Below are 446,763 nucleotides of genomic sequence, written 5' to 3' on the forward strand. Positions count from 1 at the left end.
CCCCGGGCCTGGCCCGCTTTGCATCAAGCAGTACCTGGTCGGAAAGCGCGACAGCTTCGTTGTCGTCGCCCAGCTGTCGCCAGAGTTCACTGCCGCGCTGGTGGACCGCTGGCAGCAGCTGGAGGCCCATGTCGCGAAGCCGATGCCCGCCGACCTGAGCAAGCTGGAAATCCTCCAGATGGCCCTTGAGTCGGAAAAGGCCCGCGTTCTGCTCACCGTCCAGGTCGAGGCCCAGGCCAAGAAGATCGACCACCTGGAGAACCTGTTCAAGGAGGGCATGAGCCACGTCCAATTCTGCAAGGGCCTCAATGGGGTAAACGTGATGCAGGTCGGGCACTTCCTCGAAGGCCGCAACTGGCTCTACAACGAGAGCAAGTCCGGCACCCGCTACCGCGTCGCCGCCTACGCTCGCGACAAGTACATGACCGAGCACCAGCAGGAGATCAGCCCGCACGGCCGGGAGCCCTTCATCAGCTACACGCCGATCCTCCTGCGCAAGGGCGCCGCACGCCTGTACGAGCTCTACTTGGCCGGCGATCTGCCCATGAAAAAGAACTGGGACGGCCTGCACACCCACGACAAGGCCGTGCGGGGTGCAGCATGAGTCCAGCATTCCACACCGAAGCGCACCGCGTTGCGCGCAAGCGTCACACATGCACCGAATGCCGTGGCCACATCGAGCCAGGCGACCGCTACGAGTTCGTCTCTGGTCTCTGGGAGGGCGACGTGTCGACCTACAAGACCTGCGCGGACTGCGAGACGGCGCGTGACTTCTACGTCAACGAGCTCAATTCGACCGAGTTCCGCGATGTCGAGTACGGCGCCTACTGCTACAGCGAAGTCCGCTGCGACCTGGAAGAAGCCGCGACCGAGATCCCCTCTGGCACCGGCCTGAAGTTCCGGGCGTACCGGCACGTCGTAGGCATGCGCCGCCGCGGCAACGCCGCGCGCGAGGAGCGGAATGCGGCGCTCATGCTGGTCTGCCAACAGCGGGATGCTGCCTCCTTGGAGCGTGCCCAGTGAGCGTTCAATCCATGTCCTGGGCCTTGGAGCAGCGCGACATCGTAGACGCTACTGCGCGCTACGTGCTGCTGGTCCTGGCCAACTATGCCGACAAGAACGGCCGAGGGGCTTTTCCGTCCTCCTCCAGCATCAGTGATGACACCGGCCTGTCCATCCGTACGGTGAAGTACAAGCTCGACCACCTGCTGGAAATCGGTGTGATTCGCCTTGGGAATCAGGCCATTGCCGGTGCCTATATCGACCGCCACGACCGCCGCCCGACCGTGTACGACCTGTGCATCGAACGGGGTGCACCAGCTGCACCCGGTTCCGAACGGGGTGCAAATGACGACACAACGGGGTGCAGTTCACGACACAACGGGGTGCAAACCACGACAGAACGGGGTGCAGGAGCTGCACCCAATCCATCAATAAACCATCAAGGAACCATCAAAGAACCGAAGCAGCCAGTCGCTGACGCTCCTGCGGCACCGAAGAAGGATCCTAAGTTCGACCCGATGACTGCCAAGCCGGCAAACGTCAGCGCCTCCGTATGGGCTGACTGGTGCCAGCACCGCCGCGAGATCGGCAAGCGCCTGACAAAGACGTCCTGCGAGCGCCAGGCCGCCCAGCTGGCCAAGCACCACGAACCCGACGCCGTGATCAACCAGTCGATCAGCAACGGCTGGACCGGCCTGTTCCCGGAGAAGGTGCTGCCTGGTGCGCAGCAGGGCCAGCGCCGCAACGGTCCTGACTTCAACGACACCAGCTGGGCTGATGACCTGGGGGGCTTATGAGCGCGCAACCGAAACTACGCAGCGTGACGCAGATCATGGCCACGGCCCGCAACCTGCCTGGCGAGGTCCAGACCCCGGCCAAGCAGCTTGACCCAGGCACCACCAAAGTGGTCAACGCCCTGTTCAAAGAGCTGCAGGCCATCTTCCCGGCGTGGAAGCAGGCCTGGCCCGATGACGACGCGCTGAAGGCTGCCAAGCGCAGCTGGATCAAGTCCTTCGTCGCCGCGGGCATCAACACGCTCGAGCAGATCCGCTTCGGCATCCAGAAGTGCCGGGTGCTAGGAACCGACTTCGCCCCTAGCAGTGGCAAGTTCATCAAGTTGTGCCAGCCGACCCCGGAAGAGATGGGCATTCCGCCGCTTGCGAGGGCCTTGGCAGAGGCGCTGGAGAATTTCCACCCCAGCCGGGCAGGGTCACGCGTTTGGACGCACGCAGCGGTTCGCCACGCGGCCCTGCAATGCGAAGCGCAGAACCTGGGGTCGATGGAGGTTGAGCGGGCCGAGAAGGTGTTCGCCCGGGCCTACGACATCACGATCCGCATGCTGGTCGCCGGCGAGCCGCTGGGCGACATCGCCACCGGCATTGGCCACGACAGCCAGAAGAGCGCCGCTCAGCTGGCCGACGAGTACGCCAGTCAGCGCCAGGTCCGCCTGCTGGAGATCCAGCAGATCCCAACCAGCGCCGCCGACTGCCGTGCACACCTGCTGGCCAAGTTGAACATCAAGCGCGCCGGGCAGCCGGCCGGGGAGGGGGTGTGATGAACAGAATCCACATGTGGCACCGCATGGCGTACATGGGCTTCATCATCGTGAAGTGCGGCCGGAAGGTTCGGGCCACTCAGTTCACCGACCAGCCTGAAAAGGTCACCTGCAAAGCCTGCCTCAATCGCATGGGGGTGCAGCCATGAAGACTCACTACGATCCACATCCTCATGGCGAGGAATCGGAAGAACAGGCCGTTTGCGGAACCTGGCTCGGCGACGAGAGCAACTTGTCTGGCGATTGGTCCCGCGTGGACTGCCGGCGATGCCTCAATGGCAAGGGGAAGATCACGGCATCCATCGCTGACGAAGAGCGCTTCATCGTCGAGCAGATGGGCCACATGGCAGCGCACATGCGGGAGAAGCACTGATGGACACCAACAAGATGCGCGAGCAGTTCGAGGCGTGGGAGTGTGATGCGCCGCAGGGTCCACAGACTGACCCAATGTGGCTCATGTACGACGCGGAATCGAACGCCTACGGGCTCGAAAAAATCCAGGACCGGTGGGAGGTGTGGCAGGCCTCACGCGAGGCCGTGGTGGTGGAACTGCCCAAGGTGGTTGGCTTCGAGGGCGCGTATGACTCGCACCGCGATCATGAATTCGTCCCGAGCATGAGCGACGTTGAGGATGCAGACGAGATATTCGGCCTGTGCCGCAGGGTTGAAGCCAAGGAAGTGATCGAGGCCCAGGGCCTGAAGGTGGCGCCATGATCGCTGCCTACTTCCTGATCGTTCTATTCACCGCCGGCAAGGATTCGGCTATGACCTCCGTCCCGATGGAGTCAGCCGAGGCGTGCCAGCAGGCTGCTGTGCAGGCCAAGGCTGACCTTGAGGGTGCTTTCAGCATCGTTCGCACCAGCTGCGTGAGGGGCAAGCCATGACTGAGAAGATCAGCGTCAACAGCCAGGCCAAGCTGTCCGAGGCGATCACCATGCTGACCCGCCTGTTCCGCGACAAGAAGTTCGTCGTGATCAGCATGCGCCCAGGCAAGGACCGAACCCTGGACCAGAACGCCCTGTGGTTCGCGTTCTACAAACGCATCGCGGAGATGACCCAGATCGGTGACGCGTCGGAGGCCCGCAAGTACTGCAAGCTGCACCACGGCGTGCAGATCCTGATCAACGAGGATGAGGACTACCGCGCCGCCTGGCACCGGACCACCAAACACCTCAACTACGAGGAGAAGCTCGATCTCATGGGCGACTGCAAGCTTCTGGGGCCCGACGGTTTCCCGGTGACCAGCCTGTTCAATCGCGCCCAGGGCATCGCCTACACCGAGCGCGTGGTGGCGGACTTCACCGCCCGCGGCGTGGTGTTCAGCGACCTGCTTGGGGAGGAGGCGGCATGAAGAGCCAGGAAGCAAACCTCAAGCGGAACAAAGACCAAGGCGTTTTCGCAGCGCCTGGTTGGAGAGGCATATACGGCCAGGGCCTGACCCGGCGCGGAGTGCAGTGCGTTGTTCTCGCTGCAACAGGGAAGAGTGGCAAGCAGATCGCTCGCGAGCTCGGCATTTCGCCGGGCACGGTATCCAGCAGGATGGCTGATGCCCGCCTGCACTTGAAGGCCTCCAACCGCACGGAGCTGGTCGCTAAGGCAGTTGCGGCAGGAATCATCTACGCCTCGGAGGCCGAGCCATGCGCGTAGCCCAGATCAAGCCGAAGAAGTGCAAGGCACCAGGTTGCGGCAAGCCCTTCAAACCGTCCATGTCCACGCAGAAGGTGTGCAGCATCGCCTGCGCCAAGGCCATGGCCAAAGATCCGAAGCTGCAGAAGGTCGCGGCCAAGGCCATCACCAAGCAGGCCCGCCAGGACCTCCAGGAGCGCCGGGAGAAGCTGAAGACCCGCCGCGAACACATGGCCGAGGCGCAGACCGCGTTCAATGCCTACATTCGCGAGCGTGACGCCGGCCTGCCATGCATCAGCTGCGACTCGAACCCGAGAGACCATGACCTGATCACCGGAAGCCGCTGGGACGCCGGCCATTACCGATCAGTGGGCGCTTGCCCGGAGCTTCGGTTCGAGCCGCTGAACGTCCACCGCCAGTGCGTGAAGTGCAACCGGAACCTGTCGGGCAACGCGGTCGAGTACCGCATCCGATTGGTGAAGCGCATCGGCGCCGACCAGGTTGATTGGCTCGAAGGGCCTCATAAGCCCCAGCGCCTGACCATCGAAGACCTGCAGGCCATCAAGGCCCTGTACCGCCAGAAACTCCGCGACCTCAAGAGGACAGCAGCATGACCTGGACCATCGAACAAACTGTCTGCCTGCTCCTGCTGGCCATGTTCATCAGCTCCACCTGGTGCGTCACGCGCGCCCAGCTCATCGCGAATCGCCGGAAGAAGGAGCAAGGACGATGATTTATCAAAACGTGGTATCGGCGGTGGTGCGGGCTCTGGCAGCAGAGACGATCAACAGCGCTGGCGGGTGCAGTGTCGAACCGCGAGTGCAGGCGGGCAAGCTGAAGGGGGAGATCTCCGGGAAGGACGCAGCCTTACTGGCCGACTCGATCGTGCACCGACTGCTCCATGCCCAGCTCTCCCCGCGGCACTGGAACGCCCTGGTGGCAAAGTACAGCACGCACAAGGGGCGCAAGGTCGATTCCATTGGCCGGCTGATTGCCGTCGTCCAAACCCCGGCGCCGAAGCGGTTCACTCAGCAGGCTGTGCTGGTCTGGGCGGTTCCACAGCAAACGAAGGGAATTCAGCGCAAGATCCCGCAGGTCAAGGCGCCCGATCCGCGCGAGAACGAACGGGAGGGGCAGTGGGACTGGCGCAACAGGGCGGCTGCCGCTGCGGCTGACCGCGCCAACAAGAATGCCCGGGCCTTGGCCGAGGTGAAGCCGGGGGAGATGATCGTCCTGGCTGAGTCGAACTACGACATGACCAACTGGGATTCTCAAGGCCTGACCGAGCGCACCTACCAGCGCTGGAACCGGGCCATCAAGGGCGCTCTGGAGGCGATGGTGAACGAGGCGCTGGTCGAGGCTCAGCACATGCTTGAGGCGATTGGAGTGCTATTCGACGAGGCTGCATGAAAAGGCCCTCAAAAGGGCTTGCAATATCATGTCGCCATGTCGTAAATTTGCTCCATCCTGTCATTCCTGCGCGTGTTGAGGAGTGACGCACAAAGCCCGGCCATCGTGTCGGGCTTTTTGTTGCCCGTAGGAAAGCGCATGAAGCCATCAACCGCATGGAGCCTCCTGGCGTTCGCTCTGGCCCTGGCCAGCTACACCCTGCACCGCGACATCAGCGCCAATGTCTTCCTTGGCTGCGTATTCATCATTCAGGGCCTCAAAAGGCCCGACGGTTCGGCCCAAGAGCGCCGGGCCACATTCCTGGCTGCCGCACTGAGCGCTGGCATCCTCCTTTTCGCGCTATGGGTGCTCGCCACCGGCCTCGACATCCGTGGCCCGGCACCATTCCGCTACAAACACTAAGGGACTGAACATGGCCGATGCCGCTACCCCAGCAGCTTGCACGGTTGTAGGGTTGGGCGGCATTGCCCTCGCAAGCTGCCTCCCCACGATCGACCTCAACGCTGTTGTCTGCGCCTTCGGTGGCGCGCTGCTCTTCATCCTCTGGGCGAAGGACATCAACCTGTGGCAACGCCTCGGGTACTTGCTCGTCGGCTGGATCGGCGGTTACTACGGCTCGGCCGAGATCCTGGCCCAGGCCTGGACGAAGACCAGCGGCATCGCCGCCTTCGCCTGCGGGCTGGCCACGGTCCTGGTGAGCATCAGCGTTCTGGAGTCGTTCAACACCGGCAAACTGCCGAAGTGGGTAACCGAGCTGCCAGCAGCAATTGGCAGCCTGTTCCCCAAGCGAGGGGGCCAATGACCCTAGACCAAACCATCACCCTGGCCCATGCCGGGTTCTGCGGCGGGATCTGCTTCGTCATCGCGTTCATGTACCGGCGGGGCGGATCGAGCTACAAGTTCCTGCCCAGCCTGTGCGCCTTCTGCCTGGCCTCCCTGTTCGGTCAGGAGTGGTTGAGCATCATCGGCGCGATCCTGCTGTACGGTCAGTGGCCGGTCACCTCGGTGCCCAGCACGCTGATCTTCGGGATCCTGTTCATCCTGGCGCTGCGCTCGCGCGGCAACGTGGCCCGGTTGTTCGATCAGTCCAGGCAAAGGCCGCGCGCCACAAAATAGACGTGCGCCATTTCGTGGCGCGACCACCACTCAGCCTGTGCGCAGGCCGGAGATATCCCATGAAGACCGAATACCAAGTTCGCCCGGTTACCCGATACATCGTCACGCGCTGCCAGGTCGATGAAGCGTCTGGAGCCTCCACCGCCTCGTCTGCAGTTGGCGAGTATCCGAACGGAGAGATGGCCGACACCGTCGCTGACGCAATGGTGGCAAATGATCGCCAGCGCGGCATCGACTCTTCGCGATCCCGTTACGGCCTGAGCCTGGGCGAGGTTATTTCTGGTCAGCGCATGGAGCCCGGTGAATGACGACCATCGCCTACAAGGATGGCGTAATCGCCTATGACTCCCGCCAAACCCGCAGCGGCTCCATCGTTTCCGATGACTGCCAAAAGCTAACCGTCGTGGATGGCGTCAGCTTCTTCCTGTCCGGTGCCGTGTGCGACGAGAAGGCCCTGATTGCGGCCTACTTCGGCACGCCATCGCCGGTACCTGTCGAGTGCTCGGGCTATGTGGTGGATGGCGGCAGGCTGCAGATGGTCGGCCATGACGACAAGACTGGCGTATGGCGGCAGGACCTCGACCCGGCCAACCCTGACGCGATCGGCAGCGGCTCGGCCTATGCCCTGGCAGCAATGGACATGGGCGCAAGCGCCGAAGAAGCGGTGCGCGCCGCCATGAAGCGGGATATCTACACCGGCGGGAAGGTCCGGACTATGAGGATTGACCAGCATGGAAAGGCCAGTTCCTCCAGCTGATCTCCTTGAGCTGACTGAGCTGTCGATGCTCGGCACCAGGCTCCAGCCGGCGCCCGAGGTTGGCGAGTGGGTGCAAGCCGCGATCCTCAGCGAGGCGGGAGAGCTACACAACCCTGACCATGCTCACCTGGCCGACGCACCGCTGCGCTTCCTGTGGGCGTCTGCCTGCTTTGAGAAGCAAGGTCGAACCGTGGTAGGCCAGGCCGAAGCGGTGATGTTCCGTGCAGGCGGGTGGCAGAAGGCTCGGCAAGAGCAGCAGATGATCGACTGGTTCGGCGAGGTGCCGGGCTTTGTCATCACCCTGGCTGCGGATTACTGCTCCCAGTGCTCCGACACCGAGTTCTGCGCTCTCATCGAGCACGAGCTTTACCACATAGCCCAGAAGCTAGATCAGTATGGCGCTCCCAAGTTCACCCAGGACGGCCTGCCCAGCCTTACGTTGCGTGGCCACGATGTGGAGGAGTTCGTCGGCGTGGTCCGCCGCTACGGTGCCAGCCATGACGTACAGCAGCTGATCGACGCTGCAAGCCGGCCGCCTGAGGTGGCCAAGATCAACATTTCGAGGGCCTGCGGAACCTGTCTGCTCAAGTCGGCGTGATTCTGGACAGGCTCTGGACGGATGACAGCCTATGGCAGCCCTCAGCAATGACGTGAAGGCCTTTATCGTTCAGGCCCTGGCTTGCTTCGACACGCCTTCACAGGTGGTAGAGGCAGTCCAGAAAGAATTCAGCATCGCAGTGACCCGCCAGCAGGTGGAGACGCACGATCCCACCAAGTACTCCGGCAAAGGCCTGGCGAAGCGTTGGGTGACTCTATTCGAGGACACTCGCAAGCGGTTCCGGGAGGAGACGGCGGACATTCCCATCGCCAATCGGGCGTTTCGCCTGCGCGGCCTTGGGCGAATGGCTGAGAAGGCCGAGAACATGCGCAACCTCGCTTTGACTGCCCAGCTTTACGAGCAGGCTGCCAAGGAATGCGGTGACATGTACGTCAACCGCAAAATCGAACCCGGCAAGCCCCTGGGCTCCCAGGCGGACCAGCAGCACGCTGTTGCTGAGTACAAGCTGGAGCCAGACGAGAATGTCCCCGCTACCCCGTACCTTTGAGGCGCCGGTCAAGCTGACGCCGAAGCAAGCGAACATCTACGTGTGGGGCTTTCAGCGTAATGCCCGCTTCCGCGATGCGGTCTGCGGTCGTCGATTCGGCAAGACCTTCCTCGGAAAGGCGGAGATGCGCCGTGCGGCCAGGTTGGCTGCCGAGTGGGGCGTCAGTGTCGAGGACGAGATCTGGTACGCGGCCCCGACGCAGAAGCAGGCCCGCCGGGTGTTCTGGCGCCGGCTGAAGCAGGCCATCCCCCGAGAGTGGCGTGAGTGCAAGCCGAACGAGTCGGACATGCTGATCACGCTCAAGAGCGGCCACCTGATCCGATGTGTAGGCCTGGAGAACTACGACGACCTACGTGGTTCCGGCCTGTTCTTCGTGCTGGTGGACGAATGGGCGGATTGCAAGTGGGCGGCCTGGGAGGAAGTGCTGCGACCAATGCTGTCGACGTGTGAGTACGTCATACCCGGTGTCGGAATGCTCAAGGGTGGTCACGCGCTACGCATCGGCACCCCTAAGGGCTTCAACCACTGTTTCGACACCTACCGCGACGGCCAGGCCGATGGCGAGCCGGACCACAAGAGCTGGCTCTACACCTCGTTGCAGGGCGGCAACGTCCCGGCCGAGGAGCTGGACGCGGCGCGCCGCAAGATGGACCCGCGGACGTTCCGCCAGGAGTACGAGGCCAGCTTCGAGAACTATGCCGGCGTCGTCTACTACACCTTCAGTCGCAGCGAGAGCCGTACCAGCGAGCGCATCAAGCCAGGCGAGGCCCTGCACATCGGCATGGACTTCAACGTCATGAAGATGGCCGCGGTGGTCTACGTGGTTCGCGATGGCTTGCCGCTGGCGCTGGATGAATTTCACTCGGTGCGCGACACGCCGGAAATGATCGAGAAGATCCAGGCGCGCTTTCCCGGTCACGGCATCGCAGTCTATCCCGACGCCAGCGGCCATAACACGAGCAGCAAGAACGCCAGCGAATCCGACCTGTCCCTGCTGCGCAAAGCTGGCTTCGCGGTGATCGTGGACAGCCAGAACCCAGGCGTTAAAGACCGGGTGAACTCGGTCAACGCCATGCTTATGAACGCCTACGGCGAGCGCCGGCTGAAGGTCAACATCGACCAATGCCCGCAACTTACCCTGTGCCTCGAGCGGCAGACCTATGACAAGCATGGCGAACCCGACAAGGACCCGAAGAAGGGTCATGACCACATGAACGACGCCGCCGGCTACTTCATCGCCAAGCGATACCCGATCAACGTGGCAACGGCCACAAGTCAATCCCTGAGAATGTGACCATGAGCGATAACCCGAGCATCACGCTGCCCGCTGTCGACGCGATGCGCGCCTACTGGGCCGTGATCTCGCCGCTCATGGGCGGAACCATGGCGATGCGGGCGGCGGGGAAGGTCCTGCTGCCGCAGTATCCCGCCGAAGATGACGAATCCTACCGGGAGCGTCTGCGCCTCTCGACGCTGCTGCCGGCCTATTCCGAGACGGTAGGCAACATGACCTCGCGGGTGTTCGCCGAGCCGCTTCAGGTGGGTGACGATGTGCCAGAGACCATTGTTGAGATGGCCAAGGACATCGATCACGCCGGCAACGACCTCAACTCCTGGGCGGTCGGTTTCTTCACCGAGGGGCTGAGCCACGGCCTGTGCCATGCCTTCGTCGATCACCCGCCAGCGGGAGAGTTGAAGACCCAGGCTGACGAGCAGGCCGCCGGTGTGCGTCCCTACGTCGTGCTGGTAAAGCCTGAGCAGGTGTTGGGCTGGCGCTCCAAGGGCGGCGTGCTGACCATGGTCCGCTATATCGAGTTGGTCGAGGAGGAGGATGGGGACTTTGGCGCCAAGTGCGTCGAGCAGATTCGCGTGCTGGAGCCTGGCTCTTGGCGAACCTATCGCAGGTCGGCCAAGGCCGCACGGGGCAAGCAGGCCTCAGTTGGCGGCACCTGGGAGCCGCACAAAGAGGGCACCAACAGCCTGACCGCGATCCCTTGGGTTACCTTCTACACCGGCCGCACCGGCTTCATGACGGCCAAGCCGCCGCTGATCGAGCTGGCGCACCTGAACGTGAAGCACTGGCAGAGTCAGAGCGACCAGGACAACATCCTGCATGTCATTCGCGTGCCGATCCTGGTGCGCATCGGCATCCAGACCCAGTACGACAACCAAGGGAAGATCGTCCCGCCAGAGTTCAAGGTTGGCACCGGCCAGCTGACCGACCTGCCCAAGGATGGCGACCTCAAGTACGTCGAGCACACCGGACAGGCCGTTGAGTCCGGTCGAACCGCGCTGCAAGACCTGATCGGTGAGATGCGCATGGCCGGGGCCAAGCTGCTGACCCCGGACAAAACGGCTACCAAGACCGCCACACAGGCGGAGGAGGAGGCTGCTCAGGAGTTGTCCCCGCTGGCGCGCATGGCGCACCACTTCGCTGACTGCCTGGCTCAGTTGCTCCAGTTCATGGCCGACTACCGCGACCTGGGCGAGGGCGGCACGGTCGAGATGCGCGGCAACTTCGACGTCGACTACATGCCAGAAGTGTCGCTGCCGACGCTGGTATCCATGGCAAATGCCGGGATGATCAGCAAGGAGACGCTGTTCACCGAGATGCAGCGTCGCGGCGTGATCAGCGACGAATACGACTGGGAAGAGGAACTGGCGAAGATTGAGGCCCAGGGCCCGGCCCTCGGTACGCTGTGATGAAGACGGCCAACGAGAAGCTTCTGAACGAGCTGATCGGGCATGAGGTCGACCTATCCAGGCTGAGCAACAGCCAGGTTGTGACGATCATCAAGATCTTGAACAGCAAGGACGCCGACCTGCGCGCTGCGCTGATCGAGGCTATCGACAACCTCGGCACCGACCTATCAGCCGCAGCTGTCGATATCGCCCTATCAGCGGTTCTGCGGATCAACCAGCAGACCTTCATCGAGATTCGCCTGGCCATGGACCAGGTGACCGACGGACTGATCAGCTACGAGCTGGCGTTCCAGCAGAGCGCGTTGCGGGCCGTTCTCCCAGCCCTGGTGCAGGAGGTATACCCGGTCGTCTCCCCGGCGTTCAGCGCTGTGAGGGCGATCGTCCAGGCTCGACCATTCCAGGGGCGCCTGCTGAGGGAGTGGATGGCCGGCATCGAGTCCAGCCGTGCTGCCGCAGTGCGCGATGCCGTGCGCTCTGGCGTTGTCGAGGGGCGCACCACTTCGGAGATCGTCCGCACGGTCATGGGCAGCCGGGTGCAGCAATACGCCGACGGGGCCCTTCAGAAGTCCAGGCGCGAAGTTGAGGCGGTGGTGCGGTCTGCGGTATCCCATACGGCCGAAACAGCTAGCGACGCAGCGTACGAGGCGAACAGCGACATCATCAACCATGTCGAGTGGCTCAGTACGCTGGACAACCACACGTCATCCGACTGCCGGATCCGCGACCGGCTGCCCTACACCCTGGGCACCTACAAGCCCATCGGCCACACGATCCCGTGGCTGGCCGGGCCTGGGCGTATCCACTTCTGCTGTCGATCCTCCAAGGTTCCGGTGCTCAAGAGCGCCAAGGCCCTGGGCTTCAGCGACGGCGCGACACGGGCGAGCATGGATGGCCAGGTGCCAGAGTCGACCACCTACGCCGAATGGCTCGGCAAGCAGTCGGCAGCGCGCCAGGACGAGATCCTTGGCCCGGAGCGTGGTCGGCTGATGCGTGAGGGTGGGCTGAAGCTCAGCACGTTCTACAACGACAAGGGAAAGCTCCTCACGCTTGCGGAGCTGCAGGAGCGGCTCACGTAATACCGCGCCACGAATCCATCACCTGTGATTTCGTGGCGCGCAACTCCAAAGCCTCGCCCAGTGCGGGGCATTTTCATGCCTGCGGTTCGGATGGACGGGGCGACCTGGGGCCGGATGGCTCACCAACAGGCCGGATGGCCCAGAGAGACGAAATGAAACTCAAGACTGTTGAAGTGGATGGCAAGCAGTACGCAGTTATCGAAGATGGTAAGCCCGTCTACACCGATGACGACGGCAAGGACGTCGCCTTCGATGCGGTCGGCACTCGCAACACCATCACCCGGCTGAATGCCGAGGCGAAGTCGCACCGCGAGCGCGCGGACAGCTTCGAGAAAACTGCGAAGGCGTTCGAAGGCATCGAAGATGCTGCGGCCGCCAAGAAAGCCCTGGAGATCGTTGCCAACCTCGACGCCAAGAAGCTGGTGGATGCCGGCGAGATCGAGAAGGTGAAGGGCGAAATCAGCAAGGCCTTCCAAACCCAGCTGGATGAAGCCAACGGCAAGGCGCAGACCTTCGAGCAGCAGCTGTATGCCGAGAAGATCGGTGGCAGCTTCGCGCGCTCCCAGTTCATCGCCGAGAAGATGGCTGTTCCCGCTGACATGGTCCAGGCCGCCTTCGGCAGCAACTTCAAGATCGAGGAAGGCAAGGTCGTCGCGTACGACGCCCAAGGCCAGAAGATCTTCAGCCGCGCTCGCCCGGGTGAGCTGGCCGACTTCAACGAAGCGCTCGAAACCCTCGTCTCGCAGTACCCCCATCGCGACCACATCCTGAAGAGCTCCGGCGCCAATGGCGGCGGCGCGCCGAACGGCGGTGGCCAGCACAAAACCACGAAGGGCAACTTCGGTGGCACCAAGGCTGAACGCCTGGAAGCCATCAAGGGCCTGACCGCAAGCGAATAAGGAGGCCCAATGGCCCTTTCGAACATGAAGGTGTTCAACGAATACCTCAAGCGCACCACCATCGAGACCCTGGCCCAGGACGTCGAGAAGTTCAACGCATCATCGGCCGGCGCCATCCGCCTGACTACCCAGGGCATCGACGGCGACTTCCTCCAGGAATCGTTCTGGGCCGGTCTGCACGGCGCTCAGCGTCGCGTCGACCGCTACGCCGCCAACGGCGCCCAGGCGTCCACCCCGCTGGCCCAGAAGCAGTACGACTCGGTGAAGATCGCCGGCGGCTTCGGCCCGATCCTGTGGGAGCCTTCCCAGCTCTCCTGGATCCAGAAGAACCCGGAAGAAGCGCTGGAAGTGATCAGCCGCAACCTGTCCGAAGCCATCATGGCGGACCAGCTGAACACCGCCATCTCGGCCCTGGCCGGCGCCATCGGCAACCAGGCGAGTGCCACCAACGACGTTTCGGCCACTGCTGGCGTGACCTACGTCGCGATCAACAACGCTCACGCGCTGTTCGGAGACGCTTCCCAGCGTCTGGTGGCCCAGGTCATGACCGGTGCCATGTACCACAAGCTGGTCGGCCAGAACCTGGCCAACGCCGAGCGCCTGTTCCAGTTCTCCGGCGTGCAGGTGGTCGACATCCTCGGCAAGGCCGTAATCATCACCGACGCCCCTGCGCTGTACGAGGCCGGCACCCCGAACAAGCAGAAGGTGCTCAGCCTGGCCGACGGCGCCGCGGTGGTGATGGATGGCTCCGACCTGATCACCAACATCGAGACCTCCAACGGCAAGGAGCGTATCGAGACCACCATGCAGGCCGACTACACCTTTGGCCTGGGCCTCAAGGGCTACACCTGGGACACCGCCAACGGCGGCAAGTCGCCGACCAACGCCGAGCTGTCCACCGGCACCAACTGGGACCTGGTGGCGAACAGCATCAAGGCCTCGGCCGGCGTGTTGACCATCGGTGACGCCACCAAGTAACCGGTACCGCGCCCTTCGGGGCGCCTTCCCCAGGAGATCGCCATGAGCGAGAAAGTGATTTACGAGAAGCACCCGGTCAGCCCGGAGCGTAAAGCCGAGCTGCGGCAGAAGGGCTACAAGATCATCGATGCGCGTTTCGCGCCTGAGGGCTACGAGCATCCGGAGCCGATCAAGGAGGCCAAAGGCTCGAAGGCTGGCAAGTCCGCTGCCGAGAAGAAGGCAGCCGAAGAAGCCGAGCTGAAGGCAAAACTGCAGGCTGCCTTGAGCGAAAAGGGCGTGCAGTTCAGCCCTGACGCGAGCGTTGAGGACCTGCAGAAGCTGCTGGGCGAGGCCGCGTAATGACCATCTACATCACCGTCGAGCAGGTTGACGCCCTGCTTGGGCCGGCCTGGGCGCCCGACGACCAGAAGGCCCGTGCGGTGCTGATGGCCAACACCTGGCTCACCAATCTCGGCCTGCCTGAGTTCGACCAGGTACCGGATGACGTCATCCAGGCTGGCGCCGAGATTGCCCGAGAGGCTGCGGCAGGGAACATCTACGGCAGCAAGGAGACCGGCGTGCTGAGCAAGTCCGTGGATGCTGACGGTGTGTCGAGCTCCAAGACCTACTCAGCAACGTCCAAGGCCATCAGCGCGGGTGAGTCCTTCGCCTTGGCCCTGCTGGCGCGGTATCTGGGCACCGGCCAGGTCAAGATCGTCAGGGGGTGACATGGGGCTTCGACGCGAGTTACAGGCCGAGCTGGCCCAGGCCTTCGATACGGATCTAGCCGACGCAGTGGCGGCGGTCGATGGCAGCCGGCCTGTGCCTGGCACCTACGACCCTGAGAAGGGCGGTAGTACGCCGGCGACAACGCTGCACTACGCCGGTCGCGGTGTCTTCGGCCAGTACAAGGTCCGGGAGATCGACGGTACGCGCATCCTGGCGTCAGACGTACGCCTCAAAGCGCTGCAGAACGAGCTGTTCGTGAAGGATGGCGACGCGGTCACGGAAGTCCCTGCCATCCCCGCCATCGGTGACCGCATCAGCGGCTACCGAGTCATGGACGTAGGGCAAGACGCGGCCAAGGTCACCTGGACCATCCAGTTGAGGAAGTAAACATGGCCCGCGGCTCACACATGACCAGCCGCTACGGCGGCCTGGACGGCAGCTTTGCCGCGCAGCTGGAGCAGTTCGCAGAGGCCGCCAAGGAGGCGATGGACCTAACCTTCCGTGAGGTCGTGATCATGGTCGGCCGGAGGCTGGTGACCATGTCGCCGGTCGGCAACCCGGATCTCTGGAAGGTGAACGTTGAGGCCCAGGGCAGCGCGGCTGAGCAGATCGCGGCTTACAACGCCAGGGCGGCGGCCATCAATGCCGGCATCACTGCCGACCAGGCCAACTACACCAAAAGCGGCAACCTGAAAGGCGGCCTGCGACTGCGCAAGCCGCTGACCAAGCGCGAGCAGCGCGAGAACTTCGGGCTCGGCGTTCGGAGGGCTGGCCAGGGCTACGTGGGCGGCCGCTTCCGCAGTAACTGGCAGCTCACCACCGGCGCTCCAGCCGCAGGCGAGATCGAGGACATCGAGAGCGCCGGCGAGACGCTGGACAGACTCCTCGTAGCCGCAGGCGATCTCTCCGCCGGCGAGGTCGCCTACATCGTCAACAACCTGCCGTATGCCATCCCTCTGGAGTACGGCCACAGCTCACAGGCGCCTGGCGGTATGGTGCGAGTCACTGTTGCCGACTTCCAGCGCATCGTTGAAGAAGCCATCAGGACCCACCGAGCATGAGCCACGCAAGAGCACGACAGGCCATCGAGATCAAGCTGATGACTTGGGCCGCGGCGCGCCCGATCCGGGTCGCGAACTTCGAGCAGGCTTTCGAGCCAGGCCCAGACGAAACCTATCTGCGCGCCTTCCTGCTCCCGGCCAGCACCACCTGCCGCTACTTGAGCGGTGAGGCCTACGAGTACACCGGCATCTACCAGGTCAGCATCACCTGCCCGGCAGGCCAAGCGCTGGCGACTGCTGAGGCCGTGATTGATGAGCTCACCAGTGTCTTCCGTGTCGACAGCGAGCTGAGCCGCAACGGCTTCGAAGGCTTGGTCGTCGAGCCGGTAGAGCAGGGCCCCACCATCCCCGAGCCGGCGACTTACACAGTCCCGGCCAGCTTCACCTACCGCGGCATCGCGGACCAACCGCCCGCTGGGGCATAACCAAGAGGCTGTGCAATGTCTGAACAAGCAACGCGTGACAAGCAGGACGCAATCGATGCTGTGGTAGGAGGTGATCTTTCCGGGCTGGAAGCGGCGCTAAAGCGGCTGTCAGGTAGTGATCCTGCTGATTTCGCGAGAATCACCCGCGACTTACTGAGCACCGACCAGCGCGAGCAGTACGCCATTGTAGGCTTTGGCTTCATGCCTGATGTGTTTCACGCCGATGGCAAGGTGTACGGAGCTGTCTACACGAATGGCGATTTCCTCTGCAAGCGGGCCCATCAGTCCGGTGCTGGGCTTCCATTTGCCGAGGTTCGCTCAGTCGTGGATTCGGTGCGCCAGGCGTTCGACCAGTCGGTGCTCGATCGCGTGGTTGCGCTCAAGGAGCATATCGAGCAGATCGAGGGAGTGCTGACAGGTCACTCTTTCTCGGATAGCAGATTGGCCAGTCTGGCCTTCACCGACTTGACAAAAGGTCAGGCGTTGATGATCGCGGCGATCACGAAGTAGCGAGATTCCACTTTCCCGAAGGCCCGCTGCGTGCGGGCTTCTTTGTTTCTACTCAAGAGGAAAACACCATGGCCGCACGCATCCCGCTGCCCAACGGTTCTGTGCTGGAGATCGCCAGCACCCTGGGCACCGCCGTGCCTTTCACTGCTCTGACCAATGCCAAGCCGCCAGTGGCGAGCGCGGCGGGTCACAGCATCGATGCCGACGATATTCTGCTGATCAGCTCTGGCTGGGCCCTCATCAACGACCGCACCGCCAAGGCGGCCAACGTCACGACCGATGCGTTCTCACTGGCTGGCCTGGACACCACCAACACCGACCGGTACACCGCCGGTGCCGGCGTTGGCTCGGTTGTCCCGGTGTCGGGCTGGACGCAGATCTCGAAAGTGACCGGCTTCACCGTATCCGGCGGCGAGCAGCAGTTCCTCACTGTCGGCTACCTCGAGAACGACGACGATTTGCAGTTCCCGACCAACCGCAACCCGATCAGCGTGTCGGTGACGGTTGAGGACCAGCCGACCGCGCTGTATGTGCCGGTGGTCGAGGGCTACGACGACTCCAAGGAGCTGACGGTGATCCGCCTCAAGCTTCCCGGCGGCGGTCAGATCCTGATGCCTGGCTACGTCAGCATCACCAGCACCCCGACCATGGAGCGTAACCAGTTGATGACCCGAACCATCTCCGTAGGCCTGTCCGGCCGACCGACCCGTTACAGCGCCTAAGGAGCCCTCATGGCGAAGATCAAGATCGCGCAGAACCCGACGTTCACTGCGGTTGTGCAGGTTCCGCGCATCGGCGGCGAGCCGGTGCCGGTTGAGTTCCAGTTCCGATACATGGACCGGGTGGTGCTGGCAAGTATGTTCGACCGCTGGAACAAAGCCCGCGACGCCTGGGCAGATGAGGCCCAGGCGGATGGCGCGAGCTGGGAGGAGGTCACCGCCGGTGAAATCGCCCTGCAGGCCGAGCAGCTGGGCGAAATCATCACCGGCTGGGATCTGGAGGACGAATTCAGCCAGGATGCGATTGTCGAACTCGTGCGCACCTGCACTGGCGCGCCGAAAGCAGTGACCGACGCCTACCAGGCTGCCTACAACCCGGCACGCCTGGGAAACTGAGGGCGGCGGCGCGGGCACTGTACGAGCGCGGCCCGTCCGCCGAGCAGCTTGCGGCCATTGGCCTGACCTTGACTGACATCCCCGAGGAAGAGGCGGAGGTTTGGCCAGATGCTTGGCTGTCCGTTCGAGTTTTCGAGGCATTGGGCACACAGTGGCGCCTGGGGCAGGGCGGACCTTCGGGTTTGGACTACACAGCCATCCCCGCGGTCGCGTCGATGCTCGGAATCAAGCGCCGCGAACTCACCGAAATTTTCCCCGATCTCCGCATCATGGAGCACGAAGCTCTGGCCGCGATGACTGAGGCAGCGGAGTAGGGCGTAGTTACAAATCGGGTTAAAAAGCACTATCCGAAAGTTATCTCGATAGAGGACTTTGCTAGTCCAAGGATATCATTTCCAAGTTCGCCAGAGATCTTCCACTCTTTTATGGTTGTCAGTTTTTGGATTGTGCTCCATACCGCTTTCCAGAGCGCCGATATCCATGGCTTAAGAGTATTGGTAAACCAGTTCTTGGCATTGGTTAAGAGTGGTCCATTTGCGCCGGCTCCTTGGGCTGTATCTAATTCGACTCTAAGGAGTTCGGTTGCAGATTCAGCGCTCGCCATGGCTGAATATAGTTCGGAGGCCGATTGTTTTGTGGCTGGAATGTTGCCGTTGTTTAAAGCAGAACTTGTGTTGGCCAGCTCTCTCAGCTCATGGATGATCTGATCTATGTAGATTTTCTGAATCTCGCCAGCGTTGACCAAGTTCCAGAGATCAGGGTTGGCGTCAAGCTGACCCCAGATCCTCGCAGCTGTGGGAGTTATTATGTCCATTATGGCTATCCCTAATGAGTAGTGGAAATCAATAGATTAGTTGAGCGCTGCGAAATGGATGCATCAATTCATACCATTCATCGCAATTCGATACTTAAATTGACGCGGCCTCGCCGCAGGAGAGGGGCATGCAACAGCGCACAGAGGAAAGCCATGAACCGTTTGTGATAGTTTCGGATCATGGCTTACGAATCGACATGCGGAAAGGAACGATCACGTTCCCCGGGCTCACTGACCCCGGAAGAAAGTTCGCGCCTCCTGCTGATCATTCAGAAGGAATCGAAGCGGAGCCGAAAACGCCGTCTCTGTGATCTCGTTATCAGGTAGGCCAGAAAGAGGCCAGCCATGCTTTAAGGTATGAGTGAGCATCTGCTCCATGACCTTCGGCTTATAGCCAGGAATCTCACGCAAAGCAGCGGAGATGGCTGCCAGAGCCGCCGCGTTACCAGCCTTCAACGCCTGGAACTCATCCTTTAGGCTGCTCAGCGCTGCGGTGAGCTGAGCGATCTGCTCGTTTGGGTCTGACATTTGAACTCCTATCCATGGGCTTTCCGGCAACGGGTTGGGTCTGAAATTTAGGCTTCGTGAGGAGTGGTTTAGAGCTTGGGCGCAAGCATCGCGGTGACTTGTTTATGGATCAAATCTTGGGTCTTCGAATCGCCCCAACCACGCACGTTGGCCAGCGCCGCTGCCCTGGCCTTGGTTAAGGATTCTGGGTCTTCTTGAATGACGCTCACGAGCCCTGTAACGACAGCTTTTAACGCCTCCAAGTCGAGGCCGATTTGATTTAGCTGGTCCATCGAAGTCTCCACGCAGATTTGAAGGCACAACGCTACTACGCCCCGGCCCAGCCCGCGTACTGGCTTTCCGTCCAGGGTGGATGGGTGGACAGCGGTGAGTAATTGATGTTTTCGCTTGCAACCATCGGTCTGATATAAAACTTCTCTGGTCGTTGTCGGAGCACACTCGATGTAGCTCAGAACTTCTGAGCATTGAGAGGTGCGTATGACCAGAGACAGGGATAACGGACAGGGTGGCAAGCCAGCCGGTAATGACAGTTGGCCAACCGGTCGAGACGAGGATGCCAAGAGGGCCCGCTCAGAGGATCGCGACGATTATGTCGAGAACCCACCCTTTCGAAGCAGGCAGAGGCAGGGCCCGCCGGACCCATCGAGGACAACCGATGCAGAGCGCTATAGCTATCACAAGCGCCCACTGGAATAATTGCCAAGTCTAAAGGCTCACTGATTCAAGGCGAGCACTACTGACAGAAGCCCAGCCCCGCGCTGGGCTTTTAATTTGGGCCGTTGTTTTTTTCACGTACCACTCTGACTGCGCCGGTTAATTCTGTCTCGGCATCAGCCGTAGATTCGTCAGCTACCCATCCCCAGTTTGGACTAAGTGACAGACCTGCAATTGCCTTCAGGCGCATATCGTCCGCTGAGATCCCGTATTGTTCAGACGCTGACAGCGCGGCATACAACGCTTGTTCTAAGGCGGCGATACGCTTGGACTCGGCGCTCATGCTTCGTACTCCTTCCTTTTACGAAGCACGTTACTGCGCCCCATATAACTGGGGACTATACGCCCTGCAGGTGGTGCGGAAGGGAAAACAAATGCCCGACGGCTGGCGCTTGGCTTCGGTCCGTGTTTGTGGTCACCCCTGGCCCCGGCGCTTCCACGCATAGTGCTCCCATAGCGCGCTGGTGTGGAAAGCCCGCATCAGGTGCATGCTCCGTAGCTCTTCGACCTGGGTAATGGCCTCGGCCCGATCCCGGGCGCGGATCGCATCCACAGCCTCCGCCCAGTGCTCCAGCGCCTCGGCAAATCTCCGCTTCTCATCGTCGGGCATCTTCGCACCCCTCATGTGGGTGGTGATGGCATTATTTTCTGTGCAATCAATTGCACCGGTCATCGCTATCTCAGATGTGCAGCGTGAACCGGTGGCGTCTGCGACCGTCTCACCTATAGTCTTTGTGTGAGCTCCACGGAATCGTAGCTGATGATTTCGTGGCGCGGATTTCAGTTGACACGGATGACAACGCGGCGATAATCGCCATCCGGTGACGTTTCACTGGGTACGTAGAGGGATTTTATGATGAATTCGGGCAATCACTTCCACCTCGCTGACGCGCTTTCGGCTGCGGAGCTTGTTGGTGTGGGTGCTGTTCGATCCCTGGACCTACTGCGGAACATCGATGGCACCATTGATGCAATCAGTCACCATTGCCGACTTTTCAGCGGCGCTCAGGCTGCATTTGAGGCAGTGGCTAAAGATATCTGGTCTGGAGCGGCCGCGAAGGTAATTTCTGAGGTTGATATCATTCCGGTCTTGGAGCAGCTCCAAGATAGCCTTGCAAAAGGCTACGCTGATGCGAATGAAAAAATGCACTGCGCCATGCGTGACCCCCGCCTGAGAGATGATGACGGCGTCGTGGATTCATATCGATCTTTGCTGGAATCAATTGAGGCGCTGAACTCCACAACTGAGAGCCTTCGCTGGAGCATTCTGGAAAGTAACGCGGATCAGGAGGTCGGTCATGACCCCGTCGTGTTGAGCAGACCAGACGAAATCAACAAATTTCTTGATGATTTGTGAGGCTCAACATAACGACCGTGGATCTCGGTCGCCAGTCATTCAAGAATTCCTATAAGGCTCTCAGCCCAGAGATTCAGGCGGAGCTGAAGGAAGCGATATCGCTTCTGCTGAACGATCCGCAGCCTAAGAAGCTTAGGCTAGAAAAACTCTCTGGCAGCAAGAAGCCAGGAATCTATACGATTCATATCACCGCAAACCACAGTCACAAGCTTAGCTTTGAGCTTGTAGGCACTACTGCTGAGTTCAGGCGGGTTGGAACTCACAAAGAGATTGATAGAAAACCGTAGATCCCGCTTTGGCGGGATTTTTGTTGTCGCGTGAATGGTTGGCAGCGGTAGTGGTAGACCAGTTGGGCGCGGGGCGGATGGCGCTTGTCGGTGAGCGCCGGCGGCGGGCGGGCTGTGGTAGATTGCCCTCATCAACAAGGAGGGCGCGCATGAAGCGTTTGGCGGTGGTGGCCTTGGCCGGGATGGCCATGGTTGGCGGTGGCCAGGTTGTGGCGGTGACGATAAATGACTCGATCGATAGGTTCTCAGGAGTGAGGACAATTTCTTGGGCGCCTATTCCTTCTGGCCCCAATAAGTTCGTACTGACGAGCGCTCTTTACGGCGATAAGGACATGGCAGTATCTAGGCTCAGCATTGAGATCCTAACGTATGCCGACACGCAGCAATATCGATCTTGCAACCACGTTTACTGGTTGGCTGATGGTAAACCGGTGGATGGTATGACCACCGATTACTCTGCAGAAATCACAAACGGCACAGTTATCGAGCGGTTCAAGCTCAGGCCAGCGGAAGGAGCGCTGGAGAATCTTGCATCGGCTCAAAAAGTAGAGTTCAAAGTATGCAACACAGAAGTCGTGGTCAGCGAAAATGACCTGAACGGCTTCAAAGCGGTTTTCGCCAAAACCAGAAAATGACACTCATCAAATACAAACCGGCCTAGGCCGGTTTTTTTGTGCCCGGAGAAAGTATGAGCCAGGGTGATATCGCCGTTCTCGGCATCAAGGTTGAATCAGGCGAGGCGGCAGCTGCTGCCGATGACCTCGATAAACTGACGAAGGCCGGCGAGCGCGCAGAAGCTGCTACAGGTAGCGTTGGCGCGCAAGCCAAAAGCTCTGGAGTGTCGATCAAGGACTTGGCGGCAAGCACTCAGTCTGCCGAACAGGCAATGGACCGGTACACGCGCCAGGCACAGGCTGCGGGCATGTCGACCAAGGCTTACACCGCAGCTCTGCGCGGCGTGCCAGCTCAGTTCACCGATATCGTGGTGTCCCTGCAGGGTGGCCAGGCCCCGCTCCAAGTGTTGCTACAGCAAGGCGGTCAGCTCAAGGACATGTTTGGAGGGATCGGGCCGGCAGCCAAGGCGCTTGGCGGATATGTCGCGGGGTTGGTCAATCCGTTCACTATTGCCGGCGCGGCAGTTGCTGGGCTGGGTGTGGCGTACTACAAAGGGTCGGAGGAAGCGCAAGACTTTCGGAAAGCGCTCATCCTCACAGGAAACGCAGCTGGGACAAACGCCGGCGCGATGTCCGATTTGGCCCGACAGATCAGCACTACCGTTGGCACAACTGGGGCGGCTGCTGAGGTGCTCGCCCAACTGGCAAGCAACGGAAAAATCGCCGGTGACAGCATTGGCACCGTTGCGACTGCTGCTCTGCAGATGAAAGATGCTACGGGGCGCGCGGTAGAGGAGACGGTTGCCGAGTTTGTGAAGATCGGGAAGGACCCGGTTGCGGCAGCCAAGGAGCTGAACGAGCAGTACAACTTCCTCACTGCGAGCACCTATGCCCAGATCGTAGCCCTCAAGGAGCAGGGTGATACGGTGGGGGCGGCCAAGCTCCTAACTGATACCTACGCCCAAACGATCGATACCAGATCAAAAGAGATCGTCGAGAACCTCGGCTGGATCGAGAAAGCGTGGCGCGGTGTTTGGGGTATGACCAAAAGCGCTGGTGATGCTGCGCTGAGCTTCGGTAGAAGCCAGGGCCTTAGCGACCAGCTTGCCGAGGCCAAAGACGAACTGGCAAGGCTGGAAAAAAGCGCATCTGGGAACTCCATTGTAGCCAGCGGAGCTCAGGCAAAGTCGGATCTTGAAGTGGCAAAAAGCCGGGTAAACGCGCTACAGAGCCAACTGGAAGCGCAACAGGCAATCGACCAAGCCCAAGAGAACTACCGGCAGCGGCAGCGAGATTCCATTCTCGCTCAGGAAACTTTGAACGGGCAGCTGCGCACTACCGATGACAATCAGAAGAAGCTGGCTGCGCGCCTCAAAGAAATCAACGAGCTCGCCAAGAAATCTGCCGGCGGTGATGGCGGCCGGGTCTACACCGAAACCGAGCTGAATCAGCTGCGCGATGCCGCCCGTGAGCAGTTCAAAGACAAACCAGGGCCGAAAGGTCCTACCTACCGCGAGGACGCCGGCACCAAGGCCCTCGACCAGGCCCGCCAGCAGTATTCGGTGCTCCAGCAGCAGAACGGCCTGATCGGTGCCCAGCGCGGCGAGATGCAGAAGCTCGGCGAGGCTGGCCAGACGCTGGTGAAGTGGGAGCAGCAGCTGGCCGACATCAAGGACAAGAAGGTCCTGACCGCCGACCAGAAGTCGCTGCTGGCCAACCAGCAACAGATCACCGACCAGCTCCAGAAGAATGCCGGGCTGGAGAAGGAGATGCAGCTGCGCAAGGTGGCCACGGAGGAGGCGCAGAAACTTGCAGCCTTCCAGGGCAACTTGAACAGCCAGCTGCAGCGCGCATCGCTCGGTCTCGACAGCAATCTGGCCAGCATGGGGCTGGGTGATGTTGCCCGGCAGCGCATGCAGGAGCGGCTGAGCATCGAACAGCAGTACCAGCAGCAGCTGGACAACCTCGAGCAGCAGCACAACGAGGGGCGGATCAGTAAGGGTCTGTACGAGAAGGAGTCCGACGCCTTGCGCAAGGCTCTGGACGATCGCCTGGCCATGCAGACCAAGTATTACGAGGACGTCGACGCTGCCCAGGCCGATTGGTCTCTGGGCGCGCGTTCGGCGTTCGCGTCGTACCTGGAGCAGGCCCGAGATGTCGCCGGCCAAACCCGCACGCTGTTCAGCAACGCTTTCTCCAGCATGGAGGACGCGGTGGCGAACTTCGCCATCACCGGAAAGCTGTCGTTTTCCGACTTCGCCAAGTCGGTGCTGGCGGACATGGCCAGGATTGCGACGAGGCAGGCGATCACCGGCATCGCCGGTAGCCTGTTTGGGTCGGCCATCGGCGGTTTCTTCGGCGGCGGGGCTTCGGCGGTGGGTGAGGGGACCATGACTGGGTTCAGCGAGGGCTCCTTTGTGCCCAACGCCAAGGGTGGGGTGTACGACTCGCCGAGCCTTTCGCACTTCAGCAACCAGGTGCACAGCACGCCTCAGTTCTTCGCATTCGCGAAGGGGGCAGGCGTGTTTGGTGAGGCTGGACCGGAGGCGATCATGCCGCTGACCCGGGCGCCTGATGGAAACCTGGGGGTTCGCGCTGTAGGCGGATCTGGCGCCGGTGGCTCCACCTCCATCTCAGTCAATGCGCCCGTGAATATCAGCGTCCCCGATAGGAGTGGCGAGGGGATGGAGCTGGACCAGGGCCTGCTACAGCAGAACATGCAGAAGCAGATGGAAATCGCTGCCCAGAAGGCCGTCGCAGAGTCTTGGCGACCAGGCGGCATCAGCCACCGAAACGCAACGCGGAGAACCTGATGGCCATTGAAACCTTCCGCTGGGCTACTGAGCGCGGCGAGACCCCCGACATCCAATACCGGGTGCGGGAGTCTCGCTTCGGCGGTGGATACCGCCAGGTCGTTGGCGACGGCCCGAACAACAAGGAAGACAGCTACCCGGTGACCATCACCGGTAGGAAGTCGCGGGTGCTGGAGGTCATGGCCTTCTTCGACCGGCACGCCGGCGCGAAGGCGTTCCTCTGGAGCACCCCGCTCGGCGAGCTGGGCCTGTTCACCTGCGTCGACCCGAAGCCCACCCCCATGGGCGGCGAACAGTTCAAGGTCACCGCCACCTTCCAGCGGGCCTTCCACCCGTAAGGAATCACCATGACCCTGATCAAAGACATCCAGCTGCTCCAGCCTGGCAGCGAGGCGCTGCTGTTCGAGCTCGACGGCTCGGACTGGGGCGCCGACATCCTGCGTTTCCATGGGCACGCGATCCCTCACTCGCCCGCGGAATTGGCGGCGGCCGGCGCGGATGCCGACCAGCTGCCGGCCAAGTCCATCTGGTGGCAGGGCAACGAGTACGACGCCTGGCCGATGCAGATCGAGGGTCTCGAGGCGAACTCGGACGGTACCGCAGTGCGGCCGACGATCTCGGTCGGCAACGTCAACGGCCGGATCACCGGCTTGTGCCTGGCATTCGACAACCTGCTCGAGTTCAAGCTGACGATTCGACAGACCCTTAAACGGTACCTGGACCCGGTGAACTTCCCCGCTGGCAACCCGGAGGCTGACCCGACCCAGGAGAGCACGGAGGTCTGGTACATCGACCAGAAGGTGTCGGAGAACGGCGCGACGGTGTCGTGGGAGCTGGCCAGCCCGGGCGACGTCGGCGGCGAGAGCATCGGCCGCCAGATGACCCAGCTGTGCCACTGGGCCATGACAAACGGATACCGGGGGCCGAACTGCGGATACACCGGACCTTACTTCGACTTCGACGGCAACCCCACGGACGACCCAGCCAAGGACCAGTGCAATGGCTGCCTTGATACTGGCTGTGTCGTCCGGCAGGGCCAGGGCAACCAGCTCACCTTCGGCGGATTCCCCGCTGTCTCCCTGATCGCCAGGAGCTGATCATGCTGAAACACATCCTCGCCGCCGTGCAACAGCACGCCGCGGTTGAGCACCCGCGAGAGTGTTGCGGGCTGATCCTGGCCGTGGGCCGAAAGCAGGTGTACTTCCCCTGCGTCAACGTGGCCACCGAGCCGACCGAGGAGTTCCGCATCGCGCCGGAGCAGTACGCCGAGGCGGAAGACCAGGGCCAGGTGATCGGCATCGTGCACTCGCACCCGGACGCAACCAGTAGGCCTTCGCCCCGGGATCTGGCGATGTGCGAGGCCACTGGCCTGCCGTGGCACATCCTGTCCTGGCCGGAGGGCGACCTGCGGACGATCACGCCAACCGGCGAATCGCCGCTGCTGGGAAGGCCCTTCGTGCACGGTGCCTGGGACTGCTGGCAGGTCTGCGCCGACTGGTACCAGCGCGAGTGGGGCCTGGACTTTCCGGCATACGTCCGCGAGGACGGCTGGTGGGAGCAGGCCGCCGGCCCGAGCTTGTACGAGCAGGCCTACGAGGCTGCGGGCTTCTACCAGGTAGACCGACCCGAGCGTGGCGACATGATCGTCATGGCCGTGGGCCGAACGGTGCACCCGAACCATGCGGGGATCTACCTGGGCGGTGATCCCAAACTGCCCGGCGAGCAAGCCGAGCTATACGGCCCCGGCCCGTTCCTGCTGCACCACCTGTATGGCAGGCCGTCCGAGGTCATCATCTACGGTGGTCCGTGGCACGACCGGGCCCGCCTGATCCTGCGCCACAAGGAGGCCCGATGAGCGCAATCGCCTACAAGCAAATGACGACCATCAAGCTGTCCGGCTCGCTGGCCCAGAAGTTCGGCCGCACCCACCGCCGGCAGCTCGACAGCGGCGACACCTGGGAGGCTTTCAAGGCTCTGAAGGCAACCCTGGCCGGTTTCGAAGATGAGATTCGGCGGCTGGACGGCATGGGCCTGCGCTTCGCGGTCTTCCGGAACCGGCAGAACGTCGGCCTCGAGGACTTCGAGCGCGGCGGTGTCCGCGAGCTGCGGATCGTGCCGGTGATCGGTGGAAGCAAGCGCGGAGGGCTGCTGCAGACCATTGTCGGCGTGGTCATGGTGGTTGCCGGCGCTGTCACCGGTCAGGCGTGGGCGATGCAGATCGGTGCGGCCATGGCGCTTGGTGGCGTCATCCAGATGCTCAGCCCGCAAGCCAAGGGGCTGTCGCAGAGCGCAGCACCGGAGAACAGGCCGTCCTATGCCTTCGGCAGTGCGAACAACACCACCGCCAGCGGCAATCCGGTGCCGATCTGCATCGGCGAGCGCCGTTGGGGCGGAGCAATCATCTCTGCATCCGTATATGCCGAGGACAAGGCGTAGCTAGCGATGGGCGTATAGCGCTGATAGCATAAGGCTTCTATCGCACTCAAAAGGATGCCACAGTGTACGTTTACAAAATGGTCCAAGTTCCTCCAAATGTTGAAGTTCAAGCAAAACAGCATAAGGGGAATGAGGCTGCCGCATATTTGCAGTCCGTGGTCAATGCAAACGCCGAAGACGGGTGGGAATTTTATCGCGTGGACACTATCGGAGTTGCTGTAAAGCCAGGTTGCTTTGCCGCCTTGTTTGGAAAGCAAACTGAAATGTCTAATTATTACGTGATCTCTTTCCGTCGTCCGGCATGATCTCAAGGCTTTCAATCCTATTGATCAAACTTTATCAGCGGTGTGCTCCTGACAAGATCAGATCAGCTTGCCGCTACACTCCTTCGTGTTCGAGCTATGCATTGCTAGCTATTGAAAGGTACGGTGCTCTCCGAGGTTGGAAGCTAGCCGTGGCGCGAATCTATCGCTGCAAGCCTCCGAATGGAGGAGAAGATTACCCATAACTAAACCCGCTGCGGCGGGTTTTTTCTTGCCCGGAGGAAAGCATGGGCGCAGCACTTCAACCTGCCGTCACCGGCGCAAAGGGCGGCGAGAAGAAGCCCAAGGCGCCCTACGAGGCCCCGGATAGCCTTCGCTCCACGAACATCGCCAAGATCCTGCTGGCCGTGGGCGAGGGCGAGTTCGACGGCGCCCCGACTGACCGCGACATCTACCTCGACAACACCCCGATCATGGACGTCAGCGGCAACGTGAACTTCCCGGGTGTGAAGTGGGAGTGGCGTCGCGGCACCGTGGAGCAGGACTATATCCAGGGCATCCCTGCGATCGAGAGCGAGACGTCGGTCGGCGTGGAACTGCGTAGTGATCAGCCGTGGACCCGCGCGCTGAGCAACACTCAGTTGTCGGCCGTGCGCCTGCGCTTCTCGTGGCCGCGCCTGCTCCAGCAGGACCCGAACACTGGGGACACCAACGGCTACACCATCGAGTACGCCATCGACATCGCCACCGACGGCGGTGCTTTCGTCGAGGCGCACCGCAACGCCGTCAGCGGCAAGACCAGCAGCGGCTATCAGCGCTCTGTGCGTGTCGACCTGCCGGCGGCCACCTCGGGCTGGGTGATCCGCGCCCGGCGCCTCACGCCGAACGCCAACACCGGCACCATCGCTGACACGATGACCATCGCGGCCTACACCGAGATCATCGACCAGAAGCTGCGCTACCCCAACACCGCGCTGCTCTACATCGAGTTCGACGCCGAGCAGTTCCAGAACATCCCGTCGGTGACCGTGAAGTGCAAGGCCCGGCGCTGGCCGGTGCCGACCAACTACGACCCGATCGCCCGCACCTACACCGGCACCTGGGACGGCACCTTCAAGCAGGCATGGACCAACAACCCGGCTTTCGTGACATATGGCCTGTGCGTCGAGGACCGGTTCGGCCTGGGCAAGCGCATCAAGTCGTGGATGGTCGACAAGTGGGAGATGTACCGCATCGCCCAGTACTGCGACCAGCTGGTGCCGGACGGGGTAGGGGGCCAGGAACCGCGCTTCCTGTGCGACATGAACCTGCAGGGCAAGGCCGAGGCCTGGACGCTGCTGCGCGACCTGTCGGCGATCTACCGGGGCATGGTGTATTGGGCGCAGGGCGCGCTGTTCATGCAAGCCGACATGCCCCGGGCGCAGGACTTCGACTACGTGTTCACCCGGGCGAACGTCATCGACGGCGAGTTCACGTATGGCGGCGCCGAGCGCAGCACGCACTACAGTCGCGCCCTGGTCAGCTACGACAACCCGGGGAACAACTACGACACCGACGTGATCCCGGTCACAGACCTTGCGCTGCAGCGGCGGTACCAGGACCGGCCTATCGAGATCTCGGCCATCGGTTGCACCAGGGCTAGCGAGGCCCAGCGCCGCGGGAAGTGGGCGCTGCTGAGCAACAACCAGGACCGGACTGTCACGTTCAAGACGGGCATGGAGGGCCGCATTCCGCTGCCTGGCCACGTCATCCCGGTTGCCGACGAGTTGCTTTCGGGGAGGCCAAACGGTGGCCGCATCGCTGCTGCGGCCGGCAAGGTCGTGACCCTGGACCGTGACACGCAGATCAAGGCCGGCGACCGGCTGATCATCAACCTGCCCAACGGCAGCGCCCAAGGCCGCACCGTGCAGTCGGTTGCCGGTCGCGCTGTGACCGTGACGACGGCCTACTCGGTCCAGCCGGAGCCCGAACTGCAGTGGGCGATCGACGCCGACGACCTGGCCATCCAGTTGTTCCGGGTGCTGAAGACCTCGCGCACCGCCGAAGGCGAGTACGAGATCACCGCGCTCGAGTTCAACCCGAGCAAGTTCGCCGCGATCGACACCGGGGCAAAGCTCGAGGAACGGCCGATTAGCGTCATCCCGGTGACGACCGTGCCGCCACCAGCGAGCGTGACCCTGACGTCCGACTACGCGATTGCCCAGGGCCTGGCCGTCAGCACGATGAACATCGCCTGGCCGGCTGTGGAAGGGGCCGTGGCCTACGACGTGGAGTGGCGCAAGGACAGCGGCAACTGGATCAGGCTGCAGCGCACCGGTACCGCGTCGGTCGATGTTGTTGGGATCTACGCCGGCCAGTACCTGGCGCGTGTGCGTGCGGTCAGCGCGTTCGATATCACGTCGACCTGGCGCAGCTCTGTGCTCACCGACCTGAAAGGGAAGGAGGGTACGCCGCCGGCGGTGACGTTCCTCACGGCCACCAGCGAGATCTTCGCGATCCGGCTGAAGTGGGGGCTGCCGCCCGGAGCCGAGGACACCCAGCGCACGGAGATCTGGAGCAACCCGATCAACGACCTGACCAGCGCCACCAAGCTGGCGGACCTGGCCTATCCACAGTCGGAGCACGTGATGTCCGGCCTGGCTGCCGGTGCGTCGTTCTTCTTCTGGGCGCGCCTGGTCGACCGGACCGGCAACATAGGCCCGTTCTTCCCGGTTCCGCCGACGGCGGTGCAGGGCATTGCTCAGACCGACCCAGGCCCAATCCTTGACATGATCTCCGGCGAGATTGATGAGTCGATGCTCGGCGAGGAGCTGAAGAACAAGATCGACGGGCTGCAGGACCAGATCGACGCCCTGGACGGGCTGAAGGCCTACGACAAGGACACGCCCTACGAGGAAGGCCAGATGGTCGTGGTCGACGGCAGGATCTACCAGGCCGTTCACGATGTGCCAGCAGACCCGAGTGGTGCCAACGCTCCGCCGAATCCGGCCTTGTGGGTCGACATCGGCCAGTCCATCGAGACGGCAAACGGCCTGGCCCAGCAAGTCGAGACCAACACCACAAAGATCGAGGAGGTGGACGGCAAGGTCGAATCCACGGCTGAAAGCGTGCAGGTTCTACGTGCGTCGGCGCGTGACGATGACGCCGAGGGAGAGCTCGCTGGAGCCCTGAAGCTGTGGGATTCAACAGCTGCGATCGCTCGGGAAGCGCTCGTCAGGACAACGGAAACCGACGCTCTTGCGCGAACTTCTGAGACGCTCGAGGCGAAGATCGGAGATACCGATGCAGTCGTTCAGACGGTTAGCCAAGCTCAGGCTAGCCTGGACGGCAAAGCCAGCGCGATGTGGTCCGTGAAGATGCAGGTCAACTCCCAGGGACAGTACGTCGCAGCGGGCATTGGCCTCGGCATAGAGAACGGGCCGGCCGGCCTGCAGAGCACCTTCCTGGTTTCCGCCGACCGGTTCGCAGTGGTCAACGGCATCAACGGCACGCTGTCATCGCCGTTTGTTGTGCAGGGCGGCCAGGTCTTCATGAACACAGCCCTCATCAACACTGCGTTCATTCAGCAGATCGTTCTTGGCATGACGCTGAGGTCGCAAGCTGTCGACTCCCAAGGCCGGCCGCTGATCGAGCTGAACATGGTTACCGGTGCATTCACGGTGCGCGGCCAGGATTCGACAGGCTCCACCCTGATCACCAACGGCCAGGTCAACACCTACTATGCCAGCGGTAACCCAGCAACGAAGATGGGCATTGGCATATGAGTACTGGATTTCTTGCATTCGCGGAGGACGGATCGGTCATTTCAGATATGACGGTGTTAATCAGCCAGACGCAAGGTGGGATAGTGACTAATGGAACAGCAGGAAGCACTACGCTACCCGCTGTTCCAGCAGGCAGGAATCGCTTCTACATGATTGTCGCCTTGGTTGATCTGAACCGCGAAAAGGGGAAAAAGCCTGGTGTCACCATTTCTGGAAACACAATGTCATGGGCGTACTCATACAGCACAAATGGCTGGGGGTACTTTTCAGCTAACTGCAGAATCGATTACGGTTATTACTGATGGCTGGGAAATTCGTTGCGTACAGGCAGCCTGATCAAGAGCTGCTATTTGATACTGAGCTTATATCTTACGGATTGCGTAAAAGCGGATACTTAGCATTCGTTGCTAACTGGCCTCAGAAGTACCTCAGAAGCGTGGGTCTAGATCCAAATTTTGGCGGGAACTGGAATGATGATGCCGTCGCTAGAGAGCCAATCTACGGTATAACATTGTCCTCTTGGAGTGCACCTATAGCATTTCTTGTAGGTGATGGTAGCCCTTGCGGTGAAATCGTTTCTGGATCTTCGAAAACCCTGCTTTTTACGGGCGCATCGGCTTCAACGAAGTGTTATGTGTTTGATCTGATGTCTGACTTGGGACCCATCACCGGGCTCAAATGCTTCAGGGATTCCGACCAAAAGTTGACGTTCAATTCGGCACAGCCTCCGTTAAACGTTGTTGCCGCTGTTCAAGCTCCACAGCCTGGGCAGCCGGTGACACCTGGATCAGACATCAGGTACACAGCATATGCAGGCGGATACAACTCATTCCCAGGCGATGAAGGTGGTGCAAGATACCCGCAGATCAAGTCGTATGTTGATGTTGTAGTTGGTTCTGGAGAGTTCGCGGCATCAATAAATTTTACGCGATCAGCCGCGTGCAGCGCCCCTCAGGCATACCTTTCGGCCGGATTGTACAGCTGTCAAGAAGGGTGCTCAGGTATAACTGGAGGGGTTAGATTTATGTTTACTGTTGCTGCATGTACAACAAGAGAGTTTCCTGGTGGAGCGCCGTACAACTACTGGAGGCAAATTCCTATCGATCGATTCCCGGTTGCTCTGGTTATAAGCACCAACAGACTTCCATTTCCATTTAATTGAGGATTTCGGCTTATGCCATGGTATAGAACGGGCACGGTGTCTGTGACAGCCGGACAGACGACTGTAACCGGAACGTCTACTGACTTCGCCTTGAACGCTCGAGTAGGTGATGCATTCCAGGGGCCAGACGGACGATGGTACGAGGTTGCGAACATCGCCAGTTCGTCGGTGCTGAGCATTCTGCCAGCCTACCAGGGGCCGACAGTGACGGCAGGCTCCTATGGCCTGGCGCCGATGCAGGGATACGTGAAGGAATCCGCAGACCGCCTGCGTCAGCTCGTCGAGCAGTATGGAACCATCCTCGCGCTGATCAACGCTGGCGGCGCTCCGGGCACCTACTTCGCATGGAACAAAACCTGGGCCGACCTCGGCTCCGGGGTTCGTGACTCTTTGCTCACAGGCCTAAGTCTTCTGTATACGGATCCTGTAGCTGCAACTGACAGCGTGCTCGGCGCCCTCGGCAAGCTCCAGGCCCAGGCGTCGAACCCTATCAATACAAACCTGCTGATCAACAGTGATTTCGCGGTGAATCAGCGGGGCTTCGCCGGCGGCTTTCTGTCCCCTGGCACTTACGGCCATGACCGCTGGGGAGCGCATACGGCCGGCGTGAACTACTCGGTGAACGCGTCGACCCGAGTCGTGACACTCGGAGGCGGAACGCTGTGCCAGCCTGTTGAAGTTGCGAACTTCGCCGGCCGATATGTGACCATCTCTGTCGACAGTCCAACTGCGGCCATCACTGTCACCGTTGGCGATGGAGCAGGTGCTGGCTCAAACTCAGGTACGATCACAGCAGGCAGCGGTCGGCGCTCAGTCACACTGCAGATCCCGGGTATCACCGGCGCTCTTCAAGTACGTTTCTCCGGAAACGCGTCGTTCTCGCGCCCCAAATGCGAGGCTGGTTTGCGCGCTACGCCGTGGCAAGAGCCTCTTGTCGGTGACACGCTCGCTGCATGCCTGCGCTACTACTTCCGCATGCTGAACGATACCGGGAGCCCGCGCTCATTTGGGCAAGGTGTATCCGCCGGCACGGGAGCTACGGCCGCACGCGTTAATCGCGGCTGGCCAGTACCGATGCGGGCTACACCATCAGTCCTCGTCGGCTCGTCGATCGTCTATGACGGGGCTGCATCCGTAGCAGTGAACGCGGTTGCAACGACGTACCACACCCGGTTCGGCTTCGAGGCTGATCTGACGCTCGCATCTGCGCCTGGCGCATACAAGCCGCTTATCTACTTACTCAATGCCGGGGCCTTCGTCTCGGCCGACGCGGAGCTGCCGTGCAATGTATAAGCTGACAGAAAACCCTGATGCAGTGATCCGTCTTGATGATGGCTCGTCAATCCCTCGCGGCCACCGCTGGTGGGACGATTACGAGGCCTGGCTCGCAGGCGGGAACACGCCAGAGCCGGCGTTCACGGACGAAGAACTGGCGGCAAAAGCAGCAGCTGAGGCGGCAGCAATTGAATCGGCCTGGCGGGATGGCGAAATGCAGGTCGCGCAACAAAACGTGACAGCAATCGACTTCGGCGACGAATCTGTGCCCGGCACCGCTGCTGAATGGAAAGCCTACTGGCTGGAGCTGCGCGCGTGGAAAGAAGGTGCCGAAGGCTGGCCCGACAGCGCCCACCGGGCCGCGCGACCCGCGTAACCGACCCGAAACAGAACCCGACCGCCACCTGGCGGTATTTTTTTGCCTGGAGAAAACCCATGACCCAATCCACCCCACGTGGTGTGCGCAACAACAACCCCGGCAACATCGACTACAACCCCCGCAACGCCTGGCAGGGTCAGCAGGGCGTCGAGGTGGGCGTGGCCAAGCCGCGCTTCGCCCGTTTCGACACGCCTGAGAACGGCATTCGCGCCCTGGGCAAGCTGCTGATCAACTACCGGGGCAAGGATGGCATGCCTGGTGTCGGCGGGAAGGGGATCGACACGGTGCTGGAAACCATCAACCGTTGGGCGCCGAGCAACGAGAACGACACCCGGGCCTATGCCGCCGCTGTGGCCAAGCGCCTGGGCGTGGGCACCACCGACCCGATCGACATCAAGGACCGCCACACGCTGTGGCTGCTCGTGGAGAGCATCATCATCCACGAGAACGGCGGAAACCCGTACAAGGGCGCGGTCATTGATGAGGGCGTGCGGAGGGCGCTGGCGTGAAAGGATGGGGCGTGCGCGTTATAGCGCTGCTGGCCGTGGTCGGGTCGTACTGGCTCGTCTACCAGCACGGTCGGTCGGTGGAGCGTGCCGAGGCAGCCACAGCATCTGCGCAACGGGACAGCGGGGATCGCCTTGCCGAGGTGCTGGGCGAGCGCGGAGAACGCCAGGAAGAACATCGCCGCGCAGCGGCACACGAGGAGGTGAGGGCGCATGCTCAGGAGCAACGAACGACTGCCGACAGCGCTGCTGCTGGGGCTGATGCTGCTGGCCAGCGGCTGCACGACGAAGCCGGCAAGCTCGCTGCCACCGTCGGTTGCCCCGGCCAGGACCCCGCCGTTGCCGCTCGAAGCCAGGCAGCCACCCGCGCCGCAATGGTGCTCTCCGACCTGCTCGCACGGGCTGATGCTCGAGCGGGAGAGCTGGCGGCAGCGTATGACCGCGCCCGAGTAGCCGGACTGGCGTGCGAGGCGTCCTATGATGCGCTGCTTATTGGTGAGATCAGGTCCGGCCCCTGATTTCGCACATTACCGACAGCGGTGCCAACCCGGTACCACTCGAAAGCCTCGGCCGGCTCACCCATGTTCAGCACCATCTGCTCGGCATGCTCGCCGGGCATGCCTGCCGCGATCCACTCGACCGCCAGCTCTGGCGACAGCACGACAGGCCGTCGGTCGTGCACGTCGACCATGCCACCCTGGGCATCGGCGGTGATGATCACGAACCCGTCGTGCTCATTGCCGACGAACTGACCGATTGAGGTGCACAGGGCAGGGCGCCCATCCCGCCGGCGGATGTAGTAGGGCCGCTTCTTCGGACCGCCTTCGTCCACCCACTCATACCAGCCATCCACCGGCGTGATCGCTCGATGCGGCCAGATCGCCCTGAAGAAGGGGCCGTGCGCCACCTTCTCGACACGGGCGTTGATAGGCGCGGCGCGGTCGGTCGCCCAATGCGGCCGCCACCCCCATCTCACCAGGTCCGCCCTCGGGCCTGCGTCATCTACCCGAAGCACGGCGACCTGCGTGGTTGGCGCGACGTTGTACCGCCCCAGGTCCTGGTCACCGACGTTGTTCCGCCAGGCTTCTGGCATGCTCAGCGTCTCAACGAAGTCATGGATCCCGCGGTACTGACTCAACCTTCCGCACATGTCCGGCCCTCCTGCTTGAGCCAGAAGCATAGCCCGCCGGGCGGTACTGGCCTGGTCATCCGTTTGAATGGTCAAATACTGTATCGATATACAGTATTGGTGCCGTATGTACTTCCTCCTTGTTCGCCGCCGAGAGCGCGGCGTCGCCATCCCCAACGAAAAGCTCGGCAAGATCAAGCCGCTGCGCGCAGACGTGCATATCGAGTACGGGCACAGCAAGGTGCTCGGGCGCCCGTGCATTGAGGCGTGGGTGTTCAACCCCACACCGAGCGGCGACATCATCCCGCGCCTGCATGACGCCTGCGTCAACGGGATGGCCCAGCAGGGCATGAACATCACTGGCTTCGAAGAGGTCGACGGCGTGCTGTACTCGCAGTCCTGGTGGTGCCGTGTTGAGTAGCTTGGCAGGTATCCCGCGGCCATGGCTGGACGAGCTCTACGACAGTCCGGCCATGGTCACGGACCCGGACGGGCGCGCCGCGGTTATCAATGAAATGGCCTATGCGGCCAGCCGCCGACGAGAGGTAGATGCCGGCGTGCTTTCCGACATGCTGGAGCTTGCCGAGGCAGCCAGGACCTGGGCACTACTCGAGCATGAGGAGGCCTGGGCCATGGGAATTTTTGCCGAATACGAGCCAGATCGCCCGACTGGCGGGCAGATTCTCCCCGAATTGAGGCGCTAGACAGAAGGTAGAACCATATCGGCCCAGGCCTGCATCATGTCGCGGCGCTGCTCCAAATAGGTGGCGTGGTTATACACGTCACGAATAGCGCTGCTGTCGGCGTGGGCCAGCTGCCGCTCAATCCAGTCTTTGTTATACCCGCGACTGTTCATCTCCGTGGAAAACAGGTGCCGGAATCCGTGCGGTGACTGGCGACCGGTGTATCCGCAGCGGTCCAGCAGGTTCACCGCATAATTGATGCCGATCGGCCGGACTGCGTCAGTTCGGTTCGGGAACACGTATTTCAGGTTTCCGGATATCGGAAGCATCGAGCGCAGGATTTCGACCGCCTGGCGCGACAGCGGCAAGATGTGATCGCGGCGCATCTTCATCTTGGCGGCCGGGATGGACCAGGTCGCGGTATCCAAGTCGATCTCAGACCACTCAGCCTTGCGAACCTCCGCCGGGCGGCACGCTGTGAGGATAAGCAGCTTGGTTGCGCACTGCAGCTGCAAGCCTGACTCACTTCCTTCAATGGCCTTGATGATGGCCGGCATTTCGTCGAAGGCCAGGAACGGCCTGTTCTTGTGCGGCGCCATCTTCTCGGTCACAGCGTGCATTTCCGCCGTGGGGTTTATCTCAATCATTCCGATCGCCATTGCATAGCGGAAGACTTGGCCGGTCCATTGCCTGGTTTTTACGGCTGTAGTGATTGAGCCGCGCCGCTCTATGCGACGGATCAGCGTGATCACGTCGGCGCGCTTGATGCTGTCGATCTGGCGCTGACCAAAGGCCGGCAGCACATCCAGCTCCATCGCGTTGGAAATCACCTTGACCGTCGAATCGGTTAGGCCTCCCTTCCTGAATTCCAGCCACTCTTCATAGACGCGGCAGAATGTCCTCTCTTGGGCGCCAAGGCGCTCGACCTTCTTTTCCCTCCTCAATTCGCGAGGGTCCTTGCCCTGCGCAACCTCTTCGCGGGCCTCATCCCTTCGCGCACGCGCCTCCTTCAAGCCGATCTCTGGGTAAGTCCCAAGCGAAATTCTGGCCTGCTTGCCGAGCCATGTGAACCTGAAATGCCAGCTCTTCACGCCGGTTTCGGCGATGTACAGCGTGAGCCCTAGCGAGTCTGCAAGGGTGTAGCCCTTTTCCCGGGGCTTGGCCTGCCTGGCTGCGGTGTCCGTGAGCGCCACTAGTACATTGCCTCTTTCTGGTCGTTAGATGTACTGGATGATGTACTACGTTTTTGGGATTGGGAAGGTACAGAATGGTACGCGGCGATACGCCAATGACGCCGGATTCAGGGCGTCATGGCTGCTTGTGGTATCGCTCGGTTTTTGGCGGGAGCCCATTGTGGAATCCTTAAAGATTTCCACGCTGGCATAACTCTGTGTGAATCAACGATGCGCGCAGTCTACCAGCATGCCCGCTACAAGGCTTGCAACCGATCCTGCAACCGCCCGGTGGCGATCAGCTCCAGCAGTTCGTCGCCCAGGCGCCGACTTTCGGCAATGGCCTTGTACCAGTAACGCTTACGGCTCGACGCATCGCCCATGAAACGCTTGAAGTCGTTGCGATCCGGCAGCTTGCCGTAGGGCAGGGTGGCCAGGTACTGCGGCGACGGGGTCATCAGCAGCACGTTCTGCAGGCGCGTGGCATCGCCCTTGCGCCAGGGCAGGGCCTTGTCGAACCAGCCGGGCACCACCTTGTCGGTGAAGTGCGGGTAGAGCACCAGGTCGTCGCCGCGGTAGGGCAGGTCCAGATGGTAGTCGAGCAAGCCGCCGTCGCGGTAGGTGCCGGCACCCGCGCCGGGGATGTCGCGTACACCCTCCATGACCATCGGGATCGAACCCGAGGCGAGCAGGGCGTGGCGCAGGTTGGCCAGGTCCAGCGGCAGGCTGCGCGAAGGGAAGTCGGTGAGCGCCTCCAGCGGTGGCGTGGCACGTTCATCGTGCAGGATCACCCGCTCGAAGTGCCGGGCCAGGCGCGAGCGGCCCAGCAGGTTGCTGGCGATCACCGAGCCCAGCCCCACGCCCAGGCGGCCACGGTGGTCGTGGGCGAGCTGGCCGTGGCTCTTCACCACCAGGATGTTCAGGCGATAGTGCGGGTTGGCGAGGATCTGCCCATCGCGGCCCTGCAGCAGGTCGTCGAGCATGCGTTGGCAGCTCTGGCTGATTTCCCTGGGGGTCACGCCCTTGGCGAAATCCTGCTCGGTATACAGCTCGCCCAGGCGGCGGATACCGGCCACCGGGTCGTCGAGGCAGGCACTGGCGAAACGCCAGGAGCCGATCGAGGCGCCGATCAATGCCCGTTGCCGTGGTGCCGTCGGCAGCCATTCACCGAACAGCGCCAGGTCCAGGCCCTGGATTCCCAAGGGCTTGGGGCCACCGGCGGCGCCCGGCAGCACGCCGACATCGGCGGCCAGCAGGCCGCGCTCGCGGATCTGCCGCAAGGCGCGCTGGCCGGCCTTGAAGGTCAGGGCGGGGTACTTGATGTGGATGGCGCTCATGGCGGGGTCTCGGGCAGGGCAGGCGGGCAGTATAGGGCTTTATTGCGAGGCGGCGATGCCATCACCGCCCCACGTGGCCGCGACAAGGCCGCAAGCTGCGCTATCATGCGGCCAGCTGTTTTCAGGTTGAGTTAAGGACCGGTGGTTAATCTTAACCCCGTAGACAAATTGCACATCTCGCTGGAGAGAACCTCATGAAAACTTTGACTGCCCTGTTCACCGCCGCCGCCCTCGCTTTCGGTGCCAATGCCGCCTTCGCCAAGGATGTGCAGCCCGATGAAGTGGTCAAGCTGGTGAACGCCAAGACCATCAAGTCGCTGGATGAACTGAAGGCCGCCGCCGTGGCCAAGCATCCCGGCGCCACCGTGACCGACTCGGAGCTCGAGGACGAGTACGGCCGCTACATCTACAAGGTCGATCTGCGTGATGCCCAGAACGTCGAATGGGACGTGGCCCTGGATGCCAAGACCGGTGAAGTCCTGAAGGACGAGCGAGACAACTGATGCCTGCACTACCGCGAACGGCACGCTACCTGGCCTTGGCCCTGTTGACCGTCTGTTCGCTGGCCGCCGCGCGCGACCTGGACCAGGATGAAGCCCTGGAGCTTCGGCAAAAGGGCATCATCCTGCCGCTGGAGCAATTGCTCGAAGCCGCCCTGGGGCGTTACCCCGGGGCACGGCTGCTGGAGGCGGAACTGGAAGAGAAGCACGAGCGCTACGAGTACGAGGTCGAGCTGCTGACCCCGGCGGGGGTGGTGCGCGAGATCAAGCTCGACGCCCGCACCGGCGCGCTGCTCAAAGACGAGGAAGACGACTGAATGCGCCTGCTGCTTGTCGAGGACAATGTCCCCCTGGCCGATGAACTGATCGCCACCCTGCAGCGCCAGGGTTATGCCGTGGACTGGCTGGCCGATGGCCGCGATGCGGTGTACCAGGGCCAGAGCGAACCCTACGACCTGATCATCCTCGACCTGGGCCTGCCCGGGCTGCCGGGGCTCGAAGTGCTGGGGCAATGGCGCGCGAGCGGCCTGGCCACCCCGGTGCTGATCCTCACCGCCCGCGGCTCCTGGGCCGAGCGTATCGAGGGCCTCAAGGCCGGGGCCGACGACTATCTAAGCAAGCCCTTCCACCCCGAGGAGCTGCAACTGCGCATCCAGGCCCTGTTGCGCCGGGCCAAGGGACTGGCCAACCAGCCAAGACTGGAAGCGGCCGGCCTGCACCTGGACGAGTCGCGCCAGTGCGTGAGCCGTGAGGGTGTCGATGTCCAGCTCACCGCCGCCGAGTTCCGCCTGTTGCGCTATTTCATGCTGCATCCGGGGCAGGTGCTGTCCAAGAGCCACCTGGCCGAGCACCTATACGACGGGGAAACCGAGCGTGATTCCAATGTGCTGGAAGTGCACGTCAACCACCTGCGGCGCAAACTGGGGCGCAGCGTGATCGAGACCCGCCGCGGCCAGGGCTACGTGTATGCCGGGAGCGCCGCGTGAAGTCGATCCAGGCGCGCCTGAGCCTGGGCCTGGTGGCGGTACTGGTAGTGGTTGGCCTGGCCCTGGCGCAGTTGACCCTGTGGCTGTTCGAGGCGGGCCTGCAGCGTTACCTGGAAGCTGGCCTGCGCAAGGAAAGCGAAAACCTGCTGGTGGCGCTGGTGCGTGGCCCGTCCGGCCTGCAGTTGGACGAGCGACGGCTGTCGGCAGCCTACCAGCAGCCGTTCTCGGGCTACTACTTCCGCATTGATTTCGACCAGGGTACCTGGCGCTCCCGTTCGTTATGGGACATGGACATGCCCAAGCCCGGTAAACCGGGGCTGGACGATGGTCACGAACTGGGCCCCGAGGGCCAGCAATTGCTGGCCTATCGCGGCGATTACCGGCGCCTGGGCCAGGACATCTCGATCAGCGTGGCCCAGGACTACTCGCCGGTGCGCGAGGGCTTCCGGCGCATGCAGCAGATCGGCCTGGGCCTGGGGCTGGTGGCGTTGATATTGGTCCTGGTGCTGCAGCGCCTCACCGTGACCCGCTCGTTGCGCCCGCTGGAGCGGGCGCGCCAGCAGATCGCCCAGTTGCAGCAGGGCCAGCGCTCGCAACTGGACGCCGAGGTCCCAAGCGAACTGCAACCGCTGGTGGACCAGATCAACCACCTGCTGACCCATACCGAAGACAGCCTGCGCCGTTCGCGCAATGCCCTGGGCAACCTCGGTCATGCCTTGAAGACGCCGCTGGCGGTGCTTGTCAGCCTGGCTGCCAGCGAACGCCTGCAGGCGTTGCCCGAGGTGCGCGCGCAGATGCGCGAGCAATTGGAGCAGATCCAGCAACGCCTGGCCCGCGAACTCAACCGCGCGCGCCTGGCCGGCGATGCCTTGCCCGGCGCGCAGTTCGATTGCGATAGCGAACTGCCCGGGCTGCTGGCGACGCTGGGGATGATTCACGGCGAAGGCCTGCTGCTGGAGCGCGACGTGCCTGCGGGCTTGTTGCTGCCCTGGGACCGCGAGGATTTGCTGGAGCTGCTCGGCAACCTGCTGGACAACGCCTGCAAATGGGCCGACAGCGAGGTGCGCCTGGGCATCGCGCCAACCACCGAGGGTTACCAGCTGTGGGTCGATGACGATGGCCCGGGCATCCCTGAGGCGCAACGCCTGCAAGTGCTCGAACGCGGCTCGCGGCTGGACGAACAGGTCGATGGCCATGGCCTGGGGCTGGGCATTGTGCGCGATATCGTCGAGGCATGGGGTGGACGCATCGCACTGCTGGAAAGCCCGCTGGGCGGGTTGCGAGTGAGTATCGAGCTGCCGCGCAAGGGGCGTTGATCGGCGCCGGCCCAATCGCGGGGCGGATCAACCGTGCAAAAAAATTGCAGTACAGCCGCAGTTTTTTGAATTGGCCCAGCGCCACCTGCGCCCGGCACAATGCCGGCCACGAAACCTTGCGGTTTCCATCTCTCCAAGGACGGAGCCCCCTTGCGCCACTGCATTGCGCAACACAGGGCCCAGGCCGGTCGCGCTGGGCTTTCTTTTTACAATCAGAAGAACACGATCAAGTCACCTCGATGTCTGCCTCGCGTCCCGAATCCCGCTTGCAGCGCTTGCTCCCGGCGCCGCTGAACATCCCTCCCCGAGAATGGTTGCGTGCAGGTCTTGGCGCGCTGCTCGGCCTGTTTCTCGCCGGCTATCTTTGTAGCCTGGCCTATGGGCCATCGATCGCCCTGCATCTGCTGGGCCCGCTGGCAGCCTCGGCGGTGCTGGTGTTCGCCGTGCACTCCGGTCCGTTGGCCCAACCCTGGCCCGTGCTGGGCAGCTACGCGCTGGCGGCTGTCGTAGGCCTGGCCATGCGCCACGCCTTCGGCGATGGGCTGTGGGTCGCGGCGGCGGCGTTGGGCATCGCCATCCTGGCAATGTGCCTGCTGCGCTGCCTGCACCCGCCCGGTGGCGGCGTGGCGGCCAGCGCGGTGCTGGCCGATCCGGGGTTGGTGGCCATGGGTGACCACCTGCTCGAGCCGGTATTGCTCAATGCGCTGATCCTGGTCGGTGTGGCTGTGCTCTACAACCGTCTGACCGGCGTGCGCTACCCCAAGGGCGCGACCCCGCGCCGCGACTTGCACCACACCCACGACCCGCTGCCGGGCGAGCGGGTCGGCATCAGCGCCGGGGACCTGGACCAGGCCCTGGAGGAGATCGGTGAGTTCGTCGATGTCACCCGTGACGAGCTGGAGCGGATCATCCTGGCCACCGAGCAGCACGCCCTGCACCGCAGCCTGGGCGGCATCACCGCCAGCTCGGTGATGTCCCGCGACGTGCAGTGGGCAACGCCGCGCACCACCCTCGAACAGGCCTGGAAGCTGTTGTCTGGCCATCACCTCAAGACCCTGCCGGTACTGGAAGAGGGACGCCTGGTGGGGATCGTCAGCCTCAGCGACCTGGTCGGCCCGGCCATGGCCCGTGGGCGTTTCAGCTGGCGCGGCCTGTTCCGGCGCAAGGTGGTACGCCTGGAGCAGGTGATGAGCCGCCGGGTGGTCAGTGTCGGCAGCCAGCATCCGCTGGAGCGCCTGTTGCCGTTGCTCAGTGAACAGGGACTGCACTGCCTGCCGGTGCTCGACGACGAAAAGCTGGTGGGGGTGATCACCCAGACCGACCTGATCGCCGGCCTCAAGCGGCACCTGCTCACTGCCGCGGCGCAGGGCTCAGATCACCGGGTCCCAGCGCTGTGACCAGTCGCTTTCGCCAGCGGCCACCAGTCGGCGCAACACGCTAAAGGCCTGCTGCAACGCCTCGCTGTCGCGTTCGCGGGCATGCACCAGGAAGGTCGGGTAGGTGAACTCCGGCGCCTGGGGCACGCGCTCGAACACCCCGCTTTGCAGGTAGGCCTGGACCACCCGGGTGCGGAAATAGCCGCTGCCGCCGTGCTCGAGAATGAACTGCAGGGCCAGGGGGCCGAGGTTGAAGCTCAGGGCCGGGCGCGACAGGTCGGGCAGGGCGGCGTCATGCTGGCGGCGGAACGCTTCGCCCCAGTCGATGTAGATGTACGGATCGGGCGCATCGACCCGGCGCACGCGGATCAGCTTCTCTTCCATCAGCTGTTCGACCTGCAGGCCGGGGCCATAGGTCGGTTGGTAGACCAGCGCGGCGTCGAGTAAGCCCATCTCCACCTTGCGCAGCAGCGCCTCGCCATCGCTGACCTCGCTGCGGATGGCATGGCTGGGCAGTTCCTGGTGCAGGGCGCTGACCCAATCGAGCAGCATCGGGTTGCCCAGGCTCACCTCGGCGCCCACATGCAGCACCTGCTGGCAGCCTTGGGGCAGCGGCAGGTCACGGCGCGCCGCTTCCCAGGTCTGCACCAGCTGGTTAGCATAGCTGACGAACGCCTCGCCATCGGCGGTCAGGCTGGCGCCGTTGCGGCTGCGCACGAACAGCTGGCAGCCCAGTTGCTGCTCCAGGCGCTGCACACGGGCGCTGATCGCCGTCTGCGAGACGAACAGGCGTTCGGCGGCGGCGACCAGGCTGCCGCAGCGGACGATTTCCAGGAAGGTGCGGGCCTGATCGATGTCCATGGTGCTGCTTCTGTGACGGGGAGGCAGCCTATTCTAGAGGCATTGCACCTGTTTGGGGCGCTGGTTCAGCCACGTGCCTGTTCAGCCACGCGCTAGCTCAGCCAAGTGTGTCGTGGCCTCTTCGCTCTTGAGCACCAGCACATCGCCTTCCAGTGCATCCAGGACCACTTCCGCCGTGTTGCCGATCAACGCCCCGGAGATACCGGTGCGGGCCACGGTGCCGACGATGGTCACCACCGCGTCGAGTTTCTTCTCCGTATACGGAATCAGCACGTCGGCCGGCCCTTCGGCGATATGCAGCCTGTCATCGGTAATATCGAATTCCGCCTGGAACGCCGTGCACGCCTCGCGATAGCGTTTCTCGATCGTCTCCGTGAGCTGGTAGACCGGGTCGGAAGCCGACAGCATCGGCGATGGATGGGCGCTGATCACGTGCAGCTGGCCTTTGGCCAGGCTGGCGATGTCATAGCCGTGATCGATGATGCTGGCATGCAACAGGCGATGGGCCTCGTCCTGGTTGCCCACATCCACCGCCGCCAGGATCACGCCGCCGGTCCAGGGGCGTTCGCTCTTGACCATCAGCACCGCGCAGGGGCACTCGCGCAGCAGCTTCCAGTCACTGGGGGTCAGCAGTGCCTTGCGCAAGGGATTGTCCGGGCGGTGCTCCTTGATCACCAGTTCACAGCCTTCCGCTTGCTGCACATGGATGATCGACTGGTGCAGGCTGTCCTTCCACTTCTGTTCATGGGTGACATTGTCGTAGCCATCGTCATGCAACTGGCTGCTTAGCAGGCTCAGCAGCGCGCTGTGGTCCTGCTTCTTGTCGCACATCAGCAGGTGCAGGCGCGCACCGGTCACCCCGGCAATCAGTTTGGCCCGGGTCAGGGCCCGGCTATGGGCGTGCTCGGGGTCGAGGACGACGAGGATGCTGCGCACGGCTTGCATGGGCGTGAACTCCTTTCGCGGATGGCGACCAATGCCTGACTATAGACGGCGCGGCGGCTGCCGCCGGTTGACCTGCATCAAGCATAGTCACTGGCGCTCGCCAGCGCCGCCGGTATAATCGCCGGTCCCGCCGATGTTCCCTGCGATTGTGAGTACCATGTCCCTGATTCCTGAAATCGATGCCTTCCTGGGTTGCCGCACCCCTGACGCCTGGATCGAGGCGGCACTGGCCGACCAGGAAACCCTGCTGATCGATCACAAGAATTGCGAGTTCAAGGCCGCCAGCACGGCGCTGAGCCTGATCGCCAAGTACAACACCCACCTCGACCTGATCAACATGATGTCGCGCCTGGCCCGCGAGGAGCTGGTGCACCACGAGCAGGTGCTGCGCCTGATGAAGCGTCGCGGCGTGCCGCTACGGCCGGTTTCGGCCGGGCGCTATGCCTCGGGCCTGCGGCGGTTGGTGCGGGCGCATGAGCCGGTGAAACTGGTGGACACCCTGGTGGTGGGGGCCTTTATCGAGGCGCGCAGCTGCGAGCGTTTCGCCGCCCTGGTGCCGCATCTGGACGAAGAGCTGGGCACCTTCTACCACGGCCTGCTCAAGAGCGAGGCGCGGCACTATCAAGGCTATTTGAAACTGGCCCACCAGTACGGCGATGAAGCGGACATTGCCCGGGTGGTGGAGCAGGTGCGCGAAGCGGAGGTCGGGCTGATCACCTCGCCCGACCAGGAACTGCGCTTCCACAGCGGTATTCCGCAGGCGCAAGCCGCCTGAGCTATTGCCGGCGACCGAGCAGCAGCCCGACCACCAGGCCGAAGCCTGCAGAGACCGCCACGGTCTGCCAGGGGTGGCCACCGATGTATTCCTGGGTCGCCTCGACCACCGGCTGCGCCTTCTGGCCCAGGCGGCTGGTGGCATCGCGCGCCTGGCGCAACTTGAGCCCCAACTGCGCGCGCATGCCTTCGGCTTCCTCGCCGACCAGCGACGCGCTGTCGCTGAGCAGCTTCTCGGATTCCTCGATCAATGCCTGCAGTTCGCTGAACACCTGATCCTTGATCTGGTCGTTGTTGCCTTGCGCAGCGGTTTTCTTGGCCATGTACACATCCTCGTGAAGGGTTGGGCGTTGAACAATGGATGCCACGCTGCCGGGAAAGTTGCAGCGGCGTACCGGTGGCGCGTCGACGCAGTGTAAGATAGCGCCCATTTTCCAGCGGCAGGTAATACCCGATGAGTTTCAATCTGGCCAACATGAGCTTCCAGGAACGGGCGCAGATCGAGGCAGAAAAGGCCCGCTTGTTCGACTACTGGCAGAACAACCTGGGCAAGGCCAAGGGCGAGGCGGCGCGCCTGATCGCAGAAAAGCCACGGCGCAAGGGCAAGTGGGCCGAGTGGGTGCGTGCCGAACTCGACGGCATGTCGCCGCCGGAGTTCAACCAGCTGGTGCGCAGCGAAGTGAACAAGATGATGGCCGCCGCCAGCGCCAACCGCTGAGCCAGGCGAACACCCCGAACGCCTGCGCTGGAGAATCCAACAGACCTTCCTGACTGGAGTTCCCTCGATGCCCAAGTCCATCGTCGCCGCCCTGCAGATCGGTTCGCTGCCTGGCGGCAAGGCCGCCACCCTGGCGCAGATCCTCGACTACGAGCAGGCCATCCGCGACGCCGGTGCCAACCTGGTGGTGATGCCCGAGGCCTTGCTCGGTGGCTATCCGAAAGGCGAAGGGTTCGGCACCCAGCTCGGCTATCGCCTGCCTGAGGGGCGTGAAGCCTTCGCCCGCTATTTCGCCAATGCCATTGATGTACCGGGGCCCGAGACCGATACCTTGGCCGGCTTGTCGGCGCGCACCGGAGCGAGCCTGGTGATCGGCGTGATCGAGCGCAGCGGCAATACCCTGTATTGCACGGTGCTGTTCTTCGAGCCGCACGCCGGCCTGGTGGCCAAGCACCGCAAGCTGATGCCCACCGGCACCGAACGGCTGATCTGGGGCAAGGGCGACGGCTCCACACTGCCGGTAATCGAAAGCCGTGCCGGACGCATCGGCGCGGCAGTGTGCTGGGAGAACTACATGCCGCTGCTGCGCACCGCGATGTACGCCAAGGGTGTGCAACTGTGGTGCGCGCCGACAGTGGACGAGCGCGAGCTGTGGCAGGTGAGCATGCGCCACATCGCCGCCGAGGGGCGCTGCTTTGTCATCAGCGCCTGCCAGGTGCAGGACTCGCCCGCCGCACTGGGCCTGGAGGTGGCCAACTGGCCGGCCGAGCGGCCTTTGATCAATGGCGGCAGCGTGATCGTCGGCCCACTTGGGGAGGTGCTGGCCGGGCCGCTGGTGGGCAAGCGTGGCCTGCTCTGCGCCGAGGTCGATACCGATGAGCTGGTGCGTGCGCGCTACGACTTCGATGTGGTCGGCCACTATGCGCGGCCGGATGTGTTCGAGCTCAGCGTGGACGAGCGTCCGCGGCCCGGAGTCCGTTTCGTCGGTTCATCCAGCGCAGGCGAGTGATCTGCCAGCCTGCCGGTAAAGCTGATTACCAGGCGGGGCCTGCGGCCGTTGGCAGGTCGAGCTTGCCTTTGTCGGTAAAACGCACGGTGCCCAGCGGCCCTCCCGCCAGCTTGCCGCGCAACACATAGGGCAGGCCCTGCAGCGAGTCCACCCGGCTCAGGCCGTAGGCCTGGCGCAGGAAGGCGAAGGCGGTGACGCTCACCGGCACCACCAGCACCGCTTCGTCGTAGCGGCCGATATGCCCGCGCTGGTCGCTCACCCCGGCCGCCAGGGGCTGGTCGTTGACTTCCAGGTTGAGGGCGATGCCATTGAAATCCACCGGGGTTTCGTTGGGGTTCTGCACGCGGATCTTCACCACCATGCGCAGCTCCAGATCCTGGCCAGGCAACGGATCGATGCCGATCACGCTGATGTTCAGCGGATCGCGCCCCTGGAACAGGGCGCAGGCGTTCAGGCCAAGGGTCAGCAGCAGGATCAGGCAGATGCGGGCATACATGGGGATCTGGCCTTGTGGCACGGGCGAGTCGGCAGTGTCGCAAATGCGTGGCGGCGATGAAAGCGGGGGGCCTGCCGACGTTGCGGGCCTAACGCGAGCCGAATGTCATGCGCAGGTCTTCCATGAAGGCTTGCTGCGCCTCACCGGGTGTTTGCCCGCGATGCCTGGCCAGGGTGAACGGCACCACGAAATCCAGCGCGGTATCCAGCGCCCGCAACAGGCCCTGGGCTTCCCAGGGCGCGGCGCAGTGACACGGCAGAAAGCCGATGTGTCGTCCTGACAGGATGAACGTCAGCGCGCTGTCGATCTGCTCTGCCACCGCCATGCTGTGGCGGCTCTGGAACGGCTCGCCCTGTTTGAGAAAACGATAGGGGTGGCTTACCTGGTCGGCCTCGAGCAACTGCTCGCGGGTTACCTGGGCCTGGCTGAACAACACGTGGCCCTTGCCGCAGTAAAGCCTCTGGCGCTCCTCGAACAGCGGCAGGTAGTCGAACGCCGCCTGGTTGCCGGAGAAGTAGCTGATGGCGCAGTCCAGGCGCTGCTCCAGCAGCAAGCGTTCGAGTTCGGCCGGTGGCGCGCTGGTCAGTTCCAGGCGCACGCTCTCGTCACGCTGGCGAAACCGCGCGATGGCCTGGGCCAGGCGCAGGCTGATATCACGGTCCTGGTTCTCGGCCAGGCCGATGCGCACGCTGCCCAGCAAACGCCCGGAAACACCGTTGGCCTGCTGGCGGAACTGCTCGATCTGCAGCAGCAGGCCGCGAGTCGCTTGCAGCAGCAACTCGCCTTTCTCGGTCAGCCGGAAGCCGCCCTTGCCCCGGCTGCACAGGCGATAACCCAGGCGGGTCTCCAGTTTCGCCATCTGCTGGCTGATGCTGGGCTGGCTGAGCCCGAGCACACCTTGGGCGGCGCTGAAGCCGCCGGCCTCGACTACAGTGACGAACAGCCGCAGCAGGTGCAGGTCCGGGTCGTGCAATTGTCCGAGCATCACATTGCTCCTGGTGAATGTCAGCTTCGCAAAGTTGCCATTTTTGCAATGTAACCCGACAGGCATGCTGGCGGCATCCACCCCTATGCCGAGGTGTCCGTCATGCGTTCGACGTTGTGCCTGCTTTCATTGCTGATCGCCCTGCCGCTGCAGGCCGAAGAGAAGGTCGTCAACCTGTACAGCTGGGCCGACTATGTCGCCCCGCAGACCTTGGAGCGTTTCGAGAAGGAGACCGGCTACAAGGTCCGCTACGACACCTTCGACACCACCGAGGTGCTGGAGACCAAACTGCTCACCGGTGGCAGCGGCTACGACGTGGTGGTGCCGTCGGCCACGGTGCTGGCCCGAGCCCTCAAGGCCGGCGCCCTGCAGCCGCTCGATGCGCAGGCGATGCCCGGCTATGCCAACCTTGACCCGGACCTGTTGGCCAAGCTGGCCGAGGCCGACCCCGGCAACCGCCATGCCGTGCCTTACACCTGGGGCACGCTGGGGCTGGGGGTGAACGTCGAGGCCGTACGCCAGCGCCTGGGCGATGTGCCCCTGGACAGCCTCGACCTGCTGTTCAAGCCTGAGTACGCCAGCCGCCTGAAGGACTGCGGCATCGCCATGCCGGACTCACCCCAGGAGGTGATCGGCGTGACCCTCAACTACCTGGGCAAGGACCCGTACAGCCAGGACAAGGCCGACCTGGACGCGGCGCAGGCGCTGTTGCAGCAACTGCAACCGTCGATCAGCTACGTGGCCAATGGCCGTCAGATCAACGACCTGGCCAACGGCAGCGTGTGCCTGGCGCTCACCTACAACGGCGATGCCGCCATGGCCGCCGATCAGGCGCGCCGCGCCGGCAAGCCCTTCGAGCTGATCTACCGCATCCCCCGCGAGGGCACGCTGGTGTGGCAGGACAACCTGGTGATCCCCAAGGACGCACCACATCCGCAAGCCGCCCGCGCCTTCATCGCTTTCATGCTGCGCCCCGACTCGGTGGCGGCACTGACCAACACGCTGTTCTTCGCCAACGCCAACCAGGCCGCCACCCCGCTGGTGGACGCGGCGATCCGCAACGATCCGGACATCTACCCGTCGGCCGAGGTGCGCCAGCGCCTGTTCGCCGACCGCAGCATGGCGCTGGCCGACCTGCGCCAGCGCAACCGCCTGTGGACCGCCTTCCGCAGCCGCCAGTGAACGACAACGACAGGAGACACACCGTGGACCTCGCCCAGGACAACGACCAGGCCATCACCCGTGACAGCCTCTATGGCACCGCTGCCGAAAGTACCTACGCCGGTATCACCAGCTTTTCACGGCGCCGCTACAGCCGCGACCTGCGGGGTGTCGACGTGGTGGTCAGCGGCGTGCCGTTCGACACCGCCACCAGCAATCGCCCCGGCGCGCGCTTCGGTCCGCGGGCGATCCGCGCCGCCTCGGTGCAACAGGCCTGGGCCCGGCACTGGCCCTGGGCGTTCGATCCGTTCGACCACCTGGCGGTGATCGACTACGGCGACTGTGCGTTCGATAGCGGTACGCCGCAGTCGGTGCCGCAGAGCATCGAGGCGCATGCCGAGCACATTCTCGAGGCCGGCTGCGCCATGCTCACCTTGGGCGGGGACCATTTCATCAGCTATCCGCTGCTCAAGGCCCATGCCCGTCGTCATGGCCCGCTGGCGCTGGTGCACTTCGACGCCCACAGTGACACCTGGCCGGACGAGGAGGGCCAGCGCATCGACCATGGCACGATGTTCTGGCACGCGGCGCGGGAAGGGCTGGTGGACCCGGCGCGCTCGGTGCAGATCGGCCTGCGCACCACCAACGACGACAGCCAGGGATTCGCCATTCTCGACGCCCGCCAGGTGCATCGCCAGGGCACCGAGGCGATCGTCGCTGCCATCCGCCAGCGGGTGGGCGACCGGCCGGTGTACCTGACCTTCGATATCGACTGCCTGGACCCAGCCTTCGCCCCCGGCACCGGCACGCCGGTATGCGGCGGCCTGAGCACGGTGCAGGCGCTGGAGATCCTTGGCGGGTTGCGCGGGATCAACCTGGTGGGCATGGACCTGGTGGAGGTAGCGCCGGCCTATGACCATGCCGATATCACCGCGCTGGCCGGCGCGACCCTGGCGATGGAGATGCTGTGCCTGTATGCGGCGCGGCACAAGGTAGACAGCGCCGGGTGACGCCAGGGCTGCATGGCAGCCCCTGGGGGCGCATACTGAAACATCAGGACCCAAATTCATCCTTTTGCGTCGAACCCTGCGCGCCGTAGGCTATCCAACCTTCGAGCGCGCCTTTTCGTACCGGAGGTGAAGCATGAATCCCACACTGCCAATCCTGGGCCTCGGCCTGGTGCTGGCGTTGCCACTGCAGGCCGCGCCCTTGGCGCCGCCACTGCTTGCCGCCAACGACAGCAACAACCCCTACAACAGCCCGATCATGCGCGCCAACCCCAACAGCCGGCAGGGCAGCGTGCCGGCAATGCCGCCCGTGCGCGGCCCGTCCACGCAACCCAACCCGCGTCCCCCCACCCTCGACAACCGCGGTATCGGCAACGGTGAAAACCTGCGCCGCGAGCAGCAGACCCCGAACCTGGAACCCACCCGGCCACCACGCGACTCCCTACGTGTGCCGTGAGCCCTTGCAAAGGAAGCGAGCATGACCCCACGCACCTGGTTGACCACTCTGGCCGCGGCCAGCCTGTTGCCCTTGCTCGCGCAGGCCGCCGCTGAGCAGCAGTACCCCAGCGAGGAGGGCCGGCTGACCGTCAGCACTGTTGCCGACGGCCTGCGCAATCCCTGGGCGCTGGCCTTCCTGCCCGGCGGCAAGGACATGCTGGTCACCGAACGCCCCGGCAACCTGCGCATCGTCAATGCCGAGGGCAAGGTCGGGCCGCCGCTCTCCGGCGTGCCCAAGGTCTGGGCCGAAGGGCAGGGTGGCCTGCTCGACGTGGTGCTCTCGCCTGAGTTCGCCAAGGACCGAACCGTATACCTGTCCTATGCCGAAGAGGGTAGCGATGGCAAGGCGGGTACCGCCGTCGGTCGTGGCCAGCTGACCCAGGACCAGTCGCGCCTGGAGAACTTCACGGTGATCTTCCGCCAGCAGCCCAAGTTGTCCGAAGGCAACCACTTCGGCTCGCGGCTGGTGTTCGACCGTGACGGCTACCTGTTCATCGCCCTGGGCGAGAACAACCAGCGTGCCACGTCGCAGGACCTGGACAAGCTGCAGGGCAAGATCGTGCGCATCCTGCCCGACGGCGAGGTACCCAAGGACAACCCCTTCGTCGGCCGCAAAAGCGTACGCCCGGAGATCTGGTCGTTCGGCCACCGCAACCAGCAGGGCGCGGCGCTGAACCCCTGGACCGGCAAGCTGTGGACCCACGAGCACGGCCCGCGTGGCGGCGACGAGATCAACATCCCCAAGGCGGGCAAGAACTATGGCTGGCCGATCGCCACCCACGGCATCAACTACTCGTTACTGCCGATTCCAGAGGCCAAGGGCAAGCACGTCGATGGCATGGTCGACCCCCATCATGTGTGGGAAAAGTCGCCGGGCATCAGCGGCATGGCGTTCTACGACAGCCCCACGTTCAAGGCCTGGGACCACAACCTGTTCATCGGTGCGCTGGCGACACAGGAGTTGATCCGGCTGAAGCTCGATGGCGACAAGGTCGTACATGAAGAACGGCTGTTGGGTGACCTGAAAGCCAGGATTCGTGACGTGCGGGTAGGGCCGGATGGCTATCTGTACGTGTTGACCGATGCCAAGGATGGCGCCTTGCTGAAGGTGGGGCTGACAGAGGGATGATCGTCCCGGCGTAAGCCCTGGGGCAAGCTACTGCAGTTGCCCTGGGGCAATGTTGTGGGAGCGGGCTTGCCCCGCGATGGCGTACCATGCGCGGCATGACTCCCGAATCCCTTTATCACAAGGCGCTGGCCGAGCGCGGCTACGTTCCCGATCCCGCCCAAGCAGCCGCTGTGGCGGCCTTGCAGGCCTGCTTCGACGCCCTGCTTCAGGGCCAGCCGACGCAAGGCCTGTATCTCTGGGGCCCGGTCGGTCGGGGCAAGACCTGGTTGATGGACCTGTTCCATCGCAGCCTGCAACTGCCGGCCCGGCGCCAGCATTTCCATCACTTCATGGCCTGGGTGCATCAGCGCCTGTTCCAGCTCAATGGCACCGCCGACCCGCTCGCGGCCCTGGCCCGGGCGCTGGCCGAAGAGATACGGGTGTTGTGTTTCGACGAGTTGTTCGTCAGCGATATCGGTGATGCGATCATCCTCGGCCGTTTGTTCCAGGTGTTGTTCGATCACGGAGTGGTGATCGTCGCCACCTCCAACCAGCCGCCCGACCAGCTGTACCGCGATGGCTTCAACCGAGAGCGGTTCCTGCCGGCCATCGCCGCCATCGAGCAGCACATGCGCGTGCTGGCGGTGGCGGGGGAGCAGGACCACCGCCTGCATCCCGGCCTGCAACAGCAACGCTACTGGGTCAGCGAGGCAGGGCAACCGAGCGCGCTCGCCGAGGTGTTTTGCCAGTTGAGCCCGGCCGATCCAGGCAGTGAGCAGCCGCTGCAGCTCGGCTCCCGGCGTATCGGCGTACTGCGCCGCAGCACGCAGGCCCTCTGGTGCCACTTCAGCGCTTTGTGCGAGGAGCCCCTGGCCGCCATGGACTTCATGGCCTTGTGCGACCGCTTTCCGGCAATTCTGGTCAGCGGCATTCCGGCCCTGGGTGGCGTCCAGCAGGCCGGGCGCATTGCCCGCGGTACCGAGGACGGGGCCGCCCGCGTCGAGGCCGGGGATCGCCAGTTGCCGACGCTGGCGCCTAAGGATGACAGCGTGCGGCGCTTCATTGCCCTGGTGGACGAATGCTACGACCGTCGGGTGTTGTTGTACCTGGAAGCCGAGGTGCCGCTGGAAGCGCTCTACACTCAAGGGTATCTGGCGTTCCCGTACCAACGGACCCTGAGCCGGCTACGGGAGATGCAACTGCAACGCTTCGCCTGAAGGAGCCGACCATGGAGCCGCTGTCGCATCATCTGCTGACCCAGGCCTACAACAATGGCTGGGCCAACCACCGCCTGTACAAGGCCTGCCTGCAACTGACCCAGGACGAGTTCGTCGCCCCCCGCTGCAGTTTCTTCCCGTCGATCAAGGCCACCCTCAACCACCTGTTGACGGTGGACTGGTTCTACCTGGATGCACTGGAGTGCGAGCAGCGCGGCGAAACGCCGGATCCGGACGGCGAGCGCTTCTTCCAACCCGAGCAGCCTTTCGCCACCTGCACCGACCTGCAGGCCCAGCAGGCCCAGGCCGACCAGCGCCTGATCGCCTATTGCCGGCAATTGCGCGACGACCAGTTGCGGCGCTACGTGAGCATCGTGCGACCGGACCGGGTGCAACAGGAGCAACGGTTGCGCTTGCTGTCACACCTGTTCGAGCACCAGATCCACCATCGTGGCCAGGTGCACGCGATGCTCAGCGACACGGCGATCAGGCCACCGCAGTTGGACGAATTCTTCTGCGAAGAGGAGGCCTCACTGCGATCCGCGGATTTTGCCGCGCTGGGTTGGAGTGAGGCGCAGGTCTGGGGGCAGCGCTGAGCGGCGTTCAGGCGGTTTCGTCACCTGCCAGATCGTGGGCGACCTGCACCAGTTGCTCGAGCTGGTGATGCACCATGGCGCGGTCCAGCTGCACCAGGGGCTGGCGATTCCACAGTATTTGCATGCCGGTGAGCGGGTCGACACCGATCACAGGCTTGCAGGTGTCCTGGCAGAACAGGTTCTGTTCGCCCCAGCGTATGTCGTCGATTGCGGGGAGTTCGATGAACATCAGCAAGTGGTCCGCCGGGTGCTCGGTGACGTTGCACACAAAAGACCCCACGCGCAGGCTGATCACCGGCTCGAAGGTCAAGGGGGGCTCCAGCTTCAGGGCAGCGTACAGTTGGGTCAATGCATAGTCATAGTTCGTGCCTGACATGGCGAGCTCTCGATCAAAGGGCTTGCCACGGTAGTCAGTGCATACCCTGCAAGATAGCGGGTGTGGTCGCCATTTTTTAGCTGCCGGGCTTGCTGCTGTTCGGCACAGGCGTGCTTCGCATTGCCTTACAGAGCTGATGAATTTCCTACAAGTGATGGCGAATAGCCTCCCTCTCGATGAGGACAATCCCTGCGTTCATTCGTGGGAAGGCGCCGTAGTCTGTGCCCCTGTCTGCATCGCGGAGGCAAGGGCTGCACGGTCATTCGAATCTTGCACGATCTGCTGCCCGACGATGCGTAAAGGGTCCTACGGGAAGCAGGGCCTCGCGTGATAGGGATTTCTCCAGTTGAGGGCTGGTGTGTGCAAGGTCGGCAGTTGGATGTTGTCGGGGCGGGGTTTGCGTCCCAGGGGCACGAAGGCTTCTACGCAGTGGTGGCGGGTGAGCTGGTGCTGCGCGAAAAGGACGACATCATTCACCTAAAGGCAGGCGAGCTGCTGTTCGTCAAGCGTGGCACCTACCTGGTGGCGACCCAGTGGCAGGCATGCGAAGTGCTGTGGCTGCCGCTGGACGTGAATTTCGTGCAGGCGTTCGTTCAGCGTCATGGCAAAGACCTTGCGCACCTCGAACGCCGTGACGAGGAAGGTTTGAATACCCTCCGGCTTCGACCCTGCGCGATGGCACAGGAGTGCGTGACTCGCCTGTCGGCGCTCGGTGGCGAAGGCACTTCGTCGATGCTGGCGATGCTGCGCCTGGAGGAGCTGTTGCTGCTGCTCATCTTCGGACCGCAGGGGCGCAGCTTGCTGGCGGCATTGCGGCAACAGGGCAATCGCCATGTCGATCGCCTGCACGTATTCATGGAACAGCACTATCTGCGCGAATGGCGCCTGGACCAGTACGCCCAGGCCTTCGGCTTGGGCCTGACGGCGTTCAAGAGTTTGTTCAACACCCTCTACAACTGCTCGCCACGGGCCTGGATCACCGAGCGCAGGATCGTCCACGCGCACCATCTGCTGCTTAACACGCGCATGAGCATTGTCGACATCGCCATGGAGAGCGGCTTTTCCAGCCAGTCGTATTTCAGCCAGAGCTACCGCCGACGGTTCGGCCGTACCCCCAGCGATGCCCGCCGTGGTTGACAACCTTTCTGCCCCTCTAGCTGCATGGACGATGCCCGTATGAACACGCTTTTGAACCGATTGGCCCGACAACTGGGTATGTCGCCCTGGCTGGCCAATGGGCGCGGTGACTATCACGTGTGCATCGAGGGGCACAGCCTGTACCTCGAGCCGAAAGGCACACAACTGTTGATTCGCAGTTCGCTGTCGTCGCTGGCCGGTCAAGGCGACAACCTCGACCTGCATGTCTTGCGCCGCTTGATGGGCATGCTGACGGGGTGGGCCCAGCATTGTCCGCAGAGGCTGGTGCTGACACCTGCGAGAGAGCCGCTGCTTGAGGCACAGGTAGACCTGCCCCAGGCCAATCTTGACATCCTGGATCACGTGCTGGGTGCTCAGGTCGGCCTGCTCGCCCTCCTGTGCGAGCAACAGGCTGATCCAGTGCCTGTGACCCACGGAGGAGCTCGCGTATGGCTGCCTTGAGGTCGCTTGCCGCCGGCTTGACGGCGCTGTTGGCCAGCCTTGCGGCCCAGGGCGAGCCACTGGATTGGCCCCAGGAGCCGTTCCACTACGTTGCCCAGGGCGAGAGCCTGCGTGACGTGCTGGGCAACTTCGCCGCCAACTACCAGGGGGCGGTGGTGGTCAGCGACAAGGTCAGGGACCAGGTGAGTGCCACGTTCGAGCAGCCGGACCCCGAGGCGTTTCTCGAACAGGTCGCCGTGCTGTTCAACCTGGCTTGGTACTACGACGGCGCGGTGCTTCATGTCGACAAGTCCAGCGAACTGCAGACCCGGCTTGTCCACCTGGACAAAGTGCGCGAGCCGCAATTGCGCGCCGCCCTGCAGGAGGGTGGCGGTTGGACTTCGCGCTTCGCCTGGCGCGCCGCGGCGGGTGGGCGGCTGGTGTATGCCTCGGGTCCGCCGCGTTATCTCGACCGCGTCGAGCAGACCGCCAAGGCCCTGGAGCAGCAGGCTGTGTTGCAGGACGAGCGCGGTGGCAGCCTGAGCGTCGAGGTGATCGCGCTCAGGCATGCGGTCGCCGAGGACCGCGAAATCGACTACCGCGACCAGAAGGTGGCGGTACCTGGTGTGGCCACGCTGCTCTCTCGGGTGCTGACGAACGCCGATGTGCGGGCGGTGGAAGGCCAGGCTGTGGCGCAGGGGGCGCCAGTACGCTCCGGTCAAGCCGTTGTCCAGGCCGAAGCGTCGCTCAATGCCATCATCGTGCGTGACCACGCCGAGCGCATGCCCATGTACCGGCGCCTGGTGGCGGCGCTGGACCGGCCGGCGGCACGCATCGAGGTTGGGCTGACGATCCTGGACATCAACGCCGAGCATCTGGCTGAGCTGGGGGTGGAGTGGCAGGTCGGCATTGGCACTGGCAAGCACCAGCTGATCGACATCCGCACCAGCGCAGGCCAGGCGCAAGGGACGCTGGCCGGCAGCCTGGTCGACAGCCGGGGTGTGGACCGGCTGCTGGCCAAGGTGATGCTCATGCAGGGAGAAGGGCGCGCCCAGGTGGTGTCGCGGCCGACCTTGCTGACCCAGGAAAATACCCTGGCGGTGCTGGACCACAGCGAAACCTATTATGTCCGGGTGCTGGGCGAACGCGTCGCCGAGCTCAAGGCGATCACCTACGGCACCCTGTTGAAGATGACCCCGCGCCTGATCCGCAGTGCGGAGCGGCCGGAAATCAGCCTGAGCCTGCATATCGAGGACGGCAGCCAGAAGCCAAACAGCACGGGCCCCGATGGCATACCCACGATCAGTCGCACGGTCATCGACACGCTGGCCCGGGTCGACCTGGGGCAGAGCTTGATGATTGGGGGCATCCACCGCGACGAGACAAGTGAAAGCCTGCGCAAGGTCCCGTTGCTGGGGGACATCCCGTTCCTGGGGGCGTTGTTTCGCTATCAGTCCAGCAGCACACGCCGATCGGTTCGGCTGTTCCTGATCGAGCCGAAGCTGATCGATTCTGGGCTGGCAAGTGTCGGCAATGGTTTGAAGGCAGGCCCTGCCCGTGATGAGCGCTCTTGAGATGAGTTTCAAGCTGCGGGTCTACAGTGGCCTGAATGCGGGGGCCGAAGTGTCCCTGGCGCCCGGCCGGGTAGTCATCGGCGCCGACCCGGCGCAAGCCGACCTGGTGCTGGTGGACGCGGGGATCGCCGCCATTCACCTGGTGCTGATGGTAGAGCCTGGCGGAGTACGCCTGTTGGAGTGGGGAGCCACCGAGCCACCTACACAGGCCGGGGTGACGGTAGTGGCGGATGTCGAGTTGCAGGCACTGGCCATCCAGCGTTGTGGCCCGTTGTGCTGGGCATTCTGCACAGAGGGCGGGGTATTTGCCGAGCGGCTTCCCGAGTCGGTCCCCCGGCCCGGATTGCGGGCTGGCTGGTTCATGATCCCGGGCGGCGGTGTGCTGCTGTTGCTGGCGCTGCTCTGGCGACTGCTGATTCCAGAGGCTGAAGCCCAGGGCAAAGCGGACACAGCCGCTCCCCAGGTCGTGCCACACAGCCTGCCCGCTCCACAGGCCCGGACGCGCCTGGCCCAACTGCTGCGCGAATGGCGCCTGGAGGATGCCCTGACCCTGGAGGACCGCGGTGACACCCTGGTGCTGCGTGGGGCACTGCATGACCGCCAGCATCAGGACTTTCTCAACCTGCAACGCCAGTTCCGCCAGGTATTCGCCGAGCATCCGCTGTTGAAGCTGGTCGATGAGGGCAGGGCCGCTGTGCCCGGGAAACTCGATCTTCCGGTACGAGCGGTGTCACTGGGGCGAGTGCCCTACGTGACGCTGACGGACAACCGCCGTTATCCGGTAGGCGCGCTGATGCCTTCCGGTATCCGCATCCTGGCGATCGATGGTCAGGCGATCACTTTGCGCAAGGGTGGGCAGGACTACTCGATCACTCTCAAGGAGCGCCTCATCAATGATGGATGAGCTATTGCAGGAAACACGTGACCCACAAACCCGCGCCCGGATGCACAGGGCGCTGGAACATGCGCGGCAGGCCCGCGCCGAGCAGATGTCGCGCCCCTTGCCGCCCACGGCATTCCAGGCGTTGCACGACGAGCGAACGGCCCTTGAAGCGGCCTTGAACATCCTGGAAAAACTGAAGGAACATTGAAATGACAGGTATCAGCAGCGGATTCCACGACGGCACCAGCAACACCATGGACATGGTCCACGAAGGCATGGTCAAGCAGGCGCGAGAGGCCAACAAGGCCGTCCTCGAGTCGCTCAGCAAACTCAACGAGAAAAGCGACGACCCCGCGTTGCTGGCCGACATGCGCCACCGTTCGAACATCTGGTCCAACGTGTTCCAGGTCGATGCGACCTTGGGCCAGACCTTCAAGAACACCATCAGCAGCATCCTGCAGAAGTTCTGAGCATGGAGTACTCGCTGAACAATCTGATGGCGCGCCTGGGCTTGCTGGGTGTCGAGCACCATCACCATGACGAAGCGATGGCGATTGCGCGTTGGCTTGCCCGGCAGCCGCAAACCATGGAAGCCGCCTGTGCGATACGTATCGCCGGCCTGATGGGAGCGGGACGTTGCGAGGAGGCCCTGGCAGAAGGCAACCAGGCGCCCTGGCCATCCCTCGGCCCATGGCTGGCGCTGTGCGAACGCCAGCTTGGCTACATGGCGGCGCTGGAACGGCGGCTTGAGTGCATGGTGCAGAGTGAGGATTGCGATCTGATCCGGTTTGCCGAGGGTATGCGTGCCCAGGTGGTGGCATGAACGGGTTGACCCTGTCGCTGTTGACGAGTGCGCAAACAGCTTCGATCCCGCAGCCCGTTGCTGCGGATCGGGACGCTGCTGCATTTCAGGCATGCCTGATCGAGCAGGCGCCAGGCGCCCCGGAGCAGAGGCGGGGCCCGGCATTGGCAGAGCAACAGCGTCTGCAAGTGCTCGCCATGGCGATGGACCTGCTCAACGATTCCTTCACAGTGGAGAGCGACACATGAGTGGCATTGCCGAGGTGACCCGTGTGGTCACCGACCTGCAGTCCCTGGCGGCACCGGACGTCGACCCCCGCCAGGTGGCCGAGTTCGAGCAGGCGCTATCCAGTAGTGCCGGCAGCTCTGAAGAGGGGGTGTTGCACAAAGTCGCACAGCTCAGTCAGCAACATGCCGAAGCCAGGCAGGGCGCGTATGTCAGCCTGCTCTCGGGCGTGGGTGATCCGGTGGCATTGATGGATGCCTGTTGGACACTGACACGCACCAAGCTGCAGGTCGAGCTGATGGCCCAGTGTTCGGGAAGTATCACGAAGAACCTCGACACCCTCATGAAAGCCCAGTAGGTGCCCTGTGAAGAATCCATGGCAGTGCTTGCTGCTTGTGACGGTACTGCTGCTGGGCGGGTGCAAGGTCGAGCTGTACCTGGGCCTCGGCCAGCGCGAAGCCAACGAAATGCTCGCGGTGCTGGGGGCCGAGGGCATCGATGCGGTGAAGGCGCAGGACAAGGACGGCAAGGTGAAGATCCTGATCGGCGAGGCCGACATCGGCCACGCGGTAGCCGCGCTCAAGCGCCAGGGCTACCCCCGGGAGATGTTCTCCACGGTCAGTGATGTGTTCCCCCGGGACAGCCTGATCTCGTCGCCGCTGGAGGAGCACGCGCGGTTGGCCTATGTGAAGTCCCAGGAGTTGTCACGCACCCTGTCGGAAATCGATGGCGTGCTGGTGGCGCGGGTGCATGTGGTGTTGCCGGAGCCCCGCGACAGCCTGCGCGCAACGGCTCGTGCAGCTTCGGCTTCGATCTTCATCAAGCATGCGGCGGACGCGGCGCTGGACCTGTACATCGGGCAGATGAAACAGCTGTTGAGCAACAGCATCGAAGGCCTGGACTACGAACGCATCAGTGTGGTGCTGGTGCCTTCAACGCAGGCTCGCCAGCTGTGGCCAGGGGAGCGTCATGCGACGCTGTTGTCGATCCACGTGATGGAGGGGTCGCGCCTGCGTCTTCTTGCGCTGATTGGGACATTGCTGGGGGTGCTGGTACTGAGCAATCTCGCGCAGTACCTGTGGTGGCGCCAGCGGGCATGAGCATAACCCCGTTTCAGCTTCGCTACTGCCCGGCGCGGTACCTGCACCAGGCGCATTGCCCTGAACCGTTGCGGCAGGTGGCCCAGGCCTTGCCACACTGGCGTCGGGACAGCTCGATCAATGGTTGGTTGCTGTCGGCGCTGGACCTGGCCGAACCCTTTGAAATACCGGAGCGGCTGGGTGGGCTGGCCCTTTATCCGCAGCCAGCATTCGAACGTGTCCTGGCCACTGTTGGCGGCTTGTTGCATGGCCAGGCCATTGTGCGACTGCTCGACCGAGCCGACCAGGCGCGTTTGCGCCACGCGCTCGGCGATCAGGGCCTGCGCTATTGCCTGGAGAAATGGCGGTTGCTCATCGGTCCATGGCCGCTAGGCTGGCAGCAGGCGCTGCCAAGCGGCGCGCTGGAGGTGGAGCTGCCCGTGCAGGGCCTGGCGTTCTGGCTACAGGCCTGCGGTTGTACCGATCCCGGTTTTGCCCGGCGCCTGGCCCTGCGACTGCCTGGCACCGGGGCATTGCCGACCTGGCCGATGAGCGACGATCAGCGCGCCCTGGCGCGCATCCTTTGTCTGAAAGTGGCCCGAGACAGGAGCCCGGAATGTTGCCATTTATTGAACTGAATGATTGCCGGCCGATGCTCGAGCCAGGCTGTACTGTGTTGTGCGGTGCCGACTACCAGCGCTTTCTCGAGGCCGGCGCATTGACCGAAAGCGCTCGCCAGCGTGCCAGCGACATCGATGCCCAGGCCGATGCGGTGCTCGAGGCGCAGCATCGGCTTGGGCGGGAGGTCGGGCTGGAAATGGCCGCGGTCGAGCAGGCGGCGCTGGTGCACACTGTGCGGTTGCGCTGTGACGAGTTCTATCGCCGAGCCGACCGGCAGATAAGCGAGGTGGTGTACCAGGCGGTGGCCAAGGTGCTGGGGGCATACCCGGACATCGAGCTGACGCTCGCGGCCACACGTCAGGCGTTGGCGCAGGTTCGCCCACGGGAGGAGCTGATCCTGCACGTGCACCGTGACCAGGTGCTCGAGGTTCGTCTGCGTATCGATGCAATTCTCGAGCAGTTTCCCGACACGGGCCCCCTGAAAATTTGCGGTGATGCTCGGCTTGCGCGCGGCGGTTGCCGACTGGAAACCGAAGGCTGCGTCATCGACGCCAGCATCGAGGGGCAGTTGAGCGCTTTGCAGCGGGCGTTGTTGCAAGGAGTTCCCGATAATGAGCCTGGATCCGCATGAGCCCGCTCGAACATGGCCATGAAGCGGTGCTGGCCGCCGCTGCGCGGGCTATCCGCGATGACCAGGAGCGCGATGCGCAGCTCCTGGTCTTCTGGGCGCAGCTTCGTCAGCCTGCTCGACCATCTGTGCGGGAGGACATTTTGCCCGTGCGCCGGCCATTGCCGCAGCGTGGGATCTTGGTATAGCACCTGGCCCCAAGTCCTGCAGAAACGGTCAAAACCTGTTCAGACCGGCGGCGTCTTCTCTTGCGCCTGCAACCAGCGGATCACCTCGGCGACCGGCTGGATCAGCTCGCCGGGGATGTATTGCTCCTCCAGGCTGTCGGCGAACAGCGCCCGTGCCAGGGGGATGCGTTCCAGCACCGGCACGCCTTCTTCCTCGGCGATCCGGCGCACCCGCAGGGCCTGTTCGTCGGTGTACTTCAGGGTGACCAGCGGCAACGGGGTTTCCCCGGCCTCGTAGCGCAGGCCCACGGCGATGTGGGTCGGGTTGGTGACGATGACCGACGAACGCCTGACGTCCGCCCGCAACGTCCCTTGTTGCAGCTCACGGTGGCGTTTACGGCGCTCGCGCTTGAGCTCCGGCGCGCCTTCCTGCTCCTTGTGCTCACGCTTGACCTCATCCTTGCTCATGCGCAACTGCCGGTGATGCTGCCTGCGCTCCAGGCCGTAGTCGGCGGCTGAAATCGCCATGAAACCAACGGCACAGACGCCGATCAGCTGGCCCAGCAGGCTGCCCAGCACAGGCAGTATGCAGCCGATGCCGCACAGTGGGACTCGCAGCAACGCGTGCAGGTTGTCGCTGAGCAGGCCGAGCACCAGTGCGCCGAGCAACAGCACCTTGAGCAAGGATTTGAAAAAGTCGAGCAGGTTCCTGACCGAGAAGATTCGCTTCATCCCCTCTACCGGGCTGATCTTCTTCAGGTCGGGTGAGAGCGATTGCGTGCTGAACACCACGCCGGTCTGCAGCAGGTTGCCCGCGCTGGCGGCAATCAACGTGGTCAGCAGGAACGGCAGGGTGAGCCACAGCAGTTCGTGCAGCAACTGCTGCAGCATCAGCTCCAGTGCCTGGCGAAACGGCAGGTGGAGCAGGGGCTCGGGTAGCAGCATCAGCGCTCGCAGGTGCCCGAGGAAGTAGTCGGGAAAGCCCAGGGGCAATACGGCCAGGCTCAGGATCAGCACGCTGGATACCAGTTCCTTGCTCTTGACCACCTGGCCGTTACGTCGTGCATCGCGCAATTTGGCCCGAGTGGGATGCTCGGTCTTCTCCGTGCTCATGGCTGCTCCAGCAAGGGGCCGAGCAGGCGCACCGCGTGCAGCGCGCTGAATACCTGATCCTGGGCCTGCGCCATCAGCAGGTACAGGTAGGGCACCAGCAACGCGCTGCAGACCAGGCTCTTGATCGGCATGGACAGGATGAACACGTTCAGCGTCGGGGCGAAACGGCTGATGAGTGCCAGGCCGAACTCGGCGAGGAACATGGCAATCAGCAGGGGGGCGGCGAACAGTATGCACAGGGTCATCAGGTAGTCGAACTGGGCCAGGAAGAACGCGCTCCAATGGTCGCTGATCTGTGGGTAATAGCTCGCCACCGGCCAGCTGGCGTAGCTGCCCAGCAATGCACCGAGCAGTCCCAGGAAGGCGCCACCGGTAAAGAACAGGGTGACCAGGGTCTGCAGCAGCAGCGCTCCGGTGGGGCTGGTCTGGCTGCCCAGCAACGGGTTGAGGGTGGACGCCAGGGTCGCGCCGCGTTGGTTGTCGATGAGAAAGCCGCAGGCCTCCAGCGCCCAGAACGGGATGCACACGATGAACCCGAGCAGCAAGCCGAGCAGCACTTCCTTGCCAATGAGCAGCCCCAGTTGCAGACCATCCAGGCCTGGCGGCAGCGTGCCCGCCACGCTGGGGTAGAGGAACAGCGCCAGTGAGCATGCCACGCCATTGCGTACCAATGCGCCGCCCAGTACCTGCTTGCCGAGGATCGGCAGCACGATGAAGCAGCTGAACAGCCTGGGCAGGATCAGGCTGAAGTTCAGCAGGGCCTGTTCCAGTGCATGGACAGTCATCGCACCCACAGGACTCGCTCGAGCACCAGGTCGGTGTAGCGGTAGAGCTCGCTGCCCATCCAGTCGGCCGTGACGAACAGGGTAACGACCACTGCGACCAGCTTGGCGACGAAGCCCAAGGTCTGTTCCTGCACCTGGGTCAGGGCCTGGACCAGCGACACCAGGGTGCCCACCAGCGCGGCCATCAGCACCGTCGGCAGTGACAGGATCAATATCAGCCACAACGCCTGGCTGGCAAAGTGCAGGACTTCGGTACTGCTCATCTCAGCCCCCGTAGCTCAGCACCAGGCCGTGGGAGAGGCGCCCCCAGCCATCGAGCAGGACGAACAGCAGCAGCTTGAACGGTAGCGAGATGGTCACTGGCGACACCATCATCATCCCCATGGCCAGCAGGATGTTGGAAATGATCAGGTCGATGGCGATGAACGGCAGGTAGATCAGGAAACCGATCTCGAAGGCCCGGGTCAGTTCGCTGATGGTGAACGCGGGCAGCAGGACGAGCAGGCTGTCGCCTTCGACCTGTTCAGCGTAGTGGTTGGGCCACAGCTGACGAGTGCTGTCGAGAAAGAACGCGCGCTCGCGTTCGTTGACATGTTTGTCGAGGAACGTGCGAAACGGCCCCAGGCCCTCGTCGAGAAAACGTTCGATCGAGTGGGCATCACCGAGGGCCGTCTCATGGGCATTCAGGTAGTCGTAGGTGGCCATGCCCACCGGCGCCATGACGTAGATACTGAGGATGATCGCCAGGCCATACAGGGCCATGTTGGGTGGGATCTGCTGCACACCCAGGGCGTTGCGCAGTAGCGAGAAGACCACGGTCATCTTCAGGAACGAGGTGGCCATGACCGCGATGAAGGGGACCAGCGACAGCAGCGCCAGGCCGAGGATCAGGCTCAGTTCGTCCGGCAACTGGATCATGTCGGGTCGTTTTCCAGCAGCCGGGTCACGCGCACCCCGAGGCGGCCGTCGATGCGCACCAGCAGGCCGCTGCCGATACAGCGCTGGTTGGCGAGAATGCGCACCTCGGCTGCCAGCGGGCTGTGCAGCTCGATCAGGGCGCCAGGCTGCAGGGTCGACAGCGTGTGCAGGTCGAGGGTCTGGCGACCGACCTCGAAACTGACCGCAATCGGCAATTGCTCCAGTTCCCCCAGTGCGGTATCGGGCAGCGGTAACGAATCGTGCATGCGGACTAGCTCCAGATGTGTGTCGTCGAGCAGCAGTTCTGCCCAAGGGTGGCCGTCGAGCACGCCGAGCAACCGGGGTGGCATTGGCGCGGCGACGGGCAGCAGCAGGATGTCGCCCATGCCGAGGCCACGCAGCTCGTGCAGCGACAGTTCGAGGGGGGGCCATTGCAGCGAGAGGTTCAGCGCGATGTTCAGGCGTTCGCGCAACGGGCGCCGCGGCAATGTGGCCAGCAGGCGCTCGTAATCGCCTATCACCCAACAGGTCAGGGCGCTTGCGGCATGCTTCAGCGATACTTGCAGGCAGGGCCTGCTCTGATAGCCGCCTGCCGGTTCGATGCCCAGGCATTGCAGGCCAGGAAGCCAAGGGCTGTCCCGTTGCAGCAACGCCAGTTGCAATGGCGCCGGCAGGCTGGCGAAGTCGGCGTCCTGCAATTGCGGCGCCAGCCATTGCGCCAGTTGCTGCCGACGGCACAGCAGGCGCGCCGACACGCCTTGCCAATCGACCAGCACGGCCAGATCGGGATCGTCCTCGCAAGAGGCGATGCCTAGCAAGGCTTGGCGCTCGGCGTCGACATAGCTGCGCTGGCGATGACTCAGCAGCCGCTGCAGGTGCAGCTCCTGTTGGGAAGCTGATGGGAAACTCGCTGGGTTCATGGTTCGGGCCACCACTCGTCGAGCACGTGGCGCCGGTTGCGTGAACCTTGCTCGCCGCCGCCGTTGGCGGCAAAACCGAGGCTGACCTGCTGCGCAGGATCAAGCCGTTGCAGACGATCGAGCAGGTCCGCGCAAGCCACCTGCAACTGCCGCAGACTTGCTGGTGCGGCCTGGATCTCCACCTGCAAGCCTGCGCCGCCATGGCGCATGTGCACCTCGACAGGTCCCAGCTGCGGCAACCGAGCACGCAGCAGGGTCAGTTCACGGTTGTCGGCCTTGCAACCGAGCACTTGCAGTTGCAGGCGATCCACCAGTGTCTGCAGGTCTTCGGTGAGTGTGATACCTGGGGAGGACAATACCCTGTCTACCACTGCACGTTCACAGGTCACGGCATGAACCGGGGCCGGTACGGCGCTTTCATGTGGTTGCAGGCGACTTGGCAGGTTGTCGGCGTGCTCGCGAATGTCTCGAGGCATGGCCTCGGGTACGCTCTGGACCGTCGGCCCGGGCGCCTCGATTTCTTCGGGCACCGTCGAGGTGAACGGATGACTGGCAACATCCTCGGTTAGCGCGGGTGGTTCAGGCGCAGGTGGATAGTGGTCCGTCCGGGGCATGGCAGGCAGCAACGGGTAGCCAAGGCCTAGATGGCCAGATTCCCTAGGCATGCCCTGCCTTTCTGGTGGTAGCAGCAGCTGTTCGAACAACAGCCGCTGGCTGTTCCGAGGAGGCGAGCGAGGCGTGTCAGTCGAGGGGGTCAATAATGCAGGTAGAGGCAGCGTCTTCATGGTTGCAAGCCACCGTGTAAACAGTGCTCCTCCAACTCGAGCTCCTGCCTGCATTCCGCCAGTCGAGTGGCGCGTTGATGTGCCTCGTCCCGCAGTTGGACGAAGCTGTCCCTTTTTTGCCGAGTCTGGGCGAGCTGCGCTTGTGCTTGCTGGTGTGCCGTGTACCGGCGCGCCAGAGCTTCCGTGCAGGCAACGACTTGCCCATGCAGGCTCGCTTCGCGCTCACCGAGCAGGCTGACCTGCCGACGCCAGTGCTCCAAGGCACGACAGTCGATCAACTGGCCGACATGCGCGGCGAACAGGCGCTGTTGTTCTTCGCGGGACCCGCGTTGAAACGCCAGGTGCGCGTCGACGGCCTTTGCCTCGGCTTGCTCTGCCGCCTGTAGCAGGGCCAATTGGTTTCGCGCTTCACGCTCGGCCCGCTGGAGTCTGCGTTGCTTGATTTGCGCAAGGGCGGTCAGGGGCATCGGGTGATCTCCAGCAGTTGGTCGAGGCTCTGTCGCAGCGAGACGTTCTCGTCGCAAGGCTGGCACAGCCAGGTGCGGATGGCTTCGCGTTTGCCGATGGCCTGGTCCGCGAGCGGATCCTGGCCCTGCGTGTATTCACCGATCCTGAGCAGCAGTTCGACTTCCTCATACCGGGCCATCCATTCGCGCAGTTGCCCGGCGGCGGTACGGTGTTCCGGGCTGACCACCTGGTTCATGACCCGGCTGACCGAGCGCAGCACGTCGATGGCCGGGTGGTGGTTGGCGGCTGCCAGGGCCTGGGACAGGACGATATGGCCATCGAGGATCGAACGGGTTTCCTCGGCGATCGGCTCGTTCAGGTCGTCGCCTTCCACCAGCACTGTGTAAAGCGCGGTGATCGAACCCTTGGCCGATTGCCCGGCGCGCTCCAGCAGGCGCGGCAGCTGGGCGAACACCGAAGGCGGGAAGCCGCGCCGGGTCGGTGGTTCGCCCGCGGCCAGGCCGATCTCCCGCTGGGCCCGGGCAAAGCGGGTCAGGGAGTCCATCAGCAGCAGGACCTTGTTGCCCTGGTCGCGGAAGTATTCGGCGACGCTGGTGGCGACGAAGGCCGCCCGGGCGCGTTCCATGGCCGGGCGGTCAGAGGTCGCGACCACCAGCACCGCACGGCGCAGGCCGTGTTCGCCGAGTTCGTGGTCAATGAGTTCACGTACCTCGCGGCCGCGCTCGCCGATCAGGGCGAGCACGATCACGTCCGCCTCGGCGTTGCGCAGCAGCGTGGCCAGCAGGGTGCTCTTGCCGCCACCGGCGGGGGCGAAGATGCCTGTGCGCTGCCCTTCGGCGCAGGTGAGCAAACCATCGATACAGCGGACACCCAGGCTCAAGGGGGTATCGACCAGTTTGCGGCTCAGTGGCGATGGCGCGTCCCGATGCACGGGGTACCAGGCTTCTGGTGTAGCCGGCGTGCTGCTGTCGAGTGGGTTGCCCAGGCCATCCAGCACCGTCCCCAGCAAATGCTCGCCTACCCCAATGCGGTGCATGCCGCCGGTGGGGCAGACCTCGGTGCGCGTGCACAGCCCCTGCATGTCGCCCAGCGGGGCGAGCAACGCTTGGTCCTGCTGCAGGCCGATGACTTCGGCCAGCAGTTCAGGCTGCCCGCCCGGCCTGCGCAGCCGGCACAGCTCGCCGACCTGCACGCCGGGTGCCAAGGCGCGGATCAGGGTGCCGGTGACCTGGGTGACCTTGCCGTTGACCTGCACCAAGGTGGCGTTGTTCACGGCGGCCAGCAGGGCCTGGGGAGTCTGGAGCAGCGATGGCGGCATGGGCAAGGTTGCAGCGCGAATGATGGGCGCCATTCTAGGTAGCCTGCTGCGCAGCGGATTTCACTGTGAGGCGCATGTTTTTAGTTCTCGGTCGGCCACTGTTGCGCCCGGCGACAGGCTAAAAAGAAGCGGCCAGCGACAACAGTGGGGCGCTGAGCTTGCCTCTAGCATGGCGCTCATTCTTTGATGCGACGACGAGGTGGGGATGAGCGAAGGCGTCGGCTTTTTACGCAATGAGCCGGTACTGGCCATGCTGCCCGGTTGGGAGGCGCAGGGTCAGCCGACCCTGCAAGCGCGACAGGTGACACCGATGGCGCAGCAGGCCAGCATGGCGGAGGAGGTGTCCATGGCGTTCTCGTCACTGGCCAACGCGCGGCTCAGTACCCGCAGTCGCGTGACCGATGCGCGCCAGCTGGGATTGCGCGCCGGCCAGGGAGCCGAGGCCATGCTGGCCAAGGTGCCGGATGTGCAGCGTCGGTCATTGGATGAACTGGTGGCCTGGTTGCGCCAGCACCCTCAGCTGACCCCGGGTGAGCTACAGGCCCGCCTGGATGGGTTTTCCGCTGAAGCCTGTCATCGCTACCTGGCGCTGGCCTATGCCCGCGATGCGCTGGGCACGTCGGCCGATGCGCATGGTTTGGTCGACAAACTGGACCAGGCCATGGCAAGCATGACGCAGCGCCAAGGCCAGGCGATCGAGCTGGGCATCGAGATCGGTCCTTTGGCCCAGGCGACGCAGGCGCAGGGGGTGGCCGAAGTGGCGGCGCTGCGTGGCGTGTACTGCGATTTCCTGTGCGACTATCGCGGGCTCAGGCATGCCCGGGATGAGCTGCGGGCGCGCTTTGGCGATGCCGCCATCGGTGATATCGCGCAGTTCATGCTCAACGGCCTGGCCAGCCATATCAATGGGCCGTCCTCGAGCCTGGACAGCAACCGGCTGCAACAGGTCATCAGCGACATGAAGCTGGTGCAGGCGCTCAAGAAACTGGAAGGCGACACTGTCGCGCTGTTCCGCCAGCTTGCCGGAGAGCCCAGTGGCGTACGGACCTTCTGACCTGGTCGGCGACCTGCTGGCGTTGATCGACAAACGCTGGGCGACGGTGCAGGACATCCAGTGCCTGCTCGCGGCGTTGCCGCTTGGCCCGCAGGTGCAGCGTATCCAGTGCCTGCGGGAGTTGCAGCGGATCTTCCGTCTGCTGCCCGTGCAAGTCTTCAGCGACGAGGCGCAACGCGAGCATCTGTTGGCGATCTGGCAGTTGGCCATGGACCAGGCCGTCGACGATGAGGAGGCGTTGCTGTGCGGCGCGCGGGAGGCATGAGCATGGACTTTTGCACGGCAGCCGTTGCCCGGTTCTGTCGCGATCTGGGTGTGGCGCCCGCACACCCGCAGGAACCGTTGCTGCGCCTGGAGCTGCCAGATGCCGACGTTCTGCAGCTCGAGCGGCTAGCGGGGCAGTTGACATTGTGGCTGGAATTTTCCGTGCACGGGGCGATGTTCGAGCGCGCCATGCAGTGTGCGCTCAGGCAGGTGTACGAACACCAGGCCTGCGGTTGCCTGCTGCGCTGTGGGCTGCTTGCCGACGATCGTCTGGTGCTGCTGGCAGGCCTCGACGAACAGGGGGTGACCGAGCAGGCCTTGCATCGGGCGTATCGCTTGCTGACTCGGGTACGCACCGAGGTGTTGGCGGCATGAGCGTCATCGAGCCGGCCGGGCAGGTGCATGATTTCTGGCTGCCGTGGGCGCCAGCCGACGCGGCGCTTGCCCCGCCGGGGTGCGAGGCTTTGCCTGGGCCGGGGCAGGCGCACTTGCGTGAGCTGTACCCGCAGCATCAGGCGGCACGCCTGCGGCTGGCCTACGCCAGGCCCGAGCATGAATTGCGCAGCCTGTACGACCCGCAAAGCTTCACCCGTGCGCTGGGCTCGTTGGTGGAGCAGCTGCTTGCGTCGCAGACTCCCGGGGACCCAGAGGCGGCGGCACTGGTGCAAGCGCTGCTGGCCGACCGGCGCACGCTGGAGTGCTGCGTTAACTTCCTGCTCAAGGTGTGAACACATGAAATTGTCGAACGAACAGCAGGATGTCTTGCAGCTGTTGGCCTGGTTGCATCTGCAATGCGCTAAGCCCGAGCGGGCGCGGGTGTTGCTGGAGGTGCTGTTGCGCGCCGATCCCCTGCATCGCGGCGGGTGTCGGGCCGCCGTGGTGGTGGCGCTGGAGCTGGGCGATTGGGCGGGGGCCGAACGGCAGTGCCTGGCGCTGCGTGAGGCGGGCGAGTCGCGGCCGGCCTTGTGGCTGTGCCTGAGCCAGGCGCAGCAAATGGCCGGCCGACTGGAGCAGGCCCAGGCCTCCTATGCCGAGTACCAGCGTCGCAAGGCACGCCCATGAAGCAGCTGACCCGGATACTCGGCCAGATCGGCGCGCGCAAGGACCTGATGCTGGCCGTGATGTTGCTGGCGGTGGTGTTCATGATGATCCTGCCGCTGCCGCCCCTGCTGCTGGACCTGCTGATCGCCCTGAACATCACCATCGCCGTGGTGCTGCTGATGATGTCGGTGTACGTGGTCTCGCCGCTGCATTTCTCGGTGTTCCCCTCGGTGCTGCTGGTCACCACGCTGTTTCGCCTGGCGCTGTCGATCAGTACCACGCGGATGATCCTGCTGGAGGCCGATGCCGGGCAGATCGTGCAGACCTTCGGCGACTTCGTGGTGGGCGGCAACCTGGTGGTGGGCTGCATCCTGTTCCTGATCATCACCATCGTGCAGTTCCTGGTCATCACCAAGGGCGCCGAGCGGGTGGCGGAAGTCAGCGCGCGGTTTTCCCTCGACGCCATGCCGGGCAAGCAGATGAGCATCGACGGCGACCTGCGCGCCGGGGTGATCGACGTCAACGAGGCCCGTGAGCGCCGTGGCGAGGTGGAGAAGGCCAGCCAGATGTTCGGTGCCATGGATGGCGCGATGAAGTTCGTCAAGGGTGATGCCATCGCCGGGTTGGTGATCATCATCGTCAACCTGCTGGCAGGGCTGGCCATTGGTGTGATGCAGAAGGGCATGAGCGCGGGTGATGCGCTGCAGCTTTACGCGGTACTCACCGTCGGCGATGGCATGGTCAGCCAGGTGCCGGCGTTGTTGATCGCCATCACCGCAGGAATCATCGTCACCCGCGACGGTCAAGGCGCCCATGACCTGGGGGCGAATATCGGCAGCCAAGTCATGGCGCAGCCCAAGGCGCTGCTGATCGGTGGTGCCTTGCTGGGGTTGTTCGGGCTGATCCCGGGCTTCCCGACAGTCACGTTCTTCATTCTCGCGTTGCTGGTCGGCGGCGGAGGCTGGTGGGCGATCCGCCAGCGGCGCGTCGAAGAGGCAGGCCAGCAGCACAGCGGCGGTCTGCCGGCGTTGCTGGCCAATGGTGCCGGCGCGCCCGCGCTGAAGCCGGCTGGCAAGGCGAAGGCGGGCGGCGATTCGCAGGCCTTTGCCCTGACGGTGCCCTTGCTCATCGATGTGGACAGCGGGTTGCAAGCCGCCCTGGAGGGAGCCTCGTTGAACGATGAACTGGCGCGGGTCCGCCAGGCGCTCTACCTGGACCATGGCGTGCCGTTCCCTGGTATCCGCCTGCGTTTCAACAGCGCGCTCGGCCCCGGGGAGTACCGCATCCTGTTGCAGGAAGTGCCGGTGGCGCGAGGCAAGCTGATGCCTGGGTGTCTTCTGGTTCAGGAGAAGACCAGTCAGCTGGAGCTTGTCGGCGTGCCCTACGTAGAGGGCGAAGCGCTCTTGCCTGGGCGTACGAGCCTTTGGGCGGAGCAGACCCAGCGTGACCGCCTGGAGCGTGCCGGCTGTGCCTTCCTGGCGGTCGACCAGGTGCTCGCCTGGCACCTGTCCCATGTCTTGTGCGAATACGCCGGGGATTTCGTCGGCATCCAGGAGACCCGCTACCTGCTGGAGCAGATGGAGCAGGGCTATGCCGAGCTGGTCAAGGAGGTACAGCGGATCCTGCCGTTGCAGCGAATCACCGAGGTCTTTCAGCGGCTGGTGAGCGAGGGCATCTCGATCCGCAACATGCGCTCGATCCTCGAGGCCCTGGTCGAATGGGGGCAGAAGGAAAAGGACGTGGTGCAGCTGGCCGAATATGTGCGCAGCAGCCTCAAACGCTACATCTGCTACAAGTACGCCAGTGGCCACAACCTGCTGCCTGCTTACCTCTTGGACCCGGCGGTCGAGGAGATGATCCGCAACGGCATCCGCCAGACCAGCGCCGGCAGCTACCTGGCCCTGGAACCTGCGCAGAGCGATGCCTTTCTTGCCCAGGTCAAGGCTGCGCTGGGCAACCTGCATGAAGCCCAGGCAAGGCCGGTGCTGGTAGTGTCCATGGACATTCGGCGCTATGTGCGCAAGCTGGTCGAAGGCGTTTATTCCGACCTGCCGGTGCTGTCCTTCCAGGAGCTCACCACGCAGATCAACATCCAGCCACTGGGACGCATTGGCTGACGCGATTCTGGCGTCAGAAACCGTACCCCTGAACTACAAAATCGCGGCCGGGCCTGACGGAACGGCCGTCACCTTCTCCATAGACTTCATCTGTCGGTACCTCAGCCTGGTCATGGCCAGCCTCGCCTCGAGACGGGGTACCCAGCCAACCGGAAACAGATGATGAGCAGCTCTATCGACGTGTTGAATCGCCCAGCTCCTTTGCCTCCTGTTGATCGCGTGGAGCCCCCGCAGATCGGGGTAGACATTCACAGGGTGGAGCGGTTTCTCGACCAGAAAGCGATCACGGCCGCGGATGGTCGAGGCCTGCCTTTGAGCCGCGAGCACAGGTGGCAGGTCATCGAGACCTTGCTGGGCCCTGAGGGGCAGGCGCGATTGGCGCAGAGCCGGCCCTACTTCGACAGCCTGCTACCGCATCCGCTGTCCGACCAGCCTGTCGATGCACTGATCCAGTTGCTGGAAGCCTATGCGGCGTGGTTGCCGGGCGCACCCTTGCAGTTGGTGAACCTGGGCGAACGGCTACGCATGGACGAGTTGGTGATGGCGGCGATGGGTTTGCGCATGCGCAAGCAGAAAACCGAGCGTACCGAACTCAGCGAGCAGCTGAAGAGCCTCACCGCGGAGCTGAAGATCTTCAGCGTGATCCAGTCCAAGGTCAACGTGGTCATGGCAGACAAGGGCACATTCGATCTTCAGGACCTGGGCTTCGACCTCTTCGACCGGAAGTTGTACGAACTGGATGAGGCTGCCTGGAAAACCAGCCCTGAACGCCGATTGCTTGCTTCGTACGGCGATACGACCGTGACTGTTCGGCAGTTCCTGGAAGGCACGCCCTCTGACGTTTCGTCCAATGACGGTGATCGCCGTTTGCACAAGGTCAGCGGACCGATGACCGACCTGAAAGCCAAGTACGCCTGGGACAAGGACAACAACCCGCTTGCCAACTTCTCCCAGGCCTTGAGCGATCGCACTCGTATCGTCAATGACAAGGTGACCGAGCAGACCACCCTGCTCAATGACGTGGGGGCGCGGTACACCACCTCCACCGAGGTGATGATGAAGTTCGTCGAGACGTGGTTCTCGATGCTGTCGAAGATTATGCAGAACTGAGGTGATTGATGACTGCAGCACTACAGACAGGCGCCGATGCCATCAAGGTCGAGGCGATTGAAAGCTTCTTCGCCGAGGGCGGCACGTTCGCCATGTTGCGCGGGGTTGGCGCGGCACAGCTTGAAACGCTCTATGCCCAGGCATTCGGCTTCTACCAGGCGGGGCGGTTGGAGGATGCCTTGACGATGTTCAAGGGGCTGGCGGCGCTCGACCACTACGACGCCCGGGCATTTCTCGGGGCGGCAGCCAGCTACCAGGGGTTGGAGCGTTATCAGGAGGCGTTGCCAGCCTACGCCTACGGCGCAATGCTCGCGCCGCAGGACCCGCGCTTTTGCTTGCATGCCGCTGAATGCCAACAGCACCTGGGCGACTTGGTATCGGCCCGCAGCGGCTACGAACACGCGCAGGCTTTGGCTGAGAACGGTGAACAAGGCGGATTGGCGAAAAGGGCACAGGCGCTGCTTGAAGCGTTGCCACAGAAGGAGTCTGCAAGCCATGCGCACTGAACATCTTATCGCTGAACCGCAGGCGATCCCCCCTGCAAGCGAGATGGAAACGCCATTGACGGGAGCCGCCATCCGTTTGCCAGGTGATACCGGGATGGCCTCGATGGTCACGCCATCCCGGCCTGAGCGCAGTGTCGAATTGGACCCTCCGCTGATTCAGGGCTCCTTGGCAACAGGGCGTGACCTTGAGGGCCTGCTCGATGCAAGCATCGATCCTGGGCGACTCATGCAACCGGTACTGGCCACGGTGCCCGATGTCGGGGCATTGATACTCGGGCAGCTCGCCGGAGAGATCTCCGATGCCGAACTGGATATCCGCCTCACTGAACTGCTGAGCCGGTTGGGCACCCGCCAGACCGAACTCAACCTGCAGCAGGTTCGGCAGATGACCGAACAGAACCGCCAGCAGATGGCGCTCAACGCGCAGAAAATGGCAGAGGTGACCCAGCGCCACCAGGACGCCGGCACGGCGAGCGTGTTTGCCAAGGTCTTCGGCTGGGCAGCGGCCATCGTGTCCATCGTGGTCGGCACGGTGATGGTTGCGACGGGTCTGGGCGCCGTGGTGGGCGCCCTGATGATCGCCGGTGGCGTCATGGGGGTAGTGTCCATGTCGTTGAACCAGGCGGCCGAGGACGGGCATATCTCAAAAGAAGTGATGAAGTACCTCGGGCCTGCGCTGATGGTGGTGGAAGTCGCCCTGGCTGTTGCCTCGGTGGTGCTGACCTGTGGCGGCAGCCTTGCAGTGGTCGCGGCCAAACTGGCCGGCAAGGTGAGTGGCAAGGCTGCACAGGTTGCCCTTTCGCTGGGCCAGAAGATCCAGAGCGTGGCCTCCAGCGGGAGCTCTTCGGTTGCCAGCGCGGGCACCCAGGCCAAGCTGCAGATGACCTTGACCGGTGCCAGCATGGCGACCGCCACGCTGTCGGGCGCGGGTGAGGCGGCCAGTTCGGTCATGCAAGGGCTGGCGCTGCGCAGCGAGGCGCAACTGGCCGAAATGCGCCTGGTGCTGGAGCAGGGCCACGGCTATCTCGAGCAACTGGCCAAGGAACTTGAACAATTACTCGCAAAGAAGCAGCAACGCTTCGAGCAACTGTTGGAAATGCTGAGCGCACGCCACAAAGCCTGCGCGGATATCGCCTGTCGAAACGTCATCGCTTGATCAAGGAGCAATCATGAGCCTGTCTATTACCAACATCGATCATTTGCCCGCCCTGGACTCCCCGTCATCGCTCATCGAGGGACAGAATGCCGTGAAGCCCTTGTGGGCGATGCTGGCCATGCCCAGTCCGGCAGCGCAAGCGATGACCGGCGAGCGGGCAGGGCAGGTCGGCCTGGATGCGCCACAGGCGACGCCCTGCAGTCAGGATCTTCAGAGCCTGCTGGCCATTCTCCGCGCTGCCATGCAGGTGCGCGACGGTAACGCGCAAGGGCGCAGAACCCAGGCTGAGGTCAGCGTGCAGGCCAGCAGGGAGCAGATCGGCTGGATGAGAACCGCCAGTAACGCGCTGTTCGCCTCGGCAGCCGTCAGTGGAGCGTTGGGCATGTTCACATTGGCCAGTGGCACCACTGGCATGCTCCGGAGCCTGGGGGACGCGCGCACGATCAAGGGCCTGGAACAAGCCAGTCATGCCGCCACGTATGGTCAGCCTGGCGATCTGACTGTGGCGGCGCAGAAGCAGATCGACTTGAATCGTATCGAGATCACGCACCTGCAGACCGGCATCAATACCCGTAACAGTACCCTGCAAACGCTCAATGGTGTGGCGCAAAGCGGGGCTGCGTTCGGTACTGGCATCGCCCATGCCATCAAGTCGCTGCAGGACGTGTGGGCCAAGGAACAGGAGCTTGAAGCAACAGTTGCCGGCAACCAAAAGGAACTGTTCCAGCGCTACACCGATGACCTGGCAAAAGTGATCGACCAGGTGCGTCAGCTCATCCAGGAGATCCTGCGTAACGACAACCAGGGGTTCAGGGCTGCAGGTGTCATGGCTTGAGCGCGATGAGAAGCATGCATATCGACTGAGGACGCGGTCCTTTTTACCAGTATTTTGATAGAGGTTTGCAGAGTGATTGAATCGGCTTCCACAGTTTCCACAGGTTGGGTATTTGCTGCCGACCTGAATCCACTCAACGAGTGCAGTGACTGCACACAGGTCAAGACCACGGAGTCCGCGCAGCGCCTCGCCCGTCACGAGGAGCCGCAGAAACATGGCATCCTGATGCGCTTGTTCATCGCGATCGGCGAGTTCTTCGGCTTTCGTTTTGGTGCCGCAACCGGAGGTACGCAGGCTGCGGCTTCGCCGTCGGACGCGCTACTCACGTTGAACGAGCAGATGGCCAAGGGGCTGCCAGATGTCATGCGGTCGCAGGCCAACGGAATACTGGCAAAGCGGGAACCTATGTCTACCGAGCAGTTCATGGCCAGCTATGCGGAACAGCTCACGGGTAGCAACATCATGCGTAACGCCAACTGCCTGTTGTCGAATGTCGTCAAGTTGGGCGAGCTTGTACCTGCGCTCAAGGTCGATACGACGATAAACGAGGTTGATATTGTCGGTGGTTTTTCTTTGAAGACAGCCCAGTATCCAGAGCATATCGCACTGATGCAGAACGACACGGCGGCTGCCACCAAGTTGCTCGATGCAGTGATCTTCCTGGCAACGAAATTTGCCGAGTTTCCGGATCCCGGGCAGGTGGGGCCTGACGCGGTAGTGGCGTATGTAAAGGATATCGACGCTGAGTTCGTCGCGTTGTTTGCCCTGAAGTCCGACGCCGTGATGGCACATGACGTGTCCGACGCAAGCTTCGAAGTGCCTTCGGTGATTACTGATACGTTGGGCGGAACAGGCGCCGAGGAGGCCGTGCTACCTGAAGCGAATTTCGATACGACGGCCATTGACCAGCCTGATCCGGTCACGTTGTTGAAGGCAGTGAAGGTCGAATTTACCAAGATCGACGATGAGGTCGCTTTGCCGACACGCAATGACTTCTATGCGACGATGAACTCGTTGCAGAGACCGGAGAGCCCACTCGCGCAGGCGTTCCAGCAACTGGAGCAGCTTGCCGATCATGGCAGCACCGTCGAGAAGTCAATCGCCTCGATGGTGCTCGACCACACGGCAGTAGGACAGACCCGCAGCTACGGTGACCTCTTCGGGGAACGCAAGGAGGAAGCCAATCTGTTGCAGGCTCACTCCGCACTCTCGTTCGTGGACACGTTGCAGAAGAAATTGGATCTGGCAGGACGTCTGCTTGGCATGCAGGCCGCCCACGCGGCTTGAGCGTGATGCTGGTCGGGGTTTCGAGCCCCGGCCAGTTCTTCGAATTCTTCAGTTCACCCGGTGTGAAACCATCTCAGGGTGATCATCGCCACCACGATGTAGCGCCCACCCTTGGCCAAGGTGACCAGCAGCACGAAGCGCCAGAAGGGTTCGCGCATGATCCCGGCGATCAGGGTCAGCGGGTCACCGACTACCGGCATCCAGCTCAGCAGCAACGACCATTGCCCCCAGCGCTGGTAGCGCTGCTGGGCGCGCTCCAGCTGGCGGGCGCTGAACGGGAACCAGCGCTTGTCGCGCAGGTGCTCGATGGCCCGGCCCAGCAGCCAGTTGACGATGGACCCCAGCACATTGCCGAGCGTGGCGATCAGCAGCAGGGTGGCCCAGGCTTGCGGGTCGCGCAGCAGCAGCCCGACCAGCACCGCCTCCGATTGCAGTGGCAGCAGGGTCGCGGCGCCGAAGGCGCTGAGGAACAGCGCCCAGAGGCTGAGCATCAGTAGTTGGCGACCACGGTGTCCCGGTCGTCCTGGGTCACGCCGATGACCTGATAGGCGTCCTTGTGGTCACCCATTTCCATGCCCGGCGAGCCCATGGGCATGCCGGGCACGGCCAGGCCCTTGAGGTCGGCGCGGTTGGCCAGCAGGCGTACCTGCTCGGCTGGCACATGGCCTTCGACGAACTTGCCGTTGATTACCCCGGTGTGGCACGAGGCCAGGCGTGGCGCCACGCCCAGGCGCTGCTTGACCGCGCTCATGTTCGGCTCGACGTGATCGTTGACGGTGAAGCCGTTGTCGCTCAGGTGCTTGATCCATTCCTTGCAGCAACCGCAGTTGGGGTCGCGGTAGACGTCGATGGTCTCGGCGGCCTGGGCCAGGCCGGTGATGGCCAGCAGGCCGAGAGTGAGCAGGTGTTTGCGCAGCATGGTGGAGCTCCTGTGAAACTAAACATATCTGGTTGATCAGCGCCGACTCTGTAGGAGCGGCTTTAGCCGCGATCACCCGCAAAGCGGGTGCCACACACCGCGGTGCCTCCATCGCGGCTAAAGCCGCTCCTACAGGTACTCTGGCAGCTCATAAAGGACCGGCGTCAAACTTTAGAAACGCAGGCGGACCCCGGCCACCAACCGGGTCTGGCCGCTGTCCTCGTCATTCTCTCGGGCCTGCTCGGCGCGGTTGCCGTGCAGGCGGTTGAAGCTGACCCCGACATAGGGCGCGAACGCCCGGGTGATCTCGTAGCGCAGGCGCAGGCCAACCTCGCTTTCTGCAAGCCCCGCGCCTTGTTCGCGCCCGGCGTCGTTACGCCCGAAGAAGTTGGCTTCGACGGTCGGCTCGAGGATCCATCGATTGGTCAGCAGCATAGCGTAACCGGCCTCCAGGCGCAGCGCGGTCTGCTGCCGCTCGCCGGCGTAGGCGGTGGCTTCCAGCTCCAGGCCGTAGAGCGGCGTGCCCTGGATGCCGAAGGCGGCCCAGGCCTGGCCGCTGGCGGGCTGGAAGTCCTGGCGCACACCGCCGACCAGCTCCCACCAGGGGCTGATGGCATGGCCCCAGAGGGCCTGCAGCTCGGCCTTGTGGGTCTTGCCCTGTTCGCGTTCACCCTCGGTGCGCAGCCACAGGCGGTCGATATCGCCGCCGACCCAGGCGGTCGCGTTCCAGTTCAGGGCGCTACTGTTTTCGAAGTTCTGGTACTCCAGCTGGTCGACGATCACTGCCCAGTTGGTTGCCCGGTCATGCACCTGATGCCCCGGCAGCGGCGGGAAGGCGGCGCGGCGATCGGCGTCGGTGACTACCGGCAGGGGGGGGCGTGGTTGGTCGGGGGGCGTCGCCGCGTGGTTCATCAGGCTGTGGTCCATGGGCATGCTGCCATGGTTCATCTGGCCGTGATCCATTGGCATGGCGCCATGGTTCATGTGGTCCATGCCCGCGGCCAGGGCCCGTTCACTGGCCAGCAAGGCCAGCAGCGCGACACTGGTGACGATGCTGCGGTTGCGGTTCTCATTCATCGACCCGTACCTCGCGGAACATGCCGGTCTCCATGTGGTAGAGCAGGTGGCAGTGGTAGGCCCAGCGGCCCAGGGCGTCGGCGGTCACACGGTAGCTGCGCCGGCTGCCGGGAGGGATGTCGAGGGTGTGCTTGCGTACCAGAAAGCGCCCTTGTTCATCTTCCAGGTCGCTCCACATGCCATGCAGGTGGATGGGGTGGGTCATCATGGTGTCGTTGACCAGGGTGATGCGCACCCGCTCGCCATACTTCAGACGCAGCGGCTCGGCATCGCTGAACTTGATGCCGTCGAACGACCAGGCGAAGCGTTCCATGTGCCCGGTCAGGTGCAGCTCGATGTCCCGCGATGGCTCGCGCCCGTCCGGGTCGGGGTAGGGGCTGCGCAGGTCGGCGTAGGTCAGCACCCGGCGGCCATTGTCGCGCAGGCCGATACCGGGATCGGCGAGGTTGGCGCGGGGGGCCATGGTCTGCATGTCCACCAGCGGGTTGTCGGTTTCGCTGGCTGGATGGCGTTGCATCATGGCCATGGCCGAGTGGTCCATGCCCGCCATGCCGCCGTGGTCCATCGCCGGCATGTTCGAATGGTCCATCTCGCCCATGCCGCCATGCCCCATGTCGTCCATGCTCAGCACCGGGCGTGGATCCGGCTCGGGTACTGGCGCTTGCAATCCAGCGGTGCGGGCCAGGGTGCCACGGGCGAAGCCGGTGCGGTCCATGCTCTGGGCGAACAGGGTGTAGGCGGGCAGGTCGCCCACGGTGACCAGCACGTCATAGGTTTCGGCCACGGCGATGCGTAGTTCGTCCACGGTCACCGGGGTTACCGGCAGGCCGTCGGCGGCGATCACCGTGAGTTTCAGGCCGGGAATGCGGAAGTCGAAATAGGTCATCGCCGAGGCGTTGATCAGGCGCAGGCGCACGGTCTCGCCGGGCTGGAACAGGCAGGTGAAGTTGCCGTCCGGTGGCTGGCCATTGAGCAGGTAGGTGTAGCCGGCGGCGCTGATGTCGGCGAGGTCGGTGGGGCTCATGCGCATCTTCGCCCAGGCCCAGCGGTTGTCGAGGGTGTTGCGCCAGCCGCTTTCGGCGACATCGTCGATGAAGTCACCCACCGTGCGCTTGTGGTAGTTGAAGGCGTCGGACTGCTTCTTCAGCGTGGCCATCAGCGATTCCGGCGCCTGGTCCGACCAGTCACTGAATAGCAGCACATGGTCGCGCTGGTAGTTATGCGGTTCAGGTTCACGGGGTTCGATGACGATGGCGCCGTACACACCGGCCTGCTCCTGCAAGCCGGAGTGGCTGTGGTACCAGTAGGTGCCGCTCTGGCGCAGGGTGAACTGGTAGAGGTAGTCGCCCCCCGGTTCGATGCCGGCGAAGCTAAGGCCCGGCACGCCGTCCATGTTGGCCGGCAGGATGATGCCGTGCCAGTGGATCGAGGTGGGCTGGTCCAGGCGGTTGCGCACGCGCAGGGTCACCGTGTCGCCCTCGCGCCAGCGCAGCTGCGGGCCGGGCAGGCTGGCGTTGATGGTCTGCGCGGTGCGCGGGCGGCCGGTGATGTTGACCGGGGTCTGGCCGATGAACAGCTCGAACTGCTGGCCACTCAGGTCGTGCAGCGGCAAGCGCCCCTCTGCTGCCTGGGCCAGCGGGCGCCACAGACCAAGGCCGGCCAGGGCGGTGGCGGCGCCCAGGCCCTTGACGAAGGTGCGGCGGGTTGGAGTCGGTGGCATGGCGTGCTCTCGCTACGAAATTGCCACCATCCTTGCCGCCAGCGCCTGTCAGCCACCTGAGGCGCGGATTACAGATTTGTCAGGCAGCGGCCTCGGCGCCTTCCAGGTCGCGCATCAGCAGGCCGAACTCCAGGGACACCTGCTCGGGGATAGGCAGGTAGACCACATGGCCATCGCCCGGCGCCACCTCGATGGCCTGCTGCTGACGGTCGCACAGGCGGTGCAGGTCGAAGTGGTAGTTGCCGCGCGGAGTCATCAGTTCCAGATGGTCGCCCACGGCGAAACGGTTCTTCACCTTCACTTCGGCCAGGCCGTCCACGCGCACCCCGGTCAGCTCGCCGACGAATTGCTGGCGCTCGGACACCGAGTTGCCGCGGTGGTAGTTCTGGTACTCGTCGTGCACGTGGCGGCGCAGGAAACCTTCGGTGTAGCCGCGCTGGGCGAGTGATTCGAGGTTGACCATCAAACCGCGGTCGAATGGCCGCCCGGCCGCCGCGTCGTCGATGGCCTGGCGGTAGGACTGCACGGCGCGGGCGCAGTAGAAGTGCGATTTGGTACGGCCTTCGATCTTCAGCGAATGCACGCCCATATGTGCCAGGCGCTCGACGTGCTGGATGGCGCGCAGGTCCTTGGCGTTCATGATGTAGGTGCCGTGCTCGTCCTCGAATGCCGGCATTTCTTCGCCCGGGCGGTTGGACTCCTGCAACAGGAACACCTGGTCGGTGGGCGTGCCGATGCCCAGCGTGGGTTCGAATTCGCGGACGATGTCGCCGGTGGCGTTCTCGGTGGCCGGAGTCGCCTCATATTTCCAGCGGCAGGCATTGGTGCAGGTGCCCTGGTTGGCATCGCGCTTGTTCAGGTAGCCCGACAGCAGGCAGCGACCTGAGTAAGCCATGCACAGTGCGCCATGCACGAACACCTCCAGCTCCATCTCCGGCACTTGCTGGCGGATCTCCTCGATCTCTTCCAGCGATAGCTCCCGCGACAGGATCACCCGGGTCAGGCCCATGCCCTGCCAGAACTTCACGCTGGCCCAGTTGACCGTGTTGGCCTGTACCGAGAGGTGGATGGGCATCTGTGGGAAGTGCTGGCGAACCAGCATGATCAGCCCAGGGTCGGACATGATCAGCGCATCCGGGCCCATCTCGATCACCGGCGCCAGGTCCTTGAGGAAGGTCTTGAGCTTGGCGTTGTGCGGGGCGATGTTGACCACTACGTAGAAGCGCTTGCCCTGGGCCTGGGCTTCCTGGATGCCGAGGGCCAGGTTGGCGTGATCGAACTCGTTGTTGCGCACCCGCAGGCTGTAGCGCGGCTGGCCGGCATAGACCGCGTCGGCGCCATAGGCGAAGGCGTAGCGCATGGTCTTGAGGGTGCCGGCGGGGGCGAGCAGTTCGGGCGTGGCGAGAGAGGTCATGGTGCGCACCGGGCAAAAGGCGCGGATGCTAAGGCGGCGGCGCCGTGCAGGTATTGATCTGGATCAACGGCACTTTTACCGATGCGCAGTGCACTAAATGGTTGAGCCCTCGAGGAACGCCGATGAACGAAACCGTACTGCAGAACAAAGCCCTGACCGTGTTGTTGGCCCTGGTGACCATCGCCTTCATCTGGATCATGTTGCCGTATTCCGGCGCGATCTTCTGGGCGGTGATCCTCGGCATCCTCTTCGCACCGCTGCAACGCCACCTGTTGCTGCGCTGTGGCGGGCGCCGCAACCTGGCCACGGCGGCGGCCCTGGCCACCTGCCTGCTGGTGGCGGTGCTGCCGGTGATCATCATCAGCGCCCTGCTGGTGCAGGAGGGGGCAGCGTTGTACCAGCGCATCGAGAGTGGCCAGCTGGATATCGCCGGCTATATCGAACGGGGCAAGGACATGTTGCCGGCCTATGCCCAGCATTTCCTCGACCGCATGGGCATGGGCAACCTCGATGGCCTGCGCGACAAGATCACCAAGTGGGCGACCCAAGGCAGCCAGTTCCTCGCCGGCCAGGCGTTCAGCTTCGGTCAGGGCACCTTCGAGTTCCTGGTGAGCTTCGGCATCATGCTGTACCTGCTGTTCTTCTTCCTGCGCGAGGGGGCGGAGCTGGCGCGCAAGGTGCGCCAGGCGGTGCCACTGCCCGAGCAGCAGAAACGCCGCCTGCAGCTGAAGTTCAAGCGAGTGGTGCGGGCCACGGTCAAGGGCAACCTGCTGGTGGCGATCACCCAGGGCGCGCTGGGTGGCTTGATCTTCTGGATACTGGATATCCCCAGTGCGCTGGTGTGGGCGGTGCTGATGGCGTTCCTGTCGTTGCTGCCGGCGGTGGGCGCGGGGATCGTCTGGGCGCCGGTAGCGGTGTACTTCCTGCTGGTCGGGGCGCTGTGGAAGGGGATCGTGCTGACGGCGTTCGGGGTGCTGGTGATCGGCCTGGTGGACAACCTGTTGCGGCCGATCCTGGTGGGCAAGGACACGCGCATGCCAGATTACCTGGTATTGGTTTCGACCCTGGGCGGGTTGGCGGTGTTCGGGCTCAACGGGTTTGTGATCGGGCCGTTGATCGCGGCGCTGTTCATTTCCAGCTGGGCGATCTTTGCCTCGACCAAGCCGCAGGTGCAGTTGCCGTCTTGAATGGGGCGCAAGGCGCCCCCCGGGGTCACCGGAAACTGTACGAAACCCCGGTATAAACCCCGAACCCTTCCCCCGGCGTCGAGCGGGCGATGTCCTGCCCGGCATCGTTGTACCCCGGCGTCACGGTCGCCGCATAACGTTTGTTGGTCAGGTTGCGCAGGTCCAGCCAGGTCTGCCAGTCGCGCTTGGGCGAATCCCAGCCCAGGCGTGCGCCGAGCAGTGCGTAGGCGTCGGCATGGTAGCTGTTGGCGTAGTCCACCTGCACCTTGGACGCCATCTGCGTGTTGACTCCGGCGTAGAAACCACTCGGCCAGTCGTAGCGCAGTTCTGCCTGGTAGTAGTGCATGGGGATGCCGGGCAGGCGGTTGTCGCCGAACTTGTCGTCGTCGCGGTAGTGAAAGTCGCTGAAGGTGTAGGCCTGGCGCAGGCTCAGCTTGCCGGTGCCGGGTTGTTCCCAGAGGAGGCTGTCCAGGCCGGCTTCGATGCCTTGGTGCACGGTGGGGCTGGCGTTGAACTCTTTGAACGGCAAGCCTTGCACGACTTCCACGTTCAGCAGTTCATGACGTACCTGGGCGTAGTACCAGGCCAGGTCCCAGCGCCCCAGCGCGGAATCACCGCGGGCGCCCAGTTCCAGGGTGGTGGCGGTCTGGTTCTGCATCTTCATCGGCTGGTTGTTTACCGGTGCACTCCAGACCAGCGACCACGGGTGCGGCGGCTCCACCGAGCGGCTGAGGTTGCCGTAGACCTGCAGGTCCGGGCGGATGTCGTAGCGCAGGCCCAGGCGTGGCGCATAATCCCAGTCATGTTGGCTGACTTTGCCGCCACTGCTTGGATAGGTGACGTCGCTTTCACGGCGGGTGTAGATCATCGCCAGGCCCGTGGTCAGCCACAGGTTCGGAATCAGCTCCAGATCGTTGCCTGCATGCAACACAGTGTCCGAGCCCTGGTAGCTGAAGTCGCGGGTGCGGGCCCCGAAATTGTCGCCGCCGGGGCGGGCGAACTGCGAGGCGCCGCTGTTGGGCAGGTGCTTGGTGGTGCGCCAGCCCAGGGTGGTCTTGCTCTCATGGCCGAACAGGGTGTCACGCCGCAGGTAGTTCAGCGTGCCGCTGACATCGGTGTAGGCGACCTTCAGGCGCATCGGGCCTTCGCGCAGGTCCATGGGATAGTCGTGATAGACCAGCCCCGCCTCCAGGCGCGAGTCGTCATCCAGGAAGAAGGTGGTCTTGTTGCCGACCCAGGTGCTGCCCGGTTGCGGGCGGCTGTCATCGCGGGCCAGGTAGGCCGGGTTTGCCGCGCGTGGATCGTGCTTGATCTGGTCCTTGGTCAGGCGCCCGGCCAGGTCGTTCTCGGTCTCGCGGTAGCGCAGGTAGAAGCGCGTCTCCAGGTTCGGATTGAAGCGGTAGCCGACGTTGGCGGCGATGCCCTTGGCGCTGCCGCTGCTGTGCCGCTGGAAGCCGTCGTACTCGGCGTCGGTAAGCGCTACGTAATAGTCGAGGTTGCCCAGCACCTGCCCGGAGCTGATGTGCCGGCGCTGGTAGCCACGGCTGCCGACTTCGTAGCGCACCTGCAAGGGCGCGGCATCGTAGCCGGTGTGGGTCACGTAGTTGATCGCGCCGCCCAGCGCCAGCGAGCCTTGGTCGAAGCCGTTGGCACCGCGCAGCACTTCGGCGCGGCTCAGCCACAGCGGTTCGAACAGCTCATAGGGCGTGCCGCCGGGACCTGTCAGCGGCAGGCCGTCGAACATCGTGTAGACGCCCGAGCCGTGGGCACCCGGCGCGCGGTTGATGCCCGAACCACGGATCGACAGCTTGATGCCGTCGTTGCCCGCCGACTGGGCGAACACCCCCGGCTGGTAGGCCAGCACATCCTGATTGGTCGCCACCCGGCCCTGGCCAACCTTGTCCATGTCCACCAGGTTGCTGGCGCCGGGGATTTCACGCAGGTGATCGGCGGCGGCTTCCAGTTCGGACTGTTGATGGTCCTGGATCAGCACCTGGTCGAGTTCGACGCGGTTGGCGGCCTGGGCGGTGCCGGCGACGAACAGGGCCAGCAGGGAGTAGGGCAGGGTGGGGCGCATGGGGACGGGGTTCCAGATCGGGTGCGGGAGTCTGACGCTGCAAAGGGCAGACGAAGCACAGTGGTCGATCTGTAATAGCCATGGGGCTGCGTAGCAGCCCTTTCGCCGGCAAGCCGGCTCCCACAGGGATCGCTGTTGTTCTGTGGGAGCCGGCTTGCCGGCGAAAGGGCCGCAAAGCAACCCCAAAAAAGAACACCCCGCCGAGGCGGGGTGTCTTGTGTTGCTGGCAGCCGATCAGCCGATCAGTTGCAATCCAGCCTGCTGCACCATCTCCAGCAACGGCTGCGGGTACACGCCCAGCACGAAGGCAAGGATCGCGATGGCCAGCAGCATCACGCCGCCGGTGCGCTGTTCCCACTTCAGCGGGGCGTCGTGGCGACGCAGGTTCGGCTCGACCAGGTACAGGGTGACCATGACACGCAGGTAGTAGTACACGCCGATGGCGCTGCCGATCACCAGGGCGCCGACCAGCCACCACAGGTGCGACTCGACGCCGGTGGCGATGATGTAGAACTTGCCGATGAAGCCTGCGGTCAGCGGGATACCGGCCAGCGACAGCATCATCACGGTCAGTACCGCGGTCAGGTACGGACGGCGCCAGAACAGGCCGCGGTACTCGTACAGGGCGTCGGCGTCACGGCCGGCGTATGGCGAGGACATCAGGGTGATCACGCCGAAGGCGCCGAGGCTGGTGATCACGTAGGTGACCAGGTACACGCCCATGGCTTCCAGGGCCAGGCCCTTGCTGGCGACCAGGGCAATGACCAGGTAGCCGAAGTGGGCGATGGACGAGTAACCCAGCAGGCGCTTGAGGTTGCTCTGGGTCAGCGCCAGCAGGTTGCCGATGATGATCGACGCCACGGCGATGACTGCCAGCACGGTGCTCAGCACGCCGCTGCTGGCGGCAGGGGAGAGCATGAACAACCGCACGACCACGGCGAATACCGCGACCTTGCTGGCGGTGGCCAGGAACGCGGCCACCGGTGCCGGGGCGCCTTCGTACACGTCCGGGGTCCACAGGTGGAACGGTACCAGCGACAGCTTGAAGGCCAGGCCCACCAGCATCATGCCCAGGCCCAGCTGCGCCAGCAGGCTCGGCATGCTGGTGGCGGCCAGAGCCTTGCCCAGCTGGTCGAAGGTCAGGGCGCCGGCGTCGGCATACAGCAGCGCCATGCCGAACAGCAGGAAGGCGGAACCGGCGGCCGACAGCACCATGTACTTGATGCCGGCTTCCAGCGAGCGCTTGTTGAAGAACGCATACGCCACCAGGCCGTAGACCGGCACCGACAGCAGCTCCAGGCCGATGAACAGGCCGGCCAGGTGGTTGGCGCTGACCAGCACCAGGCCACCCAGTGCCGACATCAGCAGCAGCAGGTACAGCTCTTCACGGTTGCCCGGGAAGCCTTTGGAGCCTTCGCCGAGGTAGGCGTGGGCGAGGGTGACGCAGGCCAGGGTGGCCACCAGGATGATCGCCATGTACAGGCAGGCGAACTTGTCGATGGTCACCAGCGTAGTGACCGCCAGCGGTGCAACCTTGAGTGCCGGCAGGATCGACAGCAGGGCCAGGTTCAGGCCCACGGTGGACAGCAGGAAAGTCTGCGAGTGATTGCGCTTCCAGGCGATCGCCAGCATCACCACCACCGTGGTGATGGTGGTGATCAGCATCGGCGCCAATGCGATGAAGTGTTGAGTGGTGAATTCCATAGCGCTCTTACCGGGCCGAAGCGAGTTGAGTGAAAGCGGAACCGAGCCACTGCTGCACACCGCTCATGGTGGCGGCAGAGGTGTCGAGGAACGGCTGCGGATACACGCCCAGCAGGATCAAGAGGCCAGCCAGGCCCAGCACCATGATCAGCTCGCGACTGTCCATGCCGGCCAGCACGGTGTCGGCCTTGGCCGGGCCGAAGTAGGCGCGGTGGATCATGATCAGCGAGTACACCGAGCCGAACACCAGGCCGGTAGTGGCGATCACGGTGATCCATGGGACGTGGGCGAAGCTGCCGATCAGGATCAGGAACTCGCCGACGAAGTTGCCGGTGCCTGGCAGGCCCAGCGAGGCGGCGGCGAAGAACAGGCTGATGGCCGGCAGATACGCGATGCGGTGCCACAGGCCACCCATCTGGCGCATGTCACGGGTGTGCAGGCGCTCGTACAGCTGGCCGGACAGGATGAACAGCGCGGCGGCCGACAGGCCGTGGGCCAGCATCTGGATCACCGCGCCTTGCAGGGCTTGCTGGCTGCCGGAGTAGATGCCGATCAGCACGAAGCCCATGTGCGAGACGCTGGAGAAGGCGATCAGGCGCTTGATGTCGGTTTGCGCGAAGGCCAGGAAGGCACCGTAGAAGATACCGATCAGGCCCAGGGTCATGGCGATCGGCGCGAACTCGGCCGAGGCGTTCGGGAACAGCGGCAGGGCGAAGCGCAGCAGGCCGTAGGCCGCGGTCTTCAGCAGGATACCGGCCAGGTCCACGGAACCGGCGGTCGGCGCCTGGGCGTGGGCGTCAGGCAGCCAGGAGTGGAACGGCACCACCGGCAGCTTCACCGCGAAGGCGATGAAGAAGCCCAGCATCAGGATGTACTCGATGCCAGCCGGCAGCTCGGCCTTGAGCAGGTCGCTGTAGTTGAAGGTGATCACGCCGGTGCTGTTGTAGTTGACCAGCACCAGGCCGAGGATCGCCACCAGCATGATCAGTCCGCTGGCCTGGGTGAAGATGAAGAACTTGGTCGCCGCGTAGATCCGCGTCTTCTTGCCATCGGCCGAGCTGTGACCCCAGAGCGCGATGAGGAAGTACATCGGCACCAGCATCATTTCCCAGAAGAAGAAGAACAGGAACAGGTCGAGCGCCAGGAACACACCGACCACGCCGCCGAGGATCCACATCAGGTTGAGGTGGAAGAAGCCGACGTGGCGCTGGATCTCTTTCCACGAGCACAGCACCGACAGCACGCCGAGCAGGCCGGTAAGCAGGATCATCAGCAGCGACAGGCCGTCGAGGGCCAGGTGGATGCTGATGCCGAAGCGCTTGATCCACTCGACCTTGTATTCGAGGGCCCAGGCCGGTTCGGCGCCTGGCGCCGGGGCCAGGGTGTAGTTGCCGTTCGCCCACAGCCACAGGCCGATGCCGAGCAGCAGGGACATGGTCAGCAGCGCGATCCAGCGCGGCAGGGTGGAGCCGAAGCGCTCACCCAGCCAGCACAGGAAGCCGCCGATGAAGGGGATCAGGATCAGCCAAGGCAAAATCATGACGGGTTGGTTTCCTTTGGCAAAGTCGCAAGATTCATGGTCATACCGCGGCCACTACCACGGCACCGAGTACCAGTACGGCACCGACGGCGATCGAAGCGGTGTACCAGCGCAGCTGGCCGGTCTCGGTCTTGCTCATGGCGACGTGACCGCCGCGAGCCAGGCGAGGAATGAGGCCGATGCTGCGGTCAACCGGATCCTTGCGCAGGATGTGGCTGATCAGCAGGTAAGGTTTGACGAAGAGCTTGTCGTAGATCCAGTCGAAGCCCCAGGCGGCGAACCACCAGGCCGACAGGACGCGACCGATACCACTGTTGGCGATCGCGGTGACCAGGCGACGCTTGCCCAGGAACAGCAGGGCCGACAGCAGGATACCGGCGATGGCGATGGCGCCCGAGGCGATTTCCAGCGAGTGCTTGGCTTCGCCACCGGCGTGGCCGGCGCTTTCAGGCAACACGCCTGCCAGTGGCGGGTGGATCCAGGCGCCGACGAAGGTCGACAGCACGATCAGCACGCCCAGCGGCAGCCAGTGGCTGATGCCGTGGCCGGCGTGGGCTTCGGTCTTGGCTTCGCCGTGGAAGGCGATGAAGATCAGGCGGAAGGTGTACAGCGAGGTCATGAACGCGCCGACCAGGCCGGCGTACAGCAGGCCGCTGTTGCCGCTGGCGAAGGCTTCCCAGAGGATCTCGTCCTTGGAGTAGAAGCCCACGGTCAGGATCGGCAGGGCGGCCAGGGCGGCGCCACCGACCACGAAGCTGGCATAGGCCAGCGGCAGCTTCTTCCACAGGCCGCCCATCTTGAAGATGTTCTGCTCATGGTGGCAGGCAACGATCACCGCACCCGAGGCAAGGAACAGCAGGGCCTTGAAGAAGGCGTGGGTCATCAGGTGGAAGATCGCCGCGTCCCAGGCGCCGACGCCCAGGGCCAGGAACATGTAGCCGATCTGGCTCATGGTCGAGTAGGCGAGGATACGCTTGATGTCGGTCTGCACCAGGGCGGCGAAGCCGGCCAGGACCAGGGTCACGCCGCCCACGACGCCGACCAGGTGCAGCACGTCCGGCGCCAGCAGGAACAGGCCGTTGGTACGGGCGATCAGGTACACGCCCGCGGTCACCATGGTGGCGGCGTGGATCAGTGCCGAAACCGGGGTCGGGCCTGCCATCGCGTCGGCCAGCCAGGTCTGCAGCGGCAGCTGGGCCGATTTACCGACCGCGCCACCCAGCAGCATCAGGGTGGCCAGGACCATCCAGGTGTCACCGGCCTGGAACTTCTGCGGTGCCAGCACCAGCAGCTCCTGCACGTTCAGGGTACCCAGCTGGACGAACAGGATGAACAGGCCGATGGCCATGAACACGTCGCCGATACGGGTGACGATGAACGCCTTGAGTGCCGCGTTACCGTTGTTGCGGTTGCTGTAGTAGAAACCGATCAACAGGTACGAGCACAGGCCCACGCCTTCCCAGCCGAAGTAGATGAACAGCAGGTTGTCGCCCAGCACCAGGAACAGCATGCTGGCGATGAACAGGTTGGTGTACGAGAAGAAGCGCGAATAGCCGGCTTCGCCACGCATGTACCAGGAAGCGAACAGGTGGATCAGGAAGCCCACGCCGGTGACCACGCCCAGCATGGTGACCGACAGGCCATCCACGTACAGGGTGAAGTTCGGCGCGAAGCCGTCCACCGACATCCACTGCCACAGCAGCTGGCTGTACGCGCCGCCCTCAGGCGGGGCGACGTTGAACTGCCAGATCACGTAGGCAGCGGTGGCCGCCGACAGACCGACCGAGCCGACGCCGATCAGCGCGGACAGGTTCTCCGAGAACCGGCCACGCGAGAACGACAGCAGCAGGAAGCCGATCAGGGGGAATACGAACGTCAGGAAGATAAGGTTCATCCGCGCATCTCACTGGCAGCATCGATGTCGAGAGTGTGGAAGCGGCGATACAGCTGCAGCAGGATCGCCAGGCCAATGCTGGCCTCGGCGGCTGCCAGGCTGATCACCAGAATGAACATCACCTGGCCGTCGGGCTGGACCCAACGGGCACCGGCGACGATGAACGCCAGGGCAGCGGCGTTCATCATGACTTCCAGGCTCATGAGCACGAAGAGAATGTTGCGGCGGACCATCAGGCCAACCAGACCTAAGCAGAACAGGATGCCGGCGACCGCCAGACCATGCTCGAGAGGGATAGCACCCATGATTTACTCCTTCGCCTCGTTGCGGCCCAGGTGGAAGGCGGTGACGGCTGCCGCGAGCAGCAGCATCGAGGCCAGTTCGACCACCAGCAGGTAAGGGCCGAACAGGCTGATGCCGACCTCTTTGGCGCTGACGGTGGTACCGCTGATGGCAGCACCCGACGGGGTGACGAACAGCACGTAGAGCAGCTCCAGCAGCAGCAGGGCGGCGAGGATCACCGGCCCCGCCCAGATGCCCGGCTTGAGCCAGCCACGCTCCTGGGCGACCGAGGCCGGCCCGAGGTTGAGCATCATCACCACGAAGACGAACAGCACCATGATGGCGCCGGCGTAGGCGATCACTTCCAGGGCACCGGCGAAGGGCGCACCGAGGGAGAAGAAGATCATCGCCACGGAGATCAGCGAAATGATCAGGTAGAGCAGGGCGTGCACCGGGTTGGTGCCGGTCACCACGCGCAGCGTGGAGACAACGGCGACACCGGATGCGAAGTAGAAAGCGAATTCCATCTTTCTGTCCTTATGGGAGCAAGCTCTTCACGTTGATCGGCTCGGCTTCGTTCTGTGCAGAGCCCTTCGGCTTGCCAGCGATCGCCATACCCGCAACACGGTAGAAGTTGTAGTCAGGGTTCTTGCCGGGGCCGGAGATCAGCAGATCTTCTTTCTCGTACACCAGGTCCTGACGCTTGAACTCGGCCATTTCGAAATCCGGAGTCAGCTGGATCGCGGTGGTCGGGCACGCCTCTTCGCACAGGCCACAGAAGATGCAGCGCGAGAAGTTGATGCGGAAGAACTCGGGGTACCAACGGCCGTCCTCGGTCTCGGCCTTCTGCAGCGAGATGCAGCCGACCGGGCAGGCCACCGCGCAGAGGTTGCACGCCACGCAGCGCTCCTCGCCGTCGGGGTCGCGGGTGAGGACGATGCGGCCACGGTAGCGCGGCGGCAGGTACACGGGTTCTTCGGGGTACTGCAGGGTGTCGCGCTTGCGGAACCCGTGGGAGAACACCATTGCCAGGCTGCGCAGCTGGGTGCCGGTGCCCTTAACGATGTCGCCGATATACTTGAACATGGGTCAAATCCTCACTGGGCCGCGACGGCTGGCGTGTTGTAGAGCACGATCGCAGCGGTCACCAGCAAATTGATCAGGGTCAGCGGCAGGCAGAACTTCCAGCTGAAGTCCATCACCTGGTCATAGCGTGGGCGCGGGATCGAGGCGCGCAGCAGGATGAACAGCATGATGAAGAACGCGGTCTTCAGGGCGAACCACAGGAACGGTACCTGCGGCAGCAGGCCGAACGGGCCGTGCCAGCCACCGAAGAACAGGGTCACCAGCAGCGCCGAGATGAGGATGATGCCGATGTACTCACCGACGAAGAACATGCCCCATTTCATGCCGGCATATTCGATGTGGTAGCCGTCGGCCAGTTCCTGTTCCGCTTCCGGCTGGTCGAACGGGTGACGGTGGGTCACGGCGACGCCAGCGATGAAGAAGGTGCAGAAGCCGAAGAACTGCGGAATGATGAACCACAGGTTCTGGGCCTGATAGTCAACGATGTCGCGCATGTTGAACGAACCCACCTGCACCACCACGCCCATCAGCGCCAGGCCCAGGAACACTTCGTACGACACGGTCTGCGCCGAAGCGCGCAGGCTGCCGAGCAGGGCGTACTTGTTGTTCGACGACCAGCCGGCGAACAGCACGGCGTAGACCGACAGGCCGGCCATGGCGAAGAAGAACAGCAGGCCGATGTTCAGGTCGGCCACGCCCCAGCCCGGGGTGATCGGGATGATCGAGAAGGCGATCAGCAGCGCACTCATGGCCACCACAGGCGCCAGGGTGAAGATCATCTTGTCGACGAAGGGCGGGTTCCAGTCTTCTTTGAAGAACATCTTCAGCATGTCGGCGGCGATCTGGAACATGCCGAACGGGCCGACGCGGTTCGGGCCATAGCGGTCCTGCCACCAGCCCAGCAGGCGACGCTCGACGAAGCTGAGCAGGGCGCCGCAGACCACCACGGCCAGCAGCACCACGATGGCCTTGACGACCTGAATGATCACGTCGATCACTTCGGGGGTGAACCAGCTCATTGTGCTGCCTCCTGCAGGCCTTCGACGGCTGCACCGAAGATGGCGGGCGGAATGCCGGCCAGGCCTTTGGGCAACGCAACCAGGCCAGCGCCCAGTTCTTCATTGATACGCAGCGGCAGGCGCAGCGACACGCCGGCCACGTTCAGGCTCAGCATCGCGCCGTCGTTGACGCCCAGGCGGTCGGCTTCGGACTTGGCCAGGCCGACGTAGGCGGCCGGGATGCGCTCCTGCACCGGGGCGGCGCGGGAGGAGGACTCTTCGCTGCCGAACAGGTGGAAGAACGGTACCGCGGTCCAGGTGCCGCGAGCCGGGTTGAACGCGCCCGGGATGGCGCTGAACCAGCTCAGGCGGTCGCCTTGCGACTCGATCAGGCGTACGCCCGGGTCACCGGCACGCAGGTGGCCACCGACTTCGTCCTGGAACTTGTTCCAGGCTTGCGGCGAGTTCCAGCCCGGCGACCAGGCGAACGGCACCTGCTGACGCGGTTCGGCCGAACCCGAGTAGCCTTCCATGGAGAAGGCGAACGCGGTGTCCTTGTCCTGCGGGGTGCGCGGCTCGTGCACGCTGATGTTGGCGCGCATGGCGGTACGGCCGGAGTAGCGCAGCGGCTCACGGGCCAGCTTCATGCCCTTGATGCGGAATGCGGCGCTTGGCGCGGCGTTGACGATGCCGGCCAGTTGCGGGGCGGCTTCGGCGCAGGCGCTGGTGACGTGGTCCAGCTGGGTCCAGTCCACCGGCTTGTTGAGCAGGGTCGCACGCAGGGCGTGCATCCAGCGCCAGCCTTCGTGGATCTGGATGCTGCTGTCCAGGTATTGTGGGTCGAACACCTGGAAGAAGCGCTGGGCACGGCCTTCCTGGCTGACCAGGGTGCCGTCGCCTTCGGCGAACGAGGCGGCCGGCAGCACCAGGTGGGCGCGGTCGACAGTCGGGGTTTTCGAGTGGTCGGCAACGATTACCACCTTGGCCGCGGCCAGGGCTGCATCGACCTTGGCGGCCGGTACGCGGGCGTACAGGTCATTTTCCAGCACGACGATGGCGTCGGCCTTGCCGCTGATCACGGCGTCCAGCGCCGCGTCGACGGACTCACCGCCCATCATCGCCATGCCCAGGCTGTTGGCCTCAGGCACGACCAGGCTCAGCGAACCGTTCTTCTCGCGCAGCTTGAGGGCCTTGGCGATGTTGGCGGCGGCTTCGATCAGCGCAGGATCCGCCAGCGAGGTACCGGCGACGACCAGGGGGCGCTGGGCAGCGACCAGGGCGTCGGCGATGCGCTGGGCCAGGGCCTTGGCTTCGTCGTCCAGGCCGGCAACGGCAGGCGCGCTCGGGTCGATGGCGTGGGCCACGGCGAAACCGATGCGGGCGAGGTCGGCGGGAGCGGCGTGTACACACTCTTCGGCAACGTCATCCAGCTTGGTTTCAGCCAGCGAAGCGATGAACAGCGGGTACAGCGCGTGCTGGCCGATGTTCTTCACCGCGGCGTCCAGCCAAGGCTGCACGCGCATGGCGTCGGCCATGGCTTCGGCCTTGCCCTTGGTGGCCTGGCGCACGGCCAGGGCGACACGGGCAGCGGTCTGGGTGAGGTCTTCGCCGAGCACGAACACGGCGTCGTGGTCTTCGATGTCGCGCAGGGTCGGAACCGGCAGCGGGCTGTTGTTCAGCACGTCCAGGGCCAGGCGTACGCGGGCCAGCTCACCGGCCTCCATGCCCGAGTAGAAGTACTCGGCACCGACCAGCTCGCGCAGGCCGTAGTTGCTCTCGAGGCTGGCGCGTGGCGAGCCGATACCGACGATGGTGCGGCCGCGCAGCAGGTCGGCGGCCTTGTCCAGGGCGGCGTCGAGGGACAGCTTGGTGCCATCGGCCAGGTGTGGCTGGCGCGGACGATCCTTGCGGTTGACGTAGCCATAGCCGAAGCGGCCACGGTCGCACAGGAAGTACTGGTTCACCGAGCCGTTGAAGCGGTTCTCGATGCGGCGCAGTTCGCCGTAGCGCTCGCCGGGGCTGATGTTGCAACCGCTGGAGCAGCCATGGCAGATGCTCGGGGCGAACTGCATGTCCCACTTGCGGTTGTAGCGCTCGGAGTGGGTCTTGTCGGTGAACACACCGGTTGGGCAGACCTCGGTGAGGTTGCCGGAGAACTCGCTTTCCAGCACGCCGTCTTCGACGCGACCGAAGTACACGTTGTCGTGGGCGCCGTATACGCCCAGGTCGGTGCCGCCGGCGTAGTCCTTGTAGTAGCGCACGCAACGGTAGCAGGCGATGCAGCGGTTCATCTCATGGGCGATGAACGGGCCGAGGTCCTGATTCTGGTGGGTACGCTTGGTGAAACGGTAGCGGCGCTCGTTGTGGCCGGTCATTACCGTCATGTCCTGCAGGTGGCAGTGACCGCCTTCCTCGCACACCGGGCAGTCGTGCGGGTGGTTGGTCATCAGCCATTCGACGACGCTGGCGCGGAACGCCTTGGACTCTTCGTCTTCGATGGAGATCCAGGTGCCGTCGGAGGCAGGGGTCATGCAGGACATGACGATACGACCACGGGTGTCGTTCTCGTCGGTGTACTGCTTGACCGCGCACTGCCGGCAGGCGCCGACGCTACCGAGCGCCGGGTGCCAGCAGAAATAGGGGATGTCGAGGCCGAGTGACAGACATGCCTGTAACAGGTTGTCCGCACCGTTGACTTCGAGCGCTTTGCCGTCTACGTGGATAGTGGCCATTGTTCAAAGTTCTTCGTTGGCCCGCGTGAGCGGGCGTGGCTAATGGAAATCGGTGAGCTTGCGGCCGGCCTCGATTCGTTCGGGCCGGCCAGCAGGCTGGCGGATGGCACGGACCATCCGCTGTTTCATCTTGTTATGCGCCGACCACGATCGGCTTGGCCAGGTTCGGGCGCAGGGTGTCGGCCGCGCTAGCGGGTGCGACACCGGCCTCGAATTCGGACCGGAAGTATTTGATGGCACTGCCCAACGGCTCGACGGCACCTGGTGCGTGAGCACAGAAGGTACGGCCTGGGCCGAGGAAGTTGACCAGCCCCAACAGGGTCTCGATGTCTTCGGCGCGGCCCTGGCCGTTTTCCAGTGCGCGCAGCATCTTCACGCTCCACGGCAGGCCGTCACGGCAAGGGGTGCACCAGCCGCACGACTCGCGGGCGAAGAACTCTTCCATGTTGCGCAGCAGCGACACCATGTTGACGCTGTCGTCCACCGCCATGGCCAGGCCGGTACCCATACGGGTGCCGACCTTGGCGATGCCACCGGCATACATCTGCGCATCGAGGTGCTCGGGCAGCAGGAAGCCGGTACCGGCGCCGCCAGGCTGCCAGCACTTGAGCTTGAAGCCGTCGCGCATGCCACCGGCGTAGTCTTCGAACAGCTCGCGGGCGGTGACGCCGAACGGCAGCTCCCACAGGCCCGGGTTCTTCACCTTGCCGGAGAAGCCCATCAGCTTGGTGCCGTGGTCTTCGCTGCCTTCGCGGGCCAGCGACTTGTACCAGTCGTTGCCGTTGGCGACGATGGCCGGCACGTTGCACAGGGTCTCGACGTTGTTCACGCAGGTCGGCTTGCCCCACACGCCGACGGCGGCAGGGAAGGGCGGCTTGGAGCGCGGGTTGGCGCGACGGCCTTCGAGGGAGTTGATCAACGCGGTTTCTTCACCGCAGATGTAACGCCCGGCACCAGTGTGCACGAACAGCTCGAAGTCGAAACCGGAACCGAGGATGTTCTTGCCCAGCAGGCCGGCGGCCTTGGCTTCATCGATGGCGCGGTTGAGGTTCTTCGCCGCGGTGGTGTATTCGCCACGCAGGAAGATGTAGCCACGGTAGGCCTTCAGGGCGCGGGCGCTGATCAGCATGCCCTCGACCAGCAGATGGGGCTGTTGCTCCATCAGCATGCGGTCTTTCCAGGTGTTCGGCTCCATTTCATCCGCGTTGCACAGCAGGTAGCGGATGTTCATGGATTCGTCTTTGGGCATCAGGCCCCACTTCACGCCAGTGGGGAAGCCCGCGCCGCCACGGCCCTTGAGGCCGGAGTCCTTGACGCTCTGCACGATGTCGTCGGCGGACATGTCGGCCAGCGCCTTGCGCGCGGCGGCATAGCCGTTCTTGGACTCGTACTCGGTCAGCCAGACCGGCTCGCCGTCGTCGCGCAGGCGCCAGGTCAGCGGGTGGGTTTCGGCGCTGCGCGCAATGCGGTTGGCCGGGCCGAAGGAAGTGATGGTCATACGTAACCCTCCAGCAGCTTGCTGACGCCGGCAGGTTGCACGTCGCCAAAGGTGTCGTCGTCGATCATCAGCGCCGGGGCCTTGTCGCAGTTGCCCAGGCAGCACACCGGCAGCAGGGTGAAGCGCCCGTCCGCGGTGGTCTGGCCGAGGCCGATGCCCAGCTCGCTCTGGATCTGGCTGACCACCGATTCATGGCCGCCGATGTAGCAGACCATGCTGTCGCATACGCGGATGATGTGGCGGCCGACCGGCTGGCGGAAGATCTGGCTATAGAAGGTGGCCACGCCCTCGACGTCGCTGGCGGGGATGCCCAGCACTTCGCCGATGGCGTAGATGGCGCCGTCCGGCACCCAGCCGCGCTCTTTCTGCACGATCTTCAGGGCTTCGATGGACGCCGCGCGCGGGTCCTCGTAGTGGTGCATCTCGTGCTCGATGGCCGAGCGCTCGGTTTCGCTCAGGGCGAAACGGTCGGTTTGGATAAGCGTGCTGTTCATGCTTAGCGGTCCACGTCAGCCATAACGAAGTCGATACTGCCCAGATACGCGATCAGGTCCGCGACCATGCTGCCTTTGATCACCGAAGGGATCTGCTGCAGGTGCGGGTAGCTCGGGGTACGGATCCGGGTGCGGTAGCTCATGGTGCCGCCATCGCTCGTCAGGTAGTAACTGTTGATGCCCTTGGTCGCCTCGATCATCTGGAACGACTCGTTGGCCGGCATGACCGGGCCCCACGAGACTTGCAGGAAGTGGGTGATCAAGGTCTCGATGTGCTGCAGGGTGCGCTCTTTCGGCGGCGGCGTGGTCAGCGGGTGGTCCGCCTTGTACGGGCCTTCCGGCATGTTGCGCAGGCACTGGTCGATGATGCGGATACTCTGGCGCATCTCCTCGACACGGACCATGCAGCGATCGTAGGCATCGCCGTTGTGGGCCAGCGGTACTTCGAATTCGAAGTTCTCGTAGCCGGAGTAAGGGCGGGCTTTACGCAGGTCGAAGTCGCAGCCGGTGGAACGCAGGCCGGCACCGGTGGTGCCCCATTCCAGGGCCTCTTTGGTGTTGTACGCGGCAACGCCGATGGTACGGCCCTTGAGGATGCTGTTCTGCAGGGCGGCCTTGGTGTATTCGTCGAGGCGCTTGGGCAGCCATTCGACGAAGTCCTTGACCAGCTTGTCCCAGCCGCGCGGCAGGTCGTGGGCGACGCCACCGATGCGGTACCAGGCCGGGTGCAGGCGGAAACCGGTGATCGCCTCGATCACGGTGTAGGCGCGCTGGCGGTCGGTGAAGGTGAAGAACACCGGGGTCATGGCGCCGACGTCCTGGATATAGGTACCCAGGAACAGCAGGTGGCTGGTGATGCGGAAAAATTCGGCGAGCATGATGCGAATCACGTCGACCTTCTGCGGCACCTGGATGCCGGCCAGCTTCTCTACCGCCAGTACATACGGCAGGTTGTTCATCACCCCGCCGAGGTAGTCGATACGGTCGGTGTAGGGGATGAAGCTGTGCCACGACTGACGCTCGGCCATCTTCTCGGCGCCACGGTGGTGGTAGCCGATATCCGGGACGCAGTCGACGATCTCTTCGCCGTCCAGCTGCAGGACGATACGGAAGGCGCCGTGGGCCGAAGGGTGGTTGGGGCCAAGGTTGAGGAACATGTAGTCCTCGTTGGCGCCCGAACGCTTCATGCCCCAGGCTTCCGGGTTGAAACGTGCCGATTCCTCTTCAAGCTGCTGCTTGGCCAGGGTCAGGCTGTAGGGGTCGAATTCGGTGGCGCGGGCCGGGTAGTCCTTGCGCAGCGGGTGACCTTCCCAGGTCGGCGGCATCATGATGCGGCTCAGGTGCGGGTGGCCGGCGAAGTCGATGCCGAACATGTCCCAGACTTCACGCTCGTACCAGTTGGCGTTGGGCCAGATACCGGTGACGGTCGGCAGGTTGAGGTCGCCTTCGCTCAGCGACACCTTGATCATCACATCGCTGTTACGCTCGACCGACAGCAGGTGGTAGAACACGCTGAAGTCGGCGGCTGGAAGGCCGCGGCGCTGGGTGCGCAGGCGCTCGTCGACGCCGTGCAGGTCGTACAGCATGCTGTACGGCTTGGCGACGTTGCGCAGGAAGGAAAGTACTTCTTTGAGCTGGGCACGCTTTACCCACAGTACCGGCATGCCGGTGCGGGTTTCCTGGGCGACGAAAGCGTCGGCGCCGAATCGGTTGTGCAGTTCGACGACCACATCCTGGTCGTCAGCCTTGTAAGGCGGAATATAAATAGCGTTGTCCGCTGTCATGGTCTCGGTCGCTTTGGGTCAACGTTAAGAATGAAGCCAGGCCGCCGGCTCCTGGGGGAGCGGGCGGCAGGTCGCTGGATCAGACTTCGTCGGGGCTGCGCAGGTTGGTTACCGCGATACGCTGTTCGCGACGCAGGTCTTTCTGGGCGGGCATCTCGGCACGGTAGATGCCTTGATCGCCAACAACCCAGGAAAGCGGGCGTCGCTCCTGGCCGATCGACTCCTGCAGCAGCATCAAGCCTTGCAGGAACGCCTCGGGGCGCGGCGGGCAGCCAGGCACGTACACGTCCACGGGGAGGAACTTGTCGACCCCCTGAACGACCGAGTAGATGTCGTACATGCCGCCGGAGTTGGCGCACGAACCCATGGAGATGACCCACTTGGGCTCGAGCATCTGCTCGTACAGGCGCTGGATGATCGGCGCCATCTTCACGAAGCAGGTACCGGCGATGACCATGAAGTCGGCCTGACGCGGCGAGGCCCGGATGACTTCGGCGCCGAAGCGGGCGATGTCGTGGGGTGCCGTGAAGGCCGTGGTCATTTCCACGTAGCAGCAGGACAGGCCGAAGTTGTACGGCCAGAGGGAGTTCTTGCGACCCCAGTTGACCGCGCCACGCAGCACATCCTCGAGTTTCCCCATGTAGATGTTCTTGTGGACCTGGTCTTCCAGCAGTTGATCGGTGACGGTTTCCCGCTCACCGACCGGATACTGCTCGTTAGGTGCGTCCGGATCGATTCTGGTGAGATTGTATTGCATGCCAAAGCCTCATTGTTTCAGCTTCGCTTGCCGCTTGCGGCGACCTTCGGGAGCCCAATCGAGCGCCCCGACGCGCCATAGGTAGACAAGACCTGCCAACAGAATTGCTATGAAAACGAGTGCTTCGACGAATCCGGTCCAGCCGCTTTCGCGGACGGACACAGACCATGCATACAGGAAGAGGGCTTCGATATCGAAGATCACGAACAGCATCGCGACCAGATAGAATTTGGCGGACAGGCGCAGGCGGGCGCTGCCGACGGGCAACATGCCGGATTCGAAGGGTTCGTTCTTGGCGCGACCCCAGGCCTTGCTACCGAGCAGGCTGGACAGGCCGAGCATGAAGGCACACAGGCCGACGACACCCAGGAGGAAGATGGCAAAGCCCCAGTTGTGGGCGATGAGTCCTGCCGAATCGGACATGCTAGAAATCCTTATACAGAGACCCAGCTCTGCAGTCTGAAATAAGTAGAGCGGCGACGTGGTGTCGCAGACGCAGTGACCAAATGTCGCAGCTGAATCAATCGCGCTGATTTTATGGGTAAACCCAGTGCAAGTAAAATTTCCGTTGCAAATTTATTCGTAGTTTTAAGAACAAAAATCTTTCGTAACTGGCTGAAAGCCTTGAGTTTCGGGCATTGCACGCGGATTTGTTAATTATGTTTCTTACCCCGCGTAATGACTGGCTAGTTGCGTAATGATAATTAATATCATTTGACCTGAGCTGTATTGTTTTAGCTGTTCTGGGCCTTGCAAAGTTCATCTGCCGATCTGCCCACTTGCAAATGCGAAAAACTCTCGTTCTAGCAGCTTCCGGCGCTGCGCGTACCGCTCTGGATCAATACTTTGTGGTTTGCGCTGCGGCTGACCGACGCGGCAATGAGCCACTGGCCCAGCCAGTAGGACAGGATGATCAGGTACTCGGCAGCGGCGAACGGGCTGACGAAGCGGTCGATGCCGATCAGGCTGTCGGAGAAGACGAAGGCGCAGGCCCCCAGTGCGGCGACACCGCCACAGGCCAGGGCGCGCCAGAGCATGCAGCCGATCGCCAGGGCATACAGCGCCACCGGGACCAGCAGTGGGCCCAGGCCGTGGCTGGCGAGCAGGCCGAACAGCGAGGCGCCCACCAGCAGTGCGAGGGCCAGTGAGGGGTAGGCCGGGCGTTGGGTCAGGCTGTAGTAACCGCGAAGGTATGCCAGGTGGGCGCAAAGGAACGCGGCCAGCCCGAACACGAACAGATCGCGGGGGATGGCCAGGAGGATATCGCCGAGTACCGAGAAGGCCAGGCCGATCATGATCCAGCGACGGTAGGGCGTGGTGGGTGTACTGCCCAGCCAGGCGATCAGGGCCAGTACCGGAATGGGTTTGACCAGCAGGCCAAGCAGGGCGTTGTCGCTCGCCAGCGCATATAGATAGCAGGTGGCGGCTGCGACGGCGATGGTGAGCAGGTGGCCAGGGCGGGGCATGGGCAGTCCTTGCTATGGGGTAGCCACAAGCTTAGACCTGATCTGCAACTTTGCTGATGCGACGTGATTGCTGTAGGAGCGGCTTGAGCCGCGATCACCCGCGAAGCGGGTGCCAGACACCGCGTTGCCTGCATCGCGGCTAAAGCCGCTCCTACAAAAAGAGGAAAGCCCAGGAGCCTTGCGGAACCTGGGCGTCCTGTTCAGTTCACCAGACTCAGTGGAACTGCTCTTCCTCGGTCGAACCAGTCAGTGCGGTAACCGACGAAGCGCCACCCTGGATCACGGTGGTCATGTCGTCGAAGTAGCCGGTGCCCACTTCCTGCTGGTGCGCCACGAAGGTGTAGCCTTTGCTGGCGTCGGCGAATTCCTGCTCTTGCAGCTTCACGTAGGCGGTCATGTCGTTGCGGGCGTAGTCGTGCGCCAGGTTGAACATGCCGTGCCACATGTTGTGGATGCCGGCCAGGGTGATGAACTGGTGCTTGTAGCCCATGGCCGACAGTTCGCGCTGGAACTTGGCGATGGTGGCGTCGTCCAGGTTCTTCTTCCAGTTGAAGGAAGGCGAGCAGTTGTACGACAGCAGTTGGTCCGGGTATTCCTTCTTGATCGCTTCGGCGAAGCGACGGGCTTCGTCCAGGTCCGGCTTGGCGGTTTCGCACCAGATCAGGTCGGCATACGGCGCGTAGGCCAGGCCGCGGGAGATCGCCTGGTCGAGGCCGGCGCGGACTTTGTAGAAGCCTTCACGGGTACGGTCGCCGATCACGAACGGCTGGTCGTACGGGTCGCAGTCGCTGGTCAGCAGGTCGGCGGCGTTGGCGTCGGTACGGGCCAGGATGATGGTCGGTACACCGGCAACGTCGGCGGCCAGGCGGGCAGCCACCAGCTTCTGTACGGCTTCCTGGGTCGGTACCAGTACCTTGCCGCCCATGTGGCCGCATTTTTTCACCGAGGCCAGTTGGTCTTCGAAGTGCACGCCGGCGGCGCCCGCTTCGATCATGTTCTTCATCAGCTCGTAGGCATTCAGCACGCCGCCGAAACCGGCTTCGGCGTCAGCCACGATCGGGGCGAAGTAGTCGATGTAGCCATCGTCACCCGGGTTCTTGCCGGCTTTCCACTGGATCTGGTCGGCGCGGCGGAACGAGTTGTTGATGCGCTTGACCACGGTCGGCACCGAGTCGACCGGGTACAGCGACTGGTCGGGGTACATCGACTCGGCCGAGTTGTTGTCGGCGGCAACCTGCCAGCCGGACAGGTAGATGGCCTGGATGCCGGCCTTGACCTGTTGCACTGCCTGGCCGCCGGTCAGGGCGCCCATGCAGTTGACGAAATCTTTTTCTGGGCGGAAGGACGGGTGGGCACCTTGGGTGACCAGCTTCCACAGTTTTTCCGCGCCCTGGCGAGCCAGGGTGTGCTCCGGTTGCAGCGAGCCACGCAGGCGAACGACATCGGCGGCGGTGTAGGTACGGGTCACGCCTTTCCAGCGCGGGTTTTCGGCCCAGTCTTTCTCGAGGGCTGCAATTTGCTGTTCGCGTGTCAGTGCCATGGAAATAAACCTCGTCGCATCGATCTTGAGTGTAATTGTGCTGATGCTCGGATACGCGGGTCAGAGGGCCAGGCTGTGCTGTCCGGGGGAGTGCGGCGGCGAACGGGGAAGTGCGAAGGGGAAGGGTGGGCAGGCCAGGCGAAGGTGTGCCCTGCAGGTTGGCTCGTGGATGCCTTGCTGCGGTGCGACGCGATTGCCAGAACTGCGGTGATGCGCTTCCGTCCCTCGGGACAACTTCTTCGTTGCAGTCGCAATCCCGTCGAACCGCCTTGTGGGCCGTATGGACACGAGGTGCCTCCACGGTGGGAGGAGCGCACCTCGAAGACCCTTGCCAGGGCCTCTGATTAGCGGGAGCGAGGCCATCATGCCCTTGGCGAAAAGAGCCTGTCAAACATTTTGTAGTGCTTTTTTCGGCTTACTACATCTTTGGTCTAATGCGACTTGGCGGTCAGTTTCAAGGCCCTTGGTCGAGGCCTTGAATTGCCTGGGGTCAGTCAAGAAGGTCGACTTTGACCCGCAAAGTCATGTTTTCACCGCGCTGGGTGCTGTAACTGAGGCTTGACGCGCTGCGCTCGGACTGGCTCTGCTGGTTGAACCCGGCCAGGGTGATCCACTCGCCGAGCTTGCCGGTGACGGTCGTGTCGGTGCTCTGCACTTTCACTACATCGGCACGTTCCTGGCTCATTCGATCATTATTGGTGCTGATTTGCAGGCGAACCGTGTCGCCACTAAGGCGTGGCGTGACGTAGAAACCCTGGGTCACGTTGCGGTATTCGGTGTTGCTCTGGATGCGCCCGTAGCCGTCGGTGGAGCTACTGGTGACGGGGATGCTCTGGCCCACCTGGATCAGCGCCGGCTGGCCGTCGCTGGCCTGCACCTGCTGCATGCCGCCTTCGCGGTTGGCGGTGCCGTAGTGGATCACGCGGGCGTTGCCGCGGTTGTCCTGGAAGTTGCTGTCGTTGTTGTCGACGCTGATCAGCAGGCGTTTGGGCGCGGTATCGAGCTGTTGCAGCAGGGCGCGCAGGTCGTCGATGCGTTCCTGGCTGGCGTTGACGATCAGCTTGTCCTCGAAGGTGCTGACGCTGCCGTCCTTGCCGAGGAAGGACTGGGCGGCGGGCAGCAGTTCGGCGCTGCTGCGGTGTTGCAGGGGAATGACCTCGGTGGCGGCCTGGGCGGTAAGGCTGGCGGCCAGCAGCAGCGAGGCGAGGAGGGGGCGTAGCGGCATGTCCATGATCTCCGCGGGTGGAATGGACATGATGGCAAATTTGTCGGCATCTTGCTGGTCGTGGATCACAGCGGCATGCACAGGTCGGCTTTTCAGTGGTTGCAGTCAGGCAAATTCCGTAACATCGCGGCCCTCGATTTCAAGCTCATTCCCTCGGCATTACGCTCCCACGCAGCGTAATGCCGGGGCTGCTTACAGGACCTCCATGAAACCCGCACGCCTACGCGCCGACCTGCTCGCCGGCCTGACCACTTCGTTCGCCCTGGTACCGGAGTGCATCGCTTTCGCCCTGGTGGCCCACCTCAACCCGCTGATGGGCCTGTACGGCGCCTTCATCATCTGCACCCTGACCGCGCTGTTCGGCGGCCGCCCGGGGATGATCTCCGGCGCCGCCGGTTCGATGGCTGTGGTCATCGTCGCCCTGGTGGTGCAGCACGGCGTCCAGTACCTGCTGGCCACGGTGCTGCTGGGCGGGGTGGTGATGATCCTGTTCGGCGCGCTGCGCCTGGGCAAGCTGGTGCGCCTGGTGCCGTACCCGGTGATGCTCGGCTTCGTCAACGGCCTGGCTATCGTCATCGCCCTGGCCCAGCTGGAGCACTTCAAGGCAGGCGAGCACTGGCTCAGCGGCGCGCCGCTGTACCTGATGATCGGCCTGGTGGCGCTGACCATGCTGGTGGTCTATGTGCTTCCCAGGCTGACCCGCGCCGTGCCGCCGGCGCTGGTGGCGATCCTCGGCGTCGGCCTGCTGGTCTATCTGCTGGGCCTGCCAACCCGTACCCTCGGCGATATGGCGCACATCGCCGGCGGCCTGCCGACCCTGGCGCTGCCGGACATCCCCTGGAACCTCGAGACCTTGAAGATCATCGCGCCCTACGCGGTGCTGATGGCCATGGTCGGCCTGCTGGAAACCCTGCTGACCCTCAACCTCACCGACGAGGTCACCGAAAGCCGCGGTTACCCGGACCGCGAATGCGTGGCCCTGGGCGCGGCCAATATGGTCTCGGGCCTGTGCGGCGGCATGGGCGGCTGCGCGATGATCGGCCAGACCGTGATCAACCTCAGCTCCAATGGCCGTGGCCGACTGTCGGGCGTGGTGGCCGGGGTGATGATCCTGCTGTTCGTGCTGTTCCTGTCGCCGTTGATCGAGCGTATTCCGCTGGCGGCGCTGGTCGGGGTGATGTTCGTGGTGGCCCAGCAGACCTTCGCCTGGGCGTCGCTGCGGGTGCTGCACAAGGTGCCGGTGAGCGATGTGCTGGCGATCATCGCCGTGACCGTGGTCACGGTGTTCACCGACCTGGCCACGGCGGTGCTGTTCGGTATCGTCATCGCGGCCATCAATTTTGCCTGGCAGCACGCGCGCGAGCTGTATGCCGACAGTCATGAGGACGCCGAGGGGGGTAAGCATTACCAGGTGCACGGCACGCTGTTCTTCGCCTCGATCACACCGTTTCTCAACCAGTTCGACCCGGCCAACGACCCGGCCAAGGTCACTTTGGATTGCCAGCACCTGAGCTTTGTCGATTATTCGGCGGTGGCGGCGCTGAAGACCCTGCGCGAGCGCTATGCCAAGGCGGGCAAGCAGTTGCGGGTGGTGCATCTTTCCGAGCGCTGCAAGAAGCTGTTGAAGCGGGCAGGGGAGCAGCATTGAACGCAATGGTTGCCTGCACCGGCCCTATCGCCGGCAAGCCGGCTCCCACAGGTACTGCACAGTTCTTGAGTGCAGTGACAATCCTGTGGGAGCCGGCTTGCCGGCGATAGGGCCGCTATAGGAGAAAGGCTTACTCGCCGCGATTCTTCTTTACGATGCCATCGGCAATGCTCGCCGGCGCCTCGGCGTAGCGGGTGAACTCCATCGAGAAACTCGCCCGGCCCTGGGTCATCGAGCGCATCGAGGTGGCGTAGCCGAACATCTCGCCCAGCGGCACCTCGGCACGGATCACCTTGCCGGCCGGGGTCTCGTCGCCATCCTGGATCATGCCCCGGCGCCGGCTCAGGTCGCCGAGGATATCGCCCTGGTACTCCTCGGGCGTCACCACCTCGACCTTCATCACCGGCTCCAGCAGCACCGCGCCACCTTTCTGCGAAAGCTGCTTGGTGGCCATGGAGGCGGCAATCTTGTAGGCCATCTCGTTGGAGTCGACGTCGTGGTACGAGCCGTCGAACACCGCCGCCTTGAGGTTGATCAGCGGGTAGCCGGCGAGCACGCCGTTCTTCATCTGCTCCTCGATGCCTTTCTGGATCGCCGGGATGTACTCGCGCGGCACCACGCCGCCGACGATCTCGTTGACGAACTCCAGGCCTTCCTTGCCTTCGTCGCCCGGGGCGAAGCGGATCCAGCAATGGCCATACTGGCCGCGCCCGCCCGATTGGCGCACGAAACGCCCTTCGATCTCGCAGGTGTTGCGGATCTTCTCGCGGTAGGCCACCTGCGGCTTGCCGATATTGGCTTCGACGTTGAACTCGCGGCGCATGCGGTCGACGATGATGTCCAGGTGCAGCTCGCCCATGCCGGAGATGATGGTCTGGCCGGTTTCCTCGTCGGTCTTGACCCGGAACGACGGGTCCTCCTGGGCCAGCTTGCCCAGGGCGATGCCCATTTTCTCCTGGTCGGCCTTGGTCTTCGGCTCCACCGCCACCGAGATCACCGGGTCGGGGAAATCCATGCGCTCAAGGATGATCGGCTTGTCCATGTCGCACAGGGTGTCGCCGGTGGTCACGTCCTTCATGCCGATCAGTGCGGCGATATCGCCGGCGCACACGTCCTTGATCTCGGCGCGCTGGTTGGCGTGCATCTGCACCATGCGGCCGATGCGCTCCTTCTTGCCCTTGACCGAGTTGAGCACCGCATTGCCCGAGCTGAGCACGCCCGAATATACCCGGGCGAAGGTCAGGGTGCCGACGAACGGGTCGGTGGCGATCTTGAAGGCCAGGGCCGAGAAAGGCTCCTTGTCGTCGGCGTGGCGTTCCAGGTGCTTCTCTTCATCGTCCGGGTCGGTGCCCTTGATCGCCGGGATTTCGGACGGGGCGGGCAGGTAGTCGATCACCGCGTCGAGCATCAGCGGCACGCCCTTGTTCTTGAATGACGAGCCGAGGATGGTCGGGACGATTTCGTTGGCGATGGTGCGTTGGCGCAGGGCGGCCTTGATCTCGTCGACGCTCAGCTCTTCACCTTCGAGGAACTTCACGGTCAGTTCGTCATTGGCCTCGGCGGCGGCTTCGATCATGTGCGCGCGCCATTCGTCCGCCAGTGCCTGCAGTTCGGCGGGAATCTCTTCTTCGCGGTAGCTGGTGCCGTTGTCTGCGTCGTTCCAGTAGATGGCCTTCATCTTCACCAGGTCGATCTGGCCGATGAAGTTTTCCTCGCTGCCGATGGCCAGCTGGATCGGTACCGGGTGGTGGCCCAGGCGTTGGTCGATCTGCTTCACAACGCGCAGGAAGTCCGCGCCCTGGCGGTCCATCTTGTTGATATAGGCCAGGCGCGGCACATGGTACTTGTTGGCCTGGCGCCACACCGTCTCGGATTGCGGCTCGACCCCGTCGGCGCCGCTGAACACCACTACTGCGCCGTCGAGCACGCGCAGCGAGCGCTCCACCTCGATGGTGAAGTCGACGTGGCCGGGGGTGTCGATGATATTGAAGCGGTACTTGTGCTCGAACTGCTTGGTCGAGCCCTGCCAGAAGGCCGTGGTGGCCGCCGAGGTGATGGTGATGCCGCGCTCCTGCTCCTGAGCCATCCAGTCCATGGTCGCGGCGCCGTCGTGCACCTCGCCCATCTTGTGGTTGACCCCGGTGTAGAACAGGATCCGTTCGGTGGTGGTGGTCTTGCCGGCATCCACGTGAGCGACAATGCCGATATTGCGGTACAGCTCGATGGGAGTCGTGCGGGCCATGGCGGGTCACCTGCGGGTGAGGATTCTCCCAAGGTAGCAGAGCGGGAGAATCCTGCCGGGGCGACCGTCAGTCGGCGAGCACCTGCAGCTGCCATTGGCCCTCGGCTTCACGCGCCAGGCCGCTGGCCGGCAACAGGGCCAGCAGGCGTTCGTGCAGGGCTGCGTCGGTGAAGGCCTTGAGGGTAGCCATGTCCAGCGCGCCGACGGTGATCAGTTCGGCCTTGGTGTAGGACAGCCAGGCCTTCTTCAGCACCATCAACACGTCGCTGCCGGCGGTGCTGGCAAAGCGTCGGTGCAGGGTGCGGCCTTCCAGTTCGAAGCTGTGGCGGTGGCTGTAGCTGCTCTCGTCGCCATTGCCCTCGACGCATCGGTGGCAGCGGCAGGGGCCGTCGCCGAAGGCGTTGCGCAGGTAGGCGTTGAAGTCCACGACGGGCTTGAGGGTCAGGCGTTTGTCGACCTCGAACAGGTCGGCGATCAGGGGTTGTTCTGCGCTCACTCGGTATCCTCGCGTGGTGGGGCATGCATCGGCGGGCACCCTAACAGATCGGCGCCCGCGAGGCCATGTCAGCCAGGTCGCAGGGCCTCCCGTGGGAGCGGGCCTGCCCCGCGATGAGCCGGTAGAGACAACCCCGAGCGTCTGCCGTACTCTTGTCGCCCAATTCCAGCCCCATACCCCGAGGTAACCCCGCTTGAGCAGCAAATACCCCTACATCGCCACCGTGACCGTCAGCGCCGAAGACCGTGGGGGCGATACCGAGGCTTCGGAGAACAGCAACATGCGCGTGGGCCTCGAGGCGGTAACCGAAGTGCTGAAGAAGGTGCATTTCGTCGGAACGCTCGCGGCACCGGAAAAAGGCGCCACGCACATCTGCGTCACGTTGGAAAATGGCCTTACTTACTACGGCCTGATCGTCAACGGCCATGCCGAACTCGAAGGCGGCTGGATCGCCTTCGAATGCGACATGCCCACCCCCGAAGAGCTGGGCCTGTAAGCCTTACCCCAGTTCAGCCAGGCACTGCTCGAGGATATCCAGCCCTTCCTCGAGCACCTCGGCCTCGATGGTCAGTGGCGCCAACAGGCGGATGATATGCCGCGCCTTGCCACTGGGCATCAGCAGCAACCCCTTGGCACGCGCCGTTTCCAGCACCTTGGCCAGTTGCGCCGGTGCCGGGCTGCCATCGCCGTTGACGAACTCCAGCCCGCGCATGGCGCCGACCCCGGTCAGGCGGCCGAGCGAGCTGCACAATCCTGCAGCTTTCCAGCGTGCATGGCGTGCGACGATGGCCTGTTCCTGGCGTTCGCCCCAGGTGGCGAGGTTGTCGTCGGTCATCTGCGCAAGGCTCGCCAAGGCCGCCGCACAGGCGATCGGATTGCCCGAGTAGGTGCCGCCCAGGCCGCCCTTGGGCAGCGAGTCCATGATCTCCCGGCGGCCGACCACCGCGCCCAGGGGCATGCCACCGGCGATGCTTTTGGCCAGCAGCAGCAGGTCCGGCTCGATACCCAGTCGGGGGAAGGCGAAACGCTGCCCGGTGCGGCCGAAACCGGACTGGATCTCGTCGACGATGATCAGTATCCCGTGGCTGTCGCAGAAGCGGCGCAAGGCCTGGGCAAAGCTTGGATCAAGGGCGAGGAAACCTCCTTCACCCTGCACCGGCTCGAAGATGAACGCCGCCACGTCCTCCACCGCCAACTCCACGCTGAACAAGCGTTCCATGGCCTTGAGCGCCTGTTCGCAGCTCACTCCGGTGTTCGGGCTGGGGTAGGGCAGGTGATAGACCGGGCCTGGCAGTTCCCCCACGCGTTGCTTGTACGGGGCTACCTTGCCATTGAGGTTGAGGGTGGCCAGGGTGCGACCATGGAAGCCGCCGTCGAAGGCGACGACGGCGCGCTTGCCGGTGGCGCCGCGGGCGACCTTAAGCGCGTTTTCCGCCGCTTCCGCGCCGCTGTTGGTGAGCATGCCGGCCAACGGGTAGCTGACCGGGACGAATTCACGCAGGCGCGCCATGAGCTCCAGGTAGGGGCCGTGGGGCGCCGCGTTGAAGGCGTAGTGGGTCAGGCGCGTGGCCTGCTGCTGGATCGCTTCGACTACCGCCGGATTGCAGTGGCCCAGGTTGAGCACGCCGATGCCGCCGACGAAGTCGATGTAGCGCTTGCCGGTGATATCCCAGACTTCGGCATTGCGACCATGGGAAAGCGTGATCGGGTGAACGATGGCAATGGACTGGCTGATGCTTGGCTGATTCATGTGCGCGGCGCCTGTGATTCGATGGCGTGAATATCGAAGCGTGCAGGGGGTATCCGCAAACGATTTATTGGATTGCCGTCATTCCTTTGATTCATGAATTTCTGCGGGGGACGCCTAGCTTCCATTGCGCTCAGGCCTTTCAGGGTGTTCGACGACAGAGTTGCAGCGCTCTTGAAACCGAGCGCCGCCCGCGCGGCGCATCGCGGATGAATCCGCTCCTACATTCGTTGCAACGTACCGAACCTGTCAGGCCATGGTTGCCAGCCTTGGCGCAGGGCGCAAGACAGGTGGGGTGCCGGCAATGCCCACCGAAAAATCGCGTCGAGCGCACAAGGCTTACAACCATGGCCTATCAGGCATGGTCACGTTGCAACAAATGTAGGAGCGGATTCATCCGCGATGCGCCGCGCGGGCGGCGCTCGATCTGATAGGCGCTGCAATATTTGCGGCGGACATCTGGAGGCCCTCATCCCGTCTATAGCCATAACGCCCAAAGACCTTGAAATGGATGACCCGCACGCTGCAATCGCGCCAAAGCAAAAGGCGGCTGTCCCTTAAGGGGCAGCCGCCTTTTGCTGTTTCGCTTCGAGCCTTCGACCGTTGGGATCAGTGGCGACGCTTGTGCTTGCGGTTGTTGTCGCCCATGTGGTTACCGATGGCGCCACCGGCCGCGCCGCCCAGGCCGGCACCGATGGTCGAACCGTTGGAGCCGCCGAGCTTGCCGCCGATCAGCGAACCGCCCGCCGAGCCCAGGCCGCCGCCGATGGCCGCTTCGGTGCGGTTGCCCTTGCGCGCGCCCACCGCGCTGCCGGCCGCGCCACCGAGGCCGGCGCCGATCGCCGCACCGGTGCTGCCGCCGATCTGTTTGCCCACGACGTTGCCGAGGGCGCCACCCAGGCCGCCGCCGATGGCTGCGGTGCCGTCACCGGCGAAAGCGCCCTGGCAAAGCAGCAGGCCGAGGGCGAGGGAAGGCAGAGTCAGACGCATGTTATGAACCTCAGGGGAGTCATCAGGGGTAGATTGCCGCATGCTCGCGGCGAGTCAGGGTTGCAAGGACGCTTCAGCGGTAGTAACGGTCACGGTACTGGCGGTCGTCATCGTCGCGGTCATGGCGATGGTGGTGACGGTGGCCGCGGTCACGGTCGCGCCAGCCATCGTCATCATCGTGGTAATGGTTGCTGTAGCAGCCGCCGAGCAGCAGCAGGGTGGCGACCATGGAAAGGCTTGCAAGGCGTTTCATCACGTTATAGGTCCTTGATCCGCAAGGGTTTACGCGGTACCTCCTGAGACACGAGGCGATCGATTTGGTTCTTTGTCGCGCAAGATTTTATTGCGGCGGCGATGAACGGCGACGGCGATTCACCTGGTGCCTGGGCAATGCTAGAGTCACCTTCTTTTTTTGTCCCGAGGATGGAACATGCGAGCAATTCTGCCGATCACCGTGGCGCTGCTGCTGGCGGGCTGTGCATCGTCGACCATGGAAGCGGCGCGCGGCGGCGCACCCACCGCGCAGCTGGATTCGCACAAGACGCCGGATCTGGTGGCCCAGTGCATCCAGTTCAGCTGGCAGGAAGAGAACACCTTCGGGGTCGACGCCAGCGGTTACCTGGAGGCCCGCAAGCAAGGTGGCTTCACCGTGTACACCCGCGAGGCCGAGTCGTTCGTCGACGTCTATGCCCAGGCCGGCGGCACGCGAGTGGACTACTACGCGCAGAAGAACGACGGCATGGCCCTGCGCCGGCGCGCGGCAGCCGCCACCTGCCTGTAGGCCGTACTCGGCCAGCGGCGCAGGGTCACATCGGCAGCAGCCGGTCCTGAATCACTTCCTTCATCACCAGCGTCGAACTCAGGCGCTTCACATTGGGAATGCTGGTCAGTTGCTCGTCATACAGCTTCTGGAAGGCCGGCAGGTCCCTGGCCACCACGTGCAGCAGGTAGTCGGGGTCGCCGAACAGGCGCTGGGCCTCGACGATCTGCGGGATTTCCGCCAGCGCCGCCTCGAAGTCCGCCACCGGCTGGCGGGTCACCTCGCGCAGGGTCACGAATACCAGCGCGGCGAAATTCAAGCCCAGGGCCGCCGGGGCCAAGCGGGCGTGATAACCGAGAATGGCGCCTGTGTCCTCCAGCGCCTTGAGGCGCCGGTGGCAGGGCGACAGGCTCAAGCCCACGCGCTCGGCCAGTTCGGTCACCGACAGGCGCCCGTCTTTTTGCAGCTCGGCAAGGATCTTGCGATCAGTTCGATCCATGGGGAAGATTCTTCCATTGTTTGGCGTGTTGCGGGGAATATACGAAAGAAAATCCCTGGGCGATATCCGTAGTCTTTCTTTCACCGAAACCTGTGTGAAAGGAAGGCTCGAAATGGCCATGAGTGTACTGACGGCGTTCTGGGCCGTTTCCCTGCTGTTCGTGATTACCCCCGGCGCCGACTGGGCCTACGCCATCTCGGCCGGCATGCGCGGGCGTTGGGTCGTGCCGGCGGTGGCGGGCATGTTGTCCGGGCATCTGCTCGTCACCCTGGTGGTCGCTGCCGGGGTCGGCAGCCTGATCGCCGGTCACCCGCTGGCGTTGACCTTGCTGACCCTGGCAGGGTGCGTGTACCTGCTGTGGCTGGGCGGCAACCTGCTGCTGAGCCCGGCGGTGCCTGAGGCCGGCGCGGGTGGCGGGCAGGACTCGGGTTCGCGTTGGGCATTCAAGGGCCTGTGCGTCAGCGGCCTCAACCCCAAGGTGTTCCTGCTGTTCCTGGCCTTGCTGCCGCAGTTCACCGACCCGCAGTCGAGCTGGCCGTTGCCGCTGCAGATCCTGCTGCTGGGGTTGGTGCACCTGGGCAGTTCGCTGGTGATCTACCTGATGGTCGGCTACGGCGCCAAGGCCGTGCTGCGCACCCGGCCTGCCGCGGCGCAGGCCGTGGGCCGGTTGTCCGGTGGAGTGATGATCCTGATTGCCGTGGGGCTGATTGCCGGGCAGTTGCGTTGAGCCTGTCAAGCACGGCGGGTTGGGCTATGCTGACGGCCCTCACGATTCGGACCGGACCCTCATGAAATACGCCGCCGCACTTCTGCTCAGCCTGCTGGCGCTCGTGGCCCACGCCGCGCAACCTGGCGAAACCCTCGCGCCCTGGACGTTGCTCGACCAGTACGACCAGCCATACAGCCTGGGGGCCGACACCCAGGTCCTGCTGGTCGCCCGCGACATGGACGGTGCCAAGCTGGTCAAGGCGGCCCTGTCCGAGCAGCCCAAAGGCTACCTGGAGGCGCGCCATGCCGTGTTCGTCGCGGATATCCAGCGCATGCCGGCGCTGATCAGTAAGCTGTTCGCCATCCCGGCCATGCGCGACTACAGCTACCGGGTACTGCTCGACCGCGACGGCCGGGTCGCCAGCCGCTATGCCGGGGACGAAGGCAAGGTGCTGTGGCTGGCGCTGGATCACGGCGTGGTGGCAGCGCGCAACAGCTACGCCGATGCCGATGCCCTGAAGGCTGCGTTGGACCAGGCTGGCCGCTGAACCGGCCTGCCCGGTCGCTCAGGCGAAGGCCTGGCGCAGCAGTTGCGGCAGCACCTCACCCGCCTTGCCGGGCAGCATGAACGCCCGCGGATGCTCGCAGGGCACAGGCTGCGGATTGACATGCACCACCGTCGCCCCCGCCGCCAGTGCCATGCGAGGTATCGAGGCCGCCGGCTGTACCAGGCCTGAGGTGCCTACCGACAGCAGTACATCGCACTGCCGCGCGGCGGCGAATGCCTGCTCCAGCGCCGCCTCGGGCAACATCTCGCCAAACCACACCACACCGGGGCGCAGCGGCCCGGCGCAGCAAGCGCAGCGCGGTGGTTCCATGCGACAGCCGTGAGCGGCCTCCTCGGGCAGTGCCACGGGCTCATCCGCCGGGCGCGCGCAGTCCAGGCAGCGAAAGGCATCCAGCCGCCCATGCAGGTGCAGCACGGCACGGCTGCCGGCGCGTTCGTGCAGGTCGTCGACGTTCTGCGTGATCAGGGTCAGCTGCGGCACCTGCGCGGCCAGCGCGGCGATGGCCAGGTGGCCTGCATTGGGCACGGCCTTGGCGATCCCGGCGCGGCGCATCTGGTACCAGCCCCAGACCAGCGCCGGGTCGGCGCGAAAGCCCTCGGCGCTGGCCAACTGCGCTGGGTCGAAGCGCGCCCACAGGCCGGTCAGCTTGTCGCGAAACGTGGCGATGCCACTTTCCGCGGACACTCCGGCGCCGGTGAACACCACCACGTGGCGGGCCTGGGCAAGCAGCGTCGGATCGAATGGCATGAGGGCTCCCATGGTACGGTGCAGGGCGGTCGGTCACTGTGCCAGTGGGCTGCGGGCCGGACAAGATCCGAGTGAACCCTCGGCGCGCGCGACAACCCAAGCCAGTACAGCCAATAGGAGAAGACTCATGGAAATCGGAACAATCTGGTTCGTTGTCGCGCTCGTCGTCATCCTCCTGGAAATCTGGGCCATCTGGCACATCATCGGCAGTGATCGGCGCGCCGAGCGCAAGATGCTGTGGGTGGTTTTCGTCGTCTATGCACCGTTCCCGGGCCTGTTGTTCTGGGCCTGGCGTGGGCCGCGCGCGGTGAAGGGCAGGGCGGTGCTGCAGGAAAAATAGGCGCCGATCAAGGTGTGGCAAGCGGGGCTTGACCTCGACTTAGCCTGAGGTTTGATACTCGGCCGCTCTTTCCATCGATGGAGCGATACCATGACCCAGCCAGCCGCCTTTGCCCTGAGCAACCCCGAAGGCCTCTACGACCCCAGTGGCAATGCCTATTCCCACGTCGCCGAGGTGCGCGCCGGCAGCCGCCTGCTGTATATCGCCGGCCAGGGCGGCGAGGACCTGCAGGGCAAGTTGTCGGCACGTTTCGACGAGCAGGCGCGCCAAGCCCTGGTGAACCTGAAGATCGCCTTGGCTTCCCGTGGGGCAACGCTCGAGCACGTGTGCAAGCTCACCCTGCTGGTGGTTGACCATTCCGAGGCACGGCTGCGCCAGTGGGTGGCCGAGGCCGAGCGTGCCTGGGGCGGCCGGATGACCCCGACCTGCACCTTGATCCCGGTGCCGCGCCTGGCGCTGGACGGCATGCTGGTGGAAGTGGACGCCGTGGCGGCCCTGCCGCAGATGTGACAAAACCCGCATCCATCGTCGTGGCGACGCGCCGCGAGGATGGATGCGCCGCCGCCCCGCTGCAAACGCCTGAGCGCCCAGGTAGACTCGCGCTCCCGTATTCATCGAGCCCGTTCCATGACCCTCCCTGTCGAACTGCTCCAGACCGGCCCCGAGCATGCCGACCTGGTGCGCAACCTCTACCAGTTCTACGCCTACGAGTCCTCTGACTGGGAGCAGGAAGATGTCGAGGCGGATGGGCGCTTCTACCTCCACGAGCCGCACTTCACCCGCTATTGGCAAACCCCAGGCTGGAGCGCCAGCCTGATACTGGTGGACGGTTTCATCGCCGGCTTCCTGCTTATCGAGCGCAGTGAACTGCCCGGCATCGATGCCTGGGAGCTGGCCGACCTGTTCGTGCTCAAGAAATATCGCCGCCAGGGCGTGGGCCTGGCGGTAGCGCGGCGCACGCTGTGCGAGGGTCAAGGTGACTGGTTGGTGCGCTGCTACGGCGAGGATGCCCCGGCCCTGGCGTTCTGTCAGGCGGTACTGGCCGACCTGCCACGGCCGGTGCGGGAGATTGTCCTGGATGACGAGCCGTCGTTGCGCAACTTCCTGGTGACCCAGCGATTGCACTGACGGGGCGAGCACCAGCATGGTTTGCGCCCTCGCTGGCAGCGAAGGGATGTGGGAAAGTGGCCGATCAGCGAACAGAATGTACTGATTGGACCACAATGCTTTGTCCACCCTCTGGCTTCTCTTCTAGAATCCGCCCATGCCCGGGCGCCATGCCGGGGCAATCGCCCGAGAGCCCCATGAGTTCCAGTACACCGTTGTCCGGAGTCAACCAGCCGTTGCGCGGTATCACCCTGGTGGTGGTGGCCACCTTCCTGTTCGCCAGCCACGACGGCTTGTCGAAATTCCTCGGCGGGATCTACCCGGTCATCCTGGTGGTGTGGGTCCGTTACCTGGTGCACACCTTGCTGATGGCCGGGATCTTCCTGCCCAAGGCTGGCCTGGCGGTACTGCGCACCCGCCGGCCATTGCTTCAGACCTTGCGTGCGCTGAGCCTGCTCAGCACCAGCCTGCTGTTCACCGCCGGGCTGCAGTATCTGCCGCTGGCGGAGGCGACCTCGGTCAACTTCCTCGCCCCGGTGCTGGTCACTGCATTGTCGGTGCCGCTGCTCGGAGAGCGGGTAACCCCGGGACAGTGGCTGGCGGTGGTCATGGGTTTCGTCGGGGTGCTGGTGGTGGTGCACCCGGGCGGCGCGATGTTTACCCCGGCAATCCTGTTTCCCTTCGGTTCGGCCCTGTGCTTTTGTTTCTATCAGTTGCTGACGCGCAAGCTGGCGGCCCATGACAGCCCAACTACCAGCAACTTCTACGCGGGCGTGTGCAACACCCTGGTCATGACGGCGCTGGTGCCGTTCTTCTGGCAGACGCCGCAGTGGCCGCATGTACCGCTGATGCTGGCGTTGGGCGGCTGCGGGATGACCGCGCACCTGCTGCTGACCCAGGCGTTCCGCCATGCCGCGCCGGCGTTGCTGGCGCCGTTCAGCTATTGCCAGATCGTGTTCGCCGGGTTGCTGGGGTTGGTGGTGTTCGCACAGGTGCCGGACAGTACCAGCCTGGTCGGTATCGCGGTGATCTGCCTCAGCGGGCTTGGGGCTGCCTGGATGCAACGGCGACGTTGAACGGCCCTTACCCCGCGCGCCCTTCGTGCTGCTTGCGGTATGCCCCCGGCTGCACCCCGACGGCCTTGGCGAAGGCCCGGGTGAACGCCGCCACCGACTGATACCCGGCCTGCGCGCCTACCTGCTCGACGGTATTCCCGGCCTTGAGCAACTGGCAGGCATGGCGCATGCGCAGCGCCAGCAGCACCTGCCCGGGGGATTGCCCGGCCAGTTCGTTGAAGCGCTTGAAGAATGCCGAGCGCGAAAGCCCCGCGCAGGCCGCCATGGCCTCCAGCGTCCAGGCCTGGCCTGGTGCCTCGATCAAGCGCTCCAGCAACCCGGCGAAGGCCGGCTGGCGGGCGAGGGCGACCAGCCCGCCCAGCGCCTGGCCGTCGTGTGCCTGCTGGCGCAGCACATAGAGGAACAACAGGTGGGTCAGGCGTTCGAGCAGCGCCTGGGACGGCTGCGGGCGCCGGCATTCCTCGAGGATCAGCCCGAACAGCGCCCGCGCCGCGCTGCCAGCGGGGTCGCTGGCGCGCAGCAGGATCCAGTCCGCCAGTCCGTCGACGATCAATGATGACAACCCCGACCGGAAGTGGAAGAAACCACATACCAACCCGACGCCGTCCCCGGCTTCCAGGTCCAGCGCCTGCATGCTCCGGCGCGGCTGGGCACAGGCGTCGGCGGCATTCTCGTCGCCGGACAACCGATAGGCCAGGTCACGCAAGAGGAACACCGCATCGCCGCTCTCCAGGCGCAGCGGCTGCGCCTGGCCGTCGATGTGCAGCCAGCAATGGCCCTGCACCACCAGGTGGAAACTGGCCCGGCCCAGGCCCTGGGTGCTGGCGTGCCAGCCGCCGCAGTAGCGGCCCACATGGAACAGGCTGGCATCGAGCTCCAGGCTCTCTAATAACCAATCGACGAGGGGGCTGGAAGAAATCATCTAATGCAAGGACTCTGGAGCAAGGAAAGGCGACTGATGAATATGGATGCTACTTCTTATAACCAACAGACTGTAGCGACCTACATCAAAGGAGACCACTCCATGTCCGCGCGCATTACTCTACACAGCCTGCAGACCGCTCCGGAAGCCGCCCGCCCGTTCCTCGAGAACGCGCAGAAGAACTCCGGCTTCATCCCCAACCTGCTGGGCATCCTGGCCAACGCCCCGGCGGCGCTGGAAACCTACGTCACCGTCTCGGCGCTCAACGGCAAGTCCGAGCTGACCCTGGCCGAGCGCGAAGTGGTGCAGCTGATCGCCGCCACCCAGCACGGCTGCGACTTCTGCGTCGCCGGCCACACCGCCGTGGCGCTGAACAAGGCCAAGCTGCCCCAGGAAGTGGTCGATGCCCTGCGTGCCCGCGGCGAACTGCCCGACGCCCGCTACGAAACCCTGGCCGCGTTCGCCCGTGAAGTGATCGCCACCCGCGGCAATGTCAGCGACGCCACCTACCAGGCCTTCCGTGAAGCCGGTTTCAGCGAAGGCAACGCGCTGGAAGTGATTCTCGGTGTCAGCCTCGCAACCCTGTGCAACTTTGCTAATGTGTTCGCCCAGACGCCGCTCAACGACGAGCTTGGCAAATACCGCTGGCAGCCTTCGGCCTGACCGAGGCCTGATGCCGGCGCGCCCGGCGTTTCACAAGGAGTTAGGGACATGCTTGACCATGCATTTGGACAATGGCTGGATGCCAATGCCGAGGCCATTGACCAGGGCCAGTGCGATCCGCACCTGGTGCTGGCGCAGATCGCCGAGTCGCAGTTGCTGCGCATCGGCGTCGACCCGGCCCTGGGTGGCACGGGCGGCGACGTCAGCGAGGCGGTCGAGGCCATTGCCGCCATCGCCAGCCGTTCGCTGGCCGCGGCTTTCGTCTGCTGGGGCCAGCGCGCTTTCATCGAGTACTTGCTGCAAAGCCCTAACCGGGAGCTGTGCAAACGGTTGATGCCCGACCTGCTCAAGGGCGAACTCGCCGGGGCCACCGGCCTGTCCAATGCCATGAAGTTTCTCTCCGGCATCGAGGCCTTGCAGGTGCGTGGCCGCCTCGCGGCCGATGGCTGGAACCTCGAAGGTCGGCTGCATTGGGTGACCAACCTGCGCAAGCGCGGTTTCGTGGTGGCGGCGGCCATCGAGGATGACGCCGGCGGCGCACCGTTCGTGGTTGCCATTCCCTCCAACGCGCCGGGCCTGGAGCGCTCCGACGATCTGCAACTGATGGGCCTGCAGTCGAGCAACACCGCGGCGCTGGCGTTCCACCAGGTGCCACTGGCCCGCGACTGGCTGCTGCATGACAACGCCCGCGAGTTCCTGCCCAAGGTGCGTCCGGCGTTCCTGGCGCTGCAGTGCGGCATGGCCATCGGTCTCGCCCGGCGAGCGCTGGATGAAGTGCAGGAGCACCTGCAGGGCCGTGGCTCGTTCCTCGAAGAGGCCCGCCAGGTACTCAAGGAACGCCTGGAGAATACCGTCGGCGAACTCAAGCAGGGGTTGCTCGACGGGCGCTTCCAGGGCCAACCGGCCGCGTTGTTCAAACTGCGCATCACCCTCGCCGAATGCGCCGCCGACGCCGTGCAGCTGGAACTTCAGGCCAGCGGTGGCAAGGCCTACCTGACGGCCTATGGCGAAGGCTTCGCCCGGCGTTGGCGCGAGTCGGCGTTCGTGCCGATCGTCACCCCGAGCTTGGTGCAGCTGCGCGCCGAACTGCAACGCCAGGCGGCCAGCGCATGACCGAGGTGCTGCTCGAAGCCCGTGACATCAGCCTGGGCTACCCGCGCGACGGTGGCTGGCAGGCGGTGCTGGAGCAGTTCGACCTGGCGCTGGCGCCGGGCGAGGTGGTGACCATCCTTGGCCCCAGCGGGGTCGGCAAGTCCAGCCTGTTGCGCGTGCTGGCCGGGCTGCAGCAGGCCCGTGGCGGCAGCGTGCAGCTGCGCGGCGAGCCGCTGCAGGGGCCGCACCCGCGCCTGGCGGTGGCGTTCCAGGACCCGAGCCTGCTGCCCTGGCTGAGCCTGGAGAAGAACGTCGCCTTCGGCCTCGACTTCGCCCGCCAGCCCAAGCTGCCGGCGGCCGAGCGGCGCGCGCGTATTGACCACGCCATCGACGCGGTGGGCCTGGCCCACGCCCGTGGCCAGTACCCGGCGCAGTTGTCCGGCGGCATGGCCCAGCGCACCGCGCTGGCCCGCTGCCTGGCGCGCCAGCCCGAGGTGCTGTTGCTGGACGAGCCATTCGGCGCGCTGGACGAGGTGACCCGCGCCGACATGCAGCAACTGCTGCTGCAACTGATTGCCACCCACAATACCGCCGCCGTGCTGATCACCCACGATATCGACGAAGCCCTGCTGCTGTCCGATCGCGTGCTGCTACTGGGCAACCACCCGGCGCGCACCCTCGGCCAGTGGCACATCGACCTGCCGCAGCCCCGCGCGCAGCGGGTCGAGGAGCTGGGCGCGCTGCGTATCGAAATCCTCAAGACCCTTCGGCGGGCAAGCCGCACAGCCGAACCCACCCCATCCCCCTTGCCCTCGGAGGCTGTCCATGTGCATGGATGACTGCTGTTCCACCACGTCCCGTCGCGATTTTCTCAAGCTCAGTGCCATGCTCACCGCCGCCGGCGCCGTGCCGTTGCTGTCGAGCCTGCAAGCCCGCGCGGCCGCCGAGCCGGACGCGCCGGTGCGCATCGGCTACCTGCCGATCACCGATGCCACGCCACTGCTGGTGGCGCACAACAACGGCCTGTTCGAGGCCGAGGGCATCAAGGCCGAGCGCCCGGTGCTGCTGCGCAGTTGGGCCCAGGTGATCGAGGCGTTCATCTCCGGGCAGGTCAACGTCATCCACCTGCTGTCGCCGATGACCGTGTGGGCGCGCTACGGCAGCAAGGTGCCAGCCAAGGTCGTGGCCTGGAACCACGTCGGCGGCTCGGGCCTGACCGTGGCCCCGGACATCACCGACATGAAGCAGCTCGGCGGCAAGACCGTGGCCATTCCGTTCTGGTACTCGATCCACAACGTGGTGCTGCAGCAGATGCTTACCGACAACGGCCTCAAACCGGTGTCCAAGCCCGCCACCGCGCAGTTGGCGGACAACGAAGTCAACCTGCTGGTGCTGCCGCCTTCGGACATGCCGCCGGCCCTGGCCAGCAAGCGCATCGCCGGCTATATCGTCGCCGAACCGTTCAACGCCCTGGCCGAGAACCTCAAGGTCGGCCGCGTGCAGCGCTTCACCGGCGACGTCTGGCGCAACCACGCCTGCTGTGTGGTGTTCATGCACGAGCATGACCTGAACAATCGCCCGGAGTGGTCGCAGAAGGTGGTCAACGCCATCGTCAAGGCCCAGCACTGGACCCGCGAGCACCGTGCCGAGGCCGCGGCGTTGCTGTCCAAGGCCGGCCCCAACAAGTACACCCCGCACGAGCCGGCGGTGCTGACCAAGGTGCTGGCGCCATCGGCCGAGGACCGTGCTGGCTACATCGCCAGCGGCGCGATCCAGCACCAGCAGTGGGACGAGAAGCGCATCGACTTCCAGCCTTACCCGTTCCCCAGCTACACCGAGGAGCTGGTCAAGCGCCTGAAGAACACCCTGATCGTCGGCGAGAGCGATTTCCTTGCCGCCCTCGACCCGGCCCAGACCGCCCGCGACCTGGTGGACGATCGCTTCGTGCGCAACGCCATTGCCGCGGTGGGTGGCCCGGCGGCGTTCGGCATTGCCGAGAACTTCCAGCGTAGCGAGGAGTTCGCGGTCTGATGCGCAGGCATTTCGTGCATGGCGCCCTGGGCCTGGCGGGCCTGGCGGCGCTGCTGTTGCTGTGGTGGGCGGGGGTGCGCCTGTTCGGCGCCGCCGATGGCCTGTCGGCGCGCTTCGCGCCGCAGGCCACGCTGCAAAGCCTGATCGAGCTGCTGGGGCAGGGCGAGGTCTACGGGCATATCTGGGTGAGCCTCGAGCGTATCCTCGTCGGCCTGCTGCTGGCGCTGCTGATCGGCGTGCCGCTGGGCCTGCTGGTGGGCAGCTATCGCCACCTGGAGGCGGCGACCACGCCGGCGTTCCAGTTCCTGCGCATGATCTCGCCGCTGTCGTGGATGCCGGTGGTGGTGATGCTGATGGGCGTGGGCGACCAGCCGATCTACTTCCTGCTGGCCTTCGCCGCGCTGTGGCCGATCCTGCTCAACACTGCCGCCGGGGTGCGCCAGCTCGACCCTCGCTGGCTGCAGTTGAGCCGCAGCCTGAGCGCCACGCGCTGGGAGACGTTGTGCAAGGTGATCATCCCCGGGGTAATCGGCCATGTGCTGACCGGCGTGCGCCTGGCCATCGGCATCCTGTGGATCGTGCTGGTACCGTGCGAAATGCTCGGGGTGAGTGCCGGGCTTGGCTATTTCATCCTCGACACCCGCGACCGGCTGGCCTATTCGGAGCTGATGGCGATGGTGCTGCTGATCGGCGCACTGGGGTTCATGCTCGATGCCTTGGCGCGGGCGCTGCATAGACGCTGGGTGCATGCCTGAAGAAAGAGAGCGCGGGCCTGGATTTGTGGGGGCGGCGTAACGCAGCGCCCACAAAATCCGCGTTCAATTAGGGTATTAGGCGCATCCCTGCGCCTGGGCAGGTCAGAAGCTGTACTTGGCGGTCAGCATCAGGTTGCGCGGATCGCCAAAGGTGTCGCCCCCGTAGTTCACCGAGCTGGAAATCGACGAGTAGTACTTCCTGTCGAACACGTTGTTGGCATTGAGCTGCAGGTCCAGATGCTGGTTGACCGCGTAGCCGGCCATCAGGTCGGTCACCGCATAGGCGCCTTGCTCGAGGCGGTAGCGGCTGCCGTCGGCCACGCTGAAATCGTTGTACATGCGGCTCTGCCAGGTGACGCCGCCACCGACGCGCAGTTTTTCCAGCGGGCCCTGGAAGCGGTAGGTGGTGAACAGCTTGAGCTGGTGCTCGGGGGTGTCGGAGGACAGCGGCTTGTTGACGTTGGCGGGGTTCTTGGCGTCCTTGGTGGTGTGCACGCGGGCGTAGGTGTAGCCGGCACCGATCTGCCATTGTTCGGTCAGCGCGCCCTGCACCTCGAAGTCGATACCCTGGCTGCGCACCTCGCCGGAGGCTTCGTAGCAGGTGAACTGGCCCGCTCGGCAGACGCTCTTGTCGTCCACCTCGACCGCGCGGTTTTCCTGGTCGATGCGGAACACGGCAAGGCTGGCATTGAGCGCGCCATCGAAGTATTCACCCTTGATGCCTACTTCGTAGTTCTTGCCTTCGATCGGCCGCACCGGCGTGCCGCTGCTGTCCTGGCTGTCCTGTGGCTGGAAGATATCGGTATAGCTGGCGTAGACCGAGTGGTGTTCGTCCAGCTCGTAGATCAGGCCGGCATAGCGGGTAACGTTGCGGGTCACCTTGTAGTCGCCATCGTTGCTGCCGCGCTTGTCGTAGTCGTACCAGTCCAGGCGCCCGCCGAGGATCAGCTTGAGCGGGTCGGCCAGGCTCAGGCGGGTGGTGGTGTACACGCCTTCCTGGTTGATCAGGTAGCGGCTGCTGCTGGTGTGCAGGAAGTCGGGCTTGCCGCCGTCGATGGGGTAGTCCATGTCGTAGGGGCTGTAGTTGCGCTCGCTCATGTCGTAGATGCGCTTGCTGGCGCCGACCACCAGCTCGTGGGTGCGCCCGAACGCCTCGAACGGGCCGCTGGCGAAGGTGTCCAGGCCCAGCTGGTTCTCGTCGTGGGCCGACTGGTAGACCGTCCGGCTCAGCGGCTTGGCCAGGTCCCAGCGCGACTGGTAGGAGCCGCGGAACAGCGCGTTCTGCTCGCTGTAGGTGGCGTTGACCTGCAGCTTCCAGTCATTGGCCAGGCGCTGGCGCACCTCGGCGAACAGGGTATTGATCTCCTGGTCCTTGACCTCCCAGTCGGTGGCCGGGTTGTAGGAGCGTGGCAGGTCCAGGTGATGGCCGTCGAGGGCGGTGGGGATCGCGCCCCAGAATACGTTGGTCTTGTCCTTCTGGTGGGAGAGGCCGAGGGTAAGGGTGGTGTCTTCGCTCAGGTCGGCCTCGGTGATCGCGTAGAACAGCCCGTGGTCCTCCTGCTGGCCGTCACGGAAGCCGTTGGCGTCCTGGTACGAGGCCACCACGCGACCGCGCAGGGTGCCGCTGTCGTTGAGCGGGCTGGAGGCGTCCAGTTCGCCGCGGTAGTTGTCCCAGCTGCCGGCGGCGCCGGTGAGAGTGACTTTCTGCTCCGCCAACGGGCGCTTGCGCACCAGGTTGATGGCCGCCGAGGGCGTGCCGGAACCGGTGACCAGGCCGGTGGCGCCGCGCACCACTTCCACCCGGTCGAACATTGCCAGGTTCGGCTGGGCGCCGACCACCCAGCCGGTGTAGGCGCTGGGGATGCCGTCGTACATGATGTTGTCGACGTCGAAGCCACGGGCCTTGTAGGTCTGCCGGCCCGGGCCGTTGGATTGGTTGAGGAACAGGCCCGGGGTGTACCTGGCGACGTCGTTGATGCTGGTCATGCCCTGGTCGTCCATGCGCTGGCGGGTGATCACCGTCACCGCCTGAGGCGTTTCGCGCATGGTCAGCGGCAGCTTGGTGGCGGTGGACATGGCGCCGGTGGTGTACGACTTCGACCCCTCGGTGGTGCTGCCCAGGCTGCTGTCGTCGATGGCCGTGGCGCCCAGCTCGATCACGGCAGGGGCCTGTTCGGCTGCCAGCGCGGGGGTGAGGGTGGCCATGCAGATGGCCATGGCCAGCAGGTTGCGGGTGGGCGCGAAACGGTGGGGCGAGGGGAGCGATGACATGCCGAGCTTTATCCTTATTGCTAGTGCTTATGAGAACGATTAGCAATAAGTATGTAGGGATTGCCCGATCAAGAACAGGGCGTATGAATTGAAAATGATGAAATTTTCACATTTTTCCATTCGAATGGATTGGTTTGCCCACAGCCACACCTATCGATCAGTGCCACCTGCGCCAATCCGTTTACCTTGTTGCCTGCCTATTTCCAGCGCCTGGCCGTCGCGTTGCTTGCCGTGCCGTGCCTGGCCCACCAGCTCGGGGATCAGCGGCCCCTCGGGCAGATGACGCCAGAAGCGTCCGGGCAGATGCTGGCGCAATGCGCCGGGGTTGAGCCGGGCGGGGTTGAAGGTGTGTCGGTAGTAGGCCAGCCACAGTTCGGCCCCGGGGTCGTCGGCGTTGCGCGCCCATTGCCGCCAGTCTTCCGGGCACTGGCGGCGGTAGTCCAGTTGCGCGCCGTCGTAGCGGATGCCGTCGTGGGGCGTGGCGATCAGCCAGCGCTGGCGGCCCAGGCGTTCGGCGAAGTGCGCGCTGGCGCTGTCGAGGATGTCATGCGCGGGTTCGTGGTAGGCCACCAGGTCCAGTTGCAACTGCTCGGCCAGCGCTTCGGGCAGTGGCACGAAGCGCACGAAGGCATGCAGGTGATGAGCCTCGCGGCCGACCTGGCGGATGCGCCGTTGCAGCTCAGTGCCCAGGCGGTCGCCGGCCAGCATCGCGGTGCGATCGCCATGGGCGACGCGCCACAGCACTTCGTACAACAGGTTCCAGCGTTGCTCGCCGCGGTAGCGCCCGGCCTGTTCCAGCTGGGTCAGCAGCGCCGCCGGCACGCGGGCGTGGAACGGGCCGGGGCCTGCGGGCAGGGGCGTGGGCACGGCCAGCAAGTCATCCATCCAGGTCTGGCCCCAGGTCACCGTGGCCGGGTCGATGCCGTGACCGAGCAGTTGGCGGGCCTGGTCGCGCCAGATGGTGAAATCATCGCCGCAATCCAGCGCGATCATCCCCACAGCCCCATCTGCACGGGCGCCTGGGGTTCGCGCAGGCGGGCCCGCAGCAGGCCGCTGCGCAGCTCGGCCTGGGCCGGGCGATAGTCGCTGGTGACGATGAACGGGCGGGCTTTCTCCAGCACGCAGCGCAACTGGATCAGGTCGTCGTAGCGGATGCGCCGCTCCCGGCGCAGGGCGACCAGGCGCTGCACGCTGCGCAGGCCGATACCGGGGATGCGCGCCAGCAACGCCGGCTCGGCGCGGTTGACGTCAAGCGGGAAGACCTCGCGGTTGGCCAGCGCCCAGGCCAGCTTGGGGTCGATGTCCAAAGCCAGGTTGCCGGCCTCGCCCAGCAGTTCACCGGCCTTGTAGCCGTAGCCGCGCAGGAGGAAGTCGGCCTGGTACAGGCGGTGTTCGCGCAGCAGCGGCGGCGCGGCCAGGGGCACGCTGGAGGGGCTGTCGGGGATCGGGCTGAAGGCGGAGTAGTAGACCCGTTTGAGTCCATAGCCCTGGTACAGCGACTCGGCGTTGCGCAGCAAGGTGCTGTCGTCGGTGGCGTCGGCGCCGACGATCACCTGGGTACTCTGCCCGGCAGGGGTGAAGCGTGGTGCCCGCGGCTCGCCGGCGACGGCCTGCTGGCCGTGGTGGATCACACCCATGGCCTGGCGGATGGTGCTGGCGCGCTTTTCCGGGGCCAGGCGCTGGAGGCTGGCGTCGGTGGGCAGTTCGATGTTCACGCTCAGCCGGTCGGCCAGGCGCCCGGCTTCCTCGATCAGCAGCGGGTCGGCGTCGGGAATGGTCTTGAGGTGGATATAGCCACGAAAGGCGTGTTCTTCGCGCAGCAGGCGCGCCACCCGGATCAGCTGCTCCATGGTGTAGTCGGCGGAGCGGATGATGCCTGAGCTGAGGAACAGGCCGCTGATGCAGTTGCGCCGGTAGAAGTCCAGGGTCAGGCGCACCACCTCCTCGGGGCTGAAGCGTGCCCGGGGCACGTTGCTCGAGCGGCGGTTGACGCAGTACTGGCAGTCGTACAGGCAGAAGTTGGTCAGCAGCACCTTGAGCAGCGACACGCAGCGGCCATCGGGGGTGTAGCTGTGGCAGATGCCCATGCCATCGGTGGCGCCGAGGCCGTCGCGGCCGCGCGAGCTGCGCTTGGGCGCGCCGCTGCTGGCGCAGGACGCGTCGTACTTGGCGGCGTCGGCGAGGATGCCGAGTTTGGCGATGAGTTGCATGGGGCGGTCCGCTGAATACTGAGTATTCATACAGTATTTCGGGATTGGTCTGATGGCAAGGGCTTCTGATCGGCCGGGCGCTGCCAAGTCCCCCGTGGAACGCCCGAGCGCTCGATTACAGAATTGTAATCTTCACGCCACCCCCCGGATAACCAAGGCTCCCTAAAGTCCCTCGCCAAAGCATTCCGCCGCTTGTCGACGAGGACTTCCGCCGTGCCCATCCCCCGCAAGATCGCCTTGCTCTGCCTGTTGCTGGCCGGCCCTGCCGGCGCCGAGGGCCTGAGCCTGGACCAGGCGCTCGACGCCGCCTTTGCCCAGAACCCGGACTTCGCCGCCATTGGCCGCGAGATCGGCATCGCCGAAGGCGAGCGCCGCCAGGCCGGGCTGATTCCCAACCCCGAGCTGTCGTGGGAGGTCGAGGACACCCGCCGTGACACCAGTACCACCACCGTGACCCTCAGCCAGGCCCTGGAGCTGGGCGGCAAGCGCGGTGCGCGGATTGAGGTCGCCGAGGCCGGCCAGGCGGTCGCCCGCCTGGAGCTCGAGCGTCAGCGCAACAGCCTGCGCGCCGATGTGATCCAGGCTTTCCATGCCGCCTTGCGGGCGCAGACCGCGCTGGAGTTGGCGCAGCAATCGCAGGCGCTGACCGAACGCGGCCTGCGGGTGGTGGAGGGGCGGGTGCGCGCGGGGCAGTCCTCGCCGGTGGAGGCCACCCGCGCCCAGGTGCAGCTGGCCCAGGCCGAGGCGGCGGTGCGCCGGGCGCGAACCGAACGCACGGTGGCCAATCAAGCCCTGGCGCGGCTGACCGGCAGCGCCGAGGCCCGCTTCGACCGACTCGACGCCAGCTCGCTCTCGCCAGGCCCGGCACCCAAGGCCGAACGCCTGCTGGCCACGGTCGAGCAGACCGCCGAATGGCGCCTGGCCGCGGCGCAGATCGAGCGTGGCGATGCCAGCCTGGGCTCCGAGAAGGCCCAGCGCATCCCCAACCTGACCGTGAGCCTGGGCAGCCAGTACAGCCGTGAGGAGCGTGAGCGGGTCAATGTGGTGGGGTTGTCCATGCCGCTGCCGCTGTTCGACCGCAACCAGGGCAACGTACTGGCCGCCGCGCGCCGCGCCGACCAGGCCCGCGATCTGCGCAACGCCGTCGAACTGCGACTGCGCAGCGAAACCCGCAGTGCCCTGGAGCAGTGGGGCACGGCCATGGGCGAGGTGCAGGCGTATGACCGCACCATCCTGCCCGCCGCCCAGCAGGCAGTGGACACCGCCACCCGAGGTTTCGAGATGGGCAAGTTCGCCTTCCTCGATGTGCTCGATGCCCAGCGCACGCTGATCGAGGCGCGCGGGCTTTACCTTGACGCGCTGGCCCAGGCGACCGATGCCCGGGCGCAGGTGGAGCGGATCTACGGCGAGCTTCCGACAGGACTGTGAACGGGGGCTGCTGCGCAGCCCTATCGCCGGCAAGCCGGCTCCCACAGAAATCCGCGTCAACCCTTGTGGGAGCCGGCTTGCCGGCGATCTGACAGACGACATTTCAAGCAGGAGCAACAATGACCAACCCACGCAAGCTCGCCATCCTCGCCGCCGCCCTGGCCGTTATCGGCCTCGGTGGCGCGGCCTGGACCGGCACCCTCGGCAAGGCCGGCAGCGGCCAGGCACAACACGACGACCACGGTGAAGCCGGCCACGGCCATGACCAAGAGAAGGACGACGGACACGGCCACGGAGAGTCGACAGGCGAGGGGCATGGCGAGGAGGAGGGCCAGTTGCACCTGACTGCCGAGCAGATCCGCGCCGCCGGCGTGCAGCTGGCCACCGCCGGTCCGCGCACCTTGGGCACCGCCATCAGCTTCCCCGGCGAAATCCGTTTCGACGAAGATCGCACCGCTCATGTGGTGCCACGGGTTCCTGGCGTGGTCGAGTCGGTGCAGGCCGAGCTGGGCCAGGCGGTCAAGCGCGGCCAGGTGCTGGCGGTGATCGCCAGCCAGCAGATTTCCGAGCTGCGTAGCGAGCAGCAGGCGGCGCAACGGCGCCTGGAGCTGGCCCGGCTGACCTTCACGCGTGAAAAACAGCTGTGGCAGGAGCGCATCAGTGCCGAGCAGGACTACCTGCTGGCCCGCCAGGCGCTGCAGGAGGCCGAGATCGCCGCCGCCAACGCCGGGCAGAAGGTCGCCGCGGTGGCGCCGGCCGGCAAGGGCAACCGCTACGAGCTGCGCGCACCGTTCGACGCAGTGGTGGTGGAAAAGCACCTGACCGTGGGCGAGGTGGTGGACGAGACCAGCAATGCCTTCACGCTATCTGACCTGAGCCGGGTCTGGGCCACCTTCGCCGTGGCTCCGCGTGACCTGGACAAGGTGGTCAGTGGCCGTGGCGTCAGCGTCAGCGCGCCGGACCTCGGCGCCCAGGTGGAGGGCAAGGTCAACTACGTCGGCAGCCTGCTCGGCGAGCAGAACCGCGCCGCCACCGTGCGCGCCACCCTGGCCAACCCCAATGGCGCCTGGCGCCCCGGGTTGTTCGTCAATATCGCGGTCACCGTCGAGCGCTTCGACGCCGCGGTGGTGGTGCCGGAAAGCGCCCTGCAGACCTGGGAAGAGCAGACCGTGGTGTTCGCCCGCACCGATGAAGGGTTCGCGGCCCGCCCGGTCAAGCCCGGCCGGCGTGATGCCGGCCAGGTGGAGATCCGTGAAGGCCTGGCCGCCGGTACCGAAGTGGCCGCCGCCGGCAGCTTCGTCCTCAAGTCCGAGCTGGGCAAAGGCTCGGCCGAACACAGCCACTGACCGGGGACGCCTTCCATGTTCGAACGCCTGATCCAATTCGCCATCGAGCAGCGCCTGGTAGTGATGCTCGCCGTGGTGCTGATGGCCGCCGTGGGCATCCACAGCTACCAGAAGCTGCCCATCGACGCCGTGCCCGACATTACCAACGTGCAGGTGCAGATCAACACCGCCGCGCCCGGCTATTCGCCCCTGGAGACCGAGCAGCGCATCACCTTCGCCATCGAGACCGCCATGGCCGGGTTGCCCGGCCTCAAGCAGACCCGCTCGCTGTCGCGCTCGGGCTTGTCGCAGGTAACGGTGATCTTCGATGACGGCACCGATATCTTCTTCGCCCGGCAACTGGTCAACGAGCGCCTGCAGGTGGCCCGCGAGCAGTTGCCCGAGGGCATCGAGGCGGCCATGGGGCCGATCTCCACCGGCCTTGGCGAGATCTTCCTGTGGACGGTCGAGGCCACGGACGGCGCGCTGAAGGACGACGGCACGCCCTATACCGCCACCGACCTGCGGGTGATCCAGGACTGGATCATCAAGCCGCAGCTGCGCAATGTGCCTGGCGTGGCCGAGGTCAACAGCATCGGCGGCCACGCCAAGCAGTACCTGATCGCCCCGGAGCCCAAGCGCCTGGCAGCCTACAAGCTGACCCTCAACGACCTGATCGCCGCCCTGGAGCGCAACAACGCCAACGTCGGCGCCGGCTATATCGAACGCAACGGCGAGCAATTGCTGATCCGCGCCCCGGGCCAGGTGGCTTCGGCCGAGGACATCGCCAGCATCGTCATCTCCAGCGTCGACGGCACGCCGATCCGCGTCAGCCACGTGGCCCAGGTCGGCCTGGGCCAGGAGCTGCGCTCCGGCGCCGCCACCGAGAACGGCCGGGAAGTGGTGCTGGGCACGGTGTTCATGCTGATCGGCGAGAACAGCCGCACGGTGTCCCAGGCGGTGGCGGCCAAGCTCGAGGAGATCAATCGCAGCCTGCCCAAGGGCGTGGTGGCGATCACCGTGTACGACCGCACCAACCTGGTGGAAAAGGCCATCGCCACGGTGAAGAAGAACCTCATCGAAGGCGCGATCCTGGTCATCGCGGTGCTGTTCCTGTTCCTGGGCAACATCCGCGCCGCGCTGATCACCGCCATGGTCATCCCGTTGTCGATGCTGTTCACCTTTACCGGCATGTTCAGCAACAAGGTCAGCGCCAACCTGATGAGCCTGGGTGCGCTGGACTTCGGCATCATCGTCGACGGCGCGGTGGTGATCGTCGAGAACGCCATTCGCCGCCTGGCCCATGCCCAGCAGCATCATGGCCGCATGCTGACCCGTTCCGAGCGCTTCCACGAAGTGTTTGCCGCCGCCCGCGAGGCGCGCCGGCCGCTGATCTACGGGCAATTGATCATCATGGTGGTGTACCTGCCGATCTTTGCCCTGACCGGGGTCGAGGGCAAGATGTTCCACCCCATGGCCTTCACCGTGGTGATGGCGCTGCTGGGGGCGATGATCCTCTCGGTGACCTTCGTCCCCGCGGCCCTCGCGCTGTTCGTCACCGGCAAGGTGAAGGAAGAAGAGGGCGTGGTCATGCGCACCGCCCGCCGTCGTTATGCCCCGGTGCTGGAGTGGGTGCTGGGCCGGCGCAACCTGGCCTTTGCCGGCGCCGCCACCCTGGTGCTGCTGTCCGGTGTGCTGGCCAGCCGCATGGGCAGCGAGTTCATTCCCAGCCTCAGCGAGGGTGACTTCGCCCTGCAGGCCCTGCGCGTGCCGGGCACCAGCCTGTCGCAGTCGGTGGACATGCAGCAGCGCCTGGAGAAGACCATCATCGAGCGGGTGCCGGAAGTCGAGCGAGTGTTCGCCCGCACCGGCACCGCCGAGATCGCCTCCGATCCGATGCCGCCGAACATTTCCGATGCCTACGTGATGCTCAAACCGCGCGAGCAGTGGCCAGACCAGGGCAAGTCGCGTGATGCGCTGATCGCCGAGGTGCAGCAGGCGGCAGCCAGCGTGCCGGGCAGCAACTACGAGCTGTCGCAGCCGATCCAGCTGCGCTTCAACGAGCTGATTTCCGGGGTGCGCAGCGATGTGGCGGTGAAGGTGTTCGGTGATGACATGGAGGTGCTCAACCGCACCGCCGCGCAGATCGCCACCAGCTTGCAGCAAGTGACGGGGGCGTCCGAGGTGAAGGTCGAGCAGACCACCGGCCTGCCGGTGCTGACCATCGATATCGACCGCGACAAGGCCGCCCGCCACGGCTTGAACGTGGGCGATGTGCAGGATGCCATCGCCATCGCGGTGGGGGGCCGTACCGCCGGTACCCTGTACGAAGGCGACCGTCGCTTCGACATGGTGGTACGCCTCTCCGAGGCGCTGCGCACCGATGTCGACGGGCTGTCGAGCCTGCTGATTCCGGTGCCGGCCAGTGCCGCCGCGGGCGCTGCGCAGATCGGCTTCATCCCGCTGTCCCAGGTGGCCACGCTGAACCTGCAGCTGGGTCCCAACCAGGTCAGCCGCGAAGACGGCAAACGCGTGGTGGTGGTCAGTGCCAACGTACGCGGGCGTGACTTGGGCTCGTTCGTCGAGGAGGCGTCGCAGACCTTGATCGACCAGGTGCAGATTCCACCGGGCTACTGGACCCGCTGGGGCGGCCAGTTCGAGCAGCTGCAGTCGGCGGCCGAGCGCCTGCGCGTGGTGGTACCGGTGTCGTTGCTGCTGGTCATGGCCTTGCTGCTGATGATGTTCAACAACCTCAAGGACGGTCTGCTGGTGTTCACCGGGATTCCTTTCGCCCTCACCGGTGGCGTGCTGGCGCTGTGGCTGCGCGACATTCCGCTGTCGATCTCGGCGGGCGTGGGCTTTATCGCGCTTTCCGGGGTGGCGGTGCTCAACGGTCTGGTGATGATCGCCTTCATCCGCAACCTGCGCGAGGAAGGGCGCGGCCTGCGTGCCGCAGTCGAGGAGGGCGCCTTGACCCGCTTGCGGCCAGTGCTGATGACCGCGCTGGTGGCATCGCTCGGGTTCATCCCGATGGCCCTGGCCACTGGCACCGGTGCCGAGGTGCAGCGACCGCTGGCGACGGTGGTGATCGGCGGGATCCTGTCGTCGACGGCGCTGACCTTGCTGGTGCTGCCGGCGTTGTACCAGTGGGCGCACCGGCGCGATGAGGCCGAGACTGCGTGAACCCCTATCGCGGGGCAAGCCCGCTCCCACAGTGATGCTTGCGTGGGAGCGGGCTTGCCCCGCGATGCTTCAACGCCGACGCCACAGCCAGTGGTCCAGGCTCAACCTTCCAGAGCCTTTCAACAGCAGTGGCAACAACGCCACCAGGTAGATCAGCGGCAGCTTGAAGTTGCCAAACCCCTGGTCGGTGATCGCATACCCCCGCCCCAGTTCCGCCAGGCTCGACCACTGGCTTGGCCAGTGCACCGCCGCGATCGCCACTACTGTCACCACCATCAGCACCGCCGAGGCCAGGCGGGTGCCGAGCCCGAGCAGCAGGAGCAGCGGGCAGAGCAGCTCGGCCCACATCGACAGTTGCCAGTTCAGGCCAGCCGGCAGCAGGTCGAACGGGAACGGAAAACTGCCTTGCAGGTCGGCGAACCAGTTGGCGCCATTGAACTTCTCCAGGCCCGATTCGAAGAACTCCCAGGCCAGGAACAGGCGCAGCGGCAGGTCGGCGCTCCAGCTACCAGCCCGGTCGAGGGCCATGAACGGGCGAGTCAGGGTGTTTGTCAGCATGGTGATCTCCTTGTGTCAGTGCGACAGGGCAGTGGCGGCCCGGCGTGAGCGTTGGGCCTGCTTGGCGATGAGCTTGAGGGTGATGGCGGCGAACATCAGGGCGAACGCCAGCGGGTACCAACCACCCATGGGGATGCGCTTGTAGAACGACAGGCAGAACACCGCCGCCAGCACCCAGGTGCCGGTGCTGTGCAGGCCTTTCCACAGGCGTGGGCCGAGCAGGCGCATCGGTGCCTTGAACGAGGTCAGGGCCAGCAACAGGATGAACAGGTAGCCCACCGAGCCCGGGATGTTCGCCACGGCGCTGCGCCCGGCCCAGAACAACTCCGGGTAGCGTTGCGCATACAGGTAGATCAGCACGCCATGGACCGTATGCGAGAAGGCGAAGGCCAGGCCCAGGTAGCGCCGTTCACGGAGCAACTGGCGGCTGGCCTGGCCGGGTAGCAGGGTGACCAGCGTCGAGGCCAGGAAGGTCAGCAGGAACAGTGCGAAAGAGCTGCGTGCCGTGGCGCGAATGGCGCTGCGCAGGCCGTCGGCCCCCAGCGGATGGGTGACAAGCACCACAGCGGTCATCAGCAGGGTCAGGGCCGCGAGGGCGTGGAACAGCTTCCAGCCAGAGGGCAGTGGTAACGCTTTCATGGGCAGGGTTTCCGGCGTGCTCGGCGACGGCGGGTTGCCGTCGCGCTGTGCTGGCCGGAAGTCTGTGCTGGCGGGGTATCGACAGTGTGTCGAGGAGGGCGGTGTTATGTATCGCTGTGTAGTGGCGCTCAGCGGGTACTGGTCAGACGCTGCTGCGCTGCCGCGCAACCATTGATCTCCACCGCCTTCTGCAGAAAGGTCTGACGCTGGCGCGGATCGAGTTCACCCAGCAGCCGGTAGATCTCGGCCTGGTAGTCACGCTGACGTCCCCACTGCAGCTGCAGGCCCTGCGGCCGGCTGCGATTGCAGGCCAGGCGGGTGGCCGGCTGCGGATAGTAGGCGGCATACAGGGTGGCCATGCTCGGGACTGCCTCCAGGGCCTCGCGGTAGCCCGGGCTGGCATTGTAGGGCGTGCACCAGTGGGCGATGGCCAGCGCCGGTGGGGCAAAACCTTGCTTGAGGCTGGCCTCGAGCAAGGGGCAGGCGGCCTCGGCGATCTGGTTGGCCGGCAAATAGGTGGTGTAGTACAGCGCCAGGCGATACTGGGCCACCGGGTGGCCAAGGGCGACGGATTTTTTCAGCAGCGCCACGGCCGAGGGCAGTGTATGCGCCATGGCCTGGCCCTGGCGGCTGAGCTCGGGGTCGCCAATGGCGGTGCGCAGCGGGCTGGCGCTGTCGTCCTGGTTGTCGGCCTGTTCCAGCAGGGGCAATGCCTGGCGGTAGAGCAGATCGGCATGGGGGTCGATGTTCACTTCCAGGGCCTGGGCGCCGGCCGCGGCCAACAGCAACGGCATCGCCACGGCCAGGTTGGCGCGATGGCGGCGACCCTGACGGCGGGCCGGGAACGAAGGGACGGCTGGGATGGTCATGGCAGTTACGCGGTTGCCTCGGGCAAATCAGGAGCGACGACAGCGTATTCTATCCATCCGCGCCCCTTCGCCGAAAGCCCGGCGTACGGCCATCAGACCAGCTTGATCGGTGCGACCTTGCGCAGGGCCTGTCTTTCCTGGGCCAGCCCCAGCTTGGCGGTGATCACCTTGGCCAGCGCGTTGTTGCCCAGGTCGTTGAAGTGCAGGCGGTCGACGAACAGGTGTTCGCTGAAGACCGGCGAGCTGCTGAGCATGCTGTTCATGTCATAGCACGGCACCGGCTCGGCCTGGTTCTTGATACGGCGAAAGAAAGCCATGTGCAGTTGGCTGTCGAAGGTGTCGCCGAGCAGGCGATCGAAATTCGACGGCTGGCGCTCGAGCTCGCCGAGCATGGCCTGTTCGGCGCTGGGCACGACCTCGCGGCACCAGGGCAGCAGTGGCTGGAGGATGAAGGTGAGGGTGGTGTGGCCGTCGGCCAGCAGGCGATCCCATTGACGCAGGGTCCGGCCGACGCAATCGGCGGCGCGGATCAGACGCTTGTCGGGGCTGGACAGCGGCTCGATGTCCGGCCAGCGCGGTTGTCGCGCAGGCGCCAGGACCTGGCCCAGGCGCTGCCAGAGCGATTCGCGGCGTGCCTCGCCGGTGGCTTGCACCCCTTCGTTGAAGCGATTGAGAAAATCCTGGTAGGCCTGTGCCCGATGCGGATCCTGCGCGCCGGCCAGTACCTCGGCCAGGGCCTCCTGGGCCAGCGAGTTGAGGCCGCTGAGCACCACCACATGGCCGATCTGGCCGAAGCGGTGCTGGTGGGTGAGGAACATCAGCAGTTCCTGCGTGGCATTGAGCCCGCAACCGGTCAGGTTCAGCCAGATCTCGCCGGTCAACATCGACAGGTACGAGGCCACGGTGTGCTCGTCGGAGCTGGCGCCGATGCCCATGGCGGTGGAGCCGCCCACCAGCAGGTTGACCCGCGCCGCGCCGCCGCGCTCGGCCACCGAGAAGCGCTTGCCGGCGCAATGGCTGTAGCGCATGCCCAGCGCGTCGGTGTTGATGGTGCCGGAACGGTAGCCGCGCTCATGCACGTACAACGTGTGCGGCGCCCGGCGGCTGCCCAGTTGCAGGAAACGCTGGTAATCCTCTGCCAGGGGGTCGGGCGTGCCCATGCTGCCGGGGGTGGCGCTGTCGGTCGGTGTCATGGGCGCTCCTTGGTGTGAGGGCAGGCTCAGGCGGCCAGTTCCCTGATGTTGTAGGCCAGGCCGACCGCGGCGATCAGCAGCAGGGCGACGCCCGAGGCCAGGCTGATCAGGCGGTTGCTGCGCGGCGAGGCAATCTTGCCAATGGCGAAGATGTACAGGCTGAGCACGGCGAAATCGATGGCGATCCACAGCAGCGACAGCACCACCATGCTCTTGCCGAACGACTCGGTGATCTGGATGAACTGCGGGAAGAAGGCGATGAAGAAGATGATGTCCTTGGGGTTGGAGATGCCGACCATGAAGCCCTGCAGCAGGCCGCCACGGCCCGGCTGCACGCCGGTTGCGGCCTGGGTGGCGTCCTCGGCCGGGGCCTGCAGCGCTTCGCGCAGGGTACCCAGGGCGATGTAGCCGATGAACAGGCAGCCCAGCAGGCTCATGCCGCTGAGCCAGGCCTTGTCGATGGCCGCGCTGGTCAGGATGATCCAGGCGGCCGCGCCGATCAGCACCAGTGAGGCCCAGTTGGTGCCGACCGCGGTGAACAGGGCCTTGCGCGAGCCCGAGGCGGCGGCGGTGTTGACGATCAGGGCCACCACCGGGCCGGGCGTGGCGATCAGCAGCAGGACGGTGAGGGCATAGGTGGCGGTCAGTGCGGTATTCACGTTCAGTTCTCGGTAAGGGGTTCAGCTGTTGCGTGGGTATGGAACGGGCAGCGTGCCGGGCTTGGCGAGCCGGGCTCCTGCAACTGGTACTGCTTCCATTCGAAGTTGTCGTCCTGGCCGAAGAAGCCAAGGGTCTGGGGCATGACGCCGTCGTTGTAGTGACGCACCCGCTCGCGAATCCGCGCCCGGATGCGCTGGCCGCTCTCGGTGCCGGCGCTGGCGACCTCGTCGAAGCTCTCCCGCGGGTTGATGACGAAGGCGATGTGCGGGCCCAGGTTGCGGCTTTTCATCAGGCGATGGGCGGGGAAGCTCATGTTGATGAACAGCGGCATGCCGGCGAAGCAGAATGACCAGCGTGTGTCATGCGGGTCCTGCGGGATCTCCTCGGGCCATGGCAGCGTGTCGCGGGCGTGGACCTCGCGCAGCACATCCCAGGCCAGCGCCTGCTGCGCCTCGAGCGAGGAGTCGGCGGCCGTTTCGAGAAACACCAGCAACGGGTTGCCGATACGCTGCTTGAGCGGGATCGGCGTGATGGTGGCGATGTAGTCGGCCAGGCCCCCGGCGATATCCTCGGCCAGCCGTGCGGCGCGGGCGAAGACGATATGGCAGGTGCGCGCCGTGACTGCCTTGCGCCCGAACAGGCAGGGGAAGTCAGGGTTGGCCAGGGTTTCCTTGAAGTGTTCTATGGTCTTGTGTGTCCAGTGGTGGCGGTTCTGGACATGTTCGTCGGCGAGCTCTAGCGCATCCAGGCGGTAGCAGATTCCATAACCCGTAAACATGATTTCCCCAGGTAGATCCGAATGCAGCGTTAATAGAACTTTTTCGTCATATCCGTGCAGGTTGGTTATATATAATTGTTATTTACCGGCATTTTCGGAGATGGGTCCTGCGTTGTAAAACGCCTGGATCTATGACCTACTATTAGCTTCACTCATGCTCTGGAAGGCGCCATGTCGGAACGGATTCAAGCCTTGCACGCCTTGCGCGCCTTCGAAGTGGCCTCGCGCTATGGCTCCTTCACCCGCGCGGCCCAGGAACTGGCCCTTACCCAGGGCGCGGTCAGCCACCACATCAAGACCCTCGAAGCCCTGTTCGGCTGCGACCTGTTCGAGCGCCGCGGCCCCAAGCTGCGCCTGACCGAGCCTGGCCGCCTGCTGGCCCAGGAACTCAAGGTCGGCTTCAAGATCATCGAGAATGCCTGCGCGCTGTTGCGCCAGGATCGCTACGGCGTGCGGCTCAAGGCGCCGTCCACGCTCACCGTGCGCTGGCTGCTGCGGGCCCTGGACGGTTTCAAGAAGGTCGACAACAGCTGTTCGGTGCAATTGTCCAGCGTATGGATGGACATCGATGCGGTGGACTTCTATTCCGAGCCCTATGACTGCGCCATCCTGCTGGGCAACGGGCGCTTCGCGGCGGATGTGGAGAGCCTCAAGCTGTTCGATGAATGGCTGATCCCGGTGTGCCACCCGAGTTACCTCGAGCAGGCGCGGCCGGAACTGTCGGTGCTCTCCGGTTGCGAATTCCTCCACCCCTCGCCGGACCGTCGCGACTGGCGACGCTGGCTGGCGCGCATGGACGCGCTGGACATCAGCATCGACCAGGGCCAGGTGTTCGACACCCTCGACCAGGGTATTTCAGCCGCCCAGCAGGGGCTGGGCATCTCGGTGGTCGACCTGGTGCTGGCCAGCGCCGACCTTGCCGCCGGCAACCTGGCCACGCCGTTCCCCCACGCCGTGGCCACCGGCGACGGTTATTACATGACCTGGCTCAAGTCCAGCCCCAAGGCCCACCAGATGCACAAGCTGCGCGACTACCTGGTGGCGCAGGTGCCGCCGCTGTCGCACAAGGACATCAGCTACCTGTACGGCTGAGGTCGGTGGCCGGCAGCACCCGCTCAAGCATGAAGTCGATGAACACCCGCAGCTTGGGCGGCATCTGCCGCCCGGATGGCCACAGCAGGTAGAAGCTGCCGCGGCGCTCCATGAAGGGGTCGAGCACGCTGACCAGGCTGCCGGCCGCCAGCTCCCGGCGCACGCTGAAGTCCGGCAGGCAGGTGATGCCACGGTGGTTGAGGGCGAAGCAGATGCGCGTCTCGACATGGTTGCAGACCATCGAGATGGGAATGGCGTAGTCCTGCTCGGGGTGTTCCCGGCGCAGCGGCCAGGTTTCCAGCTTGCCGCTGCTGGGGAAACGATAGTGCAGGCAGCTGTGCCCGCCGAGCTCGCGGGGGTGCTGCGGCGTGCCGCGTTCGTGCAGGTACTCGGGGGACGCCACCAGGCGATGCTGGAAATGCCCGAGGAACTTGGCGTTCAGCCTTGAATCCAGCGGCTGGCCGCCGCGCATCACCACGTCGAAACCCTCGCCGACGATATCCACCATGCGGTCGCTGAAGTCCAGGTCCAGTTCGATCTCCGGGTAGCGCGCCATGAACTCGGCCAGCGCCGGCATCACCAGCCCGGTCACCTGCGGCAGGCTCACCCGCAGGCGCCCGCGCGGCGCGCCGCTGGCCTGGGAAAGTGCCTGCTCGGTGGCCTCGATCTCGGCCAGGATGCGCCGGCTGCGCTCGAGGAACAGCGTGCCCTCGGCGGTCAGGGTGATGCTGCGCGTGCTGCGGTGGAACAGGCGCACTCCCAGTTTCTCTTCCAGCCGGGCCACGCGTTTGCCCACGGCTGACGCGCTGATCCCCAGCGATTGGCCGGCGGCGACGAAGCTGCGGGCTTCGGCGACCCGGATGAAGACCATGAAGCCACTGAGGCTGTCCATGCTGTGCTCCGATTGCGGACGCTGGTGTCCTGACTGAGCGGAATTGTACCCGGCTTTTTCCGTAATACCCCAGCGGCGCAAGATGCCTGCCTGTTCGACAAACCGGAGACCATCATGCATTCACCTTCCTCGGCGACCTGCGCCGGCGTATCCCCCGCCAGTGCCACGCGCCTGCCCCTGAGCGGCTTGCTGGCGCTGGCCCTGACCGGCTTCATCGCCATACTCAGCGAGACCCTGCCGGCCGGCCTGCTCGACCAGATCGCCGACGGCATGCAGATCAGCCAGGCCATGGCCGGGCAATGGGTCACCGCCTACGCCTTGGGTTCGTTGCTCACGGCCATCCCGCTGGTGACCCTGACCCAAGGCTGGTGGCGCCGCCGGGCACTGCTGCTGGCCATTGGCGGCTTCATCCTGTTCAACGGGCTGACTGCGGTGTCCTCGGACAACATGCTCACCCTGTTCCTGCGTTTTTGCACCGGTGCCGCCGCCGGCCTGGCCTGGGGCCTGATCGCCGGTCATGCGCGGCGCATGGTGGCACCGGCCCAGCAGGGCAAGGCCATGGCAGTGGCGATGCTGGGGCAGCCCATCGCCTTGTCGCTGGGCTTGCCCATCGGTACCTGGCTGGGGGCATTGATGGGATGGCGGGCCACCTTCGTGATGGTGACCCTGGCCGCATTGCTGTTGGCCGCCTGGGTGGTGCGGGCAGTACCGGACTTTCCCGGCCAGGCTGCGGGCAAGCGCCCCGCGGCCCTGGCGGTGTGGCGCACCCCGGGTGTGGCGCGGGTGCTGCTGGTGATCCTGGCGTGGATACTTGGTCATAACATTCTCTACACCTACATCGTGCCGCTGCTTGCCGCGGCGGGCATGGCCGACGCGGTGGGTCAGGTGCTGATGACCTTCGGCCTGGCCTCGCTGGCCGGCATCGCCCTGGTCGGCCTGGGAGTCGATCGGCATCTGCGCGGGTTGGTGCTGTTGTGCCTGGCCGGCTTCGCCCTGGCGACCCTGGCCTTGGGGCAGGTGCAAGGCGCACCCTGGCTGGTGCATGTCAGCGTGGCGCTGTGGGGGCTGACCTATGGCGGCGCGCCGACGCTGCTGCAAACGGCCTGCGCCGATGCGGCGGGCGAGGGCGGCGATGTGGCGCAGTCGATGCTGGTGACCGTGTGGAACAGCGCCATCGCCCTGGGTGGCATCATCGGTGGGCTGTTGCTGGTGGGCGCCGGGGTCGGGGCGTTTGGCGCGGTGGTGCTGGCACTGGTGGGGTTGGCATGGTTGCTGGTGCTGGGTGGACGCCGAGCCGGGTTCGCCGCCGGCGCCCGCTAGCCCGACGTCCGTATCCGCGAGGCAGCATTTCTGACGACAGGACAGTTACAATCAGCAGGTGCGAACAAAGCAGCGATCCGAGGTCCCCCGCAGTGCAATTGCAACAAGGCTTCGTCCTGACCCGCCACTGGCATGACACGTCCGAAGGCACCTGCGTGGAGTTCTGGCTGGCCACCGACCAGGGGCCCCGGCGCGTGCGCCTGGCCCCGCAGCCCTCGGTGGCTTTCCTGCCCGCCGCCCAGGCCGAACATGCCCGCTTGCTGCTGGCCGATGAACAGGGCGTCGAACTCAAGCCGCTGCAACTGCGCGACTTCGACCTGCGCCCGGTCATGGGCCTGTACTGCCGCCAGCACCGCCAGCTGATCGCCCTGGAAAAACGCTTGCGCGGCGCCGGCATCGAGGTGTTCGAAGCCGATATCCGCCCGCCGGAGCGCTACCTGATGGAGCGCTTCATCACCGCGCCGGTGCGTTTCGATGGCCGCGCCGACGACCAGGGCACCTTGCTTGATGCCCAGCTCAAGCCCGACCCCGACTATCGCCCAACCTTGCGCCTGGTGTCGCTGGATATCGAGACCAGCGAGCGTGGCGAGCTGTACAGCATCGCCCTGGAAGGCTGCGGCCAGCGTCAGGTCTATATGCTCGGGCCGGCCAACGGCGAGGCCGGCGAGCTGGATTTCGACCTGCATTACTGCGCCGACCGCGCCGAACTGATCACCTGCCTCAACCAGTGGCTGGCTTGCCACGACCCCGATGCGATCATCGGCTGGAACCTGGTGCAATTCGACCTGCGCCTGCTGCACGAGCATGCCCAGCGCCTGAAGGTGCCGCTGTGCCTGGGCCGCGACGGCGCGCCGATGCACCTGCGCGAGCATGGCAGCCGCAGCCATTTCTTCGCCGAGGCGCCGGGCCGGTTGTTGATCGACGGTATCGAGGCCCTGCGCTCGGCGACCTGGAGCTTCCCCTCGTTCAGCCTGGAAAGCGTCGCGCAACAGTTGCTCGGCGAGGGCAAGGCCATCGACACACCGTATCAGCGCATGGACGAGATCAACCGCCGGTTCGCCGAGGACAAGCCGGCCCTGGCCCGCTACAACCTCAAGGATTGCGAACTGGTCACGCGGATCTTCGCCCATACCCGGCTGCTGGAGTTCCTGCTCGAACGTTCATCGGTCACCGGCCTTGCCGTGGACCGCAGCGGCGGTTCGGTGGCCGCGTTCTGCCACCTGTATATCCCGCACATGCACCGCCTGGGTTATGTCGCGCCCAACCTGGGCAGTGTCGAGGGCGAGGCCAGCCCAGGCGGCTTCGTCATGGACTCGCGGCCCGGCCTGTACGATTCGGTGCTGGTGCTCGACTACAAGAGCCTGTATCCCTCGATCATCCGCACCTTCCTGATCGACCCGGTGGGCCTGGTCGAGGGCTTGCGCCAGCCGGACGACACACATTCGGTGGAGGGTTTTCGCGGCGGGCGTTTCTCGCGCAGCCAGCATTGCCTGCCGGCGATTGTCGAACGGGTGTGGCAGGGCCGCGAGGCGGCCAAGCGTGACGGCAACGCGCCGCTGTCGCAGGCGCTGAAGATCATCATGAACGCCTTCTACGGCGTGCTTGGCTCCAGCGGCTGCCGCTTCTTCGACCCGCGGCTGGCGTCGTCGATCACCATGCGCGGGCACCAGATCATGCGCCAGACCCGGGCACTGATCGAAGCGCGGGGCTTTGATGTGATCTACGGCGATACCGACTCCACCTTCGTCTGGCTCAAAGGCGCCCACGACGAAGAGGGCGCGGCGCGCATCGGCCGCGAGCTGGTGGCCGAGGTCAACCAGTGGTGGCGCCGCCACCTGGTCGAGACCCTGTGCCTGGACAGCGCCCTGGAGCTGCAATACGAAACCCACTACCGGCGTTTTCTCATGCCGACTATCCGTGGCGCCGACGAAGGCAGCAAGAAACGCTATGCCGGCCTGGTACGACGTGGCGACGGCAGCGAGGAGATGGTCTACAAGGGCCTGGAGTCTGTACGCACCGACTGGTCGCCCCTGGCCCGACAGTTCCAGCAGGAGCTCTATGGCCGGGTATTTCGGGGCCAGCCATATCGCGACTATGTGCGCGGCTATATCAAGCGCACCCTGGCCGGTGAACAGGATGAATTGCTGGTCTATCGCAAGCGTCTGCGCCGGCCGCTGGCCGACTACCAGCGCAACGTGCCGCCGCATGTGCGCGCGGCGCGGCTCGCGGACGAGTACAACGCCCGTCTCGGGCGCCCATTGCAGTACCAGCGCGGCGGCTGGATCAGCTATGTCATCACCACGGCCGGCCCGGAGCCCTTGGAGAACCGCCAGGCGCCCTTGGACTACGACCACTACCTGACCCGCCAGCTACAACCGGTGGCCGATGCCATCCTGCCCTTTGTCGCCGATGACTTCGCGGCGCTGATCGATCGTCAGCTGGCGCTGTTCTGAGTGCGGTGGTAGCCGGCTAGTGCGAGGCGCAAGGCAGCTGTCCCTAAGCTGTGGCCTCCAGCACAAGGAGACCACGCATGCCCACCGACAGCGATTCAGGGGTTGCGCAAAGCGACGACATGCTCAGGCTCGAACAGGCATTCCAGGATGGCCTGATCGCCAAGCGGCTGCCTGAGTGGTTGCACGGGCTTGGCGATGCCCCGCTGGCGGAACTGAGCGCCGCGCTCAAGACCAGCCTTGACTGCCGGCAACGGCTGCAGGCGCGCTGGGGGCGTGTGCAGGGGATCGAAGCGTTTGTCGGTGCGGCCTTGCAGGATGCCTTCGACAAACGATTCGCCACAGGGGTCGATGTCGGCACCCTGTGGTTTCGCCAAGGGTATCCGGTGCCGTTGCGCGGTCAGTACTTCACCACCCGGGTTCCGGTTTCGGGTACTGACTATGCGCAGGTACCGCTGGTGGAAGCCACACTGCGCAATTTCGTCGCCAGCGAGTCCACGCCTACCGGTCAACCGCGTGGCAACGGCCTGTTCGACGGGACCGGGGGGCGTCTTGACCAACCCAGCGCGATCGGGTTTGCCCGGTTATGCCGCGAACTGGATGCTGGCGCACGCTACCAGCGCCACCTGGAAGCAGTCCTTGACCCGCCCGGTGAGCAAAGCATGCGTGAGTTGCTGGCGCGGTTGCTGCATTCCACGTTTGTTGTCGATGCGTACAAGGCCAATGCCGACGGCATCCTCAGTGCCGCCGAGCTCGACCTGCTTCTGCGTGTGTGCCGCAATGGCGAGCCGCAGGCCCTGGATGGGGCGCCGGTGGTTGTCAAGCAACTGCGCGTGCTGGAGTGCGCGCTGGAGCAGATCATCGTGTTTGACATCGTCGATCAGGGCTGGTTGCGCAATACCAGCAAGCGCATCCTCTGCTACATCCCGGGTGACCCACACGGCCCCTGGAGTACCCATCCCGACCTGGAGCACCTTAGCCGCAAGCGGCTGGGTCGCCACTTGCGCGATGGCGCCTACCTGAAGTTCTTCAGCCGTTTTCTGAGGCGCCGCGACAGCCAGCGCTTCTTTTCGACCGTCATCGAGTTGTACCGGGATGTGGCGATCTGGGCTACCCGTGACCTCCAGGTACACATGCGCCCCATGGCACAGCCGCTGTTCGACCAACTGGCGGCGGCGCGCATCGCGCAGATCAAGGATGATGCCGCAATGATTGCGCCCCCCGTTGCGCAGATCGACCGGGAGGTGCAGCGGGCCCATGACCGGCGCCTTGCCGCCGAGGGATGGATGCTTGTCGCTCTGGCGGGGTTCTTCGTCCCTGTGGTTGGGGCCGCGCTGCTTGCGGTCTTTGCCTGGGATCTGCTCACCGAGGTTTTCCATGGTGTGGAGGATTGGCATGAAGGCGACACGTCTGCGGCCCTCGATCATCTGACGCATGTACTGCGGGATATTGCCGTGATGGCGGCGACCGGTGCGGGCGTGTCGATAGTGCGTCAGGCGTGGACGCGTTCGGTGCTGGTCGACAGCCTGGTACCGGCGCAAATGGAAAATGGCGAAACGAAACTGTGGAACCAGGACTTGGCGACTTATCGCAGTGAGGCGCCACTGTTGGCTGCGCGGCAGGGTAGCGATGGCGTCCAGCGGCATGCTGGGCAAGCGTTCATCGAGATGGATGGGCAGCACTATCCGGTGCAGCGGCGCAGCGTGGATGGCGCGTGGCAATTGTGCCCCCGGGCAGGCTTCGGCCCTGTGTTGCGCGGCAACGGCGCCGGAGCTTGGCGGTTGGCCAGTGCGCAGCCGTCGTGCTGGCAGGGCGCGCGCCTGATGTTTCTTCGATTGGGCAGACCGTTCAGCGAGCTGGATGCTGCCAGGGTTGACGCAGTATTGAGTATCCACGGGATTGGCACAGGCAATCTGCGGGTCTTGCATATGGAAAACCAGGTGCCCGATCCCTGGCTCTGTGACAGCGTCGAACGCCTGCTCCTGGAGGCGCGCATAGGTCGGGCGATCATGGATCTGCGTTCTGGTGTGGGCAGCGAGGATCACGAGCTGCTGCGCCATGCCCGGCGCTTGCCGGATATGCCAGGGCTGGAGGGCGCGCGGCTTGCCGAGCAGATTGGAGTGTACCGCCGGCAGTTGCTGCAGGCGCTGTACGACAGTGGACAGGAACCCGATACGGCCGCAATCGCCGCGCTGCGACGAGTCTTTACAGGCTTGCACAGACGGGCGGCGCAGGCCTTGCTGGAAGGTGCCGATGCCGACGACTACCGGCGCCTGGTCGAGACCGGCAGGATACCCATGCGCCTGGCCGAGAGTGCCAGGGCGAGCGTCGCGCGGATCCGTACGGTGCGGGTTCTGGAGGCCCTGCATTACGACATGCCGCAATCTGCGGACCTTGCGCGGGTGGTGATAGGGCTGCTCGACGGGCTGACGAGCGCTTCCCCGCCTATACGTTGGCGCCTGCTGGACCAGCATGTCGGTGGGCCGGTGCTGGCCGCGGGTGGCGAGCCCGCGACGGCAACCGGCCTGTTGCACCTCGATGGCCGGTTTGTGCGCTTGGATCCACAGGGCAACGCCGTGGGAGAGGCGGGTGACCTGTTCGAGGTCATGGCCGCTGCCTACGACGCTGACCAACTCACGGCGCTGGGCCTGGGCGCACCGTTTGCCGCCAGCCTGCGCCTGGCGGTGAGGCGGCGCGCCGTTGCCGACCGGCAGGCCGTGGAGCGCCTGTTGTCACCCGTGCGGCCAGGTGCCATCCGCACGCCATCGCGGCTGCAGGACGGTCGCTTCGGCTATCTGCTGAGCGGTCGCCTGCCCGGCAGAGGGTGGCGCAGGGGCAGGCCGCAGGCCCTGCTCGACAGGGTGCACGGCCTGTTTCCAGCCTTGGAGCAGGCAGAGCTTGATACGTGGATCAGCGCGGTCCAGGCCTCGGGGCGGCGCGTCGAGGAGGTCCTGGCGACGGTTCGTGCGCAATCCGGACTGTTGCGCCAGCAGCTGGAACGCTGGGTCAGAAGCGTTTCGGGTGGCGAGGCCCGTGAACAGCGCCGCTACTTCGGTGACGCGCTCATGCGGTGCTGGCAACGCAGTACGTTCGAAGAGTCCATTCATCGCTTCCCTCCGATCGAGCTCTGGTGGAGCCAGATGGGCGCCAGGCCAGGCGTACTCCCGGAACTGCCGGATCAAATCCGTCTAAGTCGCGTTGCGATCCTGTCACTGCGCGGCATGGAACTGGAAGCGGTTCCCGACAGTTTTCTCCAGACGTTTGCCAATCTCAGAGTACTGGAGCTGCCCGGCAACAGGCTGACTCGTCTGCCGGCGCAATTGCAGCATATGCGCCAGTTGCAGTGCCTGGACCTGTACAACAACCAGATCGCGCTGGATCCTGGTCAAAGCGCAGTGCTCGCCGGTTGCGAAGCGCTCACCTACCTGAATCTTTCCCACAACCCGCTCGGGCGCACGTTCTCGGTGCATGCGATGACGCGGCTCAACGAATTGCGTCTGAACGGCAGCAGGATCGCTGCGCTGCCCCACGGCACGCTGGAGTGCCAGCGGCTGGTTACACTCGATGTGCGCAACAATCTCATTACCGAGCTGCCCGAGGCCTTCTACCAGGCGCGGCCATGGGTCCGTGGGCGGGTCTGGCTGCAGGGCAACCCGTTGAGCATCAGCCAGCAGCAGCGATTGCGTGCCGCCGTGGCCAGCCCCGTACCGTCGGCGGAAGTGGTCGAGGCCGAGGTACTGCCGCGTATGTGCTGGATGGATGCGATCGACGAGGAGAACCGCGATGAGCTGGGATCGGCCTGGGCGTTGGTGGAGGGAAGCGAAAGCGGCGAGGCGTTCTTCCAACTGCTCCAAGGGCTGTCGGCGACAGCGGACTTCGACAGCCCTGCCGGTGCCCGCGATCTTGCCTTCCGGGTACTGGAGATGCTCAGGGCCATGGACGCCGACAGTGGACTGCGTGAGGAGCTCTTCGGCCATGCTCGCAACGTTACCTGTCAGGACAGTGTAACCCTGCGTTTCAGTGATCTGGAGGTGCGTCTGCTGGTATTTCTGACGGAACAGGAGAGCGCAGTGGGTAATAGCGAGCGTGCCCTGCTGGATCTGGGGCGGCGATTGTGGCGGCTGGAGGCGGTCGACCGCATAGCCCTGGAGGATGTACAGGCACGGCGGGCAGCAGGTGAGGGCACTGACGAGATCGAAGTAGCGCTGGCTTATCGACTGGCACTGCGCGATGACCTCGACCTGCCTTTGCGTATCAACGAGATGCTGTTTCGCAATCTGGCCGGTGTCGGCCCTCAGCAGGTCGCCCGGGCCCGTGAACGCGTGCTGGCGGCAGAAAGCAGCGAGGCGCTTGCGATTTCACTGGTCGACAGGGACTTCTGGCACCAGCATCTGCGCCATGCCTACACGGCACGTTTCGAAGGCCTCGACATCCCCTATCATGCCCGTGTGGAGGCATTGATGACCCAGGGCGAACTAACGGAGGCAGAGCGCCTGCGGCAGATCGGCCAGGTACAGCACGCACGTACCCAGGCTGAACGTGCGTTGATGCTCGACCTTACTCGACAGGCATTGGCAATGCTGGTCGAGCGGGAAATCTTCGTTCGCTGAGTTCACTTCGGGCCTTGATGGCTTTGGACTATGCTCAAGGTCGGGAGTGGCGATTCCGTAAAGGGTGTCAGCAAGATCTGCGAGGCTTGCGGAAACTGCTGGTTACCTTTGACCCAAGCACATGGATGAACACTTGGTTTAGGCTCCCGGCCCGGATCTTTCTCCCTGATCTGCAGTCTTTGGTTTATCGAGAGAATAAGGAGATGCGCATGCTCGTTCGGTCACTGACCCTCGCCACCTTGCTCGCCGTAGCCGGCCCTTTGCACGCCGCCGACAGCGATGCCCCGCTGGCCAAGGAACTGGGCAAGGCCAGGCCGTTGGTGGTCATCGCCCCGAGTTCGGCCGACCCGACCCTGCGCGGCCTGGAACAGGCGCTGAACGATCCCGCTACCCAGGCCGGATTCAAGGAGCGTGGCCTGGTGCTGTACAGCGTCGCCAGCATGATGGGCAAGCGCGAGGACAAGAACCTCGAGCAGCAGACCACCATGGCGTTGATCCGTGAGCTCAAGCTGGGCGCCAGCAAGGGCACAAAAGTGATCCTTGTAGGCAAGGACGGCGAACGCCATGTGCTCAAGGACGACGACAGCGGCGAGAAGCTCGACCCGCAGGTGATCTTCAAGGCGGTCGATGCGCTGCCGGCCAGTGAGCAGGCAGTGACAGCGCCGGAGCCGGTAGCCGCTGCGCCAGCCGAACCAAAGGCCAAGGACAGCAAGGCCAAACCGAGCAAACCCGCCAAACCTGCCGCGCCGCCCAAGCCGCTGGAAGACTGACGCCTCTGTCACGGCCTTCTGCGCCAGCAGAAGGCCGTTCTTGTATCCCTGTGTATCTGCGCCTCGCCCCGACCCACTGCCATACAAAACCACGCTCGCTCCGATACATCGACGACACACCGCTGCGGCTCAATGGCTCCACTTTCCAACCACAGTGGAGCGACACCATGAAAACGACCCGTCAAACCCTCGGCCTGCTCGGCGCCACCCTGCTCGGCGGCATGGTCCTTGGCAACAGCGCCTTCGCAGTAGAACCATTGACCCAGGGCTACCAACTGGCCGCTGCCAAGACCCCTGGCGAAGGCAAGTGCGGCGAGGGCAAGTGCGGTGCCGGCGGCAAGGCCACGCAAAGCGAAGGCAAGTGTGGCGAGGGCAAGTGTGGCGCCAGCGCCAAGGCCGGCGCCGAGGGCAAGTGCGGTGAGGGCAAGTGCGGCGACGCCTCGTTCGCCCGCACCGACAGCAACCATGATGGCAAGGTCTCGCGCGAGGAGTTCCTGGCAGTGGCCAAGGACCGGGCGGCCGACTTCGACAAGATCGACCGCAACCACGATGGCTTCATTTCCGAGCAGGAGGCCCACGATCACCTGGCGGCGATCTACAAGGCTAATGGCAAGGCGATGCCCGACGGGCTGTTCAGCCACCTGACCAGGTCCTGAAGCCTGTCGCGGGGCCAGCCCGCTCCCACCGGCATTTGCCCTGTGGGGGCGGGCTGGCCCCGCGATGCCGATCCCTGCCATACGGAACCCTCCGATCATGCCCCAACACACCTTGCACACCGGTCTCGGCCTGCGCCGCGGCCTGCTGCCCGACCTGCTGACCATGGAGGCGGGCGCGGTGGACTTCCTCGAGTGCGCCCCGGAGAACTGGATCGGTGTCGGCGGCGCCTTCGGCCAGGGCCTGGCGCGCCTGGCCGAGCGCTTTGCCATCGCCTGCCACGGCCTGTCGTTGTCATTGGGTGGCACCGCGCCGCTGGACCTCGGCTTCCTCCAGCGCACCCGACAGTTCCTCGACCAGCACCAGGTGCGGATGTACAGCGAGCACCTGAGCTATTGCAGCGACGACGGTCACCTCTATGACCTGATGCCGATTCCGTTCACCGACGAGGCCGTCCACCATGTGGCCGCCCGCATCCGCCAGGCCCAGGACATCCTTGGCCGGCGCATCGCCGTGGAGAACATCAGCTACTACGCCGCGCCGTACCAGGCGATGGCCGAGCTGGATTTCGTCCGCGCCGTGCTCGACGAGGCCGACTGCGATCTGCTGCTGGACGTCAACAACGTCTTCGTCAACGCCTGCAACCACCGTTACGACGCCCGGGCCTTCCTCGCCGGCCTTCCCCGCGAGCGGGTGGTGGGCATGCATGTGGCCGGTCACTATGACGAGGCGCCGGACCTGAAGGTCGACACCCACGGCGCGCCGGTCAAGGAGGATGTCTGGGCCTTGTTCGCCGACGCCTGCCAGCGCTTCGGCGCGCAACCCACCGTGCTCGAGCGTGACTTCAACTACCCGCCGCTGGCCGAGTTGCTGGCCGAGACGGCGCGCATTCGCGATGTGCAACGTGCCCATGGAGCGTAAGACCATGACCGAAACCCTGCGCCACCAGCAGTTCACCCTGGCCCGCCACCTGCGCGACCCGGTCGGCAACCCGCCGCCGCCCGGTATCGAGGCGCGGCGCCTGAAGGTCTACCGCGAACTTTTCTACGGCGCCATCGAAGGGCTGTTGGCCGGCAGTTTTCCGGTGATGCGCCGGACCCTTGGCGATCAGCGCTGGCATGCCCGGGTGCGTGACTTCTACGCCCATTACCGTAGCCAGACGCCGCTGTTCACCGAAGTAGCCGAAGCCTTCATCGACTACCTGCAGGGCGTTGCGCCGGACGCTCCCTGGCAGCTGGAGCTGGCGCACTACGAATGGATCGAAGCGCAGTTGTACCTGAGCGACGCCGAGGATCCGCCGCATGATCCGGACGGCGACCTGTTGGCCGGCGAGCCGCTGCTGTCGTGCGTGGCCCAGGTGCTGGCCTACCGCTGGCCGGTGGAGCGCATCGGCCCCGAGTATCAGCCCGACGAGGCGCCGGAGCAGTCCACCTTGTTGCTGGTGTACCGCGACGCCGACCTGCAGGTGCGTTTCGCCCGGTTGGCGCCTTTGGCCTGGCAGCTGCTGGTGGGCTTGCCCGGCACCGGGCGCGAGCGCTTGCGGGCGCTGGGGAATCAGCACCTGCAGCAGGGGCTGCAGATGCTGAGACAGTTGCGTGAGCAGGGCATCATCGTCGGTACTCGAGATGCCCTGTAGGCGCGCGCAGATGTACCGTCAGGCCACCGGGATCAACGGATCGGCCGCTGCCAGCGCTGCCGCGCGGTCCGCCGCCGGCGGATAGATCCATACCGAATTGATCTGCTGCTTGAGCTGCTTGGCCTCGGCCTTGTCCGTCGGCGGCGAGACGGTGCGCTCCCAGCCTTCGGTGTACACCGCGCCCCAGGCGCCCAGGTCCAGGCAGGTGACGTACTTGGGCTGGCTGTAGGTCATCGGCGCCACGCCGATCAGTTCGGCGGCGGCATTGTTGCCGGCGTAGCGGCCCAGCGGGATGGCATGCTGGCAGGACATCACCGCGTAGTTGCCGGCCTCGTCGCAGGCAGCGTAGGCCACATCGCCCGCGGCGTACACCGCCGGGTTGCCGATGACCTTGAGGTTGCCATCCACATGCAGGCGGCCCTGGCGGTCGCGTTCGCCGCTGATCTGCTCGGTCAGTGGGTTGGCCTTGAAGCCCACGGTCCAGACAACGGTGTTGGCGGCGATGCGTTCACCGTTGTCCAGCAGCACGCCGCCGCCATCCACCGAGGCCACCGTGGCGCCGCAGATCCACTCGATCCCCAGCGCCGCCGATGCCTGTTCGATGGCCGGGCGAATGCCGTCGCCCAGGGCGGCGCCGATCTTCGCGCCGCGGTCGACCACGACGATGCGCGGCTTGACCTTGTCGCCCAGGATCGCCCGCAGCCGGCTGGGCAGCTCGGTGGCGGTCTCGATGCCGGTGAAGCCGCCACCGGCCACCACCACGGTATTGCGTGCCGGGCTGTCGGGGCGGGCGGCCAGGGACTTGAGGTGTTCTTCCAGGCGGGTGGCCGAGTCGATCTTGTCGACATCGAAGGCGTGCTGGTCGAAGCCTTCCAGCGCCGGGCGGTTGAGCAGGCTGCCGCAGGCCATGATCAGGCGGTCGTAACCCAGCTTGGCCTCGATACCACCCGCTTGACGATAGGCCACCTGCTGGCTGGCCTGGTCGATGTGGTAGGCCGTGCCTTTGACGAAGCGCACGTTGACCGCGTCGAACAGCGCCTGCAAGGGAGCGGCCATGGTGTGTACGTCGGGTTCGTAGAAGCGTGGGCGGATGTGCAGCTCCGCCTGGGGCGCGAGCACGGTGATCAGCACGTCGTCGCGTTTGTGCAGGTCGAGCAGGCGAGCGGCGCCGAGGGCGCTCCACAGCCCGGCGAAGCCTGCGCCAATGATCAGGATCTGTTTCATGAGGGGCTCCTGGATGCCGCGATTATCGATGTTGTCGCTGCGGCAGTGGAAAAAGGGTACGCCTAGTGAGTGAGCCTGGATGTCGGCCCGACAGGCGTGCTGCAGATGCTAAGCGCCCCTCAGGTTTGCCCCTAGGCCAAAGAACCCTGGATTTCGGCCAGCGGCACGCTGCGGGCGAAGCGCGCCCGATAGTCCCGCGGGGTCACCGCCAGGTGGCGCTGGAACGCCAGGCGCATGCGCTCCTCGCTGCCGAACCCGCATTGGCGGGCGACCTGCTCGATATGCTGGCCCGAGTTTTCCAGCAAGCGGCGCGCCGCCTCCAGGCGGAACACCTCGATGGCCTTGGCCGGGGTGCGGCCGGTCTTGTGCTTGTACACCCGGGTGAAGTTGCGCAGGCTCATGCGCGCCTGTTCGGCCAGCCGCTCGACCGTCAGCCGCGGGTCGCCCAGGTGCTCGCTGAGCCATAGGTGCAGGGTCTCGAAGGCGTCGCTGTCCTCGCCCTGGGCCTTGAGCAGTTCGCTGAACTGCGCCTGGCCGCCGGGGCGCTTGAGGAACACCACCAATTCGCGGGCCACCTGCATGGCCACCTCGCGGCCGCAGTCGGCCTCGACCAGGGCCAGCGCCAGGTCGATGCCGGCGCTGACGCCGGCCGAAGTCCACACCTGGTCCTGCTGCACGAAGATCGATTCGGCATCCACCTCGATGGCCGGGAAGCGTCGGTGCAGGGCATCGCACATCGCCCAGTGGGTGGCGGCCCGGCGGCCATCGAGCAGGCCGGCGGCGGCCAGCAGGAAGGTGCCGCTGCATACCGAAGCGGTACGTCGGGCGCGTTGGGCGGCCTTGGCCAGCCAGGCGACCAGTTCGGCGTGATCAGGGAGGGTGCGGACGATCTCCGGGGCGCCGGGCACGACCAGCGTGTCGAAGGGCTCGTGCAGCCAGGGCGCCAGTGGCTCGGTGGCGACGGCCAGGCCCTCGGCGGTGGCCACCAGGCCCCCTTCGAGGCTGGCGGTGACCACCCGGTAGCCGGGTAGGCCGCGCGCGGCGCGGGCCTTGGTCGCGGCCCAGAACACCGTCTGCGCGCCGCTGAGGTCGAGCAGGCCCATCTGCGGGTAGGCGAGGAACAGCAAGGTGCGCGGCTGGTCAAGCGCGTGCACGGGCGCTGCGGGAATCTGCGGGATGTCGGTCATGGCGCGCTGCTTGTGGACGGGGCGTAGGCCCTAGTCGAGCAGGTGGCGCGATGATGTTCAAGCACGACGCGATGGCCGTCAGGCCTGGCTCTTGCGGGAGCGGGCTTGCCCCGCGATTGCAGCATCAGCCGCATCGCGGGGCCAGCCCGTTCCGACGCTGTTACCTAGCCGACCTAGAAGCTGTAGTCCACCGTGGCGAAATACGAGCGCGGCGCGCCCAGCAGCCACTGTTCGCCGCTGTAGCTCGACTGGGCGTACTCGCGATCGAACAGGTTGTTCACCTGCAGGCCCAGGCGCACGTCGGGCAGCACCTGCCAGCCGATGTTGGCATCGACCACGGTGTAGCCCGGCACGCGTTGGTCATTGGCGGCGCTGGTATAGCGGGCGTCTACGTAGCGCAGGCCAATACCGGTGTCGACGCTTTGCCCGAAGCCTTTGCTCAGCCACAGGTTGGCGGTACGCCGTGGGACGTCCTGCGGGTGGTTGCCAGACCGGTCGTAGGAAACGCCTCGGCTGAGTTGAGTGAAATCATCGTACTTGGCGCGCACCAAGGCTGCGTTGCCTGACAGTTGCCATTGATTGCCCAGCGCCAGCTCCAGGCTTGCCTCCAGGCCATCGGAGGTCTGTTGGCCTGCCTGCTGGCTGCGCTTGGAGACCACGTCGTACACCGGCAGCTTCTTCTTGACGATGTGGTAGGCCGCCAACGTCCATTCGCCGCGTCCGTCCCAGAACCGTTGCTTGAGGCCGAACTCGGTCTGCTTGGCTTCGGTCAGTTCAAGGCGTTGCTCCGGGCGCAGGGTCAGCAGGTCACCGACACCATCCTCGCTGGTGGAGTACTGGCCGTACACCGACAGATCGTCAGTCAGCGCGTACACCAGGCCGGCGCGCCAGTTGCCGCCACGCAGGCTCTGGTCTTCGCGAGTGTCCTTCACCAGGTCGTTGCGGTCGATGTGGTTCTGGTCGCGGCGTATGCCGGTGACCAGCGACAGGCGCTCGGTCAGTTGCGTGCGGTTTTCGGCGAACAGCGAGAAGGTGCTGGTTTTCGACAGCGTCTGCGGGCGCGTCGGATCGGCACTGTGGAACCCGCCGGGCGCCGGCCGCCAAGGGTCGAGAGGGTCGGTGTAGCCATCATCGTAGGGCGAGTTGCTGTCGATGTTGAAGCGGATCTTGTTGTACTCGGCGCCCACCACGGTCTTGCTGGCCAGGCCGAACAGCGAGTGATCGAAGGTGAAGCTCTGGCGGTCGCCGATCTGCTCCTGGTTGTGCTTGATCTCCAGGAAACTGCCGCGCTGGATCACTCCGGCATCCCAGGCGTATTCCTCGGCATTGCGCCAGTGGCGACGGCTCTTGATGTAGTACAGCTGGTTGCTGGCGCTGATGCTGTCGCTGATGTTCCAGTCGCTGGTCAGCCGTGTCCACTCATCGTGGTAGCGCTGCTGGTCATTGCTGACGTTGTAGTTCTTGTTGCGCACGCTGCTGCGTAGATGGCCGTCGATCAGCGGCGTGCCGTAGTAGTTGGCAGGTTGCGCGTCGCCGCGTTCGTGGGACAAGGTGAAACTCAGGTCGTCACTGGCATCGAAGCGCAGCGCGCCGGAAAACGCCAGGCTGCGCGAATCGGTGCGGTCGACCCAGCCGTTGCCCGCCTGCTGGTTCAGGGTGGCGCGGTAGCTCAGGCGCTCGCTCAGGCTGCCGCCGCTGTCCAGCCCCAGTTGCTGGCGGTCCCAGGAGCCATAGCCCAGGCGCAGGTGGTTGCGGATATCACCGCTGAAGGGCTTTTTCGGAATCACGTTGACCGTTGCCCCGGTGGCGCCTTCGCCATACAGCACCGAGGCAGGCCCACGGATCACATCGATACGCTCGACCATCCAGGGATCGACCGGGTAGGTGAGGGTGCCGGCGCCGGCGTACAGGCGCGACCCGTCGAACAGGGTCATCACCGAACTCTGGCCCGTGAAGCCGCGCGCCGACAAGCCGGTGCCGCCATCGCCAGGGGTACCGATGAAGGTGATGCCCGGCGAGCGGGTCACGGCATCCTGTACCGTGGTGTTGTTGCGCTGCTGGATCTGCGCGGCGGTGATGCTGCTGGTGCTCGCCGGGGTTTCCAGGGCACTGAGGTTCAGACGTGAACCGGCCTGGGTGGGGGTGGCCAGGTCGACGGTCTGCGGGTCGCGGCTGTCGGTGATCGCCGTGGAGGGCAGGGTGAGCGCAGGGCTGGGCTGCTCGTCGGCCAGCGCCGGCAGGGACACGGCCAGGCAGGCCGCCAGGGTGTGAAGCTTGTTGATACGGGACATGTCGTTCCACTGCTGCAGGAAAGAATGGATCCCGGTGGAAAACACGCAACGGCGAAGCGCGCGCAGGCGCGCACGCGAATACCGGCCTGCGCCCGCCCACCGCGGGTTGCCAAGTGAAGCCTCAGGCCGGTCTCCGGGCTTGCGAGGGTCGTGAAGCCTTCACCTTCCCATGCGTGTGCACAGTGGTCTGTCGAAGGGTTCGCTCGCTTACCGTTGCGGGGGCAGCGCCGGACTTGTCGTGGTATCGACTCACCGGCTTCCCGTTTCACCTTGCGCGCGGCGGCGCAGGGCACCTGAAACTGGCGCGCATCTGACCACCGAACGGGCAGGGAGTCAATCGTCTGGATGAGCGGGCTGACTGTGGCTGAATCGCGGTTCAGAGCGGTTGCCGTCAGACCAGCGTTGTCTGCGGACAGGCCGCGTGGATTGGCGCAGGCCGCGCAGGGCGCTACCATCGGTAGCCAGCCTCCTTATCCAACACCAACAAGCCAAGGACGCGTATGACCGAGCAAGCCCTGTCCCTGCAACAACTCGCCGCCCCCGAAGGCATCTGCTACGGCTGCGGCTGTTCCCACCCCAGCGGCCTGCATGTGCAGAGCCACTGGGACGCCGACGGCATCCACCTGTCGTGCCGGCATACCCCCGCCCCGACCTTCACCGGCTGGCCCGGCCTGGTCTACGGTGGCCTGCTGGCCATGCTGGTCGACTGCCATTCCAACTGGACCGCCATGGCCTGTCACTACCGTGCCGAAGGCCGCGAACCTGGCAGCCTGCCGCGTATCGACTGCGTCACCGGCCAGCTTGGCCTGACCTACCTCAAGCCCACGCCCATGGGCGTCGAGCTGCTGCTCAAGGCCCGGGTCGAGGGCGAACTGGGGCGCAAGACCCGGGTGATCTGCGAGGTCTGGGCCGGGGATGTACTGACTGTCACCGCCGATTCGGTGTTCGTGCGGGTCGATACCGAGAAGCTCAAGCGCCAGGCCCATGGCGACGCCTGAACTTGCACCGATGGGGTGCGGCTGGCATTGTCGAACGTGACCCGGCTGCCCGACAGGATGTTGCCATGCCCTACCAGATTCGCCCGGCCCGTGACGAAGATTGCGTGGCCCTTAGCCTCGTCGGCCAAGCGACCTTCGCCCTGGCCAGCCCGCCCGATAGCGCGGTCAGCGCCCAGCAGCACTACATCGCCCACCATCTCCAGCCCGAACATTTCCAGGCGCACCTGGAGCACCCGCACAAGCGATTGCTGGTGGTCGAACGGGATGGCCAGGTGCTGGGCTACAGCATGCTCGACCTGGCGCCCGGCAAGTTGGGTATTGCCGAAGCCGATCAACTGGCGGAAATCTCCCGCTGCTATGTACTACCCTGCGCCCATGGCACCGGCGCCGCGCAATTGTTGCTCGCCACCACCCTGGCCCAGGTCGATGGCCAGGCGCGCCTGACAGTCAATGAGCTGAACGCCCGGGCGATCGGTTTCTATCAGCGCAACGGCTTTCGCAAGGTGGGCGAGGCGATCTTCCCTTGTGGCGACGAGCGGCACCGCGACTGGGTGATGGTCAGGATGGCCGAAGATCATCTAGATTGAACGCTCCCAACGCGAAGGCACCCCCATGACCGAACTTTCCGCATTCCCCATCACCGGCAAATGGCCGGCGCGACACCCCGAGCGTCTGCAACTGTACTCGCTGGCCACGCCCAACGGGGTCAAGGTCTCGATCATGCTCGAGGAAATCGGCCTGCCCTACGAGGTGCACAAGGTCAGCTTCGAAACCGAGGACCAGTTGAGCCCCGCGTTCATCTCCCTGAGCGCCAACAACAAGATCCCGGCGATCCTCGACCCCAATGGGCCGGGGGGCCAACCGTTGCCATTGTTCGAATCGGGGGCGATCCTGCAGTACCTGGCCGAGAAGAGCGGCCAGTTGCTGAGCCAGGACCCGGCCCAGCGCTACCAGACCCTGCAGTGGCTGATGTTCCAGATGGGCGGCATCGGGCCGATGTTCGGCCAGGTGGGGTTCTTCCATTTCTTCGCGGGCAAGGAGTACGAGGACAAGCGTCCGCGAGACCGCTACGTCAATGAGTCCAAGCGCCTGCTGGCGGTGCTCGACCACCACCTGCAAGGGCGGGAGTGGATGGTCGATGCATACAGCATCGCCGATATCGCCATCTTCCCCTGGGTGCGTAACCTGGTGGAGCGCTACAACGCGCGGGAGCTGGTGGAATTCGACACGTTCAAGGAAGTGCAGCGGGTGCTGGCGCGGTTCCTCGAGCGCCCGGCCGTGCAGCGTGGCCTGAAGATTCCCGCTTGATCGCGCCTCACCTCTGTAGGAGCGGCTTTAGCCGCGATGCAGGCAACGCGGAGCCTGGCACCCGCTTTGCGGGTGATCGCGGCTGAAGCCGCTCCTACAGGATCAGAAGAGCTGGTTGAGTAGCCAGTACAGACACCCCGCCAGCACCATCGCCGCCGGCAATGTCAGCACCCAGGCCATCAGCAGGTTGACCAGCGTCTTGCGTTGAATCCCCGAGCCGTTGGCCACCATGGTCCCGGCCACCCCCGAGCTCAGCACATGGGTGGTCGATACCGGCAGGCCGAACATATCCGCCGCGCCGATGGTGCACATCGCCACCACCTCGGCCGAAGCGCCCTGGGCATAGCTCAGGTGGGTCTTGCCGATCTTCTCGCCCACCGTCACCACGATGCGCCGCCAGCCGACCATGGTGCCCAGGCCCAGGGCGATGGCCACCGCCACCTTGACCCACAGTGGGATATAGCGGGTGGCGTCGTCCAGCTGGCGCTTGAACAGTTGCACATGGCGGGCGGTGTCGGCGTCGTAGCGGGCCAGCTGGTGCTTGTCGATCTGGCGGATGGCTTCGCTGGCCAGGTACATGTCGTTGCGCACGTTGGCCATGGCCTCGGCCGGCACGCGTTTGAGCGAGCCGTAGCCCTTGACCTCCTCGCCGATCATGCCAGTCAGCGCGGCCAGCGCCGGCAGCAGCTCGGGGCTGGCCTTCGGGGTGGCGACGAACGCGGTCAGCACCTGGCGCGGATCGGCCGGGGCGGGCGCGGGGGCGGCCCTTACCAGGGCCTGGCGGGTGACCTCGGCGACGGCCGAGAACTGCAGGGCCTGCTCGTTGGGCATGGTCTTGTTCAGGGCATAGGCCATCGGCAGGGTGCCGACCAGGATCAGCATGATCAGGCCCATGCCTTTCTGCCCGTCGTTGGAGCCGTGGGCGAAGGACACGCCGGTGCAGGTGAGGATCAGCACGCCGCGGATCCACCAGGGCGGCGGCGTCTGGCCTTCTGGTGCCTGGTACAGCTCGCGGCGCTTGACCAGCGCGCGCAGGGCGAGCAGCAACAGGGCGGCGCAGGCGAAGCCGATCAACGGCGAGAACAACAGGGCATAGCCGACCTTGCTGGCCTGGGCCCAATCCACGCCGCTGGTGCCGTCACGCCCGTGCATCAATGCATTGGCCACGCCCACGCCGATGATCGAGCCGATCAGGGTATGCGAGGACGAGGCTGGCAGCCCCAGCCACCAGGTGCCGAGGTTCCAGATGATCGCCGCCAGCAGCAGGGCGAAGACCATGGCGAAACCGGCCGACGAGCCGACCTGCAGGATCAGCTCCACCGGCAGCAGGGCGATGATGCCGAAGGCCACCGCGCCGCTGGACAGCAGCACTCCGAGGAAATTGCACAACCCCGACCACACCACCGCCACCGAAGCTGGCAGTGAATGGGTGTAGATCACCGTGGCCACGGCGTTGGCGGTGTCGTGGAAACCATTGACGAACTCGAAGCCCAGGGCGATCAGCAGGGCCAGGCCCAGCAACAGGAAAGGGGTGACGGTGGTGACGACGGTGCCGCTGGCGCTGACGTCCTGCTTGAGGCTCCAGAAGGTGTAGGCCAGGCCCGCCAGCAGCAGGCCGAAGAACAAGGTGAGGGTGGCGCGTCCGGGTTTGTGGGCAAGGGATGGGCCTGGGGGGCGCAGGCTCAGGTCGGGCTGGCTGGCCAGTGACGGGGTTGCCATGAGGGCTCCGGTTGGCGTCGGGCGGTGGTGCCGAAGGTATACAGCATAGAAACAATTCGTTACCGGGCCGTGACCTCGATCAATGAAGGCCCTAGGCTTGTAGGGGAACGATGTCGCAGGAGTACCTGATGATTCGCTGCAAACGCGTCTACGAGAGCGTCGAGGTGCAGGATGGCCAGCGCGTGCTGGTCGATCGCCTGTGGCCCCGTAATAAGCGCAAGGAAGACCTGCATGGGCAGTGGTTGCGCGAAGTCGCGCCCTCCGATGCACTGCGCAAGGCATTTCACTCCGGTGAATTGGACTTTGCAGCCTTTGTCCAGCGCTATCAGCAGGAACTGGCCGCCCACCCCGAGCACTGGTATCCGTTGCTGGACCTGGCCGGCAAAGGCGATTTGACCTTGCTCTACGCTGGCAAGGATACCGAGCACAACAATGCCCAGGTCCTGGCCCGGTGGCTGGAGGATGAGCTGGAGCGCCGTGGCCCGGCCAGTTCACCGGTGTGCTATGCCCCTTGAACTGATCCCCGCCAGCGATGACTACCTGACGTTTGCCCGCGACCTCACCCGCCGCGCCATGCTGCCGTACTACCGCGAGTTCGACCTGCTGTGGATCGAGGAAGCCTTCGACGAGGCCTGGGGCTGGCGCGAACAGTGGTTGGTGGTCGAGGACGAACAAGTACTGGGGTTCTGCAGCCTCAGCCAGGATCGCCAGGCGTTGTTCATTCGCGAGTTGCACCTGTTGCCCGAATATCGAGGCCGCGGCGTGGGCAGCTGGGTGCTGGAGGAACTGGCCGCCTGGGCGGCGCAACGCCGGCTGCCATGGCTGCGGCTGATGGTGTTCGCCAGCAACCCGGCGCGGCGCCTGTACCAGCGCCGGGGCTTCGTTGAAGTGGGCATGGACGAGTGTTTCGTGCGGATGCAGCGCCCGGTCGCCTGAGCTACTACTGACGCAGCCGCACCATCCGCCCCTGGACCAACGTCGCCTCCAGCACTTGTCCCTGCAGCACCAGCAGGTCACCGGCCAGCAGGTTCTGCAGCAGCGCCTTGCCGTCGAAGGTATTGTTCCCCAACTCGACCTCCCGCAGTCCCTCGACCCGCACCACCGCCTTGCCCACCTGTCCCAGGCGATTGCCACTGAGCAGCAGCGGGCCCGGCAGGGGCGTGGCATTGCGCAGGCTGACGGCGTACTCCGGGGTGTTGCCGATGCGATTGCCGACCAGGGCCAGGGCCGCCACCTCGCTGACGTCCACCGCGCTGCCCTGGCTGCTGGCCAGCAGGTTGTCGTCGATCAGCAGCGGCGCCTCGGGCGTGGGCGCCAGGTTGCGCAGCTGGATGCCGTTGCCCTGGCTGTCGCCGATACGGTTGCCCGCCAGCCACACGGCGCCGCGCTGGTCGCTGATTTCGATGGCGGCCTTGGCGGCGCCGAGGATCAGGTTGCCCTCGACCAGCGCCCGGGTCTGGCCGCGCAGGCGCACGCCGCTGTTGTTGTCGATGCCCCGCACCTGATTGTCATGCAGGTGCAACTGGCTGTCGCGGGCGTCGACCGCGTATTGCTGCGAGCCTTCGAAGCGGCTGCCGGTGATGGTCGCCTGGCTGTGTTGCAGCTCCACCGCGCTGGACAATTCGCTGAACTGACTGCTTTCGATCAGCAGCGTGGCGGGGCGCGTACCGGCGGGTTGCTGGGTACTCAGCGCGGTGCTCAGCCCGCGGGACAGGTTGGCGTTGTAGCCCAGGCGCCGGAGTGTCGAGCCGATCACCTGGGTGTGGCTGCCGGCCCAGGCCACCACGAAGGGGCGCCAGGCGCGATCGGTGTTGCCTGGTTTGTCGCCGGCCACGCTCTCCAGTGTCGAACGCTCCAGCCCCAACCAGCCCTGGTTGATCAACGCGGTGCCGGAAAAACTGTACAGGTAGAGATGGGCGCCCTCGAGCAGCAGCCCGGCATCGGCGCCGATCATCAACGGGTAGCTGAGCAGGTAGCCGTCCTTGTAGGGCCTGAGTACCCGCGGATCGCGCAGCGCGTCATGCAGTTGCGCCAGGGTGATGCTGCCACCGCGCAGCACCACGGCCTGCGGGTGGTGCGCCTGGTAGCCGGCGATGGCGCGGAACAGGCCATTGTTGACGAACGGCTCGAACGGCCAGCTGCCGGCCTGGGACGAGAACATCGGTTGCAGGCTCACGCTGGCGCGGCCTGCGGGGGGCGCTCGACGGGCCTGTTCGAAGCTTACGGCCTGGCGGACCTGGCGACGCAGCTGGTCCAGCTGTTGCTGGTGCTGCGCCTGGGGCAGGGTGTCCATCACCGGCGCGGCCTGGGCGGTCGTCGCCAGCAGCAGGGCGGCCAGGCAGGTGAGGGAAAAGCGGCTGAACGGTGCCATGGGAACGTCCTTGATCAAGGCAGGGTGGGGTAGGCCGGCTTGAGCAGGCCACCGATCTGGCTGTAGTTGTCCACCTCGCCGTCCTCGCTGTCGTACAGCTGGCGGGCGAGGGCGTGTCCGGGCCGGCGGGCGAGGAACGGGATCAGCCAGGCCAGCTTGTACGGCGCGACTTCGGCCTGGCGCTGCCCTTTGAGCTCGGGCAGGGTGTCCGGGGCGAGCACGCTGCTTGCGGCGAAACTGGCCAGTTGGTCGAGGATGCGCTGGTCGTCGTCGCTCCAGGGCAGGCCATTGGCGAGCGCCGATTCGCTCAACAGTACCAGCGGCACCAGGGCGTACTGGCTGTAGTTGGCAGCCAGCCTGCTGCGCGCCACCTCCAGCGGCAGGTAGGCCTGGTCGCCCCTGCGCACGGCCTGGGCCAGGCCCCGGCGCAGATTGCCGTCGGCCCAGCGGATGAAATCGTCGCGGCCCACCAGCATGCCGGCGGCGGCCACCGCCCAGGCGGCCCAGTAGTCGTGGTTGTTGAAGTACACGGTGGTGGACTGGCGGCGCGGGTCGTATTCGCGGATCACCTGTTCGCCAAGCTGGCTGAACCAACGGTGTTGCACGGGGGTGAGGCGGACCTTGCCGTCGGCGGCCGCCTGGGTCAGCAGCACCGCGCCGGCCATGGCCGCCAGCGCCCACTTGCGCGCCGCCATGCCGGTGTTGCTGGCATCCGGATCGAGCAGGGCACCGGCTTGCGCCCAATGCTCCAGCCACTGCTCCTGGCAGGCCAGGGCCATGTTTGCTTCCTGGGGCTTCTTCGCCTTCTGGAAGCGCTTGCCGGCCTGGATCACGCCTGCGATGAACTGTTTGACCTGCCGGGCAATGCGCTCGCTGTCGGCGTCGGGCGCGGCGCGCAAGGTCGACTTGCTGGCGTCGCGTTGATCGTACTTGCTCTGCAGGTGCAGGCTGCCGGTATAGGGTGGTGGCGGTTGCTTGCTGCAGGTCAGGCTGTGGTAGTCGGCGATCAGGGCCGACTGCGCGGTGGCGCGGGCGGGCCAGATGGTTTGCGCAGCATGGCCGGGCAGGGGCAGCAGGGCGATTGCAAGCAGCAGGGGCAACCCTGGGGCCGCTTTGCGGCCCATCGCCGGCAAGCCGGCTCCCACAAGTGCCGTGCATTCCCCTGTGGGAGCCGGCTTGCCGGCGATGGGCTGCGCAGCAGCCCCTATTATCGATTTCACAGGCACAGGCGGGTCTCCACATCGGTGGCGGCGGTGCCGGCCTTGGTCGGCTCGAGGAATACCGAGAGCAGGTTGGCGCCGGCAAACTCGGGCGCCCGGCTCAGCTCCAGGTAGAACTGGCCGCCACCGACTGCCGCCTCGCGACGGAACCACACCTTGTCGCGGGCGCCGTTGTCGTAATAGACGATGATGTAGAAATCCTTGACGTTCCTGTCGCTCAGGCGGATGTCGAGAAAGCCCTTGGACACCGCCTGCCGGGCACTGCCGGCATTGCTCAGCAGTTCGATGCGCTCGCCGACCTGCAGTGCCGGCCGCTGCAGTTTCGTGCCCAGTAGCTCCCTGGAAGCCTTGCAGCCACCGTGTATCGCCGGCACCAACTGGCGATACATCAACGGCGAGTCCAGGCGGTAGTTGGCCGGCAGTTCCCAGACGATCAGCTTGGGCGGCGCCTCGGGCTTGTAGTCGGCAGACAGCAGGTATTCCAGGAGCGAGCCGTCCTCGCCCACGCCGGGCAGCGCGTAGTTGAGCACATCCGCCTGCAGGTACTGTTTCAGGTAGCCGTCGAAGTTGAACTGCTTGCTCTCGTCCTCGCGGGCCGCAGCATTGCTGTCGCCGACCAGGATCACCTCGGGGTCGGGCGCTTCGTCGAACAGGGCATCGCTGCTATCGGCCACAGGCACGGTCTGGTAGCCGCGTACGTACTGGAACCCGTAGTTGTTGCCGCAGATATAGCTCAGGGCCAGGTTCAGCGTGCCGTCCTTGGGTACCATCACGCCGGGCTCGGTGCTGTAGCGTTTCTTGCTCAAGCCACTGTAGAACGGCTGGCGGCGGATCTCCTCGGCCATCAACCTGGCCGTGGCCTCGGCGCCGGCCGGGGTCCAGTGGTGGTCGCGGCGGAAGAAGTATTCGCCCTGGGGCGGCTGGCGCACCAGCTGCATCATCGGCGCCACCACCGCGCCGCCCTGGCGCAGTTGCCCCAGGTAGGTGTCGAGGTTGCGGCTGGCGCGCTCGAAGTCGAAACCATGCAACTGGTCGGCGTAGAGCTTGTCGCGGTGCATCAGGCCGCGGGTCGGCTGGACCGCCATGGCCACCTGGATGCCCTGGCGGTGGAACGCGTCCATCAGCCGGGCGAACTCCGGGCGCATGGGCGCGGGAATGCCGAAGTCGTTGGTCAGGTCGACCATCGAGCGGAACAGCCAGCGCTCCTTGCCGGGGACGATCTGGCGCATCAGCTTCATGCGCCCTTCGGCATAGTGCTGCGGTTCGGCCAGGGCCGGGCAGACCATGCACTGCAGGTTCTCGCAGCCGGGTCGGGCGGGCTCGGCGGCCTGGCCGGGCAGGGCCGTCAGCGCCAGGGTGGCCGCCAGGCCAAGAGGGAGGAAGGTGTTCATGGGCCAGTCATCCTTGCGGCGGTGTGTCACTCGGTCGGGTCGATGCTGTTGGCCAGGCTCAGGCTGCGATTGCCTGGCAGCAGCACGTAGCTGTAGGAACGGCCTTTCTTGAGAAACAACTCGTCGAAGCTGGCCACTTCCTGACCGCCGACATAGGCGGCGAAGTCGATCTTGATTTCGTTGACCATGCGCGCGCCGGTCTGGCCCTTGGTCAGGGCCTTGACCACCTCGTGCTTGCCGTCGGCGGTGCGCAGCGTGGCCTGGGCCGGGGTCAGGTTGTAGAAGGCCACCTGGGCCTTCTTCGGCTCATTGACGTACTGGTCGGCGATCACTTGCAGCTGCTTGCCGTCGTACACCACGGTGCTGGCGGCGTTGGCCGCCAGGGTCGGCTCGATGGCCGTGGCACCGATGCCGATCCGGTGTACCCCGGCCGGCACGAAGCGGTAGCCGCTGAGCTGCCCCGGGGCGACCTTCTGCGCATTGAGCTTGCCGCTGAGGGCCACATCGATGCTGCTGTCGGACAGGTTGAGCACGCGCACGAAGGCCGAGTCGGCCGGGGCCACGGCGTCGTACAGGTCGGCATTGCCTTCGGCGGCCAGGGCGGTGTGGCTGGCGGCGGTCAGGGCCAGGGCGGTGAACAGGGGCGAAAGCTTCATCAGGTTCTCCTTGGGACGTCAGAAATGCGCGGGCTGGGCGTCGCGGGCAAGCGCGCCGGGGCGATGGGCAAGCAGGGTGCGCAGGGGGAACTCCCAGATCACGGTGTCGATCTGCGGGTTGTGCAACTGGTCGCTGGCGAGGAACTGGTTCATCGCCTCGAACGGCCCACGGGCCTCTACGGCGACGGACAACAGGTCACGGTTGAGCGCTTCCTTGAGGAAACCGACGAAGTTCCAATCGTCGATCTTGCTGTAGCTGGTGCCCACCAGCAGCAGGCTCTGCGTCTGCTCGGCGAACAGCTCGTCACTGCTCTGGGCGGCCTTGAGGGTTTCGTACAGTTCGATCGGATTGGCGCCGAACTGTGGCGCCAGGCGGGCATGGTCGAACTGCAGGTAGTTCATCAGGTCGCCCTTGACCGTCTTGTCGCCGGCCTTGTGCGAGACATACACCTGGTCACCGAGCAGGCGCGGGCGCTGGCGTGCCAGTTCATAGGCCGACAGCCGCGCGCCGTCCGGGCTCCAGTGGGTGTCGGACTTGAGGAACAGGCGCGGACCTGCCAGGTTGCGCAGGTAGGCGTCACGCAGCGGCACCACATCCAGGCGGCGCAGTTGCAGGTCGGCGACGAAGCGGTCATAGAGGCTGGCCACCCGTGGGTCGAAGGCGCGCTCGGCATGGGCGGCATAGATATCCAGCTTCATCGGCAAGGGCAGCAGCACCAGGTGCTTGCCATGCTCGGCCAGTTGCTGCCCGACCTTGGCGATCTGCGCCAGCTGGCTCGCCAGGTTGGCGTCCAGGTCGTTGGGCACGCGGTACTCCTGGCTAGTGTAGAGCCAGCCGTCCTTGCCCAGCACCACGCCCTGGGTGCCCTCGCCGAACAGCTGGAAGCGTGCGTCGGCCCACAGCTGCACCGAGGGTTCGCGCAGGAACAAGCGCTTGTCGTAGACCTGCTCGAACTTGCGCAACAGCTTGCCGTCGACGAACAGGTTCCAGCTGTCGGTCTGGGCGCGGGCGAAGCTCAGCACTGGCGGCAGCGAGTAGACGAACATCGCCGCCAACGCCAGGGCGAAGATCACACCGTTGGCCTTGCTGGCCGTCTTCATCACCGGGTACACGGCACTCTCCTAGAACTGGAAATACAGGAACGGCGAAAACGAACTGGCCGCCAGGCTGCTCAGCGCCAGCAGGAAGCCGGCCCACAGCAGCAGGCTGTGCAGCACCCCGACATGGCGCATGAAGTAGCCGTCCTGGTTGCCGGCGTAGAAGCGCACGTTGTTGATCCCGGCCAGGATCAGCCAGGCGACTGCCACCAGGGCGAAGGCCATGGCCATCTTCGAGGCGCCGAGCACGTACAGCTCCAGCGAGCCGAAGCCGTTCAGGCCCAGCAGCGCCTGGTAGATGTCGAGGCTGTGGCGCAGGTTCATGGTGAAGAACAGCGGCATGCTCAGGATGATCAGCAGCGCGGTGCGCAGGTTGCGGCCCAGGCGGTACGGTGTACTGACCTTGGTGGCCAGGCCGAACTTGCGCTCCAGCACCATGCCGATGCCGAAGAACAGCCCCCAGCAGATGAAGGCGAAGCTCGCTCCGTGCCACAGGCCCGACAGCAGCATGGTCCACACCAGCGCCGGCAGGGCGCCGGCCACGCGCTTGCGCACCAGGGGCATGTAGACGTAGTCGCGCAGGAAATGCGCCAGGGTCATGTGCCAGCGCGACCAGAACTCGGTGATGCTTTGCGACACATAAGGCTGGTTGAAGTTTTCCGGGAAGCGAAAGCCCATCATCAGCGCCAGGCCCAGGGCCATGTGGCTGTAACCGGCGAAGTCGAAGTACAGCTGCAGGGTCGACACCACCAGGCCGAACCAGGCATCGCTGAACTGCAGGCTGCCTTCGCCGATGAACAGCACGTTGATCGGCGCCAGGCGGTCGGCAATCAGCACCTTCATGATGAAACCGAGCATGAACCGGCACACGCCCAGCGAGAACAGCTCCAGCGAGTGGCTGCGCTGGCGCAACTGCGGGGCCAGCTGGCTGTAGCGCAGGATCGGCCCCGCCACCAGGTGCGGGAACAGTGCGACGAAGGCGGCGAAGTCGATGAAGCTGCGCGTGGGCGTGGCGTCCTTGCGGTAGATGTCGACGATGTAGCTCAGCGCATGGAACACATAGAACGAGATGCCCAGCGGCAGGAAGATGTTCTCCAGCGTCCAGGTGTCGATGCCCAGCGGCGCCAGCAGCAGGGCCAGCATCTCGGCGCCGAAGTTGGCGTACTTGAAGTAGCCCAGCGTCGCCAGGTTGCCGGCCACGCCCAACCACAGCAGGCGCAAGGCCCAAGGTTTGTCCGCGGCGTCCAGGCGTGCCTTGATGCCCAGGCCGAACGCGTAGTTCCAGGCGGTGATGGCGACGAACAGCAGCAGGAAGTCCGGGCGCCACCAGGCGTAGAACACGTAGCTGGCGGCAACGATCACCAGCGAGCGCCACCGCGGCCGGGCCAGGTAGTAGATAGCCAGGAACAGCGGCAGGTAGAGGAACAGGAATACGTTGGAGGCGAAGATCATGCTGGCCCGTCCTTAGTAGCTGATCACCACGCCGACACTCAGCTGGTAGTCGTCACCGCTGTCCAGCGCGCTGCCTGCGTTGAGGTAGCTGGCGCTGACCAGGGTGTTGACGTCCAGGCGCTTGCCGTCGAGGGCTACCGGGAACATCTTCCAGTAGTAGTTGAGGTCGATCATCTGGCCGACGTTGTCGCCCTTGCCGTGCAGCCCGGCGTTCAGTTCGCTCTGGCGTCGGGCGCGGGCATCGGCGGCCATGCGGATCGGCAGCGCGCCGCCCTCGTCGCGCAGGTTGAGTTGGGTCACCCGCAGGTCCAGGGCGCTGCGCGCGGTGGGGCGGGTCTCCAGGGCGAAGCCGTAGTAACTCAGGTTGCGCAGGTCGAGGGCGACGAACGCACTGGTCAGGCGCGTGCTGTACGAGCCCTGGCGGGTGATGCGGTCGGACTGGATCGGGTTGAGCCGGAAGCCGTCGTTGTCGTCGTCCGGCTTGTCGGTCAGGCCGCCGCGCAATGCCAGGCGCGGGGTCCAGGGCAGCGTCTCGAAGCGCTTGCCGACCTCGCCCAGCGCCGCCCAGCCTTTGCTGGCGTGGCCGGTGCTGGTGACGCCGTTGCCGGCGGTGTTGTCCATCTTGCCTTCCAGGGCCGCCAGTTCCAGGTGGTAGTCGGTGGCCAGGGGCAGGTTGTCGCCCTTGAAGAACAGCCCGTAGCGCCAGCCCTTGAAGTCGTAGCGATCGTCGACGTCGTGGTCGCTGCGGTCGTTCTCCTGCATCAGGCGCACGCCAACCTGGTTGTTCGGGCTCCAGCGATAGGCGTATTGGCCCATCAGGTACAGCGTGCGCTCTTCGCTCGCGGCCAGCGAATTGACGTCGGTGTTGTAGTTGTGGAATTTCTGCCCGAGCGCGACGAAAGCGTCGGAAAAGGTGTCCTTATAGTCGAAGCGCACCGACTCCAGGCTGTCGTCCCACCAGATGCCGTAGTCGTCGGCGAAACGTTGGCGGCCGAACGACAGCGAGAAGCGCGGGTCGTCGCCGATCAGGTTGCGCTTGACGTACAGTTCGCGCAGTTCGGCGTACCAGCCCTCGGGTTGTTCGCGGGCATTGCTGTTGGTCGATTCGTTGGCCAGGTTGCTCGACTGGCTGGAGTCGTAGTTCAGCCACAAGCGGCCATAGACCATCCACCTGGCCCAGCGTTTTTCCGGCGAGTACCAGGCGAACGACGGTTCGTATCGCAGGCTGTAGAAACTCTCGCGGTCGCGGCCGACCTGGGAGTCCTGAGGGCCGTAGCCGGTCTGCAGGGTGAGCTTGTTGAAGAACTCCGAGGTGATCACCGGCTCGCTGCCGTCAACGGTCGCGACGCGTACCGGCGCGCTGCTGTCGGCCTCGGGGCCGGTGACTTCCTCGGCTGCCAGCACCGTCAGCGGCGCCAGGGCGAGCAGGGCGCCGAGCAGGGGTGGGTGCGCTTTCACAGGGTGGGCTCCTTCAACAGATCGTTGCGCACGGCCAGGGCGCGCTCGATGTCATCCTTGGACAAGGTCTTGTCCAGCCGTTTGATCAGGCCACGGGCGCGGGTCTCGCCGAGGTCGAGGGCGATGCGGGCGTAGGTATAGGCCTTGACCGGGTCGTGGCAGATGGCCCGGCCGCGCAGGTGCACGGTGGCCATGCGGTACCAGGCGGCGGTAGAGCCTTGCTCGGCCTGTTGCCGCCAGATGGCCAGGGCACGCTCCTGGTCGGGCTGGTCGAGGCCGCCCTTGCTGTACAGGTCACCCAGCAGCAGGCGGGCGTCCGGGTAGTGGGCGGCGATCAGCTCGTCGATCAGTGCATGGGCCTTGTACGGGTCCAGGGTCAGCCAGTTATTGACCATGTAGAACTGGGCATCCAATGCCTTGGCGCGGGTCGGGTCTTTGGCCCTTACCTGGGTGATCAGTGCCTGGGCCTGCTCGGCGTTGTGCTCGGTGGGATTGGAGATCATGAAGTTGGCCTTGGCCACCAGCGCCGGCAGGTAGCCACGGGCGACGGCGTTGTCCAGCCAGCGCTGGGCCTCGGCGATGCCGTCGGCGCGCAGCTGGTCGTCGGCCTTGTCGCGGGCCAGTTGCTCGGCCGTCGGCTCGACCTTGGCGCCCATGGCGCGGCTCTGGCGCTGCTCGCGTTCGGCGTCCAGTTCGGCGCGGGTGGTGCCATGGATGCTGTCCAGCAGCGCACCGATGCGCTGCACGACCTCCACCGGCAGGCTGGCCATCTCCGGCTCCAGGCTGCGGGCGAAGGCGAGGAAGGCCGGGTCCTGGCGCTCGCCGAGGAAGCGGTAGTAGCGCTCGATGCCGCGTGGGTCGATGCGTGCCGCCTGCTGGTACCAGCGCTCGGCTGCGGCGCGGTCGCCCTGGCGCTCGGCGACCACGGCGCGATACAGCTCAGGGCGGCAGTTGAGCAGGCAGCTCTGTTCGTACAGCGCCAGCAGTTCGGCGGCGCGCTCGCCCGGGAACAGCTGCGGATAGACCAGGAACACCTCCAGGCTGGTGCTGGTGCTGCGTGGGTCACGGTCGTTGGGGTAGCGGGCCAGGGCCTGGCGCACCCATGCTTCGTGACTGCGCTGCAGGCGCGGGGTGCGGTCGAGCAGGCGCGCCAGCGAGGCCAGCGCCGGGATCTGGCCGTGGCCGTCGGCGAAGGCCTCCTGGTACAGGCTGACGATGTCCTGGCGCCTGGCACTGTCGCTGTTGGCCAGCACATCGCCGAGCAATTGCTTGGAGGCCAGGTCGCCACGCTCGGCGAGGGCGCGCAGGTCGCTCGTGACGTCGGCGCCCGGGTCCTTGTACAGCGCGTAGCGGATCTGCTCCAGGCTCTGCCCGGCCCAGCCGCTGCCGGCGCAGACCAGGCCGAGGCCGGCCAGCAACAGGCGCGGGGCGTTCTTGGCGTTCATGAGCGGCCCTCAGTTGCCGCTGCCGAACGGCAGGCCCAGGTACAGGTCGACCGCCACGGCTTTCTGGTAGGCCGCCGCCGGCAGCGGGCTGTCCGGCTGGATGGTCAGCGCCAGGTTGTGGTTCAGCTCGTCGGAGCGGGCGTCCACCACCTTGCCGCTGAAGTGCTGGTCGAGACCGAACACTTGCATGTCCACCGAGCGCACGCGGCTGACATCGGTGAGCTTGTCGAACGGCACGTTGGCGCGCACGAACATGGCCTCGCCCTTGGGCAGCAGGTGCATCATCGGCGCGGCCTTGTAGCCGTAGCCGTCCAGCGGTTGCGACGGGTACCAGACCTGGCAGTCGCACGGGCTGTTGATCACCGTCTCGACGCTGGCGCGGCCCAATAATGCCTGCAGGTCGCCCGGGGCAAGGTCGGCCAGGGCCTTCATGTCAGCCGGGCTGGTGAAACTGGTGGCCAGCTGGGTGGAGATGTTCGCCAGTGGTTGGCCGGCGCGCACCTCGGTGGCGTCGGCCGGCAGCAGGTACTTCACGTAGCCGTTGTCCGGCATGCTGATGACCTGGGCGTTGCTCGCCACCGTGGCCTGCAGTGCCGGGATGCGGAAGAACAGCAGGTAGCCCTTGTAGCCGACGAAGCCCAGCGCGGCCAGGCCGGCAGCGGTGTACAGCGCGGTGCCGGCGATGGCCTTGAGGCGCTCGCCCGGCGTGCGCGCGCGGGCTTGCTGGTGCTTGCGCGCCTTGATGTAGTTTTCCCGCTGCATCACGTTGAACAGGCCGTTGATGTCGGCAACTTCGCCCGACAGGTAGGCGCTGATCAGGTAGCGCAGGATGTCGCGCTTCTGCGCGTCGAGGTCGACGAATTGCGCGCCGACCTCCTTGCCGCGCTGGGAGACGATGCGCACCTTGCCTTCGATCGCCAGGTCGACCTGGTTCAGGCGCAGCTGGATCGAGGCGTCGTACAGCGCGCCGATGGTCAACGGCGCTTCGTGCAGCAGGCCGATGCCGCCCAGCGAGATGTCGGCCAGGTCCGCCTCGAGCGGCTCGCGCCCGGCGCCGGCCAGGCGTACCCGGGCGTTCATGCGGGTGCGCACGTACTGACGCTCGTCGATGGCTTCGTGGACGATGTTGGCCGCGGCCGCGGGGGTATTGGAAGTACTCATGTGCAGGCGCCTTTCCTTAACGTTGCGTGAGTTCTAGAAGCACGGTGATGACCCCGAAGAAGATGGCGATCGAGGAGCACAGCATCGCCTTCGAGGACCAGCGGTTGAGGTTGGCGTCGAAGTCGACGCTGCCGGTGGCCAGGGTGGTCTTCTGCCGCGTCCAGCGTTGCTGGTCCATGTGGAACATCGCGTAGACCTTCATCAGCGAGCCGACGATCTGGTTGTAATAGAGAACGAAGGGGTACATCGGGCTGACCGGGTGCCCGGCGAAGATGAACAGCACGGTCACCAGGCTGCGCGAGATCAGCACCCAGAACAGGTACACCAGCAGGTACTGGATGCCGAATAGCAGGCCGGCCACCACCGAAGCGGTCAGGCCCATCAGGCAGGTCCACATCGACACGCGCTGGTCGAGCAGCACGTACAGGGTGAACAGCCCCAGACGCGCGCGGCCGAGCAGGGCGGTGGCGCGGAAGTTCTGCCGCAGCGAGTTGCCATACCAGCGGAACATCAACTGGCGGGTGGCGACCCAGAAGCTGTCGCTGGGTGGGTGCTCTACGGTCAGGGTGTGGCTGTCGGGCACGTAGAAGGTGTCCCAGCCGGCGCGCATCAGGCTCAGCCAGCTGGACTTGTCGTCGCCGGTGAGGAACTGGAAGCGGCCCAGGCGCCAGTGCTCGAGAAAATCCGCCTCGACATCGCGGATGAATGCCGGGTCGGTCATCACCCCGGCGCGGAAGAACGACAGCCGCCCGGTCAGGGTCAGCACCCGATGCGACAGGGCCATCGAGCACATGTTGATGTGCCGCTGGACGAAACGCATCGAGTGCCATTGGCGCATCCAGCGGCTGCCCTCGACCTCACAGAACTCGTTGGTGGTCAGGCCACCAACGTCGGGCAGCACGGCGAACAGCTTGACCGCCCGCTCGACGCAGCCGGGCAGCATCATGGTGTCGCCGTCGACCACGCCGACCACCGCATCTTCCAGCGGCATCTGCCGCGACAGGGCACGGAAGGCGTGGGCCAGGCCATCGCGCTTGCCGGTGCCGCGGGCGCGGACGATGACCAGGCGGATGTCGTCGCGGCCCTGCACCTCGTCGCGCATGATGTCCTTGATGAACTGCTCGTCACCTTTCTCGACGATCGAGGCGATCACCGTGCACGGCACCTTGAGTCGCTGCACCTCCTGGAACACCGACTGGTACACCTTGAAGGTGGTATGGGTGGGGATGCGAAAGCTGGTCACCACCATGAACATGTGCGATGGCAATGCCGCGTCGCCCAGGCGCTCGACCTGGCGGCGCAGGCGCGGGAAGCGCCAGTGCAGGAAGTACATGCCGCGCAGGTAGTGGACGATGGCGTTGCCGTAGCGCCACATGCCCAGGGTGCCAATGATGAAGATGAACTGGTGATGGCCTGGGTCCAGGTACTGCGGCGCGACCATCTGCGCGGCCAGCGCGATGAGCCCGGCGAGCATTGCCCAGGCACAGAAGGTGGCCGCTGCGCGCAGATAGCCCGGGGCCGCGAGAGGCCGCTGTCGTTGTCGTTCCATGGCGCTGTAGCTCCTTGGGTCGGGGCCCGCCGCAGGGGCGGGCATCGGCGTGCCTTACCAGCAGATGCCGTGGTGTTGGGCGTTGCTGCCGCCGGCCATGAAGCCGACCAGGTCGATCACCTGCTTGCCGGCGTCGAGCGCCTGCACGAAGCGTTCGTCGTTGTTGCCCAGCACGATCACCTCGGCTTCATCGATCACCTGCTGCAGGTCGCTGCGCAGCAGGGCGCTGACATGGGGGATCTGTTGCTCGATGTACTGGCGGTTGGCGCCGAACTGTCGTGCATGCTCGACGTTGGCGTCGAAGATGCGCAGCTCGTAACCTTTCCCGATCAGTTGCTCGGCCAGGGTCACCAACGGGCTCTCGCGCAGGTCGTCGCTGTTGGCCTTGAAGGCCAGCCCCAGCAGGGCGATGCGGCGCTTGCCGGCCTGGGTCACCAGGTCGAAGGCAGCCTGCACCTGGCTGCGGTTGCTGGCCATGATCGAGCCGAGCAGCGGGTGCGCCACGTCAAGCTGGCTGGCGCGGTAGGTGAGGGCGCGCACGTCCTTGGGCAGGCACGAACCGCCAAAGGCAAAGCCCGGGCGCAGGTAGTAGCGCGACAGGTTGAGCTTGTAGTCCTGGCACACCACATCCATCACTTCGCGGCCATCGACCCCGGAGGCCTTGGCGATGTTGCCGATCTCGTTGGCGAAGCTGACCTTGGTGGCGTGCCAGACGTTGCAGGTGTACTTGATCAGTTCGGCGACCTCGATCGACTTGCGGATCACCGGCGCGTCCAGGCCCTGGTACAGCGAGGCGAGCAGGTCGCCGGAACGGCTGTCGAGTTCGCCGATCACGGTCATGGCCGGGAAGTCGTAGTCCTGGATAGCCGTGCTCTCGCGCAGGAACTCCGGGTTGACCGCCACGCCGAAGTCGCGCCCGGCCTGCTTGCCCGAGGCCTGCTCGAGCAGCGGGATGACCACGTTCTTCACCGTGCCCGGCAGTACCGTGCTGCGCACCACCACGGTGTGGCGGCTGGCCTTGTCGCGCAGGGCCGCGCCGATCTCGCGGCACACCGCCTCCATGTACACCAGGTCGAGGTCGCCATTGGCCTTGCTCGGCGTGCCGACGCACAGCAGCGACAGCTCGGTGGCGAGGATCGCCGCCTGCACATCGGTGGTGCCGCGCAGGCGCCCCTGACGCACGCCGTCGAGCAGCAGTTGCTCCAGGCCCGGCTCGACGATGGGCGAGCGGCCCTGGTTGATCATGTCGATCTTCGCCTGGGCGACGTCCACCCCCAGCACCTGATGCCCACGCGCCGACAGGCAGCCGGCGCAGACCGCTCCCACATAGCCAAGTCCGAAGATACTGATGTTCATAGATCCCTCTCCCCAGGCGCGACGCAAGGCCGGCCGAGATACTCAGTTCAAGAAGTTATGCAAATGCCAGACGCGCAGGATCAAGCCGCGCTAGATAGGTAGCGGTGCAGGCTGTTTCGTGGTGGTCTTTTTACATCCTAAGGAGTTTTCTGATAGTGCGGCAAGCGTTGTTGGTTAGTTTGTTTGGAATTTTCTTAAAGTTTGTTTTGTTAGTTAAAAACCCCTTTAAAAACAATAAGTTAAAGTTTGATGTAAGTTGGGCGTCAAAAAAATGATTATCTAATTGGTGTCGATATAATGGCGTCAAAACGGTGGTTTTTCGTGATTCTTGCAGTGGCTTGTCCCGCCCGGTTTCTGCTGGCCGATTAATGTCATTCAGGTTTTTTCGTGTTGTCCGCCATCGCCGGCAAACCCCTTGCGCGGGCGATGTAAAGCCTGCAGACGGCAGTGCTGAACCCACTGTGATGGCCCTGTCGTCTGTCCCCCTGATTCAGGGCGTGGCGCAATGATGGCTTGCAACGATTGGATCCAATTGGCATAGTGCCGGACGATTGTGCAGACATTCACTCGGGTGCGGGATGCACCCGTCTTCCATTCATGCAAAGGAGGCAAGCAGATGAACGGATTTGGTCCGCGACTCAGAGAAGAGCGCGAACGCCTGGGGCTGACCCAGCGCATTTTTGGCGATATCGGCGGTGTCGAGCCCAACGCCCAGGGCAAATACGAGAGCGGCGAACGCACGCCGCGCATGGACTACCTCGCGGCGGTCGCGAGCCGCGGCGTGGATGCGCTGTATGTGCTCAGCGGCGTGCACACACCAGCGCCCCTGGACAGCCTGACCTCGGATGAGAACCGCCTGCTAGGCGCCTTTCGCCGCCTGCCGTCGGCCGACCAGGCCGCGGTGTGGCACCTGCTCAACCGCCTCGCGGGTGAAGAAGGTGGCCATGAAGGGCTGCGCATGCGCCGGCCTGACCGGCAGGCATATTTCCATGACGCTTTGCGCTAGGTTCGTTGTGAAAAATTTTGTTAAGGTGGCGGGATCCAATCGCCCCACTGACGAGGTGTCTGCTTGATTAGGGTCCTGGTGGTCGACGATCACGATCTGGTGCGTACCGGCATCACACGCATGCTGGCCGACATCGACGGGCTGCAGGTGGTGGGGGAGGCGGACTCTGGCGAGTCCGCCCTCAAACTGGCCCGCGAGCTCAAGCCGGACGTGGTGCTGATGGACGTGAAGATGCCAGGGATCGGCGGCCTGGAGGCCACGCGCAAACTGTTGCGCAGTCACCCGGACACCAAGGTGGTCGCGGTGACCGTGTGCGAGGAAGATCCGTTTCCCACCCGCCTGTTGCAGGCGGGGGCCGCGGGCTACCTGACCAAGGGCGCCGGGCTCGACGAGATGGTCCAGGCCATCCGCCTGGCCTTCGCCGGCCAGCGCTACATCAGCCCGCAGATCGCCCAGCAGCTGGCGCTCAAGTCGTTCCAGCCCCAGGGGTCGCCGTTCGATGCGCTGTCCGAGCGGGAAATCCAGATTGCGCTGATGATCGTCGGCTGCCAGAAGGTGCAGATCATCTCTGACAAGTTGTGTCTGTCGCCCAAGACCGTCAATACTTACCGTTATCGAATCTTCGAAAAACTCTCGGTCACCAGCGACGTCGAACTGACCTTGCTGGCCGTCCGTCACGGTATGGTCGACGCAAGTCTTTAAGCACACCTCATGTCACAACCTTTTGATGCAAGTGCGTTCCTGGCGACCTGCAGCGGTCGCCCGGGCGTTTACCGGATGTTCGACGGCGAGGCCCGCCTGCTGTACGTGGGCAAGGCCAAGAACCTCAAGAAACGCCTGGCCAGCTATTTTCGCAAGACCGGTCTTGCGCCGAAGACGGCTGCCCTGGTGGGGCGTATCGCCCAGGTCGAGACCACCATCACCGCCAACGAAACCGAGGCGCTGCTGCTCGAGCAGACGCTGATCAAGGAATGGCGCCCGCCCTACAACATCCTGCTGCGTGACGATAAGTCCTACCCATACGTATTCCTGTCTGACGGGGAATTCCCACGCCTGGGTATCCATCGCGGCGCGAAGAAAGCCAAGGGTCGCTACTTCGGCCCGTACCCCAGCGCAGGTGCCATCCGCGAGAGCCTGAGCCTGCTGCAAAAGGCGTTCTCGGTGCGCCAGTGCGAAGACAGCTACTACGCCAACCGCACCCGCCCGTGCCTGCAGTACCAGATCAAACGCTGCAAGGGACCGTGCGTGGGCCTGGTGACGCCCGGGGAATACGCCGAGGACGTGCGTCACTCGGTGATGTTCCTCGAGGGGCGCAGCCAGCAGCTGGGCAACGAGCTCAATGCCGAGATGGAAAAGGCCGCCATGGCCCTGAATTTCGAGAAGGCCGCCGAGCTGCGCGACCAGATCGCCCTGTTGCGGCGGGTCCAGGACCAACAGTACATGGAAGGCGGCTCCGGTGATGTCGACGTGGTGGCGGCTTTCGTCAACCCGGGCGGCGCCTGCGTGCACCTGATCAGCGTGCGTGGCGGCCGGGTGCTGGGCAGCAAGAACTTCTTCCCCCAGGTGGGCATCGAGGAGGAGGTGGCCGAGGTCATGGCCGCGTTCCTTTCCCAGTACTACCTCGGCAACGCCGAACGCGAGCTGCCGGGCGAGCTGATCGTCAACGTGGTGCATGACGACTTCGCCGCCATCAGCGAGGCGGTGCAGACCCTGCGCGGCCGCGAGCTGAGCATCAGCCACCGTGTGCGCGGCACCCGGGCGCGCTGGCAGCAACTGGCGGTGACCAACGCCGAGCAGGCCCTCAACGCTCGCCTGGCCAACCGCCAGCACATGGCCGCCCGCTTCGAGGCGCTGGCCCAGGTGCTGGGCCTGGACGAAGTGCCGCAGCGCCTGGAGTGCTACGACATCAGCCACTCCAGCGGTGAGGCCACCGTGGCCAGCTGCGTGGTGTTCGGCCCGGAAGGCCCGCTCAAATCCGACTACCGCCGCTTCAACATCGAAGGCGTGACCGCCGGCGACGATTACGCCGCCATGCACCAGGCGCTGATGCGCCGTTACGGGCGGATCAAGGACGGCGAGGGCAAGCTGCCCGATGTGCTGCTGGTGGACGGCGGCAAGGGCCAGCTGAACATGGCCCGCGAGGTGATGCAGGAACTCGGCCTTACCGATCTCACCCTGCTCGGCGTGGCCAAGGGCGTGACCCGCAAGGCCGGTTTCGAGACCCTCTACCTGAACGACGTGGCCCACGAGTTCACCCTCAAGGGCGACTCGCCGGCCCTGCACCTGATCCAGCAGATCCGCGACGAAGCCCACCGCTTCGCCATCACCGGCCACCGCGCCCGGCGCGGCAAGGCCCGGCGCACCTCGAGCCTGGAGGACGTCGCCGGGGTCGGGCCCAAGCGCCGCCGCGACTTGCTGAAACATTTCGGCGGCCTGCAGGAGCTCAACCGCGCCAGTGTCGACGAGATCGCCAAGGCTCCCGGCATCAGTAAAAAGCTTGCCGAGTCGATTTATGCCAGCCTGCATAGCGAGTAGAATGCCGGGTTCAACTCGCAGCCAGTCGTACCGATGAATATTCCAAACCTGCTCACCGTTCTACGCGTCCTGCTCATCCCGATCTTCATCCTGCTGTTCTATGTGCCCTATCACTGGAGCTACATGGCCGCCAGCACGGTGTTCGCCATCGCCGCCGCCACTGACTGGCTCGACGGCTACCTGGCGCGTCGGCTGCAGCAGAGCACCCCGTTCGGCGCCTTCCTAGACCCGGTGGCCGACAAATTGATGGTCGCCGTGGCCCTGGTGCTGCTGGTGCAGGTGCATGCCAACTTCTGGCTGACGCTGCCGGCGGCGGTGATCATCGGTCGCGAGATCGTGGTCTCGGCGCTGCGCGAGTGGATGGCCGAACTCGGCGCCCGCGCCCATGTGGCGGTGTCGAACCTGGGCAAGTGGAAGACCGCCGCGCAGATGCTGGCGCTGGTGATCCTGCTGGCCAACCCGCCGTTGCTGACCTTCTGGGTGGTGCTGGGCTACGGCTTGCTGCTGGTGGCGGCGGGGCTGACCCTGGTGTCGATGGTGCACTACCTGGTGGCCGCCTGGCCGCACCTGCGCGAAGGTTCGGAGCAGAAGTAAAAGTTTTTTTGAATCAAGGGGTTGACGCCGTTCTGTAAATCGCTAGAATGGCACCCATCACGACGCGGGAATAGCTCAGTTGGTAGAGCACGACCTTGCCAAGGTCGGGGTCGCGAGTTCGAGTCTCGTTTCCCGCTCCAAATATTGGCTCAAAGAGTTCTATAGAATTCTTTGAGCTCTCGAAAAAAGACGCTTCGGCGTCTTTTTTCGTTCTTGTTGTCAAAGCCATCTGCCGGCTTTGCTGTCAATCAATCAGCCAACCCGGATCACCCTCGACCAAGGTTCCGCCATGGCTGGTGGTGTCTCCCTCCCTTGCCGCCGGTTGGCCCTCGATGATCGTGCTGCCAGCACCGGTTTCGATGATAGCGCCACAACTGATTCGGTCGCCGACGCGTGCTATTGCCCTGCCATCCACGAATGCTGCGCTTGCGCCTGTTTCTACGGTGCCTTCGCCATGGATAGGGCAACTATGGCGATGGCCTACGAGTACGATGGGTTTCATTTGCGCTTTCCTTTTTTTAGTTGAACAGGGGCTTCGTCGAAGGCCTGTGGCGGGGGCGGTGCTGCCCGGACATTGAACAGGCGGCACACGCCGTACCAGAAGAGGGCGAGGCCAAGGTTGTAGGGGAACAACACAGTCCAGAACGGTAGTTGCCAGTTCTTCTTGCCCTGCATTTCTCCGGGCTCGCCGGTTCGCCAGGGAGCGTAGTGGCGCCAGGCTTCTGCCGGGGTGAGGCAGATGGCATGAAGCGGTCGGTACCACCAGTTGGGTTCGCCGGGAGGAGGGAGTTTGGCCGGGCCGTGGTTCATGAAGTGGCGAATGTATTCCCAGACTTCGGCGACGTGTTTGAAGCCCGGTTCGGTGGGCTCGTTGCTGTCGACCCAGAGGCAGTCTTTTTGGTGGAGGCTGCCGTCTTCTCTGTAGGGAGCAAAGGCAAGTGCATAGGAAGTGCTGAAGGATGCGCCACCATATTCAGTTCGCTTGAAAAAGCAACCGCCTGTAGTGTTCCACTCGAAAGTGAACAGCTTTCTTCCTCGCTGGTAGTATATTTTTTTGGTTGCACGGTTGAAGTAAAATCCGGAGAGATTCTTTATAAAATATATTCTATAAAGCAAGAAGGGGAAAAAACGAAGGGTGTAAGTGTCATTATGGCTATGAAGGCAAGGTTGAGGGTGTCGAGGTTTAATATTTTGATTGATAGAAGGCTTGGGTAAATGCCAGTCATTACTCCGATAATTAGTGCGGTATAGATTTTCCCCATAAATACGGAGTCTGTTACCCGAGGATTTCGCAGGCTTAATATATCTCCAGACAGGTTTGCTAACTGTCCAGTAATGGCTGGTTTGTATCCGGAATCCGAGTTTATATTAAGTGCCCAAATGACTGACATTATTAGCGCTCGAGACGAAAAATTGAACTAACCTCATTTCCTTCATTCAAGCCTTGGTTGGAGCTATAGGCTAAATGCAGTGAGGCATGAGTTTGGTTGTTTATGGTGTTCTTGAAATTCAGAATTAAGCCGGCGCCTATAACGTAGCAAATAGCAGCAAGTGGAAAGACGACCATTTCTCCGTCTTCACGAAGGCTGCTCAAGCTAGCTGACCATTCGCTTGTGCCTACGATAAAGCCCGGTAGGAATACTGTGAATTCCACGGTGGGTTGTGTGGTGGTGACTTCGTTGTGGGTGATGGCGGTCCAGTTTGCTGGTGCCCAATAATTATTTTCATGCCAGCCACTGTCGACCCCGGTCATGCCAAAGGATCGCGCTTCTTCTGCGGATATTAGCCTTGGTCCGTAATGCACATCTTGCCAGGCTTTAAGTTCGTCTTGCAGATAAGGGAATGGAGGAAGTTTTTTTTCATGATCCAGTACGATTTCGGGATGCACCTCTCCATCGTTTTTACGATTGCCGAAAATGCTCCGTGCTGCCCAGAGCTCAATAGGGGGCAGGATGGGTACGCGTGGGCTGCAGGAAGGGCCGAAGGTGGCGCTGTTGGCAGAGCCGTCGGTCATTTACGCTGCCTTTTGGTTGAGCGTACTGGGGCTTGCTCGAAGGCCTCTGGTGGAGGCGGTGCAGCCCGGACATTGAAGAGGCGGCATACGCCGTACCAGCAGAGGGCAAGGCCGAGGTTGTAGGGGAACAACACGGCCCAGAACGGCAGTTGCCAGTTCTTCTTGCCCTGCATTTCTCCGGGCTCGCCGGTTCGCCAGGGGGCGTAGTGGCGCCAGGCTTCTGCCGGGGTGAGGCAGATGGCGTGAAGCGGCCGATGCCACCAGTTGGGTTCGCCCGGAGGAGGGAGTTTGGCTGGGCCGTGGTTCATGAAGTGGCGAAGGTATTCCCAGACTTCGGCAACGTGTTTGAAGCCCGGTTCGGTAGGCTCGTTGCTGTCGACCCAGAGGCAGTCTTTTTGGTGGAGGCTGCCGTCTTCTCTGTAGGGGGCAAAGGCAAGTGCATAAGAAGTACTAAAGGATGCGCCACCGTATTCAGTGCGCTTGAAAAAGCCACCGCCTGTAGTGTTCCAGTCGAAAGTGAACAGCTTTTTTCCTCGTTGGTAGTATATTTTTTTGGTTGCGTGGTTGAAGTAAAATCCGGATAAATTCTTTATGAAATAGATTCGATAAAGCAGGAAGGGGAGAAAAACTAAGGGCGCAAGTGTCATTGTGGCTATGAAAATAAGATCGGGGGTGTCGAGGTTTGATGTTCTGATTGATAGTAGGCCTGGGTAGCTGCTGGTCATTACTCCGATTATCATAACGGTATAAAGCTTTCCCATAAATACGGAGTCTGTTACCCAAGGGTTTCGTAGGCATAATGTATCTCCAGATAGGCTTGCTAATTGTCCAGTAATGGCAGCTTTGTATCCAGAATCCGAATTTGTATTTAATGCCCAAATAACTGACATGATTAGCGCTCAAGACGAAAAATTGAATTAACCTCATTTTCTTCACTTAAGCCTTGATTGGGGTGGTAGGCTAAATGCAATGAGGCATGGTTGTGGTTGTTTATCGTGTTCTTGAAGTTCAGGATCAGGCCGGTGCCGACAACGTAACAAACAGCGGCAAGTGGAAAGACGACCATTTCGCCGTTTTCGCGAAGGCTGCTCAAGCTACCTGACCATTCGCTTGTGCCTACGATGAAGCTCGGTAGGAACACTGTGAAATCCACGGTGGGTTGTGTAGTGGTGACTTCGTTATGGGTGATGGCGGTCCAGTTTGCGGGTGCCCAATAATTATTTTCATGCCAACCGCTGTCGACCCCGGTTATCCCAAAGGATCGCGCTTCTTCTGCGGATATTAACTTTGGACCGTAATGCACATCGTGCCAGGCTTTGAGTTCTTCTTGCAGCGAAGGAAATGCGGGGAGTTTTTGTTCATGATCCAGAATGATTTCGGAACGCACCTCTCCATCGTTTTCACGATTGCCGAAAATGCTCCGTGCTGCCCAGAACTCAATAGGGGAGTGCAGGTGCGCATGCGCCTGGGCGTGAAGGTATAAGCCTCCGGAAATAATCGCTATTCCTAGAACTACTAGCCCTGCTGCGGCCCACCCGGCAAAGGGCACTACTGACGTAGGTCCCGCAATTGCGAGTCCCGCCTCAAGGGCGACCACAGAACCAGCGGCTATCGTCAGCCCACCGCCCGCCGTATATCCAGCGGCAGTTGAGCTACCGTTAGCGTACTGGCGCCACGCCTTAAAGGCGTCCGAGGAAAAGCCAAAAATTATTGCAGGGTAACCCGCTAAACGCGCAAAGAGATTACTGCTCAAAAACTTGATCACGCCATTACCAAACGCCATCCCCGGCGCCGTCGAACTCAATCGCAGCATCACGGCCTTCTGCGTTGCCCGTACGCTGACCAATGTCGCCGCGGCCGCACCAATCACCCCGAAAATCGATGCCGCAAACCCCAAGGTGTATTCCGGCGCATTGCTTTTCTGCAGGCTGTTGTAAGCCGTCTTCAGCGAGATCACGTTGAACCACAGCATCCCGGCGTTCAGACCACCGCCTCCGCCTGACGTGAGCAACCCGAGAAAGTTGGGTTTAACCCGCGCAGTGGTGGTCAACTCAACCGCCACCGTCCGATTGCCCGAAATACGCAGCTGCTTCATTTCCTCAACCTGCGCCATGCCGCTCTTCAAATACCGCTCCACCTCCTGGCTGAACGGGTTTTCGCGGATGGCCTGGTCGGTGATCTGGTAACGCGCCGCCAACAGCCCCAGCGCTTTCTCGGCATTGGCCTCACGCGCCGCCAGCAGTACTTGCTGACGCAGGGTATGGCTGGCGTCCCAGCGGGTCTGGCCACGCAGGCGTTTGAGCACCACGGCGTTGACGGACTGGGCCGTGAGATCGGTGATGTCGGCAATGGCCGGAAAACGCCCGGCCAGCCCTTCGATGACATTATCGCCACCACCCAGCACACTGCCGGGCGCATCGGCTTTGTCCTTGAAGGGGTTGAACGGCGCCAGGGCGGTGTAGAGCGGGCTGTCGTGCTGGTCCAGCCACTGTTCCAGGCGTTTGAAGCGCCGGTCTCGGTCTTCGGTACCGGGTGTCGGCTGGCCCATCGGGTAAATCAGCAGGGCCAGGGAGATTTCCAGGCCACGGGCCGAGATGCGTTCGTCGCGGTCATAGCACGCCAGTGCGGCGGCGAGGCTGTAGGGGTCATCGATATGTGCGGCTTCGGCCGTGGCCAGCCACGCGTCGTGATCATGACTGGCTTGCAGGGCAAGGTTGCGCAGGCCTGCAATGCGTTGCTCCAGCTCATCGCGTTCGGCGAGGAACTGCAGGTATTTGTCGGTATCGATGCGCAGCGCCAAACGCGCACCGTTCGGGGAATAGTCCTCGTGAGTGAGGGCCCGATAACGTGCCTCGCCCGGGGAGAGGGGGCGTCCGGTACGGGTGGACTGCAGCCTTATCTCGACCACTTCGGTAGCGGGCATATCCGCCGGGTACATCGTCTCCAGTGTTTTGTTCAGCAACAGGGCGACCAGGTTGCGATGGTGAAAATCGCGACTCTGCTGGCTGAGCCGTTCGGCATCGAGCTGGTAGCACGCCGGTACGCCTGCCTGCTCGGAGCCTTGCGCGGGCTTGGTGTGTTCGAGCTGCTCGGCAGGTATCAGGTCGTGCAGTTGGTGCTGATAAGCCGAGACCGACAGGCTCAGGTCCAGGGCCATGCCTTCAGCATCAGCCAGCGCCACCACCACCGGTATTTTCGGCTGGGTGCTGGGATAGTCCCGGGCAATGGCGTTGAGCCTACCGACGGACAAGGTGGTTGTGGACGCGTGGCTGCTCCAGGTCAGGGACATACGCCGGCTTGCCGGTTTGTAGTCTTCGACCCAGTCTTGCAACGCACTGAGCGGCAGTACATGGGGCTGGGTGGAGGGGGCCTGGTTGCCGGCAATCAGCTCGGCCATGTCCAGCTGGCGCATATGCCGTTTGCGCAGGGCTGCTGATGCGGTGATGCGGGCAGTCGTGGCGTTGGTCCACAGGTGCGGGCTGTAGCCGATCCACACTTCCTTGGCGGTGTCCTGACAGGTATCGGCCCAGACCCAGCCCATGCTCTGACCGGACAGGTAGCGGTCACGTTGGTGATAGCGCTCCAGCCCTTGATAGCGCAGCTCCTGGTAGCGTCCTTCGCCGTCGTACTCATGAATGACCAGCTTTTCGCCCTGGGGGCCTTTCATGAACACGTAGATGTAACCTGGGCGCAGCGTGCGCAGGGTGTAGGACGAATGCTGCAGCGGGGCGAAGCCTTGTTCCAGATTGAAGCCTGCGCCTGCGTAGCGACAGGCAGGGGCATCGCCCGTACGCGGGACGATGGCATAGCGCACCGGCAGGATGGGCACGCGTGGGCTGCAGGCAGGGCCGGAGGTGGCGCTGCCGACGGCGGTGTTAGTCATGGGTGGATTCCTTGATTTGGACCAGTGCGTGCAGCTCGCGAAGACGGGCCTGGGGCGACTCGTTGAGGTTGGTGTAGATCTTCGTAGCCTGGTCACTGCTCATCAGCCACATGTGCCCGGCCATCAGCCGAATGAACTGACCTGCAGTTTCCTCGTCGCGAAAGTTGAGGGACTTCAGCTGCGGCAACAGGGCTTCAATCCATTCCCTGATGGCGGCTAACGTTTGGGTGGCATGGGGTGGCATGGCCAAGACTTCGTGCGCCAGCGTGAGGATGAAGTGCTCGCGTATACCTGCGTGCAGCCGGCCCATTTCATGTACGCGAAGGCGCAGCGGTGCTTGCGATATCAGGCGGGCAGTAGTCGGGGGGCGTTCGAGTGTTTTCCATTCATGGGCCGGCCCCCAGTTGACTCGCCAGGCCAGTGACGACACAGGCCCAAGCCAGGTGGCGCGATGATCGCCGTCCAATGCATCGAGCCAGGCTGCAAGATGATCCGGCTTGAAATAAAAATTGGCTGTTCCCTGATCCGGGAGCGTGACCTGAGTAAGGCTGGTGAAATGGTCCGCTAGCACTGCGAGACAAGCTTCGCTATCCAGTGCTATGGCCCCGCCAACGGGCATCCAGGTGGTGATTGCATGGGCAAGCAGTTCGGGCGCTTCTGAAACGTCGACCAGCAAAGGGCCAAATTCGTGGCAGTCGTCCAGCGCGCTGCGCTTCCATAGCCATGCATGTTGAGTATTTCGGCTGACGTTATGGATGAGGTCGAGTACTGATGGGGCATAGGCCGGCACCAATTCGCCTTCTTGCGGTATGGGCCGGTAGGCCCAGTACTCGAGCTCGCGGGTCATGAGCAGGATGAAGCGATAAGGATGTCCGAGAGGTTCGCCGGCCAGCTGCGAGGGTGTTGTATTCATTGGACTGGCCCTTTGATACAGCGGCAGTCGGGCAACGGGCAGGTGCCATCGGGGCGTCGCCCGCATAGGCGCTCCAGAGGTTTGCCAGTGATGGGTGCGCTGCTGATGGAAAAGTGATTGGTGCTACCGCTTGGAGATTGGAGCAGGACGCCGTTGATGTGTATGGTCGGGCTGTCCAGGGTGATGCCCTTGTCATCAATCCGGATGGAGCCTCCAGGCCCTTGGATGATTACAGCTTCCGCTGTTCGAAGGTCATAGCGTCGGGTGCGCCTGCGGATTTCCAGTCCCGCCTCCAGCTCTGCATGGCCCTCGACCTGCTGCTCAAGATTGCCGCCGACGCTGATGTGGTGATTGGCTGTGATCCGGTCGTGGCGATGATTGCCGACGGCCTCTATACGGTCTTTGGCGATGTTTATTTTCTGATTTCGGCCTATATCGACAAACGTATCCTGGCCAATCCGGACCCGCTCATCATTGCCCACCCTTTGGCTGCGGTCATGCCCGATACTGAGCGTCTCGTCATGATCGACCTGTTCACTGCGGTCATTGCCGACGAAAGTGGTTTCGTTGTGTTTGACGACGTTGTTCTGGTCCTTCTGCGCATGGATAAACACCTCCTGCCGGCCCAGCTCATCCTCGAACCGCAGCTCGTTGAAGCCATCGCCCTTGTGGGTCTGGCTCTTGATGGTCATGCGGGTCTTGTGGTCGGGCAAGTCGTAGGGTGGCAACTGGTTACCGCAATAGGTGCGCCCGGTGATCATCGGTTGGTCGGGGTCACCGTTGACGTACTGAATGATCACGTCCTGGCCGATACGCGGTATGGCCATCGCCCCCCAGCTGCCACCTGCCCATCCCTGGGATACCCGCACCCAGCAGGAGCTGAACTCGTTGTTGTTGCTCTCCCGGTCCCAGGGAAAGCTGACCTTGACCCGGCCCCATTCGTCGCAATAGATCTCCTCACCGGACGGCCCGACCACGGTGGCCATGTGAGGACCGTCGACGCGGGGCTTTGCCAGCGGAGCAGGGCGCCACTCGGTTCTGCCGGGAACAAGCTGAGCGGTTTGCTCATAGCGTGTGCTCTGGTCGAGGCCAGCGGCTTCCTCCTGCAGACTGGTGAACTGGCTGCCCTTGTGAACCACGCTGTTCACACGCCAATGCGCATTCAGATCATCACGTGGGTGGCCTGTGAGCGTGAAGCTGAGCCCAGGCTGCAGCCTTACGTCATCGCCCTGAACTTCCGCAATGCGCACATCATGGCGCAGGGCAGTGATCCGGTTTTCGGTGAACGGTTTGCCCACGGCATCGCGTTTGTAGCGACCGGGATAGTCGAAGCGTTCATACTCGGTGGACTGGTGTTCCAGGAAAGGGCCGGAAGCACGGTGTTCCTGGCGATACGCCGGGTGAGTGAAGGTGTAGTCGCGCTGGACCTGTCGCGAGGTTCGTACCTGCTCGCTATAGCGCAAGCGCCGAAGGCAAGGCCTGGCCTGATCGCCGCCACTGTTGGATTGATACAGGACGGTGTTGGGGTCGAAAACGTCCTCGCTATCGAAGAAGCCTTCGTCATCGTTCTCGGTGTTGAGCGCGCCATGACTGATCTGTCCAAGGGATTGCAGCTGATCCGTGATGATCAACTTGTGCAGTTTTTCGCTGTGCTCAAAGCGATAGACGAAGCCCTCTTCAGCCGCCAAGCGGGCGATGAAGTCGAGGTCGGTCTCGCCCGCTTGCACACAGAACTCGCGCACTTGGTGGTCCAGGCTCGCGCGAAGCTCGTATTGATCAATGCCCTGGCGCTGAAGCATCAGCTCGAGAATCTGCGGGACGGTCTTTTGTTGGAAGGTGCGCCAGTTCGAGCGCAAACCAGCGCGGGCCAAAATGGGTTCGATCAGTGCGTGGTAGTAAGTGCGATAAAAGCCACTTTCGCCTTGGCTAAAACCACTGACCAAGCCATGTACGTACCGTACGGGTCGTTCACCGTCCCAGATCGTGAATAGCACCGGCTTGTCAAGCAGTTGACCGAAGTTGATCTCGGGCTCGAAGCTGATCAACTCCAGTTCGAGGCTGAAGGGTGTGCTGATTGCTTCTTTGAGTTCAAACGACACCACTTCGAATTCGGCCTTGCCAACCAGTGGCTGAAGGCTGTAACGGAGGTTGGATTGACGAGGCATGGGAAGTCCTGTTTCGCTGCCCTAGACTTTGCAGTCCGGGCAGGATTTCCTGCCCGAGCTAGCGTCGTTGAATCAGCCAGCCGCAGCTGCCTCTAGTGGTTTACGCCAATCATCGGAACCTGCCGTGCTGGCGGTGATGTGCTCCCACTCAATACCGCGATAGGCCATCGATACCTTGAAAAACTGAGTAAAGTCTTTGTTTTCCTGGTTCTGAACATGGGGCATCTCCAAGTCGATATCGATGATGACGGCATCGATCAATTTGGTGGTGAAGAAGCGTTCTTGTTTGCCCTCAATCGAAGTGCGATACCAGCTGAGTTCCACATTAGGTAGCAGTTCTCCACTGGACAGTGCGCTGTACAGAAGGGGCACCGCTTTATTGAGAGAACACGTGAATATCAGAGGCCCGTGAACACGCTGCCCAGCAGGCTGACCGCTTTGTGGGTCGGTGGGCACGGTTATGCGGTGATTGATTTGCTGTACCAGAATTTGATCTTCGTGACCTTCGACGTAGATGTTGCCAACCGAGTCGGCAGTGAAGGCATCCTTGGTGATGTTCCCCTGAGTCTTACCTTCGATGGAGATGTAAGCGGGTGTTGGCATGACAGTTTCTCCTGCGTCCATGTGGATAAGCACGCGCATAAGCGGCAGCGTGGCCATCGGAATCGATGGGCTTTTTCAACGCGGCAAACGCCGCGTCAATTCGTTGAATACGGTTGTGCCGACTGCCGGCGGTTTACTGCTGCAAGATGCCGTTGAGTGACTCCAGCACTTCTGTGGTTATCAGGTGCAGGCGGTAGCTGTAGATGCCGTAGGCCGCGGCCATGGCAATGGCGGAAATCACCAGCGGGCTCCACCAGGGCCATTGCCGATTCATGCGGAAGTTGCGCGGGGCAACGTTGGTGTAGGGGTCACAGACCGTTGTCGGCGTGGGCCCTCGTAGTTCACGGATGATTCCGTGGAGTTGGTGAATGAGGGTGTTCAGCGTCTCTGCGCCTTTGGGCGCGAGGGCGTACTTGCCTTTGAGCCCCAGGCACAGGGTGAAGTACATGAACTCCAGCACGTCCTTGTAGCGCTGGGGTTCTTGCATCAGGCGCGAGATAACGGTGAAGATCTTTTCGCCGCCAAACGTTTCGCTGTGGAAAATGCTGAGCAGGGGCTCCTGGCTCCAGAGGCTGGCCTGGCCCCATGGCCGTTCCATCACGGCTTCATCGATGAACAGGCACAAGCCATAGGAATACGCCAGAAGTTGCGTGGTCTCGTAGCCATGCTGACGCATCTCTTGCTGGATGTTTTCAATCTGGTTGCGCACCTGCTGGTGCACTTCCTTGATGTTGGGCAACGCATCGAGCGTGCGTAGGCGAATGACCAGTCCAAGCAACGGTGTGGCTGCGTCCAGCATCAGGTTGTCGTAGCCGCCCCGTAGCTTAAAGTCGGGATCGGCGGGGTAGCCCTTGTAATCAGGGGCGGGCTTTGGTGTGGTTGCCTCGGAGGCCACGGCGCCAGTGGGTAAAGGCTTTGCAAGCATTGATGGCATCTGCTCAGCTTGAGCTGATGCGGTTTCATTGTGTGCGAGGTTGTTCTCTTGCATCTCATTCACTCCTGATCGCCCAGAACTGCAACTCGAGCCCAGGGAACTCCCCCGCGATATGAATCCCGAAACCGTTGGCCGTCTTCATGCAAGCCCAGGCCGGGTCGCGGCGGTCGAGCTCGAAGTAGCTGAAACCCGCATGGAAGGGCAGATCGCGAGGGGCCACAGGCAGCGGATTTAGCGCAATGCCGGGCAACTGCTTATGCACCAGGTCATTCAAGGTCTCCAGGGATGTGACCTTGGCTTTCTGCAGGAACAGCCGGCGCAAATTTGGCGGCGGCAGGTCCGCGCGCACGGCGAGAATGAAGTCCGCGTCATCGATCAGGCGGCGGTCTTCGAGCGTTGTTGTCATCACGCCGTAATCCAGCGCGTCTAGCGGCAGCGAGATGGCTCGCGGTTGCAGGACCGTTCCCAGGGCGCGGCGTAAAATGTCCTGCAGTGGCTTGAATGATGTGCGCGAAGCGGTGTGCTGATAGGCGGGGAATTCTGGAGGCAGCCGGCTTTCGTCGGTGAAGGTCACGAATTCGCCACAGGCCTGGCTCATATGCAGGTACAACTGCTCGGGGTGTGTCTGCCCCTGCCTGGCCAAGTGCTGGAAGCACGGCCACCAGCGGTTCATGGCCTGCAGCAGGTTGAAGTCGCGGATGTCGGCAATACCGGACTGGCCCGATGCGCTTATCCGGCTAGCCAGGTTGCGCGAGCGCTCGCGCAGGGTATTGGTGATCTCCTCAAGGTAACGCTGGAGTGCCGGCACCGCCCGTACCGAGACGCTGGTCGGGTAAAACCCTTCATCCAGTTGCAGGCTGCCATCGGGCCGGCGCTCCAGAATGCGTGCCATGGCAAGGCGGGTGTAAGCGCTGCTGTCATCGGCCTTGCGTTTGAGCTGAAGGTTGGGCACTGCCAGATCGACCTGCGCCAAGTCGCCGTCGGCGCTATGGGTGTCCTTGATTTCCTGAGCCTGTGCGCTGTAGCGGAAGTTGGCGGCATTGTCGGGCCAGCTCACCTCTCGGCCACCCTCGGTGCGCAGTGGCAGGCAGAGGTAGATCTCGCTGTCTTTCGTGCCGTTGTCCTCGATTTCCAGCGGCGGCGGCGGTGGCAGATCTGCCGGGATATCGAACACCGTGCCGTCCGGCATGATGCCGCGTGCGCGGGTGATGGCGATCTTGCCCAGGCTCAAATATTCGTCGTTCAGTTGCAGCTCGCTGAATCCATAAAAGGCTGCGTTCAGGCTGCCAAGGCGTTGATGCAGGGCCGCTTCAGCGGCACGGCCAGCCTGCTGGAAATGCTGCGGTTTGACGAACAGACCTTCAGGCCACAGGACGGGATTACGTGAACTCATGAGCGCTCCATGTCAGCGTGAGTAAGTGAAAAGGGCAGGCTTGCAGCGCCATCAGTCCTCCTCCTTGAGCAGGATCTGCGTGTCGTTGAGCAAGACCGACAAGATGATGTGTTGGCCGCGCGGTGGAATGCGCAGTACCTGGCTCCAGGTCGCGTTTTCCTGGCGGCGGTAGTCGGCGATTACCGCGATGAACCGGGTCTCGGCCTCGATAGCGGCAAACGGAATGAACTTGAATTGCCCGGGGCGTAGCAGGTAATCGTCATCACGAATGTGGGTGCTGCGCAGCACCTTGGCGGGGTCCTTGTCCAACAGCTCATAAATGCTGTTGCGCAGCAGCGAGTCGTCGCGCAGTTGCAGGATCTTGATGGCCATTGGGGTGGCGACCGGCTCGGGGGCCACTGTGGTTGCACGCGGTAAGGTCAGTACCACATTCGAGTCTTCGTAGTTGCCCGGCGTGCTTTCCTCCAAGGGAGAACGAGCCGGCTCATCGGCCTCGTCCTCTGGCAGTTCGACGGGCGAAAAGGCTGGGAATTGCTCGTGAAGAAACTCGAGCAGGGTCCCGACTTTCTCGGCCAGGGCATAGGGGTCGCCCGCGCTCAAGCTGACCGTGTAGGGGCTGGGCTCCAGACTGCTTTCTTGCTCAGTCGCTGCTTGCAGGCTGTTGGGGTTGCTGTTGAGCGTGGGGCTGGCGTTAATGCTGAACGCGATTTCGGTGGGCTGATCCTTGGTCGCGCCGACGGGTATTGAGGGGTCCATCGCGACTTGGCCCATTTTGCTCAGGGCGGTGCAGCCCGAGAACCCGATCAGTGTCGCCAGAAGGCCGGCCATGAGTGAATGACGCGTCATGAGCGTTCTCCTGTGAGCAGGTGATCCAGCGGGTTCTCTTGCACCGGCCGTGTCACTGCTTCCAGGGCAGCCAAGGGATCATTGCCCATGCCCGGATCGAAGACCGAGCAGATCTCAGCGACCACTGGGGCAGCCATGGGCTTGTGCAGCCAATGCTGCACGGGTGTATCCAGGATGAGTCGGTCGAGCACCCGCAAGTCAGTGTTGAACAACTCTTCCAGCGAACGAGCATCAGCTTGTGAAAGCTGAACCAGCAGTCGATAAGCGCCAACACGTAGCCGGTCACCCTCGAGCAAGCGCCTGGCCGATAGCGGCCCCAGGCTATCGAGGTTGTCGTTCAGGTAGGTGCGCTCGCAGCGGTCGATCACGCAGAAGCCGCCTTCGATCCAGCGGATCTCGCAATGGATCGGCGCCACGCCCTGCTCACGATCATTGATCAGCCACGCGGCTCCCGCGCTGCCGACGGTGCCACCTGCACGATCGAATTCGTGCCGGGCGGTGACGTTGTGCTGCAACTGGTCGAGGTTGCTGATGCTCAAGATCAAAGTGCTCATGAGCGCCCCCGGAACCGCACGACGGGGCTGATCTGGCCGTGGCGGTCATCGACGAAGCTGGTCCAGCCCAATTGAGCGCCACGGCTGGAGTGCAGGCAGAAGGGCGACAGCGCGTGCTGCTTCAGCCGCAGCTCCAGGTCGTAGGCCAAGCCGTCGCGCAACAGGAAGTCGATCAGGGCACGCAAGCGGTTGAAGCTGATGCCGCTGGGCAACAGGTCACGCAGCTGTGTCTGGTCGAGCTCGCTGATCACGATGGTGAACTTGCTGCTGCGAGTCCGCGTGCGACTGCCAACCAGGAAGGAAGTGCCCAGTTGACCATTGTTGCGGCCAAGGCTTACCTGTTGCTGGATTGTTGTGGGTACCAAGCGGGTTTCGAACTCGCGAATCTGTACCTGCTTCAGGTCGAAGCAGTGCGCGATGATGCCGGCAACGGTGCCCGGTGCGCGGCTGCGGCTGGCGATGACGCCGGCGAAACTGAGCAGCCGGCTCCAGGGTAACGCCGTGTCGCCGCGCAGCTGTTTGTCATTCAATCCGAGCAGGGCAAAGATGTATTGGGAGAATCCATCGCTGGCACCCGGCTGGAAACGAATGTAGTAGCGGTACTTGCGCCAGGTACGGTGTAGCAGGCTGAGCAGGTAGTGATTGAAGAAGTCGAAGAACGCCGGGCGCACGCCGATACCCTGTGCATGCTCGTATGCCACCTGCTCCAGGTAATAGGAGGGCAAAGGCGAATCAGTGCCGTGCAGGCCCATGAACGTGGTGCACACGCGATAGCGATCTTGTGCCTCGGGCATGCGTTCGGCCTTGCAGATGTCCGAAACGGGAAAGCTCAGGCGCGGGTCGCTGCCAAGCCGCACGCGCAGGCGGGCTTCTTCGCTGGGCCAACGGGGTTCAAGATCGTCTCCGTGAAGCCCGTGAAGGCGCTCGAGCAACTGGTAGAAGTTGTACCGGTGCGCGCCCGCGAGCAACTTGTCGGCTAGATCAGCGGTTGCTTGCCGGTCTGGATGGGCCATGTGTAGTGCTCGTTGTTGGTGATGTTGATCACTTCCAGCTGATGGAAGGAATTGATGCTGGCGTACAAGGCGAAGAAGTGCGCGAGCACACAGCCGAACAGGTACAGGTCGCCTTCGCAGAGGAATGCGGCCTGGTCGAGCTTCAGTTGCGTGCGCAGGCCGCGAATGGGCTGCCCTTTGATCAGCCAATCCAGAGGCGCCGTTTGGATATCCCGAATGCCGTCGAGGCGTTTGCGGGTGGTGCGTGTCTGCTGGATGTCGTGCAAGGCCGCGAAGTCATAAGCGCGAATTACCGCCTTCAATGGCTCGGCTGAGAGCAGCGACAAGTAATTGAGCGACATGTTGGATATCAAGGCCCATTGCAACTGGCCGTCCAGCACCGGCCGATAGGGGCGGGTCGGTGCACAGATATTGGTGTAGGTGGTCAACGGCGGGGTGACTTCGGAGAGCACATTGATGTCGTCGATGCCCAGGGCCAGGGGCAGATCGCGGTTGGTGCAGGTCAGGTCGATGGACGCCGTTTCCAGCTCACCGATATAGGTATTGGCGTCGGCACGCACGAAGGCGATGCGATGCGTGACGCCATCACCACGCAGTGAATCTTCGAGGGTGTAGCGGTAGTACAGCGCCGTGCGCCCTTGAACATGCTCGATCTCATGGGCGAACGATTCGAAGGGGCGGAAGGTTCGCAGGTGTTTACCAGTACTTCCGTCGCTTGTCGTGCGGGTGCTGATCACCTGATCGACACTGAAGATTTCGTAGGCGTGGCGCTCGGCGCCTTTGGGTGTGAGCTCGACCTGGGCGGCCTCGTTGGAGAGGTCAATGGGCTCGGCACTGTGCTTGAAAAGGTTTACCGCAGGGGCGCAGAACAGGTTGAAATCCGCTTTGCCAATGCGCAGCGAGTCCGGTAGCTGACGGGTTAAGTGGAATTCCAGACCCACTTGCTGCGTGGTCTGACCAGGCCAGATCTTCTCCAGGCCCGTCAGGGCGAAGAAGTGAAAGCGCTCAGGAAAAATGAAATATTCCTGCAGAATCCGGTAACCGTCGAAGACGTTCTGCGGATAAGGCAACAACGCGTCGTCCGGGCTGAAACCTGGGAAGACGATACTACTGGCCGGCAGCCGGCGAGCCTGACCATTGATGGTCACGCTGACATGGCTGAGATAGTGAGCGATCCATAGGTACAGTGTCCGCGCTGTTCGGGTGGTACCGCTCAGGTGAAAATCGAGGCTGGTGCATTCGAGCGTGTTCAATGGGCGCTCGACCAAGGTGTGTAGGTCGATGCGAACCACTGAACTGTCGAGCGTTTGGGTTGAGCCCACCGCGTTGATCTCGAACGGGTGAATGTCCACGGCGGTACAGGTGCGGAACTCACAGGGAATTCCGTCGACAGGCTTGGAGAGCAGGCGTGCCCCCCTTGGCACGCGTTGCGATTGGCTAAGCGCCTGTTTGCGCGGTGTGAACTGGATGATCGTGGCGCTTGGCAGCGGACGAAGGTAGTTGGGCCACAGTAGCTGCAACATGGGGTGCGTCAGCTCTGGGAGGTCGTCCTCCAACTTGAGGCGCAGCTTGGCCGTCAGGAAGGCGAAGGCTTCCATCAAGCGCTCTACATCGGGGTCGCTACCACCCTTGCCCAGCAGCCGGGCAAGTTGTGGATTGTCCTGGGCGAAATCGTTCCCCAGTTCATGGAGGTAGCGCAGCTCTTCGCTGAATCGATCCTTGAGCGACATCGATCACCTCACTCGGGTATGGCGGTTATGGCCGTTGACCAGCAGCTCCAGTTGCAACTGCTCCGTGTGATTGTTCACCTGCACTTGGCAGTCCAGCCTGAAATGCAGCTCCTGAGGAGCGTGACAGTCGGGCACGGCTTTAAGTGAACGTACCTGCACGCGAGGCTCGAAACGCTGGATGGTGCGGCGTATGTCAGCGCTCACTTGTTTCAGGAGGTCGCCACTGCTCACGTCATGCCCATTGAAATCGCGCAGGCCCAGCTCAGGGCTGCTCTGTGAGCAACCCTGGCGAGCGTTGAGCAGCGTTTCCAAGTGGCGCTTGATGGCGGCGAACTTGTGGGACGCGTTCTCTTGCCTGGACGGCGCCCGGATCACGGACTGATCGGCAACCAATCGATCGAAAAATCCGCTCATTGGGTGTCGAGCCGGCCTACCAGCGATATCTCGAAGTTCGCGCCCATGTATTTGAAGTGCGGGCGCACGGCGAGCGAAACCTGGTACCAACCCGGATCGCCGACAACGTCTGCAACCTCGACCTTCGCAGCACGTAGGGGACGGCGGCTGCGCACATCGGCAGAGGGATTTTCCTGGTCGGCGACGTACTGCTTGATCCATTTGTTCAGCTCGGACTCAAGGTCGCGGCGCTCCTTCCAGCTGCCGATCTGCTCGCGTTGCAGCACCTTGATGTAATGAGCCAGCCGGTTGACGATGAACAGGTAAGGCAACTGTGTGCCCAGCTTGTAGTTGGTTTGAGCCTGCAATCCTTCTGGGGTCTTGGGGAAGTTCTTCGGTTTCTGTACCGAATTGGCCGAGAAGAACGCGGCGTTATCGCTGTCCTTGCGCATCGTCAGCGCAATGAAGCCTTCTTCGGCGAGCTCGAATTCCTTGCGGTCGGAAATCAGCACCTCGGTTGGGATCTTCGCTTGTAACTGCCCAAGCGCCTCGTAGAGATGAACTGGCAGATCCTCCACGGCGCCACCGGACTGCGGGCCGATGATGTTCGGGCACCAGCGGTAGCGGGCAAAGCTGTCGTTGATGCAGCTGGCCAGCAGGAAGGCGGAATTGCCCCACAGGTAATTGTCGTGTCGCCCGTCGATACTTTCCTCGTAGTTGAAGCTTTTGATCGGCTGTTCCTGGGGGTGGTAGGCCGAGCGAAGCATGAAGCGTGGCCCGGTCAGCGCAGTGTGGCGGGCATCTTCGCTTTCGCGGAAGGCGCGCCATTTGGCATGTCGCGGCCCTGCGAAAATGTCTTTGATTTCCTTCAGGTTGGGCAGCTCTTCAAAGCTGCTCAGATTGAAGAAGTCGGGGGAGGGGGCGGCCAGGAACGGGGCATGCGACATGGCGCCCACGGAGGCCATGTAGCTCAGTAACTTGATGTCTGGCGAAGAGGGACCGAAGTTGTAGTTCCCCAGCATGGCCGCCACCGGCTCACCACCGAACTGCCCGTAGCCTGCGGTGTAAACGTGTTTGTAAATACCGCTGCAGGTGATATCGGCGGCATTGTCGAAATCGTCGAGCAAGTCTTCTTTGCTGACATGCAGGACTTCAAGCTTGATGTTCTCGCGGAAGTCCGTGCGGTCCACCAGAAGTTTGAGGCTGCGCCACGAGGATTCGAGCGCCTGGAATTCCGGTTGATGAAGAATGACATCCATTTGCTTGCTGAGCACTCGATCCAGCTCTGCAATCATCTGGTCGACCCGGTGTTTGTTGATTAGTTGATCTGGGTCATCACTTTTGAGTATTTCTGCAATAAAGGCCGATACGCCTTGACGAGCGACTTGGTAGCCCTCTTGAGCGGGCATCAGTTTTGTTTCCGCCATGATCTGATCGAGCAGAGTGGCATGGCTCAATGTCTGGCCAGATAGTTCTGCGGCGAGGGAGGTGCTGGTTGGCTTTGGCATGGGACGCTCCGTTGTCTCAGTCTTCTTTTGGCGCCTCAAGCACCAGGTCCAATTCTTCGGCGAGTTGTTTGCGGGCCTGCTCGTTGTTCAACAGGTGCTGCAATTGCTTGCGGAAAGCGGGCTCGTTGCCCAGCGGGCCTTTCAGTGCCACCAGCGCCTCACGCAACTCCAGAAGCTTGCTGAGCTCTGGTACTTGGCGGGCGATGCCGTCTGGTCCGAAGTCATTGATCGATCTGAACTGCAGGTTGACCGCCAGCTCTGCGTCGGCGGCCGTGCTGAGCATGGAAGGTACCGACATGGCCAAGCTGACATCGGCGTCGTTCAACACGTTGTTGAAGGTGTGTTTATCGATACGCATGAGCGATCGGTCTTCCAGCGCGCGGGTGTCATCCAGGCCGAAGTCGCCCATTACCAACATCTTGTGCGGCAGCTCTACTTCGGCCTGTTCATCGCCGGTGGCGGGTACGTATTTGATGTTGATGCGTTCTTTGGGTGCAACCGACCCTGTGGATTTGGCCATCGCAGAATCTCTCCGTGTTCTTAAGAATTGTCCGTGTTGGGTTTTTAGTTACAAATTAGTATGTGGGAAGATTCCTATTTATTTGTCTGATGTATGAACAAAGTTCGGGGCTGGTTGTGCGTCGCGTAAAAACATTGCGCTTGGTTTTGTCATGTCGTCGAGTATGAAAATGTTAAAAAATATTTTTTTGTTTGTTGCTGTTCCGATGGGCTAGGCTCTTGCCGTTTGCGGGAATTTTAGTGCCTGAGAGGGCTGTTTCAGATCCGCTAATTTGAATAGGTCATATGCACTGTATGAAAGGTATTTACTTGCGATGCTGGGTAATAAAACTTGTGGCGTAAGTCTTTGGCTGGTGCTCGGGTGCATGCCAATACCCGTGTATTCCGATCAGGATTGCTCGCGGATCGTGTCCAACCTTGAGCGTTTGGCGTGTTTTGATGAAGCCGCCGGAACGCCTGCACACTCGGTGCCCATGCAGTGGTCGCCGCCAGAACAGGACTCACCCACGGTGCGCCGGGTGCTGACTCACGAAGCAGGACGCCATCCCGACGACCTGACGTTTCGACTCACGCCTGAAGACGACGGGCTGACGATCTCTGCACCTGCAATCGCTTCGGCCGCGTCGCATTCCTACCTGGTGATCAGTTGTTTGCAGAACATCTCCAGGCTGCAACTGGTCGCCGCGCAACCCATTGATGCTGGTCGGGTGACGGTGCGATTGCAGGGGGAGCGGAGCACCACCGTCGCAACCCCTTGGCAGGTGACGGAGAACGGTCAGGTACTCGATGCGGGTCGGGGCTTGCCCGGAATCGAGCAGATCAAGCAACTGATTGGGGCCCATCGCATTCAGGTTCAAAGCGACAACCCCTCCATTGATGGATTGGTCTTCGATGCTCAAGGCCTGGACCCGCTGATCGACGAGGCGCGCAAAACATGTCGCTGGTAGCAGAGGTCAACGCACAGGAAATTGCACGGCTGCTCGCACCAATCGATGCGCAGGCACCGGTGGGTCTGTTCGATGTGGAGGACGAAACCTATCAGGCCATTGACCAGGAAATGGTCAAGCTGGGCGGGCTGCAGGCATCCACCATCGACTGGGCCTATATCGAGGAAGCGTCACGACAGTATCTGGCGCAGCAGTGCAAGCACTTGCGTATCGTCGCGCACCTGAGTGCTGCGTGGCTTCGCAGTGGATGTTGGGAGCGATGGGGTTTTACCTTGGCGTTGCTGGCCGGCATGGTCGAGCGCTATTGGGAGGTTGCGCATCCAAAGCCTGGCCCCAAAGGTTTCCTGGGCAAGCGCAAGCTGGTTGGCCTTGTGCTCGACCGCTTGAACGAAGCGCTGCCGCGCCTGGACCGCTACACATTCACCCCTGCTCATGCGGCCGTAGCTCAAGAGGCATTGCAGCGCCTGCAACAGCAGCAAGCCGTTGCTCAGTTGGATGGTGCCTTTCTGAATGATGTAGATCGACTGCTGCGCAAGCAAGCGGAGCAGGCGAGCGGTGCAGGCGAGCCTGCTGCGGCGAAGTCGTCGGCGGCAACCAGGTCTGCACCGCTGGCCGAGGTCATTGCCACCCCAATGCCTCGTGTGTCGTTAGGCAACGAGCGCGAATCACGACGGGCCGTGCTGGCAATGGCCGAGATGATCAATCAACAAGACCCCTACGACCCGACGGGCTACCAGCTACGTCGATTCGGCCTGTGGGCCCATATCCAGGCGGCGCCTCAAATCAAGCAAGGCAATCGCACTGAACTGATGGCGGTGCCGCTGGATATCGCCAGCGACTATGAAGAGGCGATTGCTGGCACCGCGATCGACGCGGCGTTGCTTCAGCGGATCGAAAAGAGCGTAACGGCTTGCCCCTTTTGGGTACGCGGCAGTTTCCTCGCGGCCAGTGCGGCGACACGGCTGGCGATGGGGGAGGTAGCTGAGGCAATCCGCGCAGCGACTGCCCGATTCGTCCAACGCATGCCCGCGCTCCAGCAGTTGTGTTTCAGCGACGGCAGGTCGTTCGTGGACGATCAAAGCATGGCTTGGCTCAGAGGCGCAGCTGGGCAAACGCAAGCCGAATCTGCCCACGAGCTCGCAGGCCTGCGCGAAGAGTTGGCCGGTCAGTTGGACGCAGGTGGGGTAGAGCCGGTTTTGCTCAAGTTGCAGGCCATGCAGGCGGACCTTCGTGCTCCGCGTGAGCGCTGCCATACCACCGTCATTGCGGCCGATTTCTTGGCAGCGCGAGGCGTGTCCTGGCTGGCTCAGGACCTGTGTGCCAGCGTCGCACGGACCATGCAGCACACCACGGCCGCCGTTTGGGAGCCAGAGGTGTTTCAACGACTGCAACATTATGCCTCTGCTCATGTGTTGGCTGATCAGAACAAGGACTAGGCCCCCATGAATCAACTATGGAAGCTATTGAAACGTTGGGGTTTGCCCCTGATGACTCGGATCGGCTTGGCCATGCCGCTGCTGCTTGTGCTGGGTACCGTGCTGATGCTGGTCGCCATCTGGTGGCTCGGGCCGCAGTGGATGTGGCATGAACAGCACCCGCTGGCCAGCATGGCGCATCGCAGCTTGGCCAGCCTGGTGCTCGTGCTGGTGCCGCTGTTGTGCTGGCTAGTGGTGCTGCGCAGGCGATACGTTCGCCTGGAGGCTGAGCGCAAGCAGGCGGTGGCCGCTGAGCTGGACAGCGTATTGCCGCTAGTTCAGGCGCAAGAGAAAGCCTTGGACCAAGGACTTTCGCGATTTCTCGATGGTGCAGGCGGGCGACGTGCGTTGTATCGATTACCTTGGTACTTGGTGATAGGCGACCAGCATGCTGGCAAGACCAGCTTCATCGATCGCACAGAACAAAGCTTTTCCCTGACCCGGATCGACAAGGCACAGGCTCGGGGCAGACAGGCCCAAGCGCTGGCCTTTCCGATAGGTTGGTGGGTCAGCAATGATGCGGTGATCATCGATCCGCCAGGGGCGTTCATCAGGCAGGAGTCGCTGGCAGGCTCGCCGGTCGACGAATCAGCCACACAGCAAGTGCCACCTGCAACCTCGGCCAGGCTGTGGCAGCACCTGCTGGACTGGTTGTTGCGCAGCCGCAGCCAGAGAGCCCTAAATGGCATATTGCTGGTAGTCGACTTACCCGCGTTATTGCATGGCACACCCGAGCAGCGCATTGCCTTGGCGCATGTGTTGCGCACCCGTCTGTACGAGGTCAGTAGTCAATTGGGTTCGCGGCTGCCGCTGTATGTGGTGCTGACCAAGTTCGACCTGTTGGACGGGTTCGACCAGCTCTATGCCGGGCTCTCCGTCTCCATGCGGGAAAAAATGCTCGGTTTCACGTTCAAGCTGGACGCGATCGGCACGTTCGACGCTTGGCTGGAGGAGTATGGCGATCACTATGAACAGTTGATCGGCCAGCTGTTCGAGCAGGTGGTGGATCGGCTCGATGCGCTGGACAGTGCTCCGCAGCGCGCGCGCCTGTTCTCATTGCATGCCCAATTGATCGGCTTGCGCCCAATACTGCTGGAGTTCCTGAAGGAAGCGCTGGCCAGTGATCGCTACACCACGCCAGCCTTGGTACGCGGAGTGTACTGGTCCTCGGTCATCCAGCAAGGTGACATGTTCAATGCGTTCGTGCGCGAGGCCGCGCAACCCTACAAGACGAAGCTCCCTCTGCTCGAGGGCAAGGCGCAAACCAAGGCGCTGCCGTACTTCATCCAGCATGCGTTCGGGCGCGTCATCTATAAGGAAGCCGGACTTGCTGGGGATAACATCAAGGTGGCACGCAGCAAGCGCCAACTCCTATGGGTGGGCTCAGGGATAGGCATGCTGGCTTTTTGTGTCGCCATCGCCGGCTGGCAGCGCTTTTTCGACATCAATGGCGACAAAGCCGCCAACGTGCTTGCCAAAAGCAGGGAATACAGCCATCACGAGGTGGACCAGCGTCTGGATCCTACCGGACGCAATCTACTGGAGCCGCTGGACCAGATTCGTGATGCGGTATCGGTTTTTGGCGACTACCGCGCTGCATGGCCGGGTGTTTCCGATTTTGGCCTGTATCAGGGGCGCGCTATCGGCCCGCGTGTCGATGAGGCATATCTCAGCTTGCTCTCCAAGCGGTTCCTGCCGGCCTTGGCCAGTGGTGTGATCGACGCCATGGATGCGGCGCCGCCAGGCAGTGAGCAGCAAATGGCTGCCCTCAGGGTTTACCGCATGCTGGAAGACCGTCAGAACCGCCGCACCGAATGGGTTGAAGAGTGGATGGCCCGACAATGGCAGCAGAAATTCCCTGGCCAGGGGCAACTGCAGCGCGACCTCATGCGGCACCTTAAGTACGCCTTGGCCTACGCCGATATCGACCTGCCGCAGTACAGCCAACGTGTCGCCGTGGCGCAGGCAGCGCTGCGCAAGGTGCCGCTACCCGAGCGGGTTTACGCCGGCCTGAAACAACAGGCCGGGGAGCAGTTGCACGCCGGGCTGGACTTGCGTCATCAGGTTGGGCCTGCCTTCGACGTGGTGTATCAGCCGTCCATGGGCGCCAGGAAGGGTAATGATGTGCTGTTAGCACCGATGCTCACTGCCAAAGGTTTCAAGGAGTACTTCGAGCCACGCAGTCAGCGCTTCGCCGATTTGGCGATGATTGACCAATGGGCGCTGGGCGAGCGTAGCCAGCTCGATTATTCGGATGCCGACAGGGAGGCGCTGAGCGAACGGCTGCGCAACTTATACAGTGCCGATTACATTGACAGTTGGCGCCGTGCCCTCAACGCTTTCAGCGTGGCTGATTTCCGTGACCTGGACCATGGTGTCGCGATCCTGCAGCAGTTGACGGGGCCTGCTGCGCCGTTGCATCGATTGCTCGATACGGTAAGGGACAACACGTCGCTCTCATCGACTGGCGTTGTTGAGCTGGCAGATGAAGCCAAGACAGTGCCACCGACAAGTATCAAGCCTGAACATCAGCAGGCGTGGACTATTCAAAGGGCCTTTTCCGGGCTGAGCGCGATGCTGCAGGTAACGGCAGAAAAGCCTAGCTACTACGATGAAACCCTGGCTGCTATTGCAGCCGTGCACGACTACGCCAAGGTGGTGCAGGATAGCCCGGACCGAGGTAAGGCTGCACTGCAGGCCGTGCATAAGCGTTTCTCGATGACCGGGCATGATCCCATCGGCACCTTGCAACGGGTATCCACCGGCTTGCCTGAGCCGATCAACCACCAGGTCCGAAAGCTGGCTGATCAAACGGCGCAGGTATTGAACGTTGAAGCTCTGCGCGAGTTGGAACGGCGCTGGGACGTCGAGGTGTACAGCTTCTTCCAGCAGCGTCTGGCAGGCCGATACCCCTTTGTGGCCAGGGCGCCCGACGCGTCCCTGGATGACTTCGAGGCGTTCTTCGGGCCGAAGGGCCAGCTGCAGCAGTTCAATGAGCAGTATCTGAAGGTGTTCCTGAAGGACAACCTCGAAGCCCTGCAAACCGGCCAGCAGGGGCAGTCCCTGATCCGCAGCGATGTGATCGAGCAGTTGGAACTGGCAGACCGCATTCGCGAAACGTTTTTCGATCAGCGCGGCAACTTGAGTGTGCAGTTCAGTATCGAGCCGTTAGGGCTGAGTGCGAACCAGCGCACCAGCCTGCTGGATCTGGACGGTCAGTTGATTTCTTACACCCATGGCACGAGCCAGATCACCGGCATCATCTGGCCCAATACGCTTGGGCAGCATGTGCGTAGCAACCTGACGCTGCTCAGGCAGAACGGCAACAGCAGCAGCCTGGAGTACCGAGGGCCATGGTCCATGTTTCGCCTGCTCAGTCGCGGTTCGCTCAATGGGCGGACGGCGACCAGTGTGGATCTGAGTTTCAGGACTGGTGATGGTGTAATGCGCTACCGGCTCAGCGCAGAGAAGGCCTTCAACCCAATTACTCAACAACCGTTCAAAGGCTTCCGCTTGCCGCGCGGGTTGCTGCAGCAGCCATCCAGGGTGGCTCTGGTCGGGCAGACGGTCGCACCTGGCATGTAAGGAGTGGGCGATACAAAAGGAAGAGCGAGTACAAGCTTTGCATTGCTGTACCCAGGCCATCGAACAACTTGAGGCTGGGATGCGCACCGTGCGCAATCCGATCGTCGCAGGAGGAGAAGTGATGGAAGAAGAGGTACTCGTTGGCCTTGCAACCCAGTGCAGGGACAAAATGGGGCAGAGAGGTCACCGAGTGATCGAAATGCTCAGTCGCGAAGCGACCCTGGTTGCCGAAATCGCTTCAATGCGGGCACAGGTCAAGCTTGCCCGGCAGGAGGCTTATGCTGGGCACAAGGATCTGGATACCCAGTGGCTGAGAAGGATCAACTACGCAATCATCATGACCAAGAAGGAATTGGCTGGCATTCGGGTTGATCGTGGCTTAGCACAGTATCAGCAGAAGGAAGAGAGGCGTAAGTTGAATCTGTTGACCCAGCTATCCGAGCAAGCGTTGTTCATGCGCCATGCTAAGAGTCTCCTTACAAAGAAGGTCTTCGAAGAGATTCGCGCGGCAGTTCGTAGCGAGGTGTCGGTAGTGGTGCCGCAGATGTCTGGGCATGGGTTCGATGACTGCACGTAAGCTTGCGGAGGCGCTTCGCCCTTGACCAGTGCTCCCCCTGACTCGTCGAATCTTTATCTAGCTGTCGGCTGACCACAGTCCGCAAGAAACGGAGAGCATCCCCCCGTACCGCACCCGATAGTACCCGCGCACCCTGCAAATCACCTTCAGGACGAGGTACAGATCATGCAATTGGCAGGCAAAGTGGCAATCATCACCGGTGCCAGCTCCGGCATCGGCCGTGCGGCGGCGAAACTGTTCGCCCGGCACGGCGCCAATCTGGTGCTCACCGCGCGGCGCCAGGCCGAGCTCGAGCAGTTGGCGGCGGACATCACGGCAGACGGACACGGCCGGGTCTTTACGGTGGCCGGTGACATAACCGACGCGGCGCTGGCCAGGGAACTGGTGGACATGGCGGTGTCGCGCTTCGGTGGCCTGGACATCGCCTTCAACAATGCAGGCACCCTCGGTGAGCTGGCTGCTGTTCCCGAGCTGACGCTGGACGCCTGGCAACACACCTTGCATACCAACCTGACCAGCGCTTTCCTCTGCGCACAGGCGCAGATCCCGGCGCTGCTGGCCCGTGGCGGTGGCTCGCTGATCTTCACCTCGACCTTCGTCGGCCACACGGTGGGCATGCCGGGCATGGCTGCTTATGCGGCCAGCAAGGCGGGCCTGGTCGGCCTGGTCCAGGTCATCGCGGCGGAGCAGGGCGCCCGGGGTATACGCGCCAATGCGCTGCTGCCGGGCGGTACCGACACGCCGATGGGCCGCAGTGTGATGAGCAGCCCCGAGGCCCAGGCCCATGTCAAAGGGTTGCACGCCCTCAAGCGCCTGGCCAGGCCGGAGGAAATCGCCGAGGCGGCACTGTTCCTGGCCTCGGACGCATCAAGCTTCATGACCGGGTCGGCGATGGTGGTGGATGGCGGGGTATCGGTGGTGCGCGGTTGAGGTGTGCGGTAGCACGCCATGCCTGGGGCATCACGTCACCGCAGCGATCAGGTCGATTTCCACGGGGGCATTCTTCGGCAGCCTGAGCACGCCGACCGAAGTTCGTGTATGAGCGCCGGCTTCGCCAAACACACTGTACAAGACCTGCGAAGCACCGTTGGCCACCTCGCTCTGCCGGGTGAACGCTTCGGCCGACTGCACGAACACGGTCATGCGCAGGATGGCGCGGATGTTATCCAGCGAGCCAACCTGTTCACGCACCAATGCCAGGCAGCGCAGGGCGCTGACCATGGCTGCGGTGCGTGCATCCTTGAGGCTGACTTCGCTCCCCACCCGGCCGGGGTGGATCACCTCTTCGTCAATGCGCGGGATCTGCCCGCTGACGTACACAACGCCTTCATGGCGCACGGTGGCGGCGTAGTCGCCACCGAGTTTCAACCCTGCTTCGAAGGAATAACCCAGCTGATCAAGTATCGCGGCAAACTGTGCTTCACGGGACATAGGGCGCTTCTCGGTCTCTTCATGGCCTTGGGGCGGTATGCGCTAGGCGCAAGCCGGATGCCGATGCATAGTAGAAAGGCGCTGGCCGCAGGGGCAGGGCAACTTCGGATGGAAACCTCTGAACTTTACTGCCGGGACGACCAGTACAATGCAGCGACAGCGCGCGGTGATCGCCGCCATCGAACTCCAGCCGGGGCAACCGCTGGTGCAGCAGATTGCCGAGGGTTTTACCGAGGCCATCGGGCATGGGGCTTTGGCCCCAGGGGTGCGGTTGCCGCCCATTCGCGAGTTGACCGAGCTGTTGGGGGTGAGCAAGTCCACGGTGGTGGAAGCCCTGGACCGACTGCGCGCCACCGGGCTGGTGGTATCGCGCCAGGGCGCTGGCCACTATGTGGCACGCGATGCCCAGGTCATGGGCACGGAGGCTGTGCGCAATCTGCTGCCCCAGGACCCAGTGAGTGTGCTCCGTCACGCACTGCTGACGGACAACGGCATGTTGCGCCCCGGCTGCGGCTTCCTGCCGTCCTCATGGATGCCCGTGGATACCCTGCTCAAGGCCATGCGCGGGTGCCTGCGGGCCAGCGAGTTGCGCATGGGAGAGTACGGCTCGGCGGCAGGCTACCTGCCGCTGCGTCAATGGCTGCGGCTCAAGCTCGGCACCTTGGGCATCGATGTCCCGGTCGAGCAGATCGTCACCACCGCCAACACCATGCAAGGCGTGGACATGCTGTTGCGCCTGATCCTGCGCAGGGGGGGCAGCGTCCTGGTCGACGATCCGTGCTATTTCAACTTCCGCGCCAACCTGCATTACCACGGCGCCCGCCCGGTTTGTGTGGCGCGATCGATGGAAGGCATCGATTTCGTGGCTTTCGAGCAACTGCTGATTGCCCATCGCCCGCGGGTCTACCTGACCAACAGTGCCTTGCACAATCCAACTGGGCATTCCTTTTCGGCATTGCAGGTCCACCGCCTGCTGGAGCTGTGTCAGCGCTATGGGGTGCACGTCATCGAAGATGATCTGTATTGCGATATCCAGCATAAACGCACGCCCCGCCTGGCAGGGGTGGGTGGCCTGGACAATGTCAGCTATGTCTGCGGCTACTCGAAGACCCTCACTGCCAATTGTCGCGTCAGCTACCTGGCCGTGGGCGCCGAATTGGCGGGGCAACTGACGCTGCTCAAGATGAAGTGCGGCGGCGTGACGTCCGAGCTGACCGAGCAGGTGATTCATCGCCTGCTGACTGAAGGGAGCTATGAGCGGCATACGCGCAGGGTTGTCGACCGGCTGCATGAGGCCAGTGGGCGGGTGGTTGGCTGGTTGCGCGAGGCAGGGTGCGAGGTGGCGTCGTGCCAAGGGGAGGGGCTGTTCTTGTGGACCCGGCTACCCGCCGGTGTCGATGGCGAGGCCATCGCCATGAGCGGCTTGCAGCATGATCTGGTGCTGTCACCCGGCACCTTGCTGAGCGCTCAGGCCGATGCCCGGGCATTCATGCGTTTCAATGTCGGTCACAGTGACAATGTGAAGGTCCGCGACACCTTTCTGCGCCTGCTCGACAGCCACTGAGCTATCGAGCAGGCGCGGGCCGTGGGGCTACTTCAATCGGCCTGCTTGGGCGCAAATCGCAGGATCAGGCAGGCAATGATTGCCGACAGCAACGAGCCCAACAAGATGCCGATCTTGGCTGCATCGATCTTCTCGGCCTGGCCCGGGAAGGCCAGTTCGCCGATGAACAGGCTCATGGTGAAGCCGATACCGCAGAGCATCGCCACGCCGTAGATCTGCAGCCAGCTGGCGCCTTGGGGTTTGCTGGCCAGGCCGGTCTTGACCGCCAGCAGCACGCCACCAAACACGCCGAACTGCTTGCCCAGCAGCAGGCCCAGGGCAATGGCCAGCGGCAGCGGGGCAAAGATGTCGTCAAGGCCCAGGTCGCCGAACGAGACGCCGGCGTTGGCAAAACCGAAAGCCGGCACGATGAGGAAACCGACCCATGGCGCCAGGCCATGCTCCAGCTTGAGCAGCGGGCTGGCCTCGCGGGCCTCGCTGCTGCCTGTGCTGTACGGAATCAACAGGGCGCCGACCACGCCGGCGATGGTGGCGTGCACGCCTGACAGCAGGGTCACGTACCACAGCGCGGCCACGCCGATCAGGTAGGGCCACAGGCTGACCACGCGCAGGCGGTTGCAGGCCAGCAGGATGGCGATGATGCCGGCGGCACCAGCCAGTGCCAGCAGGTTCAGCGACGAGGTGTAGAACACCGCGATGATTGCCACCGCGCCCATGTCGTCGATGATCGCCACCGACACCAGCATCACCTTGAGCGACAGCGGCGCATGCCGCCCGAGCAGGGCCAGGGCGCCGACGGCGAAGGCGATGTCGGTGGCGGCCGGGATCGCCCAGCCGTTGGACAGCCCGGGTTCACCGCCTGCCACCGCCAGGTAGATGAGCGCCGGCACGGCCATGCCCATCATTGCCGGCAGTGCCGGCAGGCGGCGTTGCTCCCAGCTGGCCAGGCGGCCGTCGACCAGCTCGCGCTTGATCTCCAGGCCCACCAGCAGGAAGAAGATCGCCATCAAACCATCGTTGATCCACATGTGCACGGTCATCGGGCCGAGTTTGTCGGTCAGCACCGGGCCGACGGGCAGGTGCAGCAGGTGCTGGTAGGCACCGGCCCAGGGGCTGTTGGCGATGACGATGGCCAGCGCGGCGGTGAACATCAGCAATACGCCGCCGGCCGCTTCGGTGGCCAGCAGGTGACGCAGCATCGAGCGCGGCTTGACGGTTGGAAGGGGTGCAGTCATGTAACGGTCCTCGTTCATGGCATCACCCTCGCAATGGCAGTGGCGCGGCGGGCAACGGACACGGCGAGACGCTGGCTCCGGACTGGACGGGCCACTGCGGCGAAGGGCGAGAAGAAGGATGGGGAATGCGGCGCAGCAACCCACGCCGTGAAGACACGGGGCAGGAAGGGCCATGGGGAATGGGGGCATGCGTGCAACATGGACGGATCTCACGGAAAACAAATGAATGTTCTCCGTATTCGGGAAGGCTCCCGGGCGCACGCAGCACACGCCAGGCGGCCATTCTAGCTATGCGGGCGAAGATATGCGCCAACATTTTGCGTCCAAATGTTGCCAGGTGAAGGTGCGGCACTGCGGCCTTCCGACGCCTGTGCCATCGCGCCTGCGATCAGCATGAGCAGGGTGATGAAGGCAGCGAGCAGTACGGCCATGGGGCGGTTTCCTTGCTGAGGGCCTGCAGTTCCGACTGCTGCGCGGGGCGCTTCGTTAGCCGTCAGGGGTAGGGCCCTGCCTTGAGGCCCACGCCACGGCGCACAGTGCCATACCTGCCACGTTCAGCGAGACCGGGTTGAAGGCGTCCACCAGCATCGACGGCTGCATCACCGCCACATCCACCAGCAGCCCAAGCAGCACGCCCGCGGCGACCAGCAACGGCCAGGCCAGGCTCGGCATCAGCAGCAGTGCGGCGAGCACCAGTTCAGCTACGCCGGCAATTTGTGACAGCCAGGCTGCATGCCCGAGTCCGTGGGCCTGCAACAACAACTGCTCACCGGGGCTGAGGAACAGCAGCTTGGGTACCAGCCCGTGGTAGGCGAAGATGAACGCCAGGCTGGCGCGCGCCAGCCAGTGCACCTGGCGCAGGCGCTTCATGGCTGGCCCTGGAGAAAGCGTCGCTGGTGGTCTGGGCTCGGTAGCAGGCATTGGTCGTGCTTGCCGAACAGGCGATAGCGATTGAGTGCCACGCGATCATACAGCCAGTCCCGTAGCCCCTGCGGGCATATGCGCAGTACCCGCAGCAGCGCCCAGGCGCCGGGCAGTTGCCGGACGATTTCGAAAAACGCCGCGGAGCGTACCCAGCAGTTCTGGTCACGGATCACCGCCATGGTGTCGAACGCCGTTATCGGCAGGCCCGCCCAGGCGAGCAGCGCCTGGCCTTGCGCTGACTGCACCGTGGCCAGGCGGATGCGTTGATGGCGATCATGGCGGATCACGAATTTCGCCCAGCCGTTGCACAGCTTGCATACACCGTCGAACAGCAAGACGGTTTCTCCTGGCGCAAGCAGTGGCGCAGGGGTAGGGCGTTTCAGGGCAGCGGGCATGGCTTGATTCCGTTCAGGCGGTGGGGCGGTATTGTATAGCGTTCAGGTAGGCGAAGGGGCATGCACCCTGTGGACCGAAGCCAGTATGATGCGCCCCCAAAAGTGGAGTGTGCCATGGCCAAAGACATCGACAACCCTTGCGTTTCGCTATGCCAGCTCAACAGCGAGCTGTGCGTCAGCTGTGGCCGGACCCGGGACGAGATCCGCAAATGGCGCGGCATGAAGCGGCCGGAAAAGATGGCGACCGTGCAGCGCGCGGCGGCGCGTATGAAGGCCATCGTCAAGAAGAACGCCAAGCGCCAGGTCATGGCGTCGTGAACGGGTAGTCCGAGGGTTCGAAGCGTTGCTGCGTGTCCATTTGGACGCCACGCAGATGCGCGGTTTCCTCGAACACGGCATACAGCGGGTCGGCGGCATAACCGATCAGCAGCGCGCGGCGCGGTGCACCGCTGGCGTTCAGGCTGCCGGCATGTACCAGGTCGACATCGAACACCAGGGCGTCGCCCGCTCGCCCGGCAAGCTGGACGCTGCGTGATTCGTCACTGAAGTCGAAAGGTGGCGCGTCCGGGGCGGGGCGATGGCTGCCGGGGACGATACGGGTGGCTCCGTTGTCCAGGCCGTAATCGTCCAGGTAGACCATCACTCCCACCGTGTCGCCCGGGCGCTGCGCCGACAGGTCCCGGTGCAGGCGCTGATGGCCACCCCCGGCAACAGGGGCGCGCCCCTCGACCTGGTAGAGGAAGAACCGTTCGCCGATCAACGCGCCAACGGCTGCCAGCACATGCGGCAAGCGGCAAACGGCCTGGACCGCTGCTGCGCCATCCAGTTGCGCATGACGCCAGTCCCTGGCGCGGGGCACCGGCCAGTCCTCCGAGGGTTTCACCCCGGCCTCGAACACCCGACGCAGCTCGTCCAGCCATTGTGCCGGGATCGCCTGGCGGAGCAGGGCATAGCCCGCCTGGTGGAGCTGTTGGTGATGGGGCATGGCACTCCCGTTATCCCTGTCAGTCGTGTGTTGGCCAAGGGTAGTGAGCCTGGTCGGCTTTTGCGAGCGCCATGGGTAGCGTGCACTTGGCCAATCACTTCTAGGGTCTGTACGAAATGTGTCTGCGCGAAGGCCAGACAAGGCGAAACGGGGGGAGGAACGGCCGGGGTCGCGCCCGACTGTACTGGAGTACATGAGCATTCCGAGCCCCGTTTCAACGCAGTATGGGCGAGTGCAGATACATTTCGTACAGAGCCTAGACTTGCGTACATCACCTGTATCCGTAGGAGAGGCCCATGCGCAGACTCTGGCAAAAGTACCTGGCACTGCTCGACGCCGACCTCAGCGCCAAGGTGTTCGACAACTTGAAGAACCTGCTGGTGTGCGCGCTGCTGTTCGCCGCAGGCACCGAGGCGATTCACGGTGACCAGCAGATCCTGCTGGGCTTGTGGGTGTCGAGCTTTACCGGCTGGGGGCTGATTCTGGTGTCGGCGCTGCTGTTGCTGCTGAACGTCAGCGATACCTTGCACCGGCTGGCCAAGCTGCCTTATCACACGGCGCTGCAGGTGATCCTGTGTTTGCTTTACCTGGTGCTGGCTTCGCGGGTGGTCGAGATCGTCTGGAGCTTCCGGGCGGAGTAGCGGCTGGCGAAGCCATGAAAGAGGCCCGCGCGACCCGTTGCGGCTCGTCCGGCGGTATGCCAAGACATTCGCCGGCGAATCCCGGATAATACCCGCCATTTTCCGCCCCGCTTCCTGGTACCCCCTCGCATGGAAATCAAGGTCAATTTTCTCGACAACCTCCGTCTCGAAGCCAAGTTCGACGACTTCACGGTGATCGCCGACCAGCCGATCCGCTACAAGGGCGACGGCTCGGCCCCGGGGCCGTTCGACTACTTCCTGGCCTCGTCGGCCCTGTGCGCGGCGTACTTCGTCAAGCTGTACTGCCAGACCCGCGACATTCCGACCGAGAATATCCGCCTGTCGCAGAACAACATCGTCGACCCCGAGAACCGCTACAACCAGATCTTCAAGATCCAGGTCGAGCTGCCCGAGGACATTTCCGAGAAGGACCGCCAGGGCATCCTGCGCTCCATCGACCGTTGCACTGTGAAGAAAGTGGTGCAGACCGGCCCCGAGTTCATCATCGAGGAGGTCGACAACCTCGACGCCGATGCCCAGGCATTGCTGATGCCGGTGTCGGACACCACCACCTACATCCCCGGCAAGGACCTGCCGCTGGAGCAGACCATCGCCAACATGTCTGCCCTGCTGGCGGAGCTGGGGATGAAGATCGAGATCGCCTCGTGGCGCAACATCGTGCCCAACGTCTGGTCGCTGCACGTGCGCGACGCGCAGTCGCCGATGTGCTTCACCAACGGCAAGGGCGCGACCAAGGAAGCGGCGCTGGCCTCGGCGCTGGGTGAGTTCATCGAGCGCTTGAACTGCAACTTCTTCTACAACGACCAGTTCTGGGGCGAGGACATCGCCAACGCCGCGTTCGTGCACTACCCCAACGAGCAGTGGTTCAAGCCCGGGCCCAAGGACGCGCTGCCGGCCGAGATCCTCGATGATTACTGCCTTGAGATCTTCAACCCCGACGGCGAGCTGCGCGGCTCGCACCTGTACGACACCAACTCGGGCAACAAGGAGCGCGGTATCTGCTCGCTGCCGTTCGTGCGCCAGTCGGACGGCGAGACGGTGTACTTCCCGTCCAACCTGATCGAGAACCTGTACCTGAGCAACGGCATGAGCGCCGGCAACACCCTGGCCGAGGCGCAGGTGCAGTGCCTGTCGGAGATCTTCGAGCGGGCAGTCAAGCGCGAGATCCTCGAAGGCGAGCTGTGCCTGCCGGACGTGCCGCAGGAGGTACTGGCCAAGTACCCGGGCATCGTCGCCGGCATCCAGGGGCTGGAGGAGCAGGGCTTCCCGGTGCTGGTCAAGGACGCGTCGCTGGGCGGTGAGTTCCCGGTGATGTGCGTGACCCTGATGAACCCGCGCACCGGCGGCGTGTTCGCGTCGTTCGGTGCCCATCCGAGCTTCGAGGTGGCGCTGGAACGCAGCCTCACCGAACTGCTTCAGGGCCGCAGCTTTGAGGGCCTGAACGATCTGCCGCAGCCGACCTTCGACAGCCTTGCGTTGACCGAGCCGAACAACTTCGTCGAGCACTTCATCGACTCCAGCGGCGTGGTGTCGTGGCGCTTCTTCAGTGCCAAGGCCGACTTCGAGTTCGTCGAGTGGGACTTCTCGGGCCACGGCGAGGACTCCAACCAGCAGGAGGCGCAGACGCTGTTCGGTATCCTCGAGGACCAGGGCAAGGAGGTGTACATGGCCGTGTACGACGACCTTGGCGCCACCGCCTGCCGCATCCTGGTGCCGGGTTATTCGGAGATCTACCCGGTCGAGGACCTGATCTGGGACAACACCAACCGGGCGCTGGGCTTCCGTGCCGACATCCTCAACCTGCACAAGCTGGACAACCGCTCGCTGAAGCTGCTGCTCAAGCGTCTGGACAATGCCGAGGTGGACGACTACACCACCATCACCACGCTGATCGGCGTCGAGTTCGACGACAACACGGTGTGGGGCCAGCTGACCATCCTCGAGCTGAAACTGCTGATTCACCTGGTGCTGCAGCGCTTCGAGGAGGCCAAGGAGCTGGTCGAGATGTTCCTGCAGTTCAACGACAACACCGTCGAGCGCGGGCTGTTCTACCAGGCGCTGAACGTGGTGCTGGAGGTGGTGCTGGACGATGAGCTGGAGATGGCCGACTACGAGGCCAACTTGCGCCGCATGTTCGGCAACGAGCGGATGGACGCGGTGCTGGGCTCGGTGGACGGTAGCGTGCGATTCCATGGCTTGACCCCGACCAGCATGAAGCTCGAGGGGCTGGACCGCCACCTGCGCCTGGTCGAGAGCTACAAGAAGCTGCACGCCGCACGGGCGAGGGCGGCCGGGTTAAACAGCTGATCACGTCTTGAATGCCAAGGGCCGCGTAAAGCGGCCCTTTTCATTTGCAACGGAGTTCTCTGCAGGCGCGCATTGTCTTTGTCGTTTCCCGTCGCATGATGCGTCGCAATCAGACAAGCACCTGTCTGCGCCAATCTGCTTGCTTGGCTCTTGGATCTGAATAATTGATCCATCGGTCAACCCCGCGCCAAGGGCTGGCTGGCGCAACAGATTCGAGTAAGCAGCCTCGCCTCACAATTCCAACGCTGCGGCGCCCCACAACTACAGCCCTAGAAACCCTTGGCGCACACGCGGCCGGCCACGGCAGCGACGTGCGCGCTTGTGAGACTTGACTGCCATGATCGCTACTTCCGTTTCCGCCGCCGATACATCGGGCGGCCATCGCAATGCATTGCTTGTCGCCCATCTCGCGGCGATCCTGTTCGGCCTGACCGGCATCCTCGGCGCGCTGATCCAGGCCGATGCCAGCCTGATCACCGTTGGCCGCGCCACCTTCGCCTTCATTGCCCTGGGCTTTGTCGCCGGGCTCAAGGGCACCCGCCTGCTCGATGCGCTGAAGCGGCGCAACCTGCCGGTGCTGGTGCTGACCGGCGCATTGCTGGCGGCGCACTGGCTGACCTTCTTCGTGGCCGTCAAGGCCGGGGGTGTGGCGGTGGCCACCCTGGGCTTTGCCAGTTTCCCGGCCTTTATCGCACTGATCGATGTGCTGGTGTTCCGTGAACGCATTGGTGCCGTCGAGACGCTGTTGCTGCTGATGGTCACGGCAGGCCTGGTGCTGGTGGTGCCGTCGTTCGACCTGCTCGACAGTGGTACCCAGGGTTTGCTGTGGGGCCTGGCCTCGGGGCTGGCGTTCGCCTTGCTGGCGGTGGCCAACCGCCGTCGCCCGGCCGGCATGAACGCGATGCAGGTGGCGTTCTGGCAGAACCTGGTGGTGGCACTGCTGGTGGCGCCGCTCGCGTTCAACCACCTGGAAGGAGCCCGCCTGGATGGCGCCGACTGGATCAACCTCGCCTTGCTGGGCGTGTTCTGCACCGGGCTTGCGCAGTTCCTGTTCGTCAAGAGCCTCGACGGCCTGGAGGCACGCACGGCGGGCATGATCCTGGCCCTGGAGCCGGTGTATGCCATCGCCGGTGCCTGGTGGTTGTTCGCTGAACAGCCATCACCACGCATGGCTGCCGGGGCGGCATTGATCGTGCTGGCGACCGTGTGCTGTGCCTGGCGCAAGGCGCCGACGCACTGAGCCGTGGCCCTGGTGCGACGATGAACCACAGTGGCGCAATGAGCGGGGTTGGTCTTAGCTGTTGCGGGCCCGGCGAGCGGTTGTCGCTCGTCGGGGAAGGATCGTCAGGGATAGGCCCAAGGAGGGTTGGATGAACAGGAAAATGCTGGCTGGCGCGATACTGCTGTGGATGTGCTCGATGACGGCGCAGGCCGATTGCGCGGTACTGGGACCCTGGGAGGACCCTTGTGCCGGCCCGGTGCTGGGCCCGACGACCTGCGTGTGCGAGCGCTGACCACAGCGAAGGTGCAGGGAAGCATCAATTATTGACCAGGAGGTTACCCATGAAGAAAGTCATGTTGGCTGTACTGCTGCTGTGGGGCTTTTCCGTGACGGCCCAGGCGTCGTGCCCGGTGTTCGGCCCGGGCAAAGACCCTTGCGCGGGGCCTGTGTTCGGGCCTTCCACTTGCGAGTGCCCTTGATCCCATGGCCGCCTGAGACGGCAGGCGCGAGCTTGCGCGGCGGATAATGGGCGAAACCAGGCCGGGCTGGCTGCGCAACGATCACGGCGTATTCGAGGGGCTTGGAACATCTCGCTGATCGTGCAGCCCGGCCAGCACCTCGGCGGCGGTGGTGACATGACCGAAGTGGTGTTTCCACAGGTCGATGCCCAACTGCCCGGAGCGGTCCAGCGAAGAACCCATGGTCAGGTCGGTGACCAGTGTCGGGGTAAGCCCCGCATCGAACAGGGCGAAGCCTGCGGCCAGCACGCAGGTCTCGGTCTGCAGCCCGCAGACCAGCACACGCTCGACGCCGAGGCTTTTGATGTAGTCGAGTGTCTCGGCGGTCTGGCCGTAGCCATGCTTGACGAACACCTTGTCCGCCTCGACCAGGGCCACGTCCTCGCTGGCCGGGTGCCAACCGAGCTGGCGCTGGAACGGCGTGACCTGCTCGTCGTGCAGTTCGACCGAGGCGATCGTGGGGATGTGCGCGGACAACACGCGGATGCCGTCCACCAGTTTCTCAGAGGGGCTGAAGGTGGATTGCACATCGACGATGAGCAGGACTTGCTGCATGGCGGTTTCCCGGGCGAGGTTCGAAAGCTGGCGAGTATACCGCCGCACGCCGGGTTATTGCGGCAAGGGGCTCGCTATGAACGTTTCGCGCTCACCGGACAATCCGCTTCAGGGCCTCGCCTGCAATTTCGCGGGTCAGTGCCTCTGCACCCATAGGCCTTCCCAGGCGCAATGCCTGCCCGGACCACAGGTTGCTGAAATCACTGTTGCCTTGCGGGTCGGTGATCGCGCGCAGCGGCATCAGCGCGCCGCCGGCCAACGGGAAACGCGGGGCGAGGGCGCTCATCGGGCCCAGTTCACGCATGAGGCGGTTGTTGATGCCGCGGGCCGGGCGGCCGGTGAACAGGTTGGTCAGCGCGGTATCGCTGGCGGGGGCGCTGTCCAGGGCGCGGCGGTGCGCAGGTGACACCTTGGCTTCGGGGCAGAACAGGTAGGCGGTGCCGATCTGCACGGCCGAGGCGCCCAGGGCCAGGGCGGCGAGCAGGCCGCGGTGATCGGCAACGCCGCCTGCCGCGATCACCGGCAGGCTCACCGCGTCGACGATCTGTGGCACCAGGGCGAAGGTGCCGATCTGGCTGGTGATGTCGTTGCTGAGGAACATGCCGCGATGGCCGCCGGCTTCATAACCCATGGCGATGATCGCGTCGCAGCCGTGCTGTTCCAGCCAGGTCGCTTCCTCCACCGTGGTGGCGCTGGACAGCACTTTGGCGCCTGCCGCCTTGACCCGGTGCAGCAACGCCGGCGCTGGCAGGCCGAAGTGGAAGCTGACCACTTCCGGGCGCAGTTCCTCCACCAGCTTGCAGCTTTGTTCGTCAAAGGGCGCGCGGTTGGACACCGGCGTCGGCGCCTCGAAGTCCGCGCCGACTTCATCGTAGAAGGGCTTTAGCGCCTGTTTCCAGCGAGCGTCCTGCTCGGGGTCTGGCGCCGGCGGTTGGTGGCAGAAGAAGTTCAGGTTGAGCGGGCCCTGGCAGGCGGCGCGGAAGGCTTCGATTTCGCCACGCAGCTGTTCGCTGGAGAGCATGGCGCAGGGCAGGGCGCCCAGGCCCCCGGCATTACCGACGGCAATGGCCATGGCTGAGCCAGTGGCGCCGGCCATGGGCGCCTGGAGGATGGGCAGCTCGATGCCAAGCAGATCGAGGATGCGGCGGTCTTGCCAGGTGCTCATGGGCGACTCCTTGAGTGCGGCCAGCGTTGCTACAGGGCCTTGCTGACCTGGATGTCGCTGATCTTGTCGGCGTCGTCGCCATGGATCTTGCGCAGGGCTTCCTGCGCCTGCTCCAGGGAGGCGTCGGGCATCAGGGCGAAATCCCAGCGGCGTTCGCCGTCGAGCTTGTACTTGATCACGTACTTGATGGTCTGGGTCATGCTGGCTTCATCCGAGTTTCGACGACGAGCGACGAATGATCTTGATCTTGTGGGTCAGGGTTGGCTTGCGCGTCACGGAGATCGGGCGGGTGGTCACGGTGTCGATGGTGATGTTCCAGAAACCGGTGCTGGGAACGGTGATCTTCGCCGGGAATTTCTCGAAGTGGCCGCCGTGGTAGGTATGCCGGCCGCCATTCTTGAAGCTGCGGAAGTTGGCGTCGTTCATCAGGCGGATGTTGCAGCGCTGGGAACACTCGATGACGACGATATCGTCCTCGTTCAGGTGTTCGCGCTGGTGTACGAATTTCATGGGGCGCTCCGCAAGGATTGTCTCTGCAAACGCGAAAGATATCACGATGTGAGGTTACACTTGCGCCCGGGCTGACCAAGCCAAGGAGATTTCCGCCAGACGTGGGAGCAAAAACGCCTGGACGTGGTCAGAGGATGACTTTGAAGTTGGAGAGTGTGTGCATGAAATGGGTAGTAGCGGCAGCGGTGCTGGCATTGGGAGGCTGTGTCAGCGTGACGGAACTCGAGCAGTCCCACGCCACCTTGGATGTGATCTCTGGCAAGACGCCACGTGAGTACGCCGACTGCGTGAAGGGCAAGCTGGCTGAAACGCGCGATCCGTTGCAAGAGGAGGTGCGCGGGGAAAACCTGCGCCTGACCGTGCCGCAGAAGCTGACGGCTGGCGTCGGTCCGGCGGCGCTGCTCGATATCGACAAGCGCGGCAGCGGCAGCGCGATCAAGGTCTACGAGCGGTTGAACAACTTCCCGCTGCGCCTGGGCGACGTGCGCACTGCCGCAACCCAATGCATCTCCGGTTCTTGATCCAGCTCAGTTAATCGGTAATTAGCTGGCGTATTGCCATTTTCCTTCCCGGCGGCACGTTGTCGCAGGCCGGGGAATAGGCCTAGTATTTCTGGGCTTATATCGTTTGAGCCTAAGCTTATAACAAGGAAATGGAGCCTCCGTGATGAAACCCCTGAGCCATGTCGTGATCGGCAGCCTGCTGATCTTGGCCTGGCCCTCGGCGCACGCTGCCGACGGCCAGAAAATCTTCAACCAGGGCGGGCAGAATCCCGCCGCCATGGCTTGCCTCGGCTGCCATGCCCCGGACGGCAAAGGCATCGCCGCCGCCGGTTTTCCCCGCCTGGCCGGCTTGCCTGCCGGTTACCTGAGCAAGCAATTGCAGGACTTTCGCAGTGGCAGCCGCAAGCAGGCGGTGATGGAGCCACTGGCCAAGGCCCTGGACGATGCGGAAATCGAAGCGATCAGCGCCTACCTCGCCAAGCTGCCGGCCGATACCGCACCTGACACGCGCCGCCAGCAGATTGCCACCGATCCGGTGGCGCGCCTCGCCATCTATGGCGACTGGAGCCGCAAGATTCCCGGTTGCGTGCAGTGCCATGGCCCGGGTGGCAGCGGTGTCGGCGAGCACTTCCCGCCGTTGGCCGGGCAGCCGGCCGGCTACCTGGTGGCACAGCTCAACGCCTGGCGCGATGGCAGCCGCAGCAACGACCCCAACCAGCTGATGGTGGATGTCGCCAAAGCGATGACCGATGCCGAGGTCAAGGCGGTTGCCGACTACTTCGCACAGCCGGCAAGCCAGGAGGCCAAGCCATGAAAACCCTTATGCCAAGCCTGTTGCTGCTGGTCATGGGCGCTGCCCAGGCCGCCCCTATCGCGATGGAAGACCAGTCCCAGCTCAAGGTGCCGGGCGTACAGGCGGCCCCGCAATTCGTACCCCCCGCGGAAAGCGCCATCCCGGATAACGCCTTCGGCAAGATGGTCCGTGAAGGGCATGCGCTGTTCGTCGATACCCGCAGGCTGATGCCCGAGGCTGTCGGCAATGGCCTGAACTGCAGCAACTGCCACCTCGATCAGGGCCGCCTGTTCCATTCCGCGCCGCTTTGGGGCGCCTATCCGATGTACCCGGCGTACCGCAAGAAAAACGACAAGGTCAACACCTTCGCCGAACGTATCCAGGGCTGTTTCAGCTTCAGCATGAACGGCAAGCCGCCGGCGGCCGACAGCCCGCAGATGACCGCGTTGAGCGTTTATGCCTACTGGCTGTCGACCCAGGCGCCGACGGGGGTGGAGATCGCCGGTCGCGGCTACCCGGAAGTGCCGAAGCCCAAGGATGGCTACGACTTCAAGCGCGGCAAGCAGGTGTATGACGAACAATGCGCGATCTGCCACGGCGGCAACGGCGAAGGGCAGAAGGTGGCCGGGGAGTACGTGATGCCGCCGCTGTGGGGCAAGGACTCATACAACTGGGGGGCCGGCATGCACCGGATCAACACGGCGGCGTCGTTCATCAAGTACAACATGCCATTGGGCAAGCCCGGCAGCCTGAGCGACCAGCAGGCCTGGGACGTGGCAGCCTGGATCAATCGCCATGAGCGGCCGCAGGATCCGCGCCTGGTCGAGGGCTCGATCGAGAAGACCCGGCTGAAGTTCCATGCCAATGACGGGGTCAACCTGTATGGGCGGAAAGTCGATGGCGTTCTGATCGGACAGGGCATCGGTGGCTGAGCTGATCCGATGAAAGGCCAAGCCCGCAGCCATGGTCGTTTCACGGGTGCGGGCCGGCTCTGTGGCAAGCCGTCGGGCGCTTAATATCCATGCCCTTGCGGAACTAACTACACTGGAATGTCTCTATGATGGCATCGGCCGCTGCGGGGGGCATTGTAAGGTGACCGCCGCCTGATTAGACTGCGCCGAATTTCGTACGCAAAGCCCTTGTTAAGGACGTATATGATCAAGAAATGCTTGTTCCCGGCAGCCGGTTACGGCACTCGTTTCCTGCCCGCTACCAAAGCCATGCCCAAGGAAATGCTGCCGGTGGTCAACAAGCCACTGATCCAGTATGGCGTTGAAGAGGCACTGGACGCCGGCCTGAATGAAATTTCCATCGTCACCGGCCGTGGCAAGCGTGCCCTGGAAGACCACTTCGACATCAGCTACGAGCTGGAAAACCAGATCAAGGGCACCGACAAGGAAAAATACCTGGTCGGCATCCGTCGTCTGCTGGACGAGTGCTCGTTCGCCTACACCCGCCAGACCGAAATGAAAGGCCTGGGCCACGCTATCCTCACCGGCCGCCCGCTGATCGGTGACGAGCCGTTCGCCGTGGTACTGGCCGACGACCTGTGCGTGAACCTCGAAGGTGATGGCGTGCTCGCGCAAATGGTCGCGCTGTACAAGAAGTACCGCTGCTCGATCGTTGCCATCCAGGAAGTCGACCCGCAGGAAACCAACAAGTACGGCGTTATCGCCGGTGAAGAGATCAAGGACGGCATCTTCCGCGTGGATTCCATGGTCGAGAAACCGAAGCCGGAAGACGCACCGTCGAACCTGGCCATCATCGGCCGTTACATCCTGACCCCGGATATCTTCGAGAAAATCGAACAGACCGAACCAGGCAAGGGCGGCGAGATCCAGATCACCGACGCGCTGATGAAACAGGCCGCCGAAGGCAACGTGATCGCCTACAAGTTCAAGGGCAAGCGTTTCGACTGCGGTGGCGCCGAAGGCTACATCGAGGCGACCAACTTCTGCTTCGAGAACTTCTACAAGACCGGCAAGGCGTACTGAGTTCGCCCGGCAGGTTCAAGAGCCACCCTTCGGGGTGGCTTTTTTGTCTGTGGCAGGCAACGGCGCTATGCTGGGCGCCTGCCTAGGAGACTGAATGCATGGCCTACGATTTTGATCTGTTCGTGATTGGTGCCGGTTCCGGCGGTGTGCGCGCGGCGCGATTCGCTGCGGGCTTTGGTGCCAAGGTGGCGGTGGCCGAGAGCCGTTACCTGGGGGGCACCTGCGTCAACGTCGGCTGCGTGCCGAAGAAACTGCTGGTGTACGGCGCCCATGTGGCCGACGAGCTGGAACAGGCCGCGGGCTTCGGTTGGACCCTCGAGGAGGGGCATTTCGACTGGGGTACGCTGATCGCCAACAAGAACCGCGAGATCGAGCGCCTCAACGGCATCTATCGCAACTTGCTGGTCAACAGTGGCGTCACCCTGCTGCAGGGGCATGCCCGGATCACCGGCGCCAATGAAGTGGAGGTCGAGGGCCAGCGCTACACGGCGGCCACCATTCTGATCGCCACCGGTGGCTGGCCAAAGGTGCCCGACATCCCCGGCAAGGAACTGGCGATCACCTCCAATGAAGCCTTCTACCTCAAGGCATTGCCACGTCGCGTGCTGGTAGTGGGGGGCGGTTATATCGCCGTGGAGTTCGCCGGCATCTTCCAGGGCCTGGGCGCCGCTACCACGCTGCTGTATCGCGGCGACCTGTTCCTGCGCGGCTTCGACGGCTCGGTGCGCACGCACCTGAAGGAGGAGCTGGAAAAGCGCGGCATGGACCTTCAGTTCAACGCCGATATCCAGCGCATCGACAAACTCGATGACGGCAGCCTCAAGGCCACCCTCAAGGATGGTCGCGAGCTGGTGGCCGATTGCATCTTCTACGCCACCGGTCGGCGGCCGATGCTGGATAACCTAGGCCTGGAAAACACCGGGGTGGAGCTGGATCCGCGTGGTTTCATCCGAGTCGATGAGCAGTTCCAGACCACCGAGCCTTCGATCCTGGCCATCGGCGATGTGATCGGCCGGGTGCAACTGACGCCGGTGGCTCTGGCCGAAGGCATGGCCGTGGCCCGACGTTTGTTCAAGCCTGAGCAGTACCGTCCTGTCGATTACCAGAATATCCCGACAGCGGTGTTCAGCCAGCCGCCGATCGGCACCGTGGGCCTGACCGAGGAGCAGGCGCTGGCCGCCGGGCACAAGGTGCAGATCTTCGAGAGCCGCTTCCGGGCGATGAAGCTGACCCTCACCGACATCCAGGAGAAGACCCTGATGAAGCTGGTGGTCGACGCCGAGACCGACAAGGTCCTGGGTTGCCACATGGTCGGCCCGGATGCCGGCGAAATCATCCAGGGGCTGGGTATCGCCCTGAAGGCCGGGGCGACCAAGCAGCAGTTCGACGAAACCATCGGTGTGCACCCGACCGCCGCCGAAGAATTCGTGACCATGCGTACCGTCACTCGCTGATACGCCTTGTCGCGGGGCAAGCCCGCTCCCACGCCAGTTATCGCCGGGCGTGGGAGCGGGCTTGCCCCGCGATGCTTTTGACCCCGCGCAATCCTTTGCTCAGCCCAATCCCTTCTATTAATAATCCCGCCTTATAGCCAAAACCAATCGCAAGCATGAGCTTTGCCAATGAGCCTTTAACGGGACCAGCGGTTAGGATTCTCTCCGTCAACTGATTTCAACCCATTGAAATTCAATCCATGAAGGAGCGTCTCTCATGCCTATCATCAACAGCCAGGTCAAACCGTTCAACGCCACCGCCTACCACAACGGCGAGTTCGTCCAGGTCAGCGAAGCCGACCTGAAAGGCAAGTGGTCCGTCGTATTCTTCTACCCGGCCGACTTCACCTTCGTCTGCCCGACCGAACTGGGCGACCTGGCCGACAACTACGCCGAGTTCCAGAAACTGGGCGTGGAAATCTACGGCGTGTCCACCGACACCCACTTCACCCACAAAGCCTGGCATGACACTTCGGACACCATCGGCAAGATCAAGTACCCGCTGATCGGTGACCCGACCCACGTCATCTCGCGCAACTTCGACGTGCTGATCGAGGAAGCCGGCCTGGCCGATCGCGGTACCTTCGTGATCAACCCGGAAGGCCAGATCAAGATCGTCGAACTGAACGACAGTGGTGTAGGCCGCGATGCTGCCGAGCTGCTGCGTAAAGTCAAAGCTGCCCAGTACGTTGCCGCTCACCCAGGCGAAGTCTGCCCGGCCAAGTGGAAGGAAGGCGAAGCTACTCTGGCACCGTCGCTGGACCTGGTCGGCAAGATCTAAGTCGATGCACACCCCGCGGGCGGTAGACAGCCGCCAAAGCTGAAACAGTTACCGCCCCGTAAAAACGCCCGGGCGACCTCGCCTGGGCGTTTTTGTATCCGAGTTTTGAAAAAGGAATCGCCCGTATGTTGGACGCCACGCTTAAATCGCAACTGAAAACCTACCTGGAGCGGGTCACCCAGCCGATCGAGATCGTTGCCTCCCTCGACGACGGCGCGAAGTCCCGTGAATTGCACGACCTGCTGGTGGAAATCGCCGGCCTGTCGAACCTGATTACCTTCAGCGCGGACGGCGCCGACACCCGTCGCCCTTCGTTCTCGCTGAACCGCCCGGGGTCTGATATCAGCCTGCGCTTCGCCGGCATCCCCATGGGCCACGAATTCACCTCCCTGGTGCTGGCGCTGCTGCAAGTCGGTGGCCATCCCTCCAAGGCCAGTGCCGAAGTGATCGAGCAGATCCAGGCGCTGGAAGGCGAGTTCACCTTCGAGACCTACTTCTCGCTGTCGTGCCAGAACTGCCCGGACGTGGTCCAGGCGCTGAACCTGATGGCGGTGCTCAACCCCAGTGTGCGCCACGTCGCCATCGACGGCGCGTTGTTCCAGGATGAAGTCGAAGCCCGCAAGGTCATGGCCGTGCCGAGCATCTACCTGAACGGCGAAGTGTTCGGCCAGGGCCGCATGGGTCTGGAAGAGATTCTTGGCAAGATCGACACCAATGCCGGCGCCCGCCAGGCCGAGAAGATCAACGCCAAGGACGCCTTCGACGTGCTGGTGGTCGGCGGTGGCCCGGCCGGTGCCGCCGCAGCGATCTACGCCGCGCGCAAAGGCATCCGTACCGGTGTTGCGGCCGAGCGTTTCGGCGGCCAGGTGCTCGACACCCTGGCCATCGAGAACTTCATCTCGGTGCAGGAAACCGAAGGGCCGAAGCTGGCCACGGCGCTGGAAGAGCACGTCAAGCAGTACGACGTCGACATCATGAACCTGCAGCGCGGCGAAGCGTTGATCCCGGCCAGCGACGGCGGCCTGCACGAAGTACGCCTGGCCGGCGGCGCCTCGCTCAAGGCCAAGACTGTGATCCTGGCCACCGGTGCCCGCTGGCGTGAAATGAACGTGCCGGGCGAGCAGCAGTACCGCGCTCGCGGCGTGGCCTACTGCCCGCACTGCGACGGCCCGCTGTTCAAGGGCAAGCGCGTGGCGGTGATCGGTGGCGGCAACTCCGGCGTGGAAGCGGCCATCGACCTGGCCGGCGTCGTTGCCCAGGTGACCCTGATCGAGTTCGACAGCCAGCTGCGTGCCGACGCCGTGTTGCAGCGCAAGCTGCACAGCCTGCCGAACGTCAAGGTGATCACCAGCGCGCTGACCACCGAAGTGGTCGGCGACGGTGAAAAGGTCACCGGCCTGCGCTACAAGGACCGCAGCACCGAGGCGCTGCATGACCTGGCGCTGGAAGGCATCTTCGTGCAGATCGGCTTGCTGCCCAATACCGATTGGCTCAAGGGCACCGTGGAGCTGTCGCCGCGCGGCGAGATCATCGTCGACGCCAGGGGCCAGACCAGCATCCCGGGTGTGTTCGCCGCCGGTGACGTGACCACGGTGCCGTACAAGCAGATCGTCATCGCCGTGGGCGAGGGCGCCAAGGCTTCGCTGGCCGCCTTCGATCACTTGATCCGCACTTCGGCCCCGGCCTGACCGCCTGCGGCTGCAACGCAAGAACGCCGCCATCCCTCAGGGGTGGCGGCGTTCTTGTTTGTTTCGGCTGTCTCAGGCCGGCTTGCCCAAGGCCTCGTCGGTGGCCTTGCCACGCCCGCCCAGCCACACCAGCAGCAACCCGGCCGCCGCCAGCAGGCCACCGGCCATCGGCACCGCCGCGTAACCCAGGTCCAGGCTGATCACCGCGCCACCCAGGGCCGCGCCCACGGCATTGCCCAGGTTGAACGCGCCGACGTTGATCGACGACGCCAGCCCCGGCGCTTCGGCCGCGGCGATCATCACCCGCATCTGCAGCGGCGGAACCACGGCGAAGGTGAACACCCCCCAGACCAGCAGCGCGAGCGCCGCGCCGACATGGCTGCCCAGTACCAGCGGCATCAGCAGCATGATCGCCGCCAGTGCGCCGAGGAAGATCCTTGCGGCACCGTCCAGCGACCAGTCGGCCAGCTTGCCACCCAGGCTGTTGCCCAAGGTGAAGCCGACGCCAATCAGCACCAGGCCAAGGGTGACGAAACTGGCGGAGGCGCCGGTCAGCTCGGCGAGCACCGGTGCGACATAGGTGTACAGGGTGAACATGGCGCCTGCGCCGAGTACGGTGGTGGCCATGGCCAGCAGCACGTTGGGGCGGGCGATCACTGCCAGTTCCTTGCGCACATGGGGCACGTTGCCGCGCTCGCCCTTGGGCAGCGCATACCACAGTGCGGCGATGGCCAGCAGGCCGAGCACCGCGGTGCCGGCAAAGGCCATGCGCCAGCCGACCTGCTGGCCGAGCCAGGTGGCGGCCGGCACGCCGCCGATGTTGGCGATGGTCAGGCCCATGAACATGGTGGCCACGGCGCTGGCCTGCTTGTCCCGGGGCACCACGCTGGCGGCGACCACCGCGCCCAGGCCGAAGAAGGCGCCATGGTTGAGGCTGGTGATCAGGCGCGAGACAAGCAGGGTGTAGTAGTCCGGCGACAGCGCCGACAGCAGGTTGCCGAGGGTGAAGATGCCCATCAGCATCATCAGCGCGGCACGCTTGCCGAAGCGGCTGAACAGCAAGGTCATGATCGGCGCGCCGACCATGACGCCGATGGCATAGGCGGTGATCAGCATGCCGGCGCTGGGAATGCTGGCGCCGACGCCGTCGGCGATCACCGGCAGCAGGCCCATGGGGGTGAACTCGGTGGTGCCGATGCCGAAGGCGCCGATGGCCAGGGCGAACAGCACCCGTCCGGGGGAAAGCGTGCTCATTGGGAGCTCCGAAAAAGCGGTTGAAATCAGGGAGGTGGGCCTCCATGCCCGAAGGATATCAGTCCCAGGCCGGCGCCAGGCCGTCCGGGCTGACTTCACGGCCGCCGCGCTCCAGGGTGGCGATGCGCGCCATGTCGTCGGCGTCCAGGCGCAGGCTCTGGGCGAGCAGGTTGCTGGCCAGGTTCTCGCGCTTGGTCGATGAAGGGATCACCGCGTAGCCCAGTTGCAATGCCCAGGCCAAGGCCACCTGGGCCACGGTGGCCTTGTGCTTGGCGGCGATTTGCGCCAGCAGCGGATCCTTCAGGACCTTGCCATAGGCCAGGGTCATGTAGGAGGTGGTGGTGATACCTTGTTCCGCGAGGAAGGCGGTGAGCTTGCGGTTTTGCAGATACGGGCTGAGCTCGATCTGGTTGGTGGCGATCTCGCCCTGGCCGACCACGGCGATGGCCTGGCGGGTCAGTTCGATGTTGAAGTTGGAGATGCCGATCTGGCGGGTCAGGCCCTGGCGCTTGGCCTCGGCCAGGGCCTGCATGTATTCGGGCAGCTCGACGCCATTGCCAGGTGCGGGCCAGTGGATCAGCAGCAGGTCGACATGCTCGGTGCGCAGCTTGGCCAGGCTCTCGCGCAAGCTGGGGATCATTTTGTCGGCGGCGTAGTTGTCGACCCAGATCTTGGTGGTGATGAACAATTCGCCGCGCGGCACGCCGCTTTCGGCGATGGCCTGGCCCACCTCGGCTTCGTTCTTGTAGATCTGCGCGGTGTCGATGGCGCGGTAGCCCAGCTCCAGCGCCGACTTGACCGAGTCGATGACGGCCTGGCCGGTGAGGCGGAAGGTACCCAGGCCAAAGGATGGAATGCTCATGGATGTGCTCCTGTCGAGTGAATGCGTGCAGTGTGCGCGGTTCGGCGGGATTGATTAAGGCCTCGGCAAAACAAGGTCCTTTGAGCTGGAGTCATGAATTCGGGGCTGGGTTGTGATCAGAGCGTGACAATAATGGCGTACACGCGTGCGGGAGATACGCTGGATAGCACCGGCTTTGCTGGTGATCGCGGCCAGGCCATGACTACCTGAGAATGTTGTGATTGAGCAAGTGCGGCTAGGCGGGATCATGGCAGGATCGACGAAGCTGTGGCCTGCCGTATTTCCAGGAGCAACCTGATTTGTCAGTCAATGCCCTTTACCAGCAACGGTTCGAGACCGTACTGGCCTATATCGAGGACAACCTCGAAGGTGACCTGTCGGTGGAGACCTTGAGCGCCGTGGCACATTTTTCGGTGTTTCATTTTCACCGTCAGTTCAGTGCCTATGTGGGCGTCCCGGTTGCCCGTTATGTGCAACTGATGCGCCTGCGCCGTGCCGCGCATCGGTTGGTCGGCCAGCCCGAACACTCGGTGCTGGACGCGGCCCTGGCGGCGGGGTTCGAAAGCCCCGAGGCATTCAGCAGGGCGTTCAGGCGGGCCTTTGGGCATGCGCCCAGCGCGTTTCGCCGCCGGCCGGACTGGCAGCTATGGAATACGGTGTTTGCCATTCCTCATTTTTCCAGGAGCATCACCATGCAGGTACGAATCGTCGATTTCGCCGCCGTGCGCCTTGCCGCGCTCGAACATCGGGGGCCGCCGAGCCAGGTCAGCGAATCCGTGCGCCGGTTCATCGACTGGCGCATGAGCAGCGGGCAGTCGCCCGTGGCCAGCAGTCGCAGCTTCGGCATCCCCTACAACAATCCGGACACTACCGCGCCGCAAGACTTCCGCTTTGCCATCTGCGGGGAAATCCATGAGGCCGTGGCACCGAATGCCCAAGGCGTCTACGAGTCGAGCCTGCCCGCTGGGCGCTGTGCAGTGGTGCGCCATGTCGGCTCCCCGGACCACATCGGCGAGACGATCTACCCGATCTACCGTGATTGGCTACCGGGCAGTGGCGAGGAGTTGCGCGATCATCCGCTGTTCTTCCACTACCTGAGCATCTATCCGCAGACGCCGCTGGAACAATGGCAGACGGATATCTACGTGCCGATACGCTGAGCGCCAAGGCCGCGCGCAGATGAGCCCGCTTCTGCAGTCCTTGCAGGGGTGGGCTTGTCTGCGCGGCGGCGCCTCGGTCAGTCGTGGATCTTCGCCGGGTCGGTTTGCAACTGCCACAGCCCGGCATGGGCCGCCAGTTGCGCGTCGAGGTCGTACTGGCTGCCGTTGCGCCGGGCCTTCTCATCGGTCTTGAACAGATCGTCGAGCAGGTTCAGCAGGTTGCGCGAGCGGCTCACCGACTCGGGCGTGCTGACATCGGACTCAAGCTTGCCACCCTCGTAGGTGAGCACGCGCTTGGTGCTGGTGGCCTCCTGGGTGGCCTTGGCTTCCTTGAGCACATTGTCGACGAACGACAGTTCGGTGGTGCTGCTCGCCGTTTCGCTGAGCGTGTGGTAACGGTAGTTCTTCTCGTCGAACGGATCCGCTTCGGTGAGCTTGGCAGCAGACGACAGGCTCGAATGCCAGGCGGCATCCAGCTTGGCCTCCTGGCGTTGCTGACGGGCGATGGTGGTGCCTTGGCCACTGGTCGAGGTCGATTGCGACACCTGGTAGGCGAAGCGGTCTTCCTCGTCCAGGCGCCGTGCGTTCGGGCGGCTGGACGGTTGCACGATCGAGGCCTTGAAGTCGGCCAGGCCGCTGAGCAACGCACGGCTGTAGGTGTTCACCGCGTCGTTATGACCCGCCGGGCGCGGGCTGTTGTCGTCGATGCTGTTCAGTTGGCTGAAGGCATCCTTGAGCAGCGAGGTCAGTTGGGCATCGCCCTTGCCGCGTTTCTGCGCCTCGTCGAACTGGGTCAGGTAGTTGTCCAGGGCGGCCCGGCGCTGGGCCTTGCCGCCCAGCAGCGCGCCGCCCTGGGAATCGAGGTCCAGCTGCACCTGGCCACTCGGGCCATCGAGTTTCAGGCTGCGGGTGGAGCCGTCCAGGCGCAGGTCGAAGGTCTGTTGCCCACCACTGGGCAAGTCCAGCTTGGCATTCATTTGCAGGCCGCTGAACAGGTTCGGATCGAGCTTGACCAGCGAGCCAAGCTGCAGGCTCGGCGGTTGCCGGGTCAAACCATTGATCGCCGACTGGAATCCGTCGGCCAGGGCGGCCAGGCCCTTGAGTTCGTTGGCGTTGAGCTCGCCGCCCTGGACTTCGGCGTCGACCGCCAGGCCCCGCTCACCGTTGTACAAACCCAGTTTCACCGTGGCGCCGGAGGCGGTGGTGAGGCTGAGGGTGACGGTATTGCTGGCAAACTCGCGCAGGCGTGACTGCTGCAGGCTCAGCGGGGTGGTGTCGGTCTCGTTGACCTGCAGGGCTGACTGGGAGACGCGCTGGCCGCCGCTGGCCGCCAGTTGCTCCATCAGGGCGCTGCCCAGGCCCTGGAAGCGGGCGGCGGTGGAGGACGACTTGACCGCGCTGAACATGTACATGCTCAGCTTGTCCAGCCCGTCCTGTTCCCAGGTGTAGCTGGGCTGCGCGTTGTCCAGCGTGCCTCGCGAGGTGTAGGTCTCACTGTCGGGGATGCGGGTGTCCTGGCCCAGGATGACCTGGGTGCCTGGGGCGCTGGCGACGCTCGTGGGCTGGCGAACGATCAGGTTCTGCGCGGGAGCGGGTGGAGTCTGGATCGGCGTGAATCGCAGTGCCGAGGTGATTGGGCTCATCGTCGCTTTCCTTGCGGAGTGAAAAGGATATGCCTTGATATCGGCATGCCATCAGCAAACCTGAGTGAATGTTCGGATATTTCCTCGGCCTGTCCGGAATGGTCGTCTTGCCGGCGCAGAAACGAATCGGCCCGCCATAAGGCGGGCCGGGAGTACTGCAAGCGACGATCAGCGGCGGCGGAACAGCGGCAGCGGTTCGTCTGTGGCGCCTTGGTAAGTCACCGAGAAGTCCTTCAGGCTCTGCAGGGCGTCTTCGGGATCCTTGTCGGCACGGATGGCGAAGGCATCGAAACCGCAGCGGGCCATGTAGAACAGCTGGTCGCGCAGCACGTCGCCAATGGCGCGCAGCTCGCCCTTGAACTTGTAGCGGTCACGCAGCAGGCGCGCATTGGAGTAGCTGCGCCCGTCGGTGAAGGCCGGGAAGTTCAGGGCGATCACCTGGAAGTGCTCGACCTGCTCGCCGATTTCCTCGGCTTCTTCGTCGCTGTCCAGCCAGATGCCCAGGCCGCCGTCGCGGGCCTTGAGCAGGCTCGGATGGTCGCGCCACAGCTGCAGCGGCACGATGTAGTCGTCGCAGTTGGTCAGTTCGTCGATCGAGACGTCCTTGGGCAGCAGGTGCCAGGTTTCGTCGACGATCTGGTTGTTCTTAATGATTCGCTGCATAGACGCGTTCCTTGAAGGGGTCGATGCCGATCCGCTGGTAGGTGTCGATGAAGCGCTCGTCTTCGGTGCGCCGCTCGACGTACACATTGATCAGCTTCTCGATCACGTCGGCCATGTCGTCCTGGGCGAAGGAGGGGCCGAGGATCTTGCCCAGGCTGGCGTCGCGCGCGGCATTGCCGCCCAGCGAGACCTGGTAGAACTCCTCACCCTTCTTGTCCACGCCAAGGATGCCGATGTGGCCGACGTGGTGGTGGCCGCAGGCGTTCATGCAGCCGGAGATGTTCAGGTCGAGCTCGCCGATGTCGAACAGGTAGTCCAGGTCGTCGAAGCGGCGCTGGATGGATTCGGCGATCGGGATCGACTTGGCGTTGGCCAGCGAGCAGAAGTCACCGCCCGGGCAGCAGATGATGTCGGTCAGCAGGCCGATGTTCGGGGTGGCGAAGCCTTGCTCGCGCAGTTCCAGCCACAGCGCGTGCAGCTGTCGCTGCTCGACGTCGGCGAGGATGATGTTCTGCTCGTGGGAGGTGCGCAGGTAGCCGAAGCTGTAGCGTTCGGCCAGGTCGGCGACCGCGTCGAGCTGCTTGTCGGTCAGGTCGCCCGGGGCGACGCCGGTGGGCTTGAGCGACAGGGTCACGGCAACATAGCCCGGCTTCTTGTGCGCGCGGGTGTTGCGCGAGCGCCAGCGGGCGAAGCCCGGGTGCTCGGCGTCCAGCGCGCTGAAGTCGGTGTTGTCCAGGGCCAGGTACTCGGGGTCGACGAAGTGGCGGGCGACGCGCTGTACTTCGGCCTCGGTCAGGGTGGTGTTGCCGCCACGCAGGTGGACCATTTCGGCCTCGACCTTCTCGGCGAACACTTCCGGGGTGAGGGCCTTGACCAGGATCTTGATCCGCGCCTTGTACTTGTTGTCACGACGACCGTAACGGTTGTACACGCGCAGGATGGCGTCCAGGTAGCTGAGCAGGTCCTGCCAGGGCAGGAACTCGTTGATGAACGCGCCGATCACCGGGGTACGGCCCAGGCCGCCACCGACCAATACGCGGAAGCCCAGTTCGCCTGCGGCGTTGCGCACCGGCTCCAGGCCGATGTCGTGCACCTCGATGGCGGCGCGGTCGTCGCTCGAACCGTTGACGGCGATCTTGAACTTGCGCGGCAGGTAGGCGAATTCCGGGTGGAACGTGGTCCACTGGCGGACGATTTCGCACCATGGGCGCGGGTCGACCAGCTCATCGGCGGCGACACCGGCGAACTGGTCGGTGGTGACGTTGCGCAGGCAGTTGCCGCTGGTCTGGATCGCGTGCATCTGCACGGTGGCCAGCTCGGCGAGAATTTCCGGGATGTCTTCGAGCGCCGGCCAGTTGTACTGCACGTTCTGGCGCGTGCTGATGTGCGCATAGCCCTTGTCGTAGTCGCGGGCGATCTTCGCCAGCATGCGGGTCTGACGTGCGTTCAGCTGGCCATAGGGCACGGCGACTCGCAACATCGGCGCGAAACGTTGGATATACAGGCCGTTCTGCAGGCGCAGAGGGCGGAATTCTTCTTCGCTCAGCTCACCGGCCAGGTAGCGGCGGGTCTGATCACGGAACTGCTTGACGCGGTCCTCGATGATCCGCTGATCGTACTCGTCGTATACGTACATATAAGTCCTGTCTCAGGCTGCATGCAGCTAATCGCGCGCACGGCCGCGCACTCCGGGGCGGAGCGGAGGAACGATAGCAGAGTGGGTTTATGCGCTAAAGTGATGTTTTTGCATATGAAAAGAACCATTTGGACTAAGTGAGACTGACTGGCATTTGTCCGCTGCGGTACATCGCAAGGCTATAATCCGGGGTTTGCTTCGCAGGGATGTAACAGCATGCTCAAGGCCTTGTGCCAGAGCCTGTGCCTGAGCCTGCCACTGGCAGCGAGCGCGCAGGCCGCTTCGGTGGTATTTCTCAACCCGGGCTATTCCGATGAAACGTTCTGGGTCGACTATTCACGCTTCATGCAGGCCGCCGCCAGCGACCTGGGCATGACCTTGCGCGTGCAGTACAGCGAGCGTCGCGCCGACCTTGCGCTGAACCAGGCTCGGGAGGCGCTGCAAGGACCGCAGCGTCCAGACTACCTGGTGCTGGTCAACGAACTGTATATCGCCCCCGAGATCATCCGCCTGTCGCGGGGGACCGGGGTCAAGCTGTTCCTGGTCAACAACGGCCTCACCGACAGCCAGGCACACAGTGTCCAGGCGCAGCCGGACAAGTATCCTGAAGTGCTCGGCACGTTGGTCAGCAACGACGAGGAGGCCGGTTACCAGATGCTCAAGGCGCTGGCGGCGCAATTGCCCGCCGCAGCCGGGCCGGTCGACCTGCTGGCCTTCGCCGGGGTCAAGACCACGCCGGCCTCGCAGTTGCGCGTGCAGGGCATGCGCCGGGCACTGGCCGAGTTCCCCCAGGTGCGCCTGCGCCAGGTGGTGTACGGCGGCTGGAGCCGCCAACGCGCCTTCGAACAGGCGCAGATGCTGCTCGAGCGCTACCCCGACACCAGTCTGGTGTGGGCGGCCAACGACCAGATGGCGTTCGGTGCCATGCAGGCGTTCGAGGCGTTGGGCAAGGTGCCGGGGCGCGATGCCCTGTTCAGCGCGGTCAACAGCTCGCCCGAGGCCCTGCGCGCGCGTATCGACGGGCGTTTGAGCGTGCTCATGGGTGGGCATTTCACCTTGGGCGGCTGGGCCATGGTCATGCTGCATGACGATGCCCAAGGGCTGGCGGTGGACCGCGACGGCCAGCGCGAGCACAGCGCGCCCGCGCTGCAACTGATCGACCCGGCCAAGGCCAGGCGCTGGCTCAAGCTGCTGGAGCAGGATGGCCACGGTATCGACTTCCACCGTTTCAGCGCCGAAGGGCGGCCGGCTGATTTCCGCTACCCGTTTCTCACGTCACCCGTCGAGTATTGAAAGACCCTGCTTGAGCGAAGGGCATTGCTGGACTTAACTGCTGCTTGTGAAGTGCATTCCCATAACCACTACAAGAGGCAATGCAATGGGAAACTCTACCAAGGTCCGCAAAGCTGACAGCAGTGTCGATGCCTGGGCGATCCTCTGTCTGATCGTGCTGGTGGTGGTCACCGCAGTGTACTGGGTCAGCCATCAATAGCGGATAACTGCTCAAGACCGTGAGAAACACCTGAACCGCCCGCGGAAGGGATATCCGCGGGCGGATTGCGTTTTGGCAAGCAGTATTGGCGGATTTGCCCTGCGATCAGCGCGCCGTCAGGTGCATCGCCAACTGCACCAGGCCTATCAGCACGAAAATGAAGATCAGCGTGAACACTGTCCCCATCACGATGAAATGGCTGGCCTTGCCATTGGTGAAGTCGCGGGCGCGGTTCTTGCCGCTTTGCACGCCAAACGCCGCGGCAAGGATGCTCTGCAGCATCTGCCAGAAGGTCGGTGGCTTGCCATGTTGGCTGTCGTCCATGAGTGGCTCCTGGGTTCAGAGGCAATCACCGACAGTGTAGGCGACTCAGGCCGATGCGATTGTCGGGCTTGCCTGCTCCTGGTCGTCCTGGGCCACCACCCGCTCGCACAACTCGATGATCTGCTCGCGCATCCAGCGGTTGGCCGGGTCCTGGTCGGTGCTTTCGTGCCAATAGAGGTGGGTCTCCAGCGCCGGTACCTCCACCGGCAGCGGTTGGTGGCGCAACTGGTGGCGGCGGGCGAAACGCTCGGGCACGGTCATCACCATGTCGGTCTGCTGCAGAACCTGAGATGCCATCAGGTAGTGCTGCGAACGCAGGGCGACACGGCGCTGCACGCCCATCTTGCCCAGGGCCAGGTCCACATAGCCCAGGCCGTTGCGACGGCTGGAGATATGGATGTGGGTCATGGCCAGGTAGTTGTCCAGGGTCAGCTTGCTGTCGGCCTGGGGGTGGCCGGGGCGCATGGCGCAGACGTAGCGGTCCTGCATGAGTTTGACGTGACGCACCTGCGGGTCGGTGTTCAGCGGCGCGTCGACGGCGAAGTCCAGGCGCCCGGCGGCCAGTTCCTTGGTGGTCTCGCGGCGCTTGCACAGGAAACTCTCGATCACCAGTGCCGGGGCGAGCCGCCGCAGGCGCTGGAACAGCGGCGGCAGGATCACCGCCTCGGTGAGGTCGGTCATGCTGATGCGGAAGGTCTTGCTCGCCTGCAGCGGGGTGAAGATGCGGCTTTCCTGTACCGAGGTGCGCAGCAGCGACAGCGCGTTGCGTACCGGGCCGATGATGTTCTGGGCCATGGGCGTGGGCACCATGCCCTGGGCGGTGCGCACGAACAGCGGGTCGTTGAACGTCTCGCGCAGCCGTGACAGGGCGTTGGACACCGCCGGCTGGGTGATGCCGACGATCTGCCCGGCGCGGGTCAGGTTGGCTTCGGTGTAGATCGCGTCGAAGACGATGAACAGGTTGAGGTCGACCTTGCTGAGGTTCATGGGCGCCGCTCTTTGTTGGAGTTATGGATCGATCATATATTGGTTATGAATGTTTATACACGAAGAAAATAGACTAGGTGGATGAAGGGTGGCTGTTCTAGGCTCAGGTCCATGTTCTTCATTGACGGAAGGTAGCCCCGATGGATTTCGCCTATTCGCCCAAGGTCCAGGCACTGCGCGAGCGCGTCAGCGCATTCATGGATGCATACGTCTACCCGGCCGAGCCGGTGTTCGAGCGCCAGGTTGCCGAGGGCGACCGCTGGCAGCCTACCGCGATCATGGAGGAGCTCAAGGCCAAGGCCCGCGAGGAAGGGCTGTGGAACCTGTTCCTGCCCGAATCCGAATATGGCGCAGGGCTGAGCAACCTTGAGTACGCGCCGTTGGCCGAGATCATGGGCCGTTCGCTGCTGGGGCCCGAGCCGTTCAACTGCTCGGCGCCGGATACCGGCAACATGGAAGTGCTGGTGCGCTACGGCAGCGAGGCGCAGAAGCGCCAGTGGCTCGAGCCGCTGCTGCGTGGCGAGATCCGTTCGGCGTTCGCCATGACCGAGCCGGACGTGGCCTCTTCGGATGCCACCAACATGGCCGCCACCGCCGTGCGCGACGGTGACGAGTGGGTGATCAACGGCCGCAAGTGGTGGACCTCCGGCGCCTGCGACCCGCGCTGCAAGGTGATGATCTTCATGGGCCTGTCCAACCCCGACGGCCAGCGTCATCAACAGCACTCGATGATCCTGGTGCCCACCGACACAGCCGGCGTGAAGATCGTCCGCCCACTGCCGGTGTTCGGCTACGACGACGCGCCACACGGCCATGCCGAAGTGTTGTTCGAGAACGTGCGAGTGCCTTACGAGAACGTGCTCCTCGGCGAGGGCCGTGGCTTCGAGATCGCCCAGGGCCGCCTCGGGCCTGGGCGCATCCACCATTGCATGCGTTCGATCGGCATGGCCGAACGCGCCCTGGAGCTGATGTGCAAACGCTCGGTCGAGCGCACCGCCTTTGGCCGGCCGCTGGCGCGGCTGGGTGGCAACGTCGACAAGATCGCCGACTCGCGGATGGAGATCGACATGGCCCGGCTGCTGACCCTGAAGGCCGCCTACATGATGGATACCGTCGGCAACAAAGTGGCGCGCAGCGAGATCGCCCAGATCAAGGTGGTGGCGCCGAACGTGGCACTGAAGGTGATCGATCGGGCCATCCAGATCCATGGCGGGGCAGGGGTGAGCGGTGATTTCCCGCTGGCCTACATGTACGCGATGCAGCGCACCCTGCGCCTGGCCGACGGACCGGATGAGGTGCACCGGGCGGCGATCGGCAAGTATGAAATTGGCAAGTATGTGCCGAAGGAAATGTTGCGTAGCGGGCACTGAAGGGCATTGTGACCAGCCCGCTCAGGTTAGGCTGCACGCCTGAACAGGCTGGTTACAGGGTTGGTTTTAAGACTTTTCTCTAGTCAAAGTAGGAAATGTCTCTTTCACTTTTTCTCGGGTAACAGGGCGAACTTCATTTGTTAGGTTCTTGAGCTTTCAGCGCAAAAGGAACCTGCTCATGTATCGCGTTAGTCTTGACGGGAAAGGCCAGGCAGTAGATGGCGATGTCACCACCACGGGTGCAATCTGCATTGCCAGCGGTGAGGGTTACATCTGTGATGGGCGAAAGGTCCTGCGGGTCGGGGACTCGACTACCGAATGTCCGCTCTGCTGCCAACCTGGCGTCGTTGTAGAGGGTTACCTCGGGTGGATTTCCGACGGTCAGCCACTGGCGATGGATGGTTCACTGGTTGCCTGTGGCTGCCCGAACGGCAGTAACAGGGTAGTTGCTCCTTTGGGTGGAATGGCGCCATGCCGTCATCCCATGCATGGCAGGCAGACAAACGCGGCGACGGTCCCCGGCGCCCGCACTCTCCATGCCCAAGCCAACGCACAGATGCCTGGCGCCATCGCGTTTGCGCAAGTCGGGTTGGAACCCGGTTTTCATATCGTTCCCCGTAGCATGTCCGGCCCTCAGGTACTGGCGCAGTTGTTGGCGCAGGACAGCACACTGCCTATTGCACGCATCCAGCGCCTGAACCCTACCTTCGACCAAGGTTTCAAGGCCGGTGAAATCTTCATCCTCGGTGACCCCGACAACCACCACGCCTGCACCCGCGAGGAAGCCGACCTGATGGCTGCGGCGCAGCAGGCGCGGGAGGCACTGGCTGTGCTCGACGAGCAGGAGGCCAACTTCATGATGCAGCACATTGGCGAGATCGCTGGAGTGCTCAATGGTGCGAGTCAATCCATGGGCGTGGGCAAGGACATGCTGTCACGTGGGCTGGGGCAGGTGGGAGATACGCTCAAAGGGCTGGAAAGCCTGCATCAGCGCGAGTTCACCTTGCATGGGCATCTCAATAGCCCGCAATTCTTCGAATCACGTCGAGCGCTCTATCAGCAATTGAATGCGCAGCTACGTAGTGCGTTTCTAGGCAAATATTTGAACCTCGCTGGGCATGAAAGCCTGCGTAAGAGCTTGAGTATCTCTACTAAAAGCCTCGTGCATCACTGGTCGAAGGCTGGCACGCCGGGAGCGATACCGGGGTATGCGACGCATTTGGATGAAGTGGCGAAGATGTCGAAATATTTGAAGTATGGGGGGCATGTGGCAGTGGGCTTGGGGGCGACGTCTTCCTATTTGAAAGTGCAACAGGTTTGCAGGGCAGGGAGCGTCGAGGCCTGCAGGAAAGTTCGTTTTACCGAGGTCGGAAATTTTTCTGGTGGAGTGGTCGGGGGAATTTATGGTGCTAAAGCAGGTAGCTTGGTAGCCACATTTACATGTGGAGCCGTAGGTGCAGCTACAGCCGGTATAGGTGGTGCTGTTTGTGGTGTGGTTCTGGTGGGGGCTGGTTCCTATCTGGGAGCCTCAAACCTTGGCAAGGGAGGCGAGTGGTTGGGAGAGTTCTTATATGAGTGGCGGGCGAAATGAGTAGTTTCTGGTCGTCAGGTTGGGCTTTTATGTTCATGGGGGTGCCATTTATATTCTGTTTAATCGGACTAATTATGAGTATTTTCCTTGCTCGCGGTGAATGTTATCGCCAAGTGATTGGGGCGCTACCTAAAAGCGTGTGGGTTGAACAGCAGAGGCGTTATCTCGATGAGGCGAGTTTCAAATATAGGTGGCATTTGGTGAATACGATAAGTGGGGCGTTTCTCTGTCCGTCTTATGTTGTTAGGAAAGGGCTTTTCGAGGAGGAGGAAATTAGGAGGTTTCCTCATGGTCTTCGGCGACTTATGGTGGTTTCTGCATGGTTGTCTCTTGCCGGTTTTTTGTGGTTGGTGCTTGCAATTTGGCTGTTGACGTTCACACGGGCAGACTGATGGATTTACCATTTTCCGGACACCTTAAAAGTAGGCTTCATGAAGCTTGCCGTGCGGATTAAACTGCGGAGTTGCAGCAGCCGGGGGGCTTCCTTCGGGGGAAGGGGTAGGCGAATTGTTGTGCGAGGCTGCATATGATTGTCTTGAGCCATTGGCCATCTGGGCTGAGGATTGCGATACTATTAGTGCCATTCGTGAGTGTGTTTATCGGTATTGTTCTAATTACGTATATGGCCTCTTCAAGGCAATTCGATGTTATGTGTGCGGCACTTCATCGGAGTCAGTGTCTGCGTGAGGAGCTGAAGAAGGGGGGAGGTTACACTTTGAAATTTCGATCTATGACGGTTAGTGCTATGACGGGTGAACTATTGTGGCCGACTTTGTCAATTAGGAGAGGTAGTCTGAATGCTGAAGACTATCGTGAGTTTCCGGTCTATCTCAAAAGGCGTATGAGGGTTGCGGCTTTTTATATTTTTACTGCCTTGAGTGAATCGGCGCTTATTGTTGCTTTCGTTGATTTTACTCGACCTTGAAACTCTGTGTGTGCGCTTATGATTGATTTGAGCTGGTGGCCTGTGGAGTTGAGGATAGCGTTGCTACTCGCTCCATTCGTTATTGGACTGGCCGGGCTTGCGATTGACTTGCATATTGCAGGCTCGCGCCATTTTAAGGTGATGTGCGACGCGTTGCAGCGCAGTGAAGGTCTTCGCGAAGAGCTGAGAAACGGTGGTGCGCTGACGCTAAAGTTTCGACTGATGACAGTTTGTGCTATGACGGCTGGGATGTTTTGGCCTGCGTTAGGTATTCGTCAGGGGTGGCTGAACCCGGAAGATAGTCGTGATTTTCCGGTCTACCTGAAAAAGCGCATGAAGCTAGGTATGTACTGCATTCTGATCGCTGTTGTCTGGATGGCTTTCGTTGCTCTCCTTGTGCAGTTCAAGCGTGTCTAATGCCTCCTTGTACCGCTGGGTTGTACGAACGTTGCCTATTGCAGATGCTCATGCCGGTCCGACCAGCGCGCCCCGCATTGGAAGAGTTCCAGGTACCAATGCGGGCGTGTTTATTCAGGGCGTCTTGAGGTCCAGGGCGCCGTCGGCGTTGAGGGAGGCCTCGCGTGCATAGGATTCCGCGTCGGCGGTGATCTTGGTGGCCTCGGCGTTGACCTTGGCCTTGTCACGAAGCAACTCGGCGGTTTGCTTGCCGCTCTCGGCCCGACGTTTTCCCGTTCGACGTTGATCAGCGTGAGCTGCTTCTCGGTCTCGGTCTCGGCTTCGGTGGTACGTTCGGTCTGCCGGCGCTTGGCCTCGACGTCTTTGGCGCCGCGGGCGGAGACCAGCTCCTTCTCTTCTTCTTCCCTGAGCCGGTTCTGCCGCGCTACGGCCAGTTCGGCCAGCGCCAGCTTGCCTGGCAAGGGCAAAAGACCCGCCGCAGCGGGTCCTCTTGGCAATTTTCAGCCCGGCGGACTCAGATCCCCGCCGCCAGCTTCGCACTCACCTGCCGACGACGATACGCGCTGTCGCGGCTGGCCAGCCACCAGTACAGCGGCGAGGTGATCGCCAGCCCCACCAGCCACGACAGGTCGGCGCCGTTGATGTGTACGGACACCGGCCCGACATACAGCGGCGTGTTCATGAACGGGATCTGCACCACGATACCCACCGCGTAGGCGATCAGCGCCTGGGGGTTGTAGCGCCCGTAGATGCCGCCGTCGACCTTGAAGATCGAGTCGATGTCGTAGTCGCCCTTGTGGATGACATAGAAGTCGATCAGGTTGATCGCCGTCCACGGCACCAGCACCACCAGCAACACCAGCACCATGTCGACGAAGTGGCCGATGAAGTCCGCCGAGGCGAACACCGCCACCACGCAGCAGGCCGCCAGGACGACCAGGGACAGCACGGCGCGGCTCTTGGCAGTGGGGATCCAGCGGTAGGCGAAGGTCTGCACCAGGGTGATGATCGACAGCACCGCGCCGTACAGGTTGAGGGCGTTGTGGCTGATCACGCTGAGCAGGAACAGCACCAGCATCAGTGGGCCGAGGGTGCCGGTGGCAAGCTTGACCGCGTCCATGGTGTCCATCCCGGCAGGGATCGCCAGCACCGCCACCGCGCCGAAGATGAACGACAGGCTCGAGCCCAGGGCCGAGCCCAGGTAGGTGGTCCAGAAGGTCGAGGAAACCTTCACGTCGGCCGGCAGGTAGCGCGAGTAGTCCGACACGTAGGGCGCGAAGGCGATCTGCCACAGCGCCGCCAGGGACACGGTGGCCAGCCAGCCGGCCAGGTTGAAGCCGCCACGGGTGAGGAAATCGTCGCTCTGCACGTGGCTGAAGATGTAACCGAAGCCGACCACGATACCGATGCCCAGCACCCAGGTACCGATGCGGTTGAGCACGTGGATGAAGCGGTAGCCGATGATACCGATGATGCCCGAGCCCAATGCACCGATGACGATGCCCACGGACACCGGCACCGTCTCGATCACGCCATGCAGCGACTTGCCGGCCAGGACGATGTTGGAGGCGAAGAAGCCGATGTACATGACTCCGGCGATCACCACCACCAGCAGGGCGCCGAGCGAGCCGAACTGGGCGCGGCTCTGGATCATCTGCGGGATGCCCATTTGCGGGCCCTGCGCCGAATGCAGGGCCATGAGCACGCCGCCGAGCAGATGGCCGACCAGGATGGCGACGATGCCCCACACCAGGTTGAGGTGGAACAACTGCACGCCCAGCGCGCCGGTGACGATGGGCAGCGGCGCGATGTTGCCGCCGAACCACAGTGTGAACAGATCCCTTACCTTTCCATGGCGGTCTTGCGGCGGCACGTAGCCGATCGTGTGTTTCTCGATGAGGGGTGCCGAATTGGCTGCACTGGTCATGACTGACTCCAAGGCAAGGTGGGGCATCGGGGGAGGCCCGGGTGCGTGCCGGCAAGGGGCGACGCGTTCTTGTTGGGGCGATGATGCGGGGTGGGCGGGTATCGAGAAATTAGTAAATTTGTGCTCATGAGCCTTAAAAAACCTAAGGCTGGCAAAAGCTTCGGCGGTGTCGGCGCAAGCTCGCCGGCATGACGCGCTGGCGCTGGGTGAACACGCCCGTGGCGCAACGGCTATGCTGTCTAGTGCGCGGGTTGAGTAGGGGGAGCGACTCATGGCGACGCTGGAGCGGGCCATCGCGATGGCCATCAAGGCACACGAAGGGCAGTTCGACAAAGGAGGGGCGGCTTACATCCTTCACCCGCTGCGGGTGATGGGGCGGGTGATCACCCCCGAGCAGCGCATCGTCGCGGTGTTGCACGATGTGCTGGAAGACACGCCGCTGACCCTGGCCGACCTCGCCCGTGAAGGTTTCCCGCTGAAGATCCTCGCCGCGCTGCTGGCGCTGAGCCGGCGCGAGGGCGAGAGCTACGAGGCGTTCGTCATTCGCCTGGGTGTGGACCCCTTGGCGCGCCAGGTGAAGCTGGCGGACCTGGCCGACAACAGCGACCTTTCGCGCATCCCCTGCCCAGGCCCGGCCGATGTGGCCCGGCTGTGCCGGTACCAGCAGGCCAGCGCCTACCTGCAGACGCTGGCCTGAGGGCCTTCAGCCGCAGGCCTTGAGGTTGACCGGGCCGACGAAGGCGTTGCCGCGCCCCATCACACATGCCACCTGCTGGTTGCGCTGCAGCTCCCAGGCCTGCGGCGGGTAGGTCTTGTTCCAGGCCTCGAACAACTGGCGGTCCTGTTTGGACAGGCGCAGGTCGTACTGCTTGCTCATGTAGAAATAGGTGCGCGCGATCATCCCGCGGATCGACGGGCGTGGCATGACCTTCTTGGCCTTGAAGTCGACCTGGGTCAGGCAACTGCCGTACTGGCCATGCTGCTCGGGCAACCAGCCGAAGCTGAAGTTGCTGCGGTCACCGTTGACCTCGCCGATGCTCGGCACCAGGTTGTGCAGGTCGGCCTCGGCCCGCTGGTAGACCTTGTCGTTGCGCGAGCAGTTCTTGCGCCCGCCGTCCTGCCAGCACTGGCGCTGATGGCCGATCTGCCAGGCCGGGACAATGTGTTCCCACTCGATGCGCGAGGCACGGTTGAGGTTCTTGCGCGGCGCATAGCCGCAGGACGCCAGGTCGACCTTGTTGCCCTGGTACTTGCAGCCGCAATAAAACTCGGTGGACTGCGGCGCGTACAGCTTCCAGGCGACCTTCTTGGCCTCCTGGAAGGTGCGCGGGGCGTCGGCGTGGGCGAGGGGGGTGAGCAGCAGCAGGCAGGCAGCGAAAAGCGAAACTCTCATGTGCAATCAGTCTTCCTTCGGCACGGTCCAGAACACCTGCACGCCGCCATCGTCGCGGTGGGCGAGGGTGACGTTGTCGTTCTCGGCGATTTCCTCGAGCAGCGTGGCCCAGTCGTCGGGCGATTCGTGTTCCAGGCGGAAGATCAGGGCGGCGCGGCTGCGCTGGGCGGTGGGGCTGTTGATGATCTTCTGGATGCGCTGACCCAGTAGTTCATAACTGCTTGGCGACGCTGGGGCGGGTTTGGCCACGGGGCTGTTCCTTGTTTTGCTGTATGCACATACAGTATTTCACTGTAAGCCATTTCGCAACAGCAGGTAGGATGAAAGCCGTATAAGACCGTGGTAGAGGGATTGGTTCCATCGAAGACATCGCGGGGCCGGCCCGTTCCCACAAAATCGCCGCAGACTTGTGGGAGCGGGCTGGCCCCGCGAGGGGCCGGTATGTTCAACACACCAGCCCGAGGTACATGCCGATCAGTATTCCCAGAAGATCCGCTGCAGCTCTTTGCTGTCCTGGGTCTTGGTCATTGCGACCATTGCCAGGATCCGCGCCTTCTGCGGGTTCAGGTCATGGGCCACGACCCAGTCGTTCTTGTCGTCAGGCTGTTCGGCGTTGCGCAGCACGAAGCCGCCCTGGTTGACGTGGGACGAACGGATGATCTGCACGCCTTCCTTGCGCAGCTCCTGCAGCGCCGGCACCACGCGCGACGATACCGAGCCATTGCCGGTGCCGGCGTGGATGATCGCCTTGGCGCCACCCTGGGCCAGCGCCTTGTAGGCGGTGTCGGTCACGTTGCCGTAGCCGTAGGCGATATCCACGGCTGGCAGCTTGCTGATGGTCTTGATGTCGAACTCGGAGTTGACGGTGTGGCGCTTGGCCGGCAGGCGGAAGAAGTACGACTTGCCCTCGACCACCATGCCCAGCGGGCCCCACTGGCTCTTGAAGGCTTCGGTCTTGATATTGACCGACTTGCTCACGTCACGGCCGGACTGGATCTCGTCGTTCATGGTTACCAGCACGCCCTTGCCGCGGGCGTCCTTGCTGCTGGCCACGGCCACGGCGTTGTACAGGTTGAGCATGCCGTCGGCGGACATCGCGGTGCCCGGGCGCATCGAGCCGACCACGATGATCGGCTTGTCGGTCTTCTCCACCAGGTTGAGGAAGTAGGCGGTTTCTTCGAGGGTGTCGGTGCCGTGGGTGATGACGATGCCATCGACGTCCTTGCTGTCGGCCAGTTCGGCGACGCGCTTGCCCAGCTTGAGCAGGTCGTCGTTGCCGATGCTTTCCGAGGCGACCTGCATCACCTGCTCGCCGCGCACGTTGGCCAGGTCCTTCAGCTCTGGCACGCCGGCGATCAGCTTGTCGATGCCTACCTTGGCGGCCTGGTAGGTGGCGCTGTTGGCGGCGCTGGCGCCAGCGCCGGCGATGGTGCCGCCGGTGGCGAGGATGACCACGTTGGCGAGTTTCTGTTGTTGCGCGGCTTCCTTGGCGGAAACGCCGGTCGGCAGTACCAACAGCAGCGCCAGGGCGCTCGGTGCGAAGGTCTTGATAGCGGATTTCATCATTACTGCTTCTCTCTTCCTGGGTGAGATGTGCGTTATGTCGCACTGGGGTAAAGGCAGATTTCGTACCAGCAACTACCGTTCGTCGAATTTCATCTGGAAACCCCTGTTGCGACTGGGGGTACTCGAAGCGACCATGGGGTCAAGCCGATCCCGTGGTGTTCGGCTGACCGAACAAGCGAAGGAAATGTGTTCGGTTTTTCGGACAAATTGCGGATAATCCGACCGGCGTAGCCGTGGCTGCCTACGCAATGGATTTGACAAAAGCGGGGCCTGTTTACATAGTTAGTCACCGCAAACGTTTGCGATCCGATAAAAACCACAAGATTCGGAGTCATTTCCATGAAGCTGCCGTTTTCCGGCCGTCCGCTGGCCCTCGCCGTTCTGTCGTCGCTGATGTTCTCCCTGCCTGCCGCCCACGCCGAGGAGGCGCCTAAGGTCGCCCTGGTGATGAAATCCCTGGCCAACGAGTTCTTCCGCACCATGGAAGACGGCGCCAAGGATTATCAGAAAACCCATGCCAGCGAATTCGAGCTGGTCGCCAACGGCATCAAGAACGAGACCGATACCGGCGAGCAGATCCGTATCGTCGAGCAGATGGTCAACTCGGGCGCCAAGGCGCTGGTCATCGCCCCGGCCGACTCCAAGGCGCTGGTATCGGCGGTGAAGAAGGCCATGGACAAGGGCGTGATCGTGATCAACATCGATAATCGCCTCGATCCCGAAACCCTCAAGAGCAAGGGCATCAGCGTGCCGTTCGTAGGCCCGGACAACCGCAAGGGCGCGCGTATGGTCGGCGACTACCTGGCCCAGCAAAAGCTCAAGGCCGGTGACCAGGTCGGCATCATCGAAGGCGTGCCGACCACCACCAATGCCCAGCAGCGCACCGCCGGTTTCAAGGACGCCATGGAAGCCGCGCAGATGAAGATCGTCTCGGTGCAATCCGGCAACTGGGAGATCGACAAGGGCAACGCCGTTGCCGCCTCGATGCTCAACGAATACCCCGATCTGAAGGCGCTGCTGGCCGGCAACGACAGCATGGCCCTTGGCGCCGTCTCGGCCGTGCGCGCAGCCGGCAAGACCGGCCAGGTGCAGGTGGTCGGCTACGACAACATCAAGGCCATCGAGCCGATGCTCAAGGACGGCCGCGTGCTCGCCACCCTCGACCAGGCGGCCAGCGAGCAGGCGGTGTTCGGCATCCAGGCGGCGCTGAAGATGCTCAAGGGCGAGCAGCCCGGCGTGGATGCCGACAATGTCATCCAGACCCCGGTCAAGCTGATTACCAAGTGACAAAGTGGTCTCTGTAGGAGCGGCTTCAGCCGCGATGCAGGCACTGCGGTGCCTGGCACCCGCTTCGCGGGTGATCGCGGCTGAAGCCGCTCCTGCAGGGGGGTATGTCTATCTAGGAGAATGGCCATGTCAGTACCGGCCAATGAAACCGTGCTAGCCGTCAGCGGCCTGGGCAAGACCTACGCCCAGCCCGTGCTCGGTGATGTCACCCTCGAGCTGCGCGGCGGCGAGGTGCTGGCCCTGACCGGCGAGAACGGCGCGGGCAAGTCGACCCTGTCCAAGCTGATCAGCGGCCTGGAGATTCCCACCACCGGGCAGATGCTCTACCGCGGCCAGCCCTACGCCCCCGGCAGCCGCGCCGAGGCCGAGCGTCTCGGCGTGCGCATGGTGATGCAGGAACTCAACCTGCTGCCGACGCTGACCGTGGCCGAGAACCTGTTCCTCGACAACCTGCCCAGCCGCCTCGGCTGGATCAGCCAGAAGCGCCTGCGCCAGCTGGCCACCGCGGCCATGGCCCAGGTCGGCCTGGATGCCATCGACCCGGACACCCCCGTCGGCGAGCTGGGCATCGGCCACCAGCAGATGGTCGAGATCGCCCGCAACCTGATCGGCGACTGCCATGTGCTGATCTTCGACGAACCCACGGCCATGCTCACCGCCCGCGAGGTGGAGCTGCTGTTCACCCAGATCGAGCGCCTGCGCCAGCGCGGCGTGGCCATCGTGTATATCTCCCACCGCCTCGAAGAACTGCATCAGGTGGCCCAGCGCATCGCCGTGCTGCGCGACGGCAAGCTGGTGTGCGCCGAGCCGATCCAGCGCTACAACAGCGAGCAACTGGTCAACCTGATGGTGGGGCGCGAGCTGGGCGAGCATATCGACCTGGGCCAGCGTACGATCGGCGCGCCGTTGCTCAAGGTCGACAGGCTCAGCCGTGGTGACAAGGTCCGCGAGGTGTCGCTCGAGGTCAGGGCAGGGGAGATCTTCGGTATCTCAGGCCTGATCGGTGCCGGGCGCACCGAGCTGCTGCGCCTGATCTACGGCGCCGACCGCGCCGACAGCGGCCAGGTCGCCCTCGGCCAGCCGCCGGTACCGGTGACCATCGATTCGCCCAAGGCGGCGGTCAAGGCTGGCATTGCGCTGATTACCGAGGACCGCAAGGGCGAAGGCCTGCTGCTGAGCCAGTCGATCAGCGCCAATATTGCCCTGGGCAACCTCGGCGCCGTGTCCCGTGCCGGCGTGCTCGACGCGGACGCCGAGCGTGAGCTGGCCGAGCGCCAGATCGGCGCCATGCGCATCCGCAGCGCCAGCCCCGCCCAGGCCGTGGGCGAGCTGTCCGGCGGCAACCAGCAGAAGGTGGTGATCGGCCGCTGGCTGGAGCGCGACTGCCAGGTACTGTTGTTCGACGAGCCCACCCGCGGCATCGACGTCGGTGCCAAGTTCGACATCTACGGCCTGCTCGCCGAGCTCGCCCGCCAGGGCAAGGCCCTGGTGGTGGTGTCCAGCGACCTGCGCGAGCTGATGCTGATCTGCGACCGTATCGCCGTGCTCAGCGCCGGCCGCCTGATCGACACCTTCGAGCGCGACCATTGGACCCAGGACCAACTGCTTGCCGCCGCCTTCGCCGGCTACCAGAAACGTGATGCCCTGCTGCACGACGCAGCCCCCAGGATGGACGCATGAAAACCACAACAAACACCTCGGGCGCCGCGCCAGTGCGCCGCAGCGGCACCTATTTCGGCCTGGGCACCTACCTGGGCCTGGCCGGCGCCTTGCTGGCGATGATCGTGCTGTTCTCGTTGCTGAGCAGCCATTTCCTGTCCTATGCCACCTTCAGCACCCTGGCCAACCAGATCCCCGACCTGATGGTGCTGGCGGTGGGCATGACCTTCGTGCTGATCATCGGCGGCATTGACCTGTCGGTCGGCTCGGTACTGGCCCTGGCGGCCTCGGCCGTCAGCGTGGCGATCCTTGGCTGGGGCTGGGGCGTGCTGCCCGCCGCCTTGCTCGGCATGGCCGTGGCGGCCTTGGCCGGCACCGTCACCGGCAGCATCACCGTGGCCTGGCGCATCCCTTCGTTCATCGTCTCGCTGGGTGTGCTGGAGATGGCCCGTGGCCTGGCGTACCAGTTCACCGATTCGCGTACCGCGTATATCGGCGATGCCTTCGCCTGGTTCTCCAACCCGATCGCCTTCGGTATTTCCCCGGCCTTCATCATCGCCTTGCTGGTGATCGTGCTGGCCCAACTGGTGCTGACCCGTACCGTGTTCGGCCGCTACCTGATCGGTATCGGCACCAACGAAGAGGCCGTGCGCCTGGCCGGTATCGACCCACGCCCCTACAAGATCCTGGTGTTCGCCCTGATGGGCGTGCTCGCCGGTCTTGCCGCGCTGTTCCAGATTTCGCGCCTGGAGGCCGCCGACCCCAATGCCGGCTCGGGCATGGAGCTGCAGGTGATCGCTGCCGTGGTGATCGGCGGCACCAGCCTGATGGGCGGGCGCGGCTCGGTCATCAGCACCTTCTTCGGCGTGCTGATCATTTCGGTGCTGGCCGCCGGCCTGGCCCAGATCGGCGCCTCTGAGCCGACCAAACGCATCATCACCGGGGCGGTCATCGTCATCGCCGTGGTACTCGACACTTATCGCAGCCGGCGTGCGAACCGGCGGAACTGAAACCATGGCAACCATCAAAGACGTCGCGGCACTTGCGGGTATTTCCTACACCACCGTGTCCCATGTACTGAACAAGACTCGCCCGGTCAGCGAGCACGTGCGGCTGAAGGTCGAGGCGGCGATCGCCGAGCTCGACTACGTGCCCAGCGCCGTGGCCCGTTCGCTGAAGGCCCGCAGCACCGCCACCATCGGCCTGCTGGTGCCCAACAGCGTCAACCCGTATTTCGCCGAGCTGGCCCGGGGTATCGAGGACGCCTGCGAGCGCAACGGCTATTGCGTGATCCTGTGCAACTCCGATGACAACCCGCAGAAGCAGCGCAGCTACCTGCGCGTGCTGCTGGAAAAGCGCATTGATGGCCTGATCGTCGCCTCGGTGGGCGAAGACCAGGACCTGCTCGACAGCCTCAGCGGCGTGCGCACGCCGATGGTCATCGTCGACCGGGCCCTGGAAGGCGTCGAGGCCGACCTGGTGCGCATCGACCACGAGCAGGGCGCCTACCTGGCCACCCGCCACCTGCTCGAGCTCGGGCACCGCGAGATCGCCACCATCGGCGGCCCGGTGGACACCGGGGTCAGCCAGCTGCGCCTGGCCGGGTTCCGCCGGGCGATGGCCGAGGGCGGCGTGCGCATTGCCCCGGGCCATGTACTGCACAGCGACTTCACCAGCCTCGGCGGGCATGCCGCCGCGGCGCGCCTGCTCGATGGCGAGCGGCCCACGGCGATCTTCGCCGGCAACGACATGATCGGTTTCGGCGTGCTGCGTGCCGCCGCCGAACGCAATATCGACGTGCCCGGCGAGCTGTCGGTGATCGGTTTCGACGACATCGAACTGAGCCGCTACGTGTACCCGGCGCTGACCACGGTCGGCCAGTCGATCCGCGAGCTGGGCGAGAGCGCCGCCGGGCTGTTGCTGTCGCGCATCGTCACGCCGCGCCGCGACGGCGCCGCCGAACAGCGCATCGTCGCCCCGCGCATCGTGCTGCGCGAATCCACCGGGCCACGCCCGGACCTGTTCAACGATTACCGTTAAGGAATGCCCATGGATGCCAAGGTGGTAGTGGTCGGCAGCCTCAACATGGACCTGGTGGCCCGCGCCCAGCGCCTGCCCCGGGGAGGCGAGACCCTGACCGGCGACAGTTTCTTCACCGCGCCCGGCGGCAAGGGCGCCAACCAGGCGGTGGCCGTGGCCCGACTGGGCGCCAGCGTGGCGATGGTCGGCAACGTCGGCGACGACGCCTACGGTCAGCAACTGCGCCAGGCGCTGCTCACCGAGGGTATCGATTGCCAGGGTGTGAGCGTGTGCCCGGGTGTGTCCAGCGGCGTGGCACTGATCGTGGTGGATGCCGCCAGCCAGAACGCCATTGTCGTGATCCCCGGCGGCAACGGCCTGCTCAGCCCCGAGTCGGTGAGCCGTTTCGATGCACTGCTGCAGCGCGCCGAAGTGATCATCTGCCAGCTGGAGGTCCCGAGTACCACCGTGGCCTGGACCCTGGCCCGCGGCCGCGAGCTGGGCCGCACGGTGATCCTCAACCCGGCGCCGGCCAGCGGGCCGCTGCCAGCGGAGTGGTATGCCTACATCGATTACCTGATCCCCAACGAGAGCGAAGCCGAGGCCCTGGCCGGGGTGCGGGTCAACGACCAGGAAAGTGCCCGTCGCGCGGCCGAGCGGCTACGCCAGCTGGGGGCGGGGAAGGTGATCGTCACCCTTGGCGGCGATGGCGCCTTGCTGGTCGACGCCAGCGGCAGCCGGCACTTCCCGGCCCCACGGGTGCAGCCGGTGGACACCACGGCGGCCGGCGACACCTTTGTCGGCGGCTTTGCCGCTGGCCTGGCGCGGGGCTTGTCGGAAGACGAGGCGATCAGCTTCGGCCAGCGCGCCGCCGCATTGTCGGTGACCCGGGTCGGCGCGCAGCCGTCCATTCCCCTGTTGAAGGAGCTGGCGCCATGAAGAAGACGCCGTTGCTGAACATCGCCCTGTCGCGGACCATTGCCGGGCTCGGCCATGGCGACATCCTGGTGATCGGCGACGCCGGCCTGCCGGTGCCGCCAGGCGTCGAGCTGATCGACCTGGCGCTGACGCCGGGTATCCCGGATTTTGCCAGCGTGTTGCGCGTGGCACTGAGCGAGATGCAGGTCGAACGGCATGTGCTGGCCGATGAAGTGTTCCAGGCCCTGCCGCCAGGGTTGGCCGAGGTCGAGCGTTTGCACGCGGGCGGTGAGCTGGGCCAGCGCCAGGTGTTGAGCCATGCCGACTTCAAGACCCTGTGTCGCCAGGCCCGGGCCGTGGTGCGCACCGGGGAGTGCAAGCCCTACAGCAACATTGCCCTGGTGGCTGGCGTCACTTTCTAGACCGAATGCGAGGGCTTGCGCCCTCGATCGCCGGCAAGCCGGCTCCCACAGGTCGGGCGCAACCTCGGGCTGCATCTGTGGGAGCCGGCTTGCCGGCGAAAGGGCCGCGAAGCGGCCCCTTGTGAATCCATCCCCCTAGCAACAAGGAGTGCTGAATGTCCCTCAAGAACCTGCTCCAAGGAGCCGTCCTCATGTCCGCGCTGGCCGCGACTTCCCTCATGGCCGCGCCCCGCGACCTGATCATCGACACCGACCCCGGCGCCGACGACGTCGTCGCCCTGCTGCTGGCCATGGCCTCGCCCGAGGAACTGAAGATCCGCGCCATCACCACCGTGGCCGGCAACGTGCGCCTGGAGAAAACCTCGCGCAACGCCCGCCTGGCCCGTGAGTGGGCTGGCCGCGAAGAGATCCCGGTGTACGCCGGGGCAGGGCGGCCGATGGTGCGCACGCCGATCTACGCCGCCAACGTGCACGGCGAGGAAGGCCTGACCGGCGTCCAGGTCCACGAGCCGAAAAAACCGCTGGCCCAGGGCAACGCCGTGCAGTACCTGATCGACACCCTGAGCGCCGCCGAGCCTCACAGCATCACCGTCGCCATGCTCGGCCCGCAGACCAACCTGGCCCTGGCATTGATCCAGAAGCCGGAGATCGTCAACGGCATCAAGGAAGTGGTGGTGATGGGCGGCGCACACTTCAACGGCGGCAACATCACGCCGGCGGCGGAATTCAACCTGTTTGCCGACCCGCACGCCGCCGAGGTGGTGCTGGCCAGTGGCGTGAAACTCACCTACCTGCCGCTGGACGTCACCCACAAGGTGCTCACCAGCGACGCGCGCCTCAAGCAGCTCGCCGCGGTCAACAACAATGCCAGCAAGCTGGTGGTGGACATCCTCAACGCCTACATCAAGTTCGACATGGACAACTACGGCATGCCCGGCGGCCCGGTGCACGACGCCAGCGTCATCGCCTACCTGCTCAAGCCCGAGCTGTTCAAGGGCCGCCAGGTGCACATGGTGGTCGACAGCCGCGAAGGCCCGACCTTCGGCCAGACCATTGCCGACTGGTACGGCGTGCTCAAGCAGCCGGCCAATGTGATGTGGATCGAGGAGGGCGACGCCCAGGGCTTCTTCGACCTGCTCAGCGCCCGGCTGGCCCGATTGAAATAGTGTCGTGGTGCGCGTAGCGCTCGAACACCTGGTCGATGAAGCTACGCGCCGCCTCGCTGCCACGATCGCGTACCAGCAGGTCGATGGCGATCAGCAATAGCTCCTCGGGGGTTCCCGGGCTGTAGGCGCTCTGGCCTTCGTCCCACTTGACCTTGATATCGGCGTCGATGCTGTGGCTGCTCATGGGGCGGTTCTCGCTTGGGCCTGGGTGATAGGTCGAATACCGCGTCCTGGCGTTCGAAGGGGAGGTGTTTCATGCTCCACTTCTTGCAGTAAATCATGCCTTTGCGCAACCGGATCTGCGACTTAGGCATAAGCCCTGCGTTTGGCCGAACCTGCGGTTCGGTGCAAAATCCGGTGACGATTGCGTTTCGCATCCCCTGGCCGAGTCAGGCAGAATCTCTGGTTTTGCAACAAAACGTTGGCGAAACTGTCGCATAAGGCAGTTCCCGGATCGATTTAGGAGGATTCATGTTCCGTACCCGCGCTTCCCTGGCGACCCTGCTGGTGGCTACCGTCCTGGCAGGTTGCAGCACTGGTGGCTCTTCGGGCGCCAGCGCCCCTGCCGCCCCGGCCGGCAATGACGGCCGCTGCGAAGCCAGTGGCGCCGATTTCACCGTCGGCAAGCCGGCCAGCGCCGAGCTGTTGGAGCAGGCGCGCAAGGCCAGCGGCTCGCAGATGGCACGCATCCTCAAGCCGCACGATGTGATCACCCTGGAATACCGCTCCGAGCGATTGAACCTGAATGTCGATGACAAGGGTGTGGTGACCCGCGTCAACTGCGGCTGATTGCCTGCACGCTGTCACCTGGCGCGGGCTGGCCCGCGCCTTCCCGCCCTCATTCCACGCTTGCAGGTTCGCGCCGTTCCTCGCGAGTGAACAAACCCTCTCCCAAGGCGCGCGCGGCTCGCAGATGCCGTGCCGGATCCTGTCCTTCGCTGTCGTCCAGCAACGTCGAACTCAACACTTGAGCGCCGCAGTAATCGAAGATGCCGTGCTCGATCTGCACGCGCATGGCCTCGCCGTAGCCGTGGCGCTCGAAGGTGCCGGCATCGGCCCCGGCAACGCCGATCAGGTGCGCGGTCAAACCGTGCAGGCGCTTTGTGGTACTACCGTCCGCGGCCTGGTAGAAGGCCCAGCCATTGCTGAAGACACGTTCGACCCAGCCCTTGAGCAGGGCCGGGAGCGACCACCAGTAGATGGGATAGACCAGCACCACGGTGTCGGCGCGTTCGATACGCGCCTGCTCGGCCAGCACATCGGCCGGCGGCGGCCCAAGGCGGCGGTGCACGGCGTGGTCGGCCAGGCTGAAACGGGGGTCGAAACCTTCACGGGCCAGGTCGGCGAACTCGCTGGTGTGACCGGCCGCGCGCAACTCTTCGGCAACCTGTTGGGCAAGGGCATGGGTAAGGGAGTCGGTGTCGTGGTGACCGATGACGATCAGGGCATGCATGGCGGAATCTCCAGAATCAGGATGCGAGGGCCTCGGGAGCGTTATATACTCCCAGTAAGTTACGTTTAGTAAGTTACTTTTGGTAGGTAATCGATGTCAAGCGAGGAAAAGACCGCGCCGCGCAAACGCCTGTCCCGCGAGGAGCGTCGCCGGCAGCTGCTGGATGTGGCCTGGCAGCTGGTGCGCGAAGAAGGCACCGATGCCCTGAGCCTGGGGCGTCTGGCCGAGCAGGCCGGGGTGACCAAGCCGGTGGTGTATGACCACTTCGAAACCCGCAACGGATTGTTGCTGGCGCTGTACCAGGAGTACGACGCACGCCAGACGGCGATGCTCGACAAGGCCCTGGCCGGTTGTCCGGCGGACCTGCCGGGGCGGGCCTGGGTGATCGCCGAGGCTTATGTGGACTGCGTGGCGACCCAAGGGCGCGAGATCCCCGGTGTCAGTGCGGCATTGGCCGGCTCGCCGGAGCTCGAGGCGCTCAAGCGCGGCTATGAAGGGCCGTTCATGGACAAATGCCGGGAAGCCTTGGCGCCGTTCGCACCGGGTGGCGATATCGGCGTGGCCGGCCTGTGGGTGCTGGTAGGGGCGGCGGAGGCGCTGTCCCTGGCGGCGGCGGCCGGCGAATTGGCCGCCGAGGCCGCCAAGCGCGAATTGCAGGCGACCATCGAGGCGATGGTCCTGCGTCAGTAACTGCCGGCGCGGCGCAGGCCAGCAATCAAGCCGGCAGGCTCTGGTACGTCTGCTCCTCGCCAGGGCTGCGGGCAAACTGGCGCTTGTACTCGCGGCTGAACTGCGAGGTGCTCTGGTAGCCGACCCGATGCGCCACCTGGGCCACGCCCAGGCCTTCGCCGATCAGCATCTGTTGTGCCTTGAGCAGGCGCAGGCGCTTGAGGTACTGCATCGGCGCCAGGTCGGTGCAGCGCTTGAAGTGCTCATGGAAGGTCGACACGCTCATGTTCGCCCGGCCGGCCAGCTCATCCACCCCCAGCGGCTCGGCGTAGTGCTCGCGCAGGTAGGCCAGGGCCGAGGCGATCCGGGCAAAATGTCCCTGTTGTTCGACCAGTGCCCGCAGCACCCCGGCCTGGGGGCCGCGCAGCGCGGTGTAGAGTACCTCGCGCACCCGCGCCGGCCCCAGCACCTTGGCGTCCAGCGGGTCCTGCAGGCACTGCAGCAGGCGTTCGACACTCTCGCGCATGGCCGTATCCAGCGCCGCCGAGGTCATCGACTGCGGGGTCTGTACCTGAACCGCGGCATCCGGCCCCAGGTTCATGCTTTGCACCAGCTCGCCGAGCATGGCGCGATCGATGTCCACCGCCACGCCCAGCAGCGGCGCCTGGGGTGTGGCGAAGGTTTCGCAGAGGAAGGGCACCGACAGCGCCTGCACCAGGTAATGCCCGGCGCCGTACTCCAGGGTGCGCGGGCCCAGGCGCGCCAGCTTGCTGCCCTGGGCGACGATGATCAGGCTGGGTTCGTAGATCTGCGGGCTGCTGGCCACGTAGTGGTCCCAGGTCAGGACCTGGACCTGGGGCAGGGCGGTGGGCACGAACCCGGGGCGCGTGGCGAGGCTGCGGATCAGTGAGCAGAGCGTGGCATTGGCATCCACGTGGCAAGTCAGGTGCATGGCGAAACCGGGCAGAGAATCGGACACTGGCATCTTCGCAGATTAGCTGGCTGGCGCCAGGGGGGAGCGGTCAGGTCCGGAGAATCAGGCATGCATGCCGGAGAATCGGCCGTGGCCGGGGCAGGCCAGGCTGCGCAAAATGCGCCGCCTGAACCGTTTCGCCTGAGAGAGGTCCGCATGTACACCGCCATCGGCTACGCCGCCCAGTCCCCCACCAGCCCCCTGGCTCCCATGAGCTTCCAGCGTCGCAGCCCGCGGGCCGACGATGTCGCCATCGAGATCCTCTACTGTGGCGTGTGTCACTCCGATATCCATCAGGCCCGCAACGAGTGGGGCATCGCCGTCTATCCGCTGATGCCTGGCCATGAGATCGTCGGTCGGGTCACTGCGGTTGGCGCGCAGGTCAGCCGCTACCAGGTGGGCGATCTGGTCGGTGTAGGTTGCATGGTCGATGCCTGCCGTCACTGCGAAGCCTGCCGCCAGGGCGTCGAGCAATACTGCCTGGAAGGCCCGACCATGACTTACGCTACCCCCGACCGGGTCGATGGCAGCAATACCATGGGCGGCTACTCGAGCAGCATCGTGGTCAGCGAGGATTTCGTCCTGCGCATTCCCCAAGGCCTCGACCTGGCCAGCGCGGCGCCGATCCTCTGCGCCGGCATCACCACCTACTCGCCGCTCAAGCACCATGGCGTTGGCCCGGGGCACAAGGTCGGCGTGCTGGGCATGGGCGGGCTGGGGCACATGGGCATCAAGTTCGCCAAGGCGCTGGGGGCGCATGTCACGCTGTTCACCCGTTCCGCGGCCAAGGCCGAGGAGGCCAGACGCCAGGGTGCCGATGAAGTGATCGTGTCCACCGACGCCGAACAGATGCGCGCCGCGGCCGGCCGTTTCGACTTCCTGCTCGACACCATCCCGGTCCAGCACGACCTCAACCCCTACCTCGAGACGTTGAGGTTCGACGGTGTGCATATCCTGGTCGGCTTGATCGAGCCGGTCGATCCGCCGCTGCATGCGGCCAACCTGGTGATGAAGCGCCGGGTCCTGGCAGGCTCGCTGATCGGCGGCATCGCCGAAACCCAGGAGGTGCTCGACTTCTGTGCCGAGCACGGGATCAGCTGCGATATCGAGATGCTCGACATCCGCAACATCAACCAGGCCTACGAGCGGATGATCGCGGGCGATGTGAAATACCGTTTCGTCATCGACATGGCCACGCTGAAGGCCTGAGTCGACAGGGCGCCGCTGACGCGGCGCATCGCTGGCAAGCCAGCTCCCACCTCGCCCGCGCAGTTCTTGAGTCTTGCGCTATCCCTGTGGGAGCTGGCTTGCCAGCGATGAGGTCGTTGAAGGCAGTCTGCCCAAACACCGGCACGGCACATTATCTCAGGGGCGCCGCATATGCCTGGCGCAGGTCGACGCCCCAACCATCGAGCACGGCCTTGACGTTGTCGGCCGTCATCACCTGGCGGTCGTTCTCAAGCGGCACGCCAGTGCCTGCGAGCATCGCTTCGCCCACTACTCGCCCGCTGGTGCCGGCTTCGAACGACAGTTCGGTGGCGATTTCGCTGTCCCGGTCGCGCATCCCTACGGCACTGCTTACTCCAGCCGCGACCAGGGTGATCGGCAGCCACTCGTAGTAGCGCAGGCTTTGTGCGTCGGCGCTGATACGGGTAATGGCTGGCCTGACCACCAGCGTGTTCGGGCCAGGGGTATCCACTACCTTCATCACCTTGCCTATTTCCTTGCGCAGTACCGCGTCGTAGTAGTGGCTGATCGAGGCGAGGGTTGCCTGGGGAATACGCGGGCTCGGTTCGGGTGTCGGGTAGAAGCGGCTGGGCGCCAGGTAGACCTCGATATAGCGCCCCCGTGGCCACTTGGGGTCGGCCCAGCTCAGTACGGTACCGCCAGACGGCGCCTGGTGCGGGGTGAGCAGGCCGTAGTCCTTGAGAAACCCGGCCGGTGCCGGCTTGTTGCTGCTGCATGCCGAGAGGCTCAGGGTACTGGTCAGCATGACCGTCAGCAGATGCCGCCGGCTCATGGGCGGCGCTCCTCTTGCGCAGCGGCCTGCCAGGCCTGGGTCGGGGGCGCGTCCTGCGAGGCCCGGATCTGCAACTTGCCATGCGCCATCAGCCAGTGGATCAGCTCACGAATGGGCACGGTATGGCTGTATTCGACCCATTCGCCACAGCCCGGATCGTAATGCTCGAAGTAGCGCCGCAGGGTGATGTAGCCCAGGTCGTCCGCCAGGCCCAGGCTCTCCTGCTGCACGATCAGTGAGCCCGTCTGGCCGCGGCTGGTGTGGCGCTGGCTGAGGATCAGGGGGGCGGAACCTTCTTGAACATCAGTGTTGTTGCGGCTGTCGGCTATCTTCATGGGGAGCCCTCGGCGAATGGAAGGCCCGCAGGGTGCAGGGTAATGTTTGCCAGGTGATGTCCGAATCGTGTCACTCGTGACGAAATGTTGCCCGATTGAAATAAATGACCCGGGCGGCGCAATGGTTTTAGATACGCCTTTTTTCCGGACCTGTACCGCCGTGAGTAGACTGCTGATCGTCGATGACGATGTGGAAATCCTCGCCCTGCTGAAAAAGTTCTTCGTCCAGCAGGGCTACGAGGTGGACCTGGCCGCAGAAGGCCAGGCAATGTGGGCGGCCATCGAGCGCCAGCGCCCGGACGCGATCATCCTCGACCTGATGCTGCCGGGCGAGGGCGGCCTGAGCCTGTGCCAGAAACTGCGTGCGCAGGTCGGGGTGCCGATCATCATGCTCACCGCCATGGCCGAGCTGAGCGACCGCATCATCGGCCTGGAGCTGGGCGCCGACGACTACCTGACCAAGCCTTTCGACCCGCGCGAACTGCTGGCCCGCCTGCGCGCCGTGCAGCGCCGTGCCGGCGAGCAGGCCCCTCGCGGCGAGGCGGCCAGGCCGGTGATCGGTTTCGCCGGCTGGCACCTGGACGTCACCTGCCGCGAGCTGCGCTCGCCCAAGCAGGTGATGATCCCGCTGTCTGGCGCGGAGTTTGACCTGCTTGTGGTGTTCCTTGAACACCCGCAGCGCATCCTCACCCGTGAACAACTGATCGACCTGACCCGTGGCCATGGTCACGACGCCTACGACCGCAGCATCGATGTGCAGGTCAGCCGGCTGCGGCGCAAGATAGAGCCCGATAGCAAGCGCCCGGAGTTGATCCGCACCGTGCGCAATGGCGGCTACCTGTTCAGCGCCAAGGTGACCCGCTCGTGATCCGTCGTCTGCTGGGCCGCGACACCTTGCGCAAGCGGATTGCCCTGACCATCTTCGTCGCGTTGCTGGCCTCGCTGGCGTTCAACGCCTTGTTCGTCCAGCTTGCCGGCAGCTGGGCGCGTCCGCCCATCGAGCGCACCGGCCTGCTCGATCAGCTCGCCGTGACCGCCCATATGATCGAGACCGCGCCGCCAGCGTTGCGTGGGCAACTGGCCGAGGCGGCGAGCACTCCGACGTTGCGGGTAAGGTGGAGCACACGACGGGCAGACTTCGGCTTGCCCGGTCCGGGCGTGCCGCTAAATTCCGGGCAGGTGCCGGCGATGGCGCAACTGCTGGGCCCTGCACGCCCGATCGAAGTGTACAACCCGGGCGACTGGCCTGCTGGCAGCGCCGATGCGCACTATGTGGCGCTGGTCGGGCTGGATGATGACAGTTGGCTGCTGTTCGTGCCGCCGGAGCGCAGTTGGGGCATGGGCGCTCCGGCGCGGCTGGCGGTGGTCATCGGGCTGGGGCTGGTGGCGACCCTGCTGGTGGCCTGGCTTGCCACCCGGCAGCTGGCCGCGCCGCTGCAACGCTTCGCGAATGCGGCGCGGCGCTTCGGTGGCGATCTGCAGGCGCCGCCCATCGCCATCGAAGGCCCCGAGGAGATCCGCCAGGCGATCATCGCCTTCAACACCATGCAGGCACAGATCCAGCACTTCATTCGCGAGCGTACCCACATGCTGGCGGCCATCTCCCACGACCTGCGCGCCCCGCTGACACGCATGCGCCTGCGCAGCGAGTTCATGGAAGACCTGGACCACAAGCACAAGCTGATTCGCGATGTGGAAGAGATGCAGAGCATGATCAACGAGGCCCTGGCGTTCTTCCGCGAAGGCACGCAGCTGGAGCAGCGCACGGCCTACGACCTGTCGGAGCTGTTGCAGACCCTGGTCGACGACTACCGCGACCAGCAGCTCGCCGTCACCTTCAAGGGCCCGGCGCACCTGGTGCATGACGGCCGTCCGCTGGCGACCAAGCGGGTGATCGTCAACCTGCTGGAAAACGCCATGAAGTATGCCCGTGATCCGCAGGTTACGCTGCGCCGCGCGGCCCACCTGATCGTCATCGAGGTGCGCGACAGTGGTCCGGGCATTCCCGAGGAGGCCCTACAGCAGGTGTTCGAGCCGTTCTACCGATTGGAGGGCTCGCGCAACCGCGACACCGGCGGCGTCGGCCTCGGCCTCTCGGCCGCCCGTGCCAGCGTGCGCGAGCAGGGCGGCGAGCTGACCCTGCGCAATCGCGTGGGCGGCGGGCTGGTGGCCCGGGTCGAACTGCCCGATGGGTGCTGAGCGGGTCAGTACACCCAGACCTCGACGCGGCGATTGCGCAGGCGCCCCTGCTGCAGATCGTTGTCGGCTACCGGCAGTTCGTCGCCCATGCCCGTCACGTCCCTGGCCTGGACCCCGGCCCGGGCCAATTCGCGACGTACCGCCATGGCCCGCAGCCGCGACAGCAGGGCGGCGCGGCCGGGTGTTTCCTTGGGGTCGCCGAAGCCCACCAGCACCACCTTGCCCTGCAGCTTGCCGGCCTGGCGCAGGTAGTCGCCGACCCGTTGCACATCGCGCAGGGCCTTGTTGTCGAGGCTGGCGCTGCCTTCCTGGAAGCGGAAGTTGACGCTCAGGCGTTGCGCTTCGCTGGCCAGTGCCCGGTAGCGCGGCGGCATGTCGGCCTGGGCCGGTACCGGCTGTGGCTTGATCTGCTGGGAGACGAACCCCTGGTCGGCGACGATCGCCTGTCCGGCGGGGCTCTGGGCGAACTCCGCCAGGGCCCTGGCCTGGGGCGTGGCGTGGGCGGGCAGGTAGAAGAACAGGCGCCGCGACAGCGGGTAGTCTTCGCTGGCCACCAAGGCGCGGCTGGGGAGCAGGGCAGGCGCGTCACCCTCGGCCACCGCCAGCACCTTGGCCTGGTGGACCGTGCCCAGGCCGCTGAAGCCGATGGCCTGGCGGTCGGCCATGACCTGGGCGGCCAGCACATTGGCGGATTCGAAGCGCCGTGCCTGGGGGGCCAGCGCCTGGTTGTGCGGGGCAAGCACCAGGGCCTTGAAGGTCTCGAAGGTGCCGGAGCGGTCGTCGCGGGCATACAGGTGGATCGCCCCACCGGGCACGCCCAGCTGTTCCCAGCGCTGCAACTGCCCGGAAAACACCTGCGCCAATTGCGCGGTGGTCAGTTGCGCGAGGGGGTTGTCCGGATGGGTGATCACCGCCACGCCATCCAGGGCAATGACCTGCTCCGAGCCCGCGCCGCGCAGGTTGCCCAGGGCCTGCAACTGTTGCAGCTCGCTGTCACTGATCGGTCGCGAGGCCGCGGCCAGGTCCGCTTCGCCCCGGGCCAACGCGGCGAAGCCGGTGCTGGTGCCGTGGGCGGCGATGTCGATGCGCAAGGGCAGGCCGTTGCGATCGACAGCGTGAAGCGTGGTCTCGTTGGCGGAGGCACCAGGTTGGCGCTCGATGGCGCTCGCGCCCTGCGCTTGCAACAGGCCCCGCACCAAGGCTGGGCCAAGCGCGGCGCCGATGGTGTTGGAGCCCTGGATACGCAGTTGCGCCGGCTCGGCGCAAGCCAGGCTTGCAAGCAGGCACAGCAGTAGGGGAAGCAGGCGAGGCATGCCGGAGACCTGTGGCACAGAGTTGCACCGCAGATTACGACAGTTGTTTGACCGAAAAATGACAATGTTTTTGAGATGTCTGTCGGTAGTATTTTGGCGCCTGTGAGATCGAGCGCCGCCCGCGCGGCGCATCGCGGATGAATCCGCTCCTACGTTTGTTGCAACATGGCCATGTCTGATAGGCCATGGTTGTAAGCCTTGTGCGCTCGACGCGATTTTTCGGCGGGCATTGCCGCCGCCTAACTCGTCTCAAGACATGCACCAAGGCGGGCAACCATGGTCTGACAGGTTCGGTACGTTGCAACAAATGTAGGAGCGGATTCATCCGCGATGCGCCGCGCGGGCGGCGCTCGATTTCACAAATTACGTAGACCTCCCAAGAGCACCCAACCCGGCTCAGCGTGCTTCAGGCACGATGATACTCGCCGGTGCCTCGGCCGCCCGACGGCGCGCCACGCAGTAGTACAGCACGCTGGGTACCACCAAACCGATCAGCCACGACACGTCCACGCCGCCCAGGTGCGCGACCATGGGCCCGGTGTACAGCTTGGTGTCGATGAACGGCATCTGCACCAGCACGCCGAAGGTGTACACGCCGATGCCTGGCCAGTTCCAGCGCCCGTAGCGGCCATCCGGGTCGGCCAGTGCCGGAATGTCATAGCGTTCCTTGGTGATGAAGTAGTAGTCCACCAGGTTCACCGCGCTCCAGGGCACGAAGAAGGTCAGCAGGAACAGGATGAACGACTTGAACGCGCTGAGGAACGAGTGCTGCCCGAGCAGCGCGACCAGGGTCGCCGCGCCGACGATGCCGAGCACGAACACCAGGCGCTGCACGCGACTGATCTGCAGGTGGCCACGGAAGCCGCTGATGATCGTGGCGATGCACATGAAGCTGCCGTAGCTGTTGAGGGTCGAGATGGTCACCTTGCCGAAGGCGATGCAGAAGTACAGCAGCGCCGCCGTGGTGCCGGCACCGCCCAGGCCGACGATATAGGCCACCTCGCGGCCGGAGAACTGGCCACCGGCGATGGCCGCGGCGAACACGCCGAGGATCATCGAGGCCTGGGCGCCGAGCACCGAGCCCAGGCCGGCGGCGAGGAAGGTCTTGAGTGGCGAGGTGTGGCTGGGCAGGTAGCGCGAATAGTCGGCCACGTAAGGGCCGAAGGCGATCTGCCAGGAGGCGGCCAGCGACACCGCCAGCAGGAAGCTGGCCCAGCTGAAGTGGCGGTTGTCGAGCAGCTGGCCGATATCGGCCAGCATCAGGATGCGGCTGAACAGGTAGACGAAGGCGATGATCCCCAGCACGCTGGCCACCCGGCCGATCCAGTGGATCACCCGGTAGCCGGCCAGGGTCGCCAGCACGATCACCCCGGCGAAGATGAGGATGCCGGCGCTGTCGCTGATGCTCAGCAACTGGCCGATGGCCTGGCCGGACAGCACCGTGCCGGTGGCGGTGAAGCCCAGGTACATCAGGCACACCAGGGCCATGGGGATGGCCGCGCCGTAGACGCCGAACTGCACGCGGCTGGAAATCATCTGCGGCAGCCCCAGGCGCGGACCCTGGGCGGCATGCAGGGCCATCACCGCGCCGCCGACCAGTTGCCCGAGCAGAAGGCCGATCAACGACCAGAACACGTCGCCGCCCAGCACCACGGCCAGGGCGCCGGTGACGATCGCGGTAATCTGCAGGTTGGCTCCCAGCCACAGGGTGAATTGGCTGTAGACGCGTCCATGGCGCTCAGACTCGGGGATGTAGTCGATCGAGCGGCGCTCGATCACGGGTTTGCTGGACATCGGGAGGCTCCGCTTCGTTGTTTTTGTGAAAGGCGGCGGCTATCGGCGGGACGCAGGGCGGATGGCCGAAGCCCGATATGATCATGTATATACAAGTCTGGTCAAGTGAAGCATGCGCAGAGTGATCGCGTGCTTTCGCCGGCCATCACAGCCGACTGTTACACAAGGCTGGTACGCAACTGTGCTGGTCCGCGGCGGCGTGATGCCCGTATGCTGTAACCAAATATGTCTATAACAAGCCTGAAGAAGGAATGCCTGCAATGCCACTCAAGGACCTGCTGATCGCCCTGGTGGTGATCATCGCCTGGGGCGTCAACTTCGTGGTTATCAAGGTGGGGCTCGACGGCCTGCCGCCGATGCTGCTTGGGGCGCTGCGTTTCCTGCTGGTGGCCTTCCCGGCGGTGTTCCTGATCAAGCGCCCGAACCTGCCGTGGCGCTGGCTGATCGCCTATGGCGCGACCATTTCCCTGGGCCAGTTCGCCTTCCTCTTCCAGGCCATGGCCAGTGGCATGCCGCCAGGGCTGGCCTCGCTGGTGCTGCAGTCCCAGGCGTTCTTCACCCTGGGCTTCGCCGCCATGTTTCTCGGCGAGCGGCTGCGCCTGGCCAGCGTGCTCGGCCTGCTGGTGGCCGCCAGCGGCCTGGCGGTGATCGGTAGCGAGGACAGCGGCCACGTGCCGCTGGTCGCGCTGCTGCTGACCCTGTGCGGCGGCGCCATGTGGGGCATGGGCAACATCATCACCCGGCGTTTCGGCCAGGTGGACCTGGTCGCCCTGGTGATCTGGGGCGGGCTGATTCCGCCGCTGCCGTTCCTGGCACTGTCGTGGTGGCTGGAAGGCCCCGAGCGCATTGGCCATGCCCTGGCCAACATCGGCTGGAGTTCGGTGCTGGCCCTGGCGTACCTGGCGTTCGTCGCCACCATGGTCGGCTACAGCCTGTGGAGCAAACTGTTGTCGCGCCACCCGGCGGGCAAGGTGGCGCCGTTCTCGCTGCTGGTGCCGGTGGTGGGCCTGAGTTCCGCGGCGCTGCTGCTGGGCGAGCGCCTGAGCGAGGCACAAGGCTGGGGCGCGCTGCTGGTGATGCTGGGCCTGTTGATCAACGTGTTCGGGCCGCGCCTGGGGATGCGCCTGCGTACCGCCAGCGCCGGGCGCACTTGAACGGCGCTCATACCAGCAAGGCCGACCAGGCCGACACCAGCAGCAACCCCGCCAGACCCTGGTTGAACAGGCGCAAGGCCCGCGACGAGCGCAACCAGCGTGCGCTGCCGATGCCCATCAATGCCCAGGCGGTCATGCTGGGCAGGGCGACCAGCAGGAACACCAGGGCCAGCCAGCCCATCGGCAGTGCCGGGGTGGCGAACAGGCCGACCATCGCCACCGCCGTCACCCAAACCTTGGGGTTGATCACCTGCAGGGTCGCCGCGCTCAGAGGGCCAAGGCCACCGTCGCTGCCCGCCAGCAAGGGTGCACTGGCACTGCGCAGCATCTTCCAGGCCAGCCAGCTGAGCCACAGGGCGCCGGCCCAGCTCATGGCCATTTGCGCCAGGGGATAGCGCAGCAGCAACGCGCCGAGCCCCGTTCCCACCAGCCACACCACCGCCGCTGCCGCGCAGCAGGCCGCCATGATCGGTGCCAGGCTGGCGCGCAAGCCGCGCCGGGCACCGTGGGCGAGGATCAACAGGTTGGTCGGCCCGGGGCTGATGCTGGCGGCCAGGGCAAACAGGATGAAGGGCAACAGCGAGTGCGACATGGTCATGGCTCCGTGTGATCGAAGCACCATGGTCGCCGCCAGCGCGGCTTCAGTCTGGAAGGTTTGAGCAGCGCTTGCGGTAGTCCGCCGGGGTCAGCCGGTAGGCGCGGCGGAACCAGCGGCCCAGGTGGCTCTGGTCGGCAAAGCCCAGGGCGGTGGCGACGCTGGCCGGCGTTTCGCCCAGGGCCAGCAGCCGCCGCGCGCGGGCCAGGCGCAGCTGGATCAGGTAGGCATGCGGCGCCAGGCCGAAGGCTGCCTTGAACGCCCGGGTCAGGCGGAAGCGGTCGACGCCGCAGACCTGTGCCAGCTCGGCCAGGCCGATGTCCTGGTCCAGGTGCGCATGCAGATAGTCGCGGGCGACCTGGGCGCACAGCGGCAGGCGTGGATCGGGGTCCAGGCGTTTGCGCCAGTGCAGGTGCCCGGTGAGACAGCTCAGCAGATCGTCCAGGGCGGTCTGGCGGACGATGCGCAGGTCGCTGTAGTGCACCGTCTCGAAGGCCCGGGCGGTGGCGCCGGCCAGGCGCGGATCCTGGTGCAGCAGGGTGCCGAAGCTGGGCAGGGCGCCTGAGGGGGCGGGCTCGAACAGGGCGCGCAGTTCGGTTTCCAGCCAGTTGGTGTCCAGGTACAGGGTCGAATAGGTGAAGCCTTCCACGGTCGGCGCATGGCCGTCATGCAGGTCGCCAGGCTCGAGCACAAACACCTGGCCGGGCGTGCTGCAATGGCGTTCGCGGCGGCAGTTGAACTGCTGCACGCCCTGTTCGGTCACCCCGACCAGGAAGCTGTCGTGCCAGTGCGGGTCGTAGGCGTGGCCGGTGAAATGGGCGCGGACCGACTCGATGCCGGTGTCGGCGTCCTGTCTGAGGTCGATCCAGTTGCTCATGGAGGCGGGCCGTGTGGGTGGTCGATGGATGACCTTAACGCACAAACGGCCCGGGCGTTTAGAACGATTGTGCAGCCTTCAGCGCTGCGCCAGTGCCAGGTTGAGGCCAAGCCCGGCGAATGAGGCGGCGAAGCCGCGGCGCAACCAGGCCTGCACCTTCGGTGAGTCGATCACGGCGCGGCGGAACAGGTGGGCGAGCAGGCCATAGAGGACGAAGACGACGAAGGTCATGGCCATGAACACCGCGCTGAGGCTGAGCATCTGCACGGTCGCGGAGCCGGCCTGCGGGACGATGAACTGCGGCAGGAAGGCGAGGAAGAACAGCGTCAGCTTGGGGTTGAGGATATTCAGCAGGCAGGCTTTGATCACCAGTTGGCTGGCGGCGGCGGGGGTGGCGTGCGCGTCCACGGCGAAGGCCGCACGGTCGCGCCAGGTGGCATAGGCCAGGTACAGCAGGTAGGCGACGCCGGCGAACTTGAGGCCCTGGAAGGCCAGGGCGCTGGTGTGCAGCAGCGCCGAGAGCCCCAGCACCGAGGCCAGCAGGTGCGGGACTATGCCCAGGGTGCAGCCGGTGGCGGTCCACAGGCAGGCGCGTCGCCCGGCCACCAGGGCGCTCGATACGGTGAGGATGACCCCGCTGCCGGGGATCAGCACGATGATCAGCGCGGTGACGAGAAATTCCAGGCTCGGCATGAATGACAGCTCCTTGCGGTCGGGGGTGGATGCACTATACGCCCGGCGACAACGGCTGCAACATGTCGTCCGGGCGCAGCGCGGCGAAACGCTCGCGCAGCCACAGGTGCAACTGGGCCACGGCGGGGGTGAGCTGCTTGCGGTGCGGGCACACCAGGGTCACCGGGGTCAGCTCGCCGGGGTATTCGGGCAGCAGCAGCTCCAGCGCGCCAGCGGCGACATCGGCGCTGACATCCAGCCACGACTTGTAGACGATGCCTTCGCCTTCCAGCGCCCAGCGCCGCACCACGTCGGCATCGTCACTGAACAGCGGCCCGCGCACCTGCACGGTGCGGTTGCCCAGGCGCCATTTGTCGTACACCCGGCTTTGCTGCAGGTACAGCAGGCAGTCGTGTTGCTGCAGGTCCTCGGGGGTCAGCGGGCGGCCATGGCGCGCCAGGTAGTCCGGAGAGGCCGCCAGCACCCGGCGATTCCACGGCGCCAGGGGCAGGGCGATGTAGTTGGCGTCCTCGTTCTGGCCGTAGCGGATGGCGACATCCACCGGATCGCGGTACAGGTCGGCCAACTGGTCGGAGAGGAAGAAGCGCAGGCCCAGCCCCGGGTGCTCGCGGCGAAATGCACTGAGCCAGGGCCGCAGCAGGTTGCGGCCCATGTCCGAAGGCGCCGCCACCTGCAACACGCCGCGCAGGCAGCTGTGGCTGCCATGCAGGTCCTCGCGGCCCTGGCGCAGGGCATCGATCACGCGCTGGGCGGTGGGCAGGTACAGCTCGCCTTCGGCGGTCAGGCGCAGGCTGCGGGTGGTGCGGGCGAACAGGCGCACATCGAGCTCGCGTTCCAGGCGCTTGATCGCCGCGGCCACCTGGCCGGGCAGCAGGTCGGCCTCGTGGGCCGCGGCGGTGAAGCTACCCAGGGCGCTGGCACGGGCGAACAGTTCGAGGTCGTTGATGCGCAGCATTTTCACTCCAGGGATGAAAGTGTTGCTGCATTGTGCTGGTTTTTCTTTGCGGTCGGGAAGATAAGATGCCATTCATTCACGAACCCTTGAGGAATTGCCCTAGATGGACACCGTTGCCCTCGCCAAACGCCGTTACACCACCAAGGCCTACGACGCCAGCCGCAAAATCCCCCAGGCCACCATCGACGCGTTGCTCGAGCAGTTGCGCCACAGCCCGTCCTCGGTCAATTCGCAGCCCTGGCACTTCGTCGTGGCCGACAGCGCCGAAGGCAAGGCGCGCCTGGCCAAGGCCACCGATGCGCGATTCGCCTACAACAGCCCGAAGCTGCGCGATGCCTCCCATGTGATCGTGTTCGCTGCCCGTACCAACATGACCGAAGCCCACTTGCAGGCGGTGCTGGGGCAGGAAGCCGCCGATGGCCGCTTCCGCAACGAGCAGGCCCGCGAAGTCCAGGACCAGACCCGCCGCGGTTATGTCGACCTGCACCGCCATGACTTCAAGGACTTGCAGCACTGGATGGAGAAGCAGGTCTACCTGGCCCTGGGCACCGCGCTGCTGGGCGCCGCCGCCCACGGCCTGGATGCCACGCCGATCGAAGGTTTCGACGCCAAGGCCCTGGACGCCGAACTGGGCCTGCGCGAGCAGGGCTACACCAGCGTGGTGCTGCTCAGCCTGGGCTATCGCAGCGAGGAGGATTTCAACGCCGGGTTGAGCAAGTCGCGGTTGGCGGCGGGGCAGGTATTTACCTTCCTGTGAGTATCGGCAGTGGCGCTTGACCTGGGTCAGCCCTGAATCAGCGGCCCCAGGCGTTCGGCCAGGGCCTGGACCATCGCGCTCACCTTGGGCAGGTGTCCGCGGTTGCGGCGCCAGGCCAGATTGATCGGCAATCCCTCCATCGCATACGCCGGCAGTACCTGCTGCAGCGTCCCTTCATCGAGCTGACGCTGCACCAGCCAGGTCGGCAACTGGGCGATGCCGTGCCCGGCGCTGACGGCAAGTGCTTGCCCTTCGGCATCGCCGATGGCCAGGCGCCCGGGCATGCCGCGCAGCTGCGTCAGGCCCGGGCGGGCGCCGGCAAAGTGCAGGGCCGGCGTGCTGCCGTCTGCGCAGGCATAGAGCACGCAGCCCTGGGCCTGCAGTTGCTGCAGGTCGTGGGGCGTGCCGTGGCGGGCCAGGTAGGCGGGGGCGGCGCAGAACACCAGGCGCTGGCTGCCCAGGTAACGGTGCTCGATGCCTGGCTGCCAGGTTTGTGGTCCACCGATGCGCACGACGATGTCGATGGCGTCCTCGACCAGGTCGACGAAGCGATCGGAGAGGGTGATGTGCGGTTGCAGCCGTGGATGCCGCGCAGCGAAGTCCAGTACCGCGGGGAGCCCGTGCAGACGGCCGAAGGTGGCTGGCAGGTCGATGCGCAGCTTGCCGCAGGGCGTCTGGTGTTCGTCGTTGAGGGCCAGCTCGGCCTCCTCGATGTCCGCCAGCACGCGGGTGCACGCGCGGTAGTAGTCGGCGCCGCTGTCGGTCAGGGCCAGGCGCCGGGTGGTGCGCTCGAACAGGCGCACCTGCAGGCGTTTCTCCAGGCGCGCGACGCCCTTGCTCACGGCGGAACTGGTGAGGTTCATGCGTTCGGCGGCGGCGATGAAGCTGCCAGCGTTGGCCACGCTGACGAAGAAGTCGATGTCCTTGAGGCGTTCTGAGGCAGACATGGCGAGGCCTTTTATTACTGAATTTCATTCACTTGATAAAGGAATAACTACCAGTAATCGGAACGTATTTCCAGATTAAGCTGGCCTGCCATTCAACCAGGATCGCAGCCGATGTCCACTTCCAGCCTGACCCACGCCACCCTCACGCGCCTAGCGCCGCGTACGGGGTTGTCCATCGGCCTGTTCGCCATTGGCGGCTTCGCGGTACTGACCACCGAATTTCTGATTCTCGGCCTGCTGCCGGCGCTGGCCCGCGACCTTGGCCTGTCGGTCGCGGGCGCGGGCCAGTTGGTCACGCTTTTCGCCGTGACCGTGATGTTGTTCGGGCCGCCGCTTACCGCCTGGCTGTCGGCAATGCCGCGCAAGGGGCTGTTCATCGCCATCCTGCTGGTGTTCGCCGCGTCCAACGCGCTGTCGGCGCTGGCGCCGAACATCTGGGTGCTGGCATTGGCACGCTTTATCGCCGCGCTGGCCTTGCCGGTGTATTGGGGCACCGCCAGCGAAAGCGCCGGGCAATTGGCCGGGGCGGGGCGCGAGGGCTGGGCGGTGTCACGGGTGTACCTGGGCATCACCGCGGCATTTGTCTTCGGCATTCCATTGGGCACGCTGGCCGCCGGGCTGGTCGGCTGGCGTGGCAGTTTCGCGCTGCTCGCCGGGCTGTGCCTGCTGGTGGCGCTGTTGATGTGGGCGTGGCTGCCGACTGTGCCGGCGGCACCCGCCCGTGCGCCGGGGGAGCGGCAGACGGTGATCCTCAAGGACCGCCGTTTCATCGCCCATGTGCTGCTCTCGGCGCTGGTATTCACCGCCATGTTCACTGCCTACACCTACCTGGCCGAGACGCTTGAACAGCTGGCCGCCGTGCCGGCCGGCGAAGTGGGCTGGTGGCTGATGGGCTTTGGCGTGGTCGGCATGCTCGGCAATGGCCTGGCCGGGCGCATCATCGATCGCAGCCCGTTGCGGGCGACCCTGCTGCTATTGGCGATGCTGGCGCTGGGCATGGGCGCGGTCACCCCGTTGCTCGGCACTGCATGGCTGCTGGGAGGCGCGCTGGTGCTGTGGGGCATCGCCTACACGGCGCTGTTCCCGGTATGTCAGGTGCGGGTTATGCAGGCCGGCGCCAAGGCCCAGGCTCTGGCCGGGACCTTGAACGTGTCGGCGGCCAATGCCGGTATCGCCGCCGGTGCGGCGTTGGGCGGCGCGGCGATCCAGGTCCTGGGCCTGGGCGCCCTGGGCTACGTGGCGTGTGGGTTCGCCGTGCTGGCGATGATCGCCACCCTGGCCATGCTGGCGAGCGAGTGAGGCCTATACCGCCCGGGTGTTGAGTAGACGCACGCCCAGGCCGATGAACAGCGCGCCGCTGGCGCGCTTGAACCAGGCCGCCAGGGGCGAAGCCTTCAGGCGCAGGCCGAAGCGCCAGGCGGTGAAGCAGTAGAAGGAGTGCACCAGGCAGACGATCAGCGAGCCGCTCAGGTACATGGCCGCGAACTGGCCGAAGATCGGCCGCCCAGGCTCTAGGAACTGCGGCAGGAAGGCGCAGAAAAATACCAGGGTCTTGGGGTTGCTCGCCGAGACCAGGAAGGCTTCCACGGCGATCCGCCATTGCGTCTGGGGCGGCGTCGCGGCCACCTGCGCCGTCGACGTGGTGGTGGCGCCTTTACCCAGCAACTGGCGCAGGCCGAGGTAGATCAGGTAAGCGGCGCCGGCCAGCTTCAGCGCCAGGAACGCCGTGGGCAACGAGATCAGCAGGGCGCCCACGCCCATGGCCACGGCGGTGATCGTCAGCAGTTGCGCGGTGAGGTTGCCGAACAGGGTCATGCCCATGCCGGACGGGCCATAGCGCAAGGCATTGCGCACGGTGAGCAGGACATTCGGGCCGGGGAGCAGCGAGGTGAGCAGGTAGGCGAAGGAGAAGGTCAACCAGAGGTGCAGGGCCATGGAGCGCGTCCTTTGCGCTGGGAAAGGCACACAATGCCAGTAATCGGCGCGGACCGCCATTGGGCTTGCGGACACATGAACTGTCGATCTGCAGGGGACAACGTGGGAGCGGGTTGCCCCGCGAACACCCGCGTAGCGGGTGCCGGGCATTGCGCAACCTTCATCGCGGGGCAAGCCCGCTCCCACGCCTCACTCCACGCCCTGGAGCAGGTGTCAGCGCGCCAGGCGCCCGCTGACGAAGTGGGCGACATCGTTGAAGCCCGGGGTCGAGGCATGGCCGGGCGTCACCAGCGAATCGATGAAGGCCTCGTCCTCCGCCGTGACCTTGACCTCCAGCGCACCGGCATAGGTGTCCCACTGCGCCTCGGTGCGCGGCCCGACGATGGCCGAGCTGACCAGGCGGTTGTTGAGCACCCAGGCGATGGCGAATTCGACGATGCCCACGCCCTTGGCCTCGGTATAGGCATGGATCTTCTGGGCGATGGCCAGCGATTCCTGGCGCCATTCCACTTCCATGATGCGCTTGTCCTGGCGGCCGGCACGGCTGCCTTCGTCGGGGGTGGAGCCTGGCGCGTACTTGCCGCTGAGCACGCCACGGGCCAGCGGGCTGAACGGCACCACGCCCAGGCCATGGTAGGCGGCGGCGGTGAGTTGCTCGGGCTCGGCCTGGCGGTTGACGATGTTGTACAACGGCTGGCTGACCACCGGCTTGGCCACGCCGAGCCTTTGCGCCACGTTGCAGATCTCGGCGATGCGCCAGCCGCGGAAGTTGGACACGCCCCAGTAGCGGATCTTGCCTTGCGCCAGCAGGTCGCCGATGGCGCGCACGGTTTCTTCCAGCGGTACCGAATGGTCCTCGCGGTGCAGGTAGTAGATGTCCAGGTAGTCGGTGCCCATGCGCGTGAGGGTGGCCTCGATGGCATTGAACAGGTGTTTGCGCGACAGGCCGCTGCGGTTCGGCAGGCCATCGACCGGGCCATAGCCGGCCTTGGAGGCGATGATCCACTCGTGACGGTTGCGCGCCACTGCCTCGCCGACGATTTCCTCGGAGCGGCCGGCATTGTAGACATCGGCGGTGTCGACGAAGTTGATGCCCTGGTCCCAGGCCTTGTCGATGATGCGCAGCGAGTCTTCGGTGCTGGTCTGTTCACCGAACATCATGCTGCCGAGCGTCAGGGCCGAGACTTGCAGGCCGGAGTGGCCAAGGGGGCGGTAGATCATTGCAGATAATCCTTTTCTGACATCCTGAGAGGGGTTCCCCTCTTTTACACAGTTCCGCCCTGCTTTGAAAGCGCCGGCCAGGCGCCGTTTCCAGGCGCTGGCGAATGGCTCATCCCTCTGGCCAGGCATCGATCAGCGCACGCGCCTCGCGGCTCGACAGCGGCCGCTTCATGCGCTGCGACAGCACGGCCATGGCCCGTGAACAGCCCTTGGCGATCACCGCCTCGACCTGGTCGTCCAGGCACTGCAGGGCGATGAAGTCGCCCTGTTCCGGCGAGCCGACGTACTCGATACGGTTCCAGCCGCTGGCGTGCCCGAGCACTTCGTAGGTGCGCCCGTGCTGGTAGGTCCAGAAGAACGGCACGTCGTCGTAGCGGCGCCGCTCGCCGAGCATGTTGGCGGCGGCGATCACGCCGTGCTGCTGGGCCAGGCGCCAATGCTCGATGCGCACCGGGCGGCCGGCCAGGGGGAAGGTGGCGATATCGCCGGCCGCCCACAGGCCGTCGGCGGCCTGCAGGTGCGCATCCACCGTGAGCGAATGGTCTTCGGCCAGGGGCAGGCCCTGGACGAAACGGGTGGCCGGGGTGACGCCGGTGCCCAACAGCACCAGCGCGGTCTCCAGGCGCTCGCCATTGGCCAGCAGCACGGCCTCGACGCGCTCGTGGCCGTCGAAGCCGATCACCTCGGTCGGCCCGTGGAACTGCACACCCTTGCGCTCATGCAGCTCGCGCAGGGTCTGGCCGATGCGCTCGCCCAACTGCCGGGCCAGCGGGATGGCGTGGCGAGTGACCACATGCACCTGCAGGCCGTACTTGCGCAGGGCGCTGGCGGCCTCCAGGCCGATGAAACCGTCGCCGACGATCACCACCGGCTGGCCCGGCTCGGCCAGGTCGAGCAACTGCGCGGCATCGGTGCGCGAGCGCAGTACGCAGATACCGGGCAGTTGCACGCCGGGGAGCTGGGGGCGGTTGGGCTTGCCGCCGGTGGCCAGCAGGGCGGCGTCGTACTTCAACTGCTGGCCGTCGGCCAGGCTGATCACGCGCTTGCCGGCATCCAGCGCGCGTACCTTGCCGTGAATGCGCTGCAGCTGGCCTCGGTGCAGGTCGACTGGCGCGAGCAGTGAGGCTACTTCGTCCACCGGCATCTGCCCGGCGATGACGAATTTGCTGAGGGCGGTGCGATCGTAGGCGTTCGGCTGTTCCTGGTCGACCCACAACAGGCGGCCGGCAAAGCCATGGTCGAGCAAGGTGGCGATGGCGGCTGCCCCGGCGGCGCCGGCACCCACCACGACGAAGGTGCGCGCGTCGCTGTGGCGGGGCGCTTCAGCCTCGGGCAGTGGCTGCTCGTCCACCCATACCTGGCCGTCCCTGACCTGCACGGCATACCGACGCAGACCGGCCAGCGCCGGGGGCTCGCACACCGCGCCCTCGTCCACGGCGAAGGCGGCCTTGTGCCAGGGGCAGATCAGCAACCCACCACAGACCGCGCCTTGCTCCAGTGGCGCGCCCTCATGCGGGCAGTTGGCCTGGTAGGCACGCACCCGCTCGCCCTGGCGTACCAGGACGATGTCCTCGGTGCCGGCCTGGACGCGCATGGGCCGGTGTTCATCAAGCTGGTCGAGGCTGGCCACGGCATGGAAGGTCATGGGGATCTCCTCAGCTGGTTGTGTTCATTTGACGCCTGCCATGGGGCCAGGCTGCGCTCAGCCGACGACCGGAAGGGTGATTACAACATTTCAAAAAAAACTTCAAATGAGACTAAATTGACTCAAATCGAATGTGTAAGTACCATTCGCGCCAATTTTAGTTAACGGCTCGGGTGAGTTCATGAGCAATTTGCGTGCAATAGGGATGGTCAGCTGGCTGGCAGTGGCGGTAGCACTGGCCGGCTGCGGAGCGGCTGAAGAACAGCAGGCCGCGACTGAAACGGCATTTCCGGTGGAGACCGTGACGCTGGCCAGCGAACAGCTGGCCCTGGCCTCGACCCTGCCGGGCCGGGTCGAACCGATGCGGGTGGCCGAGGTGCGTGCCCGGGTGGCCGGCATCGTCCTGCACAAACGTTTCGAGGAAGGCGCCGACGTCAAGGCCGGCGATGTGCTGTTCCAGATCGACCCGGCACCGTTCAAGGCCGCCCTGGCGCGTGTCGAGGCCGACCTTGCGCGGGCCCAGGCGGTACAGCAGGAGGCCCAGGCACGGGTCAAGCGCTATGAGCCGCTGGTCAAGATCGAGGCGGTCAGCCAGCAGGACTTCGACACCGCCAGCGCCGAGCTGCGCAGCGCCCAGGCGGCCGTGCGCTCGGCCCAGGCCGACGTGCAGACCGCGCGCCTGAACCTGGGCTATGCCACGGTCACCGCGCCGATCTCCGGCCGCATCGGCCGCGCCCTGGCCACCGAAGGCGCCCTGGTCGGGCAGGGCGACGCCACCTTGATGGCGCGCATCCAGCAGCTCGATCCGATCTACGTCGACTTCACCCAGTCCGCCGCCGAAGCCCTGCGTCTGCGTCAGGCCCTCAAGGACGGCGCGCTCGGCGCTGGCGACGACAAGGCGCTGACCGCCCAGGTGGAAGGCACCGACTACCAGCGCCAGGGCGCGCTGATGTTCACCGACGTGGCGGTCGACCGTGGCACCGGCCAGGTCACCTTGCGCGGTCGTTTCGACAATGCCGACGGCATCCTGCTGCCGGGCATGTACGTGCGCGTGCGCACCCCGCAGGGTACCGACCAGCAGGCCATCCTGGTGCCGCAGCGCGCGGTGCAGCGCGGCAGCGATGGCGCGGCGCGGGTACTGGTGGTCGGCACCGGCAACCTGGCCGAGGCACGCAGCGTGCGCACCGGCGGGATGCACGGCTCGCGCTGGCAGATCACCGAGGGCCTGCGCGCCGGTGACCAGGTCATCGTCGGCGGCCCGGCCGGTCTTGCCCCGGGCATGCCGGTGCAGCCGGCCCAGGCGCAACAGGCCGCGGCACACTAAGGCGAGGGAAGCGAGATGTCCAAGTTCTTCATCAATCGGCCGAACTTCGCCTGGGTCGTGGCGCTGTTCATATCCCTGGCCGGTTTGCTGGTGATCCCGGCGTTGCCGGTGGCCCAGTATCCCAGCGTGGCGCCGCCACAGATTTCCATCAATGCCGTCTACCCGGGCGCGTCCGCCAAGGTGATGGTCGAGTCGGTGACCAGCATCATCGAGGAGTCGCTCAACGGCGCCAAGGGCCTGCTGTACTACGAGTCCACCAACAACTCCAACGGCGTGGCCGAGGTGATGGTGACGTTCCAGCCCGGCACTGACCCGGACATGGCCCAGGTCGACGTGCAGAACCGCCTGAAGAAGGCCGAGGCACGCATGCCCCAGGCGGTGCTGACCCAAGGCCTGAAGGTCGAGCAGGCCAGTTCCGGCTTCCTGCTGATGTACGCCCTGACCAGTGCCACCGGTGGCCGTGACGACGTCACCAGCCTGGCCGACTATGCCGCGCGCAACATCAACAACGAGCTGCTGCGCGTCACCGGCGTGGGCAAGCTGCAGTTCTTCGCCTCCGAGGCGGCGATGCGGGTCTGGGTCGATCCGCAGAAGCTGGTGGGCTACGGCCTGTCCATCGACGACATCGGCAACGCCATCCGCGGCCAGAACGTCCAGGTACCCGCCGGCAGTTTCGGCAGCACGCCTGGCGCCAGCGAGCAGGAACTGACCGCGACCCTGGCCGTGCAGGGCACCCTGGAAACCCCCGAGGCCTTCGCCGGCATCGTCCTGCGCGCCAACCCGGACGGCTCCAGCGTGCGCCTTGGCGATGTCGCGCGCCTGGCCATCGGCAGCGAGAACTACAACCTCTCGGCACGCCTGGACGGCAAGCCCGCCGTGGTCGCCGCGGTGCAGCTGGCACCGGGCGCCAACGCCATCGAAACCGCGACCCTGGTCAAGGAACGCCTGACCGAGCTGTCGCAGTTCTTCCCGGAGGGCGTCGAATACTCGGTACCCTACGACACCTCGCGCTTCGTCGACGTGGCCATCGAGAAGGTGATCCACACCCTGATCGAAGCCATGGTGCTGGTGTTCCTGGTGATGTTCCTGTTCCTGCAGAACGTGCGCTACACCCTGATCCCGTCGATCGTGGTGCCGGTGTGCCTGCTGGGCACGCTGATGGTCATGAAGCTGCTGGGTTTCTCGGTGAACATGATGACCATGTTCGGCATGGTGCTGGCCATCGGTATCCTGGTGGACGACGCCATCGTCGTGGTGGAGAACGTCGAGCGCTTGATGGCCGAGGAAGGGCTGTCGCCGGCGGAAGCGACCATCAAGGCGATGGGGCAGGTTTCCGGGGCGATCATTGGTATCACCATGGTGCTGGCGGCGGTGTTCCTGCCGTTGGCGTTCATGTCCGGTTCGGTGGGGGTGATCTACCAGCAGTTCTCGGTGTCGCTGGCTGTATCGATCCTGTTCTCCGGCTTCCTGGCCCTGACCTTCACCCCGGCGTTGTGTGCCACGCTGCTCAAACCTGTGGCCCATGGGCACCACGAGAAAGGCGGTTTCTTCGGTGCCTTCAACCGCGGCTTCGCCCGTGTGACCGAGCGCTATTCGCTGATGAACAGTGCACTGGTGGCCCGTGCCGGGCGCTGGATGCTCGCCTATGTCGGCATCCTGGTGGTGCTGGGTTATTCCTACCTGCGCGTCCCGGAGGCCTTCGTGCCCGCCGAGGACCTCGGCTACGGCATCGTCGACGTGCAACTGCCGCCTGGCGCCAGCCGGGTGCGCACCGACCATACCGCCGAAGCGCTCGAGCAGTTCCTGATGTCTCGCGAGGCAGTGGCCAATTCGATCGTGGTGACCGGTTTCAGCTTCTCGGGCCAGGGTGAGAATGCCGCGCTGGCCTTCCCGACCTACAAGGACTGGTCGCAACGCGGCAAGGGCCAATCGGCGGCAGACGAAATCGTCGCGACCAACGAGCGCTTCGCGGTCAACGGCGACGGTGCCATCACCGCGGTCATGCCGCCGCCGATCGACGGCCTGGGCAACTCCGGCGGTTTCGCCCTGCGCTTGATGGACCGTGGCGGCCTGGGGCGTGAAGCGTTGCTGGCGGCCCGTGACCAGTTGCTGGCCCGCGCCAACGGTAACCCGGTGTTCCTGTACGCGATGATGGAAGGCCTGGCAGAAGCACCACAGTTGCGCGTCAAGATCGACCGCGACAAGGCCCGCGCCCTGGGGGTGAACTTCGAGTCGATCAACAGCACGCTGGCCACCGCCTTCGGTTCGGCGGTGATCAATGACTTCACCAATGCCGGGCGCCAGCAGCGCGTGGTGGTGCAGGCCGAGCAGGGCGAGCGCATGACCCCGGAAAGCGTGCTGCGCCTGTATGCACCTAACGCCCGCGGCGAGCAAGTGCCGTTCAGTGCCTTCGCCACTACTCAGTGGGAGGAAGGGCCGGTGCAACTGGTGCGCTACAACGGCTACCCGTCGATTCGTATCGCCGGCGACGCCGCACCCGGCTACAGCACTGGCCAGGCGATGGCCGAGATGGAGCGCCTGGTCGGCGAGCTGCAACCCGGCATCGGCTATGCCTGGACCGGCCTGTCCTATCAGGAGAAGGTCTCCAGTGGCCAGGCCGCCGGCCTGTTCGCCCTGGCCATCCTGGTGGTGTTCCTGCTGCTGGTGGCGCTGTACGAGAGCTGGGCGATCCCGCTGACGGTGATGCTGATCGTGCCGATCGGCGCCTTGGGCGCGGTCTGGGCGGTATTGCTCACCGGCATGCCCAACGATGTGTACTTCAAGGTTGGCCTGATCACCATCATTGGCCTGGCGGCGAAGAACGCCATCCTGATCGTCGAGTTCGCCAAGGAACTGTGGGAGAAGGGCTACAGCTTGAGCGACGCCGCCATTGAAGCCGCACGCCTGCGCTTCCGCCCGATCGTGATGACCTCCATGGCCTTCATCCTCGGCGTGGTGCCCCTGGCCATCGCCACTGGCGCCGGCGCGGCCAGCCAGCGCGCCATCGGTACCGGGGTGATTGGCGGCATGCTCAGCGCCACCCTGCTGGGCGTGGTGTTCGTGCCGATCTGTTTCGTCTGGGTGCTGAAGCTGCTCAAGCGCAAGCCGGCCCCTGTGCAACACGCTGTCGAGGTGACGAAGTGATGGTCATGGGTAAATGTGCACTCCCGTTCGCGCTGGCCGTTACCCTGGTCGGCTGCTCCCTGGCACCGACCTACCAGCGCCCGGAGGCGCCGGTGGCGGCTGCCTGGGGCGATGCCGCCGGCCATCATGGCAAGTCGGTGGAGCAGCTGGACTGGCAGGCGTTCATCGTCGATCCGGCCTTGCGTCAACTGGTCACCACGGCACTGGACAACAACCGCTCCCTGCGTCAGACCCTGCTCGACATCGAGCAGGCCCGAGCGCAATACCGTATCCAGCGGGCCGATCGGGTACCAGGCCTGAATGCCGGTGCCTCCGGTAACCGCCAGCACCTGCCGGCGGACCTGTCGAACAGCGGCAGGGAAGGGGTCAGCAGCAGTTACCAGGTGGGGCTGTCGCTGCCAGAGTACGAAGTGGACCTGTTCGGTCGGGTCAAGAGCCTGAGCGATGCGGCGCTGGAGCAGTACCTGGCCACCGAGGAAGTCGGCCGTGCCGCGCGCATCGCGCTGATCGCCGAAGTTAGCCAGGCCTACCTGACCCTGGACGGTGCTGAACGGCGCCTGACGCTGACTCGCCAGACCCTGGCCAGCCGCGAGGACTCGCTGGCCCTGGTCGGCCAGCGACGAGGCGCCGGCACGGCCACGGCGCTGGACCACCAGGAAGCGCTGGGGCTGGTCGAGCAGTCACGGGCCGAGCTGGAAGGCATCGTGCGCGAGCAGCGCCAGGCCTACAACGCCCTGGTGCTGCTGCTGGGCAGCGCCGAGGCGGCCAAGTCGATTCCTGCCGAGCGGGCGCAGGCGCCGATGGTCCTGCAGGACATCGCCCCAGGCGCGCCGTCGTCGCTGATCGAGCGCCGCCCGGACATCCTCGCCGCCGAGCACCGGCTGCGGGCGCGCAATGCCGATATCGGCGCGGCGCGGGCGGCGTTCTTCCCGCGGATCAGCCTGACCGGCAGTTTCGGCACCTCCAGCGCGCAGATGTCCGGGTTGTTCGACAGCGGCTCGCGTAGCTGGACGTTCATGCCGCAACTGTCGCTGCCGCTGTTCGACGCCGGGCGCAACAAGGCCGGCCTGAGCCTGGCCGAGGCACGCAAGGATTCGGCGGTGGCCGCTTACGAAGGCACGATCCAGAGCGCCTTCCGCGAAGTGGCCGACGCCCTGGCCGCCACCGATACCTTGCGCCGCGAGGAAGCCGCGCGGCGTGCCCTGGCCGACACCAGCCGGGCGACCGTGGCGCTGGCCAAGGCGCGCTATGAGGGCGGGGTGGACAACCACCTGCGCTACCTGGACGCGCAGCGCAACGGCTATGTCAACGAAGCAGCGTTCATCCAGGCCAGCACCCAGCGCCAGCTGGCACTGGTCGATCTGTTCCGTGCCTTGGGCGGTGGCTGGCCGGCCCAAGGTTGAAATGCCTCCTTTGGTTGGGAAATCCAACCGCTTGGCCCCAGGTGTCCCTGCCTTGGGGCCTTTTTTTTGCCCCGCGAAAGGGTCCGAACAGGCGAGCGTTAATCGCGCAACAGGTCCGGACTGTTGAAGTTGCTCAACCGCGCATCGTCCTCGGCACATGCCAATCCCTGCACGTTCGCCTGCAGCAAGGCCTTCTGCAAACTCCGCTCACCCGCCTGCCAGGCTTGCTCCAGCAATGGCAACACGCGCCGGGGCAACACACTGAACATCGGCTGCCAATACCCACCCTGGCGCACCATGGCCGCGCTGTCATGCGCCACGGCCAGGCGCAGCAGGTCCTCGACCAGCGCCCGGTCGATGCGCGGCGCATCGCAGGCCAGCACTACCACCCACTCGTGCCGGGCTGCCCTGAGTCCGCTGATCACGCCGGCCAGCGGACCGGGAAAGTCCGCTTCGGCGTCGGTGACGAGCTGGTCGGCGTAGATCGCGTAGGCTGCCTGGTTGCGGTTGCAGGAGATCACCAGGTCATCGCTCAATGCCCGCACGGCGCGTCGCACATGCGCCACCAACGGCTCGCCGCGCCAGGGCACCAGCCCCTTGTCGCGCCCGCCCATGCGCTGGCCACGGCCGCCGGCAAGAATGAGGATGGAGCAGGGGGGAAGAACGTCGGGCATGAAAAAGGGTTCCGGGCAGTCAATGCCGGGAACCCTCCCATTTACCGCAGGGCTTGTCCAGTCAGGCCTGGTGGGTGGCCACCTGCGCCGCCTTGGTCTTGCCGCGCCCGGCCAGGCGCATCACCACGACGAAGAACACCGGCACGAACACCACGGCGAAGGTGGCGCTGAGCATGCCGCCGATCACCCCGGTGCCGATGGCTTGCTGGCTGGCCGAGCTGGCGCCGCTGGCGATGGCCAGCGGCACCACGCCGAGGATGAACGCCAGCGAAGTCATCACGATCGGGCGCAGGCGCAGACGCGCGGCCTGGATCGCCGCGTCCGCCGCATCGGCGCCCTGGTCCACCAGGTCCTTGGCGAACTCGATGATCAGGATGGCGTTCTTCGCCGACAGGCCGATCAGGGTGATCAGGCCGACCTTGAAGAACACGTCGTTGGGCAGGCCGCGCAGGGTCACCGCGAGCACCGCGCCGAGCACGCCCAGTGGCACCACCAGCAGCACCGCGGTGGGGATCGACCAGCTTTCGTACAGCGCGGCCAGGCACAGGAACACCACCAGCAGCGACAGTGCCATCAGCAGTGGCGCCTGGCTGCCGGACAGGCGTTCCTGCAGCGACAGGCCGGTCCACTCCAGGCCGGCACCTGCCGGCAGCTGCGCCACCAGGCGCTCGATCTCGGCCATGGCCTCGCCCGAGCTGTAGCCGGCCGCCGGCTCGCCGGAAATCGACACCGCCGGGTAGCCGTTGTAGCGGGTCAGCTGCACCGGGCCGGACTGCCAGCGGGCACTGACGAAGGCGCCCAGCGGCACCATCTTGCCGCTGCTGTTGCGCACGTGGATCTTCAGCAGGTCCTCGACCTGGCTGCGCCGGTCGCCTTCGGCCTGCACCACCACCCGCTGCATGCGGCCCTGGTTGGGGAAGTCGTTGACGTAGTTCGAGCCCACCGCGGTGTCGAGCACCGCGCCGATATCGGCAAACGACACGCCCAGGGCGTTGGCCTGGCGGCGGTCCACTTCCAGCTCGACCTGAGGGCTCTCCGCCAGCGATGCTTCGCGCACGTTGACCAGCACCTTGCTCTTGCGCGCCGCGTCCAGCAGTTGGTCGCGAGCTTCCATCAGCCCGGTGTGGCCCATGCCGCCGCGGTCCTGCAGGCGGAACTCGAAACCGGTCGACTCGCCCAGGCCGTCCACCGGCGGCGGCAGCACCGCGTAGGCGATGGCGTCCTTGAGCTGGGTGAAGGCCAGGGTGGCGCGCTCGGCGATCGACTGCGCGCTGTCGTCGCCACCGCGCTCGGACCAGTCCTTGAGCGTGGTGAAGGCCAGCGCCGCGTTCTGCCCGCTGCCGGAGAAGCTGAAGCCGAGGATCAGCGTGGTGTTGGCCACGCCGGGCTCTTCGGCGTTGTGCGCCTCGATCTGTTGCCCGACCTCGATGGTGCGTGCCTGGCTGGCGCCCGGCGGCAGCTGGATGTCGGTGATGGTGTAGCCCTGGTCCTCGGTGGGCAGGAAGGCGGTGGGCAGTTGGCTGAAGCCGTACACCAGCACGCCGACCAGCGCGGCGTACACCAGCAGGTAGCGACCGCTGCGGGCCAGGGCGTGGGTCACCCAGCGCTGGTAGCCGTTGCTCATGCCTTCGAAGCGGCGGTTGAACCAGCCGAAGAAGCCCTTGCGCTCATGATGCTCGCCTTTCTCCAGCGGCTTGAGCAGGGTGGCGCACAGGGCCGGGGTCAGGCTCAGGGCGAGGAACGCCGAGAACAGGATCGACACCGCCATCGACACCGAGAACTGCTGGTAGATCACCCCCACCGAACCTTGCATGAAGGCCATCGGCAGGAATACCGCCACCAGCACCAGGGTGATGCCGACGATGGCGCCGCTGATCTGGCCCATGGCCTTGCGCGTGGCTTCCTTGGGCGGCAGGCCTTCCTCGGCCATGATCCGCTCGACGTTTTCCACCACGACGATGGCGTCGTCCACCAGGATACCGATGGCCAGCACCATGCCGAACAGGGTCAGTACGTTGACCGAGAAACCCAGCACGTTCATCACCGCGAAGGTGCCCATCAGCGCCACCGGCACCACCAGGGTCGGAATGAGCGTGTAACGGAAGTTCTGCAGGAACAGGAACATCACCGCGAACACCAGCACCATGGCCTCGAGCAGGGTGTTGATCACCTGCTTGATCGAGACCTTGACGAAGGGCGAGGTGTCGTAGGGGATGTCGTACTTCACCCCGGCCGGGAAGTAGCGTGCCAGCTCGTCGAGCTTCTGCTTGACCAGGGTGGCGGTTTCCATGGCGTTGGCGCCGGGCGACAGCTTGACGCTGAAGGCGCTGGTGGCCTTGCCGTTGAGGCGGGTGCCGTACTGGTATTCCTGGGCTCCGATCTCGACCCGCGCCACGTCACCGACAGTGACCGTGGAGCCATCGGTGTTGGCGCGCAGGACGATGGCGGCGAACTCCTCGGGGGTGCTCAGCTGGCCCTTGACCACCACGTTGGCGGTGATCTCCTGGGTCGGTCGGCTCGGCAGGTCGCCGATGCTGCCGGGGGCGACCTGGGCGTTCTGCGCGGCGATGGCCTCGGCCACGTCGTTGGGCGTGAGGTTGAAGCCGACCAGCTTGGCCGGGTCGATCCAGATGCGCATGGCCCGTTCGGAGCCATACAGCTGCGCCTTGCCGACGCCCTTGAGGCGACGGATCTCGTTCATCACGTTGCGCGCGAGGATGTCCGACAGGGCGATCTCGTCGAGGCTGCCGTCCTCGGAGGTGAGAGTGGCCAGCAACAGGAAACCGGTGGACACCTTCTCTACCTGCAGGCCTTGCTGGGTGACCGGGCGCGGCAGGCGCGACTCGATCACCTTGAGGCGGTTCTGCACGTCCACCTGGGCCATGTCCGGGTTGGTGCCGGGCTGGAAGCTGGCGGTAATGGTGGCGCTGCCCAGGCTGCTCTGGGATTCGAAATAGAGCAGGTTGTCGGCACCGTTGAGCTCCTGCTCGATGATGCTGACCACGCTCTCGTCCATGGTCGCCGCCGAGGCGCCGGGGTAGACGGCGTAGATTTCCACCTGCGGCGGGGCCACGTCGGGATACTGGGCCACCGGCAACTGCGGGATGGCCAGGGCGCCGACCAGGAGGATGAACAAGGCCACCACCCAGGCGAACACCGGGCGGTCGATGAAGAACTGCGGCATGGATCAGGCCCTCATTGGCCGTTGTGTTGGGCGACTGCGGTGGCGCCTGGTTGTTCGTCGACTTGCACCTGGTCGCCGGCCTTGACGTGTTGCAGGCCCTCGACCACCACGCGGTCACCCGGGGCCAGGCCCTCGATGACGATCCAGCGGTCGCCCTGGGCACTGCCCAGGGTCACCTGGCGTTCGCTGATGCGGTCCTGGTGGTCGACCAGCAGCACCTTGGGCACACCGGCGCTGTCGCGCAGGATGGCGCGTTGCGGCACGCTGATGCCCTGGGGCTGCACGGCCTGGTCCAGGCGCACGCGCACATAGCTGCCGGGCAGCAGGTCGAGGTCCGGGTTGGGGAACTCGCTGCGCAGGGTGATCTGGTTGGTGCTTGGGTCGACGCTGATATCGGAGAACAGCAGCTTGCCGGCCAGCGGGTAGGCGCTGCCATCGTCCTGGATCAGCGTGGCCTTGACCTGGTCGCGGCCCACCTGCTGCAGCTCGCCGGCACGCAGCGAGCGGCGCAGGGCGTTGAGTTCGCGGGTCGACTGGGTGACGTCGGCGTGAATTGGGTTCAACTGCTGGATGATGGCCAGCGGCGTGGTCTCGCTCTGGCCGACCAGCGCGCCCTCGGTCACCAGGGCGCGGCCGATGCGCCCGGAGATCGGTGCGGTGACGGTGGCGTAGCCCAGGTTCAGGCGCGCGCGTTCCAGCGCCGCCTTGGCTTCGCCGACCGCGGCGTCGGCCTGGAGGAAGGCGGCGCGGGCGTTGTCGTACTCCTGGCGGCTGACGGCCTTGTCGTCGACCAGTTCGCGGTAGCGTTGCTCCTGCAGGCGCGCCTGGTACAGCGTCGCCTCGGCCTTGGCCAGGGTGGCGCGGGCGCTGTCGAAGTCGGCCTTGAACGGCGCCGGATCGATCAGGAACAGCACATCGCCCTGTTTCACGTCGCTGCCTTCGCGGTACACCCGCTTGAGCACCACCCCGGCCACCCGGGCGCGCACCTCGGCGGTGCGGGGGGCAAGGATGCGGCCGCTGAGTTCGGTGCTGATGGCCAGCGGCTGCACGGCAAGGGTTTCGACCCGGACCTGAGAGGGCGGGGCCTTTTCTTCCTGCTCGGCGGCATCGTTGCAAGCGGCCAGGGAAAGGGTCATCAGCGCCAGCAGCGCCAGAGGGCGCAGGCGCAAAGCACGGAGCGTGGACATACGGATCTTCCAGGTTTGATCCAGCGTATGCTAAAGCAGCCGTTCGGGTGGCGGCTGTTAAGCTGTGTTGGGCGTGTGTGAAAAAGTGTGAACAATCGGCGGTGGCCCGCCCGGGATTCTATATCCTGCCTTACTTCAATCTTTCGTCAAATCCCCTTATGCCGAACATTCTCCTGGTCGAAGACGACAGCGCGTTGTCCGAACTGATCGCCAGCTACCTGCAACGCAACGATTTCCATGTCCGGGTGATTGCCCGCGGCGACCATGTGCTGGACGAATTCCGCCGGCAGAAACCGGACCTGGTGATCCTCGACCTGATGCTGCCGGGCCTGGACGGCCTGCAAGTATGCCGCCTGCTGCGCCAGGAAACGCAGAGCCTGCCGATCCTCATGCTGACCGCCCGCGACGACAGCCACGACCAGGTGCTGGGGCTGGAGATGGGCGCCGACGACTACGTCACCAAGCCGTGCGAGCCCCGCGTGCTGCTGGCCAGGGTGCGCACGTTGCTGCGTCGCAGCAGCGTCAACGAGCCGCGCCTGGATTGCGACCTGATCCAGATCGGCGGCCTGTGCATCGACCTGGCCGAGCGCACGGTCACCTGGCGCGGCGAAGAAGTGGAGCTGTCCAGCGGCGAGTACAACCTGCTGGTGGTGCTGGCGCGCAACGCCGGCGAGGTGATGAGCCGTGACCGCATCCTCCAGCAATTGCGCGGTATCGAATTCAACGGCACCGACCGTTCGGTGGACGTGGCCATCTCCAAGCTGCGCCGACGTTTCGACGACAGCGCAGGTGAAGCGCGCAAGATCAAGACCGTGTGGGGCAAGGGCTACCTGTTCAGCCGCGTCGAGTGGGAGTACTGATACGCCATGCTGAAGATCCTGGTGCGGTTGTACCTGGTGATCATCGTCGCCTATGCCGGGGCTATCGCGCTGATTCCCGACACCATCGTCGGTTTGTTTCACGATCGCTTCATGGCCTACAACCTCGACCAGGCCAAGGGCGTGCAGACCCTGATCGTGCGCCAGTTCCAGCAGTCCCCGCGGGAGCAGTGGCCGACGGTGGAAAAGGAACTGGCCGCGGCGTTCAAGCCGTTGGAGGTGCGCTTGCTGCGCATGGACGACGCCGAGCTGAGCAGCGAGGAAAAGGCCCGGCTCGAACATGGCCTGTATGTGGTGCGCATGGCCGACTGGGGCTATTACGAAACGGCGCTGGCGCCGCTGGACCAGGACTGGCTGGTGCGCCTGCACTCGCCGGACGATCCGCTGGACATCAACGTGTTGTCCTGGGGCGTGACCGTGCTGATCGGCGCGGCCATGCTTGGCTGCCTGCTGCTGTGGGTATGGCCGCACTGGCGCGACCTCGAGCGCCTGAAGGACACCGCCCGGCGCCTGGGGCGCGGCGAGATGTCCGAGCGCACGCATATCTCGCCGCGCTCGAACATCGGCGAGCTGGCCGGGGTGTTCGACACCATGGCCAGCGACCTGGAGCGCCACGTCAACCAGCAGCGTGAACTGCTCAACGCGGTGTCCCACGAGCTGCGCACACCGTTGACACGCCTGGACTTCGGCTTGGTGCTGCTGTTCGACGAGGTGCCGCCGGCCAGCCGCAAACGCCTGCTGGGGCTGGTGGGCCATGTGCGCGAGCTGGACGAGCTGGTGCTTGAGCTACTGTCCTACAGCCGCCTGGAAAGCGCCGACCAGGCCCGCGAGCGGGTCGAGGTGTCGTTGCTCGAGCTGGTGGACAGCGTGCTCGGTGGCTTCGCCGAAGAACTCGATGATCGCGGCATCCAGTGGGAGGTGCAATGCGACGCCGACCTGCCACGCTTCGTCCTCGATCCGCGACTGACTGCCCGCGCGGTACAGAACCTGGTGCGTAACGCCATGCGCTACTGCGACGAAAGCCTGCTGCTGCGCCTGCGCCTGGAAGAGGATGGCGCCTGTCTGGTGACAGTCGAGGACGACGGCATCGGCATCCCGGTCGAGGAACGTGAGCGGATCTTCCAGCCGTTCTACCGCCTGGACCGCAGCCGTGACCGCAACACGGGTGGTTTCGGCTTGGGCTTGGCGATCAGCCGGCGGGCCATCGAAGGGCAGGGCGGCACGCTGACGGTGGCGCAATCGGCGTTGGGTGGGGCGCAGTTCAGGATTCGCTTGCCAGCCGGGTAGTCCACCGGACGAAGCGGTCCTTGCCCGTATGCTTGGCTTCGTACAGTGCCTGGTCCGCCCGGATCAGCGCCGTGCTCAGGGTATCGCCGCTATCGATCCGGGCCAGGCCGATACTGATGGTCACCGGGTGTGCCCCGAGGTCCTCGCGCACGCGCTGGCACAGCCTCGCAACTTGCTGCTCGGCGCCTGTTTCATCCAGCCCCTGGAAGAAGATCGCAAACTCCTCGCCGCCCAACCGGGCGATCTCGTAGCCGATCATCGCTGCCTTTATGTGCGCCGCCACGCGCTTGAGTACTTCGTCGCCGATGTCATGGCCAAAGCGGTCGTTGACCTGCTTGAAATTGTCGATGTCGATCATCGCCAGGTACTGTTCGCCGGCCTGTTGCAGCTGCTTCTCGGCCTTGGCCATGAACGAGCGACGGTTGGGAATGTCGGTCAGCGCATCGATATAGGCCTGCTCCAGCAGTACCTTGGTCAGGTAGAAGTTGTGCAGTTTGGCCTGGCGGATACGCAGGTAGCTGTAGATCACCAGGCCGCTTAGGCATACCGCGTAGCTGATCAGCATCGCGCCTTCGAGCTCCAGGGCTTCGATACGGGTGTGGAAGAAGGGGTTGAGCATGACCCAGGTGATGCCCATGGCGCAGAAGAACGACCAGCGCCGCACCGGCAGCACCGACACGGTGTACAGCACGGTGGAGACCCCGAGCACCAGCCATACCGGGCGCAGGGCGATGGGGATGCCCTCGATCACCAGGCGCATGGCCAGGGTGATCACCGCCACGAACAGCAGGTTGAGCACGTCGAAATGCTGGCTCCTGCGGGTGAAACCCAGGACCACGGTGAGGCTGCACAGCAAGGCGATGAACACCCCGGACAGCCAGGTGAAGCCCTGGCCGCCGAGGTAGCTGACGATCAGGTCGAAGACCAGCCAGATGGCAATGCCGATGCAGAAGATCAGCAGGCAGAAACGGCGCATGGCCTCGAATTCGTGCTGGCGGAACTCGGCACGCAGGGCGGCGGGGGCGACCTGTTGGCGGATGTGGGCTTCGAGGGTCTTGTACATGGTTGCAGGGGCGATCCTTGGGTCTGGCTGGCCATGCTGGGCGCACCCATCGTTGGTGTTTGCACAGGCAAGCGCACGGCGACTCAATCGCTGAGGGTAGTCGTTTTTCACCGACCGACAACGGTTCGACGATTACCTGTCATTTCTATCAGTTGTGAAGAGTCGGTAGCGGACCCATAGTCAGTCAAACCACCAGCACCTTCTACGTACGGCATGATCGAGACGAACGGACTTTCGAACAACGGCAAAGTGAAGTTGCTGGGCGTCGATATTCAAGGCTCAGTGGTGCGTTGCCATACCGCGAGTATGCAGCTCGATTATGCCTATGCTGCGTTCGGGCACGGTTTTGACAGGGTGCGGCGCAACGGCTCAGCGCATGCCTCATTGGCGTTCAATGGTCAGAGGAAAGAGGCAGATGGGCTGTTCCTGCTAGGGAACGGTCATCGGGCCTACAATCCGCAACTGATGGTGTTTCACTCACCCGATCGGTTGAGTCCGTTTGATCGTGGCGGGATCAATGCTTATGCCTACTGTGGTTTGGATCCGGTGAACTGGCAGGACCGTACTGGCCGGACGCGTGGCAAGGTCAGCCGGCCTCCGGGTTTGGCCACTATCTATGAGGAAGGCGCTGCTCCTGTAGCGCAAGTACTGAAGGTGGTCACCGCTGCTCCGATTGAAGCGCTACCTAGTTATTTGAGCACCTTGTATCAGAAGGCAGAAGGGCTTGTTCAAAAAAAAGGCGAGTTGCAGGTGGCTGTCAACAATGACTTGAATCACGCAGCCGAGATGTCGAAGACGCGTGTGTCGCGTACAGCGCCTGGAAGTAACAATAGTTACTGCGATATTGTGGATATGATGTATTCGCTGGAGAATGTCAGCAGAGAAATTTATGCTGTGAGAATCCGTATCACAAGATGGATGAATACGCAGTCTCCGCAGAGTCTGGAACTTATCGAGCAACGTGCTAAAGATATGCAAAAAACATCCGTGTCGAGTATTCAAGGTGTTTGGTCTTTTGCGAGTTCGATCAGGCAGTCCGTTTCGACTGTTATTGGTTTTAATGCTGCAGGTGAAAACTCTTTTAGGTGACTTGATGATGCAGACTAAAAAGCTCCTCGCCGGTGATCATGCCCAGAGTATCATTGTCGCTCAGTCTGGAATGGGCAGAAAGGAAATTCAGTATAGTCCTTATGGCCATAGGAAGGAGTTGGAAAGTGCGCCACGAACAGGGTTCATTGGCCAGTACTGCGAGTCTGATTTCGGTTGGTATTTCCTCGGTAATGGCTACCGTGTTTACAATCCTGTGATCATGCGTTTTCATTCACCGGATGTCGGGTTTAGTCCGTTTGGTCGCGCAGGAATAAATAGCTACGCTTACGTCACCGGGAATCCGATAGGTCGGCATGATCGAAGTGGTCGTTTCGAAGAGTGGGGTGCAACTTTTTATGGCAGTATAATGAGTGACGTACCGTCACTTGAGTCGGTCTTCACGTATCTGGTAAATACTGTTGGTGTATTGGGGCCAGCTGTTGTCTGGAATGTAATGAGTCGACGGGGAGTCAACGTTCCAAGATGGCTGCAAGTTTCTTTGTTAACTTCGCAGGTTGCAGGGGTTTTTGGTAATTTTGCCCAAGGTTTACTGGATGTCGGGGTTGACAATCCAGCTTTGCCACATCTCAGGACGTTCGTGTCGGGGCTAACAGCTATCTCTATAGTAGCAAGTACTGTTCAGGGAGTTAGGGATGTTAACTCTCAACAAGCCCAAAACGCACGGGCGTCATCTCCTGAAAATATTGGCCGGCACATAATTGATAGCGAGCAGCCTGCGTATCAGCCAGACACCCCGCAGGGCCGTGTCAGAAAACGGTCAGCTTCGCCAGGGCAATCCTCCAGCCTCCAGATTGAGTCAGAAATCGGTCCGACGCCAAAGGGACCTCAACGTCACACTAAAGCAGATTTGGGTAACGCGAGTAGATTTCCTCTGTTAACACCTTCGATAAAGAGGAAGTTTTAGGCTTTTACGAAAAGTGCCTGCGCAACGACTATGCTGCGTTGAAAACAGGCTCGGAATGCTCATTTACAACCCGTAAAGTCGAGCGCGACTTTGACTGTTCCTCGTCTGTTTTCGCCTTGCCTGATCTGCGCTCGGCGACTTTCAGTACAAACCCTTTTTAGTGTGAAAGGTGAGTTGATCCATCAGCCATGCTGTTCTCGTCCAAGAGCGCGGATCCTCCGACGGTCAATCATTCCCGCAACAGTATGTTCTTTGCCCAAGGCCGATAGCGCAAGGCGAACACGGCCTCGGCGTGGCAACCTCCGCTAAGCGCCGGCTGCGCCGGTTCCGCGCGGAACGGTTGCCCAGGCTGACTGACCTGGCGAAACGCCTCGCGCACGATACCCACCCGGCAGGGCAGGGCCTGTTCATAACCCTGGCGCACCAGCGGCGCCAGGCGACCGGTGCCGGCGCCGTCCTGCCACCACACGTGCAGGCCAAGGCTCGCCAGCTGATCCAGCCATGCGCCATTGATCCGTGGCGACAACTGACCGGCGCTGAAGGCGCTGATATGCAGGGGCTTGTCCAGTTGCCGGTTGAACGCCTGCAATTGTGCGTAGAGCGCATCGCGCCTGGCCGCATCGCGAAAGTGCAGGTCGTCCAGCTCCAGCGGCAGGTACCAGCCGGACACCGGCAGCGTCCAGTTGGCCTTGAGCTGCTGATACTGGGTGAGGGAACGACCGAGCTGCGCCTTGAAGTAACTGTTCAGGCCTTCGCTATCGAGCTGTTCGAGCCGCTGGTAGTAGGCCGGATCCATGTACAGCCCCAGCACCAGCTCCAACCCCTGGGCCTGAGCCTCGCGCAGACTGCCGGCAAGCCAGCCGTTGGCGCCGCCGAAGTCGCTGTCGCCGTAGGCGCTCCACTGCACGATCAGGGTCTTGCCACCCTCGGCCTTGGTGGCGCGCCACAGTTGTTGCCACTGGGCGGTGGTGATGTTGGCATCACGGTTGAGCGGCTGGTAGAACAGGCGCTGGTCGGCCTGGGCGGGTAGCCACAGGATCAGCAGGCAGAGAGCCAGGAAACTACGCATCAGAAGTTCATCTCCACACCCAGCAGTACGCCGTTGCCGCGTTCGTAGAGGTTGCCGCCCAGTGCCTGCTGGTACTCGGCGCGCACTTTCAGCGAGCCGCGATAGGCGTTGTAGCGGTCGTCGTCGAACCACCACTGCCAGCGCACGCCGACCCCGGCGCGGGCGTCCTGGCGCCAGTCGTTGCTCGGGTCCTGGCTGGAAAACTCGAGGAAGCCGTAGGGCATGATCGTCTGCGGCGACTGGCTGGGCAGTTTCCACGCATGGCCCTGCTGGAAGCGCGACAGCCAGGCATGGTCGCCGGCACGGGTCCACCAGGCGGCGTCGAGGTAGAGGAAGCGCTCGTCCCAGTCGTCCTCGTCGATACGCCAGTCGTTGCGGTACTTGCCCTGATCGAGGAACGAAGCAGTGGCGCGCAGCAGCAGGTCGTTGCTCGATTCGGCGTTGTGACGCAGGTCGCCCCAGTTGCCGCCGACCTTGGCCGGGCTGAGCAGTTCGCCCAGGCTCAGGCCGCTGTAGTGCGTGCTGTCGATCTGGCGCTGGTGATAAAGCTCGGCGTACAGGTTGAGGTTGGCCTGGCCGAGCGGCTTGTAGCGCAGGCCGACGCCGGTGCCCATGCTCTGGGCGTAGTCGGTGCGGCTCTGGCCACCGAACAGCACGCGTCCATACACCGACAGGGTGCTGCCGTTGCGGCTGGGCTCCTCGCCCAGGGCGTGGTCCCACATCGCCAGTTGCACGTTCTGCGATTGCGCCCTGCGTGAGCTGCCGGCGCGCGCGCCGTCGTCGAGGAACTTGTCGTTGGTCGAGGTGCCGGCTGGCGACCAGGTGCTGGCCAGGGTGATGCTGTCGCGGCGCGACAAGGTTTCATGGGCGCGGCGCTGGCGGTACTTGCGCGCCTCCAGGCTGCCGTATTCGTCGTCGCCGTCGACCAGGTTGCGCTCCACGTCCAGTACCCGGCGCAGCTCGCGGCGGGCCGAGGCACTGTCCTCGACCTCGTCGTAGCGCAGGGCCAGGGTTTCGCCCACGCGGTAGTCCTCGGGGAAGTCGCGGCTGGCGCGCTCCAGGTAGGGTATGGACTGGCGGCGTTGCTGCTTGTCCGCCGAGCCCGCCAGACGCATGCCGTAGTCGGCGCGGTAGCGCGGCTGGTCCGGCGCCAGGCGCACGGCCTCGGCCAGCCAGGCGCTGCTCTGGGCGCTGTCGCCGGCCTGCTGGGCGGTGCCGGCGGCAGCGTAGTAGTGATCGGCGCGCGGGGTATGGCGCAGCGCTTCGCGCTGGAAGGCCAGGGCCTGCTGGGCGTCGCCCTGGCGCTGGGCAATGGCGGCGCCCAGCGCCCAGTCGTCGGCACTCTGGTGCGCCGCCGCATCCCAGTGGCGGCGGGCGGCGTCGGCGTCACCGGCGTTCAGCGCGCCACGGGCGGCGGTCAGGCGCGCATTGTCGGTCCAGGCGCTGGCCGGCAGGCTGTTCCAGATCGGCAGCGCCGCCTGGGAGTCGCCGGAGGCTTCCAGGGCGTAGGCCAGGGGCAGGCGACTGGCGCTATCGCCCAGGCGTTCGGCGGCCTGGTAGTAGACCACCGCTTCGCCTGGCTGATCAGGCATGGCGCAGCGCCCCAGGGCGCGATACTGCCCGGCTTCGACCGGGGTGGCCGGGATGGCCTTGCGCACGGCGTCGCACTGGCCGGCTTCGGCCAGGCGGCCCAGTAGCTGGCCACGGGTGACGGCATCGACCCGTGGCACCAGGGCGAGCATGCGTGGACCGTCCAGCGGGCCGTCGTTGCGCGCATAGAGATTGCCCAGGCGTTGCAGCAGCGAGGGCGTCAATCGGCCCTGGCGGCGGTCGTAGGCGTTCTCCAGCAACTGCCGGGCATGCTCGGTCTGGCCACGCTCGAGCAGCATGAACGTGGCTTGCTCCAGCGCCGCGAGGTCGCCGGTCTGGCGGTAGCGTTGTTCCCACTGCGCCGCCGTGCGCGGTTGTGGCGGTTGAGCGGGCTCGCCGTACAGGCGCTGCTTGAGGATGGCGTAGCTGCGCGGATTGTCGTGGGCCTCGCACTGACCGAGCTGCTCGCGTGCCAGCTTCAGGTCCTTGTGCGACAGCCAGTCGACGGTCTCCAGGCACGGACGCTGCAGTTCGTTGCTTAGCTGGCGCACCAGCGCCGCGTCGTCACCTTCGCGGGCCAGCTCCCAGAGTTGCTGGCGTTGTTCGGGATGTTGCAGTTGATCGGCCGGCAGGCTCTGCAACCAACGCTCGGCCTGCTGGTTGTGGCCCATGGCGATGGCGCGGTTGGCCATGGCCAGGCGGGCGTGGGTCGCCGCTTCCTGGGACGGCGCGCTGGCCAGCAGCTTGTTCAGGCCTTTTTCATCGACCTGCTGGATGTAGGCGTTGGCCAGCCGCTGCCAGTCCTGCGGCGGCAGTTCGCCCTTGTCGGCCAGCGGTTGCAACTGGTCGATGGTCTCTCCCCAGTTGCGCAACTGCTCGGCGAAGTTGGCCCGGGTCATGCGCAGCACCATGCCATCGTCGCGTACCGGCAGATGGTTCAGCCACTCCAGGGCCTTGGCCGCGCCGCCGAACTTGGCCAGGCTGACGCTGTAGGCCTGCCACAGGCGCACGCGCTGCTGGCCCTGGCTGTCGGCGAGCCAGGCCTCCACCTGGCTTGCGGCCGGCGGGTCCTGTTCGATCCAGGTCAGGCGCAGTTCCAGCAGGGCATCGGCGTGTTCGGGATTGTCGTCGAGGTCTTCGGCAATGGCCTGGGCTTCCTTGTACCGCCGTTGATGGGCCAGGGCTTCGGCCAGCAGGGCGCGGGCCTCGTTGTTGTTCGGCACGCGCCCCAGCACGTGGCGGGTCAGGCGCTCGACCTCGGCCCAATTGTCCTTCTGCGCCTCCCGGTAGCCACGCTCCATGAACGGGTAGCTGGTGAAGCGCTGGAAGTCGGTCATCGGCTTGGTCGGCGCGGCCAGGGCGGAAGAACACAGCAGCAGGCTGGCGATGGTCAGGGAAAGACGGGGCGTCATGCCACCTCCCGGGTCAGGTCGTAGGCGGCCTGCTGTTCGCTGGCCTGCTCGGCGAGGGCTTGCTGCAGCACCTCCTCGGTGATGATGCCGCGGGCGATCAGGTGTTCGCCCAGGCTCTGCTGCTCAGGGTTGAAGTCGATCAGGGCCTGGTTGAACAGGGTCACCGGCACCATGCCGCGCACTTGCAGCAGCGAACCGAGCATCACCTGGTGGGTACCGACCCTCTCCAGCAGCGCGGCATCGTCCTGGTGGCGTTCGAGTACCTCGAGCATTTCGCGGGTCTCGGGTTTCTGCCAAGGGCTCGGGTAGTGATAGCGCAGGCCCAGGGTCACGCGCCCCTGCGGTGCCAGGCGGGCACGCACCGGGCGCTTGAGCTGGCGGCTGATGACCCCCAGCGAGACCTGGCTGACCGGGCTTTCGCTGGCCAGCACCAGGGTGTCGCCGTCTTCGTCCACCGGCAGCACGCCGTAGTGGGTGGCGAGCTTGCGCGGCAGCTTGGCTATCAGCGCCGGGGCGATCTTGAACGGATTGAGCGGTGCCCAGGGCAGGTCCAGTTGCTCGGCCAGGGTCTCGACCAGCTGTTCGCTGGTGAGCCAGCCGCGCAGCAGCAGCTCGCGGCCGAGACGTCGGCGTACCGGGCTGGTGATGGCCTGCTCCAGCTGTTCTTCGCTGATCAGGCCTTTCTCCACCAGGCGATGGCCCAGCGGGGTGCGTGCCGGCGCGGCGAGGGCAGGAAACTCGTGGGTGGTCTTGTCCCAGGCCACCCGCCGCGAATCGCCCATCTCCATCACCTGGCGCAGGGCGCGCAGGTTGGCGAAGAAGTTGACGAAGTTGCTCCACATCATCCGTGGTGCCGAGAGCAGGCCTTCGAAGACACCGTAGTAGCGGGTGACGAACCAGAACCGCTGGAACAGGCGGTTGAACAGCAGCAAGCCGTTGAGCCACAGCAAGGTGCTGAGCAGCGTGCTGTCGCTGAGGATCGACATGAACCGCCACGACTCCGGCGCGATCACCGTGACCAGCCACATCGCCAGCAGCACCAGCAGCAACAGGTTTACCAGGAAGCTCAACAAGTAGGCGAACAGCCCGCGGCGGTCGCGCCAGAGGAAGTAGTTGAGCGCGCCCTTGCGGCTCCAGCCGAGGTTGCTGGTGCCCTGGAACACGATGCCGACGATCCACCGCGATTTCTGGCGGATGGCGTGCTGCCAGTCACGGGGGAAATGCTCGCGTACGCAGATCACCTGGGCGAACTCGCGGCTCATGCCGGGGCGCCACTGCTGCTTGAGGGCCAGCGCCGGGTCGGTGATGGAATAGCGGGCGAAGATGCACTTCATGCCTTTCTGCTTGAGGCGGAAGCCGATGTCGTAGTCTTCGGTGAGGCTCTGCACATCGAAGGCGATGCCGTCGCCGTCCTCCAGCAGCGCGCTGATCGCCCGGCGGCTGAAGCAGGTGCCGACCCCGGCGCTGGGCACCTGGCCGGTGAGCGCCTCGCGCACGATGACGTCCTTGCCGTGGTTCTCGGCGAACTCGTCGACGTAGTGGCCGGCGGTGAAACCCTTCCATTCCGGGGCGTAGGGGTACACCGGGATCTGGATCATGTCCTTGTTCGGCAGCAGGTAGTTGAACAGGCGCAGTTCCATGGGCGAGATGACGTCCTCGGCGTCATGCAGGATGAAACCGGCGAACTCGATGCGCGCGTCCTGCTGGAAACGCAGGATGGCGTCGATGATGTTGTTCAGGCAGTCGGCCTTGCTGGTGGGGCCGGGACGGGCGCAGACCACCTTGTGCACGTTGGGGTAGTGCAGGCACACGGCGTCGACGTCGGCCTGGGTCTGCGGGTCGTTGGGGTAGGTGCCGACGAATATCTGGTAGTTCTCGTAGTCGATGGTCGAGGCCGCCAGGCGCGCCATCTCGCCGACCACGCCGACCTCGTTCCAGGCCGGCACCATGATCGCCAGGGGCTTTTCCGGCACTTCGAACAGGCGCTTTTCGTCGGCCTTGTCGAACTTGTCGTAGATCCGGAAACGTCGGATCAGCTTGCGGCCCCAGTAGCACAGGTCGATGAACAGATCGTCCAGGCCCAGCAGGAACATCAGTGTCGCCAGGATGATGGCAAGGATCTTCAGGCCGAACAGGACGTAGGTGAGGAAATCGATGAAGGCCAGGCTCATGCGTTGTCCCGTGCGGCGGATTGCTCGGCGAACCAGCGGCTCAGGCGTTCGGCGATGCGCTCGCTGGCGTGGCCGTCGCCGAAGGGGGTGTAGACCTGGGCCATGCGTTCATAGGCGACCGGGTCGTCGAGCAGTTGGCTGGTCTCCTGGACGATGCGCTCGGTGAGGGTGCCGACCAGCTTGACCGTGCCGCCCTTGAGCACCGCGGGGCGCTCGGTGACCTTGCGCAGCACCAGCACCGGCTTGCCCAGCGCGGGAGCCTCTTCCTGCACGCCGCCGGAGTCGGTGAGGATGATGTGGGCGCGATTCATCAGCCAGACGAAGTGCGGGTAGTCCTGGGGCGCGACCAGGTGGATGTTGTCGCGGCCCGAGAGCACGCTGTACACCGCGTGCTGCACCTGCGGGTTGAGGTGCACCGGGTAGAGGAACTGCACGTCCGGGTAACGCAGGGCCAGTTCGGCCAGGGCCAGGCAGATGCGTTCGAAACCGCTGCCGAAGTTCTCCCGGCGGTGGCCGGTGATCAGCACCATGCGCTGGTCGTCGCGCAGCACATTGAGCGGGGAGTCGGCGGCGGGGCGCCAGTTGTCCTTGTTCAGCTTGTCGCGCATCCACAGCAGGGCGTCGATCACCGTGTTGCCGGTGACCTCGATGTGCTCGGGCGGCACCCCCTCGCGGATCAGGTTGGCGTCGGAGTCGCGGGTGGGGGTGAAGTGCAGGTCGGCGAGCACGCCGGTCAAGCGTCGGTTGGCTTCTTCGGGCCAGGGCTGCTGCAGGTTGCCGGTGCGCAGGCCGGCCTCGACATGGCCGATGGGAATGTGGCGGTGGAAGGCGGCCAGCGAGGCGATGAAGCTGGTGGTGGTGTCGCCGTGGACCAGGACGATATCGGGCCTGACCTGTGCATAGGTCTGGTCGAGCTTGTCCAGCAGGTCACGGGCCAGGCCGTTGAGGGTCTGGTTCTGGGTCATCACCTGCAGGTCCTGGTCGACCTCGAGGCCAAAGGCGGTGAGGACCTGTTCGAGCATTTCGCGGTGCTGGCCGGTGGAGCAGATCTGCAGGTCGACCTCGGGCCAGTCGCGCAGGACGCGGGCCAGGGGGGCCATCTTGATCGCTTCGGGGCGGGTACCGAATACCATCATCACGGTGTAAGCCATCGTGTAGTTCCTCGTTCGATTCCCTGGACGAAGTTGTACGACGTGTCGCCGCTTGCAGTCATAGATACAAGCAGCCGATCGCGGGGTTGTCCAATACGCGGCGTGCCCCGGACAGTGCGGTGCAGGCCATTGCTGAAGAGTCACGCAGAGGGGGTCGTAGCGGCGAGAAGGTGCTTGCCGAACGCCAGGGATAGGTGTTGCGGAAACGTTTATGCTAGTTTTTTTTGATTGAACGGTCAGTCAATAAAGTATTTCTGACTTTTTCTTGCGGCTTTCTTCTTGTAGTTTTGCAGGTCTTTTCTTCAGGGAGCTGAACATGCAAGGCAAGGCGCGCAAGGTCGTCCAGGCCATCCTTTACGAGGCCATCGCCGTGGCCTGCGTGGCGCCGGTACTGGAGCTGGCGTTCGGCGCGGGCATGGCGCAGTCGACGGTATTGTCGATCCTCATGTCGGGCATCGCGATGAGCTGGAACATGGCCTACAACTGGGCCTTCGAGCGCTGGGAGGCGCGCCAGCACCAGCGCAGCCGCACCTTGCTGCGGCGCCTGCTGCATGCCTTGGGTTTCGAGGGCGGGCTGGTGCTGATCCTGCTGCCGCTGGTGGCGTACTGGCTGGATATCGGCCTGTGGGCGGCGCTGGTGACCAACCTGGCGTTGTTCGTGTTCTTCTTCGTCTATGCGTTCGTGTTCCAGTGGGGTTTCGACAAGGTTTTCGATGTGCCGGTCTCGGCGCAGGAAGTGGCGAAGGGCTGCTGATTCGGAGTTGTGCAGGGGATTGGCGACTGCCTTGCAGCGCCTGTGAGATCGAGCGCCGCCCGCGCGGCGCATCGCGGATGAATCCGCTCCTACATCTGTTGCAACGTACCGAACCTGGAAGGCCATGGTTGTCAGCCTTGGCGCAAGGCTCAAGACAGGTGAGGCGACGGCAATGCCCACCGAAAAATCGCGCCGAGCGCGCAAGGCTAACAACCATGGCCTATCAGGCATGGCCACGTTGCGACAAATGTAGGAGCGGATTCATCCGCGATGCGCCGCGCGGGCGGCGCTCGATCTCAAGAACGCCGCAACACTTTCGCCGAACACCTCGAAACACTCCCTCATCTGCAAATCCCCAGATTTCCCCTTTACCCCCCGCACCGCCATAATCCTCCATCCACCCTTGCCAGGCTCGCATCAATGCCGCGCCCGATCATCCTGCCGCTCGCCGAGAACTACCGCCATGGCGAGCACATCGCCCCGCACTGCCATGACCGCGCCCAGCTGATCCATGCCATCAGCGGCGTGGTCACGGTCAGCGCCCGCGAGGGCAACTGGGTGGTCCCCCCCGGGCGTGGTGTGTGGGTGCCGGCGGCCGTCGAACACGAACTGCGCATGGCCGGCGTGGTGCGCATGCGCACCCTGTTCGTCGACCCAGGCGCGCGCCCGGACCTGCCGCGCCAATGCCAGGTGATCGAGATCTCGCCGTTGCTGCGCGAGCTGATCATCCGTGCCATGGACATCGCCCCCGATCATCCGGCGCAAGGCCGCGAGGCGCGGATCATGCAACTTATTCTCGACGAGATCCGCGTGCTGCCGGTGTTCGCCCTGCATGTGCCAAGCCCGCATTCGGCGCACCTGCAAAGGTTGTGCGAGGCGCTGCGCCAGGCGCCGTCCGAGGACTGGGGCCTGGCCCGCGCCGCGGCCCACAGCGGCCTGAACCCGCGTACCCTGACCCGCGCCTTCCAGCGCGAGACCGGCCTGAGCCTGGTGCAGTGGCTGCGGCGCATGCGCTTGTTGGCCAGCCTGGATGCCCTGGCGGCCGGGCAGTCGGTGCTGGAGGTGGCGCTGGACCTGGGCTACGACAGCCCCAGCGCGTTCAGCGCGATGTTCCGCCGTACCCTCGGGGTGTCGCCATCGGTCTACTTCGGCAGGACCGCCGAGCGCTGGTAGGCCAGCCCCGGTGCTTCGTCCCAGCCGCCGCCCAGCGCGGTGAACAGGTTGACCTCGGCCAGCAACTGCGCCAGGCGATCACTGATCAGGCCTTGCTGGGCGCTGAACAGCGAGCGCTGCGCATCGAGGAACGTCAGGCTGCTGTCGATGCCGGTGCGGTAGCGGTTCTCGGCCAGGTCGTGGTAGCGCTGGCTGGCCTCGACCAGGTCGCGCTGGGCCTGCAGTTGCTGCTGGTAGGTGGTGCGCGCCGCCAGGCCGTCGGCCACCTCCTGGAAGGCGGTCTGGATCGATTTTTCGTAGCGCGCCACCTGCATGTCCTTTTGCAGCTTGGCGTAGTCGAGGCTGGCGCGCAGGCTGCCGGCATTGAACAGCGGCAGGTTCACTTGCGGCTGGAACAGCCAGCTGCCGGTGCCGGCATCGAACAGGTCGGCCAGCTCGCGGCTGCTGCTGCCGGCGTTGGCGGTCAGGCTGATGCTCGGGAAGAACGCCGCCCGTGCCGCGCCGATGTTGGCGTTGGCGGCCTGCAACTGGTACTCGGCCTGGCGGATATCGGGCCGGCGTTGCAGCAGGTCGGCGGGCAGGCCGGCCGGCACCCGGGCGATCTGCTCGTCGGCCAGGGGCAGGGGCGGCAAGTGCTCATCGACCTGCGCGCCGACCAGGCGCTGCAACTGGTTGAGATCCTGGGCGGCCAGGCGGGTATAGCGCGCCACGGCGGCGCGGGTGCTGTCGACGCGGGTGGTGGCCTGGATCTGGTCGAGCGCCGACAGCGTGCCGGTGCGGCGCTGGCGCTGGGTCAGGCGCAGGCTTTTCTCGTCGGCCTGCAAGGTCTGGCGCGACAGGGCCAGCAACTCCTGGTCGGCGCGCCAGGTCAGGTAGGCGCCAGCAACGCTGCTGATCAGGCTGAGCTCGGCGCCGCGCCGGGCTTCGTCGGTGGCCAGGTAGGTCAGCAGGGCCTGGTCGCTGAGGCTGCGCAGGCGGCCGAACAGGTCCAGCTCGTAGGCGCTGATGCCGACGGTGGCCGATTGCTGGGTGCTGATCACGCCCTCGCCACCGGTACGTCGCCGGGGCAGATACTGGCGGGTGCCCTGGGCATTGGCGGCGATCTTCGGCAGCAGTTCGGCGCGCTGGATGCGGTACTGGGCGCGGTACGCTTCGGTATTGAGCAGGGCCACGCGCAGGTCGCGGTTGTTGGTCAGCGCGGTGTCCAGCAGTTGGCGCAGCACCGGGTCGCGGAACACCCCCTGCCAGTCGCGAGGCAGCGCCGTGGTGGGCGGGCCACCTCTGTAGGCGGGGCCGCTTGGATATTGCTCGGCACTGGGCGAGGGGAGGCGCTGGTAGTCGGGGGCCAGGCTGCAGCCGGACAGTACAAGAGCAAGCAAGGGCAGGGTGATTCGCGGCATGGCAGGGTCTCTGGGTTCAGGTGCCGGCCATCCAGCGGGCCAGGCCGTGGCGTCCGCTGACGCCGAGTTTGGCGGTGGCGCGTTTGAGGTAGGTCTCGATCGAGCTGCTCTTCACGTTCAGGCGTTGGGCCATCTGTGGAACCGTGCCGCCGGTGAGCAGGCCGATGCACACCTCCTGCTCGCGGCTGGACAGGCGGATTGCGTCTTGCTCCAGGCGCTCGGTGAACACCTGGCGCAGCGACCCGGCCTCATCGGGCAGCAGGCCGCCCGGGCGGCGACTGGCCGCCTGCAGGAACAGCTGGGCGTGATGCTCGACCAACGGCAGCAGTGTGTCGGACAGGCGCTTGAGCAGCGACAGCTCGGCCAGCGAGAACATTCCCTCGCTGCGCAGCCGTTGGCAGCAGATGACCCAGCGCCGGTTGCCGCTGCGCGATACCAGGTTGCACTGGTGCACGGGGGCGTTTATCTGGATCAGCAGCGGGTCTTCCATACGCATGATGCTTTGCAGCAGGGGGTGGCGCAGAGGCTCCTGAACCGGTGTTTCCTCGGGGCGGCCGGCACTGCCCAGTACCTTGACCTGGCGGATGCTGGCCTGGTCGCTGTCGAGGGTCCACTCGCTGAGGTCGAGCCGATGGATCGGCACCTGGTCGCCGATCAGCTGGAGCATCTGTTCGGCGAAGGTGTCATCGCCGGTGCTGGCAACCAGTGCCCCCAGTTGCAGGTACAAGTGCGGGTCGTGGCAGTGTTCGAGGCTGTCGATCAGCTTCATGGGCTTGTCTTCCTTGATCCGGTAACGCGGCGGGTCTCGCGGTCGAGTCCTCTCTGTGCTGGGGCTTGGCGCTATTGAATAGCAGGCTCCGAGCCTGCGTCTGTAGCGGAAAGCGGGGACAGGAAATGCCAATTAATCCGACAAGAAAAGTCGGTGTTTTTCCCGTTGCGTGCCTTGCGGCTCGCAAGATTGTCGGACAATTGATGCCAGTAAGCGGCCAGATCGGCGGCGTTTGCCACGCTCGCTCACAGGGGTAGGTCGCTGCCGGTTGCCCGCTAGCGTCAATGTCCTACAAAAAAATCCGCAGGTTCAGGCTGAGCAAAATGGCCCCTGCCATTGTCCGGGTTTGGGGGGCCATACAGGGGCCGGGGTGGGTGCTTGAATCCGCGGACGACCCCCGTTTCAAGGAAGATCCACGCCATGTCCGCCGCCGACACCTTTCCCCTGACCTGCGCCCAGCGCGATATCTGGCTTGACCAGATCAGCCATGGCGATTCGCCGCTTTACAATGTCGGTGGTTATCTCTCGTTCGATGGCGCTGTGGACAGCGGCCTGCTGCGACGCGCGCTGGACCATCTGGTCAGCCTGCATGACGGGTTACGCACGGTGCTGGTGCGTGAGGCCGGGGAGGATGGCGTGGCCCGCCAGCGTTTCGTGCCCCACATGCGGGTGCCGCTGGACGAGCATGATCTGCGCGGGCAGGCTGCGCCGTTCGAGGCTGCGCAGCGCCTGAGCAAGACTTTGCTGCAGCAGCCTTTCGACCTCGAGGCCGGGCCGCTGCTGCGCATGGCATTGCTAAATGTCGACGCCGGGCGCAGCCTGCTGATGTTGCAGGCTCATCATCTGATCCTCGACGGCTGGGGCCTGGAGCAGTTGCTCCACCAGTTGGGGCAGTACTATGGCCTCCTTGAGCAAGGGCAGGCGCTGCCGGACACGGCACCGTCCTACCAGGCGTTTATCGAAGATGACCAGGCCTACCAGAACTCGCCCCGCCAGCAGCGCGATCTGGCTTACTGGCTGGGACGCTACCCTCAACTTCCGGATGCACTGCTGCGTCCCAGGGAGCAGGGCCTGCCACCTGGCGCCACGCCTGGTCGCGCCTTGGAGCGCAGCTTCGACACTGGCCTGCTGGAGCGCATGCAGCACCTGGCCGATTCGCTGCAAGGGTCGGTAGCCCATGTGCTACTGGCGGCCTTGCATGTGTGCTGCGCCAGGGCCTGGCAGCGCGACGACTGGGTGGTCGGCCTGCCAGTGCGCAACCGTGGCAGTGCGCGGGCCAAGGCCACGCTGGGCCTGTTCGTTCAGGTAAACGCCTTGCGCATGGACTTCGGCAGGACCTTGAGCTTCGCCGAGTTGGTACGCGGCATCGGCGATGCGCTCAGGCGCGACCTGCGCCACCAGCGCTTGCCGCTGAGCGAGCTCAACCGTGCGCTGGGCTTGTCCCGCGAGGCGCGTGGGCAGTTGTTCGAGATCACCGTTTCCTACGAGGAAGAGGGCCACGACTTGCGTTACGGCAGCCTCGGCGCGCACAGCGTCAAGGTGTGCAACGACCACGAACCCACGCCGTTGTCGCTCTACCTGCGCAGTAACCCGCACAATGGCAAGGCCTGGCTGCACCTGGTGTACAACCAGGCCTGGCTGGCACCCGAGGACGTCGAGGTGTTCAGCACGCGCCTGCTTCATGTGCTGGCCCAAGGGCTCGAGCAACCCCAGGCGGGCATCGACAGCTACGACCTGTTGCTTGCCGAGGAACACCAGCGCCTGCGCCAGTGGAACGCCACCGCCCAAGACCCCAATGGGCCGGCACTGATTCACCGCCGTATCGAGGCCCAGGCCGCAACACGCGCCGAGGCGACTGCCGCCGTGCATCAGGGGCGCAGCCTGAGCTATGGCGAGCTGAACAGCCGCGCCAACCAGCTGGCCGAGCAACTGCTGGCCATGGGCGTGCTGCCAGAGCAGAGGGTGGCGGTGCTCGCCCGGCGCGGCCTGGACACCCTGGTCGGCTTGCTTGCGGTGCTCAAGGCCGGCGCGGCCTATGTGCCGGTGGACCCGGCGCACCCGAGCGAGCGCCTGCAGTACCTGATCGCTGACTGCGCACCGACGGTGGTGCTGACCCTCTCAAGCCTGCGTGACCGCCTGCCGGTCACCAACGTGCCGGTTATCGAGCTGGACCGCCTGCCATCGGCCACGGCTGGGCTGGCCAACCCCCAGGTAGAGCGGCTGTCCGGCGCCAACCTGGTCTACGTGATCTACACCTCCGGTTCCACCGGCCAACCCAAGGGCGTGATGGTCGAGCACCGCATGCTGGCCAACCTGGTCGACTGGCATTGCGCCGCCTTCGATTTGCGCCCTGGCAGTCATACTTCCAGCCTGGCCGGTTTCGGCTTCGATGCCATGGCCTGGGAAGTCTGGCCAGCCCTGTGCGCCGGCGCGACGCTGCACCTGGCGCCGGTGGGCGAGGGGGGCGAGGATATCGATGCGCTGCTGCGCTGGTGGCGCGCCCAGCCGCTGCAGGTCAGCTTCCTGCCCACGCCCGTGGCCGAACACGCCTTCGCCCAGGGCGAGCCACACCCGACCTTGCAGACCTTGCTGGTCGGCGGCGACCGCCTGCGGCGCCTGGCGCGGGAGCGAGGTTACCGAATCATCAACAACTACGGCCCGACCGAGGCCACGGTGGTCGCCAGCGCTGGCGAGGTGCACCCCGGGCAGGTGCTGCATATCGGCGCGCCGGTGGCCAATGCGCGCCTGTACGTGCTCGACGCCCAGGGCCGGCAACTGCCGGTGGGCGCCGTGGGCGAGCTGTACATTGGTGGCGCGGGGGTCGCCCGTGGCTACCTGAACCGCCCGGAACTTACCGCCGAACGCTTCCTCGACGACCCGTTCACCCAGCAGCCTGGCGCGCGGATGTACCGCACAGGGGACCTGGTGCGCTGGTTGCCCGAGGGCACCCTGGAATACCTCGGCCGCAGCGATGACCAGGTGAAGATCCGCGGTGTGCGGGTGGAGCTGGGCGAGATCGAGAGCGCGCTGGCCAGCCATGCAGCCGTGCGCGAGGCCGTGGTACTGCTGCGCGACGGGCAACTGGTGGCCTGGTATGTCGCCGGGCAGGTACTGACCCCGCTCGACCTGCACGAGCACCTGCGCGACCGCCTGCCCGCGGCATTGCTGCCATCGGCTTATGTGGCGATGACGGCCTGGCCGCTGACCGCCAATGGCAAGCTCGACCGCCGCGCCCTGCCGGCGCCGGGCAGCGAAGCCTCGGTACGGCGCACCCACGAACCGCCGCAGGGCGAGCTCGAGCAGCGCCTGGCCGCGCTATGGGCGGAACTACTGGAGGTGGAGCAGATCGGGCGGCATGATCATTTCTTCGAACTGGGGGGCCATTCGCTGCTGGCGGTACGTCTGATCGAGCGTATGCGCCAGGCAGGGCTGCACGCCGATGCCCAGGTGCTGTTCGGCCAGCCGACCCTGGCCAGCCTCGCCGCGTCGCTGGGCAGCGCCCCCGCGCAAGCGGTACCGGCCAATTGCGTGGCGCCGGGTTGCCAGCGCATCACCCCCGAGATGCTGGCCTTGACCCACCTCGACCAGGCCAGCATCGACCAGATCGTCGGCACGGTTCCGGGCGGCGCGGCCAATGTACAGGAGATCTACCCCCTGGCGCCGTTGCAGGAGGGGCTGCTGTACCACCATCTCACCGACGAGCGCGATCCCTACCTGCAACAGGCGCTGTTCGCCTTCGACAGCAGGGCGGCGCTGGAGGCGTTCAACCAGGCCCTGGCCCGGGTCATCGAACGTCACGACATCCTGCGCACCAGCCTGGCCTGGGAAGGCCTGGCGCAGCCCCAGCAGGTGGTGTGGCGCCAGGCCTGGCTGCCATTGAGCGTGCTCGGGCCCGGCCCGGGCGACGCGGCCACGCGGCTGCGCGAGCAGGGGCTGCGCCTGGACCTGCGCCAGGCGCCGATGATGGCCCTGGCCTGTGTCGAGGACAGCGCCCAGGCGCGTTGGCTGGGCATGTTGCATTTCCACCACCTGGTGAACGACGCGGTGTCGGTGCAGGTGCTGCTTGCCGAGCTGGCGACGCTGATGGCAGGCGAAGGCCATGCACTGCCTGTTCCGGTGGCTTACCGCAACTATGTTGCGCTGAGCCGCGATGAGGGCCGGCAGGCGGGCCATGAACGCTACCTGCGCGAGGCCCTGGCCGGGGTGGAGGCGCCGCCCCGGTTGGCCGGCATGGCTGAGGGGCCGCAAGGAGTGGCACAGGTCGAGACCTGCGCCGTCACCGTGCCCGAGGGTCTGGCCGCCACCCTGCGCCAGCGCGTGCGCCAGCACGACGTTGGCCTGGGCAGCCTGATGCACCTGGCCTGGGCGCAGGTGCTGGGGGCGCTGGGCGGCCGTGACGAGGTGGTCTTCGGCAGCGTACTGCTGGGCCGGGTGATGGCCGGCGAGAGCGCTGACCGAGCACTGGGCATGTTCATCAACAGCCTGCCGCTGCGGGTGTCGCTGGCCGGGCGTGACGTGGCCGAGGCCCTGGCTGGTACTCACAGCCAACTGGCGGCGCTGCTCGGGCACGAGGACGCGCCATTGGTCCTGGCCCAGCGTTGCAGCGGCCTGCCGGCCGGCGTGGCACTGTTCGACAGCCTGCTCAATTATCGGCATGGCACGGCGCAGACCGTAACGTTGCCGGGCGTGACGCTGCTCGAGGCCAGCGAGGTGCACAGCCATGCCCTGGTGCTGACCGTGGACGAGCAGGGCGACACCTTGCGCCTGAGCGTGCGTGCACCCCGTGAGCTGGGTGCCGAGCGCGTGCTCGGGCATGTGTCGTGCGCGCTGCGGGCCTTGGCCGAGGCACTGGCCAGCGAAGCCCCGGTGGCGCTGGAATCGCTGTCGACCTTGCCGGAGGACGAGCGCCGCTACCTGCTGGAGACCGTCAACGCCACCGAGGTGGCGCTGGACCCTGGGTACCCGCATCTGCCTGCCCTGTTCGCCGCCCAGGTGAGGCGCGCGCCGGATGCCGTGGCGCTGCAGACCGAGCAGATGCAACTGACCTACCGCGAGCTCGACGCCCAGGCCAATCGCCTGGCGCACCACTTGATCGGCCTTGGCGTGCGGCCCGACACCCGGGTCGCCGTATGCCTCGAGCGCGGCGTGGCGCTGATCGTCGGCCTGCTGGGCGTGCTCAAGGCCGGTGGCGCCTATGTGCCGCTGGACCCCGACCACCCCGACGAGCGCCTGCACTACCTGCTCGCTGACAGCGCCCCGCTGGCGCTGTTGGTGCAGGGCGCCACCCGCGGCCTGTTCGATGGCCAGCCAACACCGCTGGTGGACCTGGACCAGGGCGCCTGGCAGGCGCACAGCGACCAGGCGCCCGCGCTGGCGGAGCTTGGTGGCGGGCACCTGGCCTATGTCATGTATACCTCGGGCACCACCGGCACGCCGAAGGGCGTGATGGTCGAGCACCGCGGGCTGTGCAACCTGATGCGCTGGGGCAGCGACCTGTGCCCGCCGCAGGCCGATGACGCGTTGCTGCAACGGGCGCCGTTCAGTTTCGACGGTTCGGTGTGGGAGCTGTTCTGGCCGTTGTGCGCTGGGCTGCGTCTGGTGCTGGCGCGCCCCGATGGTCACCGTGACCCGGCCTACCTGGCGCAACTGATCCAGGCCCGCAGGGTGACCACCGTGAAGTTCGTGCCGGCCTTGTTGCATGCATTCCTCGACACCCCGGGCGTGGAGCGCTGCACCAGCCTGCGCGATCTGTTCTGCGGTGGCGGCGAACTGACCCTGGCACTGGCGCAGCGCGTGCGCGAGCGACTGCCCCAGGTGCGCCTGCATAATGTCTATGGCCCCACCGAGGCCACCGTCGACAGCACCGCCTGGACCTTGGAACCGCAGCAACCACTGCCCGTCGTCGCCCCGCCGATCGGGCGGCCAATCGGCAACACCCGCCTGTATGTGCTCGACGCCCATGACCGCCCGGTGCCCATGGGGTGCGCCGGCGAGCTGCACATTGGCGGCATCGGCGTGGCCCGTGGCTACCTGAACCTGCCGACGCTGCAGGCCGAGCGCTTCATCGCCAGCCCGTTCGTGGCCAGTGACCGGCTGTATCGCACCGGCGACCTGGTGCGTTACCGCGCTGATGGCGAGCTGGAGTTCCTTGGCCGCAACGATTTCCAGGTCAAGCTCAATGGCCTGCGTATCGAACCGGGCGAGATCGAGGCCCTGCTGGCGAGCCACCCGGCCCTGGGCCAGGCCGTGGTGCTGGTGCGCGATGATCGCCTGGTGGCCTATGCCAGCTGCCGCGATGGCCACGCCGCGCCCGCGCTGGAAGCGTTGCGTGCCTACCTGCTGGCGCGCCTGCCCGCCTACATGGTGCCGTCGGCCTACGTGCTGCTGGCCGAGCTGCCGCTGAGCGCCAATGGCAAGGTCGATCGCAACGCGTTGCCGGTGCCGGGCGCTGCGGCGGTGATCAGCCGGGCCTACCAGGCACCGCGCGATGAGCTGGAGCAGGCGTTGGCGCAGATCTGGACCGAAGTGCTGAAGATCGAGCAGGTCGGTCGCGACGACAACTTCTTCGAGCTGGGCGGGCATTCGCTGCTGGCGGTCAGCCTGGTGGCGCGCATGCGTCAGGCCGGCTTGCACGCCGATGCACGGTTGCTGTTCAGCCAGCCGACGCTGGCGGAACTGGCGGCCAATACCCGGCGCGATCACGTGCAGGTAGAAATCGCCCAGACCACCGTCCCGGTGCTGAAGGGCAGGCGGCGGATCTGATGGCGTAGTGTGACGAGCACTGCGTGGGGGGGCTACTTCGGCGAGATGCGATAGACGCAGCGCCGGTCCCCCGAGATCAGGTGCTCGCAGCGCTCCACCAGCCCTTGCTCGCCGATTGCCGCCTGGAACACCTGCAGTTCGCTGCGGCAGAACCCCTGGCAACGGGTGGCTGCGATGCAGATCGGGCAGTGGTTCTCGACGATCAGCCAGTTGTCGCCGTCGGCCTGGATCTCGGCCATGTAGCCTGCGCGCTCACGCAGTTGCACAAGGATGCGCACCTTGTCTTCCAGGCTGTCGGCACCTGCGCAGGCTTGCTGGTACTCGCGGCTGTTGCTGTCTTCCATGCGGCTGATCAGGCGGTCGACGCCGTCGCTGCCGAACACCTGCTCGACGCTCTCGATCAGTTGCAGGGTCAGTACGCTGTGGGAGTCGGGGAAGCGGCGCTGGGCGGCTGGGGTCAACGCCCATTTCTGCGAGGGCCGCCCGGCGCCCTTGGCCGGCACGCTGATGCCGCTGATCAGCTCGGCCGCCTGCAGTTTCTGCACCTGCTGGCGGGTGGCTTCGAAGGTGATGGCGAGCAATTGGGCAAGGTCGGCGGTCTTGAGCGGCCCGCGGGTCTTGAGCAGGAACAGGATGCGGTCGGCGGTGCAGTTCGAATCTACGGTGGTCGAGGTCATGGAGCGCTGGAAACCGGGCGTGAATGAGCGGATCGGGCACTCTCCTGGGCCATCCTTTGCGCAGGCAAGTGGGCGAAGGATAGCCCGGATTCGCGGTGATTTGTGCAAGGGGAACGATTATCGATGAGAAAATTTATATGCGATAAAAATATAAAAGGTATTAGTTGTATTTATTTGATCCGCGTCTAGGCTGATCTGCGGAGCCTGTGCTTGCCGGTCCCAGGGAGGGGTGCGTGCAAGTATGTCGACACCTTGCTGGCAAATGCCGGGCATGGGCCCATCAACAACAACTCGACAGGGATGTGAGTGCATGAATGCCCAGAAACCCGTGACCATCTATGAACACGCCGATGAAGTGAGCAGCCTGCAGAGCGTGGTCGACCTGGTGAAGCTCTCCGACCAGTACCGCCAGTCCGCCATCCTGCATTCTGCGCTGGCCCAGCGCGTGTTCGATCACACCCGCCAGCCAGTCGGTGCCGAGGCTTTGAGCGATGCACTGGGTTGGGTGCCGAACAAGGGCCGTATCTTCCTCAACGCGCTGGTCGCCATGGGCCTGCTCAAGCGCACCGCCCAAGGTTTCGAGAACCTGCCGCTGAGCCAGCGTTTCCTGGTCAGCGACAGCGCCGAGTTCATCGGCCCGATCATCGACCACCAGCGCCTGCAGTGGCACAACTGGCCACGCCTGGACGAAGTCCTGCGCAGCCGCGCCTCGCTGGACTTCCAGCAGGAGAACCGCTTCAAGCACGACCTCGCGGCCCGCGATGCCTTCAACGACGCCATGGTCCGTTTCAGTCAGCCCATGGTGGATGTGCTGCGTGACCTGCCGCTGTTCGACAAGGCCCGTCGGGTGATCGACCTCGCCGGCGGCCACGGCACCTACCTGGCCGAGATCGCCAGCCGCCATCCGCAGGTCAAAGGCGAGGTCTGGGACCTGGAGCCCACCCGCGAGGCGGCCGCGGCCACCTTCGCCAAGTACCGGCTCGACGACCGTCTTGGCTTCCATGCCCGCAACCTGCTGGACCTGGCCCAGTACCAGGGCGAGCGCGCCGATGTGGTGATGCTCAACGACTGCCTGCACTATTTCACCCGTGAGCAGGTGCGCACCCTGATCGCCGGTGCCGCCGGCATGGTCGAGGGCGACGGCGCGCTGCTGGTGCTGAGCATGGCCCTGGAAGACGATGAGATTCATCCGGCCCTGTCGGCCGACTTCTCCCTGCACATGATGCTCAACACGGTCAACGGTGAACTGCACCCCAGCCGCTACCTGATCGACAGCATGGCCGCGGCGGGGCTCACGGTGGAGCAGGAGCCGATCGGCCGCTATACCCTGCTGATCGGGCGGAGGGCTGCCTGATGTTGCGTCTATTGGCATTGCACGCCGCGCCGCTTGGTGACGCGGCTGCCCAGGCCCTGGACAGCCTGGGCAGTGCCGCGGCGGCAGCGGGTTTCAGCTTGCAGGTCAGCCAGAAGCCGGCCGGCCAGGGGCCGGTGGACGCGGTCTGCCTGCTGCTCGACAGTGCCACGCCCCCCGCGGCGCTGAACACACTGCTCAGCGAGGCCGCCGGGCTGTGCCGCAATACCGCGCTGGTGCTGGTGCGGGTGCAAGGCACGCTGGCGCAGCTGCCGTCCGCCACGGGGGTGATCGCCCAGTGGCAGCAGGCCAGCCAGGGCTTCCTCTACCCGTACCCGCTGGATATCGCCAGCGGGCAGGTGCCCGGGGTGGTGATCAAGGACTGGCTGGCGGGCTTCGCCAAGTTCGCCGCGGCAACCAAGCTGTGGCGCTCCCTCGACGGCCTGGGGCTGGACGAGGCGGCGCGGGCCAGGCAGCGCCCGGAAATGAACCACGTGAACATCCTGACCCGCGATCTGGAGGCATCCAAGGCCTTCTACAGCGACATACTCGGCGCCAACTACTGCTACAACCTCGGCCCGCGCAAGGCCGTCATGGAGCTTAACGGCTTCGACTTCTTCATCGAGCAGAGCGAGTCGTTCAGCTACCCGACCGGCTACCACATCGGCATACGGGCACTGCCCGAGGATGTAAGGCGCATCGCCGACCAGGTCACCGCCGCCGGCACCATCAAGCTGGTCAAGGGCAACGGCCCGGCACCGGGTTATCACCATGGGCCGGACAACGTGCGCAGCGCCGTGTACTTCGAAGACCCTGATGGGTTGGTGATCGAGGTGTACAGCGCCGAAGTGGAGATGATCGAAAGCAACCCGCGGTTGCTCCTCGACCGTCTCTGATCCCACGTCGTCACACGCCTGCCGCGCCTTTGCGCGTGCAGGCCTGTGCCCAGGCAGGTATTCGCATGAACAGCTACAAACAGTGGCATTGGCCACGGCTGCCCAGCCCGCTGCCCAAGGATGTCAGCGACCGGGCATTGATGGGCTATCCCGAGCAGTACCAGGAGCATCCCCTGCAGGCCAAGGTCGGCGAGGCGTTCGCCGATCTGCTCCAGGCTCCGCTGGATGTCCTGCTCGCCATCCTGGAACAGCCGCGCCAGCCTTTGGCGCGTCGCATCGGCGCCGGCGAGGTGCTGGCGCTGCGCGGTGATCCACGCATCGACACCTTCGCCCCGGACATGATCGACATTCCCGCGGCGCGGGTGCACATCGGCCTGGACCCAGGCGCAGTGACGCAGGTGATGGACCAGTTCGACGGGCTGGGCCTGGACCGCAGCTGGATCGACAAGGAGACCCCGCGCCACGCGGTCGAGCTGGCGGCGTTCCGTATCGCCCGCTTCCCGGTCACGCACCAGGAGTATCGCCAGTTCCTGCTCGACAGCGGTCACACCGGCATCCCCGACGGCTGGGCCTTCGGCCGCTATCCACGGCACCATGCCAACCACCCGGTGTACAGCGTCTCGGCCAGTGATGCCGATGCCTATGCCCGCTGGCTCAGCGAGCGTACCGGCCGGCGCTTTGCCCTGCCCACCGAAGCGCAGTGGGAGTATGCCGCCGCCGGCCCCGAGGGGCGGCAGTTCCCCTGGGGCGACGCCTACCAGGTCGAGCATGCCAACACCGCCGAGCTGGGCTACCTGGACAGCACGCCGGTGGGCGTGTTCATCGACGCCGCCTCGCCGTTCGGGGTGCTGGACATGGCCGGCAACGTCGAGGAGTACGTTGCCGAGGACTACCAGCCTTACCCCGGTGGCCCGCGCATCGAGGACGACCTGGTGCTCGATGTCGGCACCCACCGCGTGGCCCGCGGTGGCAGCTTCACCCGTTTCCGTGACCTGGCGCGCACCGCGCGCCGCCACGGGCGTTACCCGCGACCGATCTACGTCATGGGTTTGCGCCTGGTTGAAAACCACAACTGAGTTTTTCCGTCTTCCGTGCAAGAGGTCTGATTCCATGAACAAGGATGTTTCGCTTCACACCATCGTGCCGATTTCCATCCTCGGCGGCGATGTCGATGCCCATTTCTTCGGCTTCAACGGCTTCGCGCGCGACCAGGAGCATTTCGCCGTGGGCATCGGGCGCGATCAGTGCGACGTGCCACTGGTGCGGGTGCATTCCGAGTGCATCACCGGCGATGTGTTCGGCTCGCAGCGCTGCGATTGCGGCCCGCAGTTGCAGGAGGCCCTGCGCACCCTCAAGGAGGTCGGCGGCTACCTGATCTACCTGCGCCAGGAGGGGCGCGGCATCGGCCTGTATTCCAAGTTCGAGGCCTACCTGCTGCAGGACTCGGGCCTGGACACCTACGAAGCCAACCTGCGTCTCAACCACCTGGCCGACTCGCGCTCCTTCGACCCTGCCGTGCAGATCCTGCGCGCCCTGGGCGTGGACCAGTGCCGCCTGCTGACCAACAACCCGGAGAAGGTCGCCCAACTGCGCGCCGGCGGCATCGATGTGATCGAGCAGGTACCCACCGGGGTGTTCCTGACCAACCACAACCGCAACTACCTGCAGGCGAAGGCCGTCAAGTCCGCCCATTCGATCAAGCTCTGACCTCCAGCGAAAAAGGATCTTTCGATGAAACACATTGGCCCTATCAGCGGTATCGCCGCCCATGCCGCGCATTTCGTCGCCACCGCCGGCTACGACAACCAGGTGATCCTGTGGAACGCCACCACCGGCGAGCCGATCCACCGCGTGCATCATGACCACCTGGCCAACCAGTGCGCCTTCAGCAGCGACGGCAAGCACCTGGTCAGCGCCAGCAGCGACTACACCGCGCGTATCTGGGAAGTTCCGAGCATGCGCCTGAAGGCCGTGCTGCAGGGGCACAACGACGACGTCGAGATGGCGGTGTTCTCGCCCGATAGCCAGCGCGTGGCGACCTGCTCGCGTGACCATGTGCTGCGCATCTTCGACCTCGATGGCGTGCAACTGCAGGCATTCCATGGCCACCAGGCCGACGTGATCTCGGTAGTCTGGTCGCCGGATGGCCAGCGCCTGATTTCCAGCAGCGACGACGGCACCGTGCGCCAGTGGGACACCCGCAGCGGCCAGCAATGCGACGAGGTGGACATCGGCGGCGTGGAAACCGACACCATCGCCATCACCCGTGAAGGCGTGGTGTTCGCCGGCGATGACGAGGGGCGCATCTCGATCATCGCCGACGGCCAGGTGCAGACCGTGCCGGCCCATGCCGCAGGGATCAAGCGCATTGTCTGGAACGATGACAAACGCCTGCTGGTGAGCCTGAGCTATGACCGCTCGGCGATCCTCTGGACGTTTGATGCCGGGCGCAACCTGGTCAAGCGTCGCAGCACCGCGCTGCCGAGCATCGTCTGGCCACGCAGCTGCGCCTTCGTCGGCGACGAGCAGCTGGTGTTCGCTACCTTCGGCTCGCGCTACGCCACCTGGAACTACGAGCAGGACCAGTGGCAGGTGTCGGGTATCGAGCCGGCAGTGAGCATCAATGCCGTGGTGCGCAGCGAAGAGCGCCAGTACAGCATCGGCGACGCGGGCATCCTGCACCGTGACGACCAGCCGGTGACCTGCGTCGGCAGCCTGTGCAACTTCCTCCTGCCGTTCGGTCCGCTGCTGCTGACCGGTGGCCAGATGGGCCAGGTGTTCGATGGCCTGTCCGGGCGCATGCTCTACCAGCACCGTTCGCCGCTCAACTGTGGCGCCACTTTCGTCAAGCAGGGCGAGGACCTGGCGCTGATCGGCACCTACACCGGCGAAGGCCTGGTGTTCGGCCATGACGGCAAGGGCGGCCTGCGCCTGGTGGCGTCGATCCCCATGCATGACAACGCGATCAAGGGCGTGGCCGCCGACGAGCGTCACCTGTTCAGCGTCTGCGCTTCGGCCGACGCCGCGTTGCACAGCATCGCCGACTTCAGTTGCGTGCGGCATATCGAGGCGGCGCATACGCGCATTTCCAACGGCTGCTGCCCGATCACCGGCGGTTTCGCCAGTATCGGCCGCGACCTCAAGTTGCGCCTGTGGCTGGAGACCGGCGACGAGGTGTTCGATTCGCCGCACCAGCACTCGATCAAGTGCATCGCCGCCTCCAGCGATGGCCGGGTGATCGCCACCGCCGCCTACAACGGCACCGTGGCGCTGTTCGACCTGGCCTCGCGGCGCTGGCTGCCGGTGCAGCGACCCACCGCCAGCGGTATTTCCTGCCTGACCCATGACGCGGCCAGCGATGCGTTCCTGGCCAGTTCCTATGATGGGCGCATCTACGGCATCGACGCCCGCCTGGCATCCTGAAGGAGCAGCACGATGAGCAAGCAAGCAAGCGACTTCATGCCCCAGGGCGACTACCGCAAGGCCCTCGACACCTCGTTCGTGCACCGCTACAGCCACGGCGAGGATGAGTGGTCGTGGGATGTCGGCATGATCCAGGCGGCCCAGGCTTTCCTCGAGCGGCTCGACCCGCAGGGTGACCAGCATGTGCTGGATATCGGCGTGGGACGTGGCCGCGATGCCTCAACCTTTATCCTCGCCGGGCACCGCGTTACCGGGCTGGATATCGTCGAGAACTCCAGTTGGCCACTGCTGCGCAAGCGCTGGGGTGATCGCCTCGACCTGGTGAACAAGGCCATGCAGGACTGGCAGCCGGCGCCGGGGACGGTGTTCGACGCGGCCCTGGACAACGGCTGCTTCCACCATCAACACCCGGACGAGTGGGGCCCTTACCTGGCCCATGTGCGCCGCCTGCTGCGCCCCGGCGCGCTGGTCGGGCTGAACGTGTTCGGGGTCGATGATGCCCACCCCGAGGCAGGGTGGCGGGAAATGGACAACCAGCGCCAGGGCTATTTCTTCACCGACGCTGGCATCCGCCAGACACTGGAGGCCCATGGCTTCACCTGGCAGGGCCTGGAGGTGATCGAGCGTCAGCATGGCGAGGCCCGCTATCTGCTGGCGCTGGTCCGTACGTGAGTGCGCTCGACCGCCATTATCTGGACATGGCCCTGGCGCTCGCCAGCCAGGGCCTGTACAGCACCATGCCCAACCCGCGGGTCGGCTGCGTGATCGTCAACGACGGCCAGGTGGTGGGGCGCGGCTGGCACCAGCGCGCCGGCCAAGCCCATGCCGAGGTGCACGCCTTGCAGGAGGCAGGCCCGGCGGCGCGCGGGGCCACCGCCTATGTGACGCTCGAGCCTTGTGGTCACCATGGGCGCACCCCGCCGTGCGCCGATGCGCTGGTGGCCGCCGGGGTGCGCCGGGTGGTCACGGCCAGTGCCGATGCGTCGCAGAGCATCGGTGCGCTTCGGCTGCGCGAAGCGGGCATCGCGGTCGAGGCCATGCCCTGTCCCACGGCGCGAGCACTCAATCGCGGGTTTTTCTCGCGCATCGAGCGCCAGCGCCCCTGGGTGCGGGTATTGCGGCCGGCGGCGCTGGCCATTGGCGCGATGGGTGAGGGCGCGATGCTCAGCCATTGCGACGAGCAGGCGCCGCTGGAGTACTGGCGGGGCAGGGCCTCGGCGTTGTTGACTACCTGTGACTGGGTCAAGGCATGCGACCCGTCGCTGCTGGCGCATGTTCCGGCACAGCGAGTCGAGCCGGTGACTCCGTTGCGGGTGGTGGTTGATCAGGTGCTCGATTGCCCGGCCTCGGCCAAGGTGCTGGATGGCCTTGCACCGACGCTGGTGCTGCATACGGCGCAGGCGACACGTGACGGGCGCTATGCCCGGGCGCGCTGCCAGGTGATCGAGGAGGTCGATGCGCGGCGGGTGTTGCAAGCGTTGTACGCGCTCGACTGCAATGAAGTCCAGGTCGAGGCGCAGCCTGCGTGGTGCGAGGCTCTGGCGCGCCAAGGGCTGGTGGATGAGTGGCTGGTGCAGGTTTGAGGCTATCGGTGGTCTTTCGAGGTGTTCGGCTTTAGCGTTGCTGCGCTCTTGAGATCGAGCGCCGCCCGCGCGGCGCATCGCGGATGAATCCGCTCCTACATTTGTTGCAACGTACCGAACCTGTCAGGCCATGGCTGCCAGCCTTGGCGCAGGTCTTGAGATGAGTGGGGCGGCAGCAATGCCCACCGAAAAACCGCGTCGAGCACACAAGGCTGACAACCATGGCCTATCAGGCATGGGCACGTTGCAACCAATGTAGGAGCGGATTCATCCGCGATGCGCCGCGCGGGCGGCGCTCGATTTCATAGGCGCTGCAAGGTGTAAGACGGGCGCTTTCTGTATCAGCGGCTGCAGATCAACCCGACTTGCAGGCTGTTCTGCTCGAACAGATCCCAGTACCCCGGCGGATGCGCCTTCTTGCGGATGCCGCTGATCAGCGGGGCGATCCAGCGCACATTGCGCAGGCCCACGTCATGGGCGGCCTGCTCGTAGACCGCCTTGTGCCAGCGGTAGTAGGTGAAGTCCGCCGGCGGCGTGCTCATGAACTGTCCCTGGCAGCGGAAGCCGCCTTCGACCGGCTGTTCGTCCAGTACGCGGATGCCGTACTCGGTGAAGTTGCCGCGGGCCAGGTCGAAGGCCGGGTTGGCGGTGTAGGCAATCAATCGACCGGACGGCTTGAGGTTGAGGGCGACGCTTTCGAACATGCGCCGCAGCTCCTCGACGCTGCCGGCGTAGTTGAACAACCATGCCGCAGTGACTTTGTCGAACTGGCCGATCTGGCCCATCTGCGCCACGTCGCGCACTTCGTAGGCGATGCCGTCGTTGGCCTGGCGCGCCTGGTAGATCATGCTCGGCGAGATGTCCACGCCATGCACCCGCGCCGCGCCCCAGTCCTTCAGGCGGCGGCTGAAGAAACCATGGCCGCAGGCCAGGTCGAGGATCTCCTCGCCGATCACCTCGCCGGCCATGTAGCGAAAGGTGTCGACCTCGACCCCGCGCTGGCTGGCGTGGCTGGTGAAGTCCTCGAACTGCTCGCTGATGCGCTCGTAGACTTCCTTGGATTCCTTCATGGGCACTCCTTGCGTTCAGAGGTGAGGCGCAGCGCCAATGGCAGGGCCAGCAGCGGTGCGCAGGCGAATACGGCGAACAGCCACAGCGCCGCGCTGCGTGCGCCTTCCACGCCACCGGGCTCGACCAGCCCGGCGCTGTTGGCCACCAGGCCGGCCAGGGCCGCGGCCAGCGCGGTGGCATACAGTTGCACGGTGGTGATCGAGGCCGAAGCGAGGTTTTCCTCGCCGGGGCGCGCCGCCTGCAGCACGCGGGTAAGCAAGTGTGGCCAGCCCAGGCCGATGCCCAGGCCGACGCCGGCCAGGGCCAGGGCAAACAGGGCCAGGCCCGGCGTGCTGGCGACCCACGCCAAGGCGGGTGTCAGCAGTGCCAGGGCCAGCAGCGCCAGGGCCACCAGCAGCGGGCCGCAGCGAATCTGCCAGGCACCGCCATCGCGATCACGCCCGGCGCTGGCCAGGGCGCCGACCGTCCAGCCGGCGGCCATCACGGCCGTCAGGTAGCCCGCGGCCAGGGGGCCGAAGCCATGGATGCGCTGCAGGAAGTAGGGCACATAGATCTCGGTGGTGATGGCCGCGACCAGCAGGCACATCATGGCGAACAGTGCGCCCATCGGTTGCCTGAGGCTGTAGGCGCCGGTGGGCAGCAGGTGGTGGCGGGCACGGGGATCGAGGCGGGCGATCAGCGCGGCGATGGCCAGGCCGGCGACGATCCCGCCCAGGTTGACCCACAGTGAGTCGGCCAGGCTGGCCGCGCAGATCGCCAGCACCGAGGCCACCAGGCAGGCGATCAGGCCATAGGCCGGGCGGGCGCCATTGTCGTCCAGCGCCTGGCGCGCCGGCAGGCGCAGGCAGACGATCAGCGCCAGGGCGGCGGCCACCGGCAGCAGCGACCAGAATGCCCAGCGCCAGTGCCCGCCCTCGGCGAACACGCCGCCCACGGCCGGGCCGCACAGTGTGGCCACCCCCCACATCGCCGAGACCAGGGCCATGGCGCGGGGCCACAGGCGGCTCTCGAACACCAGGTGGATCAGCGCATAGCTCAGGGCGAACAGGATGCCGCCGCCCAGGCCCTGCACGCTGCGCCCGACCAGCAGCAGCGGCATGCTGGTGGCCATTGCGCACACTGCCGAACCGAGGGTGAACACCAGCAGTGCCAGCAGGTAGGCAACCCGTGGCCCACCGCGGGCCAGCAGGCGGGTAGAAAGGGTGGAGCCGATGATCGAGGCCACCACGAACAAGGTGGTGTTCCAGGCATAGAAGGCCAACCCGCCGATTTCGTCGATCACCGTGGGCAGCAGCGTGGTGACGATATAGACATTGACGGCGTGCAGGGCGACACCGCCGGCCAGGGCGATCGAGCGCAGCGCATTGCCACCGCTGAGCAATTCGCTCCAGCGTGCGGGGGGCTGTTCGGGGATGGCGGTCATGAAGGCTCCTTGCGTGATCCTGCGCTGGGAGTCTAGGAGCCGGAAAATCATTATTCAAGAAGTTGCTTGTGTAATTTGGCCGCAGTGGATTTGTTAGGATCGTGCTCTTTTGTCTTGTTCCAGGAGCTTCACCCATGATCATCAGCACCACCAGCCAGCTCGAAGGCCGTCCCGTTGCCGAATACCTCGGTGTGGTCAGCGCCGAATCGGTGCAGGGGATCAACTTCGTGCGCGATTTCTTCGCACGCTTTCGCGACTTCTTCGGTGGCCGTTCGCAGACCCTGGAGAGCGCGCTGAAGCTGGCCCGCGAGCAGGCCACCGAGGAGCTTGTGGCGCGGGCACGGCAGTTGCAGGCCGATGCAGTGGTGGGCGTGGACTTCGAGATCAGCATGCCGTCGGTGCAGGGCGGCATGGTCGTGGTGTTCGCCACCGGTACGGCGGTGCGCCTGAAGTAAGGCCAGTTGCCACTGGTCGGGCAAGGAGGTTTTGTCCGGCTGGTCTGCAAATGACCGGCTAGTCTCACTTCAACGGGCCGCTGCTTCACTAGGCAGGTGCATTGCCTGCCGGCACGGTCGCCATTGGAGGGAGTCAGGGCATGAGCGAATCTTTTTTTGAAGACCTGAACGATGCGTTTCCGATCAACAGCCAGGTGCGCTGCGGGCAAGCGGCCTTGCGCCTGGGCTTTGCCAACATGACCCTGGACGAATCGGAGCAACTGCAGCCGGCGCACCTGCAACGGGCCAAGAAGGGGCGGTTCACGCCGCGTGTCCCGTCGAAAAAGTGAAACAGCACAATAGCGGGGCAAGCCCGCTCCCACAGACGTTGCTAGAAATCTGTGGGGGCGGGCTTGCCCCGCGATCATGTTTGTCCGAACACTGCAAAACCGCCCAACGGCACGCATTTCCCGTCATTTCTTGATCCCGCTCATGGTATCGGCGCGTCCCCCTCGCCGCCGGCTCGAGGCTGTGCTTTTCTTGCGCGGCATTTCAGACACGGAGTATCGACTTCAATGCGAATCAGGGAAGAGACCTACTGGCAATGGGCCGATGCACAGTTGCACAGCCGCAGCCATGACGAGGAGTTGAGCGACGGCACCAGCTTCGATGTGCAGGTGCGCCTGTCCAGGGTTGGTGCCACGCAGCTGTTTCTCGGGCTGTACGCCCGCGACGGCAAGGCATTGCTGGAGGAGTACTACCCCTCGCGCCCGGGCGAGACCATGACCCGCGCCCTGGTGTGGGGCGTTGACCGCGCCCGCGCCCTGGCCACGGGCGCCTTGCCGCTGCCCGAAGCCATGCCGCGCAGGCGCCAGGCATGAAAAAGCCCGGCCTTTGTCGGGCCGGGCTCAAGAAACGGTGTAAAGCCGCGGGATCAGTTCAACGCGTCGATCACCTTGATTGCCTGCCGCTCACGGGCGGTCGGCCATTCTTGTTGCAGGGTCTCGAGCACACGACCGACGAAAGAGGTGTCGGCGGCGGCCTTCTTGCCGACGTAGCCCTGGCCACGGCGGTAGACCTTGAAACGGGCGCGCATGCTCGGCATGTGCGATTCGAACTCGTCTTCGACCGTGTTCGGCGGCAGGCGATCCAGGCGGACCTCGCCGGACTGGCTGACCCACAGCAGGTGGTCGTCGAGGCTGTCCTTGCGCGCGGCGAACAGCTGGGCCAGTTGGTCGATGGTTGGATTGTTGTTCAAGTTCATCATAAAGCCCCCATTACTCACATTCGTTGGTGAAGTTCGTCTGAAGTTCACATTGGCGCCACACCATGTAGCGCGCTAACCAAGGCTGCTACAGCAGCTTCGCAACAGGGGCTTTCTCACGCTGCCTTCTGGGCAGTTTCCCTCTCCACGGACGGCCTGCGTTACCGCGCAGGCCGTCTGGAACACCCTTGCCACCGCTCCCGATCAGGGAGACGGCCTCATCATGCACAAGACCCGGGAAGGGCGTCAACAGCTTTGTAGTGAAAATTTTCATGCACTACATCTTGTCTGACAATCCACCTCCGGTGTTCATGGCAAGCCGTTGTCGCCGTGCTCGAGGAAGCCCGGGCGCTGTCGCAGGCGTGCATGGTAGGCGGCAAGCGCTGGCAGCGGCGGGTGCTCCAAGGGGGTGCGTAGCCAGCGGTTCAGTGACAGGCCGATGGCCACGTCGGCCAGGCTGAAGGCGTCGCCGGCGACGAAGGCGCCGGTCGCTTCAAGGCGCTGTTCGAGCAGGCGCATCTTCGCCATCCATTGGGCGCTGGTGCTGGCCAGTTGCGCCGGTTCCTGATGGGCCGGGGACTGGCGCACCAGCGACAGGAACGGGTAGCGCCAGGCGTCGTTGAGGTCGGTAGCCTGCCAGTCCAGCCACTGGTCCACCGCGGCGCGAGCCCGGGGAGCGCCAGGGTAGAGGTGGGCGCCGCCATGCTGGTTGGCGAGGTAGCGCAGGATGGTGTTGGACTCCCACAGGACGAAATCGCCATCGACGATCACCGGCACCATGGCATTGGGATTGAGCCTGAGGAACTCGGGCGAGTCGGTGGACTGGAAGCCGCTACCCCAGTCCTCGCGTACGAACGGCAGGTTCAGTTCGACGCAGGTCCACAGTACCTTGCGTACATTGATCGACGAGGCCTTGCCAAGGACTCTGAGCATGTCAGCGCTCCAGGCTGGAGAAGATGCGCTGTGCGGCGCGTACCCGCTCCTCGTTGGGATAGTTGCGGTTGGCCAGCAGCACGATGCCCATCTGTTTCGACGGCACGAACGCCACGTAGGCGCCAAAACCGCTGGTCGCGCCGGTCTTGTTGTACCAGGCGGCGGATTCGGCGGGCAGTGCCGGGGTCAGTGCGCGGGTGGCGTTGGGCTCGCGGACCAGCCTGGCGCCGTTGTAGTCCAGCAGGGTGTCGAGGGCGACTGGATAGGGGTAGCGCTCCCAGCCCAGGCCCTGGGTCATGGCGCCGACCTGGAAGTAACCGGACTGGGTGATGGCGATGGCTTGGCGCAGGGCGGGGTCGAGTGCGGCCGGTTGCAGTTGCAACTGGACATAGCGCAACAGGTCGCTGGCGCTGGTCTTGATGCCGTAGGCCTGCTCGGCGTAAGGGCCCGGGCTGACCCGCACCGGCTTGTCTTTGGCGTCGTACCCCTGGGCATAGAGGCCACGGACGTTGGCTGGTACTTCCAGGTAGGTGTGCTCGAGGCCCAACCGGGGCAGCAGCCCCTGGGTCATCAGCTCGGCGAATGGCCGCTTCTGCGCGCGAGCTGCCAGGTCACCGAACAGGCCCAGGCTGGGGTTCGAGTAGCAGCGCTGGGTGCCGGGTTCGGCGCGGCGTTGCCAGTGCTGGAACCAGGCCAGGGTCTGCTCCTTCGTCTGCACCTCGTCGGGGAACTGCAGCGGCAGGCAGTCGCCGCTGTAGGCGCCCAGCTCAAGCACCGTGGCGCTGCCGATCGGCGCCTTGGCCAGGGCGGGTTGGTAGCGGCTGGCGGGCGCCGCGAGGTCGAGCTTGCCTTCGGCGCTGGCCAGGGCGGCGAGGGTGGCGGTGTAGGTCTTGCTCACCGAGCCGACCTCGAACAGAGTGTCGCGGGTCACGGCCTGGCCGCTGGCCTTGTCGGCCAGGCCATAGTTGAAGTAATGCGCTTGGCCATTGGCATACACTGCCACGGCCATGCCGGCGATGCCGTGCTCGCGCATCAGCGGCTGGATGACGCCATCGACGCTGTGCTGCAGGTCGCCTGCCAACAGTGGTGGCGCGGCCAGCGTCAGGGCGGTGGCCAGCAGCAGGTGTGGGGGACGTTTCATGGTGCAAGGTTCCTTTTCGTGATTCAGCCGCCGGGTTGTCCGTTGGGCGACACTGACGGGGGTTCCGGCGTTAGCGGCATAAAGGCCGAGACCTTATCGTCCAGGCTTGCACAAAGACAAGACGGAACCTGTGATGAGATATCTGCGCATGCTGTTCGACAACTTCACCCTGGCCCTGCTCGGGGTGGTGTTCATCGCCACCGTGCTGCCGTGCGCAGGCGAGGGCGCGGTGCTGTTTGGGTGGCTGACCAACCTGGCCATCGGCCTGCTGTTCTTCCTGCACGGCGCCAAGCTGTCGCGCGAGGCGATCATCGCCGGTGCCGGCCACTGGCGCCTGCACCTGCTGGTGTTCTCCTGCACCTTCGTGCTGTTCCCGCTGCTGGGGCTGGCGTTCAAGCCGCTGTTCGTGCCGCTGGTGGGCAACGAGCTGTACCTGGGCGTGCTCTACCTGTGCGCCTTGCCGGCCACGGTGCAGTCGGCCATCGCCTTTACCTCGCTGGCCCGTGGCAACGTGCCGGCGGCGATCTGCAGCGCGGCGGCCTCGAGCCTGCTGGGGATCTTCCTCACGCCGCTGTTGGTGGTGATGCTGCTGGGCGCCTCGGGCGACACCGGCTCCGGGCTGGACGCGGTGCTGAAGATCACCTTGCAGTTGCTGGTGCCCTTCGTCGCCGGGCAGATCGCCCGCCGCTGGATCGGTGCCTGGGTCAAGCGCAATGCGCGCTGGCTGAAACTGGTGGACCAGGGCTCGATCCTGCTGGTGGTGTACACCGCGTTCAGCGAGGCGGTGGTGACAGGGTTGTGGCATACGGTGTCGCCGCAGCACCTGGCGGGCCTGTTCGCCGTGTGCGGGATCCTGCTGGCGGTGGTGCTGCTCGGCACGCGGCTGCTCGGGCGGCTGCTGGGCTTCAATCTCGAGGACCGCATCACCATCCTTTTCGCGGGTTCCAAGAAGAGCCTGGCGACCGGCGTGCCCATGGCCCAGGTGCTGTTCGTCGGCGGTGGCATCGGCGCGATGATCCTGCCGTTGATGCTGTTCCACCAGATCCAGCTGATGGTCTGCGCGGTGCTGGCACAACGTTATGCGGCGCGGGTCGAGGAGGGCGAGCAGGCGACGACGGCTTCCTGAGACGGATGCCTTGCCGCAGGCCCGCGCCAGCGACCTACCAGGCCAACGGCCGGTCGAAGCCTTTCCAGCACAACCAGCGCCGCACCTCGCCATGCGCCCCCGTGCCGATCTGCCACTGCGGTCGGCCACGGTCCAGGGCGATCTGCGAAATGAACCCGGCATGGCTGGCTACCACCAGGGTGCGGCCGTCGGCGCTGATGTCCATGGCGCTGATGGTCGAACCAAGATAGTGCTGCCAGTGCTCGTGGCCATCCTCGCCGAAGGCGCGCAGGTAGCCATGGGCGTCACCGACGATGTACTCGCCGTCACGGGCCACCCCGGCATAGACCCTTGCGCCGCACTGTAGCAGTGGCGTGCGCGGATCGTTGCTGTAGAAACCGGTATCCAGCCCCGACAGGTCGGCCACCCGCACGCCGACGGTACTGCCCTGATAGAAGTGGCAGGCATTGAGAATCAACTGGTCGCCCCGGCGGTTGAACAGCGCGAAGTGCGGGTATTCGCTGGCCGGGCCGATCTCTGCGATGCGCCTGAACTGCTCGTCGAGCACCAGGTGACGGCCGCATTGTTCGCCCAGGGCAACCAGCCTGCCGTCCGGTGACAGCGCGGCATGTGCCATGGTCAGGCCCAGGGCGATGTCGTCCGGGTCGGTGCCCTGGCGCAGTTCCGCGAGAATGTCGTCCTCGCGTGGCAGCAGGCGCGTGGCGCCGGCGGCGGCAAGCACGAAGATGCCGTCGCTGCTGACCAGCAGCACCCGCTGGCCATCGGGGAAGGGCAGCAGCGCGGTGGGCGTCGGCGGCAAGTCGAAGGGGTCGAACGGGTAGCCCGCCGGCAAACCTTCCAGGCCATGGGGCCAGGCCAGCCGGGCCACCTGCGGGCCGCCCCAGCCATCGGTCACGCGTACCCCCTCGGCGTTGGCCAGGGCGTAGTAGCGCCGCCCTGGGCAACGCCCGAAGTGCTCGACACCGATCACCGGCGTGACGCCCTGGCCATCGAGGCGCAGCACCTGGCCGCGCTCGAACGGCATGCCGATGCGCACCAGCAGGCTGCCGTCGTCGAGCAGCAGCAGGTTGCCGATGCCCTGGGCCTGTTCGTCGAGCAATGGCAGCAGCGGCAGGTGAGCCGGGGGCCAGGCTTCGCGGAACAGCTGGCGTTGCTGCTCGTCGGTGCCCGGGCGGTTGATGGCCAGCAGCGCCGCCTGCCAGGCCTCGAGCAGGTGCTCGGTGGCCGCTGCCTGTGGTTCCTCCAGATTGTCCCAGCCTTGCGCGCGGCCCTGCGCGACATAGCGGTTGATGGCCTCGGCATAGGCGATGACCGCCTCGCGCCATTGCTGCTGGGGGTGCTGCTTGTCCATGGGCGGATCGAACTCCTTGTTCCGCAGGGTAGGTGATGTGCGACAAAAAGGTGCACGCAGGCGCGCATGGTACTCCGTCCGCACCTGCGGTTGTGAGGCCCCGCCTTGATGCGTACCATGCCGGACATCCTTCCAATAAAAAACGTGCGTCACCGGCCTGGCATCTGGGCAGGCGATGCGCGTCCTGTTGCCTTGTCCGCGGAGAAAAGCGTCTTCACATGAATGGTCCCGTCCCCACCTCCATGCCTCCCACCGCCGGCAGCGGCAGTTGGCTGAGCGTCATCGCCCTGGCGCTGGCGGCGTTCATCTTCAATACCACCGAGTTCGTCCCGGTGGCGCTGCTCAGCGATATCGGCCGCAGCTTCGAGATGAGCACCGCGCAGGTCGGCCTGATGCTGACCATCTACGCCTGGGTGGTGGCGCTGGCCTCGCTGCCGATGATGCTGGTGACCCGCAACATCGAGCGCCGCCGCCTGCTGCTGCTGGTGTTCCTGGTATTCATCGTCAGCCACCTGATGTCGTGGCTGTCGCAGAGCTTCGCCATGCTGCTGGTCAGCCGCATCGGCATCGCCCTGGCCCATGCCGTGTTCTGGGCCATCACCGCGTCGCTGGCGGTGCGCGTGGCGCCGCCCGGCCAGCAGGCCAAGGCGCTGGGCCTGCTGGCCACCGGCACCACCCTGGCGATGGTCATGGGCATCCCGCTGGGGCGCGTGGTGGGTGAGGCGCTGGGCTGGCGCATCACCTTCCTGTGTATCGCCGGGGTGGCGCTGGCGACCATGCTCTGCCTGATGAAGTCGCTGCCGCTGCTACCGAGCCAGAACTCCGGCTCGCTGCGCAGCCTGCCGGTGCTGTTCAAGCGTCCGGCGCTGGTGATCACCTACATGTTGGTGACCCTGGTGATCACCGCGCAGTTCACCGCCTACAGCTACATCGAACCCTTCGCCCTGCACGTGGCGCGGATCAGTGGCGAACACACCACGTTGCTGCTGTTGCTGTACGGCGGTGCCGGGGTGTTCGGCTCGGTGCTGTTCAGCCGCTACAGCGAGCGTTTCCCCCATGGATTCCTCGTGGGCGCCATCGGCGCGCTTGCCGCGTGCCTGCTGTTGCTGTTGCCGCTGTCGGGTAATTTCCAGGTGTTCGCCGCCCTGAGCATGGTCTGGGGCGTGGCGATCCTGAGCTTCAGCCTGGCCTTGCAGTCCAAGACCCTCAAGCTTGCCTCGGATGCCACCGACGTGGCCATGGCGTTGTTCTCCGGTATCTACAACATCGGTATCGGCGGCGGTGCGTTGCTTGGCAGCATTGTCAGCAGCCAGGTGGGCGTGGCGCATATCGGCCTGGTAGGGGGCGGCGTGGCGGTTGTCGGCCTGGTGCTGGCGCTGGCCAGTACCCAGCGCTTTCGCGAAGCCCTGACCCGAGTGCCTGGGCAGGCGTGAGCTTGTCTAGCGCTGCGCTGTCACATTACCTGCCCCGGGCAACGCCGGGGCACTGACCCGCATCAACGCTCCCTCGATCATGCGCCCCTGTAATAGGGGCGCTTGTGTATCGGCAAGGCTGCCTCTAATATCCAAGCGTTTTCTTGTGTAATTGCCTGGCGTCCCGCCCAGGCCATCAATACGGACGTTGATATGGATTTGCACACCTCCCTGTGGCTGTTCCAGGCCATCCAGGCCGTGGGCCTGGCGTTGTGGCTGAGCATCGCGGTATTGAACAACCTGCAGGCTTTCGCCAGCTCCGTCGGCGCCATTGGCGCCACCTTGGCCATGGCGCCACTGCGCCAGCCGCCGGCCATTGAATTCCCCTTGTTGCGCAGGGCCTGTCATTCGGCGGGCCTGGCCCGCGCCGCGCTGCTGGTGATCCTGCTGCTGCAGATCGTCGCCAGCCTGGCGGCCTGGGTCGGCACCTATGGGCTTATCGTCGTGCAGGACCCGCTCATGGCCCGCACCTGGTTGAACCTGGCGCTTGGCGCCTTCCTTGCCTTCACCTTCGCCATGCTGCTCGGGGGCCTGTGGTTCGGCTACTGGATACGCCAGGAAGGTCTGCAACTCACCCACCTGGTGCTGGTGCTGTGGGCGACCCTGGCGTTCTTCCTGTTCAACCTGGATTGGGCCTGAGGCGAGGACGCGCAATGAATAGCAAGGCAATACTTGGCAGTGCCCTGGTGCTGGCCCTGGTCACCGCCGGTGGCCTGGCCTGGCGCCACACCGGGCAGGCCCAGGCCACGGCAGCCGCGCCGCGGCACCTGGTCAAGGTGGCCCTGGCCACGGTACAGAAAGCACCGCAGAAACGCGCCTTCGCCGGCGTCGGCGAGTTGGAGGCGGTGCACCAGGTGCTGGTGTCGGCCGAAATCGGCGGGCGGGTGACGGCGATCAACTTCAGCTCCGGCCAGCAGGTGCGCAAGGGTGATGTGCTGGTCACCCTCAACGATGCCCCGGAGCAGGCCGAGCGCCTGCGCCTGAAGGCCCAGCTGGACAATGCGCGGACCAACTACCGGCGGGTCAAGGACCTGCTGCGCGAGAACGCCGCCACCCAGGAACAGCTGGACAACGCCCTGGCGGCCCGCGACATGGCCCAGGGCGAGCTGGCCCGTACCGAGGCGGTGATCGCCCAGAAGGCGGTGCGCGCACCCTTCGACGGGCGCCTGGGCATCCGCCGGGTGAACCAGGGTCAGTACCTCAATGTCGGCGACCCGGTGGTCAGCCTGATCGACACCCGCAGCCTGTACGTAAACTTCTCCCTCGAGGAGCAGCTCAGTGCCCAGCTGCGCACCGGCCAAGCGGTCGAGGTGCGCTTGGACGCCTTCCCCGATACGGCCTTCACCGCGCATATCACCGCCATCGACCCCTTGATCGGCCGTTCGCGCACGGTGCAGGTGCAGGCCACCCTGGCCAAGCCCGATGCGCGCCTGTCGGCCGGCATGTATGCCAGCGTGCAGGTAGCCAGCCCCGATGACGGCCAGGTGCTGACCGTGCCGGAAACCGCCGTGGCCTACACCGCTTACGGCGACACGGTGTTCGTCGCCCGCCACGATGCCGCCGCCGATGCCCTGGTGGTCCAGCGCGTGGCAGTGCGTACCGGTGAACGCCAGGCCGGCCGGGTGGTGATCGAGCAGGGCTTGCGCGAGGACGACCAGGTAGTGGTGTCCGGGCAGTTGCGCCTGAGCGACGGCGCCGCCGTGCAAGCCACCGAAGACACCCTGCAGGCCCCGGCCAGCGGCGCCTGACCCCAGCGAGAAAACGCCATGACATTCACCGACCTGTTCGTGCGCCGGCCTGTGCTGGCGCTGGTGGTCAGCACCTTGATCCTGCTGCTGGGGCTGCTGTCGCTGCTGCAGTTGCCGATCCGCCAGTACCCCTTGCTGGAAAGCTCGACCATCACCGTGACCACCGAGTACCCCGGCGCCCCCGCCGAGCTGATGCAGGGTTTCGTTACCCAGCCGATCGCCCAGGCGGTGTCGTCGGTGGAGGGCATCGACTACCTGTCGTCCTCGTCGGTGCAGGGCCGTAGCCTGGTGACCGTGCGCATGGAGCTGAACCGCGACTCGACCCAGGCCCTCACCGAGGTGATGGCCAAGGTCAACCAGGTGCGCTTCCGCCTGCCGGAGCGGGCCTACGATCCGGTGATCGAGCGCTCGGCCGGCGAGTCCACGGCGGTGGCCTACATCGGCTTCGCCAGCGCGAGCCTGCCGATCCCGGCCATGACCGACTACCTCACCCGGGTGGTCGAGCCGCTGCTCAGCACCATCGAGGGCGTGGCCAAGGTCCAGGTGTTCGGCGGCCAGACCTTGTCCATGCGCCTGTGGATCGACCCGGCGCGCCTGGCCGCCCGGGGCCTGACCGCGGCCGACGTGGCCGAGGCGGTGCGCCGCAACAACTACCAGGCGGCGCCGGGCAAGGTGAAGGGCCAGTACGTGATCGCCAACATCCGCGTTGACACCGACCTGACCTCGGTCGGCGATTTCCGCGAGCTGGTGATCCGTAACGACGGCAACGGCCTGGTGCGCATCCGCGACATCGGCACGGTCGAGCTGGGCGCGGCTTCGGCCGAGACCAGCGCCAGCATGGACGGCGTAGCGGCGGTGCACCTGGGGCTGTTCGCCACCCCGGGCGGTAACCCGCTGGTGATCGTCGACGGCATCCGCCAATTGCTGCCGCAGATTCGCCAGACCCTGCCGCCGGACGTCAAGGCCGAGCTTGCCTTCGAGACGGCGCGCTTCATCCAGGCCTCCATCGACGAGGTCACCAAGACCTTGCTCGAGGCCCTGGCAATCGTCGTGGTGGTGATCTACCTGTGCCTGGGCTCGCTGCGCACGGTGCTGATTCCGGTGGTGACCATCCCGCTGTCGATGCTCGGCGCCGCGGCGTTGATGCTGGCGTTCGGCTTCAGCGTCAACCTGCTCACCCTGCTGGCCATGGTGTTGGCGGTGGGGCTGGTGGTGGACGACGCCATCGTCGTGGTGGAGAACGTCCACCGCCATATCGAGGAAGGGCGCACCCCGGTGGCGGCGGCGTTGATCGGCGCCCGTGAGGTAGCCGGGCCGGTGATCGCCATGACCATCACCCTGGCGGCGGTGTACGCGCCGATCGGCATGATGGGCGGCCTGACCGGCGCGCTGTTCCGCGAGTTCGCCCTGACCCTGGCCGGAGCGGTGGTGGTCTCCGGCGTGGTGGCCCTGACCCTGTCGCCGGTGATGAGCTCGTTCCTGCTCGATGCCCGCCAGTCCGAGGGGCGCATGGCCCATGCGGCCAACCGTTTCTTCGACTGGCTGGCCGAGCGCTACGCCCATGTGCTGGGCTTCTCGCTGAAACACCGCTGGATCAGCGTCGGTTTCGCCTTGCTGGTGCTGGTTAGCCTGCCGCTGCTGTACGCCTTGCCGCAGCGCGAGCTGGCGCCGACCGAGGATCAGGCCGGGCTGCTCACTGCGATCAAGGCGCCACAGCACGCCAACCTGGCCTATGTCGAACGCTTCGCCGACAAGCTCGACGCGGTCTACCGGACCCTGCCAGAGACCGTCAGCACCTGGATTATCAACGGTAGCGACGGCATCGCCTCAGGTATTGGCGGCATCAACCTGCAACCGTGGAACGAGCGCGAACGCAATGCCTCGCAGATCCAGCTCGACCTGCAGGCGGCGGTGAACGATGTCGAGGGCACCAGCATCTTCGCCTTCCAGCTGCCCGCGCTGCCGGGCTCCACCGGCGGCCTGCCGGTGCAGATGGTGCTGCGTAGCTCGCAGGACTACCGAGTGCTGTTCGACACCATGGAGCAGGTCAAGGCCAAGGCGCGGCAGAGCGGCCTGTTCGCCGTGGTCGACAGCGACCTGGACTACAACAACCCGGTGGTGCAGGTGCGCGTCGACCGGGCCAAGGCCAACAGCATGGGTATCCGCATGCAGGACATCGGCGAGTCGCTGGCGGTGCTGGTGGGCGAGAACTACCTCAACCGTTTCGGCCTGGATGGCCGCTCCTATGATGTGATCGCGCAGAGCCCGCGCGACCAGCGCCTGACCCCGCAGGCCCTGACCCGGCAGTACGTGCGCAGCGAGGAGGGCAGGCTGGTGCCGCTGTCCACCGTGGTGCAGGTCAGCGAGCAGGTCGAGCCCAACCGCCTGACCCAGTTCAACCAGCAGAACGCCGCGACCTTCCAGGGTATTCCGGCGGCCGGCGTCACCCTGGGCGACACCGTGGCCTTCCTCGAGCAGGTCGCCGCCGAGTTGCCGGCGGGCTTCAGCATCGACTGGCAGTCCGACGCGCGCCAGTACCAGCAGGAAGGCAATGCCCTGATGCTGGCCTTCCTCGCCGCCGTGGTGGTGATCTACCTGGTGCTGGCGGCGCAGTACGAGAGCCTGGTCGATCCGCTGATCATCCTGATCACCGTGCCGCTGTCGATCAGTGGCGCGCTGCTGCCACTGGCGCTGGGGGTGGCCACGGTGAACATCTACACGCAGATCGGCCTGGTGACGCTGATCGGCCTGATCAGCAAGCACGGCATCCTCATGGTCGAGTTCGCCAACACCTTGCAGGCCGAGCAGCATCTGGACCGGCGCACGGCCATCGGCAAGGCGGCGCAGATCCGCCTGCGGCCGATCCTGATGACCACGGCGGCCATGGTGGTGGGCCTGATCCCGCTGTTGTTCGCCTCCGGAGCCGGCGCCGCCAGCCGCTTCGGGCTCGGCGTGGTGATCGTCACCGGGATGCTGGTCGGCACCTTGTTCACCTTGTTCGTGCTGCCGACCATTTACAGCCTGCTGGCCCGTGACCATGCCAGCACGGCGCGTTCGGCGCGGGCCCGCTCGTTGGCCGAAACCCTGGAGAGCCAGCCATGAAGCCGGTATTCGTCGTATCCCTGATGGCCCTGGCCTTGTCGGCCTGCAGCGTCGGCCCCGACTACCGCAAGCCCGAGGCACCTGTAAGTGGCCTGCACAGTCCGCAGCGCGCCGCCTTCGCCGCCCGTGGCGAGATGCCGGAGCAGTGGTGGCGGTTCTTCGACGATCCGCAACTGGTGCGCCTGGTCGACCAGGCCCTGGCCAACAACCACGATATCCGCCAGGCTCATGCCAACCTGCTGGCGGCGCGGGCGCTGTTCGACGACCGCAGCCTCGACCGCTACCCCTGGGTCACTGCCCGCGCCGGCTACAACCAGAGCCTGGAGCAGCAGCAACCGGCCGATGGCAGCGACCCGCGACGCATGCGCACCGAGCAGTACCGCGCCGGGTTCGACGTGCAGTGGGAGATCGACCTGTTCGGCCGGCTGCAACGCCTGACCGATGCCGCCGAGGCGCGTGCCGACGCGGCGGCGGCGGACCTGCGCCAGGTGCGCCTGAGCATCGCCGCCGAAGTAGCGCGCAACTACTACCTCAAGCTCGGCCTCAAGCGCAGCCTCGTCGTGGCCGAGGACCAGGTCGAGGCCTGGCGCGAGACCCTGCAACTGACCAGCGCCCAGGTGCGCGCCGGCAGTGGCCAGTACGAGGATCAGCAGAACGCCCATGCCAACCTGTTGCTCAGCGAGGCCGCGGTACCGCCATTGCAGGCGGCCATCGAGCAGGCCAGCTATCGCCTCGATGTGTTGACCGGGCAGGTGCCGGGCAGCCTGGAGCAGGGCGCCGCACCGTTCCTGCCGCCGTTGGCGCGCCAGTTGCCGCTGGGCGACGTCGATGCGCTGATTGGCCAGCGACCTGATGTGGTCAGTGCCGAGCGCGAGCTGGCGGCCAGCACCGAGGACGTCGGTGCGGCCACTGCCGAGCTGTACCCGCGCCTGGACCTGGGCGGGTTCATTGGTTTCTTCGCCTTGCGCAGCGGCGACCTGGGCAGCGCGGCCCGCGCTTATGAGCTGGCGCCGATGGTCACCTGGCCGGCCTTGCGCCTGGGCAATGCCCGTGCGCGCCTGCGGGTGCGCGAGGCGCTGGCCGAGGGCAGCCAGGCGCGCTACCAGCAGGCGGTGCTGCTGGCCCGCGAGGAAGTGGAGAACGCCGTCACGCAACTGGTGCGCAACCAGGCGCGGCTGCAAAGCCTGGTAGCCTCGGCCGGGCACGGCAGCGAGGCCATCGATATCGCCAACAAGCGCTATCGGCGCGGCGCCGGCACCTACCTGGCGGTGCTCGAGAACCAGCGCGCGCTGTTCTTGATCAAGCGCGAGGTGGCGGAGGCGGAGACGGCCTCGTACCTGGATGCGATTGCGCTGTACAAGGCCTTGGGATGGGGGAGTGAATCCCAGTAGCACCAGACGATATCCTGTCGTGCAACCAAGCCTGGCAAACGTAGGAGCGGATTCATCCGCGATGCGCCGCGCGGGCGGCGCTCGATCTTGAGCGCGCCGCAATGCTATCGTCGAGCGCCCCTAATTTTCCCCGTGCTCTTTTCGTTTTCATGGAAGCCGCCCTGCGCCCGGCGCGTTCGGCCCTCATCATTCAAGGAGACAGGCAATGACTTCCGTTTTCGACCGCGACGATATCCAGTTCCAGGTAGTGGTCAACCACGAAGAGCAGTATTCCATCTGGCCCGACTACAAGGCGATCCCCAATGGCTGGCGCGCGGTGGGCAAGAGCGGCCTGAAGAAGGACTGCCTGGCCTACATCGACGAAGTCTGGACCGACATGCGCCCGCTGAGCCTGCGCCAGAAGATGGCCGAAGTCGCGGCGCAATAAGGCGGTGTCGACCCTGAACCTGCTGTGCCTGCCGTATTCCGGTGCCAGTGCGATGGTCTACAGCCGCTGGCGGCGCAAGCTGCCGGCCTGGCTGCAGGTGCGCCCGGTGGAGCTGCCCGGGCGCGGTGCGCGCATGGCTGACCCGCTGCATACCGACCTGCGGGCCCTGGCCCGGCAGTTGGCCCATGAGCAGCGCGCCGTCACCCATGCGCCTTACGCCGTGCTCGGGCACAGCCTGGGGGCGCTGGTCGCCTTCGAGCTGGCCCATGAACTGCGTGCACTCGGCTGCCCGCCGCCAGTGGCTTTGTTCGCCTGCGGCACTGCGGCGCCGACCCGGCGCGAGGATTACGCCGGTGGCAAATGGACCGAGCCGCGTGGCGATGCCGAATTGATCGCCGAGCTGCGCAAGCTGGGTGGTACCTCCGAGGAAGTGCTGGCCAACGAAGAGCTCATGAGCCTGACCTTGCCGATCGTGCAGGCGGATTTCCTGCTTTGCGGCCGCTATGCGTACGAGCAGCGCCTGCCGCTGCAATGTCCCTTGCATGTATTCGCCGGCGAGAACGATCGCGCCAATGACGAACAGTTGCAGGCCTGGGGGCGGGAGACGGTTGGCGAGTATTCGCTGGCGAAGTTTCCGGGAGGGCATTTCTTTATTCATGAACATGAAGATCGTGTGCTTGATGTGCTTTGTAGGACATTGGAGCCATTGCGGCTTTGTGCGTGATAGACAGGGCGGTTTTTAGAATTCGTCTTGTAGTTTGATAGTTCTACAGTGGCCTCATGCCTTATTTTCGGCGAGAGGCTGCTGCATATAGAAAACTTCCAATTACCAATCCAAAGCTTTTTTCTTGCTCTTGCTCTTGCTCTTGCTCTTGCTCTTGCTCTTGCTCTTGCTCTGCTTTTGCTTCTAAGTGCGCGATAGTTCAGGCGACACAAATTGCGACTTCAGGAGGCCGAACGGAGGTCTTGCGAAGGGAGGTGACGGGCATGGATGCCCGTCAAGCGCTGCGCCCCAGGATGGGGCGTTCAGCGCGGTCCTCCCGGGAGCAAGGCCGGAGTGAGGGGACCCCGGAGCGAAGCGTAGGGGCCGGATGAATGGAGCTAGGATTTTTTGGTTCCTTTTTGATCCTTCAAAAAGGGACCCGCCGTAAGGGCGGAAAGGTGATTATGCGTCACCATCGCAAATGAATGCGCATATAACTTTCGAGACGCACGCTGTGTAAGTCAAAGTCAAAGTCAAAGTCAAAGTCAAAGTCAAAGTCAAAGTCAAAGTCAAAGTCAAAGTCAAAGTCAATCGGCATCGGTTTTTATAGTTGTAAGCGCATTCATTTACGATGTCGACGCGCATTCACCTTTTCGCCCTTACGGCGAGTCACTTTTTGTCAAACGCGACAAAAAGTAACCAAAAAACGCTGCGCTCCATTCATCCGGCCCTCCGCTTCGCTCCGGGTCCCCTCACTCCGGCCTTGCTCCCGGGAGGACCGCGCTGAACGCCCCATCCTGGGGCGCAGCGCTTGACGGGCATCCATGCCCGTCACCTCCCTCCGCAAGACCTCCGTTCGGCCTCCTGAAGTCGCGAAGTTACGGGCGGCGCCTGGGATGACGCAGCTGTCGCTAGCTGGGTAGGGCGCTAGACTCCTGATCGGCAACGGCAACGGCAACGGCAACGGCAACGGCAACGGCAACGGCAACGGCAACGGCAACAGAACCGCAACGGCAACTTGCCCAGGTGCTGCTTTGATTGACGTCATCCCGCGCCTGGGTAAGGCTAGCCTTTTCCCCAGGCATGAGGCTGACAATGCTGATCGATCCTCGCAAGGCCACGCTGTTGGTAGTCGATATCCAGGAAAAACTCATCGGTGCCATGAGCGATCCCGAGGGCACTGCGGCCCGCGCCCGCTGGCTGCTGGCGGCAACCGCCGAACTCGAACTGCCCACCGTGATCTCCGAGCAATACCCCAAGGGCCTGGGCCACACCCTGTCCGCCCTCAAGGCCGCGGCGCCAGCCGCTGAGGTCGTCGAGAAAATGCACTTCTCCTGTGTCGCCGCCGAATGCCTGCCGCCCAGCCTGCTGGCGCGCGAGCAGGTCATCGTCTGTGGCATGGAGACCCATGTCTGCGTGCTGCAGACCGTGCTCGGCCTGCTGGCCCTGGGCAAGCAGGTGTTCGTGGTCGAGGATGCCTGCGACAGCCGCACCCCGGCCAGCAAGGCGGCGGGCCTGGCGCGCATGCGCGATGCCGGGGCGCAGGTGGTCACCCGCGAGATGGTGCTGTTCGAATTGCTGGGCAGCTCCAGTCATCCGCTGTTCCGCCAGATCAGCAAGACCTACCTGGTGGGGGAGCAACCCTGAACGGGCGTCTGTTGGCCAGCGGGCTGCTGGCGCTGGGCCTGCTGCAGGGCTGCGCCGGGCGCCGCGAAGAGGCGGCGGAGGCCGATCCGGCCAAGGTCCGCGCCCAGCTCATGCGCCTGCTGCCGGCCCAGGTCAAGGACCGTCAGGGCTGGACCGAGGATATCCAGGTGGCGTTCCAGGCCCAGGGCATCAGCCCGAGCAAGAGCAACCTGTGCGCCGTGCTGGCAGTGACCGAGCAGGAGTCCACCTTCAATGCCGACCCTCAAGTGCCAAACCTGGGGCGCATCGCCCGGGAGGAGATCGACCGCCGGGCGGCGCGGCTGCATGTGCCCCAGCTGCTGGTCGATGGCGCCCTGAGCACGCCTTCGGCCAACGGCAAGACCTATCAGCAACGTCTGCTCGCCGTGCGCAGTGAAAAACAACTGAGCGCCCTGTACGACGAGGTGATCGGTGGCCTGCCGCTAGGGCGCTCGCTGCTGGGCGGGCTGAACCCGGTGCGTACCGGCGGGCCGATGCAGGTCAGCGTGGATTTTGCCGAAAAGCACGCCAAGGGCTATCCCTACGACCACCCGGGCAGCATTCGCCAGGAGGTGTTCAGCCGCCGTGGCGGGATGTACTTCGGTATTGCCCACCTGCTGGGTTATCCGACCCATTACCAACGCCAGCTATACCGCTTCGCCGACTTCAACGCCGGCTGGTACGCCAGTCGCAACGCCGCGTTCCAGGCGGCGCTGAGCCGGGCCAGTGGGGTAACGCTGGCGCTCGACGGCGACCTGATTGCCCCCGGCGCGATCATGCCCGGTACCACCGAGCAGGCGGCGCGCAAGCTGGGCGCGAAGTTGGGGCTGCGCAATCCGCAGATCAGGGCGCAGCTGGAGACAGAGAACGACCTGGCGCTGGAGGAGACCGAGCTGTACCGCAAGGTCTTTGCCCTGGCCGAAGCAAAGGCCGGCAAGCCCTTGCCAAGGGCAGTGCTGCCGGGGATCGAGCTGAAAAGTCCGAAGATCACTCGCAAGCTGACCACGGCGTGGTTTGCCGGCAGGGTGGATGAGCGTTATCAGCGTTGCATGAAGCGTTGATGAGGTTCATGCAGGAGCGGCACCGCCGCTCCTGCAAAAGCTTCAACTGTTGCCGAGCGCCTTGACCACCTGCTCGACACTGGCCTTGAGCCCGGCCATGGTATCGTCCGCGTCGCTCTCCACCACCAGCAGCTTCGCCCCGGCGGCGGCGATCACTTCGGCTACCTTGGCATCTGGCTGGCGATGGTGCAGCACCAGCGCCACGTCCTGCGCCTTGAGGTTGTCTGCAAGCGCCTCGAGCGTTGCTTCGTCCCACTTGTCATCGGCCGGCAGCGCCTGCTCGACCACGTCCAGGTTCAGCCCGCTGGCCAGGTAGCCCAGGCGTTCGGACAGGCTGACCACGGTCAGGTTGTCGACCTCGGCCAGGCGCGTCTGGCTGTTGGCGGTCAGCTCCAGCATCTGCCGCTTGATGCCGGCCAGGTTGGCCTGGATCTTCGCTTTGTCCGCTGGCGAGAGGCGCTCCAGGTCATTGGCCACCACGTCGGCCATGCGCCCCAGGTTGGTCGGGTTGAGCCAGGGGTAGGCGGCGAAGGCTTCGTCGCCCTTGACCGCGATACCGGGCAGGGCGCCGTCCACCGGGCGCGCGGCGTCGATCTCGACGATGCGGATGTTGCTGCGCCGGGCCGTGGGGTAGAGCGGGTCGTCGCGCCAGATCGAGCGCACGCCGATCACCGCGTCGGCCTGTTGCGCCACCTTGTGCAGGCTGGCGCCGCCACGGCCGCTGAAATACGAGGGCTGGCGGCTGGCCGGCAGGTTGGCCGGGGCCGCGCGCTTGAGCTGCACCGAGGTGCCGTCGAGCAAGGCGCTGGCCAGGCTGTGGGTCACCGGCAGGGTGGTCAGCACTTCGGTGGCGCCCGCCAGCAGCGGCATGCCGCTCAGGGCCAGGGCCAGGGTGAGTTTCTTCAGGGTCATGCCGGGTTTCCTTGCAGGCGTGGGACGAGGGCGCGGGCCAGGGCGCAGAGGGCGAAGCAGATCCCGGCGACCAGGATGATCGCCGCGCCCGAGGGCACCGGCAGGTCGAAGACGATCGGCAGGAGGATGCCGAGCAACGTGCTGAGGGTGGCGATGATTACCGAGACGAAGAAGAAGCCCTTGAGCGACTGGCTGACCAGCCGCGCCGCCGCCGCCGGGATCACCAGCAGGGCGCCGACCAGGATCGCGCCGATCACCTTGACCGAGGCCACGGTGACCAGGGTCACCAACACCACGAACAGGTAGTCAAGGGTCTTCACCGCCACCCCGCGCACCGCCGCCAGCTGCGGGTTGAAACTGGCCAGCATGATGCGGTTGTACAACGGCAGGGCCAGGGCCAGCACCAGCACCGCGACGATGCCCAGCACCAGCAGGTCGTGGGCGCTGACGGTGAGCACCGAGCCGAACAGCACGTTTTCGAGGATGTGCACGTTGATCTTGCCGGCCAGCATCAGCAACAGGCTCGCGCCCAAGGCCAGCGACACCGAGAGGAACACGCCGATCAGGGTGTCTGGCGACAGGCCGGTGCGGTTGCGCAGGAAGTTGAGCAGGATGCCGAACAGCAGGCAGTAGCCGAACAGGCTGCCGTACGGGCCGGTGTAGGGCTCGCCGAGGAGGATGCCGATGGCCACCCCGGTGAGCGCCGCGTGGCCGACCGCCTCGGAGAAGAAGGCAAAGCGCTTGACCACCACCAGGGTGCCCAGGCCGCCGAGTACCGGGCCGATCATCAGGCCCGCCAGCAGGGCGTTGACCACGAAGCCGTAGGCCAGTGCCTCGGGCAGATAGCCAGCCGTGGCCCAGTCCTGGACCAGCTGGCGCAAGGTTTCGAAACTCATCAGGCAAGGCTCTCGCTGCGCGGGTGAACGGAGAACAGCCCGAGCAGGCGCTCGGGAGTCAAGGCCTGGGCCGGCGGGGCGTCGAACAGCACCTGGCGGCTCAGCCCGGTGACGCGGTCGGCCAGGCGCAGCACCGCTTCGAGGTCGTGCTCGATCCACAGCACGGTGGTGCCGGCCTGGCGCCAGCCGTGCAGCAGTTGCTCGAACACCTGGATACCGGCCTCGTCGAGGGCCGACATCGGCTCGTCCAGCACCAGCAGCTGCGGCTCGGGGATCAGCCCCTGGGCCAGCAGCACGCGCTGGCGCTCGCCGCCGGAGAGGGCGCCCATGCGCCGCTTGCGCTTGTCGAGCATGCCCACCCGTTGCAGCGCCGCGTCGATTTGCGGGCGCACGCGCCGCGACAGGCCGAGGAACGCCGGGCGGCGCTGGCACATGGCGGCCATGAAGTCGTCCACGGTCATCGGCAGGCCGCGGTCGAACTCCAGGGCCTGGGGCACGTAGCCGATCACCTCGCGCTCGCCGGGCCAGTGCAGGGTCAACTGGCCCTGGTGCGGCATCTGCCCGAGCAAGGTCTTGATCAGCGAGCTCTTGCCGCCGCCGTTGGGGCCGACAATGGCGTGCACGCTGCCCGGGGCGACACTGAAACGCACGTTCTCGAGGATGCGCGTGCGGCCGAGGGTGAGGTCGATGCCGTCGAACTCGATGCGCGGCCCGCAGGCGCTGGTGAGGTTGGCGGCGGCGGTCATGTGCGGTTTTCCTGGATGGCCTGGACCACGGTGTCGAGGTTGCGCTTCATCTCCACCTCGTACTTTTCCTTGGTGTAGTCGCCGTAGGAGATGTGGGTGAGCGGGTAGATGCGCACGCCGGACTCGCGGTGGATGGTGTCGACATAGGCCGAAGGGAAGTCCATCTCCGAGAAGATCACCTTCACGTCCAGCGCCTTGAGCTGGTCGATGGTCTTCTTCAACTGCGCCGGGCTCGGCTCGATGCCGTGGGCAGGCTCCACCACGGCGGTGACCTCCAGGCCGAAGTCACGCACCAGGTAGTCGTAGGCGGCGTGGATGGTGGCCACGCGGAAGGTCGCGTCCGGCGCCTGGGTGACCTTGGCCAGGGCCTCGGCACGCAAGCCACGCAGGCGCTTGGCGTAGGCACGGGCGTTCTGCGTATAGAACTTGGCGTTGTCGGGGTCGAGCTTGCCCAGTTCGCGGGCGATGTTGTTGACCTGGGCGATGGTGGCGCTGATCGACAGGAAGGTGTGCGGGTTGACCACCTTGCCGGCGCCTCGGGCGGCGATGCCGGTGGCCGCCAGCAGCGGCACGTTGGCGTTGGACTCGATGGTCCTGATGTCGGGCTTTTCGCTGGCGGCGATCATGCGGTCGGCGAAGTCGTCGTGGCCGACGCCGTTGAGCACGATCACGTCGAGGCTGCCGATGCGCTTGATGTCCTCGGCGCGCGGCTCGTAGGCATGCGGATTGAAACCGGCCGGGATCAGCGGCACCACTTCGGCCTTGTCGCCGACAATGTTGCTCACGTAGCTGTAGTAGGGGTGCAGGGTGATGCCGATGCGCAGGGGCTTGCCGTTGTCGGCGAGGGCCAGGGCGGGCAGGGCGCAGGCCAGGAGCAGCGCCAGGGTGCGGCGGGCGAAGCGGAGCATGGGCAGGTCCTTAGTGACGGTGTTGGCGGGTGACCCCGGCGTCGTAGTGGGTGACGATCTGCTGCCAGCCGGCGGCGATCAGCGCATCGCTGTCCAGCGCGTCCGGGGGCAGGGCGGTGCTGTCGCGGCGCAGCCAGACATCCGGCTGGGCATCGCTGGCGGCGGGCAGGATCACCAGAAAGCTGCCGGCCACCTGGGCGTCCTGGCTGCGTCCCAGGTAGGCACCGTTGACCAGCAACGACCACTGGTGGCTGCCGCGGCTCTGGCTGCTGGCGTCGCTGACGAAGGGTGGCAGCCCCTCGTCGGCCAGGGCCTGGGTATCCGGGGCGACGCCATTGTCCTCGCGCAGTGCACGGATCTCCTCGACGGCCACCCACAGGTCGGTGTGGATGCCCTGTTCGGCGGCATTGAGGTCGCGGCGGGCGTCGAGCTGGTGGGCGGCGATGGCCTGTTCATCCTCGCGCTCGCCGCGCACGGCCACCACGCTTGCGGCCAGCACCACGATCAGCACGGCGGCCAGCAGCACGTAGAGGGTCTCGTGCCCGGCGCCGGCCGGACGCACCACCTGGGCGCGGCTCATGGCGCACCGATGTCGGCGTGGTCGACTTCCACCACGTGGCCGGGGCCGGCGTCGAACAGCACGTAGAACTCGCCGTCGGGGCGCTTGAAGGTCAGGGTCGAGTCGTCGCCGAGCTTGCTCGCCACCAGCACCTGTTCGTCGTAGCCGATCACGTCCAGGGTCACCCCCGGTGCGCCGCTGCCGTCGGAGAAACCGCCCTTGCAGGTGATCTGTTCGCCGTGCTCGGTGCACTCGCACATGGGGTTGTGCGCCAGCGCCGGGGTGGCGGCCAGGGCCAAGAGGGGCAGGACCAGCCTGCGCATCAGCTGTTTCATTTGTTGCCTCCTTGTTTTTCAAGCCAGGCCGCGGTGGCGGGGGATGCCTTGGCCAGCGGTACCGAGGCCTGGTACATCTTGCCGTCCCAGCCTTCGATGGTGATCCAGATGTCGGCGTCGGGACGGGTGCGTGGCGGGATCGGCAGCGAGGTGCCCATGCGCGCCGGCGCGCCGAAGAAGATCGTGCCGGCGGCGCGCAGGCTGCGCGGCTTGCCCACCCGCAGGTAGATGGCCTTGGCGCCGTCGTTGCAGTTGCCGCAGGCGGCGTTGAAGGCCTTGAAGTAGCCGGCCGGGCCTTCGGCGCGCGGGGCTTCGTCGCGCAGCTCGGCCAGGTCCATGGTCCAGCGCCCGACCTGGACGTTCTGGATGATGTTGGCGCCCAGGCCGCTGTCGCCGCGGAACAGGCTGGCGTCGGCGAAGTACTTGGGCATGAAGCCCAGCGGCACGAGGATCAGCAGGATGTTCAGGTGGAAGCGCCATTTCAGCCACAGCTGCTTCAGGCCGCTCGGCGGCAGGGTGTCGGTCTGGCTCAAGAGTGGGCCTCCAGGGTGATTGGGCGCGCCGGGCGTTCGCCGCGCTTGAGGGCGGCGCGGGTGGCCTGGGTGGTGCGTTTGGTCCAGATCAGCAGGCCGCTGAATACCATCAGGGTCAGCACCAGGCCGAAGAAGAACCAGATCAGTTTGATCGCCAGGCCACCGAAGTCACCGGTGTGCAGCGGGCGCATGGATTCGGTGACGAACTCCAGGGCCGAGCGGTCGCCGAGCAGGAACTGGGCGTCGACGTTGCGCGTGTAGGGGTTGACTTCGGCGGTCTGGAACATCAGCGGGTACCAGCCACGGCCGCCCATGCTGTAGTGGCTGTAGGCGGTGGCGGGCAGCGAGATGAAGCTGACGTCCAGGCCCGGGACCGCCTGGGTGGCGATGCGCGCCGCCTCGTCCAGGTCGATGCGTGGCGCCGGGCTGCCGTCGGGGGTTTGCGGGACCTGCTGGCGGGCGATCACCGGAGTGACGGGCTCGCTGGAAATGGTCACGTGGTTGTCGCCGAGGATCGCCTGGATCAGGAACCAGGTGCCGGTGATGGAGATCACCGCAATGAACCAGATCGACCACACGCCGGCCAGGCGGTGCAGGTCGCCCCAGAAGATCCGCCGGCCATGGCCGGTGCGCACGGGCTTGAAGAAGCCGCGCCAGAATTTCTTGTACACCACCAGCCCGGTGACCAGCGAGGCGAGCATTGGCAGTCCGAGCAGCGACACCAGGTACCAGCCCCAGCTGTAGCCGTTGGTGAAGGGCACCAGCCACCAGCCGTGCAGGGCGCGGGTGAACGCTTCGAAGTCGAAGTCCGGGCGCTGGCCCTGGATGGCCCCGCTGTACGGGTTGACGTAGAGCAGCGCGTTGGTGCCGTCGGCGCGGGTCACCGAGGCCTGCAGGGCGAAGTGCGAACCGTCCGGCTGACTGAAGAAACGCACCGCCAGGTCCGGTTCGGCCTTGTGCATGGCGTCGAGCACCTGCTGGTAGCTCAGGCGCTGACTGTCGTCGTCGGGCTTGCTGGCGCGCACGTCGGCATTGGCCAGCCAGACGATTTCCTGGCTGACCACCGCGAGCATGCCGGTGAAGCAGACGATCAGGACGAAGAACCAGATCGGCAGGGCAAGCCAGCTGTGCACCAGAAACCACAGCTTGGAATTGGATTTCTTTCTCGATTGTCGGGCCATCGGTCGGTCTTCTGCATAAAAAAATACGGTCGAGTCTGTGCTCAACCTGGAGGGCTGCATAAGTAAGGACGAATGAGAATCAGAAAGCTGCCAAAGCAAATGAAAGAAAATGTTTCAAGAACTGGACGTGACCTCCGTTGCAACCGGCTGCTTGGCCGTGCGCGCCTGCTTTTGGCTGCGCTTGAGCGCGTTGGCGGTGGCCAGGGCGGTACGTTTGCTCCAGATCAGCAGGCCGCTGAGCACCATCATGCTCAGCAGCAGGCCGAAGAAGAACCAGATCAGCTTGGTGGTCAGGCCGGCGAACTCGCCGGTGTGCAACGGGCGCATGGACTCGGTGACGATTTCAACCGCCTTGCGATCGCCCAGCAGGCGGCTGGCTTCCATCTTGCCGGTATAGGGGTTGATCTCGGCTTTCTGGTACACCAGTGGATACCAGCTCATGCCGCCGATGCTCAGATGGGCATAGGCGTTGCTGGGGAAGCCGACGTAGTCGACGTTGAAGCCCGGAATTTCGCGCTGGGTGATCCTGACGGCCTCGTCCGGGCTGATCATCGGCGTCGGACTGCCGTCGGCGGTCAGTGGCACCGTCTCCCTTGCCACCACCGGCACGATGGGTTGGCTGGAGATGGCGATATGGTTGTCGGCGAGCAGGGCCTTGACCAGGAACCAGGTGCCGGTGATGGAAATCACCGCGATGAACCAGATCGACCAGATGCCGCTCAGGCGGTGGAAATCGCCCCAGAAGATCCGCGCGCCCTGGTTGAAGCGCAGGGTCGGCTTGAAGAAACCTTTCCAGAAGCGTTTGTAGATCACCAGGCCGGTGATCAGCGAAGCCAGCATCGGCAGCCCGAGCAGTGAAACCAGGTACCAGCCCCAGCTGTAGCCATTGGTGTGCGGCACCAGCCACCAGCCGTGCAGGGCGCGGGTGAATTCCTCGAAGTTGAACTGCGGGGGAACGCCCTGGATGTGCCCGGTGTAGGGGTTGACGTAGACCCTCAGCGTGCGGCCGTCAGGGTAGGTGACATCCGACAGCATGGCGAAGTGCGACTCGCTCAGGGTCATCAGGCTGGCCACGGCGATGCCGGGCTCGTCGCGCTGCATGGCCACCAGCAGCTCGTCATAGGACAACCGCCGGGCGTCATCCGAAGGCGGATTGGCGCGGGTTTCCGGGTTGGCCAGCCAGACGATCTCCTTGCTGATCACCGCCAGAGTGCCGGTGACGCAGACGATGAGCACGAAGAACCAGATGGGCAGCGCCAGCCAGCTGTGCACGAGGAACCAGATTTTCGAGCGTGACTTTTTCGACATGGGTACACAGTGTCAATGGCGAATTAAGGGGCGGATTGCCCGGCCGTATCAGAAAGAGACGCATGAGCAGGGCAAAACCTGATGGGGTAATTGCAAGCAAGTGTTTCCAGGTTGCCCTGCCTGTTGCTGCGGGTTCCTGCGAAGGGACTAATTTGCCTGCTTCCCGAAACGTCCCCCTATCACCGGATGCGCGCGTGCCCCTGGGCCGTCGCTCCCTTTTCCTTAGGTGTGTACAGGAGGCCCGTCATGGGTGTTGCTGTGGGATTTACAGTGCGTCCGCTATTGCCGGAGCAGGGACGTTTGCCATTGCTGGTGGAGGCCGGTGACGACGACACCAGCCTGCTGGACGTGTTCGAGGAGCTCAAGGCGCTGGTGGACGAACACCTGTTGCGCGATGGCGGCATCCTGTTCCGCGGTTTCCGCCTGGAGGGCGCCGAACAGTTCCGTCAGTTCGCCGCCAGTTTCGGCCATCCGCTGCTCAACTACGAGTTCGGCTCCACGCCGCGCACCAACGTCACCCAGGGGGTCTACACCTCCACCGAGTATCCGGCGCACCAGCACATTCCGTTGCACAACGAGCAGGCCTACTCCCGCGACTGGCCGATGAAGATCTGGTTCTACAGCATGATCGCCGCGAAATCCGGTGGGCAGACGCCGATTGCCGACAGTCGCGAGGTTTACCGCAAGGTGCCCGCGCACATTCGCGAGCGTTTCGTCAGCAAGGGCCTGATGTACGTGCGCAACTTCGGCAACGGCCTGGATGTGTCGTGGGAGGATGTGTTCAATACCGAGGATCCGCAGGAGGTCGAAGCCTACTGCAAGGCCCACGGCATCACCTGTGAATGGAAGGACGACGGTGAGCTGCGCACCCGCCAGGTATGTCAGGCGGTGGCTGAGCACCCGGTCACCGGCGACAAGGTCTGGTTCAACCAGGCGCACCTGTTCCATATTTCCAACCTGCCGCCCGAGGTGCGGGAAAGCCTGCTGGACATCGTCGACGAGGAAGACCTGCCGCGTAACGTCTACTACGGTGACGGTTCGCCCATCGAGGATGAAGTGCTCGACCAGATCCGTGCGGTGCTGGAGGACTGCAAGATCAGCTTCCTCTGGCAGGAAGGCGACGTGATGATGCTCGACAACATGCTCGCTGCCCATGCCCGTGCGCCGTTCGAAGGCCCGCGCAAGGTGATTGTGGCGATGGCCGAGGGGCACTCGCTGGACCAGGGTTGAGGGGCGGGAGAGTTGCAGCGCCTGTGAGATCGAGCGCCGCCCGCGCGGCGCATCGCGGATGAATCCGCTCCTACATTTGTTGCAACGTGCCGAACCTGTCAGGCCATGGTTGCCAGCCTTGGCGCAAGGCTTGAGACAGGTGGGGCGGCAGCAATGCCCACCGAAACATCGCGTCGAGCGTACAAGGCTTACAACCATGGCCTATCAGGCATGGCCACGTTGCAACAAATGTAGGAGCGGATTCATCCGCGATGCGCCGCGCGGGCGGCGCTCGATCTCGCAGGCGCCGCCTCGCTCAAGCTAAATCATCCCCCCGCCCATTCGTTCTTGTTGATGCGCCCGGACCTTCCGGTCGCGCCGCCGATCAGCAAGGACCCCACACATGAATGCCGCAGACGCCCAGAAACTTTCCCGCCGTTTCATCGAGTTGCCCCTGGACAAGCGTCGCTTGTTCCTCGAAGGGATGCGACGCGAGGGTATCGATTTCGCGCAGTTGCCCATGTCGTCCTGTGTCGGCCTGAGCGAGCGCGACGGCCTGTCCTACGCCCAGCAGCGCATGTGGTTCCTCTGGCAGCTGGAACCCCACAGTGCCGCCTACAACCTGCCGATGGCCGTGCGCCTGGAAGGCGAGCTGCAGGTCCAGGCGCTGGAGCGGGCCTTCACCTTGCTGGTCGGCCGCCACGAATGCCTGCGCACCACCTTCGCCCAGGACGGCGAGCACGCCGTGCAGCGGGTGGCCGAGCCAGCGCAGGTAGGCATCCAGCTGTTCGACCTGGCCGACCTGCCCGAAACCACGCGCTGGGAGCGCGCCCACCAGCAGATGGCGGCCCAGGCGACCCAGGCCTTCGACCTTGAGCGCGGCCCGCTGTTCGGCATCGCCCTGCTGCGCCTGGCGCCCCAGGAGCACGTGCTGCTGCTGACCCTGCATCACATCATCGCCGACGGCTGGTCGATGAACGTCCTGATCGACGAATTCATGCGCAGCTACGACGCCCTGGTGGCGGGGCGCGAGCCTGCGCTGGCGGAAATCAAGGTGCATTACCGCGACTACGCACTGTGGCAGCGCAGCTGGCTGGAGGCCGGTGAGCGCGAGCGCCAGCTGGACTACTGGCGCGAGCAGCTGGGCGACGAGCACCCGTTGCTGGAGCTGCCGACCGACCGGCCTTATCCGGCCCAGCCCAGCCACCTGGGCGAGCGCCTGGAACTGGTGCTCGACGCTGGCCTGCGCGAAGATCTCAAGCAACTGGCCCAGCAGCACGGCGTGACCCTGTCCACGGTGCTGCTGGCGGTGTTCAAGACCCTGCTGCACCGCTACAGCGGGCAGGCCGACATCCGCGTCGGCGGCCTGATCGCCAACCGCAACCGCAGCGAAACCGAGGGGCTGGTCGGTTTCTTCGTCAACACCCAGGTGCTGCGCAGCCAGTTCAGCGCGCAGACGCCGTTCAGCGAACTGCTGCGCAGCCTGCACCAGGCCTCGGTCGGCGCCCAGGCGCATCAGGACCTGCCGTTTGACGCGCTGATCGAGGCCTTGCAGCCCCAGCGCAGCCAGAGCCACACGCCGCTGTTCCAGGTGATGTTCAACCACCAGCCGCTGGTCACCGACCTCAAGGACGTGCGCCTGGACTGCGGCCTGCGCGTGGGCTACCTGAGCGCCGAGCAGCTGGCCGGCAGCCGCCGCCAGCATGCGGCCACCAGCGACCTGATGCTCGACACCCGGGAGGAGGGCGAGCAGGTGTTCGCCGCCTTCACCTATGCCACCGATATCTTCGATGAAGCCACCATCAGTGCCCTGGCCGGGCACTGGCGCAACCTGCTGCGCGCGGTGTGCAACGATCCGCGCCAGCGCCTGGGCGAGCTGCCGATGCTGGCCGAGGCCGAGCGCCAGGCGTTGCTGTGCCCGGTGGCCGATGTGGCGCCGTGGGAGCCGGTGCAGCGCCTGTTCGAAACCCAGGCCGCGCGCAGCGGCGAGGCGCTGGCGCTGATCCTGGCCAATGGCGCCGAGGCGCCGTCGATGCGCTATGCCGAGCTCAACGCCCGAAGCAATCGCCTGGCCCATTACCTGCGCCGCCAGGGCGTCGGCCCCGATAGCCTGGTCGGTGTGGCCCTGGATCGTTCGCTGGACCTGGCCGTGGCCCTGCTGGCCGTGCTCAAGGCCGGTGGCGCCTATGTGCCGCTGGACCTGCAGGCACCGACCGAGCGCCTCGGCCATGTGCTCGAGGACAGCGGCCTGCAGTGGCTGTTGACCACTTCCGTGCAGCTGCCTGGCCTGCCGGCGCGGGAGGCAGTGCGCTGCCTGTGCCTGGACCAGCTGAAACTGGAAGACGAGCCGGTCGCTGACCTGCCGCTGACCGTCGTGCCCGACAACCTCGCCTATGTGATCTACACCTCAGGCTCTACCGGCCGGCCCAAGGGCGTGGCGATCAGCCACGGCGCCCTGAGCGAGTTCATTGCCCGCGCCATCGACTACAGCGACCTGCGCGAAGGCGACCGGGTGCTGCAGTTCGCCACCAGCAGCTTCGATGGTTTCGTCGAGCAGTTCTTCCCGCCGCTGTGCCATGGCGCCTGCGTGGTGCTGCGCGATACCCGCCTGTGGGACAGCGCCGCCCTGCACGAAGTGCTGATCGAGCACGGTGTGACCCTCGCCGACCTGCCGGCCGCCTACTGGTACTGGCTGGTGCAGGACTTCGCCGCGCGTCCGCCGGCCAGCTACGGCGCGCTGCGCCAGATCCACGTCGGCGGCGAGGCGATGGCGGTGGACGGGCTGCGCCTGTGGCAACTGGCAGGGTTCGGCCATGTGCGCCTGCTCAACACCTATGGCCCGACCGAGGCCACGGTGGTCTCGACCATTCACGACTGCACCGGGCTTGGCCATGAGGCAGTGTCCTGGCGTGGCATCCCCATTGGCCAGGGCCTGGCGCAGCGTCGCCTGTACATCCTCGACGATGACCTCGAACTGCTGCCCCAGGGCGCGGTGGGCGAGTTGTACATCGGCGGCCCGGGCCTGGCCCGTGGCTACCACGGCCAGCCATCACTGACTGCCCAGCGCTTCGTCGCCGACCCGTTCGCCCAGGGCGAACGCCTGTACCGCACCGGCGACCGCGCGCGCCTGGGCGCCGATGGCGCCATCGAATACATCGGCCGCGTCGATCACCAGGTCAAGGTGCGCGGTTTCCGCATCGAGCTCGGCGAGATCGAGGCGCGCCTGCAGCAGTGCCCGGGGGTTCGAGAAGCGGTGGTGCTGGCCCTGCCGATGACCGGCGGCCTGCAACTGGTGGCCTATGTGGTGCCTGACGCCGCCGAGCAGGATGCCGCCGAGCAGGCGCGCTTGCGCCAGCAGATACGCAGCCTGCTCAAGGCCCGCCTGCCCGAGTACATGGTGCCCGGCCACCTGCTGCTGTTGCCGCGCCTGCCCCTCACGCCCAGCGGCAAGCTCGACCGCAAGGCCCTGCCAGCACCGGACCCGAGTGCGTTGCAGGCCGAATACCGGGCGCCGCAGAGCGCCGTCGAGCAACAACTGGCGCAGATCTGGATGGACGTGCTGAACGTGCCGAAGGTCGGCCTGGACGATCACTTCTTCGAACTCGGCGGGCACTCGTTGCTGGCCGCCCAGGTGCTGGCGCGGATCAAGGATCAGCTGGGCCTGGTGCTGCCATTGCGCAGCCTGTTCGAACAACCGGCGCTGGGTGACCTGGCCGCCGAGCTGGCCCGGCTGCAGGGCGGCGATACGGATGACGACTGGTCGGATATGGACGCGTTCCTGGGTTCCTTGGAAGGGGTTGAGGCATGAGTGGCAACATGGCGGTACGCATTGCGAAACGGTTCGTCAGCCTGCCCCAGGAGCAGCGCCGGCAGTTCCTCGCCAAGCTGCGTGAGGACGGCAAGGACTTCAGCCTGTTGCCGGTGGTCGAGTCGCGGCACGACTTCGCCAGCATCCCCTTGTCCTTCGCCCAGCAGCGCCTGCTGTTCCTCTGGCAGCTGGAGCCGCACAGCGCGGCCTACAACATGGCTGCTGGCCTGCGCCTGAACGGTCGGCTCGACGTGTCGGCGCTGCAGCGCTCATTCGACTTCCTGGCGACGCGCCACGAGGCGCTGCGCACGGTGTTCCAGGTCGAGGGCGAACAGCCGCGCCAGGTGATCCTCGATCATCTGGCCGTGCCCCTGGAACAGGTCGACCTCACCGCCATCGCCACTGACCAGCGTGAGGCCGAGCTGGCCACGCGGGTGCGCGAGGCCAGTCACCAGCCGTTCGACCTGCTGCACGGCCCGCTGCTGCGCGCCACCCTGTACCGGCTGGCGGCCGAGGACTATGTGCTGCTGGTGTGCATGCATCACATCGTCTCCGACGGCTGGTCGATGGACGTGATGGTCAAGGAGTTCGTGCACAGCTACCAGGCGTTCACCCAGGGCCATGCACCGCAGTTGCCGGCGCTGGCGGTGCAGTACGCCGACTACGCCATCTGGCAGCGCAGCTGGCTGGAGGCCGGCGAGGGCGCGCGCCAGCTCGACTACTGGCGCCAGCAGTTGGGCGATGAACAACCGCTGCTGGAGGTCGCCGCTGACTACCCGCGTCCACTGACCCAGAGTTTCGACGGCCAGACCCTGGTCTTCGACTTCGGCGTCGAGCTGTCCCGACGCCTGGGCGGCTACGCCCGCGCCCAGGGCATGACCCTGTTCATGCTGGTGCTGACCGGTTTCTCGCTGTTCCTGTCGCGCCAGGCCGGGCAGCGCGATATCCGCATCGGCGTGCCCAACGCCAACCGCGGCCGTGCCGAGGTCGAGGGGCTGATCGGCTTCTTCGTCAACACCCAGGTGCTGCGCTGCCAGGTGGACGAGCGCCTGAGCTTCGATGACCTGCTGGCCCAGGTGCGCGAAGCGGTGCTCGGCGCCCAGGCGCACCAGGAGCTGCCGTTCGAGCAACTGGTGGACGCGCTGGTGCCGGAGCGCAACCTCGGCCACAACCCGCTGTTCCAGGTCAAGTTCAACCAGAACGTCGGCATGCAGCGTCAGCGCTCGCTGGCCTTGCCGGGCCTGAGTGTCGCCGAGTACCCGCTGGACAAGGTCGGCACCCACTTCGACCTGGCGTTGGACATCACCGACGACGGTCAGCTGATCCATGGCGAAATGACCTTCGCCAGCGACCTCTACCAGCGTTCGACCGTCGAGGCCTTCATTCCTGCCTTCATCGAGTTGCTGGGCCAGCTGCTCGACGCCCCGCAGCTGCCGCTGCACCGCCTGGCCGCGCCGCTGCGCAGCGAGCAGGCGCCGCAGCGTGAAGTGCCGGCGCTGGTGCTGGAACAGTGGCAGCAGCAGGTGCACCGGCAGCCCGAGGCGCTTGCCGCTTGCAGCCTGGAGCACAGCCTGAGCTTCGCCGCTCTGGACCAGGCCGCCAACCGCCTGGCCCATCATCTGCAACAACAGGGTGTGGTCAGCGGCCAACCGGTTGCGGTGCTGATGGAGCGTTCGCTGGACTGGCTGACCTGCATGCTCGGTATCCTCAAGGCTGGCGCCGTGTACATGCCGCTGGACACCAAGGCGCCTGAAACGCGCCTGCGGCAGATGCTCGACGCCGCGCAAGCCAAGGTGCTGCTGTGCGCCGCTGGCGATGCGCGACTGGCCAGCCTGGCTGCCGCCGATCGCCTGACCTTGGCCTATGTCCCCGAACAATGGCAGGACCTGCCGGCCAACGCGCCGGCGCTCACGCTGTGGGCCGAATCGCCGGCCTACGTGATCCACACCTCCGGCTCCACTGGTCAGCCGAAGGGCGTGCTGGTCAGCCATGGCGCCCTGGCCAGCTACGTCGCCGGCCTGCTCGAACGCCTGGCGCCTGCGCCGGGGGCGAGCATGGCGCTGGTCTCGACCATCGCCGCCGACCTCGGTCACACCGTGCTGTTCGGTGCCCTGTGTGCCGGGCGCCTGCTGCATGTACTGCCCGAGACGCTGGGCTTCGACCCGGACGCCTTCGCCCGCTACATGGCCGAACACCAGGTCGGCGTACTGAAGATCGTCCCCGGCCACCTGGCGGCGTTGCTGCAAGCCGGCAACCCCGCCGATGTGCTGCCCCAGCATGCGCTGATCGTCGGTGGCGAGGCCTGCACGCCAGCCCTGGTGGAGCAGGTACGCCGGCTCAAGCCGGGCTGCCGCCTGATCAACCACTATGGCCCGAGCGAGACCACGGTCGGCGTGCTGACCCATGAAGTGGCCAGCCTTGCCGAGGGCGCCCGCGCCGTGCCGGTGGGCGAGCCCCTGCCGGGCGCCCATGTGCTGTTGCTCGACGATGTGCTCAACCCGGTGGCCGATCAGGTCGCCGGTGAGCTGTACATCGGTGGCGCCAGCGTGGCCCAGGGCTACCTGGGCCAGCCAGGCCTGACCGCCGAACGCTTCCTGCCGGACCCGACGCGGCCTGGCCAGCGCCTGTACCGCAGCGGCGACCGGGTGCGGCGCAATCGTTCGGGCCAAGTGGAATTCATCGGCCGCGCCGACGACCAGGTCAAGGTGCGCGGTTATCGCGTCGAGCCGGCCGAGGTGGCGCGGGTGCTGCGGGGGCTGGACGGGGTCGCCGAAGCGGTGGTCCTGGCGCAGCCGGTGGAAGGCGACGAAAGCCGTCTGCAACTGGTCGGCTGGTGCGTGGGGCAGGAGCTGCAGGGTGAAACCTTGCGCCAGCAACTGCAGGATCGGCTGCCGGACTACATGGTGCCGGCGCAGGTCCTGGTCCTTGACCGCCTGCCGCTGACCGCCAACGGCAAGCTGGACAAGCGCGCCTTGCCGGCGCCGGGTGTCGCCCGGCGCCAGTACACCGCGCCGGTCGGCGAGATCGAAGAGGCCCTGGCTGCCATCTGGGCCGAGGTGCTCAAGCTCGACCAGGTCGGCAGCACCGACAACTTCTTCGAGCTGGGCGGCGACTCGATTCTCAGCCTGCAGATTATCGCCCGGGCCAAGCGCCAGGGCATCAAGCTCAGCCCCAAGCAACTGTTCGAAAAACAGACCATCGGCCAACTGGCGGCGGTGGCCAAGCGCATCGAGAAAAAGGCCGTGGCGGCCGAGCAGGTCAGTGGTTCCATGCCATTGCTGCCGATCCAGGCGCGCTTCTTCGAAAGCGCTATCCCCGAGCGTCAACACTGGAACCAGGCCTTGCTGCTCAAGCCGACCCAGGGCCTTGGCGCCGACCATCTGCAAGGCGCATTGCAGGCGCTGGTGGCCCAGCACGACGCCTTGCGCCTGCGCTTCACCCAGGGCGAGGCCTGGCAGGCCGAATTCCAGCCTGCCAAGGCCGGCGATATCCTCTGGGTTCGTCAACTGAGTGACCTGGCCGAGCTGCCGGCGTTGGCCGAGCAGGCCCAGCGCAGTCTCGACCTGGCTCAGGGGCCGCTGCTACGAGCGCTGCTGGTAGAGCTGCCTGAAGGCCAGCAGCGCTTGTTGCTGGTGATCCACCACCTGGTGGTCGACGGTGTGTCCTGGCGGGTACTGCTGGAAGACCTGCAACTGGCCTACACGGCCCTGGCCGCCGGCAAGGCCGTGACGCTGGCAGCCAAGAGCAGCTCGCTCAAGGCCTGGGCCGAGCGCCTTGGCGCCTATGCCCGCAGCCCGGAGCTGCTGGCCGAGGCCGACCACTGGCTGCGCGGCCTTGAAACCGCTGGCGGCGAGTTGCCCCGCGATAACCCGGCGGGCGCCCAGACCAATCGTCACCTCGCCCATGCCTCGTCACGCCTGGACGCAACCTTGACCCGCAAGCTGCTGCAGGTGGCCCCTGCCGCCTACCGCACCCAGGTCAACGACCTGCTGCTGGCGGCCCTGTCACGGGTACTGTGCGACTGGACCCGAGAGGATTCGGTACTGATTCAGCTCGAAGGCCACGGCCGCGAGGACCTGTTCCCCGAACTGGACCTCAGCCGCACCCTCGGCTGGTTCAGCAGCCTGTTCCCGGTACGCCTGGCGCCGGCCCAAGGGCTTGGCGAGGGGCTGTGCGCGATCAAGGAACAACTGCGTGCGGTGCCGAACAAAGGCATCGGCTATGGTGTGCTGCGCTACCTTGGCGAGCCCGACATGCGTGAGCGCCTGCAGGCGCTGCCGCAGCCACGGGTGACCTTCAACTACCTCGGCCAGTTCGACGGCAGCTTCGCCCAGGCCGAGGGCGCCTTGTTCACTCCGGCCAGCGAGGGCAGTGGCGCCCCCCAGGACCTGGACAGCCCGCTGGGCAACTGGCTCGGTATCAACGGCCAGGTCTACCAGGGCGAGCTGGAGCTGGACTGGAGCTTCAGCCGCGAGGTGTTCCATCCAGAGACCATCGAGGCCCTGGCGCGCCGCTACGAGCAGGTGCTGGCCGAGCTGGTCGAGCATTGCGCCCAGGCGCCGCACCAGGGCGTTACACCATCGGACTTCCCGCTGGCCGAGTTGACCCAGGCGCAACTGGACAGCTTGCCGCTGGCTGCGGGGGACATCGAAGACCTCTACCCGCTGTCGCCGATGCAGCAGGGCATGCTGTTCCATAGCCTCTACGAGCAGGACGCGGGCAACTACATCAACCAGCTGCGCGTGAGCGTGCAGGGGCTGGATGTGGCGCGCTTCCGCGCGGCCTGGCAGGCGGTGGTGGACAATCACGAAGTGCTGCGCAGCTGCTTCCCGCAGGACCTGCCGTTGCCCGTACAAGTAGTGCGGCGCCAGGTGCAGGTGCCGTTCGTCGAACTCGACCAGGGCCAGGATCCGGACGCAGTGGCCCAGGCCGAGCGCCAGGCTGGCTTCGACCTGGCCAGCGGCCCGCTGCTGCGCCTGACACTGCTCCGCACGGCGGACGGCGGCCATCACCTGATCTACACCAGCCACCATATCCTGATGGACGGCTGGAGCAGCTCGCGCCTGCTCGGCGAGGTGCTGCAGCGTTACAGCGGCGTCGCCCCGAGCGCCAGGACCAGCCGCTACCGCGACTATATCCAGTGGCTGCAGGGCCAGGACCAGCAGGCCAGCGAAACCTTCTGGCGCGCCCAGGTGGCCGAGCTGGACGAGCCAACGCGACTGGTACAGGCGTTCAAGTCCACGGCCCAGGGGCGAGGCCATGGCAGCCTGGCGCTGCGCTTCGAGCCGCAGCAGACCCAGCAGTTGGCGGACTTCGCCCGGGAACAGCGGGTCACCCTCAACACCCTGGTCCAGGCCGCGTGGCTGTTGCTGTTGCAACGCTACACCGGCCAGGCCAGCGTGACCTTCGGCGCCACCGTGGCCGGCCGCCCGGCGGAGCTGGTGGGCGTCGAGGAGCAGCTGGGGCTGTTCATCAACACCTTGCCGGTGGTCGCCAGCCCACGCCCGGAACAGATCGTGGGCGACTGGGTGCAGCAGGTGCAGGCGCTGAACCTGGCCCTGCGCGAGCACGAGCACACGCCGTTGTACGAGATCCAGCGCTGGGCCGGTTGGAGCGGCGAAGCGCTGTTCGACAACATTCTGGTATTCGAGAACTACCCGGTCGCCGAGGCGCTGCAACAGGGCGCGCCGCAAGGCCTGCAGTTCGGCGAGGTGCAGAACCAGGAGCAGACCAACTACCCGTTGACCCTGGTGGTGCAGGTGGGCGAGCGCCTGGAGGCGAGCTTCAGTTTCGATCGCCAGTGCTTCAGCGAGCAGGCCATCGACCAGTTGGCGGGGCACTTCCAGCACCTGCTCGCGCAGTTGGCGGCTGATGGTCAGCGTGCCCTGGGTGCGCTCAGCCTGCCGGTGGAAGACCAGCAGGTGGTTGCCAGCTATCCAACTACGGCTTGCACCCAGGAACTGATCGAAGCGCAGGCGGCGCGCACGCCTGAAGCGATCGCCGTGACCTTCGCCGGGCAGGCGTTGAGCTATGACCAGCTCAACCGCCGCGCCAACCGCCTGGCGCACAAGCTGCGCGCGCAGGGCGTGGGGCCGGATGTGCTGGTGGGCATCGCGGTGGAGCGTGGTTTCGAGATGATCGTCGGCCTGCTGGCGATCCTCAAGGCCGGGGGCGCCTATGTGCCGCTGGATCCGGAATACCCGCAGGATCGTCTGAGCTACATGATGGAAGACAGCGGCATTCAGTTGCTGCTGACTCAAGGCCATTTGCTGGCCGATCTGCCGGTACCGGCGCATGTGCGCAGCCTGTCTCTCGAAGATGATCTGGCCGGCTACAGCGACGCGAATCCGGAGCACCTGACCCAGCCAGACAACCTGGCCTATGTGATCTACACCTCGGGTTCCACCGGCAAGCCGAAAGGCACGCTGCTGCCGCACCACAACCTGCTGCGTCTGTTCAAGGCGACGGACGCCTGGTTCGGTTTCGGTGCGCAGGATGTGTGGACGCTGTTCCACTCGTACGCCTTCGACTTCTCGGTATGGGAGATCTTCGGTGCGCTGCTGCACGGTGGCCGCCTGGTCATCGTCCCGCGTGAAGTGACCCGCTCGCCGGAAGACTTCCACCAGTTGCTGGTGGAGCAGGGCGTGACCGTGCTGAACCAGACCCCATCGGCGTTCAAGCCGCTGATGCGCGTGGCCTGTGACAGTGCATCCGATCTTTCGCTGCGCTACGTGATCTTCGGCGGTGAAGCCCTGGATGTGGCCGCGTTGCAGCCGTGGTTCGAGCGCTTCGGCGAAGAGTGCGACAACCTGATCAACATGTACGGCATCACCGAGACCACCGTGCACGTGACCTACCGGCCGATCCGCTTTGCCGACACGCAGCAAGCGGGCAGCCCGATCGGTGCGGCGATCCCGGATTTGTCGATGTACGTGCTGGACGCCGATTTCAACCCGGTGGCCAAGGGCTGCACGGGTGAACTGCATGTCGGCCACGCCGGCCTGGCACGGGGTTACCACAACCGTGCCTCGCTGACCGCCGAACGCTTCGTACCGGACCCGTTCTCCAGTGAAGGCGGACGCTTGTACCGCACCGGCGACCTGGCGCGTTACCGCGAACAGGGCGTGATCGAGTACGTGGGCCGAATCGACCACCAGGTGAAGATCCGTGGCTTCCGTATCGAACTGGGCGAGATCGAAGCGCGCCTGCAAGAACATGCGGCGGTGCGCGAAGTGCTGGTGCTGGATATTGACGGGGCAGGGGGCAAGCAACTGGCCGCCTACCTGATCGCTCAAGATCCAGCTGCCGATCATGCAACCCTGCGCGACACGCTGAAACAGCACCTCAAAGCCAACCTGCCGGACTACATGGTGCCGACGCACTTCCTGGTCTTGGCGCAGTGGCCATTGACCGCCAACGGCAAGCTGGACCGCAAGGCCCTGCCCAAGCCGGACGCCAGCCAGCTGCAACAGGGCTACGTGGCCCCGCGCACGGCGCTGGAGCAGCAACTGGCGGCGATCTGGGCCGAGGTGCTGAAGGTCGAGCAGGTCGGCCTGCACGACAACTTCTTCGAACTCGGCGGCCACTCGTTGCTGGCTACCCAGGTCACCTCGCGGATCCGCCAGCGCCTGAACGTGGAAGTGTCGCTGCGCAGCCTGTTCGAATCCGCCGACCTGCAAGCCTTTGCCCAGGCCGCCGGCCAAGGCGCGGCCAGCCAGGCGCCGGCGTTCACCGTCGTGGACCGCAGCCAGCCGTTGGCCTTGTCCTACGCCCAGCAGCGCCAGTGGTTCCTCTGGCAGCTGGAGCCGGCCAGTGCCGCCTACAACATCCCGTCGGCCCTGCGCCTGAAGGGCGAGTTGGATATCGAGGCACTGCGCAGCAGCTTCGCCGCGCTGATCGCCCGTCACGAAACCCTGCGCACCACCTTCCGCCAGCAGGGCGACAGTGCCGAGCAGGTGGTGCATGCGCGGCTGCAAACGCCGCTGGACATCACCACGGCAGCCCTGGACGAAGCCGGCGTGCAGGCCTGGGTCGAGACCCAGGTGCGCCAGCCGTTCGACCTGCAACAGGGCCCGTTGCTGCGCGCCCGCCTGCTGCGCCTGGCCGCCGACGAGCATGTGCTGGTACTGGTCCTGCACCATATCGTTGCCGACGGCTGGTCGATGCCGATCCTGGTCGACGAACTGGTGCGCGGCTATGAAAGCCATCTGCACGGTCAGGCCCCGCAACTGCCGGCGCTGGCCTTCCAGTACGCCGACTACGCGACCTGGCAGCGCCAGTGGATGGAAGCCGGCGAGCAACAGCGTCAGCTCGATTACTGGCAGGCGCGCCTGGGCAGCACCCAGCCGATCCTCGAACTGGCCACCGATCGCCCGCGCCCTGCGGTGCAGCAGTATGAGGGTGCGCGTCTACCGGTGGACCTGGAGCCAAGCCTGGTTGCCCAGCTCAAGACGCTGGCCGGGCAGCATGACGTGACCCTGTTCATGCTCCTGCTGGCCTCGTTCCAGGCCTTGCTGCATCGCCATAGCGGCCAGTCGGACATCCGTGTCGGCGTGCCGGTGGCCAACCGCACCCGGGCCGAGACGGAAGGCCTGATCGGCTTCTTCGTCAACACCCAGGTGCTGGATGCGCGCTTCGAACCGCAGATTCGTTTCGACGAACTGCTGCAACAGGTCAAGCACACCGCCCTGGGCGCCCAGGCGCACCAGGAGCTGCCCTTCGAGCAACTGGTCGAAGCCCTGCAACCCGAGCGCAGCCTGAGCCACAGCCCGCTGTTCCAGGTGATGTTCAACCACCAGACCCAGGTGCTGGGTGAATCCCGCGCACTTGCGGGCCTCAGCCTGCAGGGGCTGGTTTCGGACAAGCAGACCGCACAGTTCGACCTGACCCTGGACACCGCCGAACACGAAGGCGGCCTGAGCGCGACCCTGACCTACGCCACCAGCCTGTTCGAGCCGGCGACCGTGGCGCGCATGGCCGAGCACTGGCGCAACCTGTTGCAGGGTATCTGCCAGGACGCCGGGCAGCGCGTCGCCGAACTGCCGCTGCTGAGCCGCGAAGAGCGCGAGCGCACCCTGTACGCCTGGAACGACAGCGCCGCCGACTACCCGCGCGGGCAGACCGTCCAGCAGCTGATCGAGGCTCAGGCTGCCCGCACGCCGCAGGCCGTCGCCGCGGTGCTGGGCGAGCAGTCGCTGAGCTACGCGCAACTGAACCAGCGCGCCAACGCCCTGGCCCACCACCTGCGCAGCCTGGGCGTCGGCCCCGATGTGCTGGTGGGGATCGCGGTGGAGCGCAGCCTGGACATGCTCGTCGGCCTGCTGGCGGTGCTCAAGGCCGGCGGCGCCTATGTGCCGCTGGATCCGCAGTTCCCCGAGGACCGCCTGGCCTACATGATGGAGGACAGCGGCATCGCGCTGCTGCTGACCCAGTCCAGCCTGGTGCAACGCCTGCCGATCCCGCCGCAGGTGCGCAGCCTGTGCCTCGACCAGGCGCTGCCGGGCGAGTACAGCCAGGACAATCCGCGCCCGCTGGCACACCCGGAAAACCTTGCCTATGTGATCTACACCTCCGGTTCCACCGGCAAGCCCAAGGGCGTGACCATCCGCCACGATGCGCTGGTCAACTTCCTCTGCAGCATGGCGCGCCAGCCGGGTATCGATGCTCATGACAAGGTGCTGTCGCTGACCTCGCTGTCGTTCGATATCGCGGGCCTCGAGCTGTACCTGCCGTTGTTGCGCGGTGCCTGCGTGGTGTTGCTGGGCGAGCAGGTGAACAAGGACCCGCAGGCGTTGCTGGCGGTGATCCAGGCCCAGGCAGTCAGCGTCGTCCAGGCCACCCCGTCGACCTGGCGCATGCTGCTGGACGCCGCCGCGCCCGGAGCCTTCGCCGGCAAGAAGGTACTGTGCGGCGGCGAGGCGCTGAGCGCCGAGCTGGCCCAGCGCCTGATCGCCCAGGCCGGGCATGTGTGGAACGTCTATGGCCCGACCGAGACCACCATCTGGTCGGCCTGTCATTACCTGACCGGCAGCGACGACGTGTGGCTGGGGCGGCCGTTGGCCAACACCCGCCTGCACGTGGTCAGCGACGAGCTCGACGTGCTGCCGCAAGGCGCGCGTGGCGAGTTGCTGATCGGCGGCGACGGCCTGGCGCGGGGCTACCACAACCGCCCGGGCCTGACCGCCGAGCGTTTCGTCCCGGACCCGTTCGCCAGCGAGCCGGGCGCGCGCCTGTACCGCACCGGCGACCTGACCCGCTACCGCGAGGACGGGGTGATCGAGTACGTCGGGCGTCTGGACCACCAGGTGAAGATCCGTGGCTTCCGTATCGAACTGGGCGAAATCGAGGAGCGCCTGCTGTTGCATCCGGCGATCCGCGAGGCCGCGGTGATCGATATCGATGGCCCGGCCGGCAAGCAGCTGGCGGCCTACCTGGTGCTGCACGATGCGCAGCAAAGCGTGGAAGCGCTGCGCGGCGAGCTGCGTGCACACTTGAAGGCCGGCCTGCCGGACTACATGGTGCCGAGCCATCTGGTCGGCCTGGCACGCATGCCGCAGACCCCCAACGGCAAGCTCGACCGCAAGGCCCTGCCGCTGCCGGACGCGAGCCAGTTGCAGGCAGCCCACGTGGCGCCGGTCACGGAGCTGGAGCGCAAGCTGGCGGCGATCTGGGCCGAGGTGCTGCAGGTCGAGCGGGTGGGCCTGCAGGACAACTTCTTCGACCTCGGCGGACACTCGCTGCTGATCGTCCAGGTAATCGGCCGGGTGCGCGAGCAACTGGGCGTCGACCTGAGCCTCAACGAGCTGTTCGAACAGGCCACGCTGGCCGACTTCAGCCAGGTGGTGGAGCGCAAGTCGGGGCAGGTCGCCAATGCCCATGACGAGCTGACTAAATCCTTGGAGGCCTTGAAACGTCTTACTGCACAGGAAATAGATAATCTGATCGCTTAGCGGGAGACATTCAAAGTGCAAGAGCTGCTCGACTCCGTAAAGTCGCTGTCCACCAGGGAGCGCAAGGCATTGGCAGCCTTGCTCAAGCGCCAGGGTGTCAACCTCTACGGGGTAACCCCGATCTTCAGAAGGGACTCGGCGGACGGGGCAGCGCTTTCCTATGCACAGCAGCGCCAGTGGTTCCTCTGGCAGCTCGACCCGCACAGCGCCGCCTACAACATCCCGGCGGCGCTGCGGCTCAAGGGCGCGCTGGATGTCGAGGCGTTGCAGCGCAGCTTCGACAGCCTGGTGGCGCGCCACGAAACCCTGCGCACCACCTTCCGCCAGGAGGGTGACGGGGCGGTCCAGATCGTCCATCCGCCAATGCCCGTGGCGCTGGCGGTGGAGCCCTTCGTGCCTGCGGATTCGACGGATCTGCAGGCAGCCATCCGCGCGCGCGTGGAGGCCGAGGTGCAGCAGCCGTTCGACCTGGAGCATGGTCCGTTGTTGCGGGTCAGGCTGCTGGTGCTGGGGCCTGAAGAGCATGTGCTGATCCTGACTGTGCACCATATTGTTTCCGATGGCTGGTCCACGCCGATCCTGGTGGACGAGCTGATCCGCCTGTACGAGGGCTTGCGCCTGGGCGCGCCGGTGACCCTGGCCGAGCTGCCGATCCAGTACGCCGACTACGCCCTGTGGCAGCGCGACTGGATGGAGGCGGGCGAGCAGGAGCGCCAGCTCGGTTACTGGCGCGAGCAGCTGGCGGGCGAGCAGCCGCTGCTGGAACTGCCTGTCGACCGCCCGCGGCCGTCGGTGCAGAGCTTCCAGGGCGCACGCCTGGCCATCGATATCGATGCCTCCCTGGCGCAGGGGCTCAAGGCCCTGGCGCGCCAGCAGGGGGTGACCCTGTTCATGCTGTTGCTGGCCTCCTTCCAGACCCTGCTGCACCGCTACAGCGGGCAGGCCGACATCCGCGTCGGTGTGCCGGTGGCCAACCGTACCCGCGCCGAAACCCAGGGGCTGATCGGCTTTTTCGTCAACACCCAGGTGCTCAAGGCCGAGTTCGCGCCACAGACCACCTTTGCCGCGTTGCTGCAGCAGGTGCGTGAAGCCTCGCTGCAGGCCCAGGCGCACCAGGACCTGCCGTTCGAGCAACTGGTCGAGGCGCTGCAGCCCGAGCGCAGCATGAGCCACAACCCGTTGTTCCAGGTGCTGTTCAACCACCAGGCCGAAAGCCCGGGCATGGTCCGTGAGCTGGGCGGGTTGCAGGTTGAGGGCTTGAGCTGGGAAGGGCAGACCACCCAGTTCGACCTGATCCTCAACACGGCCGAGCACGAGGGTGGGCTGATTGCGGCGTTCACCTATGCTACCTCGCTGTTCGATGCGGCCACGGTCGAGCGCATCGGCCGGCATTGGCGCAACCTGTTGCAGGGCATCTGCGCGGATTACGCCCAGCGCGTGGCGCAGTTGCCGTTGCTCGATGCGGCAGAGCTGGGGGCGTGGACGGCTGATGTGCAGCGCTACCCGAGCACCGAGTGCGCTCACGCGCTGATCGAGCAGCAGGCGGCGCGCACGCCTGAAGCGATTGCCGTGACCTTCGCCGGGCAGGCGCTGAGCTACGACCAGCTCAATCGCTGTGCCAACCGCCTGGCGCACAAGCTGCGCGCGCAGGGCGTGGGGCCGGATGTGCTGGTGGGCATCGCGGTGGAGCGCGGGTTCGAGATGATCGTCGGCTTGCTGGCGATCCTCAAGGCCGGGGGCGCCTATGTGCCGCTGGATCCGGAGTACCCGCAGGACCGCCTGAGCTACATGATGGAAGACAGCGGCATCGCACTGCTGCTGACTCAAGGCCATTTGCTGGGCGGTCTGCCGGTGCCGGCGGACGTGCGCAGCCTGTCTCTTGAAGATGATCTGACCGGTTACAGCGACGAAAACCCCGAGCACCTGACCCAGCCGGACAACCTGGCCTATGTGATCTACACCTCGGGTTCCACCGGCAAGCCGAAAGGCACGCTGCTGCCGCACCACAACCTGCTGCGTCTGTTCAAGGCGACGGACGCCTGGTTCGGTTTCGGTGCGCAGGATGTGTGGACGCTGTTCCACTCGTACGCCTTCGACTTCTCGGTATGGGAGATCTTCGGTGCGCTGCTGCACGGTGGCCGCCTGGTCATCGTCCCGCGTGAAGTGACCCGCTCGCCGGAAGACTTCCACCAGTTGCTGGTGGAGCAGGGCGTGACCGTGCTCAACCAGACCCCGTCGGCGTTCAAGCCGCTGATGCGGGTGGCTTGCGACAGCACTACCGACCTTTCGCTGCGCTACGTGATCTTCGGTGGCGAAGCCCTGGATGTGGCCGCGTTGCAGCCGTGGTTCGAGCGCTTCGGTGAAGACTGCGACAACCTGATCAACATGTACGGCATCACCGAGACCACGGTGCACGTGACCTACCGGCCGATCCGCTTCGCCGACACGCAACAGGCGGGCAGCCCGATCGGAGCGGCGATCCCGGACTTGTCGATGTACGTGCTGGACGCAGACTTCAATCCGGTGGCCAAGGGCTGCACGGGTGAACTGCATGTCGGCCACGCCGGCCTGGCGCGGGGTTACCACAATCGTGCCTCGCTGACCGCCGAGCGCTTCGTGCCGGATCCATTCTCCAGCGAAGGCGGGCGCCTGTACCGCACCGGCGACCTGGCGCGTTACCGCGAACAGGGCGTGATCGAGTACGTGGGCCGGATCGACCACCAGGTGAAGATCCGTGGTTTCCGTATCGAACTGGGCGAGATTGAAGCGCGCCTGCAAGAGCACGCCGCCGTGCGCGAAGTGCTGGTGCTGGATATCGACGGGGCAGGGGGTAAGCAACTGGCGGCTTACCTGATCGCTCAAGATCCATCAGCCGACCATGCAACCCTGCGCGACACGCTGAAACAGCACCTCAAAGCCAACCTGCCGGACTACATGGTGCCGACGCACTTCCTGGTCTTGGCGCAGTGGCCATTGACCGCCAACGGCAAGCTGGACCGCAAGGCCCTGCCCAAGCCGGACGCCAGCCAACTGCAACAGGGCTACGTGGCACCGCGCACGGCGCTGGAGCAGCAACTGGCGGCGATCTGGAGCGAGGTGCTCAAGGTCGAGCAAGTGGGCCTGCACGACAACTTCTTCGAACTCGGCGGCCATTCATTGCTGGCCACCCAGGTCACCTCGCGCATCCGCCAGCGCCTGGACCTGGAAGTCCCGCTGCGCAGCTTGTTCGAATCCGCCGACCTGCAAGCCTTCGCCCAGGCCGCCGGCCAAGGCGCGGCCAGCCAGGCGCCAGCGTTCACCGTCGTTGACCGCAGCCAGCCGCTGGCCTTGTCCTACGCCCAGCAGCGCCAGTGGTTCCTCTGGCAGCTGGAGCCGGCCAGCGCTGCCTACAACATCCCTTCGGCCCTGCGCCTGAAGGGCGAGCTGGATATCGAGGCACTGCGCAGCAGCTTCGCCGCGCTGATCGCCCGCCACGAAACCCTGCGTACTACCTTCCATCAGGAAGGTGAACAGGCCTGGCAACGCATCCATGCCGTAGGTGACTTCGACTTGCCGGTCGAGACGGTGGCGAGCGAGGCGCTGCAGGCGCGAGTTGCGCAGGAGACCGCGCAGCCGTTCGACCTGGAACATGGCCCGTTGCTGCGCGCCCGCCTGCTGCGCCTGGCCGCCGACGAGCATGTGCTGGTACTGACCCTGCACCATATCGTCGCCGATGGTTGGTCGATGCCGATCATGGTCGATGAAGTGGTGCGTCTGTATGCCGGGTACCGTCAGGGCGCCGAGGCGCAACTACCGGCCCTGGCGTTCCAGTACGCCGATTACGCTGCCTGGCAGCGCCAGTGGATGGCGGCGGGCGAGCAGGCGCGCCAGCTCGACTACTGGCGCCAGCAACTGGGCGACGAGCAACCGGTGCTGGAGTTGCCTGCCGACCGTCCACGCCCGTTGCAGCTGAGCCATGCCGGGGCACGCCTGGATATCCACCTGGAGCCGGAGCTTGCCGAGGCGCTGAAAGCCACCGCACGGCAACAGGGCGTGACCCTGTTCATGCTGTTGCTGGCCTCGTTCCAGGTGCTGCTGCACCGCCTCAGTGGTCAATCGCAGGTGCGCGTCGGCGTCCCGGTCGCCAACCGCAACCGGGCCGAGACCGAGGGCCTGATCGGCTTCTTCGTCAACACCCAGGTGCTCAAGGCTGAGTTCGCGCCGCAAACCACCTTCGCCGGGTTGCTGCAACAGGTCCGGCACACCGCCGTGCAGGCCCAGGCGCACCAGGACCTGCCGTTCGAGCAACTGGTCGAGGCGCTGCAGCCCGAACGCAGCCTGAGCCACAGCCCGCTGTTCCAAGTGCTGTTCAACCACAAGGCGGAAAACCCCGGCATGGCCCAGGAACTGGCCGGGCTGCGGATCGAGGGGCTGGGTTGGGAAGACCGCAGCACGCAGTTCGACCTGGTCCTGAACACGGTCGAGCACGACGCGGGGTTGAGCGCCATCCTGACCTACGCCACTGCATTGTTCGAACCGGCCACTGCCGAGCGTCTGGGCAGGTACTGGCGCAATCTGCTGCAGGGCATCTGCCAGGACAGCGCCCAGCGCGTGGCGCAGTTGCCGTTGCTCGACGCGCTCGAGCTGGATGAGTGGCAAGCGCATGTACAGCGTTACCCAAGCTCCGAGTGCGCTCACGGGCTGATCGAGCAGCAGGCGGCGCGCACGCCTGAAGTGATCGCCGTGACCTTCGCCGGGCAGACATTGAGCTATGACCAGCTCAACCGCCGCGCCAACCGCCTGGCGCACAAGCTGCGCGCGCAGGGCGTGGGGCCGGATGTGCTGGTGGGCATCGCGGTGGAGCGCGGGTTCGAGATGATTGTCGGCCTGCTGGCGATCCTCAAGGCCGGTGGCGCCTATGTGCCGCTGGATCCGGAATACCCGCAGGATCGCCTGAGCTACATGATGGAAGACAGCGGCATTCAGTTGCTGCTGACTCAAGGTCATCTGCTGGCCGATCTGCCGGTACCGGCGCACGTGCGCAGCCTGTCTCTCGAAGATGATCTGGCTGGCTACAGCGACGAAAACCCCGAACACCTGACCCAGCCAGACAACCTGGCCTATGTGATCTACACCTCGGGCTCGACCGGCAAGCCGAAAGGCACCTTGCTGCCGCACCACAACCTGCTGCGCCTGTTCAAGGCCACCGATGCCTGGTTCGGCTTCGGCCCGCAGGACGTGTGGACGCTGTTCCACTCGTACGCTTTCGACTTCTCGGTGTGGGAGATCTTCGGTGCGCTGCTGCACGGCGGTCGCTTGGTGATCGTGCCGCGTGAAACCACGCGTTCGCCGGAAGACTTCCATCAGCTGCTGGTGGAGCAGGGCGTGACCGTGCTCAACCAGACCCCATCGGCGTTCAAGCCGCTGATGCGCGTGGCCTGTGACAGTGCATCCGACCTCTCGCTGCGCTACGTGATCTTCGGTGGCGAAGCCCTGGACGTGGCCGCGTTGCAACCGTGGTTCGAGCGCTTCGGCGAGGATTGCGACAACCTGATCAACATGTACGGCATCACCGAGACCACGGTGCATGTGACCTACCGGCCGATCCGTTTTGCTGACACGCAACAGTCGGGCAGCCCGATCGGTGCGGCAATTCCGGACCTGTCGATGTACGTACTGGACGCCGACTTCAATCCGGTGGCCAAGGGTTGCACCGGGGAGCTGCATGTCGGCCACGCCGGTCTGGCACGCGGTTACCACAACCGCGCCTCGCTGACCGCCGAGCGCTTCGTGCCGGACCCGTTCTCCAGCGAAGGTGGACGCCTGTACCGCACTGGCGACCTGGCGCGTTACCGCGAACAGGGCGTGATCGAGTACGTGGGGCGGATCGACCACCAGGTGAAGATCCGTGGTTTCCGTATCGAACTGGGCGAGATCGAAGCGCGCCTGCAAGAACATGCGGCGGTGCGCGAAGTGCTGGTGCTGGATATTGACGGGGCAGGGGGCAAGCAACTGGCCGCCTACCTGATCGCGAGTGATCCAGCTGTCGACCATGCAAGCCTACGCGATACGCTGAAACAGCACCTCAAAGCCAACCTGCCGGACTACATGGTGCCGACGCACTTCCTGGTCTTGGACCAGTGGCCACTGACCGCCAACGGCAAGCTGGACCGCAAGGCCCTGCCCAAGCCGGACGCCAGCCAACTGCAACAAGGCTACGTGGCCCCGCGCACGGCGCTGGAGCAGCAACTGGCGGCGATCTGGAGCGAGGTGCTCAAGGTCGAGCAGGTCGGCCTGCACGACAACTTCTTCGAGCTCGGCGGCCACTCGTTGCTGGCCACCCAGGTCACCTCGCGCATCCGCCAGCGCCTGAATGTGGAAGTGTCGCTGCGCAGCCTGTTCGAATCCGCCGACCTGCAGGCCTTCGCCCAGGCCGCAGGCGAGGGTGCGGCCAGCCAGGCCCCCGCCATTACCGTGGCGGACCGCAACCAGCCGCTGGTGCTGTCGTACGCCCAGCAGCGCCAGTGGTTCCTCTGGCAACTGGAGCCGGATAGCGCCGCCTACCACATCCCTGCAGCCTTGCAACTGAAGGGGCGGCTGAACCCCGAGGCGTTGCGTCAGGCCTTCGAGACCCTGATCGCTCGCCATGAGAGCCTGCGCACCACCTTCGATCAGCAAGGTGGCGAGGCGCAGCAGCGTATCCACGCGCCCGCGACGTTCACCCTGGTCATGGAATCGCTGCAGGACACCTCCACCGAGGCGGTCCGCGAGCGCGTGGCTCGTGAGATCCAGCGCCCGTTCGACCTGACCCAGGGGCCTCTGCTGCGGGTGCGCCTGCTGCGCCTGGCCGAGGACGATCACGTGCTGGTGCTGACCCTGCATCACATCGTCGCCGATGGCTGGTCGATGCCGATCATGGTCGATGAAGTGGTCGACGCCTACCTGGCCTTGAGCCAGGGCCGACAACCCGGACAGCCGGCCTTGCCGGTGCAGTACGCCGACTATGCCGTCTGGCAGCGCCAGTGGATGGAGGCCGGCGAGCAGGCTCGCCAGCTGGACTACTGGCTGGCGCAGCTGGGCGGCGAGCACTATGTGCTGCAACTGCCCACCGATCATCCACGGCCCACTGTGCAAAGCCACGCCGGTCGCAGCCTCGCCATCGAGGTGCCGGCGCCGCTGGTCCAGGCTTTGAAGGCGCAGGCGCGCCAGCAAGGGGTGACGCTGTTCATGCTGCTGCTGGCTTCGTTCCAGAGCTTGCTGCACCGCCAGACCGGGCAGGCCGACATCCGTGTCGGCGTGCCGATCGCCAACCGCACCCGGGCCGAGACCGAAGGCTTGATCGGCTTCTTCGTCAACACCCAGGTGCTCAAGGCGCAGTTCGAGCTGCACACGACCTTCAGCGCGTTGCTGCAACAGGTCAAGCACGCCGCCTTGCAGGCCCAGGCGCACCAGGACCTGCCGTTCGAGCAACTGGTCGAAGCGCTGCAGCCGGAGCGCAGCCTGAGCCACAACCCGCTGTTCCAGGTGATGTTCAACCACCAGGCCCAACGCTCGGACCAGGGGCGCGAACTGCCTGGGCTGAGCATCGAAGGCCTGAGCTGGGGCAACCCCACGGCGCACCTCGACCTGGCCCTGGATACTTTCGAAAGCGAGGACGGCCTCGGCGCGACCCTGACCTACGTCAGCGACCTGTTCGAGCATGCCACCATCGAGCGCATGGCCGCGCACTGGCTCAACCTGTTGCAGGCAGTCAGCACCCAGCCTGCCCAGCGGATCGTCGAGTTGCCGCTGCTCGATGAGGCACAGCGCCAGGTCATCCTCGGGCAGTGGAGCCGCCACGAGGCGATCTACCCTGACCAGCGCACCGTGCAGCAGCTGATCGCCGACCAGGCCGCGCTTACCCCGCACGCCACGGCGCTGATCTGCGAAGGGCAGCAGCTTACCTACCAGGCCCTGGACCTGCGCGCCAACCAGCTGGCCCATCGCCTGCGCGAGGCGGGCATCGGCCCGGACGTGCGCGTGGGCATCGCCCTGCCGCGCAGCCTGGACATGGTGGTCGGCCTGCTGGGCGTGCTCAAGGCCGGCGGCGCCTATGTGCCGCTGGACCCCGACTACCCGCACGAGCGCCTGGCCTACATGATGGAGGACAGCGGCATCGCCCTGTTGCTCGGCCACAGCGCCCAGCTGCAAGACCTGACGGTGGCGCCGCAGGTGCGCAGCCTATGCCTGGACAGCGAGCCGCTCGATGCCTGGCCGAGCCATGCGCTGCCGGCGCTGGGCGACCCCGACAACCTGGCGTACATCATGTACACCTCCGGCTCCACCGGGCGCCCCAAGGGCGTCGGCATCAGCGCTGCGGCGCTGAGCCGACATGCCCATGTCGCCCAGGGTTTCTGCGGCCTGTCGGCGGCCGACCGGGTGCTGCAGTTCTCCACCTTCAACTTCGACGCCTTCGTCGAGCAGCTCTACCCGGCGCTGATCTGCGGCGCCAGCGTGGTGCTGCGCGGCCCGACGCTGTGGGACAGCGAGACCTTCTACCGCGAAGTGGTGACCCAGGGCATCACCTTCGCCGACCTGCCGACCGCCTACTGGTACCTGCTGGCCAAGGACTTCGCGGCCAAGGGCCCGCGCGACTATGGTTCGCTGCGGCGCATCCACATGGGGGGCGAAGCCATGGCCGCAGATGGCGTGCTGGCCTGGCAACAGGCCGGGCTCGGCCATGTGCGCCTGCTCAATACCTACGGGCCGACCGAGGCCACCGTCAGCGTCATGAGCCATGACTGCAGCGCCTATGTCACCGGCGAGCAACCCCTGCCGGTGCAGATCCCGATCGGCAAGGCCCTGGGCGGGCGCTCGATCCACCTGGTGGACGCCGACGCCGACCTGGCCCTGCCGGGCGCCATCGGCGAACTGCTGGTCGGTGGCGAACTGCTCGCCCGCGGCTATCACAATCGTCCGGGGCTGACCGCCGAACGCTTCATCCCCGACCCGTTCGCGACGACGCCGGGCGGGCGCCTGTACCGCACCGGCGACCTGGCACGCTATCGCGAGCACGGCGTGGTCGAGTACGCCGGGCGTATCGACCATCAGGTGAAGATCCGCGGCTTCCGTATCGAGCTGGGCGAAATCGAGGCGCGCCTGCGCGAGCACCCGGCGGTGCGCGAGGTGCTGGTGGTCGATATCGATGGCCCGGGCGGCAAGCAACTGGCGGCCTACCTGGTGCCCAACGCCATGCCCGAGGCCGAGGACGGCCTGCGCGCCGAGCTGAAGGCGCACTTGGGCGCCAGCCTGCCGGACTACATGGTGCCGATGTACCTGGTGCTGCTTGAGCGCATGCCGCTGCTGCCCAACGGCAAGCTCGACCGCAAGGCACTGCCGGCCCCCGATACCCGCCAGTCGCAGCCGGCCTACGTGGCCCCGGTCAGTGAACTGGAGCAGCAGTTGGCGGCGCTCTGGGCCGAGGTGCTGCAGGTCGAGCGGGTGGGCCTGGGCGATGACTTCTTCGAGCTGGGCGGGCACTCGCTGCTGGCGGCCCAGCTGATTTCCAAGATCAACTCGGGCCTGGGCATCGACATCCCCCTGCGCCTGCTATTCGAGAAACCGCAATTGAATGATTTTGCCCAGGCCTGTGCCAGCACCGGCTTGTCGTTGAGCGAGGACGGCTTGTCCGATATCGAAAGAATGATGAATGAAATGGCGGGCGTCTGAGATGGACAAGAGCACAGCAGAACGTATCGCCAAGCGCTTTGTCGGCCTTGCCCTGGAGCAGCGTCGGCAGATCCTCGACAAGATGCGCGAGACCGGGCAGAGCTTCCGCTTGCTGCCCATCGCCGTGACCCGTCACGACAGCCCGCGCATCCCGCTGTCCTATGCCCAGCAGCGCATGCTGTTCCTCTGGCAGCTGGAGCCGCACAGCAGCTTCTACAACGTGCCGATGGCGGTGCGCCTGAGCGGTTCGCTGAACCAGCAGGCCTTGGCCCAGGCTCTGGATGCGTTGGTACAGCGCCATGAGAGCCTGCGCACGCGCTTTGTCTCCGAGCAGGGCGAGTTCCACCAGCAAGTCCTCGAACAATCGGGCGTTGGCCTGGAGGTGCGCGAGGTGCAAGCCGGGCCGGGCGAGGATATCGAGCAGTGCCTGCGTACTGCGGTGCGCGAAGCGCTGGATGCACCCTTCGACCTGCTCGAAGGCCCGTTGCTGCGGGTCCGGCTGTTGCGCCTGGCACCGAACGAGCACGTGCTGACGGTGTGCATGCACCATATCGTCTCCGACGGCTGGTCGGGCGAGCTGATGGTGCAGGAGTTCGTGCACCTGTACGAGGCCCTGTCACAAGGGCGCGAAGCCAACCTGCCGCCGCTGGAGGTGCAATACGCCGACTACGCAATCTGGCAACGCGCCTGGCTGGAGGCCGGCGAGGGCGAACTCCAGTTGCAGTACTGGAAGCAGCAGCTGGGCGATGAACACCCGGTGCTGGACCTGCCGCTGGACCACGAGCGTCCGGCGCACCCCAGCTACCGTGGCGCGACCCTGCGCAGCGATGTGCCGGCGGTGCTGTCGGCGCAGCTCAAGGCCCGGGCGCGCAGCCAGGGCCAGACCGTGTTCATGCTGACCCTGGCGGCGCTGGCCGTGACCCTGTCGCGCTACAGCGGCCAGGCCGACATCCGCATCGGCGCGCCCAACGCCGGGCGCAACCGCAAGGAAGTCGAAGGCCTGATCGGCTTCTTCATCAACACCCAGGTGCTGCGGGTGCAGGTGGACGAGCGCCAGAGCGGCGCGGCGCTGCTGGAACAGGTGAAGCAGGTGGTCAGTGGTGCGCAGTCGCACCAGGAACTGCCGTTCGAGCACCTGGTCGACGCCCTGGCGCCGGAGCGCAACCTGGGCCACAACCCGTTGTTCCAGGTGAAGATCAACCAGAACATGGCCGATACCGAGGCCGGCGGCCAGGCCCGGCAGACGCTGGGTGAGCTGAGTGTCAGCGGTTTTTCGGTCGAGGGCAGCGATGCGCGCTTCGACCTGGCCTACGACTTCACCGAGACCCCCGACGGCCTGCAAGGCTACTTTACCTACAGCACCGACCTGTTCGAAGCCGCGACCATCGAGCGCATGGCCGCTTCGTTCCAGGCCGTGTTGCGTACGCTTGTCGAGCATCCCGACGCGGCGTTGCTCGATTACCCGGACGCCCAGGCCGCGCAGGTCGAAACCGCTGCCCAAGGCTGGCCGCAGCAGGACTTCCTCGCCCTGTGGCGTCAGGGCCTGCAAGCCGGGGCCGGGCAGCCGGCATTGCGGGCAGGGGATCGCACGCTTACCTACGCCGAGCTGGAGCAGCAGGCCAACCGTTTCGCACATTACCTCAAGGCGCAGGGTATCGCCCCGGGAATGACCGTGGCGCTGTGCCAGGAGCGCTCCATCGAGTGGGTGACCAGCCTGCTGGCGGTGCTCAAGCTGGGCGCGGTGTACCTGCCGCTGGACAGCCGCCAGCCGGCCGAGCGCCTGCAGCAGTTGCTGCAGGCCAGCGCCGCGCAGCTGCTGGTGCATGCCCAGGGCGACGCCCAGGCGGCAGGGCTGGGCGTGTGCCGCGCCGTGGCCTATGACGCTTCACTGTATGGCGACTGCGACGACCAGCCTCCGGCGGTGCGTGTCTTGCCGCAGCAGGCGGCCTACATCATCTACACCTCGGGTTCCACCGGGCAGCCCAAGGGCGTGGTGGTCAGCCACGCGGCGCTGGCCAACTACCTGCAGGGCGTGCTGCAACGCCTGGACTTGCAGCCCGGCGCCAGCCTGGCGATGGTCTCCACGGTGGCCGCCGACCTTGGCCATACCGTGCTGTTCGGCGCGCTGGCCTCGGGCCGGCTGCTGCACCTGCTGGGCCACGACCAGGGTTTCGATCCGGATGCCTTCGCCAGCTACATGGCCGAGCACCGCGTCGATGTGCTGAAGATCGTGCCGAGCCACCTGCAGGGCCTGTTGCAGGCCGCGCAGCCGGAGCGGGTGCTGCCCGAGCAATTGCTGATCCTTGGTGGCGAGGCCAGTTCCTGGGCGCTGATCGAGCAGATCCGCCGCCTGAAGCCCGGCTGCCGGATCATCAACCACTACGGCCCGACCGAGACCACCGTGGGCATCCTCACCCACGAAGTCGACGCGCGCCTGCCCGGCTGGCGTAGCGTGCCGGTCGGCCAGCCGCTGGACAACGGCCAGGCGCGGGTGCTGGACGCCTACCTCAATCCACTGCCCGAGCGCGTGGCCGGCGAGCTGTACCTGGGCGGCCAGGGCCTGGCCCAGGGTTATGTCGGCCAGCCGGGCCTGACCGCCGAGCGCTTCGTCCCCGATCCGTTCGGTGACAACGGCCAGCGGCTGTACCGTGCCGGTGACCGCGCACGCCTGGACCAGGGTGTGCTGGAGTACCTGGGCCGTGGCGACGACCAGGTGAAGATCCGCGGTTACCGGGTCGAGCCGGGCGAGGTCGGCCAGGTGCTGCAAGGCCTGCCCGGCGTGGCCGAGGCCGTGGTGCTGGCGCTGCCGCTGGACAGCGACCCCACGCGCCTGCAACTGGTGGCCTGGGCCGTGCCGGCGGCGGGTGTCGAGCTGCAGGCCGAGGCCTTGCGCCAGGCTTTGCTGGCGCGCCTGCCAGAGTACCTGGTGCCGGCGCAGGTGCTGCTGCTCGAGCGCCTGCCGCTGACCGCCAACGGCAAGCTGGACAAGCGTGCCCTGCCCAGACCCGGGGTGGTGGCCAAGCAGCGCTTTGTCGCGCCGGTGGGTGAAATCGAAGAAAAACTCGCGGCGATCTGGTGCGAGGTGCTCAAGCGTGAGCAAGTGGGCAGCACCGACAACTTCTTCGAATTGGGCGGCGACTCGATCCTCAGCCTGCAGATCATTGCCCGCGCCAAGCGCCAGGGCATCAAGCTGAGCCCCAAGCAGCTGTTCGAGAAACAGACCATCGGCCAACTGGCGGCGGTGGCCAAGCTGATCGAGAAGAAGCCGGCGGCCGAGGTGGTCGAGCAGGTCAGCGGCAGCCTGCCGCTGCTGCCGATCCAGGCGCGTTTCTTCGACAGCACGATTCCCCAGCGCCACCACTGGAACCAGGCAGTGCTGCTGACCCCGCGCCAGCCGTTGACGGTGGCCTTGCTGCAACCTGCACTCAAGCTGCTGCTGGAACAGCACGACGCCCTGCGCCTGCGGTTCAGCGAGGACCAGGGCCAGTGGCAAGGCCAGTTCGCGGCGGTCGACGCGCAGCAGTTGCTGTGGGTACATCAGCTGGACGATGCCGCGCGCCTGCCGGAGCTGGCCGACGAGGCTCAGCGTAGCCTGGACCTGAAGAATGGCCCGCTGCTGCGCGTGGTGCTGATCGACCTGCCCGAGGGGCAACAGCGCCTGCTGGTGGTGATCCACCACCTGGTGGTCGATGGCGTGTCCTGGCGCGTCCTGCTCGAAGACCTGCAGCTGACCTGCCAGGCACTGCTGGCCGGCAAGGCGCCGGTGCTGCCGGCCAAGAGCAGTTCGCTAAAGGCCTGGGCCGAGCATCTGCGCGAGCACGCCCGCAGCCCCGCGCTGGTGGCCGAGCTGGCCTACTGGCAGGCGCAGTTGCAGGGTGTCAGCGACGTCCTGCCTGGGGCGAACCCGCAAGGTAGCCAGCAGCGCAAGCATGAAATCTCGGTGCGCACCCAGCTGAACGCCGAACTGACCCGGCAACTGCTGCAGGAGGCCCCGGCCGCCTACCGCACCCAGGTCAACGACCTGCTGCTGACGGCGCTGGCGCGGGTCATCCGCCGCTGGACCGGCGAGGCGCACGCGCTGATCCGCCTGGAAGGCCATGGCCGCGAAGACCTGTTCGACGACCTCGACATCACCCGCACGGTCGGCTGGTTCAGCAGCCTGTACCCGTTGAAGTTGACCCCCGCCGATGACCTGGGTGCGTCGCTCATGGCGGTCAAGGAGCAACTGCGCGCCGTGCCGGCCAAGGGCATCGGCTACGGTGTGCTGCGTTACCTGGGCGACGCGCAGGCCCGCGAAACCCTCGGCGCCCTGGCCCAGGGCAGCATCGTGTTCAACTACCTGGGGCAGTTCGACGGCAGCTTCGACAGCGAGCAAGGGTTGTTCACCCCGGCGCCGGAAGGCGCGGGGCAGGGGCAAAGCCCGGAGGCGCCGCTGGGCAGCCTGCTGAGCATCGATGGCCAGGTCTACGCCGGTGAGCTGGCGCTGGACTGGAGCTTCAGCAGCGCCGTGTTCGAACGTGGGCAGATCCAGCGCCTGGCCGACGAGTACGCCGAGGAGCTGCGCCTGTTGATCGGCCACTGCACCAGCCCGGGCGTGGCGGGCGTGACGCCTTCGGACTTCCCGCTGGCCAGCCTCGACCAGCGCCAGCTGGCGGCGCTGCCGGTGGCGGCGGACAACATCGAAGACATCTACCCGCTGTCGCCGATGCAGCAGGGCATGCTGTTCCACAGCCTGTACCAGCAGGAGGCGGGCAACTACATCAACCAGACTCGCGTCGAAGTGCAGGGTCTGGACGTACCGCGCTTCATAGCGGCCTTGCAGGCCACCGTGGACAACCACGAAGTGCTGCGCAGCAGTTTCTTCAGTGGCTACGACCAGTCCCTGCAAGTGGTGCAGCGCCAGGCGCGGCTGCCGCTGGTCGAGCTCGACTGGCGTGACCAGGTCGACCTGCCCAGGGCGTTGCAAGAATGGGCCCAGGCCGACCTGCGTGCCGGTTTCGACCTGGCCAGCGGTCCGCTGCTGCGCCTGGCGGTGATCCGCAGCGCCGACCAGCAGTACCAGCTGGTGCTGACCAACCACCATATCCTGCTCGATGGCTGGAGCAGCTCGCGCCTGTTCGGCGAGGTGCTGCAGCGTTACGCCGGTGTCACCCCGGCAGGCAAGAACAGCCGTTACCGCGACTATATCCAGTGGCTGCAACGCCAGGACCAGGCCGCCAGCGAGCGCTTCTGGCGCGAGCGCACGGCGGAACTGGACGAGCCTACGCGGCTGGCCCAGGCCTTCAGGTCCGAAGCCCAGGGCCACGGGCAGGCCGAGCATCAGATCAGCCTGGATGCACAGCGTACCCAGCGCCTGGGCGAGTTTGCCCGGGACCAGCGGATCACCCTCAACACCTTGGTCCAGGCCGCGTGGCTGTTGCTGTTGCAGCGCTACACCGGGCAGGCCTGCGTGACCTTCGGCGCCACCGTGGCCGGCCGCCCGGCCGAACTGCCGGGCGTCGAGGAGCAGCTGGGGCTGTTCATCAACACCTTGCCGGTGGTCGCCAGCCCACGCCCGGAGCAGACCGTGGGCGACTGGGTACAGCACGTGCAAGGGTTGAACCTGGCCCTGCGCGAGCACGAGCACACGCCACTGTACGAGATCCAGCGCTGGGCCGGCTGGAGCGGCGAGGCGCTGTTCGACAATATCCTGGTGTTCGAGAACTACCCGGTGTCGGAGGCGCTGCAGCAAGGCGCTCCCCAGGGGTTGGTGTTCGGCGAGGTGGCCAGCCAGGAGCAGACCAACTATCCGCTGACGCTGGTGGCCCAGGTGGGCGAAAAACTGTCGGCCAGCTTCAAGTTCGACCGCGCCAGCTATGCCGGATCGGCTGTCGGGCAGATCGCGGCACATTTCGTCGAGCTGTTGGAAGGGTTGGCGGACTCGTCGCAGCGGGCGTTGGGTGAACTGGTGCTGAGCACCGCGCCGCTACAGGTCATTGACAGCTATCCGAGTTCGGCCTGCGCCCATGCGTTGATCGAGCAGCAGGCGGCGCGCACGCCTGAAGCGATCGCCGTGACCTTCGCCGGGCAGGCGCTGAGCTATGACCAGCTCAACCGCCGCGCCAACCGCCTGGCGCACAAGCTGCGCGCGCAGGGCGTGGGGCCGGATGTGCTGGTGGGCATCGCGGTGGAGCGTGGTTTCGAGATGATCGTCGGCCTGCTGGCGATCCTCAAGGCCGGGGGCGCCTATGTGCCGCTGGACCCGGAGTATCCGCAGGATCGCCTGAGCTACATGATGGAAGACAGCGGCATCGCACTGCTGCTGACTCAAGGCCATTTGCTGGCCGGGCTGCCGGTGCCGGCGCATGTGCGCAGCCTGTCTCTCGAAGATGGTCTGACCGGCTACAGCGACGAAAACCCCGAGCACCTGACCCAGCCGGACAACCTGGCCTATGTGATCTACACCTCGGGCTCGACCGGCAAACCGAAAGGCACGCTGCTGCCGCACCACAACCTGCTGCGCCTGTTCAAGGCGACCGATGCCTGGTTTGGTTTCGGTGCACAGGACGTATGGACGCTGTTCCACTCGTACGCCTTCGACTTCTCAGTGTGGGAGATCTTCGGTGCGTTGCTGCACGGCGGTCGCCTGGTGATCGTGCCGCGTGAAGTGACCCGTTCGCCGGAGGACTTCCACCAGTTGCTGGTGGAGCAGGGCGTGACCGTGCTCAACCAGACCCCGTCGGCGTTCAAGCCGCTGATGCGCGTGGCCTGTGACAGTGCATCCGACCTTTCGCTGCGCTACGTGATCTTCGGTGGCGAAGCGCTGGACGTAGCTGCACTGCAGCCATGGTTCGAGCGCTTCGGCGAAGAGTGCGACAACCTGATCAACATGTACGGCATCACCGAGACCACGGTCCATGTGACCTACCGGCCGATCCGCTTCGCCGACACGCAACAGGCGGGCAGCCCGATCGGTGCGGCAATTCCGGACTTGTCGATGTACGTACTGGACGCCGACTTCAATCCGGTGGCCAAGGGCTGCACGGGTGAACTGCATGTCGGCCATGCCGGCCTGGCGCGGGGTTACCACAACCGCGCCTCGCTGACCGCCGAACGTTTCGTGCCGGACCCGTTCTCCAGCGAAGGTGGGCGCCTGTATCGCACCGGTGACCTGGCGCGTTACCGCGAGCAGGGCGTGATCGAGTACGTGGGCCGGATCGACCACCAGGTGAAGATCCGCGGCTTCCGTATCGAACTGGGCGAGATCGAAGCGCGCCTGCAAGAACATGCGGCGGTGCGCGAAGTGCTGGTGCTGGATATCGACGGGGCAGGGGGCAAGCAACTGGCGGCCTACCTGATCGCGAATGATTCATCTGCCGATCATGCAAGCCTGCGCGACACGCTGAAGCAACACCTGAAAGCCAACCTGCCGGACTACATGGTGCCGACGCACTTCCTGGTCTTGGACCAGTGGCCATTGACCGCCAACGGCAAGCTGGACCGCAAGGCCCTGCCCAAGCCGGACGCCAGCCAGCTGCAACAGGGCTACGTAGCTCCACGTACGGAACTGGAGCAGCAACTGGCGGCGATCTGGGCCGAGGTGCTCAAGGTCGAGCAAGTCGGCCTGCACGACAACTTCTTCGAGCTCGGCGGCCACTCGTTGCTGGTGATCACCCTGGTGAACAAGGTGCGCGAAGCCTTCGCCATCAATATCAGCCTGCATGAGTTCATGCTGATGGCCAGCTTTGAGGAACTCGCCAACTTCATCGGTGGCGGCAAGGATCGCCTGAAATCGCCGGTGATCAACCTCAACGGTTGCCAGCGCCAGCGCCCGGCGCTGTTCTGCCTGCCACCGGGTGGCGGCGGTGCCTACGCCTACTACCCGCTGGCCAGCCGCCTGGCCGATGAGCGCCCGGTGTATGGCCTGGTCAACCGCTGCTATGCCGAGCCGGGCTGGGTGGACGAGTCCTGGGCGGCGATGGTCGGCTACTACGTCGAGCAGATCCGCCGTACCCAGGCCAGCGGCCCGTACCATCTGCTGGGTTGGTCCATGGGTGGCGCGCTGGCGCTGGAGGTGGCTCACGCCCTGGAGCAGGCCGGCCAGCAGGTCGGGTTCGTCGGCCTGGTCGACACCCTGCTGCCGCAGGAGGTATCCGGCCTCGACGCCGAGCCCGTCGAGGTGGTGCAGGTGGCGCGGGCGGACGAGAGCCTGCTGCGTGGCCTGCTGGCCTTTGCGCCGGGCGTCGGCGAGGCGCGGATCGCTGGCTTCATCGACGAGGCCGAGCGTCTGCCGGCCGAGGTCGACAGGACCGAGTGGATCATCGAACAGGTGGCCGCTGCGGGTAATGTCAGCGCCGAACGCCTGCGCAGCATCCACGAGGATGTGCACTTGCAGCGGGAGATCGTCGACGGCTTCGCCGTGCTCGACCGCAACGCCGAACTGAGCCAGGCATTCCGCCTGCGCCCGCTGGCGGTCCGGGTGGACTGCTGGTGGGCCAGTGAAAGCCGCAGCGCCGAGCGGGTGCGCCTGGGCGAGGCGGGGCTGCTGGCCCAGGCTTCGGTCAACGGGCTGGCCAGTTCGACGGTGATCGCCGATGGACATGAGGGTGTGATCAACGCCGTCGCGTTCACCGACGGGCTGTTGCAGCGGCTTGCCGACAAGGCTTAAGGGTTGCAGTTGCGGCGCGGAGTTATTGACCAGGTGCTAGCCGCGAGCCTTGCAGCGTTTATGCGATCGAGCGCCGCCCGCGCGGCGCTCGATCTGTCAGGCGCTGCAACGCTTGCGGTGGACACCTGCTCGCCCTGATGCGGTCAACAACCCTCACGCCCAAAGACCCTGCCCCTTGATGTTCGCAGGTGACCAAACCCGGCAACCGTTTCAAGGCGCGTTCATATGCGGATACACTCGCCGATTCACCACCACAAGGATGTGCCTGATGCCCGAACCCTCCAACCTGTTGGCCTTCGCCCTGATCAGCCTGGGCATGGTGCTGACCCCCGGCCCCAACATGATCTACCTGATCTCCCGCTCCATCTGCCAGGGGCGCGGCGCCGGGCTGATCTCCCTGGCCGGGGTGGCCATGGGCTTTGTCTTCTACATGCTCTGCGCAGCGCTCGGGATCACCGCGCTGGTCATGGCCGTGCCGTTCGCCTACGACGCCCTGCGCATCGGCGGTGCGCTGTACCTCTTGTACCTGGCCTGGCAGGCGCTGCGCCCGGGCGGGCGCTCGCCGTTCCAGGTGCGCGAGCTGCCGGCGGACAGCCCCCGGCGGCTGTTCATGATGGGCTTTGTGACCAACCTGCTGAATCCCAAGATCGCGGTCATGTACCTGTCGCTGATGCCGCAGTTCATCGAGCCGGGCCATGGCAGCGTGTTGCTGCAGTCGCTGGTACTGGGTGGCACGCAGATCGCCATCAGCGTCACGGTCAACGCGCTGATCGCGGTCATGGCGGGGTCGATCGCCGTGTTCCTGGCCGGTCGGCCGGTGTGGCAGCAGGTGCAGCGCTGGCTGATGGGCACGGTGCTGGCCGCCCTGGCCGTGCGCATGCTGGCCGAAGGACGCCGTTGATCGCCCGCAACGATCCGATGGAACGTTTTGCCACCGGGCGATTTCTTACCCTCAGAGGAAAGACAACGTGCCCGGGATTACCGCGACATGAAAGCCCGCCAGGAGAGCAAGTCGGTCAACCTGCAACCATTGCCCGGTTTCATGCGCGGCGGTGGCGAAGTCAGCTGCCTGCTGCAGGCAATGGACTGGGGGCATTCGCCATTGGGCCCGCCGGACACTTGGTCCGCTGCGTTGCAGGGCGTGGTGGCCATGCTCCTGAGCGCCCAGGCGCAGATCGTGCTGTTCTGGGGGCCGCAGTACGCCGCGCTGTACAACGACGCTTACTGGCCGACCATCGGTGACAAGCATCCCGGGGCGTTGGGCCAGCCCGCCCAGGCCCATTGGCGCGAACTGTGGGACGACCTGGAACCTTTGTTGCGCGGGGTGCGCGAGACCGGCGTGAGCTTTTCCGCCAAGGACCGTCCGTTCTACATCGAACGCCACGGGCCGGGTGAAACGGCGTACTTCGACGTTTCCTATTCCGCCGTTCGCGAGGCCGATGGCGCGGTAGGCGGCGTGCTGTGCATCGTCACCGAGACGTCCGAACGCGTGCATTTCCAGCATCGTCAGGCGTTTCTCCAGGAGCTGCGCCAGGCCTTGCCCAGCCTGGGCCAGGCCGAACGCATCGAAGCTCATGCGGTGAGGCGCCTGGCCAAGGAGCTGGGCGCGGCGCGGGTGTGTTTTGGTGAAGACCTGGGTGATGGACGGTATCGGGTCGGGCAGGAATGGGCCGCGCACGTACCGTCGATCACTGGCCTCAACCAGTACGCCGCCTTGGACCCGGCACTGCGCGAGGCGTTGCTCGCAGGCCAGGTGGTGCAGCGCAACTATGCGGCGAACAACAAGGCACCGGCTGGCTTCAAGGGCCTGTGCGCCACGCTGCATGCCCCGGTGCTGCGCGCCGAGCGTCTGGAAGCAATGCTCGCGGTGCACTTCCACACGCCCCATGCGTGGACTAGCAGCGAATGCCTGTTGGTCGAGGAGGCCGCCAGCCAAGTATGGGCGGCGATCAGCCATGCCCGTTCCGAGCGCGCCTTGCATGTGCTCAACGAAAACCTCGAGGAGCGGGTGGCGAACATGCTCACCCAACGCGAGGCTTCGCTGGTGCAACTGCACGAGGCGCGCAAGATGGAGATGATCGGCCAGCTCACCGGCGGCATCGCCCATGACCTCAACAACATGCTCACGCCGATCATCGCCTCCCTGGAACTGCTGCGCCGCCACCCCTCGCCGGAGCGCGCCGAACGCTTGATCGACGGCGGCCTGCAAGGAGCGGAGCGGGCGCGCAACCTGGTCGGGCGGTTGCTCAGCTTCGCCAGGCGCCAGACCCTCAAGCCCGTCAGCGTGTCGCTGGCGGTGCTGGTCGAGGACATGCACGAACTGATGGCGCGCTCCCTGGGGCCGACCATTGTGCTGAAGGTCAATATCGACACGGCACTGCCAGAGGTCCTGGTGGACCCGCACCAGTTGGAGCTGGCCCTGCTGAACCTGGTGGTCAACGCCCGTGACGCAATGGGCGAGGGTGGCCAGCTGACCATCCGCGCTGGTGCCGAGGAAGCCGGCATGCCCAGACCGCCCGGGTTGCAGGGCGGGCACCAGCTGTGGCTGCAGGTGAGTGACACCGGGTGCGGCATGAGCGAGGAGGTGCTGGCGCATTGCGTCGAGCCGTTCTACTCGACCAAAGGGGTGGGCCGGGGCACTGGTCTGGGCCTGCCGATGGTGCAGGGGCTGGCACTGCAGTCCGGCGGTGGTTTCGGTATTCATTCCCGGCCGGGCCAGGGGACCGAGGCGACCTTGTGGCTGCCGGCCAGCGAGAGCAGCGTGGCGACGCACATGGCCGACCCCGTCGAGGTGCTCCGTGCGCAACGGCCGACCCGGGTGCTGCTGGTGGATGACGAACCCCTGGTGCGCCAGGCTACGCTGATGCAGTTGCAGGCTCTGGGGTACGAGGTGACCGAGGCAGACGGGCCTGTCCAGGCCCTGGCGTTGCTGGAAAAGGGCCTGGTACCCGATGTGCTGCTGACCGACCATGTCATGGCCGAGATGACCGGCGTGCGCTTCGCCCAGCAGGTGCGCGAGCAGTTGGCTGAGTTGCCGGTGCTGATCATCACCGGCTACACCAACCTTGCACCGCGTGAACTGCATGGATTCGGCGTGCTGCGCAAGCCGTTCCGCCAGGATGAGCTGGGGCGCAGCCTGGCACGGTTGCTAGCGGCGCGGGGGTGATTCGAGCGAGCAGGGCGTGTGTGCAAAGCGCTTGCCCAACGCGCCGCTCACTGCCCCAGCACGTCCCCCAGCATCCGGCACACCTGCTCGGCCGAATAGGGCTTGGCCAGGAAGGCGAAGCCTTGATGGCCACCTTCGGCAATCGCTTCGCTATATCCGGAGGTGAGGATCACCGGCAGCTGCGGCTGGCTGAGCCGCAGCTCCCTGGCCAGGGCCAGGCCGCCCATGCCCGGCATCACCACGTCGGAGAACACTGCGTCGAACCCGCCTTGCGCCGCAGCGATCTGCGTCAGCGCATCCTCGGCCGAGATCGCCCAACTGACCCGATAGCCATGGTCGCGCAGGATCTGCGCGGTGAAACTGCCGACATCCGGGTTGTCCTCGACCACCAGGATATGCCGGCGCTCGCCATTGGGCGCGAGCGCCGGCAAGGCGGTGCTTTCCTCGACCGTAGTTGGGGCCACCTGGGGCAGATACAAGGTGAAGGTAGTGCCCTGGCCTTCGATGCTGCTGACCCGGACATCGCCGCCCGACTGCTTGACGAAGCCGAACACCTGCGACAAGCCGAGCCCGGTACCTTGGCCAGCGGCCTTGGTGGTGAAGAATGGATCGAAGATGCGCTCCAGCAGGTGCGGGGCAATGCCTACGCCGCTGTCGACCACTGAGATGGCCGCGAAAGGCCCGGCCTGGGGTGCCTGGCCACGCGGCGCCGGCAGGTGCTGGTTGGCCTCCAGGCGCAGGTGCAGGATGCCCGCGCCGGCCATGGCATCGCGGCCGTTGATCATCAGGTTGATCACCGCGGTTTCCAGTTGGCCGAGGTCGGCGTGCACATGGCAGGGCGTGTCGGGCAGTTCCAGGCTCACCTGGATGCGCGCGCCGGTGGCGGTGTCGAGCATCTCGGCCATCGCCTCGAGCCTCGGGCCTGCGTCGAACACTTGTGGGCTGAGCGCCTGGCGGCGGGCGAAGGCGAGCAGTTGCCCGGTCAGCTTGGCGCCGCGGTCGACGGTGTCGGAGACGGTCTTGAAATAGCGGCTGCGCCGGCTTTCGTCGAGGTCCGGCCGCTGCAGGAAATGGATGGAGGAGCGGATGATGGTCAGCAGGTTGTTGAAGTCGTGGGCCACGCCCCCGGTCAACTGGCCAATGGCCTCGAGCTTCTGGGTCTGGCGCAGGACCGCTTCGGTGTGCAGCAACTGGCAGGTACGTTCCTCGACGCGCTGCTCGAGGGTGGCATTGAGCGCTTCCAGCGCCGTCATCGCCTCGCGCACTTCGGCGTTGGCCTGGACCCGCTGGATATGCGCCCAGCAGCGTTCGGTCACTTCGCCAAGCAGGGTCTGTTCGTAGCGGGTCCAGGCCCTGGGCCGCTTGTCGTGGATGGCCATCAGCGCCGTCAGGCGGCCCTCCTTGATCAGCGGCATGCAGATGGTCGCGGTGATGCCGATGGCCTGAAAGGTCGCCGACTCGCGGGCCGGCAACTGGCTGAGGTTGTCATCGATCACCAGCGCCTGGCCTGCGCGCAGGCGGCTGACGGCCAGTTCACCGAAGGCGGCCAGGCGGTACTGGCCGACCAACCGTGGCGAACCCGGTGCAACCCAGTCGCCACAAATGGTGAAACCGTCCTCGTCGGGCGTCATCACGGCATAGGCGCAACTGGACAATTGCAGGTGCTCGCCCAGCAGGCGGGTGGTGGTGGCCATGATCCGTTCGGGATCGGTGGCGTGGGCGGTGGCCCGGCCGAGGCTGTCGAGGAAGTTCAGGCGGCGGTTGGCGACCACGCTTGCGGTGGTCTCGGTGACCGTGTCGAGCATGCCCACCACGTTGCCGTCATGGTCGCGCACGGGGCTGTAGCAGAAGGTGAAATAGGCGCGCTCCGGGCTGCCGTGGCGCTCGATCATCAGCGGGAAGTCTTCGATGTACACCGCCTCGCCGTCGAGGGCGCGCCGGGCCATGCGGCCGATATCGCTCCAGGCTTCCTGCCACACTTCGCTGAAGGGGCGCCCGAGGGCGGTGGGCTTGTTGCCGAGGATTTCGCTGAAGGCGTCATTGTGCAGGGTCAGCAGTGCATCGCCCCAGAGCACGGCCTGGGGGAAGCGCGAGGCCAGGCACAGGGCGACGCTGGTCTTGAGCACGTCGGGCCAGCCGTCCAGGGGCCCCAGGGGCGTGGCCGCCCAGTCGTGGTTGCGGATGCGCGCGGCCATCAGCCCGCCGCCGTCTAGCCATTTCGCCATGAACGTTTGCCGGTCCTTTTGCGTGGGACCATCAGGGTGCACCGAGACGCGACGCTTGGCGAGGGATTTGTATGCGCGATCGCCTCAGCGGATGAAATGCACCTTGCCGGTATCGTCGTTGCCCATGTAGATGCCGTACACCCCGGCCTGGCGCTCGAGGATGTAGCGTTCGAGGATCTGCCGGATCGCCGGGTAGTAGATCTCGTCCCAGGGGATCTGGTCTGGATCGAAGAAGCGGTAGTCCAGGGTCTCGGGCCCGTACTGGCCGGTCTCCTCGGTGACCACGGCGCGGAAGATGATGTACACCTCGCTGATCTGCGGCACGCTGAAGATCGAGTAGGGCGAGACGATGTCGGCGCGCACGCCGCTCTCTTCCCACACCTCGCGCAGCGCCGCCTGCTCGGTGGTCTCGCCGGCCTCCATGAAACCGGCCGGCAGGGTCCAGGTCCCGGGGCGCGGCGGGATGGCGCGCTGGCACAGCAGGTACTTGCCGTCGCGCTCGATGATGCAGCCGGCGATGATCTTCGGGTTGATGTAGTGGATGTAGCCGCAACCGGCGCAGTGAAGACGTTCGTGGGTGTCGCCGTTGGGGACGCCCCGGGCCAGTTCCGTGGTGCAGTGCGGGCAGTAGCGCGGGGCGGTGGGCATGGTCAGCGGCCTATGCGAGGGTCCTTGAGGGGCAGGGGGGCGACGATATCGCGGACCTTGGCGTTGTCGTCCTGCTTCTGGCGCAGGTAGTCGAGGGCGACCTTGGCGGCGGCGCGCACATGGTCGACCGAGGCCTGGTGGGCGGCCTGGGGGTCGCCGCCCTTGATCGCCTCGACGATCTTTTCCATCTCGCGGTTGCTCGCGCCGCGGCGGTTCTCCTGGGACACCGAGGTGGCGCGCAGGTAGCTGATGCGCGCCTGCAGCTGGCGCAGCTGCTGGGCGGCGACCTGGTTGCCCGAGCCTTCGAGCAGCACGTCGTAGAAGCCTTGCACCGAGTCGAGCACCTGTTGCAGCTCGCCGTCCTCCAGCGCCTCGCGATTGACCTCCAGGGCGCGCTCCAGGGCGCGGATGTCCTTGGCCTTGGCGTTGAGGGTGAACAGTTGCACGATCAGGCCTTCGAGCACGCAGCGCAGCTCGTAGATGTCGCGGGCGTCTTCCAGGGTGATGATCGCCACCCGAGGACCCTTGGCGTCGGCGAACTCCACCAGGCCTTCGGACTCCAGGTGGCGCAGGGCCTCGCGCACCGAGGTGCGGCTGACGCCCAGGCGCTCGCAGAGGTCGCGTTCGACCAGGCGGTCACCCGGCAGCAGGTGGAAGTTCATGATCGCGCCGCGCAGCTTGTCGAGCACGATTTCACGAAGGGTGACGGGGTTGCGGTTGACCTTGAAGCTGTCGTCGAGGGGCTGGCGTTTCATCAGGGGCGCTCTTCTATGCGGCTGTTGCGCCAACATCGCGGAATGCCTTGAACCGGGGCATTCCTTGCAGTGGTTCACACAGCCCGCTGTTAACGGGTGGATTGCGCATCGGCTTCGGCGAACGCTTCGCGGGCCAGGCGGAAACTGTCCACCGCCGCGGGCACGCCGCAGTAAATGCCGACTTGAAGCAGGATCTCGCGAATCTGTTCGCGGCTCAGGCCATTACGCAGCGCGCCGCGGATGTGCAGCTTGAGCTCGTGGGGCCGGTTGAGCGCGGAAATCATCGCCAAGTTTATCATGCTGCGCTCTTTGAGCGACAAGCCATCGCGGCCCCAGACGTGGCCCCAGCAGTACTCGGTGACCAGTTCCTGGAGTGGCTGGGTGAACTCGTCGGCGTTCTGGATCGAGCGGTTGACGTAGTCTTCGCCGAGCACCTGGGTGCGAATCTGCAGGCCTTTCTCGTACTTTTCGTTGCTCATCTGCCGAGGTCCTTGAACGTTGAATAAAAATGGGGGCCGCAACCGAAGGTGAGGGGGTATGCGCGGCCCCCGGAAACTGTTGGGCTGCTTCGCAGCCCTTTCGCCGGCAAGCCGGCTCCCACAGAAAAAACGCCGTACTGTGGGAGCTGCGGTTCGCCGCTGCGACTTGCCAGCGATTGGGGCGCACAGCGCCCCCGGGGTGTCAGCCCAGCGGCGGCAGCGCGCCGAGCTTGCCCTTGTGATAGACCATCGGGGTGACCGGCTGCTCGGGCAGCACCAGGTTCTTCACCTGGCCGACGATGATCGCGTGGTCGCCGCCATCGTATTCGCGCCACAATTCGCACTCGATGATCGCCGTGGCCTTGGTCAGCAGCGGGTTGCCCAGCTCGCTCAACTGCCAGTCGATGCCCTTGGCCTTGTCCTTGCCCTTGCCGGCGAAGGCATAGGCCTCGGCGGTCTGGTCGGCGGACAGCAGGTGGATGGCGAACTGCTTGCTGTCACGCAGGATCGGGTAGGTGTCGGAGGCGTAGTTGGGGCAGAACAGCACCAGCGCCGGCTCGATCGACAGCGCGCTGAACGCGCTGGCGGTGATGCCGACGATGCCGCCGTCGGCGTCCAGGGTGGTGACCACGGTGACGCCGGACGGGAACGAGCCCATCACGTCTTTGTAGATGCCGGGTTCGATCATGGTGGCGTTCTCCTAGCGCATCACGAAGGGGTCGGGCATGGGCGCGGTGGACAGGTTGATCCACACCGTCTTCAGCTCGGTATAGGCCAGCACCGAGTCGATGCCGCTCTCGCGGCCGTAACCGCTGTTCTTGAAGCCGCCGATGGGGGCCATGGCCGATACGGCGCGGTAGGTATTGACCCAGATGATCCCCGAGCGCACGTCACGGGCCAGGCGGTGGGCGCGGCCCAGGTCGCGGGTCCAGATGCCGGCGGCCAGGCCGAACTGCGAGTCGTTGGCCATCGCCAGGGCCTGTTCCTCGGTCTTGAAGCGGATCACCGCGGCGACCGGGCCGAACACTTCTTCCTGCATGATGGTCATCGAGTTGCTGTCGCACTCGAACAGGGTCGGCTCGTAGAACCAGCCATCACCTTCGACCTCGGCGCGCTTGCCACCCATGCGCAGGGTGGCGCCCTCGGCCTTGGCCGCGGCCACCAGGCCTTCGATCACCGCCAGTTGCTGGGCGGTGGCGATCGGGCCCATCTCGCTGCTGTCGTCCTGCGGGTTGCCGATGCGGATGCTTTTGGCGCGGGCGATCAGGCGTTCGACGAACTCATCGAAGATCTCGTCCTGCACCAGCAGGCGCGAACCTGCCACGCAGCTTTGCCCGGAGGCGGCATAGATGCCCGCTACGGCGCCGTTGATGGCGCTGTCCAGGTCGGCGTCGGCGAAGATGATATTCGGCGACTTGCCGCCCAGTTCCAGCGACAGCTTGGCGAAGTTCTCGGCGCTGCTGCGCACCACGTGGCGGGCGGTGGCGGCGCCGCCGGTGAAGGCGATCTTGCGCACCAGCGGGTGGCGGGTCAGTGCCGCGCCGGTGCTTGGGCCGTAGCCTGTGACCACGTTGACCACGCCAGCCGGGAAGCCGGCTTCCAGGGCCAGGCGGGCCAGCTCGAGGAGGGTGGCGGAGGCGTGTTCCGAGGGTTTGAGCACGATGGTGTTGCCGGCGGCCAGGGCCGGGGCCAGCTTGATCGCGGTGAGGTACAGCGGGCTGTTCCACGGGATGATCCCGGCAACCACGCCGATCGGCTCGTGCACCGTGTAGGCGAACAGGTCCGGCTTGTCCAGCGGCAGGGTGCCGCCTTCGAGCTTGTCGGCCAGGCCCGCGGTGTAGTGGAAGAACTCCGGCAGGTAGCCGACCTGGCCGCGGGTTTCGCGGATCAGCTTGCCGTTGTCACGGCTTTCCAGCTGGGCCAGGTGTTCCTTGTTCTCGGCAATCAGGTCGCCGAGGCGGCGCAGCAGCTTGCCCCGGGCGGTGGCAGTGAGGCCGCGCCAGGCCTTGCCTTCGAAGGCCCGCTGGGCGGCCTGCACGGCGAGCTCGACATCGGCTTCGCCGGCATCGGGCAGCTGCGCCCAGGCCTTGGCGGTGGCCGGGTCGAGGCTGTCGAAGGTCTTGCCGCTCTGGGCATCGCGCCATTGGCCGTCGATGCACATCTGGAAACGAACGAGGGTCATGCGACTATCCCCTTGGCGGATTCGGTGAGGGTGCGGGCCTGCCTGAGGAAGTCCAGCAGCATCTTGTTGACTTCGCGCGGTGCTTCCACCGGCATCATATGCCGTTGCTCGGCCAGGACCACGCTCTGCGCGCCGGGAATCCGCGCGGCGAGTTGGCGGGTCATCGCCGGGGTGGAACCGCTGTCGAGCTCGCCGGTGGCGATCAGCGTCGGTACCTGGATGTTGCCCAGGTCGGCTTCGCGGTACATGTCCTGGGTGGCGAACAGCGAGTAGGTGGTGTGGTAGCCCTGCGGGTCGTTGCTTGCCAGGATCTGGCGGATGGCGGCGACCTGGGCCGGGTTGGCGGCCTTGTACTCGCGGCTGAACCAGCGCTCGAGGGCGGCGTCGACGTTGGCGTCGGGGCCTTGTTCGAAGGCTTGCGCGGCGCGTGCGATCACCCCGGCGCTCTGCTCGGGGGTACGGTTGAACACACTGTTGAGTACCACCAGCGCGGCCAGGCGTTGCGGGTAGTTGAGGGCGAAGGCGCGGGCCACCAGGCCGCCCATGGAAAAACCGATCACGCAGGCCTGGGCGACCTGCAGGTGGTCGAGCAGTTCGGCGAGCTGCTCGGCATAGCCCTCCAGCGGCGTATCGGCGCTGGGCACGCGGCTCTGGCCATGGCCGAGCATGTCGTAGGCGATGACGCGATAGTCGTTGGCCAGGCCGACGATCTGCCCGCCCCACATTTCCTTGTTCAGGCCCACGCCGTGGATCAGTACCACGGGCTGGCCCTGGCCCAGGTCCAGGTAACTGGTCCCGGCCGGTGTACGTTCAGCGACAGGCTGAATCATGGAGGGCGCTCCTTGAAGGTCGGGCGCGGCGGGTATGCACGCCACGCCCAGGCCCGTCTTGGTTGTTGTTATTGAGCGTTGGTCTTTTCGGCAGCCAGTTCTTCCAGGTCGATGTAACGGTTGCCGATGCGTGGGTGCAGGCGGCCACCGTCGGCGGCGCCCAGCACCACGACGATCTCGTCGGCACGCGGGGCGTCTTCGATCTGCATTTCCAGGGTGATGTAGTGCGAGCGCAGGCCTTCGTCGTCCTTCTGCATCATCGGGATCTGGATCGAGGTGCCGGGGCCGCCGCGCTTGTTGGTGAAGCTCAGGTAGCTCTTGGCCTGCACCGCTTCGCGGTAGTGGTTGCCGAAGCGCAGGGTGTGGATCACCGCCGAGGCGTGCTCGATCTCGCCGTCGGCGCCGACCACGGCGGCCTTGCCGTAGGCCTCGATCTTGTCGGCTCCGCCGATGGCTGCGGTCAGGCGCTCGACCATCAGCGCGCCCAGTGCGGAGCAGTTGGCGCGGATCTCCGGCTTGAGGTCTTCGACGAAACCGCGACCGGCCCATGGGTTCTTGATTACCACGGCCAGGCCGACCATGGTCACCGGCTTGTCGGTGGCCTTGCCGCCTTCGATGCGGGTCTCTTCGGAGTAGGTGACGATCTTGCGGATTTCGAAACTCATGGGGGGCTCCTGGTTAGGGTTATCAGCTCTTGTTGTCTGATGGTATACCATAATATTTGATGTGCAAGAGGCGGTCGAAAATTTCTCTCACCGGAGGACGAAAGGCTGTGTGCCTGGCTTGGGTTTGGAGGCGATGCATCTATCGCGCGCCGCCCGCGCGGCGCATCGCGGATGAATCCGCTCCTACATTTGTTGCAACGTGGCCATGCCTGGCAGGCCACAGTTGCCAGCTTTGTTTGCACGGCGCGGTTTCTCGGTGAGCGTCTCTGCCGCCCCACATGCTTCATGCCTTGCGCCAGGGCTGGCAAACATGGCCTCACAGGTTTGGCACGTTGCAACAAATGTAGGAGCGGATTCATCCGCGATGCGCCGCGCGGGCGGCGCTCGATCTCATGGGCGCAGAACCTGCCCCGACGAACATTTCAAGGCGCCCCGCAAAAAAAAACCGCTCGCGCCGACCACGGGGGCCAACGCGAGCGGGCTGCTTCCCGCAATCGATCAGGCAAAGGGAATTCAGGCGAAGGCCGGCACCACTTCCTTGATGAACAGCTCCAGCGACTTGCGTTTCTCGGCATGGGGCAGGCTGTTGTCGCACCAGAAGCTGAACTCGTCGACACCGAGCTCCTGGTAGTACTTGATGCGCGCAATGATTTCTTCTGGGGTGCCGATCATGGTGTTCTTGCGGATATTCTCCAGCGCGAAGGCTGGCACCTCGGCGAACTTCGATTCAGGGCTTGGCTCGAGGAAGCCGTTGACCGGCACGGTCTTGTTGCCGAACCAGGCATCGAAGGTGCGGTAGAAGCGTGAAATTGCCTGGGCGCCGACCTTCCAGCCGTCCGGCTCGGCCGGGCTGTGCACGTGGGTGTGGCGCAGCACCATCAGTTGTGGACGCGGCACGTCCGGGTTGTTGTCCAGCGCGGCCTGGAACTTGTTCTTCAGGTCCAGCACCTCTTCGTCGCCCTTCATCAGCGGGGTGACCATGACGTTGCAGCCGTTGGCCACGGCGAAGTTGTGCGAGTCCGGGTCGCGGGCGGCGATCCACATCGGCGGCATGCCCTGCTGTACCGGCTTGGGCACGCTGGTGGAGGTGGGGAAGTTGTAGATCTCGCCTTCATGGGCATAGTCGCCTTGCCACAGCTGGCGCACCGCCGGGACCATCTCGCGCAGGGCCTTGCCGCCATCGGTGGCCGGCATGCCGCCGGCCATGCGGTCGAACTCGAACTGGTAGGCGCCACGGGCCAGGCCCACTTCCATGCGGCCATTGCTGATTACGTCGAGCAGGGCGCATTCGCCCGCCACGCGGATCGGGTTCCAGAAGGGCGCGATGATGGTGCCGGCGCCCAGGCGGATCTTCTCGGTGCGCGCTGCGAGGTAGGCCAGCAGCGGCATCGGGCTCGGCGAGATGGTGTATTCCATGGCGTGGTGTTCGCCGATCCACACGGTGCTGAAACCGCCGTCTTCGGCCATCAGGGTCAGTTCGGTGAGGTCTTCGAACAGCTGGCGGTGGCTGACCTGCTCATCCCAACGTTCCATGTGCACGAACAGCGAAAATTTCATGGGGCTTTTCCTCGGAGCTTTGTTGTTGTCGCCCGCTGGGGCAGGCGCTCTAAGTGGAATCGGTCGTCAGGGTTCAGGCGAAGGCCGGGAGGCTGGCCATCTTGCCGCGGCAATAGACCATCGGGCGGGGCGCCTCCTGCGGGACGATCAGGTTGTGTACCTTGCCGACCATGATGGCGTGGTCGCCGCCTTCGTATTCACGCCACAGTTCGCATTCGATCACGGCGGTGGCGCCGGCCAGGATCGGGTTGCCCAGTTCGCTCAGGGTCCACTCGATGCCGACGGCCTTGTCCTTGCCTTTTTTCGCGAACGCATATGCCTCGGCCTGCTGTTCACCGGAGAGCAGGTGAATGGCGAAGCGCTTGTTCTTCATCAGTACAGGGTAGGAGTCGGAGCTGTAGTTGGGGCAGAACAGCACCAGCGGCGGGTCCATCGACAGGGAAGAGAATGCGCTGGCGGTGAGGCCGACGATCGAGCCGTCGTCGTCCAGGGTGGTGATGACGGTCACGCCGGAGGGGAAGGAACCCAGGACGTGCTTGTAGACGGTTGCGTCGATCATCTCGTGTACCTCTGAAAAGGCTGCGGTGGTCCGCGGTTTTTATCGTTGATGTGTCTGATGGTATACCGTAATACCTATATTGCAAGCGGAATTTTCCGTGGCCTGGAGTTCGCGATGAACGGTGCAAGCCCCGTAATCACTGGCCTTGGTGTGAACATTTGTGCTGCGTGATGGCGCATGGAGCGAATCAGGTGCGCTGAAAATGAGCGGTGCAGTGTTGTCAAACTGTTGGAATACCATAATATGGTCTTCAGCTGAGAGGCCGCCCCGAGCGGTTTCCATACAACGATAAAAACGACCTTTCGAGCTGAATCCTATGTCCCAACCGTCGTCGCAACACCATCTCGTCGAGCAACACACGGTCGATTACGTGCCACCGTCCGAGCGCCATGGGAAGGCGCGCGACCTTTTCACCCTGTGGTTCAGCACCAACATCGCGCCGCTGCCGATTGTCACTGGTGCCATGGTGGTCCAGGTGTTCCATCTGAACTTGCTGTGGGGGCTGCTGGCCATCGTGCTGGGGCATCTGCTGGGCGGGGTGGTGATCGCCCTGGCCTCGGCGCAGGGGCCGCAGCTGGGCATTCCGCAGATGGTGCAGAGCCGCGGCCAGTTCGGCCGCTATGGCGCGCTGCTGATCGTGTTCTTCACCGCATTGATCTACGTCGGTTTCTTCATTTCCAACATCGTCCTGGCCGGCAAGTCGATCCACGGCATCGCCCCCGGCGTGCCGATGCCCGGCGCCATCGTCATCGGCGCCCTGAGCGCCACCGCCATCGGGGTGATCGGCTACCGCTTCATCCATACGCTGAACCGCGTCGGCACCTGGGTGATGGGCTCGGCGCTGCTGGCCGGCTTCATCATGATGTTCGCCCAGGAACTGCCGGGTGACTTCTTCAGCCGCGGCGCGTTCAACCTGTCCGGCTTCGTCGCCACGGTGTCGCTGGGCATCATCTGGCAGATCAGCTTCTCGCCCTACACCTCGGACTACTCGCGCTACCTGCCCCGTGAAGTCGGCATCGCCAAACCGTTCTGGGCCACCTACCTAGGCGCCACCCTGGGCACCATCCTGTGCTTCAGTTTCGGTGCGGTGGCGGTGCTGTGCGTGCCGGAAGGCACTGATGCCATGGTGGCGGTCAAGCAGGCCACCGGTTGGCTGGGCCCGGTGCTGATGGTGCTGTTCCTGCTCAACATCATCAGCCACAACGCCCTCAACCTGTATGGCGCGGTGCTGTCGATCGTCACCGCGATCCAGACCTTTGCCGCCCAGTGGACGCCGAGCATCAGGCTGCGCGTGGTGCTGGCGGGGGTGATCCTGATGGGCTGCGCCCTGGTGGCGCTGAACGCCTCGGCGGACTTCATCGGCCAGTTCATCGGGCTGATCCTGGCGCTTTTGCTGGTGCTGGTGCCGTGGGCGTCGATCAACCTGGTGGACTTCTACCTGATCAAGCGCGGCGAGTACGACATCGCCTCGATCTTCCGCGCCGATGGCGGCATCTACGGGCGTTTCAACCATCACGCGATCATCGCCTACGCCTGCGGCATCCTGGTGCAATTGCCGTTCGCCAATACGTCGCTGTATGTCGGGCCGTACTCGAACATCGTCGAAGGGGCGGATCTGTCGTGGCTGTTCGGGCTGTTGGTGACAGTGCCGCTGTATTACTGCCTGGCGACGCGGGCGCAGCCGGAAAAGGCGCAGCGGGTGGTCGGCGTCAAATCCTGAAATCCGCGCCAAACTCATCGCGGGGCACGCCCGCTCCTGCACAAGCCTTGCAGGAGCGGGCGTGCCCCGCGATGTTCATCAGGCCGTTCAGACCTTGAACTGCGCGACCAGCCCATTGAGCTCCAGCGCCAGCTGCGACAGGTCCTGGGCCGATGCGCTGGTCTGGTTGGCACCGTTGGTCGTCTGCAGCGCCAGGTCGCGGATGTTCACCAGGTTGCGGTCCACTTCCCGGGCCACTTGCGCCTGCTCCTCGGTGGCGCTGGCGATCACCAGGTTGCGCTGGTTGATCGAGGTGATGGTCCGCGAGATCAGCTCCAGAGCCTGACCGGCCGACTGCGCCACCTCCAAGGTGCCGCTGGCGCGGCCCTGGCTGCTGTGCATGGCGCTGACCGCCCGTTCGGTGCCGATCTGGATGCCGCCGATCATCTGCTCGATCTCCGCGGTGGACTGCTGGGTACGGTGGGCCAGGGCGCGTACTTCGTCGGCGACCACGGCAAAGCCACGGCCTGCCTCGCCGGCGCGGGCAGCCTCGATGGCGGCATTGAGCGCCAGCAGGTTGGTCTGGCCGGCGATGGCGCCGATAACATCCAGCACACGGGTAATGTCGTTGGCGCTGTTGGCCAGCTGTTCGATCTCTGCCGCGGTGCCGGTGACGTCGTCGACCAGGTGCTGGATAGAGGCGAGTGCCTGGTTGACCTGGTCTCGGCCATCACGGGTGGTCTGGTCCGCGCCCTGGGAAGCCTCGGCCGTGCTCACGGCGTTGCTGGCCACCTCCTCGACGGCGCAGGTCATCTGGTTGACCGCGGTGGCGGCCTGGTCGATCTCGGTGCTTTGCTGCAGCAAGCCACGGCTGGTGTCCTCGGTGACGCCGTGCAGCTCCTCCGAGGCCGAGGCCAGGCGGTTGGAGGACGCGGCGATCTTGCCGATGGTGTCGCGCAGGCTTTGCTGCATGCGGCGCAGGGCGTGCAGCAGCAATGCCGGTTCGTCCTGGCCAACGACCACGATCTCGCGGGTAAGGTCACCGGTGGCGACACGTTCGGCCACCATGACAGCCTCTCTCAACGGCGCGACGATGCTGCGGGTGAACAGGGTGGCGATGGCGATCAACACCAGCACGATCAGTATCATTGAAACGATGATCACGGTGAGCGCCTGATCACTGACCGCGCCGCTACGCTGCGAGGCGGCTTGCGCTCCCTTGTAGTTGTAGGCCACCAGCGTCGCCAGGGTTTCCATCATGCGGTCGGCGCGTTGGATCAATGGACCATTGATCAGGCGCAGGGCTTCTGTCATCTGGCCGGCACTGAGGTTGCGCAGCACTTCGTGTTGCTGCTGGGTGTAATGTTGGCGTGCCGTGATGAAAGCACTGAACAGACTGCGGTCCTCGGCGTCGGCAATGGTCTTTTCATAGTCCTTCAGGTCCTGCTGCACCGCTTCCTCGATGCTGTTCAGCAAGTTGACGCTGGCATTGCTGTCACTGTTCTGCTCCAGGGCCGCACGCAGTGTCGCTGCGCGTTCCTGGGCGAGGGTACCGGTGATTTCGTTGAGGGCGATCACCGCTGGCAGCCAATTGTCGCGTATTTCGTCCGTGGCATCTTTCATCTGCCGGGTCTCGTACAGCGCCACCAGCCCCATGGCCAGGACCAGGGCCGCCAGCAGGGTGAACAGGCTGGTCGCCCGCTTGCCGATCTTCATGTTTCTCAACAGCATGGGTGTTCCTTGACGTGTGAATGCAAACGTCAAGAGCATGGGCTGGGGGATGAGCAGGGGGTAGTCGCCAGGTCCTACGCGCTATAGCGTTTTTTCCTATTCGCCAGGGTTGAAATGCGATCACGGGGCAAGCCTGTCCCTACAGCAACCTTGCAGTTGATCTGTAGGAGTGGTTTGCCCCGCGAGGGGGCTCCTGGCACCTCAGACTTTGAACTGCGCCACCATCCCGTTCAACTCCACCGCCAGGCGTGACAGGTCCTGGGCCGCCGCGCTGGTCTGGTTTGCGCCTGCCGAAGTCTGCATCGCCAGGTCGCGGATGTTCACCAGGTTGCGGTCCACCTCCCGCGCCACCTGGGCCTGCTGCTCGGAGGCCGTGGCGATCACCAGGTTGCGCTGGTTGATCGTGGCGATCGCCTCGGCGATCAGCTCCAGGGCCTGGCCGGCCGATTGCGCTACTTCCAGGGTGCCGCCGGCGCGGCCCTGGCTGCTGTGCATGGCGTTGACCGCGCGCTCGGTGCCGGTCTGGATGCCGCCGATCATCTGCTCGATTTCCGCCGTGGACTGCTGGGTGCGGTGGGCCAAGGCGCGTACTTCGTCGGCGACCACGGCAAAACCACGGCCCGCCTCGCCGGCACGGGCGGCCTCGATGGCGGCGTTGAGGGCCAGCAGGTTGGTCTGGCCGGCGATCGAACCGATCACGTCAAGCACCTGGCTGATCTGGTTGGCGTGGCTGGCCAACTGCTCGATTTCCTCGGCGGTGCCGGTCACGTCATCGACCAGGTGCTGGATCGAAGCCAGTGCCTGGTTGACCTGGTCGCGGCCATCGCGGGTGGTGCGGTCGGCGCCCTGGGAGGCATCGGCGGTGCTCACGGCGTTGCTGGCCACTTCTTCGACGGCAGCGGTCATCTGGTTGACCGCGGTGGCGGCCTGGTCGATCTCGGCGCTTTGCTGGTGCAGGCCACGGCTGGTGTCTTCGGTAACGGTGTGCAACTCCTCGGAGGCCGAGGCCAGTTGGTCGGAGGAGGCGGCGATCCGCCGTAAAGTGTCGCGCAGGCTGTGCTGCATGCGGCTCAGGGCGCGCAGCAGCAAGGCCGGCTCGTCGCGGCCGAGCACGGTGATCTCGCGGGTCAGGTCGCCGGTGGCGACGCGCTCGGCCACGGCGACGGCGTCGGCCAGCGGGACGATGATGCTGCGGGTGAGGAGGGTGGCGATGGCGACCAGCGCGAGCAGGATCACGGCAATGGCGCCGATGATCAGGGCAAAGGCTTCGTCGGAGGCCGCGCTGCTGCGCTGCGAGGCCTGCTCGGCGCCCTGGGTGTTGTAGGTGATCAGTTCGCCCAGAGCCTTCATCATGCTGTCGGCGTATTCGGCCAGCGGGCCGTTGACCAGGCGGCGGGCTTCGTCGAGCTGATCGTTGCCGGCGGCGCTGCGAATGGCTTTCTGCAGGCCGTGGTAACGCTCGCTAAGACCGATGAAGGCATCGAACAGGGCGCGGTCGTCGGCTTCGATGATGGTGCGCTCGTAGGCCTTGAGGTCGCTTTCGAGCTGCTGGTTGACCTGGACGATCTTGTCCAGGGTGGCGTGGCGAACGCTGCTGCTGTCCTCCAGGACACTGCGCAAGGTGAGGGCACGGGCTCGGCCCAGGTTGCTGCTGACTTCGCCCAGGGCGAGTACCGCGGGCATCCAGGTGATGCGGATTTCGTCGGTGGCGCTGTCCATCCTGCGGGTTTCGTAGAGGGCGACCAGGCCCATGGCCAGGACCAGTACCCCGAGCAGGGTGAACATTCCTGCTGCCCGAATGCCGATCTTAACGTTCCGTAACTGCATGCGACGCTCCTTGACGGTGGCTGCAGGCGTCAAGAGCGCGGACGGACCGGGCTCGGCTGGTAGGGCTCTCGATGCACTGCGAAAGGGGTTATATCCTCACGGTTCATGTTGTTTTTTCAGAATGATGACACAGTGCCACTATTTTTGACCAGTCGTTCAATGAACGCTCGGTCCCCGGGGTGTGTCGTCACTTGCTGACCAATGGTCTTCTTTGCGTCGCAAAAAGGGCCGCAGCGCGGCCCTTTCTTGATCATGCAACGATCGGGATCAATGGGTCGGCAGCCGCCAGCGCCTGGGCGCGATCCGCCGCTGGGGGGTAGATCCACACCGTGTTGATCTGGCGCTTGAGTTGCTTGCCGTCCTGGCCCTGCAGGTGCAGTTCGCGTTCCCAGCCTTCGCTGTAGGCCGCGCCCCATTCGCCCAGGTCCAGGCAGGTGACGTACTTGGGCTGGCGATAGATCACCGGCTCCACGCCCAGCAGGTCGGCCATGGCGTTGTTACCCGAATGGCGGCCCATGGGAATGGCGTGCTGGCAGGTCATCAGCGCGTGGTTGCCCAGGTCGTCGACCGCGGCGCGGGCGACATCGCCGGTGGCGTAGATGTAGTCCTGGCCAACGACTTTCAGGTGACCGTCGACTTTCAGGCGGCCCAGGCCGTCACGCTCGCCTGCGACCTGGGCGGTCAACGGGCTGGCCTTGACCCCCACGGTCCAGATCACGGTCTTGCTGGCGATGTATTCGCCGTTGTCCAGGGTCACGCCCCCCGCATCCACCGCCACCACCGAGGTGCCGGTCAGCCATTGCACCCCGGCCTGCTCGCTGGCGCTGACGATGGCCGGGGTGATCCCGGCGCCGAGCGCGGCACCGATGCTGGCACCTCGGTCGATCAGCACCACACGGGCCTGGCCTTCGCCGAGGATGGCGCGCATTCGGGATGGCAGCTCGGTGGCCGTTTCGATACCGGTGAAGCCACCACCGCACACCACCACTGTGTTGCGCGCCGGGGAGGCGGGCAGGCTGGCCAGGCTGTGCAGGTGCTGTTCCAGGCGAGTGGCCGACTCCATCTGGTCGACATCGAAGGTGTGCTCTGCCAGGCCCGGGACGGCGGGGCGGGCCACCTGGCTGCCGGCGGCGAGGATCAGGCGATCGTAGGCGAGCTGGTGCGGGCGGCCATCGGCATCGCGATAACCGACCTGGCGGGCGTCGCTGTCGATGGTGTCGGCGGTGCCGTGGATGAACTCCACGCCCACCACGTCGAACAGTGCCTCCAATGGCGCCTGCAAGCTGTGCACGTCGGCTTCGTAGAAGCGTGGGCGGATCCGCAGTTGCGGCTGCGGGGCCAGCACACTGATGCGCACGTCGCCGCGCTGGGCCTGGTCGAGCAGGCGGGCGGCGCTCAGGGCGCTCCAGACACCGGCAAAGCCGGCACCGATGATCAGGATACGAGAGGTCATGAAGGTGCTCCGCAAGGTAGGAAAAGGGCTCCGGCGAAGCCTGTGCTGCTTGCCGAATAACTACGACTTTATTGGTCGTAGTTTAAAACGGCAAGTGTTTTTTCCGTGGCGGGCTGTTCGCAAAGTGCCAAGAGTGGCTCGAATGCCGCGTGCTATATGGCGTTAAGCTGGGTTGTGATCGGCCCGTCCGACGACGAGCGGTTGTGCCTGGCTTTGCTTGCAGGCAATGAAAGGCGTACTATTTGCGACAAAATCAGTCGGAGATTCATATGTCCCTCTACAGTGCAGGCGTCGAGTACGGCATCCACTGCCTGCTGTTCCTGGTGGACGAGCGTGGCGACAGCCGCGAGTCCAGCGTGCGCGACCTGGCCGAACTGCAGGGTGTGCCCCAGGAATACCTGGCCAAGGTCTTCACCAAGCTCGCCCGGGCCGGGCTGGTCGCCGCGACCGAAGGCGTGCGCGGCGGGTTTCGCCTGGCGCGGCCTTCCGACGAAATCACCGTGCTGGATATCGTCACGGCCATCGATGGGCCGAAGAAGCTCTTCGATTGCCGGGAGATCCGCGAGCGCTGCGCGGTGTTCGAAGGTTCGGCGCCGGGCTGGGCGACCGAGGGCACTTGTGCGATCCACGCGGTGATGCTGGGAGCGCAGAAGCGCATGGAGGAGGCGCTGGCCCAACAGACCATCCTCGACCTGGCGCGGCGGTTCGGGCGCAAGGCGCCTGCCGAGTTCGGGCAGAAGGTCAATGACTGGATGAGCGAGCGACGCGACGGCAAAGGCAGCGCTGGCGATATTCCGTTGCAGGCGGTCTGACCGGCCTGGGCCACCACGGAAAATGCTGCTCAACCCCCAGGTAAATCCTTGCCTGGGTGATCCGCCCGCGCGCCCCAAGGCGCGGTAAGCTGACAGGAAAATCCCGCGCGCCGCACACGGCGCCAGAGAGGTCAGCGTGGCTTCCTATACCTTGCGCCAACTGAAGTACTTCGTCACCACCGTGGAGGCCGGCAGCGTCGCCGAAGCCTCGCGCCAGTTGTATATCGCCCAGCCGTCGATCTCCACGGCGATCAAGAGCCTGGAAGAGAGCTTCGGCGTGCAGCTGTTCATTCGCCATCACGCCCAGGGCGTGTCGCTGACGCCCAGCGGCAAGCGCTTCTACGCCAAGACCCGGTCCCTGTTGCAGATGGCCCACGAGTTCGAGCAGAACGCCCTGGCCGACAACGACACGGTGGCCGGGCAGATCGACATCGGCTGTTTCGAGACCGTGGCGCCGCTGTATCTGCCGCGGCTGATCGCCGGCTTCCGCGAGCGCTACCCAGGGGTGGACATTCGCCTGCGCGACGGTGAGCAACAGGACCTGATCCAGGGGCTGACGGCCGGTACCTTCGACCTGGCGTTCCTCTATGACCATGACCTGGATGGCACCATCGAGACCGAGCCGCTGATGCCGCCACAGAAACCCTATGTGCTGCTGCCGGAAAAGCACCGTTTCGCCGGCCAAGCCCAGGTGTCGCTGCGTGACCTGTGCCCCGAGCCGATGATCCTGCTCGACGTGGCCCCCAGCCGCACCTATTTCGTCAGCCTGTTCAACGAACTGGGGCTGACGCCGAACATCGTCTTCAGCTCCCCGTCGATCGAGATGGTCCGGGGCATGGTGGGGCAGGGCTTCGGTTTCTCGCTGCTGGTCACCCGGCCGCACTCGGAATTCACCTACGACGGGCAGCGCCTGGTGACGCTGGCTATTGCCGAGCCAGTGACGCTGTCGGGGTTGGCGGCGGCGCACCTCAAGCGTGTGCAACTGACCAAGCCGGCGCAGTTGTTCGTGGAATTCTGCCGTGAGGAACTGGCACGGATGTAGGTGCTGACCGCCCGTCGCCCATCTGGCAAAGACGACCGAACGTTGATCAGCCAGCGGTTTCTTCTACTAGGGTGCATTGAGCCGTTGTCATCGCTGGGGCGAATGGACCTGCGCCCCCTCATCGGCAATCTCAATTGGCATCCTGCCCGTCGAGGGCGTACCACACCCAACAGGCCATCCAGTACAAGAGAGGGTCGTACCATGTCGTTGATTGGCGTTTCGATGCTTGAGATGCGGCAGATGATCGAACAGGCCTGCCTGCCCGACCGCTGCGAGGTGAGCTGTGCGGACGGCGAGCACCTCACCATTCGTCTGGGCCAGGGCTCGAGCCTGGACGATTGCCTTACCGTGACTGGCGTGCCGATTGCCAGCCTCAATACTTGCCATGACCTGCTGGGCCTTGTGAGTCGGGTCAAGGCACAACGTGATGCCCCGCCGGGCGCCCGCAAAACGATTGCCTGAGGTCATTGCAACTCGAGCAGCAGGTTGATGCCGCCGTCGCCGCATTTGACGTGTTCACGGACCACGCCCCGATAGTTGCGCCCCTCCCAGGCGAAGGTGACGCTGTGCGCCTTCTCCACCTTGCCGGGTAACGGCGGTTCGATATGCAGGCGCAGCGCGGGACGGCCTTGCAGGCTGAGGGCGGCCAACTGGACCTGACACATGGCGCGCTGAGCCACCGGGCCGAACAAGGTATCGCGGACGAAATCCAGTTCCAGGCAAGCGCAAGGGGCACGACAGGGCATCTTCATGGTGGCTTTCCGACGAGAGAGGCATACCTCGAAGATTGGAAGCCTAAAGGCGCGAGACGTTCAAATTATTTCAGTTCACGGTGCGCCGAGAATCTCCAGCACTTTGTCGCGCAACTGGTCGATGCTGAACGGCTTGCCGATCAGGTGCATGCCTGGGGGCACGTTGAAGCTCTCGGCGTAGCCACTGGCGAACAGCACCGGCAGATTCGGCCGGCTTTCCCGGGCCTTGGCCGCCAATTCCTCGCCGCGCAGGTCGGGCAACCCCACGTCGGTCATCAACAGCGCCAGCGGTTGCGTGGGATCCTCGATGATCTTGAGGGCCGCGGCAGCGCTGTCGGCTTCGATGGCGGCATAGCCCAGTTCGTCGAGCACTTCGACTATCAGCATGCGAACGATGTCGTCGTCTTCGACTACCAGAAGGTGCATTGTGTGGATCCTGTTTCGATGGATTGTCTCTACTCTGTGCGCGGGGCCAGGGCAGAAGTTCCCAAGCTTAACGGCATGGGCAAATAGATGGAACGATTGCTGCAGACAGGCTTCAAATACTGGCTAAATGCCCTGCCAGTTCCGCGAAAGCTGGTTAGACTCGCTGTATTCGCGGTCGGTCTGGCGCAGGGCAACACTTACACGACGTAGACGCCGGTCTGTTCAATGGACTTATTTCGCTCGGGCACTTTCACATGATTCAAGCAGCCTCGATGGACCAACGCAGTTTTCGCAAACTGCTGAGCCGCAACGTCGGCCTGCCCCTGGGAGTGGGGCTACTGGGCGCCGTGGCCTTTGTCGCGGTGATCTACTACCTGCTTTCGGCCATGCAGTGGGTCGAGCACACCGATCGGGTGATCGGCAATGCCAACGAGACGATCAAGCTGTCGATCGACATGGAAACCGGCATGCGCGGCTATCTGCTGACCGGCGAAGAGCGTTTCCTCGACCCCTACGAGGTAGCCAAGCCGCGCATCTTCGGCAGCCTGGACAGCCTGCGGGGAATGGTGGCCGACAACCCTCAGCAAGTCGACCGCATCGACCGCATTGCGGCGCTGCAGCGCGAGTGGAACACCTTCGGCAACGAAGTTATCAGCCAACGGCGCAGCCAGCAGGGTGATGTGGCGTCGTCGATTGGCCGTGGCCGCGGCAAGCGCCTGACCGACGAGATCCGCAAGGAGTTCGATACCTTCATCAACACTGAGCAGCAACTGCGCACGGCGCGTAACGAGACGGTCAGCACGGTCACCACGACCGCGATTTCGGCGTTCGTGTTGTTCATCGTTGCCTTGAGCGCGTTGCTCGCCTACCTGGGGCGGCGCGACCTGCTAGCCCTGTCTTCGAGTTATGTCGAGAACCTCGAAGCCCAGCAACGTGCCGCCGAGCGCCTGGAACAACAGGCCTGGCTGCGCGCCGGGCAGACCCAGCTGGCCGAGCAGGTGCTGGGCCAGCTGACGCTGCCGATGCTCGGCGACAATATCCTGCGCTTTTTCGCTGGTTACCTGGGCAGCGTGGTCGGTGCGCTGTATGTGCGCGATGAGCATGGCCAGCTGGTGCGCGTCGCCGCCTATGGTCTGGATGCCGAACAGCAGGCTAGCGAACCGCGCATGGGCGATCATGCCGGCCTGCTGGGCGAGGCGGTGGCCCAGGGGCGGCTGTTGCGCCTGGACGAGCTGCCGGAGGACTACTATCGCCTGAGCTCGGGCCTGGGCCGTGGCCTGCCGCGCAGCGGCTTGCTGGTGCCGGCGCAGGACGATGGGCGGGTCAACGGCGTGCTGGAGCTGGGCTTCCTGCGTGCGCTGCAGGAACGTGACGTGGAGCTGCTGCAGCGGGTCGCCGAAAACCTGGGCATCTCCATCGAAAGCGCCCGTTACCGTCAGCGTTTGCAGGAAGTGCTGGCCGAGACGCAGCAGCTCAACGAAGAACTGCAGGTGCAGCAGGAGGAGCTCAAGACCGCCAACGAAGAGCTCGAGGAACAGTCGCGGGTGCTCAAGGAGTCCCAGGCCCACCTCGAGACCCAGCAGGCGGAGCTGGAGCAGACCAACGAGCAACTGGCCGAGCGCACCGAGGCCCTGGACCGCAAGAACAGTGAGCTGAACCAGGCCCAGGTCGAGTTGCAGGCCCGCGCCGATGACCTGCAGCGCTCGAGCAAGTACAAGTCCGAGTTCCTCGCCAATATGTCCCATGAGCTGCGCACGCCGCTCAACAGCTCGCTGATCCTGGCCAAGCTGCTGGCCGAGAACGCCGAAGGCAATCTCAGCGAGGAGCAGGTGAAGTTCGCCGAGTCGATCTACTCGGCCGGCAACGACTTGCTCAACCTGATCAACGATATTCTCGACATCGCCAAGGTCGAGGCCGGCAAGCTGGAAGTGCGCGCTGAAAGCACACCGTTGGAGCGTCTGGTTGAAGGCCTGCAGGGCATGTTCCAGCCGTTGGCGCAGGACAAGGGCCTGTCCTTCGCCGTGCAGTTGGAGCAGCCGTTGCCGGTGGCCCTGTTCACCGACCGTCAGCGCCTGGAGCAGATTCTCAAGAACCTGCTGTCCAACGCCATCAAGTTCACCGAGCGCGGCCAGGTCAGCCTGCGCATCAGCCATCAGGCGGGCCTGGGCATCGTCTTCGCGGTGCGCGACACCGGCATCGGCATTGCCGCCGACCAGCAGCAGGCGATCTTCGGCGCCTTCCACCAGGTCGATGGCACCAGCAATCGCCGCTATGGCGGCACGGGTCTGGGGCTGTCTATCTCCCGCGACCTGGCCCACCTGCTGGGCGGGCAGATCAATGTCGACAGCAGCCCGGGGCAGGGCAGCGTGTTCAGCCTGATCCTGCCCGAGCACTTCGAGCCTTCGGCGCAACAGGTCGAGGTGCACAGCCTGCGCCCGGCGGTCGACGAACTGCCGCCCGCACCGCCGGTGCCTGCGCCCGTTCGCAGCGAGCGCCCGACCCCGGCCTTCGCCGATGACCGCGAGCGGGCGCCGTTCGGCAACCGCTGCATCCTGGTGATCGAGGACGAGCCGAATTTCGCCCGCATCCTCTTCGACCTGGCCCACGAACTGGGTTACAGCTGCCTGGTCGCCCATGCCGCCGACGAGGGCTTCGAGCTGGCCGCGCAGTACCTGCCCGACGCCATCCTGCTGGACATGCGCCTGCCTGACCATTCCGGGCTCACCGTGCTGCAGCGCCTGAAGGAACAGGCCGGCACCCGGCACATACCGGTGCATATCATTTCGGTGGAGGACCGGGTCGAGGCGGCCATGCACATGGGCGCGGTGGGCTACGCGGTCAAGCCCACCAGCCGCGAGGAACTCAAGGCCGTGTTCGGTCGCCTGGAGGCCAAGCTCACGCAGAAGCTCAAGCACATCCTGCTGGTGGAGGACGACGACCTGCAGCGTGAGAGCATCGCCCGCCTGATCGGCGACGACGATATCGAGATCACCGCCGTGGCCATGGCCCAGGATGCCCTGGCGCTGCTGCGCGAGAACATCTATGACTGCATGATCATCGACCTCAAGCTGCCCGACATGCTCGGCAACGAGCTGCTCAAGCGCATGACCGCCGAGGATATCCGCAGCTTCCCGCCGGTGATCGTCTACACCGGGCGCAACCTCACCCGCGAGGAGGAGGCCGACCTGCTCAAGTACTCGCGCTCGATCATCATCAAGGGCGCGCGCTCGCCCGAGCGCCTGCTCGACGAGGTGACGCTGTTCCTGCACAAGGTCGAGTCGCAGCTGTCCAACGAACGCCAGCGCATGCTCAAGACCGCCCGCAGCCGCGACAAGGTGTTCGAGGGGCGCAAGATCCTGCTGGTGGACGATGACGTGCGCAATATCTTCGCCCTGACCAGCGCCCTGGAACACAAGGGTGCCATCGTCGAGATCGGCCGCAACGGGCGCGAGGCCATAGAATGCCTGGAAGCCAACGACGACATCGACCTGGTACTGATGGACGTGATGATGCCGGAAATGGACGGCTACGAGGCGACCCGGCTGATTCGCCAGCAACCGCGCTGGCGCAAGCTGCCGATCATCGCCGTGACCGCCAAGGCGATGAAGGACGACCAGCAGCGTTGCCTGCAGGCCGGGGCCAACGACTACCTGGCCAAACCGATCGAGCTGGACCGCCTGTTCTCGCTGATCCGGGTCTGGCTGCCGCAATTGGAGCGAATCTGAAATCTTGACCAGTGAACGCAATACCGATATCGAGATCCGGCTGCTGATCGAGGCGATCTACCTCAAGTACAGCTACGATTTTCGCGATTACTCCGGCGCCTCGATCAAGCGCCGGATCCTCCATGCCGTGCGCCAGTTTGACTGCCGCACGGTGTCGGCGCTGCAGGAGCGGGTGCTGCACGACCCAGGCATGTTCCTCGAGCTGCTGCAGTACCTGACGATCCCGGTCAGCGAGATGTTCCGCGACCCCGGGCACTTCCTGGCACTGCGCAACGAAGTGGTGCCGCTGCTGCGCACCTGGCCGTCGCTGAAGATCTGGATCGCCGGCTGCAGCACTGGCGAGGAGGTGTATTCCATGGCCATCCTGCTGCGCGAGGAAGGCCTGCTCGAACGCACCATCCTCTATGCCACCGACATCAATCCGCACTCGCTGGAGCGGGCCAAGCAGGGCATCTACTCGATGCAGAGCATGCGCGAGTACGAAGAGAACTACCGCAAGGCCGGTGGCCGCCGGGACTTTGCCGAGTACTACACCAGCGCCTATGGCAACGCCATCATGGACGCCAGCCTGCGCGACAACGTGACCTTCGCCGATCACAGCCTGGCCACCGACAGCGTGTTCTCCGAGACGCAACTGGTGTCTTGCCGCAATGTGCTGATCTACTTCAACAAGGGCCTTCAGGACCGTGCCCTGGGGCTGTTCCACGAGTCGCTGTGCCACCGCGGTTTCCTGGTGCTGGGCAGCAAGGAGTCGGTGGACTTCTCGGCCTATGGCGAGCGTTTCGAGCCGTTGGTGCGGCCCGAGCGGATCTACCGCAAGACATGAACAGCGTGCGTGCGATTGTCATTGGCGCCTCGGCGGGTGGCGTTTCGGCACTGTTCAGCGTGCTCGGCGCGCTGCCCGACGATTTCGCCATCCCGGTGCTGTGCGTGCTGCACCTGCCCGACGATCGCCACAGCCAGCTGGCCGAGGTGCTGCAGCGCCGCCTGCGCCGCCCGGTTCGCGAGGCCCTCGACAAGGCACGGATAGAACCGGGGCTGATCTATGTGGCGGGGCCGGGCTATCACCTGTCGGTGGAGCGCGATTTCACCCTGTCGCTGAGCCAGGAGGAGCCGGTGCATTTCTCGCGACCGGCAATCGATTTTCTCTTCGAGTCGGCCGCCGACGCCTATGGTCCGGAGCTGCTCGGCGTATTGCTCACCGGGGCCAATGAAGACGGCGCCCGCGGGCTTTTGCGGATCAGACAAAGCGGTGGCCGGACGGTCGTCCAGGACCCCCGCGAAGCACAGGTCGCGTTGATGCCGGAGGCCGCCCTGGCCCTGCACGACCCGGACCATATTCTTTCCCTGAGTGGTATCGGGCAGTTGCTCGCTACCCTGGAACCCAGCGCATGCTAAGCCACATCACCGCGAAACTGCTGATCGTCGACGACCTGCCGGAAAACCTGCTGGCCCTGGACGCCCTGATCCAGGGCGATGACCGCGAGGTGTACCAGGCCCAGTCGGCCGACGAGGCGTTGTCGCTCCTGCTCGAGCACGAGTTCGCCCTGGCCATCCTCGATGTGCAGATGCCGGGCATGAACGGCTTCGAGCTGGCCGAGCTGATGCGCGGCATGGAGAAGACCCGCAACATCCCCATCGTCTTCGTCAGCGCCGCCGGGCGCGAGATGAACTATGCCTTCAAGGGGTACGAGAGCGGGGCGGTGGATTTTCTGCACAAACCCCTGGAAACCTTGGCGGTGAAGAGCAAGGTGTCGGTATTCGTCGACCTGTTCCGCCAACGCAAGGCCCTGGACCGCCAGCTGCAGGCCCTGGAGCAGGGCCGCCAGGAGCAGGAACTGCTGCTCAACCAGTTGCAGTTGGCCCGTGGTGAGCTGGAGCGGGCTGTACGCATGCGCGACGATTTCATGTCGATCGTTTCCCATGAGGTGCGTACGCCACTCAACGGACTGATCCTGGAAACCCAGTTGCGCCGCATGCACCTGTCCCGCGGCAACCTCGCGGCGTTCAGCGAGGACAAGCTCAAGGCCATGGTCGAGCGCGACGAGCGCCAGATCAACAGCCTGATCCGCCTGGTCGAGGACATGCTCGATGTCTCGCGGATTCGCACCGGCAAACTGTCGATCCGGCCGCGCACATTCGACCTTGGCCAGCTGGTGCGGGGCCTGGTGGAGAACTTTACCGCCCAGGCCAGCGCGGTGGATACCGTGATCGAGCTGCAGCGTTGCGATGCCTTGCAGGGCGAGTGGGACGAATTCCGGATTGAACAGGTGGTGGCCAACCTGTTGTCCAATGCCTTGCGCTACGGCAATCGCAAGCCTGTGCAGGTGCGGGTGTTCGAAGAGGACGCCATGGCCTGCGTGCAGGTGCAGGACCAGGGTATCGGCATCGATGCGCAGAACCAGCAGCGGATCTTCCAGCAGTTCGAGCGCGTTGCCGCGCAGCAGGCCAGTGGCGGCCTGGGCCTGGGGCTGTACATTTCCGAGCAGATCATCCTGGCCCACGGCGGGCGGATCCAGGTCCACAGCCAGGTTGGAGCAGGGTCGACGTTCACCGTCCAGTTGCCGCTATCGGTGTTGCCGCACGCCTGTGACCAGACCCGGGCAACCTCTGCGTAAAGCTGCGGTCTGATAGCCAACCTATTGAATTCGAAGGCGTTGTCATGAGTGAAGATGCACAAGACGTGGTACTGGTGGTCGAGGACGAGCCGGCGATCCGCATGATCCTGCGCGATTACCTGGCAGGCGAGGGCTACCACGTGCTGGTGGCCGAGGATGGCGAGCAGGCGTTCGCGATCCTGGCCAGCAAGCCGCACCTGGACCTGATGGTCACCGATTTCCGCCTGCCGGGCGGGATTTCCGGGGTGGAGATTGCCGAGCCTGCAGTGAAACTGCGGCCTGACCTGAAGGTGATCTTCATCAGCGGCTACCCGGCAGAGATTCTCGAGTCGGGCAGCCCGATCGCGCGCAAGGCGCCGATTCTGGCCAAGCCGTTCGACCTGGATACCCTCCACGAGCAGATCCAGGCGTTGCTGCGCTAGGCCTTATCGCTGGCAAGTCGTGGCGGCGAACCGCGGCTCCCACACAGACGGCGCTTGGCTTGAGGGCGGCGCGGTCGGGATGGGAGCCGGCTCGCCGGCGAATGGGCTGCACCGCAGCCCCGGTATGGATGGCGTTACCTCAACCGATCTGCGTACGCAGCAATGCCATGGCCCGGTCGACCTGTTGTTCGTCGTTGAGCAGGCTCGGCGCAAAGCGGATCACCGGCCCTGCGTCGCGGTCCACGGCATCGACCATCACCTTGTTGGCGTTCAGGTAGGCGGCCACGGCATCGGGATCGCGATCCTTGATGCGGAAGAAGGTGAAGCCTGCGGAGAACTCGCGGCTGACCGGCGTCACCAGCTCCACGGCGCGGTGTTCAGCCAGGCGCGCCTTGAGGTAGTCGTTGAGCTGGTGGATACGCGCCTGGACATCAGCCTTGCCCAGCTCCAGGTGCAGCTTGAAGGCCTCGCCCAGCGCCCAGCGGTGCTCGAAGGCGTGGTACCCGCCCGGAGTCATGATGGTGCCGAAGTCCTCGTTGCGTGAAAAGGTGGCGAAGGTCGGTGTCAGGTGCTGCATCTGCTCGGACGCCGCGCAGATGATCCCGGTCCCGCGTGGGCCGAACATCCACTTGTGGGTGCCAGCGATGAAGTAGTCGCAGTTGAAGTCGGCGAAGCGTGCGTTTTCCACGCCGAAGCCATGCACGCCATCGACCACGTAGACAATGCGCTCGGCCTCGTCGCGGTTGCGGTTGTGCTGGCGCACCAGCTCGCCGATGGCGCCCACCGGCAGCTTGACGCCGCTGCCCGAGTGCACCCAGGTCATGCCCAGCACGCGGGTTTCAGGGCGAATGCTGCGGTCGATCACGCTCAGCACCCGGTCGGTGGACACATCGCCCGGTTTGTCGAACAGGCGCAGCTTGCGCACCTGGGTGCCATGCTGGCGCTGACGGAAGGCCAGGCAGTTGTGGGTCGAGTAGTGCTCGTGCTCGGTGGTCAGGATCTCCTGGTGCGACGCCACGTGCAGGCCACCGTAGATCATGCCCAGGCCTTCGGTGGTACTGCCGGTGAGGGCGACCTGACGGGGACGCACGTCCAGATAGCGGCCTGCCCACTCGCGGACCTCATCCTCGCGCTGCCATTCGTACTGGCTCTCCCAGTCCATGCACACCGCAGGGTTGTGGTCGAGGGTAGCGCGGTGGCGGTCGATCGCATCCTGTACCGGGCGCGGGTGGGCGGTGATCAGGAAGTTGGCGAAGTGCGCGACATCCGGCGCCAGGGGGAACAGCTGGCGCAACTGGCGCCATTTGTCCGGGCCCTGCAATGACGCCGGGGTGGCGGTGGCGGCCAGGGCGCTTGGCAGCAACGGCAGGCTGGCCGCCAGGGCGGCGGCCTGCTTGAGGAAGGCGCGCCGATCAGTCATGGCGGGTTTCCTGGGCGGTATTGGCGAGCTGGGCCACGGGGTTGGCGGCTTTCTGCACCTGCCCCCAGACGCGCAGGAAGTTGCCTGCCCAGAGCTTGGCGATATCGGTTTCGGAATAGCCGCGGGTCAGCAGTTCGGCGGTCACGTTGCGGATCTCGCCGACGTTCATGAAACCGGTGACGCCGCCGCCATCGTTGAAGTCGGAACTGATGCCGACATGGTCGATGCCCATCTTCTTCACCGCGTAGTCAATGGCGTCGACATACTCCTTGAGGCCGGCGCGGGGCTCTTCGTCGACGATGGCATACAGGCTGCTGGCGTATTCGCCGAAGCGCGCCTCTGGCCAGATGGCGATGATCGGGTCGCCCGGCATCAGTGCGTTGGTCAGGCCTTGCAACGGTTGCAGGTCGAAGCGTGCGCGCAGGGCTTCGAGTTTCTCCAGGGTCGGCTTGCTCAGGGGCTTGAGGTAAGTGGTGAAGGCCACCACCTGAAGCACGCCGCCGCTGTCCTTGATCAGTTGCATCTCTTTGTCGGACAGGTTGCGCGGAATGTCCACCAGCGCCCGTGGCGCCGAATGCGAGGCCACGAACGGCGCGCGGCTCAGGCGGGCGACGTCTTCCAGGGCCAGGGTGGACATCTGCGAGACATCGATGATCACGCCCAGGTCGTTGAGCCGCTTGACCGCCTGCTCGCCCAGTGGCGACAGGCCGCCGAAGGCGTCGGGGGTGTCGTTGAAGAATGGCAGTGGCCGCGAGGAATCGGCCCAGGCGTTGTTGCCGGTGTAGCTGAAGCCGAACATGCGCATGCCGCGCTTGGTCCACAAATCGAGCTGCGACAGGTCGCTGCCCAGCGGATAGGCGTTGAGCATGCTGATGAAAATGGCGAACTTGCCTTCACCGTTCAGGCGCCGGAAGTCGTCCGGTGTGTAGGCGATGCCGACCTGGTTGGGGAAGTCGCGCACGATGCCGCTGATGATCTTGTAGCGCACTTCCTGCTGGTTACGGGCCTCGTCGATGAAGCCAGGGGTAGGGCGGTGCGGCGCGTTCGGGCCGTTCCACAGCTCCGGCCAGCCGAAGACGGTCAGCGCCGCGCCGGACAGCCGGCCCTTGGCCGCCTTGGCCAGGTCGAACTGGCCACGGCCGTCCTTGTCTGCTTCGTAACCGGTGCTGCCGTAGCCCAACGGCACGGTGACATGGCTGTCGAAGGAGAGCATGTGCTCATGCAGGTCGTTGGCCTGCTGCACGATCGCACGGGGGTAGCCGCCGTCCTGTTTCCAGAAGTAATAGCCGGCGGCTCCACCCAGGGCGGCCACCAGGGCCAGGGGCAGGCCGATGTACAAGGCTTTGCGGGAGCGGGTCTTGGTCATTGCCATCTCGTTGCAGGGCTGATCGGTTCCGGCCTGGCGGCGCGGTGGGCGCTAGGGCAGGGCTCGGGTATCAGGTGGACGAATGGCGGGCGGGTAAATTTATCGGTGGGGGAGCATCAAGTTTGCACGCGTGGTGCCGATACCCCAGTCATTGAAAGGACCCACCGTGGAGGATTAAGGAATGGTAGGCATCAACAACGTCAGCAGCAGCATCGCCACGCAACTGGTCAAAGGGCAGGCCAAAGAAGACGAGAAGTCGCCGGCTACTGTCGCGGTAGATCTCAAAGGCACTGGCGAATCAGGCAAGCCTGGCAGCGCAAAGAAGGCCGAGGATGACGAGGGTAGCGGCGAGCCGTCGTACATTCAGCAAATGCGCGAGATGATCAGGCAATTGCAGAAGCAGATGGCCGAAGAACAGCGTCAGCTGGCGAAGATCGCCGCGCAGGAAATGGACGACACCACGAAAGCGACGATGATTCTCGCCAAGCAGTCGAGCATTGCCACCTTGAGCGGGCAAATCCAGGCAGCGACCGCGAAGTTGCTTGATGCACTGACCAAGACCGGCGGCAACAGTGCCGGTGGCATGGTATCCACCCAGGCCTGAAAACGCCCGGTTTCAGCCCACAACGCCCCGCTTGCGCGGGGCGTTGTCGTTTCAGTCCTGCGCCAGGCGCGCGCGCTGCCTTTCACTCTTGTACTGCATGGCCACCGCCGGCGCCGGCTTGGCGCTGCCGGTTTCCAGCCACTGGCGCATGCGGCTGGCGTCGGCGAAGTGGGTGTACTTGCCGAAGGCGTCGAGGATCACCATGGCCACTGGACGGTTGTCCATTTTGGTCAGCAGCACCAGGCAATGCCCCGCTTCGTTGGTGAAGCCGGTCTTGGTCAGCTTGATGTCCCAGTTGCTCTTGTTCACCAGGTGGTCGGTGTTACGGAAACCCAGGGTGTAGTTGGGCTTGCGGAACGCCACGGTCTTTTCGCGGGTGACCGACAGCTCGCTGAGCATCGGGTACTTGCGCGAGGCCATCAGCAGCTTGGCCAGGTCCTGGGCGGTGGAGACGTTCAAGGTCGACAGGCCGGTCGGCTCGACGTAGCGGGTGTGACTCATGCCCAGGCTGCGGGCCTTGGCGTTCATCGCCTTGATGAACGCGCCGTAGCCACCGGGGTAGTGGTTGGCCAGTGAGTTGGCCGCACGGTTTTCCGACGACATCAGGGTGATCAGCAACGTCTCGCGACGGTTCAGCTCGCTGCCCAGCCGCACCCGGGAATACACGCCTTTCATCTCCGGGTTGTTGGCGATGGTCATGGTGAGCATCTCGTCCATGGGCAGCTTGGCGTCGAGCACGACCATCGCGGTCATCAACTTGGTGACCGAGGCGATGGGGCGCACGCGATCGGCGTGGCTGGAATACAGCTCCTTGTTGGTGTTGAGGTCGATCAACAGGGCGCTGCCGGACGCCAGGTGCAATTTGCTCGGGTCACGCTGGACCTGGGCCGGGGGTTGTGCAGCAGCGGTCGACGGTAGGGTCGCGGTTCCTGTGAGCAACAGCAGCAGGCTGAGGATGGACAGGGAAGTTTTCACGTTGAGGCTCACTAAATGTTGGTATGTCGTTGGCTGTGCAAGGGTTTCCCCCAAAAAACCGTTGCATTCTGGAGTATGGCCGAACGGCTGTCGAATGCCTTATATCCAAAGGGCGTAACGTGAACGAAATTTAATCCGGTACTAATTCCGTACCAATGACTGCCGATTCCAGCTTGGCAAGCTCGGACCAGTCACTCGCTGAATTCAGCCACTTCGCGTCGATGGTGAGCAACACCTGAATAGAGTGGGCTTGGGGCCTTCCAGCCAAGCACGCATCTGTCACCAGGCCCGCTGCAGAAGCTTGTCGCACGATTCGCCCATCTTGTCATGCCTGCGGGTGTTGAGGAGTGATTCGCAAACCCGGCCATTGTGTCGGGTTTTTCGCTGCTGGTTTTCGTGTGTAGGCCCTTTGATTTATCATGGCGGCCTCAACAAAGGAGTGCCCCATGGGGATAGTACTAGGAAAGATCATTAGCTGGCTTTTGGTCGCATTGGCATGTCTAACAGCCTTTGCATGTTTCTCTGATAGTTTCATTGGCGGCTTACTCGCGATAGCCGCAGCAGTGTTTTTCTGCCCTCTATCGTGGAAGATGCTCCGAAGGTTCGCAGCGCAGGAAGTACCCACCGGTGCATTTATCATTCTGGCCTTAGTTACGTACTTCGCCGGCACCGGAATGGCGATAAGCAACTTTGACGACAAGAAGCAGGCAGTGCAGCAGGGTTTTGCGAACTTGGAGGACTATCAGGCGGCCAACAAGCTGGGGCTAGATGCTGCCTCCTACGCAAAGCACCTTGATGGCCTCGCTGCGGTGGAACGACAGAAGACCGAGGAGGCCAAAGCTACCCAGGCCAAAGTCGCTAGCGCATGCAGACAAGACCTACAGTGCTGGGCTGATGAAAACCAGTTTGATGCAATCATGGCCTGCAAGCCCGCCGTCCAAAAGCTTGCAAAGTATGACTATGAATGGACCGACGGTATCACTTCGCCGATTTTTTCTAGGCTTGCCTGGAGTGAAAAAAAGAGCGGGATGATTATCTATTTTGGTGATGAAATAAAATTTCAGAACGGTCTAGGTAATTTCGTGAGGCATACGTATGCATGCACGTTTGATCCAGTTAGCAAGCTTGCCGTGAACGTCTCAGCCGAGTCAGGAAGACTTTAAATAGCTCCAAAGAGCCCAGCCACCGAGCTGGGCTCTTTGATTCCGCTGGCGCACCGGTGTTTCACAAATAACGACGTAACTCGGCGGTAGATGCGTGGGGGCATTGCTGCAGCCAGCCAAGGCAGACAGCAGAGGAATGGCGATATGTTGACGCATGTGATTTTCAGTCGTGTGAATTTTGCGGCGCTTCGGGTTATCGGTGAACATCTCGAAGATTGTTTCATTTCCAAAGGGCGTAACGTGAAGTAAATTTGATTCGACGCGCTTCGCGCCGCCTTCTTCCATGGTCAACCGGACGACCTGCCATGACCCTCGGTATCGATTTCACCGACCAGGCGACCAGCCTGCATCACGATGCAATTCTCAAACCCTTGCGCGCATTCAACGATGGCGTGATCGGCTCGCCCGGCGCGGCTACCGTCGCCTGGACGCTGCGCGACCCCGACAGCGATGAAATCGTCGGTGGCCTCTACGCCAGGCTCGGCGGGGGCTGGATGTTCGTCGAGCTGCTGGTGGTGCCCGAGCAGATGCGCGGGCAGGGCAGCGGGCGCGAGCTGATGGCCAGGGCCGAGGCGCTGGCGAGGCAGAAGGGCTGTGGCGGGATCTGGCTCGACACCTTCAGCTTCCAGGCGCCGGACTTCTACCGCAAGCTGGGGTTCGAAATCTTTGGCGAGATTGTCGATTTCCCGCCTGGGCATACCCGCTATTTTCTGCACAAACGCTTGGCGTAGTGTGGTGACTCAACCAACCCGCAACCAGATCGCCGAGGCGTCGTCGCTCATCTTGAACCGCGGATAGCGCAGGCATGCCGCATCGTCGTGCTCGATGCCACGCAACGTGCGCGCCAGGTCATCGAGGCCGTGAGCCAGCAGGCGCTCGATGAAACCGGCCGGGTCGTAGGCCCGGTAGGTGTCGAACAGCGCCGCGAAACCATCGCTCATCAGCAGGATATCGTCGCCCGCGGCCACCGGTGCTCGGCTGTAGAGGGTGCCCTCGCGGGACAGCTCGGCATCGACGCCGAGTACGGCCCGGGGACGCTCGCGAGCGACACGGCGGTCGGTCAGCACCGCCGGGGTGCGTACGCCGTGGGCGCCGGTGCCGGGACCCAGCGCCGCGGCTTCTGCGCGTTCGGCTTCGCGATCGGGCTCCGGGGTGAGGAAGTGGATGCCGCGCGCGCTGCGGTGCAGCACCACGCAGTCGGCCAGGTGCGCGCAGACCAGCTCATCGCCTTCCAACGCCACTGCGGCAAAGGCGGCGCGCGGCAACTCCCAGGTGGCCACGGGCTCGCGCTGACGGTCTTGCAGATAGGCTTGGGCGATCGAGTCGAAGACGGACTCGCAGACCTTGCGCAGCGGCCCCGACGCCATGGCGAAGGCACGCTGGGCCGTGGCCGAGAGCCAGGCCGCGCCGCCGCGCTCACCCAGCAGACCGGGGGCGCCGAGGTCGGTGGCGCCGTCGATCACCCAGGCATGACAGTCGGCACTGCCGACGCGGTCGTCATTGGGCACATCGGTCTTGCCGGCCAGGCTCAGGGACTGGATCAGGTCGAAATGCATGTAGAACTCCGGATCGATCAGGTGCAACAACCTTGAACGCTGGACCACCGGGCGTCAAATGTCACGGTGTCGGTGCACGGTCCCAGCAGTCGCTGTCCAGGGCGCAGACGCCGTGCTGCCGGTCCATCAGCGCCATGCGCCGCAGGTGGGCGTCGATCATGTCGCGGCTGACTTCGCTGTCGATGATGTAGCGGCTGTAGCGCTCGATCAGACGTTGTTTCCAGGCATCTCTGTCGGCCGCATCCAGGCTGTCGGGCGCGGTGGCGAGGCGCAGCAGGGTGGGGTCGTCGACGCGCTTGAGTTGGTCGGTGAAGGTGGCGATGTAGCGGGCACGCTCGGCCTCCTTGTGACGCGCAGTATCGGCATCGAAGGCATCCAGGTTGTGTTGCCACTGCGCCCAGTAGGCATCCGGCAACGGGATGTTGCGCTTTTGGCGCAGCTTGGCGACGACCTCGGCGTTGCTCTGCCGGGGTGGTGGTTGTCGGTCCTGACTGGCCAGCGGGTCCTGGGCAAGGATCTGCGTGATCCAGGCCGTGCGTGCTGCGCTATCCGGGAGTATCGGGCCGAGTTGCGGAGCGTCGGTGGCGCTTGAGCGTGGCAGGCCATTGCAGCCGGTGAGTGACAGGAACAGTGACAGTACCAGCAGGGCCGGTAGGTTGTGACGCGACATGAATCTTCCTTGAGTAACCGCACAATCATGCATCCGGGGTAGATGCACGAGGGGTATCGGCGCTTGCGCGGCTGACTTGAGCTCAGCCGAGTTGCTTGGCCATTTCCGCAGTCGCCGCCCAGCCCAGCCCGGCGTAGACCGGGCGGCCCACCTCGGTGGCATGCAAAACGGCAAAGCCCAGGCCGCGCCGGGTGAACTCGGCCTCGGCCAGGCGCATCAGTTTCGAAGCCAGTCCTTGACGGCGATGGGAAGGCTCCACGTAGACATTGAGCACATAGCCGCGCTGGTCGTGACAGGGATGCGCCGGGTGTGGCGGCCAGTCGATCGACATCAGGCCGATGGCCGCCACCGGCTGCTCGTCATCCAACAGCACGAAACCGTAGTAGCGACCATCGGCCAGGCGCGGTTGCAGCCAGGGCCGGAAGTGTTCGGTCATGGTTTGCAGGCTCAGAGGGTCGCCACCGGCCTCCAGGAACATGGCCTCGCGATGGGCGCAGACCATGGCCTGGTCGCCCGGCAGCAAGCGGCGCAGGACCAGCCCGGGAAAGTCGCTGGTGGTTGGCAGTTCGTTCATGGCAGCTCCCTTGGTTACAGGCTTCGATCCTAGGCGGGGCGGACAATTGCCGTTAGACACAGATGGCGAGCAAACCCGGCATACAGCACCTTGCAGGACACGGCCTATGGCTCGCGTGAATTCGGTGTGCGCGATTGCAACGGCTACTACCTGGTGTTCAGCCAGCGCCACGCCGAGGCCGTGCAAGCCGAACGTGTCACCTCCTGAGCCAGGCGAGCTGACTGACCAGCCGTTGATCGCGCTTGCCCGGGGTGGGTGGACCCTGGGGCTAGACTCGTGGGCAGTGAGACCCGCCCAGGAGAGCACCCATGACCGCCAAGAACACTGTTTGCCTGTGGTACGACAACGACGCCGAGGACGCGGCGAACTTCTATGCCAGCACCTTTCCCGACAGCCGCGTGACCGCGGTGCACAAGGCGCCTGCCGACTACCCCTCGGGCAAGGCGGGCGACGTGATCACCGTCGAGTTCACCGTGATGGGCGTGCCCTGCATCGGCCTGAACGGCGGCAAGGCGTTCAGCCACAGCGAGGCGTTCTCGTTCCAGGTGGCGACCGACAGCCAGGAAGAGACCGACCGCTACTGGAACGCCATCGTCGGCAATGGTGGCAGTGAAAGTGTCTGTGGCTGGTGCAAGGACAAATGGGGCCTGTCCTGGCAGATCAGTCCACGAGTACTCACCGAGGCCGTTGCCAGCGCCGATCGCGCCGTGGCGAAGCGGGCGTTCGAGGCGATGCTGCAGATGGGCAGGATCGATATCGCCGCCATCGAGAAAGCCATCAAGGGCTGAACCCTTCAGTGCACGCGCTTGCGTTCGCTGACGCATGCCCTCGCTTGCTCGGCCAGCGTATCCAGCCGTGCGTCGCGCAGCCGTTCGGCCTCGACCATCGCCGCTTCGCCCTGCTGCTTGAGCAGGTAGGCATGGATCTGCCGCACCTCGACGGTCTGGTAGATCGGCGCGATGTCCAGCCGCCCGATCAGTGCCTCGCTGGCCTTGCCGGTACTGCTCATCAATACCTGCGGCCCGGCGCTGGCGACCACCTGCAGGCCCATGTTCTCGAACCACGGCACTTGCTGGGCGAAGGCGCTCAGCTCGACACAGGCATAGCGGCCACGCACGGCATCCAGCAGGCCACGGGCGATGCCTTGGCGGCGGTGACTGGCGTCCACGGCGAGGTAGGCGAGGGCGCAGGCTTGCGGGTTGTCCTGGGCCGGCAATACCAGGGCAAAGCCGAGCAACCGGTCCGGCGCGTCGGCATCCAGGGCAAGGGTCAGTTCGACCCGCAGGCCGCGGGTGCCGTCCAGGGCCATCAGGTACTGGTGCACCTCCAGGCCGACACCGTACTGGTACAGCGGGTAGAGCGGGTTGTCCGGGCTGATGGCGACGCTGCTGAGCTGACCGACGTGGTCGATCACCAGTTGGCGGATCTGGTTCTGGAAGGATTCGGGCGGCACGCCGTCAAGGCGGCGGAGGATGAACATCGCGGGTGGAACTCCGGCAAGGTGTGAAACACCCGCCCCGGACGAGGCGGGCGTCCATTCTAACCTAGCGCAGTCCAGCCAGCATCAGGTCGAGGTTCTGCACGGCGGCGCCCGACGCGCCCTTGCCCAGGTTGTCGAACACCGCGGTCAGCAGCACCTGGCCGTGCTCGGGGTTGGCGTACAGGGCCAGGCGCAGGTCATTACTGTCGTTCAGCGCCTGCGGGTCGAGCGCCGCGGCCGCGCCGTGCTGGTGCAGGGGCATGACCTGCACGTGCCGGGCACCCTGGTAGTGCTGTTCCAGGCAGGCCTGCAGCTGCTCGGCGCTGACCCCGGGCAGCAGGCGCAGTTGCAGGGGGATGCTCAGCACGATGCCCTGGCGATAATCGCCATAGCCCGGGACGAACACCGGCCTTGCGCTGAGCCCGGCGTGTCGCTGGATCTCCGGTACATGCTTGTGGGCCAGTTCCAGGCCGTACAGCTGCAGCGTCGGCAAGTAATCATCGCTGCGTTGCTCATGGCGCTCGACCGCGGCACGGCCACCGCCGGAGTAGCCGGAAATGGCATGGATGCTCAGCGGGTAGTCGGCGGGCAGCAGGCCGGCCTTGACCAGCGGATGCAGCAAGGCGATGGCGCCGGTAGGGTAGCAGCCGGGGTTGCTGACCCGGGTGGCCGTGGCGATGCGCTCGGACTGCTCGGCGTTCAGCTCCGGCAGGCCGTAGACCCAGCCCGGCGCGGTACGGTGCGCCGAGCTTGCGTCGATAACCCGCACCGCCGGGTTGCGCAGGGTGGCCACGGCCTCGCGGGCGGCTTCGTCGGGCAGGCAGAGCAGGGCGATGTCGGCGCTGTTGATAGCCTCGCTGCGGCGGGCCGGGTCCTTGCGCTCGGCCTCGGGCAGGGTTAGCAGGCGCAGGTCGTCGCGGCCGTGCAGGCGGGCGTGGATCTGCAGGCCAGTGGTGCCTTGGTCGCCATCGATGAAGACGAGGGGTTGGTGCATGTCGATTGTCCGGTGACGAGAGTGATGGCTAATCCTCGCTGCTCACTGGACGAAAGAAAATTTGAATATCATGATGGCCACGTTCAGTAATCCTGAATTTATAGCCGCTCTTGCGAGACCTCATGCGAGAAATCAGCCTCGACCGCCTGCGCACCCTGGTGGTGATCGCCGACTGCGCGTCCTTCGCGCAGGCCGCCCGCCAGCTCAACCTGGCGCCCCCGACCATCAGCCTGCATGTGGCCGAACTGGAGGCGCGCATCGGTGCCCCATTGCTCACCCGCACGCGCGGCCAGGTTCGCCCCACGACCATCGGCGCGACGCTGCTGGCCCGCGCCCGGCGCCTGCTGGCCGATGCCGACCAGGCACTGGACGAGGTGCGCCGCCAGGTCGAGGGCCTGACCGGCCGGGTGCGCCTCGGTGCCTCGACCGGCGCCATCGCCCACCTGTTGCCCCAGGCCCTGGAAACCCTGCGGGTGGATCATCCGGGGATCGACGTGCAGGTGCAGGTGCTCACCTCCCAGGCCTCCCTGGCGCGTCTGCGTGAAGGTACCCTGGACATCGGCCTGGTGGCGCTGCCGCAGGTGGCGGGCAAGGGCTTGAGGATCACGCCGTGGCGACGCGATCCGATCATGGCCTATGTGCCCGCCGACTGGCAGCCGCCGGCGCGGGTCACCCCGGCCTGGCTGGCCGGCAGGGCGCTGATCCTCAACGACAGCACCACCCAGTTGTCGCGGGTCACCTCGGAGTGGTTTGCCACGGCGGGACTGTACCCCGAGCCGCGGATCGAGCTGAACTACAACGATGCGATCAAGAGCCTGGTGGCCGCCGGGTACGGCGCCACCTTGCTGCCGCAGGAAGGTGAGGTGCGCCAGCCGCAGGCGCGTATCGCCCAACGGCCATTGCGACCTGGCTTGTGGCGCCAGCTGGGCATTGCCTGCCGTGAAGGTGAGGTGGAGCGGGCGACCGGGCATGTGTTGGAGGCCTTGGGGCGGTTGCGCCAGTGACAGGCTCAAGGGTCCTGCGGATCGTGCCCCAGCGATTGCAGAAACAATGAGAACAGCTCCGGTTGCGACGAGATGTCCAGCTTGGCGTACAGATGCCGGCGGTGCACCTTGATGGTCTCCGGCGAAATAGCCAGCCGCTCGGCCATGGCCTTCGATGAATAACCGCGCAGGATAAGCCGGGCGATCTCCAGCTCGCGCTCCGACAGCACCTTGGCGCCGAACAGGCTCATGGCGTCGCGCACCTGGTGGGCCATGCCCGCCACTGGCGCCGGGCGCAAGCTGTGCTGCTGCCAGTGCTGGGTCATCAGTGCGACCACCCACGGACACACCAGCGCCAGCAGGCCGTGGCTGGCGCTGTCGAACCGTTCGCGCCGGCCCAGCGACAGGGACAGGGCGCCGCTGTCGCCGAGCTGGACGATGAACTGCACCTCGTCCTCCAGGACATGGTCGTGAAAGTACTTGAGGTAGTACTCGCTCTGGCGGAACTGGTCCGGCGCCACTTCCTCCAGACGATGCAGGCCATCGCCGATGCGCTCCTGGCAGGCCTGGTAGAACGGGTCGAGCTGATACAGGCCACTCAGGTACAGGGCCATGGCCTCGGGGTTGCCTTCACCCCGCGCGTCGAAAATTTCCAGTGCCCGGGGCAGCCCGGTACGGGGGTAGACCATCGCCAGGGCATTGTCGAATGCCAGCCATTGCTGCAGCAGCAGGATCAACTGGCGCCAGAAGCGCGGCTGGCCGATCTGCTCGACGGTGCGGGCCAGGCCGGCATGGGCGCTGGCTTCGTTGAATAGATGGTGCATGGGGCCCGCCGCGGCTGGTGGTAGGCCCGCAGTGTTCAGAGCTTTGCACCGCCCCGTCAAGGGGCGTACCCCCTAAGGGTAATTGGCCAAAGGCTTGCCCAGGCCTACAGTCCAGCCCAGGTCCAGCGGCCGCGCGACCGGTTTTCCCCTCACAACCAATAACAATCAGAGGAAAAACGCCATGAGCTCCAGCGAAGAGCCCGCAAGCGCGCTCAAGCAGCGCCTGGGTGTGTTCGACGTGGTCGCCATCACCGTTTCCGCGGTGACCCCGGCCAGCTCCGTGTTCGTCATCGCCCCGTTCGCCATCCAGCAGGCCGGCAGTGGTGCGTTTCTGTCGTTCATCATGGCCGGTGCGCTGGCGTTGATGTTCGCCTGGTGCTACGCCGAACTGGGACGCGCCCACAGCTCCGCCGGCGGCGAGTATGTGTACGCCAAGCGCGTGTTCGGCGGGCTGGCGGGCTATGCCACTTTCCTCACGGTGCTGGCCTCGATGCTGTTCATCCCGCCGGTGCTCGCAGGTGGCGCCGCCACCTACCTGAACAATGCCCTGGGCACGCGTTTCGATACCCAGACCGTGGCCTTGGTGATCGTGGTGTCGAGCTACGCCCTGGGTATCCTCAATATCCGCCTGAATGCCTGGATCACCGGGGTGTTCCTGTTCTGCGAGGTCGCCGCGCTGCTGGTGATCGTGATCCTGGGGTTCGGCAATGCCAGCCAGCCGGCGGCGAGCCTGCTGCAGCCGCAGATGCTCGAGCAAGGTGCGCTGACGGCGGCACCCTGGGCACTGGTGCTGGGCGCGGTGGGCATGGCGCTGTTCGCCTTCAATGGTTATGGTGGCGCGGTGCTGCTGGCCGAAGACATGAAGGACCGTGGGCGCACCGTGCACCGGGCGGTGCTGTGGTCGCTGGCGGTGGTGGTGGCCATCGAGGTGATCCCGCTGGCCGCGCTGTTGATCGGCGCGCCGTCGCTGCAGGCGATGCTGGCCAGCGGCGATCCGATCGGCTACCTGCTGACCGCCCATGGCAACGAGACCCTGGCGCGGCTGGTCAGCGCGGGGATTTTCCTCTCGGTGTTCAACGCCATCGTGGCCATCGTCATCCAGGTCGGCCGGGTGGTGTACAGCAGCGGGCGCGACGCGATCTGGACGCCCACGCTAAACCGTGCCTTCACCCTGATCCATCCGCGCTGGGAGTCGCCGTGGCTGGCCACGCTGTTCCTCGCCGTGCCGTCGGCCTTGCTGAGCCTGTCCGGCAGCCTGGAGGAGCTGACCTCGTTCACCGTGCTGCTGTTGCTGCTGATCTACCTGGTGGTGGCCGCATGCGCGCTGTGCAGCCGGGTATTGCGCCGCGATCGCGAGCATCCGTACCGCATGCCGCTGTGGCCGTTGCCGGCGCTGCTGGCGGTCAGCGGTGCCGGCTGGCTGCTGGTGACCCTGCTACGCGAGGCGTCACTGCGCGACCTGTTGATCATCCTCGGGCTGCTGGCCGTGTCGGTCACGCTGTACAGCACCCACGGCCGGCTCAGCCCGACCTTCCAGAAATTGTGAGTATCCAAGGAGTACACATGCGTGCGCGTCAACTGGGCATCACCCTCGGCCACGGCACCCCGGGCCCGTTCAATGCCATCACCGACGTACCAGGGGTGCGGGTCGGCCACAGCACCCTAATCGACGATCAACGCGCGGCGCCGATCCGCACCGGGGTGACGCTGATCGAGCCCCGCGCAGGCGCGGCCCGCCAGCAACCCTGTTTCGCCGGCTGTCACGTGCTCAACGGCAACGGCGACGCCACGGGCCTGGAGTGGATCCGCGAGGCCGGCTTGCTGACCACGCCGATCGCCATTACCAATACCCATAGCGTCGGCGTGGTGCGCGATGCGCTGATCGCCGCCGAGCGCGAGCGCCTGCCGGACGAGGCGGTGTACTGGTGCATGCCGGTGGTCATGGAAACCTACGATGGCTTGCTCAATGACATCTGGGGCCAGCACGTGACCTCGGCGCAGGTGCGCCAGGCACAGGAGGCGGCCATCTCGGGGCCGGTGCAGGAAGGGCCGGTGGGCGGTGGCACGGGGATGATCTGCCACGAGTTCAAGGGCGGCATCGGCACTGCCTCGCGGCGCCTGGAGGACGGGCAGGGCGGCTGGACTGTCGGTGTGCTGGTCCAGGCCAACCATGGCCAGCGGCGCGAGTTGCGGGTGGACGGCTACCCGGTGGGGCGCCAGCTGGGGCATTTGCCGTCGCCTTTCGCCGAACCGGTGACCGGCACCCCGGGTATGGGTTCGATCGTGGTGGTGATCGCCACCGACGCGCCGCTGCTGCCACACCAGTGCCAGCGCCTGGCCCAGCGCGCGTCGATCGGCATCGCCCGCACTGGTGGCGGCACCGAGGACTCCAGCGGCGATATCTTCCTGGCGTTCTCCACCGGTAACCAGAATCTGCCGCCGGCGGACTATGCACGCAAGGGGCTGGAACAATGCACCGAGTTGCGCATGCTCAACAACGACCATATTTCGGCGTTGTTCATGGCGGCGGCGGAAGCGGTGGAGGAGGCGATCGTCAATGCCTTGCTGGCGGGGCGCACGATGCAGGGCAAGGGAGGGGTGGTGGTGCCGGCGCTGGATGGGGATACCTTGCTGACGGCATTGCATGAAGCAGGTTGGAAACCTCGCGACTAGCGTAGTGGCCATCGCGGGGCAAGCCCGCGATGGCCTCGTCGGCACTTACTGGCGAACGCCTGCCAGGGCGCTGCTGGTGCTGCGTGAAACGCGCAATGCCACCAGGCTACCGACCACGATCAATCCGGCCAGCGCATACAGCGCCGCATCGGTCGAGCCGGTCTGGTCCTTGATGAAACCCACCAGGTAGGGGCTGAGGAAGCCGGCCATCTGTCCCACCGAGTTGATGATCGCCAGGCCCGCCACGGCGGTGCCGGCGGTGAGCAGCGCGGTCGGCATCGGCCAGAACATCGGCAGGCCGGTCAGCGCGCCCATGGTGGCGATGGACAGGCCGAGGATGGCGATGGTCGGGTGGGCGGCGAAGTTCACCGCGATCAGCAGGCCCAGCGCCCCCATCAGCATCGGTACCACGAGGTGCCAGCGGCGTTCGTTGTGCAGGTCCGCCGAGCGGCCGACGACAATCATGAACACACCGGCCAGCAGGTACGGGATGGCGCTGAGCCAGCCGATCAGCAGGGGGCTGTCGAAGCCCATGTTCTTGATGATCGACGGCAGCCAGAAGTTGATGGCATAGACACCGCTCTGGATGCAGAAGTAGACGAAACCGAAGGTCCAGATCAGCGGGTTGCCCAGCACCGACAGCACGCTGTCGCCGCGAGTGGCCGGCTTGCCGGCGGCGTCGGCTTTCAGGTCCGCCTCGATCAGCTGGCGTTCGGCCGGGCTCAGCCAGCGGGCGCTCTGGTAGCCGTCGCTGAGCAGCACGATGGCCAGCGCGCCCAGCGCCACGGTGGGCAAGCCCTGGATCAGGAACATCCACTGCCAGCCGGCCAGGCCGTGCTGGCCCGCGGCGAAGTGGTCGAGGATCCAGCCGGAGAACGGCCCGCCCAGCAGCCCGGACACCGGGATCGCCGACATGAACAGGGCCATGATGCGGCCGCGACGGTCCGCCGGGAACCAGCGCGAGAGGTACAGCACAACGCCGGGGAAGAAGCCCGCCTCGGCGGCGCCGGTCAACAGGCGCAGGGTGTAGAACTCGGTGGGGGTGGTGACGAACAGCAGGCAGGTGGACAGGCTGCCCCAGGCGATCATCATCAGCGCGATCCAGCGCCGCGGCCCGAAGCGGTTGAGCGCCAGGTTGCTGGGCAGGCCGCAGAGCACGTAGCCGATGAAGAAGATGCCGGCGCCGAGGCCGTACACGGTTTCGCTGAATTTCAGTGCATCGAGCATCTGCAGCTTGGCGAAGCCGACGTTGACGCGGTCGAGGTAGTTGAACAGGTAGCAGATGAAAATGAACGGGATCAGCCGCAGGGTGATGCGCCGGTAGAGCGCGTTGCGGGTGATCTCGTTGCCTTGGTCAGGGGCGGGGCTGTGTGCCATGATCGGGTTCTCTGTTGTTATGGTTGTCACCGCGTCGCCTGTGCCGGCGCTCGCCTGGAAAAGTCTCGGGCAGTGTAGCGCGGCTGTCTTTGTGCTTTTGCACAGCTTCAGGTATGGGCTGCTGTGCCGCCGACCAAAGCCTAGGTGAGGACCGTTACATGTTTGAGCTGGACCACGACCTGGCCCAGGACATCGTCGACCGGGCGATGGCCATCCTGCCGTGCAACGTCAACGTGATGGACAGCCAGGGGCTGATCCTGGGCAGTGGCGAGGCCGAGCGTATCAACACCCGCCATGAAGGCGCGCAGCTGGTGCTGGCCAACGGGCGCATCGTCGAGCTGGACGTGGAGGCGGCCAAGTGCCTCAAAGGCGTGCAACCCGGCGTCAATCTGCCATTGATGCTCGATGGCAGGCTGATCGGCGTGCTCGGCCTCACCGGCGATCCTCAGCAACTGCGCACCTACGGTGAGCTGGTGCGCATGACCGCCGAGATGCTCCTGGCCCAGCGCCACCTGCAGGTGGAACAGCAGTGGCGGCGCCAGCGCTGCGACGACCTGCTGGCACTGTTGCTGGGCGGCAGCGGCGACTCGCCACGGCTGGTCGATGAAGCCCGGCAACTGGGGCTCAAACCGAATCTGCCACGCGTTGCCTGCCTGTTCGAGTTGCGTGGCGGCCCGCCTGCCGAGGCGCTTTCGGCCTGGCTGATGAGCCGCTATCCCGACAGCTGGTGTGTCAGCCCTGCGCGGCAGTCGCTGCTATGGTGCCGGCCGGCCGCTGTGCCGCTGGACGAGCCGCGTCTGCTCGAACGCTTGCAGCGCCACGGCTGGGACGTCGAGCGTCTGGCCCTGGGCAGCCCGGCGCAGAGCCTGGAGCAACTGCGCCGCAGTTACCGGCGGGTGCGCGACCTGCTGGCCTACGGTCGTGAGGTGCTGCCCGACGAGCGCCTGCTGAGCCTGGCCCGCTACCGCCTGCCGGCGCTGCTGTGGCGGCATCGCAACGACGATGCGCTGGACGAGCTGCTTGAACCCTTGCAGCGCATTCGCGCCAAGGACGCCAGTGGCCAGTTGCTGCTTACCCTGCGCGCCTGGTGCGCTCATGACGGGCAGAGCCAGGCCTGCGCCGAGGCGCTGGGGATCCACCGCAACAGTTTGCGCTACCGGCTGGAGCGCATTGCCGAGGTGGGGGAGGTGGACCCGTTGCGCATGGAGGGGATGCTGAGCTTGTACCTGGGGTTGCAGTTGTTGCCGGTGGACTGACGGCTGGCAAAGGCATCCGCCCAAACAACCGCCCCTGGGTTTTGTGCATCCGACCGAGGCCAGTGCGCCGCGCACCTGTCAGCATGCGCGGAACAGGACAGGAGAATCCCCATGAAAATCGTCATCGCCCCCGATTCGTTCAAGGACAGCCTCGACGCCGCTGGTGTCGCCCGCGCCATCGCCAGCGGCCTGGCCGAGGTGTGGCCGGCCTGCGAGCGCATCGAATGCCCGATGGCCGATGGCGGTGAAGGCACCATGGAGGCGATTGTCGCCGCCAGCCAGGGCGAACTGCGCCGTCAGGTGGTGCGCGGCCCGCTGGGCGAGCCCGTCGAGGCTGCTTGGGGCTGGCTGGCCGAGAGTCGCACGGCGGTGATCGAGATGGCCCAGGCCAGTGGCATCCAGTTGGTGCCCAACGGGCGGCGCGACGCGTGCCGCAGCAGCACCTGGGGCACCGGCGAACTGATCGCCGCGGCGCTGGCGGCCGGCGCCTCGCGCATTGTCCTGGCCATCGGCGGCAGCGCTACCAACGACGGTGGCAGCGGCATGTTGCGCGCGTTGGGCCTGCGCCTGCTGGATGCCCAGGGCGAACCGCTGGCCGAGGGCGGGCTGGCCCTGGCGCAGCTGGCGCGCATTGACACCAGCGGCCTGGACCCGCGCCTGGCGCAGGTGCGGGTGGACGTTGCCGCCGATGTCGATAATCCGCTGTGCGGCGCCAATGGCGCCTCGGCGATCTTCGGCCCGCAGAAGGGGGCCAACCCCGAGCAGGTGCAGGCCCTGGACCAGGCCCTGGCGCACTTTGCCGATCATTGCGCGGGAGTGCTGGGCAAGGATGTGCGTGACGAGCCTGGCAGTGGCGCGGCTGGGGGCATGGGGTTTGCGGCCAAGGCGTTCATGGGCGCGCAGTTCCGCCCGGGGGTCGAGGTGGTCGCCGAGCTGGCCGGGCTCGATGCCCTGGTGCACGGCGCGGATCTGGTGATTACCGGCGAAGGGCGCTTCGATGCCCAGACCCTGCGCGGCAAGACGCCCCTCGGTGTGGCGCGGGTGGCCAAGCGCCACGGCGTGCCGGTGGTGGTGCTGGCGGGCACGCTCGGTGCGGGCTACGAGCAACTGTATGAGCAGGGCATCGATGCGGCCTTCGCCCTGGCCAGCGGGCCGATGAGCCTGGAGCAGGCCTGTGCCGAGGCGGGGGCGTTGCTCAAGGCGCGGGCCGCGGATGTGGCGCGGTTGTGGCAGGTGGCGCGCCAAGGCTGACGGCTTCGGGTGTTCGTCTCAACGCTTGCAGCGCCTGTCAGATCGAGCGCCGCCCGCGCGGCGCATCGCGGATGAATCCGCTCCTACATCTGTTGCAACGTAGCCATGCCTGTTCGGCCATGGTTGTAAGCCTTGTGCGCTCGACGCGATTTTTCGGTGGGCATTGTCGCAGCCTCACCTGTCTCAAGCCCTGCGCCAAGGCTGGCAACCATGGCCTGACAGGTTCGGTACGTTGCAACAGATGTAGGAGCGGATTCATCCGCGATGCGCCGCGCGGGCGGCGCTCGATCTGACAGGCGCTGCAACTCTAACGTCGAGCATCCTGCCTCAGGCGGCGCTCCGTTCATGAATACGCAACAGCTCAACTTCACACAGCAAAGCGCTGACGCTTCCACCCCCTCCCGATGAATATTTATTTAGCCTCCTAATCAAAGCTTTGACATTCACTGCCTAAGCAGTAATATTTTCACACAATTACCCGAGCAGGCCGCCGATGTCCCATTTCACCCCGGAAAACTTCCAGACCTGCGCCATCGGCATGCTGCTCGGCCGCGCCGCGCTGCTCAAGGACCGCATCCTCGACTGGCACCTCGAAGCCGACGGCGTCACGGCCGCCCAGTTCAAGGTGCTGATCATCGTCACCCAGTACCAGGTCGATACCCCGGCCGAACTGTGCCGCTACCTGGGCCTGGACAGCGGTTCGATGACCCGCATGCTCGACCGCCTCGAGCAGAAGGGCCTGATCCTGCGCAACCGTTGCCCCGACGACCGCCGCCAGGTGCGCCTGGCCCTGACCGCCGACGGCCAGCGCCTGGCCGACCGCCTGCCCCAGGTCGGCGCGGCGGCAATGAACGAACTGGTCGGCGTGCTGCAGCCCGAGGAGCTCAAGACCCTCGAGCAACTGCTCGCCAAAGTCCTGCTCAGCGCCGGCGACCCTCTGACGATCCGCCGTTTCGGCGACCGTTGATCCCAGTCACGCATTTTCCAAGGTATTGTCATGGCCACTCCCGTTGACACCTCCACCCCGGCCGCTGAGCCTGACAACTCGGGCAAGCGCAAGGCCTGGCTGCTCGCTTTGTTGTTGATCCTGATCCTCGCCGGTGCCGGCACCTGGGCCTGGTACAGCCTGGTTGGGCGCTGGCACGAAAGCACCGATGACGCCTACGTCAATGGCAACGTCGTGGAAATCACCCCGCTGGTCAGTGGCACCGTCACCAGCATCGGCGCCGACGACGGCGACCTGGTGCATGCCGGCCAGGTGTTGCTGCGCTTCGACCCGGCCGACAGCGAGGTTGCCCTGCAGGCCGCCGAGGCCAAGCTGGCGCGCACCGTGCGCCAGGTGCGCGGGCTGTACAGCAATGTCGATTCGCTCAAGGCGCAACTGCAGACCCGCCAGGCCGAGCTGCAGAAGGCCCAGCAGGACTACAACCGACGCAAGGTGCTGGCCGACAGCGGTGCCATCGCCGCCGAGGAAGTCGCCCACTCCCGCGACGACCTGACCGTGGCCCAGGCCGCCGTCAACAGTGCCCGCCAGCAACTCAACACCAGCACCGCGCTGGTCGACGACACGGTGGTCTCGTCGCACCCTGAAGTAATGGCCGCCGCCGCCGACCTGCGCCAGGCCTACCTGGACCATGCCCGCACCACGCTGGTGGCGCCGGTCACTGGCTATGTCGCCAAGCGCACCGTGCAACTGGGCCAGCGCCTGCAGCCGGGCACCGCGACCATGGCGGTGATCCCGCTGGACGAGGTGTGGGTCGACGCCAACTTCAAGGAAACCCAGCTGCGCGACATGCGCATCGGCCAGCCGGTGGAAATCACCGCCGACCTGTACGGCAGCGAAGTGACCTACTCCGGCACCGTCGACAGCCTCGGCGCCGGCACCGGCAGCGCCTTTGCCCTGTTGCCGGCGCAGAACGCCACCGGCAACTGGATCAAGATCGTCCAGCGGGTACCGGTACGCATCCATCTGGCCCCCGAACAGTTGAAGACCCACCCGCTGCGCATCGGCCTGTCCACCGTCGCCGAAGTCGACCTGCACGACCAGAGTGGTCCGGCCCTGGCCCAGCAACCGCCGCAGCAGGCCAGCTATACCACTGAGGTGTACGACCGTCAGTTGGTCGAGGCCGATGACCTGATCGCCCGGCTGATCCACGAGAACAGCGCCACCGGCAAGACGGCCCAGCGATGAGCCAGGCGGCCCCCGCGCAGTTCACCCCGCCAAGCCTGCTGCTGACCACGATCGGGCTGTCCCTGGCGACGTTCATGCAGGTGCTCGACACCACCATCGCCAACGTGGCGTTGCCGACCATTTCCGGCAACCTCGGGGTGAGCTCGGAGCAGGGCACCTGGGTGATCACCTCGTTCGCGGTGAGCAACGCCATTGCCCTGCCACTGACCGGCTGGCTGAGCCGGCGCTTCGGCGAAGTGAAGCTGTTCATCTGGGCCACGCTGCTGTTCGTGCTGGCGTCGTTCCTGTGCGGTATCGCCCAGTCGATGCCCGAGCTGGTGTTCTTCCGTGTGCTCCAGGGCGTAGTAGCTGGCCCGCTGTATCCGATGACCCAGACCCTGCTGATTGCCGTGTACCCACCGGCGAAACGGGGGATGGCCCTGGCGTTGCTGGCGATGGTCACGGTGGTCGCGCCGATTGCCGGGCCGATCCTTGGCGGCTGGATCACCGACAGCTACAGCTGGCCGTGGATCTTCTTCATCAACGTGCCGATCGGCCTGTTCGCCGCTGCCGTGGTGCGCCAGCAGATGCGCACGCGTCCGGTGGTCACCAGCCGCCAGCCCATGGACTACATCGGCCTGCTGACCCTGATTGTCGGTGTCGGCGCCTTGCAGGTGGTGCTGGACAAGGGCAACGACCTGGACTGGTTCGAGTCGTCGTTCATCGTCATCGGCACGCTGATCTCGGTGGTGTTCCTGGCAGTGTTCGTCATCTGGGAGCTGACCGACCGCCACCCGGTGGTCAACCTGCGCCTGTTCGTGCACCGCAACTTCCGCATCGGCACCCTGGTGCTGGTGGGCGGCTACGCGGGGTTCTTCGGCATCAACCTGATCCTGCCGCAATGGCTGCAGACCCAGATGGGCTACACCGCCACCTGGGCGGGCCTGGCAGTGGCACCGATCGGCCTGTTGCCGGTGCTGATGTCGCCGTTCGTGGGCAAGTACGCGCACCGTTTCGACTTGCGCCTGCTGGCCGGCATCGCCTTCCTGGCAATCGGTACCAGCTGCTACATGCGCGCCGGCTTCACCAACGAGGTGGACTTCCTGCACATCGCCCTGGTGCAGCTGTTCATGGGCATCGGCGTGGCGCTGTTCTTCATGCCGACCCTGAGCATCCTGCTGTCGGACCTGCCGCCGCACCAGATCGCCGACGGTTCGGGGCTGGCGACGTTCCTGCGTACCCTGGGCGGCAGTTTCGCCGCGTCGCTGACCACCTGGATCTGGATCCGTCGGGCCGACCAGCACCATGCCTACCTCAGCGAGCACATCAGCACCTTCGAGCCGGCCACCCGCCAGACCCTGGAGCAGCTGGGCGGGGCCAGCCCGCAGAACTACGCGAAGCTTGAGCAGATCCTCAACAGCCAGGCGTACATGATGTCGACGGTGGACTACTTCACCTTGCTGACCTGGGTGTTCGCCGGGTTGATCCTGCTGGTGTGGCTGGCCAAGCCACCGTTCACGGCCAAGGCCGCGCCGGCGTCGGCGGGGCATTGATCACGGCGCCAGTCAGTCAAATGTCAGGGCCCATCGCCGGCAAGCCGGCTCCCACAGTAATTGCGCATGCCTGCTGCTTTTCTGTGGGAGCTGGCTTGCCAGCGATGAGGCCAAGCCAGGTTTTCAAATGATGGCATTTCCCCTAGTCTTGCAGGTCTTTTCCAGACTATTTGGCAGGCTCATGGACAAGGTCATCGTCATCACCGGCGCCAGCCGGGGCATCGGCGCCGCCACCGCGTTGCTGGCGGCGCAACAGGGTTACCGCATCTGCATCAACTACCACGCTGATGACCAGGCCGCCGAGGCGATGCTGGCGCAGGTCCGCGCGTTGGGCGCAGAGGCCATCGCGGTGCGCGCCGACGCCAGCGTCGAGGACGAAGTGGTGCGCCTGTTCCACTGCGTCGACCAGGAGCTCGGGCCAGTCACCGCGCTGGTCAACAACGCCGGCACCATCGGCCAGCAGAGCCGGGTCGAGGAGATGTCCGAGTTTCGCTTGCTCAAGGTGATGAAGACCAATGTGGTCGGGCCGATGCTGTGCGCCAAGCATGCCTTGCTGCGCATGGCCCGGCGCCATGGCGGGCAGGGCGGGGCGATCGTCAATGTGTCGTCGGTGGCCGCGCGCCTCGGCTCGCCCAACGAGTACGTCGACTACGCCGCTTCCAAGGGTGCGCTGGATACCTTCACCCTCGGGCTGGCCAAGGAAGTGGCGGGCGAGGGCGTGCGCGTCAACGGTGTGCGGCCGGGGTACATCCACACCGGCTTCCATGCCTTGAGTGGCGATCCGGACCGGGTCGGCAAGCTTGAACCCAGCCTGCCGATGGGCCGTGGCGGCAAGCCCGAGGAAGTGGCCGAGGCAATTATGTGGCTGCTGTCGGACAAGGCCTCCTATTCGACCGGAAGCTTCATTGACCTGGGCGGCGGGCGCTGACCGGGGTCATCCGGTGCTCAACAAATGGGCCACCGCGTCGGTAATGGCCGTCAGCTCGAACGGTTTGCGCAGTACCCGCGTACGTGGGGGCAGTTGCCCATCGGCGAGCGCCGCGCTTTCGTCATAACCGGTGATGAACAGCACCGGCAACCCCGGATGCAAGGCACGGCTCGCCTCAGCGACCTGGCGACCATTGAGGCCGCCGGGCAATCCGATATCGCTGATCAACAATTGTGGAACCAGCCCGCCCTCGAGCATATTCAGCGCCGTGGCACCGTCGCCTGCGCCGTGCACTTCATACCCGAGTTCCTCCAGCAGCTCACCGATTACCAGGCGCAGCGCGGCCTGGTCCTCGACCAGCAGGATGCGTGCCTGCCCGAGGTGCGCAAGCGGTGTGGCCTGCGGCAGCGCCTGCGGTGGCGCAGGCGCCTCGTGGTGGTGCGGCAGGTAGAGTTCGACCCGCGTACCTTCGCCCATGGCCGAGCGGATCCGCAACTGGCCGCCGGACTGGCGTACGAAGCCGAAAGCCATCGATAGCCCCAGCCCGGTCCCTTGGCCGAGTGGCTTGGTGGTGAAGAACGGGTCGATTGCCCGCTCGATCACCTCCGGCGTCATGCCGCGACCATTGTCCTCGACATTGAGTTGCAGGTAATCGCCTGCCGGGAGGTCGAGCGCTGCGGCGCTCGTTTCGTCCAGATGACAGTTCTCGCAGCTGATCTCGATTCGTCCTCCATTGGGCAAGGCGTCGCGGGCATTGATGCACAGATTGAGCAGGGCGCTTTCCAGTTGCGGGGGATCGATGAAGGTTGGCCAGAGCTGTGGTGCGCAAACGACACTGAGATCAATGGCCGGTCCCACGCTACGGCGGATCAGCTCCTCCATGTCGAGGACCAGCGCGCCAACTGCGGTGGCCTGTGGCAACAAGGTCTGGCGCCGCGAGAACGCCAGCAGGCGATGCACCAGTGCCGCAGCCCGTCGGGCCGAATCGCTGGCGGTATCGAGCAAGGCAGGGATCTCTTCGTGGCGTGACTGGCCCAGGCGTTGGCGCATCAGCTCCTGGGCGCCGAGGATGCCACCGAGCAAGTTGTTGAAGTCATGGGCGATGCCGCCGGTAAGCTGGCCGACGGCTTCCATCTTTTGCGCCTGACGCAAGGCCTCCTCGGCTTCGAGCAGGCGCTTTTGCTCGTTGGCCTGACGGCTGATGTCGTAGACGAACAGGTAGGCGCCGACAACACCGCCGTCGGCGTTGCGCAGGGGGTTGAAGCGCAGTTCGAAATGCCGCAGCTGGTTGCCGCGCCCATATTCGATCACTTCGATGAAGCTTTCGCCCGCCAGCGCCCGGTGCCAGAACGCCAGCGAACGCTGGTACTCATCGGGGAAACCGTCCAGGCAATCGGCCAGGCGATCACCTGCCTTGATCGTGCGCCCGAAAAGAAACTGGAAATCCTTGACCGCACGGGCATTGACAGCAAGAAAACGTAGCGAGGTGTCCACCACCTGGACGCGCGCCACGCTGTGCTCGACCAGTTCGGCGAACAGGCTACGTTCGGCCAGGGCGTCGGCCACGCGTTGTTCGAGATGGTCGTTGAGCTGTTGCAATGCGGTTTCCGCCCGACGTCGCTCGGTGACGTCCTGGAACAGCACCGCCACCTGATTGCGCTCGGCGGGCTCGACACGGAAGGTGGTCACCGCCAGGATCCTGCCTGTGGCCACCAGCTCCTGTTCGAACTGCAATGGTTGGCCGGTGCGCAATACCTGGCCGTAGCGGGCCACCCAGTCGTCGGCCTCGTCGGGCACCATTTCCCGCAGCTTCTGTCCGACTACATTGGGTATGCCGGCATGGCGGGCGTAGGCGGCGTTGGCGACGACATGAATGTAATCGCTCAGCGGCCCATGGGGGCCGTCGAAGAACTCGATGACGCAGAAGCCCTCGTCCATGGTGTCGAACAGGAAGCGATAAAGGCTGTTGTCGATGTCTTTGCGTTGGGCGAGCTGGCGTTCGAGTTCGGCATTGCGCTGGCGCAATGCCTGGATTTCACGTTCGGGCATGCAGGAGTCCGGAGTCCGGCGTTGGGCGTGAGCCAACTGTATCCTGCATGTCCATCGACGGCTAGAACGAACGCACGATCCGCCCGAGGGTCTCCATGGCCTGCTCTGCGCCGTCACCCCAGGGGCTGCCATAGTTCAGGCGGATACAGTTGCCGAAGCGCCGGGTCGGCGAGAAGATTGGCCCCGGCGCGATGCTGATGCCCTGCGCCAGCGCCATGTGGAACAGCTTCAGCGCGTCCATCTGCTCGGGCAGTTCCAGCCACAGGAAGTAGCCGCCGGAAGGCTGGCTGACCCGGGTCTGCGCCGGAAAGTGACGGGCGATGGCGGCGAGCATGTTGGCCTGCTGGCCCTCCAGCGCGTAGCGCAGCTTGCGCAGGTGGCGATCGTAGCCGCCGTGCTGCAGGTAGTCGGCGATTGCCGCCTGGGCTGGCATCGAGGCGCACAGCGAGGTCATCAGCTTGAGCCGCTCGATCTTCTGCGCAAAGCGCCCCGCCGCGACCCAGCCGATGCGATAACCGGGGGCCAGGCTCTTGGCGAACGAGCCGCAATGCATCACCAGCCCTTCGGTGTCGAAGGCCTTGGCCGGCTTCGGTGCCTGCTGCGAGTAGTACAGCTCGGCGTAGACGTCGTCCTCGATCAGCGGCACCTGGTGGCGGCGCAGCAGCTCGACCAGCTCCTGCTTCTTGGCCTCCGGCATGCTCGCGCCCACCGGGTTCTGGAAGTTGGTCATGCACCACACGGCCTTGACCGGGTGTTTTTCCAGGGTCTGGGCCAGCACGCCGAGGTCCATGCCCTCGCGCGGGTGCACCGGGATTTCCACCGCCTTGAGCTTGAGGCGCTCGAGCACCTGCAGGCAGGCATAGAAGGCCGGCGCCTCGATGGCCACCAGGTCGCCGGGCTGGGTCACCGCCTGCAGGCACAGGTTCAATGCTTCCAGCGCGCCGTTGGTGATCAGCAGTTCTTCCATGGGCAGCATCAGCCCGCCAACCATGTAGCGCAGGGCGATCTGCCGGCGCAACTGCGGGTTGCCGGGTGACAGGTCGGTAACCACCATGCGCGGGTCCATGGCCCGGCTGGCGCTGGCCAGCGAACGGGACAGGCGTTGCAGCGGGAACAGGCTCGGGCTGGGGAAGGCCGAGCCGAACGGCACGGTGTGCGGGTCCTTGATCGAGTCGAGGATCGAGAACACCAGGCCGCTCACATCGACATCGGTGGACTCGCTGGCCGGCGCCTGGGGCTGCGGCTCGCAGAACGGCCGCGGCGCGTGGGCGTTGACGAAGTAACCCGAACGCGGCCGGGCACGGATCAGGCCGCGACGCTCCAGCAGGTAGTAGGCCTGGAACACGGTGGACGGGCTGACCCCGTGGGTCTGGCTGGCGTAACGCACCGAAGGCACCCGCTGGCCGGGGCCTAGCACCCCGGAGCGGATCAGTTCGGCAATGTCGTCGGCAAATCGTTCGTAGCGTTTCATTATGGTTTTGGCAGGCAAGGTAAGGGTCAGTGTAAGGGATCAGCGATTCATCGGCGCGACGAAACGGCTGTGCGCGGTGCTGCGGATACCCGGCTGGTCACTGTCCTGGATCTCGAAGGTCAGTTCCTGGGAGCTGCTGGTCGGGCGATCGGCAAGCATCGCCACCGACACCGGCAGCTCGCTCATCTCGCCGGAGGCCAGGGTGAACTCGGTACGGCCATGCAGCTCGAAGCCGTCGGCGTCCACCAGGCGCAGACGATAGTGCTGCGGTTCCTGGGTCTTGTTGATGATCTTGAGCAGGTAGATGTTCTCGATCTGGCCCAGGGCGTTCTCGCGGAACAGGCCACGGTCCTTGATCACGTCCATCGACACCATCGGGCGCATCTGCAGGGCCAGCACCAGGGCGCCGATCATCACCGTCAGCGCGGCGGCGTAGCCGAGCAGGCGAGGGCGCAGCCAGTGGGTCTTGCCGCCTTGCAGGTTGTGTTCGGACTTGTAGCCGATCAGGCCACGGGCATAGCCCATCTTGTCCATCACCCCGTCGCAGGCGTCGATGCAGGCGGCGCAGCCGATGCAGGCCATCTGCAGGCCTTCGCGGATATCGATGCCGGTGGGGCATACCTGCACGCACAGGGTGCAGTCGATGCAGTCGCCCAGGCCCTGGCTGCGCGCGTCGCTGCCTTTCTTGCGCGGGCCACGGGCTTCGCCGCGGCTGGGGTCGTAGGCCACCGCCAGGGTGTCCTTGTCGAACATCACGCTCTGGAAGCGCGCATAGGGGCACATGTGCATGCACACCGCTTCGCGCAGCCAGCCGGCGTTGAGGTAGGTGGCAGCGGTGAAGAACAGCACCCAGAACAAGGCCACGCCACCCAGCTCGAAGGTGAACAGTTCGGCAGCCAGCGGGCGGATCGGCGTGAAGTAGCCGACGAAGGTCAGCCCGGTGAGCACGCCAATGGCCAGCCACAGGCCGTGCTTGAGGCCGCGGCGGGCGATCTTCTCCACGCCCCAGGGCGCGGCGGCCAGCTTGATGCGCTGGTTGCGGTCGCCCTCGGCGATCTTCTCGCACCACATGAACAGCCAGGTCCAGGTGCTCTGCGGGCAGCTGTAGCCGCACCACACACGCCCGGCGAACACGGTGATGGCGAACAGGCCGAAGGCGCAGATGATCAGCAGCGCCGACAGCAGGATGAAGTCCTGCGGCCAGAAGGTCGCGCCGAAGATATGGAACTTGCTGTCGGCCAGGTCCCAGAGCACGGCCTGGCGGTCGCCCCATTGCAACCAGGCGGTGCCGAAGAACAGCACGAACAGCAAGCCGGCGAAGGCGATCCGCAGGTTGCGGTAGAAGCCGGTGAAACTGCGTGTATGGATGCCACCGGCCACCTGGCTTTTGCTCTTGTGGGTGGTGGGGGCAACCTCGATGACTCGGAAGGGGATTCTGTCGCTCATGGTTCGTCGCTCATCAGGCCTCGATCAGGCCAGGGCACTATGGCCCGCTATCTGTTTTCAGCACAGGCCCAGGTATCGAGATAAAAACCATATCAGATGACGGGTTTGTTTGTTGAGGCCTTGTATTTCGGTGCTTGGCGTACTGGATTGCAGATGCCTGCGGCTATCCACCGCACCTATGTTCGTACGGCTTTGGATGTGAGGCGAGAGAAGCGACCCGCATCGTCGCAATGGGGTAAGGTGTTGCCTCTACGCCTGCGTACCGGTCCGTCATGACTATCATGAGTATTCGATGCTGATTTCCACGCTATTCAATGGTCGCTCATTAACGCCATCCCTCCAGGCCGAACCCTGTGTGCCCTGGTGGAGCTTTACAAAGACGGTATTGGCCGCGACCGCCCTGACCTTGGTGCGCGACGGTCGACTTGCCCTGGATGCCGCGCTGCCTGAAACCTCTTACACCCTGCGCCAGCTTCTGCGTCATGAGGCGGGCCTCGCAGATTATTGCGAGCTTGCCGAGTACCACGCGGCGGTTGCCAAGCATGAACCTGCGTGGCCCGTGGACGAGATGATGCAGCGCCTGGATGGCGCCCGGCTTCGCTACGCCCCCGGAGCGGGCTGGCGCTACTCGAATGTGGGTTACATGCTGGTAGCCAGGCTCATCGAACGTGCCACGGGGCTGCCGCTTGAAGAAGCGCTCAGGCAGCAGGTGTTGGCGCCACTCGGTATCTCGGCGGTTCGCCTGGCGAGCAAACGCGCGGACCTGCATGGGGACTACCTGGGCGATTCGTTGAACTACGACCCTGGCTGGGTCTATCACGGGCTGCTGATCGGCCCTGTTTCGCAGGCTGTGCTTTTGCTGGATCGTCTGCTTGCCGGGGCACTGCTTTCGGCCGAGCTGCTGCAGGAAATGCAGGTGACAAAGGTGTTGGGTGGGCCAATGGCTGGCCGGCCTTGGATCGCGCCTGGATATGCTTTGGGGCTGATGCGAGGGGCGGTCGAGGGCGGCTTGACACTGGCCGGGCATACCGGGTGCGGGCCCGGGAGTGTGGTGGCGGTTTATCGATGTGCGGTGGGGGAGGCCGTCGCGTGTTGCGCAGTGTTCTCGATGGAGTTGGATGAGGGAAGTGTCGAGGCGGTGGTAGCCCGGGAGATACGTAAGGTACTTGAGGCGCGGTGCTGAGGCTTTCTGGGGCTGGTTTCGCCTCTGAGGGATATCACTTTTGGCCTGGATACAACATCCGTTTTGGCTCGATAGCTGAACGTCGTGGATGACCGCTATCAACCCAGAGCAGCCCTTGAACAACACCATGACGAAGCAGTAGCGTTAGCAGAAAGGTTGGCGAGTAATACTCAGGCAAGAAATGTCCTTCAATTCGCATAAGAAAAAGCTGCTCGATGAAACCGAGCCACTCTCGCACCGTGCGTCACATGCGCGCTCATGCGTCCTGCTGGTGGCTCAAAAATTAGGTTTGACCCGTGAAGATGTAATTGAACTGGTGGCGCGTCAAACTGGCGTCGATCTCCATAAGCCACAGTCTGTTGCCGAACTGCTGATCGCTTTAGCGGATCTGGAGAAAATACGCCTGGGTCAATAGTGGCCATCCCATTCTGCCGCGCTGCATGCTTCGTCTGAGGCGGTCAGTCGCGAATGGCTGCTGACGACCCATAGCGGACCCAGGGAGCAATACTTTCCAGTCTTCTACGCTATCAGGAGCGGATCTGAAAGCGAGTGCAGAAATGACAGTCAGCCGTAGAGATGATCTTACCTATGCGATCCTGATGATCACGGCCGTTCTCCTTTACTCCAGCATGGGTGCCGACCCGCTGCACACAGGTCTTGGGTACCTCGTCGCAGTGGCTGCTGTGACGCTTCTACCTGGCTTGATCCTGCGAGCGCCTGCTCTGTTTCTCACAGGAACGACAGTCACAGCCATCGCCACGATGTTGATCTACATGAAAATCATGTCCAGCCTGGACCACACCCAAGGAATGTTGGCGCTTGGACATATGTTTTCCGTGCCCGGCATGTTGACTGGTGCAGGCGTGTCAGCCTGGCTGTTGAGGTATCGCGTGAAAACACGCTTGCCATGGATCGTCGCAGGCATTGGTGTTCTAGGTGCCGCCTTGGGATTCATGGTCGCCCAGATGGTTGTATGCAATACCCTGATGTACTGCGGTGCGCTGTCGCTTGGGGTTTAATGCTGGAGCCGAGTGCCAGCCTCTGGCCGATATCTGATCTCCCCGAAGGGCAGCAACGGGTCGAAAGCAAACGGTCGCGACTGACCGCAATCGTCCCATAGCGGTCAATCTAGTGCTATCTGGCAAGGTCGAGATGCCTGTCTCTGTGGGGAGGCTGCGCGAGTGTTTGGACATCTCCTGGCATCACCACAGCAATGCTTCAACTTGATCAAATCGGTCTGCAATCTTCAAATAGGTTTCTGCCCAACCGCTACTCATACTCGTTTCTTGCAGCGGCCCAGTGGGTGCAAAGATTACGGTGAGCTTCAATCGTTCGGGTAAGGTGCCGGCCTTCAGCAAGTCAAGCAAGCTTTGAAGCTCTTGTATTGCTTCGCTTTCGTCTGCCCAATATGACCAGCAAAAGTCGTTACCTGGAATCGACACCAGCTCGATAGACGCCTCCAGAATCAACGCCAGCAACTCCATCGGAGAAGGGTCACCACGGTTGGGATCGAGCAAGTACCTAACTCTCTCAAGCTTCATAACGCAGCACTCTGGCAAGGAAGTTGACAGCTCGGGATTGTAATCGTTTCTTGGTACTTGGGTTGAAGCGGCTGATTCTGGCCGAAAGCTGCCCTCCACCAACGTCAGCTATGGGTCGAATGCGGTCACTCGCAAATGGCTACTTTCGACCCATAACTGCCAGTGAGTCATGCGCCCGCTCCTACAAAAAACCAGCGGCAGTTTTGGGTTGAAAGCGGCCGTTTGCGTGTCCACTGCTCGTACATCAAGATCTGCTGACCAGAAGGAGTTCGCACCGATTCAAGGAGAGTCGCCCCCATGGAGATCGAACAGATCACGCACCTGCCGCCGCAAATGGCTGCCCTTGAGAAAGAGGCTGTTGCAGAAGGTTTCAGGTTTCTCACCCGACTGATTTCAGATTGGAACTCAGGCGCCACTCGCTTCGATGCACCTGGCGAATGCCTCATGGCAGCGTATCTGAGCCAGCAGTTGGTGGGCATTGGCGGTATGTCTGTTGATCCGTTCACGCCTATCCGTACAGGAAGGTTGCGACATATGTACGTGACGCCTACGTCACGCGGGCAGCAGGTTGGCCGCAGACTGATAAACGCATTGCTTGCCCACGCCTCAATGCATTTTGAAAGCGTGCGCCTGTATACCGATACCTTCGGGGGGACCGCTTTTTATCTACGCTGCGGCTTCGCTCGAACAGAAGACGCTCAAGCGACACACATCGTGCAGCTCAGGAAGCTCTAACAGAGTCAGCTATCGGCTAGCAGCGAACCGCTGGGGCCGCCCATAGAAGCTAAAAAAAATAAAGAGCCGGGAAACTTGTGATCCAGAAAGGGTGAGCTAATGTCTGGAATATGATTGACCAGCTGCCGGCAGGGAGGCATAAATGATTCGCTACCTATCGAAAGCTTTAGTTATGGCCATCATTTCAATTTCGGTTGAAGCCAGCGAAATAGAACGCCGTGTAGACAACGTATTTAATGTTGGGGCCGAAATTCCGATAGAACTCAGGTATTTCACACAGCTCATGGGCGGCAATACACTTGCGGACGCCAGAAACAGGTTCAACTGTTTAAGGAAAACCAACCCTGACATCCCTGTCGCCATCGTCGCCTTCCCTACACCGAAGCTAAAAATCACGCGGCCTTCATCTATCACAGGCATGCGTCCATCATTTCCTTACTCTGTTGTCGTTGCAAGCTACGCTACTGAAATCGAGGCTCACCAATCTCTATACTGGGCAAGAAAGAATATCGATTTCCAGCCCCTTTTCAAATGTCTTGGCTTCGATAAAACAGGTGATCCATCCATTCTCGATGGCCAATTCTATGTGTACGAATTACACGTCAAAAAACAGAACTGGCCACGACTAGTCGAGAGAGCGCCCCTGCCGAGTTTTAATGGCATAGGTTATACTAGGACCCAGTACGCTAGCGTCAGTCAGGATTTCATAGCGCTTATAAAAAGGAAAATTTATACAAATATTGAAGAGGTGAAAGCCGAGCTTGCAGCCATTCGCAGCTTATATCCAGAAATAGCTTTTGCAGCCATCAAACAAGGCGAGTACTACTACCTCGCGGCGGCGTCAAACGTGGAGAAGTCAACGCTTGATGAAGCTATCATGCAGATGCGGAGGCGTGGACTGTACGAATACACCTATCTAGCCAGAATTTCAAGTGAGGTGGAAGTCAGTAAAGTTCAGCAAGCACCCCGTATAGTTGGTATCTTAAGCCAGGCATCCGACTTTGATGTGAAACCTAACTTAGAGACGGTTAAGTCATCCCTGACAATATCGGTTCTCGATATGCAGGACTTGGTATCACCGGTACAGGAACGCGTTAAGTCATGCTTCGACAAGGTTAAAACCAAAGTTTCGTCAACTGGTGAGAACCTTGAGCTAGGCCTACCAATGGAAGAGTTTGCCGCGTGCTCGGGTGTGGTACTGGACAACAAAGGCATCACAAAATGTCTATTGGACTCAAGCTGTACCGGGCTTCGTGTACCGTTGCATTTCAATATTCTTCCCCAGAAACTGGTTCGTGAATGCCTCGCTGGAAATGTCGAGCTTTGTACTGGAACCGTGATGGATCCACTATTTCAAACGGTGTTCAACAGGCTAAACGGGGTGCAATGTCTCGATAACGGTGCGTCGCCGGCCTGCGAGCAAGTCATGACTCTACTCAACAAACTGTGTGAAGACCCCGCGAACTTGGAAAGCTGCACCCTCTACCCGACTTTGATGAGCAGTATCCCCCAGCGTTTCACGGATATGCTGAGCTGTGTGAGGAATGGGCACTGTCAAAGCATCGTGCCTAGACCGCCAAATATTGATGTGGTGGTTGCCCAGGAAGTCGAGCGGATCAAGACGACGACGGAGGGGTTGGTACGCCCAGTGAAAGAAGGTTTAGCAATGCTGAGCAAAACCACTGATGAGCTGGTTATGGCATTCAAGGCGTGCCAGAACCTCGCAGCGTCCAAGGACAACAAGGAGCAAGCCAAGATCTGCTTTGCCAGGTTGTCCCTGACTCCGGATGAGCTGAATACACTCAGTTGTTTCGCGGCGGCCGACGATCAGAACAGAACCGATTGCTTTCTCAAGGATAATCGGCTCAGGGAGGTAGTGACACAGGCAAATTGCTTGAAAGCGGCTGGTACGGATCTGACGGCAATGGCTAAATGCAGTGGCCAGGGAGACTTGGCCAAGATCGAGGAGAAATACAAGTGCGCAACCGGCGAGCAAAGTGCCTTGAAGGCGGTACTCAAATGCAATGACACTCTGCCCCCGGAGATGACCACAGCCATCAAATGCATCGAGTCCAGCAATAGTGTGGAGGACAAAGTGCTGGCTTGTCTCCCCGAACAAAGCGAGGGCGTGAAGACGGCGCGCTGCATTGCGACCTCAAAAAGTGATGCGGAGCGTCTGTCCTGTTTGCACGACGCTATCCCGATGGACCCGACCGCCAAGAAAACGCTAGCCTGCGCTATTGCGGCAAATGGTGATACCCAAGCGACAGCGACGTGCGCCATCGGTGAAATCATCCCTGGCGACCTCGGCAAGGCATTGTCCTGTGGCACTACCTCGACAGGAGCGGTTGATTTTGCGCTTTGCGTCGCGGGGCCACAGATGAATGCCGAGCTTCGTATGGCTGCCGAATGCGCTGCATCCACGGGCGGAGAGCCTATTTCGTTTGCAAGTTGCACGGCGGGGCGACTCACCGTTGCAGAATTGACCAAGTGCATGAGTGGAAAGATTGGTCAGGAAGGCGGCTGTTTTGGGCCGAACAACACAATCGTAAAAACGTTGAACAATGCCATTCACGATCTAACCCACGGCTTGGGCGATGGCAACGATCTGGTCAAGGGCTATAGAGAGCTGCAAGAAATTGGTAACAAGCTAGTCGAGCCGCTGGTTGATCTTGGGCGTACCGTTGGCCGGGTACTTGACGACATCGTGGATGGAGCGAAGCGCGGGGACGTGGGTAGAACCCTGTGTAACTGGTTTGGTTGCTGATTACAGCGTGAAAGCCTGCTGACCCAATATACGAGGTGTTTCAATGAAACTTGCAATTGCATTTGTTTTGTTGCCTCTGTTCTCTTCAGCCGCGGCTGTGGGCGTGACCTTTGACGTGCTGAATGCACCGCCGGCTCAATCTACCTCTTCGACCTGCCAGTCATATTCGATGGCTGTCGGTGTGTCTCTTCTATCGCTCAGTCCGTTCCTGATTGACTCCGAAGCCACCATGAAGGAAAGCGAAACAAGGATAAGGGCGGCGCTGAAAACAACGTGCCCGTCTTGCACTGTGTTCAATCGGGATCACTGGAAATTGGCGCTCGAAGCCTATAGCAGCAATAAACTGACCCTCGGCAGCAAGACGTTTTCCAATATGCCTCTGCTTTACGAATACCTCTATCAAAATGCTGCGATCACACAGAAAACTCCGCTAGACCCTGCCTTGCAGGTTTCCATATCAAAGTCCTCAATCGGATTTTTCCTGTCGGTGACTGAACTTGACGGGAAAAAATATCCCAGCGGACACGTAGTGACTGTCTTGGGGGTCGATGCTCCCAAGGCTAGCAACCCTGGGTACCGTCCTGCGCTGCTCATTCTCAACAGTGGGAGCAAGAACGTCCCAGACCAGCCTGTCAGTGACACCCAATGCATCGCCTGGCCCGACAATGGAAAGCCGAAATACGTAGGCTCCCTGACGTGGGTTTCAAATTATATGATCAAACACAATCGCCTAGATTGGGTTATCAGAAAGTAATGATTGTTCGCCATTCGAGACAACTACCTAACGGCGACACCAGATGCCAAAGCTGTCCTGGGCCTTTTCGTAGAAACCCATTCGTAAGCGGACGGCAAACACACCTTGTGAATCTTTCGTCCTCTGCGGTTTCGATGGCAGCTTGCTTCGCTTATGCTTCCCGCCTCACGCGTAAAGATCGGAGTAGGTGTGACGGCATGGAAGCAGATAAATCTTGTCCTGTAGTTCTGCGAGGCCGAGAAACGCTGGAAATTTTAGCGTTCGAGCATCCGTTAGCAGGCTTTCAGCTGGTCAAAGGCAGTGTCGAGCCAGGTGAGTCAAGCGACCTGGCTGCGGTTCGAGAGCTGAAAGAAGAAGCAGGGATTCAGTCGACAGTTGGGCGACATTTGGGGCAGCGGCGATGCATCGTAACTGGATACACATGGGCATTTCATGAATGTCATGTTGCCCAAGACCTTCCTGATACTTGGATGCATTTTGCAGAAGATGATGGAGGCCATGAATTCAGATTCTTTTGGCATCCGCTCGTGAACGAGCCCTTTGAGAATTGGCATCAGGTTTTCAAGGATGCTTTGAGCTTTCTCCGGAAAAAACTCACTTAAGCCTAAGTGCGATTACAGCTTTTCTTGGGGTAGTCAGGACGGAACCCACTGATGCGGCAGCAGCTGCCCGATCTCACTGGCCCGCTGGGTCGGTATAGAGACATCGTCCCAGAGGAGTGCTGGAAGGAATGGCAGCGAGTACGCACATCCCTCTGATCGCCATTGCTCGCACAGCCGCTCGGGGTCAGTAAATGGCTAGGCCATGCTTCTGCACAGTTTTCTATGGGGCGAAAGCAGCCCGTCGCGAATGACAGCTTTCGACCCAAAGCGGCCAACTGCGTAAGCTAAACTTTCCAGGTCAATGAGGCAGCTCACAATCCAAAGCGCTGCGTAGGGCCGCAATAACGTCGTCAACACAGGGGCCTTGAACCGGTGGCGGCACAGGGCGTTCACAAAATTCCCGCCAGACAAACAGCATCAGTTCTGCGCCATCTGTCTGCAGCAGCGCGCTGTCTATTGAGCCGAAGGTTTGCAGCAGCCTGTACCTTTCGTCGAGCCAGAACAAGGCTTCCACCCAGTCATACACTGGGATGAAGTGGAAGTGAATGGAGTAACCAGCATCATGCCCAAAGCGACCGATATACAAGCGTTTGGGCCGGAGATCCGCTTCGATCGCGTGCTGAATTCGCGCCTGCAACATACCCAACTCTGCCTGTGCTTCGAGCGGCAGTGCTGCCAGGGAATTGGTCATCTGCTTGGCACTGAGCATCAGGTAGCCTGGCAACGCACTGTCCATGCGCTGATTGAGAATCCAGTACCTGGATTCATGGATGATGAAGCTAGACGGTATATCCATGGGGCGGCCTTGAGTGGATCGGTCGCAGAGTAGCGTTGCAGCAGATCTATGTCCGATTTTGGCTGATTGCGGACCGCCGCTTTGGGTTGAAAGCTGCCGGCATTGAAGGGCTGCTACCGTCCCATAGAGGCCATCCGATGTCGGACGTTAGCGGCCCAATGCCGCATTAGAGATAACTCAATCTCGCAGGGGCTACTCGTTATCGGTGAATTTCAATCTGGAGCCCTTCATTCTCATGTGGTGCTCGAAAGTAGCTAGTGATCAGATCGAACTCCGCGTCAGTCGCCGCAAACTCATGCTCACCATGGTGATTACGAATATGCAACCTGTCTCGACAGGTGTCATCGTCCACCTCGATATAGTGGACGCAATGTGAAACCTCGGCGGCGTCAGCCAGGCCGCGCAGCCATTGTCGATCTTGAGGAGTATTGGCAGGAAAATCCAAAACGACAGTCACTCCAGCCCGAAGAACATCAATGACGAGTGGGCCCAGCACCTCCCGAATCTGGTGCGCAAAACGCACATAGTCGGTTACTGACTTGATCTGTCCAGGGTATAGCCGTGAGAGCCAATGATCCTCAGTCAGCAGAACCGTCGATCCTTCAGTTGCCAAACTTTTGGCTAGTGTTGACTTACCGGATGCAATCTTTCCTGAGATGAGATGCAGCACTGGTTTGGGCATAGAGACGTCTCCTTGTCGAACCCCGATGATGCTCATTGAAAAGCGTCGAAGCAATCACCGATCACTCAAACGTCCACTATGGGTCGATACCAGTCATCAATGAACGGCTATCGACCTACAACGGACGCTCAAAGCATGCATGCGCTTGCAGTTGACCGAACCCGCCATTGCCGTACAATCGCGCCCCCAAAAATCAGCAGGCATGGCGAGAGGGAGCTTCAATGCAACGGGTGATGATC

General features: G+C 64.7%; 417 protein-coding genes, 1 tRNA gene, 6 pseudogenes and 1 riboswitch (2 of these 425 running past the window's edge). Of the genes and pseudogenes, 235 read left to right on the plus strand and 189 right to left on the minus strand.

What is annotated here, in order from left to right; translation table 11 throughout:
- The 34 genes from CCOS191_RS09355 to CCOS191_RS09505 form a co-directional block, all read left to right on the plus strand.
- Window positions 1-604, plus strand: partial view of a Rha family transcriptional regulator gene (locus CCOS191_RS09355; RefSeq protein WP_046857728.1) — the 3' portion only. 197 nt of this gene lie to the left of the window's left edge; only the last 604 of its 801 coding nucleotides appear in the window; its start codon lies beyond the left edge, outside the window; it ends in the stop codon at window positions 602-604.
- Window positions 601-1,023, plus strand: coding sequence for a hypothetical protein (locus CCOS191_RS09360; RefSeq protein WP_046854942.1), 423 nt, complete (start codon window positions 601-603; stop codon window positions 1,021-1,023). The genes CCOS191_RS09355 and CCOS191_RS09360 overlap by 4 nt, the downstream gene beginning before the upstream one ends.
- On the plus strand, window positions 1,020-1,799 hold the full coding sequence (locus tag CCOS191_RS09365; RefSeq protein ID WP_046854943.1) for a helix-turn-helix domain-containing protein: 780 nt from the start codon (window positions 1,020-1,022) through the stop codon (window positions 1,797-1,799). Before CCOS191_RS09360 ends, CCOS191_RS09365 begins: the two co-directional genes overlap by 4 nt.
- Window positions 1,796-2,557 (plus strand): replication protein P, encoded by a 762-nt coding sequence (locus CCOS191_RS09370; protein WP_046854944.1) that lies wholly within the window; start codon window positions 1,796-1,798, stop codon window positions 2,555-2,557. Before CCOS191_RS09365 ends, CCOS191_RS09370 begins: the two co-directional genes overlap by 4 nt.
- Window positions 2,557-2,706, plus strand: coding sequence for a hypothetical protein (locus tag CCOS191_RS27855; protein WP_156177524.1), 150 nt, complete (start codon window positions 2,557-2,559; stop codon window positions 2,704-2,706). The genes CCOS191_RS09370 and CCOS191_RS27855 overlap by 1 nt, the downstream gene beginning before the upstream one ends.
- Window positions 2,703-2,930 (plus strand): hypothetical protein, encoded by a 228-nt coding sequence (locus CCOS191_RS09375; protein ID WP_046854945.1) that lies wholly within the window; start codon window positions 2,703-2,705, stop codon window positions 2,928-2,930. The genes CCOS191_RS27855 and CCOS191_RS09375 overlap by 4 nt, the downstream gene beginning before the upstream one ends.
- Window positions 2,930-3,271, plus strand: a complete 342-nt coding sequence (locus CCOS191_RS09380; protein WP_046854946.1) for a hypothetical protein — start codon at window positions 2,930-2,932, stop codon at window positions 3,269-3,271. The genes CCOS191_RS09375 and CCOS191_RS09380 overlap by 1 nt, the downstream gene beginning before the upstream one ends.
- A complete protein-coding gene (locus tag CCOS191_RS27860) occupies window positions 3,268-3,441 on the plus strand; it encodes a hypothetical protein (protein WP_156177525.1) in 174 nt (57 codons plus the stop codon). The genes CCOS191_RS09380 and CCOS191_RS27860 overlap by 4 nt, the downstream gene beginning before the upstream one ends.
- Window positions 3,438-3,908 carry a hypothetical protein gene (locus CCOS191_RS09385; RefSeq protein ID WP_046854947.1) on the plus strand — a complete coding sequence of 157 codons (471 nt, stop codon included), beginning with the start codon at window positions 3,438-3,440 and terminating at the stop codon, window positions 3,906-3,908. Before CCOS191_RS27860 ends, CCOS191_RS09385 begins: the two co-directional genes overlap by 4 nt.
- The gene (locus CCOS191_RS09390) at window positions 3,905-4,204 is read left to right on the plus strand and encodes a response regulator transcription factor (RefSeq protein ID WP_046854948.1); all 300 of its coding nucleotides are present in this window, start codon (window positions 3,905-3,907) and stop codon (window positions 4,202-4,204) included. Before CCOS191_RS09385 ends, CCOS191_RS09390 begins: the two co-directional genes overlap by 4 nt.
- The gene (locus tag CCOS191_RS09395; RefSeq protein WP_046854949.1) at window positions 4,195-4,797 is read left to right on the plus strand and encodes a recombination protein NinG; all 603 of its coding nucleotides are present in this window, start codon (window positions 4,195-4,197) and stop codon (window positions 4,795-4,797) included. The genes CCOS191_RS09390 and CCOS191_RS09395 overlap by 10 nt, the downstream gene beginning before the upstream one ends.
- On the plus strand, window positions 4,794-4,916 hold the full coding sequence (locus CCOS191_RS28525) for a hypothetical protein (protein WP_269451414.1): 123 nt from the start codon (window positions 4,794-4,796) through the stop codon (window positions 4,914-4,916). Before CCOS191_RS09395 ends, CCOS191_RS28525 begins: the two co-directional genes overlap by 4 nt.
- Complete coding sequence (locus tag CCOS191_RS09400) at window positions 4,913-5,593, plus strand: hypothetical protein (RefSeq protein WP_046854950.1); 681 nt, start codon at window positions 4,913-4,915, stop codon at window positions 5,591-5,593. The genes CCOS191_RS28525 and CCOS191_RS09400 overlap by 4 nt, the downstream gene beginning before the upstream one ends.
- Window positions 5,594-5,731: 138 nt before the next feature.
- Window positions 5,732-5,995 (plus strand): hypothetical protein, encoded by a 264-nt coding sequence (locus CCOS191_RS09405; RefSeq protein WP_046854951.1) that lies wholly within the window; start codon window positions 5,732-5,734, stop codon window positions 5,993-5,995.
- A 10-nt stretch (window positions 5,996-6,005) separates the two neighbouring features.
- Window positions 6,006-6,395, plus strand: a complete 390-nt coding sequence (locus tag CCOS191_RS09410) for a putative holin (protein ID WP_046854952.1) — start codon at window positions 6,006-6,008, stop codon at window positions 6,393-6,395.
- On the plus strand, window positions 6,392-6,709 hold the full coding sequence (locus CCOS191_RS09415) for a phage holin family protein (protein WP_046854953.1): 318 nt from the start codon (window positions 6,392-6,394) through the stop codon (window positions 6,707-6,709). The genes CCOS191_RS09410 and CCOS191_RS09415 overlap by 4 nt, the downstream gene beginning before the upstream one ends.
- Before the next feature lie 59 nt (window positions 6,710-6,768).
- Window positions 6,769-7,017, plus strand: coding sequence for a hypothetical protein (locus tag CCOS191_RS09420; protein ID WP_046854954.1), 249 nt, complete (start codon window positions 6,769-6,771; stop codon window positions 7,015-7,017).
- Window positions 7,014-7,466 carry a proteasome subunit beta gene (locus CCOS191_RS09425; protein ID WP_046854955.1) on the plus strand — a complete coding sequence of 151 codons (453 nt, stop codon included), beginning with the start codon at window positions 7,014-7,016 and terminating at the stop codon, window positions 7,464-7,466. Before CCOS191_RS09420 ends, CCOS191_RS09425 begins: the two co-directional genes overlap by 4 nt.
- Window positions 7,441-8,064 (plus strand): putative metallopeptidase, encoded by a 624-nt coding sequence (locus CCOS191_RS09430; protein WP_046854956.1) that lies wholly within the window; start codon window positions 7,441-7,443, stop codon window positions 8,062-8,064. The genes CCOS191_RS09425 and CCOS191_RS09430 overlap by 26 nt, the downstream gene beginning before the upstream one ends.
- Window positions 8,065-8,095: 31 nt before the next feature.
- Complete coding sequence (locus CCOS191_RS09435) at window positions 8,096-8,572, plus strand: DUF2280 domain-containing protein (RefSeq protein ID WP_046854957.1); 477 nt, start codon at window positions 8,096-8,098, stop codon at window positions 8,570-8,572.
- Entirely contained in the window at window positions 8,547-9,866 is a 1,320-nt protein-coding gene (locus CCOS191_RS09440) for a phage terminase large subunit family protein (protein ID WP_046854958.1), read from the plus strand. The genes CCOS191_RS09435 and CCOS191_RS09440 overlap by 26 nt, the downstream gene beginning before the upstream one ends.
- 2 nt (window positions 9,867-9,868) lie before the next feature.
- Window positions 9,869-11,275, plus strand: a complete 1,407-nt coding sequence (locus CCOS191_RS09445; protein WP_046854959.1) for a DUF4055 domain-containing protein — start codon at window positions 9,869-9,871, stop codon at window positions 11,273-11,275.
- Window positions 11,275-12,351 (plus strand): hypothetical protein, encoded by a 1,077-nt coding sequence (locus CCOS191_RS09450; protein ID WP_046854960.1) that lies wholly within the window; start codon window positions 11,275-11,277, stop codon window positions 12,349-12,351. The genes CCOS191_RS09445 and CCOS191_RS09450 overlap by 1 nt, the downstream gene beginning before the upstream one ends.
- Window positions 12,352-12,383: 32 nt before the next feature.
- Window positions 12,384-13,250 (plus strand): DUF6651 domain-containing protein, encoded by an 867-nt coding sequence (locus CCOS191_RS09455; RefSeq protein ID WP_231867479.1) that lies wholly within the window; start codon window positions 12,384-12,386, stop codon window positions 13,248-13,250.
- Window positions 13,251-13,259: 9 nt separating this feature from the next.
- Complete coding sequence (locus CCOS191_RS09460; RefSeq protein WP_046854961.1) at window positions 13,260-14,228, plus strand: major capsid protein; 969 nt, start codon at window positions 13,260-13,262, stop codon at window positions 14,226-14,228.
- A 42-nt stretch (window positions 14,229-14,270) separates the two neighbouring features.
- Complete coding sequence (locus tag CCOS191_RS09465) at window positions 14,271-14,567, plus strand: hypothetical protein (protein ID WP_046854962.1); 297 nt, start codon at window positions 14,271-14,273, stop codon at window positions 14,565-14,567.
- Window positions 14,567-14,935, plus strand: a complete 369-nt coding sequence (locus tag CCOS191_RS09470; RefSeq protein WP_046854963.1) for a hypothetical protein — start codon at window positions 14,567-14,569, stop codon at window positions 14,933-14,935. Before CCOS191_RS09465 ends, CCOS191_RS09470 begins: the two co-directional genes overlap by 1 nt.
- 1 nt (window position 14,936) lies before the next feature.
- Window positions 14,937-15,323, plus strand: a complete 387-nt coding sequence (locus CCOS191_RS09475; RefSeq protein ID WP_046854964.1) for a hypothetical protein — start codon at window positions 14,937-14,939, stop codon at window positions 15,321-15,323.
- A gap of 20 nt (window positions 15,324-15,343) precedes the next feature.
- On the plus strand, window positions 15,344-15,997 hold the full coding sequence (locus CCOS191_RS09480; RefSeq protein WP_231867480.1) for a hypothetical protein: 654 nt from the start codon (window positions 15,344-15,346) through the stop codon (window positions 15,995-15,997).
- The gene (locus CCOS191_RS09485; protein ID WP_046854966.1) at window positions 15,994-16,422 is read left to right on the plus strand and encodes a phage tail terminator-like protein; all 429 of its coding nucleotides are present in this window, start codon (window positions 15,994-15,996) and stop codon (window positions 16,420-16,422) included. Before CCOS191_RS09480 ends, CCOS191_RS09485 begins: the two co-directional genes overlap by 4 nt.
- Before the next feature lie 15 nt (window positions 16,423-16,437).
- Entirely contained in the window at window positions 16,438-16,932 is a 495-nt protein-coding gene (locus tag CCOS191_RS09490) for a hypothetical protein (protein WP_046854967.1), read from the plus strand.
- 68 nt (window positions 16,933-17,000) lie between these two features.
- On the plus strand, window positions 17,001-17,654 hold the full coding sequence (locus tag CCOS191_RS09495) for a phage tail protein (protein ID WP_046854968.1): 654 nt from the start codon (window positions 17,001-17,003) through the stop codon (window positions 17,652-17,654).
- 9 nt (window positions 17,655-17,663) lie between these two features.
- A complete protein-coding gene (locus CCOS191_RS09500; RefSeq protein ID WP_046854969.1) occupies window positions 17,664-18,047 on the plus strand; it encodes a phage tail assembly chaperone in 384 nt (127 codons plus the stop codon).
- Between the two features lie 68 nt (window positions 18,048-18,115).
- Window positions 18,116-18,361, plus strand: a complete 246-nt coding sequence (locus tag CCOS191_RS09505; protein WP_442963663.1) for a DUF1799 domain-containing protein — start codon at window positions 18,116-18,118, stop codon at window positions 18,359-18,361.
- Between the two features lie 29 nt (window positions 18,362-18,390).
- Here CCOS191_RS09505 and CCOS191_RS09510 read toward each other — a convergent pair whose 3' ends face one another.
- The 5 genes from CCOS191_RS09510 to CCOS191_RS09525 form a co-directional block, all read right to left on the minus strand.
- Entirely contained in the window at window positions 18,391-18,861 is a 471-nt protein-coding gene (locus CCOS191_RS09510; protein ID WP_046854971.1) for a hypothetical protein, read from the minus strand.
- A gap of 228 nt (window positions 18,862-19,089) precedes the next feature.
- Window positions 19,090-19,389, minus strand: a complete 300-nt coding sequence (locus CCOS191_RS09515) for a hypothetical protein (protein WP_046854972.1) — start codon at window positions 19,387-19,389, stop codon at window positions 19,090-19,092.
- A gap of 68 nt (window positions 19,390-19,457) precedes the next feature.
- Window positions 19,458-19,661: a hypothetical protein gene (locus CCOS191_RS09520; RefSeq protein ID WP_046854973.1), complete on the minus strand. Its 204-nt coding sequence runs from the start codon at window positions 19,659-19,661 to the stop codon at window positions 19,458-19,460.
- 494 nt (window positions 19,662-20,155) lie between these two features.
- Window positions 20,156-20,386, minus strand: a complete 231-nt coding sequence (locus tag CCOS191_RS27865) for a hypothetical protein (RefSeq protein WP_156177526.1) — start codon at window positions 20,384-20,386, stop codon at window positions 20,156-20,158.
- A gap of 132 nt (window positions 20,387-20,518) precedes the next feature.
- Window positions 20,519-20,713: a hypothetical protein gene (locus CCOS191_RS09525; protein ID WP_046854974.1), complete on the minus strand. Its 195-nt coding sequence runs from the start codon at window positions 20,711-20,713 to the stop codon at window positions 20,519-20,521.
- Window positions 20,714-20,956: 243 nt separating this feature from the next.
- Between CCOS191_RS09525 and CCOS191_RS09530 the strand changes: the two genes are divergently transcribed.
- From CCOS191_RS09530 to CCOS191_RS27165, 15 genes are all read left to right on the plus strand, one after another.
- The gene (locus tag CCOS191_RS09530; protein ID WP_046854975.1) at window positions 20,957-21,460 is read left to right on the plus strand and encodes a hypothetical protein; all 504 of its coding nucleotides are present in this window, start codon (window positions 20,957-20,959) and stop codon (window positions 21,458-21,460) included.
- Between the two features lie 436 nt (window positions 21,461-21,896).
- On the plus strand, window positions 21,897-22,382 hold the full coding sequence (locus CCOS191_RS09540; RefSeq protein WP_046854977.1) for a hypothetical protein: 486 nt from the start codon (window positions 21,897-21,899) through the stop codon (window positions 22,380-22,382).
- Between the two features lie 53 nt (window positions 22,383-22,435).
- Entirely contained in the window at window positions 22,436-25,174 is a 2,739-nt protein-coding gene (locus CCOS191_RS09545) for a phage tail tape measure protein (RefSeq protein ID WP_052752586.1), read from the plus strand.
- Window positions 25,174-25,512 (plus strand): phage tail protein, encoded by a 339-nt coding sequence (locus tag CCOS191_RS09550; RefSeq protein ID WP_046854978.1) that lies wholly within the window; start codon window positions 25,174-25,176, stop codon window positions 25,510-25,512. Before CCOS191_RS09545 ends, CCOS191_RS09550 begins: the two co-directional genes overlap by 1 nt.
- Window positions 25,513-25,521: 9 nt before the next feature.
- Window positions 25,522-26,271, plus strand: coding sequence for a phage minor tail protein L (locus tag CCOS191_RS09555; protein WP_046854979.1), 750 nt, complete (start codon window positions 25,522-25,524; stop codon window positions 26,269-26,271).
- Window positions 26,272-26,273: 2 nt separating this feature from the next.
- Entirely contained in the window at window positions 26,274-27,029 is a 756-nt protein-coding gene (locus CCOS191_RS09560) for a C40 family peptidase (RefSeq protein ID WP_046854980.1), read from the plus strand.
- On the plus strand, window positions 27,026-27,610 hold the full coding sequence (locus tag CCOS191_RS09565) for a tail assembly protein (protein ID WP_046854981.1): 585 nt from the start codon (window positions 27,026-27,028) through the stop codon (window positions 27,608-27,610). Before CCOS191_RS09560 ends, CCOS191_RS09565 begins: the two co-directional genes overlap by 4 nt.
- A gap of 62 nt (window positions 27,611-27,672) precedes the next feature.
- Window positions 27,673-27,915: a DUF4177 domain-containing protein gene (locus CCOS191_RS27140; RefSeq protein WP_082120379.1), complete on the plus strand. Its 243-nt coding sequence runs from the start codon at window positions 27,673-27,675 to the stop codon at window positions 27,913-27,915.
- Window positions 27,912-28,118, plus strand: a complete 207-nt coding sequence (gene yidD / locus CCOS191_RS27145; protein ID WP_082120380.1) for a membrane protein insertion efficiency factor YidD — start codon at window positions 27,912-27,914, stop codon at window positions 28,116-28,118. Before CCOS191_RS27140 ends, yidD begins: the two co-directional genes overlap by 4 nt.
- A 42-nt stretch (window positions 28,119-28,160) precedes the next feature.
- On the plus strand, window positions 28,161-31,637 hold the full coding sequence (locus CCOS191_RS09570) for a host specificity protein J (protein WP_046854982.1): 3,477 nt from the start codon (window positions 28,161-28,163) through the stop codon (window positions 31,635-31,637).
- 301 nt (window positions 31,638-31,938) lie between these two features.
- Window positions 31,939-32,799, plus strand: a complete 861-nt coding sequence (locus tag CCOS191_RS27155; RefSeq protein ID WP_082120382.1) for a hypothetical protein — start codon at window positions 31,939-31,941, stop codon at window positions 32,797-32,799.
- Between the two features lie 168 nt (window positions 32,800-32,967).
- Window positions 32,968-34,092: a hypothetical protein gene (locus CCOS191_RS28275; RefSeq protein ID WP_177330349.1), complete on the plus strand. Its 1,125-nt coding sequence runs from the start codon at window positions 32,968-32,970 to the stop codon at window positions 34,090-34,092.
- A complete protein-coding gene (locus tag CCOS191_RS26800; RefSeq protein WP_052752588.1) occupies window positions 34,085-34,450 on the plus strand; it encodes a hypothetical protein in 366 nt (121 codons plus the stop codon). Before CCOS191_RS28275 ends, CCOS191_RS26800 begins: the two co-directional genes overlap by 8 nt.
- A gap of 59 nt (window positions 34,451-34,509) precedes the next feature.
- Window positions 34,510-34,962 (plus strand): structural protein P5, encoded by a 453-nt coding sequence (locus tag CCOS191_RS09585; RefSeq protein ID WP_046854983.1) that lies wholly within the window; start codon window positions 34,510-34,512, stop codon window positions 34,960-34,962.
- Window positions 34,959-35,477, plus strand: a complete 519-nt coding sequence (locus CCOS191_RS27165; RefSeq protein WP_082120383.1) for a DUF2514 domain-containing protein — start codon at window positions 34,959-34,961, stop codon at window positions 35,475-35,477. Before CCOS191_RS09585 ends, CCOS191_RS27165 begins: the two co-directional genes overlap by 4 nt.
- On the opposite strand, the gene CCOS191_RS09595 is transcribed toward CCOS191_RS27165, so the two are convergent.
- Complete coding sequence (locus CCOS191_RS09595) at window positions 35,435-36,109, minus strand: SOS response-associated peptidase (protein WP_046854985.1); 675 nt, start codon at window positions 36,107-36,109, stop codon at window positions 35,435-35,437. The two genes, CCOS191_RS27165 and CCOS191_RS09595, sit on opposite strands and share 43 nt — an antisense overlap.
- Before the next feature lie 106 nt (window positions 36,110-36,215).
- Here CCOS191_RS09595 and CCOS191_RS09600 point away from each other — a divergent pair, with 106 nt between their 5' ends.
- Window positions 36,216-36,509 carry a hypothetical protein gene (locus CCOS191_RS09600; RefSeq protein WP_046854986.1) on the plus strand — a complete coding sequence of 98 codons (294 nt, stop codon included), beginning with the start codon at window positions 36,216-36,218 and terminating at the stop codon, window positions 36,507-36,509.
- Window positions 36,510-36,561: 52 nt separating this feature from the next.
- Window positions 36,562-36,792 (plus strand): hypothetical protein, encoded by a 231-nt coding sequence (locus tag CCOS191_RS09605; RefSeq protein WP_046857732.1) that lies wholly within the window; start codon window positions 36,562-36,564, stop codon window positions 36,790-36,792.
- Here the strand turns inward: CCOS191_RS09605 and CCOS191_RS09610 are convergent.
- Both CCOS191_RS09610 and CCOS191_RS09615 read right to left on the minus strand, forming a co-directional pair.
- Window positions 36,789-37,964 (minus strand): tyrosine-type recombinase/integrase, encoded by a 1,176-nt coding sequence (locus CCOS191_RS09610; RefSeq protein ID WP_046854987.1) that lies wholly within the window; start codon window positions 37,962-37,964, stop codon window positions 36,789-36,791. The two genes, CCOS191_RS09605 and CCOS191_RS09610, sit on opposite strands and share 4 nt — an antisense overlap.
- Window positions 37,965-38,200: 236 nt before the next feature.
- Complete coding sequence (locus CCOS191_RS09615) at window positions 38,201-39,280, minus strand: patatin-like phospholipase family protein (RefSeq protein WP_046854988.1); 1,080 nt, start codon at window positions 39,278-39,280, stop codon at window positions 38,201-38,203.
- A gap of 194 nt (window positions 39,281-39,474) precedes the next feature.
- Between CCOS191_RS09615 and CCOS191_RS09620 the strand changes: the two genes are divergently transcribed.
- From CCOS191_RS09620 to CCOS191_RS09640, 5 genes are all read left to right on the plus strand, one after another.
- Window positions 39,475-39,783 (plus strand): PepSY domain-containing protein, encoded by a 309-nt coding sequence (locus CCOS191_RS09620; RefSeq protein ID WP_046854989.1) that lies wholly within the window; start codon window positions 39,475-39,477, stop codon window positions 39,781-39,783.
- Window positions 39,783-40,097 carry a PepSY domain-containing protein gene (locus CCOS191_RS09625; RefSeq protein WP_023632694.1) on the plus strand — a complete coding sequence of 105 codons (315 nt, stop codon included), beginning with the start codon at window positions 39,783-39,785 and terminating at the stop codon, window positions 40,095-40,097. The genes CCOS191_RS09620 and CCOS191_RS09625 overlap by 1 nt, the downstream gene beginning before the upstream one ends.
- Window positions 40,098-40,766 carry a response regulator transcription factor gene (locus CCOS191_RS09630; protein ID WP_046854990.1) on the plus strand — a complete coding sequence of 223 codons (669 nt, stop codon included), beginning with the start codon at window positions 40,098-40,100 and terminating at the stop codon, window positions 40,764-40,766.
- Complete coding sequence (locus tag CCOS191_RS09635) at window positions 40,763-42,082, plus strand: sensor histidine kinase (RefSeq protein WP_046854991.1); 1,320 nt, start codon at window positions 40,763-40,765, stop codon at window positions 42,080-42,082. Before CCOS191_RS09630 ends, CCOS191_RS09635 begins: the two co-directional genes overlap by 4 nt.
- Before the next feature lie 239 nt (window positions 42,083-42,321).
- Complete coding sequence (locus tag CCOS191_RS09640; protein WP_046854992.1) at window positions 42,322-43,479, plus strand: HPP family protein; 1,158 nt, start codon at window positions 42,322-42,324, stop codon at window positions 43,477-43,479.
- Here the strand turns inward: CCOS191_RS09640 and CCOS191_RS09645 are convergent.
- Window positions 43,453-44,319 carry a LysR family transcriptional regulator gene (locus CCOS191_RS09645; protein ID WP_046854993.1) on the minus strand — a complete coding sequence of 289 codons (867 nt, stop codon included), beginning with the start codon at window positions 44,317-44,319 and terminating at the stop codon, window positions 43,453-43,455. The two genes, CCOS191_RS09640 and CCOS191_RS09645, sit on opposite strands and share 27 nt — an antisense overlap.
- A gap of 81 nt (window positions 44,320-44,400) precedes the next feature.
- Window positions 44,401-45,264, minus strand: a complete 864-nt coding sequence (locus tag CCOS191_RS09650) for a universal stress protein (protein WP_046854994.1) — start codon at window positions 45,262-45,264, stop codon at window positions 44,401-44,403.
- Between the two features lie 157 nt (window positions 45,265-45,421).
- Between CCOS191_RS09650 and CCOS191_RS09655 the strand changes: the two genes are divergently transcribed.
- Window positions 45,422-46,039, plus strand: coding sequence for a tRNA-(ms[2]io[6]A)-hydroxylase (locus CCOS191_RS09655; protein ID WP_046854995.1), 618 nt, complete (start codon window positions 45,422-45,424; stop codon window positions 46,037-46,039).
- A 1-nt stretch (window position 46,040) separates the two neighbouring features.
- Here the strand turns inward: CCOS191_RS09655 and CCOS191_RS09660 are convergent, their stop codons facing one another.
- Entirely contained in the window at window positions 46,041-46,361 is a 321-nt protein-coding gene (locus CCOS191_RS09660) for a DUF883 family protein (protein WP_046854996.1), read from the minus strand.
- A gap of 131 nt (window positions 46,362-46,492) precedes the next feature.
- Between CCOS191_RS09660 and CCOS191_RS09665 the strand changes: the two genes are divergently transcribed.
- A complete protein-coding gene (locus tag CCOS191_RS09665; protein ID WP_023630897.1) occupies window positions 46,493-46,756 on the plus strand; it encodes a hypothetical protein in 264 nt (87 codons plus the stop codon).
- Window positions 46,757-46,823: 67 nt separating this feature from the next.
- Complete coding sequence (locus CCOS191_RS09670; protein ID WP_046854997.1) at window positions 46,824-47,765, plus strand: carbon-nitrogen hydrolase family protein; 942 nt, start codon at window positions 46,824-46,826, stop codon at window positions 47,763-47,765.
- A gap of 25 nt (window positions 47,766-47,790) precedes the next feature.
- On the opposite strand, the gene CCOS191_RS09675 is transcribed toward CCOS191_RS09670, so the two are convergent.
- Both CCOS191_RS09675 and CCOS191_RS09680 read right to left on the minus strand, forming a co-directional pair.
- Window positions 47,791-48,261 (minus strand): LEA type 2 family protein, encoded by a 471-nt coding sequence (locus CCOS191_RS09675; protein ID WP_046854998.1) that lies wholly within the window; start codon window positions 48,259-48,261, stop codon window positions 47,791-47,793.
- Between the two features lie 88 nt (window positions 48,262-48,349).
- Window positions 48,350-49,246 (minus strand): LysR family transcriptional regulator, encoded by an 897-nt coding sequence (locus CCOS191_RS09680; protein WP_046854999.1) that lies wholly within the window; start codon window positions 49,244-49,246, stop codon window positions 48,350-48,352.
- A 102-nt stretch (window positions 49,247-49,348) separates the two neighbouring features.
- Between CCOS191_RS09680 and CCOS191_RS09685 the strand changes: the two genes are divergently transcribed.
- The 6 genes from CCOS191_RS09685 (at window position 49,349) to CCOS191_RS09710 (ending at window position 54,833) form a co-directional block, all read left to right on the plus strand.
- Window positions 49,349-50,428, plus strand: coding sequence for an extracellular solute-binding protein (locus tag CCOS191_RS09685; protein ID WP_046855000.1), 1,080 nt, complete (start codon window positions 49,349-49,351; stop codon window positions 50,426-50,428).
- A gap of 23 nt (window positions 50,429-50,451) precedes the next feature.
- Window positions 50,452-51,417, plus strand: a complete 966-nt coding sequence (gene speB / locus CCOS191_RS09690) for an agmatinase (protein ID WP_046855001.1) — start codon at window positions 50,452-50,454, stop codon at window positions 51,415-51,417.
- Between the two features lie 133 nt (window positions 51,418-51,550).
- A complete protein-coding gene (locus CCOS191_RS09695) occupies window positions 51,551-51,871 on the plus strand; it encodes a hypothetical protein (RefSeq protein ID WP_046855002.1) in 321 nt (106 codons plus the stop codon).
- Window positions 51,872-51,892: 21 nt separating this feature from the next.
- Window positions 51,893-53,041, plus strand: coding sequence for a PQQ-dependent sugar dehydrogenase (locus CCOS191_RS09700; RefSeq protein WP_046855003.1), 1,149 nt, complete (start codon window positions 51,893-51,895; stop codon window positions 53,039-53,041).
- A gap of 95 nt (window positions 53,042-53,136) precedes the next feature.
- A complete protein-coding gene (gene zapE / locus CCOS191_RS09705) occupies window positions 53,137-54,237 on the plus strand; it encodes a cell division protein ZapE (RefSeq protein WP_046857733.1) in 1,101 nt (366 codons plus the stop codon).
- A gap of 11 nt (window positions 54,238-54,248) precedes the next feature.
- Window positions 54,249-54,833 carry a DinB family protein gene (locus CCOS191_RS09710; protein ID WP_046855004.1) on the plus strand — a complete coding sequence of 195 codons (585 nt, stop codon included), beginning with the start codon at window positions 54,249-54,251 and terminating at the stop codon, window positions 54,831-54,833.
- Window positions 54,834-54,840: 7 nt separating this feature from the next.
- Here the strand turns inward: CCOS191_RS09710 and CCOS191_RS09715 are convergent, their stop codons facing one another.
- A complete protein-coding gene (locus tag CCOS191_RS09715) occupies window positions 54,841-55,209 on the minus strand; it encodes a CesT family type III secretion system chaperone (protein ID WP_046855005.1) in 369 nt (122 codons plus the stop codon).
- A 375-nt stretch (window positions 55,210-55,584) separates the two neighbouring features.
- Here CCOS191_RS09715 and CCOS191_RS09720 point away from each other — a divergent pair, with 375 nt between their 5' ends.
- Genes CCOS191_RS09720 through CCOS191_RS09780 form a run of 13 tightly spaced genes read left to right on the plus strand, consistent with a single transcriptional unit; the run spans window position 55,585 to window position 62,787 of the window.
- Window positions 55,585-56,346: an AraC family transcriptional regulator gene (locus tag CCOS191_RS09720; RefSeq protein WP_156177527.1), complete on the plus strand. Its 762-nt coding sequence runs from the start codon at window positions 55,585-55,587 to the stop codon at window positions 56,344-56,346.
- Between the two features lie 39 nt (window positions 56,347-56,385).
- Window positions 56,386-56,808, plus strand: coding sequence for a CesT family type III secretion system chaperone (locus CCOS191_RS09725; protein WP_052752590.1), 423 nt, complete (start codon window positions 56,386-56,388; stop codon window positions 56,806-56,808).
- Window positions 56,796-58,361, plus strand: a complete 1,566-nt coding sequence (gene sctC, locus CCOS191_RS09730) for a type III secretion system outer membrane ring subunit SctC (RefSeq protein WP_052752591.1) — start codon at window positions 56,796-56,798, stop codon at window positions 58,359-58,361. The genes CCOS191_RS09725 and sctC overlap by 13 nt, the downstream gene beginning before the upstream one ends.
- Window position 58,362: 1 nt before the next feature.
- Window positions 58,363-59,265: an FHA domain-containing protein gene (locus CCOS191_RS26805; protein ID WP_052752592.1), complete on the plus strand. Its 903-nt coding sequence runs from the start codon at window positions 58,363-58,365 to the stop codon at window positions 59,263-59,265.
- Window positions 59,255-59,452 carry an EscE/YscE/SsaE family type III secretion system needle protein co-chaperone gene (locus tag CCOS191_RS09740; RefSeq protein WP_046855007.1) on the plus strand — a complete coding sequence of 66 codons (198 nt, stop codon included), beginning with the start codon at window positions 59,255-59,257 and terminating at the stop codon, window positions 59,450-59,452. Before CCOS191_RS26805 ends, CCOS191_RS09740 begins: the two co-directional genes overlap by 11 nt.
- A gap of 1 nt (window position 59,453) precedes the next feature.
- Window positions 59,454-59,714 carry an EscF/YscF/HrpA family type III secretion system needle major subunit gene (locus CCOS191_RS09745; RefSeq protein ID WP_046855008.1) on the plus strand — a complete coding sequence of 87 codons (261 nt, stop codon included), beginning with the start codon at window positions 59,454-59,456 and terminating at the stop codon, window positions 59,712-59,714.
- 2 nt (window positions 59,715-59,716) lie between these two features.
- On the plus strand, window positions 59,717-60,067 hold the full coding sequence (locus tag CCOS191_RS09750; protein WP_046855009.1) for a YscG family type III secretion system chaperone: 351 nt from the start codon (window positions 59,717-59,719) through the stop codon (window positions 60,065-60,067).
- Window positions 60,064-60,294, plus strand: coding sequence for a hypothetical protein (locus CCOS191_RS28130; protein ID WP_046855010.1), 231 nt, complete (start codon window positions 60,064-60,066; stop codon window positions 60,292-60,294). Before CCOS191_RS09750 ends, CCOS191_RS28130 begins: the two co-directional genes overlap by 4 nt.
- Complete coding sequence (locus CCOS191_RS09760) at window positions 60,291-60,629, plus strand: EscI/YscI/HrpB family type III secretion system inner rod protein (RefSeq protein WP_046855011.1); 339 nt, start codon at window positions 60,291-60,293, stop codon at window positions 60,627-60,629. Before CCOS191_RS28130 ends, CCOS191_RS09760 begins: the two co-directional genes overlap by 4 nt.
- Window positions 60,630-60,636: 7 nt before the next feature.
- The gene (sctJ, locus tag CCOS191_RS09765; protein WP_156177528.1) at window positions 60,637-61,371 is read left to right on the plus strand and encodes a type III secretion system inner membrane ring lipoprotein SctJ; all 735 of its coding nucleotides are present in this window, start codon (window positions 60,637-60,639) and stop codon (window positions 61,369-61,371) included.
- On the plus strand, window positions 61,368-61,988 hold the full coding sequence (locus CCOS191_RS09770; RefSeq protein ID WP_046855012.1) for a SctK family type III secretion system sorting platform protein: 621 nt from the start codon (window positions 61,368-61,370) through the stop codon (window positions 61,986-61,988). The genes sctJ and CCOS191_RS09770 overlap by 4 nt, the downstream gene beginning before the upstream one ends.
- Entirely contained in the window at window positions 61,967-62,602 is a 636-nt protein-coding gene (locus CCOS191_RS09775; RefSeq protein ID WP_046855013.1) for an HrpE/YscL family type III secretion apparatus protein, read from the plus strand. The genes CCOS191_RS09770 and CCOS191_RS09775 overlap by 22 nt, the downstream gene beginning before the upstream one ends.
- Entirely contained in the window at window positions 62,599-62,787 is a 189-nt protein-coding gene (locus CCOS191_RS09780; RefSeq protein WP_046855014.1) for a hypothetical protein, read from the plus strand. The genes CCOS191_RS09775 and CCOS191_RS09780 overlap by 4 nt, the downstream gene beginning before the upstream one ends.
- Before the next feature lie 39 nt (window positions 62,788-62,826).
- Here the strand turns inward: CCOS191_RS09780 and sctU are convergent, their stop codons facing one another.
- The 8 genes from sctU to sctN form a co-directional block, all read right to left on the minus strand.
- A complete protein-coding gene (sctU, locus tag CCOS191_RS09785) occupies window positions 62,827-63,879 on the minus strand; it encodes a type III secretion system export apparatus subunit SctU (protein ID WP_046855015.1) in 1,053 nt (350 codons plus the stop codon).
- Entirely contained in the window at window positions 63,876-64,664 is a 789-nt protein-coding gene (gene sctT / locus CCOS191_RS09790; RefSeq protein WP_046857738.1) for a type III secretion system export apparatus subunit SctT, read from the minus strand. Before sctT ends, sctU begins: the two co-directional genes overlap by 4 nt.
- On the minus strand, window positions 64,661-64,927 hold the full coding sequence (gene sctS, locus CCOS191_RS09795) for a type III secretion system export apparatus subunit SctS (RefSeq protein ID WP_023629663.1): 267 nt from the start codon (window positions 64,925-64,927) through the stop codon (window positions 64,661-64,663). The genes sctT and sctS overlap by 4 nt, the downstream gene beginning before the upstream one ends.
- Window position 64,928: 1 nt before the next feature.
- A complete protein-coding gene (gene sctR, locus CCOS191_RS09800; protein ID WP_046855016.1) occupies window positions 64,929-65,582 on the minus strand; it encodes a type III secretion system export apparatus subunit SctR in 654 nt (217 codons plus the stop codon).
- On the minus strand, window positions 65,579-66,502 hold the full coding sequence (gene sctQ / locus CCOS191_RS09805) for a type III secretion system cytoplasmic ring protein SctQ (RefSeq protein WP_046855017.1): 924 nt from the start codon (window positions 66,500-66,502) through the stop codon (window positions 65,579-65,581). Before sctQ ends, sctR begins: the two co-directional genes overlap by 4 nt.
- Window positions 66,499-67,167: a type III secretion system needle length determinant gene (locus tag CCOS191_RS27170; RefSeq protein WP_172670883.1), complete on the minus strand. Its 669-nt coding sequence runs from the start codon at window positions 67,165-67,167 to the stop codon at window positions 66,499-66,501. Before CCOS191_RS27170 ends, sctQ begins: the two co-directional genes overlap by 4 nt.
- A gap of 116 nt (window positions 67,168-67,283) precedes the next feature.
- Window positions 67,284-67,754, minus strand: coding sequence for a type III secretion system stalk subunit SctO (sctO, locus tag CCOS191_RS09815; RefSeq protein WP_046855018.1), 471 nt, complete (start codon window positions 67,752-67,754; stop codon window positions 67,284-67,286).
- On the minus strand, window positions 67,745-69,073 hold the full coding sequence (gene sctN, locus CCOS191_RS09820; RefSeq protein ID WP_046857740.1) for a type III secretion system ATPase SctN: 1,329 nt from the start codon (window positions 69,071-69,073) through the stop codon (window positions 67,745-67,747). Before sctN ends, sctO begins: the two co-directional genes overlap by 10 nt.
- A 205-nt stretch (window positions 69,074-69,278) precedes the next feature.
- Between sctN and CCOS191_RS09825 the strand changes: the two genes are divergently transcribed.
- From CCOS191_RS09825 to CCOS191_RS09880, 11 genes are all read left to right on the plus strand, one after another.
- On the plus strand, window positions 69,279-70,127 hold the full coding sequence (locus tag CCOS191_RS09825) for an HrpJ domain-containing protein (RefSeq protein ID WP_046855019.1): 849 nt from the start codon (window positions 69,279-69,281) through the stop codon (window positions 70,125-70,127).
- Window positions 70,108-70,392: a TyeA family type III secretion system gatekeeper subunit gene (locus CCOS191_RS09830; protein WP_046855020.1), complete on the plus strand. Its 285-nt coding sequence runs from the start codon at window positions 70,108-70,110 to the stop codon at window positions 70,390-70,392. The genes CCOS191_RS09825 and CCOS191_RS09830 overlap by 20 nt, the downstream gene beginning before the upstream one ends.
- 2 nt (window positions 70,393-70,394) lie before the next feature.
- On the plus strand, window positions 70,395-70,766 hold the full coding sequence (locus CCOS191_RS28135; RefSeq protein WP_046855021.1) for a hypothetical protein: 372 nt from the start codon (window positions 70,395-70,397) through the stop codon (window positions 70,764-70,766).
- A complete protein-coding gene (locus tag CCOS191_RS28140) occupies window positions 70,763-71,119 on the plus strand; it encodes a hypothetical protein (protein WP_046855022.1) in 357 nt (118 codons plus the stop codon). The genes CCOS191_RS28135 and CCOS191_RS28140 overlap by 4 nt, the downstream gene beginning before the upstream one ends.
- Before the next feature lie 4 nt (window positions 71,120-71,123).
- Window positions 71,124-71,453 (plus strand): tetratricopeptide repeat protein, encoded by a 330-nt coding sequence (locus CCOS191_RS09845; protein ID WP_046855023.1) that lies wholly within the window; start codon window positions 71,124-71,126, stop codon window positions 71,451-71,453.
- Window positions 71,450-73,549: a type III secretion system export apparatus subunit SctV gene (gene sctV / locus CCOS191_RS09850; protein ID WP_046855024.1), complete on the plus strand. Its 2,100-nt coding sequence runs from the start codon at window positions 71,450-71,452 to the stop codon at window positions 73,547-73,549. The genes CCOS191_RS09845 and sctV overlap by 4 nt, the downstream gene beginning before the upstream one ends.
- A gap of 159 nt (window positions 73,550-73,708) precedes the next feature.
- Window positions 73,709-74,659 carry a virulence-associated V antigen gene (locus CCOS191_RS09860; RefSeq protein WP_082120390.1) on the plus strand — a complete coding sequence of 317 codons (951 nt, stop codon included), beginning with the start codon at window positions 73,709-73,711 and terminating at the stop codon, window positions 74,657-74,659.
- 8 nt (window positions 74,660-74,667) lie between these two features.
- Complete coding sequence (locus CCOS191_RS09865) at window positions 74,668-75,165, plus strand: SycD/LcrH family type III secretion system chaperone (RefSeq protein ID WP_046855027.1); 498 nt, start codon at window positions 74,668-74,670, stop codon at window positions 75,163-75,165.
- Window positions 75,122-76,321, plus strand: a complete 1,200-nt coding sequence (gene sctE, locus CCOS191_RS09870; protein WP_156177530.1) for a type III secretion system translocon subunit SctE — start codon at window positions 75,122-75,124, stop codon at window positions 76,319-76,321. Before CCOS191_RS09865 ends, sctE begins: the two co-directional genes overlap by 44 nt.
- Window positions 76,322-76,334: 13 nt before the next feature.
- Window positions 76,335-77,156, plus strand: a complete 822-nt coding sequence (locus tag CCOS191_RS09875; RefSeq protein ID WP_046855028.1) for a hypothetical protein — start codon at window positions 76,335-76,337, stop codon at window positions 77,154-77,156.
- A gap of 72 nt (window positions 77,157-77,228) precedes the next feature.
- A complete protein-coding gene (locus tag CCOS191_RS09880; protein WP_046855029.1) occupies window positions 77,229-78,443 on the plus strand; it encodes a hypothetical protein in 1,215 nt (404 codons plus the stop codon).
- A gap of 53 nt (window positions 78,444-78,496) precedes the next feature.
- Here CCOS191_RS09880 and CCOS191_RS09885 read toward each other — a convergent pair whose 3' ends face one another.
- The 5 genes from CCOS191_RS09885 to trhP form a co-directional block, all read right to left on the minus strand.
- Window positions 78,497-78,934: a YqaA family protein gene (locus CCOS191_RS09885; RefSeq protein WP_046855030.1), complete on the minus strand. Its 438-nt coding sequence runs from the start codon at window positions 78,932-78,934 to the stop codon at window positions 78,497-78,499.
- Window positions 78,934-79,362: a DUF411 domain-containing protein gene (locus CCOS191_RS09890; protein ID WP_046855031.1), complete on the minus strand. Its 429-nt coding sequence runs from the start codon at window positions 79,360-79,362 to the stop codon at window positions 78,934-78,936. The genes CCOS191_RS09885 and CCOS191_RS09890 overlap by 1 nt, the downstream gene beginning before the upstream one ends.
- Before the next feature lie 171 nt (window positions 79,363-79,533).
- Window positions 79,534-80,439, minus strand: a complete 906-nt coding sequence (locus tag CCOS191_RS09895) for a copper resistance protein B (protein ID WP_046855032.1) — start codon at window positions 80,437-80,439, stop codon at window positions 79,534-79,536.
- Window positions 80,432-82,159 (minus strand): copper resistance system multicopper oxidase, encoded by a 1,728-nt coding sequence (locus tag CCOS191_RS09900; protein WP_046855033.1) that lies wholly within the window; start codon window positions 82,157-82,159, stop codon window positions 80,432-80,434. The genes CCOS191_RS09895 and CCOS191_RS09900 overlap by 8 nt, the downstream gene beginning before the upstream one ends.
- Window positions 82,160-82,238: 79 nt before the next feature.
- On the minus strand, window positions 82,239-83,573 hold the full coding sequence (gene trhP / locus CCOS191_RS09905) for a prephenate-dependent tRNA uridine(34) hydroxylase TrhP (RefSeq protein ID WP_046855034.1): 1,335 nt from the start codon (window positions 83,571-83,573) through the stop codon (window positions 82,239-82,241).
- Window positions 83,574-83,695: 122 nt separating this feature from the next.
- Between trhP and CCOS191_RS09910 the strand changes: the two genes are divergently transcribed.
- Entirely contained in the window at window positions 83,696-84,760 is a 1,065-nt protein-coding gene (locus tag CCOS191_RS09910) for an AI-2E family transporter (RefSeq protein WP_046855035.1), read from the plus strand.
- A 25-nt stretch (window positions 84,761-84,785) separates the two neighbouring features.
- Here CCOS191_RS09910 and CCOS191_RS09915 read toward each other — a convergent pair whose 3' ends face one another.
- From CCOS191_RS09915 to CCOS191_RS09995, 17 genes are all read right to left on the minus strand, one after another.
- Window positions 84,786-86,837: a TonB-dependent receptor family protein gene (locus CCOS191_RS09915; RefSeq protein WP_046855036.1), complete on the minus strand. Its 2,052-nt coding sequence runs from the start codon at window positions 86,835-86,837 to the stop codon at window positions 84,786-84,788.
- Between the two features lie 234 nt (window positions 86,838-87,071).
- Window positions 87,072-88,541, minus strand: a complete 1,470-nt coding sequence (gene nuoN, locus CCOS191_RS09920; protein ID WP_046855037.1) for an NADH-quinone oxidoreductase subunit NuoN — start codon at window positions 88,539-88,541, stop codon at window positions 87,072-87,074.
- A 7-nt stretch (window positions 88,542-88,548) separates the two neighbouring features.
- Window positions 88,549-90,081: an NADH-quinone oxidoreductase subunit M gene (gene nuoM, locus CCOS191_RS09925; RefSeq protein ID WP_038706425.1), complete on the minus strand. Its 1,533-nt coding sequence runs from the start codon at window positions 90,079-90,081 to the stop codon at window positions 88,549-88,551.
- A gap of 40 nt (window positions 90,082-90,121) precedes the next feature.
- Window positions 90,122-91,975 (minus strand): NADH-quinone oxidoreductase subunit L, encoded by a 1,854-nt coding sequence (gene nuoL, locus CCOS191_RS09930; protein ID WP_023631350.1) that lies wholly within the window; start codon window positions 91,973-91,975, stop codon window positions 90,122-90,124.
- Window positions 91,972-92,280, minus strand: coding sequence for an NADH-quinone oxidoreductase subunit NuoK (gene nuoK / locus CCOS191_RS09935; RefSeq protein ID WP_023631349.1), 309 nt, complete (start codon window positions 92,278-92,280; stop codon window positions 91,972-91,974). Before nuoK ends, nuoL begins: the two co-directional genes overlap by 4 nt.
- Window positions 92,281-92,283: 3 nt before the next feature.
- Window positions 92,284-92,784 carry an NADH-quinone oxidoreductase subunit J gene (gene nuoJ, locus CCOS191_RS09940; protein ID WP_023631348.1) on the minus strand — a complete coding sequence of 167 codons (501 nt, stop codon included), beginning with the start codon at window positions 92,782-92,784 and terminating at the stop codon, window positions 92,284-92,286.
- 10 nt (window positions 92,785-92,794) lie between these two features.
- On the minus strand, window positions 92,795-93,343 hold the full coding sequence (gene nuoI, locus CCOS191_RS09945; RefSeq protein WP_003251442.1) for an NADH-quinone oxidoreductase subunit NuoI: 549 nt from the start codon (window positions 93,341-93,343) through the stop codon (window positions 92,795-92,797).
- An 11-nt stretch (window positions 93,344-93,354) separates the two neighbouring features.
- Complete coding sequence (nuoH, locus tag CCOS191_RS09950) at window positions 93,355-94,362, minus strand: NADH-quinone oxidoreductase subunit NuoH (RefSeq protein WP_046855038.1); 1,008 nt, start codon at window positions 94,360-94,362, stop codon at window positions 93,355-93,357.
- Complete coding sequence (gene nuoG / locus CCOS191_RS09955) at window positions 94,359-97,073, minus strand: NADH-quinone oxidoreductase subunit NuoG (protein WP_046855039.1); 2,715 nt, start codon at window positions 97,071-97,073, stop codon at window positions 94,359-94,361. Before nuoG ends, nuoH begins: the two co-directional genes overlap by 4 nt.
- 133 nt (window positions 97,074-97,206) lie before the next feature.
- Window positions 97,207-98,571 (minus strand): NADH-quinone oxidoreductase subunit NuoF, encoded by a 1,365-nt coding sequence (gene nuoF, locus CCOS191_RS09960; RefSeq protein ID WP_046855040.1) that lies wholly within the window; start codon window positions 98,569-98,571, stop codon window positions 97,207-97,209.
- Window positions 98,568-99,065, minus strand: coding sequence for an NADH-quinone oxidoreductase subunit NuoE (nuoE, locus tag CCOS191_RS09965; protein WP_012313767.1), 498 nt, complete (start codon window positions 99,063-99,065; stop codon window positions 98,568-98,570). The genes nuoF and nuoE overlap by 4 nt, the downstream gene beginning before the upstream one ends.
- 2 nt (window positions 99,066-99,067) lie before the next feature.
- Entirely contained in the window at window positions 99,068-100,849 is a 1,782-nt protein-coding gene (gene nuoC / locus CCOS191_RS09970) for an NADH-quinone oxidoreductase subunit C/D (RefSeq protein WP_046855041.1), read from the minus strand.
- Between the two features lie 79 nt (window positions 100,850-100,928).
- Entirely contained in the window at window positions 100,929-101,606 is a 678-nt protein-coding gene (locus CCOS191_RS09975; protein WP_008096180.1) for a NuoB/complex I 20 kDa subunit family protein, read from the minus strand.
- 9 nt (window positions 101,607-101,615) lie between these two features.
- Window positions 101,616-102,029 carry an NADH-quinone oxidoreductase subunit A gene (locus tag CCOS191_RS09980; RefSeq protein ID WP_011534614.1) on the minus strand — a complete coding sequence of 138 codons (414 nt, stop codon included), beginning with the start codon at window positions 102,027-102,029 and terminating at the stop codon, window positions 101,616-101,618.
- Between the two features lie 380 nt (window positions 102,030-102,409).
- The gene (locus CCOS191_RS09985; RefSeq protein WP_046855042.1) at window positions 102,410-103,072 is read right to left on the minus strand and encodes a lysoplasmalogenase; all 663 of its coding nucleotides are present in this window, start codon (window positions 103,070-103,072) and stop codon (window positions 102,410-102,412) included.
- A 214-nt stretch (window positions 103,073-103,286) separates the two neighbouring features.
- Window positions 103,287-104,612 carry an isocitrate lyase gene (gene aceA, locus CCOS191_RS09990; RefSeq protein WP_046855043.1) on the minus strand — a complete coding sequence of 442 codons (1,326 nt, stop codon included), beginning with the start codon at window positions 104,610-104,612 and terminating at the stop codon, window positions 103,287-103,289.
- 490 nt (window positions 104,613-105,102) lie between these two features.
- A complete protein-coding gene (locus CCOS191_RS09995) occupies window positions 105,103-105,867 on the minus strand; it encodes a secretin N-terminal domain-containing protein (RefSeq protein ID WP_172670884.1) in 765 nt (254 codons plus the stop codon).
- 175 nt (window positions 105,868-106,042) lie between these two features.
- On the opposite strand from CCOS191_RS09995, the gene CCOS191_RS10000 reads away from it, so the two are divergent.
- The gene (locus tag CCOS191_RS10000) at window positions 106,043-107,485 is read left to right on the plus strand and encodes a SulP family inorganic anion transporter (RefSeq protein WP_046855044.1); all 1,443 of its coding nucleotides are present in this window, start codon (window positions 106,043-106,045) and stop codon (window positions 107,483-107,485) included.
- Between the two features lie 130 nt (window positions 107,486-107,615).
- Here the strand turns inward: CCOS191_RS10000 and fusA are convergent, their stop codons facing one another.
- Entirely contained in the window at window positions 107,616-109,727 is a 2,112-nt protein-coding gene (fusA, locus tag CCOS191_RS10005; protein WP_046855045.1) for an elongation factor G, read from the minus strand.
- Window positions 109,728-109,794: 67 nt separating this feature from the next.
- Window positions 109,795-110,223 (minus strand): hypothetical protein, encoded by a 429-nt coding sequence (locus CCOS191_RS10010; RefSeq protein ID WP_046855046.1) that lies wholly within the window; start codon window positions 110,221-110,223, stop codon window positions 109,795-109,797.
- A gap of 193 nt (window positions 110,224-110,416) precedes the next feature.
- Here CCOS191_RS10010 and CCOS191_RS10015 point away from each other — a divergent pair, with 193 nt between their 5' ends.
- The gene (locus tag CCOS191_RS10015; RefSeq protein ID WP_046855047.1) at window positions 110,417-110,719 is read left to right on the plus strand and encodes a hypothetical protein; all 303 of its coding nucleotides are present in this window, start codon (window positions 110,417-110,419) and stop codon (window positions 110,717-110,719) included.
- A 3-nt stretch (window positions 110,720-110,722) separates the two neighbouring features.
- Here CCOS191_RS10015 and CCOS191_RS10020 read toward each other — a convergent pair whose 3' ends face one another.
- The 3 genes from CCOS191_RS10020 to CCOS191_RS10030 all read right to left on the minus strand — a co-directional run bounded on the left by CCOS191_RS10020 (window position 110,723) and on the right by CCOS191_RS10030 (window position 113,213).
- Window positions 110,723-111,973, minus strand: a complete 1,251-nt coding sequence (locus CCOS191_RS10020) for a 2-aminoadipate transaminase (protein WP_046855048.1) — start codon at window positions 111,971-111,973, stop codon at window positions 110,723-110,725.
- Between the two features lie 606 nt (window positions 111,974-112,579).
- Window positions 112,580-112,960: a glycine zipper domain-containing protein gene (locus tag CCOS191_RS10025; RefSeq protein ID WP_046855049.1), complete on the minus strand. Its 381-nt coding sequence runs from the start codon at window positions 112,958-112,960 to the stop codon at window positions 112,580-112,582.
- A gap of 73 nt (window positions 112,961-113,033) precedes the next feature.
- A complete protein-coding gene (locus CCOS191_RS10030) occupies window positions 113,034-113,213 on the minus strand; it encodes a hypothetical protein (RefSeq protein WP_046855050.1) in 180 nt (59 codons plus the stop codon).
- 177 nt (window positions 113,214-113,390) lie between these two features.
- Between CCOS191_RS10030 and CCOS191_RS10035 the strand changes: the two genes are divergently transcribed.
- On the plus strand, window positions 113,391-113,741 hold the full coding sequence (locus CCOS191_RS10035) for a hypothetical protein (RefSeq protein WP_046855051.1): 351 nt from the start codon (window positions 113,391-113,393) through the stop codon (window positions 113,739-113,741).
- A gap of 25 nt (window positions 113,742-113,766) precedes the next feature.
- Here the strand turns inward: CCOS191_RS10035 and CCOS191_RS10040 are convergent, their stop codons facing one another.
- A complete protein-coding gene (locus CCOS191_RS10040; protein ID WP_046855052.1) occupies window positions 113,767-114,219 on the minus strand; it encodes an Lrp/AsnC family transcriptional regulator in 453 nt (150 codons plus the stop codon).
- Window positions 114,220-114,331: 112 nt separating this feature from the next.
- Here CCOS191_RS10040 and CCOS191_RS10045 point away from each other — a divergent pair, with 112 nt between their 5' ends.
- Together CCOS191_RS10045 and CCOS191_RS10050 are read left to right on the plus strand one after the other, a co-directional pair.
- Window positions 114,332-114,946 carry a LysE family translocator gene (locus CCOS191_RS10045; RefSeq protein ID WP_046855053.1) on the plus strand — a complete coding sequence of 205 codons (615 nt, stop codon included), beginning with the start codon at window positions 114,332-114,334 and terminating at the stop codon, window positions 114,944-114,946.
- A 61-nt stretch (window positions 114,947-115,007) separates the two neighbouring features.
- Window positions 115,008-115,475: a hypothetical protein gene (locus tag CCOS191_RS10050; protein ID WP_046855054.1), complete on the plus strand. Its 468-nt coding sequence runs from the start codon at window positions 115,008-115,010 to the stop codon at window positions 115,473-115,475.
- 18 nt (window positions 115,476-115,493) lie between these two features.
- Here CCOS191_RS10050 and CCOS191_RS10055 read toward each other — a convergent pair whose 3' ends face one another.
- Complete coding sequence (locus CCOS191_RS10055; protein ID WP_046855055.1) at window positions 115,494-116,243, minus strand: SIR2 family NAD-dependent protein deacylase; 750 nt, start codon at window positions 116,241-116,243, stop codon at window positions 115,494-115,496.
- Between the two features lie 127 nt (window positions 116,244-116,370).
- On the opposite strand from CCOS191_RS10055, the gene CCOS191_RS10060 reads away from it, so the two are divergent.
- The 4 genes from CCOS191_RS10060 to CCOS191_RS10075 all read left to right on the plus strand — a co-directional run bounded on the left by CCOS191_RS10060 (window position 116,371) and on the right by CCOS191_RS10075 (window position 118,766).
- The gene (locus CCOS191_RS10060) at window positions 116,371-116,583 is read left to right on the plus strand and encodes a PLDc N-terminal domain-containing protein (protein WP_031315336.1); all 213 of its coding nucleotides are present in this window, start codon (window positions 116,371-116,373) and stop codon (window positions 116,581-116,583) included.
- Between the two features lie 90 nt (window positions 116,584-116,673).
- The gene (locus tag CCOS191_RS10065; RefSeq protein WP_046855056.1) at window positions 116,674-117,093 is read left to right on the plus strand and encodes a RidA family protein; all 420 of its coding nucleotides are present in this window, start codon (window positions 116,674-116,676) and stop codon (window positions 117,091-117,093) included.
- 117 nt (window positions 117,094-117,210) lie between these two features.
- Window positions 117,211-117,711, plus strand: coding sequence for an acetyltransferase (locus CCOS191_RS10070; protein WP_046855057.1), 501 nt, complete (start codon window positions 117,211-117,213; stop codon window positions 117,709-117,711).
- A 176-nt stretch (window positions 117,712-117,887) separates the two neighbouring features.
- Window positions 117,888-118,766, plus strand: coding sequence for a DMT family transporter (locus CCOS191_RS10075; RefSeq protein WP_046855058.1), 879 nt, complete (start codon window positions 117,888-117,890; stop codon window positions 118,764-118,766).
- A gap of 7 nt (window positions 118,767-118,773) precedes the next feature.
- Here CCOS191_RS10075 and CCOS191_RS10080 read toward each other — a convergent pair whose 3' ends face one another.
- Window positions 118,774-119,688, minus strand: a complete 915-nt coding sequence (locus tag CCOS191_RS10080; RefSeq protein ID WP_046855059.1) for an AraC family transcriptional regulator — start codon at window positions 119,686-119,688, stop codon at window positions 118,774-118,776.
- A 102-nt stretch (window positions 119,689-119,790) separates the two neighbouring features.
- Between CCOS191_RS10080 and CCOS191_RS10085 the strand changes: the two genes are divergently transcribed.
- The 5 genes from CCOS191_RS10085 to CCOS191_RS10105 are packed head-to-tail and all read left to right on the plus strand — an operon-like array spanning window position 119,791 to window position 124,229.
- Complete coding sequence (locus CCOS191_RS10085) at window positions 119,791-120,351, plus strand: carboxymuconolactone decarboxylase family protein (RefSeq protein ID WP_046855060.1); 561 nt, start codon at window positions 119,791-119,793, stop codon at window positions 120,349-120,351.
- A 48-nt stretch (window positions 120,352-120,399) separates the two neighbouring features.
- Window positions 120,400-121,464 carry an acyl-CoA dehydrogenase family protein gene (locus tag CCOS191_RS10090; RefSeq protein WP_046855061.1) on the plus strand — a complete coding sequence of 355 codons (1,065 nt, stop codon included), beginning with the start codon at window positions 120,400-120,402 and terminating at the stop codon, window positions 121,462-121,464.
- Window positions 121,461-122,282: an ABC transporter ATP-binding protein gene (locus tag CCOS191_RS10095; protein ID WP_046855062.1), complete on the plus strand. Its 822-nt coding sequence runs from the start codon at window positions 121,461-121,463 to the stop codon at window positions 122,280-122,282. The genes CCOS191_RS10090 and CCOS191_RS10095 overlap by 4 nt, the downstream gene beginning before the upstream one ends.
- Window positions 122,269-123,474 carry an ABC transporter substrate-binding protein gene (locus tag CCOS191_RS10100; RefSeq protein ID WP_046855063.1) on the plus strand — a complete coding sequence of 402 codons (1,206 nt, stop codon included), beginning with the start codon at window positions 122,269-122,271 and terminating at the stop codon, window positions 123,472-123,474. Before CCOS191_RS10095 ends, CCOS191_RS10100 begins: the two co-directional genes overlap by 14 nt.
- Entirely contained in the window at window positions 123,474-124,229 is a 756-nt protein-coding gene (locus tag CCOS191_RS10105) for an ABC transporter permease (protein WP_046855064.1), read from the plus strand. Before CCOS191_RS10100 ends, CCOS191_RS10105 begins: the two co-directional genes overlap by 1 nt.
- 102 nt (window positions 124,230-124,331) lie before the next feature.
- Here the strand turns inward: CCOS191_RS10105 and CCOS191_RS10110 are convergent, their stop codons facing one another.
- The 3 genes from CCOS191_RS10110 to CCOS191_RS10120 all read right to left on the minus strand — a co-directional run bounded on the left by CCOS191_RS10110 (window position 124,332) and on the right by CCOS191_RS10120 (window position 128,710).
- Window positions 124,332-126,500, minus strand: a complete 2,169-nt coding sequence (locus CCOS191_RS10110) for a TonB-dependent siderophore receptor (protein WP_046855065.1) — start codon at window positions 126,498-126,500, stop codon at window positions 124,332-124,334.
- Between the two features lie 150 nt (window positions 126,501-126,650).
- A complete protein-coding gene (locus CCOS191_RS10115) occupies window positions 126,651-127,493 on the minus strand; it encodes a TIGR03915 family putative DNA repair protein (RefSeq protein WP_046855066.1) in 843 nt (280 codons plus the stop codon).
- The gene (locus tag CCOS191_RS10120; RefSeq protein ID WP_046855067.1) at window positions 127,490-128,710 is read right to left on the minus strand and encodes a putative DNA modification/repair radical SAM protein; all 1,221 of its coding nucleotides are present in this window, start codon (window positions 128,708-128,710) and stop codon (window positions 127,490-127,492) included. Before CCOS191_RS10120 ends, CCOS191_RS10115 begins: the two co-directional genes overlap by 4 nt.
- A gap of 213 nt (window positions 128,711-128,923) precedes the next feature.
- Between CCOS191_RS10120 and CCOS191_RS10125 the strand changes: the two genes are divergently transcribed.
- From CCOS191_RS10125 to CCOS191_RS10135, 3 genes are all read left to right on the plus strand, one after another.
- Window positions 128,924-130,138 (plus strand): TolC family protein, encoded by a 1,215-nt coding sequence (locus CCOS191_RS10125; RefSeq protein ID WP_046855068.1) that lies wholly within the window; start codon window positions 128,924-128,926, stop codon window positions 130,136-130,138.
- A gap of 119 nt (window positions 130,139-130,257) precedes the next feature.
- Entirely contained in the window at window positions 130,258-131,484 is a 1,227-nt protein-coding gene (locus CCOS191_RS10130; protein WP_046855069.1) for an efflux RND transporter periplasmic adaptor subunit, read from the plus strand.
- 15 nt (window positions 131,485-131,499) lie between these two features.
- A complete protein-coding gene (locus CCOS191_RS10135; protein WP_046855070.1) occupies window positions 131,500-134,646 on the plus strand; it encodes an efflux RND transporter permease subunit in 3,147 nt (1,048 codons plus the stop codon).
- Between the two features lie 69 nt (window positions 134,647-134,715).
- Here CCOS191_RS10135 and CCOS191_RS10140 read toward each other — a convergent pair whose 3' ends face one another.
- The 6 genes from CCOS191_RS10140 to CCOS191_RS10165 all read right to left on the minus strand — a co-directional run bounded on the left by CCOS191_RS10140 (window position 134,716) and on the right by CCOS191_RS10165 (window position 139,343).
- On the minus strand, window positions 134,716-135,204 hold the full coding sequence (locus CCOS191_RS10140) for an HvfX family Cu-binding RiPP maturation protein (protein WP_046855071.1): 489 nt from the start codon (window positions 135,202-135,204) through the stop codon (window positions 134,716-134,718).
- Window positions 135,205-135,219: 15 nt separating this feature from the next.
- Window positions 135,220-135,843, minus strand: a complete 624-nt coding sequence (locus tag CCOS191_RS10145; RefSeq protein WP_046855072.1) for a ferric reductase-like transmembrane domain-containing protein — start codon at window positions 135,841-135,843, stop codon at window positions 135,220-135,222.
- 128 nt (window positions 135,844-135,971) lie between these two features.
- Window positions 135,972-136,637 carry a hypothetical protein gene (locus CCOS191_RS10150; RefSeq protein WP_046857743.1) on the minus strand — a complete coding sequence of 222 codons (666 nt, stop codon included), beginning with the start codon at window positions 136,635-136,637 and terminating at the stop codon, window positions 135,972-135,974.
- Between the two features lie 167 nt (window positions 136,638-136,804).
- Window positions 136,805-137,905, minus strand: coding sequence for a hypothetical protein (locus CCOS191_RS10155; RefSeq protein WP_046855073.1), 1,101 nt, complete (start codon window positions 137,903-137,905; stop codon window positions 136,805-136,807).
- Between the two features lie 26 nt (window positions 137,906-137,931).
- Window positions 137,932-138,564 (minus strand): LysE family translocator, encoded by a 633-nt coding sequence (locus tag CCOS191_RS10160; RefSeq protein ID WP_046855074.1) that lies wholly within the window; start codon window positions 138,562-138,564, stop codon window positions 137,932-137,934.
- A gap of 2 nt (window positions 138,565-138,566) precedes the next feature.
- On the minus strand, window positions 138,567-139,343 hold the full coding sequence (locus CCOS191_RS10165; RefSeq protein ID WP_046855075.1) for a YqcI/YcgG family protein: 777 nt from the start codon (window positions 139,341-139,343) through the stop codon (window positions 138,567-138,569).
- Between the two features lie 171 nt (window positions 139,344-139,514).
- On the opposite strand from CCOS191_RS10165, the gene CCOS191_RS10170 reads away from it, so the two are divergent.
- Window positions 139,515-140,435: a LysR substrate-binding domain-containing protein gene (locus CCOS191_RS10170; protein ID WP_046855076.1), complete on the plus strand. Its 921-nt coding sequence runs from the start codon at window positions 139,515-139,517 to the stop codon at window positions 140,433-140,435.
- On the opposite strand, the gene CCOS191_RS10175 is transcribed toward CCOS191_RS10170, so the two are convergent.
- Entirely contained in the window at window positions 140,416-141,327 is a 912-nt protein-coding gene (locus CCOS191_RS10175) for a LysR substrate-binding domain-containing protein (protein ID WP_046855077.1), read from the minus strand. The genes CCOS191_RS10170 and CCOS191_RS10175 overlap by 20 nt on opposite strands.
- A 114-nt stretch (window positions 141,328-141,441) precedes the next feature.
- Between CCOS191_RS10175 and CCOS191_RS10180 the strand changes: the two genes are divergently transcribed.
- From CCOS191_RS10180 to CCOS191_RS10210, 7 genes are all read left to right on the plus strand, one after another.
- The gene (locus CCOS191_RS10180; protein ID WP_046855078.1) at window positions 141,442-142,647 is read left to right on the plus strand and encodes an MFS transporter; all 1,206 of its coding nucleotides are present in this window, start codon (window positions 141,442-141,444) and stop codon (window positions 142,645-142,647) included.
- A 92-nt stretch (window positions 142,648-142,739) separates the two neighbouring features.
- Window positions 142,740-145,100, plus strand: a complete 2,361-nt coding sequence (locus tag CCOS191_RS10185; protein ID WP_046855079.1) for a DNA polymerase II — start codon at window positions 142,740-142,742, stop codon at window positions 145,098-145,100.
- 77 nt (window positions 145,101-145,177) lie between these two features.
- Window positions 145,178-149,707: an NEL-type E3 ubiquitin ligase domain-containing protein gene (locus tag CCOS191_RS10190; RefSeq protein ID WP_046855080.1), complete on the plus strand. Its 4,530-nt coding sequence runs from the start codon at window positions 145,178-145,180 to the stop codon at window positions 149,705-149,707.
- A gap of 209 nt (window positions 149,708-149,916) precedes the next feature.
- A complete protein-coding gene (locus CCOS191_RS10195) occupies window positions 149,917-150,477 on the plus strand; it encodes a DUF4174 domain-containing protein (protein WP_046855081.1) in 561 nt (186 codons plus the stop codon).
- Between the two features lie 167 nt (window positions 150,478-150,644).
- Window positions 150,645-151,133, plus strand: coding sequence for an HvfA family oxazolone/thioamide-modified RiPP metallophore (locus tag CCOS191_RS10200; RefSeq protein ID WP_046855082.1), 489 nt, complete (start codon window positions 150,645-150,647; stop codon window positions 151,131-151,133).
- A gap of 97 nt (window positions 151,134-151,230) precedes the next feature.
- Window positions 151,231-152,052 carry an HvfB family MNIO-type RiPP peptide maturase gene (locus tag CCOS191_RS10205; RefSeq protein ID WP_038706400.1) on the plus strand — a complete coding sequence of 274 codons (822 nt, stop codon included), beginning with the start codon at window positions 151,231-151,233 and terminating at the stop codon, window positions 152,050-152,052.
- A gap of 4 nt (window positions 152,053-152,056) precedes the next feature.
- Window positions 152,057-152,767: an HvfC family RiPP maturation protein gene (locus CCOS191_RS10210; protein ID WP_046855083.1), complete on the plus strand. Its 711-nt coding sequence runs from the start codon at window positions 152,057-152,059 to the stop codon at window positions 152,765-152,767.
- Between the two features lie 18 nt (window positions 152,768-152,785).
- On the opposite strand, the gene CCOS191_RS10215 is transcribed toward CCOS191_RS10210, so the two are convergent.
- The 3 genes from CCOS191_RS10215 to CCOS191_RS10225 form a co-directional block, all read right to left on the minus strand.
- On the minus strand, window positions 152,786-153,991 hold the full coding sequence (locus CCOS191_RS10215) for an NAD(P)/FAD-dependent oxidoreductase (protein ID WP_046855084.1): 1,206 nt from the start codon (window positions 153,989-153,991) through the stop codon (window positions 152,786-152,788).
- Window positions 153,992-154,122: 131 nt separating this feature from the next.
- Window positions 154,123-155,178 (minus strand): GlxA family transcriptional regulator, encoded by a 1,056-nt coding sequence (locus CCOS191_RS10220; RefSeq protein ID WP_046855085.1) that lies wholly within the window; start codon window positions 155,176-155,178, stop codon window positions 154,123-154,125.
- A 173-nt stretch (window positions 155,179-155,351) separates the two neighbouring features.
- Complete coding sequence (locus tag CCOS191_RS10225; RefSeq protein ID WP_046855086.1) at window positions 155,352-157,469, minus strand: TonB-dependent receptor; 2,118 nt, start codon at window positions 157,467-157,469, stop codon at window positions 155,352-155,354.
- Between the two features lie 107 nt (window positions 157,470-157,576).
- A riboswitch (cobalamin riboswitch) is annotated at window positions 157,577-157,781 on the minus strand.
- 188 nt (window positions 157,782-157,969) lie between these two features.
- On the opposite strand from CCOS191_RS10225, the gene CCOS191_RS10230 reads away from it, so the two are divergent.
- The 3 genes from CCOS191_RS10230 to CCOS191_RS10240 all read left to right on the plus strand — a co-directional run bounded on the left by CCOS191_RS10230 (window position 157,970) and on the right by CCOS191_RS10240 (window position 159,775).
- Window positions 157,970-158,467 carry a PaaI family thioesterase gene (locus CCOS191_RS10230; RefSeq protein ID WP_046855087.1) on the plus strand — a complete coding sequence of 166 codons (498 nt, stop codon included), beginning with the start codon at window positions 157,970-157,972 and terminating at the stop codon, window positions 158,465-158,467.
- A 65-nt stretch (window positions 158,468-158,532) separates the two neighbouring features.
- Window positions 158,533-159,054 (plus strand): GNAT family N-acetyltransferase, encoded by a 522-nt coding sequence (locus CCOS191_RS10235; RefSeq protein ID WP_046855088.1) that lies wholly within the window; start codon window positions 158,533-158,535, stop codon window positions 159,052-159,054.
- A gap of 25 nt (window positions 159,055-159,079) precedes the next feature.
- On the plus strand, window positions 159,080-159,775 hold the full coding sequence (locus CCOS191_RS10240; protein WP_046855089.1) for a glutathione S-transferase N-terminal domain-containing protein: 696 nt from the start codon (window positions 159,080-159,082) through the stop codon (window positions 159,773-159,775).
- Between the two features lie 102 nt (window positions 159,776-159,877).
- On the opposite strand, the gene CCOS191_RS10245 is transcribed toward CCOS191_RS10240, so the two are convergent.
- Entirely contained in the window at window positions 159,878-161,494 is a 1,617-nt protein-coding gene (locus tag CCOS191_RS10245; protein WP_046855090.1) for an inorganic phosphate transporter, read from the minus strand.
- Window positions 161,495-161,622: 128 nt separating this feature from the next.
- Here CCOS191_RS10245 and CCOS191_RS10250 point away from each other — a divergent pair, with 128 nt between their 5' ends.
- A complete protein-coding gene (locus tag CCOS191_RS10250) occupies window positions 161,623-162,009 on the plus strand; it encodes a DUF488 domain-containing protein (protein ID WP_046855091.1) in 387 nt (128 codons plus the stop codon).
- Window positions 161,999-162,430, plus strand: coding sequence for a GNAT family N-acetyltransferase (locus CCOS191_RS10255; protein WP_046855092.1), 432 nt, complete (start codon window positions 161,999-162,001; stop codon window positions 162,428-162,430). The genes CCOS191_RS10250 and CCOS191_RS10255 overlap by 11 nt, the downstream gene beginning before the upstream one ends.
- Window positions 162,431-162,434: 4 nt before the next feature.
- Here CCOS191_RS10255 and CCOS191_RS10260 read toward each other — a convergent pair whose 3' ends face one another.
- The 11 genes from CCOS191_RS10260 to CCOS191_RS10310 all read right to left on the minus strand — a co-directional run bounded on the left by CCOS191_RS10260 (window position 162,435) and on the right by CCOS191_RS10310 (window position 176,651).
- Window positions 162,435-163,865 (minus strand): right-handed parallel beta-helix repeat-containing protein, encoded by a 1,431-nt coding sequence (locus CCOS191_RS10260; RefSeq protein ID WP_082120392.1) that lies wholly within the window; start codon window positions 163,863-163,865, stop codon window positions 162,435-162,437.
- A 14-nt stretch (window positions 163,866-163,879) separates the two neighbouring features.
- On the minus strand, window positions 163,880-164,989 hold the full coding sequence (locus CCOS191_RS10265) for a polysaccharide lyase (protein WP_046855093.1): 1,110 nt from the start codon (window positions 164,987-164,989) through the stop codon (window positions 163,880-163,882).
- A 92-nt stretch (window positions 164,990-165,081) separates the two neighbouring features.
- Window positions 165,082-166,476 (minus strand): alginate O-acetyltransferase AlgX-related protein, encoded by a 1,395-nt coding sequence (locus CCOS191_RS10270; protein WP_046855094.1) that lies wholly within the window; start codon window positions 166,474-166,476, stop codon window positions 165,082-165,084.
- A 26-nt stretch (window positions 166,477-166,502) separates the two neighbouring features.
- Complete coding sequence (locus CCOS191_RS10275; RefSeq protein WP_046855095.1) at window positions 166,503-167,132, minus strand: alginate O-acetyltransferase AlgF; 630 nt, start codon at window positions 167,130-167,132, stop codon at window positions 166,503-166,505.
- Window positions 167,133-167,150: 18 nt separating this feature from the next.
- Window positions 167,151-168,245, minus strand: a complete 1,095-nt coding sequence (locus CCOS191_RS10280) for an alginate O-acetyltransferase (RefSeq protein WP_046855096.1) — start codon at window positions 168,243-168,245, stop codon at window positions 167,151-167,153.
- Between the two features lie 9 nt (window positions 168,246-168,254).
- The gene (locus CCOS191_RS10285) at window positions 168,255-169,682 is read right to left on the minus strand and encodes an MBOAT family O-acyltransferase (RefSeq protein WP_046855097.1); all 1,428 of its coding nucleotides are present in this window, start codon (window positions 169,680-169,682) and stop codon (window positions 168,255-168,257) included.
- Between the two features lie 12 nt (window positions 169,683-169,694).
- Window positions 169,695-171,140, minus strand: a complete 1,446-nt coding sequence (locus tag CCOS191_RS10290) for an alginate export family protein (protein ID WP_046855098.1) — start codon at window positions 171,138-171,140, stop codon at window positions 169,695-169,697.
- Window positions 171,137-172,585 carry an SEL1-like repeat protein gene (locus CCOS191_RS10295; protein ID WP_046855099.1) on the minus strand — a complete coding sequence of 483 codons (1,449 nt, stop codon included), beginning with the start codon at window positions 172,583-172,585 and terminating at the stop codon, window positions 171,137-171,139. Before CCOS191_RS10295 ends, CCOS191_RS10290 begins: the two co-directional genes overlap by 4 nt.
- Before the next feature lie 9 nt (window positions 172,586-172,594).
- Window positions 172,595-173,746 (minus strand): PilZ domain-containing protein, encoded by a 1,152-nt coding sequence (locus CCOS191_RS10300; protein WP_046855100.1) that lies wholly within the window; start codon window positions 173,744-173,746, stop codon window positions 172,595-172,597.
- A 16-nt stretch (window positions 173,747-173,762) separates the two neighbouring features.
- On the minus strand, window positions 173,763-175,295 hold the full coding sequence (locus CCOS191_RS10305) for a glycosyltransferase (protein ID WP_172670885.1): 1,533 nt from the start codon (window positions 175,293-175,295) through the stop codon (window positions 173,763-173,765).
- A 54-nt stretch (window positions 175,296-175,349) separates the two neighbouring features.
- Window positions 175,350-176,651, minus strand: coding sequence for a nucleotide sugar dehydrogenase (locus CCOS191_RS10310; protein WP_046855101.1), 1,302 nt, complete (start codon window positions 176,649-176,651; stop codon window positions 175,350-175,352).
- A gap of 616 nt (window positions 176,652-177,267) precedes the next feature.
- Here CCOS191_RS10310 and CCOS191_RS10315 point away from each other — a divergent pair.
- From CCOS191_RS10315 to CCOS191_RS10335, 5 genes are all read left to right on the plus strand, one after another.
- Window positions 177,268-177,657, plus strand: a complete 390-nt coding sequence (locus tag CCOS191_RS10315; RefSeq protein WP_046855102.1) for a helix-turn-helix domain-containing protein — start codon at window positions 177,268-177,270, stop codon at window positions 177,655-177,657.
- 63 nt (window positions 177,658-177,720) lie between these two features.
- Window positions 177,721-178,359: a response regulator transcription factor GacA gene (gene gacA, locus CCOS191_RS10320; protein ID WP_023631421.1), complete on the plus strand. Its 639-nt coding sequence runs from the start codon at window positions 177,721-177,723 to the stop codon at window positions 178,357-178,359.
- A gap of 9 nt (window positions 178,360-178,368) precedes the next feature.
- Window positions 178,369-180,192: an excinuclease ABC subunit UvrC gene (uvrC, locus tag CCOS191_RS10325; protein WP_046855103.1), complete on the plus strand. Its 1,824-nt coding sequence runs from the start codon at window positions 178,369-178,371 to the stop codon at window positions 180,190-180,192.
- Between the two features lie 33 nt (window positions 180,193-180,225).
- Entirely contained in the window at window positions 180,226-180,786 is a 561-nt protein-coding gene (gene pgsA, locus CCOS191_RS10330; protein ID WP_038706385.1) for a CDP-diacylglycerol--glycerol-3-phosphate 3-phosphatidyltransferase, read from the plus strand.
- Between the two features lie 64 nt (window positions 180,787-180,850).
- Window positions 180,851-180,926 (plus strand) — tRNA-Gly (locus CCOS191_RS10335).
- A gap of 104 nt (window positions 180,927-181,030) precedes the next feature.
- On the opposite strand, the gene CCOS191_RS27180 is transcribed toward CCOS191_RS10335, so the two are convergent.
- The 17 genes and pseudogenes from CCOS191_RS27180 to tssB all read right to left on the minus strand — a co-directional run bounded on the left by CCOS191_RS27180 (window position 181,031) and on the right by tssB (window position 199,255).
- Window positions 181,031-181,288 (minus strand): PAAR domain-containing protein, encoded by a 258-nt coding sequence (locus tag CCOS191_RS27180; protein ID WP_082120393.1) that lies wholly within the window; start codon window positions 181,286-181,288, stop codon window positions 181,031-181,033.
- Window positions 181,285-182,177 (minus strand): annotated as a pseudogene (locus CCOS191_RS27185) (hypothetical protein). The gene CCOS191_RS27180 and the pseudogene CCOS191_RS27185 overlap by 4 nt, the downstream one beginning before the upstream one ends.
- Before the next feature lie 2 nt (window positions 182,178-182,179).
- The gene (locus CCOS191_RS27870; protein ID WP_156177532.1) at window positions 182,180-182,800 is read right to left on the minus strand and encodes a hypothetical protein; all 621 of its coding nucleotides are present in this window, start codon (window positions 182,798-182,800) and stop codon (window positions 182,180-182,182) included.
- Window positions 182,797-183,690 carry a hypothetical protein gene (locus CCOS191_RS10340; RefSeq protein ID WP_046855104.1) on the minus strand — a complete coding sequence of 298 codons (894 nt, stop codon included), beginning with the start codon at window positions 183,688-183,690 and terminating at the stop codon, window positions 182,797-182,799. Before CCOS191_RS10340 ends, CCOS191_RS27870 begins: the two co-directional genes overlap by 4 nt.
- Before the next feature lie 2 nt (window positions 183,691-183,692).
- Window positions 183,693-186,683, minus strand: coding sequence for a T6SS effector BTH_I2691 family protein (locus CCOS191_RS10345; protein ID WP_046855105.1), 2,991 nt, complete (start codon window positions 186,681-186,683; stop codon window positions 183,693-183,695).
- Entirely contained in the window at window positions 186,676-187,596 is a 921-nt protein-coding gene (locus CCOS191_RS10350; RefSeq protein ID WP_046855106.1) for a DUF4123 domain-containing protein, read from the minus strand. The genes CCOS191_RS10345 and CCOS191_RS10350 overlap by 8 nt, the downstream gene beginning before the upstream one ends.
- A complete protein-coding gene (locus CCOS191_RS10355; RefSeq protein ID WP_046855107.1) occupies window positions 187,593-189,761 on the minus strand; it encodes a type VI secretion system Vgr family protein in 2,169 nt (722 codons plus the stop codon). Before CCOS191_RS10355 ends, CCOS191_RS10350 begins: the two co-directional genes overlap by 4 nt.
- A 72-nt stretch (window positions 189,762-189,833) precedes the next feature.
- Window positions 189,834-190,364, minus strand: coding sequence for an Hcp family type VI secretion system effector (locus CCOS191_RS10360; RefSeq protein ID WP_046857746.1), 531 nt, complete (start codon window positions 190,362-190,364; stop codon window positions 189,834-189,836).
- A gap of 133 nt (window positions 190,365-190,497) precedes the next feature.
- Window positions 190,498-191,352, minus strand: a complete 855-nt coding sequence (icmH, locus tag CCOS191_RS10365; protein WP_046855108.1) for a type IVB secretion system protein IcmH/DotU — start codon at window positions 191,350-191,352, stop codon at window positions 190,498-190,500.
- A gap of 1 nt (window position 191,353) precedes the next feature.
- Window positions 191,354-192,691 carry a type VI secretion system baseplate subunit TssK gene (gene tssK, locus CCOS191_RS10370; protein WP_046855109.1) on the minus strand — a complete coding sequence of 446 codons (1,338 nt, stop codon included), beginning with the start codon at window positions 192,689-192,691 and terminating at the stop codon, window positions 191,354-191,356.
- Between the two features lie 51 nt (window positions 192,692-192,742).
- On the minus strand, window positions 192,743-193,537 hold the full coding sequence (gene tssJ, locus CCOS191_RS10375) for a type VI secretion system lipoprotein TssJ (RefSeq protein ID WP_046855110.1): 795 nt from the start codon (window positions 193,535-193,537) through the stop codon (window positions 192,743-192,745).
- The gene (locus CCOS191_RS10380) at window positions 193,534-194,091 is read right to left on the minus strand and encodes an FHA domain-containing protein (protein ID WP_046855111.1); all 558 of its coding nucleotides are present in this window, start codon (window positions 194,089-194,091) and stop codon (window positions 193,534-193,536) included. Before CCOS191_RS10380 ends, tssJ begins: the two co-directional genes overlap by 4 nt.
- Window positions 194,088-195,104 carry a type VI secretion system baseplate subunit TssG gene (gene tssG / locus CCOS191_RS10385; protein ID WP_046855112.1) on the minus strand — a complete coding sequence of 339 codons (1,017 nt, stop codon included), beginning with the start codon at window positions 195,102-195,104 and terminating at the stop codon, window positions 194,088-194,090. Before tssG ends, CCOS191_RS10380 begins: the two co-directional genes overlap by 4 nt.
- Window positions 195,068-196,834, minus strand: coding sequence for a type VI secretion system baseplate subunit TssF (tssF, locus tag CCOS191_RS10390; protein ID WP_046855113.1), 1,767 nt, complete (start codon window positions 196,832-196,834; stop codon window positions 195,068-195,070). Before tssF ends, tssG begins: the two co-directional genes overlap by 37 nt.
- 3 nt (window positions 196,835-196,837) lie before the next feature.
- Window positions 196,838-197,248 carry a type VI secretion system baseplate subunit TssE gene (tssE, locus tag CCOS191_RS10395; RefSeq protein WP_046855114.1) on the minus strand — a complete coding sequence of 137 codons (411 nt, stop codon included), beginning with the start codon at window positions 197,246-197,248 and terminating at the stop codon, window positions 196,838-196,840.
- Complete coding sequence (tssC, locus tag CCOS191_RS10400) at window positions 197,245-198,735, minus strand: type VI secretion system contractile sheath large subunit (protein WP_046855115.1); 1,491 nt, start codon at window positions 198,733-198,735, stop codon at window positions 197,245-197,247. The genes tssE and tssC overlap by 4 nt, the downstream gene beginning before the upstream one ends.
- Window positions 198,736-198,751: 16 nt before the next feature.
- Window positions 198,752-199,255, minus strand: coding sequence for a type VI secretion system contractile sheath small subunit (tssB, locus tag CCOS191_RS10405; protein WP_046855116.1), 504 nt, complete (start codon window positions 199,253-199,255; stop codon window positions 198,752-198,754).
- A gap of 364 nt (window positions 199,256-199,619) precedes the next feature.
- Between tssB and vasI the strand changes: the two genes are divergently transcribed.
- The 5 genes from vasI to CCOS191_RS10430 all read left to right on the plus strand — a co-directional run bounded on the left by vasI (window position 199,620) and on the right by CCOS191_RS10430 (window position 206,768).
- Window positions 199,620-200,201: a type VI secretion system-associated protein VasI gene (vasI, locus tag CCOS191_RS10410; protein WP_082120511.1), complete on the plus strand. Its 582-nt coding sequence runs from the start codon at window positions 199,620-199,622 to the stop codon at window positions 200,199-200,201.
- A complete protein-coding gene (gene tssA / locus CCOS191_RS10415; RefSeq protein WP_046855117.1) occupies window positions 200,189-201,637 on the plus strand; it encodes a type VI secretion system protein TssA in 1,449 nt (482 codons plus the stop codon). The genes vasI and tssA overlap by 13 nt, the downstream gene beginning before the upstream one ends.
- A gap of 6 nt (window positions 201,638-201,643) precedes the next feature.
- On the plus strand, window positions 201,644-205,261 hold the full coding sequence (gene tssM, locus CCOS191_RS10420; RefSeq protein ID WP_046855118.1) for a type VI secretion system membrane subunit TssM: 3,618 nt from the start codon (window positions 201,644-201,646) through the stop codon (window positions 205,259-205,261).
- Between the two features lie 79 nt (window positions 205,262-205,340).
- On the plus strand, window positions 205,341-205,838 hold the full coding sequence (locus CCOS191_RS10425) for a hypothetical protein (RefSeq protein ID WP_156177534.1): 498 nt from the start codon (window positions 205,341-205,343) through the stop codon (window positions 205,836-205,838).
- A gap of 165 nt (window positions 205,839-206,003) precedes the next feature.
- On the plus strand, window positions 206,004-206,768 hold the full coding sequence (locus tag CCOS191_RS10430; RefSeq protein WP_046855120.1) for an SDR family oxidoreductase: 765 nt from the start codon (window positions 206,004-206,006) through the stop codon (window positions 206,766-206,768).
- Between the two features lie 30 nt (window positions 206,769-206,798).
- Here CCOS191_RS10430 and CCOS191_RS10435 read toward each other — a convergent pair whose 3' ends face one another.
- The gene (locus CCOS191_RS10435) at window positions 206,799-207,269 is read right to left on the minus strand and encodes a RidA family protein (RefSeq protein ID WP_046855121.1); all 471 of its coding nucleotides are present in this window, start codon (window positions 207,267-207,269) and stop codon (window positions 206,799-206,801) included.
- 148 nt (window positions 207,270-207,417) lie between these two features.
- Between CCOS191_RS10435 and CCOS191_RS10440 the strand changes: the two genes are divergently transcribed.
- The gene (locus CCOS191_RS10440; RefSeq protein ID WP_046855122.1) at window positions 207,418-208,833 is read left to right on the plus strand and encodes an aminotransferase-like domain-containing protein; all 1,416 of its coding nucleotides are present in this window, start codon (window positions 207,418-207,420) and stop codon (window positions 208,831-208,833) included.
- A gap of 32 nt (window positions 208,834-208,865) precedes the next feature.
- Here CCOS191_RS10440 and nhaA read toward each other — a convergent pair whose 3' ends face one another.
- From nhaA to CCOS191_RS10455, 4 genes are all read right to left on the minus strand, one after another.
- Entirely contained in the window at window positions 208,866-210,068 is a 1,203-nt protein-coding gene (gene nhaA, locus CCOS191_RS10445) for a Na+/H+ antiporter NhaA (RefSeq protein ID WP_046857748.1), read from the minus strand.
- Window positions 210,069-210,352: 284 nt separating this feature from the next.
- The gene (locus CCOS191_RS27875; RefSeq protein ID WP_156177536.1) at window positions 210,353-210,499 is read right to left on the minus strand and encodes a hypothetical protein; all 147 of its coding nucleotides are present in this window, start codon (window positions 210,497-210,499) and stop codon (window positions 210,353-210,355) included.
- A gap of 55 nt (window positions 210,500-210,554) precedes the next feature.
- Entirely contained in the window at window positions 210,555-210,938 is a 384-nt protein-coding gene (locus CCOS191_RS10450) for a DoxX-like family protein (RefSeq protein WP_046855123.1), read from the minus strand.
- A complete protein-coding gene (locus CCOS191_RS10455) occupies window positions 210,935-211,387 on the minus strand; it encodes a thiol-disulfide oxidoreductase DCC family protein (protein ID WP_046855124.1) in 453 nt (150 codons plus the stop codon). Before CCOS191_RS10455 ends, CCOS191_RS10450 begins: the two co-directional genes overlap by 4 nt.
- 114 nt (window positions 211,388-211,501) lie before the next feature.
- On the opposite strand from CCOS191_RS10455, the gene CCOS191_RS10460 reads away from it, so the two are divergent.
- Complete coding sequence (locus tag CCOS191_RS10460) at window positions 211,502-211,705, plus strand: DUF1289 domain-containing protein (protein WP_046855125.1); 204 nt, start codon at window positions 211,502-211,504, stop codon at window positions 211,703-211,705.
- Here the strand turns inward: CCOS191_RS10460 and CCOS191_RS10465 are convergent.
- Entirely contained in the window at window positions 211,692-212,372 is a 681-nt protein-coding gene (locus tag CCOS191_RS10465) for a phytanoyl-CoA dioxygenase family protein (RefSeq protein WP_046855126.1), read from the minus strand. The two genes, CCOS191_RS10460 and CCOS191_RS10465, sit on opposite strands and share 14 nt — an antisense overlap.
- 296 nt (window positions 212,373-212,668) lie before the next feature.
- Between CCOS191_RS10465 and CCOS191_RS10470 the strand changes: the two genes are divergently transcribed.
- The 5 genes from CCOS191_RS10470 (at window position 212,669) to CCOS191_RS28370 (ending at window position 217,042) form a co-directional block, all read left to right on the plus strand.
- Window positions 212,669-213,013: a hypothetical protein gene (locus tag CCOS191_RS10470; protein WP_023630028.1), complete on the plus strand. Its 345-nt coding sequence runs from the start codon at window positions 212,669-212,671 to the stop codon at window positions 213,011-213,013.
- 129 nt (window positions 213,014-213,142) lie between these two features.
- Complete coding sequence (locus CCOS191_RS10475) at window positions 213,143-215,341, plus strand: OsmC domain/YcaO domain-containing protein (RefSeq protein ID WP_046855127.1); 2,199 nt, start codon at window positions 213,143-213,145, stop codon at window positions 215,339-215,341.
- 337 nt (window positions 215,342-215,678) lie between these two features.
- Window positions 215,679-216,581 carry a DMT family transporter gene (locus tag CCOS191_RS10480; RefSeq protein WP_046855128.1) on the plus strand — a complete coding sequence of 301 codons (903 nt, stop codon included), beginning with the start codon at window positions 215,679-215,681 and terminating at the stop codon, window positions 216,579-216,581.
- Window positions 216,582-216,711: 130 nt separating this feature from the next.
- Window positions 216,712-216,855, plus strand: coding sequence for a PA0050 family protein (locus tag CCOS191_RS27880; protein ID WP_023630030.1), 144 nt, complete (start codon window positions 216,712-216,714; stop codon window positions 216,853-216,855).
- A gap of 49 nt (window positions 216,856-216,904) precedes the next feature.
- Entirely contained in the window at window positions 216,905-217,042 is a 138-nt protein-coding gene (locus tag CCOS191_RS28370; protein WP_231867481.1) for a PA0050 family protein, read from the plus strand.
- An 81-nt stretch (window positions 217,043-217,123) separates the two neighbouring features.
- On the opposite strand, the gene CCOS191_RS10485 is transcribed toward CCOS191_RS28370, so the two are convergent.
- The 4 genes from CCOS191_RS10485 to CCOS191_RS10495 all read right to left on the minus strand — a co-directional run bounded on the left by CCOS191_RS10485 (window position 217,124) and on the right by CCOS191_RS10495 (window position 219,311).
- A complete protein-coding gene (locus CCOS191_RS10485; RefSeq protein WP_046855129.1) occupies window positions 217,124-217,636 on the minus strand; it encodes a cysteine hydrolase family protein in 513 nt (170 codons plus the stop codon).
- A 91-nt stretch (window positions 217,637-217,727) separates the two neighbouring features.
- Window positions 217,728-218,801: an NAD(P)H-dependent flavin oxidoreductase gene (locus CCOS191_RS10490; RefSeq protein ID WP_046855130.1), complete on the minus strand. Its 1,074-nt coding sequence runs from the start codon at window positions 218,799-218,801 to the stop codon at window positions 217,728-217,730.
- A gap of 29 nt (window positions 218,802-218,830) precedes the next feature.
- Complete coding sequence (locus CCOS191_RS28145; protein WP_094011390.1) at window positions 218,831-219,001, minus strand: hypothetical protein; 171 nt, start codon at window positions 218,999-219,001, stop codon at window positions 218,831-218,833.
- Window positions 219,002-219,008: 7 nt separating this feature from the next.
- Window positions 219,009-219,311: a DUF1883 domain-containing protein gene (locus CCOS191_RS10495; RefSeq protein WP_046855131.1), complete on the minus strand. Its 303-nt coding sequence runs from the start codon at window positions 219,309-219,311 to the stop codon at window positions 219,009-219,011.
- A gap of 161 nt (window positions 219,312-219,472) precedes the next feature.
- On the opposite strand from CCOS191_RS10495, the gene CCOS191_RS10500 reads away from it, so the two are divergent.
- From CCOS191_RS10500 to ahpF, 7 genes are all read left to right on the plus strand, one after another.
- Window positions 219,473-219,832, plus strand: coding sequence for a hypothetical protein (locus tag CCOS191_RS10500; protein WP_046855132.1), 360 nt, complete (start codon window positions 219,473-219,475; stop codon window positions 219,830-219,832).
- 145 nt (window positions 219,833-219,977) lie between these two features.
- The gene (locus CCOS191_RS10505) at window positions 219,978-220,628 is read left to right on the plus strand and encodes a c-type cytochrome (RefSeq protein ID WP_046855133.1); all 651 of its coding nucleotides are present in this window, start codon (window positions 219,978-219,980) and stop codon (window positions 220,626-220,628) included.
- A complete protein-coding gene (locus CCOS191_RS10510) occupies window positions 220,625-221,539 on the plus strand; it encodes a c-type cytochrome (protein WP_046855134.1) in 915 nt (304 codons plus the stop codon). The genes CCOS191_RS10505 and CCOS191_RS10510 overlap by 4 nt, the downstream gene beginning before the upstream one ends.
- A 222-nt stretch (window positions 221,540-221,761) precedes the next feature.
- Window positions 221,762-222,601 (plus strand): UTP--glucose-1-phosphate uridylyltransferase GalU, encoded by an 840-nt coding sequence (galU, locus tag CCOS191_RS10515; RefSeq protein WP_046855135.1) that lies wholly within the window; start codon window positions 221,762-221,764, stop codon window positions 222,599-222,601.
- A 98-nt stretch (window positions 222,602-222,699) separates the two neighbouring features.
- Window positions 222,700-224,055 carry a glutathione-disulfide reductase gene (gorA, locus tag CCOS191_RS10520; RefSeq protein ID WP_046855136.1) on the plus strand — a complete coding sequence of 452 codons (1,356 nt, stop codon included), beginning with the start codon at window positions 222,700-222,702 and terminating at the stop codon, window positions 224,053-224,055.
- Between the two features lie 256 nt (window positions 224,056-224,311).
- Complete coding sequence (gene ahpC, locus CCOS191_RS10525; protein ID WP_046855137.1) at window positions 224,312-224,875, plus strand: alkyl hydroperoxide reductase subunit C; 564 nt, start codon at window positions 224,312-224,314, stop codon at window positions 224,873-224,875.
- 125 nt (window positions 224,876-225,000) lie between these two features.
- A complete protein-coding gene (gene ahpF, locus CCOS191_RS10530) occupies window positions 225,001-226,563 on the plus strand; it encodes an alkyl hydroperoxide reductase subunit F (protein WP_046855138.1) in 1,563 nt (520 codons plus the stop codon).
- Window positions 226,564-226,635: 72 nt separating this feature from the next.
- Here ahpF and CCOS191_RS10535 read toward each other — a convergent pair whose 3' ends face one another.
- Both CCOS191_RS10535 and dkgB read right to left on the minus strand, forming a co-directional pair.
- Window positions 226,636-227,817 carry an MFS transporter gene (locus CCOS191_RS10535; RefSeq protein ID WP_046855139.1) on the minus strand — a complete coding sequence of 394 codons (1,182 nt, stop codon included), beginning with the start codon at window positions 227,815-227,817 and terminating at the stop codon, window positions 226,636-226,638.
- Window positions 227,818-227,875: 58 nt separating this feature from the next.
- Window positions 227,876-228,679, minus strand: a complete 804-nt coding sequence (dkgB, locus tag CCOS191_RS10540) for a 2,5-didehydrogluconate reductase DkgB (RefSeq protein ID WP_046855140.1) — start codon at window positions 228,677-228,679, stop codon at window positions 227,876-227,878.
- Window positions 228,680-228,978: 299 nt separating this feature from the next.
- Between dkgB and CCOS191_RS10545 the strand changes: the two genes are divergently transcribed.
- The gene (locus CCOS191_RS10545) at window positions 228,979-229,839 is read left to right on the plus strand and encodes an AraC family transcriptional regulator (protein WP_231867482.1); all 861 of its coding nucleotides are present in this window, start codon (window positions 228,979-228,981) and stop codon (window positions 229,837-229,839) included.
- A 77-nt stretch (window positions 229,840-229,916) separates the two neighbouring features.
- Here CCOS191_RS10545 and CCOS191_RS10550 read toward each other — a convergent pair whose 3' ends face one another.
- The 3 genes from CCOS191_RS10550 to CCOS191_RS10560 all read right to left on the minus strand — a co-directional run bounded on the left by CCOS191_RS10550 (window position 229,917) and on the right by CCOS191_RS10560 (window position 233,781).
- The gene (locus tag CCOS191_RS10550; RefSeq protein WP_046855142.1) at window positions 229,917-231,482 is read right to left on the minus strand and encodes a hypothetical protein; all 1,566 of its coding nucleotides are present in this window, start codon (window positions 231,480-231,482) and stop codon (window positions 229,917-229,919) included.
- A gap of 168 nt (window positions 231,483-231,650) precedes the next feature.
- Window positions 231,651-232,145, minus strand: coding sequence for a DUF934 domain-containing protein (locus tag CCOS191_RS10555; protein ID WP_046855143.1), 495 nt, complete (start codon window positions 232,143-232,145; stop codon window positions 231,651-231,653).
- Window positions 232,129-233,781 (minus strand): nitrite/sulfite reductase, encoded by a 1,653-nt coding sequence (locus CCOS191_RS10560; RefSeq protein ID WP_046855144.1) that lies wholly within the window; start codon window positions 233,779-233,781, stop codon window positions 232,129-232,131. Before CCOS191_RS10560 ends, CCOS191_RS10555 begins: the two co-directional genes overlap by 17 nt.
- Before the next feature lie 216 nt (window positions 233,782-233,997).
- On the opposite strand from CCOS191_RS10560, the gene CCOS191_RS10565 reads away from it, so the two are divergent.
- Window positions 233,998-235,074: an ABC transporter substrate-binding protein gene (locus tag CCOS191_RS10565; RefSeq protein ID WP_046855145.1), complete on the plus strand. Its 1,077-nt coding sequence runs from the start codon at window positions 233,998-234,000 to the stop codon at window positions 235,072-235,074.
- Window positions 235,075-235,378: 304 nt separating this feature from the next.
- Here the strand turns inward: CCOS191_RS10565 and CCOS191_RS10570 are convergent, their stop codons facing one another.
- Window positions 235,379-235,597 (minus strand): DUF2970 domain-containing protein, encoded by a 219-nt coding sequence (locus CCOS191_RS10570; RefSeq protein ID WP_046855146.1) that lies wholly within the window; start codon window positions 235,595-235,597, stop codon window positions 235,379-235,381.
- A gap of 45 nt (window positions 235,598-235,642) precedes the next feature.
- On the minus strand, window positions 235,643-236,584 hold the full coding sequence (locus tag CCOS191_RS10575) for a LysR family transcriptional regulator (RefSeq protein WP_046855147.1): 942 nt from the start codon (window positions 236,582-236,584) through the stop codon (window positions 235,643-235,645).
- A gap of 140 nt (window positions 236,585-236,724) precedes the next feature.
- Here CCOS191_RS10575 and CCOS191_RS10580 point away from each other — a divergent pair, with 140 nt between their 5' ends.
- From CCOS191_RS10580 to CCOS191_RS10590, 4 genes and pseudogenes are all read left to right on the plus strand, one after another.
- Complete coding sequence (locus tag CCOS191_RS10580) at window positions 236,725-237,954, plus strand: acyl-CoA dehydrogenase (RefSeq protein ID WP_046855148.1); 1,230 nt, start codon at window positions 236,725-236,727, stop codon at window positions 237,952-237,954.
- Between the two features lie 178 nt (window positions 237,955-238,132).
- Window positions 238,133-238,321: pseudogene (locus CCOS191_RS28575) on the plus strand (PAAR domain-containing protein); the annotation flags it as partial.
- A gap of 255 nt (window positions 238,322-238,576) precedes the next feature.
- On the plus strand, window positions 238,577-239,545 hold the full coding sequence (locus tag CCOS191_RS10585; RefSeq protein ID WP_331711978.1) for a hypothetical protein: 969 nt from the start codon (window positions 238,577-238,579) through the stop codon (window positions 239,543-239,545).
- Between the two features lie 943 nt (window positions 239,546-240,488).
- The gene (locus tag CCOS191_RS10590; RefSeq protein WP_046855150.1) at window positions 240,489-240,887 is read left to right on the plus strand and encodes a hypothetical protein; all 399 of its coding nucleotides are present in this window, start codon (window positions 240,489-240,491) and stop codon (window positions 240,885-240,887) included.
- Window positions 240,888-241,010: 123 nt separating this feature from the next.
- Here the strand turns inward: CCOS191_RS10590 and CCOS191_RS27190 are convergent.
- Window positions 241,011-241,333 (minus strand): annotated as a pseudogene (locus CCOS191_RS27190) (SPFH domain-containing protein); the annotation flags it as partial.
- A 68-nt stretch (window positions 241,334-241,401) separates the two neighbouring features.
- Window positions 241,402-242,814, minus strand: a complete 1,413-nt coding sequence (locus CCOS191_RS10595) for a purine-cytosine permease family protein (RefSeq protein ID WP_046855151.1) — start codon at window positions 242,812-242,814, stop codon at window positions 241,402-241,404.
- Window positions 242,815-243,085: 271 nt separating this feature from the next.
- Between CCOS191_RS10595 and CCOS191_RS10600 the strand changes: the two genes are divergently transcribed.
- A complete protein-coding gene (locus CCOS191_RS10600) occupies window positions 243,086-243,511 on the plus strand; it encodes a bifunctional (p)ppGpp synthetase/guanosine-3',5'-bis(diphosphate) 3'-pyrophosphohydrolase (RefSeq protein ID WP_023631215.1) in 426 nt (141 codons plus the stop codon).
- 6 nt (window positions 243,512-243,517) lie between these two features.
- Here the strand turns inward: CCOS191_RS10600 and CCOS191_RS10605 are convergent, their stop codons facing one another.
- The 3 genes from CCOS191_RS10605 to CCOS191_RS10615 all read right to left on the minus strand — a co-directional run bounded on the left by CCOS191_RS10605 (window position 243,518) and on the right by CCOS191_RS10615 (window position 245,770).
- Entirely contained in the window at window positions 243,518-244,207 is a 690-nt protein-coding gene (locus tag CCOS191_RS10605; RefSeq protein WP_046855152.1) for an endonuclease, read from the minus strand.
- A gap of 6 nt (window positions 244,208-244,213) precedes the next feature.
- Window positions 244,214-244,456 (minus strand): DUF1654 domain-containing protein, encoded by a 243-nt coding sequence (locus CCOS191_RS10610; protein ID WP_046855153.1) that lies wholly within the window; start codon window positions 244,454-244,456, stop codon window positions 244,214-244,216.
- Between the two features lie 225 nt (window positions 244,457-244,681).
- A complete protein-coding gene (locus CCOS191_RS10615; protein WP_046857749.1) occupies window positions 244,682-245,770 on the minus strand; it encodes an asparaginase in 1,089 nt (362 codons plus the stop codon).
- 342 nt (window positions 245,771-246,112) lie between these two features.
- Here CCOS191_RS10615 and CCOS191_RS10620 point away from each other — a divergent pair, with 342 nt between their 5' ends.
- From CCOS191_RS10620 to CCOS191_RS10650, 7 genes are all read left to right on the plus strand, one after another.
- A complete protein-coding gene (locus CCOS191_RS10620; RefSeq protein ID WP_046855154.1) occupies window positions 246,113-247,060 on the plus strand; it encodes a sugar ABC transporter substrate-binding protein in 948 nt (315 codons plus the stop codon).
- Window positions 247,061-247,186: 126 nt separating this feature from the next.
- Window positions 247,187-248,740, plus strand: a complete 1,554-nt coding sequence (locus tag CCOS191_RS10625; protein ID WP_046855155.1) for a sugar ABC transporter ATP-binding protein — start codon at window positions 247,187-247,189, stop codon at window positions 248,738-248,740.
- Entirely contained in the window at window positions 248,737-249,729 is a 993-nt protein-coding gene (locus CCOS191_RS10630; RefSeq protein WP_046855156.1) for an ABC transporter permease, read from the plus strand. The genes CCOS191_RS10625 and CCOS191_RS10630 overlap by 4 nt, the downstream gene beginning before the upstream one ends.
- Window positions 249,730-249,733: 4 nt before the next feature.
- A complete protein-coding gene (locus CCOS191_RS10635; protein WP_046855157.1) occupies window positions 249,734-250,759 on the plus strand; it encodes a LacI family DNA-binding transcriptional regulator in 1,026 nt (341 codons plus the stop codon).
- A gap of 9 nt (window positions 250,760-250,768) precedes the next feature.
- On the plus strand, window positions 250,769-251,677 hold the full coding sequence (gene rbsK / locus CCOS191_RS10640) for a ribokinase (protein ID WP_046855158.1): 909 nt from the start codon (window positions 250,769-250,771) through the stop codon (window positions 251,675-251,677).
- On the plus strand, window positions 251,674-252,078 hold the full coding sequence (gene rbsD / locus CCOS191_RS10645) for a D-ribose pyranase (RefSeq protein ID WP_046855159.1): 405 nt from the start codon (window positions 251,674-251,676) through the stop codon (window positions 252,076-252,078). The genes rbsK and rbsD overlap by 4 nt, the downstream gene beginning before the upstream one ends.
- A 155-nt stretch (window positions 252,079-252,233) precedes the next feature.
- Window positions 252,234-253,244 carry a nucleoside hydrolase gene (locus CCOS191_RS10650; RefSeq protein WP_046855160.1) on the plus strand — a complete coding sequence of 337 codons (1,011 nt, stop codon included), beginning with the start codon at window positions 252,234-252,236 and terminating at the stop codon, window positions 253,242-253,244.
- Here CCOS191_RS10650 and CCOS191_RS10655 read toward each other — a convergent pair.
- Entirely contained in the window at window positions 253,216-253,428 is a 213-nt protein-coding gene (locus tag CCOS191_RS10655) for a hypothetical protein (protein WP_046855161.1), read from the minus strand. The genes CCOS191_RS10650 and CCOS191_RS10655 overlap by 29 nt on opposite strands.
- A gap of 287 nt (window positions 253,429-253,715) precedes the next feature.
- Here CCOS191_RS10655 and CCOS191_RS10660 point away from each other — a divergent pair, with 287 nt between their 5' ends.
- Complete coding sequence (locus CCOS191_RS10660) at window positions 253,716-254,033, plus strand: I78 family peptidase inhibitor (RefSeq protein ID WP_046855162.1); 318 nt, start codon at window positions 253,716-253,718, stop codon at window positions 254,031-254,033.
- Between the two features lie 49 nt (window positions 254,034-254,082).
- Here the strand turns inward: CCOS191_RS10660 and CCOS191_RS10665 are convergent, their stop codons facing one another.
- The gene (locus CCOS191_RS10665; protein ID WP_046855163.1) at window positions 254,083-254,697 is read right to left on the minus strand and encodes an NAD(P)H-dependent oxidoreductase; all 615 of its coding nucleotides are present in this window, start codon (window positions 254,695-254,697) and stop codon (window positions 254,083-254,085) included.
- A 93-nt stretch (window positions 254,698-254,790) separates the two neighbouring features.
- Here CCOS191_RS10665 and CCOS191_RS10670 point away from each other — a divergent pair, with 93 nt between their 5' ends.
- Window positions 254,791-255,387, plus strand: a complete 597-nt coding sequence (locus CCOS191_RS10670; protein ID WP_046855164.1) for a TetR/AcrR family transcriptional regulator — start codon at window positions 254,791-254,793, stop codon at window positions 255,385-255,387.
- 25 nt (window positions 255,388-255,412) lie between these two features.
- Here the strand turns inward: CCOS191_RS10670 and CCOS191_RS10675 are convergent, their stop codons facing one another.
- Window positions 255,413-256,318 carry an AraC family transcriptional regulator gene (locus CCOS191_RS10675; RefSeq protein WP_046855165.1) on the minus strand — a complete coding sequence of 302 codons (906 nt, stop codon included), beginning with the start codon at window positions 256,316-256,318 and terminating at the stop codon, window positions 255,413-255,415.
- A 177-nt stretch (window positions 256,319-256,495) separates the two neighbouring features.
- On the opposite strand from CCOS191_RS10675, the gene CCOS191_RS10680 reads away from it, so the two are divergent.
- The gene (locus CCOS191_RS10680; protein ID WP_046855166.1) at window positions 256,496-257,548 is read left to right on the plus strand and encodes an NAD(P)-dependent alcohol dehydrogenase; all 1,053 of its coding nucleotides are present in this window, start codon (window positions 256,496-256,498) and stop codon (window positions 257,546-257,548) included.
- A 151-nt stretch (window positions 257,549-257,699) separates the two neighbouring features.
- Here the strand turns inward: CCOS191_RS10680 and CCOS191_RS10685 are convergent, their stop codons facing one another.
- Window positions 257,700-258,359, minus strand: coding sequence for a DUF3313 domain-containing protein (locus CCOS191_RS10685; protein ID WP_046855167.1), 660 nt, complete (start codon window positions 258,357-258,359; stop codon window positions 257,700-257,702).
- Window positions 258,356-258,694 carry a hypothetical protein gene (locus CCOS191_RS10690; RefSeq protein ID WP_046855168.1) on the minus strand — a complete coding sequence of 113 codons (339 nt, stop codon included), beginning with the start codon at window positions 258,692-258,694 and terminating at the stop codon, window positions 258,356-258,358. Before CCOS191_RS10690 ends, CCOS191_RS10685 begins: the two co-directional genes overlap by 4 nt.
- Window positions 258,695-258,815: 121 nt before the next feature.
- On the opposite strand from CCOS191_RS10690, the gene CCOS191_RS10695 reads away from it, so the two are divergent.
- Window positions 258,816-259,562 carry a response regulator gene (locus tag CCOS191_RS10695; RefSeq protein ID WP_046855169.1) on the plus strand — a complete coding sequence of 249 codons (747 nt, stop codon included), beginning with the start codon at window positions 258,816-258,818 and terminating at the stop codon, window positions 259,560-259,562.
- Window positions 259,559-260,893, plus strand: coding sequence for an ATP-binding protein (locus tag CCOS191_RS10700; RefSeq protein ID WP_046855170.1), 1,335 nt, complete (start codon window positions 259,559-259,561; stop codon window positions 260,891-260,893). The genes CCOS191_RS10695 and CCOS191_RS10700 overlap by 4 nt, the downstream gene beginning before the upstream one ends.
- 5 nt (window positions 260,894-260,898) lie before the next feature.
- Here the strand turns inward: CCOS191_RS10700 and CCOS191_RS10705 are convergent, their stop codons facing one another.
- Window positions 260,899-262,206, minus strand: coding sequence for a phosphate ABC transporter substrate-binding/OmpA family protein (locus CCOS191_RS10705; protein WP_046855171.1), 1,308 nt, complete (start codon window positions 262,204-262,206; stop codon window positions 260,899-260,901).
- 396 nt (window positions 262,207-262,602) lie between these two features.
- A complete protein-coding gene (locus CCOS191_RS10710) occupies window positions 262,603-264,000 on the minus strand; it encodes a purine-cytosine permease family protein (protein ID WP_046855172.1) in 1,398 nt (465 codons plus the stop codon).
- A 260-nt stretch (window positions 264,001-264,260) separates the two neighbouring features.
- Between CCOS191_RS10710 and CCOS191_RS10715 the strand changes: the two genes are divergently transcribed.
- Window positions 264,261-265,154 carry an EamA family transporter gene (locus CCOS191_RS10715; protein ID WP_046855173.1) on the plus strand — a complete coding sequence of 298 codons (894 nt, stop codon included), beginning with the start codon at window positions 264,261-264,263 and terminating at the stop codon, window positions 265,152-265,154.
- Window positions 265,155-265,161: 7 nt separating this feature from the next.
- Here the strand turns inward: CCOS191_RS10715 and CCOS191_RS10720 are convergent, their stop codons facing one another.
- From CCOS191_RS10720 to CCOS191_RS10735, 4 genes are all read right to left on the minus strand, one after another.
- The gene (locus CCOS191_RS10720; RefSeq protein ID WP_046855174.1) at window positions 265,162-265,746 is read right to left on the minus strand and encodes a LysE family translocator; all 585 of its coding nucleotides are present in this window, start codon (window positions 265,744-265,746) and stop codon (window positions 265,162-265,164) included.
- A gap of 49 nt (window positions 265,747-265,795) precedes the next feature.
- On the minus strand, window positions 265,796-266,626 hold the full coding sequence (locus CCOS191_RS10725; RefSeq protein ID WP_046855175.1) for an AraC family transcriptional regulator: 831 nt from the start codon (window positions 266,624-266,626) through the stop codon (window positions 265,796-265,798).
- A 78-nt stretch (window positions 266,627-266,704) separates the two neighbouring features.
- Entirely contained in the window at window positions 266,705-267,319 is a 615-nt protein-coding gene (locus tag CCOS191_RS10730) for a LysE family translocator (protein ID WP_038706363.1), read from the minus strand.
- 34 nt (window positions 267,320-267,353) lie between these two features.
- Entirely contained in the window at window positions 267,354-268,274 is a 921-nt protein-coding gene (locus tag CCOS191_RS10735) for a LysR family transcriptional regulator (RefSeq protein WP_046855176.1), read from the minus strand.
- A gap of 103 nt (window positions 268,275-268,377) precedes the next feature.
- Here CCOS191_RS10735 and CCOS191_RS10740 point away from each other — a divergent pair, with 103 nt between their 5' ends.
- A complete protein-coding gene (locus CCOS191_RS10740; protein WP_046855177.1) occupies window positions 268,378-269,031 on the plus strand; it encodes an oxygen-insensitive NAD(P)H-dependent nitroreductase NfsB in 654 nt (217 codons plus the stop codon).
- 26 nt (window positions 269,032-269,057) lie between these two features.
- On the opposite strand, the gene CCOS191_RS10745 is transcribed toward CCOS191_RS10740, so the two are convergent.
- On the minus strand, window positions 269,058-269,978 hold the full coding sequence (locus tag CCOS191_RS10745; protein ID WP_046855178.1) for a LysR family transcriptional regulator: 921 nt from the start codon (window positions 269,976-269,978) through the stop codon (window positions 269,058-269,060).
- Between the two features lie 111 nt (window positions 269,979-270,089).
- Between CCOS191_RS10745 and CCOS191_RS10750 the strand changes: the two genes are divergently transcribed.
- Window positions 270,090-271,277, plus strand: coding sequence for an MFS transporter (locus CCOS191_RS10750; RefSeq protein ID WP_046855179.1), 1,188 nt, complete (start codon window positions 270,090-270,092; stop codon window positions 271,275-271,277).
- Between the two features lie 3 nt (window positions 271,278-271,280).
- On the opposite strand, the gene CCOS191_RS10755 is transcribed toward CCOS191_RS10750, so the two are convergent.
- From CCOS191_RS10755 to CCOS191_RS10765, 3 genes are all read right to left on the minus strand, one after another.
- On the minus strand, window positions 271,281-271,913 hold the full coding sequence (locus tag CCOS191_RS10755; protein ID WP_046855180.1) for a LysE family translocator: 633 nt from the start codon (window positions 271,911-271,913) through the stop codon (window positions 271,281-271,283).
- A 213-nt stretch (window positions 271,914-272,126) separates the two neighbouring features.
- The gene (locus tag CCOS191_RS10760) at window positions 272,127-273,134 is read right to left on the minus strand and encodes an aldo/keto reductase (protein WP_046855181.1); all 1,008 of its coding nucleotides are present in this window, start codon (window positions 273,132-273,134) and stop codon (window positions 272,127-272,129) included.
- Window positions 273,135-273,243: 109 nt separating this feature from the next.
- Window positions 273,244-274,779, minus strand: coding sequence for an apoptosis inducing factor family protein (locus CCOS191_RS10765; RefSeq protein ID WP_046855182.1), 1,536 nt, complete (start codon window positions 274,777-274,779; stop codon window positions 273,244-273,246).
- Between the two features lie 181 nt (window positions 274,780-274,960).
- Between CCOS191_RS10765 and CCOS191_RS10770 the strand changes: the two genes are divergently transcribed.
- The 3 genes from CCOS191_RS10770 to CCOS191_RS10780 are packed head-to-tail and all read left to right on the plus strand — an operon-like array spanning window position 274,961 to window position 280,650.
- Window positions 274,961-276,103, plus strand: coding sequence for a MexC family multidrug efflux RND transporter periplasmic adaptor subunit (locus tag CCOS191_RS10770; protein ID WP_046855183.1), 1,143 nt, complete (start codon window positions 274,961-274,963; stop codon window positions 276,101-276,103).
- A 15-nt stretch (window positions 276,104-276,118) separates the two neighbouring features.
- Window positions 276,119-279,247: an efflux RND transporter permease subunit gene (locus CCOS191_RS10775; protein WP_046855184.1), complete on the plus strand. Its 3,129-nt coding sequence runs from the start codon at window positions 276,119-276,121 to the stop codon at window positions 279,245-279,247.
- A complete protein-coding gene (locus CCOS191_RS10780) occupies window positions 279,247-280,650 on the plus strand; it encodes an efflux transporter outer membrane subunit (RefSeq protein ID WP_046855185.1) in 1,404 nt (467 codons plus the stop codon). The genes CCOS191_RS10775 and CCOS191_RS10780 overlap by 1 nt, the downstream gene beginning before the upstream one ends.
- A gap of 98 nt (window positions 280,651-280,748) precedes the next feature.
- Here the strand turns inward: CCOS191_RS10780 and mobA are convergent, their stop codons facing one another.
- From mobA to CCOS191_RS10795, 3 genes are all read right to left on the minus strand, one after another.
- The gene (mobA, locus tag CCOS191_RS10785) at window positions 280,749-281,324 is read right to left on the minus strand and encodes a molybdenum cofactor guanylyltransferase MobA (protein ID WP_046855186.1); all 576 of its coding nucleotides are present in this window, start codon (window positions 281,322-281,324) and stop codon (window positions 280,749-280,751) included.
- A gap of 61 nt (window positions 281,325-281,385) precedes the next feature.
- Window positions 281,386-284,508 carry an efflux RND transporter permease subunit gene (locus tag CCOS191_RS10790; protein WP_046855187.1) on the minus strand — a complete coding sequence of 1,041 codons (3,123 nt, stop codon included), beginning with the start codon at window positions 284,506-284,508 and terminating at the stop codon, window positions 281,386-281,388.
- Window positions 284,509-284,519: 11 nt separating this feature from the next.
- Window positions 284,520-285,695 (minus strand): efflux RND transporter periplasmic adaptor subunit, encoded by a 1,176-nt coding sequence (locus tag CCOS191_RS10795; protein ID WP_046855188.1) that lies wholly within the window; start codon window positions 285,693-285,695, stop codon window positions 284,520-284,522.
- Between the two features lie 158 nt (window positions 285,696-285,853).
- Between CCOS191_RS10795 and CCOS191_RS10800 the strand changes: the two genes are divergently transcribed.
- Window positions 285,854-286,555 (plus strand): response regulator transcription factor, encoded by a 702-nt coding sequence (locus CCOS191_RS10800; RefSeq protein WP_046855189.1) that lies wholly within the window; start codon window positions 285,854-285,856, stop codon window positions 286,553-286,555.
- 6 nt (window positions 286,556-286,561) lie between these two features.
- Window positions 286,562-287,860 (plus strand): ATP-binding protein, encoded by a 1,299-nt coding sequence (locus tag CCOS191_RS10805; protein ID WP_046855190.1) that lies wholly within the window; start codon window positions 286,562-286,564, stop codon window positions 287,858-287,860.
- Here the strand turns inward: CCOS191_RS10805 and CCOS191_RS10810 are convergent.
- Window positions 287,835-288,923, minus strand: a complete 1,089-nt coding sequence (locus CCOS191_RS10810) for a GGDEF domain-containing protein (RefSeq protein ID WP_046855191.1) — start codon at window positions 288,921-288,923, stop codon at window positions 287,835-287,837. The genes CCOS191_RS10805 and CCOS191_RS10810 overlap by 26 nt on opposite strands.
- A 213-nt stretch (window positions 288,924-289,136) precedes the next feature.
- Here CCOS191_RS10810 and CCOS191_RS27195 point away from each other — a divergent pair, with 213 nt between their 5' ends.
- Window positions 289,137-290,012, plus strand: a complete 876-nt coding sequence (locus CCOS191_RS27195) for an RHS repeat-associated core domain-containing protein (RefSeq protein WP_082120394.1) — start codon at window positions 289,137-289,139, stop codon at window positions 290,010-290,012.
- 4 nt (window positions 290,013-290,016) lie between these two features.
- On the plus strand, window positions 290,017-290,937 hold the full coding sequence (locus tag CCOS191_RS27200) for an RHS repeat-associated core domain-containing protein (protein WP_231867483.1): 921 nt from the start codon (window positions 290,017-290,019) through the stop codon (window positions 290,935-290,937).
- 229 nt (window positions 290,938-291,166) lie between these two features.
- Here the strand turns inward: CCOS191_RS27200 and CCOS191_RS10815 are convergent, their stop codons facing one another.
- The 4 genes from CCOS191_RS10815 to wecB are packed head-to-tail and all read right to left on the minus strand — an operon-like array spanning window position 291,167 to window position 298,330.
- Window positions 291,167-292,006: a DUF4434 family protein gene (locus CCOS191_RS10815; RefSeq protein WP_046855192.1), complete on the minus strand. Its 840-nt coding sequence runs from the start codon at window positions 292,004-292,006 to the stop codon at window positions 291,167-291,169.
- Window positions 292,006-295,008: a phage receptor gene (locus CCOS191_RS10820; RefSeq protein ID WP_046855193.1), complete on the minus strand. Its 3,003-nt coding sequence runs from the start codon at window positions 295,006-295,008 to the stop codon at window positions 292,006-292,008. Before CCOS191_RS10820 ends, CCOS191_RS10815 begins: the two co-directional genes overlap by 1 nt.
- The gene (nfrB, locus tag CCOS191_RS10825; protein WP_046855194.1) at window positions 295,005-297,179 is read right to left on the minus strand and encodes a cyclic di-3',5'-guanylate-activated glycosyltransferase NfrB; all 2,175 of its coding nucleotides are present in this window, start codon (window positions 297,177-297,179) and stop codon (window positions 295,005-295,007) included. The genes CCOS191_RS10820 and nfrB overlap by 4 nt, the downstream gene beginning before the upstream one ends.
- Complete coding sequence (gene wecB / locus CCOS191_RS10830) at window positions 297,176-298,330, minus strand: non-hydrolyzing UDP-N-acetylglucosamine 2-epimerase (RefSeq protein ID WP_046855195.1); 1,155 nt, start codon at window positions 298,328-298,330, stop codon at window positions 297,176-297,178. The genes nfrB and wecB overlap by 4 nt, the downstream gene beginning before the upstream one ends.
- Before the next feature lie 316 nt (window positions 298,331-298,646).
- Between wecB and CCOS191_RS10835 the strand changes: the two genes are divergently transcribed.
- The gene (locus CCOS191_RS10835; protein ID WP_046855196.1) at window positions 298,647-299,084 is read left to right on the plus strand and encodes a PACE efflux transporter; all 438 of its coding nucleotides are present in this window, start codon (window positions 298,647-298,649) and stop codon (window positions 299,082-299,084) included.
- Window positions 299,085-299,504: 420 nt separating this feature from the next.
- Window positions 299,505-300,257, plus strand: coding sequence for an AraC family transcriptional regulator (locus tag CCOS191_RS10840; RefSeq protein ID WP_038706346.1), 753 nt, complete (start codon window positions 299,505-299,507; stop codon window positions 300,255-300,257).
- On the opposite strand, the gene CCOS191_RS10845 is transcribed toward CCOS191_RS10840, so the two are convergent.
- Complete coding sequence (locus CCOS191_RS10845; RefSeq protein WP_046855197.1) at window positions 300,227-301,657, minus strand: efflux transporter outer membrane subunit; 1,431 nt, start codon at window positions 301,655-301,657, stop codon at window positions 300,227-300,229. The two genes, CCOS191_RS10840 and CCOS191_RS10845, sit on opposite strands and share 31 nt — an antisense overlap.
- Window positions 301,658-301,673: 16 nt before the next feature.
- Entirely contained in the window at window positions 301,674-302,426 is a 753-nt protein-coding gene (locus CCOS191_RS10850; protein WP_046855198.1) for a helix-turn-helix transcriptional regulator, read from the minus strand.
- A gap of 420 nt (window positions 302,427-302,846) precedes the next feature.
- On the opposite strand from CCOS191_RS10850, the gene CCOS191_RS10855 reads away from it, so the two are divergent.
- Window positions 302,847-309,188 (plus strand): non-ribosomal peptide synthetase, encoded by a 6,342-nt coding sequence (locus CCOS191_RS10855; protein WP_046855199.1) that lies wholly within the window; start codon window positions 302,847-302,849, stop codon window positions 309,186-309,188.
- A 32-nt stretch (window positions 309,189-309,220) separates the two neighbouring features.
- On the opposite strand, the gene CCOS191_RS10860 is transcribed toward CCOS191_RS10855, so the two are convergent.
- Window positions 309,221-309,865, minus strand: a complete 645-nt coding sequence (locus CCOS191_RS10860) for a helix-turn-helix transcriptional regulator (protein WP_046855200.1) — start codon at window positions 309,863-309,865, stop codon at window positions 309,221-309,223.
- A 310-nt stretch (window positions 309,866-310,175) separates the two neighbouring features.
- Between CCOS191_RS10860 and CCOS191_RS10865 the strand changes: the two genes are divergently transcribed.
- From CCOS191_RS10865 to ribD, 7 genes are all read left to right on the plus strand, one after another.
- The gene (locus CCOS191_RS10865) at window positions 310,176-311,219 is read left to right on the plus strand and encodes a methyltransferase (RefSeq protein ID WP_046855201.1); all 1,044 of its coding nucleotides are present in this window, start codon (window positions 310,176-310,178) and stop codon (window positions 311,217-311,219) included.
- On the plus strand, window positions 311,219-312,112 hold the full coding sequence (locus CCOS191_RS10870) for a VOC family protein (RefSeq protein WP_046855202.1): 894 nt from the start codon (window positions 311,219-311,221) through the stop codon (window positions 312,110-312,112). Before CCOS191_RS10865 ends, CCOS191_RS10870 begins: the two co-directional genes overlap by 1 nt.
- Before the next feature lie 65 nt (window positions 312,113-312,177).
- Entirely contained in the window at window positions 312,178-313,188 is a 1,011-nt protein-coding gene (locus tag CCOS191_RS10875) for a formylglycine-generating enzyme family protein (protein WP_046855203.1), read from the plus strand.
- 34 nt (window positions 313,189-313,222) lie between these two features.
- Window positions 313,223-313,819, plus strand: a complete 597-nt coding sequence (gene ribA, locus CCOS191_RS10880) for a GTP cyclohydrolase II RibA (RefSeq protein WP_023630993.1) — start codon at window positions 313,223-313,225, stop codon at window positions 313,817-313,819.
- Window positions 313,820-313,843: 24 nt separating this feature from the next.
- Window positions 313,844-315,535 (plus strand): WD40 repeat domain-containing protein, encoded by a 1,692-nt coding sequence (locus tag CCOS191_RS10885; protein ID WP_023630994.1) that lies wholly within the window; start codon window positions 313,844-313,846, stop codon window positions 315,533-315,535.
- Window positions 315,536-315,547: 12 nt separating this feature from the next.
- Window positions 315,548-316,207, plus strand: coding sequence for an SAM-dependent methyltransferase (locus CCOS191_RS10890; protein ID WP_046855204.1), 660 nt, complete (start codon window positions 315,548-315,550; stop codon window positions 316,205-316,207).
- Window positions 316,204-317,118: a bifunctional diaminohydroxyphosphoribosylaminopyrimidine deaminase/5-amino-6-(5-phosphoribosylamino)uracil reductase RibD gene (gene ribD / locus CCOS191_RS10895; RefSeq protein WP_052752595.1), complete on the plus strand. Its 915-nt coding sequence runs from the start codon at window positions 316,204-316,206 to the stop codon at window positions 317,116-317,118. The genes CCOS191_RS10890 and ribD overlap by 4 nt, the downstream gene beginning before the upstream one ends.
- 341 nt (window positions 317,119-317,459) lie before the next feature.
- Here ribD and CCOS191_RS10900 read toward each other — a convergent pair whose 3' ends face one another.
- Both CCOS191_RS10900 and CCOS191_RS10905 read right to left on the minus strand, forming a co-directional pair.
- Window positions 317,460-318,188 carry a class I SAM-dependent methyltransferase gene (locus CCOS191_RS10900; RefSeq protein WP_046855205.1) on the minus strand — a complete coding sequence of 243 codons (729 nt, stop codon included), beginning with the start codon at window positions 318,186-318,188 and terminating at the stop codon, window positions 317,460-317,462.
- Complete coding sequence (locus CCOS191_RS10905; RefSeq protein ID WP_046855206.1) at window positions 318,185-319,612, minus strand: MFS transporter; 1,428 nt, start codon at window positions 319,610-319,612, stop codon at window positions 318,185-318,187. The genes CCOS191_RS10900 and CCOS191_RS10905 overlap by 4 nt, the downstream gene beginning before the upstream one ends.
- A gap of 134 nt (window positions 319,613-319,746) precedes the next feature.
- On the opposite strand from CCOS191_RS10905, the gene CCOS191_RS10910 reads away from it, so the two are divergent.
- The 3 genes from CCOS191_RS10910 (at window position 319,747) to CCOS191_RS10920 (ending at window position 320,927) form a co-directional block, all read left to right on the plus strand.
- The gene (locus CCOS191_RS10910) at window positions 319,747-320,067 is read left to right on the plus strand and encodes a YbjQ family protein (protein WP_023632483.1); all 321 of its coding nucleotides are present in this window, start codon (window positions 319,747-319,749) and stop codon (window positions 320,065-320,067) included.
- 140 nt (window positions 320,068-320,207) lie between these two features.
- Window positions 320,208-320,396, plus strand: a complete 189-nt coding sequence (locus CCOS191_RS10915; protein ID WP_023632482.1) for a hypothetical protein — start codon at window positions 320,208-320,210, stop codon at window positions 320,394-320,396.
- 225 nt (window positions 320,397-320,621) lie between these two features.
- On the plus strand, window positions 320,622-320,927 hold the full coding sequence (locus CCOS191_RS10920; RefSeq protein WP_046855207.1) for a hypothetical protein: 306 nt from the start codon (window positions 320,622-320,624) through the stop codon (window positions 320,925-320,927).
- Between the two features lie 53 nt (window positions 320,928-320,980).
- Here the strand turns inward: CCOS191_RS10920 and CCOS191_RS10925 are convergent, their stop codons facing one another.
- The 3 genes from CCOS191_RS10925 to ampC form a co-directional block, all read right to left on the minus strand.
- On the minus strand, window positions 320,981-321,313 hold the full coding sequence (locus CCOS191_RS10925) for a hypothetical protein (protein WP_046855208.1): 333 nt from the start codon (window positions 321,311-321,313) through the stop codon (window positions 320,981-320,983).
- A gap of 306 nt (window positions 321,314-321,619) precedes the next feature.
- Window positions 321,620-322,243 (minus strand): glutathione S-transferase family protein, encoded by a 624-nt coding sequence (locus tag CCOS191_RS10930; RefSeq protein WP_046855209.1) that lies wholly within the window; start codon window positions 322,241-322,243, stop codon window positions 321,620-321,622.
- A gap of 1 nt (window position 322,244) precedes the next feature.
- A complete protein-coding gene (gene ampC, locus CCOS191_RS10935; protein ID WP_046855210.1) occupies window positions 322,245-323,384 on the minus strand; it encodes a class C beta-lactamase in 1,140 nt (379 codons plus the stop codon).
- Window positions 323,385-323,517: 133 nt separating this feature from the next.
- Here ampC and CCOS191_RS10940 point away from each other — a divergent pair, with 133 nt between their 5' ends.
- The gene (locus CCOS191_RS10940; RefSeq protein WP_046855211.1) at window positions 323,518-324,510 is read left to right on the plus strand and encodes a bile acid:sodium symporter family protein; all 993 of its coding nucleotides are present in this window, start codon (window positions 323,518-323,520) and stop codon (window positions 324,508-324,510) included.
- 34 nt (window positions 324,511-324,544) lie between these two features.
- Here CCOS191_RS10940 and CCOS191_RS10945 read toward each other — a convergent pair whose 3' ends face one another.
- Window positions 324,545-325,861, minus strand: coding sequence for a hypothetical protein (locus CCOS191_RS10945; RefSeq protein WP_046855212.1), 1,317 nt, complete (start codon window positions 325,859-325,861; stop codon window positions 324,545-324,547).
- Between the two features lie 218 nt (window positions 325,862-326,079).
- Here CCOS191_RS10945 and CCOS191_RS10950 point away from each other — a divergent pair, with 218 nt between their 5' ends.
- The 9 genes from CCOS191_RS10950 to CCOS191_RS10990 all read left to right on the plus strand — a co-directional run bounded on the left by CCOS191_RS10950 (window position 326,080) and on the right by CCOS191_RS10990 (window position 337,430).
- A complete protein-coding gene (locus tag CCOS191_RS10950) occupies window positions 326,080-327,294 on the plus strand; it encodes a sugar transporter (protein ID WP_046855213.1) in 1,215 nt (404 codons plus the stop codon).
- A gap of 192 nt (window positions 327,295-327,486) precedes the next feature.
- Window positions 327,487-327,972 carry a DUF2165 family protein gene (locus CCOS191_RS10955; RefSeq protein ID WP_046855214.1) on the plus strand — a complete coding sequence of 162 codons (486 nt, stop codon included), beginning with the start codon at window positions 327,487-327,489 and terminating at the stop codon, window positions 327,970-327,972.
- 14 nt (window positions 327,973-327,986) lie between these two features.
- Window positions 327,987-329,081 carry an efflux RND transporter periplasmic adaptor subunit gene (locus CCOS191_RS10960; protein ID WP_046855215.1) on the plus strand — a complete coding sequence of 365 codons (1,095 nt, stop codon included), beginning with the start codon at window positions 327,987-327,989 and terminating at the stop codon, window positions 329,079-329,081.
- Window positions 329,082-329,099: 18 nt separating this feature from the next.
- Complete coding sequence (locus tag CCOS191_RS10965) at window positions 329,100-332,183, plus strand: MexW/MexI family multidrug efflux RND transporter permease subunit (protein WP_046855216.1); 3,084 nt, start codon at window positions 329,100-329,102, stop codon at window positions 332,181-332,183.
- On the plus strand, window positions 332,180-333,574 hold the full coding sequence (locus tag CCOS191_RS10970; RefSeq protein ID WP_046855217.1) for an efflux transporter outer membrane subunit: 1,395 nt from the start codon (window positions 332,180-332,182) through the stop codon (window positions 333,572-333,574). The genes CCOS191_RS10965 and CCOS191_RS10970 overlap by 4 nt, the downstream gene beginning before the upstream one ends.
- A gap of 205 nt (window positions 333,575-333,779) precedes the next feature.
- Window positions 333,780-334,001, plus strand: a complete 222-nt coding sequence (locus CCOS191_RS10975; protein WP_023632740.1) for an MbtH family protein — start codon at window positions 333,780-333,782, stop codon at window positions 333,999-334,001.
- Window positions 334,002-334,005: 4 nt separating this feature from the next.
- Entirely contained in the window at window positions 334,006-334,725 is a 720-nt protein-coding gene (locus CCOS191_RS10980; RefSeq protein WP_046855218.1) for a thioesterase II family protein, read from the plus strand.
- Window positions 334,726-335,799: 1,074 nt separating this feature from the next.
- Complete coding sequence (locus tag CCOS191_RS10985; protein ID WP_046855219.1) at window positions 335,800-336,351, plus strand: isochorismatase family protein; 552 nt, start codon at window positions 335,800-335,802, stop codon at window positions 336,349-336,351.
- Window positions 336,348-337,430: a DUF1615 domain-containing protein gene (locus CCOS191_RS10990; protein ID WP_331711976.1), complete on the plus strand. Its 1,083-nt coding sequence runs from the start codon at window positions 336,348-336,350 to the stop codon at window positions 337,428-337,430. The genes CCOS191_RS10985 and CCOS191_RS10990 overlap by 4 nt, the downstream gene beginning before the upstream one ends.
- 42 nt (window positions 337,431-337,472) lie before the next feature.
- Here the strand turns inward: CCOS191_RS10990 and CCOS191_RS10995 are convergent, their stop codons facing one another.
- The 9 genes from CCOS191_RS10995 to CCOS191_RS11035 all read right to left on the minus strand — a co-directional run bounded on the left by CCOS191_RS10995 (window position 337,473) and on the right by CCOS191_RS11035 (window position 344,808).
- Window positions 337,473-338,342: a metal ABC transporter substrate-binding protein gene (locus tag CCOS191_RS10995; protein WP_046855220.1), complete on the minus strand. Its 870-nt coding sequence runs from the start codon at window positions 338,340-338,342 to the stop codon at window positions 337,473-337,475.
- Window positions 338,339-339,238, minus strand: a complete 900-nt coding sequence (locus tag CCOS191_RS11000; RefSeq protein WP_023633107.1) for a metal ABC transporter permease — start codon at window positions 339,236-339,238, stop codon at window positions 338,339-338,341. Before CCOS191_RS11000 ends, CCOS191_RS10995 begins: the two co-directional genes overlap by 4 nt.
- Complete coding sequence (locus CCOS191_RS11005) at window positions 339,238-339,984, minus strand: metal ABC transporter ATP-binding protein (protein ID WP_046855221.1); 747 nt, start codon at window positions 339,982-339,984, stop codon at window positions 339,238-339,240. The genes CCOS191_RS11000 and CCOS191_RS11005 overlap by 1 nt, the downstream gene beginning before the upstream one ends.
- Window positions 339,981-340,892 carry a metal ABC transporter substrate-binding protein gene (locus tag CCOS191_RS11010; RefSeq protein ID WP_038706328.1) on the minus strand — a complete coding sequence of 304 codons (912 nt, stop codon included), beginning with the start codon at window positions 340,890-340,892 and terminating at the stop codon, window positions 339,981-339,983. The genes CCOS191_RS11005 and CCOS191_RS11010 overlap by 4 nt, the downstream gene beginning before the upstream one ends.
- 10 nt (window positions 340,893-340,902) lie before the next feature.
- Window positions 340,903-341,472 carry a DUF6162 family protein gene (locus CCOS191_RS11015; protein WP_046855222.1) on the minus strand — a complete coding sequence of 190 codons (570 nt, stop codon included), beginning with the start codon at window positions 341,470-341,472 and terminating at the stop codon, window positions 340,903-340,905.
- Window positions 341,469-341,786, minus strand: a complete 318-nt coding sequence (locus CCOS191_RS11020) for a hypothetical protein (protein ID WP_046855223.1) — start codon at window positions 341,784-341,786, stop codon at window positions 341,469-341,471. Before CCOS191_RS11020 ends, CCOS191_RS11015 begins: the two co-directional genes overlap by 4 nt.
- Entirely contained in the window at window positions 341,783-342,319 is a 537-nt protein-coding gene (locus tag CCOS191_RS11025) for a hypothetical protein (RefSeq protein ID WP_046855224.1), read from the minus strand. The genes CCOS191_RS11020 and CCOS191_RS11025 overlap by 4 nt, the downstream gene beginning before the upstream one ends.
- The gene (locus tag CCOS191_RS11030) at window positions 342,316-343,500 is read right to left on the minus strand and encodes a PepSY-associated TM helix domain-containing protein (RefSeq protein WP_046855225.1); all 1,185 of its coding nucleotides are present in this window, start codon (window positions 343,498-343,500) and stop codon (window positions 342,316-342,318) included. Before CCOS191_RS11030 ends, CCOS191_RS11025 begins: the two co-directional genes overlap by 4 nt.
- A 114-nt stretch (window positions 343,501-343,614) precedes the next feature.
- The gene (locus CCOS191_RS11035) at window positions 343,615-344,808 is read right to left on the minus strand and encodes a PepSY-associated TM helix domain-containing protein (RefSeq protein WP_046855226.1); all 1,194 of its coding nucleotides are present in this window, start codon (window positions 344,806-344,808) and stop codon (window positions 343,615-343,617) included.
- Window positions 344,809-345,054: 246 nt separating this feature from the next.
- On the opposite strand from CCOS191_RS11035, the gene CCOS191_RS11040 reads away from it, so the two are divergent.
- From CCOS191_RS11040 to CCOS191_RS11070, 9 genes and pseudogenes are all read left to right on the plus strand, one after another.
- The gene (locus CCOS191_RS11040) at window positions 345,055-346,038 is read left to right on the plus strand and encodes a TauD/TfdA family dioxygenase (RefSeq protein ID WP_046855227.1); all 984 of its coding nucleotides are present in this window, start codon (window positions 345,055-345,057) and stop codon (window positions 346,036-346,038) included.
- Between the two features lie 382 nt (window positions 346,039-346,420).
- A complete protein-coding gene (locus CCOS191_RS11045; protein WP_046855228.1) occupies window positions 346,421-349,825 on the plus strand; it encodes a non-ribosomal peptide synthetase in 3,405 nt (1,134 codons plus the stop codon).
- Window positions 349,822-360,774 carry a non-ribosomal peptide synthetase gene (locus tag CCOS191_RS11050; RefSeq protein ID WP_046855229.1) on the plus strand — a complete coding sequence of 3,651 codons (10,953 nt, stop codon included), beginning with the start codon at window positions 349,822-349,824 and terminating at the stop codon, window positions 360,772-360,774. Before CCOS191_RS11045 ends, CCOS191_RS11050 begins: the two co-directional genes overlap by 4 nt.
- A gap of 120 nt (window positions 360,775-360,894) precedes the next feature.
- Entirely contained in the window at window positions 360,895-370,461 is a 9,567-nt protein-coding gene (locus CCOS191_RS27205; RefSeq protein ID WP_442963670.1) for an amino acid adenylation domain-containing protein, read from the plus strand.
- A 175-nt stretch (window positions 370,462-370,636) separates the two neighbouring features.
- A pseudogene (locus tag CCOS191_RS11060) lies at window positions 370,637-376,402 on the plus strand (amino acid adenylation domain-containing protein); the annotation flags it as partial.
- Window positions 376,403-376,519: 117 nt separating this feature from the next.
- Window positions 376,520-378,199: pseudogene (locus tag CCOS191_RS28695) on the plus strand (amino acid adenylation domain-containing protein); the annotation flags it as partial.
- A gap of 87 nt (window positions 378,200-378,286) precedes the next feature.
- Window positions 378,287-379,108: pseudogene (locus tag CCOS191_RS28700) on the plus strand (alpha/beta fold hydrolase); the annotation flags it as partial.
- Between the two features lie 268 nt (window positions 379,109-379,376).
- Window positions 379,377-380,009 (plus strand): LysE family translocator, encoded by a 633-nt coding sequence (locus CCOS191_RS11065; RefSeq protein WP_046855231.1) that lies wholly within the window; start codon window positions 379,377-379,379, stop codon window positions 380,007-380,009.
- Between the two features lie 87 nt (window positions 380,010-380,096).
- The gene (locus CCOS191_RS11070; protein WP_046855232.1) at window positions 380,097-382,274 is read left to right on the plus strand and encodes an ATP-binding protein; all 2,178 of its coding nucleotides are present in this window, start codon (window positions 380,097-380,099) and stop codon (window positions 382,272-382,274) included.
- A gap of 47 nt (window positions 382,275-382,321) precedes the next feature.
- Here CCOS191_RS11070 and CCOS191_RS11075 read toward each other — a convergent pair whose 3' ends face one another.
- The 10 genes from CCOS191_RS11075 to CCOS191_RS11120 form a co-directional block, all read right to left on the minus strand.
- The gene (locus CCOS191_RS11075) at window positions 382,322-384,499 is read right to left on the minus strand and encodes a GAF domain-containing protein (RefSeq protein ID WP_046855233.1); all 2,178 of its coding nucleotides are present in this window, start codon (window positions 384,497-384,499) and stop codon (window positions 382,322-382,324) included.
- 84 nt (window positions 384,500-384,583) lie between these two features.
- Window positions 384,584-385,147, minus strand: coding sequence for an NUDIX hydrolase (locus tag CCOS191_RS11080; RefSeq protein ID WP_046855234.1), 564 nt, complete (start codon window positions 385,145-385,147; stop codon window positions 384,584-384,586).
- A 2-nt stretch (window positions 385,148-385,149) separates the two neighbouring features.
- Window positions 385,150-385,902: a GntR family transcriptional regulator gene (locus CCOS191_RS11085; RefSeq protein ID WP_046855235.1), complete on the minus strand. Its 753-nt coding sequence runs from the start codon at window positions 385,900-385,902 to the stop codon at window positions 385,150-385,152.
- Window positions 385,903-385,991: 89 nt separating this feature from the next.
- Window positions 385,992-386,381 carry a carboxymuconolactone decarboxylase family protein gene (locus CCOS191_RS11090; protein WP_046855236.1) on the minus strand — a complete coding sequence of 130 codons (390 nt, stop codon included), beginning with the start codon at window positions 386,379-386,381 and terminating at the stop codon, window positions 385,992-385,994.
- Between the two features lie 202 nt (window positions 386,382-386,583).
- Window positions 386,584-387,069, minus strand: a complete 486-nt coding sequence (locus tag CCOS191_RS11095; protein ID WP_038706316.1) for a flavin reductase family protein — start codon at window positions 387,067-387,069, stop codon at window positions 386,584-386,586.
- 12 nt (window positions 387,070-387,081) lie between these two features.
- On the minus strand, window positions 387,082-388,563 hold the full coding sequence (locus tag CCOS191_RS11100) for an aldehyde dehydrogenase (protein WP_046855237.1): 1,482 nt from the start codon (window positions 388,561-388,563) through the stop codon (window positions 387,082-387,084).
- Window positions 388,560-389,393 carry an alpha/beta fold hydrolase gene (locus CCOS191_RS11105; RefSeq protein ID WP_046855238.1) on the minus strand — a complete coding sequence of 278 codons (834 nt, stop codon included), beginning with the start codon at window positions 389,391-389,393 and terminating at the stop codon, window positions 388,560-388,562. Before CCOS191_RS11105 ends, CCOS191_RS11100 begins: the two co-directional genes overlap by 4 nt.
- 68 nt (window positions 389,394-389,461) lie before the next feature.
- Entirely contained in the window at window positions 389,462-390,058 is a 597-nt protein-coding gene (locus tag CCOS191_RS11110) for an amino acid synthesis family protein (RefSeq protein ID WP_046855239.1), read from the minus strand.
- Between the two features lie 513 nt (window positions 390,059-390,571).
- Window positions 390,572-391,615 carry an LLM class flavin-dependent oxidoreductase gene (locus CCOS191_RS11115; RefSeq protein ID WP_046855240.1) on the minus strand — a complete coding sequence of 348 codons (1,044 nt, stop codon included), beginning with the start codon at window positions 391,613-391,615 and terminating at the stop codon, window positions 390,572-390,574.
- A 73-nt stretch (window positions 391,616-391,688) separates the two neighbouring features.
- Window positions 391,689-392,174: a flavin reductase family protein gene (locus CCOS191_RS11120; RefSeq protein ID WP_023630914.1), complete on the minus strand. Its 486-nt coding sequence runs from the start codon at window positions 392,172-392,174 to the stop codon at window positions 391,689-391,691.
- Window positions 392,175-392,490: 316 nt separating this feature from the next.
- On the opposite strand from CCOS191_RS11120, the gene CCOS191_RS11125 reads away from it, so the two are divergent.
- Window positions 392,491-393,894 carry a purine-cytosine permease family protein gene (locus CCOS191_RS11125; RefSeq protein ID WP_046855241.1) on the plus strand — a complete coding sequence of 468 codons (1,404 nt, stop codon included), beginning with the start codon at window positions 392,491-392,493 and terminating at the stop codon, window positions 393,892-393,894.
- 87 nt (window positions 393,895-393,981) lie between these two features.
- On the opposite strand, the gene CCOS191_RS11130 is transcribed toward CCOS191_RS11125, so the two are convergent.
- The 3 genes from CCOS191_RS11130 to CCOS191_RS11140 all read right to left on the minus strand — a co-directional run bounded on the left by CCOS191_RS11130 (window position 393,982) and on the right by CCOS191_RS11140 (window position 398,884).
- A complete protein-coding gene (locus tag CCOS191_RS11130; RefSeq protein WP_442963664.1) occupies window positions 393,982-395,643 on the minus strand; it encodes a methyl-accepting chemotaxis protein in 1,662 nt (553 codons plus the stop codon).
- 162 nt (window positions 395,644-395,805) lie between these two features.
- Window positions 395,806-397,431 carry a methyl-accepting chemotaxis protein gene (locus CCOS191_RS11135; RefSeq protein WP_046855243.1) on the minus strand — a complete coding sequence of 542 codons (1,626 nt, stop codon included), beginning with the start codon at window positions 397,429-397,431 and terminating at the stop codon, window positions 395,806-395,808.
- 250 nt (window positions 397,432-397,681) lie between these two features.
- A complete protein-coding gene (locus CCOS191_RS11140) occupies window positions 397,682-398,884 on the minus strand; it encodes an NAD(P)/FAD-dependent oxidoreductase (protein ID WP_046855244.1) in 1,203 nt (400 codons plus the stop codon).
- 269 nt (window positions 398,885-399,153) lie between these two features.
- Here CCOS191_RS11140 and CCOS191_RS11145 point away from each other — a divergent pair, with 269 nt between their 5' ends.
- The 3 genes from CCOS191_RS11145 to CCOS191_RS11155 all read left to right on the plus strand — a co-directional run bounded on the left by CCOS191_RS11145 (window position 399,154) and on the right by CCOS191_RS11155 (window position 401,200).
- Window positions 399,154-399,696 (plus strand): RrF2 family transcriptional regulator, encoded by a 543-nt coding sequence (locus CCOS191_RS11145; protein ID WP_046855245.1) that lies wholly within the window; start codon window positions 399,154-399,156, stop codon window positions 399,694-399,696.
- Window positions 399,697-399,832: 136 nt separating this feature from the next.
- Window positions 399,833-400,738 carry a LysR family transcriptional regulator gene (locus CCOS191_RS11150; RefSeq protein WP_046855246.1) on the plus strand — a complete coding sequence of 302 codons (906 nt, stop codon included), beginning with the start codon at window positions 399,833-399,835 and terminating at the stop codon, window positions 400,736-400,738.
- Between the two features lie 201 nt (window positions 400,739-400,939).
- Window positions 400,940-401,200: a DUF1652 domain-containing protein gene (locus CCOS191_RS11155; RefSeq protein ID WP_046855247.1), complete on the plus strand. Its 261-nt coding sequence runs from the start codon at window positions 400,940-400,942 to the stop codon at window positions 401,198-401,200.
- A 2-nt stretch (window positions 401,201-401,202) separates the two neighbouring features.
- Here the strand turns inward: CCOS191_RS11155 and CCOS191_RS11160 are convergent, their stop codons facing one another.
- A complete protein-coding gene (locus CCOS191_RS11160; protein WP_046855248.1) occupies window positions 401,203-401,490 on the minus strand; it encodes a hypothetical protein in 288 nt (95 codons plus the stop codon).
- A 75-nt stretch (window positions 401,491-401,565) separates the two neighbouring features.
- Window positions 401,566-401,916 carry a response regulator gene (locus CCOS191_RS11165; RefSeq protein WP_046855249.1) on the minus strand — a complete coding sequence of 117 codons (351 nt, stop codon included), beginning with the start codon at window positions 401,914-401,916 and terminating at the stop codon, window positions 401,566-401,568.
- A gap of 254 nt (window positions 401,917-402,170) precedes the next feature.
- Between CCOS191_RS11165 and CCOS191_RS11170 the strand changes: the two genes are divergently transcribed.
- Genes CCOS191_RS11170 through CCOS191_RS11190 form a run of 5 tightly spaced genes read left to right on the plus strand, consistent with a single transcriptional unit; the run spans window position 402,171 to window position 408,681 of the window.
- Window positions 402,171-405,641, plus strand: coding sequence for a response regulator (locus tag CCOS191_RS11170; protein ID WP_046855250.1), 3,471 nt, complete (start codon window positions 402,171-402,173; stop codon window positions 405,639-405,641).
- A gap of 4 nt (window positions 405,642-405,645) precedes the next feature.
- Complete coding sequence (locus CCOS191_RS11175) at window positions 405,646-406,467, plus strand: CheR family methyltransferase (protein ID WP_046855251.1); 822 nt, start codon at window positions 405,646-405,648, stop codon at window positions 406,465-406,467.
- On the plus strand, window positions 406,464-407,039 hold the full coding sequence (locus CCOS191_RS11180) for a chemotaxis protein CheB (RefSeq protein WP_046855252.1): 576 nt from the start codon (window positions 406,464-406,466) through the stop codon (window positions 407,037-407,039). Before CCOS191_RS11175 ends, CCOS191_RS11180 begins: the two co-directional genes overlap by 4 nt.
- Complete coding sequence (locus CCOS191_RS11185) at window positions 407,033-408,259, plus strand: hybrid sensor histidine kinase/response regulator (protein ID WP_046855253.1); 1,227 nt, start codon at window positions 407,033-407,035, stop codon at window positions 408,257-408,259. Before CCOS191_RS11180 ends, CCOS191_RS11185 begins: the two co-directional genes overlap by 7 nt.
- Before the next feature lie 44 nt (window positions 408,260-408,303).
- Window positions 408,304-408,681, plus strand: coding sequence for a response regulator (locus tag CCOS191_RS11190; RefSeq protein ID WP_023629509.1), 378 nt, complete (start codon window positions 408,304-408,306; stop codon window positions 408,679-408,681).
- A 139-nt stretch (window positions 408,682-408,820) separates the two neighbouring features.
- On the opposite strand, the gene pvdN is transcribed toward CCOS191_RS11190, so the two are convergent.
- Together pvdN and pvdM are read right to left on the minus strand one after the other, a co-directional pair.
- Complete coding sequence (gene pvdN / locus CCOS191_RS11195; RefSeq protein ID WP_046855254.1) at window positions 408,821-410,101, minus strand: pyoverdine-tailoring periplasmic protein PvdN; 1,281 nt, start codon at window positions 410,099-410,101, stop codon at window positions 408,821-408,823.
- Window positions 410,094-411,467 (minus strand): pyoverdine-tailoring dipeptidase-like protein PvdM, encoded by a 1,374-nt coding sequence (gene pvdM, locus CCOS191_RS11200; protein ID WP_046855255.1) that lies wholly within the window; start codon window positions 411,465-411,467, stop codon window positions 410,094-410,096. Before pvdM ends, pvdN begins: the two co-directional genes overlap by 8 nt.
- A 181-nt stretch (window positions 411,468-411,648) precedes the next feature.
- On the opposite strand from pvdM, the gene CCOS191_RS11205 reads away from it, so the two are divergent.
- Window positions 411,649-412,071 (plus strand): hypothetical protein, encoded by a 423-nt coding sequence (locus tag CCOS191_RS11205; protein ID WP_046855256.1) that lies wholly within the window; start codon window positions 411,649-411,651, stop codon window positions 412,069-412,071.
- Window positions 412,072-412,122: 51 nt separating this feature from the next.
- Here the strand turns inward: CCOS191_RS11205 and pbpG are convergent, their stop codons facing one another.
- A complete protein-coding gene (gene pbpG / locus CCOS191_RS11210; RefSeq protein ID WP_046857753.1) occupies window positions 412,123-413,046 on the minus strand; it encodes a D-alanyl-D-alanine endopeptidase in 924 nt (307 codons plus the stop codon).
- 446 nt (window positions 413,047-413,492) lie between these two features.
- Here pbpG and CCOS191_RS26815 point away from each other — a divergent pair, with 446 nt between their 5' ends.
- A complete protein-coding gene (locus tag CCOS191_RS26815; RefSeq protein WP_052752596.1) occupies window positions 413,493-414,209 on the plus strand; it encodes a hypothetical protein in 717 nt (238 codons plus the stop codon).
- On the opposite strand, the gene CCOS191_RS27885 is transcribed toward CCOS191_RS26815, so the two are convergent.
- Window positions 414,195-414,500 carry a hypothetical protein gene (locus tag CCOS191_RS27885; RefSeq protein WP_156177538.1) on the minus strand — a complete coding sequence of 102 codons (306 nt, stop codon included), beginning with the start codon at window positions 414,498-414,500 and terminating at the stop codon, window positions 414,195-414,197. The genes CCOS191_RS26815 and CCOS191_RS27885 overlap by 15 nt on opposite strands.
- Before the next feature lie 14 nt (window positions 414,501-414,514).
- Between CCOS191_RS27885 and CCOS191_RS11220 the strand changes: the two genes are divergently transcribed.
- Window positions 414,515-414,940, plus strand: a complete 426-nt coding sequence (locus tag CCOS191_RS11220; protein ID WP_046855257.1) for a GNAT family N-acetyltransferase — start codon at window positions 414,515-414,517, stop codon at window positions 414,938-414,940.
- Window positions 414,941-414,949: 9 nt separating this feature from the next.
- On the opposite strand, the gene CCOS191_RS11225 is transcribed toward CCOS191_RS11220, so the two are convergent.
- The 3 genes from CCOS191_RS11225 to CCOS191_RS11235 form a co-directional block, all read right to left on the minus strand.
- Window positions 414,950-415,765: a protein phosphatase 2C domain-containing protein gene (locus tag CCOS191_RS11225; protein WP_046855258.1), complete on the minus strand. Its 816-nt coding sequence runs from the start codon at window positions 415,763-415,765 to the stop codon at window positions 414,950-414,952.
- A 61-nt stretch (window positions 415,766-415,826) separates the two neighbouring features.
- A complete protein-coding gene (locus CCOS191_RS11230) occupies window positions 415,827-416,435 on the minus strand; it encodes a hypothetical protein (protein ID WP_046855259.1) in 609 nt (202 codons plus the stop codon).
- Between the two features lie 82 nt (window positions 416,436-416,517).
- Window positions 416,518-417,009: a GNAT family N-acetyltransferase gene (locus tag CCOS191_RS11235; RefSeq protein ID WP_046855260.1), complete on the minus strand. Its 492-nt coding sequence runs from the start codon at window positions 417,007-417,009 to the stop codon at window positions 416,518-416,520.
- A 308-nt stretch (window positions 417,010-417,317) separates the two neighbouring features.
- On the opposite strand from CCOS191_RS11235, the gene CCOS191_RS11240 reads away from it, so the two are divergent.
- Window positions 417,318-417,797: a VOC family protein gene (locus CCOS191_RS11240; RefSeq protein ID WP_046855261.1), complete on the plus strand. Its 480-nt coding sequence runs from the start codon at window positions 417,318-417,320 to the stop codon at window positions 417,795-417,797.
- A gap of 5 nt (window positions 417,798-417,802) precedes the next feature.
- Here CCOS191_RS11240 and CCOS191_RS11245 read toward each other — a convergent pair whose 3' ends face one another.
- Window positions 417,803-418,489, minus strand: coding sequence for a GNAT family N-acetyltransferase (locus CCOS191_RS11245; RefSeq protein WP_046855262.1), 687 nt, complete (start codon window positions 418,487-418,489; stop codon window positions 417,803-417,805).
- A 64-nt stretch (window positions 418,490-418,553) separates the two neighbouring features.
- A complete protein-coding gene (gene argC / locus CCOS191_RS11250) occupies window positions 418,554-419,483 on the minus strand; it encodes an N-acetyl-gamma-glutamyl-phosphate reductase (protein ID WP_046855263.1) in 930 nt (309 codons plus the stop codon).
- Window positions 419,484-419,605: 122 nt separating this feature from the next.
- Between argC and CCOS191_RS11255 the strand changes: the two genes are divergently transcribed.
- Window positions 419,606-420,487, plus strand: coding sequence for a LysR family transcriptional regulator (locus CCOS191_RS11255; protein ID WP_046855264.1), 882 nt, complete (start codon window positions 419,606-419,608; stop codon window positions 420,485-420,487).
- Between the two features lie 5 nt (window positions 420,488-420,492).
- Here the strand turns inward: CCOS191_RS11255 and CCOS191_RS11260 are convergent, their stop codons facing one another.
- Window positions 420,493-421,290 carry a helix-turn-helix transcriptional regulator gene (locus CCOS191_RS11260; protein WP_046855265.1) on the minus strand — a complete coding sequence of 266 codons (798 nt, stop codon included), beginning with the start codon at window positions 421,288-421,290 and terminating at the stop codon, window positions 420,493-420,495.
- 181 nt (window positions 421,291-421,471) lie between these two features.
- Here CCOS191_RS11260 and CCOS191_RS11265 point away from each other — a divergent pair, with 181 nt between their 5' ends.
- On the plus strand, window positions 421,472-422,836 hold the full coding sequence (locus CCOS191_RS11265; protein WP_046855266.1) for an APC family permease: 1,365 nt from the start codon (window positions 421,472-421,474) through the stop codon (window positions 422,834-422,836).
- 17 nt (window positions 422,837-422,853) lie between these two features.
- Window positions 422,854-423,963, plus strand: coding sequence for a DmpA family aminopeptidase (locus CCOS191_RS11270; RefSeq protein WP_046855267.1), 1,110 nt, complete (start codon window positions 422,854-422,856; stop codon window positions 423,961-423,963).
- 45 nt (window positions 423,964-424,008) lie between these two features.
- Here the strand turns inward: CCOS191_RS11270 and CCOS191_RS11275 are convergent, their stop codons facing one another.
- Window positions 424,009-425,340, minus strand: coding sequence for an MFS transporter (locus tag CCOS191_RS11275; RefSeq protein WP_046855268.1), 1,332 nt, complete (start codon window positions 425,338-425,340; stop codon window positions 424,009-424,011).
- 158 nt (window positions 425,341-425,498) lie between these two features.
- On the opposite strand from CCOS191_RS11275, the gene CCOS191_RS11280 reads away from it, so the two are divergent.
- From CCOS191_RS11280 to CCOS191_RS11305, 6 genes are all read left to right on the plus strand, one after another.
- On the plus strand, window positions 425,499-426,596 hold the full coding sequence (locus CCOS191_RS11280; RefSeq protein WP_046855269.1) for a sugar diacid recognition domain-containing protein: 1,098 nt from the start codon (window positions 425,499-425,501) through the stop codon (window positions 426,594-426,596).
- A 111-nt stretch (window positions 426,597-426,707) separates the two neighbouring features.
- The gene (locus tag CCOS191_RS11285; RefSeq protein ID WP_046855270.1) at window positions 426,708-427,847 is read left to right on the plus strand and encodes a glycerate kinase; all 1,140 of its coding nucleotides are present in this window, start codon (window positions 426,708-426,710) and stop codon (window positions 427,845-427,847) included.
- Window positions 427,848-428,340: 493 nt separating this feature from the next.
- Complete coding sequence (locus CCOS191_RS11290; protein ID WP_038706300.1) at window positions 428,341-428,814, plus strand: MarR family winged helix-turn-helix transcriptional regulator; 474 nt, start codon at window positions 428,341-428,343, stop codon at window positions 428,812-428,814.
- 30 nt (window positions 428,815-428,844) lie between these two features.
- Window positions 428,845-430,038 (plus strand): HlyD family secretion protein, encoded by a 1,194-nt coding sequence (locus tag CCOS191_RS11295; RefSeq protein WP_046855271.1) that lies wholly within the window; start codon window positions 428,845-428,847, stop codon window positions 430,036-430,038.
- Window positions 430,035-431,570, plus strand: coding sequence for a DHA2 family efflux MFS transporter permease subunit (locus tag CCOS191_RS11300; protein ID WP_046855272.1), 1,536 nt, complete (start codon window positions 430,035-430,037; stop codon window positions 431,568-431,570). The genes CCOS191_RS11295 and CCOS191_RS11300 overlap by 4 nt, the downstream gene beginning before the upstream one ends.
- A gap of 181 nt (window positions 431,571-431,751) precedes the next feature.
- Window positions 431,752-432,498, plus strand: a complete 747-nt coding sequence (locus CCOS191_RS11305) for an SDR family oxidoreductase (RefSeq protein ID WP_046855273.1) — start codon at window positions 431,752-431,754, stop codon at window positions 432,496-432,498.
- A gap of 6 nt (window positions 432,499-432,504) precedes the next feature.
- Here CCOS191_RS11305 and CCOS191_RS11310 read toward each other — a convergent pair whose 3' ends face one another.
- From CCOS191_RS11310 to ccoG, 3 genes are all read right to left on the minus strand, one after another.
- The gene (locus tag CCOS191_RS11310; protein WP_046855274.1) at window positions 432,505-434,547 is read right to left on the minus strand and encodes a PAS domain-containing protein; all 2,043 of its coding nucleotides are present in this window, start codon (window positions 434,545-434,547) and stop codon (window positions 432,505-432,507) included.
- 61 nt (window positions 434,548-434,608) lie between these two features.
- Window positions 434,609-436,018: a GntR family transcriptional regulator MpaR gene (gene mapR, locus CCOS191_RS11315; RefSeq protein WP_046855275.1), complete on the minus strand. Its 1,410-nt coding sequence runs from the start codon at window positions 436,016-436,018 to the stop codon at window positions 434,609-434,611.
- Window positions 436,019-436,057: 39 nt separating this feature from the next.
- Window positions 436,058-437,464 carry a cytochrome c oxidase accessory protein CcoG gene (ccoG, locus tag CCOS191_RS11320; protein WP_046855276.1) on the minus strand — a complete coding sequence of 469 codons (1,407 nt, stop codon included), beginning with the start codon at window positions 437,462-437,464 and terminating at the stop codon, window positions 436,058-436,060.
- Between the two features lie 292 nt (window positions 437,465-437,756).
- Between ccoG and CCOS191_RS11325 the strand changes: the two genes are divergently transcribed.
- The 3 genes from CCOS191_RS11325 (at window position 437,757) to CCOS191_RS11330 (ending at window position 439,666) form a co-directional block, all read left to right on the plus strand.
- Complete coding sequence (locus CCOS191_RS11325; protein WP_046855277.1) at window positions 437,757-438,647, plus strand: serine hydrolase domain-containing protein; 891 nt, start codon at window positions 437,757-437,759, stop codon at window positions 438,645-438,647.
- Window positions 438,648-438,828: 181 nt separating this feature from the next.
- Window positions 438,829-439,062, plus strand: coding sequence for a hypothetical protein (locus tag CCOS191_RS27890; protein WP_156177540.1), 234 nt, complete (start codon window positions 438,829-438,831; stop codon window positions 439,060-439,062).
- A 142-nt stretch (window positions 439,063-439,204) separates the two neighbouring features.
- Window positions 439,205-439,666: a hypothetical protein gene (locus CCOS191_RS11330; RefSeq protein WP_046855278.1), complete on the plus strand. Its 462-nt coding sequence runs from the start codon at window positions 439,205-439,207 to the stop codon at window positions 439,664-439,666.
- Window positions 439,667-439,849: 183 nt separating this feature from the next.
- Here the strand turns inward: CCOS191_RS11330 and CCOS191_RS11335 are convergent, their stop codons facing one another.
- Entirely contained in the window at window positions 439,850-440,164 is a 315-nt protein-coding gene (locus CCOS191_RS11335; protein ID WP_231867484.1) for a hypothetical protein, read from the minus strand.
- Window positions 440,165-440,485: 321 nt separating this feature from the next.
- Between CCOS191_RS11335 and CCOS191_RS11340 the strand changes: the two genes are divergently transcribed.
- The 4 genes from CCOS191_RS11340 to CCOS191_RS27215 all read left to right on the plus strand — a co-directional run bounded on the left by CCOS191_RS11340 (window position 440,486) and on the right by CCOS191_RS27215 (window position 445,046).
- Window positions 440,486-440,923, plus strand: coding sequence for a GNAT family N-acetyltransferase (locus CCOS191_RS11340; RefSeq protein ID WP_046855280.1), 438 nt, complete (start codon window positions 440,486-440,488; stop codon window positions 440,921-440,923).
- A gap of 142 nt (window positions 440,924-441,065) precedes the next feature.
- Window positions 441,066-443,690: a hypothetical protein gene (locus tag CCOS191_RS11345; protein WP_046855281.1), complete on the plus strand. Its 2,625-nt coding sequence runs from the start codon at window positions 441,066-441,068 to the stop codon at window positions 443,688-443,690.
- Window positions 443,691-443,733: 43 nt separating this feature from the next.
- A complete protein-coding gene (locus CCOS191_RS11350; protein WP_046855282.1) occupies window positions 443,734-444,444 on the plus strand; it encodes a hypothetical protein in 711 nt (236 codons plus the stop codon).
- A 197-nt stretch (window positions 444,445-444,641) separates the two neighbouring features.
- Window positions 444,642-445,046, plus strand: coding sequence for an NUDIX hydrolase (locus tag CCOS191_RS27215; protein WP_082120398.1), 405 nt, complete (start codon window positions 444,642-444,644; stop codon window positions 445,044-445,046).
- Between the two features lie 298 nt (window positions 445,047-445,344).
- On the opposite strand, the gene CCOS191_RS11355 is transcribed toward CCOS191_RS27215, so the two are convergent.
- Window positions 445,345-445,842, minus strand: a complete 498-nt coding sequence (locus CCOS191_RS11355; RefSeq protein ID WP_046855283.1) for an HIT family protein — start codon at window positions 445,840-445,842, stop codon at window positions 445,345-445,347.
- A gap of 199 nt (window positions 445,843-446,041) precedes the next feature.
- On the minus strand, window positions 446,042-446,524 hold the full coding sequence (locus CCOS191_RS27220; RefSeq protein ID WP_082120399.1) for an AAA family ATPase: 483 nt from the start codon (window positions 446,522-446,524) through the stop codon (window positions 446,042-446,044).
- 221 nt (window positions 446,525-446,745) lie between these two features.
- Here CCOS191_RS27220 and CCOS191_RS11360 point away from each other — a divergent pair, with 221 nt between their 5' ends.
- On the plus strand, window positions 446,746-446,763 hold the beginning of the coding sequence (locus CCOS191_RS11360; protein ID WP_046855284.1) for an AAA family ATPase. The gene runs 525 nt beyond the window's last position; only the first 18 of its 543 coding nucleotides appear in the window; it begins with the start codon at window positions 446,746-446,748; its stop codon lies beyond the right edge, outside the window.

It is taken from the genome of Pseudomonas sp. CCOS 191 (assembly GCF_001007005.1).
Classification (GTDB): Bacteria; Pseudomonadota; Gammaproteobacteria; order Pseudomonadales; family Pseudomonadaceae; genus Aquipseudomonas; species Aquipseudomonas soli.

Excerpts from the sequence above, each read along its gene's own strand:
- CCOS191_RS09360 (WP_046854942.1), top strand. The coding sequence starts at position 601 with ATGAGTCCAGCATTCCACACCGAAGCGCACCGCGTTGCGCGCAAGCGT.
- CCOS191_RS09370 (WP_046854944.1), top strand. The coding sequence starts at position 1,796 with ATGAGCGCGCAACCGAAACTACGCAGCGTGACGCAGATCATGGCCACG.
- CCOS191_RS27855 (WP_156177524.1), top strand. The coding sequence starts at position 2,557 with ATGAACAGAATCCACATGTGGCACCGCATGGCGTACATGGGCTTCATC.
- CCOS191_RS09375 (WP_046854945.1), top strand. The coding sequence starts at position 2,703 with ATGAAGACTCACTACGATCCACATCCTCATGGCGAGGAATCGGAAGAA.
- CCOS191_RS09380 (WP_046854946.1), top strand. The coding sequence starts at position 2,930 with ATGGACACCAACAAGATGCGCGAGCAGTTCGAGGCGTGGGAGTGTGAT.
- CCOS191_RS27860 (WP_156177525.1), top strand. The coding sequence starts at position 3,268 with ATGATCGCTGCCTACTTCCTGATCGTTCTATTCACCGCCGGCAAGGAT.
- CCOS191_RS09385 (WP_046854947.1), top strand. The coding sequence starts at position 3,438 with ATGACTGAGAAGATCAGCGTCAACAGCCAGGCCAAGCTGTCCGAGGCG.
- CCOS191_RS09390 (WP_046854948.1), top strand. The coding sequence starts at position 3,905 with ATGAAGAGCCAGGAAGCAAACCTCAAGCGGAACAAAGACCAAGGCGTT.
- CCOS191_RS09395 (WP_046854949.1), top strand. The coding sequence starts at position 4,195 with ATGCGCGTAGCCCAGATCAAGCCGAAGAAGTGCAAGGCACCAGGTTGC.
- CCOS191_RS28525 (WP_269451414.1), top strand. The coding sequence starts at position 4,794 with ATGACCTGGACCATCGAACAAACTGTCTGCCTGCTCCTGCTGGCCATG.
- CCOS191_RS09400 (WP_046854950.1), top strand. The coding sequence starts at position 4,913 with ATGATTTATCAAAACGTGGTATCGGCGGTGGTGCGGGCTCTGGCAGCA.
- CCOS191_RS09405 (WP_046854951.1), top strand. The coding sequence starts at position 5,732 with ATGAAGCCATCAACCGCATGGAGCCTCCTGGCGTTCGCTCTGGCCCTG.
- CCOS191_RS09410 (WP_046854952.1), top strand. The coding sequence starts at position 6,006 with ATGGCCGATGCCGCTACCCCAGCAGCTTGCACGGTTGTAGGGTTGGGC.
- CCOS191_RS09415 (WP_046854953.1), top strand. The coding sequence starts at position 6,392 with ATGACCCTAGACCAAACCATCACCCTGGCCCATGCCGGGTTCTGCGGC.
- CCOS191_RS09420 (WP_046854954.1), top strand. The coding sequence starts at position 6,769 with ATGAAGACCGAATACCAAGTTCGCCCGGTTACCCGATACATCGTCACG.
- CCOS191_RS09425 (WP_046854955.1), top strand. The coding sequence starts at position 7,014 with ATGACGACCATCGCCTACAAGGATGGCGTAATCGCCTATGACTCCCGC.
- CCOS191_RS09430 (WP_046854956.1), top strand. The coding sequence starts at position 7,441 with ATGGAAAGGCCAGTTCCTCCAGCTGATCTCCTTGAGCTGACTGAGCTG.
- CCOS191_RS09435 (WP_046854957.1), top strand. The coding sequence starts at position 8,096 with ATGGCAGCCCTCAGCAATGACGTGAAGGCCTTTATCGTTCAGGCCCTG.
- CCOS191_RS09440 (WP_046854958.1), top strand. The coding sequence starts at position 8,547 with ATGTCCCCGCTACCCCGTACCTTTGAGGCGCCGGTCAAGCTGACGCCG.
- CCOS191_RS09445 (WP_046854959.1), top strand. The coding sequence starts at position 9,869 with ATGAGCGATAACCCGAGCATCACGCTGCCCGCTGTCGACGCGATGCGC.
- CCOS191_RS09450 (WP_046854960.1), top strand. The coding sequence starts at position 11,275 with ATGAAGACGGCCAACGAGAAGCTTCTGAACGAGCTGATCGGGCATGAG.
- CCOS191_RS09460 (WP_046854961.1), top strand. The coding sequence starts at position 13,260 with ATGGCCCTTTCGAACATGAAGGTGTTCAACGAATACCTCAAGCGCACC.
- CCOS191_RS09465 (WP_046854962.1), top strand. The coding sequence starts at position 14,271 with ATGAGCGAGAAAGTGATTTACGAGAAGCACCCGGTCAGCCCGGAGCGT.
- CCOS191_RS09470 (WP_046854963.1), top strand. The coding sequence starts at position 14,567 with ATGACCATCTACATCACCGTCGAGCAGGTTGACGCCCTGCTTGGGCCG.
- CCOS191_RS09475 (WP_046854964.1), top strand. The coding sequence starts at position 14,937 with ATGGGGCTTCGACGCGAGTTACAGGCCGAGCTGGCCCAGGCCTTCGAT.
- CCOS191_RS09480 (WP_231867480.1), top strand. The coding sequence starts at position 15,344 with ATGACCAGCCGCTACGGCGGCCTGGACGGCAGCTTTGCCGCGCAGCTG.
- CCOS191_RS09485 (WP_046854966.1), top strand. The coding sequence starts at position 15,994 with ATGAGCCACGCAAGAGCACGACAGGCCATCGAGATCAAGCTGATGACT.
- CCOS191_RS09490 (WP_046854967.1), top strand. The coding sequence starts at position 16,438 with ATGTCTGAACAAGCAACGCGTGACAAGCAGGACGCAATCGATGCTGTG.
- CCOS191_RS09495 (WP_046854968.1), top strand. The coding sequence starts at position 17,001 with ATGGCCGCACGCATCCCGCTGCCCAACGGTTCTGTGCTGGAGATCGCC.
- CCOS191_RS09500 (WP_046854969.1), top strand. The coding sequence starts at position 17,664 with ATGGCGAAGATCAAGATCGCGCAGAACCCGACGTTCACTGCGGTTGTG.
- CCOS191_RS09510 (WP_046854971.1), bottom strand. The coding sequence starts at position 18,861 with ATGGACATAATAACTCCCACAGCTGCGAGGATCTGGGGTCAGCTTGAC.
- CCOS191_RS09515 (WP_046854972.1), bottom strand. The coding sequence starts at position 19,389 with ATGTCAGACCCAAACGAGCAGATCGCTCAGCTCACCGCAGCGCTGAGC.
- CCOS191_RS09520 (WP_046854973.1), bottom strand. The coding sequence starts at position 19,661 with ATGGACCAGCTAAATCAAATCGGCCTCGACTTGGAGGCGTTAAAAGCT.
- CCOS191_RS27865 (WP_156177526.1), bottom strand. The coding sequence starts at position 20,386 with ATGAGCGCCGAGTCCAAGCGTATCGCCGCCTTAGAACAAGCGTTGTAT.
- CCOS191_RS09525 (WP_046854974.1), bottom strand. The coding sequence starts at position 20,713 with ATGCCCGACGATGAGAAGCGGAGATTTGCCGAGGCGCTGGAGCACTGG.
- CCOS191_RS09530 (WP_046854975.1), top strand. The coding sequence starts at position 20,957 with ATGATGAATTCGGGCAATCACTTCCACCTCGCTGACGCGCTTTCGGCT.
- CCOS191_RS09540 (WP_046854977.1), top strand. The coding sequence starts at position 21,897 with ATGAAGCGTTTGGCGGTGGTGGCCTTGGCCGGGATGGCCATGGTTGGC.
- CCOS191_RS09545 (WP_052752586.1), top strand. The coding sequence starts at position 22,436 with ATGAGCCAGGGTGATATCGCCGTTCTCGGCATCAAGGTTGAATCAGGC.
- CCOS191_RS09550 (WP_046854978.1), top strand. The coding sequence starts at position 25,174 with ATGGCCATTGAAACCTTCCGCTGGGCTACTGAGCGCGGCGAGACCCCC.
- CCOS191_RS09555 (WP_046854979.1), top strand. The coding sequence starts at position 25,522 with ATGACCCTGATCAAAGACATCCAGCTGCTCCAGCCTGGCAGCGAGGCG.
- CCOS191_RS09560 (WP_046854980.1), top strand. The coding sequence starts at position 26,274 with ATGCTGAAACACATCCTCGCCGCCGTGCAACAGCACGCCGCGGTTGAG.
- CCOS191_RS09565 (WP_046854981.1), top strand. The coding sequence starts at position 27,026 with ATGAGCGCAATCGCCTACAAGCAAATGACGACCATCAAGCTGTCCGGC.
- yidD (WP_082120380.1), top strand. The coding sequence starts at position 27,912 with ATGATCTCAAGGCTTTCAATCCTATTGATCAAACTTTATCAGCGGTGT.
- CCOS191_RS09570 (WP_046854982.1), top strand. The coding sequence starts at position 28,161 with ATGGGCGCAGCACTTCAACCTGCCGTCACCGGCGCAAAGGGCGGCGAG.
- CCOS191_RS27155 (WP_082120382.1), top strand. The coding sequence starts at position 31,939 with ATGGCTGGGAAATTCGTTGCGTACAGGCAGCCTGATCAAGAGCTGCTA.
- CCOS191_RS26800 (WP_052752588.1), top strand. The coding sequence starts at position 34,085 with ATGTATAAGCTGACAGAAAACCCTGATGCAGTGATCCGTCTTGATGAT.
- CCOS191_RS09585 (WP_046854983.1), top strand. The coding sequence starts at position 34,510 with ATGACCCAATCCACCCCACGTGGTGTGCGCAACAACAACCCCGGCAAC.
- CCOS191_RS09595 (WP_046854985.1), bottom strand. The coding sequence starts at position 36,109 with ATGTGCGGAAGGTTGAGTCAGTACCGCGGGATCCATGACTTCGTTGAG.
- CCOS191_RS09600 (WP_046854986.1), top strand. The coding sequence starts at position 36,216 with ATGTACTTCCTCCTTGTTCGCCGCCGAGAGCGCGGCGTCGCCATCCCC.
- CCOS191_RS09605 (WP_046857732.1), top strand. The coding sequence starts at position 36,562 with ATGGTCACGGACCCGGACGGGCGCGCCGCGGTTATCAATGAAATGGCC.
- CCOS191_RS09615 (WP_046854988.1), bottom strand. The coding sequence starts at position 39,280 with ATGAGCGCCATCCACATCAAGTACCCCGCCCTGACCTTCAAGGCCGGC.
- CCOS191_RS09620 (WP_046854989.1), top strand. The coding sequence starts at position 39,475 with ATGAAAACTTTGACTGCCCTGTTCACCGCCGCCGCCCTCGCTTTCGGT.
- CCOS191_RS09625 (WP_023632694.1), top strand. The coding sequence starts at position 39,783 with ATGCCTGCACTACCGCGAACGGCACGCTACCTGGCCTTGGCCCTGTTG.
- CCOS191_RS09630 (WP_046854990.1), top strand. The coding sequence starts at position 40,098 with ATGCGCCTGCTGCTTGTCGAGGACAATGTCCCCCTGGCCGATGAACTG.
- CCOS191_RS09640 (WP_046854992.1), top strand. The coding sequence starts at position 42,322 with ATGTCTGCCTCGCGTCCCGAATCCCGCTTGCAGCGCTTGCTCCCGGCG.
- CCOS191_RS09645 (WP_046854993.1), bottom strand. The coding sequence starts at position 44,319 with ATGGACATCGATCAGGCCCGCACCTTCCTGGAAATCGTCCGCTGCGGC.
- CCOS191_RS09650 (WP_046854994.1), bottom strand. The coding sequence starts at position 45,264 with ATGCAAGCCGTGCGCAGCATCCTCGTCGTCCTCGACCCCGAGCACGCC.
- CCOS191_RS09655 (WP_046854995.1), top strand. The coding sequence starts at position 45,422 with ATGTCCCTGATTCCTGAAATCGATGCCTTCCTGGGTTGCCGCACCCCT.
- CCOS191_RS09660 (WP_046854996.1), bottom strand. The coding sequence starts at position 46,361 with ATGGCCAAGAAAACCGCTGCGCAAGGCAACAACGACCAGATCAAGGAT.
- CCOS191_RS09665 (WP_023630897.1), top strand. The coding sequence starts at position 46,493 with ATGAGTTTCAATCTGGCCAACATGAGCTTCCAGGAACGGGCGCAGATC.
- CCOS191_RS09670 (WP_046854997.1), top strand. The coding sequence starts at position 46,824 with ATGCCCAAGTCCATCGTCGCCGCCCTGCAGATCGGTTCGCTGCCTGGC.
- CCOS191_RS09675 (WP_046854998.1), bottom strand. The coding sequence starts at position 48,261 with ATGTATGCCCGCATCTGCCTGATCCTGCTGCTGACCCTTGGCCTGAAC.
- CCOS191_RS09680 (WP_046854999.1), bottom strand. The coding sequence starts at position 49,246 with ATGCTCGGACAATTGCACGACCCGGACCTGCACCTGCTGCGGCTGTTC.
- CCOS191_RS09685 (WP_046855000.1), top strand. The coding sequence starts at position 49,349 with ATGCGTTCGACGTTGTGCCTGCTTTCATTGCTGATCGCCCTGCCGCTG.
- CCOS191_RS09695 (WP_046855002.1), top strand. The coding sequence starts at position 51,551 with ATGAATCCCACACTGCCAATCCTGGGCCTCGGCCTGGTGCTGGCGTTG.
- CCOS191_RS09700 (WP_046855003.1), top strand. The coding sequence starts at position 51,893 with ATGACCCCACGCACCTGGTTGACCACTCTGGCCGCGGCCAGCCTGTTG.
- zapE (WP_046857733.1), top strand. The coding sequence starts at position 53,137 with ATGACTCCCGAATCCCTTTATCACAAGGCGCTGGCCGAGCGCGGCTAC.
- CCOS191_RS09710 (WP_046855004.1), top strand. The coding sequence starts at position 54,249 with ATGGAGCCGCTGTCGCATCATCTGCTGACCCAGGCCTACAACAATGGC.
- CCOS191_RS09715 (WP_046855005.1), bottom strand. The coding sequence starts at position 55,209 with ATGTCAGGCACGAACTATGACTATGCATTGACCCAACTGTACGCTGCC.
- CCOS191_RS09725 (WP_052752590.1), top strand. The coding sequence starts at position 56,386 with ATGAACACGCTTTTGAACCGATTGGCCCGACAACTGGGTATGTCGCCC.
- sctC (WP_052752591.1), top strand. The coding sequence starts at position 56,796 with ATGGCTGCCTTGAGGTCGCTTGCCGCCGGCTTGACGGCGCTGTTGGCC.
- CCOS191_RS26805 (WP_052752592.1), top strand. The coding sequence starts at position 58,363 with ATGAGTTTCAAGCTGCGGGTCTACAGTGGCCTGAATGCGGGGGCCGAA.
- CCOS191_RS09740 (WP_046855007.1), top strand. The coding sequence starts at position 59,255 with ATGATGGATGAGCTATTGCAGGAAACACGTGACCCACAAACCCGCGCC.
- CCOS191_RS09745 (WP_046855008.1), top strand. The coding sequence starts at position 59,454 with ATGACAGGTATCAGCAGCGGATTCCACGACGGCACCAGCAACACCATG.
- CCOS191_RS09750 (WP_046855009.1), top strand. The coding sequence starts at position 59,717 with ATGGAGTACTCGCTGAACAATCTGATGGCGCGCCTGGGCTTGCTGGGT.
- CCOS191_RS28130 (WP_046855010.1), top strand. The coding sequence starts at position 60,064 with ATGAACGGGTTGACCCTGTCGCTGTTGACGAGTGCGCAAACAGCTTCG.
- CCOS191_RS09760 (WP_046855011.1), top strand. The coding sequence starts at position 60,291 with ATGAGTGGCATTGCCGAGGTGACCCGTGTGGTCACCGACCTGCAGTCC.
- CCOS191_RS09770 (WP_046855012.1), top strand. The coding sequence starts at position 61,368 with ATGAGCATAACCCCGTTTCAGCTTCGCTACTGCCCGGCGCGGTACCTG.
- CCOS191_RS09775 (WP_046855013.1), top strand. The coding sequence starts at position 61,967 with ATGTTGCCATTTATTGAACTGAATGATTGCCGGCCGATGCTCGAGCCA.
- CCOS191_RS09780 (WP_046855014.1), top strand. The coding sequence starts at position 62,599 with ATGAGCCCGCTCGAACATGGCCATGAAGCGGTGCTGGCCGCCGCTGCG.
- sctU (WP_046855015.1), bottom strand. The coding sequence starts at position 63,879 with ATGAGCACGGAGAAGACCGAGCATCCCACTCGGGCCAAATTGCGCGAT.
- sctT (WP_046857738.1), bottom strand. The coding sequence starts at position 64,664 with ATGACTGTCCATGCACTGGAACAGGCCCTGCTGAACTTCAGCCTGATC.
- sctS (WP_023629663.1), bottom strand. The coding sequence starts at position 64,927 with ATGAGCAGTACCGAAGTCCTGCACTTTGCCAGCCAGGCGTTGTGGCTG.
- sctR (WP_046855016.1), bottom strand. The coding sequence starts at position 65,582 with ATGATCCAGTTGCCGGACGAACTGAGCCTGATCCTCGGCCTGGCGCTG.
- sctQ (WP_046855017.1), bottom strand. The coding sequence starts at position 66,502 with ATGAACCCAGCGAGTTTCCCATCAGCTTCCCAACAGGAGCTGCACCTG.
- CCOS191_RS27170 (WP_172670883.1), bottom strand. The coding sequence starts at position 67,167 with ATGCCTAGGGAATCTGGCCATCTAGGCCTTGGCTACCCGTTGCTGCCT.
- sctO (WP_046855018.1), bottom strand. The coding sequence starts at position 67,754 with ATGCCCCTGACCGCCCTTGCGCAAATCAAGCAACGCAGACTCCAGCGG.
- sctN (WP_046857740.1), bottom strand. The coding sequence starts at position 69,073 with ATGCCGCCATCGCTGCTCCAGACTCCCCAGGCCCTGCTGGCCGCCGTG.
- CCOS191_RS09825 (WP_046855019.1), top strand. The coding sequence starts at position 69,279 with ATGAGCGAAGGCGTCGGCTTTTTACGCAATGAGCCGGTACTGGCCATG.
- CCOS191_RS28135 (WP_046855021.1), top strand. The coding sequence starts at position 70,395 with ATGGACTTTTGCACGGCAGCCGTTGCCCGGTTCTGTCGCGATCTGGGT.
- CCOS191_RS28140 (WP_046855022.1), top strand. The coding sequence starts at position 70,763 with ATGAGCGTCATCGAGCCGGCCGGGCAGGTGCATGATTTCTGGCTGCCG.
- CCOS191_RS09845 (WP_046855023.1), top strand. The coding sequence starts at position 71,124 with ATGAAATTGTCGAACGAACAGCAGGATGTCTTGCAGCTGTTGGCCTGG.
- sctV (WP_046855024.1), top strand. The coding sequence starts at position 71,450 with ATGAAGCAGCTGACCCGGATACTCGGCCAGATCGGCGCGCGCAAGGAC.
- CCOS191_RS09860 (WP_082120390.1), top strand. The coding sequence starts at position 73,709 with ATGATGAGCAGCTCTATCGACGTGTTGAATCGCCCAGCTCCTTTGCCT.
- CCOS191_RS09865 (WP_046855027.1), top strand. The coding sequence starts at position 74,668 with ATGACTGCAGCACTACAGACAGGCGCCGATGCCATCAAGGTCGAGGCG.
- CCOS191_RS09875 (WP_046855028.1), top strand. The coding sequence starts at position 76,335 with ATGAGCCTGTCTATTACCAACATCGATCATTTGCCCGCCCTGGACTCC.
- CCOS191_RS09885 (WP_046855030.1), bottom strand. The coding sequence starts at position 78,934 with ATGCTCAGCCTCTGGGCGCTGTTCCTCAGCGCCTTCGGCGCCGCGACC.
- CCOS191_RS09890 (WP_046855031.1), bottom strand. The coding sequence starts at position 79,362 with ATGCTGCGCAAACACCTGCTCACTCTCGGCCTGCTGGCCATCACCGGC.
- CCOS191_RS09895 (WP_046855032.1), bottom strand. The coding sequence starts at position 80,439 with ATGAATGAGAACCGCAACCGCAGCATCGTCACCAGTGTCGCGCTGCTG.
- CCOS191_RS09900 (WP_046855033.1), bottom strand. The coding sequence starts at position 82,159 with ATGCCACCGACTCCAACCCGCCGCACCTTCGTCAAGGGCCTGGGCGCC.
- trhP (WP_046855034.1), bottom strand. The coding sequence starts at position 83,573 with ATGACCTCTCTCGCCACGCCCGAACTGCTCGCCCCCGCCGGCACCCTC.
- CCOS191_RS09910 (WP_046855035.1), top strand. The coding sequence starts at position 83,696 with ATGAACGAAACCGTACTGCAGAACAAAGCCCTGACCGTGTTGTTGGCC.
- CCOS191_RS09915 (WP_046855036.1), bottom strand. The coding sequence starts at position 86,837 with ATGCGCCCCACCCTGCCCTACTCCCTGCTGGCCCTGTTCGTCGCCGGC.
- nuoN (WP_046855037.1), bottom strand. The coding sequence starts at position 88,541 with ATGGAATTCACCACTCAACACTTCATCGCATTGGCGCCGATGCTGATC.
- nuoM (WP_038706425.1), bottom strand. The coding sequence starts at position 90,081 with ATGATTTTGCCTTGGCTGATCCTGATCCCCTTCATCGGCGGCTTCCTG.
- nuoL (WP_023631350.1), bottom strand. The coding sequence starts at position 91,975 with ATGAACCTTATCTTCCTGACGTTCGTATTCCCCCTGATCGGCTTCCTG.
- nuoK (WP_023631349.1), bottom strand. The coding sequence starts at position 92,280 with ATGGGTGCTATCCCTCTCGAGCATGGTCTGGCGGTCGCCGGCATCCTG.
- nuoJ (WP_023631348.1), bottom strand. The coding sequence starts at position 92,784 with ATGGAATTCGCTTTCTACTTCGCATCCGGTGTCGCCGTTGTCTCCACG.
- nuoI (WP_003251442.1), bottom strand. The coding sequence starts at position 93,343 with ATGTTCAAGTATATCGGCGACATCGTTAAGGGCACCGGCACCCAGCTG.
- nuoH (WP_046855038.1), bottom strand. The coding sequence starts at position 94,362 with ATGAGCTGGTTCACCCCCGAAGTGATCGACGTGATCATTCAGGTCGTC.
- nuoG (WP_046855039.1), bottom strand. The coding sequence starts at position 97,073 with ATGGCCACTATCCACGTAGACGGCAAAGCGCTCGAAGTCAACGGTGCG.
- nuoF (WP_046855040.1), bottom strand. The coding sequence starts at position 98,571 with ATGACCATCACTTCCTTCGGCCCGGCCAACCGCATTGCGCGCAGCGCC.
- nuoE (WP_012313767.1), bottom strand. The coding sequence starts at position 99,065 with ATGAACAGCACGCTTATCCAAACCGACCGTTTCGCCCTGAGCGAAACC.
- nuoC (WP_046855041.1), bottom strand. The coding sequence starts at position 100,849 with ATGACAGCGGACAACGCTATTTATATTCCGCCTTACAAGGCTGACGAC.
- CCOS191_RS09975 (WP_008096180.1), bottom strand. The coding sequence starts at position 101,606 with ATGCAATACAATCTCACCAGAATCGATCCGGACGCACCTAACGAGCAG.
- CCOS191_RS09980 (WP_011534614.1), bottom strand. The coding sequence starts at position 102,029 with ATGTCCGATTCGGCAGGACTCATCGCCCACAACTGGGGCTTTGCCATC.
- CCOS191_RS09985 (WP_046855042.1), bottom strand. The coding sequence starts at position 103,072 with ATGCCCCGCCCTGGCCACCTGCTCACCATCGCCGTCGCAGCCGCCACC.
- aceA (WP_046855043.1), bottom strand. The coding sequence starts at position 104,612 with ATGGCACTGACACGCGAACAGCAAATTGCAGCCCTCGAGAAAGACTGG.
- CCOS191_RS09995 (WP_172670884.1), bottom strand. The coding sequence starts at position 105,867 with ATGTCCATTCCACCCGCGGAGATCATGGACATGCCGCTACGCCCCCTC.
- CCOS191_RS10000 (WP_046855044.1), top strand. The coding sequence starts at position 106,043 with ATGAAACCCGCACGCCTACGCGCCGACCTGCTCGCCGGCCTGACCACT.
- fusA (WP_046855045.1), bottom strand. The coding sequence starts at position 109,727 with ATGGCCCGCACGACTCCCATCGAGCTGTACCGCAATATCGGCATTGTC.
- CCOS191_RS10020 (WP_046855048.1), bottom strand. The coding sequence starts at position 111,973 with ATGAATCAGCCAAGCATCAGCCAGTCCATTGCCATCGTTCACCCGATC.
- CCOS191_RS10025 (WP_046855049.1), bottom strand. The coding sequence starts at position 112,960 with ATGCGTCTGACTCTGCCTTCCCTCGCCCTCGGCCTGCTGCTTTGCCAG.
- CCOS191_RS10030 (WP_046855050.1), bottom strand. The coding sequence starts at position 113,213 with ATGAAACGCCTTGCAAGCCTTTCCATGGTCGCCACCCTGCTGCTGCTC.
- CCOS191_RS10035 (WP_046855051.1), top strand. The coding sequence starts at position 113,391 with ATGCGAGCAATTCTGCCGATCACCGTGGCGCTGCTGCTGGCGGGCTGT.
- CCOS191_RS10040 (WP_046855052.1), bottom strand. The coding sequence starts at position 114,219 with ATGGATCGAACTGATCGCAAGATCCTTGCCGAGCTGCAAAAAGACGGG.
- CCOS191_RS10045 (WP_046855053.1), top strand. The coding sequence starts at position 114,332 with ATGGCCATGAGTGTACTGACGGCGTTCTGGGCCGTTTCCCTGCTGTTC.
- CCOS191_RS10050 (WP_046855054.1), top strand. The coding sequence starts at position 115,008 with ATGAAATACGCCGCCGCACTTCTGCTCAGCCTGCTGGCGCTCGTGGCC.
- CCOS191_RS10055 (WP_046855055.1), bottom strand. The coding sequence starts at position 116,243 with ATGCCATTCGATCCGACGCTGCTTGCCCAGGCCCGCCACGTGGTGGTG.
- CCOS191_RS10060 (WP_031315336.1), top strand. The coding sequence starts at position 116,371 with ATGGAAATCGGAACAATCTGGTTCGTTGTCGCGCTCGTCGTCATCCTC.
- CCOS191_RS10065 (WP_046855056.1), top strand. The coding sequence starts at position 116,674 with ATGACCCAGCCAGCCGCCTTTGCCCTGAGCAACCCCGAAGGCCTCTAC.
- CCOS191_RS10070 (WP_046855057.1), top strand. The coding sequence starts at position 117,211 with ATGACCCTCCCTGTCGAACTGCTCCAGACCGGCCCCGAGCATGCCGAC.
- CCOS191_RS10075 (WP_046855058.1), top strand. The coding sequence starts at position 117,888 with ATGAGTTCCAGTACACCGTTGTCCGGAGTCAACCAGCCGTTGCGCGGT.
- CCOS191_RS10080 (WP_046855059.1), bottom strand. The coding sequence starts at position 119,688 with ATGATTTCTTCCAGCCCCCTCGTCGATTGGTTATTAGAGAGCCTGGAG.
- CCOS191_RS10085 (WP_046855060.1), top strand. The coding sequence starts at position 119,791 with ATGTCCGCGCGCATTACTCTACACAGCCTGCAGACCGCTCCGGAAGCC.
- CCOS191_RS10090 (WP_046855061.1), top strand. The coding sequence starts at position 120,400 with ATGCTTGACCATGCATTTGGACAATGGCTGGATGCCAATGCCGAGGCC.
- CCOS191_RS10095 (WP_046855062.1), top strand. The coding sequence starts at position 121,461 with ATGACCGAGGTGCTGCTCGAAGCCCGTGACATCAGCCTGGGCTACCCG.
- CCOS191_RS10100 (WP_046855063.1), top strand. The coding sequence starts at position 122,269 with ATGTGCATGGATGACTGCTGTTCCACCACGTCCCGTCGCGATTTTCTC.
- CCOS191_RS10105 (WP_046855064.1), top strand. The coding sequence starts at position 123,474 with ATGCGCAGGCATTTCGTGCATGGCGCCCTGGGCCTGGCGGGCCTGGCG.
- CCOS191_RS10110 (WP_046855065.1), bottom strand. The coding sequence starts at position 126,500 with ATGTCATCGCTCCCCTCGCCCCACCGTTTCGCGCCCACCCGCAACCTG.
- CCOS191_RS10115 (WP_046855066.1), bottom strand. The coding sequence starts at position 127,493 with ATGATCGCGCTGGATTGCGGCGATGATTTCACCATCTGGCGCGACCAG.
- CCOS191_RS10120 (WP_046855067.1), bottom strand. The coding sequence starts at position 128,710 with ATGCAACTCATCGCCAAACTCGGCATCCTCGCCGACGCCGCCAAGTAC.
- CCOS191_RS10130 (WP_046855069.1), top strand. The coding sequence starts at position 130,258 with ATGACCAACCCACGCAAGCTCGCCATCCTCGCCGCCGCCCTGGCCGTT.
- CCOS191_RS10135 (WP_046855070.1), top strand. The coding sequence starts at position 131,500 with ATGTTCGAACGCCTGATCCAATTCGCCATCGAGCAGCGCCTGGTAGTG.
- CCOS191_RS10140 (WP_046855071.1), bottom strand. The coding sequence starts at position 135,204 with ATGCTGACAAACACCCTGACTCGCCCGTTCATGGCCCTCGACCGGGCT.
- CCOS191_RS10145 (WP_046855072.1), bottom strand. The coding sequence starts at position 135,843 with ATGAAAGCGTTACCACTGCCCTCTGGCTGGAAGCTGTTCCACGCCCTC.
- CCOS191_RS10150 (WP_046857743.1), bottom strand. The coding sequence starts at position 136,637 with ATGCCGTTGCTGTTGGCCGCGGCCGGCGCCCAGGCCCTGGAAGTGAAC.
- CCOS191_RS10155 (WP_046855073.1), bottom strand. The coding sequence starts at position 137,905 with ATGACACCGACCGACAGCGCCACCCCCGGCAGCATGGGCACGCCCGAC.
- CCOS191_RS10165 (WP_046855075.1), bottom strand. The coding sequence starts at position 139,343 with ATGTTTACGGGTTATGGAATCTGCTACCGCCTGGATGCGCTAGAGCTC.
- CCOS191_RS10170 (WP_046855076.1), top strand. The coding sequence starts at position 139,515 with ATGTCGGAACGGATTCAAGCCTTGCACGCCTTGCGCGCCTTCGAAGTG.
- CCOS191_RS10175 (WP_046855077.1), bottom strand. The coding sequence starts at position 141,327 with ATGGACAGCCTCAGTGGCTTCATGGTCTTCATCCGGGTCGCCGAAGCC.
- CCOS191_RS10180 (WP_046855078.1), top strand. The coding sequence starts at position 141,442 with ATGCATTCACCTTCCTCGGCGACCTGCGCCGGCGTATCCCCCGCCAGT.
- CCOS191_RS10190 (WP_046855080.1), top strand. The coding sequence starts at position 145,178 with ATGCCCACCGACAGCGATTCAGGGGTTGCGCAAAGCGACGACATGCTC.
- CCOS191_RS10195 (WP_046855081.1), top strand. The coding sequence starts at position 149,917 with ATGCTCGTTCGGTCACTGACCCTCGCCACCTTGCTCGCCGTAGCCGGC.
- CCOS191_RS10200 (WP_046855082.1), top strand. The coding sequence starts at position 150,645 with ATGAAAACGACCCGTCAAACCCTCGGCCTGCTCGGCGCCACCCTGCTC.
- CCOS191_RS10205 (WP_038706400.1), top strand. The coding sequence starts at position 151,231 with ATGCCCCAACACACCTTGCACACCGGTCTCGGCCTGCGCCGCGGCCTG.
- CCOS191_RS10210 (WP_046855083.1), top strand. The coding sequence starts at position 152,057 with ATGACCGAAACCCTGCGCCACCAGCAGTTCACCCTGGCCCGCCACCTG.
- CCOS191_RS10215 (WP_046855084.1), bottom strand. The coding sequence starts at position 153,991 with ATGAAACAGATCCTGATCATTGGCGCAGGCTTCGCCGGGCTGTGGAGC.
- CCOS191_RS10220 (WP_046855085.1), bottom strand. The coding sequence starts at position 155,178 with ATGACCGACATCCCGCAGATTCCCGCAGCGCCCGTGCACGCGCTTGAC.
- CCOS191_RS10225 (WP_046855086.1), bottom strand. The coding sequence starts at position 157,469 with ATGTCCCGTATCAACAAGCTTCACACCCTGGCGGCCTGCCTGGCCGTG.
- CCOS191_RS10230 (WP_046855087.1), top strand. The coding sequence starts at position 157,970 with ATGACCGAGCAAGCCCTGTCCCTGCAACAACTCGCCGCCCCCGAAGGC.
- CCOS191_RS10235 (WP_046855088.1), top strand. The coding sequence starts at position 158,533 with ATGCCCTACCAGATTCGCCCGGCCCGTGACGAAGATTGCGTGGCCCTT.
- CCOS191_RS10240 (WP_046855089.1), top strand. The coding sequence starts at position 159,080 with ATGACCGAACTTTCCGCATTCCCCATCACCGGCAAATGGCCGGCGCGA.
- CCOS191_RS10245 (WP_046855090.1), bottom strand. The coding sequence starts at position 161,494 with ATGGCAACCCCGTCACTGGCCAGCCAGCCCGACCTGAGCCTGCGCCCC.
- CCOS191_RS10250 (WP_046855091.1), top strand. The coding sequence starts at position 161,623 with ATGATTCGCTGCAAACGCGTCTACGAGAGCGTCGAGGTGCAGGATGGC.
- CCOS191_RS10255 (WP_046855092.1), top strand. The coding sequence starts at position 161,999 with ATGCCCCTTGAACTGATCCCCGCCAGCGATGACTACCTGACGTTTGCC.
- CCOS191_RS10260 (WP_082120392.1), bottom strand. The coding sequence starts at position 163,865 with ATGGCACCGTTCAGCCGCTTTTCCCTCACCTGCCTGGCCGCCCTGCTG.
- CCOS191_RS10265 (WP_046855093.1), bottom strand. The coding sequence starts at position 164,989 with ATGGGCCGCAAAGCGGCCCCAGGGTTGCCCCTGCTGCTTGCAATCGCC.
- CCOS191_RS10270 (WP_046855094.1), bottom strand. The coding sequence starts at position 166,476 with ATGAACACCTTCCTCCCTCTTGGCCTGGCGGCCACCCTGGCGCTGACG.
- CCOS191_RS10275 (WP_046855095.1), bottom strand. The coding sequence starts at position 167,132 with ATGAAGCTTTCGCCCCTGTTCACCGCCCTGGCCCTGACCGCCGCCAGC.
- CCOS191_RS10285 (WP_046855097.1), bottom strand. The coding sequence starts at position 169,682 with ATGATCTTCGCCTCCAACGTATTCCTGTTCCTCTACCTGCCGCTGTTC.
- CCOS191_RS10295 (WP_046855099.1), bottom strand. The coding sequence starts at position 172,585 with ATGAACGCCAAGAACGCCCCGCGCCTGTTGCTGGCCGGCCTCGGCCTG.
- CCOS191_RS10300 (WP_046855100.1), bottom strand. The coding sequence starts at position 173,746 with ATGAGTACTTCCAATACCCCCGCGGCCGCGGCCAACATCGTCCACGAA.
- CCOS191_RS10305 (WP_172670885.1), bottom strand. The coding sequence starts at position 175,295 with ATGGAACGACAACGACAGCGGCCTCTCGCGGCCCCGGGCTATCTGCGC.
- CCOS191_RS10310 (WP_046855101.1), bottom strand. The coding sequence starts at position 176,651 with ATGAACATCAGTATCTTCGGACTTGGCTATGTGGGAGCGGTCTGCGCC.
- CCOS191_RS10315 (WP_046855102.1), top strand. The coding sequence starts at position 177,268 with ATGAACGGATTTGGTCCGCGACTCAGAGAAGAGCGCGAACGCCTGGGG.
- uvrC (WP_046855103.1), top strand. The coding sequence starts at position 178,369 with ATGTCACAACCTTTTGATGCAAGTGCGTTCCTGGCGACCTGCAGCGGT.
- pgsA (WP_038706385.1), top strand. The coding sequence starts at position 180,226 with ATGAATATTCCAAACCTGCTCACCGTTCTACGCGTCCTGCTCATCCCG.
- CCOS191_RS27180 (WP_082120393.1), bottom strand. The coding sequence starts at position 181,288 with ATGAAACCCATCGTACTCGTAGGCCATCGCCATAGTTGCCCTATCCAT.
- CCOS191_RS27870 (WP_156177532.1), bottom strand. The coding sequence starts at position 182,800 with ATGACCGACGGCTCTGCCAACAGCGCCACCTTCGGCCCTTCCTGCAGC.
- CCOS191_RS10340 (WP_046855104.1), bottom strand. The coding sequence starts at position 183,690 with ATGTCAGTTATTTGGGCATTAAATACAAATTCGGATTCTGGATACAAA.
- CCOS191_RS10345 (WP_046855105.1), bottom strand. The coding sequence starts at position 186,683 with ATGACTAACACCGCCGTCGGCAGCGCCACCTCCGGCCCTGCCTGCAGC.
- CCOS191_RS10350 (WP_046855106.1), bottom strand. The coding sequence starts at position 187,596 with ATGAATACAACACCCTCGCAGCTGGCCGGCGAACCTCTCGGACATCCT.
- CCOS191_RS10355 (WP_046855107.1), bottom strand. The coding sequence starts at position 189,761 with ATGCCTCGTCAATCCAACCTCCGTTACAGCCTTCAGCCACTGGTTGGC.
- CCOS191_RS10360 (WP_046857746.1), bottom strand. The coding sequence starts at position 190,364 with ATGCCAACACCCGCTTACATCTCCATCGAAGGTAAGACTCAGGGGAAC.
- icmH (WP_046855108.1), bottom strand. The coding sequence starts at position 191,352 with ATGCAAGAGAACAACCTCGCACACAATGAAACCGCATCAGCTCAAGCT.
- tssK (WP_046855109.1), bottom strand. The coding sequence starts at position 192,691 with ATGAGTTCACGTAATCCCGTCCTGTGGCCTGAAGGTCTGTTCGTCAAA.
- tssJ (WP_046855110.1), bottom strand. The coding sequence starts at position 193,537 with ATGACGCGTCATTCACTCATGGCCGGCCTTCTGGCGACACTGATCGGG.
- CCOS191_RS10380 (WP_046855111.1), bottom strand. The coding sequence starts at position 194,091 with ATGAGCACTTTGATCTTGAGCATCAGCAACCTCGACCAGTTGCAGCAC.
- tssG (WP_046855112.1), bottom strand. The coding sequence starts at position 195,104 with ATGGCCCATCCAGACCGGCAAGCAACCGCTGATCTAGCCGACAAGTTG.
- tssF (WP_046855113.1), bottom strand. The coding sequence starts at position 196,834 with ATGTCGCTCAAGGATCGATTCAGCGAAGAGCTGCGCTACCTCCATGAA.
- tssE (WP_046855114.1), bottom strand. The coding sequence starts at position 197,248 with ATGAGCGGATTTTTCGATCGATTGGTTGCCGATCAGTCCGTGATCCGG.
- tssC (WP_046855115.1), bottom strand. The coding sequence starts at position 198,735 with ATGCCAAAGCCAACCAGCACCTCCCTCGCCGCAGAACTATCTGGCCAG.
- tssB (WP_046855116.1), bottom strand. The coding sequence starts at position 199,255 with ATGGCCAAATCCACAGGGTCGGTTGCACCCAAAGAACGCATCAACATC.
- vasI (WP_082120511.1), top strand. The coding sequence starts at position 199,620 with ATGCCAATACCCGTGTATTCCGATCAGGATTGCTCGCGGATCGTGTCC.
- tssA (WP_046855117.1), top strand. The coding sequence starts at position 200,189 with ATGTCGCTGGTAGCAGAGGTCAACGCACAGGAAATTGCACGGCTGCTC.
- tssM (WP_046855118.1), top strand. The coding sequence starts at position 201,644 with ATGAATCAACTATGGAAGCTATTGAAACGTTGGGGTTTGCCCCTGATG.
- CCOS191_RS10425 (WP_156177534.1), top strand. The coding sequence starts at position 205,341 with ATGCGCACCGTGCGCAATCCGATCGTCGCAGGAGGAGAAGTGATGGAA.
- CCOS191_RS10430 (WP_046855120.1), top strand. The coding sequence starts at position 206,004 with ATGCAATTGGCAGGCAAAGTGGCAATCATCACCGGTGCCAGCTCCGGC.
- CCOS191_RS10435 (WP_046855121.1), bottom strand. The coding sequence starts at position 207,269 with ATGTCCCGTGAAGCACAGTTTGCCGCGATACTTGATCAGCTGGGTTAT.
- CCOS191_RS10440 (WP_046855122.1), top strand. The coding sequence starts at position 207,418 with ATGCAGCGACAGCGCGCGGTGATCGCCGCCATCGAACTCCAGCCGGGG.
- nhaA (WP_046857748.1), bottom strand. The coding sequence starts at position 210,068 with ATGACTGCACCCCTTCCAACCGTCAAGCCGCGCTCGATGCTGCGTCAC.
- CCOS191_RS27875 (WP_156177536.1), bottom strand. The coding sequence starts at position 210,499 with ATGGCCGTACTGCTCGCTGCCTTCATCACCCTGCTCATGCTGATCGCA.
- CCOS191_RS10450 (WP_046855123.1), bottom strand. The coding sequence starts at position 210,938 with ATGAAGCGCCTGCGCCAGGTGCACTGGCTGGCGCGCGCCAGCCTGGCG.
- CCOS191_RS10455 (WP_046855124.1), bottom strand. The coding sequence starts at position 211,387 with ATGCCCGCTGCCCTGAAACGCCCTACCCCTGCGCCACTGCTTGCGCCA.
- CCOS191_RS10460 (WP_046855125.1), top strand. The coding sequence starts at position 211,502 with ATGGCCAAAGACATCGACAACCCTTGCGTTTCGCTATGCCAGCTCAAC.
- CCOS191_RS10465 (WP_046855126.1), bottom strand. The coding sequence starts at position 212,372 with ATGCCCCATCACCAACAGCTCCACCAGGCGGGCTATGCCCTGCTCCGC.
- CCOS191_RS10470 (WP_023630028.1), top strand. The coding sequence starts at position 212,669 with ATGCGCAGACTCTGGCAAAAGTACCTGGCACTGCTCGACGCCGACCTC.
- CCOS191_RS10475 (WP_046855127.1), top strand. The coding sequence starts at position 213,143 with ATGGAAATCAAGGTCAATTTTCTCGACAACCTCCGTCTCGAAGCCAAG.
- CCOS191_RS10480 (WP_046855128.1), top strand. The coding sequence starts at position 215,679 with ATGATCGCTACTTCCGTTTCCGCCGCCGATACATCGGGCGGCCATCGC.
- CCOS191_RS27880 (WP_023630030.1), top strand. The coding sequence starts at position 216,712 with ATGAACAGGAAAATGCTGGCTGGCGCGATACTGCTGTGGATGTGCTCG.
- CCOS191_RS28370 (WP_231867481.1), top strand. The coding sequence starts at position 216,905 with ATGAAGAAAGTCATGTTGGCTGTACTGCTGCTGTGGGGCTTTTCCGTG.
- CCOS191_RS10485 (WP_046855129.1), bottom strand. The coding sequence starts at position 217,636 with ATGCAGCAAGTCCTGCTCATCGTCGATGTGCAATCCACCTTCAGCCCC.
- CCOS191_RS10490 (WP_046855130.1), bottom strand. The coding sequence starts at position 218,801 with ATGAGCACCTGGCAAGACCGCCGCATCCTCGATCTGCTTGGCATCGAG.
- CCOS191_RS28145 (WP_094011390.1), bottom strand. The coding sequence starts at position 219,001 with ATGACCCAGACCATCAAGTACGTGATCAAGTACAAGCTCGACGGCGAA.
- CCOS191_RS10495 (WP_046855131.1), bottom strand. The coding sequence starts at position 219,311 with ATGAAATTCGTACACCAGCGCGAACACCTGAACGAGGACGATATCGTC.
- CCOS191_RS10500 (WP_046855132.1), top strand. The coding sequence starts at position 219,473 with ATGAAATGGGTAGTAGCGGCAGCGGTGCTGGCATTGGGAGGCTGTGTC.
- CCOS191_RS10505 (WP_046855133.1), top strand. The coding sequence starts at position 219,978 with ATGAAACCCCTGAGCCATGTCGTGATCGGCAGCCTGCTGATCTTGGCC.
- CCOS191_RS10510 (WP_046855134.1), top strand. The coding sequence starts at position 220,625 with ATGAAAACCCTTATGCCAAGCCTGTTGCTGCTGGTCATGGGCGCTGCC.
- galU (WP_046855135.1), top strand. The coding sequence starts at position 221,762 with ATGATCAAGAAATGCTTGTTCCCGGCAGCCGGTTACGGCACTCGTTTC.
- gorA (WP_046855136.1), top strand. The coding sequence starts at position 222,700 with ATGGCCTACGATTTTGATCTGTTCGTGATTGGTGCCGGTTCCGGCGGT.
- ahpC (WP_046855137.1), top strand. The coding sequence starts at position 224,312 with ATGCCTATCATCAACAGCCAGGTCAAACCGTTCAACGCCACCGCCTAC.
- ahpF (WP_046855138.1), top strand. The coding sequence starts at position 225,001 with ATGTTGGACGCCACGCTTAAATCGCAACTGAAAACCTACCTGGAGCGG.
- CCOS191_RS10535 (WP_046855139.1), bottom strand. The coding sequence starts at position 227,817 with ATGAGCACGCTTTCCCCCGGACGGGTGCTGTTCGCCCTGGCCATCGGC.
- dkgB (WP_046855140.1), bottom strand. The coding sequence starts at position 228,679 with ATGAGCATTCCATCCTTTGGCCTGGGTACCTTCCGCCTCACCGGCCAG.
- CCOS191_RS10550 (WP_046855142.1), bottom strand. The coding sequence starts at position 231,482 with ATGAGCCCAATCACCTCGGCACTGCGATTCACGCCGATCCAGACTCCA.
- CCOS191_RS10555 (WP_046855143.1), bottom strand. The coding sequence starts at position 232,145 with ATGCAGCGAATCATTAAGAACAACCAGATCGTCGACGAAACCTGGCAC.
- CCOS191_RS10560 (WP_046855144.1), bottom strand. The coding sequence starts at position 233,781 with ATGTACGTATACGACGAGTACGATCAGCGGATCATCGAGGACCGCGTC.
- CCOS191_RS10565 (WP_046855145.1), top strand. The coding sequence starts at position 233,998 with ATGCTCAAGGCCTTGTGCCAGAGCCTGTGCCTGAGCCTGCCACTGGCA.
- CCOS191_RS10570 (WP_046855146.1), bottom strand. The coding sequence starts at position 235,597 with ATGGACGACAGCCAACATGGCAAGCCACCGACCTTCTGGCAGATGCTG.
- CCOS191_RS10575 (WP_046855147.1), bottom strand. The coding sequence starts at position 236,584 with ATGAACCTCAGCAAGGTCGACCTCAACCTGTTCATCGTCTTCGACGCG.
- CCOS191_RS10580 (WP_046855148.1), top strand. The coding sequence starts at position 236,725 with ATGGATTTCGCCTATTCGCCCAAGGTCCAGGCACTGCGCGAGCGCGTC.
- CCOS191_RS10585 (WP_331711978.1), top strand. The coding sequence starts at position 238,577 with ATGTCCGGCCCTCAGGTACTGGCGCAGTTGTTGGCGCAGGACAGCACA.
- CCOS191_RS10590 (WP_046855150.1), top strand. The coding sequence starts at position 240,489 with ATGATTGATTTGAGCTGGTGGCCTGTGGAGTTGAGGATAGCGTTGCTA.
- CCOS191_RS10595 (WP_046855151.1), bottom strand. The coding sequence starts at position 242,814 with ATGACCAGTGCAGCCAATTCGGCACCCCTCATCGAGAAACACACGATC.
- CCOS191_RS10600 (WP_023631215.1), top strand. The coding sequence starts at position 243,086 with ATGGCGACGCTGGAGCGGGCCATCGCGATGGCCATCAAGGCACACGAA.
- CCOS191_RS10605 (WP_046855152.1), bottom strand. The coding sequence starts at position 244,207 with ATGAGAGTTTCGCTTTTCGCTGCCTGCCTGCTGCTGCTCACCCCCCTC.
- CCOS191_RS10615 (WP_046857749.1), bottom strand. The coding sequence starts at position 245,770 with ATGAAATCCGCTATCAAGACCTTCGCACCGAGCGCCCTGGCGCTGCTG.
- CCOS191_RS10620 (WP_046855154.1), top strand. The coding sequence starts at position 246,113 with ATGAAGCTGCCGTTTTCCGGCCGTCCGCTGGCCCTCGCCGTTCTGTCG.
- CCOS191_RS10625 (WP_046855155.1), top strand. The coding sequence starts at position 247,187 with ATGTCAGTACCGGCCAATGAAACCGTGCTAGCCGTCAGCGGCCTGGGC.
- CCOS191_RS10630 (WP_046855156.1), top strand. The coding sequence starts at position 248,737 with ATGAAAACCACAACAAACACCTCGGGCGCCGCGCCAGTGCGCCGCAGC.
- CCOS191_RS10635 (WP_046855157.1), top strand. The coding sequence starts at position 249,734 with ATGGCAACCATCAAAGACGTCGCGGCACTTGCGGGTATTTCCTACACC.
- rbsK (WP_046855158.1), top strand. The coding sequence starts at position 250,769 with ATGGATGCCAAGGTGGTAGTGGTCGGCAGCCTCAACATGGACCTGGTG.
- rbsD (WP_046855159.1), top strand. The coding sequence starts at position 251,674 with ATGAAGAAGACGCCGTTGCTGAACATCGCCCTGTCGCGGACCATTGCC.
- CCOS191_RS10650 (WP_046855160.1), top strand. The coding sequence starts at position 252,234 with ATGTCCCTCAAGAACCTGCTCCAAGGAGCCGTCCTCATGTCCGCGCTG.
- CCOS191_RS10655 (WP_046855161.1), bottom strand. The coding sequence starts at position 253,428 with ATGAGCAGCCACAGCATCGACGCCGATATCAAGGTCAAGTGGGACGAA.
- CCOS191_RS10660 (WP_046855162.1), top strand. The coding sequence starts at position 253,716 with ATGTTCCGTACCCGCGCTTCCCTGGCGACCCTGCTGGTGGCTACCGTC.
- CCOS191_RS10665 (WP_046855163.1), bottom strand. The coding sequence starts at position 254,697 with ATGCATGCCCTGATCGTCATCGGTCACCACGACACCGACTCCCTTACC.
- CCOS191_RS10670 (WP_046855164.1), top strand. The coding sequence starts at position 254,791 with ATGTCAAGCGAGGAAAAGACCGCGCCGCGCAAACGCCTGTCCCGCGAG.
- CCOS191_RS10675 (WP_046855165.1), bottom strand. The coding sequence starts at position 256,318 with ATGCACCTGACTTGCCACGTGGATGCCAATGCCACGCTCTGCTCACTG.
- CCOS191_RS10680 (WP_046855166.1), top strand. The coding sequence starts at position 256,496 with ATGTACACCGCCATCGGCTACGCCGCCCAGTCCCCCACCAGCCCCCTG.
- CCOS191_RS10685 (WP_046855167.1), bottom strand. The coding sequence starts at position 258,359 with ATGAGCCGGCGGCATCTGCTGACGGTCATGCTGACCAGTACCCTGAGC.
- CCOS191_RS10690 (WP_046855168.1), bottom strand. The coding sequence starts at position 258,694 with ATGAAGATAGCCGACAGCCGCAACAACACTGATGTTCAAGAAGGTTCC.
- CCOS191_RS10695 (WP_046855169.1), top strand. The coding sequence starts at position 258,816 with ATGGTTTTAGATACGCCTTTTTTCCGGACCTGTACCGCCGTGAGTAGA.
- CCOS191_RS10705 (WP_046855171.1), bottom strand. The coding sequence starts at position 262,206 with ATGCCTCGCCTGCTTCCCCTACTGCTGTGCCTGCTTGCAAGCCTGGCT.
- CCOS191_RS10710 (WP_046855172.1), bottom strand. The coding sequence starts at position 264,000 with ATGTCCAGCAAACCCGTGATCGAGCGCCGCTCGATCGACTACATCCCC.
- CCOS191_RS10715 (WP_046855173.1), top strand. The coding sequence starts at position 264,261 with ATGCCACTCAAGGACCTGCTGATCGCCCTGGTGGTGATCATCGCCTGG.
- CCOS191_RS10720 (WP_046855174.1), bottom strand. The coding sequence starts at position 265,746 with ATGTCGCACTCGCTGTTGCCCTTCATCCTGTTTGCCCTGGCCGCCAGC.
- CCOS191_RS10725 (WP_046855175.1), bottom strand. The coding sequence starts at position 266,626 with ATGAGCAACTGGATCGACCTCAGACAGGACGCCGACACCGGCATCGAG.
- CCOS191_RS10730 (WP_038706363.1), bottom strand. The coding sequence starts at position 267,319 with ATGCCGAGCCTGGAATTTCTCGTCACCGCGCTGATCATCGTGCTGATC.
- CCOS191_RS10735 (WP_046855176.1), bottom strand. The coding sequence starts at position 268,274 with ATGCTGCGCATCAACGACCTCGAACTGTTCGCCCGTGCCAGCGCCCTG.
- CCOS191_RS10740 (WP_046855177.1), top strand. The coding sequence starts at position 268,378 with ATGGACACCGTTGCCCTCGCCAAACGCCGTTACACCACCAAGGCCTAC.
- CCOS191_RS10745 (WP_046855178.1), bottom strand. The coding sequence starts at position 269,978 with ATGTCTGCCTCAGAACGCCTCAAGGACATCGACTTCTTCGTCAGCGTG.
- CCOS191_RS10750 (WP_046855179.1), top strand. The coding sequence starts at position 270,090 with ATGTCCACTTCCAGCCTGACCCACGCCACCCTCACGCGCCTAGCGCCG.
- CCOS191_RS10755 (WP_046855180.1), bottom strand. The coding sequence starts at position 271,913 with ATGGCCCTGCACCTCTGGTTGACCTTCTCCTTCGCCTACCTGCTCACC.
- CCOS191_RS10760 (WP_046855181.1), bottom strand. The coding sequence starts at position 273,134 with ATGATCTACCGCCCCCTTGGCCACTCCGGCCTGCAAGTCTCGGCCCTG.
- CCOS191_RS10765 (WP_046855182.1), bottom strand. The coding sequence starts at position 274,779 with ATGACCTTCCATGCCGTGGCCAGCCTCGACCAGCTTGATGAACACCGG.
- CCOS191_RS10770 (WP_046855183.1), top strand. The coding sequence starts at position 274,961 with ATGAGCAATTTGCGTGCAATAGGGATGGTCAGCTGGCTGGCAGTGGCG.
- CCOS191_RS10775 (WP_046855184.1), top strand. The coding sequence starts at position 276,119 with ATGTCCAAGTTCTTCATCAATCGGCCGAACTTCGCCTGGGTCGTGGCG.
- CCOS191_RS10780 (WP_046855185.1), top strand. The coding sequence starts at position 279,247 with ATGGTCATGGGTAAATGTGCACTCCCGTTCGCGCTGGCCGTTACCCTG.
- mobA (WP_046855186.1), bottom strand. The coding sequence starts at position 281,324 with ATGCCCGACGTTCTTCCCCCCTGCTCCATCCTCATTCTTGCCGGCGGC.
- CCOS191_RS10790 (WP_046855187.1), bottom strand. The coding sequence starts at position 284,508 with ATGCCGCAGTTCTTCATCGACCGCCCGGTGTTCGCCTGGGTGGTGGCC.
- CCOS191_RS10795 (WP_046855188.1), bottom strand. The coding sequence starts at position 285,695 with ATGTCCACGCTCCGTGCTTTGCGCCTGCGCCCTCTGGCGCTGCTGGCG.
- CCOS191_RS10800 (WP_046855189.1), top strand. The coding sequence starts at position 285,854 with ATGCCGAACATTCTCCTGGTCGAAGACGACAGCGCGTTGTCCGAACTG.
- CCOS191_RS10805 (WP_046855190.1), top strand. The coding sequence starts at position 286,562 with ATGCTGAAGATCCTGGTGCGGTTGTACCTGGTGATCATCGTCGCCTAT.
- CCOS191_RS10810 (WP_046855191.1), bottom strand. The coding sequence starts at position 288,923 with ATGTACAAGACCCTCGAAGCCCACATCCGCCAACAGGTCGCCCCCGCC.
- CCOS191_RS27195 (WP_082120394.1), top strand. The coding sequence starts at position 289,137 with ATGATCGAGACGAACGGACTTTCGAACAACGGCAAAGTGAAGTTGCTG.
- CCOS191_RS27200 (WP_231867483.1), top strand. The coding sequence starts at position 290,017 with ATGATGCAGACTAAAAAGCTCCTCGCCGGTGATCATGCCCAGAGTATC.
- CCOS191_RS10815 (WP_046855192.1), bottom strand. The coding sequence starts at position 292,006 with ATGCGTAGTTTCCTGGCTCTCTGCCTGCTGATCCTGTGGCTACCCGCC.
- CCOS191_RS10820 (WP_046855193.1), bottom strand. The coding sequence starts at position 295,008 with ATGACGCCCCGTCTTTCCCTGACCATCGCCAGCCTGCTGCTGTGTTCT.
- nfrB (WP_046855194.1), bottom strand. The coding sequence starts at position 297,179 with ATGAGCCTGGCCTTCATCGATTTCCTCACCTACGTCCTGTTCGGCCTG.
- wecB (WP_046855195.1), bottom strand. The coding sequence starts at position 298,330 with ATGGCTTACACCGTGATGATGGTATTCGGTACCCGCCCCGAAGCGATC.
- CCOS191_RS10835 (WP_046855196.1), top strand. The coding sequence starts at position 298,647 with ATGCAAGGCAAGGCGCGCAAGGTCGTCCAGGCCATCCTTTACGAGGCC.
- CCOS191_RS10840 (WP_038706346.1), top strand. The coding sequence starts at position 299,505 with ATGCCGCGCCCGATCATCCTGCCGCTCGCCGAGAACTACCGCCATGGC.
- CCOS191_RS10845 (WP_046855197.1), bottom strand. The coding sequence starts at position 301,657 with ATGCCGCGAATCACCCTGCCCTTGCTTGCTCTTGTACTGTCCGGCTGC.
- CCOS191_RS10850 (WP_046855198.1), bottom strand. The coding sequence starts at position 302,426 with ATGAAGCTGATCGACAGCCTCGAACACTGCCACGACCCGCACTTGTAC.
- CCOS191_RS10855 (WP_046855199.1), top strand. The coding sequence starts at position 302,847 with ATGTCCGCCGCCGACACCTTTCCCCTGACCTGCGCCCAGCGCGATATC.
- CCOS191_RS10860 (WP_046855200.1), bottom strand. The coding sequence starts at position 309,865 with ATGACCTCGACCACCGTAGATTCGAACTGCACCGCCGACCGCATCCTG.
- CCOS191_RS10865 (WP_046855201.1), top strand. The coding sequence starts at position 310,176 with ATGAATGCCCAGAAACCCGTGACCATCTATGAACACGCCGATGAAGTG.
- CCOS191_RS10870 (WP_046855202.1), top strand. The coding sequence starts at position 311,219 with ATGTTGCGTCTATTGGCATTGCACGCCGCGCCGCTTGGTGACGCGGCT.
- CCOS191_RS10875 (WP_046855203.1), top strand. The coding sequence starts at position 312,178 with ATGAACAGCTACAAACAGTGGCATTGGCCACGGCTGCCCAGCCCGCTG.
- ribA (WP_023630993.1), top strand. The coding sequence starts at position 313,223 with ATGAACAAGGATGTTTCGCTTCACACCATCGTGCCGATTTCCATCCTC.
- CCOS191_RS10885 (WP_023630994.1), top strand. The coding sequence starts at position 313,844 with ATGAAACACATTGGCCCTATCAGCGGTATCGCCGCCCATGCCGCGCAT.
- CCOS191_RS10890 (WP_046855204.1), top strand. The coding sequence starts at position 315,548 with ATGAGCAAGCAAGCAAGCGACTTCATGCCCCAGGGCGACTACCGCAAG.
- CCOS191_RS10900 (WP_046855205.1), bottom strand. The coding sequence starts at position 318,188 with ATGAAGGAATCCAAGGAAGTCTACGAGCGCATCAGCGAGCAGTTCGAG.
- CCOS191_RS10905 (WP_046855206.1), bottom strand. The coding sequence starts at position 319,612 with ATGACCGCCATCCCCGAACAGCCCCCCGCACGCTGGAGCGAATTGCTC.
- CCOS191_RS10910 (WP_023632483.1), top strand. The coding sequence starts at position 319,747 with ATGATCATCAGCACCACCAGCCAGCTCGAAGGCCGTCCCGTTGCCGAA.
- CCOS191_RS10915 (WP_023632482.1), top strand. The coding sequence starts at position 320,208 with ATGAGCGAATCTTTTTTTGAAGACCTGAACGATGCGTTTCCGATCAAC.
- CCOS191_RS10920 (WP_046855207.1), top strand. The coding sequence starts at position 320,622 with ATGCGAATCAGGGAAGAGACCTACTGGCAATGGGCCGATGCACAGTTG.
- CCOS191_RS10925 (WP_046855208.1), bottom strand. The coding sequence starts at position 321,313 with ATGATGAACTTGAACAACAATCCAACCATCGACCAACTGGCCCAGCTG.
- CCOS191_RS10930 (WP_046855209.1), bottom strand. The coding sequence starts at position 322,243 with ATGCTCAGAGTCCTTGGCAAGGCCTCGTCGATCAATGTACGCAAGGTA.
- ampC (WP_046855210.1), bottom strand. The coding sequence starts at position 323,384 with ATGAAACGTCCCCCACACCTGCTGCTGGCCACCGCCCTGACGCTGGCC.
- CCOS191_RS10940 (WP_046855211.1), top strand. The coding sequence starts at position 323,518 with ATGAGATATCTGCGCATGCTGTTCGACAACTTCACCCTGGCCCTGCTC.
- CCOS191_RS10945 (WP_046855212.1), bottom strand. The coding sequence starts at position 325,861 with ATGGACAAGCAGCACCCCCAGCAGCAATGGCGCGAGGCGGTCATCGCC.
- CCOS191_RS10950 (WP_046855213.1), top strand. The coding sequence starts at position 326,080 with ATGAATGGTCCCGTCCCCACCTCCATGCCTCCCACCGCCGGCAGCGGC.
- CCOS191_RS10955 (WP_046855214.1), top strand. The coding sequence starts at position 327,487 with ATGGATTTGCACACCTCCCTGTGGCTGTTCCAGGCCATCCAGGCCGTG.
- CCOS191_RS10960 (WP_046855215.1), top strand. The coding sequence starts at position 327,987 with ATGAATAGCAAGGCAATACTTGGCAGTGCCCTGGTGCTGGCCCTGGTC.
- CCOS191_RS10965 (WP_046855216.1), top strand. The coding sequence starts at position 329,100 with ATGACATTCACCGACCTGTTCGTGCGCCGGCCTGTGCTGGCGCTGGTG.
- CCOS191_RS10970 (WP_046855217.1), top strand. The coding sequence starts at position 332,180 with ATGAAGCCGGTATTCGTCGTATCCCTGATGGCCCTGGCCTTGTCGGCC.
- CCOS191_RS10975 (WP_023632740.1), top strand. The coding sequence starts at position 333,780 with ATGACTTCCGTTTTCGACCGCGACGATATCCAGTTCCAGGTAGTGGTC.
- CCOS191_RS10985 (WP_046855219.1), top strand. The coding sequence starts at position 335,800 with ATGCTGATCGATCCTCGCAAGGCCACGCTGTTGGTAGTCGATATCCAG.
- CCOS191_RS10995 (WP_046855220.1), bottom strand. The coding sequence starts at position 338,342 with ATGACCCTGAAGAAACTCACCCTGGCCCTGGCCCTGAGCGGCATGCCG.
- CCOS191_RS11000 (WP_023633107.1), bottom strand. The coding sequence starts at position 339,238 with ATGAGTTTCGAAACCTTGCGCCAGCTGGTCCAGGACTGGGCCACGGCT.
- CCOS191_RS11005 (WP_046855221.1), bottom strand. The coding sequence starts at position 339,984 with ATGACCGCCGCCGCCAACCTCACCAGCGCCTGCGGGCCGCGCATCGAG.
- CCOS191_RS11010 (WP_038706328.1), bottom strand. The coding sequence starts at position 340,892 with ATGCTCCGCTTCGCCCGCCGCACCCTGGCGCTGCTCCTGGCCTGCGCC.
- CCOS191_RS11015 (WP_046855222.1), bottom strand. The coding sequence starts at position 341,472 with ATGAGCCGCGCCCAGGTGGTGCGTCCGGCCGGCGCCGGGCACGAGACC.
- CCOS191_RS11020 (WP_046855223.1), bottom strand. The coding sequence starts at position 341,786 with ATGAAACAGCTGATGCGCAGGCTGGTCCTGCCCCTCTTGGCCCTGGCC.
- CCOS191_RS11030 (WP_046855225.1), bottom strand. The coding sequence starts at position 343,500 with ATGGCCCGACAATCGAGAAAGAAATCCAATTCCAAGCTGTGGTTTCTG.
- CCOS191_RS11035 (WP_046855226.1), bottom strand. The coding sequence starts at position 344,808 with ATGTCGAAAAAGTCACGCTCGAAAATCTGGTTCCTCGTGCACAGCTGG.
- CCOS191_RS11040 (WP_046855227.1), top strand. The coding sequence starts at position 345,055 with ATGGGTGTTGCTGTGGGATTTACAGTGCGTCCGCTATTGCCGGAGCAG.
- CCOS191_RS11045 (WP_046855228.1), top strand. The coding sequence starts at position 346,421 with ATGAATGCCGCAGACGCCCAGAAACTTTCCCGCCGTTTCATCGAGTTG.
- CCOS191_RS11050 (WP_046855229.1), top strand. The coding sequence starts at position 349,822 with ATGAGTGGCAACATGGCGGTACGCATTGCGAAACGGTTCGTCAGCCTG.
- CCOS191_RS11065 (WP_046855231.1), top strand. The coding sequence starts at position 379,377 with ATGCCCGAACCCTCCAACCTGTTGGCCTTCGCCCTGATCAGCCTGGGC.
- CCOS191_RS11070 (WP_046855232.1), top strand. The coding sequence starts at position 380,097 with ATGAAAGCCCGCCAGGAGAGCAAGTCGGTCAACCTGCAACCATTGCCC.
- CCOS191_RS11075 (WP_046855233.1), bottom strand. The coding sequence starts at position 384,499 with ATGGCGAAATGGCTAGACGGCGGCGGGCTGATGGCCGCGCGCATCCGC.
- CCOS191_RS11080 (WP_046855234.1), bottom strand. The coding sequence starts at position 385,147 with ATGCCCACCGCCCCGCGCTACTGCCCGCACTGCACCACGGAACTGGCC.
- CCOS191_RS11085 (WP_046855235.1), bottom strand. The coding sequence starts at position 385,902 with ATGAAACGCCAGCCCCTCGACGACAGCTTCAAGGTCAACCGCAACCCC.
- CCOS191_RS11090 (WP_046855236.1), bottom strand. The coding sequence starts at position 386,381 with ATGAGCAACGAAAAGTACGAGAAAGGCCTGCAGATTCGCACCCAGGTG.
- CCOS191_RS11095 (WP_038706316.1), bottom strand. The coding sequence starts at position 387,069 with ATGATCGAACCCGGCATCTACAAAGACGTGATGGGCTCGTTCCCGTCC.
- CCOS191_RS11100 (WP_046855237.1), bottom strand. The coding sequence starts at position 388,563 with ATGACCCTCGTTCGTTTCCAGATGTGCATCGACGGCCAATGGCGCGAT.
- CCOS191_RS11105 (WP_046855238.1), bottom strand. The coding sequence starts at position 389,393 with ATGATTCAGCCTGTCGCTGAACGTACACCGGCCGGGACCAGTTACCTG.
- CCOS191_RS11110 (WP_046855239.1), bottom strand. The coding sequence starts at position 390,058 with ATGAGTTTCGAAATCCGCAAGATCGTCACCTACTCCGAAGAGACCCGC.
- CCOS191_RS11115 (WP_046855240.1), bottom strand. The coding sequence starts at position 391,615 with ATGAAATTTTCGCTGTTCGTGCACATGGAACGTTGGGATGAGCAGGTC.
- CCOS191_RS11120 (WP_023630914.1), bottom strand. The coding sequence starts at position 392,174 with ATGATCGACGCAACCGTCTACAAGCACGTCCTGGGTTCCTTCCCCTCC.
- CCOS191_RS11125 (WP_046855241.1), top strand. The coding sequence starts at position 392,491 with ATGTCCCAACCGTCGTCGCAACACCATCTCGTCGAGCAACACACGGTC.
- CCOS191_RS11130 (WP_442963664.1), bottom strand. The coding sequence starts at position 395,643 with ATGCTCTTGACGTTTGCATTCACACGTCAAGGAACACCCATGCTGTTG.
- CCOS191_RS11135 (WP_046855243.1), bottom strand. The coding sequence starts at position 397,431 with ATGCAGTTACGGAACGTTAAGATCGGCATTCGGGCAGCAGGAATGTTC.
- CCOS191_RS11140 (WP_046855244.1), bottom strand. The coding sequence starts at position 398,884 with ATGACCTCTCGTATCCTGATCATCGGTGCCGGCTTTGCCGGTGTCTGG.
- CCOS191_RS11145 (WP_046855245.1), top strand. The coding sequence starts at position 399,154 with ATGTCCCTCTACAGTGCAGGCGTCGAGTACGGCATCCACTGCCTGCTG.
- CCOS191_RS11155 (WP_046855247.1), top strand. The coding sequence starts at position 400,940 with ATGTCGTTGATTGGCGTTTCGATGCTTGAGATGCGGCAGATGATCGAA.
- CCOS191_RS11160 (WP_046855248.1), bottom strand. The coding sequence starts at position 401,490 with ATGAAGATGCCCTGTCGTGCCCCTTGCGCTTGCCTGGAACTGGATTTC.
- CCOS191_RS11165 (WP_046855249.1), bottom strand. The coding sequence starts at position 401,916 with ATGCACCTTCTGGTAGTCGAAGACGACGACATCGTTCGCATGCTGATA.
- CCOS191_RS11170 (WP_046855250.1), top strand. The coding sequence starts at position 402,171 with ATGATTCAAGCAGCCTCGATGGACCAACGCAGTTTTCGCAAACTGCTG.
- CCOS191_RS11180 (WP_046855252.1), top strand. The coding sequence starts at position 406,464 with ATGAACAGCGTGCGTGCGATTGTCATTGGCGCCTCGGCGGGTGGCGTT.
- CCOS191_RS11185 (WP_046855253.1), top strand. The coding sequence starts at position 407,033 with ATGCTAAGCCACATCACCGCGAAACTGCTGATCGTCGACGACCTGCCG.
- CCOS191_RS11190 (WP_023629509.1), top strand. The coding sequence starts at position 408,304 with ATGAGTGAAGATGCACAAGACGTGGTACTGGTGGTCGAGGACGAGCCG.
- pvdN (WP_046855254.1), bottom strand. The coding sequence starts at position 410,101 with ATGACTGATCGGCGCGCCTTCCTCAAGCAGGCCGCCGCCCTGGCGGCC.
- pvdM (WP_046855255.1), bottom strand. The coding sequence starts at position 411,467 with ATGACCAAGACCCGCTCCCGCAAAGCCTTGTACATCGGCCTGCCCCTG.
- CCOS191_RS11205 (WP_046855256.1), top strand. The coding sequence starts at position 411,649 with ATGGTAGGCATCAACAACGTCAGCAGCAGCATCGCCACGCAACTGGTC.
- CCOS191_RS26815 (WP_052752596.1), top strand. The coding sequence starts at position 413,493 with ATGGGGATAGTACTAGGAAAGATCATTAGCTGGCTTTTGGTCGCATTG.
- CCOS191_RS11220 (WP_046855257.1), top strand. The coding sequence starts at position 414,515 with ATGACCCTCGGTATCGATTTCACCGACCAGGCGACCAGCCTGCATCAC.
- CCOS191_RS11225 (WP_046855258.1), bottom strand. The coding sequence starts at position 415,765 with ATGCATTTCGACCTGATCCAGTCCCTGAGCCTGGCCGGCAAGACCGAT.
- CCOS191_RS11230 (WP_046855259.1), bottom strand. The coding sequence starts at position 416,435 with ATGTCGCGTCACAACCTACCGGCCCTGCTGGTACTGTCACTGTTCCTG.
- CCOS191_RS11235 (WP_046855260.1), bottom strand. The coding sequence starts at position 417,009 with ATGAACGAACTGCCAACCACCAGCGACTTTCCCGGGCTGGTCCTGCGC.
- CCOS191_RS11240 (WP_046855261.1), top strand. The coding sequence starts at position 417,318 with ATGACCGCCAAGAACACTGTTTGCCTGTGGTACGACAACGACGCCGAG.
- CCOS191_RS11245 (WP_046855262.1), bottom strand. The coding sequence starts at position 418,489 with ATGTTCATCCTCCGCCGCCTTGACGGCGTGCCGCCCGAATCCTTCCAG.
- argC (WP_046855263.1), bottom strand. The coding sequence starts at position 419,483 with ATGCACCAACCCCTCGTCTTCATCGATGGCGACCAAGGCACCACTGGC.
- CCOS191_RS11255 (WP_046855264.1), top strand. The coding sequence starts at position 419,606 with ATGCGAGAAATCAGCCTCGACCGCCTGCGCACCCTGGTGGTGATCGCC.
- CCOS191_RS11260 (WP_046855265.1), bottom strand. The coding sequence starts at position 421,290 with ATGCACCATCTATTCAACGAAGCCAGCGCCCATGCCGGCCTGGCCCGC.
- CCOS191_RS11265 (WP_046855266.1), top strand. The coding sequence starts at position 421,472 with ATGAGCTCCAGCGAAGAGCCCGCAAGCGCGCTCAAGCAGCGCCTGGGT.
- CCOS191_RS11270 (WP_046855267.1), top strand. The coding sequence starts at position 422,854 with ATGCGTGCGCGTCAACTGGGCATCACCCTCGGCCACGGCACCCCGGGC.
- CCOS191_RS11275 (WP_046855268.1), bottom strand. The coding sequence starts at position 425,340 with ATGGCACACAGCCCCGCCCCTGACCAAGGCAACGAGATCACCCGCAAC.
- CCOS191_RS11280 (WP_046855269.1), top strand. The coding sequence starts at position 425,499 with ATGTTTGAGCTGGACCACGACCTGGCCCAGGACATCGTCGACCGGGCG.
- CCOS191_RS11285 (WP_046855270.1), top strand. The coding sequence starts at position 426,708 with ATGAAAATCGTCATCGCCCCCGATTCGTTCAAGGACAGCCTCGACGCC.
- CCOS191_RS11290 (WP_038706300.1), top strand. The coding sequence starts at position 428,341 with ATGTCCCATTTCACCCCGGAAAACTTCCAGACCTGCGCCATCGGCATG.
- CCOS191_RS11295 (WP_046855271.1), top strand. The coding sequence starts at position 428,845 with ATGGCCACTCCCGTTGACACCTCCACCCCGGCCGCTGAGCCTGACAAC.
- CCOS191_RS11300 (WP_046855272.1), top strand. The coding sequence starts at position 430,035 with ATGAGCCAGGCGGCCCCCGCGCAGTTCACCCCGCCAAGCCTGCTGCTG.
- CCOS191_RS11305 (WP_046855273.1), top strand. The coding sequence starts at position 431,752 with ATGGACAAGGTCATCGTCATCACCGGCGCCAGCCGGGGCATCGGCGCC.
- CCOS191_RS11310 (WP_046855274.1), bottom strand. The coding sequence starts at position 434,547 with ATGCCCGAACGTGAAATCCAGGCATTGCGCCAGCGCAATGCCGAACTC.
- mapR (WP_046855275.1), bottom strand. The coding sequence starts at position 436,018 with ATGAAACGCTACGAACGATTTGCCGACGACATTGCCGAACTGATCCGC.
- ccoG (WP_046855276.1), bottom strand. The coding sequence starts at position 437,464 with ATGAGCGACAGAATCCCCTTCCGAGTCATCGAGGTTGCCCCCACCACC.
- CCOS191_RS11325 (WP_046855277.1), top strand. The coding sequence starts at position 437,757 with ATGCTGATTTCCACGCTATTCAATGGTCGCTCATTAACGCCATCCCTC.
- CCOS191_RS27890 (WP_156177540.1), top strand. The coding sequence starts at position 438,829 with ATGTCCTTCAATTCGCATAAGAAAAAGCTGCTCGATGAAACCGAGCCA.
- CCOS191_RS11330 (WP_046855278.1), top strand. The coding sequence starts at position 439,205 with ATGACAGTCAGCCGTAGAGATGATCTTACCTATGCGATCCTGATGATC.
- CCOS191_RS11340 (WP_046855280.1), top strand. The coding sequence starts at position 440,486 with ATGGAGATCGAACAGATCACGCACCTGCCGCCGCAAATGGCTGCCCTT.
- CCOS191_RS11345 (WP_046855281.1), top strand. The coding sequence starts at position 441,066 with ATGATTCGCTACCTATCGAAAGCTTTAGTTATGGCCATCATTTCAATT.
- CCOS191_RS11350 (WP_046855282.1), top strand. The coding sequence starts at position 443,734 with ATGAAACTTGCAATTGCATTTGTTTTGTTGCCTCTGTTCTCTTCAGCC.
- CCOS191_RS27215 (WP_082120398.1), top strand. The coding sequence starts at position 444,642 with ATGGAAGCAGATAAATCTTGTCCTGTAGTTCTGCGAGGCCGAGAAACG.
- CCOS191_RS11355 (WP_046855283.1), bottom strand. The coding sequence starts at position 445,842 with ATGGATATACCGTCTAGCTTCATCATCCATGAATCCAGGTACTGGATT.
- CCOS191_RS27220 (WP_082120399.1), bottom strand. The coding sequence starts at position 446,524 with ATGCCCAAACCAGTGCTGCATCTCATCTCAGGAAAGATTGCATCCGGT.